A 452,645-nucleotide genomic window follows, 5' to 3' on the forward strand; every position below is an offset into this window, starting at 1 on the left:
GCGGCTGAACGCGGCGGGGTTCGCGGTCATGCGGCGCCCCCGGGACTGGCCGCTGCCAGGTCGGCAAGTGCGAAATCGGCATAGGCGTCGCGCGCCCTTTGCCAGTCCTCGCGCGAAAGGCCGTGCAGCGCGAACAGGCTGCGCTCGACTTCGGCGGCGATCACCGCGAAGGCAACGCGCGCGCGCGATGGAAGCTGTTCGATCCGCCCGATTTCGCGCGCGGTGCTGGACGGCGCCAGCCATTCGGGCCGCGTATCGGCAATGTGGCCGACGCTGCGCTGGAGCAGCAGGTGCGCGGCTTCGGCAAAGCGCCCCTCCGCCGCCAGCCGGTCCGCGTCTTCCAGCAGGGCGCGCGCGGCGCCGTGGCCGGGCGTCCATTCGCCCTCCGCCGCATCCGGCGCGGCCTTGCGACGGGCGAGCAGCCAGGGTTTTGCCAGCATCCACGCGATCCACACCGCGCCCGCGCAAGCCAGCAGCGCCAGCGCGATCTCGATTCCGTTCCAGTGCGCGCCGACCGCGCGCATCAGCGGGCCGAACAGCCATTCCAGAAACTGGCCCACCGGCTTCAGCAGGTCCGCCAGAAAGCGCCCGATCGCCTGCAGCCATTCCGGCCATTGCGGCGGCGTGTCGGCCTTGTCGGGCACCGGAGCGAACTGGATGTCGTTCATGTGACGCATCGCCCGCCAGGCGGCTTCGCTCCCGGCGGTGGATTTCGCATCAATGGCAGCGTCGATGGCGCTGGTCGTGGCGGTCACGAACGGTTGGTTGCATGGCAAGGGTTACGAAACAAGCACCGCCTCAACCCATTGCGGATATTTCCGCGCGCCTGTGCCTGCCGTGCCCGGTGACGCGGCTGGTGACGCGCGTCGTTCCGGCTCAGGGCCGGGCGCGTTCCTGCGGATAGGTGCCCAGTATCCGCAAGTCCTTGCAGTGGAACGCGAGTTCCTCCAGCGCGCGATCCACCGCCGGATCGCCCGGTGCGCCCACGATATCGGCGAAGAACGCCGTCGCGGCGAAACTTGCGCCCCGCTGGTAGCTTTCCAGCTTCGTCATGTTCACGCCGTTGGTCGCAAACCCGCCCAGCGCCTTGTAGAGCGCGGCGGGGATGTTCTTCACTTCGAACACGAACGTCGTCATCGCCGGGCCGGTGATCGTGGCGGGATCGCGCGGCTCCTTCGCCAGCACCACGAACCGCGTCATGTTGTCGGCCGCATCCTCCACGTGGTCGGCGATCACGTCCAGCCCGTAAAGCTCCGCCGCGATCTTCGGCGCGATGGCCGCAAGCGCCGGGTCGCCCAGTTCGGCCACATAGGCGGCCGCGCCGGCGGTATCTGCATAGCTCATCGGCACGATCCCGCGTTCGCGCAGGAAAAAGCGCGACTGGCCCAGCGCCTGCGGATGGCTGTAGGCGCCCTTGAACGGCCCCGGACCGCTGGCCATCAGCGCGTGGTGGATTTCCATGAAGTGCTCGCCCACGATCGAAAGACCGCTTTCGGGAAGCAGAAAATGGATATCGGCCACGCGGCCGTGCTGCGAATTTTCAATCGGGATGATCGCGCAGCCCGCTCGCCCGTCCTTCACCGCTTCCAGCGCATCCTCGAATGAAAAGCACGGCAGGGGCAGGGAATCGGGCAGCGCTTCCATCGCCGCGCGGTGCGAATTGGCGCCGGGCGCGCCCTGGAACGAAACCGTGCGTGAGGGATCGGCCGCTGCCGCGGCGGCCATTTGTTCGACAAGGCGCAGGGCCGGGGCCGGAAAACTGTGCATCGCGGGCCGCTTAAGGGCGCCTCTCGCAACCGGCAAGTCCCAAACGCCCTTGCGCGATAGCGGGGGTCTCATTAGAGCGTGCAAAAATTCGCGCGGGGCCGGCAAGGGGCCGGAGGGACGCAGAGGGGCTGTAGATGGACGACCGTTTCAACACCATCGCCGGGTGGACGCTGTTCGGCGGGATCGTGGCTTTGGGTCTTTCGACCCTTTCGAGCCATTATTTCGAGGCCGATAAGCATCACCGTCCGGAAACGATGGGATATGCGATTGCCGGGGTCGAGGCTGAAGGCGGCGGGGCCGCCAAGCCTCTGCCGCTTGCCAACCTCCTGGCGCAGGGCGACGTGGCCAAGGGCGAAAAGATTTTCGCCAAGTGCAAGGCCTGCCACACCATTGATCAGGGCGCGGCCAACGGCATCGGCCCGAATCTGTGGGGCATCGTGGGTGACAACAAGGCCGAAGGCCGCGGCGGCTATGCCTTTTCCGATGCGCTGAAGGCGGTCGGCGGCAAGTGGACGTTCGACGATCTCAACAAGTGGCTGACCAGCCCCAAGGCCTTTGCCGACGGGACGAAGATGACCTTCGCCGGCATCTCCGATCCGCAGGACCGCGCCGACGTGATCCTGTACCTCAATTCGATGGGATCGAACGAACCGCTTCCCGCGCCCGAAGCCATTCCGGCGGCTGGTGACGAATCGGGCGGCGAAAAGGCCGTGGCGGTGGTCGGCGATCCGGCGAAGGGCGAAAAGGTCTTCGCCAAGTGCCGTTCGTGCCACACGATCGACAAGGGCGGCGCCAACGGCATCGGCCCGAACCTCTATGGCGTTCCGGGTGAGCAGATCGCCAACTCGGCCGATCGTGGCGGTTTCGCCTTCTCCGACGCGTTGAAGGCGCACAGCGGCGACAAGTGGACCGAAGCGAACCTGGACAAGTGGCTGACCAGCCCGAAGTCTTTCGCGGACGGCACGAAGATGACGTTTGCCGGCCTGCCCAAGGAGCAGGACCGCGCCGATGTGATCGCCTACCTCAATTCGCAGGGCGGCAGCCTGACCCTGGGCGGCGGAGACGCGGCCCCGGCGGCGGACGCGGAGAAGAAGTAAACGCGCGCGCCGAAAGGCACGATTACGCAAAAAGGGCCGGGAAGCACTGCGCTTCCCGGCCCTTTTCTTTTGTGTGGGTAGTCTCGTTTGTGCAGGCAGGGCGGTGTCCGGCAATCGAAACGGGCAGAGGGTTGCCCCTTTCCGCCGTCGTTACCCCTTGCTGCGCGTCAGCACCCCTTGAAGCCCTGCGCGATCACGTACCATTCGGAACTGCCCTTGCGGCTGGCGGGGGGCTTCGCGTGCTTCACGCTGGTGAAGTTCTTTTTCAGGATATTGAGCAGCGCGGTGTCCGTCCCACCCGCGAAGACCTTGGCCACGAAAGCGCCGCCGGGCGCCAGCGTGGTGATGGCGAAGTCCACCGCCGTTTCCACAAGCCCCATCGTGCGCAGGTGATCGGTCTGCTTGTGACCCACGGTGTTCGCCGCCATGTCGGACAGGACAAGGTCGGGCGGCCCGTCCAGCGCGCCTTCCAGCGCGGCGGGGGCTTCATCGTCCATGAAGTCCATCTCGAAGATCGTCACGCCTTCGATCGGTTCGGTGGGCAGAAGGTCTATCCCCACGATCCTGGCCTGCGGCGCGCGCTGGCGCACGACCTGGCTCCATCCGCCGGGCGCGATGCCAAGGTCCACCACGCGCTTCGCACCTTTCAGCAGGCCGAAGCGTTCATCCAGTTCGGCCAGCTTGTAGGCGGCGCGGCTGCGATAGCCTTCGGCCTTCGCCTGCTTCACGTAAGGGTCTGCCAACTGGCGCGAAAGCCAGCGCGCGGAAGAGGCGGTGCGCTTCTTCGCGGTCTTCAGCCGCTCCCCCGGATTGCGTCCCGACCGGCTCATGCGCGTTCCTGTCCCTGTCTGGTTCTGGCCTGCCCCGTATCGGCCGGTTCGGGGGGCGGTTGTCTTGATTTGCGCAGGGCGGCCAGACTGCGTTCGGCATCCCCTTCTGCCGCCATCAGGCTGCGCAGGATGCCTTCGCGAATGCCCCGGTCGGCAATGCCCAGCCGCGCGGCGGGCCAGAGATCCAGTATCGTTTCAAGGATCGCGCAGCCCGCCACCACCAGGTCGGCACGCTCACGGCCGATGCAGGGCAGTCCGGTTCGCTCTGCCGGAGACAGTGTGGCAAGCCGCGCGCTGATTTCGCGCATTGATGCGGATGGCACGATCAGGCCGTCCACAGCGCGCCGGTCGTATTGCGGCAGGCCCAGGTGGACGCTTGCCAGCGTGGTTACCGTTCCGCTGGTTCCCAGCAGGCGGATGTTGTCCTGGTCCACGCCGCGTGCACGCAGGGGCGCGATCCTCCCTTCGAAAGCTTCGAAGCTATCGCGCACGCAGCGGCGCATCCGTTCGTATGCAGTGGCGCGCGCATCGGGCGAATCGGCAATCGGCCCGATGCTTTCGGTCAGCGAAACGACGCCCCAGGGCACGCTTTGCCAGTCAAGGATGCGGGGCACGGTTTCACTGCTGTCGACCAGAACCAGTTCGGTCGATCCGCCGCCTATGTCGAAGATCATCGCCGGGCCTTCGCCGGTTTCCAGCAGGATGTGGCAGCCCAGCACGGCCAGCCGGGCTTCTTCCTGTGCGGTGATGATGTCCAGCCGAATTCCCGTTTCGCGGTGAACCCGCTGGATGAAGGCATCGCCGTTGGCGGCCCGGCGGCAGGCTTCCGTCGCCACCGATCGGGCCAGGTGCACCCCGCGCTTGCGCAGCTTGTCGGCACAGACGCGCAGCGCACCCAGCGCGCGGTCCATTGCCGCGTCAGACAGGCGCCCGGTATGCGCCAGTCCTTCGCCCAGCCGGACCACGCGGCTGAATGCGTCGATCACCACGAAGTGTTCGCCCGATGGGCGCGCGATCAGCAGGCGGCAGTTGTTCGTGCCAAGGTCGATCGCGGCATAGGCCTGTCGGCCGCGATGCGCGGGTATGTGCCGCGGCTTCTGGCCCGAAGCGCCGGTTTTCGCCGGAATGTCGATCTTCGTGGGGCCGCCCCCTTTTGCGGGGATCGTATTTTCCGGCGCAGGGGCGCGGCCGGCCGGGGCCGTCCTGTTCCTGTTCTGTCCGGCGCCGGTTCCACGGGGTGCATCGCGCTTTCCGGAAGACTTTGCCTTGCGGGGCCGATCCTTGGTCCCTGCCATATCCGGATGCGCTTGCCCGCCCCTCGCCGGCGGTTCGTTGTCCGCCATGTCATGCAATCGCTTATCTTTTCCCGGCCGCGCCATCCGCGCCGGTGACTTGCCGACATGCTAGCGAGGCATTGCAGCGGCGGCAAGGCGCAGCCTGTTGCGTACAAGAGGTAGGCGGAGGAATCGATTGCGCGGGCTTGCTTGACTCGGACCGGCATGGGCCATAAAGGGCGCCCCTCGTTGCCCCGTCGTCTAATGGCAAGACTACGGACTCTGACTCCGTCAATCGAGGTTCGAATCCTCGCGGGGCATCCAGTTTCTCGCGCCTCACCATGATCCGGGAATCCACTCCCCAGCCAGGGCATAGCCGGTCAGCGAAGCGCTGTCTGCCATTGACCTTTGCGCATATTGCGTGGAAACCGCCGCGCTTCCTGCCGCGTTGATCGTATGACCGGAAGGTGTAACCGCCTTCCGGTATTCTGCGCCGAAATCAATGGACAATGGCGCATCCACGGGCAAAGACAGAACAACAGGCAACGAGAAAAGAATGACCGAAAAGGAACTCCTCAACCGCAAGTTCTACAAGGCCGAACAGGAAGCCGGCTTCGACGAATCCCACGCCAAGACGACGCCGCAGACACAAAGCGCGTCATACAAGCTGGCCTTCCGCGATACCGAGTTCCTGCTGCGCGAAGAACTGCGCCCCGTTCGCTTCCAGCTTGAACTGCTAAAGCCGGAAATGCTGCTGGACGAGGCGGGCATCGGCTCCACGCTCGTCGTTTATGGGTCCGCCCGCATCCCCGCGCCCGAAGACGTGGACGCCGCGCTGGCAAGCGCGACCACGCCCGAACGCAAGGCGCAGGTGGAACGCCTGGCCGCCAAGGCGAAATACTATGCCGAAGCGCGCAAGCTGGGGAAGATCGCCAGCGAATGCGCGGTGGTGGAAAAGGGCATGCGCCAGTTCGTGATCTGCTCGGGCGGGGGGCCTTCGATCATGGAGGCTGCGAACCGTGGCGCCGCTGACGCGGGGGCCGAATCGGTTGGCCTCAATATCGTTCTTCCGCACGAACAGGCGCCGAATACCTTCGTGACGCCGCGCCTTTCTTTCCAGTTCCACTATTTCGCGCTCAGGAAAATGCACTTCCTGCTGCGCGCCCGCGCGGTGGCTGTGTTCCCCGGCGGCTTTGGCACGCTCGACGAATTCCTTGAGCTGCTGACGCTGATCCAGACGGGCAAGATGCAGCCGATCCCGATTCTTCTGTTCGGCAAGGAATACTGGAGCCGCGTGATCGATTTCGGGTTCATGGCCGACGAAGGGGTTATCAACCACAAGGATCTAGAGCTGTTCCATTGGGTCGAGACGGCGGACGAGGCCTGGAAGATCGTCACCGATTTCTACGACGTGGATTGCGACTGACGCGACTGCGGAGCGCGAATCAGGCGCTCCACTTCGCGGCGAAGTCCGCCGCGCACCGGCCGTCCGCATCCAAGGCGGCAAGCGTATCGTAGAACGGCACGCGGCCCATCGCGTGCCCCAGCGGGCCGTTGCCCCGGCCAATCTTCGGCGCATGGGCAATTGCCTGCTGCACGAAGGCGATGCCCTGTTCAACCGCCAGGTCCACGGGCAGTCCTTCGCCCAGCCCGGTGGCAATCGCGCTTGCCAGCGTGCAGCCGGTGCCGTGGGTGTGGACGGTATCGATACGCGGAGAGCGGAAGGTCCGGTTGCCGCAGGGGGTGTGGAGCACGTCCGCAATCTCGTCCCCGTCGGCGTGGCCGCCTTTCACCAGCAGGTTCGCGCACTTCGGGCGCACCGCGTCCAGCCCGCCCAGCGCGGCGAGCTCCGGCAGGTTCGGCGTCGTTAGCGTGGCCAGCGCCATCAGCCGCTCGAAGGCGGCAACCGTCGCCCCGTCTGCCAGTGCGCTGCCGCTGGTGGAAACCATCACCGGGTCGAACACCACCGGCACGCCGATGTCCGTCAGCCGGTCGGCGACGGCTTCGGCAATCGCGGCCGAGCCGAGCATGCCGATCTTCACGGCGTCCACGCCGATGTCCGAAACGCAGGCATCGACTTGTGCGACAACCATTTCGGGTGACAGCGCTTCAACCGCGGTGACGCCCAGCGTGTTCTGAGCGGTGATCGCGGTAATGGCCGTCATAGCATGGCCGCCCAGCATGGTGACGGTCTTGATATCCGCCTGGATGCCCGCGCCGCCGCCCGAATCCGATCCGGCGATCACAAGGATGCGAGGTATGGCCATGTCAGCCCCCGTACTTGCGCGTGGTGGATGCCGGATGGCGTTCCAGCAGCGCCTTGCTGCGTGTGGGCCGGTCCATCAGCTCGCCGCCGCAGTTGGGGCAGCGGTCGTCCAGCGCCTCCGCGCATTCGGCGCAGAACGTGCATTCGAACGAACAGATAAACGCGCCTGGCGCCTGCGCGGGCAGGTCCGTTCCGCAGCGTTCGCAATCGGGCCGCATTTCAAGCATTTTTGTTTTCCGGCAGTCTGGAGAAGCGTCTCATGCGCTATAGCTTGGCCTGCCGGGGCGGCACCAGCCCGCCCTGCGGACGTGATGCCAAACCGGAAATGCCGGCGGAAATATCACGCCGCCTTGCGCACCGCTTCGCAGATCGATTCCACCACGCGGTGCACCTGCCCCTCGTCGTCGCCTTCGGCCATCACGCGGATCACCGGTTCGGTGCCGGAGGGGCGGATGACAAGGCGACCCTTGCCTGACAGGTCGGCTTCGGCATCGGCTATCGCCTGCTTCACCTTGGCATCGTCCAGCGGCTTTCCGCCCGAAAAGCGCACGTTCTTCAAAAGCTGGGGCACCGGGTCGAACTGGTGCAGCAATTCGCTGGCCGGCTTGCCCGAGGTGACAAGCGCGGCCAGCACCTGAAGTGCGGCGATCGTGCCGTCGCCCGTGGTCGCATGATCGGCCAGGATCATGTGGCCCGACTGCTCGCCCCCCACGTTGAAGCCGCCCGCGCGCATCTTTTCCAGAACGTAACGGTCGCCCACTGCCGTCCGGACAAGATCGAGGCCCTGGCCGCCCAGAAACCGTTCGAGCCCCAGGTTCGACATCACCGTTGCCACCACGCCGCCGCCGCGCAAGGTGCCGCGCGCGGCCAGCTGGCTGCCGATCAGCGCCATGATCTGGTCGCCATCGACCGTCTTGCCCTTTTCATCGACCACGATCAGCCGGTCGGCATCGCCATCCAGCGCGATGCCGATATCGGCGCGCACTTCGCTCACCTTGGCCTTGATCGCGTCAAGATGGGTGGAGCCGACGCCCGCGTTGATGTTCTTGCCGTCGGGCTCTACGCCGATTGCGATAACGTCCGCGCCCAGTTCCCAGAAGGCCGACGGCGTGACGTGATAGGCCGCGCCGTTCGCGCAATCGACCACGATGCGCAGCCCGTCCAGCCGCACCGCATCGGGCAGCGATGCCTTCACCGCGTGGATATAGCGTCCGCGCGCGTCCTCTATCCGGCGGGCGCGTCCCACTTCGCCCGCGTCGGCAAGCTCAAGCTCGCGGCCCAGCATCGCCTCGATCGCCAGCTCCGCCTCGTCCGAAAGCTTGAACCCGTCGGGGCCGAACAACTTGATGCCGTTGTCCTCGAACGGATTGTGGCTGGCAGAGATCATCACTCCAAGGTCCGCGCGCATGGACCGGGTCAGCATCGCCACGGCGGGCGTGGGCATCGGGCCAAGCAGCACAACGTCCATCCCCACGCTGGTGAAGCCCGCCGTCATGGCGTTTTCCATCATGTAACCGGAAAGGCGCGTGTCCTTGCCGATCACCACGCGGTGGCGGTGGTCTCCCCGCTGGAAATAGGCGCCGGCCGCCTGGCCTACCTTCATCGCCGTCGCCGCGGTAATCACGCCGGCATTGGTGCGCCCGCGGATTCCGTCCGTGCCGAAGAACTTACGCGTCATTGTGCTCCTTCAGGGCCGTTCCTGCGCGTGAAATACCGTTCCGCATCGCCCGCGCTCCGTTGCCCACTCGCCATTGCCCAGTCGCCATTGCTATGCCGACCTATACGACTAATGTCACCGGGACATGAACCGACCGGTTACAGATCCGCAACCCTCAGGCTTGCCGCAAATTGCCCATGTCCCGGCCGCGCTGACATTTGCCGCGCTGGCCGGCGGGCTGGCGACAGGCCTTGTTCTCACCTTCGCCGCGCCTTCCGCCTTGCCGCCGGTTCTGGCCGTTGCCGGGCCGGTGGGCTCGCTTTGGCTCAGGGCCTTGCAGGCGACCATCGTGCCGCTGGTGGCCGCGCTGCTTTTTACCGGTGTGGTGCAGACGGTCGCCCTTGCCAGTGCGGGGGCCATGGCGCGGCGCAGCCTTGGCCTGTTCCTTGCGGTGCTCGCCTTCAGCGCCACGGTGCCGATGTTCGTCACGCCCGCGCTGCTGGCCGCCTTGCCGATCCCCGGAAGCGCGGGCGCGGCGCTGGGAAATGCCGCCGCGGCGACGCCCGGAGCAACGCAAATGCCGGGCATGGCGCAGTACCTTGAATCGATCGTGCCGACGAACGTGATTAGCGCGGCGGCGAATGACCGGATGCTGCCGCTGATCCTGTTCGTATCGGTTTTCGCGCTGGCGACGACGCGGCTGGTGGGCCGCCAGCGCGAACATCTCGTCACGTTCTTCCATGCGGTCGCTTCGGCCATGCTGGTCATCATCGGCTGGGTGCTGGCAGCCGCGCCGGTCGGCGTTTTCGCGTTGAGCCTTACGGTTGCCGCGCACAGCGGCGCGGCGGCGATCGGGGCGCTCGCGCACTATGTGGGGATCGTGGTTCTGACGGGCAGCGTCGTGCTGATCGGGGGCTATATCCTCGCCGCAGCCGTGGCGCGTCGCGGCCCTGCCGTTTTCGCAAGGGCGATGGTTCCGGTCCAGGTCTTCGCGCTTTCCACGCAGTCCTCGCTCGCATCGCTGCCGGTGATGCTCGATGCCTGCCACGAGATGCGCGTGCGCGAAAGCACGGGCGAATTCGTCATGCCGCTGGCCGTCGCGCTGTTCCGCGCGACCAGTCCGGCGATGAACCTTGCGGTCGTGATCTATGTGGCGAACTGGTACAACGTGCCGCTTTCGCCCGCGTTGATGGCTTCGGGCTGGATCGTGGCGATCCTGGTGTCGCTGAGTTCGGTCAGCCTGCCCGGCGCGCTCAGCTATGTCGCGTCGGTCGGGCCTATCGCGATCGCGATGGGGGTGCCGGTGGCGCCGCTGGCTATCCTTGTCGCGGTGGAGATGCTGCCCGATCTGATGCGCACCGTCGGCAACGTGACGATGGACGTCGCGGTTACAGCCTCGGTCGATCGCCTGACGCACGGACCGACCGAGGGCGGGGCGGGCAAGATCGCGGGAAATGGAGGCGATTGAAACGCAATTGCAGGCACTTTGCCCTTGCCCTGACATGAACGGACCCTATTTCCGGAACGCGCCCGGCGCGCCATGCGTTCGGACGAAGGAACCCTCAACGCAAGATAAATTGGAAAGAGAGCCATGGCGATCACCCTGATGCCCCTCCCTTACGCAGAGGATGCCCTGTCCCCCGCGATTTCGGCGACCACGCTGCAGACGCACCACGGCAAGCACCACAAGGCCTATGTCGACAAGACCAACGCGGCCGTCGACGGCACCGACCTTGCCGGCAAGAGCCTGGAAGAGGTGATTGCCGCTGCCGAAGCCAAGGGTGACAAGGGCCTGTTCAACAATTCGGCCCAGACGTGGAACCACGGTTTCTACTGGAAGAGCCTTTCGCCGTCGGCGCAGGCACCGTCCAGTGACCTTGCCGCCGCGATCGACGCCTCGTTCGGCTCGCTGGACAAGCTCAAGGACGAGCTGAAGGCGCAGGGCGCCGGCCACTTCGCCTCGGGCTGGGTCTGGCTGACCGCGAAGGACGGCAAGCTGGCGGTCGAGCAGACGCACGACGCGGCAAGCTTCACCTCGCTTTCGGGCACGCCGCTGCTGGTCATCGACCTGTGGGAGCATGCCTATTACCTCGACCACAAGAATGTCCGTCCGGACTACCTTGCGGCCGTGGTGGACGGACACCTCGCCTGGGATTTCGCGGCCGAGAACCTGGCGCGCGGCAAGGCGTGGGCCTATCCGGCCTGATCGCGACCCGGCCTGACACCGGTCCGATACAATATCGGGCCGGATGCAGCCGGATCGGAAATTCAGATCATGAAGCGGCGGGGGCCTTCGCGGTCTCCGCCGTTTCGTTTGGTGCGCCCCGCCCGTCTTCGCGGGACGGGTCGCCGTGCGGCGGATCGAACAGAAGCGAATCCGTTCCCGGCTCGAACAGTGGCTCTCCGAACAGGAAGCCCACGATGTTGGGCCGCCCCAGGTGTTCGAACAGCGCGGCGATGACCAGCAGGATCGGCATCGAAAGCAGGGCGCCGACAACCCCCCATATCCATGAGAAATAGCTGATCCCGATCAAAATGATGACGGGGTTGATGGTGAACCGCGCGCCCAGGATCGAAGGCGTGACAAGGTTGGATTCGATCGCGTGCAGCCCCAGGAAGGCCAGCATGGGCAGAAGGCCCAGCAGCACCGAATCCGCCGTGCCCAGGCCAACCACGCCCAGCAGGCCCATCATCGTCAGCGGGCCGATATAGGGCAGGAAGTTCAGCACGAAGGCAAGGCCGCCCCACATGATCGGCGCGCGCATTCCGAAGGCCCATGCACCCGCCGCAACGATGATCCCGACGCCCAGGTTCACTTGCGCGACCGTCAGGATATAGGACGCCACGCGGTCCTGCACGTCGCGCATCACGCGCGCCATGCGCAGCGAAACGCCAAAGCTGTGCCGTTCCAGCAGCAGGCGCCGCTTCATCCTTATGCGCGCCTCTATCATGAAGAACGCCATCAGCAGCGTCAGCAGCACTTCCAGCACCACCGAAGGGGTGGCGAGCGCAAGCTGTTCGATGACCGATGGCGAGGCGAGAACGACCTCGCGGCTGGAATGGCCGGCAAGGCGCGAAATCTGGCGGTTGATTTCGGACAGCCAGTGGAAACTGCCCTGCAACTGTTCGAACCGCTCGCTGGTGGCGCGGACCATTGCCGGAACCTGGTCCACCATCACATAGGCGGGCTGCAGGATCAGCCCCAGCGCCATGATGACCAGCGCCAGCATCGTGATGATCGCCACGAACGACGCGACGAGGTTGGGCAGGCCGATCCGCACCAGCCGGTCCGCCAGCGGAGACAGCACGATGGTCAGGATCATGGCCGTCACCGGTGGCAGGAATACGACCGATCCGGTCGAAAGAACGAAGGGAAGGGCCAGGAAAAGCCCCAGGCCAAGCAGCAGCACCAGCGTGGAATTGAGGCGGGTGGCCGGATCCATCGCCACAACAGGTTCCGGCAAGCCGGAATCCGCGTCGGAAGTGGCGGGTCCGGTGGGCGACTGGTCGTTCATCTGCAGGTGCTCGAATGGCTGCGATCCGCACTGTGCGCATCACGGTTCGCCAAGGGCGACACAATACCTTGCGGTGCGCGGGTCTGGCAAGGCGCTGCGATCATTGCACCGTCAGCGGAACGTCAGTCACCCCTCGCCGGTGTCGGAATGGACCGCGCCGTCCAGCTCTTCCATGATCGCATCGTGGGCCACCGCGTCGCCGGTCGAGCGGCGGGGGATGGCGCCTTCGTCCAGCATGGACGACAGCGCGGCCCGCGCCCGGCCGACGCGGCTCTTGATCGTGCCCACCGCGCAATCGCAGATATTGGCCGCTTCCTCGTAACTGAAGCCGCCCGCGCCCACCAACAGCAACGCTTCGCGCCGTTCCGGCGGAAGGGTCAGCAACGCGCGATGCATGTCCGACAGGTGCAGCGGATCTTCCTGTCCCGGCGGCGCCGTCAGGATGCGTTCGGCCACCGTCTCGTCATAGTCGGCGCGGAAGCGGTTGCGCCGCATGTCGGTAAGATAGGCATTGCGCAGGATAACGAATGTCCACGCGCGCATGCTGGTGCCGGGTTCGAACCGCGCGCGCGCGGCCCAGGCCTTCATCAGCGTTTCCTGCACAAGGTCGTCCGCCATGTCGGGACGCCCGCAAAGGCCGCGCGCAAAGGCGCGCAGGTGCGGTATGACCCCGGTAAGTTCGCGCTTGAATTCCGCCGTCGCCGGCGGCGCGCCGCCGTCAGTCATGGGCGTCCTTGTCGAGCTGTTCGATAAGTTTGGCGAAGTTGTCGGGAAGCGGTTCCTCGACAACGGAATCGTAAAGCCGTCGCAAACCCTGCGCCCACTCCGGGGCTTTGGCCCGATCGGGCTTTTCGCATTGATCCATCTTGACCTTCCTGGACTTCTTTTCCGCCATCGCCTGTTTCTGGCCCCCCATCGAGACAGTCGTACTTCCGGACAGTCGAACCCTGGACACGTTGTACCACTCAGCCGACCGGGATAGCGGGGCTGGAGAAGCCGGACCGCCATCAATCCGGGCAAGTGCCCGAATTGTCTGCGCGGCCCGGTTTGCATAGTGGAACGAAACTGGCCAAGCGTTGTTCCCACAAGTGCACGCATAGGTGCTCTTGTGGTAAAATTGCAACTGCTGGTGCTGTTCGGGCCTGAAGCGGGGGATGATCGAACGTGAAAGGCGTCGATGTGGAAGGGGCATTCGCCCCGCGGTACCGCGCCCCCCGTTGGTATGAACGTTTTCCGCGCGGGCTGCCGGTCGGCATATTCCTCCTGACCATGGCCGTTACCGGTATCAGCGTTTCCGCGATCGAGCGCGCGGAATCGCAGCGCGAACGCGCCCAGCTTTCCCAAACCGCACAAACGATTGCGTCCGGGCTGGAGCGCCGCGCAAACGCCAGCGCCGCATACCTGCGGTCGGGCGCCGCGTTGTTCGCAACGCAGCAGGTGGTGCCGGCGCCACTGTTCCGCACGTTCATTTCCGAATTGCGGCTGGGCGGCAACTTCCTTGGCGCCGACGGCATAGGCTGGGCGATGAAGGTGGACCGCAAGGACATCGCAACGGTGGAACAGGCGATGCGGCGCCAGGGCGGCGGCGATTTCCACATCTCGCCGCTTCCCGCTGGGAACGACGATTATGCGGTCCCGGTGATGTATCTGCAGCCCGATACCGCCCGGAACCGCCGCGCGATCGGCTATAACATGTTTTCCGAGCCTGCCCGCCGCGCCGCGATGATCAAGGCGGCGAGTTCGGGCCGGCCCACGGCCAGCGGCAAGGTTGTTCTGTTGCAGGAAGGCCAGGGCAGGGCGCCCGGGTTCCTGATCTACATGCCGGTCTATTCAACAAGCGGAAGCGATCGGGCGCGTAAGCTGCGCGGTTACGTCTATAGTCCGTTCAACGCGCGGACATTCGTGGAATCGGCCATAGATACGACACGTCTGGGCGCTGTCGGCGTGCGCCTGTACGATGGCGATCCGTCGCCGGATAACCTGCTGGCCGAATTTCCGGTAAGCGACCCTTCCGATCGTATCGCCACCCGGCGCATCCGGCTTGCGAATGATGAATGGACGCTTGAGGTGCAGGCCCAGGGGTCGCCGGTGCTGGGCATGATGTCGGTCGTGACGCTGCTGTTCGGCCTGCTTGTGGCCACGTTGCTGATGGTGCTTTCGCGCCTTGCGACACGGCAGGCCGCCGAAGACCGGCTGGCGCTCGCCTGGTTCGAGCAGCAATCGTCGATCCGCAATTCGCTGACCCGCGAACTGAACCACCGGGTGAAGAACACGCTGGCCAACGTGCTTTCGATCATCACCCTTACCAAGCGCCGGGCCACCGACCTGGACAGCTTTGCGGACAGCCTTGAAGGCCGCATTCGCGCGCTGTCCGCCACGCATGACCTCCTCACCCAGTCGGGCTGGGGTTCCACCCCGGTCGAAGCCGTGATCCGGGCCGAGATGGCGCCCTATGCGCAGGATATAGACCGGCATCTTGTGCTGAACGGCCCTGAAGTGGAACTGGCCCCCAACGATGCCTTGTCGCTGGGCCTTGCGATCCACGAGCTGGCGACCAACGCCGCCAAGTATGGCGCGTTGAGCGTGGAAGGCGGCAGCGTTGCGGTAAACTGGGAACTGGTGACCGGAGACCTGGCGCGGATTGAATGGATAGAGCGCGGCGGGCCGCCGATCGATCCGGCCGTCCAGCGCAAGCGCGGCTTCGGAACCGACCTGATCGAAAAGATCGTCGCCCACGAACTGCGCAACCCGGTGGATCTGCGCTTCACGCCTGAAGGCGTGCGATGCAGCTTGTTCATCCCGGTGCGGGTGCGCCAGGCCGCCTTCGCGCTTCGCGAAAAGCGCGAAGAGGGCTGAAAGGACGAGGGTCTGGCCGGCGGCCTTGTTCGGGCGCGGCTGAGCCGGCCCGGTTCGCCCGTCAGTCCAGCGGCCGGCTCGAACCGAAGAACAGCGCCTGGCTGATCGCGGTGCGCACGGTCGCTTCCTGGAACGGCTTGGTTACCAGATAGGTCGGTTCCGGGCGGTCGCCGGTCAGCAGCCGTTCGGGATAGGCGGTGATGAAGATCACCGGCACGCTTTCGATCGCCAGGATATCGTCGACCGCGTCGACGCCAGAGCTGCCGTCGGCCAACTGGATGTCCGCCAGCACCAGTCCCGGCGTTTTCTCTGCCACGATATCGCGCGCCTGCGTTCGCGTGGCGGCCATTCCGCAAACGTCGTGCCCCAGTGTGCGCACAAGGTCTTCCAGTTGCATGGAGATCAGCGGTTCGTCCTCGATGATCAGTACCGACGTTGCCGATTCGCGATCGATTTCGGAAACCGCGTCGGAAACCAGGTGCTCAACCTCTTCCTGGCTGCAATCCATGATCCTGGCGGTATCCGCGATAGAGAAATCTTCCAGCGTGGTCAGCAAAAGAGCCTGCCGGTTGCGCGGCGTGATACGGCCGAGGCGTTCCTGCGCGGCGGCTTCCAGCGATCCTTCGCCTTCGCCAGTGGACAGCACGCTGTCGACATTGGCGCTGGACCACACGCGGTTGAACGCGCGGTAGAGTTCGGCCCGGCCTTCGCCGATGTCGGCGCGCAGCGCATCGTCGGCGAGCGCGGCCTCCAGCGTGGCACGGACATAGGCGTCACCCGCGGCCTGCGACCCCGTCAGGGCACGCGCATAGCGGCGGAGAAACGGAAGTTCATTTGCGATCTTTGTCCCAAGCGACATCGATACCCCTTCCCGGTCTGTCGATGGTTACGCGAACGCAGCCAGACCGGACTTGTTCCCGGACAACCGGATTTGTTCGGCAAGGCACATGATGTGGCAACCGCAGCGCGCGCGTTCAATCCGGATTGCAAATCTGGCCGGATCGGCAAATCGGACTGGCCCGCTCGAAAAAATTTTTTCTGTCACGGGAACGCAACTTCACATTGTTCATTATGGCCTTGTCACCGGCCGAGACCCCCCCTCCCGTCCAAGCGGCTGGTGATACGATCCCGAAAGGCCCCCGCCGGCGACAGGTGGGGGCCTTTTTTCTTTTCTTTTCCCATTTCGTGATCGGCCTGGCTTGAAATAAAAGCCTTGAATCAGCCGCTTGTGCGCTCACGCCTTTCGCAGCAGCGATCTCAGTCCGCTTCCGCGTCGCGCGTGCTTGCGCGCGATGGTGGCAAGATCCTCCATTGCGAACGGTTTTTCCAGAACGTGGCCAAGGTCGCGAATCTGCCGGGGGATTCGATCGGGCTGTGCGGTGGAAAAGATGATCAGCGGCGGATTGATGGCTGTTTCCACCGCAAGCACGGCAATCGCCCAGCCGTCTCCGCGGTCTGCCAGCGTCACGTCCAGAACAAGGATATCGGGCTGGTGCCGCTCTATCTCGCGCATCGCGCCGGCAACGTCGGGGCAGGTGGCCGCCGATTCGGCACCGGCATCCAGCAGGGCCTGTTCCATCTCCAGCGCGAGCAGGGCGTTGTCTTCGACGATGAGCGCGCGACCCAGCGGTACAGCGCGTGGCGGCCTTGCGTTCCCGTTCGGCCAACCCCTGTTCGGCATATTCGTGAAAACTCCCGCGCGGCGCAGCCGGCAGGCCGCCTTCATCATAACCAGAACGTGCGCGCAGCCGCCACGGTTCCCGCTGGCAAAGCCGTTCGGGCAGTTGTTCAGAGCGCCTTGTCGTAGATCCGGTATTCGCGGTTCACGTGGCTGTCGATCGCATCGGCGATGGCGACCATTCCCTGGTTGTCGTCAAGGATCCAGCCGATCTCGCCGCGCGTGGCGCCATATCCGGCGGCTGCGTTGCGGCGGATATATTCGATCATCATGAAGGCAAGCTGGCTGGCGAGGCGCGACGATTGCAGCTTCTTGCGCACGCCCATCAATGGCACGCGCATGGTGCGAACGCGCGGCTTGCGCAGCCACATCAGCAGCTTGGCCCAGTTGAACGGAAACAGGCTGCCGTTCATCGGCTTGATCGCTTCGTTAAGGTCGGGAAGCGTCATCATGAAGGCCACGGGTTCGCCATCGTATTCGGCGACCATGATCAGGTCTTCGTGGACGATCGGTTTGAACTTCTTGCCGGCATAGGCGATTTCCGTGTCCGTAAAGGGCACGAACCCCCAGTTGTCCGACCATGCATCGTTCAGGATATCGAGGATCAGCGCCGCTTCCTCGTCGAACCTGCTCTTGTCGACCTTGCGCACCTTGATGCGCTTGTTCTTTTCGCCCGAGGTGACGATGCGCTGGATCAGCGGGGGGAAACCCTGCGTGATGTCCAGTTCGTACGTCAGCAAGGACTTGGCGGGTTTGTAATCCAGTGCCTCTATATAGTCCTGGTAGCGTTTCGGCTGGTGGCCCATCATCACCGTCGGCGATTGGTCGTGACCGCGCACAAGCTGGCCCGGTTCTTCCCAGATCGACATGGAAAGCGGCGCCAGCACGCGCGTCATGCCCTTGGCGCGCAACCAGTCTTCCGCCCTTGCGATCAGTGCGTGGGCGATCTCTTCGTCCTCGGCTTCCAGCAGGCCCCAGTTGCCGGTGCCCGGCCCCATGCCCTGTTCGGCGGGCATGGTCAGCGCCATGCGATCGATATGCGCGGAGATGCGGCCGACCGGCCTTGCCCCGCGCCGGGCGATGAAAAGTTCGACGTCGGCATGTTCGAAAAACGGGTTTTTCCCCGGCGTTACAAGTTCCATCGCCTCCATGCGCAGCGGCGGCACCCAGTTGGGATCATCCGCATTGAGGCGATAGGCAAGGTCGACGAACTGCTTGCGCTCGGCCTTGTTCGAAACAGGAGTGATCACTACTTCGCTTGTGGCCACGATCTTGCCTTTGTTTGCTTCTAGGGGGCGTCTGCCGGTGCCCTGCGTATGGTTCCGGCACAATGTCAAGCCGGACGCGATATGCCGGCACGGGTCTTTCGGATACGAACCATGATTGCGAGCGACACTCTTGACCACACTTCGCCGGCCGCCGCCACACCGCGGCTGCCGCGCGGGCTTGCCGGCACGCCGGACGACAAGGAGATGCTGCGCGCCGCGGTAGAGCTGACGCGCGACATCGCCACCGCCCGGCCCGGAATATACTGGCCCGACATGCTCGTTTCGGTGACGGTGGGCTATGGCGCGCTGGCAGGTGCTATCCTGGCAAACAGCCCCGTCGTCGCGGTCCTGCTGGGGCTGCTTTCCGCGCTCGCGCTGTATCGCGCGTTGCTGTTCATCCATGAACTGACGCACATCCACAAGAACGCACTGCCCGGCTTCCGCTTCGCCTGGAACCTGTTGCTGGGCATTCCTATGCTGATCCCTTCGTTCATGTACGAAGGCGTGCACACGCTGCACCACACGCGCGTGCGTTATGGCACGGTGGAAGATCCCGAATACCTGCCGCTGGCGCTGATGAAGCCGTGGACCTTGCCGCTGTTCGTGCTTTCGGCGCTGCTTCTGCCGGTCGGGCTGCTGATCCGTTCGGCAATCCTCGTGCCGCTGGGCGCGGTGATCCCGCCGCTGCGCAAGCTGGTGTGGGAACGTGCCTCTTCACTGTCGATCAACCCCGATTTCCGCCGCCGCCCGCCCGAAGGCGATTTCGCGCGAATGGTGTTCTGGCAGGAACTGGGCGCATCGGCCTGGGCGATCTTCATTCTCGCTTGGTCCGCCACGCACACGTGGTATCCGCTGGCGGTGGGCATCGCCGTCGTCTCTCTGGTCGCGCTGCTCAACCAGGTGCGCACGCTTGTTGCCCACCTGTGGGAGAACGAAGGCGATGCGATGACGGTGACCGGCCAATATCTCGATACCGTCAACGTGCCGCCCACGCGCGCGATGGGCGGGCTGTGGGCGCCGGTCGGCCTGCGGTTCCACGCGCTGCATCACCTGCTGCCAAGCATGCCCTATCACTCGCTGGGCGAAGCGCACCGTCGCCTGGTCGCGCACCTTGGCGCCGATTCGACGTATGAAAAGTCGAACTATCCCAGCCTTCCGCCACTGGTCGTCCGGCTGGTGAGGAGCACGATGATCAGGCGTTGAGCGATTTCGCGCCCTCGCGAATCGCGCGCGTGCAGAATGTTCATGCGGCGCACAGCCTGATCGGCTAGGCAGGGTTCGGGAGTATCGGCGGGACGGTCGGCAATGGCGCCATGTGGCGCGTGTCGAGACGAGGCCGCATGAACGATACTGCCGCACCCCCCAGGAAGCTCGCCCCTGTATGGCTTATGGGGCTTGCCAACGCACCGCTGGGCCTTAACGGCGCGCTGTTGCTGGTCACCATTCCCCAACTTCTGGCGGCGCGCGGTGTGCCCGAAACGGACATCTCCACGGTAACGGCGATCGGCCTGATCCCGGCTTTCGCGGTTGTCCTGATCGCGCCGATCCTGGACGTCCGGTTCACCCGCCGCGCCTATGCATGGATGTTCGGGCCGCTCGCCGCCGTCCTCAGCACCGTGGCGATGTTCACGCTGGGCAACTTTTCTGTGCTGGTGCCGCTGGTCCTTGCCGCGCAGCTCTGCGTTGCGCTCTATGTGTCCGCGCTGGGTGGCTGGCTCGGCGCGAGCCTTCCCAAAGAGGCGGACGGCCAGCTTGCGGTGTGGTTCAACATCGGCAACGGCGCCGGCTTCGGCATAGGGGCGGCGGTGAACATGTGGTTCTATCAGAGCCTGCCGCATCCGCTGGCCTTCCTCGCATCGGGGCTGGTCCTGCTCGTTCCGCTGCCACTGTTGCTGTTACCGCCCGCCCCAAGGGAGGCGGCAAGCCAGCTGAACGAAAGTTTCGGCCGGCTGGCGCGCGATGTGGGCGCCTTGTTGCGCCAGGCGCCGATGCGCCGGCTGATGTTGCTGTTCGTGTTGCCGTGCGCGTCATTCGCGTTGACGAATATGTTCGGCGGGATCGGGCAGGACTTTGGCGCGTCGCCCGATACGGTCGCGTGGGTTTCGGGCTGGGGCGTGCTGGTCCCCTCGTTGCTGACCTCGCTCGTAGCCGGGGCGATCCTGCGCCATGTGCGTGCGCCGGTGTTCTATCTTTCGACCGGGGTGGTGGGGGCAAGCGTCACGCTGGCAACGCTGCTGCTGCCGCGCACGCCGGAAACGTTCGTGTTCGCGGTGGTGGCGCAAAACGTGTTCCAGACCGCCGCATTCACCATCCAGAACGCGATCATGTTCCGGTCCATCGCACCGGACAGCCCGGTTGCGTCCACGCAGTTCGCCGTGCTCGGTGCGGCGGTGGCCGTGCCGATCAGCTATATGCAGGCGATCGACGGGCGGGGGTACGGTCTTGGCGGGCTGAGCGGCGCGTTCCTGACCGATGCGCTGGTTTCGCTTACGGCCTGCGCCTTGCTGGCGGTGCCGGTCCTGCACTGGATGCGCGGCGGCGCGCTGGAGGCAGACGTTCCACCCGCCTCCGACCGCGTTCAGGAATAGGGCGCTATTCTTCGGTACGGATCAGCACCGTCTCGCCGATCAGCAGGAACAGGAAGAACGGCGCCCACGCCGCCAGGAACGGTGGATAGCCGCCGAAGTTGCCCATCGCGAGCGCCGCGTTGTCGACCACGAAATAGGCAAAGCCCAGCGCCATGCCGATTACCGCGCGAACGAACAGCGTGCCCGACCGCGCGAGGCCGAACCCGGCGACCGCGCCCAGCAGCGGCATCAGAAGCGCGGAAAGCGGGCCTGACAGCTTGTGCCACCACTTCGCGTCAAGTTCGCTGGTGCGGTATCCCGCTTCGCGAATGGCAGAGATCGATCGCGAAAGCCGGAACAGCGATTCGGCATCGGCATCGGTCTTGCTGATCAGCACCTGCACCGGCATCACGCCCTTGCCCAGGATAACCGGCGTTGCCAGCTTCTTCGATTGCGCGCTCTGCACGTCGAAACTTTCGGCGTCTTCCAGCTTCCAGCCGGGGTTGGCGAATGTCGCGGTCTTTGCAGAAACGATGCGCGTGACCATGCCCGAAGGATCGCGCTGGTACCAGTTCACGTCCTGCATGCGCATGGCCGTGCCTTCGCCGAACACGGCCTTGGCGAACATGATGTTGTCGCCGTCCTTCAGCCACACGTTGGGACGCACTTCGCTCTCGCCGGGGATCTTGCCGTAATCGACCGCTTGCCAGGCTTTCAGCGTCGCGGTCGCGCGGGTCACGACGCGTTCGTTGAAGCCGAACGTCACCAGCGATGTGACGGCGGCGACCATGAACAGCGGGGCCAGTACCTGGTGCGCGGACAGTCCCGAAGCCTTCATCGCGATAACTTCGCTGTTCTGATTCAGCGTCATCAGCGTGATGATCGTTGCCAGCAGGACGGAATAGGGCAGGAAGCGCGAAACCAGTTGCGGGAAGCGCAGCCCCGCATACGTCAGCAACTGGGCCTGACCATTGCCCGGGAATTCAAGGATCTTGCCGCTTTCGCCCAGAAGGTCGAGCATCATCAGCACGATCACCAGCATCAGCAGCACCGCCACGATGCGCAGCGCGAACATCTTCGCCATGTACAAGGTCATCGTGCGCGAAGGCATGAAATCAAGCTGCACCGGCATCTCCCTGTTGCTGTTGCGCCGGGCCGCGGGGGGCATGGTCTGCCGGCAGACGCCGGCGGGCGAAAAGCCGCTTCAGCGCATGGCTGGCCTTGGCGAATACGCGTTCCAGCCCGCCGATCGGCTGCCCGCCGGGGACATAGGCGATGCGCCAGTACATCCACACGATAAGCGCGGCAAAAAGCACGAACGGCACCCACAGCGCCAGCATCGGGTCGATCCGGCCCAGCGAGGCCACATCCTGCCCGTACTGGTTCACCTTGTGATAGGCGACGACCATCACGATCGACAGGAACACGCCAAGCGCCGAGCTCGATCGCTTGGGTGGCACCGCCAGCGCGACCGCCAGAAGCGGCAGCAAAAGCATCATCACCACTTCTACAAGGCGGTAGTTCAGGCTGGCGCGGCTTTCGGCCCGCACCAGCGGCGTCGAATTGTCGCTCCAGCCGATCCGCAGCAGTTCGGGCAGGAAATATTCGCGCTCTGCCCCGCCGCGCTTGCGGAACCGTTCCACCCTGGGCAGGTCGATCGGAAGATCCTGGCTGGTAAAGCTCAGCACGCGCGGCGTCGTGATGCCGGGGCCGCTTTGCACCATCTGCCCGTCCGACAGGCGCAGGATAACCGTGTCGGGCGCGTCGCGGTTGGCGAAGAAGCGCCCCTCTCGCGCGGTTACGACCATCGTGTCCCCGGTCGAGGTGGCGACGCGGGCGAAAATGCCGCGTAGGTCGCGTCCGCCGTCGCGGCTTTCGTCAATGCGCAGCGCCGTCTTGTCCTGCAGCGTATTGAATTCGCCGATCTTGATCGAAGCGCCCAGCGCGCCCGACTGAAGCTCGAAATTCAGCTGTTCATAGTAATAGCGCGCCAGCGGCTGGACATAGCTGACGATCGCGAGGTTGAGCAGCGCCAGCGCGATCGTGAACAGATAGGGCACGCGCAGCATGCGGGTGTAGGAAAGGCCTACCGCGCGCATCACGTCCAGTTCCGAACTCATCGCCAGCTTGCGAAAGGCAAACAGGATGCCCAGCATCAGGCCCAGCGGGATCGCCAGGCTGGCATATTCGGGCAAAAGGTTCGCCAGCATCTTGAACACGACCGTCACAGGCCCGCCCTGCGCCGCCACGAAATCGAACAGGCGCAGCATCTTGTCGAGCATCAGCAGCGAAGCGGCCAGCACGAACACGCCCAGCATCGGCACCAGCACGAGCCGGGCGATATAACGGTCTGTGGCGGTGAGGAACTTCAAGGGGCTGCCGTGCGGGAAATGGGGCTGGACGGCGGCCTATAGCGCGGCGAACCGATCAGGTCATGCCAGAAAGCGCACAAGGCGGACCGGATACCCGACCGGACCTGTGCCGGCGGCGTTCAGGCCTTTTCCAGCGTGCACTGCAGCGGGTGCTGGTTCTCGCGCGCGAAATCCATCACCTGGTTCACCTTGGTTTCCGCGATTTCATAGGGATAGACGCCGCAAACGCCCACGCCGCGCTGGTGGACATGAAGCATCACGCGCGTCGCCTGTTCAAGATCCATGTGGAAAAAGCGCTTCAGCACGATCACCACGAATTCCATCGGCGTGTAATCGTCGTTCAGCATCAGCACCTTGAACATGCTGGGCTTCTTCGGGCGGGTGCGGGTCTTGGTGGCGATGCCGACCTGGCCGTCGCCTCCCGCGTTCGAACCGCTATCGTCGTCGCCGTCGGCCGCACGGACAAGGCGCAGGGGCAGGCTGTCGCCCGGATATGGAACGGGGTTGAAAGTCATCACGCAGGAATATCGCATTGCCATGGCCGCCAAACAAGGGGGACATGGCCCATCCGGGCTTGCCGACAGGTAAACGGGCCGGGTGGCATATTGCCACCCGGCCCGCTCGATTGGTCCGGTTAACCGTCCGCCGGGTGTTCCGGCGGCGGCAGGGCGCCCTGGATCAGGCGGCCTTCTTCATCTTTTCGACAGCCAGGCTGACGCGGGTCGAAAGCGGCTGGAACGCTTCGTTGACCAGCTTGAGCATCGCTTCGCTGTTCTTCGAGGTCGCGGCGACCGCGGCATCGAAGTTCTTGCGGGCAAGCGCCGTCTGCTTTTCGAAGAACTCGTTGGGCGACTTCACCGCGGCGAGATCCTTGGCGTCAGCGGTCATGGTTTCGAAAGCCGACTTCGATTCCTCGACATAGCTCTTGCCCATGTCCTGCAGGCCGGCGGCGAGGATCTTGGTCGATTCGACCATCGCCTCGACATTGCCCTTGGCGAATTCGGGAACGTCGGAGAAAGCCGTCTGGCCCTTCTCGAACAGCGTCTTGGCGCGTTCCTGCATGTCCTTCATCGATTCTTCGAACTTGGCGGTGAATTCAGTGGTGGTGGTCATGATCGATGTTCCTTTGCTGGAAGCCGGCTTGGCGGGGGCTGCCGGCTTTGTCTTCTTCGGTACGACTTTGGGCTTGGCCGCGGCTTTCGCGGCAGCAGGCTTTGCGGGAGCGGGAGCCGCCTTCTTCGCCTTGCGCGGCGCGGGAGCGGCTTTTGCGGCAGGCTTTGCAGCCTTTGGCGCCGTTTTCGCCCGGACAGGCTTTACGGCTTTCGCGGTCTTCGCCTTGGCCGGCTTTGACGCCGGCGCTTCGGCCTTGGTTTTAACCGAAGGGGCTTCAACCGGGGCGGCTTCAACCGCCTTGGTCTCAACGGCCTCTAGTTCGACCGGCTTGGCCTCGGCAGATTTCACGTCCACCTTGGCGGATGCTTCGGCATAGGCCTTTTCGGCGGCTGCGTCGGCCTTGTCGGTTTCGGTGCTCATGCGAAATTCCATTCCAGCAACTCCGGCCGGGCGACCCAACTCGTCCGACCATTGCTGCAGTGCGAAATAGGCTATCGCAGGTGCGAAGTCAAGGAATTTTGTGCAGTGCACAATAAGCCGCCCGCCACCTTGCGGACGACGCCGTCAACTCGCTTTTTCCGAAGGCGAGACTACCTGGATTTCACATAGCGGCCCGGCGCGTCCTCGATCACCTTGTCGCCGCGCCCGCCGGGCTTGCGCTTGCCCTTGGCGGCAACCTTTTCCGGCGCCTGCCCGGCAAGCCACTCGATCCAGTCGGGCCACCAGCTGCCCTTCGTCTCCTTTGCGCCGGATACGAATTCTTCCAGCGAGTCGGGCGATTTGTCGTTCAGCCAGTACTGGTACTTGTGCGCGTCGGGCGGGTTGACCACGCCCGCGATGTGGCCCGATCCGGCCAGCACGAACCGGTAAGGGCCGGAAAGGTGCCGGGTCAGCTTCCACACGCTTTCCGCCGGGGCGATATGGTCCTCACGTCCCGCTTGTATATAGCAGGGCGTCTTGATCCGCCTGAGGTCCACCGGCGTTCCGTCGACCACGATCGAATCGGGCACGACCAGCCGGTTGTCGCGATAGAGATCCTTCAGATAGGCCTGGTGCCACTTGCAGGGCAGGTTGGTGGTATCCCCGTTCCAGTAGAGCAGGTCGAACGCCGGGTATTCCTCACCCATCAGGTAGTTGTTGACGACATAGTTCCAGATAAGGTCCGTGCCGCGCAGCGCGTTGAACGTGGCCGCCATCCAGCGTCCGTCCAGATACCCGTCCGTTTGCAGGCCCTCCAGCATCTTCAGCTGCTGGTCGTCTATGAAGTTCTTGAGGTCGCCCGCCTTCTCGAAATCGACTTGCGCCGTGAAGAACGTGGCGCTTTTCACCTTGCCTGCCTGTTTGCGCCGCGCCAGCACGGCCAGCGTCGCGGCAAGGGTGGTGCCGGCAACGCAATAGCCGATGGTGTGGACCGACGGCACTTTAAGCCTGTCGCGCACCACGTCGATCGCTTCGATCTGCGCGTGCACATAATCGTCCCAGGTCACGTCCGCCATGCTGGCATCGGCCGATTTCCAGGACACGATGAATACCGTCACGCCCTGTTCGACCGCCCAGCGGATGAAGCTTTTCTTCGGATTGAGATCGAGGATGTAGAACCGGTTGATCCACGGCGGGAAGATCACCAGCGGCGTTTCGAAAACCTCATCCGTGGTGGGGCTGTACTGGATCAGCTGGAACAGCGGCGTTTCATGCACCACCTTGCCCGGCGTTATCGCGATGTTGCGCCCCAGTTCGAAGGCGCCAAGATCGGTGTGGGTCAGCTGCCCGCGCGAAATGTCCGTCAGCAGGTGTTCGACGCCGGTAACAAGGTTTTCGCCCTTCGTTTCCAGCGTGCGTTCGATCACCAGCGGATTGGTGAAGGGAAAGTTCGCCGGGCTCAGCGCGTCGGTGATGACCTTTGTGATGAAGGCCAGCTGGGTCTTCTTGTCCTCCGGCAGCCCCTCCACGTCCTTGGCCATGGCCATCAGCCGCTCGGCCAGCAGGAGGTAGGTCTGGTGGATCAGCGCGAACAGCGGTTGCTTGCGCCAGCGCGGATCGGCAAATCGGCGGTCCTTGCGCGGAAGTTCCGGTTCATCCTCCTTGTCCTTCGCTTCGGGGCCGATGCCGTATTGCCCCAGGATCGACGTCCACAGCGCAAGGCTTTCTTCCCAAAGGATCTGCTGCACTTCCGCCTGGGCGACCGGCATCAGCTTCCACCATTCGGCGGCCATCGACGCCCAGGCCGATGGATCGGCGAATTTCGACAGCGCCGGTTCGGCCTTGCCGGCCTGGTCCGCTGCGAAATCCAGCCACATTTTCTGCAACTTGGCGGCTGACATGCCCCAGTGCTGGACGTCTCCCGGTTCGGGCAGGCGACTCATCTCGTCCCCGATGAACGGCGCGAAGAATGCGTGGAACGCTTCACCCTGCTGGCGGACGATATCTTCGAAAACCGCGTTTTCCCGCGCTGCGTCGTCAGGATGGGTGGTGTCCGCGGAACCGGTATTGTCGGCTGGCATGGTCGCTCCCTGGAAAGGCGTTGCCCCTGGCTTATACATTGCCGTCCCGCGATTGTGACCCCGTCCTTTTGCGCAACGGCATTTCCGAAAAGCGCAAGCCAAGGACGTTTTCTTGTGCGGCGACTTCGCGTAGACGGGCACAGTGCGCGGCAATTCCGCCGCCGCATAAGCATTTGGAAGACAACAGACCCGTGGAAGAAGAGTTCTACCGCATCAAGCGCCTGCCGCCCTATGTCATCGCCGAAGTCAATGCGATGCGGGCAGAAGCACGCGCAGCCGGCCGGGACATCATCGACCTGGGCATGGGCAACCCCGATCTTCCGCCGCCGCAGCACGTGATCGACAAGCTGTGCGAAGTGGCGATGAAGCCCAGCGCGCACGGTTATTCCGCGTCAAAGGGCATACCCGGCCTGCGCCGCGCCCAGGCGAACTATTACGGCACGCGATTCGGTGTGGACCTCGATCCGGACAGCGAAGTGGTGGTTACGCTGGGCTCGAAGGAGGGGCTGGCAAGCCTCGCCACCGCGATTACCGCGCCGGGCGACGTGATTCTGGCACCGAATCCCAGCTATCCGATCCATACATTCGGCTTCATCATCGCCGGGGCGACCATCCGCTCCGTCCCCACGACGCCGGACGAAACCTATTTTCGCAGCCTTGAACGGGCGATGGCATTCACCGTGCCGCGCCCCAGCGTGCTAATCGTCAACTATCCGTCGAACCCCACGGCGGAGACGGTGGACCTTGCCTTCTATGAAAGGCTGGTGGCCTGGGCGAAGGAGAACAAGGTCTGGCTTCTGTCCGATCTTGCCTATTCCGAACTCTATTACGACGGGAATCCGACGCCATCGATCCTCCAGGTGCCGGGCGCCAAGGACGTGGCGGTGGAGTTCACCTCTATGAGCAAGACCTATTCCATGGCCGGGTGGCGCGTTGGCTTCGCGGTGGGCAACAAGCGGCTGATCGCGGCGCTGACGCGGGTGAAAAGCTATCTGGACTATGGCGCCTTCACGCCGATCCAGGCGGCGGCCTGCGCCGCGCTCAACGGCCCGCAGGACATCGTCGAGAAGAATCGCCAGCTCTACCAGAAGCGTCGAGACGTTATGGTGGAGGCATTCGGCCGCGCCGGATGGGAAATTCCCAAGCCCAAAGCCTCTATGTTCGCGTGGGCGCCCCTGCCGCCCGCGCTGAAGGAAATGGGCAGCCTTGAGTTTTCCAAGCAGCTCCTCACCCATGCCGAAGTCGCGGTTGCGCCGGGCGTCGGTTATGGCGAGGACGGCGAAGGCTATGTGCGTATCGCGATGGTGGAAAACGAACAGCGCCTGCGCCAGGCCGCGCGCAACGTGAAGCGCTACCTCGCCAGCGTCGGCGTGAACGCATCGGCGGCCTGATTCCCTGCCGGGGCTTCCATCCCGGCATGGCCGGAAGGCGCCCTGAAACCTCCTGATCCGAAGCAGTTGCCCTTGGCTGCCTGCCGGCCCCGCGTCCACAATGCGGGGCCGCTGGTGGCACGGGGTCGGACGGGGGGCTGGACGGGCGATGCGCGCCTTCTGCTGGTATTCGGACCGGTCCTTGCCGGCCGCGCTCGACCTTGTGGAGCGCGGCTGGCTGCGGCTGGAACCGGACCGCGAAGGCGGGCTGCCGCCCGGAAACTGTGCGGTGATTGTGGATGGCCGGGGTTCCCTTCCGGCCAGCGGCGGCGCGCCCGCTGACCGAGGCCGCATGCTGGTGGCGGGGGTGCAGTGCAGCGCCGCGCGGGCAATGCTTCTTGCCCAGGGTTATGGCGACGCGATTTCGCTTCCCGCCGCGCAAGAGGAAGTGGAAGCGCGCGCGCTGCGCCTGCTGAACCCTGTAGCGCAATCGCTCGCGGTGCGCCGGGCAGGCCCGCTGCTGCTCGATCTTGCCGCGCGCGATGCCTGGCTGGCGGGGCGGCGAATCGCGCTTCATCCCCGCGAATTCGGCGTGGCCTGGATTCTGGCGGAGCGTCCCGGCGAACCTGTGGGCAAGGCGCGCCTGCTGCGCGACCTGTGCGGCCTATCCCACGATCCGGGCACCAACCGGATTGCCGTTCACGTCAGCCGGTTGCGGGCGAAGCTGGCGGCGGCCGGCGTTACCGGCCTGATCCGGACTTCGGCGGACGGCAGCTATCGCCTGGCGGCATCCTGTCGTGCCGACGCCCCGCGACGCGATGAAGGAGTTGGACGAAGCCGCGCCATCGGGCAGACTGGCACCAAACCGGAAACGGAGAGGATTCCATGACAGCCGAGACCATCAATATCAGGGACCGCGTTACGATCAGCGTAGAGGATCACGTCGCGCACGTCCTGCTTGACCGCGCGGACAAGCTGAATGCGCTGGACGACGATATGTTCGCCGCGATCGTGGAGGCCGGGCACAAGCTGCACGAATGGAACGGCGTGCGCTGCGTCGTGCTGTCGGGCGCGGGGCGGGCGTTCTGCGCCGGGATCGACCTTTCCAGCCTGGGTAAGTCTGACAGGTGGCGCGAAACCTCGCTCACCGATCGCACGCACGGCAACGCCAATCGCCCGCAACAGGCGGCGATGGCGTGGCGCAAGCTGCCGATGCCGGTGATCGGCGCGATCCACGGCGTCTGCTTCGGCGGCGGATTGCAGATTGCCAGCGGCCCCGACATCCGTTTTATCCATTCCGACACGCGGCTGGCGGTGATGGAATCGAAATGGGGGCTGGTGCCGGACATGGGCGGCTATGCGCTGTGGCGCGGGAACGTGCGCGACGATGTGCTGCGCGAACTGACCTATACCCACCGCGAATTCAGCGGCACCGAAGCGGTGCAACTGGGCTTTGCCACCCACGTGGACAGCGAACCGCTGCGCGCGGCGATGGAACTGGCGCACGAAATCGCGGGGAAAAGCCCACACGCGGTGCGCGGCGCCAAGTCGCTTAGCAACCGCATGGGTTACATGAGCGAAGACGAGATCCTGATGGCCGAATCCATCGCCCAGCACGAACTCATGTTCTCGAAGAACCAGATGGAGGCGGTTCGCGCCGGAATGGAAAAGCGCCGGCCCGAATTCATCGATCCCTGATCCGAAGCGCTACTGGCCCTGGTTCATCAGGGCGTCGACAAAGCGCTGGCGCCACCAGAACACGTCTTCATAGGCGACGATGTCCATCAGCGAGCGCCAGCGTTCTTTGCGCTCTTCCAGCGGCATTTCCAGCGCGGTTTCGATCGCGTCGGCAATCGAATCGGGGCTGTAGGGGTTAATCATCAGCGCTTCGGTCAATTGTTCGGCCGCGCCTGCGAACTGCGACAGGATCAGGACGCCGGGATTATCAGGGTCTTGCGCGGCGACATATTCCTTGGCGACAAGGTTCATGCCGTCGCGCAGCGGCGTGACCAGCCCGATCCGCGCGGCCCGGAAAATTCCGGCCAGAACATCGCGCGGGAAGCCGCGGTTGACATAGCGGATCGGCACCCAGTCGATATCCGCGAACTCGCCGTTGATGCGGCCGGTCAACCCTTCAAGGGTCTGGCGGATGTCGCGATAGGTCTGCACCGCGGTGCGCGAAGGCGGAGCGATCTGGAGCAGATAGACCTTGTTCTTCCGCTCCGGATGCTTGGCCAGATACCGCTCGTAACCGGCGAAACGTTCGGGAAGGCCCTTGGAATAATCCAGCCGGTCGACGCCCACGATCAGGTCGCGCCCGATGTTGCTTTCGGCCATGCGTTCATAGGCGTCGTGCGCCGTCTTTCCGTTCGCGGCCTCCACGAACTCGCCCGTGTCGATTCCGATCGGGCAGGCGATGGCGCGGATGGTGCGCGATCCGATCGTCACGCTGCCGTCGGGGCCCAGCACCGCGTCCATTTCGTGCGTCACATAGTGGCGAAAACTTTCGAGCCACTCGTTGGTCTGGAAGCCGATCACGTCATAGGCGAACAGCGATTCGACAAGCCTGCGGTGATCGGGCAGCGCAACCAGCAACCGCGTGGGCGGCCACGGTATGTGCAGGAAGAACCCCATCCGGTTCCGGCATCCCTGCTGGCGCAGCAGCCAGCCCAGCGGGATCATGTGGTAATCGTGCACCCAGATCAGGTCGTCTTCCTGGATTTCCGGCGCGATCTTCTCGGCGAAAACCGCGTTCACACGTTCATAGCCACCCTGGAACTCGCGCTCGAATTCGGTCAGGTCCAGCCGGTAGTGGAACAGCGGCCACAAGGTGCGGTTGGCATAGCCGTCGTAATATTCCTCTATGTCCTGTTCCGACAGGTCGAGCGTTGCCGATGTAACGCCGTCGTAGGTGGAAAAGGTCAGTTCGTGCCCAGGTCCGGCATCGCCCGACCAGCCGAACCAGATGCCGTCGTGCTCACGCAGCGCGGAGGTCAGCGCAACCGCCAGTCCGCCCTGCGCGCCCCCGCTTTGCGCCTTGGGGGCGGAAACACGGTTCGAGACGACGATCAGGCGGCTCATCTGATAGAGCTCCATGGCTTGCTGAGCAGGCCGGCGCAATTGATGATCCCGACAAGCGAATAGGTCTGCGGGTAATTGCCCCACAGTTCCCCGCTCGCGGGATCGATATCCTCACTGAGCAGGCCGGCGCCGGTGCGGCGCGATAGCATTTCCTCGAACAGTTCGCGCGCCTCGTCGCTGCGGCCGGTGAAATGCATCGCCTCGATCAGCCAGAACGTGCAGACGTTGAACGCGGTTTCGGGAAGGCCGAAATCGTCTTCCGTGTCATAGCGCAGCATGTGCGATCCGCGCCGCAACCCCTTTTCGACCGCCGCCAGCGTATCGCGGAAGCGCGGGTCGTCGGGCGCAAGGAATCGGATCTCCAGCAGTTGCAGCACGCTGGCATCCAGGTCGTCGCCCGAAAACGTGGCCGAAAGCCGCTTGCTGTCGGGCCGCCACGCGCGTTCCTCGATAACCGCGCGGATGTGGTCGGCGCGTTCCTGCCAGCAGGCCTGCCTGTCGCGCAGGCCAAGCGCCTTTGCGGCATTGGCCAGCCGGTCGCAGGCCGCCCAGCACATGGCGGACGAATAAGTGTGCACCGCCTTGCGTGTGCGCAATTCCCACAGGCCGGCGTCGGGCTGGTCGTAATGCTCCCACGCGCGTTCGCCCACGCGTTCGAGCGCATGGAAATCCTCCACGCCGGAAACGCGGAACAGCCGCTGGTCCAGCATCGCGTGGACCGATGGCATCACGATCTGGCCATAGGCATCGTACTGCAATTGCAGATAGGCCTCGTTGCCCACGCGCACCGGACCCATTCCGCGAAAGCCGGGCAGGCCCTCTTCCTCTCGCTCTTCCAGCTTCGCTTCGCCAAGAACGCCGTAAAGCGGCTGGATGTGCCCGCCGCGTGCGCTGTCCACGATGTTGCGCAAGTACGAAAGATAGCCTTCCAGAACGTCCAGCGCGCCAAGCCGGTTCAGCGCTTGGACCGTGTAATAGGCATCGCGGATCCAGCAATAGCGATAGTCCCAGTTGCGTTCCGAATTGGCGAATTCGGGAATGGACGTGGTCAGGGCGGCAACGATCGCGCCCGTTTCCTCGTGCTGGCAAAGTTTCAGCGTGATCGCCGCGCGGATCACCGCTTCCTGCCATTCAAGCGGGATCGCAAGCCCGCGCACCCAGCCCTGCCATTCGGCAATCGTGTCCGACAGCATTGAATCGAGTGTGGATGGCATACTGCCCGAAAAGCTCTCGTCCGGGCCGAGGAAGAAGTGCAGCGTCGATTCCAGCCTGAAGCAGCGCTGCTCGTCTATCATGCCGACGGGCGCCGTCGTGGTCAGGCGCAAGGTCATTCCGCTGGCCCTGAAGCGCAGGTGATTGGTGCCGCCTATCGTATGCGGGCAGGTCTGCCCCCAGTGGCGCGTGGGGTTCAGCCGCATCCTGATGCGCGGAGAGCCGGCCAGCGGGCGGACGATGCGCGCAAACGCAACCGGCCGGTAACTGCGGCCCAGCCGCCGGAAATAGGGGCAGAAATCGACCACTTCGATCGAATTGCCGGCGGAATCGGTGTGCCGGGTGATCAGCACGGGCGTGTTGCGGATATACTCCTGGCTGGTCTCCACGCAGTCTTCCAGGTCGATGGCCCAGAACCCGGTATCGGGATCGTCGCCGCCCAGAAGCGCGGAAAACAGCGGGTCGCCATCGACGCGCGGCACGCAGCCCCACACAAGGCGGCCCGCGCGGTCGATCAGCGCGCTGACCTGGCAATTGCCGATGGGAAAAAGGTCGAGGCTGCTCATCGGGCAAGCTCCGATTCCAGCCAGTCGCGCACCGCGTCGACCCCGGGCAGGCGGAAGCGCGCGGCAGACTGGCGTTCCGGGCCGACCAGTACGCCATGCCCGTCAAGCCGGCGTGCGGCAAGGAAACCCGGCTCGTCGGTATCGTCGTCACCGGCAAAGACCGGGATTGTTCCGACCATGCCCGGGTCCGCCATCAGGCGTTCGACCGCCATGCCCTTGTCGCCCGAGCCGAGCCGAAGCTCGACCATCTTCTTGCCGGTCTGCAGCGCAAGGCCCGTGTCGGCGGCCAGTTGCTGCGCCAGCCGGTTGCTTGCCGCTTCGTCCTGCGGGGCAAGGCGGTAATGGAGCGCGGCGCCAAGCGGCTTGTCTTCCACCAGTACGCCGGGGTGCGCATCGGCGAAGGCGCGCATGCGCTTCACTGCGGTGTCGAGCGACGCGGGGCGGACCGGCCGGTCAACCTTTCCGCTGGCATGGAGGATTTCCAGCCCGTGACTGCCGGCGATGGCGATGCCGTCCAGCCCCAGCAATGCCTTCAGCGTGGCCGCATCCCTGCCGCTGATGAACGCGATGCGCCGATCAAGCCGGTCGCCAAGCGCGGTGACCAGGCGGCGCAGCCGATCGTCGACCAGCACCGCATCGGGCCGCGGTGCAAGCTCTACCATCGTGCCGTCGAAATCGAGCAGGAGAGTCGCCCCCTCCAGCAGCCCGGCTGGCGGCGGGGCCTTTTGTCCGGTCATGTCGAGCTGCAACATTGCCCCCCTTTTAAGTGGAAATCCGCGCGTGGAAATCCTGCCCGAGAAATTGCCGTTTCCCCATGGGGGACGGGCGAGCCGTGCGAAGGTTCCCGCGGCGCGCACTGTGGGGATAGGTGCTGCAAGGCGCGTTGGAAAGGGGCGGGGAAAGGGGCGGAGCATTTCCACGTCAAAATGCCGATTGCAATGCAGCAGGCGGTCGGCTAGGGCCGCTCGACCCGCGAAAACCAGCGGTTTGGCCCGATGGCGGAGTGGTGACGCAGCGGACTGCAAATCCGTATACGCCGGTTCGATTCCGGCTCGGGCCTCCACCCTTTTTTCAAAGCTCCAAAGTGTTGCGCGATCTTGCGCGCGGCGGGCTTTCTTCGTGAACCGAACGACGCCGGGCCGGACGGCCGGGGTTCCGCCCCGACAACGCGCCAGCTTCCGCAAACCGTGCCGGCTTTCCGTTGTGCGCTGCGTCTGCCTTGCCGCCTTTGTCGTACCGGTTTTTCCCGCCCTAATCGCTTTCCGTCGGATCGGTGCGGGTCGATACGGTGTCGGCCCTTGTGCTGCCGACCGCCGGTTCCTGCACCAGCTTGAGCGCCTCGCTCGCCCGCCACACGGACCGCGCCCGCGCGAAGGCGACCGCATGCTCCGGCAACTGGTCAATCCAGTGGAAGATGCGTTTTCGTTCCTCGACATCGGCCCCGTTTTCGAGGCGCATCAGGAATTGCGCGGCGATTTCATCGATTGAACGCCGCTTTGCCGTTGTCCGGGCCTTGGGCGATTTGGGTTCCGTCACGCCTCATCTCCGCTTGGGACAGAAGGGTTACTGCCTTTGCCACATGTTTCTCTACTGTGGAAACGGACAACTTCATCTCTTCCGCTATCTCGGCAAAAGATTTTTCATGAACGCGGCGCAGAATAAACGCCCGGCGGCATTGCGGCGGGAATTGTGCGACGACTTGTTCCAGCCATCGCAACTCGTCGCGCGCGTCAAGTAACGCCTCGCCGCTTACGGAGCTTTGCATGGCATCGATATCGGCGGCGATCTCTATCGAGACGACCTTGCTGCGCCGCGCCATGTCTATCACCAGGTTGCGCGCGATCGTGAACAGATAGCTTCGCCCGCTGGTGATGCGGCGCCATTCCTCGTTGGCATAGGCGCGCGCCATCGCTTCGGAGACAATGTCGTCGATATCGGCCGGATTGTTGACCATGCGCCGCACGCGCGATCGCAGGGCGCGCTGGTGCGGCAGGATGACCGATTCAAACCAGTCCAGCTTTGCTTGTGTGACGCTCAAACCGTCCCCCCGGAACAGCCTTTGCGAGACACCTCTCCCTGGACCCGTGATTCTTATGGCCAAAAATTGAACATGGATGCGCTGCCCTGTCCAGCCCTTCGATTGCGATCGCGTAATTCTCCCCCGGAAACAGGGCTTTCGAAAAAATATTTTTAACAAATGGAGGTTTCCCGCGCGCCATTCGTTTCATCGGGCAACGGAGTTTCGGACAAGGTGTCCGGTCTTCCAAAAGGGGCGCAGATACATTTATGCAACTGCCATCGGCACTGCATGACCGGCATGACGGAGCGCGATGTCGCCGCGCATCGGCGTGCCTGACTGATCCCCTCGCATCGAAATTGGGCGCTTGTGCGCAGCCGTCCGGGCCGCAGCCCGGCCGCGCGTGTGCGAGATCCTGGAATCGAACCGGCAGAACATACCAAACGCCGGAAATACATGAGGAAACACCACGGGAGAGGTCTTCAACAAATACCTGACTCAAGGGGGGTAGAATGAAGATCACGCAGACGAGTTCGTTCCTTGCCATGGCCGTTGCGCTGTCAATGACCGCGCCGGTTGCGGCCCATGCCGCAGAAGCCGATGCCGGACCTGCAACCACTACCGCCGCCGATGCTGCCGCAGCCGCGAGCATTGCCGATCCCGGGGAAGCCATTGTCGTCACCGGCGTTCGCGGCGAACCGCGCAGCGCAATCGATTCGCCAGTCCCGGTCGACGTCTTTTCGGCCAAGGATCTGGAACAGGTTTCCTACACCGACACCAACGACGTGCTGGCGACGATCTCGCCATCCTACACCGTCTCGCGCCAGCCGATTTCCGACGGCGCCACCTTCATCCGCCCGGCATCGCTCCGCGGGCTTCCGACCGACAAGACGCTTGTGCTGGTGAACGGCAAGCGCCGCCACCGCGCCGCGCTGGTCCAGATCGGCGGTTCGGGCACGCAAGGTCCGGACATCGCCACGATCCCGTCGATCGCGCTGAAAAACGTGCAGGTGCTGCGCGACGGTGCGGCGGCGCAATACGGGTCGGACGCGATCGCGGGCGTCATCAACTTCATCCTGAAAGACGATACCCGCGGCCTGGAGATCAACGCCCAGACGGGCCAATATTACGCGGGCGACGGCTTCAACTACAATGTCTCGGCCAACTGGGGCATCGGCATTGGCGATCGCGGCTTCATCGACATTTCCGCCGAATACGAACACGCGGATCGCACGTCACGCGCCACGCAATACTGCGAATCCTATTTCTGCGTGGACACCTATGCCGCGACGCATCCCGATTATGCCGCGGGCGTGAAGGCGGAATACGGCGACGGCGTGGTGCAACGCTGGGGGCGCCCGAAAAGCGAGGCTGTGCGCGGCTTTGTGAACGCGGGATACGATTTTTCCGACCAGGCGCAGTTCTACGCTTTCGGAAACTATTCGCGCAGCAAGGCCGTCAGCGACTTTTTCTATCGCTATCCGCACAACGGTACGATCGAATACGTCCGCAAGCCGGACGGTTCGCTGTGGTGGCCGCTGGACATCTTCCCCGGCGGCTTCACGCCGCAGTTCCGCGGCAAGGTGATCGACTATTCGGGCGTCGCGGGCCTGAAGGGCGAACTGGGTGACGATTTCACCTATGACGTTTCGGCCCGCTATGGCCGCGACGAGATCGACTATACGATCGATCACACGATCAACCCGTCGATGGGGCCCGATACGCCCACCAGCTTTGCGCCGGGCAACCTGATCAATACCGAAAAGCAGTTCCAGATCGACCTGACCAAGGGCTTCGACCTTGGCCTGGAAAGCCCGCTGCTGTTCGCGTGGGGTGGAAGCTACCTTGAGGAATCCTACAATATCGAGCAGGGCGGCGCAGACTCCTATTTCGCCGGACCCTATTCGCAGCCCGATCCGTGGGGCTTCTGCGCAAGCGGAGCGCCTACGGCGGCAGGTGCGGCCGTGATCGCCAACGGATCGACGCTGAACTGCGCGGACTCGTCCGATCCGGTCTATCAGGTCATGGGTGTCGGCTCGAACGGCTTCCCGGGTTATTCGCCAACCTTCTCGGGCATCTACAAACGCCACAGCTATGCGGTTTACGGCGACCTCAGCACCGACATCACCGACCGGTTGTTTGTTGAAGGCGCGCTGCGCTGGGAAAGCTATTCCGACTTCCCCGAACAGGTCATCTACAAGGTGGCCGCACGCTACAAGCTGACCGACAGCCTTGCCTTCCGCGCGTCGATGGGCACCGGCTTCCGCGCACCGACACCGGGCCAGCAGGGGACGACCAACGTTTCCACCCGCATCAGCGAAACGGGTGAGCCGATTGCCAGCGGCCTGTTCCCGGCGAACAGCGCGGTGGCGGCGGCCATCGGCGCCAGCCCGCTGAAGCCCGAAAAGTCGGTCAACTACGCGGCGGGCCTTACCGCAAACTTCGGCCAGTTCACGCTGACGCTCGACGGGTACTGGATCAAGCTGAAGGATCGTCTGAACGCGGTTTCGCCCATCGCCATCGTTGACGACTGCGATACCTCGACACCGGGCATCCAGACCGATTGCGCAGGCTATCGCGGCAACCTGGTGGCGGCGGGCGTGGTCGGCGCCAACTCGATCGGGCAGGTGCAGTATTTCGCCAACGCCTTCAACACCGTGACCAAGGGCTTCGACCTCGTCGCCAGCTACAACAAGCCCTGGGGCGGGGGCATGACAACGAAGGCGACACTTGCCCTCAACTATAACGAGACCGATTTCGACGGTTCCGTCAGCTCGATCTTCAACGCCGAGGACCAGTTCGATTTCCTGAACGGCGTGCCGAAGTGGAAGGGTATCCTGACGCTCAACCACACGATGGGTGCGCTCGGCCTGATGGCGCGCGCGACCTACTACGGACCGTACAAGAACTCTGACGGCGGCGCGACGATCACCAAGACGCAGAACTTCGGCGGAAGTGTCTATGTCGATCTCGAGGCGAGCTACACCTTCATGCAGAACTACAAGCTGTCGGTCGGCGCGCGCAACGTGTTCGACCACTATCCCGACCCGGGCCTGTTCGAGGCGGGCCAGGGGCGGATCTACCGCTCCGATTCCGTCGTCGACTGGCAGGGCGGCTATTACTACGCGAGCGTCAGCCTGAAGTTCTGATCGCTCTTGGCATACCTCCCGGTGTGGCAAGCAGCGATGCGCGCCGCACCGGGATTACCGGGATGAGGCTCTTGGAAACCGGACCGACTGAAATCGTAACGGACGACGACCCGCCGAGGCGGGTGGCCAGGAGCCTTGCACAGTTGCGGAGCCCGGACCGGATGAGGGCGGTCCGGGCTCCGCTTCCTCGCCTTTGGCACGTCCCGCGACGCGGGATCTTACTTCGGGAAATCGCAATATGACGTCAATTTCGGTCGTACAGACCGGGCGCGAGCGCACGCCGCTTCCGCCCACAGCCGGACGGAGGGCATGATGCCGGCGAACGATCTCCTCCACTGGACATATACCATCGCCCTTATGCTCGTCGCGGGCGGGCTGGCGGGTTTCGCTGCCGGCCTGTTCGGGATCGGCGGCGGCTTTGTTGTCGTGCCCGCGCTGCTTGCCATGCTGCCGCTGCTGGGCGGATCGCCGAATGAAGTGGCGCACGTGGCGATCGGCACATCGCTGGCGACCATCGTCGTCACCTCGCTGCGTTCGGTCCAGGCCCATGCCCGGCGCGATTCGGTCGACTTCGCGATGCTCAAGACCTGGGCGCCGTGGATCGTGGCCGGGGTGGGTGCGGGCGTTCTGCTCGCCTCGCGCATCAGCAGCCAGGGTCTTGTCATCATATTCGGCGTGGGCGTTATCCTGATGGCGCTGCATTTCCTGTTCCCGGTGCTGAAGGGGAGGCATCTGTCGGACGACCTGCCCAGCGGCGTCGGCCGCGCGGCGATCGCCACGGGGCTCGGAACGTTTTCCTCGCTGCTGGGCATCGGCGGCGGCACGATAACCACCATCGTGATGACGCTTTGCGGCCGCACCATCCACCGCGCGATCGGCACGTCTTCGGGCGTGGGCTTCATCATCGCGGTTCCGGGCATGATCGGGTTCATGGCGATCGGTCTGGGATCGCACGACCTGCCGACCGGATCGATCGGATATGTCAACGTGCCAGCCGCGCTGGCCATCATCGCGACCTCTATCTTCACCGCGCCGGTCGGCGTGGCGGCTGCCCACAAGCTCAGCCCGCCGCTGCTCAAGCGCATCTTCGGCATCTACCTGCTCCTGATCGGATACCTGATGATCCGCAGGGGCCTTGGCTTTTGATCACCCGTCCGCTCACCGACGAAAGGAACAAATCATGACGGATACCCTTGTCGCACCGGAGCCGACCCTTGCTCCCGAACATGAGGAAGAACTGGTCAGCCGTGGCTATTCGCGGCGGCAGGCCGCCCGCATCGCGACGCTCTTTGCGGTGGGCGCGGCGATCCCGCGCATGGCCCAGCCCGCTTTCGCCCAGCAATCGGCCAAGGCGGTGATCGGCGCGGTTCGCATCGCTTCGAACGAATGCTGGACCGGCCCCTTCCCCGAAGGCGTTGCCGCGGCGACCAGGAACGCGATCCTTGGCAACCGCTATGAACCGGACAACGACCACCAGAAGCTGTTCGAGGCGGTGGCCAAGGTCGAGGGCATCCCGGTGGAAAGCATCCTCGCCTGGCCGGGGTCGAGCGATCCGCTCAGCCGGTCGGTCATCACCTTCTGTTCGCCAAAGCGCGCGCTCGTCACCGCCAATCCCAGCTATGAGCAGGGCTGGCGCACCGCGCAGTGGCTGGGCGCGAAGCTGACCCGCGTGCCGATGACGCCGGACCATCGCCACGACGTGAAGGCCATGCTGGCCGCAGAGCCGAACGCGGGCATGTTCTACATCTGCTCGCCCAACAACCCGACCGGCACGGTAACGCCGCTGGAAGACGTGAAGTGGCTGCTGGCGAACAAGAAGCCGGATTCGATCGTGGTGGTGGACGAAGCCTATATCCACTGGACCGACGTTCCGCGCGCCGCGAAACTTGCCGCCTCGCGAGACGACATGCTGGTTCTGCGCACGTTTTCGAAGCTGTTCGGCATGGCCGGGATGCGCCTGGGGCTGACCATCGGCAGCAAGAAGCTGTACGAAAAGATGATGCGTTACGACGGCGGGCAGGTGACGTTCATGCTGCCGACGACCGCCGTCGCCTGCGGCACCGCCTGCATCACCATGGATGACAAGATCGCCAGGCGTAAGGCGGAAATGATCGCTTCGCGCGACATGACGATGGCGCACCTGAAAAAGCGGGGCATCCCCTATATCCCGTCCGAAGCGAATATGTTCATGATGGACTGGGGCAAGGGCAAGGACCCCAAGGCGATGCAGGCCGCCATGCTTGAACAAGGCGTGCAGATCGGCCGTTCGTGGGACTTCTATCCGACGATGAGCCGCGTCACCGTCGGCTCGTACGAGGAGATGCAGAAGTTCTGTCTGGCCCTGGATAAAGTCCTGATGGCCTAGTTTCTCCAGCCCCGCGCCTTTGCTTCGGCCTCTGCCGAGGCGCTGAGCGCGGGGCCATCGGCCATGTCCTGCGCCGCGGCCATAAGCGCGGCATCGGCGCTTCCCGCCTGACGGTATTCGCCCGTTTCGGCCGAGCCTACGCCCATCACCCGGTCAAGCCGCCAGCCCTTGCCGTCGCGGCAGGCGATGCCTGACCGGGCCGCGCCGGAAAAGGTGCGGCACAATTCGCCGTGCTTGTCCTTGAAGCTGAGAAGGATGCGCGTTTCCGCGTCGGCGGGCTGCGTCGCGACAAGCTGGTTGTCGAGCGCGGAAGCAAGCTGCGTTCCCGCATAGCCTTCGCCCGGTCCGGTGCCCTGCCGTCCCAACACCACAGCAAGCACCAGCGACGCGGCCAGCGCGGGAGCGGCGGCCCAGGTCCAGCGGGGCAGGCGTTTCAGCCCGCGCGCCTGCCTGGCCGCCGCGAAATCGACGACTTCGGCCCCTGCGGTATCGCCGCCGCCGCGAACCGCTTCTACCAGCCGGTCGGGAACCGGGGCGTCCTTGACCGGCGCGAAGTGCGCGCCAAGCTGGGCGCGCAGCAGGCGGTGCGCTACAACCTCTTTCGCCAGCGCCGGATCGGCTTCGACGGCCGCTTCGACGGCGGCCAGTTCGGCCCCGGAAAGCTCGCCGTCGGCATAGGCGGCAATCTGTTCGCGCGTCACGGTCATGCCGTTTCTCCCAGCAGCGCGAGCAGCGCATCGCGCCCGCGCACCAGCCGCGAATTGAGCGTGCCCACCGGGCATCCCACGATTTCGGCGGCCTCTTTGTAGGAATGCCCTTCAACCATTACCAAAAGCACCGCCTCGCGCTGTTCGTCCGGCAGTTTCTGCAAGGCGCGGTCAACGTTCGACAGTTCCACCTGCGATTCCTGCGCGCCGTCGGCACCGACCGACAGGCCGGCCTCTTCATCCACGAACGACTGCCGCCGCCGCGCTGCCGCCCTTCCTTCGTCGATCCACAAATTGCGCATGATCCGGTACATCCAGCTGTCGAGCCGCGTGCCCTCCTGCCACTGGTTGCGGCTGCGGAGCGCGCGTTCGATGGTCATCTGGCAAAGATCGTCGGCCTGCGTCATGTCGCGCGAAAGACCGGCGGCGAAACGCCGCAGCCTCGGCAACAGTTCGAGCACTTCGTTTTCGAAACGATCCGACAGTTTCCTTGCCTTTCCATGGATAGAACGGGCGCGGCGGGACGTTTAATCCACGATACACGAAGAAAATGCGAAGGTGACATATGCGAAACCGCTTCATCAAGGCCGGACTGGCCGCGCTGGTGGCGTGCGGAGTGGCCGCGACGCCAGCATTCGCGCAGCTTGGCCTGCCGCAAGTGGGGCAGACGGTTGGCGATACCGTGGACCGCACGCTGGGAACGGTGGGCCAGGTGCTTGATCCGGTGGAACGGGATGTCGATGCAATCGGCCGGATTGTCCGTGCGCTGGCGCAGCGGCGCCTTGCCCGGCTTGACCGGCTGGTGCGCCGCAACCGCGACCGGATAGAGCGCGATGCCGCGGGCGATCCCGCGCGCAAGGGAGAGCTTTTGCTGGTCGATCCCTCTCCCGAGATGGTGGCACGCGCGCGTGCCGCCGGATTCGCGCCTGCGGGGGAAGACAGGCTGGACGAACTGGGGTTGGTCGTCACCCGGCTGGCGGTGCCGCGCGGGATGGACCTTGCGCAGGGCGAAAAGGCGCTGGCCCGGCTTTTGCCCGATGCCACGATTTCCGCCGATACGCTGAACTTCCAGTCGGGTGTACGGCCCGGCGCACGCGGCACGGCGCGCCTTTCCGCTTCCACAAGGACGATCAAAACGCCGGTCGGCATGATAGACGGAGCGCCCGGCGCCACGATCCGGGTCGCGGCGACCAGGGGATTTGCCAGGGGCGCGCCGGTGCCCAGCAACCATGGCAGCGCGGTCGCCTCGCTGCTCGCTTCCGCCGGGGTGCGCACGATCTATGCCGCCGATGTCTATGGAACCGATCCGGCGGGCGGCAATGCGCTGGCGATCGCGCGCGGGATTAACTGGTTGCTGGGCCGCGACGCGCGCGTGATCTCGATCAGCCTTGTCGGGCCGCGCAATGCCCTGCTCGCCCGCGCGGTGAAGGCGGCGCAGAGCAAGGGCGCGGTGATCGTTGCGGCGGTGGGCAACGACGGACCAGCCGCGCCGCCGTCCTATCCCGCGTCCTATCCCGGCGTTCTCGCCATAACGGCGGTCGACGGGCATGACCGCGCGCTGATCGAGGCGGGGCGCGCCCTGCACCTCGATTACGCGGCGCCCGGCGCGGACATGCTGGCCGCCGATGCGCGCGGGCGCTGGCGCGGCGTTCGCGGCACGTCCTATGCCACCCCGCTTGCCGCCGCCCGCGCGGCCGCCGCGCTGGACGGGCACGACGCCGCAAGGCCGGTGTTGGACCGCGAGGCGCGGCACCTGTCGCCGGCATCGGCCTATGGCCGGGGTCTGCTGTGCGGCACGTGCCGGCGTGCCCGCTGAATTTTTTTCGGATCGGGATGAATTAAACGGCGCGGGCGGTCCGTTGTCCTCTTGTCAGACGGCTGGATGCCGTTGTCGGAAAGACGAAAGGACATAATGTCATGCGTAAGATCATCACAGCATCCGCACCGCTCTTCGCCCTCGCGCTCGCCGCGTCACCGGCCCACGCCCAGCTGCTGGGCGGTGGCGGCCTTGGCGGTGCCATCGGTGGCACGATTGGCGGAACGCTGGGCGGCGCGATGGGCCCCATGGGCCCCGCCTCCAATCCGGTGGGCACGATCGGATCGGCTGCCAACGGCACGCTGCACGGGACGGTGAACGGATCGGCCTCGCGCAACGGAAGCACCACGGTTGATCGCCACAGCGGCCACGTGAGCACCAGCCAGAGCGCGGACGGCAACGGTTCGGCCAGCGTCGCGCCAAGCCTTGCGACCCCGGTCAGCAGCCTGACGGGCAGCGCATCGGGCAGCGGCAGCGCCAATGCCTCCGGCAGCGCCAGTGCCGATCTTGTCGGCACCGATCAGCTGCGCAGCACCGCCGGTCAGGCGCTTGGCACCACGGCGTCCGTTGCCGGGCGTGCGAAGGGCGCCGCCATGGCCGGGGCCGCCCGCGCCAAGGGAGTGGCTGCTTCGGCGGCTGGCCGCGCAAAGGGTGCCGCCGCCGCGACCGCGGGCCGTGCACAGGGCGCAGCGGGCAGCGCGGTCTCCACGGCGCAGGGCGCGACGCCCGACGTTTCGCTGAGCGGCAGCGCCTCGGGTTCGGCCAGTGGGTCCGGCCAGGTTGCCGGCGGCACCAACTGACCGTTGCGGGCCAAATAACGGTTGCGGGGATGAACGGACCGGCCCGCGAAGAGGCCGGCCGTACCCCGTTTGCGCGGAGCCGGTTCCTCCCGTCCCCCCTGTCAAACGGCTGACGCGCATAAAGCATCGGCCCCGTCCGGTTCTTCAACCGGGCGGGGCCGACTTACGTGCAACGCCTATGTCTCGTGAGGCTATTCGGCAGGGATCGCAGAATATTCCTCGTCCCATTCCGGCGTAGATCGGGGCGATGCCGAACGGGGCGACGGGGGGCTTGTCGCGTCGAGAAACGGACGCAGCACGCGAGCGGAAAACAGGATTCCGGCAACCATCGCGGCAACGAAGCCCGCGATGGCCAGCGGCGCCACGGCGAGGTCGACCAGCGCTGGACCCGGGCAGATCCCGGTAAGACCCCAGCCGATGCCGAACAGCGCCGCACCGCCCAGCAGGCGGCCGTCTATGCGGTTGGTGGCGGGCGTGTCGAATGCCTCGCCCAGCACCGGACGACGGCGCTGGCGCGCCATGAAGAAGATCGGCGTGGCGGTAAGCACCGCGCCGCCCATCACGAAGGCAAGGCTGGGGTCCCATGCGCCGGTAACGTCCAGAAAGCCCATAACGCGCGCGGGACTTGTCATGCCGGAAAGCACCAGCCCCAGGCCGAACACCAGACCGGCGGCGAAGATGGTGAGATTGCGCATCACAGGCCTCCGTGACGGGCAACGAGAACGGTAAGCGCGGCGGCGGCCATGAACGTGCCGACGGCGGCAAGGCTGCGCAGCGACAGGCGCGACAGGCCGCAAACGCCGTGGCCGCTGGTGCAGCCGTTGCCAAGGTCCGTGCCGATGCCCACAAGAAGCCCGCCGATCAGCAAGGCGCCCGGCGCAACGCTATCCAGCCCGGCAATCGCGGAAGGACCGGCGATGAGCGGCGCGGCAAGCCCGGCGCCCACCAGCCCGGCCAGGAACGCGAATGCCCATCCGCGCGCGGGCCGCGCGCCCGCGATCCGGCGCTTTGGCCCGATCATGGCGAATCGCGCGATCCCGGTGATGCCGGCGATCTCGCCAGCGAAATAATAAAGCCCGCCGGCGGCAAGCCCGATCAGGACGCCGCCCAGCAGGGGCAGGACAAAGGGTTCGAACATTGTGCAGCCTCATTGCGTCTGGTGCCGTGCGCGTGCGCGGGGCACGTTTTCACGGTCTTCCCTAACCGGCGCGGGCCAAAGCGAAAGGAAGCAATATTTGGGACTGCTAAAGTTCAGGTAGGGCCGGGCGATCCGGCCTTTCATTGCAGGCACTTGCAAGGTGGCGCGGCGCGTGCGGGATGATATGTTCGGCCTCATGTGGGGCAGGCGTTCGGTACTGGGCGGCATGATCGCGGCAACGGGCGCGCTGGCTGGCGGGCCGGCGCTTCCTGCGAAACCGGCATTGCGCAAGTCGCATCGATTGCCGCCGCGCCTGCGCAAGGGCGATGTGGTGGGGCTGGTCGAACCGGCGGGGTTCACCGAAGGGCCGCCGGTGCTCGACTATGTGAAACACACGATAGAAGGCATGGGCCTTGTGCCGCGTTTCGGCGCACACGTGGGGGAACGCTTCGGCTATCTTGCCGGAACCGATGCGGATCGCGCCGCCGATATCGACGCGATGTTTTCCGATCCCGATGTGCGCGCGATCATGGCGGTGCGCGGCGGCTGGGGCAGCGCGCGCATCCTGCCCTTGCTCGATTGGGATGCGATCCGCGCCAACCCCAAGCTGCTGATCGGTTTCAGCGACGTGACCGCGCTGCACCTTGCCATCGCCGCCCGCGCGCATTTCCCGACAATCCACGGCCCGGTGGGGTTGAGCAGCTGGCCGAAGGTGAGCTGGGAAAGCTTCTGGCGCATGGCGTTTTCCGGGGAAACGCCCACCCTGCCGCTGGCGCGCGAGGGAGAGCCCGTTACCACGCTGGGCCGCGGCAACGCGACTGGGCGGCTGCTGGGCGGCAATCTTTCTGTCCTCACGACAATGGGCGGTTCGCCGTGGCTGCCCGATTTCGAAGGGGCGATCCTGTTCCTCGAAGACGTGGGAGAGGCGCCCTACCGGATCGACCGGATGCTGAACCAGCTTTCGCTTGCCGGGGTGCTGGGCAAGGTTTCCGGCGTGATCTTCGGCGAATGCACGCGCTGCGTGGCGGACGAACCGGACTATGCCGGCTTTACCGTCGCGGACCTGATGGACCAGTATATCGTCCCGCTGGGCGTTCCCGCGCTTGCGGGGGCGAATATCGGCCACGTGCGCGGGCAGGTGTGCCTGCCCTCCGGCGGCATGGTGGAACTGGATGCCGACGCCGCGACGCTGCGCCTGATCGAACCCGTCGCAGGGGCGTGAGGCGGATACAAAAAATCCCGGCGCGCATTTCTGCACGCCGGGACAAGGTTGTACCGGTCGGGTCGCGTTAACCGGCGAAAACAGGGTTAACCCTGATCTGCCGGGCGCGCTGTGCGCGTGGTCACACGGTATCGACCATAACCACTTCGCTGTCCTCCAGCGCCGTTACGCGCAGGGCTTCGACATCCGAAATCGCCGCGCCGTCGCGTGCGTTCACGCGCGTTCCGTCGATCTCGACCGCCCCGGTCGCGGGGACCAGGTAAGCCTTGCGCCGTTCGCCGAGCGGATATTCGATCGTCTCGCCCTTGCGGATCGTCGCGCCAAGCACGCGCGCATCGGTGCGGATCGGCAGGGCATCGTCGCCTTCCTGCCCGCTGGCGAGAACCACGAACTTTCCGGCGCGGTCATCCCTGGGGAAGGGGCGGGCGCCCCAGCCCGGCGCTTCGCCGCTGCGCGTGGGGATGATCCAGATCTGGAACAGCGTTGTGGCCACGTCTTCCGCATTCCATTCGGAATGGCGGATGCCGGTGCCCGCGCTCATCACCTGCACGTCGCCCGCTTCGGTGCGGCCTTCGTTGCCCAGGCTGTCGCGATGGGTGATCGCGCCGGTGCGGACATAGGTGATGATCTCCATGTCGCGGTGCGGGTGCGTGGGAAAGCCGGTGCCGGGCTGGATCGTATCGTCGTTCCACACGCGCAGGTTGCCCCAGTGCATCCGGTCCGGATCATGATATCCGGCGAAGGAGAAGTGGTGCTTTGCATCAAGCCAGCCGTGGTTTTCGCCGCCAAGCTTCGAAAAGGGGCGCAGTTCGATCATGAGAGTGTCTCCCGTTGCGGTTGCCGCCAAACGCGGGCCGCCTTTCACGGGGACGATATAGGCGCGCTTGCCTTTCGTGATCAGCGGTATAATCTTGCGCCAATCTTTCGGAAAAGTTGAAATGCCGTCACCCGGGACGCCCACGCTCGACCAGATCGGGATCTTCCTTGCCGTTGTCGAAACGGGCAGCTTCGCGGCGGCCGGGCGCAAGCTGAACCGCGCGGTTTCGGTGATAAGCTATGGCATCGCCAACCTTGAAGCGCAGCTGGGCCTGACCCTGTTCGAACGCGAAGGAACCCGGCGCCCCAGGCTGACCGCCGAAGGCGAAGCGGTGCTGGCCGAGGCGCGCGGCGTCGCGCAAGGGGTGGATGCCTTGCGGGCGCGGGTAAAGGGCCTGCTCGAAGGGCTGGAGCCTGAAGTGGGGCTGGCGGTGGATGTCATGCTTCCCGCCGAGATTCTTGGCTGCATCCTGCGCGATTTCAGCACGGAATTTTCTACCGTGCCGCTGCGCCTGTGGGTCGAACCGCTGGGGGCCGTGGCGCAACTGGTGCTGGACGGGCGCGCGGGGCTGGGCATCGCGGGTCCGGCGGCGGCGGATATAGAAGGGCTGGAACGGCTTCCGGCAGGGTCGGTGCCGCTGGTGCCCGTCGCCGCGCCCGATCACCCGCTTGCGCGCAAGGCCCGGCTGGAACCCGGCGATGCGCGCGAACATATCCAGCTTGTGCTGACCGACCGCTCACCGCTGACCGAAGGCCGCGATTTCGCGGTGTCGAGCCCGCATACCTGGCGCCTTGCCGATCTTGGCGCGAAGCACGCCCTGCTGCGTGAGGGGATCGGCTGGGGCAACATGCCCTTGCCGATGATAGAGCCCGATCTGGAGGCGGGCGCGCTGGTGCGGCTGGCGCTGCCCGACGATACGGCTGGGCCGTATACCTTCACGGCGATCTACCGGCCCGATGCTCCGCCGGGGCCTGCCGCGCAATGGTTGATGGAACGATTCACCGCGCCCGCGGGTAAAGGCACCAAGGAGCACTGAGATGACCGATACCCGCACAGAGACCGATTCCATCGGGCCGATAGAGGTGCCTGCCGACGCCTATTGGGGCGCGCAGACCGAACGCAGCCTGGAAAACTTTCCCTTCGGCCCGACAGAGCGGATGCCCATCGGAATCGTCCACGCGCTCGCCATCGTGAAGCAGGCCGCCGCCAGAGTGAATCGCAAGCATGGTTTGCCAGGTGAAATCGCCGACGCGATCGAGGCGGCAGCGCAGGAAGTGATCGACGGCAAGCTGGACGATCAGTTCCCGCTGGTGATCTGGCAGACCGGCAGCGGCACGCAGTCCAACATGAACGTCAACGAAGTGATCGCGGGCCGGGCGAACGAAATGCTGACCGGCCAGCGCGGCGGCAAGTCGCCCGTTCATCCCAACGATCATGTGAACAAGGGCCAGTCCTCCAACGACAGCTTTCCCACCGCAATGCACATCGCGGCGGCGCTGGTGGCCACGCGCGATCTGGTGCCTGCGATGGAGCGGCTGGAGGCTTCGCTGCTGGCGAAAGTAAAGGCGTGGGGCGGGATCGTGAAGATCGGCCGCACCCATTTGCAGGATGCAACGCCGGTTACGCTGGGGCAGGAGTTTTCCGGCTATTACGCGCAAGTCCGCCTGTCGCGCACGCGCACCTTGCCGCTGATCGAACATGGGTTGATGAAGCTGGCGCAAGGCGGAACGGCGGTGGGCACCGGGCTGAACGCGCCCGAAGGGTTTGCCGATGATATCGCCGCCGAAATCGCAGCGATCACCGGGCTTCCCTTCGAAACCGCGCCCAACAAGTTCGAGGCGCTGGCCACGCACGATACGCTGGTGGAGTTTTCAGGCCGGCTCAACACGCTGGCGGTCAGCCTGACGAAGATCGCCAACGATATCCGCCTGCTGGGCAGCGGCCCGCGCTCCGGCCTTGGCGAGCTTGATCTTCCCGCGAACGAGCCGGGCAGTTCGATCATGCCGGGCAAGGTCAACCCCACCCAGTGCGAGATGCTGACGATGGTGGCCGCCCAGGTGATCGGCAACCATCAGGCGGTAACGGTGGGCGGGATGCAGGGGCAGTTTGAACTGAACGTGTTCAAACCGCTGATCGGCGCGGCGGTGCTGCGCTCTGTCCACCTGCTGTCGGTGGGGATGGAGAGCTTCGCCACGCGCTGCGTTGACGGGATCGAACCCAACCGCGCGCGCATTGCCGAAAACGTGGAGCGTTCGCTGATGCTCGTCACCGCGCTGGCGCCGGAAATCGGATACGACAACGCCGCGAAAATCGCCAAGCACGCGCACGAAATAGGCGGAACGCTGCGCGAAGCGGCGTTGGAACTGGGGCTGGTGGATGGTGCCACGTTCGACCGGATCGTGCGGCCTGAAGATATGGTCTAGCCCGCAGCCCGCCCTGCCCAGCCTTTCGCCGCATCGACCATCCGGGCAAAGCCTTCGCTGCGGTCCAGCCGCCCGTGTTCGCCCGGCTCCAGCGTAAAGCCCACGCGGCGCGTGTGATCGAACCCGGAGAGCGGTTTCAGCGCGATGCCTTCCCCGCCAAGGCTTTGCGGCATCACCGTCAGCCCCAGCCCGGCGCGCACCAGCGCGGCGATGCGTTCGTCAGACGGGCTGCGCGCGGCCATGAACGGGCGCACCCCGCGCGCGGTGAAGAACTGGCTGACCAGCGGCAGCGCTTCGCAATTGCGGCGGACCATCATCGTTTCGCCCTCGCAATCGTCCGGCTCGACAACCGCCAGCCCGGCAAGCCGGTGCGCGCCGGGCAGCGCGAGCAGGTAGGGTTCCTTGAAAAGCTCCACCGTGCGCGCCACGCCCGGCGCCAGTGGGCCCAGCACCACGTCCACCCGCCCGCGTTCCAGCAGGGCGGCCAGTTCGCCGGGCCTGCGCTCCACCACTTCCACGCTGTCGCTCTCATGCCCGGCAAGCGGAGCGATCACCGCTTCCAGCAGGCCCAGCGGCACGGTGGATGCCACGCCAAGTCGCAGCAGGCGGCGCGGGGCCACATCGGCGGCGGCGCGCTCTGCTTCGGCAAATTCCGCCTCAATCCGCCGCGCGGGAGCCACCAGTCGCGCGCCCGCGGGGGTGAGGGCGACGCGGCGGCTGGAACGGTCGAACAGCGGCGCGCCCAGCAGGCTTTCCAGCCGGGTGATCGCGGCCGATACGGTGGGCTGCGAAACCCGCACTTGCGCGGCGGCGCGAGAGAAGCTGCCGCTATCCACCACCGCCAGGAAGTATCGAAGAAGCCCGCGATCAATCATAGATGAAAACTATACTGAGTATCGCGCGCTGCCAAGTTCCCGTCCGGCAACGGCTCTGATACGTTCCGCGTCCGAGAGAGGAGACACCATGCGCGCCACCCCCGATTTCGATTTCGCGCTGCCCGAAAGCGCGCGGATGATCCGCGATGCCGCCGCCCGTTTCGCTGACGAGAAGATCGCGCCGCTCGCCGCGAAGATCGACGCGGAAGACTGGTTCCCGCGCGACCTGTGGCCCGCGATGGGCGAACTGGGCCTGCACGGCATCACCGTGGAGGAAGAATGGGGCGGGCTGGGGCTTGGCTATCTGGACCATGTGATCGCGGTGGAGGAAGTGTCCCGCGCATCGGCATCCATCGGGCTGTCCTATGGCGCGCATTCCAACCTCTGCGTCAACCAGATCCGCCGCTGGGGATCGGACGAGCAGAAGGCGAAATACCTGCCCGGGCTGATCAGCGGCGAACACGTCGGCTCTCTGGCGATGAGCGAGGCGGGCGCCGGGTCTGATGTGGTTTCGATGAAGCTGAAGGCCGAAGCGGTGCAGGGCGGCTGGGTGCTGAACGGCACGAAATTCTGGATCACCAACGGCACGTATGCCGATACGCTGGTGGTCTATGCCAAGACCGCGCCCGAAGCCGGATCGCGCGGGATCACCGCGTTCCTGATCGAAAAGGACATGGCGGGCTTTTCCATCGGCCAGAAGATCGACAAGATGGGGATGCGCGGCTCGCCCACTTGCGAGTTGGTGTTCGATGACTGCCACGTTCCCGAAGACAACGTGATGGGTCCGCTCCACGGCGGCGTGGGCGTGTTGATGAGCGGGCTGGATTACGAACGCGTGGTGCTGGCCGGGCTGCAACTGGGCGTGATGCAGGCGTGTCTCGATACGGTGATCCCCTATCTTCGGGAACGCAGGCAGTTCGGCAAGCCCATCGGCACCTTCCAGCTTATGCAGGCCAAGGTGGCGGATATGTATGTCGCGCTGCAATCGGCGCGCGCTTACACGTATGCCGTCGCGCGGGCTTGCGACGAAGGGCAGACCACGCGCTTTGACGCGGCGGGCGCGATCCTGCTGGCAAGCGAGAACGCCTTCCGCGTTGCGGCCGAAGCGGTGCAGGCGCTGGGCGGTGCGGGCTATACGAAAGACTGGCCGGTGGAACGCTATCTGCGCGATGCCAAGCTGCTGGATATCGGCGCGGGGACGAACGAGATCAGGCGGATGCTGATCGGGCGCGAACTGATCGGGGCGCGCGGGTGAGCGCCCCGGTCCTCTCGACCGCGCTCGACCGCGAAAGCCCCGAGGCGCAGGCGCGGTTCGCGCATAACCGGGCACTGGCCGATGACCTGCGCGCGCGGGTCGGCGAAGCGGCGCTGGGCGGAAGCGAGAAGAGCCGCGAACGCCACACCAGTCGCGGCAAGCTGCTGCCGAGGGAGCGGGTGGAGCGGCTGCTCGATCCCGGCTCGCCGCTGCTCGAACTGGGCCAGCTTGCGGCGCACGAGGTCTATGGAGAGGATATTCCCGGCGCTGGGCTTATCACGGCGATAGGCCGCGTTTCGGGACGCCAGTGCATGATCGTGGCGAACGATGCCACGGTGAAGGGCGGCACCTATTATCCGCTGACCGTGAAGAAGCACTTGCGCGCGCAGGAAATCGCGCAGGAAAACCGCCTGCCGTGCATCTATCTGGTGGACAGCGGCGGCGCGAACCTGCCGCACCAGAGCGAGGTTTTTCCTGACCGCGAACACTTTGGCCGCATCTTCTTCAACCAGGCGAACATGAGCGCGCTGGGCATTCCGCAGATCGCCTGCGTGATGGGAAGCTGCACCGCCGGCGGCGCCTATGTTCCCGCGATGAGCGACGAGACGGTGATCGTGAAGGAACAGGGCACGATCTTCCTTGCCGGTCCGCCGCTGGTGAAGGCCGCGACGGGCGAAGTTATCAGCGCGGAAGACCTGGGCGGCGGATACCTCCACAGCCACAAATCGGGCGTGACCGACCATCTGGCCGAGAACGACGAGCACGCGCTGACCATCGTGCGCGATATCGTCAGCCACCTTGGCGCGAACACCGGGGCGGCGCAGGACATGACGCTGCGCGAACCGCGCGAACCGAAATACCCGGCGGACGACCTTTACGCCATCGTGCCCGATGACGTGCGCGCGCCCTATGACGTGCACGAAGTTATCGCGCGGCTGGTGGACGGCAGCGAGTTCCACGAGTTCAAGGCGCTCTACGGCAACACGCTGGTCTGCGGTTTCGCGCATATCTGGGGGATGCCGGTGGCGATCCTTGCCAACAACGGCGTGCTGTTTTCCGAAAGCGCGCAAAAGGGCGCGCATTTCATCGAACTTGCCTGCCAGCGGCGCATTCCGCTGCTGTTCCTCCAGAACATCAGCGGCTTCATGGTCGGCGGCAAGTATGAAGCCGAAGGCATCGCCAAGCACGGCGCCAAGCTGGTGACGGCGGTGGCAACGGCCAGCGTTCCCAAGATCACCGTGCTGATCGGCGGCAGCTTTGGCGCGGGCAACTATGGCATGTGCGGCCGCGCCTATTCCCCGCGCTTTCTGTTCACCTGGCCCAACAGCCGCATTTCGGTGATGGGCGGCGAACAGGCGGCAAGCGTGCTGGCAACGGTCCACCGCGATGCCGACACGTGGACCCCGGAAGAGGCCGAAGCCTTCAAGGCGCCGATCCGCGCGAAGTACGAGGACGAGGGCAATCCCCTCCATGCGACGGCGCGCCTGTGGGACGATGGCGTGATCGACCCCGCACAGACGCGCGATGTGCTGGGCCTCGCGCTGGCCGCGACGCTCGAAGCCCCGATAGCGGAGGCGCCCCGCTTCGGGGTGTTCAGGATGTGACGCGCATGATCGAATCTTTGCTCATTGCCAATCGTGGCGAGATCGCCTGCCGGGTCATCCGCACCGCGCGCAAGCTCGGCATCCGCACCGTTGCGGTCTATTCGGATGCCGATGCCAGTGCGCTGCATGTGCGGCAGGCTGACGAAGCGGTGCACATCGGGCCTTCGCCCGCGCGCGAATCCTATCTGGTCGGTGAAAAGATCATCGCTGCAGCCAGGGCGAGCGGGGCAGAAGCGATCCATCCAGGCTATGGCTTCCTCTCGGAGAACGCCGATTTCGCGCAGGCGGTGCTGGACGCGGGGCTGGTCTGGGTCGGGCCGAAGCCTGGCAGCATCCGCGCGATGGGGCTGAAGGATGCGGCCAAGAAACTGATGCAGGACGCGGGCGTGCCCACCACGCCCGGCTATCTTGGCGATGACCAGAGCCCCCAGCGCCTGAAGGCCGAAGCCGACGCCATCGGCTATCCGGTGCTGATAAAGGCGGTGGCTGGCGGCGGCGGCAAGGGGATGCGCAAGGTCGACGCCGCCGAAGACTTTGCCGACGCGCTGGCCTCGTGCCAGCGAGAGGCCAGCGCCAGTTTTGGCAACGACGTGGTGCTGATCGAGAAGTACATCCTCTCACCCCGCCACATCGAAGTGCAGGTGTTCGGGGACTCTCACGGCAACGCGGTTCACCTGTTCGAGCGCGATTGCTCGCTCCAGCGCCGCCACCAGAAGGTGATCGAGGAAGCCCCCGCGCCGGGCATGGACGAAGCCACGCGCGAAGCGGTGTGTTCGGCCGCGGTGCGCGCGGCGCAAGCGGTCGATTACGAAGGCGCGGGCACGATCGAGTTCATCGCCGACGGCTCCGAAGGGCTGCGCGCCGATCGCGTGTGGTTCATGGAAATGAACACGCGGCTTCAGGTCGAACATCCCGTGACCGAAGAGATCACGGGCGTCGACCTGGTCGAATGGCAATTGCGCGTGGCCAGCGGCGAACCGCTGCCGAAAAGCCAGGAAGAACTGAGCATCGACGGCTGGGCAATGGAAGCGCGGCTCTATGCCGAAGACCCGGCGACCGGGTTCCTGCCGAGCACGGGGCGTCTGGACCTGCTTGAATTTCCGGACGATGCCCTGCGAATCGAAACCGGCGTGGAACAGGGCGATGCGGTTTCCCCGTTCTACGATCCGATGGTCGCCAAGCTGGTTTCGCGCGGCAAGGACCGTGACGATGCGATGTTGGCCCTGGCGGACGGGTTGGCCGGCCTGCGCATCTGGCCGGTGAAGACCAACGCCGCTTTCCTTCTTGCTTGCCTGGGCGATGCGGATTTCCGGTCCGGCGCGGTGCATACCGGGCTGATCGGCGATCGTGGCGACACGCTGACGCAGGCCCCGCCGGCGGGAGAGAACGAGTGGCAGCTTGCCGCCATGCGTCTGTTCAGCCCGACGTTCGACGCGGGCGAGGCGCCCCTCGCCGGTCCCTGGGCGAAGGACTTCGGCTTCCGCCTTAACGCACCGGCGGCAATCCGCATGACCATTCAGCAAGGGAGCGAACGGCGGGTGATGATGCTGGAGCAATGCGTCAACGCAACCGGCTTCGCCGCCCCGGCAGATGGCGGCGTGCTGGTATGGCGCGATGCGCAGCCCTTCCTGTTCACACCGCCGCGATTCGATGCGGGGGCCGCCGCGGCCGGTTCCGGCGCGATCCTCTCCCCCATGCCGGGCAAGATCATCGCGGTCGAAGTGACAGAGGGCGATACCGTCGCCAAGGGGCAGAAGCTGCTCACGCTGGAAGCGATGAAGATGGAGCACACGCTGACCGCCCCGTTCGACGGCACGGTGGCAGAGCTTTCCGCCACTCCCGGCGCGCAAGTGCAGGTAGAGGCGCTGCTCGCGCGGATCGAGCCTGCGGAATAGCGCCAGTCACTCCCCGTCCGTCCTGAGCCTGTCGAAGGATGGACGGTGCACGCTTCTGGTCCGCGTGGACAACCCGCTGGCGTTCGAATTGTCCGCTATCCGAGCTTTGCGCTCCGGAAGCGGCCGTTCCGGACAGGCCGACATCGCGGACTTCCACTTGTCCAAATCAGCTTCGTGCGTCACCCTATTGGGGTGAGATGGAAGCCACCCTCCCGAGCGACATTGTTCAGCCTAACGATAATGGGGATAGGGATCCTCATCGCACTAGTCGCCTCGGTGCTACCGCGCTTTGGCTTGGAAATGGCAGCTGGGACAGTGTTCATTGCCGGAGTGCTGCTGCTCTGGGTCAGCTCTCTCGGCAACCTTGTAGGTCGGGCCTGTCAGATATTGAGACGACGCCGGTAACGTCCGCTCCCCCCGACATTCCACCATTTAGCGCGTCGCCCGAGCGCCCGGAAAGCCGACATGGCAGCTAAGCGCAATTTCCCCCTGAAAGCTGCCCGTCAGAAACGCCCCCTTTGCGGACGTTTCTCCTCCCGCACCCGTCATCCCAGCGAAAGCTGGGATCGCTGTCGGCTCCGCGCCGCCTAGCCAGCTGCTGTGGGCGGCTGGCTCTATCATGGCAAACAAGCGCGATGGCGTTCTGAATATCGGGGTTACTTCCAATTTGTCCGCTCGTGTCATGCAACATCGCACGGGTAACGGCTCCGCGTTCTGCCGCCACTAAGGCCTTGACCGATTGGTCTATGCCGAACCGCATCCCGAAATTCAGGGTGTCATTGCCAGAGAGAAAGCAATGAAAGCGTGGAAGCGGGCATGGAAAATCGAATTGATCGAAAATGCCAATCCAGAGTGGAGCGACCTTTTCGAACATCTCGCCTTGCCGTGAGCGATCCCAGCTTCCGCTGGGATGACGGGCGAAGGGAGCGAAGCGGCTACCCCCCCCGACTTTGCCGCCATTCGGCGCACCCGCCACGCTTGCCGCTAGCGGTCAATCGTTCAGATTGGCATTTGACCACGCCGCCTGGTCCTCCGCGCCGGTGATCGCGCGCAGGGTATAGGCGGCGGTCAGCACCTGGCCCTGCGCTTCGATCCGCGCGGTGCGTGCGGCGATGGCTTCGCGTTCGGCGTCGAGCAGGGCCAGTTGCGGCTTTGCGCCGGTCTGCACTTCCAGCCGCGTTCCGCGCAGCGCCTCTTCGGTTGCGCGCACGCGGGCCTGTGCGGCTTTCAGCATCGCGCGCGCCGTCTCCAGCCCCGAAAAGCCCTGCACTGCCTGCTGTTCCACCGCATAGCGCGCGGCGTCGGCATTGGCCTGCGCTTCGTCCAGTTGCGCTTCGGCGGTCGTCACCCTGGCGGAGGTGCGCCCGCCGTCGAACAGCGTCCAGCGCGCACGCAGGCCCACGCTGGCTTCGTCTGCCTTGTAACCGGGGAAGAACTTGTCGCGCACCGTCGATGCCTCGGCATAGGCGCCGACGGTCGGGAAGCGTTCGGCCCGCGCGCCGGAAACCCCGGCCTTCGCGGCCTTCACCATCGCTTCGGCCTGCTGGAGCTGCGGGTTGGCGCGCAACGCCTGTTCGCTGGCCTGGTCCGCGCTGATCGGCACCACGGGGAGGCCGGGGAATTCGTCCACCGGCGTGATGTCCTTGCCGGTCAGCGCGCGCAGCCGCGTGACCGCGCCCGCCTTCGCGCCGCGCGCCATGGCAAGGCCCGCCTGCGCTTCGGCGGCGCGGGCTTCGGCCTGCGCCACTTCCACGCTGGTGCCGCCCCCTACCTTGAAGCGCAGTTTCGCATGGCGCACCTGCTCGTCCAGCGTCTGGGCCAGCTTGCCATAGCTGGCGAGCTGTTCGTCCGCCTTCAGCGCGTCCGAATAGGCGGAAACCACGTCTATCCGCAGCTTCAGAAGCGCCGCGCGCACGCCCAGCCTTGCCGCTTCGCGACCGGCCTTTGCCTGGTTCAGACCCGACCCGATCCGCCCGAAGGTAAGCAGCGGCAGTTCCACGGTGGCCGATGCCGCGCGCGGCGTAACGTCATCGGCGGTAAGGCCGAAGTATCCCTTGGGATCGAGCCGTCCGACGCCGACCTCGCCCTGCGCGGTCAGGCTGGGCATGTGTTCGGCGCGCGCACCGTTCACCCGGCCCTGCGCCGCGCGTTCGCGCGCGCGGGCGGCGGCAAGCTCTGGCGAATGGCCGATCGCCGCGGCCATCGTTTCGTCCAGAGACTGCGCGGCGGCGGGCGTTGCCAGCGTGGCGAGCGCGACCGTGGCCAACGTCGCGGCAGGAAACAGGCGCATCGGCTTGCCCTTCAGCGGAAGGCGCAGCCCGACCGCACGCCGAACGCGCGGAAGACCATCGCCGCCGGGCAGATGCCGGTGAAACTGGCCTGCAGCATGTTGAGCCCCGCGAAGATCGTCAACGCGATGAACCAGGGGCTTACGGTTACGGAAAGGATCGCGCTGGCGAGCACGACGATACCGGCAAAGGCCATCACGGCACGGTCGAGGTTCATCTTGCCTGTGTCCCCTTACTTGAAGTTGAGCTTCTTGATGCCGAGCACGTGCAGGCCCAGCTTTTCATAGAACGGTTCGCTTTCGCCCTTGCGCACCTTGCGCAGGAAATACTTTTCGAAACCGATCTTGGCCAGATGGACCCACTTGCCCTCGCTTGCCCAGTTGGTGTTGCGCGGCGGGATCTGCGGCTTGGCCACGAAGGCGACGCCGCCATCGCCGAAGTCGGCCAGGCAGATCGCGTTCCACGTCGCTTCGTGGGTCGGTTCCTGCCCGTTCACGATCTCTTTCAGGTTCTGCGCGATTGCCGTCACCATCGATTCGATCATGAATCCGGTCTTGGGCACGCCCACCGGCAGCGGCGTGGGGCCGACAGGCGGAATGGCGATGCACACGCCCAGGCCGAACACGTTCGGGTATTTCGGATTGCGCTGGTGCTTGTCGGTGATGACGAAGCCGCGCGGGTTCACCAGCCCTTCCACGCCCATCACCGCGTCCACGCCGCGGAAGGCGGGCAGCATCATCGCCCAGCCGAAGGGCAGGTCGTGCGTCTTTTTGGTGCTGCCGTCGTCGTTCACTTCCTCGACATGGCACATGCCTTCCTCGACGCTGGTCACCTTGGCGTTGGTGATCCACTTGATGTGGCGGTCGCGCATCTCGCTTTCGAGCAGGCCTTTGGTATCGCCCACGCCGTCCAGCCCCAGGTGCCCGATATAGGGTTCGGGGGTGATGAAGGTCATCGGCACCTTGTCGCGGATTTTCCGGCGCTTCAGCTCGGTGTCGAGGATCATCGCCATTTCATAGGCGGGGCCATAGCACGATGCGCCCTGAACCGCGCCGACCACGATGGGGCGCGGGTTCACGCACAGGTCCTCGAACACTTCGTGCGCCTTCTTGGCGTGATTCGTCTGGCAGACCGACTCGGTAAAGGCTTCGGGGCCGAAGCCCTCGATCTCGTCGAAGGCAAGGTCCGGCCCGGTCGCAATTACAAGATAATCGTAATTGAGAAGTTTACCGTCGTTCAGTTCCACCGCGTTCTTTTCAGGATGGACCTTTTTCGCACCTGCCGCGGTGAAATTGATCCCGTGCTTGCGCATAACCGGCGGCAAATGCACGCGAATCGCGTCCGGCTCGCGCCAGCCCACGGCGACCCACGGGTTCGACGGAACGAACCAGTAGTCCTCGGTGTTGTTCACCACGGTAACGCTGCCCTTTCCCTTCAGGGCCTCGTTGATTTCGTAAGCGGCGATGGTGCCTCCAAGGCCCGCCCCCAGAACGATGACATTTGCTTCGGCCATGACCGGATCTCCCATGCAACTTGCGGATTGACTAATATAAGGAACACACGATATACGCAAGCGAGATTTTGATGCGATTTCCATAGGGAGCACGCGATGTTCGGATTCGGCAGAAACAAGGCGATCAAGGAGCTTGGCCCGCAGGAACTGGCGGAAATGCTCAATCGTAACGAAGCGATGGTGATCGACGTGCGCGAACCGGGCGAGTTCGCGGCGGGCCGCATCAAGGGGGCCGTCAACATGCCGCTGTCCCGATTCGGCGCCGACGCGCTGCCCGATTCGAACGGCCGGACCATCGTGCTGACTTGCGCGGCGGGGCGCCGCTCGGCCATGGCTCTGGGGCAGTGCGCGAAGGCCGGTGTCGGCGTGGATACGCACCTTGCCGGCGGCATGGGCGCGTGGGCGCGCGCCGGATTGCCGGTCGAACGCTGAAGAAGGGGCCTGCAGATGAAGGGGGGCCGGAAGATGAAGGCGACACGTCTTGCCGCGCTGGCGCTGGGTATCGCGATGGTCCCGGCGCTGGCCGCGTGCGGAAGCGATAATGAAGCGGCCGCGCCCGCGAAGAAATCGTCCGCGCCGGGCTTTACCGTGAAAGAGGTGCAGGCGCCGCGCTGGCAGGCGGTGAGCGCAGAGGTTTCCACGGTGGACCAGGCGCAGGCGATGGCGCGCATCCCCGGCATCCTGACCAGCCTTTCGGTGCACGATGGCGACATGGTGAAGAAGGGGCAGGTGATCGGCCGCATCGTCGATTCGCAGCTCGGTTATCAGGCCGGCGCCTATGGCGCGCAGGCCGCCGCCGCGCAGGCGCAGGCCGCGCAGGCGCAGGCAGAGCTTGCCCGCACGAAATTCCTTACCGAAAACGGCGTCTATTCGAAGGCGCGGCTGGAACAGGCGCAGGCCGCCGCCTCGGCCGCGCAGGCGCAGGTTCGCGCCGCGCAGGCGCAGCGTTCCGCCGTCAACGCGGTGGCGGGGCAGGGCGCGGTTGTCGCGCCCGCATCGGGCCGCGTGCTCCACGCCGATGTCCCCGCCGGTTCGCCGGTGGCGCCGGGCATGGTGATCGCCACGGTCACGTCCGGCCCGGTCCTGTTGAAGCTGGACCTTCCCGAATCGCTGACCGACACGGTCCACGCCGGATCGCGCGTGCAGGTGACGATGCCCGACGGGCAGCAGAAGACCGGAACCGTGCGCAAGGTCTATCCCGCCGTCGCGGGCGGGCAGGTGCGCGCCGATGTGGACGTGCCCGGCCTTGACGGACGCTTTATCGGCCGCCGCGTGGAAGCGCGGGTGGAAGCCGGCACGCACAGCGCGGTGATCGTTCCGAAGACATACGTCACCACCCGCTATGGCATCGATTACGTGTCGCTGCGCGGCAAGGACGGCGCGCTGTCCACCGTGCCCGTGCAGACCGCCCCGGCGGGATCGGAAAACGCGGTCGAGATCCTGTCCGGCGTTGCCGCCGGAGACGTGCTGGTGGCGGAGGGCGCGCAGTGAGCGCGGATTCCCGCCTGGGCATTTCCGGGCGCCTGACGCGCGCCACGCTGCATTCGCCGCTTACGCCGCTGCTGCTTCTGGCGGCGATCATGGTGGGCATCATCGCCACGCTGACCATCGCGCGCGAGGAAGAACCGCAGATCAGCGTGCCGATGGTCGATATCCAGGTGGCGACGCCCGGCCTTACCGCGGGACAGGCGGTGGAACTGGTGGCCAAGCCGCTTGAGACGATCGTGAAATCGATCAACGGCGTGGAGCACGTCTATACCCAGGCGTCAGACGACGGCGTGATGGTGACCGCGCGGTTCCAGGTGGGATCGGACGCGGAAGATTCGATCACCCGCGTGAACGAGAAGCTGCAAGGCAACATCGACCGGATTCCCGTGGGCATCCCGCCGCCGATGGTGACGGTGCGCGGCATCAACGACGTGCCGATCGTGGTGCTGACGCTCAGCCCCAAGCCCGGCGCGGCGGGGCAGTGGAGCGACCAGCAGCTTTACGAGCTGGCAACGCGGCTTCGCACGGAAATCGCCAAGGTCGACAACGTCGGCCTTACCTTCATCACCGGCGGCCAGAAGGAAGCCGTGCGCATCTCGCCCGAGCCGGCGAAGCTGGCGCAATACCAGGTGCCGCTGTCCAGCCTGGTCGAGGCGGCGAGCCAGGCCAACCGCGCCTTCCCCGCCGGCCGCATCCGCGACAATGGCGAGGCGACGTCGGTCATCGTCGGCAAGACGCTGTCTTCCGCGGACGAAGTGGGATCGCTGGTCGTGCGGTCGATTACCGGCGCGCCGGTCTATATGCGCGATGTCGCCAAGGTCACGCAGGCGCCCACGCAGGACCAGAAGCGTTCGTGGCGCTGGTCGAAGCAGGACGGCAAGTGGGCGATGGCGCCCGCCGTCAGCGTCGCGGTGGCCAAGCGTACCGGATCGAACGCGGTTACGGTTTCGGAATCGATCGTCCACAAGGTCCACCAGCTCGAAGGGACGCTGATCCCCAACACCGTGGCGGTCAACGTCACGCGCAACTATGGCGAAACCGCGAACGAGAAGGCGAACGAGCTGCTGTTCCACCTTGCGCTGGCGACGGTTTCCATCGTTATCCTGATCGGCTTCGCGATCGGCTGGCGCGAGGCGGGCGTGACCGCCATCGTCATCCCCACCACGATCCTGCTGACGATGTTCGCCGCGCGGATCATGGGCTTTACCATCAACCGCGTCAGCCTGTTCGCGCTGATCTTTTCCATCGGCATCCTTGTCGACGATGCGATCGTGATGATCGAGAACATCGCCCGGCACTGGGCGATGAAGGACGGGCGAAGCCGCGCCGCCGCCACGGTCGATGCCGTGGCCGAAGTGGGCAACCCCACCATCATCGCCACGCTGACGGTGATCGCGGCGCTGCTGCCGATGCTGTTCGTGTCCGGCCTGATGGGGCCGTACATGGCGCCGATCCCGGTCAACGCCAGCGCGGCGATGCTGTTCAGCTTCTTCGTCGCGGTGATCATCGCGCCGTGGCTGATGATCCGCTTTGCCCGCAACGCGACGGTTTCCGGCCACGAGCACGAAGGCGCGCACGGCGGCAAGCTGGGCCTGCTCTATGCGAAAGTCGCCAGCCGCGTGATCGCCACGAAGCGCAGCGCGCGGATTTTCCTGATCGCGGTGGGCGTGGCCACGCTGGCCGCGTGTTCGATGTTCTACTTCAAGGCCGTGACCGTGAAGCTGCTGCCCTTCGACAACAAGAGCGAAGTGCAACTGGTGGTCGACATGCCCGAAGGCACCAGCCTGGAAGATACCTCGCGCGTGCTGGAACAGGCCGCCGCCGCCGCGCGGCAGGTGCCCGAAGTGACGTCGCTCGAAGCCTATGCGGGCACATCCGCGCCGTTCAACTTCAACGGGCTGGTGCGCCACTATTTCCTGCGCAGCGAGCCGTGGATGGGCGACCTGATGGTCAACCTTCTGCCCAAGGGCGACCGTTCGCGGTCGAGCCACGCCATCGCGGTGGACCTGCGCGACAGGCTGAAGGGCATAAAGCTGCCGCGCGACGGATCGATCAAGGTGGTCGAAACGCCCCCGGGGCCGCCGGTCCTCGCAACGCTGCTGGCCGAAGTTTATGGCCCCAACGAGACGACCCGCCGCGCGGTGGCGCAGGAAGTCGAAAAGATCTTCAAGTCGGTGCCCTATATCGTCGATGTAGACAACAGCTTCGGCGTGCCGCGTCCCGAACTGAAGCTGACCGCGGATCGCGACAAGCTTGACCATTACGGGCTGAGCGAACGCCAGGTCTATGACAGCATCGGCGCGCTGCTGGGCACGCAGACGGTCGGCTATGTCCAGCGCGACGACGAGCGTGACCCGCTGCCGATCACTATCGGGCTGGACCAGTCGCAGCGGTCATGGGCGCGCGAACTTTCCGCAACCCCGGTGGCCGTGGCCAAGGGTCCGTCCGGGCCTCAGCTGGTGCAGCTGGGCCAGGTGGTCGATGCGAAGCAGGGAACGGGCGAATACAACATCTTCCGCCGCGACGGGCGCGGCGTGGCGATGGTGACGGCGGAACTGGCCGGACGGTACGAGGCGCCGATCTACGGGCTGCTGGCTGTCGACAGGAAGATCGACCAGACCGACTGGGCGAAGCTGGGCCTGCCGAAGCCCGATATCAGCCTGCACGGCCAGCCGACCGACGAAGCGCGCCCGACCGTGCTGTGGGACGGCGAATGGGAAATCACCTGGGTCACCTTCCGCGACATGGGCGCGGCCTTCATGGTCGCCCTGCTGGGTATCTATGTGCTCGTCGTGGGCCAGTTCGGCGATTTCCGCCTGCCGCTGGTGATCCTGACTCCGATCCCGCTGACGCTGGTGGGCATCGTGCTGGGCCACATGCTGTTCGGCGCGCCGTTCACCGCCACATCGATGATCGGGTTCATCGCACTGGCGGGCATCATCGTGCGAAATTCGATCCTGCTGGTCGATTTCATCCGGCACGCGAAGAGCGAGGACAAGTCCCCGCGGGAAACGCTGCTGGAAGCGGGCATGATCCGCTTCAAGCCGATCGTGCTGACGGCGGCGGCGGCGATGATCGGCGCGGCGGTGATCCTGACCGATCCGATTTTCCAGGGGCTCGCCATCTCGCTGCTGTTCGGCCTGGCATCATCCACGCTGCTGACCGTGCTGGTGATACCGGCGATCTATGTCGTCCTGCGCGACGACGGCGTGCCGCTCGATGCGATCCCCGGTTCCAAGGAGGAGACGTCATGAACGACACGAGCGCGATAGAAGACATGCGCGCCAATGCGGACGACATGGCGGTCAAACTGAAGGCGATGGCGAACCGCGACCGTCTGTTGATGCTGTGCCGCCTTTCGGACGGCGAGGCATCGGTGGGCGAACTGGTCGACGTGACGGGCATAAGCCAGTCGCTCGTCTCGCAGCACCTGGCCACCCTGCGCGATTCGGGCGTGGTTACGGTGCGCGCGGACAAGCAGATGCGCATATATTCGATCACGGACGACCGGGTGCGCACCATTTTCGGGGCGCTGTGCGATGTCTGCCAGGTCAGCCAGACCGGGCAGGACGACCGGCCGGACCCCGATGGCGAAAAGGAGCAGGCGGCATGAGCGGTGAGATCGTTATCTGCCCGGCTTGCGGTGCGCCCAATCGCGTGCCGGCAGAGCGGCTGGGCGAGAACCCCAAGTGCGGCAAGTGCCATGCCGCGCTGTTTTCCGGTGCTCCGGTGGACGCAAATGCCGCACTGTTCGACAAGCTGGTGGGCCGGGGATCGCTGCCCGTCCTGGTCGATTTCTGGGCCAGTTGGTGCGGGCCGTGCAAGATGATGGCGCCCGCCTTCGCCGCCGCCGCGCGCGATCTTGAGCCGCAAGTGCGACTGGCCAAGGTCGATACCGAAGCGCAGACCGCGATTGCCGGGCGATACGGTATCCGGTCGATTCCCACCCTTATCCTGTTTCGCGGCGGGCGTGAGATCGCGCGGCAGCCGGGTGCGATGGGCCAGCAGCAGATTGTCGGCTGGGCGCGCGCGGCGCTGGGCCGGTGAATCATCTGCGGGCGCAGCCGAACCGGAAAGGTCCGGAACGGTAATCGCGCTGCCGAGTCATGGGAGCAAGGGCCATTTTCCCTTGACTTCACTTATATAGTGATTAGCTTATATAAGACTTTCCTTATGGAGCAGATCATGTCCGATACCGCCCTCGAAAATGCCGTCCGTCTGGTCGACCAGACCGTCGCGGGCGAGCGTCCCCGTCCGGTTGTGAAGGGATTTTTCGACGAAGCGACCTTCACCGCCAGCTATGTTGTCCACGATCCGGCGACGATGCGCGCCGCGGTGGTCGATTCGGTGCTCGATTACGATCCGGCCGCCGGCCGCACCGCGTTTGATTCGGCGCAGAAGATCGTCGACTATGTCGAGGACAACGGACTGACGGTCGACTGGCTGCTGGAAACGCACGCCCATGCCGATCACCTGTCCGCCGCGCCGTGGCTGCAGGGGCAGCTTGGCGGCAAGATCGCCATCGGCGCGGAAATCGTGCGCGTGCAGGACGTGTTCGGCAAGCTGTTCAACGAAGGCACCGCCTTCGAACGCGACGGATCGCAGTTCGATTGCCTGTTCAGGGATGGCGATACCTTCATGGTGGGCGGCATAGAGGCGCGTGTGCTGCACGTGCCCGGCCACACGCCGGCGGACCTTGCCTATGTGGTGGGGGACGCCGTTTTTGCCGGCGATACGATCTTCATGCCCGACTATGGCACCGCGCGGGCCGATTTTCCGGGCGGCGATGCGCGCCAGCTGTTCCGTTCGATCCGCCGGCTGCTTTCGCTTCCCGAAAAGGCGCGCCTGTTCCTGTGCCACGACTACAAGGCGCCCGGCCGCGACGAATTCGTCCATGAAACGACCGTCGGGGCGGAGCGCGCGCAGAACGTCCACGTCCACGAAGGTGTGGGCGAGGACGAGTTCGTGACCATGCGCACCGAACGCGACAAGACGCTGGGCATGCCGCGCCTGATCCTGCCTTCGATCCAGGTCAATATGCGCGCGGGCCACCTGCCCGATCCCGAAGCCAACGGCACCCGGTACCTGAAAATCCCCATCGACGCGGTCTGATCGCCGTCCGCAAACGGCCGCCGCGCCAACCGCAAACCTGAAGACGAAAAGGCCCGATCCCGATGCTCGACATGACGCACTATGTGCTGGGCGCGCTTTCGGGCGGGCTTGTGGGTTTCACGCTGGGGCTGGTGGGCGGTGGGGGGTCAATCCTTGCCGTACCGCTGCTGGTCTATCTCGTGGGCGTGAAAAGCCCGCACATCGCGATTGGCACCAGCGCGCTGGCGGTGGCGGCCAATGCCGCGGTCGGCCTCGTCAACCATTTCCGCGCGGGCAACGTGAAGTGGCGCTGCGGGCTGATGTATGCGGGCGCCGGGATAATCGGTGCCCTCGGCGGCTCTACGCTGGGCAAGCATTTCGACGGGCAGAAGCTGCTGTTCCTGTTCGCGCTGCTGATGATCGTGGTGGCCGTTCTGATGCTGCGCCGGCGCAAGGAAACGGGCGGCGATTTTGACGAGTGCAAGCGCGAATACGCGCCCAAGGTTGCCGGATATGGCTTCGGCACCGGCGTGTTTTCCGGCTTTTTCGGCATTGGCGGCGGCTTCCTGATCGTGCCGGGCCTGCTCGCCTCTACCGGGATGCCGATGATCAACGCGGTGGGCACCAGCCTTGTCGCGGTAACCGCCTTTGGCCTGACTACCGCGCTCAACTATGCCGCGTCGGGCTTGGTCGACTGGCTGCTGGCGGGTATCTTCATCCTTGGCGGCGTGGCCGGATCGTTCATCGGCACGCGCGCGGCCGGCCGGCTGGCGGGCAAGGGCCAGCTGACCCCGATCTTCGCCGGCCTGGTGCTGGTGGTCGCCTTCTACATGCTGTGGAAGAGCTTCGGCGCGATGGTGTGAGGGGGACGAGCCGCTATCTATTCACAGACAGCGCGGCTTCGCCGATCGCGGTCCACACCTTGTCCAGTTGCGCATCGGTGATGGAATAGGGCGGCATCACGTAAACCGTGTTGCCCAGCGGGCGCAGCAGCACGCCGCGTTCGCGAAAATATCCCATCAGGCGCGGGGAAAGGGTGGAAAGGTATCCGCCGTCCGCGTCCTCTATATCGATGGCGGTAATCGTTCCGCAGCGGCGCGTGTTGATCAGGTTGGGATGCGCCGCCGCCGCCGCATTAAGGTGCGCCTGCTGCTTTTCGCCCAGCGCGGCGATCCGTTCCAGCACCGGCTCCTCTCGCCAGATGGCAAGGTTCGCCGCCGCCGCCGCGCAGGCGAGCGGGTTCGCGGTATAGCTGGACGAATGGTAAAACATCGTCTCGCGCGATGTGGAATAATGCGCCTGGAAGATCGGCTCGCTCGCCAGCGTGACCGCCAGCGGCATCGATCCGCCGGTTATGCCCTTGGCGAGGCACAGGATGTCGGGCACCACGCCCGCCTGTTCGCAGGCCAGCAGCGTTCCGGTGCGGCCCCAACCGGTCATCACCTCGTCGGCGATGAACAGCACGTCGTGCCGCGCGCAAACCTCGCGCATCGCCTTCAACACGTGCGGCGGATAGGTCAGCATCCCTCCCGCGCCCAGCACCAGCGGCTCGACGATGAAGGCCGCCGCGCCGCCCGCGCACTCGCGCTCAAGCGCGTCTATGGTGTTCGCGCCGTCGCCTTGCGGGAAGGGGATCGTGCCCACGTCGAACAGCAGCGGGGCATAGGGCGCGTTGAACACGCCGCGCTCCCCCACCGACATCGCGCCGATGGTATCGCCGTGATAGCTGTGTTCCAGAACCAGCAGCCGGTGGCGCGGGCGGCCGGTATGCGCCCAGTGTCCCAGCGCCATCTTCAGCGCGACTTCCACCGCAGTGGAGCCGCTGTCCGAAAAGAATACGCGGGTAAGCGCGTCGGGCACCATCTCCACCAGTCCGCGCGCCACTTCTTCCGCCGGTTCGTGCGTCCAGCCCGCGAAGATCAGCTGGTCCAGCTTGCCCGCCTGTTCGCGCACCGCGTCCATGATGCGCGGATGGCAATGGCCGTGGGTCGTCACCCACCAGCTTGATACCGCATCGACGATCTCCTCACCCTCGGCGGTATAGAGCAGCGCGTCGCGCGCATGGGTGACCAGCGGTACAGGCGCCTTCAGCCCGTGCTGGGTGAACGGGTGCCAGACCGGCGATCCGCTCATGCGAAGTCGCCCGCGTCGAAGTTTTCGGCAAAGGCGGCGGCCAGCGTTGCGGCGTCGAGCGGGGCAAGCACCGGCAGGCGGCCCAGCCGCTGCACGCCCGCCATCTGGCAGATCGTGCTTTCGCTGTCTTCCGCTGCTTCGCCGACGAAGGCGATGCCCTTGATCGGCACGCCGCGCGAACGCAGCGCTTCCACCGTCAACAGCGAATGGTTGATCGTGCCCAGCTCTGTCCGCGCGACGATCACCGCCGGGACGCCCCAGCGCGCGAACACGTCGGCATAGGTGACCTGCCGCGTTACCGGCACCAGCGCGCCGCCCGCGCCTTCGATCACCAGCGGATCGGCGTCGGGAAGGGTGAGGGCGTCCACGTCGATCTCCACCCCGTCCAGCTCCGCCGCGCGGTGCGGCGAACAGGGCGTGTTGAGCCGCCACGCGTCGGGCAGGACGCGGTCATCGGGAAGGCCGGACAGGCGCAGCACATGGTCGCGGTCGGCGCCGCCATATGGATCATTGGCATCCAAACCCGCCTGCACCGGCTTCCAGTAATGCGCGCGCAGCGCACCCGCCAGTGCGGCGGCGAACACCGTCTTGCCGATGCCGGTATCGGTTCCGGTGACCACCAGCCGCGTCATCGCAGGGCTTCCGCCATCGCCGTGGCCAACCCGTCGATCTGCGCTTCGTCAACGTTCAGCGTAACGGGAATGCGCAGGCGGCTGGTGCCTTGCGGCACGGTGGGCGGGCGTATGCCGCGCACGTCGAAGCCCGCGCGTTGCAAGGCGCCCGCGACGCTCATCGTGCGCGCGTCCTCGCCCAGGATGAGGGGCAGGATCTGCGAGCCGGTGGGCGTGGCCCCGAACGGCGAGAGTGCACGTTCTGCCCTCGCCACCAGCGCGAACAGCGCATCGCGCCGCTCGGGCTCGTCCGCCAGCACGCGCAGCGCCTCGCGCACGGCGGCGGCGATCAGCGGGGAGGGAGCGGTGGAGAAGATGAACGCGCGGCCCCGGTTCACCAGGAAGTCGCGCATCGCGCGCGGACCCAGCAGCAGCGCGCCTTCACAGCCCAGCGCCTTGCCGCAGGTGCGCAGCGTTATCGTGTCCTCGCGCCCGTCAAGGTGCGCGGCAATCCCGCGCCCGTCGGGGCCGAACACGCCGGTCGCGTGCGCTTCGTCTATCAGCATCGTCGCATCGTGGCGTTCGGCCACCGATACGAGCGCGTCGACCGGCGCCGTGTCGCCATCCATCGAATAGAGGCTTTCGAAGGCGATCCACACCCGTCCCGTGCTGCCGCGCGCGCGCCATTCGCGCACCGCGTCGTCAAAGCCCTGCGCATCGTTGTGCGGCGCGGCGACCGATGTCGCGCGCGTCAGACGCAGCCCTTCGTGGACGCTGGCATGGACCAGCTCGTCATACACCACCAGGTCGCCGGTCTGCGGCAGCGTGGCAAGCAGCGCGGCGTTGGCGGCGTATCCGGTGGACAGGAACAGCGCCGATTCCGCGCCGAAGAACGCGGCGGCATCCGACTCGAGCGCTTCATGTTCGGGATCGTTGCCGCGCAGCAGCCGCGATCCGCCCGAACCCAGCGGCACCCCGCGCGCGATCGCCTCTTCCACCGCGCGGGCAAGGCGCGGGCTGCCCGCCAGCCCCAGATAGTCGTTGCTGGCGAAGTCCACGCCCTGCCGCGGCTTCAATGATCGCAGCCGCGCGCGATCTGCCAGCGCCGCCATGTCGGCAAGCTGCGCGCGCCAGCGGTGCTGCCCGGCGGTAGTGCGCGTGTCGTCCATCTTCAGGCGGCGCAGGCCCCGGCGCAGGCGGCCTTCTTCTCCGCGCGCAGCGGCTCTTCGCTCTCCATCGGCTTCAGGCCGAGACGCGCGAACATCGCCGCGTCCGCATCGTCGCCCGCGTTGGCGGCGGTGAGCAGCTTGTCGCCGGTGAAGATCGAGTTCGCGCCCGCCATGAAGCACAGCGCCTGCGTCGCCTCGCTCATGCTCTCGCGCCCGGCGGAGAGGCGCACCATCGAACGTGGCATGGTGATCCGCGCGACAGCGACGGTGCGCACGAACTCTATATCGTCGATCTTTGCCATCGGCGTATCGGCCAGCATGTCGCCCAGCACCGTGCCCTTCACCGGCACCAGCGCGTTGACCGGCACGCTTTCGGGGTGCTGGTCCAGCGTGGCGAGCGCGTGGACGAAGCCGACGCGATCCTCGCGCGTTTCGCCCATCCCCACGATCCCGCCCGAACACACGTTGATGCCCGCACGGCGCACGGTGTCGAGCGTTTCCAGCCGGTCGGCGAACGTGCGGGTCGTGATCACCTCTTCATAGCGTTCGGGCGATGTGTCGATATTGTGGTTGTAATAGTCGAGCCCCGCCTCGGCGAGCATGTCGGCCTGCTTCGGCGTCAACATGCCCAGCGTCATGCAGGTTTCCATGCCCATGCCGCGCACGCCCTTCACGATCTCCACGATCGCGGGCATGTCGCGGTCCTTGGGGTTGCGCCAGGCAGCCCCCATGCAGAACCGCTTGGACCCCGCGTCCTTCGCCTGCGCCGCTGATTGCAACACGCTGCGCACGTCCATCAGCTTGGTCGCTTCCACCCCGCTATCGGCATGGACCGACTGCGAGCAGTAGCCGCAATCTTCGGGGCAGCCGCCGGTCTTGATCGAAAGCAGCGTGCAAAGCTGCACTTCGCCCGCCGCGTGGTTGGCGCGGTGGACTTCGGCGGCGCGGAACACCAGCTCGGTAAAGGGCAGGTCGAACAGCGCCGCAATCTCGTCGCGCGTCCAGTCGGTCCGGACTTGCCGGAAGTCCGGATCCTGCATTGCGCTCCCTGCCAGGTTGGCCATTGAATGCTTCCTTCCATCTTACGTGGCGCGTCGTGCGCGACCGTGTTTGGCGCCCCTCATGACGATTGATACGGTTCATGGCAACGGCCCGCGTTGCACCGTGCTCCAACGGGCCGGGAAGCGTGCGCCGGAAGGAATGCACAGGCGCCTAAGCAATTTTTCACTATTCCGGATGCGTATGTATCCCGAATCTCGTCCGAATCCTGCGATTGGTTTTTTGTGCAGTGCGGTCTAGAGGGTTGACCTGAACGGTCGATTTGGACCAATCCCCGGTTTGACGGCTTCCTGGCTAGATGGATTTCAAGACATTGACCAAAGCAGTAATTCTCGCCGGCGGCCTTGGAACCCGGCTGGGTGAAGAGACCTCGACCCGTCCGAAACCCATGGTAGAAATCGGCGGGAAGCCGATAATCTGGCATATTATGAAGATATACTCCGCCCACGGAGTGACGGATTTCATCGTTTGCCTTGGTTATAAAGGTTATATGATAAAGGAGTACTTCGCTAACTACTTCCTTCATACGGCCGACGTGACGCTCGATCTGGCGCAGAACAGCATGGAAGTGCATCACGCCCGGACTGAGTCCTGGCGGATAACATTGGTGGAGACCGGCGCAAGCACGATGACCGGTGGCCGGCTCAAGGCGATCAGGCCCTATCTGGATGACGACGACCTGTTCTGCTTCACCTATGGAGACGGTGTGGCGGCTATCGACCTTTCCGCCGAAATCGCCTTTCACAAGGCGCATGGCAAGAAGGCCACGATTACCGCAGTCGCGCCTCCCGGCCGGTTTGGCGCGTTAGAATTCGAAGGTGATCTTGTCCGCAGTTTCCGCGAAAAACCGGCGGGCGATGGGGGCCTGATCAACGGCGGGTTCTTCGTGGCGCATCCCTCGGTCCTCGACCTCGTGGAAGGGCCGGACACGATCTGGGAGCGCGAACCAATGGAAGCGCTCGCGAAGAGCGGCGAACTGATGGCCTTCCGCCATGATGGTTTCTGGCAGCCGATGGACACCATGCGCGACAAGCAGCACCTCGAGAAGTTGTGGCAGGACGGAGCACCATGGAAGTGCTGGTAGACGGAGCGTTCTGGCGCGGCCGGCGCGTTTTCCTGACTGGCCACACCGGTTTCAAGGGAAGCTGGCTTTCGCTATGGCTGTCGCAAATGGGTGCCGAAGTGACAGGCTTCGCATTGCCTGCCGAACCAGTTAGCCTGTTCGGGCAGGCACGGGTCGGCGAACTGGTCAGGCATTTAGAAGGCGACATACGCGATCTTACCCAGGTCGAGGCGGCCATGCGCGAGGCAAGGCCCGAAGTCGTCTTCCACCTTGCGGCCCAGCCGCTGGTGCGCCTGTCCTATGAACAGCCGGTCGAAACGTATGCGACGAACGTCCAGGGTACGGTACATGTGCTGGATGCATGTCGTCGCGCCGACGACTTACAAGCGATCGTCTGCATCACCAGTGACAAGTGCTATGAAAATCGTGAATGGGTCTGGCCCTATAGGGAAAGTGACCCGATGGGTGGCTTTGATCCCTATTCCAGCAGCAAGGGTGCGGCCGAAATCGTGATTTCCGCCTACCGCCGGTCGTTCTTCGGTGAAGGGCCGGGGCTGGCATCGGTGCGGGCAGGCAATGTGATCGGCGGCGGCGACTGGGCAGCCGACCGGCTGATTCCGGATATCGTCCGCGCGCTCATCGAAGAGCGTCGCCCGCTTATACGCGCTCCGCGCGCGATCCGGCCCTGGCAGCACGTGCTCGAGGCGCTCGGTGGCTATATAGCTATCGCCGAGCGGCTGGCCCGGGGCGATGCCGGGTTTGCCGAAGCATGGAACTTCGGTCCGTCCGATGACGATACGCAACCGGTCGAATGGATCGTTGAGCGAATGCTGGACGCATGGGGTGGCGGCGCGTGGGATCGTGCATCCGGAACTCAGGTCCACGAAGCCAATTTGCTCAAGCTCGATTGCGCGAAAGCGCGCGCGGGCTTGGGCTGGCGGCCCGTGCTCGGCCTTGGACGTGCGCTTGAATGGATCGTCGAATGGCATCGCCACGTGGCGAATGGCGGTGACGCTAGGCAGGTTACTCGCGATCAACTGGCATTCTATCGCAGGCTTCTTGACGAACGATAGACGTTGAGGGTCATGGCATTTTAGGTTTTTGGGATAATTTCCGTTTCAAGCAGGGGTAGTTCATCCGTGACAGAAGGTTCCATCCAGTCCGATCTCGCATCGGCATCCCAGCAATTGGACGAGCCCGAACTCCGTTCGGTGATCCTCGATCTTGTGGGGGAATATGCGCGCCGCTTCCATGCTGAGAAGCCATTCGTTCCCGGGGAGAGCCCTGTGCCGGTTTCCGGCAAGGTCTACGGTGCGGCCGACATGCGGATGCTGGTGGATTCCTCGCTGGATTTCTGGCTGACAACCGGGCGCTTCAATGAAGAGTTCGAACAGCGGCTGGCTGCGCGTGTCGGAGTTGCCCATGCGCTGACCACCAATTCCGGCTCTTCGGCCAACCTGCTCGCCCTGTCGACGCTGACCTCGCACTATTTCCGTGGCGACGCCCTGAAGCCGGGGGACGAGGTAATCACGGTGGCAACCGGTTTCCCGACGACGGTAAACCCCTCACTGCAATATGGGCTTGTGCCGGTGTTCGTGGATGTCGATATCCCAACGTACAACATCAAGCCCGAGATGATCGAGGCCGCGGTTACCGACAGGACGCGCGCAATCATGATCGCGCATACTCTGGGCAATCCGTTCAATCTAGCCGAAGTCATGCGTGTTGCCGAAAAGTACAATCTCTGGGTGGTCGAGGACTGCTGCGACGCACTTGGCGCGACATACGATGGACGGGGTGTCGGCACGTTCGGCCATGTCGGAACGCTCAGCTTCTATCCCGCGCACCATATCACGATGGGTGAAGGCGGCGCGGTGTTCACCGACAAGCCAAGGCTCAAGCGCGTTATCGAATCGATGCGCGACTGGGGGCGCGACTGCTGGTGCGCGCCGGGCATGGACAACACTTGCGGCAAGCGTTTCTGCCGCCGCTTGGGTGATCTGCCCAAAGGGTACGATCACAAATATACCTACAGCCATGCCGGCTATAATCTGAAGATTACGGATATGCAGGCGGCTGTCGGGCTTGCGCAGCTTGACCGGCTCGATGGTTTTATCGCAGCCCGCCAGCGGAATTTCGATACCCTGACGCAGTTGTTGCGCCCGCTGGAAGATCTGATGATTCTTCCAGAAGCGACGCCCAACAGCCAGCCGTCGTGGTTCGGTTATCCGATCACTTTGCGCGAAGGTTGCGGCGTGGATCGCGACGAACTGGTGCAGTATCTGAACGAATACCGGATCGGCACCCGGCTGCTGTTCGGCGGCAATCTCTTGCGCCAGCCTTATATGAAGGGGCGCAATTACCGCGTTGTCGGAGAACTTTCGAGCGCCGATCTGGTTACCACGAATACATTTTGGATCGGCCTCTACCCCGGATTGACGGAAGATCACCTAGGCTACACGGTAGAGAAGATTGCTGCGTTCATCGCGGACAACAAGGGCTGAAGTGCGGCCAATGCAGGCTGCAAAACCTTCTTCCCGCTATGTTCTGACCGGACCTTCGGGCTGGATCGGACGAAGCATGCTGGACGTGCTTTCGCGGCGGCTGGGCGAGTCGCCCGGCGATCAGGTTGTGGCCTTCGGTTCGAGCGCGCGATCCGTTTCCCTGCGCGATGGCCGCACAATAAGGGTGCGTGCGCTGAACAGTATCGGCCCGGCGGATGTGGAAGGCGCACATCTTGTCCACCTTGCATACCTGACAAAGGAAAAGGCGGGGCAGCGCGGCGAGCGATATTTCACGGACACCAATCTCTCGATCGATGATGCCGTGCTGGGCGCCATGGAAAAGGCAAGGCCGGCCAGCGTGTTCGTGTCCTCTTCCGGCGGTGCAGCGATTGCGGCATCTGGAAAGGATCCGAACGCATACGGCATCGCCAAGCTGCGCCAGGAAGCCCGCTTTCTCGAAGCGGCGGAGCGGCTGCAAGTACCGACCATGGTGGGCCGGATCTACAACCTAGCCGGGCCCAACATCAACAAGATCGAAAGCTACGCGATCTCGAACTTCATCGACCAGGCGCTTCGCGGGCAGCGTATCCGGATCGAAGCGACAGTTCCCGTCTTCCGGTCATTCCTGCATGTGCTGGATTTGTGTGAACTGGTTCTGGCGGCTGCCGAAATGCGTCGTGGCTGCGCCAATACGATTGACTTTTGCGGGGCCCGCGTTGTGGAGATGGCGGATCTTGCCGAAAGCGTGGCGGACGCTGTCGGTGGGGATATCGCCATCGACCGTGATACAATCGATTTCACGCGTCCCAGCGTCTATCTTGGCAATTTCGTCCAAACCCGGCTTCTGGCCATGGAACTGGGGGTTGCGCTCGCGCCGCTGGAACGGCAGGTCCGGGATAGTATTGAATGGCTTGTGGATTCAAAGGCGACCGGTGTGGTCGGACGTTCGAAGTAGCTTAGGCAATTGAGAGTAATTTGCGATATAGGGAGTGCAGATTGTGGGCGACGCCAGACGCGAAATGCGTGAGAGCCGAGCCACTTAAAGGCCTGTTGCTCTATCGAATGAGCAAAGATAGATGATTTAGGGAAATGGAGATTTTTTGTGCCGAATGATATCTTTCAGGACTTGTTCGTCCTTGAACTGGCGAACAATCATTGGGGAAAACTCGATCGTGGATTGAAGATCATCGACGATTTTGCACGGGTCGTCGCGGCGGAAGGCGTGAAGGCTTCGATCAAGCTCCAATTTCGCGATGTCGATAACTTCATCCATGCCGATTATCGCGATGCGGAGGATATCCGATACATCAAGAAGACCCTGGCTACCCAGATGCCATGGGACAGCCTGCGTCAGCTGGTGCAGGCCGTGCGCAATCACGGGATGTTGACCATGGTCACGCCGTTCGACGAGGTTTCCGTCGATAAGTGCGTGGAATTCGGTGTCGATATCCTGAAGATCGCCAGCTCTGACATCCGCGACAAGACCCTGCTGCGCAAGATCGCCTCGGCAGGCAAGCCGGTCATTGCGTCTTCGGGCGGTGCAGACGAGCACCATATCGATGAACTGGTGGAATATTTTACGTCGCGCGACGTGCCGTTCGCGCTAAATCATTGTGTCTCGCTCTACCCGTCGAAAGACAGCGATCTGGAATTGAACCAGATAGATTACCTTCAGGCGCGCTATCCGGGCGTGGTTGTCGGGCTTTCGACCCACGAATGCCGCGACTGGCACGATTCAATCCTGATCGCCTATGCAAAGGGCGCGCGGACGTTCGAACGCCATATCGATATCGATCACGAAGGAGTGCCGGTTAGCGCCTATTGCACGAAGCCGGAGCAGGCTGAGGTTTGGTTCCGCGCTTTCAATAAGGCCAAGGAAATGTGCGGCGGCAGCGGCGCGCAACGGCGCGAGGTTCCGGCTGGCGAGCGCGAATATCTCGATGCTCTGGTTCGTGGCGTCTATGCTAAACGCGCCCTACCCGCCGGCCACAAGCTGACCGAAGAAGATGTCTACTTCACGGTGCCCCTGCTCAAGGGCCAGATATCGACCCGCGAATTCGAGGGTGGGGAAGTGCTGAAGGCGCCGGTACAAGCCGATGGCGCGGTGCAGCTTGGCGCGATTGATGCGCATTACGTCAACAATCCAGAACTGCTGCGCCTTGTGCCTGATCGCGGCATGGAAGGCCGCCAGGGCGTGCGCAAGGTGGCGGTAAACGAATAACGCCGGACAAGGTAGGCTGGAGGGGCAGGCGCACAGGCGCTGCTCCATCCATGATCTCTTTTCCCGTGATTTCACCTTCATTGCCGGAGCCCGATGATGGCGACAGTCCGCCTAGCCGATTTCCTTGCTCGCAAATTGCGCGACCACGGTGTGCGCCATGTCTTTATGCTGACCGGGGGGGGAGCGATGCATCTGAACGATGCGATGGGGCGAGTGGATGGCCTCAGCTATGTCTGCTGCCACCATGAGCAGGCACTTGCGATGGCGGCTGAGAGCTATACGCGACTTTCGGGCCGTCTGGCTGCGCTGAATGTCACGACCGGGCCGGGCGGGATCAATGCGCTGAACGGCGTACATGGCGCGTTTACCGATTCCATTGCGATGATCGTGGTGTCCGGCCAGGTGAAGCGCGAGACGCTGGCAAGCAATGCACCGGTGCGCCTTCGTCAATTGGGGGACCAGGAGGCGGATATTGTCTCCATGGTTGCGCCGATCACAAAATACGCGGTTACCGTTACCGATCCGCAAAGCATCCGATATCATCTTGAGAAGGCGCTTTGGCTGGCTGAAACCGGTCGGCCCGGCCCGGTCTGGATTGATGTGCCGATAGATGTGCAAGCGGCGCCGATCGATCCGGATACGCTTTCCGGCTTCGATCCCGTTCGCGAAGGATACGGCCGACCGTTCGCCTTGCCAGCCGAATACGGCTGGTTGCGCGGCGATGCCCTCGACGCCGCGGTGCGTGATGTCGTTCGGGCAGTCCGCGAAGCCGAACGACCGGTTCTCCTGCCGGGTACCGGCGTGCGCATCAGCGGCCAGCACAAAACTTTCCTGCGGATCGCGGATAAGCTGGGTATCGCGGTGGCGCCTGCTTGGAATGCGCAGGATGTGGTGGGTGACGAGCATCCGCTCTATGTTGGTAGGCCGGGAACCGTCGGTGATCGATCCGGCAATTTCGCAGTGCAAAATTCGGATTGCGTGCTGGTCCTAGGGTGCCGGCTTAACGTCCGCCAGATCAGTTACAACTTCGCCTCGTTCGCCCGCGCCGCGAAAAAGATCATGGTGGACGTCGACGCGGCGGAGCTGGCGAAGCCCACGCTTTCGATCGACATGCCCGTCCATGCCGATCTTAAGGAGTTCCTGCCGGCGCTGGAACGGGCGCTGGACGGTTACGACGCACCCGCGACGCATGGGCGCTATGTGGACTGGGCGATGGAGCGGCGCAAGAAGTACAACCCCGTGCTCCCCGAATACTGGGAAACGAAGGGCGTGGTTAATCCCTATTGCTTCACCGAGGCGCTATTCGAACAGCTCGAAGCGGACGATGTCGTCGTCATGGCCGACGCAACCGCGGCGGTGGTCACGGTTCAGGCTGCCAAGCTCAAGCAAGGGCAGCGCATCTATTCGAATTCCGGCGCAGCTTCGATGGGTTATGACTTGCCCGCCACGATCGGCGCCTGGCATGCGATGCCCGAAGGTGCGAACCGGATCATCTGCATGGCGGGCGACGGATCGATCATGCAGAATCTGCAGGAACTGCAGACGATTGCAGGGCAAGGTATTCCTGCTAAGATATTTCTTTACAACAATTCGGGTTATCATTCGATCCGGCAGTCGCAACAGGCGCATTTCAACGGCTTCTCGGTAGGTTGCGGACCGGATTCGGGCGTGACGTTCCCGGATTTCGGCAAGATCGCGCCAGCATTCGGCTTCGCATACCGGCTGACGAGCGAACACGACGATATTCGCGCTGCCATCGCAGAGACGCTGGCGACCGATGGCCCCGCCATTTGCGAGATCATGGTGGACAAGGAGCAGAATTTCGCGCCGAAGCTTTCGTCCAGGCGGCTGGACGACGGGACAATGGTGACGGCCCCGCTCGAGGATCTGGCGCCGTTCCTTCCACGCGACGAGTTTGAAGCGAACATGCTCATCCCGGTCATGGACTGACGGTGCACCGGCCCGCACTTCTGTTCGACCTCGACGGCACGCTTGTCGACAGCGCGCACGGCATCGCCGTCGCATTGACGCGCCAGTTGAGGGCGCGGGGCGGCGACGCAATCGAAATCGCGCGTGTCCGCAGCCTGGTCAGCCTCGGCGTGGACACTCTCGTGCGTGAGGCGCTCGGCAGCCACTTTCGCAATGCAGACGAGGACGTGTCCGAGTTTCGGGCTGCCCTAACCACGATCGCGGCGGATCCTGCTTCGATTTTCCCGGGCGTCATTGCAGCGCTTTCGGAACTGGCCAGGTACGGATATCCAATGGCGATCGTAACGAACAAGCCGGAGCGCCTTGCACGGCAACTGATCGCCCAACTTGATCTGGAGCGTTTCTTCCCGGCGGTCGTTGGCGGCGACACGCTGGCCGTGTGCAAACCCGATCCGGCCCCGCTGCTCCATGCGCGACAACTGCTGACGGAAGGCGACGGCGCGATCATGATCGGTGACAGCAAGGTCGATGCCCATGCTGCCGCCGCGGCTGCGTCTCCGTTCCTTCTTTACCAGGCAGGATACGGGAAAGACGAATGTGCGTTTGTCGCGAGCGAGCATCGTTTTACGGATTTCGGTGAGTTACCGGCACTGATCGCCCGACATGCCGGATAGAAACGCTTTGCGGTTTACGCGATCGCCCCGGCCAATGATTTAGGAACACTTTTGGCAGGGCGGCACAGCCTGCCAAATGCAACTTGCCTAGGGGGGGCTATCTGCTAGTGACCGAGCACAAAAGGACGGTTCAAAACCAAGGTCATATGCCAATCGCGATCAATCAATCCCCGAAGGCCGGATGGGCCACGCGTGCACGTCACGCATTAGCAATTTTGGCTGCAGCTTCAATGACCGTGGCGCCTGTCGCAGGCTATGCGCAGTCTACGGATACGCAGGATTACTCCAATCCATATGACATGACGCCGTCGACCACGGATACGACGACATCCTCGACCGACACAAGCCAGACTCAGACTGCTATGCCGTCGACAACGACCACCGATTCCAGCACGATCCAGCAAACGCAGGTCGGCGTGGTTCCCGGAATGCCGGTAGCAACGGGTTCCGTGCCCGTGCCTTCCAGCTCCACGGGCATAACGCCCAATATAAGACAACCGCCCGAACCGAACGAGTTTGAAACCTACGTCGAGGACCAGCTTGGCAAACCCCTGCCACGCTTCGGAGCAAGTCTCATCGTTCCGTCGACCCGCGACTTTACCGTGCCGGCCACGACAACTGTGCCGCCTGCCTACATCCTGCAACCCGGCGATACGGTTTTCATCGGGCTTTCGGGATCGCTGGACGGATCGGTTGAGCGCACCATCGACAATGACGGCAACATCTTCCTTGAAAAAGTCGGTTCGGTCCATTTGGCGGGCGTACGCTATTCCGATCTCAAGACTGCGATCAAGAAGGCTGTGGGAACGCAATACCGTGGCTTTTACGTAAGCGTTTCAGTTAAGCAATTGCACGGCATCCAGGTCTACGTAACCGGATTTGCCAACAATCCGGGAAGCTACACGGTCAATAGCCTGTCGACTCTGTTGAATGCCGTTCTGGCTGCCGGCGGGCCATCGTCTGGCGGCAGTTTCCGTTCGATCAAGCTCTATCGCAACGGCGAACTTGTCAGCGACTTCGACCTCTATGACCTCTTGTTGAAGGGCGACAAATCGAAGGACGTCCTGCTGCAGAACGAAGACGTTATCCGTATCGAACCGGTGGGCGAGCAAATGGCCGTAACCGGAAGCGTCAATCGCGAGGCGATTTACGAAGCTAGGCCGGGCGAAACGCTTGCGGACGTTATGCGCTATGCCGGCGGGTTCAACAATCTTGCCGATCGTAGCCGCATTATCCTCTATCGCCTTTCCGAAGCGAGCCGCGGCGGCATTGAAGTTGCGGCGTCCGACATGGCGGCCACGTCAGTCAACCCGGGTGATATCATCCAGGTGCTTTCTATGGGCTCGCTAGTCCATCCGCTGGACGCCAAGTCCGTGCTGGTGCGCATCGACGGTGAGGTAGAAAAGCCCGGCAACTATTACGTCCAGCCCGGCGCCACGATCGACGATATCGTAAAGCTGGCTGGCGGACTTACCTCGCAGGCCTATCTTTATGGCACCGTCTTTGAGCGAAAATCGGTAAAGCTGCAGCAACGCGCCAGTTATGATGAGGCGTTGAGCCAGCTTGAACTATCGCTCTCAGCCGCGCCGCTAACGTCGGAATCTGGCTTGGACCAGTTCGGTCCGCAGCAGTTGGCGGCGGCGCAGAACGTCATACAGAGGTTGCGCGCGGCGCAGCCCAACGGCCGCGTTGTCTTGCCGATCTCGTACCAGTCGCCGCAATTGCCTGGGAACCTGGCCCTTCAAGACAACGATTCGATCTATATCCCTCCTCGCCCGACGACGGTTGGCGTGTTCGGCGCGGTTTTCCGTCCCGCGTCCATCCTGATGCACGACCGGCCGATGAAGGTTCGTGATTACCTGAATGAAGCCGGCGGCCCGATCTCGGCAGCGGACAAGGGGCAGACCTTCCTTGTCCGGGCGAGCGGCGAAGTCGTTTCAAAGCATCGTGACGTGATGGGCGCCATCGTTCATCCGGGTGACGTGATATTCGTGCCGGTCAAGGCCCATGCAAACCGCTTCTGGATGCATTTCCGCTCTATTGCGCAATTTATTCTGGGCGCGGGCGTGTCCGCCGCCACCATCGTGAGGGTCACCAATTGAGTCCGCCCGCCTCGTTGCTCGATCTGATCACTCGGCGGCGCTGGTTCCAGCGCAACGGACTGCGGCGCACGATCTTCGGCGTGATAGCTGCCATACTGGCTGTCTTGAGTCTGTTTCCTCGGCAACAGGTCGCGACCGTCGTTCTTGCACCCCAGGAAACGAACACAGCGGGCCTCGCCGCGATTCTCGCCCAATTGGGGGGCGGAAGCTATGCCGCTTTTTTGGCAAATACTTTGCCAGTTGAGGTCGATCTCGCAATTGCCCGCAGTTATGATGTCCAAAAGGCCACGCTTAGGAAACTAGGCGTCAAGGATGACGAGACTACGGACGCATTTCAGGATGCATTGGATGATCTGACGGATCAGACGGAAATCGATGCTATTCGGGGCAATCTCGTCCAAATTTCGGTGAAATCCGACAGTGGCGTCGATGCGATGAAGACAGTTGAAGCTTACACGCAGGCAATGCGTGACCGTTTGGTAGAGCTCAGCCGTGCCTCAACCAACCTGAAGCAGAGTATCCTCGAACAAAGATATAGGTCGGCCAGTGATCGACTTAATCATGCGAAGGATGCCATTACCGTCTTTCGTGCGAAGAACAAACTTGTTGATCCTGACGCACAAGTAAATATAGCTATCAGCCAACTGGCTACTTTGCAAGGACAACTGCAGGCAAAGCAGGTGCAACTGGAAGCGGCGCTAAAGTTCAATACGCGTCAAAGCTTTGAAGTGCAGACATTGCAGGCACAGGTCGCCGTTCTGAAGAAGCAAATCGCGGCCGCAGAAGGGAAAGTGCGATCACGTGACGGAATGACGGCTGCAGGTATTGCCTCCAAATCGCTGGAGTACGAGCGGCTTGCTCGTGAGCTGGCTTTTTCTCAGGCGCTTCAGGATGCCTACGAGAGATATCTTGAGGGGACTGCGATCGAAAACATGACCGCAACATATAACTTGCGTGAAATTCAGACCCCCTATCTAGAGCCGGGTTTGCATTTCAGGATGTTGCCAGCCGCGTTGTTCACCCTGATAATTGCGTTTGCTCTTGCTTCTGAATTTATTATCATGCGACCTCCTCCAGGCATCTTTACTCGCAACGACGACGATTGATTTGGCACGGACAGGACGCCAGTGACCTTGCCGCCGCCTAGCCCAAACCCACGTAAGAGCGCGACGCCTTGGACAGAATGGGCGTTCGTGGCGATGATCTTCGCCTCAATCGGTTATACCTACTGGTTCCTGCGGATTAATGGCTATTTGCCGTTGCCGTTCTTTCCCGATCCGTCGAACGACCTCATGGACGGATACAACACAGCGTGGTGGACTTGGAACGGTCGAGCATACCCCGACTGGCGCACCGTCTATCCTCCGTTTTCATTTGCAATCTTGCGCGTTCTGTCAATTCCGGCTTGCTACCAAGGCAAGCCACCGGAGGCACGTTATTGTGATTGGTTACTTATAAGTAGCCTTTTTATAGGTTCACTTGTAAATGGTGTGATTGCGTACTTGGCGTTCCGTAAAATTGACCGAAGTACTGCGCTTCCACGGGCATTGGCTATTACATTTGGCCTTCCATCGCTCTTTTGCCTGCAACGAGGCAATCTCTTGATATTTGCGTGGACGGGGGTTTTCCTCGCATTTGCGCCAATAATTCGATCTACTCGTGCGAGATGGTTAGGGATAGCCGTAGCGATTAATCTAAAACCGTACTTTGTGGGTCTCGTCCTTGCGAAACTGCTTCGCCGGGAATGGCGGTGGGCAGAAGGTGCGTTAATTGTAACTGTGATCGTGTATGTCTTGAGTTTTGTAATAATAAAAGACGGAAGTCCATTGCAGGTATTTGATAATATCAAAAATTTTGCTGCTAACCGAGAGCATATATCAAATTTTAATACCGTAGTTTACTCATCTTCTTATTCGCGAATATCTAATTTCTTGGACGGATTCAATCTCCCTTTGATGTCGATGTTAGGGTCTTGGCCTGTTGAATTTTGGCCTAGAACATTCGATTGGTTGATAAGGTTGTTTCAAGTAATTTCTCTATTAGCGGTTTCGTTGATATGGATTTCACCCGAGGCATTTAATCGTTACAGAATTCTAAGCCTTTCATTTACGCTTCTTCTCATCACGTTTAATCCAGGCGGTTATGCGATGGTGGGAACTATTTTCTTTATTTTTTTGGAGTATAGGAAAGATTGGAGTATTTGGGTGGCGACTATTTGTTCCTATCTCCTGTCTTTGCCAATTGATATTCCATTTTCGCGTTTGGGTACGCGCCTTACGTATTCGGACCTAGCTGGATATACCGTATCCTATCACAATTGGCTTACCGTCGGCCCATTCTTGAGGCCTGGCCTAATTATGGTAATCCAGCTTATGCTCGTCATCGCAACTGTTTCGGATTTTTTGCGCTATCATCGCAAAAGTCGGGATATTCCCGCCTACCTCCCAACCAAACTGCCTGAGACTTCTCTGTGAATCCAGATACCTCCCAAGCCTGCCCGCCAGCGGATGCAGGACCTGCCGTAGCGGGACCTGACGTGTCGGTCGTCATTCCATGCTATAATGAAGAAGAGAACGCCGCGGCCATCTGCGCAGCGGCAATTGGCGTTCTCGAACCGCTGGACCTGAGTTTCGACATCATTTTCATCGACAATGATTCCACCGATCACACGGTCGAAATCGTGAAGGGGCTTTGCGCCGCCGATCCTAGGGTCCGGTTGATCGTAAACAGTCGCAACTTTGGGCAGATGCGTTCACCTACCCATGCGATTTACGAGGCGCGGGGGCGAGCTATCATCGGTCTTTGTGCCGACTTCCAGGACCCTCCGGAACTGATGCCGGCATTTATCGAACGCTGGCAGGACGGTGCTGATATCGTGCTCGGCGTTCGTGAGGTGGAGAAGGTTGGCTACATTCACGGCAAGTTGCGCCAGTTGTCCTATTGGTTGGCCCGCAACTTCAGCGATTACCCGATCGTGCCGCAGGCCACGGGGTTCGGCCTTTATGCTGCGCGAGTTGTCGACGCGACACGCCAGTTGTCCGAACCCGAACCGTTCTTTCGCGGAATGCTGGTGGAAACAGGCTTCAAGCTGGAAACAATCACATACCATCGCCCACCCCGTGCAGCAGGCGAGTCGAAGAACGATTTCTTCGCGCTGTTCGATTTCGCTATGTCCGCGCTGGCCGGATCGTCCAAGAAATTGCTGCGCGTTCCAATGTACATCGGAGCGTTCGGCCTGTTGATGAGCCTTTTGATGCTGGCAGGGGGCGTTGTGGCGTTCTTTTCCGGGCGCCCGATCGCTGGTTGGCTGATCGCGGCCATCACGCAATTCGAATTTGCCCTGATGTTCGGCTTTCTAGGCTTGCTGGGCGATAACCTGCGGATCGTGTCCGAACGGACCCGACGCACGCCGCTTGTGATAGAACGCGAGCGGGTCAATTTTCCGCCCGAACCGGAAAGCTGAGCCGAACCATCCATTACTAACCAGCTGTGGCCGGCTCGTGTTGCATGCGACTGGAGGTTTGCGCATCTCTGCGTGCGGCGGGCTTGCGATCGTTCAGCGCAAGGGTTCCGCCCGCCGCCAGAATCTGATCGTAAAGCACGAAGTCGTCAGCGTAGAGTGCACGAATCCTTGCTTCCAGTGCGCTGTCGATCGCATAGGCGGAAGAGTCGCTTTTGTTGAGATGGGGTAATTCAGCCAGCCTGAGCCATTGGGCAAGCTCGCCCGACATCGACGGATCCTGATCAATGACGACAAGCCGGTCGACAAGGAAATTCCCGTCCCTGTCCTTTACGCATTCGACTTGGGGCCGGAAGTGCGCAACCGGTTGCAGCCGCATCAGTTCGGGATGGGCCTCAAGCCGGGAAATAAAAGCTTCAAGCGGCTCCAGTGGTGCAAGGCGTGTCATTTCATAGCGGGAAACCAGCATGACGTCAGATCCACCGCGCAGCATGAACCGCCATGCGGACAGAAAGCGCCGCGTGGGATCGCGCATGACGGCGAAGCGCGTCCAGTCATCGAACCGGTCGCCGAAACGCCTGCGCCAGTTCCGCGCCGTATAGGTTTGTAGGTTTCTGCCGTATAACTCCTTGGAAATGGAAGTGCCGCCAGTCTTGGGGATGTGCACAAGCAGGCAACCGGCCTGCTCCACTTCCTGGGCTAGGCCATTGCCGACCGCCACCATCCAGATCGCCCGGAAAGGCGCAAATCCCACGGCGTAATTTATCGCCGTATGCGCATAATCGTGGATTGTGTCCTTGATGAGCAACGCCCATTCCGGCATCCAGCGCCAATCGCGCGGATGCGGCCTGTAAGGCTTGTCGGATTTGGCGTCATTGCTTCCGGACCGGACAACGAACAATCGCAGAACCACAAAATTGACCAGCGTTGCAATCGTCATGGTGCAAAGCCCGGCAATATAGGCGTTGGGTACGATCTGTAGCATCACCCACAGCAAGACGACTGCAAAAAGGTAATTTCCAAGATAGTTCAACAGAAAACGGCGCTTGTCCATCTTCTGCCCGGTGAATACCAGGCGGTTATAGGAAAAATAGTTGAACGTAACCCCGATGATGCGGCCCAGAAGCTGCGCGGCATGCGGTATTAGGCCAATCCAGATCAGAAGCGCGTAGACGCTGAAACCGAAAACGGTGTTCAGGCCGCCCGTTGCGCAAAATCGCACGAACTGGAACGTTGCCTGGACCTTTTCGGCGCTGAGCCGCCCGGAACCTGTCAATTTCATGGTCTCTCGATCAATCTGGGGTGGTTTCTGCAAAGGGCGCAACACGGTTCATTTGCAGAGTTCACCGCAATTCGCAAGCAAGCCCGCCCAATCGAAAGCATAGGTGTGGTTGCTGGAGCGAGGGCAGGCAATCGCATCCCATGCGCTACGGGAAATCGCCGGCGCGGGCGGGGCGCCGTTCGCGTCGACGTTGCGGAAGGGGCGATAATCGGCTTGAGGCCGGGAACCGGAAATAATATAATCACAACAAGGGGTTTTAGCAGCCTCATGCGACTCGCGACCAAAGCGTTTCTGTCAACGCTTCGCGAGCTTTTCACGGGAGACGCAAAAGTGATTGGACCTCTTACTCGGCGGGGTCTTGCGCCGCTTGCGCTGGCCGGAATCGGTGCTGCGGCGATGATGCGGGCGGAAGACACCGCAGCACAATCCCCGGCGGGAGACGCTCCAGGAACAGTGCTGGATGCCGGCGTCCACCGGGTCGATGCGAACACCACCATACGCGGCGACATGCAGCTTATGCCCGGCGCTCGGCTGGAGATTGCCGCAGGGCGCACGCTGACGGTACTGGGCAGTTTCGACGCGCCGATTTCCCACGTGTTCCAGGGTGACGGCACGGTAGACCTCAACCGCAGTACTACACGATGCGCCTACCCTGAATGGTGGGGGGCACAACCCGATCGGGAACAGATCGATTGCTTGCCCGCCCTCAATGCCTGTCTCGCCGCGCACCCCGTGATGTCGCTTGGATCCGGGAACTATTTTCTTTCCGATACCTGGGTGATTGAACGCGGTTTTTGCCGTATCTGGGGAAGTGGATTTCGCGGCAACGATTTTGCGCGTGGCACCCGCCTGATCGTCAAAAGTGGTACTGCCGACGTCGTGCAAGTTGGCAGTTCCTCGAAGCCGGAGAAGATCAACGATTTTTTGCAGGCCGTCGATTTGCGCTATCTGCATCTCGCGCGGTCCGTTCCAATGGACGGTAGTGCGGAAAATATGCCGGCGGGGCTCAGGGCGAAGTTCCTGTTGTGCTGCACATTCGATACGATCAGCGCATTCGAACACGCGATCGGGTTCTATGCGCAAGGCGTGGTTCGCGGACTTTTCACCAACTGCATGACCCGTCGGACAGCGGCTGCGCGATCGGGGGGTATATCCTGGCGCGGTTTCCTGCTCGATGGGAACACGAATATCGGATTGGCGGGGGGCAATGCCTCAATCTACCTTACCGATTGCAATGCTACCATTGGCGGGCATCCGAATATCAGCGATCCGGTTGGTATGTTGCTCGACGGCGCGTTTGCCGACACTTACATCGTGAACTTCGAAACAGCACATGTTGCCACGGGCATCCGGGCCAGCGGGCGGCTGGGCGAGCTTTCCGGGCTAAAGAAGGGCGCGCACAATGACGTGCATATCCGGATGCCGATCATCGATCAGTGCAACAGAACCGGAATAGAGATCTCCGATACCTCGCCAAATGGCCTCGTCGATATCAGCGAACCGTATATCGCGGTGGCGCCCGGCGCGCAGGCAGCGATCAGTTTTGATCGTTTCCGAGGCGCCGCGCATATCTCCGGCGGGCAGTTCTATGGGTTGGGCGATGCCCTGGGCGGCGGCTCTGCTGCGGGATTGGCCGTGAATGCCAGCAACGGGATTTCCGCTAGCGGGCTGAAGTTCGTGAATGTGATGCAACCGGTCGTCCTCGAAAACGCGACGGCCTTCTCTGTCGATGCCTGGGCCGGAAATACAATGATGAAGTCCGGCAACGCCGCGGCAAGGCTTTCCAATTGTAGAAACGGCAGCATTTCCTTCAGGTTATCGGGGCAACCGGGCAGCTTCGGTCGGGGGATAGAGGTGTCCGCGTCGCAGGCGGTTGCCGTAAATCCAAGCGGGCTCGATGCGCAGATACTCTCCAGCGGGCGGGGTGGCAAGGTCATGGTGGACGGCAGCCCACTGGATGCGGGCAAACGCGGCGGTGTTGCGCTATTGCCGGGGTAACGCCGTTGTTGTTGTTGTGTGGCCGGAGCCACGCGGCTAGTGCGGCATCATGACAAAAACAGGCCGCTCGGCGGCGCTCTTCGGTTTCGACGGCCGCACGCGCGGGATGTACTGATTTCCATATGAGCCGATTTTCCCAGAGCGCAGGGCGCTGGATTTTCCTTGCGATCATTGTGATCGCTGCACTGGTGCGACTGGCTACCGTGCGTTTCGGCCTTCCCGCGCTGAACGATCCCGACGAACTGATGTTCGAGATGGGGGCAGCGCATATGCTGCGCGACGCGACGCTGAACCCGGGATGGTTCGGCCATCCGGCGACGACCACCATGTATGTTCTCGCCCTTATCGACGTCGGCGTATTTGCCATCGGCTGGCTGCTTGGCTGGTTTGCCGGCCCGGCCGCGTTCGTCAAGGCGATTTGGTTCGATCCCGCGCTGGTTATCCTGCCCGGGCGCGTAATGATCGTGATTTGCGGCGTGCTTACCGTTGCCTTGACGGCCCGCCTGGGCGAACGCCTGTTCGATCGACACGTTGGGCTGGCCGCCGCGGCCCTGCTTGCACTCGATCCGGTGCACGTCTTCTGGTCGCAGGTCGTCCGGTCGGACGTTATGGCAAGCGTGTTCCTGCTCCTGTGCTTACTTTCGACGCTGACGGTTGCCAGAAGCGGACGTTGGCGCGATACCTTACTTGCCAGCATGTGGCTGGGGCTTGCCGTGGCCACGAAGTGGCCCTTCGCCGCAGCGGGAATGTCGATGGCTGGAGCCTGTCTGCAGCGCGTGTCGCAACGGTCGGGCTGCGGGGCAAGCGAGGCGTGGCGTTTTCTTGCGTTCGGCGTTGCCGGCGTGGCCGCGCTTGTAATTGCCTCGCCGTTTCTCGTGCTCGATTTCCAGACCGCGTTCGGCAATGTCAGGGGCGAAGTGAAGACCTATCACCTGGGAGCGACCGGGGGCTCTCCACTTTGGAATCTTGGCTGGTATGTTTCACACCCTCTGCTTTCGGCATTTGGTCTCGCGGGACTTATTTTGGTGTCGATTGGTATCGTCCGCGCCGCATGGAACCGGGAGATGCTCGCGATTCTGGGGCCGCCGGTTGTCGGCTTCATATTGTTGCTGGTTTCCCAGAAACTTGTCTGGGATCGCTGGGCATTGCCGCTCTTGCCGTTGCTCTCGATTGTCGCTGCTGCGGGGGCGGCGTGGATCGTGGATTACATTGGCGGGGGGCGCGGGGCGAGCGCAAAGCTCGCGACTGCAGCGGTAATTGCCATTGCCACGGGCGGCCCACTTCTTGCGGCGGATCTGGCGCAAGGGCGAGAGCGGCTCAACGACACGCGCCAGCAGGCATCACTGTGGATCGAGACTCATGTCCGGCCAGGCAAGACCGTGCTGGTAGAGCATTTTGCGTTCGATCTGGTGTCTCGGCCCTATCGCTTTCTGTTCCCTGCTGGAGACGCCGGCTGCCTTGATGTGGTTGCAACGCTCGAAGGCAAGATCCCGTATTCGACGATAACGAAGTTGCGGCACGGCCGATCCACTGTCGACATAGGCAATGTTGCGCCGACCGAGCTGGCTTCGTGCCGCGCAGACTATGTGGTGACCACGCAACTGGATCGATATTCTGCGGAAAAGGCCCGCTTTCCCGCAGAATACGGGCAATACCGCACGATGCTTGCGGGCGCGCAGCAGGTTTCGGTTTTCCGCCCCGAACCCGGCGTTTCGGGCGGCCCGATAACGCGTATCTTCAAGCTGACGCGCAACGGCGTCGGTGCCACTTCCGATTGAAGCCCGTCCCTACCGCGTCGGAACCGGCGTCTCTCCGGAATAATCGTAAAACCCGCGGCCGGTCTTGCGGCCCAGCCAGCCGGCTTCCACGTACTTCATCAGCAGCGGGGCGGGGCGGTATTTGCTGTCGCCGGTCGTGTTGTAAAGCACGCGCACGATGTCCAGGCAGGTGTCCAGCCCGACGAAATCGGCCAGTTCCAGCGGGCCCATCGGGTGGTTCAGGCCAAGTCGGCAACCCTTGTCGATATCCGCGATGCTGGCGGTGCCCTGGCCCAGGACGAAGACCGCTTCGTTTATCATCGGCAAAAGGATGCGGTTGACGACGAAGCCCGGCTCGTCCTCGCACTGCACCACCTGCTTGCCCAGGTGTTCGGCAAAGGCGCGCGTGCGCGAAACGGTTTCGCGGCTGGTGGCAAGGCCGGGGATCACTTCGATCAGACCCATGACGGGAACCGGATTGAAGAAGTGAAGGCCGATGAAGCGCGCCGGATCGGGGCTGCTGGTGGCCATGCGGGTAATGGGGATCGAACTGGTGTTCGACGCCATGATCGCGGTTTCGCCCAGGAAGGGGCCGACCGCCTCGAAGATCTTGCGCTTGATCTCTTCCTTTTCGGTCGCCGCCTCGATGATCAGTTGCGCTTCCTTCATCGGCGCATATTCGCCGACCGGCACGATGCGCGAGAGCGCGGGTTCGATCTCTTCGGGCGCCATCTTGCCGCGCGCGGCCTGCTTGTTCATCGCCTTTTCGATGCCGGACCTGGCCTTTTCCGCCAGCGCGATCTCTACATCCGACAGCAGCACCCGGATACCGGCCTGCGCCACCACCTGCGCAATGCCCGAGCCCATCTGGCCGGCGCCGATCACCGCGATTGTCTGCATCGAAAATTCCTTCACAAGTGCGGATGCACGCTTCCGCCAAAGGCGGCTGACTAGCGCAGGATGCCGTCCTTGGCCAGCCTTCGCACCTGCAATATCGGGTGTGCCGCTTGGTGATGAACCGCCCCGCGGCGGGCCGCGTCGCCCCGGTCAGCGGTTGGCGCCCGGAACCCACTGCGGATCGCCGCCGCTATCGGCGTTCAGCGCGCGGGCGAGCACGAAGAGATAGTCCGACAGGCGATTGAGATAGGACCGGGCCGCCGGGTTCACCGGCTCTTCGGCGGAAAGCGCGCTGGCGGCGCGTTCGGCGCGGCGGGTGATCGCGCGGGCAAGGTGGACGCGCGCCGCCGCTTCGCTGCCGCCCGGCAGGATGAAGCTGGACAGCGGTTCCAGCGCCTCGTTCATCCGGTCGATCGCGGCTTCCAGCCATTCGACTTGCGCGGGCGCGATGCGCAGCGCCATGTCCGACGGGCGAAAGTCTCCGCCGGGCGTGGCAAGGTCCGCGCCAAGGTCGAACAGGTCGTTCTGGATGCGCCGCAATTCGGCAGCGGCGCTTTCCGGCACGGCGATCACGGCAAGGCCGATGGCGCTGTTCGCTTCGTCCACCTCGCCGATCGCGGCCATTCGCACATCGTGCTTGGCCCGGCGTGATCCGTCGACGAGGCCGGTCGTCCCGTCATCGCCGGTCCGCGTGTAGATCTTGTTCAGCTTGACCATGGTCGAAATCCTGCCCGGCAATCGCCATTGGGCGATGCCGTCCTGCGCGATGTCGTCAGTGGTGGCCGCCGGCGACCGCCAGCAGCAGCGCGACGACGCCGATGGCCATCGCCTGGAACATGATGCGGTTCTTCATCATCTGCTGCTGCTTTAGCTGCGATGGCGTGGGGCCGGTGCCGCCGGGGTGGTCAAGGTCTTCCTTCGTGCTCTGCAGGAACGCGATGATTCCGCGAACGAGAGAAACCACGACCATCGCCATAAGGCCGACAAGGAGGAGGACCAGGACTACGTACATGGGCCTGAATGTAAGGATTGCGACAGCGAAATGCCAGCGGGAAAGTCATGCGCGCGCAGCGCGGCGGCCAGCGCCAGCCCGTTTTCGCCCCCGTCTTTGTCTGCGCGCCTGCGGTCCGCCAGCGAGGGCGAACCGCGCCGCTTGGCCAGCTTGCGCCCGTCCGCTTCCACCAGCAGACCGTGATGGTGCCACACCGGCACGGGCAGGCCGAGAAGCTCTTGCAGCAGGCGGTGGACATGCGTTGCCGGGAACAGGTCCATCCCGCGCGTAACGTGCGTGATCCCGTCCGCCGCGTCGTCCAGCGTGACGGCAAGGTGATAGCTGGCGGGCGCGTCCTTGCGCCACAGCACCACGTCTCCGAAGGATTCGGGCCGCGCTTGCTGTTCGCCGGCCAGTTCGTCCGTCCAGAAGAGCGGCCCGGTCAGCGCCAGCGCCTTTTCCACGTTCAGCCGCCACGCCGCGCCATCGCCCGGATCGACCGCCCTGCCACGGCAGGTGCCGGGATAGACCGGCCCGTCCCGCCCCAGTTCGCGCCAGGACCGCGCGATCTCTGCCCGCGTGCAGCGGCACGGATAGACGAGGCCGAGCGCCTTCAGCCGTTCGAAGCCAGCGCGATATGCGGCGATGCGCGCCGATTGCGGGGCGACCTCGCGATAGGCAAGGCCGAGCCATGGCATGTCGGCGCGGAAATCCTGCGCAAGGTCCGCGCGGCTGCGCGCGCCGTCTATATCCTCGATACGAAGCAGGAATTCGCCGCCGCTTTGCGCCGCGCGATCATGCGCGACGATGGCCGCGAAGGCGTGGCCAAGGTGCAGGCTGCCGTTGGGGCTTGGGGCGAAGCGGGTGCGGATCACGCCTGCGTGTCTAGCGTGCCCTTTGCCATATACAAACGGCCACAATCCAGTGGCCATAAAGGGCGAACGGCCGCCTCGCGGATGCGAAGCGGCCGTCCTGGCCAGAGGCTGCCCGCCGTGCTCAGATAAGCGTGGCGGTGAACATCAGGCCGCTGACACTGGCGGCGGCGATGATCGGCAGCAGGTGTATGGCGAACGTGCGCATGGATTGTCTCCCCATTTTGCGTTGAACGCCTTTGCGAAGGCAGGCCTCCCAAGACCCCGCCGCGCGGACGGGACTGGAAGTGCCCGCGCGGCCGGCGGCGCAAATGGTGGGTCGCGCAATATTCTGCAAGTGCGAAAGACAGATTATTGCTTGCATAATTTGCAATCATGCTTGCAAGTGAGGGCAGGCCGCTTGCCAGCCGCGCGCGCTGCACTTATCGGCGGGCCATGAGCGTCCAGCCTTCCGACTCCATCCTTATCGTCGATTTCGGCAGCCAGGTGACCCAGCTGATCGCGCGCCGTGTGCGCGAAGCGGGGGTCTATTCCGAAATCGCGCCATTCACCCAGGCCGAAGAGGCATTCGAAAGGATGAAGCCACGCGGCATCATCCTTTCCGGTTCGCCCGCCAGTGTGCCGGACGAAGGCAGCCCGCGCGCGCCGCAGGTGCTGTTCGAAAGCGGCTTGCCGATCCTGGGCATCTGTTACGGCCAGCAGGTGATGAGCCACCAGCTGGGCGGCGAAGTGCGGCCGGGCCATGAAACGGGCGAGGGCGGAGAGTTCGGCCGCGCCTATCTGACCGTGACGGAGGAATGCGCGCTTTTCGACGGGCTGTGGAAAGTGGGCGAGCGGCACCAGGTGTGGATGAGCCACGGCGACAAGGTAACGAAGTTCGCGCCGGGCTTCCGCATCGTCGCCACCAGCGACGGCGCGCCCTTCGCGGTGATCGCGAACGAGGAAAAGCGTTATTACGGCACGCAGTTCCATCCGGAGGTTGTCCACACCCCCGATGGCGCAAAGCTGATCGCCAACTTCGTGCGCCACGTCTGCGGGTGCCCGGGCGACTGGTCGATGGCCGAATTCCGCCGCACCAAGATAGAGGACATCCGCGCCCAGGTGGGGGATGGAAAAGTGATCTGCGGCCTTTCGGGCGGGGTCGATTCGGCGGTTGCGGCGGTGCTGATCCACGAAGCGATCGGCGACCAGCTGACCTGCGTTTTCGTTGACCACGGTCTTATGCGCATGGGCGAGGCAGAGCAGGTCGTCAGCCTGTTCCGCAATGCCTACAACATCCCGCTGGTCCACGTGGACGTGGAAGAGATGTTCCTGGGCGGGCTGGCGGGCGTTACCGACCCGGAAAAGAAACGCAAGTTCATCGGCAAGACCTTCATCGACGTGTTCGATGCCGAAGCACAGAAGATCGGCGGGGCCGATTTCCTTGCGCAGGGCACGCTCTATCCCGACGTGATCGAAAGCGTCAGCTTCACCGGCGGGCCGAGCGTGACGATCAAGAGCCACCACAACGTGGGCGGCCTGCCCGAACGCATGAACATGAAGCTGGTCGAACCGCTGCGCGAACTGTTCAAGGACGAAGTGCGCGAACTGGGGCGCGAACTGGGCCTGCCGGACGTTTTCGTGGGCCGCCACCCGTTCCCCGGTCCCGGCCTTGCCATCCGCATCCCCGGCGAAGTGACCAAGGAACGGTGCGATATCCTGCGCAAGGCGGATGCCATCTACCTGCAGGAAATCCGCGAAGCCGGGCTTTACGATGCGATCTGGCAGGCGTTCGCCGTGCTGCTGCCGGTCAAGACCGTGGGCGTGATGGGCGATTATCGCACGTATGACAGCGTGTGCGGCCTGCGCGCGGTAACCAGCACCGACGGGATGACCGCCGATGTCTATCCCTTCGATGGCGCTTTCCTGTCCCGCGTGGCCACCCGCATCGTCAACGAAGTGAAGGGCATCAACCGCGTGGTGTATGACTACACCAGTAAGCCGCCTGGCACGATCGAGTGGGAATAGCCGACCGGTACGGGCGCGTGGCGATCGGCCACATCGCATAAGCCCTGCATCAGCGGGAACAGGGAACTTTCCTGCGCGCGCCGGCGTAGGGGTGGCATGATACGCGCGCTTGTACAGGACTATGGCTGGATCCATCGCGGGCTCGGCCTGGTCGGCAATCTTACCTTCGTCATCGGCAGCGTGCTGTTCCTTCCATCCTATTCCGCGTGGCAGGTGGTGGCGGTGTGGTTGTTCATCACCGGCTCGGCGTTGATGTTCGTAGGCGCCGCGGGCGAATTCGCGGTCCGGCTTTACGAGAACGGGCGGCACACCGGTAAGGGGACGCGGGGGCGCAACGCGTCCGACGATTGAACGGCCGGAACGCGTGGAAACAGGTCCGTTTCGGGTCGACACACGAGCGCAAGACGCGTAGGCGCGATGCAGGGGGAACAAGGCAAGCAGGCAACACGGGAGGGCAGCAATGCTCGAATCCCTCGGGCCCGACATATGGATCGCCGATGGCCCGGTGGTCGATTTCTATTCCTTTCCCTATTCCACCCGCATGGTGCTGGTGCGACTGGCCGACGGCGCGCTGTGGGCGTGGTCGCCGATCGCGCTTACGCCCGAACTGGAAGCCGAAGTGCGCGCGCTTGGCGAAGTGCGCCACCTGATCGGGCCGAACAAGATCCACCACCTCTCGCTTGGCGCGTGGCAACAGGCATTCCCGCAGGCCAAGCTCTGGGGCACATGGGAACTGGTCAAGAAACGCCGCGACCTGGCCTTTGACGGCAAGCTGGGTGACATCGTCCCGCCCGAATGGCTGGGCGAGATCGACCATTACTGCTTCGACAATTCGGCGTTCATCGACGAAGTGGATTTCTTCCACCGCCCGTCGCGCACGGCGATCTTCGCGGACCTGACCGAAAACTTCAGCCGTGCTTTCATCGACGACAACTGGAAGTGGTGGCAGCGGCCCATCGCGCGCGCCTGGAAGATCGTCGAGCCGTTCGGCTACGCCCCGCTTGAAATGCGCGCCAGCTTCCGCAACCGGCGCGAAGCGCGCCGCAAGATGCTGCGCCTGATCGCCGAAAAGCCGGAACGCGTGGTGATGGCGCATGGTGAGATCGTGCGCGAAAACGGCGCGGAATACCTGAAACGCGCGTTCGCCTGGCTGCTCTAGCAGTCGGTTCTTCGCCTAGGCTGCTTCGGGCAGCGTTTCGCCGATCCGCTCTATCGCTGTGTGAAGGCGTTCGGCGGCTTCGGGAACCAGGCGATATTCGAACAGGGTCAGGTGACGCAGCAAGGTCCGCCGCACCGCGCCGGTGCCTTCGGCGGTCGGTTCGCCCATCTCGCGATAGTGTTCCAGGCCGTGGCGCAGGATGATGGTGGCGTTGATGGCAAGATCGCGCAAATGTTCGCGCGGCCAGTCGAGCAGCCCGGCGGCGACCATCGCCATGTAGTTCGCCTCAAGCTGGTCGTATGTGCTTTCCAGCCAGTCGCGCACCCGCCCGGCAATCGGCTTGACGTGTTCGCCATAGGCGGCCTGGTCGCGATAGAGAAAGCGATAGTCGCGCAGTTCCTGCATCAGGCGCGACAGCATGGCCGCGTATCCACCCACCGGATCGTCGTGTCGCGGCTTCATCGCCAGTCGCGAATCGACCTCGTTGGCGAATTGCCCGGCGATCGCTTCCAGCAGCTTGCGCTTGGTCTTGAAGTGATACCACAGGTTGCCCTCGGCGATCCCGCAATGCGCGGCCAGCGCCGCCGTCGTCACCTGCCCGAAGCCCTGTTCGTTGAACAGGGCGCGCGCGCCGGCAACGATCCGGTCCTTTGTGCGCATCGCGGGCGCTGTCTGGGTGTCGGGCTTGGTCATCAATAGCGTGTCAGTTTCACTTTCATGCCCTTGTAGCCGTGAACGAAGCAGGCGGGAACCCGCTCGGGCTCTTCCAGAACGTCCACCCGCAAGCGGCGCTTGGCCATTTCTTCCAGCAGCGTGACGAGTTGCAGCTCTGCCACGCGCGCGCCCACGCAGCGGTGGATGCCATAGCCGAAGGCCAGGTGGCGCCGGGCGTTCTCGCGGTCCACGCGCAGCACGTCGGCGTCCTCTCCGAACACGCTTTCGTCGCGGTTGGCCGAAACGTACCACAGGACGACCTTGTCGCCCTTTTTCATCTTCACGCCCTCGATCTCGGTGTCCTGCTCAACCGTGCGGCGCATGTGCGCAAGCGGCGTCTGCCAGCGGATGATCTCCTGCACGGCGTTGGGGATGAGCGCGGGATCGGCTTCCAGCTTCGCCCGCTCTTCGGGATACTTGTGCAGCCCATAGGCATAGGCCGACATCGAATTGCGCGTGGTATCGTTGCCGCCCACGATCAGCAGGATAAGGTTGCCAATAAATTCCTGCTCGCTCATGTGGTTCATCGCATCGGACCGCAGCATGACAGAGATCAGGTCCTTACCCGGATTGGCGATCTTCTGCTGCCAAAGCTGCGCGAAGGCCATGCCCATCTCGCCCATTTCCCGGTTGCGATAGGCCATGCCACCCGGCTGGCGGATCAGTTCCACGTCGCCGCCGATATCCGACCAGTGGGTCAGCTTGTGGCGTTCCTCCCAGGGGAAATCGAACAGCCGGGCCAGCATCCCGGTGGTCAGTTCGATGGATACGCGCTGGACCCAGTCGAACGGTTCATCGATGGGCAGCGAATCGAGCACTTCGGCGGTGCGGGCGCGCACTTCCGCCTTCATCTCCGCCACTTCCGACGGACCGAAAGACGGCGCCACGGTGCGGCGCTGCGCGGTGTGCTGCGGCGGGTCCATCGCGATGAACATCGGCAGGCGCTCTTCGTCTTCCAACAGCTTGTCGGAATCGAAGGCGATCGAAATTCCGCCATAGGTGTAACTGGACGAAAAGATCTTGGGCAGCGCCTCTATGTGCACGATCGGCTTGTAGGTCGAAACCGACCAATAGGGGCCGAACTTCGAATCGGGCACGAACTGGATCGGCGCTTCGCGGCGCAATTTCGCAAAGGGCTCCTGCCAGCGATCTTCGGTATAGAGTTCGGCGGCGGACACATCGATCGGGGCAAGCCGCGGATCGGCGGCAGGCGCAGTTGACATGTTTCTCTCTCTCCCACGGCCCCTTTTGGCGGAGCCTAGGGTGCGCACCCTAACACGGGGCGCACACGAGTCAATTCATCCCTGCCTGCAGGGACCGGCGGAAGCATCGAACGTCAGCGCGTTCAGGCTTCGTAGTCGGGAAAGAAGCGCCGGATCACGTCCCGCGCCAGGCGGGCCGGGCGCAGCGTGTCGGCATCGATGCAGCACCAGCTTGAACGGACTTCGGCCAGAACGTCTTCGCCGCGCTTGATCACCGTCTGGTAAAAGGCCCGCGCGCCCTGCACCTTTTCAAGCAAGACCGTGGCGAAAACCTCGTCTCCCAGGAAGGTCGGCTTGCGATAGGTGATCTCGTGCTTCAGCGCGACCCACAGGTGGCCGGCCACCGCATCGGCCGGCGCGATTGAACGCCAGTGATCGATCACCGCGTCCTGCACCCACTTCAGGTAGCTGGCGTTGTTGACGTGGCCCATGAAATCGATGTCGGATTCTTCGACGCCGATCGGCACGGTATGGGGAATCGCATTGCTCACACCAGTGTCAATAGCAGAAATGGTCCTGATTGGCCAATAACTTCCGGCCGATAAATTGGATGGTCGGGGCAAAAAATCAGGCGGCGCGAAGCCCCTTGATACCGCGTGCGCCACGATCCCGCGCGGACAGGCCATCGAACATCGCATCGACGATGCGCGCCAGCTTTTCTTCCGAAAGGCGCTCCATCACGGGCAGCATCGCGCCGATGTTGCAATAGACGCTGACCATCTGGTTCACGAGGCTGATCGCCTCGTCGATTTCCAGCCCTTCGAAATGTCCGTCGGCCATCGCTTCGGCGATGATCATGCCCAGGTAGTGGTCGCCAAGGTCCACATAGCTGCGCACCAGTTCGAAATGCGCTTCGCCCAGTTCCACCGACATCTTGAACGAGAGCGGGTCTTCCCGCCACGAATCGCGCATCATCACGAAACGGCGGGCATAGAACTCGTACATCTTGCGTCGCGGCGGCAGGTCGGAATTGATGACCTCTTCCATCACCGCGACCTTGGGCCGGAACCAGTGTTCGGCGATCGCTTCGATCAGGGCTTCCTTGTTTTCGAAATACCGGGCGAGCGTTACCGGGGAAACGCCGGCGCGGGCGGCCAGTTCGTTCATCGTCAGGCCCTGGTCGCCGCGCTCGTCGACGATGGCGTGCGCGATTTCGACCAGGCGTTCGCGTGCGGCGTCGTTGTCGGAAGTGGTCAGTGGCATCGGCGTGTTCGCTCTTCCTCTCCCGGGAATATGCAGAGTCTAGGAAGCGCGCGCGGCAATTTCAATTCGCCGCGCCGATTTCGCCCGATGCACCGCCTTCAACCCGTCGCACCCTTGGGCTAGGGACGTGGGAAAGCCAACCGAACCAAGAGTCTTCCATGCCATTCGCCGCCCCCCGCTTCGCCGCGCTTGCCGCGCCCGTTCTGCTGTTGTCCGCCTGCGCGGCGCCGATGGCCACCGCGCCCGGCGCGCAGACGGCGTCTGCCGAACGTCCCGTTGAAGTGGGGATCATCGCGATAAACGATTTCCACGGCGCGCTTGAACCGCCGCACGCATCGGTGGCCGCGCCGGACGGGCAGGGCGGCACGGTCCGGGTGCCCGCAGGCGGCGCCGCGTGGCTGGCCAGCGCAGTGCGGGCATTGCAGGCGAAATATCCGTATCACCTGACCGTTTCGGCGGGTGACCTGACCAGCGCATCGCAGTTCGCATCGTCGATCTATCTCGATGAACCGGCGGTGGGCGTGGCCAATCGCATCGGGCTCGATTTCAATGCGGTCGGCAATCACGAGTTCGATCGCGGGCTGAATGAGCTTGAGCGGCTCCAGCACGGCGGCTGCGCGCACTATACCGCGCGCCAGCCCTGCCAGGTGGAGCCGTTCAGGGGTGCCAGGTTCGAATACCTTGCCGCCAACGTAACAGAGGCGGACGGCAAGACGATCTTCCCCGCAACCGCGCTGCGCAGCTTCGGCAGCGGTGCGCGCAAGGTGAGTGTCGGCGTGATCGGGCTGACGCTGAAGGGAACGAAGGATCTTGTCGCGCCGGGCGGCATTCGCGGGCTGACCTTCGGCGACGAGGCGGATGCGATCAATCGCGGAGTCGCGAAGCTGAAGGGCGAAGGCGCGGATGCGGTTGTCGTGCTGATCCATCAGGGGCTGGCCCCCGTGCCCGGCAGCAAGCCCGATCCCAACGGGTGCGACGTTTCGGGCGCATTGGAGCCGATCCTCGACCGGCTCGACCCGCGCGTGGACGTGGTCGTTTCGGGCCATACCCACCAGACCTACAACTGCATGTGGCCCGGCAAGACCGGCGGAAAGCCGATGCTGCTGACCAGCGCGGGGTCTTACGGGCGGCTGGTGACGGACATCGTGCTGGACATCGATCCGGCGTCCGGCGCGGTGGTTTCGAAGTCGGCGAAGAACCTGATCGTCCAGTCGCCCGGCTATACCTCGTCACGCGGGCCGGTGGCGCAGAGCACCGCCTATCCCACGTACAAGCCAGCGCCCGACGTTGCCGCCTATGTCGGCAAATACGTGGATGCGGCCAAGGCGTTCTCGCAGCGGGTCAGCGGCCACATTTCCGGTCCCGCGGACAAGGCCGACAGGGGCGGGGCCACCGCGCCGACCGGCGGCGACCTGGGCAACCTGATCGCGGACGCGCAACTGGCCGCCACGCGCAAGGCCGGTGCGCAGATCGCCTTCATGAACCCCTTCGGCATTCGCGCCGCGCTGGTTCCCGGCAAGGACGGGGCGGTCACCTATGGCCAGATCTACCAGGTCCAGCCGTTCAACAACGTGCTGGTGACCGGCACGATGACGGGCGCACAGATCAAGGCGGTGCTGGAACAGGGGTTCGACGATGCCGGCGTTAAGCAGGCGCTCAGCCCCTCGGCGGGCTTTGCCTACACTGTCGATATGACCCGGCCCTCCGGCAATCGCGTAACCGGCATCACGCTGAACGGGAAGCCGCTTGGCATGGACACGACCTATCGCGTGACGGTGAGCAACTTCCTGTCGGGCGGCGGTGACGGATTCTCCGTCTTCGGGAAGGCGGGCGATACGGTGATCGGCGAAACCGACCTCGATGCGCTGGAACAGTGGCTTATGGCCGTGCCGGTGCGGCAGGTGCCGCACGAACCGCGCGCGACGATCACGGGTTAGGTCGGACGAACTGAAAGTCCGTATAATTTTCCCGTCGTCCCCGGCTTGACCCAAGGTCCAGCTTTCCTTTGCAATTCCGGTGAAGGCAGGCGGGGCGCGTGTCCTGCTCAGTGACCGGGGCCGCCGACAACCGCCATTGCCGGGCCGAACCCGGCGCGGGCCGTTGCAAGGTCGGCGGCGATGGTCTTTTCGGCCAGCCGGTAATGCAGCGCGGCCCACCAGTACAGCAACGAGGACGCCCCCATCGCGGCGGCAAGCGCGATGCCCGGCGCAAAGCCGTCGGCTGCCATCCAGTCGCTTCCCGCGCCGATCACCAGCGGCCCCAGACCGCCGCCGATCAGCGAAAAGATCATGTTGGTAATGGCCGAAGAGGTCACCCGCATGCGTGGGTGCATCAGGTTGTAGACCGTGCCGTAAGTCACGCCCAGATAGCTGAACTGGAACAGCGCCGTCACGGACAGCAGGGCCAGCGCGGCCCAGGCGTTCGATTGCAGCAGCGCGGCGATGAACAGCACCGGCGAAATTGCCAGCGCGATGGCGGGAACGCGCGCATGGGCATGGGGCATCCTGGGGGCGAGCCGGTCTGCGACGATCCCGCCCATCATCACGCTGATCGTCGCCGGAACCGCCGCGACGAAGCCGTTGGCAAGCCCCGCTTCCAGCAGCGAAAAGCCATAGCGGCGCATCAGCAGCGCAGCGAAGAACGTGTTCACGCCGAAGCCCACCAGCGAAGCGATGGTCGATCCCGCGACGACATGGGTGATCGTGCGCACTTTCACGAAGCGGGCCAGCACGTCGCGGATCGGCGGCACGGTTTCCACGTCGCCCGCGTCATACCGCCCGCGCGGCGGCTCAGACAGCAGCAGGTGGACCAGCACCGCCAGCACAAGCCCCGGCGCCGCCGCGAACAGGAAGGCATCGCGCCACCCGAAATGCGCGGCCACCAGCGACCCGCCCGCCGCGCCCACGAACGCGCCGATCGGCGGGGCGAGCATCAGCACGGACATCGCCGTGGCCCGCCGTGCGGGGCGGAAGAAATCGGCAATCGTCGAGTGGCTGGACGGCAGGCCGATCGCCTCGCCCACGCCCACCGCGATGCGTGCCGCGAACAGATGCGCAAAGCTGCCGGCCATGCCGGTCCACGCTGTCGCCAGCGACCACAGCAACGTGCCCAGCGCGATCAGCGAAAGGCGGCGCATCTTCTCCGCGAGCCGCGCGACGACCAGCCCCAGCACCACGTTCAGCAACGCGAACGCCAACCCCGAAAGCAGCGCGATCTGGGTGTCCGACAGGCCAAAGTCCTTGCGGATCGGCTCAACCAGGACATTCAGGACGATGCGGTCGACAAATCCGATGGTGCTGATGGAGGTCAGCAGGACCAGCGCGAGGCCGGCCGAATCACGGCGCAACAGCGCCTTGTCGGTACTTTCCTTCAAGGCGCGGCTTCTCCCTTCCGCAGGTCCGATCCGGACCTATAGACCGCATCCGCGGTGCCGGGCCAGCGCGAAAGGTCTGGCCCGGCAGCAATTTCGAATCCGGTCCCGGCGCGCGATACGGGGATCAATCCCCCAGCGTGGAGACGAGGTTGCCCACCGCTTCGGCAAATTCCTCGCGAAAGTCCTGCACAACCGCGCGGGAAGAGCGCACCTGGTCCACCAGCCCGACGCCTTGGCCCACGAAATAGCTGACCAGTTCGCGTGCATCCTCGTTGCCGTTCACCACCGCCTTTTCGATCCGGGCGAAGGCGGGTTCGGAAACCATGCCCATCAGCGGCATCGGCAGCGGTCCGGGGCTGTCCGCGCCGTCCCACGCCTCGTGCCACGCGGTTTTCAACTGGCGTGCGGGCTTGCCGGTGCGGCAGCGCGAACGCACGGTGTCGCGGCTGCGGGCGGCAACCATCTTTTCGCGGAAAGCCTCGCTGGTTTCGGCCTCCACCGTCGATAGCCAGATCGAACCGGTCCACGCGCCTTGCGCACCGGCGGCCATCATGCCCGCCATCTGTGCGCCCGTCATGATGCCGCCGGCAGCCAGCACCGGGATGTCGTGGCCCGCCTCCGCCAGCCCGCGCACCACTTCGGGAATCAGCACAAGCGTGGAAACCTCGCCGCAATGGCCGCCCGCCTCACCGCCCTGCGCAACGATGATGTCCACGCCCGCCTGCGCCTGCCGGATCGCGTGTTCCTTCGCGCCCACCAGCGCGGCCACCGGAACGCCGTGCTTGCGGCCCTCCTCGATCATGCGTGGCGGCGCGATGCCAAGCGCATTGGCGATCAGCTTTATCGGGTGACGGAAGGCGACTTCCATCTGGGCATAGCCGTTTTCGGGCGTGATCCCGGCGCGGCCCTCGTAACGGACCACTTCGCCGGGCGGCACCTCCAGCCCATAGCGACCGAGCAGGTCGGACGTGAAGGCGCGGTGCCGGTCCGAGATCGCGGCCGCGCGTTCCGCATTGTCATGGAAATCGGCAACGCGCGGATCGATGGTCTCGGGCACCAGCACATCAACGCCATAGGGCGCGCCGTCTATATGCGCGTCGATCCAGGCGAGTTCCTCTTCCAGCTGTTCCGGGGTGAAGCGGGTTGCGCCCAGAACGCCGAAGCCGCCCGCCTTGCTGACGGCGACGACGACATCGCGGCAATGGCTGAATGCGAAAAGCGGGAACTCGCAGCCGGTCAGCCGGCAAACCTTGTTATCCATGTCCTCTCCCTGCGCCGGTCCGTATCGGCGCTTATCGGCCGATAGCTTTGCGCGGGAAAGGCGGCGAGGGCAAGCCCCGCCGGGATCGGTTGGCCTGTCCGCTTGCGCGGGTCAGCTTTCATAGCGCGCCGTCGTCTTCGCGGCGATCTCGTCCGCCGTTACGCCGGGCGCCATCTCCACCAGCCTGAAGGGCGACGTGTGGTCTGCGCGCTGGAACACCGCCAGGTCGGTGATGATCATGTCCACCACGTTCCGGCCGGTCAGCGGCAGGGTGCATTCGGGGATGAACTTGGGATCGCCGTGCTTGCTGGTGTGCTCCATCACCACGATGATCTTTTTCACGCCCGCGACAAGGTCCATCGCGCCGCCCATGCCCTTGATCATCTTACCGGGGATCATCCAGTTGGCGATGTCGCCGTCCTGGCTGACTTCCATCGCGCCAAGCACGGTAAGGTCGATATGCCCGCCGCGGATCATGGCGAAGCTGGTGGCCGAATCGAAGAAGGCCGAATGCGGCAGCTGGCTGATCGTCTGCTTGCCCGCGTTGATCAGGTCGGGGTCGACCTCGTCGTCATAGGGAAAGGGGCCGATGCCCAGCATCCCGTTTTCCGACTGGAGCGTTACCATCATGCCTTCGGGGATGTGGTTCGCCACCAGCGTGGGAATGCCGATGCCAAGATTGACGTAAAAGCCGTCTTGCAGCTCGCGCGCGGCGCGCGCCGCCATCTCGTCGCGGGTCCAGGCCATCAGTTCTGCTCCTCGGATTTGGGTTTCCAGCGCTTGTCGGCCGGGAAAACGTCGTCGATGCCGCCTTTCACGCCCGATCCATAGACCGGGTTGGGCATGGCAAACCATGTGCGGCCCCACATCGCGGCGATCGCGGGGCCCATCGCGCCGGCGCGGCGCCGGGGCGGGGTGCCCGGCACGAACAGGTCGGAAAAGTCTATCAACTGGTCGCCCGCCATCGCGACCACGCAATAGGTCTTCGCGATTTCCAGGCGGCGGCCGTCCTTGCCGCGCTTCCCGTCGACATCGCCCTGGAGATAAAGCGTCTTCAGGTGTTCCGCCGGGCCAAGGCCCGCCGCGTCCAGCGCAGCTTCGGTTCCCCGGTAGTTGGCGGCCGAACGGTTGGTGTTGAAGATCACGGTCACGCCCATCGCGCGCAGGGCTTTCACGGCGGAAAGTGCGCCGGGCACGGGCGAGACGTAAGCCGCGCCGTGCTGTTCCCAGTCGCTCCACCGCGCGGGATCGAACGGGCGGCCGGGGTGCGTGGCCTCGTCGTATTCGAAGCCGTAGTTGAGCAGCATCGTCTCATCCGCATCGAACACCGCGGCCCAGGGTTTGTCACCGCAGGCCAGCGGTTCGGGATCGGCCAGCGTCGATCTCGGCGCCAGCACGGCGGACCACGCATCGGCAGGCGCGGGGGTGCCGGCATCCTTGCGGGCCTTGCGTGCGGCAACAGCGTCGACCAGCGCGTTATAGCCCGTCTGTTCGACTGCTGCCGCTTCGGCCGAGCCATACAGGAACTGCATCTGCGGCGGGACCGAGATCGGAGCGATCTGGCTGTTCGGCACGGGCACATCGATCGTCTGCGCGGTCGCGCAGGCGGACAGCGCCAGCGCGCAAAGCGCCGCAACGGGGGCGTGAATGCGCATCACGCCGCCTCGCGCTCACGCACGGTGCGGAACTCTATCTTCTTGTCGTATGGCGCGCCCACGATCATCCGGTTCACGAAGACGCCGGGCAGGTGGATGCAATCGGCGTCGAGCGTGCCCGCCGGTACGATCTCTTCCACTTCCACCACGCAGATGCGCCCGCAGGTGGCCGCCGGCACGTTGAAGTTGCGCGCGGTCTTGCGGAACATGACATTGCCGGTTTCATCGGCACGCCATGCCTTCACCAGGCTGAGGTCGGCAAAGATGCCGCGCTCCAGGATATAGTCCTGCATCGTGCCGTCGGGCGCGGGGAACTGCTTCACTTCCTTGCCTTCGGCAATCTGCGTGCCGACGCCGGTCTTGGTATAGAATCCGGGAATGCCCGCGCCGCCGGCGCGCATCCTTTCGGCCAGCGTGCCTTGCGGGCAGAATTCCACTTCCAGTTCGCCCGAAAGGTACTGGCGTTCGAACTCCTTGTTCTCACCGACGTAGGAGCTCATCATCTTCTTCACCTGCCGCGTGCGCAGCAGCTTGCCGATGCCTTCGTTGTCTATCCCTGCATTGTTGCTGGCGAAGGTCAGGCCCTTCACGCCCGAATCGCGCACCGCGTCGAGCAGCCGTTCCGGGATGCCGCACAGGCCGAAGCCCCCGCAGGCAATCAGCATGTCGTCGCGCAGCAAACCGTCAAGCGCGGCAGTGGCGTCGGAGTAGATCTTGCTGGACATCGGATGTCTCTCCCTTTCTCGCAGCGGCATTAGACGAAACCATCAATCGAAAATAGTGATTGTTGTTTATGCTTTTTGATAAGAGATGGGCATGAAACGGATTGCCATCTATCATCTGGAAACGCTGTTGTGGATCGCCCGGCTCGGCACGTTCCGTGCCGCGGCAGAGCGGCTCAACACGACCCAGCCGGCGATATCCGCACGCGTTCGCGAACTGGAAGACCGGCTTGGCATTGCCATTTTCCGCCGCGAAGGCAGGCGCATGGTGCTCACCACGCGCGGGCGTCGGCTGGTTCAGCAGTGTGAACCGATCTGGGCCGGCTTCGAAAAGGTGCTGCTCGAAGCGAGCGATTTTTCGGGGGCGAGCGGGGTGGTGCGCGTCGGCAGCGGCGAGATCGCGGCGGCGAGCTGCCTGCCCGGATTCGTCCAGGCGATAGAGCGCGATCTGCCGGGCGTAACGCTCGAGATCGAGCTCGACCTGACCACGCGCATGCTCCAGCAATTGCTTTCGGGCACCAGCGACGTCGTGTTCCTGGGCGGCCCGGTGGCCAGCCCCGGTGTGCGTACATTGCCGATCGGCTCGGTCGGGCTTGTCTGGCTGGCGAGCCGGGCCACGGTCGAAGCGGGCGGCTTCGCACAGGCGCTGCCCGTGTGGTCGCTGCCCGCAAATTCGCCGATACACGGGGCGATGCTCGAATCGATCGAGGCGAATGCCGCGCCGGTGCGCACGATCGGCACCTGCAACAACGTGCGCACACTGGTGGAGATCGTATCGGGCGGTGGCGGTGCGGCGGTGCTTCCCGAAACGATGGTGCGCGCGGAAATTGCCTCTGGCCTGCTGGTAGAGGTGCTGCCGCGCCCCCGCCGCAAGATACACTTCGAGGTGGCGATCCGCGCGCGTGAGCGTGATCCGCTGGTGCTCGAACTGTTCCGCCGCGCGGGAGAGCTGACTATCGAGCTTTGAGGGTGCCGGGAACGGCCTGATTGCGGCCGTTGCGCCGGCCGACCATCTCTCCCTCAGGCGAGCGGGATGTCCAGCACGGCCCCCAGGTCGGCCAGCGCCTGTTCGCCGCTTGTCACCTTGATCGCGTGCATCCCCAGCTGCGCCGCCGGCTTGCAGTTGATGCCCAGGTCATCGAGATAGACGCATTCGCCTGCCGCCGTGCCCAGCCTGTCCAGCATCATCTGGTAGATGCGCGGATCGGGCTTGCGCACGCCCGCCTTGCTGCTTTCGATCACTTCCTCGAATCGGGCGAATATCTGCTCCATCTCGTCGCGCGCATCGTCGCTGCGCGCCATGCCCGCGCCGTGCCCGGCGGGAACGTTGTTGGTGATGCAGCCAAGGCGGAAGCCGGCATCCTTCAACCGGTCGAGCGCGCGGACCATTGCCGGGCGGACCGCGCCAGCCAGCACCGCCAGCACCGCGCTGCCTTCAAGGTCGTGCCCCAGCGCGCGCGCCTCTTCGGCGAACAGGCTGTCGAAGGTGGCCGGATCGATTTCGGACCGTTCGAATTTTGCCCAGGCATTGGTGTCAGGATCGGTTGCGTTCACGCGGCGGATGAAATCGCGCGGCAGCCCGCGCTCATCCTCCAGCCGGTTGAACGCCTCGAACGGAGACGCGGTTATGACGCCGCCGAAGTCGAAAATTACCGCCGTGAAGCCCATGCACCGTTTCCCATCTGAATTGCGTTTTCGCCGTTCCCGCCCCGTCCTCTAGCGACTGCAAGCCACGCTGCAAGGTTCGCAAGGACGTCGCAAGGACGGGGGCGGGCTAGGCGCCGCGCGTCAAGCCGTCGTCGCGGATCGCCATCGCCCGTTCTGGCGGATTGTCGCCATTTGACCTGAATCATGGCAGGCTATGCGTGAGAGAGCCAAACCGGACCAATCCTTCCTCCGCCGACCAACCCTCAGCTGAAAGGTACCGTGCCATGCGTTCCATTCTCTGCCCCGCCGATTCGACCCCCGGTTTCGATCCGCGCCTTGAAACCGCGCTTGCCCTCGCCCGCGCGATGCGCGGCCATGTCACCTTGCAGGTTGCCACCCCGGTTGCCGAAATGGCGGTGTGGGAACCGTTCGGAGGCGCCGTGCTGTCCGCCAACGCGATCAACGCCGCGCGCGATGCGGACCGGCAACTGGCGAACGATCTTTCCGAAAAGATGAAGCGTGAAGATGTTCCTTTCGATGTGTCGACGGTCGACGTTTCGCGAATCGAAGGGCTGGCGGCCTCTGCCCGGTTTGCCGACGTTATCGTGACCGGGCTGGACGATCCGACGATAGAGGAAGTGTCGCTTGGCGTGCGCTGCCCCGTGCTGGCAACGCCTGAGAACGTGGCGATGACTGCGTTCGACGTGCCGGTGATGATCGCCTGGGATGGCGGCCACGAAGCCGCCAACGCAATGCGCGCCTCGCTGCCGCTGCTGCGTCTTGCCAGCCAGGTCCACGTGCTGACGGTAAAGGAAAAGACCGCCGGTTTCCCCGCCAGCGACGCGCTCTGCTATCTCTCGCGCCACGATATCCACGCCGAACTGCACGAAGTGGCGCCGGAAGGTTCGATCTCGTCGACCATAGAGGCCACGGCCAAGCGGCTTGGCGCGGGGCTGATCGTGATGGGCGTCTATGGCCACAGCCGCCTGCGGGAGTTGTTGCTGGGCGGCGTTTCGCGTGACCTGCTGGACAACGCGACCGTGCCGCTCCTGCTGGCGCACTGAGCGGAGCGGCGCTAGCCTCCCCTTCGCGATCAGTGAAGGGGAGTTCTAGCATGACCAAGCACATCACCGGCCGGGCCGCGATGAAACTGGCCGCGGCCGCGTTGCTGGCAGGGGCCGCCGTTTCGGGCGCCGCCGGCGCGAAGCCGGCCGGGCACGGCGCAATGAAACCGGCCGCGGCCATCGCCGATTCGCACCGGCCGGAAGCGAATCGCAAGATGGACGAAGGACGCAAGCCGCAGGCGATCCTGGCGTTTTCCGCGTTTCGTCCCGGCGATGTCGTGGCCGACTGGGGCGCGGGCGGCGGTTACTATTCCGAACTGATTGCGGATGTGGTCGGGCCGAAGGGCCTGGTCTATGCGATAAATTCGCCCGCGTTCTACAAGCCGGAGGTGTGGGAGCCGCTGCTGAAGGCGCATCCCAACGTAAAGCCGCTGCTTGCGCCGGCCGATGCGCAGCAGCTTGCGCCGAACAGCGTCGATGCGATTTTCGCGCACCTTGAATACCACGATCTCTATTTCATCTCGGAAAAGTTCAAGCACCCGAAGCTGAACGTGCCGGCGGTGATCGCCAACTGGTTCGCGGCGGTGAAGCCCGGCGGGCAGGTGATCGTGGTCGATCATGTCGCGCTGCCGGGCGACCCGCGTGAGAATACCAACAAGTATCACCGCATCGATCCCGACCAGGTCAGGCACGACATGACTGCCGCCGGGTTCGTCGAAGCTGGCGAATCGGACGTGTTGCGGCGCAGCGACGATCCGCACAACGTGATCGTATTCGATCCGTCGGTGCGCGGAAAAACCGATCGGTTTGCCCTGAAGTTCCGGAAACCGGGCTAATTTCCGCTAACGATTGTAAAAATTGCAACCAAAAATGCCCATTTCGCACTTGCGAGATAAGATTGTGCAGTGCATATAGAGACTGCCTTTCAGGCATCCTCTCCCAAAACTTCCAGGCCCGGCCGGCAACGGCCGGGCTTTTTTTCGTCCGAATCGGCGGCGGCCCCGCCTGGTCCGCCTGGTCCGCCTGTTTGGCTTCGGCTGCCGGCTCTGACGGGTTTGCAACCGATGCATCGCCCGCGCGTTTGAAATGCGGATGGGCAATCCCTAGCTTGTCCCTCTCGGTAACGGACCCGAAGCGGTCCCCAGCAAGGAACGGGCAGTCGCATGGCGGATGTCGATACGGCCGATCTGGCCACGGGAACGGTGCGGCTGCAGGTCGCTGGCGCGCGCGGCGAGGAAAGCGGGCAGGGTTTTGCCCGCATCAGCCGCGAGGTCATGGGCCAGCTGGGCGTGACCGAAGGCGACGCGATAGAAATAACCGGCAAGCGTTCCACTGTCGCGCGCGTCCTGCTGCCCTATCCCGAGGATGAAGGCTTGCAGGTGATCCGGCTTGACGGGTTGCAGCGCGCAAATGCCGAAACCGGATCGGGCGAACATGTAGAGGTGAAGAAGGCCGAAACGCGCACCGCGCAGCGTGTCGTCTTCGCGCCCGCGCAACGCGATTTGCGGCTTCACGGTCCGGCGCAGGCGTTGAAGCGCAACTTCCTCGGCCGCCCGGTGCTGACCGGCGACCTTGTGGCGACGACCGGGCAGCAGCCGGTGAACCGGGGCGAGATGCCGCCGCAGTTGCAACGCATGGTCAACGTCCCCGCCTTCGCGCTCACGCAGATCCGGCTCACCGTCGTTTCCACCGTGCCCAAGGGCGCGGTGGTGATCGACGAGGAAACCGAAGTCGAGCTGCGCGCCGAATACGAAGAACCGCGCGATGGCCGCGCCGACGTGAACTATGACGATGTCGGCGGCATGGACGACACGATCAAGCAGCTGCGCGAAATGGTGGAACTGCCGCTGCGCTATCCCGAATTGTTCCGCCGCCTCGGCGTCGATCCGCCCAAGGGCGTGCTGCTCCACGGCCCGCCGGGAACCGGCAAGACGCGGCTGGCCCAGGCGGTCGCCAATGAAAGCGACGCCACGTTCCTGACGGTAAACGGTCCGGAAATCATGGGTTCGGCCTATGGCGAGAGCGAAAAGCGCCTGCGCGAGGTGTTCGAGGAAGCGCAGCGCGATGCGCCCGCGATCATCTTCATCGACGAGATCGATTCGATCGCGCCCAAGCGCGACCAGGTGCATGGCGAGGCGGAAAAGCGCCTTGTCGCGCAGCTTCTCACGCTGATGGACGGGCTGCACGGCCGCTCCAACCTTGTCGTTATCGCCGCGACCAACCGGCCCGATGCGATCGACGCCGCGCTGCGCCGCCCCGGCCGTTTCGACCGCGAGATCGTGGTCGGCGTGCCCGACGAGAAAGGCCGGCGCGAGATCCTGGCCATCCACACTCGCGGCATGCCGCTGGGCGAAGGGGTGGACCTGAAGGAACTGGCGCGCACCACGCACGGCTTCGTGGGCGCGGATCTTGCCGCGCTGGCGCGCGAGGCCGCGATTGAGGCGGTGCGACGGATCATGCCGAAGCTCGATTTCGACCAGCAGACGATCCCCGCCGAAGTGCTGGATGCGCTGCGGGTAGAGCGCGCGGACTTTGTCGAGGCGCTGAAGCGCGTCCAGCCTTCGGCCATGCGCGAAGTGATGGTCCAGGCGCCGTCGGTCGGCTGGTCCGACATCGGCGGGCTGGGCGAAGCGCAGGACAAGCTGAAGGAAGGCGTGGAACTGCCGCTGAAGAACCCGGAGGCGTTCCACCGTCTGGGCATCCGCCCGGCCAAGGGCTTCCTGCTCTATGGCCCGCCCGGAACCGGCAAGACCTTGCTGGCGAAGGCCGTGGCGAAAGAGGCGGAGGCCAACTTCATCTCGATCAAGTCGTCAGACCTGCTCTCCAAGTGGTACGGCGAAAGCGAACAGCAGATCAGCCGCCTGTTCGCCCGCGCGCGTCAGGTGGCGCCCTGCGTGGTGTTCATCGATGAAATCGACAGCCTCGTGCCCGCGCGCGGCAGCGGTGCCGGCGGTGAGCCGCAAGTGACCGCGCGGGTGGTGAACACCATCCTTGCCGAGATGGACGGGCTTGAGGAACTGCAGTCGGTCGTCCTGATCGGCGCGACCAATCGGCCCAACCTGGTCGATCCCGCGCTGCTGCGGCCCGGCCGGTTCGATGAGCTGGTCTATGTCGGCACGCCCGACAAGGCCGGGCGCGAACATATCCTGAAGATCCACACCGCCGACATGCCGCTGGCAGGTGACGTGGACCTGGCGGAGGTGGCCGAAAAGACCGACCGCTTCACCGGCGCGGACCTGGAAGACGTGGTGCGCCGCGCGGGCCTTGGCGCGATCCGCCGGGCGGGCGGCGCCGTCGACAGCGTGACCGCGGAAGACTTCGCCGCCGCGCTGGACGATTCGCGCGCGACCGTGACGGCCGAGATGGAAGCCGAATACGCGAAGATGAAGGGCGAACTGAAAAAGCGCGCCGCCGAACCGACGCCCATCGGCTTCATTACGCCGGGCATGGTCGAATCGACGCGGGTCGAGAAGAAGAACGGCGATTAGGCCGCGTGGACACTGTCCAACCTGAACGACCGACGGCATTCAGGGAGGGCTGATCGCGCCGTTGAACGGCGGGAAATGTCGGGGGGAATCTGCCCTTGCGCATTTCCCGCCCCGCTGCGACTTGCACCGCCTGCGGCGGCGCAAGTCTCGCTCCCCTCCCGCTTGCGGGAGGGGTTGGGGGTGGGCTGGCGCAACTTCTGAATTGTCGTCGTATCCTGACAGACTGCGCTTGGCAGAATTTCGCGGATAGCGATCGTGTCGGGTTTCGGGAATGGCGACGAGGCTGCTGGACGACCGGGCAGTCGGGGGTAGCTGCCCTTTTTTGAATTTGGCTACATCGGCTGTAGTCTGCCGTAACCAAAATCGCCCCTTGACCGGTGATCCCCAAAGCTCATCCGAGGCAATTCTATGAGTTTGGCTACATCCCGTTTCCTCGCAATCGTCATTTGCCTGACTTCAACAGCGGCGCCTGCTCGGGCTGTAGCCTCGGATCAGGCATTTGCCAGCTCCACCGATGATGTCGTTACCATAAGGAGATGCCTGGACGGAAATGACGAGCGCGCAATGACTTGCATTGGTCAAATTGCTGACGGCTGTTTGGCGAAGGCTCGCCACGAACAACCTTGGATGGCGCGAATGAACTGCTGGTCCAGGGAAAACCATGCTTGGGAACAACTGCTCAACAATAAATACAAGGAACTAGCATCCAAAGCCAAGCTCCAGGATACCGCCACCGGACCTTACCTAGAGCGCAATTCGTATGAGATGCTTGAAGACTCACAACAGAAGTGGCTTGTATTCAGAGACGCTGAGTTGGGACGTTTTTGGGCAATGCGGGCTCCCGCTTCGGCGTCATGGCGGGCCGCCGATCTCGAACGAGTGCGCCTCAGGCTCACCGTCGACCGATTTGTCGAACTCTCAATGGAATGAGAGGGGCGCGTGGGAGCGTTGACGAGCGATTGAATGTGTTCGGGCGGGCTTGCATCGTCACCCCGCCTCGATCGTATCCGTCTTGCGCTCCATCTCCAGGCGTTTCCTGGCGATCGCTTGCGGCATTTCGCGGCGCAGCCAGTCGAGCATGGCTTCGCGCACCGCACAGCGCAGGTCGAACAGAAGTCCGGCATCGCGCGCGCTCATCAGCAGGCGCACTTCCATCGCCGACGCGGTGGTGTCCGTTACCTGCACACCCGCCACGCGGCCGTCCCAGTTGGTGTGCGCCCTGATCTGCCGCTCCGCCTCCTCGCGGACCGGGGCGATGTGCGTTGCAGGGTCCAGGTAGAGGAACACCGTGCCCAACAGTTCGGAGCTTTCGCGCGTCCAGTTCTGGAAGGTGTCCTCCATGAACTTGGATGTCGGCACGACCAGCCGCCTCTCGTCCCACACCTTCACCACGACATAGGTCGTGCGGATATCCTCGATCCGGCCCCATTCGCCATTGATGATCACGACGTCGTCTATCCGGATCGGTTCGGTCAGCGCCATCTGGATGCCCGCGATCAGCGATTTCAGCGCGGGTTGCGCCGCCGCGCCCACGGCAAGGCCCGCCAGCCCCGCCGAAGCGATCAGCGTCACGCCCACGTTGCGCACGCTGGGTATCGACAGCAGCATCAGCGCGATGGTGATGACGATCACCACGAAGGTGGCGATCCGCGAAAGGATCGTCAGCCGCGTCAGCCGTCGGCGCGCCTGCAGATTGTTTTCGGTGGTGATGTCGGCGCGCAGGGCCATCGCCCTGGTGGCGATCTGCACCAGTACCAGCGCCAGCCAGCCGATGATCGCGGGGATGGCAAGGCCCGAAACGTGCGCCCAGGCATCGGCGATCCAGGGCACCTGCCGCGCCGCGAAGGCCAGTGCCAGCGCGATCAGCGCCCAGCGCAGCGGGCGCGAAAGCTGGCGCGCGATGCCGATGTCGCGCACGCCGTCGAACTCGTCGAGCAGGCCCGAAAGCAGCCGCACGGCAATGGCGTGCACCACAAGCGCGATGGCGATGGCCACCGTCGCGGCAATCGCTGTGGTAATGGCGGAGTTGATCCAGGCCGGCGCACTGGCGATGAACGTCGTCGGAAGAGCCATGGCCGTATTATGGGCCTGTCATGCTGCCCTGTCATGCTGCAATGCAAACGCGGTGACTGTTTCATGACTGTTTCAATGGTCCCCGGCCGCGACAGCGCGCCACCGCTATCTGCACCTCAGGGATCAGCGCGTCAGGCCGAAGGGAAATCGATCCGCACCACCAGCCCGGCTGCGGTGAATTCGCGCTCTATCGCGCCGCCCAGTTGCCGGGCGGAACTTTGCATCAGCATCGATCCGAACCCGGTGCGCTCGGGCTCTGCGCCGGGCATCCGGCAGTGTTCTTCCCAGTCGATCACCACGTGCCCGTCTTCCCGCCGCCAGCGCACCGACAGCGTTCCTTCGGGCTGCGACCATGCGCCGTATTTCACCGCGTTCGTCACCAGTTCGTGCAGCACCAGCCCCAGCGGCATGGCCAGCTTCGCGGGGAGGATCACCGATTGCCCGTCAAGCGTGCAGTGCCCGTCGTCGCTGCGATAGGGGGCGATGGCCTTGTCGATCAGGTCTGCCAGGTCGACTTCGGGACGGTCGGCGGCGCCCTGCGTCACCTGGTGCGCGGTGACGAGCGCGTGGATGCGCTCGCTGATCCGGTCGACCGTGGCCTGCGCGGCGGGATCGCTTTTGCCCGTCATCTTCACGATGGCCAGCACGACCGCGAAAAGGTTTTTCACGCGGTGGTTCAACTCGCGCGCCAGAAGGTCCGCGCGGTCGCGCGCGGCGGCGATGGCGGCGGCGTTGGCGGCGGCGGCCTCTGCCTGCGCCACCCGGCTCACCTGCCACAGCCCCAGCCCCAGCGCGGCGACGATGGCGAGGAACAGCAGCAGCAGCAGCGGCAGCACGCGCTGTTCGGCCGCGTTGGCGTTGCCGCTGGCATCCTCCAGCCGCTTGCGTTCGATCGCTTCCAGCCGATACACCGCCTCGCGCAGCCCGCTCATCGCGGCCTGGCCTTCATCGCTGAGGATGCGGGTGCGCGCTTCTATGGGTTCGCCCTGGCGGATCAGCGCCACGGTATCGTCCAATTCCGCCCACTTCGCATCGCCCAGCCGCTCTATCCGGTCGACCAGATCGCGCTGTTGCGCCGCAAGCGACGGGCCAAGCTGTTTGTGGAGCCGCGAAACCGCTTCGCGATAGCGGGTGCGGCCTTCCTGGTATGGCTCAAGGTATCGGGTGTCGTACGTGATCAGGTATCCGCGCTGGCCCGTTTCGCCCAGCACGGTCGCCACCAGCATGTCGTTCAGCGAATCGATCACTTCCGCCGTCCGCGTGGCCTGGTTGCGTTGCTCGCGCTCTGTCTCCAGCGTGGTGAAGATCAGCGCCAGCGAGCCGAGCAGCCCCGCCGCGACGACGATGAACAGCGCAAGGCTTGGCGTGCGTGCGCCGCGCCGCCACCATCCGGCGCGCAGGACGCGAAACGCCCGCGGCCATTGCCTGGGAGAACCTTGCGGGGGCTGCGATGCCGGGGAAGCGTCCATCGCCGTCGCCCTAGACCAGCGGCGCGGCGCCAGCAATATTGCGCGATGCGCATATGGCGCGCGACTTGACGAATGGCGCTCTCTTGCGTATCGGCGCGCGTCTGATTTCGCGTCCGTCGCTTGCGGCGGCGTGTTGGTATTTTCGCTGCCGGCCGATTCGCTTGTCGATCGCTACGCAGCCAGTCGAGTCGAGAGAAGAACGATGAAGCGCACTTTCCAGCCCAGCCGTCTCGTGCGCAAGCGCCGCCACGGCTTCCGCGCCCGCAAGGCTACCCCGGGTGGCCGCAAGGTGCTTGCCGCCCGCCGTGCGCGCGGCCGCAAGAGCCTGTCGGCCTGAGCAAGCCGGAGGGCGAAGCGCCGGTGGCCGTGAACGGCGGCCCGACCGGCACATCGCTTCGCCCCGCGCCGCTTGCGACGATGCGCAAGCGGGCCGAATTCCTAGCCGCGAATCGTGGAACCCGGGTCTCGCGGCCCGGGTTTGTGCTGCTTGTGCGCAAGCGGACCGGTGATTCGGAGGAAAACGGCGAGGGCCAGATGCGATTCGGCGTGACCGTCACCAAGAAGATCGGCAACGCGGTTGTCCGCAACCGCATGAAGCGCCGCTTTCGAGCCCTGCTGCGCGAAGTCTTGCCGCAGGCCGGACTTGCCCATGCCGACCACGTGCTGATCGGGCGCGAGGGCGGGGTGGAACGCGATTTCCATGCGATGAAGGCCGAACTGTTCGAAGCGCTGGCCCGCGCTGCCGCCGGCAAGGGCGATCCGCCGCGCGGAAATCGGCGGGGACGCAGGCGGTGAAGTATGTTTTCATCCTTGTCGCGCGGTTCTGGCAGCTCGGCCCGTCGCGCGTTTTGCCGCCCACGTGCCGCTACACTCCCAGCTGTTCGCAGTACGCAATCGAGGCTTTGCAGAAACACGGGGCGATTAAGGGTGGCTGGCTTGCGGCGAAGCGGCTATTGCGCTGCCACCCATGGGGCGGCTGCGGCCATGACCCGGTGCCCTGAGCCATCGGCTGAGCGGGCATTTTCCTGACTATCCACGGGACGAGAGACGACAAGAAGTGGACAAGAATCGCAATCTCATCCTGGCTGTGATCCTGACCGGCCTGATCCTGCTCGGCTGGGACGCCGGGATGAAATACTTCTATCCGCAGCCCGCGAAGCCGGTGCCCGCGGCCAGCGTGGCGGCCGATGCCGGCCAGGACGCGACCGCCGCGCCCGCGCCCGCAAGCTCGTCCACGGCCAAGCCCACGCGTGAGGGCGGGCTGGTCGACGCGACGGCCATCGCCACCGAAAAGCGCGATCTTGCCACGGACCTTGCCTCGCCCGACCGGGTGGCGATCGAAACCCCGATGGTTCGCGGTTCGATCGACCTGAAAGGCGCGCTGCTCGACGACCTGACGCTGACCAGGTATCGCGAGACGGTGGCCAAGGACAGCCCGCCGGTGCGCCTGTTCTCTCCCCCCGGAACGCCCGCGCAATATTATGCGCAGTTCGGCTGGGCCGGAAACGGCGTGGCCACGCCCGATGCGAAGACGCTGTGGACCGCGGACGGCAGGAAGCTGACGTCCGAAACGCCGGTTACGCTGACGTGGAGCAACCAGACCGGGCAGACCTTTGCGATCCGTTTCGCGATCGACAAGGACTATATGATCACCACCACGCAGACCGTCACCAATGCGGGCGGCGCGCCGGTGGTCGTCACCCCGTTCACCCGCGTCAACCGCACCGACAAGACCGCCAGCCTGGACACATGGACCATCCATTCCGGCCCGATCGGCGCGTTTGACGGCACGGTGGATTTCGGCACCAATTACAAGGACGTGACCAAGGCCGACGGCGGCACCGTGACCCCGGCGGGCAAGGCCAACTGGATCGGCTTTACCGACATCTACTGGCTGTCCGCGCTGGTGCCCGATGGCAAGGCGAAGCCCGAAACCGATTTCCGCAGCCTTGGCAACGATATCTTCCAGGCCAACATGGTCTATGCGCCGGCCACGATCGCGCCGGGTTCAAGCGACACGATCGCCACCCGCCTGTTCGCCGGCGCGAAGGAAAACGCGATCCTCGAAAAGTACGAGGACCAGGGCATCGCGCACTTCTCGCTCGCGATCGACTGGGGCTGGTTCCGCTGGTTCGAAAAGCCGATCTTCTGGCTGCTCGACTGGCTGTTCAAGATGGTCGGCAACTTCGGCGTGGCGATCATCCTGCTGACCGTGGTGGTGCGCGGGCTGATGTTCCCGGTCGCGCAGCGGCAGTTCGCCTCGATGGCGCAGATGCGCGCGGTGCAGCCCAAGATGAAGGCGATCCAGGACCGCTTCAAGGACGACAAGCAGAAGCAGCAGGAAGAGATCATGAAGCTCTACCGCGAAGAGGGCGTGAACCCTCTTGGCGGCTGCCTGCCCATGTTCCTGCAGGTTCCGGTGTTCTTCGCGCTGTACAAGGTGCTGATGCTGACCATCGAGATGCGTCACCAGCCCTTCATCCTGTGGATTCACGACCTTTCCGCGCCCGATCCGCTGCATATCCTGAACCTGTTCGGCCTGCTGCCGTTCACGCCGCCCAGCTTCCTGGGCATCGGCATTCTGGCGCTGATGCTGGGCGTGACGATGTGGGCGCAGTTCAAGCTGCAGCCCACCGCGATGGACCCCACGCAGGCCCAGATGATGAGCCTGATGCCGTGGTTCATGATGTTCATCATGGCGCCCTTCGCCGCGGGCCTGCTGATCTACTGGATCACGTCGAACCTGTTGACCATCGGGCAGCAGAAGTACCTCTACAGCCGCCATCCGCAGTTGAAGGCGCAGGCGGCGAAGGACCAGCAGAACATCGACCGCAAGACCACCAAGAAGGATGCGGCCAAGGGCAAGCCCAAGGCGCGTTAGGGTGAACGAAAGCGACCAGACCGAAGAGGCCGCGCGCGCAGAGGCCGCGCGGCTGCTCTTTGCCGGGCGGATAGAGTTCCTGAAAAGCGCGCCCGCGCTCAAGTTCCTGCCCGATCCGGACCTGCCGGAGATCGCGTTCGCCGGACGTTCGAACGTGGGCAAGTCGTCGCTGCTCAACGCGTTGACCGGGCGGCGGGCGATCGCGCGCACATCCGTCACGCCGGGCCGCACGCAGGAGCTGAATTTCTTCGAGGTGGGTGAGCCGACCAGGCTGCGACTGGTCGATATGCCGGGATACGGCTTTGCCAAGGCACCGCCCAAAGTGGTGGAACAATGGCGCCGCCTGGTCCGCGATTACCTGCGCGGGCGCGTGGTGCTGAAGCGCACGCTGCTGCTGATAGACAGCCGCCACGGGGTGAAGCCCGTCGATGCCGAAATGATGCAGATGCTGGACGAGGCAGCGGTCGGCTATCGGCTGGTCCTTACCAAGGCGGACAAGATCAAGGCCAGCGAACTGGCGGACGTGACGGCGCGGACAGAGGCAGAGGCACGCAAGCGCACGGCCGCCTATCCCGGCGTGATCGTGACTTCCTCCGAAACGAAGCTGGGTATCGATACCTTGCGCGAGGCGGTGCTTGAGGATTCGGGGCTTTACGCCTGATCGGCCCGCACCGGGGGTTCTGTATCAGCAATTCGGGATGACACCGCGCGCCTGGCGGGCTAGGTGCCGCCGGGATGGAAGCCGTTCGCGCCTTTTTCATGCGACATCGCCGCATCGCCGCGCTGGTGCTTGCGCTGGCGCTGTGCATGAAGGCGCTGCTGCCTGTCGGCTATATGGTCGGCACCAGCGGCGATACGCTGTCCATCCAGATCTGCGGCGGCCAGCCTGACGGGCAGCAACTCATGCAGATCCTCGTTCCCCTGTCCGGCCCGGCGACGGGCAAGGCGGATATGCAGGACATGCAGCACAAGGGGGCGAGCGACTGCCCGTTTTCCGCGCTGTCGATGGGCACGATGGCGTCCGGCGACGCACCGTTCATCGTCGCGGCGATCCTGTTCGTCTTCGCGCTGGCCTTTGCGCCGATGGTGGCCGCGCCGCTGCCGCGCCTGCGCTTCCTCAGCCCGCCCTTGCGCGGGCCGCCCGCCCTTTCCTGAACGCCCGGCCGCGCTGGCGGCCGGACCGGACATGACGGCGACGCGCCGCTGACGGCCCCTTTCATGGCGGGCCGCATACCGTGCGCGCGCGATTTTCAGGAAAGACCTTTCGATGTCGAATACCCTTCGCGGCCTGCGCGCCGCCCTGCTTGCCACTGCCTGCCTGATCCCCGCGCCTGCCTTTGCGCAGGATGCGACGATGCTGCCGCCGGTCGATATAGAGATGGCATCCTCGCCCGATACGATCGCGACCGAGCCGCTGGGCGGTACCACGCTGGACAGCAAGGCGATCCGCAAGGATGCGGCCCGCACCAGCGACACCGGCGCGATGATCACCGCGATCCCCGGCGTTTCGGCCAATGGCGGCGGCGGCTTTTCCTCCATGCCCGCGGTGCGCGGGTTGTCCGAACAGCGGTTGCGCATCGTGGTGGACAACGTGCCGATCGATTCGGCCTGTCCGAACGACATGAATTCGCCCCTGTCCTATACCGATCCGCAAACGATCGGCTCGATCGCGGTGGTGCCCGGCGTGTCGCCGGTCAGCATGGGCGGCGACAACATTGCGGGGGTCATCAGCGTGGAAAGCGCGATGCCGCGTTTCGCGAGCGCGGGCGGAACGCTGCTGACGGGCGAAGCGTCGGCCTTCTACCGCTCCAACGGAAACGGCTTTGGCGGCGCGGTGTCGCTGACGGCAGCAAGCGCGCACCTGAGCGCGACTTATACAGGATCGTACACCCGCGCCGAAAATTACGACGGCGGCGGAAGCATGGGCATGGTGCGCTCAACCGAATATGCGAAGACGGACCACGCGCTTGCGCTTGCCGCGCAGACCGGGGCGGGTCTTTTCGAACTGAAGGGCGGCTATCACCATTCGCCCTACGAAGGCTTTCCCAATCAGTGGATGGACATGACCGACAACCGGTCATGGTTCGTGAACGGTCGCTATCGCGGGACGTTTACCTGGGGTGACGTCGATTTCACCGCGAGTTACCGCGATACCGATCACGCGATGAACTTCCTGGCGGACAAGCTGCCCGGGTCGATGCCGATGAACACGCAGGTCCACACCTTCGTGTCCGCGCTGAAACTGCGCCTGCCGTTGTCTGACGCATCGCTGCTGCGCGTGGGTGGGGACTATCATCACCAATGGCTGGACGATTACTGGCCGCCGGTGCCGGGCAGCATGATGATGGGGCCGGACAGCTTCGTAAACGTCAATGCCGCGCACCGGGATCGGCTCGGCCTGTTCGGCGAGTGGGAACGGCACTGGAGCGATGCCTTCTCCACGCTGGCGGGCCTGCGTTTCGACCGGGTGACGATGAACACCGGCGATGTGCGGCCTTATGGCACGGGCATGATGCAGATGGCCGACGTGGCCGCGGCGGCGGCCTTCAATGCGGCGGACCATCGCCGCGCGGACAATAACTGGAGCGCGACGGCGCTGGCGAGCTGGCAGCCATCGCAGGCGCTTTCGGTAGAGCTGGGATATGCGCACAAGGCCCGCTCCCCCAATATATACGAGCGCTATAGCTGGGGGCGCGGTTCGATGGCGAGCCGGATGATCGGCTGGTTCGGGGACGGCAACGGCTATGTCGGCAACCTGGATCTGAAGCCGGAGCGGGCCGACACAGTAAGCGCCACGCTGCGCCTGTCCGCACCGGGCGGGGCGACGCTGAAACTGTCACCCTATTACACCCATGTCGACGGCTATATAGACGCGGTTTTCCTGAAGGATCTGACCGATGCGGCGGGGGCGCCCACCGGCTTCGTGCAACTGCAATTCGCCAACCGACAGGCGGAGTTTCACGGGCTGGACGCCTCGGCCGTTGTTCCGCTGGCGAAGGGCGAGGGCCGCGCCACCAGCCTTGTCGCAAGCGCAAGCTGGTTGCGCGGGCAGAACCTGTCGGACCACCGGCCCGTCTATCACCAGATGCCGTTCAACGCGCGGATCGGCATAGATCATGTGGCCGGTCCGCTGGAGGCCGGGGCCGAGGTCGAGTTCGTCGCCCGCAAGGATCGCGTCGATCCCGTCCGTCGCGAACCGGTGACAAGCGGCTATACGCTGGTCAACGCGCGCGTCGCCTATACGATGGGCGGCGTGAAGCTGAGCGTTTCGGCGGATAACCTGCTGGACGAAGCCTATTACGAACCGCTTGGCGGGATGTCGCTGGGCGATTTCAAGGCAACGGGGGTGCTACGGCCGGTGCCGGGCAAGGGCCGTTCGGTAAACGTCGGCCTTTCCACGACGTTCTGACCGTGCGGGCACCAGTGCACCGCGCAGGCGACAGGGGGCGAGCCGCCGTGCGCGGCCCGTCTCCGTTCGCGCGTCTGGGCGCAGCGGGTGCGGCGTTGCTGATAAATGCTGGCGCACTGGCGGGCGTGATCGTTGCCACGCGCGCCAGTGCACCGCCGCCTGCCGCGCGCCCCGCCGCGCTTGTGGCGATCGCGATCCGTGAAGCGCATCGCGCAACGCCCCCGCCACGCGCGCCGGAACGCGCGCCCGCCCGGTCCGTTGCGCCGTCTCCGCCACCGCAGGCGGCAACGGCCGCGCCGGAGGTCGCCGCGTCCGGCCCGCCGGCCAGCGCCGTGTCCGCGATCCCGGTGCCGGTGGCGGCCGCACCAATATCCGTCCACCTTGCCGCTCCCCAGGCGCCCCCCGTCGCGCAGCCCGCACCCGATCCGAAGGCGCGCGCTGATGCGCTTGCCGCCTATCGCGATGCGCTGTGGCGCGCGATTGCCGCGCATCGCCCGCGCGGAACCGCGTTTTCAGGCACCGTCACTCTGCACTTTCGCGTGAATCGGGCGGGCGCGCTGCTGTCTGCCACGGTTTCGGGATCGAGCGGCAACGTCCTGCTCGACAGGCAGGCGCTTGTCGCCTTGCGCCGCGCCGCTCCATTTCCGGCGCCGCCGGAAACCGCGCGGGACGCAGACCTGTCCTTTGCAATCCCGCTGCGGTTTGGCGCCAGATGAAACGCACGGTATCTAACATTCGGTAGGGTTCTTGCATTGTCGGCCCGACCGCCTAAATCGCTGGCCGACCGCAAGTTCGATCCCCGAATCCGACCAAGGATGGAAAGCACATGACCAGCGCCCCGATCTCGCCCGCGATTCCCGCCGATATGGCGCGCATCTTCGAACTGCAGCAGCAGCACCAGTGGGACGCCAAGGCGTCGAGCGCGGAGCAGCGCAAGGCCAAGCTCGCCGCCCTTAAGGCGGCGGTAGAGGCGCGTGCGGACGAAATCGTGGCGGCGGTGCAGGAAGATACGCGCAAGCCAGAACAGGAAATCCGCGTTACCGAAGTGCTGAACATCGTCGGCAATATCCAGCGCAATATCGACAACCTCGAAAACTGGATGAAGCCGACCGACGTCACGCCGTCGAACAACCCCGACGATGCCGCGCAGATCGTTTACGAAGCGCGCGGCGTTTGCCTGATCCTCGGGCCGTGGAACTTCCCGCTGGGCCTCACCTTCGGGCCGCTCGCCGCCGCGATTGCCGCCGGCAACACCTGCATGGTGAAGCTGACCGACCTGTGCCCGGCGACCGCGCGCATCGCGGCCGAAATCTGCGGCGAAGTGTTCGACGAAAAGGACGTGGCCGTGTTCGAGGGCGACGTTTCCGTTGCGCAGGCGCTGCTTGAGCTGCCCTTCAGCCACATCTTCTTCACCGGCAGCACGCGGGTGGGCAAGATCGTGATGACGGCGGCGGCCAGGCACCTTGCCAGCGTGACGCTGGAACTGGGCGGCAAGTCGCCGGTGATCGTGGACGAAGGCGCCGACATCGGAAAGATCGCGGCCGATCTTGCCGCGGCCAAGCAGTTCAACGGCGGGCAGGCCTGCATCAGCCCCGACTATGTCTTCGTGCGCGAGGACCAGAAGGCAAAGCTGGTCGAAGGGTTCAGGGCCAACGTGCAGGCCAACCTTTACGATGCCGAAGGCCAGCTGAAGAAGGACAGCATCGCCCAGATCGTGAACGAGGCGAACTTCAACCGCGTGAAGGCCATGTTCGACGATGCGGTGGCGCAGGGCGCGACCGTTGCGGCGGGCGGCGTGCTGGAAGCCGAAGACCTGACCATCCACCCCACGATGCTGACCGACGTGACCCCGCAGATGAAGATCCTGCAGGAAGAAATCTTCGCGCCCGTCATCCCGGTGATGACTTATGAAAGCATCGACCAGGCGATCGGCTATATCGAGGCGCGCGACAAGCCGCTGGCGCTCTATGTCTATTCGGACAACGAAGAGACGGTGGACAAGGTGCTGGCGCGCACGTCGTCGGGCGGGGTCACGGTGAACGGCGTGTTCTCGCACTATCTGGAAAACAACCTGCCCTTCGGCGGCGTGAACCAGAGCGGCATGGGCAGCTATCACGGCTATTTCGGGTTCAAGGCGTTCAGCCACGAACGCGCGGTTTACCGTCACAAGGCAGCCGCCGCCGCGTAACACCCGGTGGCGTACCGGCACCGCCCACCCCGTCCTGCCTGTGCGGCGGGCCGGGGGCCGTGTGCGCGCGTGCGCATCCTTCGCGTTTGCCCGCCTGTTCAGCCTCGACAGGGTGTAGCTGAACCGATAGGGCGGCGGCGCAGTGCGAGGTAAGGAGCGCGCATGAAGCTCGTCATCGGCAACAAGAACTATTCCAGCTGGTCGCTGCGGGCCTGGCTTGCGGCGAAGCAATCGGGGCTTGCCTTCGAAGAGATCATGGTCCCGCTTTATGGCGAGGACTGGGACGAAGCGAAGAAGGACGGCGAACTGGCGCCGTCTTCCGGCAAGGTGCCGATCCTGTGGGATGGCGAGACCGTGGTGTGGGACAGCCTGGCGATCGTGGAATTCCTGGCGGATCGCGTCGGGCGCGACCGGTTCTGGCCGAAAGACGATGCGGCGCGCGGCATGGCCCGATCGATGGTTGCAGAAATGCACTCGTCCTATTTCGCGCTGCGCCGCCAGTTGCCGATGAACATCCGCAAGCGATTCGAAGGGTTCGAAGTGCCTGACGATGCGAAAGCGGACATCGTGCGCATCCTGACCCTTTGGGCAGAGGCGCGCGCGCGCTTCGGCAAGGGCGGGCCGTTCCTGTTCGGCACGTTCGGCGCGGCGGACGTGATCTATGCCCCGGTCGTGTCACGGTTCATCAGCTATGGCGTGCCGGTGCCGGGCTTCGCCGTCGCCTATATGCAGGCGGTGTGGGAACACGACTGGATGCAGGCCTGGGTCAAGGCCGCAGAGGACGAGGAATGGACCATCGCGCAGTTCGAAAAGCCGCAGGCCCAATGATGCGCGGATGGGCGGCGGCGGCGCTTGCGCTGGCCGCCATGCTGCTGCCGCAGCCGGTGCTGGCCTGGGGCGCCTACGGCCACCGCACGATTGCCGAAATCGCGCTGGACAACGTCACGCCGCAAACCCGCGCGCGGATCGCCGCGCTGATCGCGGACAACGCAGCGCTGGGCACGCCCGATTGCCCGGTCCATTCGCTGTCCGATGCCTCGGTGTGGCCCGATTGCATCCGCCACGACCGGACGCGCTGGGCCTATACCTTCCCGTGGCACTACCAGACCGAGCCGGTGTGCTCGCCCTATGACGTGAAGGCCCACTGCGCGAACGGCAACTGCGTGTCCGCGCAGATTGAGCGCGACATATACATCCTGAAAAACCGCAAACTGCCGCGCGCCCAGCGGCTGCGCGCACTGGTGTTCCTTACCCACTTCGTTGGCGATATTCACCAGCCGCTGCATTCGGGCGACGATAACGACGCGGGCGGGAACCGGGTGAAGGCGGACTATGGCATCGTGCCCGGCCTCAACCTGCACTGGGTGTGGGACGGGCCGCTGGCCGAACGCGCGATCTCGTCCGCCAGCCCCGCGCTGGTGCACCGCTTTTCACCGGCCGAAAGGGCGAAGCTCGATGGCGGCACCGTCGCCGACTGGGGCCGTGAAAGCTGGGAACTGGCCAAACGCTTCGTCTATCCCGAAGACACCGGAAAAGACCCGTGCACCGGCGGAAAGGCCACGCATGCGAAGCTGACGGACAAGCAGATCGAAGCGGCGCTTCCGGTGATCCGCAAGCGGATAGAGCAGGCCGGATTGCGCCTTGCCCGCGTGCTGGACGAATCGCTGGGCTGACCGGAGGCGGGGCAGCCCGCGCGCCCCTTATCTCGGTCGCCGGGCCGGATAGGGCGTGCCGTCGCGGTGGAAGTACCCTTCGCCGCTGAACGTCATGTCTATGTCCGTATAGCCGCCGCTTCCGTCCATGTTGCCCGCGCCGACAACCACGAACGTACAGTCCGTTTCGCTCCGGTTCTGCAGGTGGTGGCCGTTCTTCACACCGGCGGGGAACGCCGCGCAGTCTCCCGGTCGCAAAACGGTTTCGCCGTCGTCCTCCACCAGCACCGCCTCGCCCGAAAGCATGACGAGGAACTCGTCCTCGTCGTCGTGCCAGTGCCGCTGTGAAGACCATGCGCCGGGCTTGAGCACAACGTGGCTTGCGCCCATGTGCTTCAGCCCGCCGACCGGCGCAAGGCGACGATACCAGCGCCCGGAAACGGGTTGGTCGAACGGGTCGGGATATCCGGTGCGGTTGGTAAGCTCTATGGCCTCAAGGTCCAGTCTTGGCATGGGCGCGCTGCTCCTGCTTGTCTCGCCACGGCATAGCCCATATGCGGGGTGTCAGTCATGACCGCATCTTCCGTAGCCGCGCTGGCCGAAAGGCTGATCGAATGTCCGTCCGTTACCCCGGCGGCGGGGCTGGTGTTCGATTCGCTTGAAGCGATGCTGGTGCCGCTGGGCTTCGCGGTTACGCGCTTCCACGATGGCGAACCGCCCGACGGGCCGGTTGAAAACCTGTTCGCGATCCGGCGCGGGCCGCAAGGCAGCCGCCATTTCGCCTTTGCCGGCCACGTGGATGTCGTTCCACCGGGTGAGGGATGGGAAAGCGCGCCTTTCGCGCCCGAAGTGCGCGGAGACCTGCTTTACGGCCGCGGCGCGGTGGACATGAAGGGGTCCATCGCGGCGATGGTCGCGGCGGTAAGCGCCATCCCAGAAGACGCGGGGACGATCAGCTTCGTGATCACCGGGGACGAGGAAGGCCCGGCGCGTTTCGGCACCGTCTCGCTGATCGCGCATATGCGCGAACGCGGCGATATTCCGGACCTGTGCCTTGTGGGAGAGCCGACATCGGTGAACCGGCTGGGCGACATGGTGAAGATCGGGCGGCGCGGATCGGTCAACATGTGGCTTTCGGTAAAGGGCGTGCAGGGCCACGTCGCCTATCCGCACCTTGCCGATAATCCGATCACCAGGCTGGTCGCGCTGCTGGCCGAACTGGACGAAATCGTGCTCGACCAAGGCACCGACTGGTTCCAGGCCTCGAACCTGGAAGTCACCGACCTGGAAGTTGGCAACCCCGCGCACAACGTGATCCCCGCCGAAGCGAAGGCGCGCATCTCTGTGCGGTTCAATGACCTGCATACCGGTGCGGAACTGGTGGCGCGGGTAGAGGAAGTCGCCGCGCGGCACGGCGGCACGGTGAAGGGAATCGTTTCGGGCGAAGCCTTCCTGACCCCGCCGGGACACTTCTCGGACATAGTGGTGGCCGCGATCCGCGCCGAAACGGACATCGAGCCGGAACTGTCCACCAGCGGCGGAACGTCCGACGCGCGGTTCCTGAAAGACCTGTGCCCGGTGATCGAATTCGGCCTGTGCAACGCGACGATGCACAAGACCGACGAGGCCGTGGCGCTGGCCGACCTTGACGTGCTGGCGCGCATCTTCGCCCGCATCGCGCAGGCCGCGCTCAGGCGTTGAGTCAGCGCGCCTTGCGCAGCACGATATAGACCGCGCCCGCGCCGCCGTGGCGCGGCTGGGCCGGGCGCACGGCGGCGATCCGGTCCGCGTGCGGGCTTGCCGCCAGCCAGTCGAGCAGTTTTGCCCGGATCGCGCCGCGCCGTTCGCCGCGCTGGTCATGGTGCCCGTGCGGGCGATGCTTGCCTGCCACCAGCAGAACCACGCGCGCGCCCATCGCCATCGCCTGCGCCAGACCGTTGACCAGCCTTGCGTGCGCGGCATCCAGCCCGTGGCCGTGAAGGTCGATGGTCACATCCGGCTCGATACTGCCGCGTGACAGCTTGCGCTCCCACGACGTGTCGAGCCCGTGGCGCGTCAGTGGACGCGGCGCGGCGGAAGGGGTGGGGGCTGGCGCGGGGCGGGGCGCCGGGACGCGGCCTTTGGGTTTGGGCCCGGACAGCGGCGGCTGCGAGGCGGGCGGGGCGGAAACCGGATGATGTTCGCGCAACGCGGGGCGCGAATGGATCGGCGTGACCGTGTCTGTCACGCGCTTCCACAGTGCCGCCTCTTCGGGCGTCAGTCCGCGCGGGGGCCTCATCGCCCGGTCAGCCGCGCAACCGTTCCCCTTGGCAGCAGCAGCAGCGCCCGTCCGTGCGCGCTCATCCCGCCCGCGACGGTCTTTGCGCGTTCGCCCGCGCCCCAGAATGTATCGAAACGGTTGGCGCCCTTGATCGCGCCGCCGGTGTCCTGCGCCACCCAAAGCCCGTCCGCCTCCGGGTTGTCCATGCCTTCCAGCAGCACCGGCGCGCCCAGCGGGACGAAAGCCGGATCGGCGGCGACGCTTACCGAGCCGCGCACCGGAACGCCCAGCGCGCCCAGCGGCCCGTCACCGTCCAGTTCGCGGAAGAATACCCAGCTGGCGTTCTCGTCCATCAGGGCGCGGCCTTCCGCCGGGTGATCGCGCAGGTACTGGACGATTCCCTGCATCGATGCCGGATACTCTCCCGGCCCGTCGCCGAACAGGCCGCGCTGGCGCATCAGCGAACCGATGCCGGTATAGGGTTGCCCGTTCTGCCCCGCATAACCGATCCGCATCACCGTGCCGTCGGGCGCGCGCAAGCGGCCCGATCCCTGGATCTGCAGGAAGAAGAAGTCGATCGGGTCTTTCGCCCAGGCAATCTCCAGCCCCTTGCCGGCCAGCGCGCCCGCATCGATCTGCGCGCGCGTGTAATAGGGCACGAAATTGCCGTCGGCATCGTACCGGCCAAGCGGCTGGCGGCCAGAGGCTGTAGGCGGCGCATCGCCCGGCGCCGCGCGCACAAGGTCGGGTGGCAGGCCATAGACGGGAACGTCGTATCCCGGCAGGTGCTGGCGCGATCCGGCGATCTGCGGCTCGAAATAGCCGGTTGCGAAAGCCTTGCCGCTGCCGACCTCTGCGGTTTCGAACCATGTTTCGAAAAAGCGGCGCGCATCCGCCTTCGGCCAGGCGGCCGCGGCGTTGCAGGCGGGCACCCAGTCTGCCGGGCGGGTCAACCCGCTGGCATCGGCGCGGACCGTCAGGCGGGGGCAGCTTTCGATGAAAGAGGACAGCGCGCTGGCTGCCCGATCGCCCCCCGAAGCGCCATTCGCGGACAGGCGGCCTGCCGATGCGTCCGCGTTCGTCGGCGTCCCTATGCGCGCTACGCGCCCGAAGCTGAGGCCGGACAACAGCGGCCCGCGCGATACGCCGGCAAGCGCCGCCGTTGCGGGCGGGGCAGGCGGCGTAACCGGGGCGGGCGGCACGATCCTTGCGCAAGATGAAAGCGCGGCAAGCGCGATGGACGCCGTAAAACACCGCATCGCGCGCTGGCTTTGCACGACCCCACCCCCAACGGCCCGTTCCCTGACGGCCCGTTCCATCATCTAAGGATCAGCCCTCGTCGGTTTCGTCGAGCAGCCAGTCAGGATCTTGCGAGGTAAGATCGCGCGAGAAGGTCCACACGTCGTGCGTCTCGATCGCGTCGTCGAGCGATCCGGCAATGACGTTGCCGTCCTTGTCACGCGTGACAGCGGCGATATCGGCGCGGAACCGCACGGTTATGCGCGCGGTCGGCGCGTCGAAGTCGGCGCCGGTAATCGTCGCTTCCTCTATGCGGATCAGGCGGTTATCGACCGTCTCTCCCGCTTCCACGCGCGCATCGATGGCGGAGGCGAAGCTTTCATAGACGTCCGAATCGCAAAGCTGGGCCAGTTCTTCCTTGTCGCCGCGCCAGAACGCTTCCAGCACCATGCCGTATGCGCCGCGCGCACCCACCAGGAACAGGCCCACATCGAAGCGCCGGTCTGCCGCAACGATCGCGCGGATGCCGTTTTCGGCGCCGGGTATAAGGCCGGGCCGCTCCAACTCTCCCGCATCGCGCGGGCGGGCGGAAGTCTGTGATTTTTCATTGATCTTCGGCATGGCGGGGCGGGCCGCGCGCGACGGGTCGGTCTGTTCCACACGCCCGCGCAACGGATCCTCGTTCTGTTCGGGGCGCCGCCCGAGAACAGAGTACAGCCGCAGCCCCAGAAAGGCCGCGATCATCGCCAGGATCACAATCTCAACAATCACGTCTACTATCCCGTTTCGCGGCCCTCTCCGATAGGCGGAGCGCCGCACCAGTCCACCGTGCCTTAAATAGGTACGAAACTCAAATGAACAACGCGTGCACGGCGGCCGGGTGCCATCGCGGGACGAAAAAAGTTGCAGTTGCGTGTCGTGCGCGTCACGCTTCGGCCGCTTGCAGCCGCCGTTCGGCAAGGCACGCGGCGCATCGCGCGCCGCGGCGCGATTGCCGCGCCGTTTCCATGGTGCTAGGCGGCGCGCGAACCGTTCACTTCGCACGATACGAAAGCAGACAGACATCATGGCCGACGAAGGCAACATCATTTCCGACCTGAACATCGACGGCGCGCAGCCCAACGGCGAAGATACCGGCCCGGCGGTGGGCGTGATCGCGCAGTACGTGAAAGACCTTTCGGTCGAAAACCCGAATGCGCCCGCCAGCTACCAGTGGCAGAGCCAGCCGGAAATCGGCGTGGAATTCAACATCGCCGCCAATGCCGTGGGCGACGACGCGCACGAGATCGAACTGAAGGTGAAGATCAACGCGAAGGCGCCCGAAGGCACGCAGTTCATCGTCGAGCTGTCCTATTGCGGGTTGATCGGCATGCGCAACGTGCCGGAAGACCAGGCGCACGCGTTCCTTTATGCCGAAGGCCCGCGCATCCTGTTCCCCTTCGCCCGCCGGGTGATCGCCGATGCCGTGCGCGATGCCGGTTATCCGCCGCTGATGCTTGAGCCGATCGACTTCACCGGCCTTTACATGCAGCAGCTGGCCCAGCGCCAGGCTGAGGAAGGCGCTGCCGGCGAAACCCCGGCAGGCAACGCCTGACCGCAAGGTTGCAGGGCCGCCGCCGGCGCTGACGGGGGAGTGCGCGCATGAGTTCGCTCGTCCGCAACGTGGGCACCATCGGCGGCCTTACCGCGCTGAGCCGCGTGTTCGGCTTCGTGCGCGACATGCTGCTGGCGCGCGTGCTGGGCGCGGGGCTGGCGGCGGACGCGTTCCAGCTCGCCTTCATCCTGCCAAACACGTTCCGCCGCCTGTTCGCCGAAGGCGCGTTCAGCGTGGCCTTCGTGCCGATGTATTCGCGCGCGCTGCATGGCGAGGGTGGCGAGGAAGAGGCGGAACGCTTCGCGGACGATGTGCTTTCGGTCTTCGTCTGGGTGCTGCTGGCCTTCAGCGCGCTGGCGATGATCGCGATGCCGGGCATCGTCTGGCTGCTGGCGCACGAATACGCCAGCGTTCCGGGCAAGTTCGAACTGTCGGTCCTGCTCAGCCGGATCACGTTTCCCTATCTTGGCTTCATCAGCCTTGTCGCGATGCTGTCGGGCGTGCTCAACGCGCGTTCGCGCTTCGGACCGGGGGCGTTCGCGCCGGTGCTGCTCAACATCGTGCTGATCAGCGGGATCGTTGCCGGGTGGTGGCTGCGCGGGAAAAGCGGCGACGATCGCGTCGTCGCGCTGGCGCTGGCGGTCGCGGTCAGCATCGCGGGCCTTGCGCAGTTCCTCTACCTTTGGTGGGCGGCGCGAAAGGACGGCGTGAAGCTGAAAGTCACGCTGCCCCGGATGACGCCCGAAGTGCGCAAGCTGGGCATGCTGATCCTGCCCGCCACGTTCGGCGCGGGAATCTACCAGGTCAGCCAGTTCGTCGACACGTTCTTCGCCACCAGCCTGCCGCAGGGTTCGCTCACCCTGCTCAAACTGGCGGACCGGCTGAACCAGATGCCGCTGGGCATCGTTGGCATCGCGCTGGGCACCGCGATCCTGCCGATGCTTTCGCGCCATATTCAGCTTGACGACACGGCCGAAGCGCAGCGCCTGCAATCGAACGCGTTCGAAATGGCGACGCTGCTGACGCTGCCCGCCGCCGCCGCGCTGGCGGTCTGCGCGCCCGCTTTTACCGCGGCCTTCTTCGTGGGCGGCAAGTTCACCGCCAGCGACGGGGCGACGATGGCGAACATCGTGGTCGCGCTGGTCGCGGGGCTGCCCGCATACGTGATCGTCAAGATCCTGAACCCCGGCTTCTTCGCGCGTGAGGATACGCGCACGCCGGTATGGACCGCGCTGGCCGCGCTGATCTTCAATATCGCGGTGAACCTTGTGGTGGTGCGCCGCTTCGGCATCGTGGGACTAGCCGGCGCGACAGCGGCATCGGCCAGCCTCAACTGCGTGTTGCTCTACACCATCCTGCACAGGCGCGGCTGGTTCCACTTTACCGCGAAACTTGCGGGCCGGATCGCGCGCCAGCTTGTCGCGGTGGCGGCGATGACGGTGCTGCTGTGGTTCCTGATGCCGCTGATGGCCGGGCACTATCACGGCAACGCGCTGGAGCGCGTGTGGTCGCTGGCCGTGCTGGTTCTGGCGGGCGCGGGGGTGTTCTTCGCCGTTGCCTGGCTGGTCGGCGCGCTCGACAAGGATCTGATCGCGCAATTGCGCCGCCGCCGCCCGGCGAAAGCGCCTGCTTCTGCCGGGCCGGGCGATGAACCGGGCAGTTGAGGCTTTCCTTGCGCGTTTCATGTGGTATGCGCGCTTCGCTATGGAACAAGGCACTAACCGTCAGAGCCGGAAGGCGTGCGTGAAGCACGTTTTGCGCGGCCGGGCGGCCTGGCGATGGCACAGGCCCGCCATTTGACCTTGCGCGCCGCCTGCACGGGCCGGCGCGAACCTTTGCACGTTTCCATTCCAGATTAGATGAAGGACCACGCCATGCGCGTCGTTTCCGGTATCCAGCCCACGGGCAACCTCCACCTTGGCAACTATCTTGGCGCCATCCGCAACTGGGTGCGGATGCAGGACGAGATGGAGGAGGCCAATCGCGCTCAAGCAGCCGCAGGCGGTAGCGCGGAAAAGAACCAATGCCTGTTCTTCCTTGCCGATCTGCACGCCATCTCCATGCCGCACGTCCCGGCTGACCTTTCCGCCGGAACGCTTGAGATGACGGCGGCACTGGTCGCCTGCGGGATCGATCCCGCCCGGTCGATCCTGTTCAACCAGGCGCAGGTTCCCGCCCATGCCGAACTGCAATGGCTGCTGGGCGGCACCGCGCGGATGGGCTGGCTGAACCGCATGACGCAGTGGAAGGACAAGGCGGGCAAGAACCGAGAGGGCCAGTCTGTCGCGCTGTTCACCTATCCGGTGCTTCAGGCGGCGGACGTGCTGCTTTACCAGGCGACCCACGTGCCCGTGGGCGAGGACCAGAAGCAACACCTGGAACTGGCGCGCGACATCGCGCAGAAGTTCAACAACGATTTCTGCGCGGAAGATGCGCCGGTCTTCACCCTGCCCGACCCGATCATCCCGCCTGAAGCCGCCCGGATCATGAGCCTGCGCGACGGTTCGGCCAAGATGAGCAAGTCCGATCCTTCGGAAGCGAGCCGGATCAACCTTGCCGACGATGCCGATGCGATCATGCAGAAGATCCGCAAGGCCAGGACCGATCCCGAGCCGTTGCCGTCCGAGAAGGCGGGGCTGGAAGGCCGGGCCGAGGCGGCGAACCTTGTCGGCATCTATGCGGCGATGGCGGGCGTTACGGTGGAGGAAGTGCTGGGCCAGTTCGGCGGGCAGGGCTTTGGCGCGTTCAAGCCCGCGCTGGGCGAGCTGCTGGTCGAAACGCTGGACCCGATCGCCACGCGATTCCGCGAGTTGCGCGCCGATCGCGAGGCGCTGGACGCGATCCTGGCACGCGGCGCGGCAAGGGCGCGCGAAATGGCCGGGCCAACGCTGGATGCGACATATCGGGCATTGGGGCTGGTGCGCGGTTAGGCGCCGGGGGAATTCCATCCAGGCGGGCCTGCGAACGGCACTTTTGCGAGTTTCCGATGCTCACGTACTCGAAAGTATGCTGCGCTTCGGGTCTCGCAAGAGCACCATTCCCGGCTGCGCGTGAACTTGAATCGCCACAGGCCCTAACCCATTGAGGTTGCGACAATGTCGTAAAACCATTCAACGCGCATTCAGCACCTTCCGTCCAGACTGCGGGCAAGATAGAACAGATGTGTGCCCGGCCGCTCCGGTTGCCGGCACGCAGCTACGGAGTTGCCCTCGCATGACCAGTTTTCGTACCCGCCTGATCGGACTCGCCGCCGCACCGCTTCTGATTGCAGGGCTGGGCGGCTGCGCGCAGAACTTCAACGCGCAGGTGCAACGCTTCCAGCACGAACTGCCTGCCCCGGCGGGCCAGACATTCGCCGTTGTCCCGGAAGACCTGGCGAATCGCGGCGGGCTTGAGTTCGCGCAGTATGCGAACGACGTGTCGGAAGAGATGACCAAGCTCGGCTATGTCCAGGGTACGCCTGAAACCGCCGACCTTATCGTTCATTTCGGATATGGCGTGGACAACGGGCGCGACCGGGTCCGCACCACCGGGCCGGGATACGATCCGTTCTGGAGCCCGTGGTACCGTCCCTATGGCTATTGGGGCAGCCCCGGATTCTATCGCCACGGCGCGTGGGGATATGGCTGGTACGATCCCTGGTTCTGGGGTTCGGGTTTCAACGACGTTGACGTGATCACCGTCTATACCAGCAAGATCGATCTCAAGATCGACCGCCGCACCGATGGCAAGCGCGTGTTCGAAGGCAATGCCGAAGCGGCCTCGCGCTCGAACGACCTGACCTATCTGGTGCCCAACCTTGTCGATGCGATGTTCACCGGCTTCCCCGGCAATTCCGGCAAGACGGTGCGGATAACCGTCGCGCCTGAAAAGAAGGGCAACTAGTGGTCCGATTCTGACATTTGTATCCCTGCCGGCCGGGTGGCGACAAATGTCAGAATCTTTTCGGACCACTAGCAACATTATGATTCTAGTGGATTTTTCGATTTTGACATTTGCAACCTCGCTATCCGGCTGGGGGGAAGCAAATGTCAAAATCAATCCACTAGGCAGGGTTTCAGCCCATGCGGGGCTTGTTGAGTTGCTGTACGGGGCCGAGTCGCTGACCGGGGCTCAGTCGCTGAACGGGGCGACGAAGCCGCCGGTCGAACCGAAGCCGCCTTCGCCGCGCTCGGTTTCGTCCAGGTCGTCCACTTCCAGCCACGCCGCGCGCGTTACCGGCGCCAGCACGATCTGCGCGATGCGATCGCCGCGCCGGATATCGAACGCGTCGGCGCCGTGGTTGATAAGGATCACCTTCAACTCGCCGCGATAGTCCGAATCGATCGTCCCCGGCGTGTTCGGCACGGTGATCCCGTGCTTCAGCGCAAGGCCCGAACGGGGGCGCACCTGCACTTCGAAACCCGGCGGGATGGCAAGCGCAAGGCCGGTGGCTACCGGGTGGCGCGCGCCCGGCGCAAGCGTCACGTCTTCGGCGGAGACCACGTCCATCCCCGCCGCGCCATCGGTGGCATAGGCGGGCAACGGCAGGTCGTCATTGCCGGAAAGGCGCTTGACCGGGACGGGAACGGGCTGGGCATGGTGCATTGATCTGGCTTTCGGCAAGGGCTGCGGACCGGCCCATGCCTGTGCCCTTACTTCTTAGGCGTTTCAAGCGGCCCGATAGCTTTCGCGATACGTTCGACCAGAGCCATCGCCACTTCGTCCTTGGGCATTTCGGGCAGGTCTTCCACGCCTTCCTCGGTAACGATGTGAACGGCGTTCACGTCGCCGCCCATCACGCTCTTGTCCTTGCCGCCCGACACGTCGTTGGCAACGATCCAGTCGGCCCCCTTGCTGCGCAGCTTGGACTGTGCGTACTTGATGACGTTGTCGGTTTCGGCTGCGAAACCCACCAGCAGCCTGGGCCGCTGCCGCCCGGTGCCGACCGTGGCGAGAATGTCGGGATTCTCCTCCAGCATCAGCACCGGAGGGGCTGACCCACGCTTCTTGATCTTCTCTCCCGACATCTCCTTGCTGCGCCAGTCGGCCACGGCCGCCACGAAGATGCCGATGTCGGCGGGCAGGGCGGCCTTCACGGCCTCTGCCATTTCGCGCGCACTCTCTATGTCGATTCGGTCCACCCCCGGCGGCGTGCGCAGCGCGACGGGGCCGGAAACCAGCGTAACGCGCGCCCCAAGGCGCGCCGCGGCGGCAGCAATCGCATAGCCCTGCTTCCCGCTCGACCGGTTGGCGATATAGCGCACAGGGTCAATCGCTTCGAAGGTCGGTCCGGCGGTCACCAGCACATGCCGGCCCGTCAGCGGGCCTGGGCCTTTGGGCAGGGGCGCGTATTCCGGCGGCGCATCGTATCCCGCCGGTGCACCGGTGCCGTCCTCGCCCTCGAACGGCTGCGGCGCCGCGCCCTCGTCCCCGGAAACGAGGTGGTTGATCGCGTGGCGATCGGTCGGCGGGGCGGACTTGGCCTTGCCCTTCCTGGCAAGGATCGGCCCGCTGGCGTCGGCATCGGCGGCCGGTTGCGGATCGGTGGCCGGCACGGGCAGTTCCACCGGGTCTGCATCCACCTCTTCCCAGACAGCGCCGCCTTCCTCGTCCGCGCGCGGCGTGCGGCGCGGAATGATCATCGAAAGCAGGCCGCCAAAGCGCCCGCTGGCGCCGTCGCCGCCGTCCGGATCGCCCTCTCCGCCGAACGGCGTGAGCGGATCGACCACGTTGAGAGGCGGCGGCAGCGCGGCCAGCCCCTCTTCCACGAACTGGCTGATCGCCGCCAGGATCGCGGATGGTTCGGGCAGGCGGCCCGGCCCGTATTCGCCGCAGGCCATCGGCCCTTCGTCCGGGTCGAGCACGCCGATGCCGTCCGCGCGCAACTGTTCGACATTGCGCTGCGTTGCCGGGTGCAGCCACATCCGCACGTTCATGGCCGGAATGGCCAGCACCGGCTTGTCGGTGGCCAGCAGCAGGGTGGTGGCAAGATCGTCCGCTATCCCGCCCGCCATCTTGGCCATGAGATCGGCGGTCGCCGGGCAGACGACAACCATGTCGGCTTTGCGCGACAGCTCTATATGGCCCATCTCGACCTCGTCCTTGAGGTCCCACAGCGTGGTGTGGACGGGATTGCCGGAAAGCGCGGCCAGCGTCATCGGCGTTACGAAATGCTGGCCGCCCGCGGTCAGCACGCACGTCACATCGCCGCCTGCTTTCCGGATCAGGCGGATGAGCTCGCAGCTCTTGTAGGCGGCAATTCCGCCGCCCACGATCAACAGGATACGTTTGTCCCTCATCGTTTCGGCCTTGTGCATTGCCATGCTTTGGTTAGCAATCCTTTGCCGAAGCCGGGCCGAAACGGCCCCTGCAACCAAAACTCCGAGGGGGAGCAATACCTTATGCGCCTGATTCTTACCGCACTGGTCTTTCTGGCCGGGCTGTTCGACCTGATGATTGCGGCAACTTTCCTGTTCGATCCGCAATCGGGGGGCGCACAACTGGGCGTGGGGGCGCTCGGCGCGCTGGGCACGTCAACGATTCGGGCGGACTTCACATCGTTCTTCGCAATCGCCGCGTTCTGCATGATGTGGGGCGCATGGCGCCGCAATGCGGACCTGCTGCTGGTGCCCGCGCTGCTGTTCGGCGCGTCGTTCACGGGCCGCGTGATAGACCTTCTCATAAGCGGTCCCTATCCGGGCTTTTCCGCGCCGATGCTGATCGAGGCGGGGCACGTGGTGCTGATGCTGGCCGCATGGCGGATGCTGCCGCACCACACGGTCCACGAAGTGATAGACGAGATCAACAACGGCTGAATCGGGGGCGCCCGGCGCGCGGCCGCAGGTCAGGCCGCGGCGGCGCGCCTTTGGCGAAGGCGGTCGAACAGGCGCAGCACCGCGCGCTGCGCCGGCCGTTCGAACAGGGCGTGGCTGGCAAAGCCCGCCATGATGCTGCACGCGATGAAGAACACCAGGAAGCCGGTCCGCCCCGCCGCCGCCTGGACGCCGGGAATCGCCAGCACCAGCAGCAGTTGCAGCGGAAAGTGCCACAGGTAGATGCCATAGGACGCATCGCCCAGCCGCTTGCCAAAGCGCATCACGCGGCGCGTGTCGGCAAGGTCCACCGCCACGGCCAGCGCCAGAACCGCGAATGTCGCCGCGCCGGTCGCCAGTTCTTCCGATCGCCAGAAAGTCCATGCCGCCCACGCGGCCAGCGCCAGACCGGGGGCGGCCGCAACCAGCCGCGCCGGTGTGGCGATATCTTTCAGCGCAAGCGCATAAACCCCGGCGCCGCCAAAGAAATAGGCGATGCATGACAGCACCGTCTCGTTCGGGGCGCCGGCCAGCACCAGCGTCATCGTGGTCGCCGCCAGCAACCCTGCAACCGTGCCGGGCGCGCGCCGCAGCACCGGCAGCAACAGCCAGAACGCGGCATAGGCGACGATCTCGGTCGAAAGCGACCATGCCGGCCCGTTGAACGACTGGTTCTGCTGGAATCCCCAGTATTGCGCCAGGAACAGGTTCAGCACGAAGTGCCGCGCATCGTTCCACGCATAGATGAAATAATGGCCGTTGCGCACCAGATAGCCTGCCTGGAACAGCGCGACGATGCACAGCGTCAGCAGGTGCAGCGGCCAGAGCCGGGCGATGCGCGCGGGCCAGAACCGCGACCGGCTGTGCGGATCGGCAAGATAGACGTGCGCGAAGACGAATCCCGATACCGCCCAGAAATACTGCACGGCGACATGGCCGTGGTCGTAAAGCAGCGCGAAGGGGCGGTGCAGCGGCTCAACCCCGGCGCGGTTCACCTGGAAACCGTAGGGCACGATGTCGGGCACGAAGAAGTGCTGGTAATGCCAGAACAGCACCGCCACCGCCGCCAGCATGCGTGTAAGGTCAAGCGTGTCGAAATGCCGCTTTTCAAGCCGCAGGACGCGCGGCGGTGTCACCCGAAGAGGCCCGCCAGCACGCTGAAGACCACCACCGCGGCCCCGGCCAGCGCGGCGAAAACGTAGCCCATCGGCGCGCCGATGCCCTTGCCGCCTTCCCACATCAGCTCGATCTTCGGCAGCGGCGGCGGTTCGGGCGCGCCGCCCTTGGCCGGGAACATCTCTTCCACCCGGCGCACCAGCGCGGGCAGGCGCATCAGCGTTTCGGTATCGTCCTTGATCCGCTGCGCAATCGCCGCTTCGGGGCCAAGTTCGTCGCGAATCCAGTTCCGCACGAAGGGCGCGGCGGTATCCCACATGTTGATTTCGGGATCGAGCTGCGTGGCGATGCCTTCGACCATCACCATCGTCTTTTGCAGCAGCAGCAGGTGCGGCTGGGTCTGCATGTCGAAATCGCGGGTGATGGCGAACAGCCCGTCAAGCATCTGGCCGACCGACAGTTCGCTTACCGGCTTGCCGCGCATCGGCTCTCCCACCGCGCGCAGGGCGGTCGCGAATTCGTCGACCGAATGATAGCTGGGCACGTATTGCGCCTCGAAATGGATTTCCGCCACGCGGCGATAGTTGCCCGTGGTCAGCCCATAAAGGATTTCGGCGAGCCACTGGCGCGCGCGCCGGTCAATCCGCCCCATGATGCCAAAGTCGATCGCGGCAATCGTGCCGTCAGGTTCCACGAACAGGTTGCCCTGGTGCATGTCGGCATGGAAATAGCCGCCGCTGATCGCCTGCGTCAGGAAGGCGAGCACCAGCCGGCTGGCCAGTTCCTTGCGATCGTGCCCGGCGGCCACGATCTCGTCCGTCTTGCTGATCTTGATGCCGTCGATCCAGTCGAGCGTCATCACCTTGCCGTTGGTGCGGTCCCAGTCGATAGAGGGGATGCGATAGCCTTCGAAGGCGCTCATCCCTTCCGACAGTTCCGATGCCGAAGCGGCTTCGCGCCGCAGGTCCAGTTCGCGCAGGGTCCAGCGTTTGAAATTGGCGATGGTCAGGCGCGGGCGCAGCCGTGAGGCTTCCCCGCCGAAGGCCTCAAGGTGCGCGGCGGCCCATTCGTAGGTGTCGATATCGCGCGCGAATTTCTCGCGGATGCCGGGGCGCAGCACCTTTACCGCCACCTTGCGCCCGTCGGTCGTGACCGCGCGGTGGACCTGCGCGATGGACGCGGCGCCGACCGGTTCGGGATCGATTTCGGAAAACAGCGCATCGACCGGCTTGCCGAAGGTCGATTCGATTTCGTGCCGGATCGCGTCGAACGAAACGGGGGGCAACTGGTCCTGCAAGGTCAGCAGGTTGTGGACCGCGTCCTCTCCCACGATGTCGGGCCGGGTCGCCAGCGTCTGCCCCAGCTTGATCGCGGCGGGGCCGATTGCGCGGAAGGCGCCGGCATAGTCCGGGTCTTTCGGCTGGATCGTGCCGAACCGCGCGATCCGGCACAGGCGGCGAACCTGCGGCGGGGTATTCGGGCTCTGCTCAAGCGGGCGCAGCGCGCCGTGCCGCGCCAGAACGCGACCCCAGCCGAGAAGGCGGCGGATGTGGGTTGCGGGTCTAGCCAAGGCGCCAGGCTTCCTGTCAGACCTTCCAGCCGGAATGGATCGCGACCAGCCCGCCCATGATCGGCTCCACCCTGGTATGACGGAATCCCGCCGCGCGGATCATCGCTTCGAAGTCCTTCATCTTGGGGAAGCGGCGGATCGATTCGATCAGGTAGCGATAGGAATCCGCGTCCCCGGCGATGGCCTCTCCGATCTTGGGCACCAGTTTGTGCGAATAGGCATCATAGACTTCGGCGAAGCCCGGCCATTCTGTGGTGGAGAATTCCAGACAGAAGAACCGCCCGCCGCGCTTCAGCACGCGATGGGCTTCGGCCAGCGCACGGTCGATTCGCGTCACGTTGCGGATGCCGAAGGCGATGGTATAGGCATCGAAGGTCTTGTCGGGGAACGAAAGCTCTTCCGCGTTCTGGCATGACCATACCAGCCCGTCGATCCCGCGCTTGCCCGCGCGTTCAAGCCCCACGTCCAGCATGTCCTGGTTGATGTCCGACACGGTGATGCGCGCGCCGCGTTCGGCCATGCGGAAGGCGATGTCGCCGGTGCCGCCCGCCATGTCGAGGATATCTTCGCCCTCGCGCGGCTTCACGCGGCGCACGAAGCGGTCTTTCCATAAACGGTGCATACCGCCCGACATGGCATCGTTCATGATGTCGTATTTCTTCGCGACGCCCGAAAACACCGCGCCCACGCGCCTGGTCTTTTCGTCAGGCGAGACTTCCTCGTAGCCGAAGGAAACCGTGTCTGCGTCGTTCGTGCCGGGGCTGCTCATGGCCAAGCGCTTTAGTCAGGAATTGCCGATACGGCAAAGGGTGATAAGGCTTCGCCCGAAATGCCCGAACTTCCCGAAGTAGAAACCACCGTGCGCGGCCTTGCCGGCGTGCTTCAGGACGCGCGCATCACGCGCGTCGCGGTGAACCGGCCGGACTTGCGCCGCGCCTTCCCGCCCGATCTTGCCCAGGCGCTTACCGGCGCGCGCGTGACGGGGCTTGGCCGCCGCGCGAAATACGGGCTGGTCCACACCGATCGCGACCGGACGATGGTGTTCCATCTGGGGATGAGCGGGCGCTGGCGGATCGATCCGGGGGAAACCGGCAAGCACGACCACCTCGTGCTGGAAACCGATGCGGGGCACGTGCTGGCGTTGAACGACGCGCGGCGCTTCGGTTCGGTCGATCTGGTCGATACCGCCGAACTCGACACCTGGGGGCCGTTCGCCGCGCTGGGGCCGGAACCGCTGGGCGAGGCGTTCAACGCCGCCGCGCTGGCGCACGCTCTTTCCGGGCGCAGCGCGGCGATCAAGCTGATGCTGCTGGACCAGCGGATCGTTGCCGGGCTGGGCAACATCTATGTCTGCGAAGGGCTTAACCGCGCGCGCATCGCCCCCGCGAAGGCGGCAGGGCGCGTCTCTCGGCAGGCGCTGGCGCGATTGGTGCCCGCGATCAAGGACGTTCTGGCAGAAGCGATCGCGGCAGGCGGATCGACGCTGCGCGACTATGCCCGGCCCGATGGCGAGCTTGGCTATTTCGCGAAGGACTGGCGCGTCTATGGGCGCGAGGGTGAGCCATGCCCCTGCGGCGGCACCGTAGAGCGCGTGGTGCAGGGCGGCCGCTCCACCTTCTTCTGCCGCAAGTGCCAGAGGTGATCGGCAGCCGGCCGGACGTCTCGCGATGGCTCACCCCGCTGCGACTAACAAGGCCTGCGGCTTGGCAAGTTTCGCTCCACTCCCGCATGCGAGAGGGCGTGGGGGTGGGCATTTGACCGTGCGCAATGTTCCATCCGGCCCAAGGCGCAAGGGTATCCGCATGGCAGGATGGAGATGTGCGTCATGGGCAGCAAGCCAGCGCAAAGCGTGATCGTTATCGGCGCCGGTCCGGCGGGGCTGGCTTTCGCGCGGCGACTGGCGGGCAGCGGCATTCACGTGACGCTGATCGAGCGGCAGGGGTTGGGCGCCATTGCCGAACCTGCGGCAGACGGGCGGGAAATCGCGCTGACCGGCAAATCGGTGAACCTGCTGCGCGAAATGGGCGTGTGGCCCGCGATCGAGGCGGGCGAGGCATGGCCGCTTGCCGGAGCGCGCGTGCTCGACGGTGGATCGCCGTTCGCGCTGGCGATCGATCCGGCGGGCAAGGGCGATGCGCCGCTTGGCACGCTGGTGCCGAACCACGTGATCCGCCGCGCGCTCCATGCCTCCATTGCCGATGCACCCCATGTCGAACTGGTTGCCGGAGCCACGGTGGAACGTGTGGAGACCAGTCGCCATGAAGCGCGCGTGCGTTTGGCGGACGGGCGCGAATTTGCTGCCGATTGCCTTGTCGCGGCGGATTCGCGCTTTTCCGAAACGCGCAAGCGGCTGGGCATCGGCGCCGAAGTGATCCCGGTGGGGAAATCCATGCTGCTCGCACGCGTGCGGCATGAAAAACCGCACGATTCGCTCGCCACCGAATGGTTTGATCGCGGCCAGACGGTTGCCATGCTGCCGCTCGGCCCGAACGAATCGGGTGCGGTGCTGACGCTTCCGCCCGAACGCGCAAAGGCGATTGCGGCGCTTTCGCGCGCTGAACTGGGCGCCGAACTGACGCGCCGAACAAGGCAGCGCTGGGGCGCGATGGAGGCGCTGACGGACGCATACGTCTATCCTCTCGCCATCACGCTGGCGCATCGTTTCGCCGCCCGCCGCGCCGCGCTGATCGGCGATGCGGCGGTGGGGATGCACCCGGTTACCGCGCACGGCTTCAACTTCGGGCTGCTTGGCGCGGTGCGGCTGGCCGACGCGATGCGCGATGCGCGCGATATCGGCGATTCGCGCCTGCTGGTCCGCTGGGCGGTGCGCCACCGCGCGGCCGTGTTGCCGCTCTACCTCGCAACGCGCGCGCTGGTCGGCCTCTATACCGACGACCGCCTTCCCGCGCGCGTCGCGCGGCGCGCGGTTCTGCGGCTCGGCGCCCTGCCGCCGGTGCGAAAAGGCATGGCCGCACTGCTCGCGCAGGGGCGCTGAAGCCTGCGGCCTGCATGGCCGGGCAAGTTGCGGCGGAAGATCGGGAAGTTGGAGCGGGTAGCGGGAATCGAACCCGCCTAGCTAGCTTGGAAGGCTAGAGCATTACCACTATGCTATACCCGCCCGCTCGCGCCGCGCTTGCCACGGCAATCGCGCCTTCGTCAACGCGGATTTACGCGCTTTGCGACAATTCGATGATCCGCTGCCGGACGAGGGGGAGCTGGTCGTTGCCGAAATACATGTGCTCTGCGCCCACGAAGATGGTTGGCGAACCGAATGCGCCGCGCGCAATCGCTTCGTCGGTATTGGCGCGCAGACGGTCTTTGACCGGCTGGCTGCCCGCCGCTTCGGCCAGCGCCGCGCCGTCCAGCCCGGCTCCGTTGGCGACAGCCGCCAGCACGGCGGGATCGTCAATATCGCGCGCATCGGTGAAATAGGCGGCGAAAGCGGCGCTGGCGAACGCGAACAGCGCATCCTGCCGGTCTTCCAGCGCGCAGCAGAAGCGCATCGCCGCAACGGATTTTACCGGATGATGCGGTGAGGGGAAGTTCATCGGCACGCCCGCCAGCCGCGCCCATTCCTTCAGCCAGCCGAAACTGCGCTTCATCGCTTTCTGTTCGGGATCGGCGCGCATTTCGTAAACGCGCGGGTTCACCGCGTTGAACACGCCGCCGACCAGGAACGGGCGCCAGCGCACCGCCGCGCCGGTTTCGACAAGGATCGGCTGGATGTTGTTGAAGGCAAGGCACGTCCAGGGCGAGGAGAGGTCGAAGAAGAAGTCCACCGGAACGCTCATTTCGTGTCCTCCCTTATGCCGAACAGCGTGCGCCGCGCTTCGGCATCGTCCTGCGGGCGGCGGTTGATCCGGTCCGCGCCCACGTCCATCCCCCGCCGCAGGGCGGGGCGCTGCTTCAGCGTTTCGTACCATGCCTTGAGGTGCGGAAAGTCGGACAGCGGGATGCCTTGCGCGCGCCATGTGCGAATCCACGGAAAGCAGGCCATGTCGGCGATCGTGTATTCACCGGCAGCGATGAACGTGCGGCCCTCCAGCCGCTTGTCGAGCACGCCATAAAGCCGCAGTGTTTCCCGCCGGTAGCGGTCGGTGGGATAGGCCAGCCGATCCGGCGCATAGAGCGCGAAGTGGCCGTGCTGGCCCAGCATCGGACCAAGGTTGGCAACCTGCCACGTCAGCCATTCCAGCGTCTCGGTCCGGCCGCGCAGGTCGGCGGGCAGGAAGCGCCCGGTCTTTTCCGCAAGGTAGATAAGGATCGCGCCCGTTTCGAACACGGAGAGCGCCGTGCCACCGTCTGCCGGGGCGCCGTCCGCCGGATCGGTATCGACGATGGCAGGGATGCGGTTGTTCGGGCTGATCGCCAGAAATTCGGGGGCGAACTGTTCCCCCTTGCCGATATCCACCCAGTGCACCCGGTACGGCAGGCCGCACTCTTCCAGCATGATCGACACTTTCCAGCCGTTGGGCGTGGGTGCCGTGTAAAGCTCTATCATCGCGCGTCTTCTCCCGCGCCCAGTGGTGCATGGAACGCACGCGGCGGGCAAGCCCGGCGTTGGACCTGCCCCTTTACCGCGCGGCAATTTTTGTTATAGGGCATAGCGAAATTTCGGAGGATGCCATGACCGACAAGCCCATCGCGCGCGCGGCGCTCAACCGTTTCCTTTCGCCGCGCTCGGTCGCGGTCGTCGGCGCGTCGGACAAGCCCGGCGCGCTGGGTGCGACGCTGCTTTCCAACCTTGAGAAGAACGGCTTTTCGGGCGAGATCTATCCGATCAACCCGAAGCGGGACGAGATCGGCGGACGCAAGTGCCTGCCATCGGTCGATGCGCTGCCCGAAGGGGTGGACGTGGCCGTACTGGCGATCCCGCGCGCGGGCGTGCTGGATGCGGTGAAGGGGCTGGCCGCGCGCAAGGCGGGCGGGGTGGTGATCTTCTCCGCCGGATTTGCCGAAGGCGGCGATGAAGGTCTGGCCGAACAGCGCGAAATCGCGCGGATCGCGGCAGATGCGGGCATGGTGGTGGAAGGGCCGAACTGCCTGGGCATGGTCAACTATGTGGACCGTGTGCCGCTGACGTTCGTGGAAACGATGTGCACGCCGCCGGGCGAGCGGCGCGGCATCGGGGTTGTCTCGCAATCGGGCGCGATGGCCGCCGTTCTCGCGACGATGCTGCTCGCGCGCGATCTGGGCGTTTCCTACACCGTGTCCACCGGCAACGAAGCGGCGAGCGGGGTCGAGGATTACGTCGACTGGATGGTCGATGACCCCAATACCCACGTTATCGCCATGCTGGTCGAACAGTTTCGCAAGCCGCAGGCGTTTCTGGCCGCCGCGCGCCGCGCCGCAGCGGCGGGCAAGCCGGTTGTGCTGCTCCATCCCGGCAAGTCGAGCGCGGCGCGCGAATCGGCGGCGACGCATACCGGGGCGATGGCGGGCGATTACAAGCTGATGCGCGCGATGGTTTCCCGCGCGGGCGTGATCTTTGCAGAGACGCTGGAAGAACTGGGCGACATCGCGGAAATCGCCGCGCGCGTTCCCGCGCTGCCTTCGGGCAGCACCGCCGTTCTGGGCGAATCGGGCGCGTTCAAGGCGCTGACGCTGGACCTGGCGGAAGAGCTGGACCTGCCGCTGGCCGACCTGAACGACGATAATGCGCCAGACCTGCGCGCCGCGCTGCCGCCGTTCGTGCCGGTTTCCAACCCGCTCGACATCACGGCGCAGGGATTGTCGGAACCGGCGATCTACACCCGCACGCTGGACGCGCTGCTGGCGGACGACAGGGTGGGAACGGTGATTGCCGGGATCATCCAGGCCGAACCGATCACGTGCGCGATCAAGTTCCCGCCGATCCTCGCATCGGTGGAAGGCAAGAGCCTGTCCAAGCCGCTGGTTTTCGCGGGGCTGGACGAAGGCGCCGAAGTTCCAGCCGAACGCATCGCCGCGCTGCGCGGGGCGGGCATCCCGTGGTTCCCCACCACCGAACGCGCGCTGCACGCGGTGGCGCGGCTCAGCGCATGGTCTGCGCGCGACAGGGACGCCAACGGGCTCGAACCAACGAAGCTCACCGGTCTGGACGTGGTGAGCGGGGTGATCCCCGAATATCGCGCGAAGGAATTGCTCGCGCCCGCAGGGATCGCTTTCCCGAAGGGGCAGTTCGCGGCCAGCGCGGACGAAGCTGCCGCCGCAGCCGACGCGGTAGGATACCCGGTCGCGATGAAGGCGCAGGCCGCCGCGCTGGGCCACAAGAGCGACGCAGGCGGCGTGCTGCTGAACCTTGCCGATGCAGACGCGGTTCGCACGGCGTTCAGGCAAATCTTCGAAAATGTCGCGGCCTATTCGAAATCGATCCGGCTTGATGGCGTGCTGATCGAAGCGATGGGCAAGCGCGGCATGGAAATGATCGTCGGCGCGAAGAACGATCCTGAATGGGGTCCGGTTATCCTGGCCGGGTTTGGCGGCGTTACCGCTGAAATCCTGCAAGACGTGCGCCTGCTGCCCGCCGACATGACCGAAGCCGGTGTGGTGGCCGAACTGATGAAGCTGAAAAACGCGGCGCTGCTTTCCGGCTATCGCGGCTCCCCCGCGCTGGACGTCGCGGCGCTGGCGAAGCTGATCGTGCGGCTGGGGCAGGTGCTGCGCGCCGAACCCTCGATCCGCGAGATCGACCTCAACCCCGTGATCCTGCATGCCGAGGGTGAAGGCGTGGTCGCGCTCGATGCGCTGATGCTGGTGGATTGAGGCCCGCCTCCCGACGGGCACAGGCCCGCGCCATCGGAACGAAGTGCGGGTTTCGGCATTGGTCGGGTGAAGCCCAACGCGGTTGCGTGGGCTCCGGAAGTCGATCCGCCCAGGCCATGAGGGCCGGGCGCGGGCCGGCCAGTGTGGCTGGCCGCTACGGCTTTCCCTTCCCAATGCGCAGGCTCGCCATGCCAAGAAACCCGCACTTTCACCTCGATTCAGAGAAGGATTGCCTCCAGCATCCGGAAGAGGATCTGGCTACCGGCTCGATCGGCCAATACTACGTCTGCCGCCTGCCCAAGGGGCACGAGGGCGACCATGTCTTCGTTCCGGTGGAAATGGTGATCTACGACTGGGTTCCGGACCAGCCGGCCTATGCCCGCCGCACCGGCTAGGCATGCTGCCCTGGGGTCGTGTCCCCACCCGGCTCTAGTGGCCGGGGAAATCCATCAGCGCGTCCACGGTAACGCCCGCGCCGCGAAGGCGGTCGGCACCGTGGAGGTCCGGCAGGTCAATAACGAACAGCGCGTGATCCACGTTTGCGCCCGCCCGGCGTAACAGCTCGGTTGCGGCCAGCGCGGTGCCGCCGGTGGCGATCAGGTCGTCCACGATAACAACGCGGTGGCCCGGCGGGATCGCCTCGGGATCGACCTCAAGCCTGTCGCGCCCGTATTCGAGCGCATAGTCCACGCCAATGGTTGCGACCGGCAGTTTGCCGGGTTTGCGGACGGGCACGAATCCCACGCCCAGCTTCGCGGCGACGGCCGCACCGAAGATGAATCCGCGTGCTTCCATCCCCGCGACAAGCTGCGCGTTTGCCGCCCGGGCGCGATCGGCAAGGTGGGCGATGCAGGCGGCAAGCCCCTCGCCATGGCTGATCAGCGTGGTCACGTCGCGAAACAGGATGCCCGGCTCCGGAAAGTCCGGCACCGTGCGGACAAAGGCTTTCAGCTCGTCAGGCGTCATCGCGATAGCGTTCCTGTTTGCGGATACGAAAAAGGCCACCGTTTCCGGTGGCCTTGATCGTTTGTGCCCGTTCGGACCGGAGCGATCAATGCTCCTTTTCGGCCCAGATCTGGCGCTTGGCGAGATAGGCCAGGATGGTGGCGAAGAGCAGGAAGCCCAGCACCGTCCAGCCGACCTGGCGACGCTTCACCAGCTTGGGTTCCGCGGTCCACACCAGGAACGCGGCAACGTCCTGCGCTTCCTGGTCCAACGTCGCCTTGGTGCCGTCCGAATAGGTAACGGCATCGTCCACCAGCGGCGGGGGCATCGCGATGTTCAGGTTCGCGAAGTAGGGGTTGAAGTGCAGGCCGTCGGGCGTCTTGGAATCCGGGAACATCTTGAGAAGTTCCTGGCCCTTGTCGTTCTTGTACCCGACCTGATCGGCATAACCGGTCAGCAGCGCGTGCACATAGGATGCGCCGCCATGACGGGCCTTGGTGATCAGCGACAGGTCAGGCGGGCTGCCCTGTCCGCCATAGACGACCGGCGGGAAGTGATCGGTCGGCACACCGTCAACGGTGGTGACCTCGCCCGTCTTCGGATCGTAATGCGGGACCTGATAGGTCTTGGCGATCGCCTTCACCTCGGCTTCGTTATAGCCGATTTCCTCAAGGTCGCGGAATGCGACGTGGCTGAGCGAGTGGCACGTCTTGCACACGCCGTCATAGACGGCGAAACCGCGCTGCAACTGCTCCTTGTTGAACGTGCCGAACGGGCCGTCGCTCTGCAGGTGTAGCGGGTGCGGGTGCTTCACGAACAGCTTCTCGGCGCTGGGCTCGGTAAAGCTGCCGTACTTGCTCAGCACCGGTGCGTCGGCGATGGCGCCGTTGATAAACGCCCATAGCGCGGCGAGTGCGAAGAAGAGGCCGACAAGGGGGCCAAGGATGCGGACCATGGGTTCTCTCTTTCCCTCTTGTTAGACGCTCAGGCGTTGCCGCCGGAGAGCGCGGCGCTCTCGTCCTTGCCCAGCACCGATTCGGTGATGGAGAAGGGCAGCGGCTCGGGCCGTTCGATCGAGGAAACGACCGGCAGGATGACCAGGAAGTGCAGGAAGTAGTACACGGTCGCGATCTGCGCGATCATGACATAGGGCTCTTCCGCCGGTGAGCCGCCGCAATAGCCCAGGATCAGCACGCAGGGCAGCAGGCCGAACCAGATGAACTTGCGCAGCATCGGACGATACTTGGTCGAGCGGACCGGCGAGGTATCCAGCCAGGGCAGGAAGAACCACACCAGGATCGACGCGAACATCGCCAGCACGCCCATCAGCTTCGCCGGGATGAAGAAGAAGTCCGAAGTGAAGCTGCGCAGGATCGCGTAGAACGGCCAGAAATACCATTCGGGCACGATGTGCGCAGGGGTCTGCATCGGGTTGGCCGGGATATAGTTGTCCGGGTGGCCCAGCATGTTCGGCATGAAGAACACGACCGCGCAGTAGAAGAACAGGAACACGCCCAGGCCGAAACCGTCCTTCGCCGTATAATACGGGTGGAACGGCACTGTGTCGCTTTCGTTCTTCACTTCCACGCCGGTGGGGTTGGTCGACCCCGGAATGTGCAGCGCCCAGATGTGCAGGATCACGACACCCAGGATCACGAAGGGCAGCAGGAAGTGCAGCGAGAAGAAGCGGTTGAGCGCGGCCTGGCCCGGTGCGAAGCCGCCCAGCAGCCAGGTGTGCAGCGCATCGCCCACCAACGGGATGGCGCTGAACAGGCCGGTAATCACCTGCGCCCCCCAGAAGCTCATCTGGCCCCAGGGAAGCACATAGCCCATGAAGGCGGTGGCCATCATCAGCAGGAAGATCACCACGCCCAGCAGCCAGATCATCTCGCGCGGGGCCTTGTACGAACCGAACAGGAAGCCGCGGAAGATGTGGACATAGACCACCACGAAGAACGCCGAGGCGCCGTTCGCGTGCATATAGCGCAGCATCCAGCCCCAGTTGACGTCGCGCATGATGTGCTCGGTCGAGTTGAAGGCGACCGAGCTGTCGGCGGCATAGTGCATCGCCAGCACAACGCCGGTAACGATCTGGATTACCAGGCAGAACCCGGCAAGCACGCCGAAGTTGTACCAGTAGCTGAGATTGCGCGGCACGGGATAACCCGCGCCGATCGCGTTATAAACGAAGCGCGGCAGCGGCAGCTTCTCGTCAAGCCACCGCATCAGCGGATGGGCCGGCTTGTATTCGTTCGCCCAGGGAAAGCTCATGATTTCTGACCTCAGCCTACCTTAACGACGGTGTCGGACTTGAACGCGTATTCGGGCACGTCGAGGTTCCTCGGAGCCGGTCCCTTGCGGATGCGCGCGGCGGTATCGTATTGCGAACCGTGGCACGGGCAGAAATAGCCACCGTATTCGCCGCGGTTCTGTTCGGGCGTGATCCCCTGGGGAACGCAGCCCAGGTGGGTGCAGACGCCCATCGTGATCAGCCATTCGGTCTTGCCCGGCAGCGTGCGCTCTTCCAGCGTCTGCGGATCGCGCAGGGTGGAAATGTCCACCGCGTTCGCTTCGCTGATTTCCTTGGGCGTAAGCTTGCGCACGAACAGCGGCTGCGAACGGAACACCGCCACGATGCCCGATCCCGCCTGGATCGGAGAGATGTCGACCTCGGTCGTGCTCTGCGCCAGGACGTCCGCCGAAGGCGCCATCTGCGAAATGAGTGGGTAAAGGACGGCCAGCCCGCCCACGCCGGCGGCGCTTACCGCCGCAACATTGATGAAATCGCGGCGCCGCACGCCATCTCCGGTAACTGCATCCCCGGTAACTGCGCCCGGAGTCTCGATGGTTGCCTCGTCAGCCATTGGAGTTCCCTGCCTGCTGCTGCGCGCGGGCGGGAATCGCCCACGTACAGACTTGCCATTCTTGTCGGCGGGACTGCCCCTTCGAAGATTGCCCCGCCCTGCGGGGAGCTATGCACGCGCGATATCCCGATGCGTGCCGACCCCCACGTTGCGGGCCTGATAGACGTAAAAATGCAGGTTTGCCAACAGGCATTTTAGACTGGGTCGCAAGCACCGCGAATGGGGGAAACGCGCGGCTTCGCGAACGGCCAGCCGGAACGGCGCACGGCGGTGGGACCGATTCGGCCCTGTCGCGGGCGGCGCCACAGGTCCGCGATCAGAATCCCGCGCCGTCGGGCCATCCCGGCGCGGCAAGGCCCATCACCTTGAACAGCGTGCCCATCTGCGCCTCGTCCGTCAGCCGGTTTTTCGCCGCATGAATGGCTTGCGAGTGCTGCGGCGCGAACGATGCAAGCGCCTCTGCGCGCGCGTCGATGCCCAGCGCGCGTAGCCAGCGGCCCTGTTCCACCGTGCCCAGCCAGCGGGCGCCGCGCGCCTCGACGATTGGGGCAAGCGCGGAAAAGTCCACGTGCGCGGTGATGTCGGCCTCGCCCGGCGCATCGAACAGCCCGACCTTGCGATGCGCGCGCACCGCCTGCATCGTGCTGCCCAACCGGGGATCGGCATGGCCATAGTCAAAGAACAGGCCCGCGCCGCCCTGCTGGGCGATGCGCCCGGCGACCTCGAATATCGTCGCGGCGGCGGCCGGGCAGGTTTCGATCAGCGAACCCTCGGGCGCATCGCGGCGCGCTTCGGGAACCGCGGCATCCATCGGCCTGTCGCCCGCGACCGCGACGAGACTGTCGCCATCGAGGCCCACCATCCGCTCGCGCCAGCCCTGCGCGGTGCGCACCAGCTGGCGAACGGGCAAGGCGTCGAGGAATTCGTTGGCGACGACCAGCAGCACCCCGCGCGACGGCACGGTGGAGAAGTCGGCATGCCACACCGCATGTTCGTGCAGTTCAAGCTGGTGCGCCTTCAGCGCGGTGCTCGTCTCCACGAAATGGATTTCGGGCGTCAGGCCGTATCGCCTGGCGGCGGTCAGCGCGTCGCGCGCCAGCGTGCCGCGCCCCGGCCCGAACTCCACGTAATGGACCCGTTCATCGCGCCCGGCGCGGATCCACATGTCGGCCAGCCACAGCCCGATCAGTTCGCCGAACATCTGACTGATTTCGGGGGCGGTGATGAAGTCCCCGCCCGTGCCCAGCGGATCGCGCGAGTTGTAATAGCGCGCGTTCGATTCGGCCATGTAGTGCGCCAGGCTGATCGGGCCGGTGTTGCGGATCAGCCGTGTGAAGATGTCCGCCAGCGAATCGCCCGGTTCCTGCCGTCCGGTCACGTCCATGCCGCTATCAGCCATGCCGCTACCAGCCATGCCGCCATCACGTCGCCGCGGCGGCAGGCGTCGCCGAAGAGAGGCGCGGTTTCATGAAGGCGCGCACCACGAAGAACAGACCGACCGCGACCAGCGGCAGCGAAAGCCACTGGCCCATCGAAAGCCCGGTCTGGTGCGCGAAGGATTCAAGCTGGGCATCCGGTTCGCGGAAGAATTCTACCGTGAAGCGCGACAGGCCATAGCCGAGCGCGAAGGTGCCGACGAGCAGGCCCGGACGCCAGCGTGCGCGCGTTTTCCAGAACAGGACCAGCAGGATCGTGCCCAGGATAATGCCTTCAAGCCCGGCCTCGTAAAGCTGGCTGGGATGGCGCGGCAACGGCCCCGCGCCCGGAAATACCATAGCCCAGGGAACGTCCGGCCCGGCCACGCGGCCCCACAGCTCTCCGTTCACGAAATTGGCGAGGCGGCCGAAGAACAGGCCGAAGGGCACGCAGACCGAAAGGTAATCCGAAACGCGAAGGAAATTGAGGCCGCCGCGCCACGAGACATAGGCGATGGCCAGCAGAACGCCGATCAACCCGCCGTGGAAGCTCATCCCGCCGTCCCACAGGCGCAACAGGTCCCAGCTGACCGTCTCGCCGGGGGTGAAATGGGTGAACAGGCTGGGCTGCCCGGTGTTTCCGCCGGTGTAGAACAGCGCATAGCCAATCCGGCCACCAAGGATGATCCCCAGCGTTGCATAGAAGAACAGGTCGTCCGCGTGGCGCTGGGCCATCGGTGCGCCGGGCTGGCGGATCATGCGCGAAAGGTGCCAGTATCCCAGGATGATCCCGGCCAGGTAGGCCAGCGAATACCACTTGAGCTGGAAGAACCCCAGATCGAGCGCGATCGGGGATAGGTGCAGGTCGGACCAGCGCAGCGGAACGTGCGCGGTGGCTGCTGCAGCAGCGGCCAATAGTGACAGCAAGACCCGTACTCCTTAAATGAGCGCCGGCAGGTCCCCCGGCGACCCTCTGGCTTGCGGGCGCTTTAAGCATAGGCCACCATTGGCGCAAATGCCTATCGGGCGACCTGTTGAATTATCTGGGAGAGATACGAACCGTCATGCCAAGTCAGCTCGATACGGAAATCGCCAAGGTCCAGCAGGCGCTGTTCGCGCCGGGTGGAATGTTCCACACCACGCCGATCGAGCGCTTCGGCCGCGAACTGCCGATGATCGCCGCCGCGCCGCCTTCGCTGGCGCATTACTTCGAGCAGTTCACAGAATTGCAGGCGGACAAGGTCTTTATCGTCGATGGCGACCTGCGCCTGACCTTCCGCGACGTTTACGACGCGGCGCGGACCGCCGCGGGCGGGCTGGTTGAAGGGCACAAGCTGCAAAAGGGCGATCGCGTGGGCATCGCCGCGCGCAATTCGGCCAACTGGGTGGTCGCCTATATGGCCGTGCTGATGGCAGGCGGCTGTGCCACGCTGCTGAACGGCTGGTGGCAGGGTGAGGAACTCGTCCACGGGATCGACCTGGTCGGTTGCCGTTTCGTGATCGCCGACGATCAGCGCGCGAAGCGTCTGGAAGGCACCGCGCACAGTGCCGACATCATGCTGATGCAGCACGATTGCCCGCCTGCCGAAGGGTTGGCCACCTTTGTCGCCAAGGGCGGCGGGGCGGAAACGCCGCTGCCCGAACTGACCGGAGACGACCTGGCGACCGTGCTCTACACGTCCGGCTCCACCGGCCCGTCGAAGGGCGCCTATTCCGATCATCGCGGGGTGGTGCAGGGAACCTTCAACTACCTGGCGCAAAGCGTGCTGATGCTGGGCGTGCTGACCGGTCGCGGTGAAGCGCCAGCCGCGGACCAGCAGCCGGTTACGCTGGTCAACGTGCCGCTGTTCCACGTGACGGGCGAAGTGCCGATCCTGCTGCAAAGCTATGCCCTGGGGCGTCGGCTTGTGCTCATGCCCAAGTGGGACGCGGAAAAGGCGATGCAGCTGATAGAGCGCGAGAAGGCGACCTATTTCGTCGGCGTTCCGCTGATGAGCTATGAGATCGCCACCCATCCCAACCGCGGCAAATACGACCTTTCAAGCTGCGTGACCTTTGCCGCCGGCGGCGCGCCGCGACCGGTGGAGCACGTGGAGCAGATTCGCGATGCCCTGCCGCAGGGCTTCCCGATCATCGGCTATGGCCTGACCGAGACGAACGGCGTGGGCTGCGGCAACTTCAACGAAAACTACATGGCCAAGCCGAATTCGACCGGCCCCGCCTCGCTGCCGCTGGTGGACCTTGCGATCCTCGACGATGACGGAAACGCGCTTCCGCCAAAGGCGATGGGCGAAGTTTCCATCCGGTCGGTCTGCAATTTCCTGGGCTATTGGGACAACCCCGAGGCAACGAAGGCGGCAATCATGCCCGACGGGTATTTCCGCACGGGCGACCTGGGTTATCTGGACGAGGACGGCTATCTGTTCATCGTCGACCGCAAGAAGGACATCATCATTCGCGGCGGTGAAAACATCGCCACCGTGGAAGTGGAAAGCGCGATCTATGCGCATCCCGATATCGCCGAGGCGAGCGTGTTCGGCCTGCCCGACGACCGCTTTGGCGAAGTGCCGGCGGCGGTCTATCTCGCCAAGCCGGGCCACACGCTGACGCCCGAAGCGCTTGCCGAATTTCTGGGGCAGCACATCGCGCCGTTCAAGATTCCGGCAAAGTTCTGGCAAGTGACGGAACCCCTGCCGCGCCTCGGCACCGAAAAGGTGGACAAGCGGGCCTTGCGCCAGAAGTACACGCAGGAGTGGGAACAGAAGCGCGGCTAGGCGCAAGTCGTGGCCGGATTCGCGCGCGGGTGGACGCGGCGCGCGCGCGTCCCTAAATCTGGGGCATGACGCTTCCCCGCATCGCGAACCAGCGCAAGATCATTGAACGCCGCAAGCTGGCCGAAGCGGTGCGCAAGGCCGTGGCCGAACATGGCGACAAGGCGCGGCCCGCGGTGGTGGACCTGCTGCGCGACGCGCTCGATTCGGGGCGCGCGGAACTGTCCCGGCGGCTTGCGGCGAAGCCCACCGCCGGTCACGAATGCGCGCAGGGGCACGCCTTCCTGATCGACCAGGTGGTGCGCGTGATCCACGATCACGTGGTGGAGGACGTCTATCCCGCCGGCAACCGATCGACCGGAGAGCATCTTTCGATCCTTGCGGTCGGCGGTTACGGACGCGGCGAGATGGCGCCGCATTCGGACGTCGACATCGCCTTCCTGACGCCCGGCAAGCAGACCGCCTGGTGCGAACAGGTGATAGAGGCGATGCTCTATTTCCTGTGGGATCTTTCGCTGAAGGTCGGCCATTCAAGCCGTTCGCTGGACGATATGGTGCGCATGGCGAAAAGCGACCTGACGATCCGCACCGCGCTGCTGGAAGGCCGCTATGTCTGGGGCGACCGCGACCTGTACGAGGAAGCGTCGCGCCGGTTCTATGCCGAAGTCGTGACCGGGACCGAGCGCCAGTTCGTTACCGACAAGCTGGAAGAGCGCAACGAACGGCACAAGAAGCTGGGCGACAGCCGCTATGTGGTTGAGCCCAACGTGAAAGAGGGCAAGGGCGGGCTGCGCGACCTTCACACGCTCTACTGGATCGGCAAGTACATCCACAAGGTGAAGACGCCGTCGGAGCTGGTCGACGTGGGGCTGCTGACCGCGCAGGAATACCGTTCGTTCCGGCGGGCGGAGAATTTCTTCTGGGCGGTGCGCTGCCATCTGCACACTATCACCGGCCGCGCGGAGGACCGGCTGACCTTCGACATGCAGCCCGAAGTCGCGCGGCGCATGAACTTTGCCGAACGTCCGGGCAAGAGCGCGGTCGAACGGTTCATGCAGTTCTTCTTCCTCCAGGCGAAGCAGGTGGGATCGCTGACCGGCGTGTTCCTGGCCCAGCTTGACGAGCAGTTCGCGAAGAAGGCGAAGCCCGCCTTCCTTTCGCGGATGCGGCGCAAGCGCAAGATCGGGGAATACCTGGTGGATGGCGGCAAACTTGCCGCGCCGGACGACGAATTCTTCCAGCAGGATCCGGTGCGGCTGGTCGAACTGTTTACCGTGGCGGATCGCGAAGGGCTGGAAATCCATCCCGAAACGCTGCGCGTCGTGCGGCGCGATGCGGGGCTTATCAATGGCAAGGTGCGCAAGACCGCGCGCGCCAACGCGCTGTTCATCGAATTGCTGACCAGCCGGAACGATCCCGAAACGGTGCTGCGCTGGATGAACGAATCGGGCGTGTTCGGCCGCTTCATTCCCGACTTCGGCCGCGTGAACGCGCAGATGCAGTTCGATATGTACCACCACTACACGGTGGACGAACACACGATCCGCGCGATCGGCCTGCTGGCGCGGATCGAAAAGGGCGACCTGAACGACGACCATCCGCTTTCCAGCGAGGTGATCGGCAAGCTGGCGTCGCGCCGCGTGCTCTATGTCGCAACGCTGATGCACGATATCGCCAAGGGCCGGCGCGGCGACCATTCGGTGCTGGGGGCGGAACTGGCGCTGCGCGTCTGCCCGCGGCTGGGACTGGGCGCCCAGGAAACCGAAATGGTCAGCTGGCTGGTGCGCCATCACCTGCTGATGAGCGCGACCGCCTTCAAGCGCGACCTGGCCGATTACAAGACCATCGCAGATTTCGTTGCCGTCGTGCAGTCGGTGGAGCGGTTGCGCCTGCTGCTGATCCTGACCGTGGTCGATATCCGCGCGGTCGGCCCCGGCATCTGGAACAGCTGGAAGCGCCAGCTTCTGGGCGATCTGTTCGTGGCCGCCGAAGAGATGCTGCGCCTGGGGCACAAGCAATATGGCCGCGCCGAACGGATCGCCGCCAAGAAGAAGGCGGTGGGAGAGATCCTGCGCGAACGCGACAAGCTGATCGGAACGGTCGGGCGGCAGATGGCCGATTCCTACTGGATTGCGGAGCCGGAAGACATCATCGTGATGAACCTGCAGCAGATGGACCGGGGCCACGGCCAGCCGCTGCGGATCGAGGCACAGTATTACCCGGCGCGCGGCGCAACGCTGGTTACCGTGCTGGCGGCGGACCATCCGGGCCTGTTCTATCGCATCGCGGGCGGTATCCACCTGGCCGGCGGCAATATCATCGACGCGCGCATCCACACCGCGAAGAACGGCATGGCGGTCGACAATTTCCTGGTGCAGGACCCGCTGGGCCGCCCGTTCAACGAACCGGGCCAGATGGAACGGATCAGGACGGCGATAGAAGACGCGCTTGCCAACCGTGTGAAGCTGGCCCCGCAGCTTGACCGGCGCCCGCTCGCCCGGCCGCGCGCCGAAGCCTTCGACGTGCAGCCGATGGTCATTTTCGACAACAAGGCGTCGAACCGCTTCACGGTGATAGAGGTCGGCGCGCGCGACACGCCGGCGTTGCTGAACCGGTTGGCCCGCGCGCTGTTCGAAGCGCGGCTGATCGTCCACTCAGCGCATATCACCACTTATGGCGAGCGCGCGGCGGACACGTTCTATGTAACCGACCTGCTGGGCGAAAAGCTGGAAGAACAGCGTCAGCGGTCGATAGAGCGCCGCCTGCTGGAAGCCGCGGCAGACAACACGGCCAAGCCGGGCAAGTCGGGCAAAGCCGCGGAAAAGGCGAAAGAGCCGGTCTGAACCGGCGCTTCGGCACCTGTGCCGGGCGTTATGTCCCGGCCGCCTTCTCGGTGAACTGGTCGAAGGCTTCCACGGCCTGCGCTGCATACATCAGACTTGGCCCCGCGCCCATGTAAAGCGCCATGCCCATCGCTTCCATCACCTCTTCGCGCGTGGCCCCGCGCGCGACGGCGGCCTTGGAATGGAACGCGACGCAGCCATCGCAGCGGATCGCCACCGCGATGGCCAGCGCGATCAGTTCTTTCGTCTTCGCGTCGATATGCCCGCCTGCGGTCGCGGCCGAAGCGATGGCCGAAAAGGCCTTCATCACTTCGGGCGAGCCGAGCCGCACTTCCTTGATCGCGCCGGAGAGTTCGTCGGCCATTTCGGGCCAGTTCTTGTTCATGGGATCGTTCTCCTTGGATCTTCGGCCATCGCCAACTGTCGCTATCCGCATATGGCAGCCGTGCCTTGATCGCGGTCAAGCGTCCGATTGGCATTTGGTTCGCGGGGGCAGCGCGGCTATCGTGCCATCATGACCGACGCCCCTTACCTGACGGGCCGCCTTCTGCTGGCGATGCCCGGCATGGGAGATCCCCGCTTCGAACAGGCGGTTATCGCCCTGTGCGTGCATGATGAGAACGGCGCGCTGGGCATCGGCATCGGCCACATCCGCGACGGCACCGGCTTTCACGCCGTGCTCGACGAGCTGGGCATCGATCGCGGCGTCTCCCCCGATGCACCTGTCCACCACGGCGGCCCGGTGGAGCCGGGGCGCGGGTTCATCCTTCATACGGCGGACTGGATGGGCAAGGATTCGATAGAAGTCCCGCCGCTGGGCGCGCTTTCGGCCTCGCTGGAAATCCTTACCGCCATTGCCGAAGGGCGCGGGCCGGAAAAGTGGATCATGGCGCTTGGCTACGCGGGCTGGGGCGCGGGCCAGCTTGACGAGGAAATGCACCGCCACGGCTGGCACGCGGCCGAAGGACGGCCGGAAATCCTGTTCGATACCCCGCCCGAATCGCGCTGGGTTTCCACCTGGCGCGCCGAAGGGATCGACCCCGCGTTGCTTTCGAACGCGACGGGCCATGCATGAAACAGAGCCTCCCGGAGGCTTCGCCTGAACTGAAGCCCCACAACTTCTGAGGCCTGACCCTAAAGCAGGTGCCCGGTCCGGTCGCGCTTGGTATCCAGATAGCGCGCGTTGTGCGGGTTTGCGGGCAGCTTGTGCGGCACGCGCTCGGCAACGGTAACGCCCACGCCTTCCAGCGCGGAAACCTTGGCCGGGTTGTTGGTCATCAACCGGATCGCGCCCACGTTCAGCAGGGAAAGCATCCGCGCGGCGACGGGGAAATCGCGCGCTTCGCTGGGCAGGCCCAGCCGTTCGTTGGCTTCCACCGTGTCGAAGCCCTGGTCCTGCAGTTCATAGGCGCGCAGCTTGTTGATCAGGCCGATACCGCGTCCTTCCTGCCGCAGGTACAGCAGCACGCCCCAGCCGCCCGCCCGCGCCTCTTCGGCCATGGCGTGAAGCGCCGCGTCCAGTTGCGGCCCGCAGTCGCACTTCAGGCTGCCCAGCACGTCGCCCGTCAGGCATTCGGAGTGCAGGCGGACCAGCGGCACCCTGTCGCCGCTTTGCCGCCCGACCACCAGCGCAACGTGTTCGCGCAGATCGTCCCGCGCGCGGAAGGCCACGATCTCGCAATGGTCCAGCGCTTCTACGGGGAGCCGCGCGCGGGCCTGTATCGTCAGCCGCGCCGGATCGCGGAAGGCGGCAAGGTCCGCCGCGCTCGCCTCGGCGCCCGGCCCGATACCCGGCGCGATATCCGGCCCCGTGCCCGACATTGTGCCGGGCGACACCAGGAACGCGGGAAGGATGCCGGCCAGCCGCGCCAGTTCCATCGCCGTTTCCGCCGCCTCGCGCGGCTCCAGCGGTTCTGCGCGGAAGGGGCCGCGCATCGGGTAGGCAAGGTCGCGAGACGGATCGGCCAGCGTCCGCGCATCGTCCAGCGTGAACGGCTCACCGCCCCGGATCAGCACCGGCGCGTGCGGTTCGGCCGCCTCGCGCTGGTTGGCCAGCTTCAGCGTGGCCGCGCGCGCGGCGGAAATCAGCAGGTGGGGGGCAGACAGCCCCGGTTCGGAAAAGCCCGTTTCGGCGGGCAGCAGGTCAAGCGCGCCGTCCGTGCCGCTCACCCGCACCGGCCAGCCGTGGCGCAGCGCGTCGAGCGCTTTCGCGACGGCGCGCGGATCTGTCACAGGTCGAAGTCCGTGATCAGCGGCACGTGGTCCGAAGGCTGTTCCCATTTGCGGGTTTCTTCCACGAAACGGTGCGCGGTCGATTGACTGGCGACGTCCGGCGATGCCCACATGTGATCCAGCCTGCGCCCCTGGTCCTTGTTGCGCCAGTACGACCGGTACGACCACCAGGAATAATTGCGTTCGGGCGCGGGAATGTGCTTGCGCCCCAGGTCCACCCAGCCGTGCGCATCGGCCATGCGCTGCAAGGCTTCCACCTCGATCGGCGTATGGCTGACGACCTTCAGCAGCGCCTTGTGGTCATAGACGTCGCATTCCAGCGGGGCGATGTTGAAATCGCCCACAAGCAGCGTGGGCGCATCGATCCTGTCGGACCAGCGCGTCATGCGTTCAAGAAAGTCCAGCTTCTGGCCGAACTTCGCGTTCACCTCGCGGTCGGGCACGTCGCCGCCCGCGGGGATATAGACGTTGTCGATCAGCAGCCCCTTGCCGGGGCCGGTCAGCTCCACGCCCACGTGCCGCGCCTCTCCGTTGTCCTGCCAGTCATGCCGGCTGACCTCTCGAAACGGAATGCGGCTTACCGTGGCGACGCCGTGATAGCCCTTCTGCCCGTTCACCGCGCGGTGGGTGTATCCCAGTTGTTCGAACGCGTCGTGCGGGAACAGGTGCTCTGCCACCTTGATTTCCTGCAGGCACAGCACGTCTGGCGCCTGCTCGGTCAGGACACGGGCGACCTGTTCGGCGCGCAGGCGGACGGAATTGATATTCCAGGTAGCAACGGAAACCATGCCGGGGCTTTAGGTGCCTTGGTCCGCGTTTTCCAGAGCGCCGTGCGATCTGCCTGTCCGCAAGGTGATCGTATCGGCCCGCGGGACACAAAAAACCCTCGCCCCGGGGGCATTGGGGCGAGGGTTCCGTTCGCGTTCGTCACGCTTGACAGGCGGCTTCAACCGGAGGCTCGGGCAACAGGGGGGAAACCCGCCTCGACCGCTCTTGTCGAAAACCGTTTTAGGCCCGGCGCGCTTGCTGCCGGATGAACGGCAGCGCAAGGTTTGTCGCAGTTTGTCGCGGCTCTGCAACGTCCGGCAGCAAGACCGCGCCGAATCGGCCGCAGGAATCAATCAGCGGCCGGGGGCGGAGCGGCGCGGGTCTTTCCAGCGGAACATGTTGTTCGATACGGACATTCCATATTTCTGGTTCGAAAGCCGGATCGTGGTGCGCTTGTTCTGCGAATCCAGCGCGACCCAGCTATCCAGCTGCCAGCCGCCCGGCGCGCTTGCATCGCGCATGAAGATCATCGTGATCGTGCCGTATTCGGGATGCTTGGGGTCTTTGGCCTCAAGGCTCAGCACGTCGGGGTGGCCGGTCGGGATCAGCCTGGCATAGCGGGCGACATCGCGATTGGGATCGAGCAGCGCGCCAAGCGGGCTGTTCTTGATCGGCCAGCGCTGAACCTGCCGGACCTCGTAGTCGATCATGGTCAGCGCCTTGCCGTCCGATACGATCAGCAGCGGAACACCGTCCTGGTACTGGAAGCGGATGCGGCCGGGGCGCTTCATCGTCAGCACGCCCGAAACGCGCTGGCCGGTGCGGTCCGTCTGCACGAAATCGGCCTGCATGGTCGAAATGTCGCGCAGCGCGGTGACGGCTTCGTTCACCTGCGGCGGAACGGCCTCCGCGGCGGCGGTGGCGGATTGCGCCGGCACAAACGCGGCAACGCCCCCGGCGCCAAGCGCGAGGGCGGCAGCACCAAGGGTGCGGAGCGGTAGGCGGGAAAGCTTGTCGATCATGTCCATCGCCGCCTCATGCAATGCGGGCGTTGAACTCGCCGTGAACCCCTTGCAAAGACACGGGCAAGGTTCCGGCAGGCGGGAGCGCAAGGCACCCGCCATGGCGATTACTTGATCTTCGCTTCCTTGAACTCGACGTGCTTGCGCGCGACCGGATCGTACTTGCGGAAAGTCATCTTCTCGGTCGTGTTGCGCGGGTTCTTCTTGGTGACATAGAAGAAGCCGGTGTCCGCGGTCGAAACCAGGCGGATCTTGACGGTGGTGGGCTTGGCCATCTCAAATTCCCGAAACGCGTTGCGGCGCTAAATCCAAACAAGACAGGCGGCGCGTTCCCACGCCGCCATCGCAAGGCGCGGCCCTTGGGCGAGAATCCATGCAAAGTCAAGATGGCGAGGTGCCCCTGTGCGCCTCTCTGCCCCGCCTGTGAGCGTTTCAGTGCCGTCGTTGGTGCCTAGTCCATCGGAAAATCGGGCAGGGGTTTCAACAGGCTGCAGCTTTCCTTGATCGGATCGTGGCCCAGCGGGGGCAGGTCAATATCCTCAAGCGGGACGTGCGTATCGGGCAGGCGGTTCAGGAAATCGCGAATCAGCGTAAGCCGTCCGCGCTTCTGTTCGTTGAAGTTTACCAGCGTCCACGGTGCGTATTGCGTGTGCGTGGCCGCCAGCATCGCCTCGCGCGCCTTGGTGTAATCGGCGTATTTCTGCCGCGCCTCGATATCGATCGGTGAGAGTTTCCAGCGCTTCAGCGGATCGTCCAGCCGTTCCTTGAAGCGCTTTTCCTGTTCTTTCTGGTCCGCCGTCAGCCAGTATTTGAACAGCAGGATGCCATCGTCGACCAGCAGCTTTTCGAACACCGGCGCCTGGGCCAGAAAGTCGCGAACCTGCCGGTCGGTGGCGAAACCCATCACCTTTTCCACCCCGGCACGGTTGTACCAGCTGCGGTCGAACAGCACGATCTCCCCGGCGGACGGCAAGTGCTGGACATAGCGCTGGAAATACCATTCGCCGCGCTCCCGGTCGGACGGTTTGGGCAGGGCCACGCTGCGGCACTGGCGGGGATTGAGCTTTTCCAGGATGGCGTGGATCACGCCGCTTTTCCCGGCGGTATCGCGGCCTTCAAGGATGACGAGCACGCGCGCGCCCTTTTTCGCGGCCCAGCGCGCGGCGCCCACAAGTTCTTCCTGCATCGGCTCGATCGCGTCTTCGTATGCCTTGCGTTCGGCCTTGCCCATCGGATGTTCCTTGCTGCTTTCGCGCTGATTCGAAACGCGAACCTGCGGCACGCGGCGTCCCCTTGCAATGCCGTGCCGCGATTTGCCGCGCGGCCGCCGCCGTGCTACAAGTTGCAGTTGAAACCATGACCCTGATGCTCGACACCGAAACCGACTTCAGTCGCCTGCCGGACCTGCCGCCGGACGTGTTTACCGCGCCGCTGAAACGCCCCTCTCATGTGGGCGAGGACTGGCTGGAACCCGCCCAGCGGACCTATGGCGATGCCGAGCACGGGATATGGAAGGATCTCTATGCCCGGCAGATGGACATCCTGCCCGGCCGCGCGGCCAGTGCCTTCATGGCCGGGTTGCAAAAGCTCGGCCTGGGGCGCGGCGGTGTGCCCGACTTTCGCGAATTGTCCGAGGAACTGGGCGCGCTGACGGGGTGGAGCGTGGTGCCGGTGCCGATGCTGATCCCCGATCACGTGTTCTTCTGGCACCTGGCGAACCGGCGCTTTCCCGCGGGCAACTTCATCCGCACGCGCGAGACGTTCGACTATATCGAAGAACCGGACGTGTTCCACGACGTGTTCGGCCACGTGCCGATGCTCGCCGATCCGGTCTATGCCGATTACATGCAGGAATATGGTCGCGCCGGGTGGAAGGCGATGCGCTATAACCGGCTGAAGGCGCTGGGCGCGCTCTACTGGTACACCGTTGAGTTCGGGCTGATCCAGGAAGAGGCGGGGCTTCGCGCCTATGGCGCGGGCATCCTATCGGGCCCGCGCGAGGCGGTGTTTGCGATAGAGAGCAAGTCGCCCAACCGGATCATGCTGAATGTCGATCGCGTGATGCGCACCGACTATGTGATCAGCGACCTGCAGCCGACCTATTTCGTGATCGAAGGCTTCCAGAACCTCTATCACCAGACGGTTGATCGCGATTTCGACCGGCTTTACCGCTCGCTTGGCCCCGGTTTCACTTATGCCAACACCGCCGTGATCGATATCGACAACGTGGTGACGCGCGGAACGCTGGAATACCACTTGCGTGGCGGACGCGGATCGGGCGCCACTGCCGATTGATTCAGGCTGACTGTTTCAGGATGGGCGCGATGCCAAACGAAAGGCCGGCCCGGACGAACCGGACCGGCCTATTTCGATAAGCCGACAGAAATCCGCTCCGGTCAGCCCGGCGTCTTGTCCCCCGGCGTCTTGTCCGTCGTATCGGCCTTGTCTTCCATGGCATCGGCGGTCGCTTCGCCCGCATCGCGCACGGCATCCGCCTTGTCATGGGCCACGTCCTCTGCCGCGCCGCTCATCGTCGCGTCGGCGGCCTGGTCCATGGCGTCGGCGGTGGCATCGGCCGAATCGCGCACGGCGTCGGCCTGGTTTTCCATCGCGTTTTCCTTCTTGCTGTCGCACGCGGCAAGGCTGAGGCCCATTGCGGCGACCGAGGCGATCATCGCGCCTTTCACGATCATTTTCATCAGGTTCTCCCCTTCTAGCATGAACGGGGCGGCAAACCTGCGCCGCCCCGTTCCGGAATTGTTTTGAAAGTCAGGTGTTTAGCGGACCGATCCGCGGCGAACCAGGTTCACGATCGCCAGAAGGACGACCGCGCCCAGGAACGACACGATCAGGCTGGTGACAGAGATGCCCGACGTAATGCTTCCGCCGGCAACCACCAGTCCGCCGATCAGTGCGCCGATCACGCCGACCACGATGTTGAGGAATATGCCTTGCTGGGCGTCGGTGCGCATCACGATGCTGGCAAGCCAGCCGAGAATTCCACCGACGACGAGTAATACGATAAAGCCGATCATTTTTCCGTAACCCTTGCTCAATTGCCTGTCTGCCCAATCAATCCGGGGCTGCGGCAAATGGTTCCGGAAATTCGCGACGAACGGTTCGGTTCGGAGAAATCTGGCTGGGAATCAGCCGGAAATCAGTGGCTTGAAAGAACCCAAACGGCCAGCGCGCCAACCGCGATGCGATACCAGGCGAAGGGCGAAAAGCCCGATTTGCTGATATAGGCGACGAACATCTTGATGACCGCCATCGCGACAAGGAAGGCTACCACGAAGCCGATCGCGATCTCGCTCCAGCCCACGCCCGTCGCACCGGAGGCAAGCGCCTCACGCTTGTCGATCAGTTCCAGCGTGGTGGCGCCCAGCATCGTCGGGATTGCCAGGAAGAAGCTGAACTCGGCCGCGGTGCGCCGCTCTATCCCCATCGCCAGCGCGCCCATGATCGTGGCGCCCGACCGGCTGACGCCGGGGACCATGGCCAGGCACTGGACGAAGCCTACGCCCAGCGATGCCTTCAGGCTCAACTGGCCGATCCCCACATATTCGCCGGGTTTCGCCAGCTTTTCGACCACCAGGATGGCAATGCCGCCGACAATCAGCGCCCAGGCGACCACCATCGGGCTGCCCAACAGGATGTCGATATAGTCCTTCAGCGCCAGGCCGATGACGGCGGCGGGCATGAAGGCGACCAGCAGGTTGCGCACGAAGCGGATGGACAGCGTTTCCATCCGCACCAGTCCCATCGCCACGGCCCAGAAGGTGCGCCAGTAAAGCACCACGACCGCCAGGATCGCGCCCAGCTGGATCACGATGTTGAACACGGCCCACTGGTTGGCATCATACCCGAACAACTCGGTCGCCAGGATCAGGTGCCCGGTCGACGAGACGGGCAGGAATTCGGTAAGACCCTCGACGATACCGAGGAGGATGGCGGTGAGGGTCAGGCTGTCCATGCGATGGCGGAGGTCGCCAAACGCGGCGATCCTGTCAAGACCTGCCGGATCGCCTTACCGCGAATTCATCGCAGGTCGCGTGCCCGATGCGGCTTTCAGCTCTCCGCGTGATCGAACTGGAGCCGGGCCAGCCGCGCATAAAGCCCGCCCGATGCGGCAAGGTCCGCGTGCGTGCCGATCTCGACGATCCGGCCCGCTTCCATCACCACGATGCGGTCCGCCTGGCGCACGGTGGCAAGCCTGTGCGCGATGACCAGCGTGGTGCGATGTTCCATCAGCCGGTCGAGCGCCTGCTGCACCAGCCGCTCGCTTTCGGCGTCGAGCGCGCTGGTCGCTTCGTCCAGAAGCAGGATCGGCGCATCGCGCAGCAACGCGCGGGCAATCGCGATTCGCTGGCGCTGGCCGCCCGAAAGGCGCGTGCCATCCTCTCCCAGAAAGGTATCGAGCTGTTGCGGCATGTCGCGCAGGAACTGTTCCGCGTTGGCGGCGCGGGCGGCTTCCCAGATCTGATCGTCGCTTGCGCCCCAGTTGCCATAGCGCAGGTTGTCGCGTGCGGTGGCGGCGAACAGCGTGCCGTCCTGCGGGACGAGCGCCATGCGGGCGCGGATTTCCGCCGGATCGGCGCTGGGCAGGGCGACCCCGTCGATCCGGATCGTGCCTTCCTGCGGATCGTAGAACCGCTGCGCCAGCATGAAGAGGGTGGACTTGCCCGCACCCGAAGGCCCGACGATGGCCACCGTCTCGCCCGGCTCAACGATCAGCGAAAAATCACTGAGCGCGGCGACTTCGGGGCGGCTGGGATAGCGGAAGCCCACGTTCTGGAAGGCGATCTGCCCGCGCGGAGGTTCGGGCAGGCGGGTCGGGCGGGCCGGTGCGCGGATGTCCGGCTCTTCCAGAAGCAGTTCGTTGAGCCGGCTGGCCGCACCCGCGCCGCGCAGCAATTCGCCATAGACTTCGGTCAGCGCGCCGAACGCGCCCGCCACAAGGCCGCCGGTGATGACGAAGGCCGCAATCGTGCCGCCGCTGATCGTGCCGCGGGCCACGCCGATCGCGCCTTCCCACATCAGGCCGGTAATCCCGCCGAACACCAGCAGGATGATGATGGAGGTCATGATCGCGCGGATCGTGATGCGCCGCTTGGCGGTGGCGAACGTGCGCTCGACCGCTTCGGAAAAGCGCGTGTGTTCGCGCCGTTCCTGCCCGAAGGCCTGCACCACCTTCATCGCGCCCAGCACTTCGGAAACCATGGAGCCGACATCGGCCACCCGGTCCTGGCTGTGGCGCGAAACCTTGCGCAGCCGCCGGCCGAAATAGGCGATCGGGCCGATCACCAGCGGGATACCCAGCAGCAGCCCGCCGGTAAGCGCGGGCGCCAGCGTGAACAGGTAGGCGATCCCGCCGATGCCCATGATCGTGTTGCGCAGCGCCACCGAAACCGTGGTGCCCACCACCGTTTCGATGATCGCGGTATCGCTGGTCATGCGAGAGGATATCTCGCGCGGGCTGTTCGCCTCGAAAAAGCTGGGCGGCAGGCGCAACAGGTTGTCCTGCACTTTCAGCCGCAGGTCCGCCACGACGCGTTCGCCCAGCCAGGATACGAAATAGAACCGGCATGCGGTGCCGATCGCCAGCACCAGCACCACCACCAGCAGCATCTGGAACCAGTGCGCGATGTTGTGGACATCGGCCCCGGCGGCGAAACCCTTGTCGATCACCTGGCGGAATCCGGCGGGAATCGCCAGCATCGCCAGCGCGGTGACAAGCAGCGCCGCGCCCGCCGCGGCCACTTGCGCGGGATATTTCAGCGCTTCGCGAAGCACCATGCGCAGCGGCGCGATATTGCGGGCCGGCCTGGGGTCGGCCTGCTTGCCGGTCACGTCCGGGGCGGCCTCTTCCGGCGCGGAGGTTCGATCGTCCATCGCCATCGCCTAGCCGATGGTATCGGGCACCGGAAGGCCTTCCCGTGCGTTGTTGCATTGCAACAGAGGCAAAATAGGCGCAATCTGCGATTCAAACGCGTGATCTGCGCGCATGCAAAAAGGGTCCCACGTGCTTTACAAGGCTTATGAAATCCAGCGCTCCATGCTCACCATGTCGAGTGCGATGGCGTCGATGGGCGCCGAATTCCTGACCAGTGGCGAATATCCGTTCGCCATGATTCCGGGCACCGACATGATGGCCTCCGCGTTGGAAGTCTATGCCCACGCAGCCGCACCGCGCGGCAAGCCGGCCTTCGGCATCCGGTCGGTCCAGCTCGACGGCAATTCGCATACGGTGCACGAATCGACCGTGCTGCTGCGCCCGTTCGGCGACCTGAAGCGCTTCACGCACGACGGGTTGCCCAAGGACGCGCCGCGCCTGCTGATCGTCGCGCCGATGAGCGGGCACTATGCCACGCTGCTGCGCGGCACCGTCGAACGGATGCTGGAGCGGTGCGAGGTCTATATCACCGACTGGGCCGATGCGAAGTACGTGTCGATGGCCGACGGCGATTTCGACCTCGACGACTATATCGATTACCTGATCGAGTTCCTCGAATACATCGGGCCGGGCGCACACATGATGGCGGTGTGCCAGCCCTCGGTCCCCGCGCTGGCGGCAACGGCGGTGATGGACGCGGCGGAAAACCCGTGCCGCCCGGTAACGCTGACAATGATGGGCGGGCCGATCGATACCCGCGAAAGCCCCACTGCGGTGAACGATCATGCGATCACCAAGCCCTATGTCTGGTTCAAGCACAACGTGATTACCGAAGTGCCGATGAATTATCCGGGCGAGGGGCGCCGCGTCTATCCCGGCTTCGTCCAGCTTGCCAGCTTCATGAGCATGAACCTGGGCAGCCACATGATGAGCCATTACGGCCTGTTCAAGCACCTTGTTGTCGGTGACGGCGAAAGCGCCGAGGCGACCAAGGCGTTCTATGAGGAATATCGCGCGGTCTGCGACATGACCGCCGAATTCTATCTGCAGACGGTGGACGTGGTGTTCCAGACCCATGCGTTGCCCAAGGGCGAATTCGTGCATCGCGGCAACGTGGTGGATACCGGCGCGATCCGCGACACCGCGATCCTGTGCATCGAGGGCGAGCGCGACGATATCTCGGGCATCGGGCAGACCAAGGCGGCGATGAAGATCACGCCCAATCTTCCGGACGAGATGAAGAAATATTACCTTGCCCCCGAAGTGGGTCACTATGGCATCTTCAACGGCTCTCGCTGGCGCAATTCGATCGCGCCGGTGGTGGAAGCGTGGATCGCCCGGCACACGGCGAAGGGCAAGGGGCGCAAGCTTACCGCCGTCGCGTGACGCTGGCCGTATCCGCGCGGGTCGAACGCTTCGACGCCGCGGGAGCCTTCGTGATCAGTCGCGGCGCGAAGACGCACGTCGACGTGGTGACCTGCACCATTGTCGCGTCTGACGGGGCGCGGGGCGAAGGCGAGGGGACGCCGGTCTATTACCGGGGCGAAAGCGCCGCACAATGCGTTGCCGCGATAGAGCGCTGGGCCGCTGCGGGAGCGCACGAGGACCGCGCGCGATTGCAGCGCGAACTTCCGGCGGGCGCGGCGCGCAATGCAGTCGATTGCGCGCTGTGGAACCTGGCAGCCGCCCGCGCCGGAGTGACGTTGGCCGAACTGGCGGGCCAGCCCGCGCCCGCTCCGGTGCAGACCGCGATGACCGTTTCATTGGGTGCGCCCGCCGCGATGGCGCAAGCGGCCTCCGCGGCGGCGCGGGACGGATTTGTTCTGCTGAAAGCGAAGCTGGCGGGCGACGGGCAGGACGAAGCGCGCGTATCGGCGATCCGCGATGCGGCGCCGGGCGCACGCCTGATCGTGGATGCGAACGAGGCATTCGCCGCGCGCGACCTGGTCGCTGACTTGCGCGGCTTCGCGGCGGCAGGCGTGGAGATGGTCGAACAACCGCTTCCGGCAGGAGAGGACCGGGCGCTTGAGGGGATGGAGCCCGCCATCCCGCTTTGCGCGGACGAAAGCTGCCAGACCGCCGCCGACCTGCCGCGGCTGGCAACGCGCTATCAGGCGGTGAACATAAAGCTGGACAAGTGCGGCGGGCTTACCGCCGCGCTGGCGCTTGCAAGCGCGGCAAGGGCGCGCGGCATGGACCTGATGCTGGGCTGCATGCTTTCCACCAGCCTTGCAATCCGGCCCGCGCTCGTCCTTGCCGGGCAGGCGCGCTGGATCGATCTGGACGGTCCCCTGCTGATCGCGCGGGACCGGCCCGGCGGCCTTCGCTATGACGGCGGGACGATCTTTCCCGATTGAGGGTTCCGGCCGAAGAACAACCGCTTCAGCGCCGCGCGCGCCGCCAGCAGCAGCCATAGCGCGAGCGCCAGCAGCACCAGCGCGATCGCGCCCGCGATAACCGGGAACTGGAACGCGAGCACCAGCAACCCGCCCGTCGCCACGTCCTCTGCAGTGGAGGTGGCGATATTGCTGATCGGTTCGGGGCTGGTGTTGATAACCGCGCGCGCGCTGGCCTTTCCGCCATGCGCCAGAAGCGCCGCGCCGCCGCCCAGCAGGAACACCGCCACCTGCCACGCCGGATCGCTTGCATCCACCACCGCCAGCGCCAGCAGCGCGCCGCCAAGCGGCCGGATCACCGTGTGCACCGTGTCCCACAGGGTATCGACCCAGGGCACCTTGTCGGCCATGAATTCGGCCAGCGCGGCGGTGAAGGCCACGCCCATCACCCATGGGTCGCCCAGCACGCGCAGGGCTTCCATGTGTTCGGGCAGCGGAATCGCGCCCAGCCGCATGGCAAGCCCGGTCGCGAAAACGGTCAGATACAGACGCCAGCCCGACAGGAGGCTCACGCTGGCGGCGAGCCCCAGTATTTCCAAGATGCCGGGCTGGGTTGTCATGGCTGGATCATACGAAGAATTGCGTGATCCATTCGGCCATCAGCGCGGGCTTTTCCTCGCCTTCGATCTCTACCGTGATTTCCATCGTCTGCTGCCACTGGCCGGGGCGCTTTTCTTCAAGTTCGAGCAGTTTGAAGTGGCCGCGCACGCGCTTGCCCGCACGCACGGGGGCGATGAAGCGCGTCTTGTTGCCACCATAGTTTACGCCCATCTTCACATTTTCCGGGCGCGGGCAATCGCTCTCGGCGGTCAGCACCGGGATAAGCGACAGGGTAAGGAACCCGTGGGCGATCGTACCGCCGAACGGGGTCAGCTTCGCCTTTTCCTCGTCGATGTGGATGAACTGGAAATCGCCGGTCGCTTCGGCGAACTTGTTGATCCGCTCCTGGCTTACTTCGAACCAGTCCGAAGTGCCGACGGTCTGGCCGACCAGCGCGGTCATGTCCTGCGGCGACATTGTCTTGCTCATAAACGTCGAATCCTCTCGCTGCTTGCGTGTCCCCGGTTGCTCCATGGACGAGCGGGGCACGGCGCGCAACGGTGCTCGGGATCGGCGCGGTCTGGTGTCAGTTGGCGGGAAGTGGCCGGCGGTAGGCGGCCCAGCGCGGCGCACGGGCGTTCAGCCACCGCTGCGCGGGTCGTTCGACAAGGCGATAGAGCAGGGCGGAAGTGGCAAGCACGATCAGCAGGTAGGCGGCAAGGCCCGCCCAGCCGACCTGAAGCGTCTCGTCCACGAACAGCAGCTTGAAGATCAGGAACAGGAACGTGTGCGAAAGATAGGTCGAATAACTGACCTCGCCCAGCCAGACGACGGCGGGAACGCTCAATATCCGGGAAACAGGCCCGGTGTCGCTGGCAAGCGCAAGGATCGTTGCGGTGAAGAAAAGCGGGATCACCGCCGTTTGCGGCCAGCCCAGCACCAGCCCCAACGTGCCCCAGCCCGCCGCCGCCAGCACCCAGGGCCATGCTCTTGCGGTTCTTGCGCCACTGGCGCGCCAGATCATGCAGGCGATGGTGCCAAGCGAGAATTCGACAAGGCAGCGGACCAGCCCCAGGCCCGAAATGTCATCGCCCAGGCTGCGATATCCGTGGCTGGAAAATATCGCCTGGATCGCTGCGGCCAGCGCCGCGGCCAGCAACAGCCGCGTTGCCGGGCGGCGGACCTTCGATGCGATCAGGACGATGCCCGGAAAGGCAAGGTAGGCGGCAAATTCGGTACTGATCGACCAGGCGGGCACGTTCCAGCCCGTGTGCGCGGTGAACCCCCAGTTCTGGATCAGCAAAAGCTGCAACGGCAATTGCGCGAACGGCATGTCCGGGTTCGGCCTGCCGGAAAGCGCTGCCATTGCCGCGAACGTCGCAAAGGCGGCCAGCATGGTCGCGTGAAGCGGCCATATCCGCGCAAACCGGCGCCAGAGGAATTCCCCCGTGCGGCGCGCCCCGCCGGTCGCCAGCCTGTCCGCGTAATTGTACCAGATCACGAACCCGGACAGGATGAAGAACAGGTCGACCGCAAGGTAGCCCCGGCCCAGCACGGCGATCGCATCGGCGGGCAGTATCCCGGTCAGCGACAGGCGCACGTGATACAGCACGACGGCCCATGCGGCGATGCCGCGGATGCCGGTCAGCGCGTCGAGATGGCGGGGCTGCGCGTTCACGATTGCAGCGCCGGTGCGGATGTGGGCGGCCTGGCGCGGCGCGACCGGGCGACGATGCGCGGCGGGCGTGCAATCGCGATGCGCTTTGCATAGGCCCACAGGCTGATCTGCAACCCGATCAGCATATAGCAGAACGGCTGGAAGGCGATGCCGACGAACAGCGAGCCGAGAAGATAGACGAACTGCGCCTGCTGCAAGGCATTGGCGAGCGGGGCCAGCCACTCCATGCCCTGCGGCGGGTCCCTGCGGAAGCGTCGGCGCAGGACTTCCATCTGCGTTATGCCCAGCGCCTGCAACAGCAGCCACAGGGCAAGGCCGGGATAGCCCTGTTCGCCCAGCATCTCGAAATAGGCCGAGTGATAGGCGCGGCCCTTGTCGACGATCTTGTCCTTCTCGATCTCGACGTTGCTGCCGTCGCGGTCCTTCTCGACGGTGTCGAAGCTCAACCGGTTCTGGCGATAGGCTTCGAACCCGCCGCCGAAGGGATGCTGCTCGGCATATTTGATCGTCCACTTCCATACCGCGATGCGGGTGGAGGCGGACTGGTCCGCCTGGTGGTTCTCGATAGAACTCATCCGCTCCTTGTAGCTGGCCGGCAGCATCGGGATGGCGATCGCCCCAGCAGCAGCGATCAGCGCCACATAGGCGAACCTGTGGCGAACCGTGCGCAGCGAAAGAACCAGAAGCAGAATGATGCAGAGCAGGCCGGTGCGCGTTTGCGTGCCGACAGGGATCAGCAGGCAGGCAAAGCCCAGCGCCACGGCGAACAGTCGTACTTTCCAGTCTGCGGGGAACACCGTTCCGTGGCGGACCAGCCAGACGATCAGCGGCAGAATCGCGACCGCGACCATCGACAGCGTGCTGCCTTCGTAAAGGCCGGTGTTGTCGTTCACCAGCAGGCTCAACCCGCCATAACCTCCGCCGCCGGAGGCCAGCGTCTTTATCCCGCCGCCGATGATGATCACACCGGCGGAAAGGACCATGATCAGCGCCATCGCTTCGATCCGCAGCCGGGTGCGTAGAGTGAGTGGCAGGAAAATTGCGAAGACCAGCGCCTTCCAAACCCACGACCATTTTTCCTGCGCGGCAACGGGGAAATCGGCGGTCTGCGTGGTCACGAAGCAATAGGCCAGCAACGCAAGCAGGATCGCCTGCCGCATCGAGAAGCGCAGGTCGCGCTTGTCGTCCGCGACGAACCAGAGGCCGAATGCCCCGACAAAGGCAATCAGCGAAATCGGGATGTGCGAAATGAGTCCCCAGTCGACGATCCGCTGCGGCGCGACAATGTCGAGCCATGTATAGGCAAGCACGAACAGGAACGGCTTGCGCATGCCCGCGCCGAAAAACGCGAGCGCGAAGGCAAGGAAAAACAGGTCAAGCACCGGGTGTGCGCCTGCGCCTGGGTCTGGCAGGGCGGACCGGCGCCTGATCGGGGAAGTTCGGATCGTGGTCCAGGTCGTCGCGCTGCAACAGTCGCCAGATGGCAATCGCCATCAGCAAGTGCGGCACAAGGATCGTGAACTTGTCGATCATGTCCGCGCCCCCGGCGGTGTCCTTTCGCGTTGCCGCCGGTCCCGGATCGGGCCAGCCTTACCGCCTGCTATCCGAATCCGGTTGACGGCCCGTTAAGCACTCGCATGCAAGACAGCCGGGCATGACCCGCGTGTTGCACGTCCTCGATCACAGCCTGCCGCTCCACAGCGGTTACACCTTTCGCACCCGCGCGATCATGACCGCGCAGGCGGCCATGGGACTGGATGTGCGGGGGCTGACCGGCCGGCGCCACCTGCCGGGCGAGGCAGGCGAAGACCCGCAAGTGGCGGACGGGCTGACGTTCCATCGCACGCCGGGCGTGCCGCATGGTCCTGCGGGCTTGCGCGAATGGCGCGAGATTGCCGCGCTGACGCAACGCATCGAAAGTCTTGCCCGCGAATGGCGGCCACACGTGCTTCACGCCCACTCCCCCGCGCTTTGCGGGATGGCCGCCGCCAGGGCCGGTCGCGCGCTTGGCATTCCCGTGGTCTATGAGATCCGTGCCTTCTGGGAAGATGCCGCCGTCGGCAACAACACGGGCCGCGCGGGAAGCGCGAAATACTGGCTTACCCGCCAGCTTGAAAACCGTGCGGTCGCGAGCGCCGATGCGGTGGTCACGATCTGCGAGGGGCTGCGCGGCGATCTTGTCGCGCGCGGCGTCGATCCGGCGAAGATCTCCATCATGCCCAACGGCGTGGACATGGACCTGTTCGGTTCGCCCCTGCCGCGCGACCAAGCACTGGCGGCGGACCTTGGCATCGGCGAAGGGCCGGTGATTGGCTTCCTGGGTAGCTTCTATCCTTACGAGGGGCTGGACGACCTGATTGCCGCGATGCCGCAAATCGTGGCGGCGGTGCCGGGCGCGCGCCTGCTGCTGGTCGGCGGCGGACCGGCCGAAGCCGCGCTGAAGGCGCAGGCCGATGCCTCGCCCGCGCGCGATGCCATCGTGTTTACCGGGCGCGTGCCCCATGCCGTGGTGGACCGCTATTATTCGCTGGTCGATGTGGTGTGTTACCCGCGCAAGGCCATGCGGCTGACAGAACTGGTAACGCCACTGAAGCCGCTTGAGGCGATGGCGCAGGGCAAGCTGGTCGCCGCCTCGTCCGTGGGCGGGCACCGCGAACTGGTGACGGACGGCCTGACGGGCACGCTGTTCCCGCCCGACGACCCTGCCGGCCTGGCGCGCGCGCTCGGCGCCCTCCTTTCCAACCGGGACGAATGGCCAGCCCGCCGCGCCGTCGCGCGCGACTTCGTGCAACGCGATCACGACTGGTCGCGAAACGCAAAGCGTTATCGGGATGTTTACCAAGGCTTGATAGCGCCTGAGCATGCAGAATCCGGCATTGCCGCCTGAACGCGAAGGGCCGGGAGCAACAGGACGGATACCACAGACGTGAGCAGCAAGCAGCGCAAGTCCCAGCCGGTAACGGCGCATCGCCTTTTTCCCGCGATCGTGGCGCTGTGGTTCGCCGCGCTTTTCGGCATCGGCAGTTTCGTGGTTCCGCCAGCCCTGCTTTCGCGCGCGGTTTCGGCAACCGGCCTGCCCGCGCTCGTCCCCGCCGCCGCGCCGCCGCTTGGCTTTACCGCGCGCGCGCTGGTCGCCCTTGCGATGGCCGGGATCGGGGTTGCCGTCGGCCTTGTCGTTGCAATGCGGATCAAGCCGCGGGAGGATAACGATTCTCCCGCCCGCAGCCGGTTCGCGTTCGGCCGCAAGAGGGAAGAAGAGCCGGAAGCCCTTCCGCCGCGCCGCCGCGCCCGCGATGCCCATCCCGATGCGCCCGCACGCCGCCCGGTCGCCGCAAGCGAAGATCTTTCGGATGTTGAACCGTTCGACAAGGTCGACGCGGATGGGGCCGACGAAGTGCATGAGTTCGCGGCAGAGGATTTGCAAGTCCGCCGCATTTCGCCTGACATGGAATGCCATGCAGATGAAGCCGCAAGCGCGCGTGCTGCCGCAATCGTGCAGGAGCCGATCGAGATTGCCGCCGGGCAGGTGGGCGAGGATATTGGCGCGCCGTCCGTCGAACGACCTGCGGACGAAGTTGCCGCCGAATACGACGATGCCGAACTGGCGGACTTCGAGCCGGTCGAGCCGGAGATCGCACCGCGTATCGAGCGCCAGGCCGGCGACGCTCCCCCGGCAACGGTGAGCGAGGCACCACGGAAACCCGCTTCGCCCGCTCCTTCCGCATCGCCCGTCGCCACCCGGCCGGTAGAGGAACTGGGCACGGTGCAGCTTGTCGAACGGCTTGCCGTAGCAATGGCCGCACGGCGCAAGGCCATTACCCCCGCGCAGGAACCGCCGCAGGAACCGCCAATGTCCGATTTCGGCGCATCCGAACCTGCCGATGCGTCGCAAAACGGATATGCCGGGCGGGAATTTGCCGAAGCGGAAGCGCCGCACTTCGTGGCGAATGACGCGGCAGCCGATGTCCGGCCTGAACCGCCTGCCGCCGATGCTTCGGCCCCTGCGCAGGCTCCTGAAGGGCAATCGAACATCGCGTCTGATGATATCGCACCGGCCGCGCAAGGCGATGCCGTGGCGGAGGAGCGCGCCGCATCGCGCGTCGTGCCGTTCCGGACTCTTGCGTTCGATTCGGCAGCCGACGACGATTTCGACGATGACGAGGAGCAGCCCGCGCAGCTTCAGCGTTTCCTTGGCGCCGGTGCCGGTTCAAACGCGTCGGGCATCTCTTCCGCACCGGTGGGCGCCGAAAGCGGCGATGACGGTGAAAACACCACCGACGAACGGTATTCCTCGTTGCTGGAACTGCGCGAAAGCCTTCCCGCGAACGCATTCGTGAGGATAGATGTGCCGGAAAACGGCGATGGCGGGATTGAACCCGTTGTCGTTTTCCCGGGCGAGGGCGCGCGGCCGCGTGCGCCGTTCGGTGCATCGCAGGCGCATTCCGGCGATTCGGGCGTGACAGCCGCCTCGGCCGTATCGCAGCCCGACGCGGACCCTGCCGAGACCGACCGCGCGCTGCGCGCCGCGCTGGCAACGCTTCAGAGGATGACCGGCAACGGCTGATCGTGCTATGTGACGCCAAGGTCCGCTGAACCTGCTTGCGCTCCGCGCGCGATACATCGTTGGTATTGCTGGAATGCGGAGTGGACTGGCAGGCCGGGCAGGGCATGGGCCTGTGTGGCGGCCCCCGGTATAAATCGTCATCGACGCGGACGTATGCGCGGCGGCGGATGCCTGAAATTCGTAGTGCGCAGTTGCAAAAAAACTTTCCTGCAGTCATGGGGGAGCTTCGCGCAACTTTTGTCGCCTTTTGGGCGATGCGATTCGCGCGCCGTTTCCGTGAACACGAATGCAGGACAGAATTTCGATGGGATTTCCGCCGCTCCAAGGTCTGTATGATCCGCGTAATGAGCATGACGCCTGTGGCGTGGGCTTTGTCGCCCATATCAAAGGCACGAAAAGCCACGCGATCATCGGGCAGGCGCTGGAAATCCTGCGCAATCTCGATCACCGCGGCGCCGTTGGTGCCGATCCGCTGCTAGGCGACGGCGCGGGCATCCTGATCCAGATTCCCGACCGGCTGTTCCGCAAGTGGGCCGAAAGCGAAGGCAAGACGCTGCCGCAGCCGGGCGACTATGCGGTTGCGCAGTGCTTCCTGCCGCAGGACGAGGCGGCGCGCGATTTCGTGATCGCCAAGTTCGAAAAGTTCGTGGCCAAGGAAGGCCAGGAAGTGATCGGCTGGCGCGATGTGCCGACCACGCTCGACGGGCTGGGCAAGGCCGTGATCGCGTCGATGCCGGTCATGCGCCAGTGCCTGATCGCGCGCGGGCCGAACTGTCCCGACCAGGACGCGTTCGAGCGCAAGATCATGGCGATCCGCAAGCAGACCCAGAACCCGCTGGCGAAGCTTGAACAGAAGCACGGCCTGCCCGGACTGACCGAGCTGTACATGCCCAGCTTTTCCAGCCGCACCATCGTTTACAAGGGGCTGCTGCTGGCGAACCAGGTCGGCAGTTTCTATGACGACCTGCGCGATCCCGATTGCGTCTCGGCGCTGGGACTGGTCCACCAGCGGTTCTCCACCAACACGTTCCCCAGCTGGCGGCTGGCGCACCCCTATCGGTTCATCGCCCACAACGGCGAGATCAACACCGTGCGCGGCAACGTGAACTGGATGAACGCGCGCCGCCGCACGATGGAATCGGACCTGCTTGGCCCCGATCTCGACAAGATGTGGCCGATCATCCCGCACGGCCAGTCTGACACGGCGTGCCTCGACAACGCGCTGGAACTGCTGGTGAACGGCGGTTTCAGCCTTGTTCACGCGATGATGATGCTGATTCCGGAAGCCTGGGCGGGCAACCCGCAAATGGACCCGGATCGCCGCGCGTTCTATGAATACCATGCCGCGCTTATGGAACCTTGGGACGGGCCTGCCGCCGTGGCCTTTACCGACGGCCGCCAGATCGGCGCGACGCTGGACCGCAACGGCCTGCGCCCGGCGCGCTTCACCATCACGAAGGACGATATCGTCTGCATGGCTTCGGAAAGCGGCGTGCTGCCCTTTGCCGAGGAAGACATCGTGCGCAAGTGGCGCCTGCAGCCCGGCAAGATGTTGCTGATCGATTTCGATGAAGGCCGCATCATCGAGGACGAGGAAATCAAGGCCCAGCTTGCCGGTGACGAGCCCTATTCGCGCTGGCTTGAACAGGCGCAGTACAAGCTGAAGGATCTTGACCTGATAGAGCCGGAACTGGCGGCGCTTCCGGTCGAGACGACCAGCCTGCTCGATCGCCAGCAGGCGTTCGGTTTCACGCAGGAAGACGTCAGCAAGTTCCTTGAACCGATGGCCGTGCGCGGCGAAGACCCGATCGGGTCGATGGGCACCGACACGCCGATTGCCGTGCTGTCCGCCCGGTCGCGCCTGCTTTACGATTATTTCAAGCAGAACTTCGCGCAGGTCACCAACCCGCCGATCGACCCGATCCGCGAGGAACTGGTGATGAGCCTTGTCTCGATGATCGGCCCGCGCCCCAACCTGCTCGGCCACGATGCGGGCACGCACAAGCGGCTGGAAGTCGACCAGCCGATCCTGACGAACGAGGATGTCGCCAAGATCCGCTCGGTAGAAGCCGCGCTCGACGGCGCGTTCCGTACCGAGACGATCGACATGACCTGGGATGCCGCCTCCGGCGCGGACGGCCTGGAAATGGCGATCAAGGAAATGTGCTGGGCGGCAACCGAAGCGGTGCTGGCCGACAAGAACATCCTGATCCTTTCGGACCGCGAGCAGGGACCGGATCGCATTCCCATGCCCGCCCTGCTGGCGACGGCGGCGGTGCACCACCACCTCGTCCGCCAGGGCCTGCGCATGCAGACCGGGCTTGTCGTGGAAACCGGCGAGGCGCGCGAAGTGCACCACTTCTGCGTTCTGGCAGGCTATGGCGCAGAGGCGATCAACCCTTACGTCGCGTTCGAGACGCTGGAACAGATCCGCCAGCATTCGGGCCTTCCGCTTGAGCGCAAGGACGTTGAGAAGAACTATATCAAGGCGGTGGGCAAGGGCATCCTGAAGGTGATGTCAAAGATGGGCATTTCCACCTACCAGTCTTATTGCGGCGCGCAGATCTTCGATGCGGTCGGCCTTTCGTCGGCGTTCGTCGAGAAGTATTTCACCGGCACCGCGACGACGATCGAAGGCGTCGGCCTGAAGGAAATCGCCGAGGAAACCGTGCGCCGTCACGATGCGGCCTATGGTGAAAACCCGGTGCTTCGGAAGATGCTCGACGTGGGCGGGATGTACCAGCTGCGCCTGCGCGGCGAGGAGCACGCCTGGACCGCGGCGAACGTTGCCAACCTGCAGCACGCGGTGCGCGGCAACATGCCCGAAAAGTACCGCGAGTTCGCGCAGTCGATCAACGACCAGTCGGCCCGGATGCTGACCATTCGCGGTCTGATGGATCTGAAGAAGGCCGATACGCCGCTTGCCCTGGACGAAGTGGAGCCGGCCAGCGAGATCGTGAAGCGTTTCGCCACCGGCGCGATGAGCTATGGCTCGATCAGCTGGGAAGCGCACACCACGCTGGCGCTGGCGATGAACCGCATCGGCGGCAAGTCCAACACCGGCGAGGGCGGCGAAGACCCGAAGCGGTTCCTGCCGATGGACAACGGTGATTCGATGCGCTCGGCGATCAAGCAGGTGGCCAGCGGCCGCTTTGGCGTGACCACCGAATACCTTGTCAATGCCGACGATATCCAGATCAAGATGGCGCAGGGTGCCAAGCCCGGCGAGGGTGGTCAGTTGCCGGGCGACAAGGTCGACAAGACCATCGGCAAGACCCGTCATTCGACGCCCGGCGTGGGCCTTATCAGCCCGCCGCCGCACCACGACATCTATTCGATCGAGGATCTGGCCCAGCTGATCCACGACCTGAAGAACGTGAACCCGCAATCGCGCGTTTCCGTGAAGCTGGTCAGCGAAGTGGGCGTCGGCACGGTGGCGGCAGGCGTTTCGAAGGCGCGTGCGGACCACGTTACGATCTCGGGCTATGAAGGCGGCACCGGCGCGTCCCCGCTCACCAGCCTTACGCACGCGGGCAGCCCGTGGGAAATCGGCCTTGCCGAAACCCAGCAGACGCTGCTGCTGAACAACCTGCGCAGCCGCATCGCGGTGCAGGTGGACGGAGGCCTGCGCACGGGCCGCGACGTGGCGATCGGGGCGCTACTTGGCGCGGACGAGTTCGGCTTTGCCACCGCCCCGCTGATCGCGGCGGGGTGCATCATGATGCGCAAGTGCCACCTCAACACTTGCCCGGTGGGCGTCGCCACGCAAGACCCCGTTCTGCGCGCCCGCTTCACCGGCCAGCCCGAGCACGTGATCAACTATTTCTTCTACGTGGCCGAGGAACTGCGCCAGATCATGGCCGAGATGGGTTTCCGCACGGTCGATGAAATGGTCGGCCGGGTGGACCGGATCGACATGCGCAAGGCGATCCATCACTGGAAGGCGGAAGGCGTGGACCTTTCGCGTATCCTGCACCGTGTGGAACCGGTCGAAGGGACCGGCCTGGGGTGGAGCGAAACGCAGGATCACGGCCTTGATGCCGCGCTCGACAAGGAACTTATCGCAGCCTGCGCCCCGGCGCTGGAAAAGGGCGAGGCGGTGCGGCTGGAGCGCACGGTCAAGAACGTGAATCGCACCGTCGGCGCGATGCTTTCGGGCGAAGTGGCCAAGCGGCGCGGGCACAAGGGCCTGCCCGAAAACACGATCCAGATCCGCTTTACCGGGGTTGCCGGGCAAAGCTTCGGCGCGTTCCTTGCGCATGGCGTGACGATCGACCTGACGGGCGACGCGAACGACTATGTGGGCAAGGGCCTTTCGGGCGGCCGCGTGATCGTACGCCAGCCCGACAATGTGAAGCGCGAGCCGACCGAGAACATCATCGTCGGCAACACGGTGCTTTATGGCGCGATCGCGGGCGAAGCGTTCTTCAACGGCGTTGCGGGCGAGCGGTTCGCGGTGCGCAATTCGGGTGCAATCGCGGTTGTCGAAGGCACCGGCGATCACGGCTGCGAATACATGACCGGCGGCGTGGTGGTCGTGCTGGGCAAGACCGGGCGCAACTTCGCCGCGGGCATGTCTGGCGGTATCGCCTATGTCTATGACCCGGACGGCAATTTCGCATCGCTGTGCAACGCGGCGATGGTCGATGTCCTTCCGGTTTCGGCAGAGCGCGATGAAGACGACGGCGCCGGCCGTCCGACCCAGCGGCCGCATGACGTGAACGATTTCGGCATGGGCGACATGCTTCGCCACGATGCGGAACGCCTGCGTATCCTTGTCGAACGCCACAAACTTCACACCGGCAGCCGCCGCGCAAGCGCGATCCTTGACAACTGGGACGCGGAACTGCCGCGTTTCGTCAAGGTGATGCCGCGCGATTATGCACGCGCGCTGAAGCAGCTTGAGGCAGAGCGCCTCGAAGCCGCCAGCGTCGCCGCCGAATAACGACCAGATTCAGGAATACCTCAGATGGGCAAGCCGACCGGATTTCTCGAAATCGATCGCAAGGACCGCGAATACGCGGATCCGAAAGAGCGCCTCGCGCACTACAAGGAGTTCGCCATTCCGCACGACGAGGCAGCGCTTCAGGCGCAGGCCGCGCGGTGCATGAATTGCGGGATTCCCTATTGTCACAACGGGTGTCCGGTGAACAACCAGATCCCCGACTGGAACCACCTGGTCTATGAGGCCGACTGGCGCGAAGCGCTGGTGAACCTTCATTCGACCAACAACTTCCCCGAATTCACCGGCCGCATCTGCCCCGCCCCGTGCGAGGCGGCGTGCACGCTGAACATCATCGACCAGCCGGTAACGATCAAGTCGATCGAATGCGCGATTGTCGATCGCGGGTGGAAGGAAGGCTGGATCCAGCCGCAACCGCCCGAACATCGCACGGGCAAGTCCGTGGCCGTGGTCGGCGCGGGGCCGGCCGGCCTCGCCTGCGCGCAGCAACTGGCGCGCGCGGGGCATTCCGTGACGGTGTTCGAAAAGTCGGACCGCGTTGGCGGGCTGCTGCGTTACGGCATTCCCGACTTCAAGATGGAAAAGCACCTGATCAACCGCCGCGCCATGCAGATGGAAGCGGAAGGCGTGCAGTTCCGCACCGGCGTGGAAGTGGGCGTGGACACCTCGTTCTCCAAGCTGCGCGAGAATTACGACGCGGTGGTGCTGTCGGGCGGTGCGGAAAACCCCCGTCTGCTGGATATTCCCGGTGCGGAATTGCCCGGCGTGCGAATGGCGATGGAGTTCCTGACCCAGCAGAACAAGCGCAACGCGGGCGACGATGAAGTGCGCGCCGCGCCGCGCGGTTCGATCACCGCCACCGGCAAGAAGGTGATCGTAATTGGCGGCGGCGACACCGGGTCCGACTGCGTTGGCACGTCCAACCGCCAGGGCGCGACGCAGGTGGTTCAGATCGAGATCATGCCGAAGCCGCCGGTCATGGAAGACAAGGCGCTGACATGGCCCAACTGGCCGCTGAAGCTGCGCACGTCGACCAGCCATGAAGAAGGGTGCGAGCGCGACTGGGCGATTCTTGCCAAGCGCGTTGTCGGCGAAAACGACGTGAAGGGCCTCGAATGCGTGCGGCTCGACTGGTCGGACGGCAAGATGCAGGAAGTGCCCGGCAGCGAATTCGTGATCGAGGCCGACCTGATCCTGATCGCGATGGGCTTTCTGGGGCCGCGCAAGCAAGGCATGCTGGAACAGTCGGACGTGGAGCTGGACGCGCGCGGAAACGTGAAGGGCAACACAGAGGACTATCGCACCAGCATAGAGAACGTGTTCGCGTGCGGTGACATGCGGCGCGGGCAGAGCCTGGTTGTCTGGGCGATCCGCGAAGGCCGCCAGTGCGCGCGTTCCGTGGACGAAGCGCTGATGGGGGCGAGCGAACTGCCGCGCTGACGGCGCGCACGCCGGTTTGCGCCCGCTGCGTCATCGCGGGGGCGCGGCCGCGCGGCGATCCGGGGGCATGGGCATGGCAATCCTGCCTTGACCCGTTGCGCGCAGACTCTTGCGCGCAGAATCGCCGTACTGCCTTCGTCAGCGGTCGATTTGCGCGACCAGTTCCAGCACCGTGTCCGCCCATTCCTTCCGGCAGATCAGCAGGTCGGGCAGGTAGGTGTCTTCGCAGTTGTAGGCGAGCGGCGATCCGTCGATCCGCGACACGTGCAGCCCTGCCGCCTGCGCCACGGCCACCGGCGCGCAATTGTCCCATTCGAACTGTCCGCCCGAATGGAGATAGATTTCCGCTTCGCCGCGCACCACGGCCATCGCCTTTGCGCCCGCAGACCCCATCGGCACCAGGTCTGCGCCAATCGCCTTGGCCACCGCCACCGCTTCGGCTGCAGGCCGTGTGCGGCTGACCAGCATGCGCGGCGTATCGGCCGCCGCGGCAAGCGCGGGCGGCGCTCCGCTGTCCAGCGTTTCGCCCATTCCGGGCAGGGCGACCGCGCCAGAGGCGGCGCGGCCATCGATCGCGAGGCCGATATGCACGGCCCAGTCATCGCGCCCCTCGCTGTATTCGCGCGTGCCGTCCAGCGGGTCGATAATCCACACCCGCGACTTGCCAAGGCGTTCCGGCGTGTCCTTCGTCTCTTCGGACAACACGCCGTCATCCGGCCTTTCGCGCGCGACTTCGTTCATCAGCCACGCGTTGGCCTGACGGTCCCCTTCCTTGCCCAGTTCCTTGCCGGACAGGTCGCCGCGCGCGCGCAGGTCGAGAAGGATTTTCGCCGCGCCCGCCGCCAGGTGGCGCGCCAGTTCGATGTCGGTCATTCGGATTCCGTTTTGACGTGTTCGGTATTGGCGCGGTCCGTGGCGCCGGCGGCTTCGGCCTGACCCGCTTCCACGGGCAGGAAGCCCCAGTTGACGAAGCTCCAGCCGCGTTCGTGCAGGTAATAGAGGATCATCTTGGTTAGCACCTCGGTAGAGGCGATGGCGCCGGCGGCCTTGAAGCTGCCGGTGAACAGCCAGCCCAGCATGAACGTGTCCATGCTGCCCAGTGCGCGCCAGCTGATCGCCTTTACGATCGATCGCTTGCGCGTTTCGTGCCCCCGCAACGGAATCATCCGCCCCCCGTTACCACCCCAGCAGGCGCTCGACGATTTCGTCGGCCGCCTCTTCGGGTGTCATGCTGGTCGTGTCGATCCTGATCTCCGGGTTTACCGGAGCTTCATAGGGACTGTCGATCCCGGTGAAGTTTTTCAGCTTTCCTTCGCGGGCCTTCCTGTAAAGGCCCTTCACGTCGCGCTCTTCGGCCACGCTCAGCGGAGTGTCGATGAACACTTCGATGAACTCGCCCTCGGGCAGCATCGCCCGCACCATTTCGCGTTCGGCGCGAAACGGGCTGATGAACGCGGTGATGACGATCAGGCCCGCGTCAGTCATCAGCTTGGCCACTTCGCCCACGCGCCGGATGTTTTCGATGCGGTCCGCTTCGGTAAAGCCAAGATCCTTGTTCAGCCCGTGGCGCACGTTGTCGCCATCGAGCAGGAAGGTGTGGCGGTTCATCCGGTAGAGCTTCTTCTCCACCATGTTGGCGATTGTGCTCTTGCCCGAACCCGATAGCCCGGTGAACCAGAGCACCGCCGGCTTCTGGTTCTTGAGGCCGGCATGCGCGTCTCGGCCGATGTCGATCGCCTGCCAGTGCACGTTCTGCGCGCGACGCAGGCTGAAGTTCAGCATGCCCGCCGCGACCGTCGCGTTGGACAGCTTGTCTATCAGGATGAACCCGCCAAGCGTGCGGTTCTGGTCATAGGGTTCGAATACGATCGGCTTGTCGGTGGTAACCTCGGCCACGCCGATCGCATTCAGTTCCAGCGTCTTGGCGGCAAGGTGTTCCATCGTGTTGACGTTCACCTCGTACTTGGGTTCGTGGACGGTTGCGGAAACCGTCTGCGTGCCAAGCTTCAGCCAATAGGCGCGGCCGGGAATCAGCGCTTCGTCGTTCATCCACACCACGGTCGCCTCGAACTGGTCGGCGGCCTGCGGCGGGGCATCGGCGGCGGCGATCACGTTCCCGCGCGAACAGTCGATCTCGTCGGCAAGGCACAGCGTAACGGACTGCCCGGCCACGGCTTCTTCAAGATCGCCGTCCAGCGTCACGATACGGCTCACCGTGCTGGTCTTGCCCGATGGCAGCACGCGAACCGCATCGCCGGGCTTGACCGAGCCTGTCGCTACAAGACCCGAAAAGCCGCGGAAGTCCAGGTTCGGGCGGTTGACCCACTGCACCGGCATGCGCATCGGCCTGTCCGCATCGATCGCGGAGTCGACGTCCACGCTTTCAAGGTGCTGGACGAGCGCCGGGCCGTCATACCACGGCGTGTTGGCCGAAAGCGTGGTGATGTTGTCGCCCCTGAAGCCCGAAATCGGCATGGCGGTGAAGGTTTCGATGCCGATCGAGCGTGCGAAGTCGGCATAGTCCTCAACGATCCTGTCGAAGACTTCCTGGCTGTAATCCACCAGGTCCATCTTGTTCACCGCCAGCACGATGTTCCGGATGCCGATCAGGTGGGCAAGATAGCTGTGCCGCCTTGTCTGGGTCAGCACGCCCTTGCGCGCATCGACCAGGATCACGGCAAGGTCCGCCGTGCTCGCGCCGGTCACCATGTTGCGGGTGTACTGTTCGTGGCCCGGCGTATCGGCCACGATGAACTTGCGCTTTTCGGTAGAGAAGAAGCGATAGGCGACATCGATGGTGATGCCCTGTTCGCGTTCGGCGGCCAGCCCGTCGACCAGCAGCGCGAAATCGATGTCCTGCCCCTGCGTGCCGACCTTCCGGCTATCGCTTTCAAGGGCGGCAAGCTGGTCTTCGAAGATCATCTTCGAATCGTAAAGGAGCCGTCCGATCAGGGTGGACTTGCCGTCATCCACGCTGCCGCAGGTGATGAAGCGCAGCATCGTCTTGTGCTGGTGCTGCGCCAGATAGGCGTCAATGTCCTCGGCGATGAGCGCGTCGGTCCTGTAGACTGGATCGTTGCTGTCGGCTTCGGCCATCAGAAATAGCCCTCCTGCTTCTTCTTCTCCATGCCCGCGCCGCCGGCGTCCTTGTCTATCACCCGGCCCTGGCGTTCGCTGGTGGTGGTAAGCAGCGTTTCCTGGATGACTTCGGAAAGCGTGCTGGCCGTGCTTTCGACGGCGCCCGTCAGCGGGAAGCAGCCCAGCGTGCGGAAGCGGATCGACCGTTCGGTGATTTCCGGCCGGCGGCCCAGCACCTTTTCGATCCGGTCGATATCGTCGGCCATGAACAGCTGGCCATCCCATTCGAACGTCGGCCGTTTTTCCGCGAAATAGAGCGGCACGATCGGTACGTCGTTGAGCTGGATGTATTGCCACACGTCCAGCTCGGTCCAGTTGGAGATCGGGAAGACGCGGATCGATTCGCCCTTGTTCTTGCGGGCGTTGTAAAGGTTCCACAATTCGGGGCGCTGGTTCTTCGGGTTCCAGCCGTGGCTGGCGGTGCGGAACGAAAAGATGCGCTCTTTCGCGCGGCTTTTCTCCTCGTCGCGCCGCGCGCCGCCGAAGGCCGCGTCGAAACCCCACTTGTCGAGCGCCTGCTTCAGCCCTTCGGTCTTCCACATATCGGTGTGCAGTGGGCCGTGATCGAACGGGTTGATCCCGCGCTCTGCCGCTTCGGGGTTGTGATAGACGAGCAGGTCCATCCCCGATTCCCCGGCCATCCGGTCGCGCAGTTCGTACATCGCCTTGAACTTCCATGTCGTATCGACATGGAGCAGCGGGAACGGCGGCGGCGAGGGGTAGAACGCCTTGCGCGCCAGGTGCAGCATCACCGCGCTGTCCTTGCCCACGGAATAAAGCATCACCGGCCGTTCGGCCTCGGCAACGACTTCGCGCATGATGTGGATCGCCTCTGCCTCGAGGCGCTGGAGATGGGTCAGGGTGGCAGTCATGGACCTGGTCGAGATTTTCCCGCTTGAATTCGCGATTTACGGGGCATGGCGCGTCGGGCTTGACCGTGAACCTCCCATATGGGAGCAAGACGGACATGGCTTTGCTTTCAGGCGACGAACGCGAACTTCTTCTGCCTTTGGCCGAAGGGCTGCGCGACGATCCGCCGTGGGGCACGTTCCTGCGCAGGCTGGCCGCGCGCACGGGAGCGGATCACGTGTTCGCTTGCATCGAACGCGACGAACGCGGCCCGCGCCCGGTCATGGTCCTGCGGTCGGGCCGCGATCCGGCATTGCGTCCCGATCCGGCGGCGCTGGGCGAAGCCGGACTTCTGCCGCTTGCCGGGCTGCGTCCGGGGCGGGTTTATGCCTTGCAGGAGCATCTTGAAACGGCACCCGGCCCGCGACGCGACCACCAGCGCGCGGTGCTTAAGGCCAACGCGGTGCGTCACGCCCGCGCCGTGCGCACGCCGTGGCGCGACGGGCTTTCCGCCTGCATCGTGTTGTTTGCCCGGCAAGCCGATTTTCGCGCGTCGGACAGCGCGCTTCTGTCCGCGCTCATTCCCCATATCACGGCGGCAGTCGGCCTGCTTTCCCTTGTGCATGGGCTTGAGCAACGCGCGCGCGAGGCGGAGGCCGCGCTGGCCCGGCTGGGGATCGGCCAGGTCGGGCTTGACCGCGACGGCCGCGTAATCTGCGCCGATCGTGCCGCAAGGGACATGCTGGGCGATTCCGCCGCAACGGGGCGCAGGTTCGAAGGCATTGGTGATGTCGCGCTCCTGCCCGCTGAACACGGCGACGTGCCGGAAGGCATTGCGGCCCACACGGGCGAGACGACCGGTGGCGACAGTGCGGACCCGCGTCGCTTCCTGACGCGGCCCGCGACCGGGGCAGGCGCGCTGGCGTTGCCGATCGCGGCCATGGCGCAACTGCGCGGGGCCGCAAGGGACAACGGCAACGCCGCCGCGCGCGTGCTCCGCGCAGAATACGGTCTTTCCGAACGTGAGGCCGCGCTGGCTGTCGCCCTCAGCCGGGGCGAGGGGATCGTCGAGGCCGGAACGAGCCTTGGGCTTACCGCGGAAACGGCACGCAACTATTCGAAGCGGATCTATGCCAAGACCGGCACGCGCGGGCAGGCCGATCTTGTCCGCCTGATCCTGACCGGCCTTGCCGTGCTCGCCTGACCGGATCTTCCGCCGCCCGAATCAGGGAAGTGCGGGCAGGCTCCAGTCGATCTCTCCGCGTCCGTGCTCTTTCAGGAATGCGTTCGCCTTGCTGAACGGGCGGCTTCCGAAGAAACCGCCATGCGCGGACAGCGGGCTGGGGTGCGGGCTGCGCAGCACGAGGTGCCGCCCGTCGCCCAGCCCCGGAATGCGCGCGGCCTTTTTCTGGGCGTGGCTGCCCCAAAGGATGAAAACCGTGGGATCGTTGCGCGCTGCGACGGCGGCGACGGCCGCATCGGTGAAGTCTTCCCATCCCTTCATCTGGTGCGATCCGGCGCGTCCGGCTTCAACCGTCAGCGCATTGTTGAGCAGGAGCACGCCCTGCCTTGCCCAGTTTTCCAGATTGCCGTGGCCCGCGCGCGGGATGCCCAGGTCGCTCTCCAGCTCCTTGTAGATGTTCACCAGGCTGGGCGGGATGCGCACGCCCGGCAGGACCGAAAAGGCAAGGCCGTGGGCCTGGCCGGGGCCATGATAGGGGTCTTGCCCCAGGATCACGACGCGCACGTTGTCGAGCGGCGTCATCTCCAGCGCGGCTAGCCGCGATCCACGCGGCGGATAGACGACCTTTCCGGCCGCTTCTTCGGATTTGAGCCATCCGCCAAGCGCGCGCAGCGGGCGGGTTTCCAGGACGGGGGTCAGCGCGGAGGCCCAGCTTCGGGGAACGTTGGTGGACATGGTGGCGCCGCAATAGCAGCCGTTGCGGCATCGGCACAGGGGAACGCGCCGCGCCCGCAATTGGCGGGTGCCATCGCAAAAATGACCGCGCGACGATTGATCCTGTAACGGTCCCGTTGCTATGTGCGCCGCGCAAACGGTCGCCGCGGGCGGTCCGGACCAAGGCGCAGCAGGAAAGCAGACATGAAAATCGCAATGGTGGGTTCGGGCTATGTCGGCCTGGTCTCTGGAGCGTGCTTTGCCGACTTCGGCCACGACGTGGTCTGCGTGGACAAGGACGCGGGCAAGATCGAGCGGCTGCAGGCAGGCGTGATGCCGATTTACGAGCCGGGGCTGGCCGAACTGGTGGCGGGCAACGTCAAGGCCGGCCGCCTGTCATTCTCCACCGACCTTGCCAGCGCGATCGATGGCGCGCAGGCGGTCTTCATTGCGGTGGGGACCCCCTCGCGCCGGGGAGACGGGCACGCCGACCTTTCGTTCGTCTATGCCGTGGCCGAGGAAGTTGCCGCGAACCTTGAAGGGCCGGCGGTGATCGTCACCAAGTCGACCGTTCCGGTGGGAACCGGCGACGAGGTGGAACGGATCATTCGCGAAGCGGGGACCGGCACAAAATTCGCGGTGGTCTCGAATCCCGAATTCCTGCGCGAAGGCGCGGCGATAGAGGATTTCAAGCGCCCGGACCGCATCGTCGTTGGCGCGGAGGACGATTGGGCGCGCGACGTGATGCGCGAGGTCTATCGCCCGCTGTTCCTCAACCGCGCGCCTATCGTGTTCACCAGCCGCCGCAGTTCCGAACTGATCAAGTATGCGGCCAACGCATTTCTGGCGACGAAGATCACCTTCATCAACGAGATCGCCGATCTGTGCGAGAAGGTGGGCGGAGACGTGCAGGACGTGGCGCGCGGCATCGGGCTGGACAACCGGATCGGCCCCAAGTTCCTCCATGCCGGTCCCGGCTATGGCGGCAGCTGCTTCCCCAAGGACACGCTGGCGCTGCTCAAGACGGCGGAAGACTATGATTCGCCGCTTCGCCTTGTTGAGGCCGTGGTGAAAGTGAACGACAGCCGCAAGCGCGCGATGGGTCGCAAGGTGATCGAAGCGCTGGGCGGGCAGGACGAGGCGCGCGGCAGGAAGGTTGCCCTGCTGGGCCTTACCTTCAAGCCCAATACCGACGACATGCGCGACGCGCCCTCGATCGCCATTGCGCAGGCGCTGGCCGATGTCGGCGCGAAAGTGGTCGCCTACGATCCGGAAGGAATGGAACAGGCCGCGCCGCTTATGCCCGAGGTAGAGATGGTCACGGGCGCGTACAAGGCCATCGAAGGGGCCGATGCCGTGGTGCTTGTAACCGAATGGGATGCATTTCGTGCGCTCGACCTGTCGAAGGTGCGCGACCTTGCCAAGGCGCCCGTCCTTGTCGATCTGCGCAACGTCTATGAACCCGAAGACGCGCGCGCGGCAGGGCTTGTCTATACCAGCATCGGGCGCGGGTGACGTTCAGCAGCCTTTCCAACCGCGGGCGCAAGGTCTAAGGCCGGGCGAATGTCGGTATACCTACACGAAGAGGATCTTCCGGACGCCGGGCTGCTTGCCCCCGGCCCGGTTGCGGTGGACACCGAGACGATGGGCCTTATCACCCATCGCGACAGGCTGTGCGTCGTGCAGATATCGGACGGGAACGGAGACGAACACCTCGTCCGTTTCGCGCCGGGAAGCACGTATGACGCGCCCAACCTGAAATCGGTTCTGGCCGATCCGGCGCGGCTGAAGCTTTATCATTTCGCGCGCTTCGATCTTGCCGCCATCCAGTATTACCTGGGCGTGATGGCGGCGCCGGTGTTCTGCACCAAGATCGCTTCGAAGATGGTGCGCACCTATACCGACCGGCACGGCCTGAAGGATCTGGTTCGCGAGTTGCTGGGCAAGGAGATCTCCAAGCAGCAACAGTCGAGCGACTGGGGCGCGCCGGCTCTGACCGACGCCCAGCAGGAATATGCCGCATCCGACGTGCGCCACCTGCATGCGATGCACGAAATCCTGGTTGAGCGCCTCGCCCGCGAAAACCGGACCGCGATGGCGCAGGCCTGTTACGATTTCCTGCCGACGCGCGCGTTGCTGGATATCGCTGGCTGGTCCGACAAAGACATTTTCAGTCACGAATAAGGCTGCAGGGGCAGGCAATGACCGTCCAGGCCGACCAGATGCGTTCGCGCCGCCAGCATTTCGCTGCGCCCGGCGGTCAGCACGACCGCCTGGTGAAGGTGCTTGCCGTTGCCCTTCCCGCAGGGATCGGCGTGCTGGCCGCCGTCATGATACTGGCGCCGCTTTCGCCGCGCGGCGAGGTTTCGTTCCTTCTGGATCGCAACAAGGTGGCCGTGGTCAAGGATCGCTTCCGCACGATCAGCGCGATGTATCGCGGGCAGGACGACAAGGGGCGCAACTTTTCCGTCACGGCGGGAAATGCGGTTCAGGCATCCGCCGACGTTCCCGTTGTGGAGATGAAGGATCTGACCGCCCGCATCATGCTGAAGGACGGGCCGGCAATCCTGTCCGCCGGCGCGGGCGCGTACAATTTCGACAAGCAGCTGATCAACGTGAAGGGGCCGGTCAACCTGCAAACCGCCGACGGCTACAGGCTGGTGGCCCAGAACGTTCAGATAGACCTCAACAAGCGCCTTCTGGTCAGCGATGGCCGCGTGGACGGGCGCATTCCGGCTGGCACTTTCTCTGCCGACCGGATAATCGCGGACCTGGCAGCGCGGACCGTCACGCTTGACGGCAACGCGCGCCTCAAGATGGAGCCGGGCAAGCTGCAGATGCCATGACGACGATGATCGACCAGATACGTGCCGCCCGTCCGATGCGATCCTTCGCCATCGGATTCGCCCTTTCGGCCGCCTGCATCGCGGGTGCGCAGCACCTTGCCGCGCAGGCGATCGCCAGCCACGATACCAAGGGGCCGGTAAACTACGCCGCCGACCGGATCGAATTGCAGGACAAGCAAAAGCGCGTGGTGCTGTCGGGCGATGTCGATATCACGCAGGGCGATTTGCGGATGCAGGCGGCTCGCACCACCGTAGCCTACAGCGACCAGGGTTCGCTTCGCATCCAGCGGATCGATGCGACCGGCGGGGTGCGCGTCACGCGCGGGAGCGAAAGCGCGCGCGGCAATGCGGCGGTGTACGACTTCAACCGCAAGATCATAACGATGATCGGCAATGTCACCCTGAAGCGCGGAACCGATACGCTGACCGGGGGGCGTCTGGTGATCGACCTGAACTCCGGCGTGTCGAGCGTCGATGGCAGCGCATCGGGTGCGGCTCAGGCCAATGGTCGGGTGAGCGGGACGTTCCAGGTCGATACCGGCAACTGAAATCCGCGCGGGCCGGGTATTAGAGCGGCCAACCCTTCATGCAGATGCGCCGCGTCCCGCCGTTCGCGGGCGTGGAAATCTATCGCGGCCGCTCGCGGCGGATTTGCCGGACGTAGATTGCCGAACAAAGCCCGATTAAACCCGCTAGGCCCATGTCGATCAGATAATTCACGCGAAAGATGCCGCCACGATAGATCAGAGCGTCGATCGCGTGGAGCGAAACAAGGCGGATGGCGAAATAGGTCGCCATGGCAATGGCCGCGAAACGCGCAAGGACCAGCACGCGTTGCACCGGTTTTCTCCGCTGGCGGCTGATGGTCCGCACCGTCCAGTAGGCCAGCACGCCCAGAACCAGGACGAGCGCGGCCGAAACCGGCCGCTGCCATTCGCTGCGCGCGTTATATATGCGGTCGGAACGCGCCGCCGCGCGCACGATATCCTGCACGTCGTGATCGATGTTCAACACCCTTATCGCGGCGAATATCGCGAACATCGCGCAGATGGCGCGCCACTGGCGGATCTCGCCCGTGGTCCGGCCTTGGCGGTGCGCGACCGTGGCAGCGCGCGCGGCAAGCCCGGCGACGAGGACATAGACCACGGCGCCCGCAAGGCTTGGAATCGACGGCGCTTCAAACACGGCGGCGCGAAAATCCCGTTGCCCGATAGCGCCGGGCCATTGCCCTGAACCGGTTTTCATTTTGCATTTCCGCAATCTATAGGCGGATCAGGGGTTGTTACCTAACAGTCTTTCAATGAAGCGTGAGTTGAAACATCCGAAATGGTGGTAGCGGCAAAGAAAAAGCCCGTTCGCATTCTGGCAGTCGCATCCGCCGGAGGGCATTGGGAACAACTGATGCTGCTTCGTCCGGCGCTGGATAGTGGTGCGTGCATGTTCGTGACTACCATGGAGGGTCTTCCCGAACGCGCCGCTTTGCGGAATTTCGCCATCGTGTCCGATTGCAATGCCGACAAACCGCTCCGCGCATTGCTCTGTGCCGTGCAGCTTGCGGCGATAATCGTCCGCTTTCGCCCGCAACGGGTAGTGACGACCGGGGCCATGCCGGGCCTCATCGCGATTGTTCTGGCGCGCCTGGCGGGAGCGCGCACGATGTGGATCGACAGCGTGGCGAACGCCGAACGGCTTTCCGCCGCAGGATCGCACGCAAGGCGATTTGCCCATGTCCACCTCTCGCAATGGCCGGACGTCGCATCCGCCTCGGGTTCGCGATACGAAGGCCGGATACTGTGATCTTCGGTGTGGCCGGCACGCAACTCGGTTTCCCTCGCCTGATGCGCTATTTCGAAGCGCTTGCCGTGGAGCTGGACGAGCAGGTTGTCGTGCAGACCGCCCAGCCCGGCTATGCGCCCGCCATGTTCACGGCGCGGGCGTTCATGCCGCCGGGCGAGTTCGACGCGCATGTACGCGGCGCGTCGATCGTTGTCGGCCATGCCGGGATCGGCACGATCCTGGCGGCGCGCAGGTTCGCAAGGCCGTTGGTGATCGTCCCTCGGCGCTTCGCTTTGGGAGAACATCGCAACGACCATCAAGCGGCAATGGCCCGCCAGGTGGCTGGCACGCCGGGTATCGCCGTCGCGGAAGATCTGCCTGCGCTGCGCGCGGCACTGGCCGCACGCTCTTCTCCCACCGGAAGGCACGACTTCGCGCCAGAGCGCGAACGCTTAATTCGTGCGGTAGATATGTTTATTCGATCCTGAATGGATGTATTTAGTCCGAATATAATCGTCGATTCGGATGTAATTGCGGCGGTTGCGTTCAATAAGGGGCAAGTCTAAGCGAAACCCGCATCAAGAGTTCGGGGCGCAGGGGCATGGTCAGGATTTGCCGTCTATACAAGGTCGGCGTTATTTCGGGTTCCATTGCTGCCTTGATGCTTTCGGGATGCGTTCATGTTCCCGAAGCGACGGTGGGCGGCGTCGCGGCGCAACCCGTGGCCGCGCTGGGCCAGGGCGATTATTCGGCCAGCGTGCCCGCCGATTACCCGCTCAATGCCGGCGATGCGATTTCGGTACGGGTCTTCCGTGAACCCGACCTTTCGGCCGAACAGGTAAACATAGATGCCGGTGGAGATGTTTCGCTTCCTCTGATCGGCGCGGTGAAAGCTGCGGGACTGTCCACGGATGCGTTTGCCCGGGCGGTCACGCGGCGCCTTGCGGCCGGATACCTGCGGCATCCGCAGGTTTCGGTAAACGTGCTCGACTATGGCTCGCACGTCGTGACGGTGGAAGGCGGCGTCGAAAAACCGGGGGTCTATCAATTCCGGCCCGGCGCCCGCCTGTCGGGTGCGATTGCCCTGGCAAGCGGGCCAAGCAAGGTTTCCAGGATCAGCGAGGTGGCAGTCTTCCGCAAGTCCGCGGAAGGCATGAAAGTGGCGAAGTTCGATTACGGCGCGATTCTGCAAGGGGCCATGATGGACCCCGTGCTGATGCCGCACGACAGGGTGGTTGTGGGCGTATCCGGGCTTTCGCAGTTCTGGCAGGACCTGATCAAGGCGCTGCCCACGTTCGCATTGTTCACCCGGTTCTGATCGAAGGCTGCTGAACGATGCGCAATGAAGCGTCCGCGGCGGGGTTCGATGCCGATGGCAATGGCGGCTGGATCGACCGGTATTTGCCGGCCGCGCCGGTGGATAGTGCATCGCACCACAGCGTGATCGATGCAGAGGCAATTCGCGGCTTCCTGTATCGCCAGAGGATTTTCCTGGCGAGCGCCATCGGCCTTGCCCTGTTGCTGGGCATTGCGGCCACGGTGCTGATGAAGCCGGTCTATTCCGCGTCTTCGACGGTCATCGTCGATCCGTATGGCAGGAATATCGTCGAGGGGGGCGACGTCGATCACGCCATACCGGTGAACGAGATTTTCCGGTTTCTGAAGACCACGGGCGACGTGGTGGCAAGCCGAAAGCTGGCGCTTCACGTATTCGATTCGCTCGACCGGGCGCAGCAGGCCCAAATCGCGGACAGCAAGGCTGACGATGGCAAGCCGGCAGCGATGCCGCCGGCGCGCAGGCGCGCCGAACGGCGCGACAACGGGGCCGCCGCGTTGCAGGGCAACGTCAAGGTCGAAGTCCCGATAGACAGCCGTATGCTCACCATAACCTATCGGGCGGGCAGCGCGGAACTCGCGGCGGCGGTCGCCAACGCCTATGCCGATAACCTGGTGCTGGAAGACCTGCGCGACAGCACCGAATCCAATGCCTATGCGCAAAAGTACCTGAAGGAGCAGATTGCGAAGCTGCGCAGCCGGCTTGAACAGGCCGAAGTCGCCAGGAACAGCTATGCCCGGGCGAACGGCATCGTAATAGAAGCGCCAACGGCCGGAGACGGTGGCGTGTATGGCGCGCGTCCCGAAGAAGCCAACCCGTCGATTGCGGTATCGACGCTTTCGAACGTGAACGAGACGTATGCGGCGGCCCGCGCACGGCGGATAGAGGCCCAGGGCCGGTGGGAAGCGGTTGCGCATATCCCCGCCGCGCAATTGCCCCAGGTTCAGCAGAACGCCGCAATCCAGGCGCTGGTCTCCAGCCGGTCCTCGCTTGCGGGGCAGCTTGCGGACCTCGACCAGCGCTATGGGGAAAGCCATCCCAGGATCAAGGAGATCAAGGCGCAGATCGCGGCACTCGATCGCCAGATCGCCACCGCCAGCGCCGATGTCAAAAACGGCATCCGGCTGGATTACGAAGTCGCGCGCAAGCAGGAGACGGCTCTCTCTGCCGAACTTGGCCGGGTTTCGGACGCGACGATGAACGAGCAGGACCGCCGCGTGCGATATAACCTGATGACGCGCGATGCCGCGGCCTTGCGCACACAGCTTGCGGCCCTGCTTGACCGCTACAACCAGATTTCGTCCGCCGCGAAGCTGCAGAGCAATTCGGTCAGCGTGCTGGACCGGGCCGACGTGCCTTCCGCGCCGGTTTCCCCCAGGCTTTGGAAGAACCTGCTCATCGCGCTTGTTCTGGGTGCGGGGCTGGGCGGCGGACTGGCGCTGTTGCGCGACATTTTCGACGATCGCCTGCGGCCTGCCGAAGATGTGGAACGCAAGCTGGGCGTGCCGCTGGTCGGTGTTACGCCAGACGTGCCCGAACGCGATCTGGCCGATGAAACGTCAAAGCCATACGGCAACCTGATGGAAGCCTATGCGTCGATCCGCACGACGCTTGAATCGATCCTGCCGCAGGACCGCAACGTGGTGCAGATCACCAGCAGCCAGCCTTCGGAGGGCAAGACGGTTTCCGCTGTCGCGCTTGCCCGTAAGGCGGCAATGGCAGGGCGGCGAACCTTGCTGATCGATGCCGATTTGCGCAAGCCGGCGATAGCGCGGTCGCTTGGCAGGGAGCGGCCCGAAAACGGGCTAGTCGAGGTGCTGCTTGGCCGCGCCGACCTGGCAGCATCGCTTCTGCGCGAGGAAACGCCCAACCTTTCGGTCCTGCCGGTCGGATCGATACCGCCCGATCCGGTCACCCTGTTGTCATCCGATATGCTGCGCGATCTGATCGAACGGGTGCGCCACGAATACGATCTTGTCGTGCTGGATACCTCTCCGGTGATCGGCATTGCCGACGCCGCGATCGTATCGCGCATTGCCGACAGCACGATCTTCATCGTCGAGGCAAATCGCATCCACTTCGGCCAGGCAAAGGCTTCGCTTCGCCGCCTTCGCAGCGCCGGGGCCAATATCGCAGGCGTTGTGCTTACCAGGTTCCACGCGTTGGAGGCGGGGCAGAATTACGGGTATCACTACGCCTATTACAGTTATGGCGAGGATGGGCGGTCCTGAGCCGCGCGATGATCGGGCGCGTGCGGCGGGGCGCCCGCGTGTCGTGCACGTCAGCGCGGATTTTCCCGACCCGTTCGAACCGAACAAGACGCCGGTCATCCGGTCGCTGCTGGACATAACGGCTGACGGGTTCGATCACCGCGCCGTGTCGATAAACCGGCGCAATCCGGGTGGTCCGGCCTTTGCACGTGGCCTGCTGCCTCGCGGACAGGAGACGGGAATCGCGATTTGCGAACAGTCGTTCGACTATGGCACGACGCTGCAATATGCTGCGCCGCCGCGCGGGCTGTTCCACAAGACGATGCTGCACAGGCTTGGCGACTGGTTGGCGGCAAGGCTGGCTGGCGCGCCCGGCCCGGACCTGCTTGTCGCCCACAAGTTGACGATAGAGGGCATAGCGGTACGGCGCGCGGCCACGCGGCTGAACCTGCCTTTTGCGCTTGTCATCCAGGGCAACACCGATCTCAAGATCCTTGCCGCCCGGCCCGATCTGCGCGGGGAATTCCGCAGGATTTTCCATGATGCGGCCGCCGTGCTGCCCTTTGCGCCTTGGGCCTTGCGCGGTGTGGAGGCACGGCTTGGGTGTCGCGCCGGCCCCGTCCACATGATGCCATGCCCGACCGACCTGGACCGTCCGCTGACTCCGGTGGTGGGGGATGGCACGCTGGTTTCCGCCTTTCACCTGCGCAATCTTGCGGGAAAGAACCTGGCGGGGCTGTGTTCGGCTCTCCGCCTGACGGCGCGGCAGGGGCATCGACTTCATCTGTCCGTCATCGGCGGGGGGAGCGAAGCCGACCTTGCGCAGGGCCGCGCCCTTGCCGCCGGGCTGGACGCCGTAGCCTTCGAAGGGCCGCTTGGACGCGCGGCCTTGCGTGACAGAATGCACCGCGCGACCGGCTTCGCGATGCCTTCGCACCGCGAGAGTTTCGGTCTTGTCTTCGTGGAGGCGCTTATGGCCGGCCTGCCGATAATCTATCCGTCAGGTGCCGCGGTGGACGGGTGGTTTGACGGGCTTCCCTTTGCCCTGAGGGTGGACGCCCGCGATCACCGCGCCATCGCGCGGGCCATGCTCGCTCTGGTCCGCGATGAGGCGCGATTGAAGGCGGAACTGGCCAGATGGCAGCGCAGCGACGATGCGCGGCGCTTCATGCGCCCGGCAATTGCGGACGTGTTCGGGCGCGGCTTGCGCGAAGCGATAGGGAGAGGGCGATCAGCGCAGGCTTGAATAGCCTGCCAGCCAGTCGTCCCGCCGGCGCCAGACCGCGCGCCACACGATGCGTTCCGGCCGTTCCGGAGCGATCGATGCGGCTATCCGCCGATTGGCCGCCCACAGCCAGAGGAGCATCAGCCCCAGAGGCGCGGTTCGTCTGCTCCAGTGATCGCGGATCAGCGTGGACCGGGCTTTCATGACCTTTACCACCTTGTCCTCCCGCTTTGCGGTCGATGCGCCGACAAGGTGCATGATCTGCGCATCGGGGGTGATCATCGGGCGATAGCCAAGCCGCGCCGCGCGCAGGCACATGTCCGCTTCCTCACCATACATGAAATAGCCCGGGTTGAAGCCGCCCAGCGCGCGCCAGAGGTCGCTCTTCAGCAGGAAGAAGCACCCGACCACGATGTCGACGTGCCGCACCGAATCGCGCGGCCAACCGCCGATCCCCTCGGGGTTGAAAATCGCGCTGCGCGGCAAGAGCCGCGACAGCCCCATCGCAGAGCACAGCAGGCTCCACGGCGTCATCCGGTTCCAGCACGATGCGGCGTTCAGCGATCCGTCCGGAAACACCGTGCGCCCGCCCACGATGCCCGCTTCGGGATGCGTCCTGGCAAAGGTCAGCAGGTTTTTGACCGCGTCCGGATGGGTTTCGGTATCGGGATTGAGCAGCAGCAGCCATTCGGTTCCGGCGGAAGCGGCCACCGCGTTGTTCGCGCGCGCAAAGCCGATATTTTCCGGGCTGCGGATCAGTTCGATATCCGGAAAACGGCGGGCAATCGCATCGGCCGATCCGTCGTGTGATGCGTTGTCCCACACGACAAGCCGGAAGGCCACGTCGCCCGCATTGGCAAGCAGGGTTTCAATCGCGCGCAAGGTAAGATCGCGCGTGTTGTAGTTGACCATGATGACCGTCAGTTCGGGCCTGGCACCGGGTTCGGTCATGCTCTGTCCATATTGCGCGCCCGCTGTTTGCGGCCATCCGCCGTTACCGGAAATGGCCGCATCTTCCAGGCGACCTTCGACAGGCGCGGCACCGAAATCAAGCGCCACGCCGCCGCGCACAAACAACTTTCCTACACGCGGGACGGAATGATAACGAAGTTCTTGATTTGTTTTCAATCGTGGAGGCAATATGTTGGATTACAAGAACTTTGCGGACAGCCCGATCGCGCCCGCACGCCATTGCTTCGGCATCACGCCCGACGACGCGGCATCGCTGCCTTGGCCGACCAAGGGCATCTATGTGGGGCAGGCAGGTGACATTGCGCTGCGCAGCGTGAATGCCGATGCCGACGTGGTTTTTCGCAATGTTCCGGCGGGTGTCGTGCTGGACGTGTGCGCATCGGCGGTCCGCGCGGCGGGCACTACGGCCGGTGATCTTGTGGGCATGGCCTGATGGCAGGGTTCGGATTCGGCTTTCGCGGCATGAACCGCGTCGCCGCGCACCTGGTGACGGTTGCAAGCACGCAACCGCTCCCTTCCATCTCTCCGTCCGCCGGCTGGGACGGCACGGCCGCCAGCGGTTTCGCGTCCACGCCGGCCGATCCGGCGCGCAGCACGGCCAAACCCGCGATGCGCCTGATGGTGCCGCCCTACCAGTGGTTCACGGACGAGCTTCTGGTGGGTGTCTATGCCGGGGCGAGCAATGGCGGCTCGTTGCTCGACAACATGGGCCTGGAGAAAGTCATTGTTCATTACGAGGGCGAAAGCGTGGAGATCGCTTCGCCTTCCTTCCGCTCGTTCGACGATGCCAATGGCAATCCGGTGACCTATTTCGGGTGGTGGGCGGCCCTTAAGCACGACGGGCGCAACGGCCACGCGCAGGTCTATTTCGAAGCGGTGCCCAGGGATGCGACGATGCAGCATCGCGTGATCGGGCCGTACCAGTTCAGCCCCCAGGCCCAACTGCACGATTGTTCGGTCACCGTTGCCGCCAGTGCCACGCCGGTTGCCGGAAGCGTGTTCACCAACATGACGGACGCCTACAATTACCTGCGGTCCGTCAATGCCGTGAACGGACTTATCACCGTGACCGAGGCGGGCACCTATGACCTGGGGCAGGTAACGTCCAACTGGTCGAACGGATCGTGGGTCGATGGATGGGTGAATATCGAGGCGAGCGCCCCGGTCGTATTCACCAAGCCCGCGCCTGCCGCCGATGCCGCGATGCCGTATTTCCGGCCGAACTTCGCGATCCACCTGAGGGGCGGCAACATCACGCTCGATTTCGCCCATGCGACGGAACTCTACAGGGCGGACTTCGCGAACATCCGCAACAACTGGGTGGACTGCATAAACCTCACCAACAGCAACGGGCGTTACGACCTGTTCCACAAGGCGAACCGCAATGGCCTGTTCGCCCTGTTGCGGGCGGCCACCCACGACGAGGGTGCCTGGGCAACCGAATGCGCATTCAGCAACCTGTGGAATGCGGCGGCAGGCCTCTCGCTCTCGCGCGGGTGCAGCTACGATACGATGTGGGGAGACCTGTTCAACAGTGCCAAATGCGTCGTTGGCAACCGCGTAACCGATTTCGACAGCACGATGTACCAGGTCGGCCTCAACGCCCTGACGGTGCACTATACCGGGGCGGGATCGGCCGCCACGCTCGAACGCAATGGCGATATGCTGACGGCCAGCGTGGACGGCAGCACCGTCGGCACGTTCGGCATCGTGAAAGACCTGGCCGGTTACAACGCGAACACCAATTACACCGTGCAGAACGTGGTGGACTGGCTGAACGGCCTGACCGGCTTTGCAGCGACGCTTGGCGACGACAGCAGGGCCGCGTGGATGCTCGCCCCCGATGATGGCGTGATCCCCGGCACCTGGCCTGCCGTGGACGTGAAAACCGCCGCGAAGACATTCCGCACGCGGATGGATGTCCACGCCGACTGGTGGCAGCTGCAATACGGTGCGAATGGCGAGAACATCGTTATCGCGGACAACGTCTCGAACGATGTGATCTGCCAGCTCCTGTTCGTCCAGGAGCCGGTGACGGACTGGCTGGTCGTCAACAACATCTGGCGGACCAAGGCGGTGTGGAACTACGGCGTTCGGATGGATGCGCGCGCATCCATAACCAATGCGTGCAGCCATGTGTTCATGGCGCACAACACCGTTGTCGGGCAGGTGTTCCGGTTCACCGGGGGCGGCATCTACAACGGCGATTTCGATGCCTACTGCTATGTCGCCAACAACGCTTTCACGCGGTTCGAATGGCTTTCGGCCGCAGCCGAGGATGCGGACCTCAACATCGTCAACAACCATATCGACGGCGGGACGTCCGATATGAACGGTGCCACCGGGACAACCATCGGCGGGGACGAGACAACGCTTTATGCCGATGCGGCGGCGGGCGATTTCACGCCGGCCGGGGCGCTGCTGGCCGACAAAGTGGTGCCTGTGGTCCGGTTCGATCGTTCACGAACCGAACGGGCGTCTCTGGATTCCGTGGGGGCGCTGGCATAGGCGCGGCTTACGGGGATCGGGGCCGGGCCATGCCGCAGGCGGGCACCCGGTCCCCGCTTCGGCTGCATTAACCATTGGCGTGCAGGGGGACGCGGCGGGCGAAGACCGGGCCTAGCACGGGTATCGCCACCAGCGGTTCGATGAACTCTTCAGGGAAGTGCTTCAACGAAAGGAACATCAGCGCCGCCGCCGCCGAACACAGGGCGAATGCCCCGGCGATGGCCCGTTCCCAGCTTTCGAACATCGGGGCCGCTGCCGCAGTAAACAGGACCAGCGCCGAAACCGGCATCAGGTGTCCGGCCAAAGTGCCAAGGCCCTGCTTCGCACGCCATGACAACGCGACAAAATCGACCAGCGCACGAAGACTGAAAGCGGCAGCGAAACCGTAAAGGCCGAACCGTTGCCCCAGCGCGAACAGCAGGATGCCGTAAAACGGTAGCTCCGCGATTGTCAGCGCGGCGGTAAAGCGCGGGTCGCCGCGCGCCTGAATGAAGGCGAACGGAACAGAGCCAATTGCCAGCAGCCACACACCCGGCAGGATGATGCGCGCGATGCCCACGGAACGCGGATCGAGGTGCGAACCCAGCCACAGGTGCATGAGCGGGTCCGCCAGGCAGGACAGGCCGATCACGATTACCGCGAATAGCTGTGCGATGAAGATCGTGAATGCGCGGCACTTGGCCGCCGCAAGCTGGTCCGGCAGCGCCGCCAGTCGCGGAAAAACCACGCTGACGATTGCGCTTGGCACAAGAAGCGTCCGGTAGGCGACCTGATAGGGGATGGTATAGACCGCCACTGCGATCGCGCCTGCGACGGCTCCGATAACGAAACGGTCGGAATAGATCATCAACGGGACGGCCATCGCCGTAATCATGACCCAGATGCCGAAGCGGCTGAGACGCCGCATTTCAGCCCAGCCGGGCGCGAACCGCTGACCGGCAAGGAACGTTCGCCAAACGGCGGTGCCCACGATCGCCAACCCCAGCAAGCGACCGGCAAGCGACGCCGCGATCAGCCACTCCAGGTCGTGGCCGAACGCCTTGGCCGCGATAAGCGGCAGGATCTGCAGGCCAAGGTTTCCCGCAAGGTTGCCGATGGAGACGCGCCTGAACCGTTCCACGCCGATCAACGCGCCCGTGGCGGCGCCCGTTACCGTCATCACCGGATTGCAAAGCGCCAGTGCCCACAAGGAATCGAGCAGTTCGGACCTCAGCGCGGGCGCCACTTTCATCACATTGCCGAAGAAATATGCGGCGGCCAGATATGTGACGAGGCCCATCACCAGGCCCAGCGTGATCAGGATGGCCATGCCCGACGATACGATCCGCGCCATTTTGCGGGCGCTTGCCTTGCGGTTGGACGATATGCGCTGCGCCAGCGCGCGGCCGATCCCGAAATCGGCCTGGCCGAAATATCCCAGCATGGTCCACGCGATAACCAGCGCGCCATAGCGTTCCGCGCCAATTTCCCGGATATAGAGCGGCACCGTGACAAGAGCGCTGACCAGCGGCAATACCGACGCCGTAAGCGCATAAAGGCTGTTGCGGGTAAAGCTCATCGCGCCGGAGAATGCGCGCCCGGCCTGTTCGGGACGGCAGCGGCGCGGTCCGGCATGCGCACGAGCCGCAACTGCGCCATCGAAGCGCCGATCCCGATCATGGCCATGAACCAGATGCGCGCTTCGCCGAAATAGGTGACTGTCATGCTGGAGAGCGCCAGCACGAATAGCGCGCAGTTGAATGCGAACAGCGTATCGCGGTCGGTGCCCCGGCCTTGCCCGATCGCGATGCCAAGCCGGACCATGGTGATGACAATCGCGGCCATAAGGCTTGCAGGCACAATCACCCCGTGCCGTATGCCTTCGGCCAGGAAATGCGCGTCCACGCTTGCGCTGGGAACAAGGTAAAGCGGGCGGTCGTATTCCGCGTAGCCGATGCCGAAAACGGGGTGATTTGCGATCGACTGCAAGCCGTATTGCCAGATGAGCTTGCGATAATAGCCTGTCTGCGGATCGATCGTCATGCGGATCAGGATATTGATAAGGCCCCCCTTCGATCCGAACTCGACGGCAAAAGCCGCAAGAAGGACAAACAGGATCGCGATCCACCAGCCGATCCGCCTGAACCATGACAGCGCGAAATCCGCGACATAGATGCCCGCCGATGCCAGGATCGCGATCACGCTGGCTGAACTCAGCGCGAAAAATCCCATCGATGCGGCGGCCAGTCCGGCAAATCTGGGCCATCCGCGAATGCCGCCCTTGAGATAGACGAGCAGCGTGCTTGTCAGCACCACGCCGCCCAGGATGGGATGGGAAAACGGCCCGAACGCGCGCAACAGGCCGCCCAGGCGAAACTCTTTCCGGATATGCAGATCGCCCGCGACATCGCCATTGTCGTAGGCTGGCATATGACCGAAGATGCCGGTGAACGCCGGCCTGACGATGAACTGCCGCGCAAGGCTTTCAACCATCATTTCGATCCCGGCAAGCATCAGGCCGGGAACCAGCAGGAGGAAGAGCGTCCTGACATCGCCCGGCGTGCGCAAACCGGCGCGGGCGATGAAATAGGGGAAGGCGAAATCCACGATATTGCCCGAAGCGCGGACAAACCCCGTCCCGCTTCCATAAACGTGCATGAAAGAGACCGCCATCCACACGGAGGCGAGGAGGATCAGGCCATCGGCAATGTCGAAGCGCAACCGGCGGCTGGCAAAGCCCCAGGCCGGATACCACGAAAGCAGGATCGACAGCAGGCGATAGACGGGCAGGTTTATGCCGAACACATAGAAGTGCACTTCGGGCGGAAACAGCAGGAAGGAATAGATCAGGGCCAGCAAGGGCAGCAGGTGCAGAACCTCGCCCCGGCGGGAAATGCCGATGCGGACCGGGCCGGGCATCCGCCCCTCCGGCACGGGATCTGCAATGGGAATCGTCACCGGTGTCAGGGCCTGCAAATCATGCCAACTCGATGCCTGTATGGCGACCTGTGGAGCCGCGATCTGCGCCGGGAGACGGGGCATTCCAAGCGCATTTTGGTTCGATGTGGATGGCTTTCCCGCTCCGTCCGGTGGCCCGGACCGTCACGGCCACACGGCATGAAGCTTGATGCGCCGGCCGATTGACGCGCGCTGTTCGTGCTTATGCCTGTTCATAACCGGCCGTCCTGGCAACCTGAACCGCATCCGCGCCCAATGTGTCCGGACGCTCGCTTGTATGCCTGCGGCGCCACCTTGCGCGCCAAAGCGGCACGGGACTGCGCGAAAGCGCGCAGATCGTGGTCTGTATGGGCAACCGGTCCCGCCACTTGTGCCGGGCATAGCGATAGGCCTTCAGGTATCCGCCGCCCAGTGAGGCGATCGGGCGATTGTTATGAACGACAGGCAGTTCGATGGCCCAACTGCCGCCGCCCATGTCGCGCGCCGTCTGCACAAGGTCGGTGCCGTAAAGGTGAAAATGCGGCAGTGCCTCGTCGAACCGGAATCCCTCCCGTCGCCGCAGGATCAGCAGCAGTTCGTCAAACGAATCCACGGCGGCGGGCGCAAAGCCGGGGGTGCCCAGCTCCGTTCCCATCGTCACGTCCCACACGCGCCCCACGTGCACGCCATCGGGCCTGACGCCGTATGGACCGGCAACCATCCAGTCTGGATGAACATCGGTCAGACGATTGAGGCAATCGACTGCGCGGTCCAGCCAACCCCGTGGCAGGTACACGTCCTGGTGCACAAACAGGCAGATCCGCGCATCCGTGCGGTCGAGGCCGCAGTTGTACGCGGAGGACATGCTCACGGCGCCCTTGATCGTCACCAGCGGCAGCCGCCCGGATGCGATATCGGGCGAAAGGCAAAGGCAGGCTTCCAGAACGGATTCGTTGTCTATGGCGGCGATTGCCACGAAATCATCGGACGTAAACATTGCAACTTCCACGATGGGGACGGGCTTCGTGCGCGGGGGTTGCCGGTAATGGCCAGTCGGGCGGCAAGGCGGCCCGGCGCGATGGTTTGTCGGGCATGGTCACGTTGCCAGCAGCGGCCCCCACCAGGCTTCGTTATCCAGATACCAGCGCAGCGTGCCGGCAAGGCCGCGCGCGAAATCGCGCTGCGGGGCATAGCCGATTTCGGCGCGCGCCTTTCGCGCGTCGATCGCATATCGGCGATCGTGCCCCTTGCGGTCTTCCACGAAGGTCTTGAGGGCGTCGGTCTTGCCGCCATGCGCGGCGGGCGAGCGGGGAAAGCGGTCCGCCAGCCCGTCGATCTCTGCAAAGGCGCGGTCCACCGCGGCGCATATGCGGTCGATCACCGCAAGGTTGGGCAATTCCTCGCCCCCGCCGATGTTGTAGGTTTCGCCCGGCCTGCCGCGCTCCAGCGCCGCTTCGATCCCGCGGCAATGGTCTTCCACGTGCAGCCAGTCCCGCACGTTCAGGCCGTCGCCATAGATGGGCAATGGTTTGCCCGACAGCGCGTTCAACAGGAAAAGCGGGATCAGCTTTTCGGGATACTGATAAGGACCATAGTTGTTTGAACAGTTGGTGGTCGTCACTTCCAGCGCGAAGGTGCGGTGCCATGCGCGCACAAGGTGGTCCGACGATGCCTTTGCCGCCGCATAGGGGGAGTTGGGCGAATAGCGGCTCGTTTCGCTGAACGGCGCATCGCCGGGGCCAAGCGATCCGTAAACCTCGTCGGTCGAAATGTGGTGGAACCGGTGCGGTTTGCCGCTGCCTTCGTCCAGCCACACCGTGCGCGCGGCCTCCAGCAGGCTTTGCGTTCCGACGATGTTGGTGCCGATGAAGGCGTCCGGCGCGCCGATGGACCGGTCGACATGGCTCTCGGCCGCGAAATGGACGATGGTGGCGATGTGGCGTTCGCGCAGCAGGCGTTCCACCAGAGCGGTGTCGCGGATATCGCCGACGACCAGGTCCGCCTGTTCCACCCCCGCGATCGTGGCCGCATTTCCCGCATACGTGAGCGAATCGAGCACCACGATCGCATCGTCAGGGTGTTGCCGCGCCCAATAATGGACGAAGTTGCCGCCGATGAATCCCGCACCGCCGGTCACAAGCAGGTCAGCCAATCGCCTTTTCCTCTTCCAGCATCTTGCGCAGGTTCTCTTGCCAGTGAACGGCGCTTTCGCCCAGCAGGTCGCGTGTGCGGCTGCAATCGAGCACCGAGAAGGCGGGCCGCGCCGCGGGTGCGGGGTAATCGTTGCTCGCTATCGGAATAATCGGCACGCGCCGGTTGAGCATCCCCAGCGCCAGCGCCTGTTCCCGGATCGCAACGGCAAAGTCGTACCAGCTGGCAAGGCCCGCGTCGCAGTGGTGGAACACGCCGGTGGCGCCCTTGCCGCATAGCGCAAGGATAACGCGCGCAAGGCCAGGCGCCCAGGTCGGCGCGCCGGTCTGGTCCGCGACGACGCGAACCTCTTCGCGCGTGCGCATCAGGTGCAGCATCGTGCGCACGAAGTTCCGACCGCCCGCGCAATAGAGCCACGCCGTCCGCACGATCAGCGCATCGGAGCCGGCCGCGTCCTCTCCTGCCGCCTTGGTGCGGCCGTATGCGGAAATGGGCGCGCGTTCGTCGTCCGGACGATAGGCGCGCTGCGATGCGCCATCGAACACGAAATCGGTGGATACGTGGACCAGCCTGCCGCCGGTTTCGCGCAGCGTTTCGGCCATGATGCCGACAGCGGCGGCATTGACGGACAGCGCGGTTTCCTCGTCGCTTTCGGCCTTGTCGACCGCGGTATAGGCGGCGGCGTTCAGCAACAGGCCGGGCCGCGCGGCCAGCACCGCCGCGCGCACGGCATCGCCATCGGCAAGGTCCAGCCCGTCGCGGCCGGGGGCGACGATCTCCCATCCGGCGGGCGCCTGCGAGACGAGCGCCCTGCCAAGCTGGCCCGATGCACCGGTAATCAGCACTCTCACGCGAAAGTCTCTGCCTGCGCCAGCGTCACGCCTGCCGCGTCCTTCGCGGAGAGGCGCGGTTTGATACCGTGCAGCGGCCATTCGATGCCCACGTCGGGATCGTCCCACGCCAGGCTGTGTTCGTTCTGCGGCGCATAGGGGGCGGTGCATTTGTAGAGGACATCCGTATCGTCCTCCAGCGCAAGAAAACCGTGGGCGAAGCCTTCGGGCACCCAGAACATCCGCTTGTTCGCGGCGGTAAGGTCCACGCCCGTCCACTTGCCGAACGTGGGCGACGACCGCCGCAGGTCCACCGCAACGTCGAACACCGCGCCGTGCACCACGCGCACCAGCTTGCCCTGTGCCCCCGGCATCTGGAAATGCAGTCCGCGCAGCACGCCTTTTTGCGACCGGCTGTGGTTGTCCTGCACGAATTGCGCGTCCAGCCCCGCCTTGCGGAAGGCGGCGGCATTCCAGCTTTCCATGAAGAAGCCGCGTGCGTCGCCGAACACCTGCGGTTCAATCAGCAGCGGGCCGGGAATGCCGCATTCGGCAATGGTCGGGCCTAAGACAGTCAAACCGCGCGCTCCGTGCCGAGAAGCGAAAGCAGGTATTCGCCATAGCCCGACTTGCGCAGCGGACCGGCAATCCGTTCAAGGTCGGCATCGTCGATGAAGCCCTGCCGCCATGCGATCTCTTCTGGGCAGGCGATTTTCAGGCCCTGACGCTCCTCGGTAATCTTCACATAGGTTCCGGCATCGAGCAGCGAGGCATGCGTGCCGGTGTCCAGCCAGGCGAAACCGCGCCCCATGATTTCGACCGAGAGCAGCCCTTCATCCATGTAGAGCCGGTTGAGATCGGTAATCTCCAGCTCTCCGCGCGGCGATGGCGTCAGGCTGCGCGCGCGCTCCACCACGGTTTCATCGTAGAAATAAAGGCCGGTCACCGCATGGCTGGACCGTGGGCGGGCGGGCTTTTCCTCTATGGATATGGCCCGGCCGCGCGCGTCGAAATCGACCACGCCATAGGCTTCGGGATTGTTCACCCGGTAGGCGAAAACGCTGGCGCCGCGTTCGCGCGCGCTCGCGCTTTGCAGGACATCGGGAAGGCCGTGCCCGTAAAAGATGTTGTCGCCCAGCACCAGCGCGCTGGGTCTGCCGGAAACGAAATCCGCGCCAAGAAGGTAAGCCTGCGCCAATCCGTCCGGACGGGGCTGGACGGCATAGGAAAAGGCCATCCCCCATTGCGAACCGTCGCCCAGAACGCGGTGGAACTGTGCGGCATCGTCGGGCGTGGTGATGATCAGGACATCGCGGATGCCCGCGAGCATAAGGGTGCTGAGCGGGTAATAGATCATCGGTTTGTCGAACACCGGCACAAGCTGTTTCGACAGGCCGTGCGTTACCGGGTAAAGGCGCGTCCCCGATCCTCCGGCCAGCACGATCCCCTTCCGGGTACGGTCAATCACAGTCCCGGCCACTCCGCCTTTCATACCCGTTCGGCGATGGTCGATGGCACAGCGCGGCCACCGGGCAAACTTCAACAAAGCCCATAACGGTTGGCATGTCGTGCGGGTTTGCGGGCCGCGATCCGCGCCTTGCGGCAATCGAGTGCTTCGGGCATTCGGGAAACGATAACCGACGGGAAGCACACAATGAAAAGCCGGCTGCCGGCAAGGCATCGTGACCGCGACTGATGGCAGGTTTCGATGCGATGGACGATTTTCTTGGAGCGGCGCTGCGCGACGAAGGCGCGGCCTGGCCCGATGCATGGCGAGAGCCGCACATCCTGCCGGAAATCGCCGCGCGCATAAGGTTCCACGGCATCGCCCCCCTTCTTGCCGAACGGATTGCCGATGGGCGGGACTGGCCCCCGGCCATCGCGTCGGGCATCCGGGAGGAGGCGCGCCTTCAGGCCTTCTGGGAAGATTCGCACGCCGGCGCGGTCAGGGCGCTGCTGAAACGGCTTTCCGCATCGGGTGTCGAGGCACTCGCGATGAAGGGCACCGCGCTCGCCTATTCGGTTTACACCGAGCCGGGTGAGCGGCGCCGGGGCGATACCGACCTGCTGGTGCGAGAGCGCGATCTGGCCCTTGCGCGTTCGGCCTTGCGCGCGGCGGGGTTTGCCGCATCCGATCCGGTTATCGGCCTGTTGTTCCAGGAAAGCTGGCGGCTCGATACCGGGATGGGCTTCGTCCACACGATCGACCTGCACTGGCGCGTCGTCGATGCGCCTGCCTTGCACGCGGCGGTGGATACGGAGGAATGTTTTGCGCGGGCCGTGTCCCTGCCGCGCCTGTGCGCGGAAGCGCGGGCGGTGGACCCGGTGCTGACCTTCGTCCAGTGCTGCATAAACCAGTCGTTGCACACCGCGCAGGGTTTCGGCGTGGGAGAAGACAGGGTCTTCGGCGGAAACCGGCTCGGCTGGGCGCGCGACAACGATCTGCTGCTGCGCACCTTTTCGGACGGCGAATGGCGCGACCTGTTGCGGATATGCGGGGCGCGCGGGCTTGGCCCGGCCTGCCTTTCGGGCATCCGGCTGGCCCGTCGCCATTTCGCCACGCCACTGCCCGCAAGCCCGATCGAAACGCTGGCGGCAATGCCGGCGGATGGGGCCGCCGCGCGTTACCTGCGGCAGACCGGCAAGGCGGGGCGGTTCCTTTGCAATCTGGGCCAATGTGTGGGGCTTCGCCGCAAGGCGGGCTTCGCGGCCAGCTATCTTTTTCCCGATCGGCCGCGATTGCGCCCGCTGTTTCCGCAAAGCGAAAACGTGCCGCTTTTCGTCCTGCAGGCCCGCCGCCTCGCCAACATCGCGGCACGGCGTGCAAGGCGGCTTTTCGCATGAACCAGCTGCGCTTCCTGCTTGCCCGCGCCGCGCCTTATCGCACGGACCTGCTGCTTATCGGCATCGTGACCGTGCTGGGTTCGCTCTCCACGCTGGCGATACCGTGGCTTGCCGGGCACCTGCTTGGCGGCGTGGTGGCCGAAAGCGGCGGGGTTGGGGCCGTGGTCGCGCTGTTGCTGGCCGCGCTGGCGACTACCACCGCGCTGAACGTTGCGGCTGCCATCCTGTCGGCCGTGGCGTCCGCCCGGATTCTTGCCGACTTGCGCCGGGATGTCCATGCGCACGTCGTCGCGCTGCCGACGGGATTCCACGATCGCAGCCGCCAGGGCGACCTGCTGGCGCTTATGACCTATGAGGTCGCCAGCCTCAGCCAGTTCCTTGCCGCGACGCTCGCCACTGCGCCGTCGATGCTGCTTACCGCAGGCGGGGCGGTGGTGCTTCTGTTCGTGATCGATCCTGTGGCGGCGCTGGCGATTCCCGTCCTCGTCCCCGCCTTCTACGTGCTGCTCAAGCTGGTCGGGCGCCGCCTGCGGTGGCTTTCGCGCGCGACGCGAAAGGCAGAGGCGATGCTGTTCGCCGAAGCCGAAAGCCACCTTGAGATATTGCCTGCCATCAAGGCTTTCGCCGCCGAGGACCGGCAGCAGGCCGCATACGATGCGCGGGTTGAGCGCGCGCGCCGTGCAAGCGTGGCGCAATCGCGCATCGACGCGGTGATCGGGCCGTCGATCGGGCTGGTGGCGGCGATTGCGGCAATTGCGGTCCTGGTGCTGGCGGGGCGGCAACTCGGCTCTGGCCAGGGCAATCCGTCGCAGGTGTTTAGCTTCCTGCTCTACGCCGCGCTGCTGACCCGGCCGATCGGCGCGCTTGCAGATGTCTACGGCCGATACCAGATCGCGCGCGGATCGCTTTCGCGCCTGCAGGCGGTGCTGCGCGAAAGGGCGGAGCCGGGGTTGAGCGCCACGGGTGAGCCCGGCCCCGTCCGCGGAGAGATTGCTTTCGAAGACGTGCATTTTGCCTATCCGGGGCGACCGAAGACGCTTGCGGGGGCCAGCTTCCGCGTCGCCGCCGGTGAAACCGTTGCCCTGGTCGGCGAAAACGGGGCGGGAAAGTCCACGCTGATCAGCCTGTTGATGCGGTTCTATGAACCGGGGGCCGGGCGGATAATGCTGGACGGGATGGATATTGCGGCGATGCACGTGCAGTCCTTGCGCCGCCAACTGGGACTGGTTCCCCAGCGCGCGCTGCTGTTCAACGGATCGATCCGCGAAAACATCGCCTTCGGCCTGAAAGACGCAAGTGACGATCAGGTTGCGCAGGCCGCACGCATGGCGCAGGCGACAGATTTCATTTCCGCGCTGCCTAAAGGGTTGGCCACGCAGATCGGCGATCACGGCGTCAGGCTTTCGGGCGGGCAGCGCCAGCGGATCGCACTGGCGCGCGCGCTTGTCGCCGATCCGCCAGTGCTGATCCTGGACGAGGCGACCGCGATGTACGATCTGGATGGGGAGGCGGCCTTCGTCGAATCCTGCCGGAGCGCGCTGAAGGGCCGCACGGTGCTGATCATCACGCACAGGCCGGCCAGCCTGGCGCTTGCCGACCGCGTCCTGTCCGTCGAAAGCGGGCAGGTGCGTGACCTTGCGGATGCCCCGCGCGCCGCGCCGCGCGACGGCTGAATCCAGCCGCGCGCTACGCCGCGCGCACCAGCAGGCCGCGTTCAAGCATGGCGCTGGCAAGGTCGTGGATGTCGCGCTCCGCCTCCGCGCGCCCAACATCGAATTCCGCCATGATCGCATCGCGGATTTCGTCCAGCGAGCACGCGTCCTCGCGGACAAGGTGCCATATACGGGTGCCGACCGCGTTCAGGCCGAAATAGGTGCCGCTTGCCAGGTTGAGCAGGATGAACTCCCCGCCCACCTCGCGCGATACGATATCGCAGGAGACAGCGAACCTTTCGGACGGATCGATGGTCATGGTTTCTCCTCGCCAAGGCATTGTATAACCGTTGCGGTGATGGAAGGCAGTAAATCATACCGCCTTGGATAATCGAGCGTGTGGCATTGCACCGCTTCCGAAAGGCTTGCGATGCGATCGAAATGCCTGCGCAGCCGCTTGCGATCCTCCACGTCCAGTATGAAGGCGTGTTGCATCAACTGCACCATTGCCTCTGCCGGGGCGAGCTTGCGCAGCGTAACGCGGGTTGCCGTGCCGGGGCCGAGAAGGAAGATGCCCGCCAGCCGGGCGTCCCGATCGGAAAAGGGAAGGCACCCGCTGGCCGCCATTTCCTGTTTCCTCCTTTGGTTCCCCCTGTCGCTTGCCTCGTCGCGCAGAAAGGCCGCGCTGTCGCGAAACAGCCGCAGGACCGGCCGGCCGGGCCTTACATGATAGCCGTCTTCCCGCTGGTCCAGCGACAACACGTCTTCGGTCAGGAACGGAAAGCCTGCCTTGGCGAACCCGGCGGCCAGCGTCGTCTTGCCGCGCCGCGATACGCCCATGAAGGCAACCGCCCGGCCCCCGATCCTTACCGCGCTGCCGTGCAGGTTCAGCGCACCAAGGTGATTGCCCACCACGGGCACGACCGCGTTGTGGAATAACGTTTCGGTTTCGCCGCGCTTTGCCGGGCTTGCGGGAAATGCGCGAATTTCGCTGCCTGCGATATCGATCTCGAAATCGGCCTGTCCGGGAAAGCGCAGCAGGTATCCGTAATCGCGGCGATGGAACAGCGCAGCACAGTCGCCGCCAGGGGCGATCCATCTGTCGTAAGGGGCGTCTGCCAGCGGTTGCTGAACACGTGGCTGGTGCTGCACGAACCCGTTCAACATCGCGTGTCTTGCGCCGGTGCATCGACAAGGCTGCGCCGGAAATCGGGCCTGCGCGGAAACAGGCCCGGTGTTACGCGGGGAAGGGCGGCTTGCACCGTCCCGCGCCTTGATGCCGGCTTTCCCGGTCGATCACTTGGGGCCGCGTTTCGCGACGTTGCCATCGCCCAGATCGCCCGAACTGCCGCCGGTAAGGTTGCGCACCGATCCGAACACCGTCAGTTCGGGCCGGACATAGCGCGACCTGGTGTTTTGCCCGTCGTTCTGCTTGCGGGGAGTCATTATTCCTAATCCTTCACCGAAACGGATGTATTTGAATAGAAAGCGGAACTTGCGAATAGTCCCCATATCTCCCAGATCGAACTATCGTCAATCTCGGTGCTGCAATATTCGTCAAGAAGACGGTCTATTCCGGACTGGTTTACCAGTTGGCCGAAGCGTGCATCGTCCACCGTCCGGCATTGTAGCCGGATGGCATCGAAATGTCGGTGGAACGTCCCGTCGAAATAGGCCTTCGACGTGCGGTTGACGATTTCGGCGGGAAGGATGCCTCGCAGCGACTGCCTGTGCGTGAACTTGCGCAGACCGCCGCGCAACCGGGTGTGTTCGGGCGTCGTGGCGCTGAATTCCATGAACCTGCGCGAAAGCATCGGCTGCCTGCCTTCCGCGCCGCATCTGGCGAACTGGCGCGCCATGATTTCGTTGGCCAGCACGTTGAACGGCGATTTGACCGTGGCAAGCTTGTAGCGCAGGTGTTCAGGCGCGGCGGCCAGCTTGCGTTCATAGCGTTCGCGGCGGTGGGTCAGGTTTTCCCTGGCGGCCTTTGACAGCCAGAAGTGCGTTTGCAGCGGGCGAACCGGCCTTGCCCCGCCCAGCGGGCGCAGCGCCATGCGCACCCGCCGCGGAAGCAATTGCGCGATGCCGCGCCGCAGGAACAACTCCGCCGTGCGGCGCGCGCCAAGGTTCCGCGCATCGCAGCGCAGGCTTCTGGCAAGCCCGGCCCAGTCTCCCATGACAAGATGTTCGCGGTAATAGCGGGTATTGCCGTCAAGCCAGTTGTCGCCGCCGCTTCCCGAAACGATCACCCTGCTTCCGCCTTCCACGGCGGCCCTTGCAAGGCCGATGGCCATCGGGCCGTTGGGATAGACGGGAAAATCGCAGTCGATCCGGGCCTGGTCCAGGAACCATTGCAGCGGCGGCTGGAACAGCGATTGTCTGGCGACAGTGCGGCCCAGGTGCCGTTCGACGGCCTCGACAAATTCCAGTTCGTCCGCCCCGCTGCCCGTCGGGCCTGCCAGGGTAAGGCCGGCAATGCCCGGCGCGGGAAGCGCGCCCGCCTTCAAAAGCCTGTCCGCAACGCAGAACAGCGATGAGGAATCGAGCCCGCCGCTCACTTCGAAGGCTAGGGCGCCGTTGCTGCGCGCCGCGCGTCGCACGCAATCGAACAGCACCGCCCGGTAATGTTCGGCATAGTCCTCGTCGCGTTTGTAAGTCACGCGCAGGTCGAGCGGGATCGTCCAGTATTCCTCTGTCGTCAGTTTTCCGCCACCAGGCCGATCCCCCGAAAAGCGCAGGCTGTGGGCGGGTTCGAGCCGCATCAGGCCCGACCACACGGTTTCGTCGGACGTGTACCAGGCATCGGCCAGGATTTCGGTGATGAAACCGGGGTTCGGTTCCGGCTGGCGCGGCAGCGCGGCGATGATCGCGGCCATGTCGGACGCGACAAGCAGGCAACCGTCCGCATGATGGTAATAAAGCGGGCGCAACCCGTCGTGATCGCGCGCGCAAAATGCCTCCCGGCGCCGTGCATCCCAGATCACGAAAGCGAATTCGCCGTCGATGTGGCGCGGACAATCCGTCCCCCATCGCTCATAGGCGCGCAGCACCAGTTCAGCATCCGAAGGGGAGCGCAAGCGTGCGCCGCAATCGCGCAGTTCGCCGCGCAGTTCGTCACGGTTGGCAAGGTATCCGTCTATCGCAAGGACGACACTGGAATCCTCGTTACCCAGCGGTTGGTATTCGGTGAGCGATTCGGGCGTGGTCCGCATCATGCAATGGCCAATCGCGGCGCCGCCGGCGACATGATGCGCGATCCCGTCCGGCCCGCGATAGGCCATCGCGCCCGTCATCGCCCCGATCGTGGCACGTCCGGCGTCGCCGCCGTCCACCCGGATGACTGCCGCGATCCCGCTCAACGCGCGGTCCCCGGACCGGATGGCGCAACAGGCGTGGCACCGGCCGTGGGCGCGTGCGGCACCGGCGCGGGGCTTGCTCCGGACAGCGAAAGCGCGAATGAAGGCGGGCATGGGCATCCCCGCGACCTGGACCGATGCGGACGGAAACGCGCGCTGGCGGGCCGCCGCTTCGCCGCGCTTCTGGCTGGCGGCAGGACGTGCGCTGCTCGAACTTCTGCGCGCGCGGATCGCGCTATCGCGCCTTGACGTGGCCGATATCGAACGCCTGAACGATGCGTCCGCGCGCAAGGGGAGGCAGGCCGGGCAGGGCGGCCGGGCGGATGCGCAAGTCGCGAACCTTGTCGGCTTCGTCGTGCCGCGCATCGCGCGCCGCGTTCCGTGGCGGTCCGATTGCCTGGTGCAGGCGATGGCTGCACGGCGATGGATGCTGTCACGCGGAATCGCCACGCGGATAGCCATCGGGGTCGACAAGCCGGCGCCGGGCGATTTCGAATCGCATGCCTGGTTGCTGCATGGAGACGCGATCGTGACCGGCGGAGACATCCGCCGCTATCACCCGATGGTCGGGCATGCGCCTGCCGACGATCCCGGTGCCGGCGATCCCGGTGCCGCCGGGCAACGCGGGACGAGGTGCGATCCGGCGGACTGACGGACTTCACCGGCGTCTGGTGCCGCGTCGTCCGGGGGCTCCCCGCCTTGCCACGATCGGGGCAAACCGCCTGTGTCGGATCAATCATTTATTGCATTTTTCATGTAATGGCGGATATCAATATGCCGGTATTATATTGAAGCAGGATCGTCTTCGGCAGGAAATTAATGCCATTTCGGATGAAATTTGCGGGATCTGGAGATTTCTACATGAATTTTACGCACCTGATGGCAATTGCGGCGGCTGGCTGCCTCGCCATTGCCCCCGTCGCTGCCGAGGCCGGCACACGTGCGAGTGCGTTTTCAGGCCATGCTTCCTTTTCCGCGCAGCCCGCGCCTTCGGGTACGTCCGGCAACCAGTCTCCGGCCGTGCGCAGCAATTCCTCGCGCGACGATGGCGATGATGGCGCCGCTTATGATGACGACGATGGCCTGGGCTATGTCGTGAAGCATCATCGCCGCTTCCCCTACTGGGCGCTCGCCGCCATTGCGCTCGGCGCGCTGGGAATAGGTCTTACCGCGTCATCCCAGTCGAACGGCTGAGCCCAACGGTTGATCGCGCGGACCGGTCGATTGCGTTGATCCCCGGCGAGCGTCCGCGCGTGCAAGCGCCCGCCAGCGCGGCGCGAGATGTAACGGCGCTTGCGATTTTGGCCCTTCTGGCGGGCGGCGGCGGCGCTGCATACGGGCTGGTCAACCTTGCCATCCAGCTTGCGGCGCTGCTGGTGCTGGCGATGAACGGGCGGGCCGTCGCCGCTTTCTTTACGAGCGCCCCCAGGCCTCTGGTCGCGCTTTGCGCGGCGTCGCTGGCATTGCCGCTGGTGCAACTGGTTCCGCTTCCTCCCGCGGTGTGGAGCGCGCTACCGGGGCGCGACCTCGTCAGTGCATCGCTCCGGGCAGCGACACCCGGGGCTGCGGGCAGCGCGGGCTGGTTCCACTGGACGGTCGATTCCGCGCGCACGACGGTCGCTTTCGCGGGACTGCTGGCGCCTTTCACGGTGATCGCGGTGGGCTGGGGCCTGCACCGGCGCGATCTGGCGCGGCTCGCTTGGATGGTGGTCGCGCTGGGCATGGTCGATCTTGTGGTCGGGGCCGTGCAGGTCGTGTCGGACGCCGGCGTGCCCTATCCGGAAAACCCGATGCCGGGCGTTCTTTTCGGAACGTTCGCCAACCGCAATTCAACGGGGTTGCTGCTCGATTGCGCGATCGTGCTGCTTTCGGTTCTGCCCGCCGGGGCGCTTGCGAAGGGCGGCAGGCTGGCCATCGGCGCCATGCTCGCGCTCGGCGTGGTGCTGACCCAGTCACGTTCCGCCATGGCACTGCTGGTCGCGGTTGTGGTTTTCGCCGGGCTTTCGAACGTGGTCTTGGGCAACAATGGTAATGCGCCAACGCAGCTGCGCCCGAAACGGGTGGCGGCCATCGCGGCGGGCATCGTGGTGGCGGCCGCAGGTTTGGGCGCGATGAGCCAGGCCGCCGGGCTGTTCGAAGGCACGCGGATAGAGACCAGCCTTGCCCGCTTTCACGGCGCGGCATCCCATCCGCGCGCCGCGATCTGGGAAGACGGCGCGTTCGTGGCCCGTCGCTATTGGCCGGTTGGCGTGGGCATGGGCAACTTCGACGATGTTTTCCAGATCGACGAATCGCTGGAAACGCTCAAGCCGCGCGTCGCCGGACGCGCGCACAACGATTACCTTGAAATCGCGATCGAAGCAGGGGCTTTCGGGCTGGCGCTGGTGGCGTCGTGGATGGCCTTCCTGCTGCTCGCGGTATGGAAAGCGCGATTTTCGATAGAGCGCCGGATGGCCTGGACCGGGGCGGCGGTGCTGGGGGCGATCGCCGCGCAATCGCTGCTGGATTATCCCTTGCGCAACCAGACGATGCTTTGCGTGGCGGCAATTGCCGTGCTGCTGCTTTTGCGCATGGGAGCCACGCCCCGCAATAAAAGCGGTCCGACATGATCCGTGCGGCGTGGATCGCGATGCTCGCCGCAATCGCCGTTGTCGTTACCGGCTTTGAGCTGGACCGGCAGGCGCGGTTCGATGACGCCTTCGTGCGCTTCGTGCCCGCGCCGTTCCGCACTTTCGCGCTGCAGAGGAAAGTCCTCGCCGAAGTGCGGGAGGATGATGCCGATGCCGCGCTGGCCGATGCGATTTCGCTGGTCAGGCGCCGCCCCATGCCGGCGCAGGGGTTGACGCTGCTCGCCATGGCGCGCGCGCGGCAGGGGGAAGGGGCCGTCGCGCGCGATACCGTCCTTCTGGCCGGGACGCGCGGCTGGCGGTCGCTGGGCGCGCAAGTCGCCGTTTTCGGGATGGCGCTGGATGCGGGGGACCATGACGCGGCGGCCAGCCGGCTCGCGGCCCTGTGGGTGCTCGATCCCGACCGCGCCCGACCGGTTTCGCTGACCGCGCAACTGATCGCGTCACCAGAAGGCCGCATGGCCTTCGCGCAGGTGCTTGCGCGCGGCAAGCGTTGGCCGGACGGCGCGATCCGCGCCTTGCATGGCCACGTGCCGCCGGGCGAACTGGCGGATCTTGTGGGCCAGGCGATCGCGGCGGGCGCCCTGTTCGATTGCGGCGCGCTTGCCGCGTCGGGTTATGACGCAGCGGGACAGCGCCCGGTGAAATGCGCAAGCGATTGATGTCGCGAGACGGACGTGCGGTATCGATTGGAAAGTGCCGTTTGCAGGCCGGCATTGGGTGAATCCCCACGCCGCCTAGAACGCGCGATCGTGAACGATAACCTTCATCGTCGCGGCGACGATCCGCAGGTCGCGCCAGATGGTCCATCCGTCCAGGTATTCGAGATCGGCCTGAAGGCGGTCCGCAAGATCGGTTTCGCTCTCCGTCGCGCCGCGCAGCCCGCGGATCTGCGCCAGTCCGGTCAGTCCGGGTTTTAGCGAGTGGCGCAGCCAATACCGCTGGTCCACTTCCCAGAATTTCTTTTCGCCGGCCGTCGATCCGATGGCGTGCGGACGCGGGCCGACAATGCTCATCTCACCGCGCAGCACGTTGAACAGTTGCGGCAGTTCGTCGATGCTGGTGCGGCGGATGAACGCGCCGATCCGCGTGATCCTGTCATCGTCCCGGCTGGCCGACCGCGCGCCTTCGGTATCGAGCCGTTCGACCCGCATCGAGCGGAACTTGAAGATCGGGAAGAAGCAGTTGTTCCGCCCGGTGCGCAACTGGACGAAGAACGCCGGGCCGCCATCCTCGATCCGGATCAGCGCGGCCACGATCAGCAACAGCGGCGAAAGCGCCAGCAAGGCCGCGGCGGCAAGCACGATGTCGAATACGCGCTTGGTGGCGCGCGCCTGCATCCCAAGCGGCCCGCTGGAAACCACAAGCGTTCCGTAATCGGCGCCGCGCCGCGCGCCCAATGCGCCCAGCGCCAACACATCGGGCTCAACGATTTCGCCCTGCACGTTGGCGCACTTGAACACCAGCGCCCAGTCCCCGCGCCGATGCGCGGGGCAGGTTACCAGCACGCGGTCCATGTTGGCCATGAACAGGCCGATCCGGTTCAGCATGTGCGGATCGTGCAGGTTCGGCGCCAGCTTGTGCCGGCGGGCATCGACGTGGAAGGCATGGGGAACGCGAATGGCCTGCCCCCCGTCGTTCAGCACCAGCATGTTGGCCGCCGTGGCGCCCACGCGCGCCGTCACGATCCTGCGGAACCACACGCGCGACTGCGCCAGAAGCACGGCCGACGCGCCAAGGCCCAGCGCGAAAGTCGCGCGTGAGAACGCCACCGATGCCTTGGCGAAAAACAGCGTGACGAGAGCGAACATGGCCGCCGCCAACAGCGCAAGCAGCGCGCGCGACTGGCCGATGCGCAACCGGGTAAGCGCGGCCACCGAATAGGTACGCAGGCCGATTGCGGCGGTCCAGTACAGCGGCAAAAGCAGTTGGGCCTGCAACATTGCGGCATTCGCAAGGGGATCGCCGAAATAGAGCAGTCCCGTGACCGCGAAGGCGGCGGCGATCATCGCTCCATCGATCAGGATCTGGAGCAGGTAAAGCTGAAGCCGCCTGCGTTCCAGCGATGGGGCAAGCGGAAGCACAAGGCGTTCCCGCAATGCCGGACCGGATTCAACCTCAGACAGGGTATCAGGGGCGGGCAGGGCATCTTCGGCAGGTCCGGCACTGGCCGACGCGCAGTCCGCCCCTGCCGGTTCGCTGTCCGGAAACGGAAGTCTTGCGGGTTGCAGCCATTGCCCGGCCGCCTCTTCCATTCGCAACGCCTTCTCCGCGACCGTTATTCTTGCGTTGACTGCGTTTCTATAATGGTCGTGCGGCTAAGTAAAAGAACGTAACGCCAATTAATTGGCCTATAATGGACCTGTTTCGCGACTTTCTCTTGGACGCAGGGCTTTATCGTGCGGCGGCGCGCGCGATTTCAGCCAACCCCTGCGCCAGCAGAAGCTCCCCGTTCCTGTTGTCCGCCATCAGGCCGCGATGGAGCGTTACCAGCCGGTCCACCAGCCGTTCCAGCTTGCGCCCGCGCCAGCGCCGCAACTGGTTTTCAAGGTCGCGCTTGTCGCGGAAGAACACCCGTTCCTGCTCAAGAAAAGCGGCAATGTCCGTGCGTCGCCCCAGCTTTCCGGCAAGTTGCGAAAGCTGCGCGGCGCGGCGTTCGAACGCCAGCAAAAGGCCCACCGGGTTGATCGAAAGTTCGCGCATCCGGGCCAGTTCGCCCGATAGCCCGCCCAGCTCGCCGCCCAGCACGGTGTTGACCAGCGGCATGAAGCCGTCGTCCTCGCTCACCGCGCCGATAGCATCGAGCGCTTGCGCGTCGGCGGAGCGCGGCGCCTGGGGGCTGGCGTCGAGATAGAGCGCAAGTTTTTCGACCTCGCTTTTCGCCATGCGCGTGTCGAGCGCGGTTGAGCGGGCGATGCGTTCGGCCACGTCTTCGCCGATCCGCACGCCCGCCGCGTCGGCCATGCCGCGCACCGCCGATGCGACAGAGCGCAGGTCTGGTGGATGGAACATCGCGACAAGCGCATCGTCGCGCTTTTCCAGCAGCTTGGCGATGCGCGACTTGTCGGTTGCCGATGTCGCGACGATCAGCACGGGCCAGCCGTCCACCGCATCGTCGATCAGGTTGGCGACGGCATCGTGCGCCTCGTCACCGCTTGTGCGCACGTGGATCTGGCGCCGGTCCCCGAAAAGAGACACGCTGCGCGCCTCGTCCGCCAGCAGGGCCGGATCCCTGCGCAGGTCGCTTCCCGCGATTTCCACCTTTTCGGCATCGCCCAGCAGCGCCGAAATGCGCGCGGCGGCATCGCTCGCCCCGGCTTCGTCAGGTCCGCAGAAATAGAATACGCGCGCTTCCCTGGCCGCGCGCTGCGCCGTGGCGGCAAAGTTGCGCTGCGTCGCCTTCATCGGCGCGGTCAGCCGCTTTCGCGCAAGCGCAGCGCAACGCGGGTGACGATCTGGTCGGCAACGTCGCGCGTCAGGTTTTCAAGCGCGGTCTGTTCGGCGGCGATCACTGCATATTCGCTCGACACAACGTCGATGCCCGCGTCGGACCCGGCCGTGGCGTCGAGCACGATCTTGCCGCTTTCCAGGTCGACCAGCTGGTAACGTGCGCGCAGCGTGCGCCGTTCGCGCGTGACGGTATCGTCCGAAAGCAGGCCCATGCCTTCCAGCTTGTCGTCCAGCCGCACGTCGAGCCGGTAGCGCGGCGATGCCTGCCCGCCCGCGCCCAGCCGGTCCGACAGCGCATTGCGCATCAGCCAGCCGGACTGTCCCTCGATCGGGGAAACCTCCACCGCCGCAATGCCGCGCGCAACCTTGCCGCTGCCGCCACCGGCATACATCGGCTGAAGCCCGCAGGCCGCCAGCGGCAGCGCAAGCGAAGCCGCCGCAAGAAGGGCGCCGCGACGTATCACGCGACGAGGTTTACCAGCCGGTCGGGCACGACGATCACTTTCCTCACTTCCGCTCCGTCCAGCGCACGCTGCACCTTGTCGCTGGCAAGGGCAAGCGACTCCAGTTCCTCGCGCGGGGTGCCCTTGGCCACGGTCAGCGTGTCGCGCAGTTTGCCCTTTACCTGAACGGCCACGGTCACTTCGTCTTCCACCAGCAGCGCGGGATCGACCTGCGGCCACGCCGCATCGGCGATCAGTCCGCTTTCGCCGAAGGCGGCCCAGGCTTCTTCGGCAAGGTGCGGCATCATCGGCGATACCAGCAACAGCAGCGCGCGGATCGCCTCGTTGCGGCTGGCGGAAGGTTTTGCCTTTTCCACCGCGCTTGCCAGTTCGTAGATACGCGCGACGGCCTTGTTGAAGCCCAGCGCCTCTATTTCCTCGCCCACGGCGGCAACGGCCTGGTCGCGCTTGCGGTCAAGCGCCTTGTCCCGAATTGCATCAGGGCCGCTCGCATCGCCCTCGTATTGGCCGAACAGGCGCCACAGCCGCTGCACGAAGCGCGCGCAGCCCTCTATGCCGGATTCGGACCACGGCAGGTCACGCTCGGGCGGGCTGTCGGAAAGCATGAACCAGCGGATCGCGTCGGCGCCATAGGTTTCCACGATCTCGTCCGGGTCGACCACGTTCTTCTTCGACTTGGACATCTTGATGACCTTGCCGATGGTCACCGGCTTGCCATCCTCGATCAGTGTCGCGCCATCGGCGGTGCGCTCAACCTCACCGGGGCCATAGAAGGTTTCGCGGCTGCCCAGCTTGCGCGAATAGGTCTCGTGCGTGACCATCCCTTGCGTGAACAGGCTGGCAAACGGCTCCTTCACGTCGATCATCCCGATGTGGGCCAGCGCGCGCGTCCAGAAGCGGGCATAGAGCAAGTGCAGGATCGCGTGTTCGATCCCGCCGATATACTGTTCGACCGGCATCCACTGCCGGATGGCTTCCGGATCGAACGGCCGGTCCGCCGGCTGGCTGGCAAAGCGCAGGAAGTACCAGCTCGAATCGACGAAAGTGTCCAGCGTGTCTGTCTCGCGAACCGCCGCCTTGCCGCATTTCGGGCAATCGGTGTGCTTCCACGTCGCGTGGCGCACCAGCGGGTTGCCCGGCGTCTGGAAATCGACGTCTTCGGGCAGCACGACCGGCAACTGGTCCTTGGGCACCGGCACCACGCCGCAGGCCTCGCAATGGATGAAGGGGATCGGGGTGCCCCAGTAACGCTGGCGCGAAACGCCCCAGTCGCGCAGGCGCCACACGGTCTTGCCTTCGCCCCAGCCGCCCGCTTCGGCGCGGGAAATGACCTCGGCCTTGGCGTCGGCCACGCCCATGCCGGAAAGGAAGTCCGAATTCACCACCACGCCGTCGCCCGCTTCGGCCTCTCCGGCAAACGGCTTGTCGGCATCCGCCGGGTCGGCGGCGACAACGCGCAGGATCGGCAACTCGTATTTGGTGGCGAACTCGAAGTCGCGCTGGTCGTGTCCCGGCACCGCCATGATCGCGCCGGTGCCATAGTCCATCAACACGAAGTTCGCGATGTAAACGGGCAGGTCCGCCCCGGTGAACGGGTGCTTCGCGGTAAGCCCCGTGTCGAAGCCCAGCTTTTCCGCCGTCTCCACTTCGGCCGCGGTCGTGCCGCCCTGCTTGCACAGCTTTATGAAGTCGCGCGCCTTGGCGCTTGTCAGCGCGACGGTCTGCGCGACGGGGTGATCGGCGGCGACGGCCACGAAGCTGGCACCGAAAATGGTGTCCGGCCGGGTGGTATAGACATCCAGGCTTTCACCGTCGGACAGCGTGAAGGCGAATTGCAGGCCCTGCGACTTGCCGATCCAGTTTTCCTGCATCAGCCGCACCTTTTCGGGCCACTTGTCGAGCGAACCCAGCCCGGCAAGCAGGTCTTCCGCGAAATCGGTGATCTTCAGGAACCACTGGTTCAGCTTGCGCTTTTCCACCGGCGCGCCCGATCGCCAGCCCTTGCCGTCGATCACCTGTTCGTTGGCCAGCACGGTCTGGTCCACCGGATCCCAGTTGACCGCCGATTCCTTGCGATAGACCAGCCCGGCTTCGTACAGGTCGATGAACAGCGCCTGTTCGTGGCCGTAGTAATCCGGCTCGCACGTCGCCAGTTCGCGGCTCCAGTCAAGCGCGAAGCCCAGCCGCTTCAGTTGCGCCTTCATGTTGGCGATGTTGTCGCGCGTCCAGCCGCCGGGGTGCACGCCCTTTTCCATCGCGGCGTTTTCGGCGGGCATCCCGAAGGCGTCCCAGCCCATCGGGTGCAGAACCTCGAACCCCTTCATCCGCTTGTAGCGCGCCAGCACGTCGCCCATCGTGTAGTTGCGCACGTGGCCGATGTGGATGCGCCCCGATGGATAGGGAAACATCTCCAGCACATAGGAGCGCGGGCGGGCGGACGAATCGTCGGCGCGGAAGCTCTGCGCCTCGTCCCAGGCCTTCTGCCAGCGCGTATCGGCGCTGGCGGGATCGAAGCGGGCCGGTTCGGTGCGGATGGGTTCTGTGCTCATGCGCGTCCCTCTAGCCGCTCGGCGCGGCTTGTCGAGGGGGCGCGCGGCCAATCATGCGGCAGGACGCGCGGCGCGGGGGTGCGCCGCGCGGGCTGTCCGGGCCGCGCGGTCAGTTGGCGATCGTGCCGCGGCGCAGGTCGCGTGCCTTGGTCAGGATGATGTCTTCCAGCTTCTGCACCGTCGCGGCCTTCACAGGCGCATCCACCCAGGTGCCGTTCTGCTGCACCTGGCGGCTGGCCGCGACGCGCAGCGCGTCCGCCCGCAGGTCCTGGTCGAGGATCGATACCGTCACCTTGACCCGCTCGTTCGGGTCTTTGGGATTGGCATACCAGTCGGTCACGATCACGCCGCCGTTCGAATCGGTCTGCAGCAGCGGCATGAACGAAAGCGTTTCAAGGCTGGCGCGCCACAGGTAGGAATTGACGCCGATCGTGGTTACGCGCGCGGCGGCCAGATCGGCCTTCGGGCGGTCCTTGTGGCCGCAGCCCGCCACCAGAAGCAGCGCACTGCCAAGCATGATGCCGCGGGCGACGAGGTTCAGGGGCCGGCGGTCGGTGCTCGCGCTGGTTGTCACGGTGTCGTTCGTCCTTGCAATCTGGGCAGCTGGAACGCCGCCGGGCCAAATGTCCCGCGAAGCGACAGCCAAAGCGACAGCGGCCCGCCGGGATAGCGGGCCTCTATCACCGCCTTGCGCCACGCCGCAAGCGGGTTGAATTTGCCGCAGATGGGTGCCCCGGCGGTGAACGCGCCATGAACCACCCCGCCGATGTGTGGATATTGCGCCACACTTGTTTGACAAGATTCGAAAATTACGCGGCGGGGTGGCGCAAAGCGCGCGGGTGGCCTATGTGATTAACGGCAGGTTTTGCCGCTTTCCGAGTCTCTTGGACCTGTTCAGGTTTGGTTGATGGGGCTTGGCCAACAGGGTAACGGCATTCTGCATAGCCCGGATTCGGGCCGGAGGATTGGGATTGTGACAGTGGGCACGTTCGGAAAAGACGGGAAAGGGCGCGGTTTTGGCCGTCGTCTGCGTCTTGCCGCGCTTGCCGGTGGCACGCTCGCATTGGGTGCCGTGGTCCTGCCTGCGGTGGGCAATGCCTTTTCCAGCGGATTCGAATCGCAACCGGTAAGCCTTGCGGCGCGCGGCGGCATCGGTTCGTTCACGCCCGCGTCGGTCGATCCGCGTCTGGTAAGCCAGATCACCGTGCGCGCCTTCACGCATCCGGGCATGTTCAAGTTCACCCCCGCGGGCGACAATGCCCGCCCCGACCGGTCGGTAACGGTGGCCGTGCGCGTCGATCCGGAAGCGGCGCGCGCCATTTCGGTCCGCAATGCGCTGGCCGGTGTCCCGACGGAACCCGGCGCCGCACCGGTCCGCATAGCGCCCACCGCCTATAGCCTGGGTGTCGCGCGCGGTTATGCCAGCTTCGCGATTGACGAGGGCAAGGACACCAAGCCGCTCAAGAACGTCGCGATGCCGGATCTTTCGACCTACAAGCCGGGCAATGCCGTCGGCAGCGGCACGCCGTCGCGCTTTGCGCCCGCGATCGAGCTTGACGAGAAGAGCAACGCCGGTCGCGCGCCCCGCACGTTCGAGAACCAGGGCGATTACCAGGTTGATCTGGGCGGCAGCTATCGCCTGACGCGCAACCTGAAGGTTACGGCGGGCGTTCGCTACAGCTCCGATCGTGACCGGCTGGCCCCGCTGACAGACGGCACGCAGGACAGCCAGGCCGTTTACGTAGGAACCCAGTTCCGCTTCTGACCTGGCGTTTCGCATCCGGCCCGGGCGAACCGGCCGCTGCCTTTGCGCCATCTTCCGGTCCCTCCCTGTCATTTTCACCCGCTGATTCGTCTACGCGCGCGTGGACGGTCGACACGCGATCGCCCGTTACCTCCGTATGCGGCATGATCCATTCGGACCGGTTCCTTTTTGTGCACAAGGCGTATTGCACATTGGTGCAATTCGTATGCACGATGCTTGTCGCCTGACCGTCACATGCTTACCCTACGGAACGGCGGGCTGAGGGTCTGAACAGGAGACTGCAATGGGACGTGTCGCTATCGTAACCGGTGGAACCAGGGGCATCGGCGAGGCGATCTGTCTCGCGCTCAAGAACGACCTTGGATACACCGTTGTCGCCAACTATGCGGGGAACGAGGAAAAGGCGAAGGCCTTTGCCGATCGCACGGGCATCAAGACGGTGCGCTGGGACGTTGGCGATCATCAGGCCTGCCTGGACGGTTGCGCGAAAGTCGCCGAAGAGGTCGGCCCGGTGGATGTGGTGGTCAACAACGCGGGCATCACGCGTGACGGCACGCTCCACAAGATGAGCTTCGACGACTGGAACGAAGTGATGCGCATCAACCTTGGCGGCTGCTTCAACATGGCCAAGGCGTGCTTCCCCGGCATGCGGGCGCGCGGCTGGGGCCGCATCGTCAACATCGGATCGATCAACGGGCAGGCGGGCCAGTACGGCCAGGTGAACTATGCGGCGGCGAAAAGCGGCATCCACGGCTTCACCAAGGCGCTGGCGCAAGAAGGCGCCAAGTTCGGCGTAACCTGCAACGCCATCGCGCCCGGCTATATCGATACGGACATGGTCGCCGCCGTGCCCGACGCGGTGCTGGAAAAGATCGTCGCGAAGATCCCGGTCGGCCGCCTGGGCCACGCAGAGGAAATCGCGCGCGGCGTTGCCTTCCTCGTCTCGGAAGACGCGGGCTTCGTCACCGGCTCGACCATGAGCATCAACGGCGGCCAGCATATGTATTGATGGAGGTACGAGTTTGGCTCACCGTCGGCCAAGCCGTCAGTGAGCCAAGCGCCAGTGCCGCGCGAACAGCAAGTCCGTCGAACCTGCCTGATTGCATGGCAGCGGCATTGTCGCGGCTAGTCTCCGCAACTCCCAGTTAGTCAATCATGCAGCCGATTACTTTCCACGTCCCGTCCTCTTTTATGAGAGTGACGGTTTCGGCCACGTTCGCCTTGTTGGCGAAATCGGTCCGGAACTTGACGACCCAGTTACCCGAGGGCGGGGCGGGCGTGAAATCGACCGTCGCCAATTGGCGCGATTCCACCCCGCCTAATGGCTCGCGCGCGCTTTTTGAGGCGTCCGCCCAGCGTTCGACTGAGTTGGCCTTGCGAAACGAATGGCCGGTCGCTTCCCAACTCGCCTGCCAGTCGCCATTGTCGACGAGCGCCAACCAATTGCGCGCGGCACCGATGACGTTGGCCTCGACAGGGTTGGGTGCTGCCGAAGCGGATTGTGGAGATGGCGCCTGAGCAAGCCCTCCCAGCGACGATGCGGCGATCAAGGTTAGTCCAAGGGTAATTGACATGAGCAATCCTCCGATCACCCAGCCGGGGCGGCGAAACGCGCTGCCTTGACCGGCCGGGGGCCAATGCTGTTCCACGCCTCCTGTCTCTGTGGCATCCCCCAAAACCTTGTCCCCAAGCAATTCGGGGTGTTTCCGCTCCTCCTCCCGCAGCAAGCGCGCAGCGGCACGGCTGCTGGAAACTGCAAGCTTTCGCCGTGCTTCGCGCAATCGTTCGTTGATTGTATGGACCGACAAGTCGAAGTGCGCAGCGATGCTTTTTGCGTCATGGCCATCAAGGAGGAGGCGCAGAGTCTCCTTTTCCTTGTCGGTCAGCGCGCTGAAACCTTCGGTCATGTCGCTGGGTCTAGAAACTGGACCGACAAGCGGCCACCCCGAATTTCTTGTAGTCGGCGCCATTTTGCCGGCGCTATGCCGAGACAATGACCACTCCCTATCACCCGCCGGTCAAGCGTTCGGTAGAGATTGCCGGGCACAAGACCTCGATCAGTCTCGAACCGCTGTTCTGGGATATGCTGCGCGAGGCGGCGGTGGCCGAAGCGGTGCCGGTCAACGCGCTCGTCGCGCGGATCGATGCAGAGCGCATCGGCGCGGAAAACCCGCCGGGGCTGGCGAGCGCGGTGCGGTTGTGGCTGGTCGGCTGGCTGGCGGCGCGTGGTCGCGGTGCCCACCCCCAGCCGCTCCCGCAAGCGAGAGGGGAGCGAGACTTGCCGAACCGCAGGTGAGGTTAGTCGCAGCGGGGCGGGCAGGCGCGCCCTAGTCGTCCCCGACGCGTTCGATATCCGCGCCGACCAGTGCCAGCTTTTCTTCCAGCCGCTCGTATCCGCGGTCGAGGTGGTAGAGGCGATGGACCTGCGTTTCGCCCTTGGCTGCAAGGCCGGCGATAACAAGGCTCATCGAAGCGCGCAGGTCGGTCGCCATCACTTCGGCGCCGGTCAGTTCGTCCACCCCGTGGACCACGGCGGTGCGGCCCTTGGTTTCTATCTTCGCGCCCATGCGGTTGAGTTCGGGCACGTGCATATAGCGGTTCTCGAAGATCGTCTCGGTCAGCACGCTCGACCCCTTGGCAAGGCACAGCAGAGCCATCAGCTGGGCCTGCATATCGGTGGCGAAGCCGGGGTAGGGCGCGGTTGATAGCGTCACCGGCTTCAGCGGGCCGTCCGCCGTCACCTGTATGCCGTCGCGGCGCGGTTCTATGGCGACGCCGGCATCGCGCAGCGCCTGGATCGTCGCTTCCATTTCCTCGGCCACGGCATTCTTCAGGAACACCTCGCCACCGGTGATCGCCGCCGCGCAGGCATAGCTGCCGGCCTCGATCCGGTCGCTCATCACGCGATAGGTTGCGCCGTGCAGGCGCGAGACGCCGTGAACGGTAAGGTCGGACGTGCCGATGCCCTCGATCTCCGCCCCCATCGCGACCAGCAGCTTGCACAGATCAACGATTTCCGGTTCGCGCGCGGCGTTGTGGAAGGTGGATTTCCCGTTGGCCAGCACGGCGGCCATGATCGCGTTCTCCGTCGCGCCGACCGAGACGACCGGGAAGGAATAGCGTCCGCCGGGCAGGCCGCCGTCGGGCGCGATCGCGCGGACATAGCCCTGCGCCAGTTCGATCGTCGCGCCCAGCGCTTCCAGCGCCTTCAGGTGCAGGTCGATGGGCCGGTTGCCGATGGCGCAGCCGCCGGGCAGTGAAACGGTGGCCTCGCCCATGCGCGCCAGCATCGGGCCAAGCACCAGGATCGACGCGCGCATCTTTCGCACAAGGTCATACGGCGCGACCGAACTGGTGATGCGCGTTGCCTCAAGGCTCATCACCCGGCCGAAATCCTCTGGCCGCGATCCCTGGATCACCGTGGTCACGCCGAACTGGTTCATCAGGTGCTGGAAACCGTCGATATCGGCAAGTCGCGGCAGGTTGCGCAGCGTCAGCGGCTCGTCGGTCAGCAGGGCGCAGGGAAGCAGGGTGAGGGCGGCGTTCTTCGCGCCGGAAACGGGGATCGTGCCCGACAGGCGCTTCCCCCCGCGAATGATGATCTTGTCCATCGCGGCGGTTTAGCCGTTTCCGGGCGGCGTTCAAGGGGAGCGGCGCTTGCCTAGACCGTGGAAAACCCTTTAATTGCCGAGAAAGACGATCTGGCCAAAGGGATGCAGATGACTTCACAAAAGCACAAGCCGATCCGCAAGGCCGTTTTCCCCGTCGCGGGGCTTGGCACCCGCTTCCTCCCGGCCACCAAGGCCATCCCCAAAGAGCTTCTGCCCGTCGTCGACCGTCCGCTTATCCAGTACGCGGTGGACGAGGCGCGCGAGGCGGGTATCGAGCAGCTGATCTTCGTGACCGGGCGCGGGAAAACCGCGATCGTCGAACATTTCGACACCGCATACGAACTGGAGACGACGCTGCAAGAGCGCGGCAAGTCGCTCGACGTGCTAGAGCCCACGCGCGTCCTTCCCGGCAACCTTGTTACCGTGCGGCAGCAGGTGCCGATGGGGCTGGGCCACGCGATCTGGTGCGCGCGCGCAATCGTGGGGGAAGAACCTTTCGCCATCTTCCTGCCCGATGAACTGATGATCGGCACGCCGGGCTGCATGAAGCAGATGGTGGATGCCTATAACCAGGTGGGCGGCAACCTGATCAGCGTTCTGGAAGTCCCGCGAGAGGATGTGTCGAGCTATGGCGTGATCGCCCCCGGCGCGAAAGCCGGAGACGGGCTGACCGAAGTGACGGGGCTGGTCGAAAAGCCGCCGGTGGAACAGGCACCGTCGAACCTGATCCTTTCCGGGCGCTATATCCTTCAGCCTGAGGTGATGCGCGTTCTGGAAAACCAGGAAAAGGGTGCGGGCGGCGAAATCCAGCTGACCGACGCCATGGCGCAGATGATCGGCGAGCAAGCGTTCCACGCGGTTACGTTCGCCGGCAAACGCTATGACTGCGGCAGCAAGACCGGTTTCATCGAGGCGACGCTTGCCCTCGCGCTTGAGCGTGAGGACATGGGCGCGGAAGTGCGCGAGATCGCAAAGCGGCTGCTCGGCAGTTGACCGGACGCGGGGCGCCGCGCCGAGTCCCGCCCCGCCCCGCAACCGGTCAGGCGGGTCTGAAGCGCAGCGGCAAGGCCTTGAACCCGCCGACGAAGGTCGACTGGATGCGGCGCGGATCGCCGGCCAGTTCGATGCTTTCCACCCGGTCGAGCAGCGTTTCGAACAGGATGCGCATCTCCAGCCGCGCAAGGTGCAGCCCCAGGCACTGGTGCGCGCCCGCGCCGAACGCGATGTGGCGGTTGTTGGGGCGGCTCGCGTCGAACTTGCGCGGATCGTTAAAATGCGCCGGATCGTGATTGGCGGCGACATAGTTGATCATCAGCCAGTCGCCTTCCTTCATCGCCTGCCCGCCGATCTGCGTATCGTGCGCGGCGGTGCGCATGAAGTGCTGCACCGGCGTGGTCCAGCGGATCGCTTCTTCCACGATGCCTGACAGCAGCGACCGGTCTGCCCGCACCCGCGCATATTGTTCGGGATCGCGTGCAAGCGCCAGCATCGCGCCCGCGGTGGAAGCGGACGTGGTGTCGTGCCCGGCAGCGGCGACGATGATGTAATACCCGGCGGTGTCTCGTGGATCGAGCGGCTTGCCGTCTATCGTTGCGTTGGCGATCACGCTGGCAACGTCATCGGCCGGGTTCCGGCGGCGTTCCTGCGCCAGCCCTTCGAAATAGGCTTCGAAGTCCTTTACCGCCGCGGCGACCAGCGCAACGAGCTGTTCGGGCGGCAGGTCTTTCATACCAGACCGGTTCAGGTCTTCGTCCTGCCCGCCGAACATCTGCTGCGTCAGCATCAGCATGCGCGGCTCGTCCTCTTCGGGAACGCCCAGGATCTGCATTACGACGTGCAGCGGATAGGGGGCGGAAATCTCGCGCGCGAAATCGATCTCGCCGCCCGATGCCAGCATCTTGTCGATCGCGCCGCTGGCGATCTGCCGTATCCCGTCCTCGATCTTGCGCAGGTTCTTGGGCATGAACCATTCCTGCGTCAGGCGGCGCAGCTGCGGGTGCTTGGGTGCGTCGATCTGCACCAGCGATTCCACCAGGTTGTGGCTTCCGCCGGTGATCTGCCGCGCAAAGTCCTCGCCCATGCGGTTGGTGAAGACCGACGGACGCGGCGCGTTGAGCCAGGTCGCGTTGTCCTTGCTGACCGCCATCGCATCGTCGAAGCGGGTGAGCAGCCAGAACGGCGCGAACTCGCCGGTTTCCGATTCCACCCGGACCACCGGCGTTTCGCCGCGGATCGCGTCGAACAGGTCGAGCTGGCTGTCCCAATCGGCGTAAGCCTTGGGATCGACGATGCGCAGCCCCTTGTCGAAGGGCAGCACGGGATCGGCGGTTGTGGCCATTGGCGGGATTTCCCCTGGACAGGTTGGCTCAGGCGGCTTCGGCGGCTTTCTTGTATTCGTCGCGCAGCAGGCGCTTGAACAGCTTGCCGGTCGGTTCACGCGGAAGCTCTTCGCGGAAGTCGATCTGGCGCGGCAGCTTCACCCGGCTGAGCTGCGGGCCGAGCCATGCGGTCAGTTCCTCTGCCAGCGCCGGTCCGGCTTCGCTTATGTCGGCCGGCTGGATAACCGCGACAACGCGTTCGCCCATGTCCGGGTCGGGCGCGCCGATCACCGCGACGTCCGCTACCTTGGGATGCGTTACGAGCAGGTTTTCTATCTCTTGCGGATAGATGTTCACGCCGCCTGAAATGATCATGAAGCTCTTGCGGTCGGTCAGGTACAGGTAGCCGTCCTCGTCCTCCCAACCCACGTCGCCAAGGCTTGACCAGCCGTGCTTGTTGCGGCTGTCGGCGGTCTTGGCCGGATCGTTGTGATATTCGAACTGCTGCATGCCTTCGGTCGGTTCGAAGAATACCTGGCCTTCGGTGCCGCGCGGCACCTCGTCTCCGTTCTCGTCGCAGATGCGGATGATGCCGGTCAGCGCGCGGCCGACCGAACCGGGGCGTTCCAGCCATTCCTTGCTGGAAATGAAGGTAAACCCGTTGCCTTCGGTGCCGGCGTAATATTCCATCAGCACCGGCCCCCACCATTCGATCATCGCCTTTTTCACCGGCACAGGGCAGGGCGCGGCGGCGTGGATCGCGCACTTTAGCGACGACACGTTGTATTTCGCGCGCACGTCTTCGGGCAGCTTCAGCATCCGCACGAAATGGGTCGGCACCCACTGGCTGTCGGTAACCTTGTAGCGTTCGATCAGTTGCAGCGCGGTTTCGGGATCGAACTTCTCCATCACCACGACCGTTCCGCCCAGGCGGTGCACGGTCATCGACCAGCGCAGTGGCGCCGCGTGATAGAGCGGCGCGGGCGAGAGATAGACCGAATCGGCGGATATGCCGAAGACCTGCGCTGCCAGCATCTGCAGCACGTTGGCGGCGCCGATGTGTTCTTCTTCCGGCAGGGGCACACGCACGCCCTTGGGTTTGCCCGTGGTGCCCGAGGAATAGAGCATGTCGCAGCCCGCGCGCTCGTCCGCGATTGCGTGGCTGGGCATCTGCGCCAGCGCGGCATCGAGATCATGCTCGTCATGCCCGTCGAAGCGCAGTTGCGGCACATCGGGTGCCAGCTTCGCCACTTCGTCGAACACCTTTGCCATATAGGCCGACCCGACCAGCAGCTTCGATCCGCTGTCCTGCGCGATATAGGCGATTTCGGGCGGGGCGAGGCGGCAGGAAATCGCCACGTAGACAAGCCCCGCGCGCTGCGCGCCCCAGGCCAGCGCGAAGTATTGCGGGTGATTTTCCATCGAAAGCGCGATCGTGTCACCGATCTTCAAGCCGCGCGCGCGGAACAGCTGGGCGAAGCGGTTGCTGGCTTCGTCAAGCTGGCGATAGGTGATCGTTTCGCCGCTCCCTGCCATGATCACGGCGGGCTTGTCCGGATGGGTCAGGGCATGGGCGGACGGGTGGTGGTGCATCTAACGGGTCCTCTCTCGCGCGGGGGCGTTTGCCATCTGCTTTGGCGGCACCTTAATCGTTCGATTAAACTGTGCAACGCCCAAACCGCCCGTCAGATGGAGCGAAGCGCAAAAAAGAAACGGGGCGGCTTGTTCAGCCACCCCGTTTCCGCATCCTCTCCAAGATGCAAACCGGTTTGATAGACCTGCGTCAGTTGGCGCTGGCGAGCAATTGCGTGCTGTCATCCTGCATGTAGACCAGCGGATTGACGGGCACGCCGTTGACGCGGACTTCATAGTGCAGGTGCGGGCCGGTGGAGCGGCCGGTGCTGCCGACATAGCCGATCACGTCGCCCTTGTGAACGCGCTGGCCTTCGGCAACCGCGATCTTCGACATGTGGCCATAGCGGGTTTCCATGTTCGCGCCGTGTTCAAGTTCCACGAACAGGCCATAGCCGCCAAACCAGGAAGCTTTTTCCACTACGCCGTCCGCCGTCGCGTGGACCGGCGTGCCGACAGGGCTGGCAAGATCGACGCCGTCGTGCTTGCGGCGGCCGCCCAGGATCGGGTGGTGGCGCATGCCGAAGCCGCTGGTCATGCGGATCGCGTCGAGCGGCGCCATCGAGGGAATGGACACCTGCGTGGCGCTGTGCAGCGGAGTGACGGTCGATTGTTCGCCGTCAAGCTTCTGCCAGCTTGAGAACAGGCGCGAGAATTCGGCGTCGGGGGCGCCGGTGCCAGATGAACTGCGCGAAGCTTCTGCCGCGCGGATCGGGGTGGTGATGTCTGCCGACGAAGCGCTGTTGGCGAAAGCCGGAGCGGCGCCGAACGTCGATGCGATGGCGGCGACGGTGCCGAGTGCGGATTTGAGCGACAGAATGTTCGTCATTGCGACCCCGTATTCCTATTGCGACCCGGCCCGGCTTCATTGCCTGAACTACCCGGATTCAACACTGCCCCGTTGGCGCGAACGGCTTGAATCCGCGCCCGAAGGCTTTCCTTGAGATGGTCGGAACCCCCCGCCGTCTCGTGTGTTTTGCTGGGTAAGGTGGAAAAGGTTTACAAGGCAAGTACGGCAGTGAACTCACGCGACAAACCGGCTGCCTGACGCGCCGAGTCGTTGAACGGCGGCTTAACGGCGCCGCGAAAATGGCGCTCTACCAACTCCTTCCAGAGATTCGGCGGGGCCACCCCACGCTCTTCGCAGACCTTGGAGAAATGGGTTGTGCCGAAGCGCACATGCCGGATTTCGTCGTCAAGGATTCGTTGAAGGATTCTTGCGCTGGTCATGTCGCCCGCCGCGGTGAAGCGTTCGATCGTCAGTGGCGTTACGTCCAGCCCGCGTGCTTCCAGCACCATGGGCACGACGGCCAGCCGCGCGCCGACATCGTGCGCCGTTTCGCGCGCGGCATCCCACAATCCGTCATGCGCGGGCAGGGCGCCGTAATATGTGCCGAGCGTCACCAGCCTGCGGGCGAGGAGCGCATAGTGCATCGCTTCGTCCGCCGCGACCGAAAGGAAGTCGCTTGCGAAGGCGGGGCCGCGCTCTTCCCCGAAGCGGCCCACGATATCGAGCGCGAGGTCAATCGCCACGAACTCGATATGCGCAAGCGCATGGATCAGGGCGATGCGCCCGCGTTCGGACCCGCCCTTGCCGCGTTTGGGCATCCGGTTGGGCGCAAGCAGTTCGGGCCTGTCGGGCCTTGCGGGCACGTCCGGCATCGCAACGTCGAAGGCGAACGCCAGTCTTCCCGCCGCCCAGTCGCGGGCAACCGCGCGCGCGGCCATGGCCTTTTCGCGCGGGTCGGCGGTAAGCAGCGCGTCGCGGATCGCGCGCGCAAGCGTGGGGCGGGCGTCAGGCAACAGGTGCGCTCCGGTCAAAGCGCCTTCGCGGCGGCCAGCACCTCTTCGGCGTGGCCCTTTACCTTCACCTTGTTCCACACGCGCGCGATCTTCCCGTCCCTGTCCAGCAGATACGTGGTGCGCACCATGCCCATGTAGGTGCGGCCGTAGTTCTTCTTTTCGGTCCAGATGCCCAGCGCGTCGGACAGGCCGCCTTCTTCCGCATCGCTGGCGAGTGGTGCCGAAAGATCGTGCTTGGCGATGAATTTCTGGTGCTTTGCCGGCGGGTCCTTGCTGACGCCCAGAAGATGCACGCCGGCCTTGGCGAACTCCCCGGAAAGCGCGGAAAAGTCCTTGTTCTCGGTCGTGCAGCCGGGGGTATCGTCCTTCGGATAGAAGAAGATCACCGCCGGTTTTCCGGCAAGGTCCGACGGGCGGATGGTGCCGCCTTCGGGTGTGGTCATGGCGATATCGGGCATCGGATCGCCGATTCCGGCCTCAGTGCTCATGGCTGGTCCTCCAGTTGGGTTCCGAACGTGGCCGCCCAGGCGGCCGCAACCTCGCCGCGCGCGCCTTCTACGCTGGCGAGCAGCGAATTCCAGTCCTCGCAGCCGCAGACCTGCGCCACGATCTCGCGGCTCGCCTCGGGCGGATAGGCGCCATCGGGGGCGAACAGGCGCACGATTACCAGCAAGCGCGTAAGCAGGTCATGCGCGTCGCGCAGGGAGGCAGGCAGCAGGTCTGCCGCCACAAGCGCGGACACCGCCTCGCCCAGTTGCGGATGGAATGCGGTGCGTTCGCGCAGTTGCAGGAAGTGGACCAGGAATTCGAGGTCGACCAGCCCGCCGCGCGCCAGCTTCACGTCCAGCGGCCCCTTGGGCGGCTTGTGGCGCGCCATCTCGTCGCGCATGGCCAGAACGTCGGTGCGAAGCTTGTCCGCGTCGCGCGGGCTATCGAGGACGCGGGCGATGATCGCTTCCAGCTCCGCGCGGTCCCCGTCGGTGCCGAAAAGCACGCGCGCGCGGGTCAGCGCCATGTGCTCCCAGGTCCAGGCTTCTTCGCGCTGATAGCGTTCGAAGCTGTCGAGGCTGACCGCAATCGGCCCTTGCGCGCCCGACGGCCGCAGGCGTGCATCCACCTCGTAAAGCGCGCCCGCCGCGGTGGGCACGGAAAGCGCCGCGATCACCCGCTGCGACAACCGGTTGAAATAGAGCGTTGCGCCAAGCGGCCGCCGCCCGTCCGATTCGGCGGCAAACTCTCCGCTGAACAGGAAAATCAGGTCAAGGTCCGATGCGTGCGTCAGCGCCGCGCCGCCCAGCCGCCCCAGCCCCAGAATCATCAGCCGATTGCCCGGCACCGATCCGTGCGCCTGGGCGAATTCGCGGATCGCCGCTTCGCCCAGCACGCGGATCGCCGCTTCGGCAACGCGCGACAGGGCGGCGGCGATTTCCAGCGGATCGCGCCCTTCCACCAGTTGCACGCCCAGCGCGAAGCGCATTTCCCCCACCTGCTGGCGAACATTGTCGAGCGTGCGCTGGTAATCGTCATCCTTTTCCCCGCGCGCCAGTTCCGCCGCGATTTCGTTTACGCTGCCCGGCAGGTCGAAGGCGCTGCGGTCTATCAGGATGTCGATCAGGTCGGCGCGGCGCGCCAGTTCGTCCGCCAGCGTGGGCGCATGGGCGAGCACGCGCATGACGATCGCCAGCAGGCCCGGCCGCGCTTCCAGCAGGCGGAACACGTTGATCGCGCTGGGCAGGCCCGCCAGCAACTGTTCCCAGCGCAGCAGCGCGCGTTCGGGATCGGGCGCGTTGGCCAGCGCTTCCAGCAATTGCGGCCGCATCCGCCGGAACGCATCGCGCGCTTCGGACGAGCGCAACGCGCGATACTGCCCGCCGATCCAGCCGTCGATCCGCGCGGTCAGGGCCTCGGGATCGTCGAATCCCAGGTCGGCGAGTTCCTGTGTCAGCGGCTTGGCCGAAACCGGAACCGCGCCTTCGGGCGCATATGTCTCTATCAGCGCGTCGAAACGGCTGCCCACGGCTTCGGAAATGTCCGCCAGTTCCTCTACCAGCGCGGCGCCGTTCGCCAGCCCGTCAAGCTGCGCGACCGAATCGAGCGCTTCCGCGTCGGTCGGCAGGCTGTGGGTCTGCTGGTCGGATACCATCTGCAACCGGTGTTCGACCGTGCGCAGCCGGTCATAGCTTTCGCCCATCACGCGCGCGTCTTCCGCCCCGATCAACCCGGCGGCGGCCAGCGCATCCAGCGCCGCGCGCGTGCCGCGCTGGCGCAGCGAAGGGTCGCGTCCGCCGTGGATCAGCTGGTGCGTCTGCGCGAAGAATTCCACTTCGCGGATGCCGCCGCGCCCGCGCTTCAGGTCGTAACCGGGGCCAACCGCCTGCCCGCCCGAATAGTGGTCGCGGATGCGCGTGGTCAGCCGCCCGATTTCGGCGATCGCCCCGAAATCGAGGCTGCGCCGCCACACGAACGGGCGGATCGTGTCCAGAAAAGCCTGCCCCGCCTCTATATCCCCCGCCGCGGCGCGGGCGCGGATGAAGGCCGCGCGCTCCCACGCGAGGGCGGAGGATTCGTAATGCGTGATCGCCGCTTCGAACGGCAGCGCCAGCGGGCTGACTTCGCTGGCGGGTCGCAGGCGCAGGTCGACGCGGAAGACATAGCCTTCCGCCGTATGCGAAGAGAGCGTGCGGACCACGGCCCGCGCAACGCGCTGCGCGGCTTCGCCCGGTTCGTCACGGTCGCGCCGGGGCAGGCGTTCGGGATCGAACAGCAGGATCGGGTCGAGGTCGGACGAATAGTTCAGCTCGCCCGCGCCCTGCTTACCCAGCGCGATGGCGGAAAAGCCGGTCGGTTCGTCGTCGGGCGCGCGCTGGCGGATGCCGTCGTCTATCGCAAGGTCGAGCGCGCGATCGGCAAATGCGGTCAGCTCGCCCACCACGCGGGACAGCGGCAGCACGCCCGCCAGGTCACCGATGGCGACGGCAAGCGCCAGCGCCAGCCGCTCTCGCCGCAGGGCGATGCCCACGTCGTCTTCACCCTGTCCCGCCCGGTGCGCCGCGCCAAGTGCATCCTCGATCCGGCCGGCAGCCAGCAATTCCTCCAGTGCGGGAAGCCGGTCGAGCGCGCCGGACAGGAACGGGGAATGCGTTCTGGCGCGGGAAAGGGCATCGGGAAAGTCGGCTTTTGGCGCAGTGCTGGTCATCACGGAAAATGCGATGCCCGCTCCGCCCTGCGGGATCAACCCATCGCCTTGCGCGGAAAAGAAGGCTCTGCCACTGTCCGCGCATTGCCGCACCCCGTCCAGGGCGCGGGCGAACGATATCGACGGCCGGTACCGGCCGGAAAAGGGGACGCAGATCATGACTTTGAAGACAAGCGGCAGCGCGGTGCGTGCGCTGGTGCTGGCGATTGCCGGAACGGCGGCGCTGGGCGCCTGCGCAATGGTCCAGGCGCCGGAAATGGCCACCGCCGCCGCGCCGGCGACACCGGCAACGCAGGCCGCAACCGTTGCGGATGCCACGGCCTATCCGCAGGTTTCCGCGCCGCAGGTCGACGTGCCGCTGATGAAGGAGATGGTGAAGACGCTGGCCTCCGACGATTTCGAAGGCCGGGCGCCCAGCACCGATGCGGAACCGCGCGTGCTGAACTACATCATTTCGAAGTTTCAGCAGGCCGGGCTGAAGCCGGGCAACAACGGTAGCTGGCTGCAGGACGTGCCGACGGTGGAAATCACCGGCAGCGATTTCTCGCCGATGACCGTGACCGGCGGAACCTCGCCGATGACGTTCAGCTATGGCGACCAGTACGTGGCGGCCAGCTATCGCGTCACGCCGCATACGCAGGTGAAGGACAGCGACCTGGTCTTCGTGGGGTACGGCATCGTGGCGCCCGAGCTGGGCTGGAACGATTATGCCGGGATCGACATGAAGGGGAAAACCGCGGTTATCCTCGTCAACGATCCCGATTACCGGATGAAGGACGAGAACGGGCCGTTCAAGGGCCGCCGGATGACCTATTACGGCCGCTGGACCTATAAGTTCGAGGAAGCCGCGCGCCAGGGCGCGAGCGCGGCCATCATCGTGCACGACACCTTCCCGGCAGCCTATGGCTGGAACGTCGTCAACTCCAGCTGGAGCGGCGCGCAATACTATGTCCAGTCGGATAACGACGGCATGGACCAGACGGCCGCCAACGGCTGGGTCCAGCTTCCGGTCGCCAAACGGATTTTCGCGGCGGCCGGCAAGGATTTCGATGCCCTGTCCGAAGCGGCAAAGCACAAGGGTTTCCGCGCGGTGCCGCTGGGCGAGAAGGTGAGCTTCTCGTTCGATAACGCGATCCGCAAGTCGATGTCGCACAACGTCGTCGGTATCCTGCCGGGCGCGAAGCATCCCGGCCAGTACGTGCTCTATACCGCGCACTGGGACCACCTGGGCCATTGCACGCCCGACAAGACGGGTGACGGCATCTGCAACGGCGCGGTCGACAACGCGACCGGCGTCGCGGCGCTGGCCGCGCTTGCGGAAGCGAACAGGAAGGCCGGACCGGCCGATCGCAGCCAGGTCTTCATGGCGGTGACGCTTGAGGAATCGGGCCTGCTCGGCTCCGAATGGTATGCCACCCACCCGATCTACCCGCTGGCGAAGACCGTGGGCGGGGTGAACATGGATGCGCTGCTGCCCGCCGGCCGGGCGAAGGACTATTCCATGACCGGCGGCGACAAGTCGGACCTTACCGGATATTTCCGCCACGCCTTGCAGGCGATGGGCCTTTACGAGACGAAGGAAGACCATCCCGAGCGCGGCCATTATTACCGTTCGGACCATTTCAGCTTTGCCAAGCAGGGCGTGCCGATGTTCGACGTGGCGCGCGGAACGGACCTGTTCGATGGCGGAAACGCGGCAGGCGAAGCGGCGGCGGACGATTATGTGAACAACCGCTATCACCAGCCCAGCGACGAATATTCGCCCGACTGGAACTGGTCCGGCATTTCCGAGGATATCGAGATGTATTACCGCCTTGGCCGGATGCTGGCGATGACGGACGACTGGCCGAACTGGCACAAGGACGACGAATTCCGCAGCATCCGCGACAAGAGCCTGAAGAAGAACTGAGCGGATGAGCGACACCGTATGGCGGATGCCGCCCGAATGGCATCCGCAGGAATGGCTGTGGATCGGTTTTCCGCACGATGCGGACGAATGGCCCGATGTCATTGCGCGCGCGCAGGAACAGATCGCCGCCTTTGCGAACGCGGTTGCCGAAAGCGGGCAGGAGGTGCGGCTGATCGTGCGCGACGCGGCCAATCGCGCACGGGCGGAACGCCTCGTTTCGGGCGCGGTGCATCTGGAACAGCGCGTTTACGGGGACGTGTGGCTGCGCGATACCGGGCCGCTTGTCGTCCATGACGGCAAGGGCCAAACCGCCGCCCGCCTGTTCGGCTTCAACGGCTGGGGCGGCAAATACCTGATGGCAGGGGACGAGGCGATCGGCGCCGATCTGGCCGCCAGCGCCGGACTGGAGGCGGTTCGTTGCGACTGGGTTCTGGAAGGCGGGGCGCTGGATGGAGACGGGACGGGGCTGGTCGCCACGACGGAACAGTGCCTGCTGAATCCCAACCGCAATCCCCGGCTTTCGCGCGGCGATATAGAACGGCGGCTGGCGCGCGACCTTGGCTATGACCGGGTGCTGTGGCTGGGCGACGGGCTGATAAACGATCACACGGACGGCCACGTCGATAACCTGGCCCGGTTCGTCGCGCCGAACCGGCTGGCCTTGCCCGTAGCCACCGGGCCGGACGATCCCAATGCGGCGATCTATGCCGATGCCGCCGCACGCGCGCGCGATTTCGGCGTCGACGTGGTGCAGGTGCCGTCGCCCGGCCGGATCGAATGGGGCAATACGGTCCAGCCGGCCAGTTACATGAACTTCGTGGTGACGACGAATCTTGTGGTCGTGCCCACGTTCGGCACGCCGCACGACGATGAAGGCGTGGCCGCGATCGGCGCGCTCTTTCCCGGCCGGGCGTGCATCGGATTGCCGGGCGACGCGGTGCTGGCAGGCGGCGGCGGCTTCCATTGCGCCAGCCAGCAGATGCCGCGCGCGTGACCGTCGCGGATCGAACGGGATCATCGGGCGCTGCGCCATCCCGCGAACAGGGCCGGTTCGATGCAATCGTGCTGGGGGCCGGTGCCGCCGGATTGATGTGCGCGGCGCGCGCGGGCCAGCGCGGCCGCCGTGTGCTGCTGGTCGATCACGCGCCCGAAGCGGGCAGGAAGATACTGATATCGGGCGGCGGACGCTGCAATTTCACGAATATCCACACCGCGCCCGACCGCTATCTTTCGGCCAATCCGCATTTCTGCAAGTCGGCGCTCAGCCGCTATCGTCCGGACGACTTTGTTGCCCTGGTCGAACGATACGGCATCGCCTGGCATGAAAAGACGCTGGGCCAGCTGTTCTGCGATGGCTCCGCGCGGCAGGTCGTTGCCATGCTGCTCGAAGAATGCGCACGCGGCGGGGTGACGCTGCGGCTGGGCCAGCCGGCCGACACGATCGACCATGCGGACGGCCGGTTCCGGGTGTCGATCGGCGCGGACGTGGTGGAGGCGCCCCGGCTGGTGCTTGCCACCGGCGGGCCTTCGATCCCGAAGATGGGCGCAACCGGCTTCGCCTATGACGTGGCGCGACGCTTCGGTTTGAAGGTGGTGCAGCCGCGCCCGGCGCTGGTGCCCTTCACGTTGGGAGAGGAAGACGCGCTGTTCCGATCTCTTTCCGGGGTTTCCGCCGATGTCGAGGTGCGCTTCGGCAAAGTGCGCTTTCGGGAAGCGGCGCTGTTCACGCATCGCGGGCTGTCCGGGCCGGCGATGCTGCAGATATCGTCCTATTGGGATCACAAGGGCGCGATCCATGTCGATTTCCTGCCGGGGCGTGAGGGCGACTGGCTGGTGGCCGAAAAGGCCGCGCGTCCGCGTTCCTCGCTCCGCCGGACGCTGGCGGCGGCGCTTCCCGAGCGGCTGGCAGAGGCGCTGGCGGAGCGCATGGCGACGGACGGCGAGCTTGGCGGGATAACCGACAAGGCGCTGCGCCACGCGGCGGCAAGGCTGGCCGCATGGCCGTTCCGGCCCACCGGCACCGAAGGGTTCGCCAAGGCGGAAGTCACCGCCGGCGGCATCGCGACGGCGGGCCTGTCCTCTCGCACGATGGAAGCGAGGGGCGTGCCCGGCCTGTTTGCCATTGGAGAGGCGGTGGACGTTACCGGATGGCTGGGCGGCTACAATTTCCAGTGGGCCTGGGCGAGCGGCGTGGCGGCGGCGGAGGCGTTGTGATCGAAACGCCGCCCCAATCAGTGCACGCTGGCATTAGTCCTTCCGAAACCCGGCCCTGTTATTGCGGTTGCATGAAAGAACAAACGGATCGCGCCGGACGCAGGGTTGCCCTTGTCGCAGCCCGGATGACCGTGGACGGCAAGGCCATGCCGGTCACGATTGCCAATGCCTCATCCACCGGGCTGATGGTCCGTTGCGACAGCCCGCCAGATATCGGCGCCCGCGTCGATGTGGAACGCGGCGATGCGCGGGTGAGCGGCAAGGTGGTGTGGCGGCGCGGCCGCCGCTTCGGATTCCACAGCACCGGGCCGATGGACCCTGCCGTGCTGGTTGGCGCGCAACCGCGCGACGCGCTGGACCTGCTGCTGGACAAGCAGGATCGCGTGCCGTCCCGCATCGCCTGGCCGCCGCGCCGGAAATAGGCGGCGCAGGCGGTCCGTTCGGGGCCGTCAGGCGCCGTGGTATTCCTTGTACCAGCGGATGAAGTTCGGCACGCCCACGTCGATAGAGGTCGTGGGCTTGTATCCCAGATCGCTGCTGATCGCGTCGATATCGGCATAGGACTGGCGCACGTCGCCCGGCTGCATCGGCAGCATTTCCACCGTCGCCTTGCGGCCGATTTCCTCTTCGAGGATGCCCACCACCTTCATCAGGTGTTCCGACTTGTGGTTGCCGATGTTGTAAAGCCGGTGCGGTTTTGTGCTGCCGCCGGCCTTTACCGCGCCATCGTCGGGCGGCGGGTTGTCCAGACAGGCGATCACGCCGGCGATGATGTCGTCGATATAGGTGAAATCGCGGTACATATCGCCATGGTTGAACACCGGGATCGGTTCGCCGGCCATGATCTTCTTCGTGAAGATCCACATCATCATGTCGGGCCGGCCCCACGGCCCATAGACGGTGAAAAAGCGCAGCCCCGTCAGCGGCAGGCGATAGAGATGGGCATAGGTTTCGCTCATCAGCTCGTCCGCCTTCTTGGTCGCGGCATAAAGGCTGATCGGCTGGTCGACCCGGTCCTCGACCGAGAAGGGCATCCGGGTGTTGCCGCCATAGACTGAGCTGGAACTGGCATAGACCATGTGTTCCACCCCGCGATGCCGGCCCACTTCCAGCAGGTTCAGGTGCCCGGCAAGGTTGGAATGCAGATAGGCGTGCGGGTTCTCGATCGAATAGCGAACGCCCGCCTGCGCGCCGAGGTGGACGATGCGTTCGAACGTCTCGTCCGCCAGCGCGGCGGTCAGCGCCGGATAGTCCGCAAAATCGATGCGGTGAAAGCGGAACCGGTCCTTGCCCAGCTCGCGCAAGTGGGCCAGCCGCGCTTCCTTCAGCGACACGTCGTAATAGTCGTTGACCACGTCGACACCGATCACGGTATCGCCGCGTTCGAGCAGCTTCCTGGCAAGCGAATAGCCGATGAATCCGGCCGTGCCGGTAACAAGAACGTTCATGCCGCTTCCCCTCGGGCCGAGGCCCGCAATTGTCAAAGCTTCCAGTCTGCAGCGCCGTTCAGCACGCCCTTCAGGTCGGCCAGCGTGCCGCCCCGGGCAACAAGGCCCGTCATCGCGTCTTCACCTCCGGCAAGGTAAACGCGGTGCGGAACGGCAAGCAGCACCAGGTCGTACTGCCTTTCAAGCGCGTGGGGGTCCAGCGCAAGGCCGTATTCGCGCTGCGCCTCGCCGCTGTCGGCATGGGGATCGTGCACCGTCACTTCGTGGCCGCGCGCGGAAAGTCCGGCAATCACGTCAGCCACTTTCGAATTGCGCAGGTCGGGCACGTTTTCCTTGAAGGTAAGGCCAAGGACCAGCGTGCTGCCCGGCTTGCCCCCGCGCTGTTCGTGCAGCGATGCGGCAACCCATTCGGCCATGCCGTCGTTCACGCCGCGTCCGGCCAGGATAACCTGCGGATCATGGCCCAGCGTCTCTGCGCGATGCGAAAGGTAATAGGGGTCGACGCCGATACAGTGCCCGCCGACAAGGCCCGGGGTGAAAGGCAGAAAGTTCCACTTGGTATTGGCCGCCGCCAGCACGTCCCACACCGATATGTCCATCTTCGAAAAGATCTGCGCGATCTCGTTCATGAAGGCGATGTTGATATCGCGCTGGGCGTTCTCGATCACCTTTGCAGCCTCTGCCGCCCGGATAGACGCAGCGCGGAAGACCCCGCCGCTGGTGATCGCGCCATAAAGGTGCGACAAGCGGTCAAGCACTTCGGGAGTCTGGCCGGACACGACCTTGGTTATGCTCTCTATGGTATGTTCGCGGTCGCCCGGATTGATGCGTTCCGGGCTGTAGCCAAGGAAGAAATCGCGCCCGCAGACCAGCCCCGAAACCTTTTCCAGGATCGGCGCGCAGATTTCCTCGGTCACGCCCGGATAAACCGTGCTTTCATAGATCACCACCGGTTCGCGGCCTTCTTCCGCCGCTGCGGGCAACATCGCGCCAACGGTGCGACTGGCCGCTTCGACAAGGCGCAGGTCCGGCTTGTTGTCCGCATCGATCGGGGTGGGAACAGTGACGATATAGAAGTCGCTTGGCGGGCAGACGGCGGGATCGCTGGTCACGCCCAGGCTCGACATGGAAAGCGGCTGTGCCTCGATTTCTCCCGTTCGGTCATGCCCGTCGGCAAGTTCGCCGATGCGGCGCTGGTCGATATCGAAGCCGGTAACAAAGAATTTCTTCGCCAGTGCCACGGCCAGCGGCAGGCCAACATACCCAAGGCCCACAACGGTAACGCGCGTTGTTGCCGCAAGGGGTGTCCCGCCCTCGCTGTGGTTGGGCGAAGCGGCAATTTTCGGGAACATCGCGGTCACGGTTGGACGGGCCTTTTTTTACGCGGCAGTCGCCGCATTTGCCCCTGATTAGACGCAAGCCTCTTATTTCATGGTTAACATTCAGCGTTTAAGTCCTGCACTCCATGAGCAAGACCATCCTCATCGTCTTCGGCACCCGGCCGGAAGCGATCAAGCTGTTTCCGGTTGTCCACGCGCTGAAGGCTGAGGGCCGCTTTCGCGTCGTCACCTGCGTTTCTGCCCAGCATCGCGGAATGCTGGACCAGGTGCTGGAGATCGCCGAAATCGCGCCCGATCACGATCTTGACCTGATGAAGCCCGACCAGACGCTAGACGGCCTGACCGCCGCGTTGCTGACCGGGCTGGGCACGGTGATGGACGCGGAAAAGCCGGACTGGGTCATCGTGCAAGGGGATACCGCCACGGCGATGGCGGGCGCGCTTGCCGCCTATTACCGCAAGCTGCCGGTCGCGCATGTCGAGGCGGGATTGCGCAGCCACAACATCTATCACCCCTGGCCCGAAGAGGTGAACCGCAAGATCATCGGCACGATTGCCGCGCTGCACTTCGCGCCCACCGAAACGTCGGCCGCCGCGCTGAAGGCCGAAAACGTCGATCCCGACACCATCCACGTTACCGGCAATACCGTGATCGACGCGCTGCAATGGGTGACGAAGCGGATCGAGGGGGAGCCTGCGCTGGCATCGGGCCTTGCGGAGATAGAGGCGCGCTTTGCCGGAAAGCGGATCATCGGCGTTACCAGCCACCGGCGCGAAAACTTTGGCGGCGGGCTGGAAAGCATCGCGCGCGCGGTGCGCCGCATAGCGCAGCGCAGCGACGTGGCACTGGTTTTCCCGGTCCATCCCAACCCCAACGTGCGCAAGGTGATGGATGCCGAACTGTCCGGGCTTGGCAACGTCGCGATGATCGAGCCGCTCGATTATCCCAACTTCGCGCGGCTCATCGCCATCAGCGAGATCATGCTGACCGATTCGGGCGGCGTGCAGGAAGAAGCGCCCGCGCTGGGCAAGCCCGTGCTGGTGATGCGCGAGACGACCGAGCGGCCCGAAGGCGTCGCCGCCGGGACCGCCCGGCTGGTAGGCACCGAAGAGGATGTTATCGTTACCGAAATCTTCACTTTGCTTGACGATAAGGCCGCCTATTCGGCCATGGCGCGCGCCCACAACCCGTTCGGGGACGGGCAGGCAGCGCGCCGCATCGTGGAGCTGCTTGGAAATGTCCGCCAATCCCAAACCCGGTGATGTAAAGCCTGACGTCTGCGTTGTCGGGCTCGGCTATATCGGACTGCCCACCGCGGCGATCATCGCCCGCGCCGGCTGCAAGGTTCTGGGCCTCGACGTGTCGCAAAACGTGGTCGACACGATCAATCGCGGCGAGATCCACATCGAGGAAGCCGATCTGGACGGACTGGTTCATGCGGTCGTCCAGCGCGGGTTGCTGCGCGCCGCGACGCAGATCGCACCCGCCGACGTTTTCGTGATCGCCGTGCCCACCCCGTTCGAGAAGGACGATCACCACACGCCCGACGTTACCTATGTGATGGCCGCCGCAACCGAAGTCGCCGCCGTGCTGAAGGCCGGCGATACGGTGATCCTCGAATCGACATCGCCCGTGGGCACGACCGAGAGGATGCGCGACCTGATGGCCGGCTTGCGCCCAGACCTGAAGTTCCCCGGCAAATGCATCGGCACGCCCGACGTTTCGATTGCCTATTGTCCCGAGCGTGTGCTGCCCGGCCGCATCCTGGAAGAACTGGCCGGCAACGACCGGTCCATCGGCGGCATCACCCCGCGCTGCGCGCGCAAGGCGCTGGGGTTCTACAAGCGTTTCGTGCGCGGAACCTGCGTCACCACCGACGCGCGCTCCGCCGAAATGACCAAGCTGGTCGAAAACGCCTATCGCGACGTGAACATCGCCTTTGCCAACGAACTTTCAATGGTCGCGGACAAGATGGGGCTGGACGTGTGGGAGGTGATCCGGCTTGCCAATCGCCACCCGCGCGTGAACATCCTGACGCCCGGCCCAGGTGTGGGCGGCCACTGCATCGCGGTGGACCCGTGGTTCATCGTGCATGGCGCGCCCGACGATACGCCGCTGATTCGCACCGCGCGCGACGTGAACGATGGCAAGATGCACCACGTCATCGCCCGCGCGACCGAACTGGTCGAAGCCCACCCGCACGAAAAGGTCGCCTGCCTGGGCCTCGCCTTCAAGGCCAATATCGACGATTTCCGCGAAAGCCCCGCGCGCTTTGTCGCGGCGCGGCTGGCGCGCAGGTTCGGCGATCGCGTGCACATCGTTGAACCTTACGCGGCCGACCTGCCGATCGAGTTTACCGATACCGGTGCCAGCGCGATCGATCTGGATACCGCGCTGGAAGAATGCGGCGTGCTGATCGTGCTTGTCGATCACGACGTGTTCCGCTCCGTGCCGCTGGCCGAACGCGCGAACAAGGTTGTTTACGATACGCGCGGCATCTGGCCCGACCAGCCGGGCGGGCCGGTTGCCGCCGGACTTCGGCTCGCCAGCTGACCGTCCGCGCCGGCCGGATGCTCCGGCCAGGCGTGTGCTGCAATTCCAGACCGATCCGCCCGGAAAAGGCGGGGCGCTACCTTATTTTGTCGCGGCTTCTTTCACCGCCTTCGATTCCGAAATGACCGTTTCGGGCGTCTTGCCCTTCACGAAGCGGTCGATAAAGGCCTGCACATCCGCCGCCGTTACCGCGCCGAGGCCCGCCGCCTTGCCAAGCGTCGGCTGCTTCGCGCGCGGATCGCGCATGACAATCGGCAGCATTCTGGCCCAATAGCCGTTGTTCTCAAGATCCTTGCCCGCCGCTTCGACCAGCGGGGTCTTGGCGCGTTCAAGCTCGTCCGCGGTGACCGGCTTGGTTGCCATGTCGGCCAGTTCCTCGCCCACAATCTTGTGGAACGTGGCGAAGTTTTCGTGCGGCGTTTCGATGGCGGCACCGAAATAGCCGAGCCCCGCCACGGTGAGCGCGGATTCGGCGCGAACCATCGGCGAATAGGTAAGCCCCAGCTTTTCACGCACAGAATCGATCAGCCGCGCCTGCAACACCGCCGATGCGACATCGGCGACGTAGCTCGCCCTGGGATCGGCATAATAGTCCTCGGTCGGCCAGAACTCGCCATAGAACGCCTGATCGGCGCGGCCGCCGTGGGTGAACACCCATGGGTCCGACCGGCCGGACGACATGGTTACCTTCGCTTCGGCTGTCACCGGGCGCGGGCGGGCGGCACCGGCGGCAAAGGTCGCCTCGGTCGCCTTTATCGCTTCGTCCACGCTCACATCGCCGACCATCACCACGTCTGCCGCGCTGTTCAGCGCCTTGCCCAGCACGGTGTTGACGTCGCCCGGTCCGGTCGCGGCGATCTGCTTCGCGTCGGGAATGGTCACGAAGCGCGCGTCGTCGCCGGTGGTCACATCCTGCAAACCGCGGAAGAACACCGCACCGGCATTGGCGTCCACCTGCCCGGCGATCATCGGGCCAATCGCCTTGGTCTTTTCCGCCAGTTCGGGGCGGAAGCCGGGATCGCGGGCATAGGCGGCAAGCAGTTGCATCTGCGCCACAAGGTCCGTCTTGCGGGTGTTGCCCTCAAGCGCGAACGAATCGGTATTGGCGGACAGCTTTGCCGAAACGACCTTGCCGCCGGTCTGCGCCCATTGCGTGATCTGGCCGTTGGAAAGTTTGCCGGTGCCACCATAGGGGAACAGGTCTGTCGCCCAAAGCGCGTGCGCCTCATCCGCGGGCACCGCCGCGCGGCCCCCGCCCAGCAGCACGCTGACGCGGATCTTGTCCTTTTCGAACGCGGTCGGCTTTACCAGCAGGCGCGTTCCGTTGGCGAAAGTCACCAGCGTGGTGCCCAGCGCCTTGTCGCTTACCTGCGAGGAAACGGCTGCGGGCTTGCCGAAATCGGTATAGGGCCATGCGATCGCCGCCTGCGCCGCGCGCGCGGCCAGCGGGCGCTGGTATGCCTGGGTCAGCGCGGACGCGAGCTGCGTCTCTCCCGCCGGGCCTGACTGGGCCGAGCGGAACAGCACCGGCCCCTTGCCGGCAAACGCGGTGCGCAGCGCGGCGGTCGCTTCCGCTGGAGTCACGCTGTCGAGAATCGGCGTCGCGAAGGCAAGATCCTGCGCGGGGCTGGTGTAAAGGTCGTTATCGTTCGTCACGTCCACAAGGTCGTTCGCAATCGCTTCGTTCTTGCGCGTCGATGCGGTGTCGGCGGCGTTCTGCAACTGCGTGCGCAGGACCGTTACCGCGCGCTTCAGTTCGTCCTTGTCGATGCCTTCGGACAGCATGCGGCGCTGTTCCTCTGTCACGGCGTCGAGCGCGGGTTGCCACTTGTCGGGCGACGCGGTGATCTGGATCAGGCTGAGCGAGGCGCTGCCGAACAGGTCGGGAATGGCGCCTGCGCCCGCGTTGACGAAGGGCGCGCCGGGCTTTGAAGACTGATCGTCCAGCCTGTTGTTGAGCGCGGTGAACGCGATCATCCGCAGCAGCTTTTCGCGGTCCACCGCCGCGGTTTCGGCGCGGCTGTCTTCGGGGCGCACCCATGCCAGCGAAAGCTGGTCGCGCACGCCGTCCGCCACGTATTCGGCGGCCTTGTGTTCCGGATCGGGCGTGCCGAGCGGGAAGGTCACGGCCTTGGCCGCCGGTTTCCAGTCCGAAAAGCGCGCCCTGATTTCCTTTTCGACCGCCTTGGGGTCGATATTGCCGACAACGATGATTGTCGCGTTGTCGGGCCGGTAATTGGCTTCGTAGTAGGCGCGCAGCCGCTCCGGCGTGGCGGCCTTGATCGTCGCCACCGTGCCGATCGGCCAGCGTTCGACCGCGCGCGTGCCGTGCAGCGAATTGCCGAAGTTGGCCTTGACCGAACGATAGGGCGGAGTGTCGCGCAGCCGTTCTTCCGAAAGGATCACGCCGCGTTCGGCGCTCACCGCGGCGGGCGCGAGGTTCAGCCTTCCGCCGATTTCGCGGAACAGCATCAGCCCGGTGTCGAGCGCAGACTGGTCCGCCTTGGGGAAGTTGAACATATAGACGGTTTCGTCCTGCGCGGTGAAGGCGTTGGTGTCCGGCCCGAAGCGCAGCCCCTGCCGTTCCAGCATCTTCACCACTTCACCGTCGGGCACGTTGGTGCTGCCGCGAAAGGCCATGTGTTCAAGATAGTGGGCAAGGCCCTGCTGGTCGTCGCTTTCCTCTATCGATCCCGATCCGATGCGCATCCGCATGGCCACCCCGTCGCTGGGCGTGGTGTTGTGCATGATGGCATAGCGCACGCCGTTGGGCAGAGTGCCGAAGACGACATCCGGGTCCGCCTTGCGCCCGGTATAGTCCTGTGCCCAGACCCCGTCCCGCTTTTGCAGCGGCGGCGTGTCGGCAAGGCCGGGCTGCGCGATGGCGACAAGCGAAACAAGGCCGATGGCAAAGCGGATTTTCATGGATGTCCTCAGGGATTGTGCGGGGTGTGCTGCCCCGCCGGGATGGCGCGCAAAGTGGCCAGCGCCCGTGGCCAAGTCAAGCAGATGTGCCTCCGTATGGGAGCGTCCGCCGCCGTGCCCGTCAGCCCGCAACGGTCTTGCCGCGGCGGAACAGGAAATAGATCGCCAGCCCGGCGATGTTCCACACGAAGAAGCGTACCTGTGTGCCGGTGGGCAGCGTCACGAACAGGGCGATGCAGCCCAGGATGGCGACCGCGCCGACCAGCGGGGCCAGCGGCACGCGGAACGGCCGTTCGCGCGTCGGGTCCTTGCGCCGCAGGACCAGCATCGACGCGCCCACCGCCACGAAGGCGCAAAGCGTTCCGGCGTTGGCCAGCGCGGCGATTTCCGCCAGCGGAAGGAAGGCGGCAATCGCGGCCACGACAATCGCGGTCAGGATCGTCACCAGCACGGGCACGCCGCTTTTCGGGTTCACTTCGCCCAGCTTGCGCGGGAACATCCCGTCGCGTGCCATCACGAAGAAGATGCGCGTCTGGCCGAACAGGAACGCCAGGATCACCGTCGGCAACGCGATTACCGCGACCGCGCCGAACACCTTGGACGCGAAGATCTGCCCCATGGAGCGCAGAACCAGCGCCAGCGGTTCGGGCGAATTGGCGAAGTCCGCCACAGGCACCGCGCCGATCGCGCTGGCCGCCACGGCCATGTAGATCAGCACGCAGATGACCATCGAACCGACGATGCCGATAGTCATGTCGCGTTCGGGGTTGCGCGCTTCCTCTGCCGCGGTCGAAACCGCGTCGAAGCCGTAGAAGGCGAAGAAGATGATCGACGCGGCGGGCAGGACGCCCAGCTTTATCATCTTCGACGGATCGAACGGGTCCGCGCCTTCGGTCGGGAAAAAGCCGTGCGGGAAGAAGGGGTGGAAGTGCGCGCTGTCGAAAGCGGGCAGGGTGATCGCCACGAACATCGCCAGCGCCAGCAGCTTCAGCGCGACGAGGATCGTGTTGAGCGTGGCGGATTCGCGCGTGCCCACCATCAGCAGGCCCGCCACCACGGCGATGATCGCCACCGCCGGCACGTTCACCACGCCGCCGGCATAGGGTCCGGCGGTCAGGGCATGCGGCAGGCCCCAGCCGTTCGCTTCCATGAAACCCGCGAAATAGCCCGACCAGCCGACCGCCACGGTGGAGCAGACCACCGAGTATTCAAGGATAAGGCTCCACCCCACGATCCAGGCGATCGTCTCGCCCACCGCCGCATAGGAATAGGTATAGGCGCTGCCGGCTTGCGGGATCATCGTGGCCAGTTCCGCATAGGCCAGTGCCGCGGCCGCGCAGACCAGCCCCGCGATAAGGAACGAAAGGATCACGCCCGGCCCCGCCAGCGCCGCGCCCACGCCGGTCAGCGTAAGGATGCCGGTGCCCACGATCGCCCCCACGCCCAGCGCCACCAGGTGCGGCCAGCTTAGCGTGCGCTTCAGCGTATGGGCATGGTCGTGCTGCGGTTCGATGGCCTTTGTCGGCCCCCAGATGCTGGCCATTTGCTCCCCTTGTTCCCTGTCGGCCGCCTGCTGCCGGCCATTTTCCGGAGAAACCGCCCCGGCTAAGGTGGGGGCGGTTGCATTTGCAACGAGACATAACCCCGGCGCGTTCAAGCGCAACCCGTTGTGGCCGATTATGCCCAAGCGCCAGGATCATGGCCGGTGCCTGCCGCCCCGCAATATGAAGCGGGCCCCGGCCATAGTGCCGGAGCCCGCTCACGCCGCTGCCATGAGGGGCTGCCATGAGGGGCTGCCATGAGGGATGGCGCGGGGCCGGTGGTCCGATTCCGATATTCGCGTTGCTGCCGGTCGGGCGGCGGCGAATGCCGGAATCAATCCACCAGGCAAGGATCAGAAGTTGACGCTCAGCGTCACATAGACCTGGCGCGGGTTGCCGTAATAGGCGGTAAGGATGCCTTCCTTGCCCAGCGCCGGGACCAGCGTGCCGTCGGGGTTGGTATAGAGCGCGCCCGTCACCGGGTCCGCACCCATGAAGGTATAGCCGGAGGTCTTGTACCGCTTGTCGAGCAGGTTCTTGCCGAACACGCCAAGCGACCAGTGATCGCCCGGCGCGTGATAGACCACGCTTGCGTCGAACAGCTGGTAAGCCTTCTGGTCGAGATAGGGATTGGGAATCTCGAACTGGTAGGTCTTGCTCTTGAACGACATGCCGCCCGTCACCGCCACGCGCCCGTCGCCCACGAATGTGGCGTAGGTCAGCGATGCATTGCCGGTCCATGCGGGGGTGTTCTGGATCTTGCGGTACTTGGCGACGTCGGTCGGCACGCCGCCGATATCGGTGATGTATTTCTTGTACTTCGCGTCGATATAGCCGACCGATCCGTTCAGCGTCAGCGTGCCCGCCGCGCTGTCGATCAGCTTGGCCCTGCCTTCCAGTTCGAAGCCCTTCATCTCGGCCTTGCCGGCGTTGGAAACGACGCCGCAGAAGCTGGGTACGCCCGACACAACGCAGGCCACCGAGCCGGGAATCTGGACGTCGGTATAGTCCATGTAGAACACGTCGCCGGCCAGATAGAGCCGTCCGCCGAACATATCGGCCTTTGCGCCCACCTCGTAGCTGTTCACCTTTTCCGGACGGAAGCTGAGGAATTTCGCCACTTCCGCATCCGACGGAATGCCGCTGGGGTTCGTGGTCGGCGCGTTCACGCCCGCACCGCGCGGATCGAACCCGCCGCCCTTGAAGCCCTGCGAATAGCTTGCGTAGATCGTGCTGTCCGGCGTGGGCTTGTAGCTGAGCGAGGCGCGCGGCGTGAACTTGGTATAGGATGCGCCGCCGCGGAAATCCGTTGAAGGCCCGCCCAGCGCCACGCCTGTCGCGCCGAACACACCGGAACTGCCCAGGATGTAGTTCTGCCGCAGGATGCGCGCGGTCCGCTTGTCCCACGTGTACCGGCCGCCGACCGACAGGCTCAGCTGGTCGGTGAAGTCATAGGTGAAATCGGCGAAACCAGCCATCGTGTCCGTGCCGACATCGGCGTCGGTATAGGCGGTAAGCTGGGGCAGGATGGTTGGCGCGGTGGTATAGAGCCGCACGTCGAACTGGGTCAGAGCGCTGGCATTCAGGTAGTAGAAGCCGACAAGGCCGTTCAACTTGCCGAAATCGAACAGTGCCTGGAATTCCTGGCTGGTCTGGTGGTTGACGTATCGCGCGGGAACGTCGACGTCGACAGAAGGCAGTGCGTCGAAATCGATCGGCGAAGCCGACTTGTCCTGGCGGTAGGCGGTAATCGAACGCAGCGTCAGCCAGTCGGTCGGGTGGCCTTCCATGAACAGCGAACCGCCCCAGGCCTTTACGTCCTGCTTCGGATCGTTAAGCCCGCCTTCGGTGTTGTAGACGTCTGACAGCACGGGATTGCCGCTCAACTGCGCGGGAATCAGGCGGTGGCCGCCGCGCGCGTTCGACTTGTCGTGCGTGTAGTCGCCGGAAAGCCGCGCGAAGAAGTCCGTCGCGTGGATTTCGATGGTTCCGCGTGCGGCCCAGATGTCCTTGTTGTAGTTCTCCTGCCCGGTGGTCAGGTTCGTGCCGAACCCGCCGCGCGAAAGCCGGGCAAGCGATGCGCCGACGCGGACCACGCCATCGGGCGTGACCGGCGTGCTGACGGTCAGCACGCCATCGGCCTGGTCATAGGAACCGTATGTGGCATGGGCCGCCAGGTGCGGACGGTCGCCCAGCTTCTTCGTCACATACTTCACCGCGCCACCCACGGTGTTGCGGCCATAGAGCGTGCCCTGCGGCCCGCGCAGCACTTCCACGCGCGCAACGTCGTATATGTCCAGCACGGCGGCTTGCGGGCGGTTCAGGTAAACATCGTCGAGATAGATGCCCACGCCCTGCTCGAAACCCGAAACCGGGTCTTGCTGGCCGATGCCGCGAATGAAGGCGGTAAGCGTGGAATTGGTGCCGCGCGACGGCTCAAGCGTCACGTTCGGGCTCTGGTCGGCCAGCGCGGTGATGTCCATCGTGCCCTGGTCGGCCAGCTGCTGGCCGGAGAACGCGCTCATCGCGATCGGCACGTCGACCAGCGTTTCCTCGCGGCGGCGCGCGGTAACGACGATGGCGCCTTCGTTCGAACTGCTGGCGTCGGCTTCGGCGCTGTTCCTGTCTGAACTGGCCGTGCCCGAACCGGCTTGCGGCCGGTCCTGCGCGAAAGCGGGTGCGCAAAGCACGGGAAAGGCGAAAAGCGCGGTCGAAGCGGCCAGGGCGGCGCGCATGGCAAAGCGGCTCATGAATCAGGCTCCCTCTCTCGGTCCCCGCCGTTGCGAGGGCCGTCGAAAGCCTCGATATTGAAAGTTGAACCACCTTTCAACTTTTTTGATTGTCGCGGTGTGAACTAAGCGATAGGAACGTTGCGGATCGGCAACAGGGCCGGTCGGTGGAGGGGAAGGGCACGCGATGCCGCAAGGCGCTGCTGCAGGAGCAAGTCCCGGAAAAGCGCCGCGCACCGAACGCGGCCGCGCAACCTTGCGCCGCCTGCTGGATGCCGCTGCGTCCGAATTCGGAGAGCGCGGCTTTCACGAAGCCTCGATCAGCGGCATCACCCGCCGCGCCGGAACCGCGCTGGGCAGTTTCTATACCTATTTCGATTCGAAGGACGCGATCTTCACCGCGCTGGTGCGCGACATGTCGGCACGCGTCGCGCAGACCGCCGCCGCTGCGATCGAGCCTGGCGCGACCGGGCTTGAGCGCGAGCGGCAGGCCTTTGCCGGCTTCCTTGGCTTCGCGCGCGAACACAAGGAAATCTATCGCATTATCGACGAGGCGGAGTTCGCCGATCCGGAAAGCTATCGCCAGCACTATGAAGGCACCGCCACGCGCATCGCCGCGCGGCTGGGCGAAGCGGTGGCCGCGGGCGAATTGTCTGCGGGCGACAACGATGTGCGCGCCTGGGCGATCATGGGGATGAACGTGTTCCTGGGCCTGCGCTATGGCGTGCAGGATACGTCGCGCCCGGTAGAGGAAATCGCGGCAATAGCCGAAGGCCTGCTGCGCGACGGGCTTGCGCGGCGGTAACGCGGCAAACGCGATTGCCATGCCCAGACGGCTGGCATAGCCTCCCGGCCCATGTTCGTTCGTCATGCCGGGCGCCTTGCGCTTTTCGCCGCAGCTTCGCTGCTTCCGTTCACCGCCGCGCAGGCAGGGGTCGAGCATTTCTCCGTCATCACCGGCGGCAAGGTCGTCGGCCATGTCGATGCCGACACCAGCGATGGCGCGACCGTGATCGACTACGATGTGAAGGACAACGGTCGCGGACCGACGATGAAAGAGGCGCTTGTCGTCGATGCGCAGGGCCTGCCCACGGCCTGGAAGATCGACGGCGCCACCGCGTTCGGCAGCAAGGTGGCCGAACGTTTCGCGCTCGGCGGCGGGCAGGCGGTGTGGACCGACAGCGCCGGCGGCGGCAAGGCGACGGTGGCCGGGCCGAGCTTCTATATCCCCCAGAACGGCAGCCCGTGGACGCTGGGCGTGGAAGCGCGCGCGCTGCTGGCGGCGCCGGACAACACACTTCCCGCGCTGCCGGGCGGCAGGTTGAAGATCGCGAAAGGCAAGACATTCACCGTCGACGGCAAGGGCGGTCCGGTCGAAGCGACGCAATACACGCTTTCAGGCGTGGACCTCGATCCGTCCTATATCCTGCTGGCGCCGGACAAATCGCTGTTCGCGGTGATCGATGCGAATTCGGTCGTGGTGCGCAAGGGATACGAAGGTGAGGAAGTGCGCCTGCGCGGCATCGCCGCCGACCTTTCGGCTGCACGCTATACCGACCTGCAAAAGAAATACGCCCACCGCTATGACGGGCCGGTGCGGATCACCGACGTGCGGCTGTTCGATCCGGCGGCAAAGGCGCTGACCGGGCCGGTTTCGGTCGTCGTCATGGGCAAGCGCATCGCGGCGGTGGAGCCGGCGGACAGCCCGGTGACGCCGGGAGAGACGGTGATCGACGGCGCGGGCGGAACGCTGGTTCCGGGTCTGACCGACATGCACGCGCACCTGGGGCAGGACGATGCGATGCTCAACCTGCTGGCGGGCGTCACCACCGTGCGCGACATGGGCAACGACAACGCGGTGCTGACGAAACTGATCGCGCAGATGGACGATGGCGAAGTGGCCGGGCCGCGCGTGGTGCGCTCTGGCTTCATCGAAGGGAAAAGCCCGTTCAACTCGAACGCGGGCATCCTTGTCGATAGCCAGGCGGCGGCGGTGAACGCGGTCGACTGGTATGGCGCGCGCGATTTCTGGCAGATCAAGATCTACAACTCGATGCATCCGGACTGGGTGCCCGCGGTGATCGCCGAAGCGCACAAGCTGGGTATGCGCGTTGCCGGGCACGTGCCCGCCTTCACCAATGCCGATGCGATGATGGCGGCCGGTTATGATGAGATGACGCACATCAACCAGGTCGCGCTGGGCTGGGTTCTGAAACCGGGCGAAGACACGCGCACCCTGCTGCGCCTGACCGCGCTGAAGCGGCTCGGCCCGCTCGACCTGAACAGCGCACCGGTGCAGAACACGATCCGGACGATGGCGACGAAGAAGATCGCCATCGATCCCACGCTGGGCATTCACGAAAACCTGCTTCTGAACCGCGACGGAAAGGTGCCGCCCGGCGCGGTCGACTATTTCGATCATATGCCGCCCAGCGAACAGCGCGACCTGAAGCACCAGTGGATCGATACCAGCGCGCCGGGCGACGATGCGGCCTATCGCGCCGCCTATGCCAAGATCGTCGACGTGCTGAAGATCATGGAAAGGCGCGGTATCTTCATGGTGCCGGGTACCGATACCGGCGGCGCCTTCACGCTGCACCGCGAACTGGAGCTTTATACCGGGCTGGGCATGACCCCGGCGGACGTGCTGGCGCGCGATACGCTGGAAGTGCAGCGCTACATGGGGCGCGACCAGACGCTGGGGTCGATCGCCAAGGGCAAGCTGGCGGATTTCTTCTTGGTGCCGGGCGACCCGGTGAAGGACATCAGGGCAATCAAGACCATCGCCATGGTGGTGAAGGACGGCATGGTCTATTTCCCGAGCGAGGTTTACCCCGAATTCGGAATCACGCCGTTCACGGCGGCGCCCGCCGTCACGACGACACCGGCGACGGCCATGGCCGCGCCGTTGCAACAGCACGGGCACGATCACGGTTACGATTATTGACGCTTCCGCCCGCCCCTCGACGCAGGGGTCTGGAGCGCTCTAGGCGGCGTGGACAAATTCCGCGCGGTCACGGCCGGAGTCAAAAACCGCCAGTTCAAGGAGGCGAAGCGCAGGAATATGCCGATATTTCCAGCTAAGCCGACGCCGAAATGGTGGTTTTTGGCCCGGCCCCGCAGAGGTTGTCGCCAGATTGGCGCCGGCGTCGTTGCTCAGGCTTGAAAGAGACTCGCTCTTCCCGCGCCTTCGCGCCTATCCTGCGCCAATCTGGCGGCAACCGTGATCCACGCGGAATTTGTCCACGCCGCCTAGCCCTGCGATCCCTGGCGCGAGAGCAGGAACACCGCGTGTTCCGCGCGCAAGTTGGCGACGGTGGCGCTTGTTTCGGCGTCACCGTTCAGGAACCACGCCCGTTCCACGTGGATTCCGCGCTGACCGACCAGCGCGCGGAAATCGTCGATCGTCACGTGGTGGATATTGGGTGTTTCGTACCAGGCGACGGGCAATAGGCGCGTAACCGGCATCCGCCCGCCCAGCAGCAGCGAAAGACGCACCCGCCAGTGCGCGAAATTGGGAAAGCTGACGAAGGCGCGGCGCCCGATGCGCAGCAGCTCGTCAAGCACGACGCCGGGGCGCATCGTGGTTTGCAGCGTCTGGCTGAGGATCGCGTAATCGAACGCATCGTCGGGAAAGTCGGCCAGGTCGGTATCCGCATCGCCCTGGATCACCGACAGCCCGCGCGCCACGCAGGCCGCGACATTGCCCGCATCGATTTCCATTCCCCGCGCATCGCACCCGCGCGTATCGCGCAGCGCCGCCATCAGTTCGCCGTTGCCGCAGCCCACGTCCAGCACGCGGCTGCCTTCGGCCACGTTGCGCGCGATGATCGCCAGGTCCGGGCGAAGCGTATGGCCGGAAGCGGAAACCATCAGCCCAGGAACCCCGTCACCACCGCGTCCAGCGCGGGCACGTCCAGCAGGAAGGAATCGTGGCCGAACGGCGCGGACAGTTCCACGAAGCTGACCGGCGCCCCCGCGGCATTAAGCGCCTTGGCGATCTCTCGCGAATCGCTGGTGGGATAGAGCCAGTCGGTATCGAAGCTGATCAGGCAAAAGCGCGCTTTCGACTGCGCGAAAGCGTCGGCCAGCCGCCCGCCATGCTCCTCGGCAAGATCGAAGTAATCCATCGCGCGCGTGATATAGAGATACGAGTTCGCATCGAACCGGTCGGTGAAGGAAAGCCCCTGGTAACGCAGATAGCTTTCCACCTGAAAGTCCGCGTCGAAGCCGAACGTCTTGGCCGACCGGTCCTGCAACCGGCGGCCGAATTTCTCCGTCAGCCCCTCTTCGGACAGATAGGTGATGTGCGCGGCCATGCGTGCCACGGCGAGGCCTTTATCCGGGCTTTGCCCGGTGCCGTAGTAGTCGCCGCCCTGCCATGCCGGATCGGCCATGATCGCCTGCCGGCCGACTTCGTGGAACGCGATGTTCTGGGCCGAATGGCGCGCGGTGGAGGCGATCACCAGCGCGGCGCGCGCGCGGTCCGGCCAGTTGGCGGCAAGGCTCAAGGCCTGCATCCCGCCCATCGATCCGCCGACGACGGCATGAAGCTGGCCGATTTCCAGCACGTCGAGCAGGGCCACCAGCCCGCGCACCATGTCGCGGATGGTGATGACCGGAAAGCGCATGGCATGGGGCGCGCCGTCCGCGGCAAGGCTGGCCGGGCCGGACGATCCCATGCAACTGCCGATCACGTTGGCGCAGATCACGAAATAGCGATCCGTGTCGATCGGCTTGCCGGGGCCGACCATGCGCACCCACCAGCCGGGCTTGCCGGTAATCGGGTGCGGGCTGGCCACGAACTGGTCGCCGGTCAGCGCATGGCACAGCAGGATGGCGTTGGATTTATCGGCGTTGAGCGTGCCGTAAGTCTCGTAAGCGATCTCAACGCGGTCGAGCGTCTGCCCGCTGTCCAGCGGCAGCGGATCGGGCAGCGTGATGCGCTGCGAAGCGTCGAGGGCGGCGGTGTCGGCCATGGGAGGCGGGGATTGGGGGCAAAGCGTGCCCCGTGTCAATCGCCATGCGCGGCGCGCCTCCGCGCTTTCCCTTGGCGGTGCAAGCGGCTAAGGGCCGCGCACTATGCCCGAAAGCCTTGAACCGACCGCCCCGCAGCCAAAGGACTGGATCAGGGCCATCCACGCCTATGTTCCCGGCAAATCGTCCGGCGCCGACGGCAGGCCGCTGGTCAAGCTTTCCGCGAACGAGAACCCGCTGGGCACCAGCGCGGCGGCGCTGGCGGCAAGGGCGCAGGCGGGCGAACCGTCGCGTTATCCCGACCCGGACAGCACCGCCCTTCGCGATGCGCTGGGCCGGAAACACGGCATCGATCCGGCGCGCATCGTCATGGGAACGGGGTCCGACGAACTGCTGAACCTGGCCGCACAGGCCTATGCCGGTCCGGGCGACGAAGTGCTTTTCGCGCAATACAGCTTTTCGGTCTATGACATCGCGGCGCGGCGCTGCGGGGCGACTCCGGTCGTCGCGCCCGATGCCGATTTCGGCACCGATGTGGATGCGCTTCTGGCACTGGTGGGGGACCGGACGCGGGTGGTGTTCGTCGCCAATCCCAACAATCCGACCGGGAGCTTCCTTCCCGCAAGCGAAATCGCGCGGCTGCACGCCGGTCTGCCCTCGCACGTGCTGCTGGTGCTGGACCAGGCCTATGCCGAATACCTTGAGGCAGAGGACGACGACGGCGGGCTGGCGCTGGCCGCGCGGGCGAAAAACGTGCTGGTCACGCGCACCTTTTCCAAGATCTTCGGTCTTGCCGGGGAAAGGATCGGCTGGGCCACGGGCGATGCCGCGCTGGTCGGCATGCTGAACCGCATTCGCGGCCCGTTCAACGTTTCGGTCTGCGGGCAGGCGGCCGCGCTGGCAGCGCTTGGCGACGCGGACTTCGTGGACCGTTCGCGCGAAATGAACTTCGCGCTGCGCGAACGCTTTGCCGCGAAGATGGCGGCGCTGGGCAATCACGGCATTCGCCCGCTGCCCAGCAAGGCCAACTTCGTGCTGGTGCTGTTCGAAGGCGCGCTTTCGGCAGAGGCGGCCTATAACGGACTGATGGAGCGCGGCTATATCGTGCGCTGGCTGCCGGGGCAGGGCCTGCCGCACGGGCTGCGGGTGACGGTGGGCACGTCCGAACAGATGGACGAGATCGCCGCCGCGATCCGCGACATGGCGGAAGACCTGCGATGAGCGCGCCTTTCGCCCACGTCGCGGTGATCGGATTCGGCCTGCTCGGTTCGTCGATCGCGCGTTCGGTGCATGAAGCGATGCCCGGCGTCGCGCTGTCCGGCTGGGACGCCGACCCGGCGGTGCGCGACCGCGCGCGCGCAATCGGCCTTGCGCCATCGATTCCCGACGAAGCCGCCGATGCGGTGCGCGGCGCGGACCTTGTGATCCTCTGCGTGCCGGTGGGTGCGATGGGGGACGCGGCGCGGAGCATCGCGCCCGGCCTCGATCCCGATGCGCTGGTCAGCGATGTCGGTTCGTGCAAGGCCAGCGTGGCAAAGGCGCTGGCGGAGGCGTTGCCGGGCCAGCCGGTGATCCCCGCGCACCCGGTTGCGGGAACGGAGAATTCCGGCCCGGACGCGGGTTTTGCCAGCCTGTTCCGCAACCGCTGGTGCATCGTCACGCCGCCCGAAGAAGCCGATGTTGCTCTTGTCGAAAGGCTTGCCGCGTTCTGGGAAGCGCTGGGCGCGCGCGTCGAAACGATGAATGCAGAGCATCACGATCTGGTGCTCGCCGTGACCAGCCACCTGCCGCACCTGATCGCCTATACCATCGTCGGCACGGCATCGGACCTTGAGGACGTGACCGAGAGCGAGGTCATCAAGTATTCGGCCGGCGGTTTCCGCGATTTCACGCGCATCGCCGCTTCGGACCCGACGATGTGGCGGGATGTGTTCCTTTCCAACAAGGACGCGGTGCTGGAAATGCTCCAGCGGTTCAGTGAAGACCTGACCGCGCTGCAACGCGCGATCCGCTGGGGAGACGGGGATGCGCTGTTCGACCTGTTCACCAAGACCCGCGCGATCCGCCGTTCCATCATCGAGGAAGGCCAGGACGATGCGCGACCCGATTTCGGGCGCAGCGATCACAACGGGAAATCTGCCTAGGCCCTGACCCTAGACGACTTCCAGCGGGCGGTGCGGCCCGTCGGGCAGCTCTACCGTAATCGCGTCGCCGGGCCTTACCGCGCCGCCCGATAGCACGACGCTCATCACGCCGGTCTTGCGCAGCAGCGTGCCGTCGCTGCGCTTCTCGATCGTTTCGGCAAGCAGGCCCGCCTGAAATTCGTCGATCTGCCTGCACGGGTTCCTCAGCCCCGTTACTTCCACGATCGCTTCTTGCCCAAGCCGAAGGCGCGTGCCTTGCGGAAGCGAAAGGAGGTCGATCCCGCGCGTGGTCACGTTTTCTCCCAGCTGGCCGGGCTTCACGGCAAACCCGCGCCCGGCCAGTTCGTCGAAAAGTTCCGCATGGATCAGGTGGACCTGGCGCAGGTTCGGAAAATCGGGGTCTTTCGCCTTGCGCGAAAGGTGCTGCACCGTTTTGCCAAGGTGCGCATCGCCTTCCACGCCCAGCCCTTCAAGCAAGTGAATCTCGGCCGCGCCGGGCTTTGAAAAGCGGTGTCCGGCATCGCGGGAAACGGCTTCGACCCTGGGCATCACGCGTTCTCCTCAGGCATGTTCAGCGCGTTGATCGCGGTGCGCACACGCTCTTCTATCTCGGCGCGCGGCAGGCCGGGAGGAATCGGCTCGCCAAAGCGGTAGCGGATCGTGCCCGGCCGCTTCCACCGGCGATGGTAATACGGCCCGCTGTCCACCGCCACCGGCACCACCGGAAGGCCCAGCAGCTTGTATAGCCCGGCAAAGCCGGATTGCATCGCGCGCTGCGTGCCATGCGGCACGCGCGTGCCTTCGGGAAAGATGACCAGCGGCCGCCCCGCTTCGGTAAGGCGGCGCGCCTCTGCCAGCATCGTGCGCAACGCCCTGGCGCCGGCCTCGCGGTCCACCGCCACGATGCCATAGCGGCGCGCGGCGATGCCCCACAGCGGAATGTCCATCAGTTCCTTCTTGGCGAAGACCACGGGGTTGTCGAACAGCACCGAGGTATCGATCGCTTCGAAGAAGGATTCGTGCCGGATTGCATAGAGCACGCCGCCGGGGCGGCCGGTCGGCCCGGCATCGACATGGATGCCGACCGTGGCCGAAAGACAGGCGCGGTGGAACCGGCCCCACATCCTCACCGCGGCGCGGAACTGACGGTCCGACACGAACATCGCGGCGGCGGCATAGATTACAAGGCCCACGCTGCCGCCATAGAACGCGACATAGAAGGCAAGGCTGCGCAGGATGGCCATCACCACCCGAACCAGCGGCTGACCTGCCGCGCCAGCAGCTTGTTGTATTCAAGGAACAGCGTGCGCAGCGATGGCCTTGAAACCACGGCATCGGTAACGATGGTGGTCCCGTCGGGCACCCTGGCGGCAAGGTCGGCGCGGGCACGGCGCATATGCCAGTCGGTCGTCACCAGGCGGACCGACCGGAACTTGTTGGCTTCGATCCAGTGCGACGCCTCCATCGCGTTCGACCGCGTATCAACCGATTGATAGCCCAGCGTGATGCAGCAGGCCATCGTGCGGGCGCCCACGCCGTATTCCACCGCGAATTCGCGCGGGCGCACTTCCTTGTCCACGCCTGCGACAAGCATCTTCTTCGCCCAGCCCTTTTGCAGCACTTCCAGGCCGCGCTGGATGCGTCCGCCGCTGCCGGTGGGGACAACGATGCCGTCGGTGTGCTGGCTGCCCGCGGGCTTTGGCAGGGCGACGGCGAAATAGACGAAACCCAGCACCCAGAAGAGCACCATCGACGCCGCGATGCGCCGGAATATGCCGCGCCCGCCGCTCACAGGATCTTGCGCAATGCGCCCATCACGGTGAACCGCGCGGTAAGCACGGCCAGAACGATCCCGGCCACCGGGACAAGCGCGATCAGCCCCCAGTCGAGCCAGCCCAGCGCGCCGGACATGACCATACCCGATCCCAGCGCGGCGAACTGGCGACCCAGGAAAAGGATCGCGGCAAGGCCCAGCATCAGCCCTGCGATCCCGCCGGCCGCCGCGTCGATCGCCATGCTGCGCTGGACCACGCGCGCGATCTGCGCATCGGTTCCGCCCAGCATATGCACGATCTCTATCGTCCCGCGGTTGGTGCCCAGCGCGTTTCGAGATGCCAGCAGAACCGCCGCGCCGGTGGCAATGGCCAGCAGGGCGATCAGCCCGCCGGCCAGCCATTGCAGCGCATGGACCGCGTTGAACACGGGGACGAGCCAGCTCGACTGCGCATCGACGCGGGCCGATGGCGCCGCGGCGGCCAGCTTGCCCTTCAGGTCGGCCACCCGCCCGCGGCTCGCTTCGCCCGAAAGGCGCACGTCGATCAGCGAGGGGATGGGCAGGGCTTCCACGTCGTCTCCCACGCGGGCGCCCAGCCATGGCTCCACCAGTTTGTCCAGCTCTTCCTGCGGGACGACCCGGACGGACGCCACGCCGCTGTCCGCGCGCAACACGCCCAGCGCGGCGCGCGTCTGCCGGTCGCGTTCCGCCGGCGCGGCGTTGACGATCTGCACCGTCACGCCGCCTTCCAGGTCCGCCCTTGCCGCCGCCGCCGCGTTGCGCAGCGACAGGCTGCTGGCCGCGGCAACCACCGTCAGCGCAACCATGATCGCCATGACCCAGGGCATCGGTCCGGAAAGGCGTGCCTGGGGAAGCAGGCGCCTGTCGCTCTTGCCGCCGCGTTCGCGCCAGCGTGCGCCAAGGTTGGAAAGCGCGTTCATTGCCCGATGATTCCGGGGACGGGACCGGGAACGGGCCGCGCCCTTTGCCGCTTGGGCGGATAGCGCAGCGCGCCGGTGGGATCGGACAGACGCCCCTTGTCGAGCCGCATGATCAGCGATTCGGGCATCTGGCGGATCAGGTGGACGTCGTGCGTGGCAACCACGACCGTCGTGCCCAGCCGGTTCAGTGCTTCGAACAGCCGCATCAGCTTTATCGCCATGTCGGGATCGACGTTGCCGGTCGGCTCGTCCGCCACCAGCATGTCTGGCCGGCCGATCACCGCGCGGGCAATGGCCACGCGCTGCTGCTCTCCGCCCGAAAGCGTCGCCGGGCGCGCGTGCTGGCGGTCGGCCAGGCCCACCCAGTCGAGCATATCGGTCACCGGTCCGGTAATCTCGCGCTCGGGCACACCGGCCACGCGCAGCGGCAGCGCCACGTTATCGTAGGCGGAAAGGTGCTGGACCAGCCGGAAGTCCTGGAACACGACGCCAAGACGGCGGCGAAAGCCGGGCAGGCGTTCACGCGGAAGGGTGATCGCATCGGTGCCGAACATCCGGATCAACCCGCGCGACGGGCGCTGCGCCAGGTAGAGCAGCTTCAGCAGGCTGGTCTTTCCCGCGCCGCTGGCGCCGGTCAGGAAATAGAAGCTGCCGGGGAACAGCGTAAACGAAATGTCGGTCAGCACTTCCTTTCCCGTGCCGTAACGCAGCCCGACATTGTCGAACTGGACGATCTCTGCATCGGCGGCTTGGTTCATGGCAGGCGTTGACGATCCACAGGTTCGCGGCACGGTGCGCGGGCTTCTTTGTAAGGCAACGGGCCTATACGCGGCAATCGATGTGGAAAAAAGGGCGTGGGAACGCGCAAGAGTGCGTTACGCTATTGTTTCGTGCGTAAACTGCGTGCTTTACCGTAAACCATGATCATCGCGTGCCCTGCCTGTTCAACGCGCTATGTCGTGCCCGACACCGCGATTGGCGTGGAAGGGCGCACCGTGCGTTGCGCCAAGTGCCGGCATAGCTGGTTCCAGGCCGGCGCCGCGGCCGATGCCGTTCACGCGGCGTCAGAGGCGGAACCTGTGCCGCCGCCTGCGCCTCCTCCTCCGCCACCACCTCCCCCCCCTGTGCAGGAAGCACCCGAGACGCCCGCACCATCGGTTGCCGAACCACCGCCGCCGCCCGCGCCGTCGGTTGCGGTGGGGCAGGCTGCACCGCCAATCCGCACGACGGTCCGCTATGTCGACGATTCGATCGACGAAAGCGAAGAGGCCCAGCTGTCTTCGTCTCCGCTACCTTCATCCGCGCTTCCGGCGGACCGTTCCGCTCCGGAAGCGGCGGCGGCCACGGTCAGCCGCCCAAGGGAAGAGGCATCGCAAGCGGAAGGGGACGAGCTTCCTTCGCGCTTCGATCACCAGCCGCCGTTCAAGCCGCGCCGCAACAAGGCGAAACTGTGGACCATCGGCGGTATCGTTTTCGCGGTCCTGGTGATCGTGCCCGTGGGCGCGGCCGCCTATTTCGGCCTTCCCGACTGGGCGCCGGTTACCCGCCCCGTGTTCGCGCCGGCCCAGCCCGACCTTTCGCTGTCGTTCCCGCGCAACAAGCAGGACAGGCGCACATTGCCCAACGGAACCGAATATTTTGGCGCCAGCGGCACGGTGACGAACGTGGGCAAGGCCGTGGCGCGCGTTCCCGCCCTGCTGATCGTGATGCGCGACGGTTCGGGCAAGATCGTCTATCGCTGCGACGTGGCGGCGCCTGACAAGGCGCTTTCACCGGGCGAAAGCGTGAATATCAACCAGGCCTGTCTCGACGTGCCGAAAGCCGCGAAGAAGGTGGAGATCGGCTGGAAGCCCAGTTAGGGCAGCGGGAACTCAGCCCATGCGGGCCGGACTTCGCTTGATGGCGGGCAATCGCGCAACTGCCGCTTCGCGCGCTGGCGATTGGTTGTTGCGCACCCCGAACCCCTTTGCTAAGGGCGCGCTCCTACCCAGCCCGGGGGCCGTTCGGCCCCCGTCGATTTTGCGGTCGTGGCGGAACTGGTAGACGCGCAACGTTGAGGTCGTTGTGGGCGAAAGCCCGTGGAAGTTCGAGTCTTCTCGACCGCACCAATCAGTCCATAAATGAACCTGATTTTCGCCTTCGGGCACCGGCTTCGTGCGAAGTCGCGCAGTTCTGCGGGCTTTGGGCTGCCGATTGTTGAACGGTGCAGACAGAGACTGACCCCAGAGCCGGCGAACCGGCAAGAAATTGGCCGGATTCTCTGTTTCAAAGAACCCGGCTTCACCTCTAGAAAATGTAATTTGAGAGCCTGCTGAGAAGCCGCTCAGTTTACGTAACCAAGCATTCGTTCCTGGTCGGCCCATTCGACCGGAATGTCAGAACGCAGGAGCGCCTTGCGCGTAAGGGATGCTGGCTGGGTGCCTGTGACAATGGACTCGACGATCCTGGGGCAAAGCCAGCTGATGCGCAGCAGCTTCGCCATCTGCGTTCGGCAGCGGCCTTTCTGCTTTGCGAGCTGGTTGATCGACTGTCCCGGTGAAGCCAGAACCAACTTCTGAACCTCGAACGCATCGGCGAGCAGGCGGATCAGTTTCGGGTCGGGTCGCGTCCCGTCGGGCGATGCATCGATCCTGAGCTTTGCCTCGCGGAACGGCTTGCGGGCGGGGAGCGGAATACGCCAGCGCAAGGTGTCAGTTGCGTCGAGGCCAAGTACATCGGGTTGCAGCTGGACATCGATTCGGTCGTTGCCGATGCGCATCGAGGCGATCAGTGATCGCACCGTATCGTCGCGAGAGGATTTTGTGCCGAGCTGGACCGCCAGCAGGTGCGCTTTGGCGAACAGGGTGCGAAGGCCACTCGCCTCATCGATTGTAGTAATCCTGCGCAGCGCATGCTCGTCATCCAGCAGGGCCGTAAGGTGATCAACCACGTGCATCTCGAGTGCACTGCGCCGGAAGCGGGTCGATGGCGGATCTGCAGGGCGAGCAAGATCCTTTCGGGTCTCATAGTAGCTGTAGCGTCGGGTGCCCTTCGATCCATACGTCGGAACCATTGGCCTGCTCTCGGGGTCAGTCAGAAATCCCCGCAGCATGGCATGCTGCGGATTATTGGTTGGCCGCCTGCGCGGCGGAGCCTTCTCGGCAAGGCGCATTTGCACGCGTTCCCACAGGTCTTCGTCGACGATCGCCTCGTGCTCGCCGGGATACACCTTGCCCTTGTGCACAATCATGCCGCGGTAGACGGGGTTCTTGAGGAGGTATAACAAACTCCCGCGGCGGAACGGAATGCCGCCGCGATGCGGCCCGCTGACACGGTGCTGGATCTTGGTGACGATGCCTTCGTCCTCCAGCTGGGCGAACAGCTGGTTGGCTGATGTGGAGTCGACGTAGCGCCGCATGATAATGCGGACCCGTTCTGCCTCTTCGGCCACCGGCACCAGCTTGCGATCGATGACCTGGTAGCCCAGCGGCACGGGCCCGCCCATCCACAGTCCCTTCTTCTTCGAGGCGGCGATCTTGTCGCGAATGCGCTCGCCGGTGACCTCGCGCTCGAACTGGGCGAAGGACAGGAGGACGTTGAGTGTGAGGCGTCCCATGCTGGTCGTGGTGTTGAACGCCTGCGTCACCGAGACGAAGCTGGCTTCCTGTGCATCGAGCCGCTCGACGATCTTGGCAAAATCGGAAAGTGCACGGGTCAGCCGATCGACCTTGTAGACGACGATGACATCGACGAGGCCCGCATCGACATCGGCGAGCAGCGTCTTCAATCCCGGTCGTTCCATGTTGCCGCCCGAGAAGCCGCCGTCGTCGTAGCGATCGGGAACCAGTGTCCAGCCTTCGTGGCGCTGGCTCAGTATGTAGGCTTCGCACGCCTCGCGCTGGGCATCGAGGCTGTTGAACTCCTGCTCGAGCCCGTCCTCGGTCGACTTGCGGGTATAGACCGCGCAGCGCAGCGTCTTCATCCCGACAGACCGAAGAAGCGTGGACCGTTCCAGTGGCCGCCGGTGATGGCCCGTGCAACAGCGGTCAGCGACTTCCAGTGCTTCCCGTTGTACTCGAACCCGTCATCCAGCACGACCACGGTGTGACCGACCCCATGCCAGTCGCGCACGAGCCGTGTCCCTGGAGTGAGCTTGCGGGGAAGGGGAGCCTTGTTCGCCGCGTCATCATCTGATGACGCGACGCGTCGCAGAAGTGAACGTGTCGAGCGGTTCAGCCCGCCGAGGCGCTGCTCCTGCAGCTTGTAGCCGAGACCAAGCCGCAGCAGGTCGGGTGACACGGCCGGAGCAGGCGCGCCATAGCGGCGCACCCACTCCGCCCTCAGCGCATCAGGCGACAGGTCTGCCAGTCGGGCGAGCGTGAGATAGGCTCTTCTTGCCATCAGGCTGCACTGCCTTCTGTTGGCGTGCTCTGCTTGTCCTGCACCATCCTGTAGATGGACGTGCCGTCCTCGTGCTTCTCGCGCTTGATGGTCTTTCCCTTCTTGCGCAGGCCGGTGAGGAAGGCACGGCAGGTGTGGGGCAGCCAGCCGGTTGCCTCGCACATGGCGTCGAGTGTCGTGCCGCCCGTATGTGCGAGCAGGGCCTCGACCGATGCAGCCTTGGTCTGCGGCCTGGCTGACGGCTCAGAGGTGGCTGTAGAGGACTGCGGCGCGCTTGCCTGGTTGGTCGCTGCTCCTTCGGGTTCACGGGCCATGCGGCGCGGGCGGCGGCTTACGGGCTTGGTCTTCGTGGTATCGGACATAGGGTGGTTCTCCGTTCCGGGAGCAGCACCATGCTGCTCCCACCACCCGAAGCCCCGCCGGTTGCGCCGGTCAGGGCGGCGGCCCGTCATCCGGACCGCGATTCATGTCCATGACCAATGCTCAGGTCCGCGACGAAGTCCAATGGAATGTCCGCTTGGTCGGACACTCCGGAACGGCAGGTTAGGAGCCTTGGTGGCGGAAAGCTGTCACTAGATCCCGCGTTCGCGCTAATCAGCCGCGCCGGAAGAACCTGGCTACTCGTTCAATCCAGTCACCGATCCTTTGTGCCCAAGATGTCTGTTGATAGGGTTTGAGATCATTGCGGCGAACTGCCTCGATCTCGGATTGCGAAAAGCTTCGGGCCCAGTGAACCCTGCCTTCAGTCAGAACGTAGTGGGATCTGCAGTCTAGATTCCAGTTCCCCACTGAGGGGTGCAGGGATGGTCGATCGTCGGTGCCAGTTAGGTCCCATTCGATGTCGTTCAGGGGGGTCATGACACGTTGGCCACATCCGCACGCGCAGAGGTGATGGGCTCGTGTTCCCTTCTGGTTGACGTAAAGCGTGCCGACTTCGAGGCGCTCGGGAATCGGACCGCGCGACACCACGAAGGTTTCGATACGACGAGAGGGTTCATTCACGGTCGAGCTGCATGGTGGAGATGGTGAGCGTGGCCTGGGAGGTGGAATGCCCACCAGCGTAATAGCCCCGATACTTCTTGTACATGAGTACGGCCATAGCCGCGTTTAGGGCGTTTAGCTCTACCGTCTGGATGTTCTTCTGGTACTCGTCGGGAATGTCGATCAGATTGTCGCCGATCACCTCGGCAATCACGTCGGCAGAACTAGCCGTGTCGAGAAGAGTCGTATCCACCATGCCTGTGAGGCCCGGATTGCCGTGGTGCAGTCCCATACCGACAATCACAACTGGGATTTCGTGCGCGAGGAGTAGTTTGGCGATCTCTCGGCGGGCGGCGATCTTGTCGACGGCGAGGAATGCGAAGGTCACGCCATCAAGAAGATCCCACGACCTGCCATCAAGCTTTTCCTCGATCGCCTTCGTACCCTTATGCCAGTTGGCATAGCGCTGCTCGATCACTCGAACTTTCGGCTGCCCGAGTTCTTCGCGATGGGTCGCACCAGGGATGCGGAACGCATTGTGGATATCGAACGCGTCGAAATCGTAAAGGCGGATCGCTTTGACCCGCGTCTTTGAAATCAGATCAAAGATGTACGATCCAGTTCCACCAGCGCCAATGATCGCGACTGTGTCTTCGGCAAGGAGCCTGTCTAGCTCACTGAGGTTCGCGCGAGCCGAGTTCATATCATCAAACGGGAACGGGCAATCCTCGTCAACCTGTCCGATGTCAGCGAAGGGTGCCACCTTGAACCGGGGATGCTTCGCCTCGGCAGGTCCGGAGACATAGAAAGCATACTCCGTGAACTTCTCTTCGAGGCTAACATATTCGCGCTTGGCCCCGTCATCGCCTAGCGGCTTCCACGACCAGTAGAACGACGAGGACTTGCCATCAAAAAGCGGAACCACGCTCGCCCCATTTCCGCTGAACAGGATACGCCCCTCATGATCGTAGGGTTGGTCGCCGATGAAATACATTTGGTGGTTCATCGGCTGGGTACGCGCTTGACCATCTGCGTCCTGGTTAATGGTATCGACCATCAGCCCGGTACGCGGTTCGCCAGAAGCGTCGAGATATGGAACTGGCATGACCAGGTAAGGACCGCGTCGGTAGAGCGCGAACCCCGCATCAAGCAGCCGTTGGATGCTGCCATCCTCTGACGAAGGTAACTTCTGCATCATCCCGTACCTTCTTGATGTCAGGACTGGCCAGTGCCGGTCACGGTGAAATCCATGCCTTCGACAACCTCGATCGAACCGCCCGGCTTGAGCTTGGCTGACGCGTTGCCGTGGCCGCGGTCGTATGAGATGCGGTACCCGTCTGCCGGGTTGGCGCCGACACCGAAAGCCAGCTTCACCAGTTCGTCGAACGAGATTTTGCCCTTGGGAACGGTATGGGTCGTGTCATTGACTTCGATGTCGACAGTCTTTGCCGCCTTGCCGTCCGCTCCAGAGTTGTGATCGTTCATTTCCTTTTTCCTTTTCTAATCGGTGTGGTGTGGAATAGGTCACCCCTTCGGAGGAAAGGGATCGTTGCCGTAGGAATTCGAGTCGCGGATCCGACCATCGGGCCGATGGATCACGACTTCACCAGCGCCGCGAATCGCACGACCGCGAGCGGCATCGATCGCGCCTGATTGGGTCGTATGGGTGCTGGCCACCCGGCTGGCACCTTCGCGACGGGTCGCCCACGCACCGTTGTGGGGCACGACATGGATGCGCTTGCCATTGCTCATTGCTTCAACCTCTTTAAGGCGGGCTTGACCCGCTACAGTTCGTATGTCTATGTTGACGAACACGTCATTTTCTGTCACGGCGATCAACGATGACGCCTCAGCAGGCATTTGACGAAATCGTCATTAACTATATACGGAATCGTCATGAACGAGTCAAGCTCGGAAACCGTGTTTGGCACGCGGCTCAAGGAAGCGCGCGAAAGGCAGGGGCTTAGCCAAGCCCAATTAGCGGATCGCGCCGAGATGCAGCCATCCGCGATCGCTCACTTCGAGGCGAATCGTCGTAAACCCTCATTCGAAAATGTGCGCCGCCTGGCGACAGCACTCGGCGTATCGTCTGATTACCTATTGGGTGTGCAAGCGACGGTCGCCTTCCGGAACGAGGACAAGCTCACCGCAGGCGACAGGGACTATATCCAAGGTCTGATCGACCGGTTAGCAGGAGCAGGTAAGCCCTGAGATGCCGGGACAGTTCCGACTTCTGATGGCGACCCAAACCGGCCAGAAGCGGGCGCGGGATGATGGCTACAATGCCTTTCCCGTCGACCCCTTCGCGATCGCAGCGAAGCATGACCTACATGTCGAGCAGAAACCGGCCGGGATGCCGGGCGTGTCCGGCGCCCTCATCTTTGCAGATCCTAAGCCGATCATTATTTATTCCGCCGAACTTGAGAATGAGGGGTTCGAGCGATTCAGCGTGGCCCATGAATTGGGTCATTATTTCCTGCCCGACCATCCTGACGAGATACTGAAGGCTGGGGGGCAGCATTTTTCGCGGGCCGGATTTTCGGAAGGGTCCAGCTCGATCGAACTCGAAGCGGACCATTTCGCTGCCGGGCTGCTGATGCCAGGCGATCTGGTGCGCAGAAATCTCGACCAGCATCAGGTAGGTCTCGAAGGCATCTGCCGACTGGCCGAGGACGCCCGCGTCTCCCTCACCGCCGCCGCGATCCGGGCGGCTGAATGCGCCTCCTTTCCCCTCTGTATTATCGTCAGCAGCGGCGCGGAGGTTCGTTACGCCTTTCCCTCTCGCGCCTTCAAAGCACTCGGCAAACGCATCTTTCTCAGGAAGGGTGAGCCTCTGCCCTCCGGCGTGACGGCGTCCTTCAACTCGCGCCCCGAGAATGTGATGGCTGCCCGTCGTGTGACGGGCGAATCTGACCTCATGGATTGGTTCGATACCGACCGCCGCGTGCACCTCGACGAAGATGTGATAGGGCTTGGTCGATACGGATTCACTCTCACCGTTCTGTCGTCGGAGGCCCTCCTCGAACCCGATGATGAAGATGAAGATGACGAGGAAGCGATGAATGATAGCTGGACGCCACGTTTCGCTTATGGACGCTGATTCAGTAGTCGCTGCGGCGGACGCTGTTGACAAAACGCACAACAGTATCATGTTGTTTGCGCGACCGGCAGCGCAGCGGCGTAGCCGTGCCAGATCCCTAGGGCGCCGGTCGCGTCATCTATACCATCGCGCCTCCTGCGGCCAATCTTTGTACTTCGTGGGACCTAGTGATCCGCTCGCACTAATCACCTCGGCAACTGCCTTTCGCCATCCGGAACTGTTGTCCCCCCACATGAATTGGCTTGCGTAGAGATGCACATCGGCAAGCTGGATCATCCTGCTATGATGTGACTTCGCGAAGTGGACGGTGTCTATGAGATTGGCGATGCCTTTGCCTCTAGCCCAACGCGTACTGCCTCGTCGGAACTCCGATAGGTTAGCCACGGAGGTGCCGATTGCGGGTTCGTCGTAGTCTCCGAACAACATACCGAGCGAGGATTTCGCGCGAAGCAACTCGTCCGACTTTTCAACGAAAAACATGAACGCGATATCTGCAGGTGAGTCGCTCGAATGGGTAATGTTCGCGGGGTTTACCTTCACGCGGATAAGCATAACTTCCTCTCGCGCGATAATCGTGAGAAGCTCCTTGAGCAGCTCAAGCCGTTCGCCAAAATCCCGCCCCTTGAAATTGCCCTTCCCTCGGCAAAGCTCGATCCCGTGGATCTCCGTCTCTTTACTCAACACCGCCGAGCCGAATGCACGTTCCGCGATCGCGCTGATCTGAGCTTCGATCTCAGGCACCAGCTCATGCGAGACGCACACGCCTCCTAGCCAGTAGGAAGGCTGCTCGGGTGGAGAGTGCTTCACTTCGTCGTAGTAGATTAGGTGCACATTTCAGCTCCCGATTATAAAGCTCCTTACCTCCAAAGCCTTGTGGGGTAGCGGAATTATCGCACCTGGTAGTCATCTGACCGTCTGGATATTCGGCGTTTGTGAAACTATCACTGGAGAGGTCAGGCTTGCCCGACAATACAAATCCGCGTTTTGGGCCGATAATCCAAAGCCTTGAGCGAGATGAACGGACGGCCGCTACCAGGAAGCCGATTTGGTCGACCGAACGGCGGGTTTTCAGGCGTGAGCAGCCTTTGGCCTCCCAAAATTACAAATAACATTCCATGTCCGCGGTGTACCGTGCCACCCGCAAACCCAGGGCAAGATCGAACGCTGGCACCAGACCCTGAAGAACCGCATCCTGCTGACAAACTACTTCCTGCCCGGAGACCTGGAGGCCCAGATCGAGGCGTTAGTCGAGCACTACAACCACCTGCGGTGCCACGAGAGCCTCGATAACGTGACACCCGCCGACGCCTACTTCGGCAGAGCGCCAGCCATCATCAAACAGCGTGAAAGGATCAAAGGACAGACCATCGAGCATCGGCGCTTGCTTCACCGCAAGCTCGCCGCTTAACATCAACCCCAAGACGAGGCCCGCAATTCGCTAATCTACACCGCGAGTTGTGCCGAATGTTCTGACGACGGACAAAGTGGCCAAGCCGATTTATCAGGCTGCTGTGTTCGCTCGACGAATGGCTATTGGCTGGGTGCCGACCTTTGTTCCCCAGTGTGGTCACCTTCCTCTTCGATCTTGCGGACAGGGGGATCAAAGCACAAATCGTCGCGCACCTGATCAATGATGGACCGTGCGACGTCGTCGGGAATGCCAAGGCCAAACAAGAGGGACTCCGAAAGCTGAAGGCTGGCCTCGGTCGTTTCAGGTATGGCGTCATATGCTCCGAATTGCTTCATTTTTCGGGCGTGGGCGGGGTCACGCGCGCGCGCGTAAATCGGGATGTGTGGCCATGATCGGTGAACGGCGGAAACGATATGTTCTGCGGCGTTCCGCTGGTCCATGGTCGTAATAAATGCCGCAGCCTTGCTGATCCCGATGTGCCGCAACAATTCCGGATTGCTTGCATCACCATAATAGATTGGCAGTCCTCGGCCCTTTTCGGACGCGACAAGAATGGGGTCGGAGTCAATCGCGACATAGCGGATGCGCTGGCCTTCAAGGATCTTGCCGATTATTCGTCCAACGCGGCCAAAGCCGCCAATCACGATTGTGTCCGATGCAACGTCCTCGGGCGCGGCATTCTGGGTTTCGTTCTCCGTTACCGCGATGGCATTGCCCGTTATCCGGCCAAGCCACGCGAGCCCCGGTGTGACCAGCATTGTCAGGACGACAACGGAAATCAGGAATTGCGACATATCGATTGCGATTGCGCCCACGCTTGATGCAGCGCTCACTGCAACCAATGCGAATTCTCCGCCTTCACCCAGCAGGATCCCGACTTCAGTGGCTACACTCCAGGGGTGACCGAAAGCTCGTGCAAGGATTACAAGGATGACGGCCTTGCCGACGATCAGGGCAATCGCCGCGAGCGCAATCGCGCCTAGATCGTTCCATATCTCCATCAAATCGATCCTCATGCCGACCGATATGAAGAACAGCGCCAGCAAGAGCCCCTTGAACGGTTCGATGTCGCTGTTCACTTGGTGGCGATATTCTGTTCCGGAGAACAGCAGTCCTGCCAGAAATGCTCCAAGTGCCATGGACAGACCCGCTTCGGCTGTCAGTGCAGACGTTCCGAGAATGAACAGCAGCACCGCAGCCATGAACATTTCCCGGCTGCCGCTGCTTCCAGCGAACCTGAGTACGGGACGAACAACTAAACGGCCGATCAGGAATATCGCTGCGACGGTGAGCAATGCCTCACCGATGGATAGTACGATCGCAGACCAAAATGATCCTTCGATCCTGGATCCAAGGACGCCAACATAGAGAAGGATCGGCACAACTGCGAGATCCTGCATCAGCAAAATGCCGAACGCTGTCCTGCCTGCGTTTGACGCGAGGCGCAGTTGTTCCGACAATAGTTGCACCACGATAGCCGTCGAAGACAGGGCAAGGCACAATCCGAAGAGAATGGCGGTCTTTGTGTCTGTGCCAAGGACGCTTGCGGCAAGCCCGATCGCAAGTGCGCCAAAAAGAATTTGGGCCGAGCCAAGACCGAACACCGTTCGTCTCATACCCCAGAGCTGGGCAACAGACATTTCAAGCCCGATGCTGAACAGGAGAAAAGTGACGCCTAGTTCTCCAATGGTCTGAATGCCTTGGAGATCTGAAACCACGAAATGGCCGATCGCCGGAACCTGCTCCTCAAGCTGCCCGAGGCCGTACGGGCCGATCAACAAACCAATGCACAGGAATCCCAGCACAGGACTGATTTTCAGTCGTCGCACAATCGGCATGACCAGGCCGGCTGCAGCCAGGAACAGAATGATTTCCCGCAGGAATGGCAATTGGGTGTGCATGCATGGCCCCGCGCTAGTCTTTCCGAAACCCACTGTTCGGTTGAAATGCTAAGCCGGCAGTCTATTTTCTGTCTGCATCAAATGCCTTGGAAGGCACTAGCGTTTGCGTACCATTAGCGTATCCATTGGCAGCGACGCGAGTAGGTCAGAAGCCATACTTCCTATTGTGGCATGGGCGACCCAGCCACGGCCATGAGTTCCGAGAACAACAAGATCAGGTTCAATTTCGTTGGTTGCCTTGCCGATTTCTGTGCGCGTGTCGCCATACACAAGCATCGGTTGAATTCGCGCTCGCAGGCTGCGGTCGATGTCAGGATGCGCGAGGAATGTATCCAATTCACCCTGGGCCTTCCTTTGCCAGCTATCATGTTCCTCCGGTGCCACGTTCCAGCCCTCGTAGGACACATGGAATGCGTGAACCACATGGATTTCGGTTTGCGGGAAGATTTGTGCTGCCGTTATCAGGGCGGCGCGCGAACAGTCGGAAAAGTCCGTTGCCAGCAGAATGCGGCGATAAGGAGCGTGCGGCCTTCGTTTCACGACGAGAACCGGCACAGACGCATAGCGGACAATGTGATCAACGGCTGTGCCCAGAATGAAATCGTTGATCCCATTCCATCGGCTTACGCCGCAGATCAGGAGGTCGCTGCCAATTGCGTCTGTCGTCCTCGCTATCGCCTTGGGCGCCGATCCGTATGCGATAGTGATTTCTGCAGGATCGCCTCCGAGGTCTTCAACAATCAACTTGCGTGCAGTAGCCTCTCTGGCTTCATGACCAACGGATTGAACGGCTTCGGCAACATGCAGAATATTTAGTTTCGCGCCGCATTCACGCGCTAGCGCCTTTGCTCGGTCGAACGCCCGGTCGCAACGTGCACTCAAGTCCGTAGCCATGACGATAGAACGCAATATTGATCCCATTTCCAAGCCCTTGGTTAGTAGCGTGATCGGAGTGAACTTAGTTGATTATGAAGTTTTGCCTCTTATCAAGGCAAGTAACATATTGTTGTTCTCTATCGGACCAAACGCACCTGATTGACGAGTGAGGCGGTGAGGGTAGGGCGGTTCAGCCTTCAAGGGATCACGAACAACCACTTTGTTGACGGGAAAACCTCTGGGCTTCCCAAAATTACACATAACATCCCATGTTGATCTTGAAGAGCGCCTCGATGAATGGGAGCAATTCTATAACTTACATCGACCGCACGGCGCATTCAAAAGCAAAAAGCCTCAAGAGGCACTGCGAGAACGGCTATAAAATTGTCCACAGTGTCGCGCCGGTCAGCCGATGCTAAAGCCGCTCTCGCATTTGCCTGAAACAAAGACCACTCTCGGCGAGCCGATCTGAGCTCTTGAACATCGGCTCTGCAGGCGTGTCCGGAATGGCTGGTTTTGGATTAAGAAGGTGCGATAGCAGACGTTGAGCCTCGCTAGCGAATTTGTCCACGCGGCCTAGCGCATTCATTTGTACGAATGGGCAATCGGGCGCCCATTGTTCAACAATTAAACGGCCCTGCTCAGTCCCTCGCCGGGCCTGCCCATTCAATTGGATATCGAACAGCCTGGACGCGCAGATAACGCTCCGGACATTTGGACGACAGCGTAACTGGGCCGCGCATCTTGAAGAACGCTGCGAGGAACTGGGGGTGCCGTTCATTGCATATATGAAACCCTGGCCTGCCTTGCCGCTGGAAGATTTGGGCATCGAATTGACCAACTGCCAGCTGCAGCCGATTGGGAAGTCACGCAGGCGCGCCGGGCGCTGATTTGCCTCAAGTTCACCGATGCGCTGATCTTCCTCCGTCATTCGAAACACCTCCCGCCCAAACCGGGCCATCATAAAGGTGCCTTGCTAGTCACGGCATGGCTACAATCGGCAGCTTGCCTTTTGAGCGTCCGGTGCATGCTCACTCCGTCTGTCGCTGCCTCGGCTTTGAGACTTTGCAACAAGTCATTCGGAACGCGCTATTCTGCCGCAGTTAGATCACCCCTATTCGAGCCCTTCGCCATTGCGGCCATTGAGATTTGGCTGCACAAAAAGGGAATGGCAAAGCCAATACCGACGCAATCTGGCCTCCATCCTAGACCCAAGGGCGCCACCAACGATCATCTCCAAACGCGGGACTATTCACCTCTCGCCATTGAAAAATCCGCGCTATGCTGTGTCGTAAGCGCATGCCGCCAAGTGGGCCGTCACCATGCATTTTGACATACAGCTTCGCTTCCAGCCCTCGCCCGCATTCATTGGCATTCTCGCCGAAATGAACGAGCAGTTCGCGGACTGGACCGATGGTTCATACGATTGGGCCAACCAGACCGAGGATTTTCTCTCGCCGCCTACGCCACTGCCGAAGTTCGACGAGGCCATTCTACAGACACCGCTAAGCAAGCGCGCAGTGAATGATACCTTGCAGATCGCGATCGCCCTTCTTTCGGGCAACTACCCAGTGGTTCGCGATTACCTGAAGGAGACGCGCTTCGCGTTCGTCATAGGATATCCGCGAAGCGGAGGCAGCTACCTGACGAAGGAATTGCTGCGCACGGTAGGTTTGGATCACACGCGGGTTTCCGAGGCGCTGGCACACGACGGTTTCCCCGATCTGCGCGAGACGTGGTATGATTGGAATGGCGATCGCCCATATTACCACCTGCAGGAGGCGATATTCCAAGTCGCCGAATTTCTCGTACTCGCCAACCTGTATTATCAGCGCAACACAGACCGCCGAAGCGACGGATTCTGGCTGGCACCGAAGAAGATGCACAAGATCGTATTCTGGGCCAGCAGCTTCAAGATGTTGTTGGGCCAAGGTCGTGCCGATTACCTAGTCACCTTGCGACACCCGGTACCGGCGTGCATCTCCATTTACGAGAAATGTGGGGGTCTTCCAGCCGATGGCCGCTTTCCTGTCAGTGCGCCACGCAGCGCCATAGAGCGATGGATTATCAACGACCTGATGCACCTAGGCTATACCGCGCAGCAGCTGTCGGTCATGAGCTATTTCGAGGTGGTCCTGGTAGGCTGGGCCCAGTTTCACCTTCGCATGGCGACATCGGGCTTGTTTCTCGGCGATCGCAAGGAGATCAGGTTGGTACCCTATGGAAAGGACTGCTTGGAACAGGTGGTGACCGACTACCGCGGTCGGTTCGCCAATGCCAATTTTGCGCCAGAACCTGTGCTGATCCACACCAAGTCAATCGAACACCCCGATTGGCGGGCGCGGGGCGATGAAGCCGTAGAGACGGTTCGGCACGCATGGTCCATGCTTGGATTGCCATTCCCTGAACTGACCGGAGATTGATCCGGAATTCGCCTGTCCAATGTGGCGGGGCATTCAACTGAATGTGTAAGTGAGGCACGCAAGTCACGAAAAATAGACGTTCCTTTGCAAGGCGATTTCTGCGTGCCTATAGGCTTGCATATCGCAACAGAAACAGATGGCGAGGGCTATGCCAACGATAAGGGTAATGGGGCGAGCGCTCGTGGTTGGGGGAATTTTGCTAGGGGCCAGCACTGGCCTGCGTGCTCAGACTGCGCCGAGCCCGGGGACGATCCTGAAGCAAAGCACTCCGCCGCCGCCTTTGCCGACGGCGCCAGACAGCGTCCTCAAACTGCCCGGGCCTTCGCAGCAGTCGGCAGATGATTCCACACCTATTCCGGTTACGCACATCGAATTAACCGGCAATAGCCTTATCTCCAGCAACCAACTGAAGCCGCTGGTCCAGGGCCTGGAAGGGCGCACCGTCACCCTTGGTGCGCTTCAGCTGGCCGCTCAACGCATCACGGCACTGTATCAGGAGCGAGGTTATCCGCTGGCGCATGCCTTTGTTCCAGCGCAGACCATAACCAAGGGGGTGGTCCGTATCGAGGTGGTGGAGCCACACTATGATCGCATCGACATAGACGACCATAGCCGGCTCAGAATGAGCCAGGCCAAGAGCACATTGGGATTGAGTGCGGGTTCGGCCATTGCGCAAGGCGGGCTGGAACGCGGTCTGCTACTGCTCAATAGAACGCCCGGTATTCGTGTGGCCGGCACCTTGGTGCCAGGTGCGCAACCTGCGACCAGTACCTTGCAAGTCAGGATCGACAATACGCCACTGCTGCACGCGGCTTTTTACTCGGACAATTATGGCAACGATTCGACCGGACGCGCGCGTATTGGCGGCAGCCTCAGCCTGGACAACCCCTTAGGCCATGGCGCCCAGCTGACGCTTAATGCGCTGACCAGCACAAACGGGTTGCTGCATTCGTATGGATTCAGCGTCACCTCGCCAGACCTGTCGAACGGTCTGCGTGCAGGCGCTTACGGTTCGCACACCGATTATCGTCTCGGTGGTGACTTCGCCGCGCTGGAAATGAGCGGTCGTGTCAGGCAGGTCGGTGCCGATCTCGACTATCCATTGCTGATGGCACCCGGGCGGTTGATTGGGCTACGCTTGGACGCACTGCATAATGACTTCGCGCAGCGCAGCGGTGTGCTGGCAACTGACAGCCGCTGGCATATCAATCTGCTGAGGTTGAGTCTTAATGGTGCCTTCGCCGATTCCGGCGGCGGTCTGACTTCGGGCGGACTTAGCATCAGCCGCGGCGTACTGGGTCTGGACAGTGCCGATGCACGCAACGCCAACAACACCGGGATAGGTGCGCCGGGCGAATTTTGGGTCGGACAGCTGTTGCTGCAACGCGATCAGACACTGCCGCTGGGCTGGAACCTTACAGTACGCTTCAGCGGGCAACTGGCCTCGCGCTCACTGGACGGTAGCGAGCAATTCTATCTCGGCGGCCCCTATGCAGTGATGAGTGCGCCGGCCAACAATGGAGGTGGCGACGACGGTGTTCTGCTGGACGCGCGCATTATGCACCCGATCCCCGGAATCCACACCGGAAGGCTGCAAGGGGGGGGGATGATCCAGTCGGGCAAGGTCTGGCGGCGCTCCAATGCCGGCACGGCTGGCGACGATCAGCACCTGACCGGTGCCGGTCTGATTGTGGACTATCAATGGCAGCGCACGGTCAACGCTAGCCTGGCCTGGTCACATCCGATTTGGGAATCCCGCTCTGGAAACGGCGGCAATCCGCGCAATGAACTGTGGGCCCGGCTCACGGTCAACTTCTGAACGCCACGGGGGAGTTCACATGAACCATAGGCACCAACCGACCCGCAATCGATTCAGTGACGCTGTGATCCGGGCAACCGAGGTCAGCCGCAACAGGGGCTACATCAACGCGCGTCGCTTCAGATTGAACCGGATTCGGCTGGCGCCGCTCGGCGCATTGGTACTGGGGGTCATTCCTAGCGTTGCACATGCGGCCCCCGCAACTGGCACGATTCAGTCAGTCGCGGTGTCCCCTAACTCCACGTCAGTCGGCATCCAGGGTGCTGTTTCCCCGCCAGTGATGCCGCTGCCAACCGGTGCGAACGTGGTCAGCGGCCAGGCCACTGTAAATCAAACCGGCGGCACTCTGACGGTCGACCAAGCCAGCCAGAACGCGATTATCAACTGGCAATCCTTCAACATAGGAAGCGACAACACCGTCATATTCAATCAGCCGAACATCACTTCGGTCGCATTGAACAGAGTGCTGGGAAGCGATCCGAGCGCGATCTTTGGCCACCTGAATGCCAATGGACAGGTGTTTCTGGTCAACCCGAACGGCGTCTATTTCGCTCCGGGCGCCCAGATTGACGTTGGCGGCATTGTCGCTTCGACATTGGACATAACCGACCAGGATTTCCTGTCTGGCAAATACCATTTCGCCGGTCACAGCACGGCAGGCGTGCGAAACGATGGCAGTATCCGTGCCGCCAATGGCGGCTATGTTGCCTTCATCGGCAAGAGTGTCAGCAACAATGGTTCGATTGCCACGCCCGAAGGCACAACTGCGCTGGGCGCAGGCGGCAGCGTCGACCTGACGCTGGCGAACAACTCGCTGCTCACCTTCAAGGTCAGCAGCAGCGCGCTGAATACACTGGCGCAGAACGGCGGCGTGATCGCAGCCAATGGCGGCACGGTAATCCTCAGTGCCCAGGCCAAGGATGCATTGCTGCAGACGGTGGTGAACAACACCGGGCAGATCCAAGCGCAGACGGTGGCCAGCCACAATGGCACCATCGAGCTGCTGGGTGGCGACAGCGGCACGGTGCAGGTGGCCGGCACCTTGGATGCCACCGCGCCCAATGGGGGCAATGGCGGCTTCATCGAGACCTCAGGCGCGCACCTCAAGGTCGCAGATGGTACCACGATCACCACTAAGGCTGTCAGAGGCGACAATGGCCGATGGCTGATCGATCCCGCCGACTTCACCATCGCCCCTACGGGCGGCGACATCACCGGCGCGGCGCTCTCTGCGGCGCTGGCCAGTACCAGCGTCACCATCCAGACCAGCATCACCACGACCACCGGCAGCTTCGTCAACTGCACCGGCATCAACTGCGGCACCGGAAACAATGCCGGCTACAACGATATCATCGTCAACGATACGGTGAGTTGGAGCGCCAACACGCTCACGCTGAACGCCTACCGCAACATCGTCATCAACACGGCAATGAACGCCTCCGGCACGGCCAAGCTGGCGCTGCTGTATGGCCAAGGCTCAATCAACGGCGTGATCGGCGGCGTTACCTCTGACTACATCGTCAACGCGCCGATTAATCTGGAAGCCGGACCGAACTTGTCAACCAGGCTCGGCACCGGCGGCAGCGCGGTCACCTGGACCGTCATTACCAGCCTGGGCTTGGCTGGCGATGCCAGCACCACGCCGGGCACGATGACACTGCAAGGTGTGACGGCCAGCAGCCTGACCGGAAACTACGCGCTGGGCGCCAATATCGACGCCTCGCCCACGGCCAATTGGAACCCCGACGGATTTGGCGGTTATTACGGTTTCGACCCCATTGGAGACGGCAATGGCGGTGCCACCTTTACCGGCCGGTTCGATGGGCTGGGCCACACCGTCAGCAACCTGACTACGGTCGCCCGCTACGCATTCGCGGCAAGCCTATTCGGCTATACGAGCAACAGCGCGATCCGCAACATCGGCATGTTGAACGCCAACGTCACCGGCATCCGCTATGCCGGCGGATTGGTCGGCTACGCCATCGGCGGCAGCATCGATAACGTGTATGCCTCCGGCACGGTCAAAACGACATCGACCAATGACACTGTCGGCGGACTGGTTGGCGTCAACAGTGGCACCATCAGCAACGCCTACGCCACCGGCAGCGTCAGCGGCAGTACCAATGTCGGCGGGCTGGCCGGTCGGAACAGCGGCACCATCAACAACGCCTATGCTACCGGCAACGTCAGTGGCGTCTCCGAGGTCGGCGGTCTGGTCGGATTCAATCTGGGTTCTGGCAGTAAGATCACCAACGCCTACGCTATCGGCGACGTGACCGGCACCGGCATCCGTATCGGCGGACTGGTGGGATTCAGCACCAACGGTGCGATCAGCAACGCCTATGCCACCGGCAATGTCAGCGGCGGGTCCACGGTCGGTGGGTTGCTCGGGCTTGCCTACAACGGCACGGTGAACAACGTCTACGCCACTGGAGCTGTCAGCGGCAGCAGCACGGTCGGCGGTCTGGCTGGAAGCAACAGCGGCAGCACGATCACCAACGGCTACTGGGACATCACGACCACCGGCAAGGGCACAAACGCTGGCTACGGCGCTCTTTCCGGTACGGTGACGGGCGGCGGCGGGCTGACCACAGCGCAGTTGACCGCGGCCCTGCCCTCGGGCTTCACCTCCAGCAACTGGGCCAACGCCGGCAACCAGACCACGCCGTACCTGCTGACCAATACCAGCTTCCAGACCGTCAGCGGCGCAGTTCTGCTGGGCACTGACACCAGTGCCTCACCGACGCAATACCGGGTGATCACCAACGTCACCCAGTTGCAGAACATCAACAGCACCGGGGTGAACCTCGACTACGTGCTGGGCAACAGCATCGGCGCCTCGGCCACCGCCGGCTGGAACGGCGGCGCGGGCTTCACGCCGATTGGCACGGCCTCCACCTCCTTTACCGGCAGCCTGGAAGGTCTGGGCTACACCATCAGAAGTCTGTACATTCACCAATCCGGCTCCGGCAATGACGGCTTCGGCCTGTTTGGAACTATCGGCAGCGCTGGCGCGGTGAGCAACCTGGGTCTGGTCGGCGGCAGCATCACCGGCAAGTCCTATACCGGGGCACTGGTCGGCAACAACGCCGGCACCATCAGCAATGTTTACTCCACGGCCAGCATCAACGGCCAGGTCGGCACGAATGTCGGCGGACTCGCCGGCTATAACGCCGGCACCATCAGCAACGCCTACACCTCCAGCATCATCAGCAACGGCGGCACCAACACCGGCGGACTGGTCGGCTATAACGCCGGCACCATCAGCAACGCCTATACGACCGGCAACGTCACCGGCCTGAGTTCCAGGACCGGCGGACTGGTCGGATTAAACACCGGCACCATCGGCAACGCTTACGCCACCGGCAATGTCCAGGGCGACACCAATGCCGGCGGACTGGTCGGCGGTAACATCGGCACCATCAGCAACGCCTACGCCACCGGCGACGTCACCGCCAACTACGACGCGGCGGGCGGACTGATCGGGATCAATAGCTCGGGCTCGGTCATTAACGTCTATGCCACCGGCAAGGTCAGCCTAAACTCGAGTTACTCCGGTACAAAGCTCGGCGGGGTGCTCGGCGTCAGCTATGGCGGTAGCTACTCGAGCGTCTACTGGGACACCACCACCAGTGGCACCACCAACAGTGGTGGTGCCGGCAACGGCCTGACCACCGCGCAGCTGGCCTCTGCCCTGCCCTCGGGCTTCAGCAGCAGCTTGTGGGCCAACGCCGGCGGCCAGACCACGCCGTACCTGCTGGGCAACACCGACTTCGAAAGTTACAGCGGCTCGGTGATCTTGGGTACAGATACCAGCGCTACGCCAACGCTGTACAAAGTGATCACCCGCCTCACCCAGCTTCAAAACATCAACAGCACCGGGGTGAACCTCGACTACGTGCTGGGCAATAACATCGACGCCTCGCCCACCGGCAGCTGGAACGGTGGCGCAGGCTTCGAGCCCATTGGCAGCAATGGCAACGCTTTCAGCGGCGTATTCGATGGCCTGAGCTTCGCCGTCAGCGACCTTACCATCAACCGGCCGTCCACCAATTTTGTGGGGCTGTTCGGTAGGGTGGGAAGCGGTGGCGTGGTGCGCAATATCGGTATCATCGGAGGCAGCATCACCGGCAAGGGTTACGTGGGCGGTCTGGTGGGCAGTAACATTGGTGGTTCAGTCAGCAATGCCTATGCGACTGGCCCGGTCAGCGGTACCTCACCCGTGGGTGGGCTGGTCGGATATTCCAGCGGATCGATCAGCAACGCCTATGCCAGCGGTAGCGTCAGCGGCACCGATGGTCTCGGTGGACTGGTCGGCGTGAACGTTGGAGTCATCACCGACACCTACGCCACCGGAAGCGTCCGCGTCAGCGGCAGCGCCCTCGCATATGGCATCGGTGGCCTGGTTGGAGCGAACAGCACCAACGGTCAGATTATCAATGCCTATGCCAGTGGCAGCGTCACCGGCAACGGCAGCCTCGGCGGGTTGGTTGGAGCCAACTTCAATGGCAGCGTCACTAATGGGTATTGGGACACCACCACCGGTCTCACCTCTGGTTTTGGCAACAGCAACGGAACCGTCACTGGCGGCGGCGGCCTGACCACGGCACAGCTGGCCGCAACTTTGCCCACTGGCTTCGCCTCAAGCGACTGGGCCAACGCCGACAACCAGACCACACCATACCTGCTTGCCAACACCAGTTTCAATACGATCAGCGGATCGGTATTCTTGGGTACTGACACCAGCGCGACACCGACTCAGTACAAGGTGATCACGAGCGTCACCCAGCTTCAGAACATCAACAGCACGGGCCTTGGCCTCGACTACGTATTGGGCAACAGCATCGACGCCTCGGCCACCGCCGGCTGGAACAACGGCGCGGGCTTTGTGCCGTTCGGCAACAACTACTTCACCAACGCGTTTACCGGCGTCTTCGACGGCTTGGGTTTCACCGTCAGCAACCTTACCGTCAATCGGCCGTCCGCCAGCTATGTGGGTTTGTTCGGCGTGGTCGGCAGCGGCGGCGTAGTACGCAACATCGGCGTCATCGGCGGAAGTTTTACCGGCTCCTACTCTGTAGGCGCTCTAGTCGGCGCCAACCTAGGCACTATCTCTGACGCATACGCGACCAGCGGCGTCACCGGCAATGCCCTCGTCGGCGGCTTGGTCGGCCTGAACACCAATGGGGCGATCATCAACGCCTATGCCACCGGCAATGTCACCGGCTCCGGCGCCAACCAAGAAGACCTCGGCGGTCTGGTCGGCTACAACTCGAATGGCTCGATCAGTAACGCCTACGCCACCGGCAACGTCACCGGCAAGTGGCAGATCGGCGGCTTGGTCGGGCTGAGCTCCAATAGCTCCACGATCAGCGATGTCTATGCTCTCGGCAATGTCAGCGGCACCAATGAGGTCGGTGGATTGGTCGGCTCCAATACAGCGGACTCCACCATCACCAACGCCTATGCCACCGGCAGCGTCAGCGGCACCAATAAGGTCGGCGCGCTGGTCGGGATGAACTCGAACGGAGCGGTCATCACCAACGGTTACTGGGATACCAGTACGGGGCTCGGCACTGGGATTGGTAGCAGCAACGGCGGCGCCGTAACCGGGGGCGGCGGCTTGACCAGCACGCAAATGATGCAGCAGGCAAGCTTCACCGGATTCGACTTCAGCTCTCCGGTGTGGGTGAACTACAGTGGCCACACCGCACCACTGCTCAACGTGTTCCTCATCCCGCTCACGATCACTGCCGACAACCAGGGCCAGACATACAACGGCGGCACTTTCGGGCTGCTCAACCCGAGCTATTCGGTGGCAGGCGCGGATACGTCAGGACACCTGTTCGGTCTAGGTGACGCGTACAATGGCGCAGTCAATGTCGGCAGCTATAGCCCGGATCTGTGGTCGGATCAGCAAGGCTATCGTATTGCTTACGTGGGCGGCGCCCTCTCCATCACCGCCAAGACCCTCAGCCTCACCGGCCTCGCCGCCAACAACAAGGTCTACGACGGCACGACCGATGCCACCGTCAGTGGCTTCGGCAGCCTTGCAGGCATCGTCGGCAGCGACAACGTCGGCCTCGATACCACAGCAACCAGCGCCAGCTTCGCCGACGCCAACGCCGGCACCGGCAAGACCGTCACCGTCACCGGCCTCGCTCTCACGGGCACTGCCGCCGGAAACTATACTCTGTCCTCGGCCGGCACGACGACAGCCGACATCACCGCCAAGACCCTCAGCCTCACCGGCCTCACCGCCAACAACAAGGTCTACGACGGCACGACCGATGCCACCGTCAGTGGCTTCGGCAGCCTTGCAGGCATCGTCGGCAGTGACAACGTCGGCCTCGATACCACAGCAACCAGCGCCAGCTTCGCCGACGCCAATGCCGGCACCGGCAAGACCGTCACCGTCACCGGCCTCGCTCTCACGGGCACTGCCGCCGGAAACTATACTCTGTCCTCGGCCGGCACGACGACAGCCGACATCACCGCCAAGACCCTCAGCCTCACCGGCCTCACCGCCAACAACAAGGTCTACGACGGCACGACCGATGCCACCGTCAGTGGCTTCGGCAGCCTTGCAGGCATCGTCGGCAGTGACAACGTCGGCCTCGATACCACAGCAACCAGCGCCAGCTTCGCCGACGCCAATGCCGGCACCGGCAAGACCGTCACCGTCACCGGCCTCGCTCTCACGGGCACTGCCGCCGGAAACTATACTCTGTCCTCGGCCGGCGCGACGACAGCCGACATCACCGCCAAAACCCTCAGCCTCACCGGCCTCACCGCCAACAACAAGGTCTACGACGGCACGACCGATGCCACCGTCAGTGGCTTCGGCAGCCTTGCAGGCATCGTCGGCAGTGACAACGTCGGCCTCGATACCACAGCAACCAGCGCCAGCTTCGCCGACGCCAATGCCGGCACCGGCAAGACCGTCACCGTCACCGGCCTCGCTCTCACGGGCACTGCCGCCGGAAACTATACTCTGTCCTCGGCCGGCACGACGACAGCCGACATCACCGCCAAGACCCTGAGCGTCAGTCTGCTCGGCAATCCCACGAAGACGTATGATGGCACTACAGATGCGACGCTGAGCACTTCCAACTTCCTGCTCACAGGTTTCGTCGATGGACAGGGCGCAAGCGTCACCCAGACGGATGGAAGTTATGCCAGTTCCCAGATTGGCGTCGGCCTCGCCGTCACCGCCAACCTCACGATCGGCGACTACAGTGCCGACGCTGGCACACTACTAAGCAACTATGTGCTGCCCGTCACAGCCAGCGGAACGGGCAGCATCTTACCGTCGCCAAATGGAACTGCGGGCAACGCGAGCGCGAATGCCGGGCAAAATGCCACCTGGGGGTACATTGGACAGGACGGATGGCGATTGAAACTGGACCCGCGCCTGCAATGGCTACTGGCATCGTCATTGAAGTCGAGCGCGGTACAACTGTCCATCAACGCTGGCACAATGGACACGCCGCCATGCTCCATAGATGCTTTCACGGCCCTCTCCAGTGCATGTCGCAAATATTGAGAGCAGGAATCGCCGACAAAGCGGACGTCAGGGTGCCCTTAGCGACTTGCGATAGAGTGGAATTTGAATGTTGCTCGCTTTCGGATGAGGCTATCTGGTCACAATGGACAAAAGATACTCCGAAAGCTTCAATCAAGCATTGGCGAACGAGCCAGATGTAGAAGCGCTCTGGAAAGCCGTCGGCATCCTTCAGACCCACCCCGCCTTGGTGATCTGCCCCCAAGATTAGGGCTAAGCGCTACTCAAATCGGAAATTGCGACCCGAAGGAGAATTCACACTTGCTAATACTCCGATCTCCCTTGCAAAACGTCACGTGAATATTTGTTAATGTTCGCTGGGCACCGCGATTCAAAGGTGATCCGATTGGCTGCGATGCGTCAACTGTCATGTCCGCTTTCGGGGCTGAGCTACCAAGCAGGAAGCGACCCGATTGCGAGCGTTTGCGCGGCTCACGCATCTTGCACGGACGGAAGATTCTTCACCCTTATCGCGACGAAGTAGCCGATCGAGTTCAAGATCATGTGCGCCACAATCAGCCACCACAGGCTATGCGTCAGCGCAAATCCGATCGCGAAGGCCAGCCCGATCACTCCCGTACGCAAGATACCTGATGGTCCTTGATAAGCGTGAGCCAAGCCGAAGGCGACTGACGCGATTGTGGCAGCACCCCACACTCCGAGGAGGGGCGCAAGCGCCCAGAACAGATAGCCCCGGAACAGCAACTCTTCGGTGAAACTTCCGATGATGATGACGAGAGGAAAGAGCACGAACTGCGCATTGGTTCGAGGAGCGATACGCATCCTCTCCAGCTTTTCTCGCTGTCAAGCGAACCGAGGATTTGACCCCTTGGGCGAACTGAAGAACTGACCCCCTGTCATTGCGGTGCGGTTGCGGTGTTGTCGAGCGCAGATCCGGCCTTCTGCAGAAGGCCGGATCTGCGCTTTTCGCGAAGTCGGTAGCTGTCCCCGCGGATGGTGATCACGGTGGAGTGGTGGAGCAGGCGATCCAGGATCGCGGTTGCGACGACCGGATCGCCGAACACGCTGCCCCATTCGCCGACCGAACGGTTTGAGGTGATCAGGATCGATCCCTTCTCGTAACGGCGCGATACCAGCTGGAAGAACAGGTGAGCCGCGTCGGCTTCGAACGGCAAGTAGCCGAGTTCATCAATGATCAGCAGTTTCGGCCGGCTCAGCAACGTGAGTTGCTTATCGAGATTCCCGTCCATGTGGGCTTTGGCCAGAAGGGCCACGAGCGTTGCTGCCGTGACGAACTGGACCGAGTAGTTCTGCCGGATCGCCTCACGTCCCAGCGCCACCGCCAAGTGCGTTTTCCCCGTCCCGGGCGGCCCCAGGAACAGCGTCGTGTCACCGTGTGCGATCCAGCGGCACGTCGCCAGTTCCCGGATTTGCCCTGGATCCAGCGAAGGCTGCGCATCGAACTCGAAGCCGTCGAGTTCGCGCACGAAGGGGAACTGGGCGATCTTGCTCGCCATGGAGATCCGCCGTTCATCGCGCCGAGCGATTTCGCGTCCGACCAGGAACGCGAGCGCTTCGCGCAAGGTCATGTCCGAGCGTGCGGCTTCGTCGAGCAGCGTATCCAGCTGATCGCGGATTGCGGTCAGCTTCAGCCGGTCCAGCATGGCGATGAGGGTCTCGTGATCGACTGCCATCACCATGCCCCTCCCGCAACCGCTTCGTATTCGGCGAGCGGCCGCAACAGCGCGGGCGGCGCAGCCGGCGGCATTGTCGCGCGCCCGGGCGCGGCACCGACGAGCCCAGCCAGATGCGCCCGTTCGATAACCCGCTGCCGGCGACCCTCGCATTGGGCATGATCGGCCACGACCTCGCCGGCATGACGGACGATGACGCGACCGCCCAGAACCACGACCTGAACCGTCTCGCCGACGAGACGCCACGGGACCGAGTAGCTGTTGGTGTCGAGGTCGATCGCGCAGTCGGAGCGCACCTTGCGGGCCAGGTCGCGCAGCTGGCCGAACGGTGCGCGTCCGCTGAGCGGACGCAGGGCATTCGCCTCATCGGCAAAGCGCACGATTGGCAGTTCGCCAGTGGTGCCGTGAACGCGCATGTCGGCAACCTCCCGGTTCCATTGATCCAGGTGGGCAACGAACGCGCCCCAGCTCGCGAAGCGGCGGCCTGCGATGGCATTGCGCTTCACATAGCCGACGCCGCGTTCATCCTTGCCCTTCGTTCGGGCTCGATACGGAGCGCACGCCCTTGGACTGAAGCCCCAGTAGCGCGCGAAGGCATGGAGCCGGGTATTGAACCGAACCTCGCGGGTCGCTGCATCATGATGGTCGACCAGGGCTCGCGCATTGTCGAACAAGACCTCGGTCGGCACGCCGCCGAACCGCAGGAACGTGCCCTCCATCCCTTCGAACCAGTCCGCCTGCCGCTCCCGGAGCGAAGGCCGGATATGCATCCGCCGCGAGTAACCCAGCGTCGCCACGAACAGGTGGATCTTGACCCGCTCATCGCCGATCCAGACCCTGGTGTCGCCGAAGTCGATCTGCAGCTGATGCCCAGGGCGAGTCTCGAAGCGCACCGTCGCCTTCTTGTGCGCCCTCAATTCGCGCCGCCAGGGCTGGACCCGCAGCTCGACAGAACGCAGCCCGATCACGATCCCGTGCTCGCTCGCCAACTCCTGGCGGATAACATCGGCATTCCCGTTGTGCCGGAAGAACCGTTCGCGAAGCCAGTCATCCAAGCCGTCAAAGGCCGACTTGCGCGGTGCCTTGGCAAACGGCACGACGCCCCCGGCGCGAAGGTAGCGGCGCACCGTGTTGCGCGCGCAGCCAAATTCCTTCGACAGCCGCTTGGCTCCCCAGCCAAGTTCATGCAACCGCACCATCGCGGCCACCTCGTCCGGTTGAAGCATCTCTTCTCCCTGCACAGCAATCGCCTGTGCCGGGATTTCTGATGTCCCTATCGTCATCTGTCCCTCCTCTTGTCGAACCCAGAGGGGGTCAGTTCTCAGATTCGGAAGGGGGGCAGTTTCTCACTTCGCCTGACACTCGCAGGAGCCGAAGCTTGTCAGGTGACATCTCCTGAAACAGGAGGATGTAGGCGCAGAGGGCTACCAGGAGCACATCCAGCACGAGACCCAACTGCCCGAGAACACCGATCTGGAGGCCCAGTGCAAGGTACGATCGACTGAACCAATACCATGACACAAGTATGAGCGATGAGATCAAGATGCCCTTTACGATGATCTTCCAGTACCGGCGCAGCAATCCGGCCTCGTCCAAGGGCGCCCGATCAAACTGGCGGCCAACGAAGAAGGAAGAAACCGGCCATACAACGAACACCATCATGGTGAGCAACAGGTCGATCAGGTTGTAGTGCGGCATGGGTGACCCTTGTGGGCAGCGACATAATGTAACTGCATATTTACATTAATCCCCAGTCAAGTCTACAAGCACGGCATGTCGCACGGACCCAACCAGCCCATTGCACGCCAGCACCGCAGCAAGGTCACGCATGATCTTTTGTGCGACGCGGCCGAGGAAGCCCTGCGCGAGGGCGGGCTTGCGCTGTGCACCATTCAAGAGGTCGCCAGGAGGGCTGGCCGGTCGGGGGCGAGTGTCTACCGCCGGTTCGGCGACAAGGACCGGATGATCATTGCCGTGATCGAGCGCTATCTCGAACGCATGCTCTCCGCCAACGAGGTTGGCTTCAAGGCTCTGGCTGAACAATACCCCCGCCTCGAAGAGAGGCTGAAGGTTCTGGTCGAGGGCGCGGTCGCGAGCCAGCGCCGCGATGCACGGCTGGTGCGCGCCTTCAGGGACGCGGCAGCCCGCTCCTCCAACGACGCGCTGACCGCTGCGATGGTCTGGATGCGCGACGCGGTGCTCGACCTGGCAAGGCGGGCGCTGCGCGACTGCTCGTCTGAAATCGCGCGCCAGGACAAGGAGCAGGCCATCACGTTCGCAGTAGACATGCTCATGGGCGCTTTGGAGGTCCTGACCAACAACGACGCCCCTTCATTGAGTGACGGGGCGTATCAATCCGAGCTCTACGACATGCTGTATGGCTACCTCTCCTCGCCCGCGATCGACGCACGGTCCTGACGCCACGTGTCGCGCTAACCGCATGGCCGAAAACATGTTGCCTTGCGGGTGTCCTCTTGCCCGACTTTCCTGCCGTTCGGCGGCCAGAGTGACCCCGCCGAAAGTGGTCGGCCGTTCAAGTTGAAATTTGTCCACGCCGCCTAGAACCTATTCCAGATACGCGTCCTTCAGCTTCCGGTTTCGGTGCAAATCCCCGAGTGCCGTCCCGGGGCGCGATGCACCTTCCCTGTACGACCTGTTCTCGAGCTTCACCTTGTAGCGCTCGGAGACGACATCGTTGATGATGTCGAACATACGCTGCTCCCAGTGCCAGTCGTCGAGATAGCGCGCCTTCATTTGCGCACTGCGCGATCGCCGGTACTTCTCGGCGAAGTAGTTTACCTCCTCCTGCGCCTCGGCGCGCCGCTCGAGCGCTTCATCGAGGCGCTGCTTCTGCTCTTTGGTCTGCGGCCCCGTGATCTTCACCTCCCCGCTATCCGGGTCGAGGATGATGTCATCCGGGTGAGGTACGGGAGACGGTTCAGGTGAACCACGCTCCCGGGCGCGCTTGATGACCTCGTCCCATCCGATCTTGTAGTCGAGCGCCTTGCCGAACAGTTCCATGCGTGAGTGATAGTGCTGCTCCTCCATATCGGCGACCATCCGGGTCAGCTGTTTCTGGGCGAGGCGATTGCCCTTCAGCGCCGCGATGCCCATCGCCCGGAACACCGCCTGGATCGTTGGAAGTTCGATCGCGGTATCGCCTTCGCGGATGGCTACAGGGCGATAGGCTTCCATCCGGAGGAACTCCTCGGCAGCCTTCTTGCCGTAACCGGTATCGACCGCCTTGCCCTTCGCGCCTTTTGGCCGTCCCGCGGGATTGCCGGACTGCCCCTTCCGGAACCTGTGCTGGACCGGTGGCTTGCCATAACCGACGATGTACTTGCCGGGTTCGCCTCCCATCACGCAGCCTCCTCGGAGATGTCACTCTCGGCAGGATCGATACCCGGCCGCGCCTCACTGACCTCCTCGAACGTCCGGTTGTTTCCGACGAGCGCTGCCTGTTTGCCGGTGCGGGCCTCCCAGCGCCGGATGATCGTGTCGCAGTAGAGCGGGTCGTATTCGACAAGCCGTGCAAGGCGCCCGGTCTTCTCGGCCGCGATCAGCGTCGAGCCCGATCCCCCGAACCCGTCGAGGACGATTTCGCCGCGGCGTGAGCAGTCGCGGATCGCATCGGCGATAAGTGCGACCGGCTTGACCGTCGGGTGCATGGCGAGCTCATCCGAGCGGGTGGCGCCGATCGAGCTGATCCCGGCATAGTCCCAGACGTTGGTACGATAGCGTCCGGTCTCGCCCAGGCCGAAGCTGTTGGTATGCTCAGCGGTCCCCTGCTTGAATACGAAGATCAGCTCGTGCTTGGAGCGATAGAACGCACCCATGCCGCCATTGGTCTTGTTCCACACGACGAGGTTCTTGAACTCCGTGAATGCTGCCTCGCCAGCAGCAAGCAGCTCTCCCATGTGCCGCCAGTCCATGCACACGAAGGCGATCGCCCCGTCGCGCATGACCCGGCTCATGTTGGTGAGCGTCTGCTCGAGAAAGCCGGTGAACTCGTTCCGGCTCATCTCCCCCGAGGCAAAGGCGAACTCGCGATGCTTCACAGAACCGAGCCCGCAGACGTTGCCGTCGATCGCAACGTTATAGGGCGGATCGGTGAACACGAGGTCGGCTTTATCGCCATCCATCAACCGGTCGAGATCCACCGCACTGCGCGTGTCGCCGCACAGGAGGCGATGACGACCCAACTGCCAGATGTCGCCGGGCCTGGAGACCGGCGTGCCCGAAATAACCGGAACGGCGTCCTCGGGGCCCGCAGGTCCATCGGGACTGGCTTCACTCGCCTCGTCGAGCACCAGGTCGATCTCGGCAAGGCTGAACCCGGTCACTTCGACATCGAACTCGAGGTCGACCAGCGCCTGCAGTTCGATCGCCAGGATCTCGCGGTCCCACCCTGCATTGAGCGCGAGCTTGTTGTCGGCAAGCACGTAGGCGCGGCGTTCGGCCTCGCCGAGGTGAGACAGGGCCAGCGTCGGCACTGTCTTCATCCCCAGCAGCCTGGCCGCTTCGACCCGGCCGTGGCCGGCGACGATCTCACCTTCATCGGAGACCAGCACCGGGTTGGTGAAGCCGAAGCGCTCGATCGACGCCGCGATCTGCTTTACCTGTTTTCTGGAATGGGTCCGCGCGTTGCGCGCGTAAGGCCGAAGTGACGCGATGTCGCGTTCGACCAGTTGGGTCGTTGTACTCATGTTCGTCTCCCGTCTGCCCCAAGGCGATGGTCACGCAATTGTAGCGGATGGCGCGAGTGAATGAAAGATCAAAACAGGAACAAATGTCGCTCGACAGGCACGCTTTGCCGCAAATCTGGCCTTGCTACGGGTGTTTACGGGCGGAGAGGCTTCTGAATGAGCGTGCAGGCCGGCCAGGTCATTTCCTGCATCCTATTCCCTATCGCGAAACCCTGTTCCCGGTGCCGGGCTTCCCTGTTCGGCGCTCGGCAATTCCCTGATACGGTTCGGCGATTTCCCTGTTATGCCCGTAGGGAATTTTGCTCGGCGAGCCGCGGTTTCCTGCGGGTTCTGAGGTCAATCCGAGCAGCCTGAACCCCTGAAAACCAGCGATTTCCCTGTAAATTCCCTGTTATGCAGGGAAATCGGACAAGAGCCTGCCTCGCTTCGCACTGCGTCGCGCACCAATCATCTTCAGAATGAACCTGATTTTCGCCTTCGGGCGCTGCCCTGTGACTGGCGCGGGGCGGTTGTGGCGGTATATCGGGAAGGGTGCTTCGGGCGGGTTCTCGCCTTGCCCTGCTGGCCCTGACTGCATGACGGACAGAATACCGCGCCTGTGCAAACCGCATTGTTCATCGTTGCCGCATTCCTGACGCTCGCCGCGGCGGCGGGCTGGCTGAACCAGAGGTTCTTCCGGATGCCGGCAAGCCTGGCCATGCTGATGGCGGGGCTGGTCTGTGCGCTGCTTCTGGGGCTGGCCGATCGCTTCTGGCCCGAAAATGCCGCTTTCAACTGGATCGGATCGGCCGTGACCGAAGTCGATTTCAGCGGCGCGCTGCTCGATTTCCTTCTGGCGTTCGTGCTGTTTTCCGGTGGGCTCGGCATCGACAGCGGTCTGTTCCGCAGCAAGTGGCGCAGCGCCGCGGCGCTGGCCGGGCTGGGCACGGTGCTGTCGGTCGTTGCGATCTATGCGGGCATCGTGCTGCTGGCGGCGGCAACGGGCATGGATGTGCCGCCCGCCTGGGCGCTGGTATTCGCCGCACTGGTGGCGCCGACCGACGCGGTGGCGGTCCAGTCGGTGGACGCGAACGCGATTTCCAAGGAAGCGCGCGTGGTTCTCCAGGGCGAAGCCTTGTTCAACGATGGCGTCGGGATCGTGCTTTATGGCAGCGCGCTGGCGGCGGCGATGTCGAACGCGCCGATTCATCCCGGTGAAGCAGGGCTGGATATGCTGCGCGAAAGCGTCCTGGGTCTTCTGGTCGGCTATATGGGCGGCTGGCTGGCGGTGCGGATATTGCGCAATGTCGACGATCTTTTCACCGACGTCCTCATCACCATGGCGACAGCCGCCGCGGTATTCGCCATCAGCCTTGCGATCGGTGCCAGCGGGCCGATCGCGGCGGCGCTCGCCGGGGTGATGGTCGGCGGTATCAGCACCCGCCACGCGCTGACGAAGGACGACAAGCGCTATATGCGCGGCTTCTGGCGCGTGATCGACGGGCTGCTCAATGCGTTCATCTTCCTGCTGCTAGGCCTGGAGGCGATTTCGATCGATGCCTGGGGCAAGGTCTGGTTCATCGCCCTCGCGGCCGCGTTCATCGCCCTGTTCGCGCGCGGGCTGGCGGTGTCGCTGACCGGGCTGGTGCTGCGCGGGACGCCGATCGGATCGAATTTTCGCAGCCTTCCGGTGCTCGTCTGGGGCGGTGCACGGGGGGCGGTGTCGGTCGCGCTTGCGCTGGCGATTCCCGAATCCCCCTATCGCCAGACCATCCTTGCCTGCGCGTTCGCCGCCGTGCTGGTTTCGATGTTCATCCAGTTGCCCACGCTATCGCGCGTGGCGGACTGGGCGCGCAGATAGGCGGAAAACGACCGGCGGCGGCTTTGCAAGCCGCGTCACGGCCGGAACGGGAGCGTGCGCCTATTTGCCGTGGGTGATGTCCTCCACCACATAGGCCGACACATCGGCGATGCCCTGGTCGGAGATCACACCCTTGAATCCCGGCATCGACTGGCCGCCGTTGGTCACTTGCCGCAGCACGGTTGCCCGATCCTTCGCCGAAGCGATCGAGGCAAGGTTGGGGCCGCCGTTGCCGCCAAGGCCGGTCATGCCGTGACAGGCGGAGCAGTCGTCCGCGAACACCTGCTTGCCCGCCGCGGCGTTGCCTTGCATCGTGGGAACGGGAGCCGCCGTCTTTTCCCCGGCGTGCGCGATGGCGTGCCCGCCATTGCCCGGCGCCACTTCGTCCAGCTTTCCGTCCAGCGAGAAGAGCCAGAGGTTGTCGCCGTGCGCCGTTCCGGCGAGCGCATTTCCGCCCGCATAGAAGGCAACGTATTCCTTGCCCTTGTGCCTGAAGATCGTGGGGACGTTATTGGCGCCCGCACCGGTCTGGAACTTCCACAGCAGCTTGCCGGTGGTCGTTTCATAGGCCTGCAATTCGCCGGTATTGCGGCCGACGAACACCACGTTGCCCGCCGTAACGGCCGATCCCGAATAGCATGAGCTGGGGAAGTCCTTTTTCCAGGCCACCTTCCCGGTGCCGATATCGAAGGCCGCGAACCAGCCGGCGCTGTGGAAGCCGTTGCCCGTCGCCCCGGTGGAGCCCGTGGCCAGTCCGTTGGCGCCATCCGGCCCCTTTTTCGGCTGGTCTTCGGTTTCGGAGGTCAGACCCGCGACACTGTTCTGCCCGCATACGAACAGCAGGTTGCTTGCCGGGTCATAGCTTGACGGCGGCCAGTTGATGCCGCCGGCGGCCCCCGGCGCCACGACCACCATGTCTTTCCAGAACGGCGTGAAGATATCCTTGGCGACGGCGGCGCTCTTCACCTTTGCCACCTTCTCCACCCTGGCGACCTGTTCGGGCGTGGGCACGTGGCTGGCAAGCGAAGGCCACGAAGGGATCGGTTGCGTTGGCGCGGTTTTCTGCCTTGCGTCCTGCGGCACGGCGGTTTCGGTGATCGGGCGGATCGGCTTGCCGTTGGTGCGATCGAGCAGATAGACCCATCCGGTCTTCGCCGCTTCGGCGATGCCCTTCACCGGCTTGCCGTCGATCGTGGTATCGAACAGCACCGTCGGGCTGGGCGCGTCATAGTCCCAGATATCGTGGTGCACCAACTGGTAGTGCCAGCGCAGCTTCCCCGTCTTCAGGTCAAGCGCGACGATGGAAGATGTATAGAGGTTGTCGCCCGCGCGCGTCGAACCGTCATAGTCCGGTCCTGCGTTGCCGGTGGAGAAATAGAGCAGGCCGAGGTCGGTATCCACTGACGGCGTCTGCCAGACAGATCCGCCCCCGCGTTTCCACGCATCGCTGTCCTGCGGCCAGGTTTCATAGCCGGCCTCTCCGGGGCCGGGAACCGTATAGAATCGCCAGACCTCTTTCCCGGTCTTCGCATCGAAGGCCATCACGCGGCCGCGAATGCCGTATTCGCCGCCCGCGGTTCCGATAATGACCTTGCCGTCAACGTAAAGCGGCGCGGCGGTGAGTGAATAGCCGTCTTGCCATTTGACCGGCTGGACCGACCATACGACCTTGCCCGTCTTCTGGTCTAGCGCGACGAGCTTTCCGTCAAGCTGGCCGATAAAGACCTTGCCCGGACCCAGCGCCACGCCACGGCTGAGCCAGCCGCAACAGATCGTCGAAATCTGCTGGTCGATGCCGGAATCGTACTTCCACAGTATTTTCCCGGTTTCCACGCTTACAGCGAAAACATCGTCTTCGCCGGTGGGGACGTAAAGGACGCCGTCGTATTCAAGCGGCTGCCCTTCTGCCGAATACTTGGAGGAAACGCCGGACCCGCCCAGATGCGTCAGCCATACGCCCTTGAGCTTGCCGACGTTTGCCGAATTGATTTCATCGAGCGGCGAATAGCGCTGGTTGTTCAACGATCCGCCGTTGGTGATCCAGTTGTCGCCGGGGGGCTGGCTGAGGGTCCGGTCGGAAAATGATGGCGAACAGGCGGTGGCCAACAGGGCGCTACCGACGACAGTAGCGGTCAGGTAAAACCTCCGATATGGATGCATTAATTGTGTCCCCTGTTCGAACGAAGTACGAAGTTTTTCGCCTTTTAACTTGTTCGTAAAGTCGCCGTTCCCGATTTTTTTGCATCCGGATTGCCGGAAGTTCTGCCCGTGACACGCGCGGTGATGCGGATTGCGAACGGGCGGAGGTTGCGCGATATCCCGCCCGGCGCGCGGAATCCTGCGATGCCGATGCCACCAGCGCCCGCTCGGCGCGCATTGCCTGACTTTCCCAGGTGCGATAGTCATTTGCCCGATCAAGGACGTGACGATCGCGGCAGCCGGGGCGGCGGATGGACAATCGCAGTATATTTTCCTTTCTCGACCGCGCGCTTGGCGATGGTCGCCGCGTCGCGCTTGTCACGCTTGTTTCCGCAACGGGTTCCTCCACCCGCGCGCCCGGCGCGCACATGGCGGTGTGCGAGGACGGCAGCTTTGCAGGTTCGCTTTCGGGCGGTTGCATAGAACGCGCGGTGGTGGGCGAGGCGCTGTCCGCGATCCGCGAGGGCGCGCCGCGCATCACGCGCTTCGGGCAGGGATCGAGGTATATCGATATCCGCTTGCCCTGCGGGGGCGGGGTGGACCTTCATTTCCAGCCGCTGGCGGCCGGGCAGGCACCGGGCAGCGCGCTGGTGCACAATGCGATCTCCGCACTGGATGGCAGGCACCCTTTCGCGCTGGAGTTCGGCCCGGAAGCGGATGCGCCACGCTTTGTGAATCGCTGGTGCGAGACGCGCTTCGATCCGGCGACGGGTATCGCGGCGGTCGGGCACTGGCCGCAGGTTCGCCTGATGATCGCTGGCCACGGCGCGGGGGTGGACCGGCTGGCCCGTCAGGGACGGACCTGGGGCGCGGAAATCGCCGTCGCCACGCCGGACCGCGAACTGGCCGCGCAGCTCGATGCCGACGGGTTCGATACGCGCGTGTTGCGCGGGCCGCGCGATACTGGCGCCATTGAAAGCGATCCGTGGACCGCGCAGGTCTTCCTGTTCCACGACCATGACTGGGAACCGGCGCTGATAGCGCACGCCTTGCGCCAACCGCATTTCTTCATCGGCGCGATGGGCAGCAGGGCGGCCCACGTTACGCGGTGCCGGGCGCTGCGCGCGCTGGGCGCAAGCGAAGCGGCGCTGGCCGGGATTTCCGCGCCGGTCGGCCTGTTCCATTCGGTGCGCGATCCCGAAACGCTGGCGCTTTCGATCCTTGCCGAAGTGGCAGAGCGCCACCGTTCCACCGATTTCGCCACCATGCCCGGCACCGGTCAGGCGGCACCAACGTTCCAGAAAGCAGGACAGGACAATGATCCAGACCACGATCAACGGCCAGCCAAGGCAAATTGACGTCGATCCGGCGACGCCGATCCTGTGGGTCGTGCGCGAACAGCTTGGGCTGACGGGCACGAAGTTCGGGTGCGGCATCGCCCAGTGCGGCGCCTGCACCGTGCACCTTGACGGGCAGCCGGTCCGTTCGTGCTCCACGCCGGTTTCCGAAGCGGACGGCAAGGCGATCACCACGATAGAAGGGCTGGCCGGGCCGGATGGCGCGCCGCACCCGCTGCAACAGGCATGGATCGAAGCGCAGGTGCCGCAGTGCGGCTATTGCCAGTCGGGCCAGTTGATGAGCGCGGCCGCGCTGCTGCGCGATACGCCGCGGCCCAGCGACGACCAGATCGTTTCGGCGATGAAGGGCAATATCTGCCGGTGCGGCACGTATGGCCGCATCCGCAAGGCGATAAGGCTGGCGGCGGGGATCGAGGCGGCACCGTCCGCAAGGCCCGCTGCCGAAACCGCCGGCGCGGAGGGCTGAGCCATGAACAAGTGGACAAGGCGCGGCTTTATCGGCGCGGGCGTGGTCGCGGGCGGGGCGTTGGTGGTCGGCGTTGCGGTGCGGCCGGGCAATCCGGTGGGCAAGCTGCGCGGCGACGTGGCGAACGGGCCGGGCGAACAGTTGATCAACGCCTGGGTAAAGGTCAACGCGGACAACACGGTTACCGCGATCGTCCCCCATTGCGAGATGGGGCAGGGCGCGCACACCACGCTGGCGCAGATGCTGGCGGACGAAATGGATGCCGACTGGGCGAAAGTGGGCGTGATGCAGGCGCCGGCGGACGGGTTCTATGTCGCGCCGGACATGGTGCGCGCATTCATGTTTCCCGGCACGATCGACGCGCCGGACTGGCTTGAGCCGACATACAACGGCGCGTTCACGCAAATTTCGCGGCTGGCCGATGCGCTGATCACCGGCGGCAGTTCGTCTGTTCGCGCGACGGGTCAGCACACCATGCGCATTGCCGGTGCGGCGGCGCGGCACATGCTGATCGGCGCGGCGGCGGACGAATGGGGCGTGCCGGCAGGCGAGATCGTGGCCGAAAACGCGATGCTGACTCACAAGGCTTCGGGCAAGTCCGCCACTTATGGCGAATTCGCCGAAGCGGCATCGCGCCAGCACATGCCGCAAACGCCGAAATTGAAGGACGTATCGCAATACAAGCTGATGGGTCGCGGGCTGAAACGGCTGGATATTCCCGCCAAGGTCAACGGCAGCGCGGTATTCGGCATCGACGCGGCGATTGACGGGCAGCCGCTGAAATACGCGGCGGTAAGGGCGGCGCCGGTTCCGGGCGCCAAGGTAGAGGCGATCAATGCAGAAACCGCCAGGACGATGCCCGGCGTGCTGCAGATCCTGAACATGGGCGATTTCGTGGCTGTCGTAGCCGACGGTTACTGGCAGGCGCAGCAGGCGCTGAACACGATAGACGCCAGCTATTCGAAGACCGATGGCGACGTGCTCGACAGCGCGCTGCTCTATGCCCGCTATGGCAAGGCGCTGGACGAGGCGGGCGACAGCGGCGGAAAGTCGCTTGCCAGCACCGGCGATGCCCCGCGCGCCTTCGCGTCCGCGCCGAAAAAGGTGCAGGCCGAATACCAGGTGCCCTTCGTCGCCCACGCCGCGATGGAGCCGATGAACTGCACGGCATGGGTGCACGGCGGCAAGTGCGAGGTGTGGACGAGCACGCAGGTTCCGCTGATGGCGCGCAGCGCGATTGCAAAGGCGCTGGGCATTCCGGATGACGACGTGACGGTGAACCAGCTCTATCTGGGCGGGGCGTTCGGGCGGAGGCTGGAAAGCGACTATCCGGTGCAGGCCGCGCGAATCGCCAAGGCCACCGGCTATCCGGTGAAGATGATCTGGTCGCGCGAGGAAGATACCCGGCAGGACTTTTACCGTCCGGCCGATACCAGCCGTTTTTCGGCCGGGCTCGACGCGTCTGGCAAGGCGCTCAGCTGGAACAACGTATTCACGCAAAAGCACGATCCGGCGGGCGCGTGGGACATCCCGCATTACGATATCGCCAACAAGTCCATCCGCCATGCCGAGGCCGATGCGCACTTGCGCTTCGGCAGCCTGCGTTCGGTCGATCACAGCCAGCAGGGCTTCTTCATCGAAAGTTTCGTTGACGAAATGGCCCATGCGGCCGGGCAGGACCCGTTCGAATATCGCCGCGCCATGCTGGGCAAGTCTCCGCGCCACAAGGCGGTGCTGGAAAAGGTGGCGCGGATGGCGGGCTGGGGATCGAAGCTTCCCGACGGGACCGCGCGCGGCATTGCGCTGGTCAAGTCGTTCGGCACGATCGTGGCCGAAGTCGCCGAAGTGCAGATGAAGGACGGGCGCCCGCGCGTGACGAAAGTGTGGTGCTGCGCCGATCCCGGCTATGCGATGAACCCCGACGGTTTCGTTGCGCAGATGGAAGGCGGCATCGTCTTCGGCCTGACCACGGCGCTCTACAGCGGCATCACGCTGAAACACGGCGCGGTGGAGCAGGGCAATTTCAACGATTACCTGATGGTGCGCATGGACGAAGCACCGGATATCGCGGTTGAGATCATCAACGGCGATACCAAGACTTTGGGCGGTGCGGGCGAACCGGGCCTGCCGCCGCTGGCGCCCGCCGTTACCAACGCGATCTTCGCCGCGACCGGGCAACGCATCCGCAAGCTGCCGGTCATGGATCACTTCGCGTGAAGGAGGGGACGATGCGCAAGACCGTGGCCGTGGTTCTGATCGCCCTGTCGCTGGCGGCCTGTTCGAAGAAGGCGCCCGATCCGGTGGAACAGATCATCGTGCGCAAGCCCGGCGATCCGCCCGTGGCCGCGCCATCGCAAGCGGCGGCGGGCGATCCCGTTTCGGCGGGCAAGCAGGCTTTCGCGGCGTCCTGCGCGGCGTGCCATGCGGCCGGCGCGGACGCGCCCAAAGGTGTGGGGCCAACGCTTTACGGCGTGATCGGGCGCAAGGCCGGATCGGTGCCGGGATTCGCCTATTCCGATGCAATGAAGGCCAGCGGCATCACGTGGAGCGAAGCGAGTGTCGAACGCTTCCTGGCCGATCCGCAAGGCATGGTGAAGGGCACGACGATGGGCGCGGGCGCGGTCGGTTCGCCCGACACGCGCAAGGCGATCGCGGCCTGGCTGGCAACGCTCGGCCAGCAGGATTGACGGAAGGGGGCGGCGTGAACGGGCCGGCGCTCGCGCTGCTGGCGGCGGGCCAGTCAGCCCGTTTCGGCGCGGATGACAAGCTGGCCGCGCCCTTTCGCGGTGCGATGCTGGGGCTTCATGCCGCCAATGCCCTGTCCGGACTTGCCGCCGCGCCGCGCTGGGCGATCGTGCGCGGCCTTGGCCATCCCTGCATTCCCGGCTGGCGGGATGCCGGTTTCGATCCGGTGGTGAACGCGCAGGCGGACGAGGGCATGGCCGCATCGTTGCGGCTGGCCGCGCGCCTTGCCGCAGCGGCGCGCGCACCGGCGCTGATGATCTGCCTTGCCGATATGCCGCTTGTCCCGGCGGCGCATTACGCGGCGCTGGTGGACAGGTGGCGCGCGCAGGGCGGAACCGTCGGCTCTTGCGCGGGCGCGCTGGTTTCCCCGCCCGCGATCTTCCCCACGGACCGGTTTGCGGCACTTGGCGCGCTTTCGGGAGACAGGGGGGCAAAGGCGTTGCTGGCGGGGGCGGCGCTGGTCGAATCGCCGCCCGGCACGCTCGCCGATATCGACAATCCCGAAACGCTTGCCCGTCTCGCCACCTGATTGCCGTTACGGAATCCGGACAGTCGGCGGTTTGCTTTGACATCGCGGCCATATCGGTGCTGTTTTGCAACCCAACGAGACAAGCCGATATGCCATTCGGGAGACGATCATGGACATCGAATTCAGCGCGGAGGATCTTGCCTTCCAGCAGGAAGTGCGGACCTTCATCGAGGAAAACTATCCTGAGCAACTGCGCGGCAAGCAGGACGAGGGTGACGAACTGGGCAAGGACGATTTCCTCGCCTGGCACAAGGTTCTCTACAAGAAGGGCTGGGTCGCCCCGGCGTGGCCGGTGGAATACGGCGGCACCGGCTGGACCGCCACGCAGCGTTTCATCTGGTCGGAAGAAACCGCGCGGGCCGATTGCGTCCGCCTGATGCCGTTCGGCCTGTCGATGGTCGGCCCGGTGATCTACACCTTCGGCACACCCGAACAGAAAGCGAAATACCTGCCGCGCATCCTTTCGGGCGAAGACTGGTGGTGCCAGGGCTATTCCGAACCCGGCTCCGGCTCTGACCTTGCATCGCTGCGCACCCGCGCGGTGCGCGATGGCGATCACTATGTGGTCAACGGGCAGAAAACCTGGACGACGATGGCCCAGCACGCCGACTGGGGCTTTTTCCTTGTCCGCACCGATCCCGACGCGAAGATGCAGGAAGGCATCAGCTTCCTGCTGATCGACATGAAGACGCCGGGCATCACCGTGCGCCCGATCATCACGCTGGGCGGCGAGCACGAAGTGAACGAGGTGTGGCTGGAAGACGTGCGCGTGCCGGTCGAAAACCGCGTCTATGAAGAAAACAAGGGCTGGACCTGCGCCAAGTTCCTTCTCGCGCACGAACGCACCGGCATTGCCGGGGTCGCCTCGTCCAAGCGCGGCGTGGAAAAGATCAAGGAAATCGCGATGGGCGAGATGGACGGCGACAAGCCGCTGCTTGCCAATCCGTTCTTCCGCCGCAAGGTGGCAGAGCTTGAGATGGACCTGACCGCGCTGGAATATACAGAGCTGCGCACGCTGGCCGGCGCCGCCGCGGGCAAGCCGCCGGGACCGGAATCGAGCCTGCTCAAGATCAAGGGATCGGAAATCCAGCAGCGGCTGACCGAACTCGCGCTCGAAGCGGCGGGCCACTATGGTGCGCCCTATTTCCGCAGCTTCGGGGAAGGGGACAACGAACATCCCATCGGCCCCGACTGGGCACACCGCACCGCGCCGACCTATTTCAACACGCGCAAGACCACGATCTATGGCGGGTCGAACGAGATCCAGCGCAACATCATCGCCAAGATGGTGCTGGGTCTTTGAACTGACGCGACCGGAGAGAACCTGAAATGGACCTGAGCTATACAGAAACGCAGGAAATGCTGCGCGATACCCTCGCGCGCTTCCTGGCCGACACATACGACTTCGAAACGCGCCGCAAGATGATCGCCAGTCCCGAAGGGCGCGATCCGGGCGTCTGGCGCGCGCTGGCGACCGAGCTGGGAATGCTTTCCGCGCCGTTTTCGGAAGAGCACGGCGGCCTTGGTGGCGGCGCGGTGGAAAATGCGATCGTCATGGAGGAAATGGGCAAGGTCATCGCGATCGAACCCTACCTGCAAACCGCGGTGATCGGCGGCGGCGCGCTGAAGGCGGCGGGCGGCCCGCTGGCAGAGGCGGTGATCCCGCAGATCATCGGCGGCGATGCGATTATCGCCTTCGCCTATGCCGAGCCGAAGGGCCGGTATGACCTTGCCGCGATCGCGACCACCGCGAAAAAGGACGGCGCGGGCTATGTGCTGAGCGGACACAAGGCGGTCGTCTATGCAGCGCCGTGGGCGTCGCACCTGCTCGTCACCGCGCGCACCGGCGGTTCGGGCCGCGAACGTGCGGGTGTGGACCTGTTCCTGATCGATGCGAACCTGCCGGGCATCACCCGCCGCGATTACCGGACGGTGGACGGCTTCAGCGCGTCCGAAGTCTATTTCGAAAACGTGTCCATCCCCGGCGAGGCGCTGCTTTCGGGCGGGATCGACCTGATCGAACGGATCGTTGACGAAGCCACCGTGGGCGTCTGCGCCGAGGCGACCGGCGTTACGCGCAAGTTGCACGAAGGCACGCTGGAATATTCGAAGCAGCGCAAACAGTTCGGCCAGCCGATCGGCAAGTTCCAGGTGCTGCAGCACCGCATGGCGGACATGATGATCGAGGTGGAACAGATCGCTTCGATGACGCTGATGGCGACGCTGAAGCTGGATGAACCGGCAGCGGCACGAAAGGCGGCGGTTTCCATGGCCAAGGCCAAGGTTGCGCGCAGCGCCCGTTTCGTGGGCCAGAACGCGATCCAGACGCACGGCGGCATCGGCATTACCGACGAGCTTGCCATCGGCCATTACTTCAAGCGCGCGACGATGATCGAAAGCCAGTTCGGCAATGCCGACTGGCACATGGCCCGCTTCGAGGAATTGACGCTGCCGGCCTGAACAGGGCGGTGACCGGCCCGGTCAGGCGACCGGGTCGGCATCTGGCTGGCGGGCGGGATGCGCGTCGGCAAAGGCCGGAAGATCGCGGCACCGCGCGGTGATCTCGCGCAGGCGCGGGTAGGGCGCCATGTTCACGTCGAACCGTTCGGCGCCGAATACCTGCGGCACAAGGCAGCAATCCGCCAGCGTCGGTGCATCGCCGAAGCAGAAACCGTCGCCACGGCGCGCAACCTGTTGTTCCAGCGCGGCAAAGCCTTCGCCGATCCAGCGTGCGATCCATTCGTTCACCGCGCGGTCGCCCGCGTGAAGGTCACGCCGCAGCGATTGCAGCACGCGCAAGTTGTTGAGCGGATGGATATCGCAGGCCACCAGCGCCACCATCGCGCGCACTTGCGCCCGGCCCGGCGGATCGGCGGGAAGCAGCGGCGGATCGGGGAACACCTCGTCCAGCCATTCCATGATCGCTGTCGATTGCGTGAAGATGCCGCCGTCCGTCTCCAGCGCGGGGACAAGCCCTTGCGGGGCGATCTCGCGATAGTCGTCCGCTGCCTGCTCGCCCGTTCGCAGGTCATGCGTGACCTGATCGTAATCCACGCCTTTCAGGTTCAGCGCGATGCGCACCCGGTACGATGCGGTGGAACGCCAGTATCCGTGCAGCCGTATCACCGTTCCTCCACGGGTTCCTGGTGCAGCCAGTCGGCATGGCGCGGTGCCTTCTTGGTGCGGCTCCATTCGTCGAGCATCAGCGGCGCGACGCGGGCCAGTTCCCGGTATTGCTCGTCGGTGCCGATGTCGCAGGCCAGTTCCAGCCGGTGGCCGTTGGGATCGAAGAAATAGATAGAGCGGAACACGCCGTGGAAGGTTGGTCCCAGCACGTCGATGCCTTGCGCCTCAATATGCGCCTTCGCGGCCTTCAGCGCCTCGAAATCGGCCACCTTGAACGCGATGTGCTGCACCCATGCGGGCGTGTTCTCGTCCCGCCCCATGTCCTTCTGGCCGGGCAGTTCGAAGAAGGCGAGCACGTTGCCGCCCCCGGCATCGAGGAAAATGTGCATATATGGATCGTATGCGCCGGTCGACGGCACATAGTCCTCCGCGAAAGCGGTCGTGTATTTCATGCCGAGCACGCGCTCGTAGAACTCGACCGTCTCTTTCGCGTCCTTGCAGCGATAGGCCACGTGGTGGACGCCGCCGAGCGTGGGGGCCGTGGTGGTCATGCTCCCGTCTCCTCTGCCTCCTTCGCGCCTAATGCGCCGCGGCGCATCTGGTCACGTTCCATGGACTCGAACAGCGCGGTGAAGTTCCCTTCGCCGAAGCCCTCATCCTTCTTGCGCTGGATGAATTCGAAGAAAACCGGGCCGATCATCGTTTCGGAAAAGATCTGGAGCAAAAGGCGCGGATCGCCCTTTTCGGTCGACCCGTCGAGCAGGATGCCGCGCGTCTGCAATTCCTCCACCGGCTCGCCGTGGCCGGGCAGACGCTCCTCCAGCATCTCGTAATAGGTCGCGGGCGGCGGCGTCATGAACGGGGTGCCGCAGGCTTTCAGCTTGTCCCACGTGGCAATCAGATCGTCACAGCAGAACGCGATGTGCTGGATACCCTCGCCGTTGTAGGCGCGCAGGAACTCTTCGATCTGGCCGCCGCCGGCCTTGCCTTCCTCGTTCAGCGGAATGCGGATCTTGCCGTCGGGCGCGGTCATCGCCTTGCTGGTGAGGCCGGTATATTCGCCCTTGATGTCGAAATAGCGGATTTCGCGGAAGCCTGCGATCCGCTCATAAAAGCTGGCCCAGTGGGCCATGCGCCCGCCATAGACATTGTGGGTAAGGTGGTCGATCAGCTTCAGTCCCGCGCCTTCGGGGTGGCGGTCCGCGCCGGGCTCGTAAACGAAATCGATGTCGTAGATGGAAAGGTCATCGCCGCGCGCCGCGCCTTCGTAGCGGTCGATCAGATAGACGATGGACCCACCGATGCCGCGAAAGGCGGGCAGGTGCAGTTCCATCGGGCCGGTCTTCACCTCGACCGGTTCGGCCCCGCGCTCTATCGCCTGGTCATAGGCCTTTGCCGCATCGCGCACGCGCCAGCCCATGCCGCACGCCGAAGGGCCGTGTTCGGCCGCGAAATAGGCGGCGGGGCTGCGCGGTTCGTAATTGGCGATCAGGTTGATCTCGCCCTGTCGCCACAGATCCACGTCCTTTGACCGGTGGCGCGCGACGCGGGTGAAGCCCATCGCCTCGAACACGGGTTCCAGAACGCCCTTTTCCGGGGCGGAGAACTCTATGAATTCGAAACCGTCCAGGCCCAGCGGGTTTTCGAACAGATCGGCCATGGGTGCATCCTTCTCGGGCAGGTGGTGTTTGTGCAAACGGGCGCGCGGAATCGCCGCAGGCGTCGCGCTGTCACCGGGAGTATCGCAGGTTGTGAAAATGGTGTCAAATGAAACTAGTTTGCCGCCAGCGGTCAGGCGCGTGCCATGCACGACCCAAAGCAAAAGCGCGGCGGCGACGGGGCGATCCGGCGCAAATGCGAAAAGCGATTGCGCTTGTCCGCCCGCGCCTGTAAACGCCCCCCCTGCCCACGGGGGAACCCGATAAAGCGCGCCGCTTTAGCTCAGTTGGTAGAGCATCGCATTCGTAATGCGAGGGTCACTGGTTCGAGTCCAGTAAGCGGCACCACCTTCATTTGCGCACTTTGCCTCGGCTCCAATCGAGCCGGCGCCCATTGAGCCGCCTCTGGCCGGTTCGCACGCGCTGTGCCGGCGGGGCGCGACGTACCCATACATGGTGACGCTGTATCCCGGTGCCTGCCCGAAAGGGGTATCGCCTTCTTATCGCTTGCCCCGCTTTGACAAGACGCAACAATGTAACCGTCCCATTCTTCGACGGAAATAAGCAAAAAGCGATATATGGAATCGCGACCGAGACTTGATTGATGTTATTTTTCGACAAGGCCAGCCAATTGGCGGACAGGGCTCCGCCGATCCCGGCAGGAGATGAGCCGGGGGCAAGCGGCGGCCAGCATCGGTTCTGGCACGATCTGGAACGGTTCGGAGACAACGTTGCGCTCAAGGGCGAAGCGGGGGAGAGCGTCAGCTATGTCGATCTTGCCCGGATGGCCGACAACGCGGGCTTCGCTTGCGGTGCGCGCCGGCTTGTCGTCATGGAAATCGACAACAGCATACCGGCCGTCGCAGCCTACCTGGGGGCGTTGAGGGCCGGGCACGCGATCATTCTGACCGCGCCGGGCAATATCCGCGACCTGGACCTGCTCGTCGAAACGTATCGGCCCGACCTGATGGTGTCGCACAGCGATGGGCTGATAGAGGCGGATGCCGGTCCGAATACCGGGCTTCATCCCGATCTTGCCGTGATGCTGTCAACCTCGGGGTCGACCGGCAGCCCCAAGCTGGTCCGGCTTTCAGATGCCAATCTTGACGCCAACGCCCGCTCGATTGCCGCGTATCTGGGGATTTGCCCGCGGGACTGCGCTATTACCACGCTGCCGCCCTATTACTCCTACGGCTTGTCGGTGCTGCATTCCCGCCTTGCGTCGGGCGCCAGCATAGCGCTCACCAACCGTTCGGTCACCGATCCGGAATTCCTCCGCATCGCCGGCCGGTGCGAAGCGACCACGCTGGCAGGCGTGCCCTATACCTATGAACTGCTTCTTGCGTCGGGTCTTCTGGACGATCTGCCGCCGTCGATGCGCCTGTTGACGCAAGCCGGCGGACGGCTTGCCCCGGAACTGGTCGAACGGGTCCGCGTTGCCGCCGAAGCGCGGAACCTGCGGTTTTTCGTCATGTACGGACAGACCGAGGCGACCGCGCGCATGGCCTACGTCCCGCCGGAGCAGCTCGCCCGGTATCCCGATTGCATAGGCCAGCCGATCCCGGGCGGCTCTTTCGAACTGGTCGATCCGCAAACCGGGGCGCCCGCGGACAAGGCGGGCGAACTGGTTTATCGCGGGCCGAATGTGATGATGGGCTATGCCTCGGACCGGGGCGATCTGGCCCGGGGCAGGGACATCGACCGGCTCGTGACCGGCGACCTTGCCGAGATGGTCCGACCGGGAATGTTCCGCATCACCGGGCGCAAAAGGCGGTTCATCAAGCTCTTCGGAAGGCGCATCGCGCTCGACCAGGCGGAAGCGGAGGCCGCCCGGATCGGCTGGAGCACGGTTGCCACAGGCGATGACGAAAGGCTGGTCCTTGCCGTGGAAGGCGACCGCGATCCCGCGCCGCTCGCCGCCTATTTCGCGGACCATTACAAGCTCCCGCCAAAGTGTGTCGTCGCGCTTCGCCTGCCGGTCATTCCCCGCCTCGCGAGCGGGAAGCCGGACTATCGGTCCATCCTGGCCGGCGTATCCGGCGATGGCCCGGCTTCGCCTGACGGCGATCCGATGGCGACCTATGCCGCCGTCCTGGCACAAGCGGCCCGGACCGACGCGGTTGGCGACGATGCGACGTTCCGCGAGTTTGGCGGGGACTCGCTGATGTATGTCGAGGCGATCATGGCGCTCGACGAGGCGTTCGGAACCGCGCCGGTGGGCTGGGAATCCATGCCGCTGGGCACGTTACGGAAAATGTCCGCGGCCACCGTGCCCGATCCTGCCGCAGCCCAGCCGCGTATCCAGGACTTCGGCTTCATCCCCGCGATGCGGACAGTGGCCATTCTGCTTGTTCTTGCACCCCATGCAAAGTCTGCATTGACGAGCGACGACGGAATATTGAATTACCTGCATTTCCGTCACGTAAATGCGATTTTCGTATTTATCGCCGGGTTCTTGTTCCAGAAATTGATATCGAGTTTTTCATATAAGAATTACATAAATAACAAGATAAAATATATCGCGCTGCCTTATGTATTGATATCGATTCCGGCGATCCTTGTTTATCTTTTCGAACTAAAGGATCGCGCCAAGCTGGATGCGCCTGGTTTCATACACGGCGATTTCATGCTGACCGTTTACATGATCCTTACAGGAACCCATCTTGGGCCGCTTTGGTTCATGCCCATGATATTCCTGATTTATTTGTCGTCTCCGATACTCAAGGCGATCGACGACAGGCCGCAGGCATATTGGGCTGTTTTCCTGTTGTTCCTGCTGGCCATGTACGTCGGGCGTCCGCCATTGGACAACAACCCGTTCCAGGCATTCGTCTTTTACCTGCCCGCCTATGTACTCGGGATGGCGGTGTCGCATTATCATCGACGCTGGCTGCCCGTACTGGCAGGCAGTTGGCCCCTGTTTCTGGTACCGGCCGTCGTCCTGTCTGTCCTGCCGCCCGATCTGCAGCCGGTCGATCCGCTGATGATGGTGGCAAAGGTCTGCCTTGGCCTGGGTATTCTTGGCCTTCTGGCGCGCTATTCGGCCAGGATACCCGGAAATTTCCGGTTTATCGGCGACCTGAGCTTCGGCATTTATCTCGTCCACGGATATTTCGCGTCCGCGATTTCGTTAACGGCGGCCCGGTTCGGCTGGGATCTGGAAGGCTTGCCGGCGTTCCTTTTCGTCTATGCCATCATCCTGTCGCTTTCGGTCGCGACGGTCCTGCTGGTCAAGCGCATCTTCGCAACGCAAAGCCGGCTGATCATCGGGGCATAGCGGAGCCGTCCACGCCGCCTTGCGGGCTGACACCGCAGCCGCCCAGCGCGCTCGCAGGCATTCACGGTGCGAGCGTTACCGGTTCGCGCCCGCCGTGCGGGTTGGTATTACTCTGCGGCCAACAGTCCGTCGGTCTGCTGCAGCACGGCCTGCTGGCGCGCCGGGGGCAGCCATGCGAATTCTCCGGGCAGGCCAAGGCGCTCTGCCGCCTGCCACGCGGGAGAGGCGCGGTCCTTGTGCCGGTCCGCCGCCTTGCCCGCCGCCTTCAGCGCCATGCGGTCGAGCAACGTCAGGTTCCATTCCGGCCCCAGTTCCAGACGTTCGCGCACCACGGGAGGCAGGATGGAGACCGCGCCGCGTGCAAGCGCGCGATGCAGGAAGCGCGGCACGCTGGGCGCTGCCTTGCCCGATGCGATGATGTTCAGGAATTCCAGGTTGATGGGGTGCGGTTCGAACCGGGGAAGAAGGTCTTCCATCATCTCCATGAATTCGGCCTCCGAAGAGGCGGAGCGCGTAACCCCGTAAAGCTCGCCCACCACGCGGCCTTCGGCGAAGAACCGGCTCTGGTCAGCGGACGAAAGCGGGCGCACGAAAGTGTGATAGGCCTTTACGAAGCCATACCCGGCCGTCGCATGGACCCAGTCGAGCAGTTCGGGTTCAAGCGCGCGGTAGGGTGTGCCGTCGGGCGTTTCACCCGATACTTTCGCGTGCATGCGTGTGACGCCCGCGATCACCTTGCGCGCCATCGATGCCGGGCCATAGACGCCGACCATCGCCGCGATGCCGGTGCGGCGCGATCGACCGATCGGATCGACCGGATAGACCGAATGATCCCACACCCCGCTGCGGATGCGGGCATCGGCGAATTCCAGCAGGACCGCCGCCACACCGCCCACGCCCATCGCGATCTGGTTGCGGAACACGCGCCATTGCACCGAATCGGGTGCAAGCAGCGCCGGTTCGCCGGGCGGGTTGCGATAATCGACGGTCCATTCGCGCGCGGCCGCCTTCTTCGCGGCGGCGGCCAGGGTTGCATTCTCGTCCTGTGCCTGTCCGGCGGTGCGGGGTTCGGGATCGTGCAGGGCCATTACACCTTCCTATCGCTTGATAGGCTATGCTTATCATGGCTGATAGCCAGCGGCAAGAAGGGGTTGTCAACACACTTGCCGCTGCGCGACGAGCTTGTTATCAGAAATGATAATAATTGGCCGGGAGCATGGAATGGATCTGAACTGGAGCGCCGAAGACCTCGCCTTCGCGGAAGAGGCGCGCACCTTCTTCGAGGCCGAACTTACGCCGGAACTGCGCGCGGCGGGCGCGCTGATGACCAGCGTCTATGCCGATCACGATCTGGGCATGGAATGGCAGGCAAAGCTCCACGCAAGGGGATGGGCCGCGCCCGGCTGGCGCAAGGAGCACGGCGGCACCGACTGGACGCCCGCGCAGCACTACCTGTTCGAGCGCGAGCGTATTCGCGCGGGCGCGCCGCCGGTTTCGCCGATGGGCATCCACATGGTCGCCCACGTGCTTCAGGCTTTCGGCACCGACGAACAGAAGGATTTCTTCCTGCCGCGCATCCTGACCGGCGAAGTGTTCTTCTGCCAGGGCTATTCCGAGCCGCAGGCAGGTTCGGACCTTGCCAGCCTGCAGATGGGCGCGGTGGCCGACGGAGACGACTTCGTGCTCAACGGGTCGAAGATCTGGACCACGCACGCGCAGGAAGCCAACTGGATGTTCAGCCTTGTCCGCACCAGCAAGGGCGGGCGTCCGCAGCAGGGCATCACGTTCCTGCTTGTCGACATGACGACGCCGGGCGTGCTGGTTCGTCCGCTGGTCATGACATCGGGCGAAACGGTGCAGAACCAGGTGTTCTTCACCGATGTGCGCGTGCCGAAGACGAACGTGATCGGCGCGGTCGACGATGGCTGGACCGTGGCCAAGTACCTTCTCGAGTTCGAGCGCGGGCACAGTTATGCCCCCGGCCTTAAGGTGCGCGCGGAAACGCTGCGCGAAGAGGCGGCGAAGGCGCAGACGCCCGAGGGGGCCTTGCTGGACGATCCCTTGTTCGCCAGCCGGCTGGCCCGCGCGATGATCCGTATAGACGTGCTGGAAGTGCTTGAATTCAAGCTGGTGTCGGGCGCGCGCGACGATGGCTCTGTCGGCGCGCTTTCGTCGATGATGAAGATCATGGGCACCGAACTGGCGCAGGAATTGACCGAGCTTGCCTTTCGCGCGGCGGGCACGACCGGCACCGTTTACCAGCCGCACGCCACGCGGCCCGGCGCCGAAGTGCAGAACTATACGCCGCCGACCGACGGCGGCCAGATCGGAGAGGCGTGGGAAGCCGTCGCTCCGCTGCGCTATTTCAACGAGCGGGCCGGATCGATCTATGCCGGATCGAACGAAATCCAGCGCAACATCCTGGCCAAGCGCGTTCTGGGGCTTTGACCGGGTAATGCCGGACGCCCCTGGAAACGGGCAACTGCGCTAGCCAACGTCCGCGTCGCGGCGTATCGCGATGCCATGATGACCGGCACACTGATTGTCGAGCGGCCATGCGGGGCAGGCTGAAATCGGGCCTGTCATGGCCCGGTGCACCGATGGCGCTCGTCTCGGCGGCGCTGTTCGGGGCCAGCACGCCGCTTGCCAAGCTGCTGCTTGGCCAAGGCGTCGATGCATGGCTGCTTGCCGGGCTGCTCTATCTCGGGTCCGGCGTTGGACTGGGCGCGGCGTTGCTGTTCCGAAGCGCCCTGGGCGTTCCCGCCAGCGAGGCGCCCTTGCGCCGTTCGGACCTGCCGTGGCTTGCGCTTGTGGTGTTGAGCGGCGGCGTTGTCGGGCCGCTTCTGCTGATGGTCGGCCTGCTCACCACGCCAGCCTCGTCCGCGGCCCTGCTGCTCAATGTCGAGGGGCTGGCGACGATGGGCATCGCGTGGATCGTGTTCCATGAGAACGTGGACCGGCGCTTGCTGGCCGGCGCTGCCGCGATCCTTGCCGGGGCGATGCTGCTTTCATGGCGCGGCGGCGGAGCGGGGGTGGGACCGGGCGCACTGGCCATCGTCGGCGCGTGTATCGCATGGGGCATAGACAACAACCTGACCCGCAAGCTTTCGTCCGCGGACCCCACCCAGATCGCGGCGATCAAGGGACTGGTCGCGGGCGCGGTCAACCTCGCCCTGGCGCTCGCCAACGGAGCGTCCTTGCCCGCTGCCGGGGCATTGGGCGGAGCGGGACTTGTGGGCTTCATGGGCTATGGGGTCAGCCTTGTGCTGTTCGTCCTCGCGCTGCGCCATCTGGGAACGGCGCGGACGGGCGCCTATTTCTCGACCGCGCCGTTCATCGGCACCGCGCTTGCGTTGCTGCTGTTCCATGAGCCGGTGACAGCGCGGCTGGCGATCGCCGCGATCCTGATGGGTGTGGGCCTCTACCTGCATCTGGCCGAAAGCCATGACCACGAACACGCCCACGATGCGCTGGAACACGAACACCGCCACGTCCACGACAGCCACCACCAGCACGATCACGGGCCGGACGATCCCGCGGGTGAGCCGCACACGCACTGGCACCGCCACGCCCCGATGGTGCATCGCCATCCGCACTATCCCGACCTGCATCATCGGCACGGTCACGCAGCGGAGCGATGATCTTCGGCATCGCCGCGAAGGGTCGCCAGCGGCGCCTAGTCCAGCAGCGTGATCGAAATCCGGCGGTTGCGCGGGTCTGCGGGGTTGTCCTTTACCAGCAATTCGCGATCGGCCACGCCTTCTATGCGGCGGAAGCGGGCAGCGGGAATGCCGTCGCGCATCAGCGCCTGCCGGGTCGCTTCGGCGCGGCCCGCGGAAAGCGACCAGTTGTTTGCCCCCGCGCCCTGCTTCCACGGCACGGAATCGGTGTGGCCGCGGATCGTCAGCCCGGCGCTGTCGTCCGAAACGGACTGGGCAATCGCCATCAGCAGTTCGGTCGCGTCCGGGGTCAGCAGCGTGGTGCCAAGGCGGAACATGGAAAAATCGGCGTTATCGACAAGGTCGATCCGCAAGCCCTGGGTGGTATCGACCAGGCGGACCTGGCGCGTAAGCCGCCGCAGCGTGGCACTGGCCTTCAGCTTTTCGCTCAGCTTCGCCTCAAGGCTTTGCCGCCGCTTCATCGCCGATCCGCCTTCTTTCGGCCCGCCGGTCGCGTCGCGCGGGAAGGTGAGCGATTTTGTGCCGGTCTGGCCCGCTCGATTAGGATAATTATCCACATCGGTGATGGATGATCCGCCCAGCAGCCCGTTCGATCCCGCGCTTTCCTGTTTCAGCTTCACCAGCGTGGGCGTGAAGTAATCGGCCAGCCCCTTGCGCTGTTTCTCGTTTGTCGCGCCCAGCAGCCACAGCAGCAGGAAGAACGCCATCATCGCGGTCACGAAGTCGGCATAGGCAACCTTCCACGCGCCGCCGTGATGCCCGCCTTCCACCACCGTCACTTTCCTGACGATGATCGGTGCGGGCGGTTCCGTGCGGTCCTGCTCTTTCTTCCTCGCGGCCATTGCATCGCGCTCCCGTTACTTGCCGCGAAGCGCGTCGAGCAGTTCGTTGAGGCCGGGGCGGAACGCATGACCAAGCCCGGACCGCGCGCTTTCCACCACCAGCGGTTGCGGCCAGCCGTGCAGGCTGGCGATCACCACCTGCTTGACTGCATGAAAGATCATCTCGTCCTGTTCCACCACCTGCTTCAGCCGCCCGGCCATCGGGGCGACGATGCCATAGGCCAGCAGCACGCCCATGAAGGTGCCGACCAGCGCCGAACCGATCATGCCGCCCAGGATGCTGGGCGGCTTGTCGATCGATCCCATCGTCTTCACCACGCCCAGCACGGCGGCGACGATGCCCAGCGCGGGCAGCGCGTCGGCCAGGTTCTGCAGCGCGTGCTGGGGTTCGTGCATTTCGTGGAAGGTGGTTTTCATCGCGTTGTCCATCACCTCTTCCACCGCGTGAACCTCAAGCGTGCCCGATGAAACCACGATCAGCGTCAGCGTGTCGCAGACCAGCGCGGTCAGCGGCTTGTTGGCCAGAAGGCGGGGATATTCGGCGAAGACGGGGGAACCGGCAGGATCGGTGACATGGCTTTCCAGCGCCACCGGCCCGTCCGCCTTCAGGATCTTCATCAGCTTCGTGGTCAGCGCGATCGCGTCGACATGGTCCTGCTTCGAATGCTTCGGCCCCTTGAACACCTTGCCGAAGCCGCCGCCGATGGCCTTCAGTTCGTGCAGCGAATTGCCGGTGACAAGCGCCCCCACCGCCGCGCCGCCGATGATCAGCATCTCGTGCGGAATGGCCTCCATCACCGGGCCGAGCGCGCCGCCGGTAAAGGCGAAGCCGCCGAACACCATGACGATAAGGATGACGATGCCGATCGCGGCGTACATTATTCTGGTCCCCCGGTTGGTGTGCGCGCTTTGGCGCGCGCGGTCAGCCGATCGCGTTGAACAGCGAAAGGCCGGAAAGCCTCGTGAAGCTGGCCTGGCTGGCTTCGAGCACCAGCATCGTCTGCTGCAACCGCGCCACGGTGCCGGTGATGTCCGTATCGCCGATTTCGCTGCGTTCGCCGGCGCGCAGGTCGTCCACGGCGGCGCGGTGCTGGTTCGCCATGTCGATGAAGTTCAGGCGCGCGCCCACCACGGTCTGCGCGGTGGCCACGCTGTCCAGTGCGCGGCCCAGCGGGGAAAGCACTGCCCTGGCCGCCGCCTGCGGATCGGCCGCGCCGCCCTGCAAGGCATCGGCCAGCCCCTTTACCGTCGCCAGAAGGCCCGTCGCATCCGGGCCGAGCGCTTCCGGCCCGGTCAATCCGCGCGTCACCGCCTGCCCGCCGCCCAGCGTCAGTTCGCCACTGGTCGCGGTGCCGGCGTAAGCGGCGTTGCCATTGCCGTCGATCGTATAGGCATCGCCCGCCGCCTGTCCGCCGAACAGCGCGTTGCCCGTGCTGTCGCGGCTGTTGGCAAGCTGGACAAGCTGGTCGTGAAGCTGGTCTATCTGCGTTCCGATCGCGGCGCGCTGCGCATCGCCAAGCGTATCGTTGGCGGCCTGCGTCGCCAGTTCCTGCACGCGCGTGATCGTGTCGGCGAAGCCTTGCAGCGCGTCATCGGTCAGCGACAGGTCGGTTTGCGCCCTGTCGGCGGCGGCGCTGTCTATCGTGCCCAGCTTTTCCGCCCGCGAAAGCGCGCGCAGGCGCGATGCGGCTACCGGATCGTCTGACGAGCGGGCCAGCCTTTGCCCGCTTGAAAGCTGGCGCTGCATGTCATCCGCGTTTTTGCGCAGCGCGGCCATGTCTGTCACCGACCGGTCGTAAAACGCCCCGGTCGCGGTGTTGAAGCCGATCATGCCGGAAATCCTGTCATGGGGTGCCTCACTTGATGGACAGCATCGTGTCGAACAGCGTGGATGCCACCTGCATCACGCGGCCGTTGGCCTGGAAAGCCTGCTGGAAACGCACCAGGTTCGCCGCCTCGGCATCGAGATCGACGCCCGCCTGCGCGGAGAGCGCGGCCGTGGCGGTGCCCGCTATGGCCGAAAGCGCATCGCGCGTGGTGGTGCGCGCCGCGACGGTGGAGGATACGCCGAACAGGATCGCATCCATCCCGCCCGCCGGATCGGCGGCGGAAAGCGCGCTGCGCATCGCGGCAAGGTTGCCTGTGTCACGGCTTCCGGCGGGCGATCCCGCGGGCGCGGTGGCAATCGCGCCGCCATCGCCGGTGGCAAGCGCGATTGTTGCGGCGGTGGTGCCGGAAAGAAGCGGCTGCCCGGCGCTGCCGTCAAGCGCCGCGCCGTTCGCCTGAGCGGCGTTGACCGTGGTCGTGACCGATGCGGCCAGCCCGTCGAGATCGGTGCGAACCTGCGCGATCCTTGCCAGCGCCAGCCCTTGCCCGGCCAGCGACCCCGAAGACAGCGCGACCGCCGATCCACCCACGTCGAACGAAAGCGTGCCGTCCGCCGCCGTGGTGGAGGACAGCGTGGCCGCGTTGCCGCCGTTCACCAGAACCGGCCCGCCGGCATCGCCCAGCTGGACCTGCACCGTGCCGTCGGTGGGGGAAAAGGTGGTGGCGATCCCGGCAATGTCGCTCATCTGCTTGAGCAGCTGGTCCCGCTGGTCGAGCAGCGTGGCCCGGTCGCTGCCGGCATCGGCCGCGCGCGAAAGGCGCAGGTTCGTGCGCGCCAGTTCGGCGGCCAGCGTGTTGACGTTGGCCACCCCGTCCGCCGCTTCGAACTGCAAGCCGCTGCCCGCCGCGTCCAGTCCCTGCGAGGCGAGGTTGAAGGTGTCGGCCATGCTGCGCGTCGCCTCGATGGCGGCGGCGCGCAGCGACCCGTCCGTCGGGTCTTGCGCCAGCTGCGAAAGCGAGGCTTCGAATCCGGTGATGCTGTCGTAAAGGTTCGATTGCTCCAGCGCGGACTGCACGTCTTCAAGGCCGGAAAGCTCTGCATCGGCGCGCGAAAGGTCGCTGCCGGTGCGGCGCACTTCGGCCTGGCGGAAGGCATCGGCATTGCGGGTGATGCCCGCCACGCGCACGCCCGAAAGCGAGATGTCGCCGATTCGCCCGATGCTGCCCGAACCGGCCACTTCCTCAAGGCTGGCGGACCGCCGGACATAGCCTTCGGTCGATGCGTTGGCGATGTTCTGCGAAGTAACGTCAAGCGCGGCGCGTGCCGCCTTCGCGCCCGACGCGGCGATGGAAAGAAGGTCCGATGCCACGGGTCAGGCTCCCTTGTCCGGCGGCGCGCCGATATGTGCGCCAAGCTGGGCCTCTATCTGCGCGGCAAGGCCCAGCGCGCCGCGCTGCGCGGCGATGTCTGCAAAGCGTTCGTCCTGCATCTGGCGAAAGGTGTCCTGCGCCTGGCTGCCGAACAGGTCGTCTCCGAAACCGGCCTTGTTCGCGGCGGCCAGCATCTGGCGCACGAAGATCGCTTCGAAGGCGGTTGCCGCCTGCTTCAGCTTCGCGCGGTCGCCCAGCGCCGGATCGATGGCCGGGCCGCTGGCGGAAAGCGGTGCGAAGCCGGTCATATCACCACCATCTCGGCGCGCAGCGCGCCCGCCTCTTTCAGCGCTTCCAGTATCGCCACGAGGTCCGAGGGGGACACGCCCAGCTTGTTCAGCGCGTCGACCAGCGAGGCAAGGCTTGCGCCGGGCCTGAACAGCGCGACGTGATCGCCCCGTTCCTCTACCGAAAGCTGGCTGTCGGGCACCACAGTGGTCTGGCCCCGGCTGAACGGCGCGGGCTGCGAGACTTGCGGATTCTCGTCAATTTTCACCACCAGCTTGCCGTGGCTGATCGCGGCGGGCGAAAGCCGCACAGCGCTGTTGATGACAACGGTGCCGGTGCGGCTGTTGACGATGACTTTCGCGGCACTTTCGGCCGGAGAGACGTCGATCATCTCGATCGCGGCCATGCGCGTCGCGCGGGCATCGGCGGCGGGCGGCAGCACCAGCGAAAGAGTAACGCCGTCCACCACCGTCGCGGTGCCGGGAAAGGCGCGGTTGATCGCGTCGCGCACCCGCGCGGCGGTAAGGAAATCGGCGGTATAGAGGTTCCATTTGAGCGACGGCGCGGTGTCGAACCCGGTGGCGACCGCGCGTTCCACGCTGGCGCCGCCGTCGATCCGGCCCACGGTGGGGACGTTGACCGTCATCTGTGATCCGTCCTTGGCCGAAACGCCCAGCCCGCCGACCGCAAGATTGCCCTGCGCCATCGCATAGATCCGGCCGTCCGCGCCATAAAGCGGCGCCAGCACCAGCGCCCCGCCGCGCAGCGACTTGGCCTTGCCGATGGCGGAAACGGTCACGTCTATATGCTGGCCGGGCTTGGCGAAGGCGGGCAGGTCCGCGGTAATCATCACCGCCGCCGCGTTCTTCAGCCCCGGCGACACGCCCGGCGGCAATTGCACACCCAGCCGCCCGGAAACCCCGCGCATGGCCTGCGTCAGGTATTCCAGGTTGTCGTCGCCCGTGCCCGAAAGACCCACGACGATGCCGTATCCGGTCAACTGGTTGGTGCGCACGCCCTGATAGGTGCCAAGGTCGCGCACGCGTTCGGCACGGGCGGCGGGCGCGCAGACCAGCGCGGCAATCGCGAACAGGACAAGGCCCATCGCGATTTCCCGCCATGCATTGCGGCGGCGCTGGCGGATGCGGGGGAAGGTGCTATGCATCGCGCGGCTCCCTCAGAACGGGTTGATTATGGAAAAGAAGCGCGAAAGCCATCCGCGCCGGCTGGCGCGCTGGATCGATCCGTTGCCCGAATATTCGATGTGCGCGTCCGCCACCTGGGTGGAACGCATGCGGTTATCGGCATCGATATCGGCAAGCCGCACGATCCCCGAAAACTGCACCCATTCCTGGCCCTGGCTGAGCAACAAGCGTTTTTCCCCTTTGACGAGCGCGGTTCCGTTCGCGCGGACTGCGGCAATCGTCACCGCCAGCGCGCCGGCAAGCGTGCTGGTCTGCGTGGCGTTGCCCGATCCGTTGAACGACGATGTGCCCGAAGCTTTAAGGGCGTCGGGGTTCAGGAACGAAAGCAGCCCGGCGGTTGGCGGGGCGATCGAAAAGCCGCCGCTCTTGCCGGTCTTGCTGCCCGCGGACTTGCTGGTGGTGGTCTGTTCGACCAGCACGATGGTCAGCGGATCGCCCACGCGGCGCGCGCGGGTGCCTTCCACCAGCGCGGCATAGCCTGCGTCCGCGCGGAAGATCGATCCGTTGGCGGCGGGCGGCGGCGCGGGCGCGGGCAGGGTGGGGGCAAAGCCTTCGGGCGGATGCTTTTTCGCCAGCGCGGGCACGGCGCTGGCCAGCGCGCAAACCGCGCCGATCCACAAGCAGCCCTTCTGCATTGCGCGCGCCGCAGGTCGGATATCCATCGTCTCTCTCACAGCGTCTGGTTGGCGTTGCGCAGCATCTCGTCGACAGAGCTGATCATCTTGGAATTGATCTCGTAGGCGCGCTGGCATTCGATCATGTCGACCAGTTCCTCGACCACGTTGACGTTCGATCCTTCAAGGAAGCCCTGCTTGATCGATCCGCGCCCGTCCTGCCCGGCGATGCCGACTTGCGCGGCGCCGCTGGCCGCGGTTTCCTTCAGGAAGTTGTCGCCCGCCGCCTGCAATCCGCCGGGGTTGGCAAAGCGCGCCACGGTGATCTGCCCCAGCTGCGCCGGTTCCGACTGGCCGGGCACCGTGGCCGAAACCGTGCCGTCGGGCGCGATGGCGATCGCGCTGGCGTTTTCCGGGATGGTGATCGCGGGTTCCACGGGATAGCCCTGCGCGGTGACGAGCCGGCCTTCCGCAGAGCGCGTGAAATTGCCCGCGCGGGTATAGGCCAGTTCTCCGCCGGGCAGCGTGACCTGGAAATAGCCGTCTCCGTCCAGCGCAAGGTCAAGCGAATTGCCCGTGGTCTGCAACGATCCCTGCGTATCGATGCGCTGGGTGCCTTGCACCGCCACGCCCGTGCCCAGGTTCAGGCCGATGGCATAGGCGGTTTCGCCGCTCGATTGCTGGCCCGCCACGCGCGCGTCCTGATAGGCCAGCGTCTGGAACGATGCGCGGTCTTTCTTGAAACCGGTCGTCCCCACGTTGGCAAGGTTGTTGGCGATAACGCGCATCCGCGTGTCCTGGGCTTCAAGCCCGGTGCGGGCGACGTGAAGGGCGGAAGTGGGCATTTTCGGTTGCTCCCTCAGGCAAGTTTCATCAGGTCGGTGCCCGCCTCGTCCACGTCGCGGGCGGTGGCGATGCACTTGGTTCGCATTTCGAAAAGCCGCTGCGCCGCGATCATCCGGACAAGCACGTCGGTAGGCTTGACGTTCGATTGCTCAAGCGTGCCGGTCTCGATCCGCGCGGTCGGGTCGGCGGGAAGGACGCCGCCGCCCCGGACGCGGAACAGGCCGTCCAGCCCCTTGGCGATGCGACTGCCGGTGGTGCTGGCCAGCCTTATGCGCGCGACCGGCCGGGGTTGCGCGCCGGGTGTGTCCGGATCGGCGGCCAGCACCTGCCCGTCCGGTCCGATGCTTGTCGTCGATCCCACCGGCACGGTGATCGGCCCGGCGTCGCCGATGACCGGCAGCCCTTCGCCGTTGACCAGCAGCCCCGATGCGGTGACCGAAAGATCGCCGCGCCGGGTATAGGCTTCCGATCCGTCGGCGGCCTGGACCGCCATCATCGTGTCGCCTGTCATCGCGATGTCCAGCGGGTTGCCGGTCTGCACCAGCGAGCCTTGCGCCAGCGAAGCGCCATGCACGTCGCTTTCGGTCATCGCGCGGCTTTCCAGGCCGGGGCCTTTCAGCGTCATCGGCGTGGTCGCCAGCGTCTCCGCGCGGAAGCCGGTGGTCCGCGCGTTCGCCATGTTGCTGGCGATCACCCGCTGCTGCGTCATCGAACTGCGCATTCCCGACCAGGCGGTGTAGATCAGGCGATCCATCGTTCAGCCTCCGCGTCAGGTGCGCAGGTTGATGATCGTCTGGCCGATCTGCGTGGCGGTATCGATCGCCTTCGCGTTGGCCTGGAAATTGCGCTGCGCGGTGATCAGCCCCACCAGTTCCTCGGTGGTGTCGACGTTCGACCGCTCAAGCGCGCCCGACAGAAGCCCGCCGTACTGGTCGGCACCGGGCTGGCCATAGCTCGCCGTGCCCGAAAGGCCGGTCGCCTCCCAGTTGGAAGAGCCGACCTGCTTCAGGCCCGTGGGCGAAACGAAGTCCGCCAGCGAGACGACGCCGATCACGGTGTTGGTGCCATCGGCATATGTCGCGGTGACTTCGCCCTGCGTATCCACCGTCGCGCCCGCGAAGGCGGCACCGGCCGCGTTGGTCGCGGGAATGTGCGCGTCGGCCAGCGTGGCGGTGGACGTGACGGCGCCCGTCGCATCGACCGGAAAGACCTGCAGGCGGTTGCCCGACCCGTCGCTGATGAATCCGCCGCCATCGACGTTGAAAGATCCGTTCCGGGTGTAAAGCGTGTTGCCGGTCTGCTCAGACCGGGTGGTGAAGAACCCGTTGCCGGTAATCGCCATGTCCAGCGCGGAGCCGGTCTGCTCGATCGGGCCGAGCGTAAAGTTCTGCCGGATCGCTTCCACGGTCACGCCGATGCCCGTCGTCATCCTGGGATTGTCATACGAACTGCCGGTGATGACATCGGCGAACTGGGTGCCGCTTTTCTTGAAGCCGGTGGTCTCCGCATTCGCCAGGTTGTGCGATATGACGTCGAGCGAGGTCTGCGATGCCTTGAGGCCGGTGATCGAGGTGTAGAAGGACATCTGTGTCTCCTTGTGTGCGGTTCAGGCCGCGCTCTGTGCCGTTTGGCCGGTGGATTGATCGGGGGTCTGGTTCTGCGCGATCAGCACGTCGAGCTTGGCCGCGATCCGGTCCAGCGTGGCGCCGTTGTCTGTGGTGGCCGAAAGTGAGGAAAACTGCGCCATCTGGGCCAGCATCTCCTTGTTGTCGACGGGGTTGAACGGGTCCTGCATCTTCATCTGGGCGGTCATCAGCTTCAGGAAATCCGCGCTGCCCAGCGTGGAAAATCCGCTGGTCTGCTGGCTGGCGGAAGGCGCAGTCGCGGCGGTTTGCGCCGCGCTGCCGGTGGGGCTTACGGTCATCACTTCATCCTCATCGTTTCGAGCATCAGTTGCTTGGCGGTGGACAGCGCCTCGACCATGTTGCGGTACTGGCGGCTGGCATCCATCATCTCGATCATCTCGGCGTTTTCATCGACCGGGGCGGCCCACACGTCGCCGTTCGCATCGGCGACCGGATTGGCGGGATCGTGCTGGCGAACTGGCGCGTTATCGGTGCGGTAAACGCCCGTCACCCTGACCGAGGCGAGCCCGCTGGCGGTGTCCAGGTCTTCGGCGAAAACCGGGCGGATCGGGCGGTATGCCTGTGCCTCGCTGCCCGAAACCGTGCCGGCGTTGGCAAGGTTGGAAGACGCCGCATTCATGCGCACCAGCTGGGCCGACATGGCGCGTCCCGCGAGGCCGAAAAGGTCCATCCCCGCCATCGTCATTCGCCCTTCAGCGCGCGGGTGATCGTATCCACGCGCCCACGGATGAACGAAAGCGTGGCGGAATAGCCGACGGCGTTTTCGGCGAAGGCGGTCTGCTCGGTCGCCATTTCCACGGTGTTGCCGTCAAGGCCGGGCATCACCGGCACGCGATAGAGCGTGGCCGCCTGCGCCGCCCGGTCCACGTCCGCGCCGCCGGAGGCGGATTTCAGCGCGGCGGCAAAGTCCATGTCGCGCGCCTTGTATCCGGGTGTCGCGGCATTGGCGATGTTCGATGCCAGCAGTCCCATGCGCTGCGAGCGCAGTTCGAGCGCGGCGCCGTGAATGCCGAAAAGGCTGTCGCTCATCGTCTGGCTCCCTTCCCGTCCAGAGTGTCCGCTCCACGTCTTGCGAGCGTTCGTCCCGGTTTCAGCAAGCGCCGTGCCAGATCGCGGATTCGGGCGCTTCCGGCAGCATTGCGCCCCTGCTTCCGGCAAGCGCCTGCCGGATTGCGGCAAATGTCCGCCGCCCGCTGAAAAGGTCCGCGCGCCGCCGTTCTTCCCGATTGAAGGAGAAGAGGATTCCCCCATGACCGACGCGCTATTGTTCGATCCCGCGTCCGCCGCGATCGTCGTCGGCGGATCGGCGTTGGCCACGGTCCTGCGCGCGGGTTTCACCGATCTGGCGGCTACGGGACGAGCGCTCGCCTGCCTGCGGCACCGCCGGTTCAGCGCCACGCGCGCAAGGGCGGACCTTGCCGCGCAAGTGCGGGAAATCCGGCAGGACGGATTGCTGCGCGCGGACCCCGCGCATTCGGGGGACAGCGAACTGGACGAAGCGACCGATGCGCTGCTTGAACGCCGCTCCATCGCGGCGCTGCTGGACCGGCACGAAGCGCACAAGGCGCGCCGCCAGGCCTGCGCGCGCGCTGCCGTGGCGACCCTTGCGCAATCGGCGGAACTGGCGCCGGTGTTCGGCCTTGCCGGGACGCTGGTTTCGCTCAGCCGCTTGCCCGCCGGAGGGCTGGAACAGGGGGCATTCGCGGGCGCGATCTCCATGGCGGTGCTGACGACGCTTTATGGCCTGCTGCTTGCCAACCTGGTGCTTGCGCCGCTTGCGCGGATCGTGGACCGGCATGCCCAGGCCGAAGAAGCCGAACGCCAGACGGTGATAGACTGGCTGGCCTACCAGGTCGGCCCGATGTGCCGCGAAGGCGGCAAGGGCGATCCGCAGCGGCGGGACGACAGCCGGGACATTGCGGCATGATCGCCCGCGCCGGAAGCGGGTGGCAGACGGTGCTGGCCGATCTGGCGCTGATCCTGTTCATGGTCACGGGGTCTGCACTGGCGCGGGCACGACCCGGAGGGGACGGCGCCACCCTGCGCGGCGAGGCCGTTGCCGTGTGGCGCGAAGGGAAAGGCAGCCCGCCGTTCGGCCGATGGCTGGCGGACGCCGATCCGCGCACGCGGGCGACGCTGACGGTCCGCTATGGCGCGGACGGGCCGCGCGCCGCGCTGGAACGCGCCCGCGCGCTTGCGCAGGCAGCCGGTTCGCGCGCTTCGACCATGCGGATACTGGTGGAACCGGGCGACGGGCCGGGTGCGGAAGCGGTGCTGGCTTACGATGCGCAGCCGCTGGCACGCGGCTTGCAGCGCAGCGGCCAGATCCAATCCAACCGGGAGCAGAAACGATGAACCCGCATGTCCTGCCGCTTGCCGCGGCCGCGCTGCTGGCCGCCGGTCCGGCGCACGCCGCACCGGGCGGTTATGCCGATCTTTCCGCCATAGACGCGCAGGTCGCCACGTTTGCCGGTGGCGGGACGGTGCCGGTGGATCGCCGTTTGCGGCTGATGCCGTGCAAACGTCCGCTGGCGCTTTCGTGGCGGGGAACCCGGCGCGAAACGGTGGTTGTCCAATGCCCCGATCCCGGCGGCTGGCGTCTTTTCGTGCCCGTTGCGGAAGGAAATGCCGCCGGACGCAGGACACCGGCCGCCCCGGCGATACAACGCGGCGATGCGGTTACGGTGCGCGTCAGCGGCGCGGGTTTCACCGTCTCGCAGCCGGGCGAAGCGCTGGAATCGGGGGCGGTCGGCGCGTGGATTCGCGTGCGACCCGGCGTCCGCAAGCAACCGGTCCGCGCCCGCGTCGCGCGTCCGGGGCTGGTGGAGATCCCCGCGGACTGATCCGGCAATCCTTCGCCGCGCTGCCCTTAAATCCGGCAAGGGTCCGCCGTCCTTTGGCCTGTAACAGCTCAAGGAGCGGACCAATGCCTCCAATCGAAATCGGCCCCTTGCGCCCGGTCGGCGCGGTCCCGTCGCGCAACGGCCAGGAAGCCGCGCCCTTGCGCGCATCGGCCGCCAAGGCCGCGCCCGGATCGCCCGCGCGCGCACCGTCCACCGCGATGGAGGCGGGCGACGCGCTCGACCCCGGCCGCGCCCCGGTCGACAGCGACCGCGTGGCCGAAATCCGCAACGCGGTAGAGCAGGGCCGCTATCCCGTTATTCCCGCCCGCATCGCCGATGCGATGATCGCCGCGGGCATACTGTTGAGGACCAGATGATGAACCGTGCCGATACCCCGCAGGAGTCCGCTCCCCTGACCGATATGCTGCGGCAGATGCTTGCCGTCTTGCAGGCGGAACGGCAGGCGCTTGCCGGCCTGGACCTTGAAGCGATCGCCTGCGCGACGAATCAAAAACGCGCGCTTTGCACTTCGCTGGAAGGCGCTGCGCTGGTAGCGGTCGACGAGGAATGCCGCGGCATGGTCGACGCCGCGCGCCGCCTGAACGAGGCCAACCGCCAGGTGCGCAACCTGATTGCCGCGAATGTCGCCGCGCGGCTGGACGCGCTGACCGGCAATGCGCCGCTTTATCGCGCGCACCGCGCGCCGGGCGTGGCGCAATTGCGCTGACGCCGTCGTCGGTGACGCACGCCGGTTGACGCGCCGGACGAAAAGCCCCGCGTCTGTTCCAGCATCCGGCAAGAAGACCGAACTGGCACGCCCCTTGCTGAACTTCCCTGTGCGGCCATCCGGCCGTGGACCGATCCGGTTCCGAACAAGGGGAGTTCGCTTTGCCTACCGTTCCGCCAGGACAGATCGCCAGCCCGCCGGTCGCTGCCGGTTCGCCGCAGGTCCGCGCCTCTATCGCGCGGGCTTCGGCACGGACCGGCAACGATTTCGATTACATGCTGGCGCAGGCGCGCCTTGAATCGCACCTCGATCCATCGGCGCGCGCGCGCACTTCCAGCGCGACGGGCCTTTACCAGTTCACATCCGCCACATGGCTGAAAATGATAGACGCGCACGGCGCCCAGCACGGGCTGGGCTGGGCCGACGCGGCGATAGAAAACGGCGCGATCCGCGATCCGGCAACGCGCGCGCAGGTGATGGCGCTGCGGCTCGATCCCGATGCATCGGCGATGATGGCGGGCGAATTCGCCAACGACAACCGGGCCGGGCTGACCGCTGCGCTGGGCCGCGCACCCGATCATGCAGAGCTTTATCTGGCGCATTTCCTGGGGCTGGACGGCGCGAAGTCGTTCCTTTCCGCGATGGACGCCGATCCCGCGCAAAGTGCGGCGGCGCTGTTGCCCAGGGCCGCCGCAGCCAATCGCGCTGTGTTCTACGATCGCGCCGGTGCGCCGCGCTCGCTGGCCGGGGTGATGGATCTGTTGCGCGGCAAGCTGGCGGCGGCGGGCGGGGTTGCGGATGCTGCCCCGCCGGGCCGGGTCGCGGCTGACACTGCGCCGCCGGTCGCGGATGGCGGCCCGGTTTCGCGTGAATTCGATGCGCTGGCCGCCCGGATGCCGGAAGCACCGGCGCGACCGTCGATGGCCGAAACGGTGCGATCCGCGTTCGGCGGCGATGGCGGTGGCGCGCTGCCGGCCCACGTTTCCGCAGCCTATGCGCGGCTTGCGGCGCTGGGGCTCTGACGCGCGATGCTGGCTCGTTTCCCGGGTGCGGGCGCGATGGCGCTGCCCGCCGGCATCCTCACGCTGATCCTGCTGATGGTGGTGCCGCTGCCCGCTGTGATGCTGGACGTGTTCTTCGTGCTCAACATTGCGCTTTCGGTCGCGATCCTGATGGCGGCGATGAATGCGGAAAAGCCGCATGATTTCTCGTCCTTCCCCAGCGTGCTGCTGTTCGCGACCCTGCTGCGGCTTGCGCTCAACGTCGCCTCGACGCGCGTGGTGCTGGTCAACGGCCACAAAGGCGGCGCGGCCGCCGGGCACGTGATCGAAAGCTTCGGCGAATTCCTGATCGGCGGCAACTTCGCGGTCGGGCTGTTCGTCTTCGCGATCCTGATGATCATCAACCTTGTCGTGGTGACCAAGGGCGCGGGCCGCGTGTCCGAAGTTTCGGCACGCTTCACGCTCGATGCCCTTCCCGGCAAGCAGATGGCGATAGATGCCGATCTTGCCGCCGGACTGCTGAGCGCGGACGAAGCGAAGGCCCGCCGCCGCGAAGTGGCGACAGAGGCGGATTTCTATGGCTCAATGGATGGTGCCAGCAAGTTCGTGAAGGGCGATGCGGTTGCGGCGCTGCTGATCCTGGGCGTGAACATCGTTGCCGGGTTCGTACTGGGCATGGTCAGCCACGGCCTTTCCGCCGGGGACGCCGCGCAGAAATACATAACGCTTGCCGTGGGCGATGCACTGGTTGCGCAAGTGCCCTCGCTGCTGCTGTCCATCGCGGCGGCGGTGATCGTCACGCGCGTTGCCGACAGCCGCGACCTGGCCGGACAGATCGGCGGCCAGTTCGCCAATCCGGCCACGTGGCTGCCGGTGGCGGTGATCCTGGCCGCGATCGGAGTGATTCCCGCGATGCCGCAAACCGTGTTCCTGCCCGCCGCGGCAATGGCCGGAACGCTGTGGTGGCAACTGCGCAAGCGCGCGCGCCGGCCCGCGCCGGTGGAGCAGGCGGAACCGCCCGCCGATCCGGCAGCGATCCATCTTGAAGACGTTTCGGATCGCACGCTCGTGACTGTCGAGCTGGGCTATGGCCTTGTCCACCTTGTGGACGAAAAGCGCGGTTCGCCGCTGGTTGCGCGGATCACGGGCGTGCGCAAGCAGTTGAGCCAGGCCTTTGGCTTCGTGGTGCCGCAGTTCCGTGTGCGCGATGCGCTGGAACTGCCGCCCAACGACTATCGCATCGTCGTGGGCGGCGTTCCGGTGGGCGGGGCATCGGTGCGCGCGGACAAGATGCTGGCGATCGACGCCGGAGAGGCGCGAGAGAACCACGGCCTTCAGGGCGAAGAGACGGTCGATCCCAGCTTCGGCTGCCCCGCGCTGTGGATCGAACCGGCGGAGCGCGACCGCGCCATCGCCGAAGGGTTCCTGACCGTCGATGCCGGAACCGTCATCGCCACGCACCTGAACCACCTGCTGTCCGAACGTCCGCAAGACCTGATCGGGCCGGACGAAGTGCGCGCGATCCTGGATACCGTGAAAGAGCGCGCGCCCGGACTGGTCGAAACAATCCACCCGCAGCCGCTTTCGCTGGGCGCGCTGACCCGCTTGCTGCGCGCCTTGCTGGAAGACGCGATCCCGCTTTCGCATCCGATCCCGATCCTGTCCGCGCTGGCCGATGCGGTGCAGGTCACCACCGAGCACGACCGGCTGATCGACCTGGTTCGTGCAGACCTTGGCGGGCTGATCGTCGGGCGCATCTGCGGGCCGGACGATCGCTTGCCGGTGCTGACGCTGGATGCCGCGCTGGAAGGCGCGATCGTGCAGGGATTGCAGGATCCCACCAGCGGCGATCCGGTGATCGAACCCGGCCTTGCCCGCTCCATCGGCGAACGGGTGACGGCGATCGTTGCGGAGCGCGGTGCGGCCGCGCCGCCGGTTGCCCTGATCGTCCAGCCGCGCGCGCGACGGCCGCTGACTTCGCTTCTCCGCCTGCGCGCGCCGCAGTGCCTTGTCCTTTCCATTGCCGAACTGCCCGCCGCGCAGCCGGTGGAAGTGATCGAGGTCATCGGCGCGCAGCAGGCGGAACCCACCACCCAGGCTCAGGAGAGCATTGCCGCATGAAACACGATCATCGCAGCTTCACCCGTCCCGCTTCCCCGCTTGGCCCGCGCGGCATCGCGGGTGCCTATCGCGGCGATGTGGCAGACCGGGTCCGGCGCTTCCTGCCGATGGTCCGCCGCCTTGCCTGGCACGTCCACGGCTCGGGCCGCGCGGGCATCGAGCTTGAGGATCTGGTGCAGGCGGGGCTTGTGGCGCTTACCGAGGCCGCGCAGAAGCACGACGCGCCGACGGAAGACGGTTTTGCCGCCTATGCCAAGTTGCGCGTTCGCGGCGCGATGGTCGATATGTTGCGCCGCGCCAGCCCGCTTTCGCGCCCCGCTGCCGAACGCCGCCGGACGCTGCGCGAGGCGGAAAGCGCGCTGTCGGCAAAACTCGGCCGCGCGCCCGAGCCGCACGAACTGGCCGCCGCGATGGGGCTTTCCGAAGCGGACCTTGCGGCGATGCGCGCGGCGAGCGAGCCGGTGCGCCTCGAAACGATGGACCAGGCCTATACCGATCACGACATGGCCTATGCCGATGACCGGCCGGACAGCTTTGCCCTGCTTTCGGACAGCGAGACGCGCGGCGCGGTGGCGGGCGCCGTCGCCGGGCTTCCGGAACGGCTGCGACTGGTGATCTCGCTCTATTTCGTGGAGGAACTGAACCTTGCGGAAATCGCGCAGGTGCTGGACGTGTCGGTGCCGCGCGTCCACCAGTTGAAGGCGCAGGCGCTGGACAGGCTGCGTGCCGCGCTGGGCGACGGATACGATATCCTGTGAAGCGGCTTGCCTCTCTGGTTCGCGCGGTTTAATCGTTCGGTTAAATCAAGGGAGAGAGCAATGACCCAGTCCCCGTTCCGCGACGATCTTTTCGAAGGCAAGACCGCTTTCATCGCCGGCGGCACCAGCGGCATCAACCTTGGCATCGCCAGACGCTATGCCGAACTGGGCGCGAAAGTCGCGGTGCTGGGGCGCAATCCGGAAAAGGCGCAGGCCGCGGCGGAATCGATCGGCGATGCGGCCATCGCGCTGACCGCCGATGTGCGCGACTATGCGGCGATCCGTGCGGCAATGGAAGAAGCGCGCGACCGGCTGGGCGGGTTCGACATCGTGGTTTCTGGCGCGGCCGGCAATTTCCTTGCGCCCGTCCTGGGAATGAGCGCCAATGCCTTCAAGGCAGTGGTGGACATCGATCTGCTGGGCACGTTCAACGTGTTCCGTGGCTGCCATGATCTGCTGAACCTTCCCGGCGCATCGCTGATCGCGATTACCGCGGGGCAGGCGGAACAGGCGATGGCGATGCAGGCCCATGCCTGCGCGGCCAAGGCAGGGATCAACCAGCTGGTGCGCACGCTGGCGCTGGAATGGGGGCCGGACGTGCGGGTGAACGGCATTTCGCCCGGCCCCATCGGCGATACCGAAGGCATGGCCCGGCTGGCACCCGATCCAAAGACGCGCGACGCGCACTATGCCCGCATCGCGATGAAGCGCTGGGGCACGGTGTTCGAGATCGCGGAAGCGGCGGTCTATCTGTCCAGCGCAGCGGGCAACTATGTCACCGGCGCGATCCTGGACGTGGACGGCGGCAGTTCGATAGGCGACGCGTCGCGTCTGGATACGGGCAAGGGACTGGCGTAATTTTCCGCCGGCTGGGCAGGCCTGACGGCGCAATTTTGCCGCCAGTCATGCAGGCCTGATACCCGGACCAACCGCCGGTCTGGCGGAACCGCACCGGCCCACTCCCCCACCCGGCCACCCGATCAGGATAATGCCGTGGGTGGCCGGGTGGGGGAGTGGGCCGGTGCCGCAAGGCTTGGCCGGACGGCCATGCCGCCCGCCGGTCAAACGGCCCGAATCGGGCGTCAGGCCTGCCCAGCCGGCGGAAAACTACGCCCCTGTTTCGTCCTGCTGGACCAGGATCGGGTCGCCCACGCCGATGCGCTTGCCGTCGGTTACGATCACCTTGGTGCCGATCTTCGCTTCCTTGAACAGCCGTTTTGCAAAGGGGTTGGGCACGCCGATGCAGCCGTTGGTGGCATAGCCGGCTTCCACCTTGCTGCCGTGGATCGTGATGCCATCGTTGGTAAGGCGCAGCATCCACGGCATCGGCACGTCATAGATGTTCGATATGTGATCGGCGTCCTTCTGGGTGATCGGGAACACGCCGGTGGGGGTCGGCTTGTCGCCATAGCCTTTCAGGATCGCGGTCGCGCCGATCTCGTGCCCGTCGCGGAATACGGACATGGTGCGCGCCTGCAGGTCCACGGTGACGACCAGCGGGCCGGGCGTCGCGTCGCTTTCGTTCCAGTACCATTCGCCGAACTTGATCGGCCCCTTGATGTCCAGGATCGACTTTACGACGAAGGGATCGTCCTGTTTAGACGCGGGCTGCGTCTGTGGTGCGGTCGCCGCGGCGGCCAGCTTCGCGGGCGCACTGCCCGGTTTGGCGGGCGCCTTTACACCCGTCGCTGCTTCGGCCTTGCTGCCGAACAGGCCCTGCGCCGCGTCATGGCCGACATGGAATGCCAGCAGCGAGGCCGCGCTCATCGCCACGAAGCCCAGCGGCACGCGAACGAAGCGTTTGTTGAGGATTCCAAACGGGTTTCCGGCGGCCATGCGACTAACTCCTTCGCCGCCCAGAATAACGCATAAATCAGGGAAATCGAGGGGTTGGCCGCCTGCGTCCCGCGCCGGGACGGCGCTGTTAGCAAAAGTTAACGCATCGGTTAGCCGCGGCGCACCGTAATGTCCTTTCCGGTCATCGCCGCATAGCCATAGCTTGTCATGAACCCGGCATCGGCCGCGTCGCGCCCGACCGCGATCTTGGCGAATTCATGCGGATCGACCATGCCGGTGGGGTCCACGATCTGCCACGTGCCCCCGATACCCGAAGGATCGGCCAGGAATACTTCCGCCACCGCGTGGAAATCCTGCGGCGAAACGTCGGGGCCGTATCCGCTGACATAGCGGGCCGGAATGGCGGATGCGCGGGCGAATGCCACCAGCACGTGCGCATAGTCGCGGCACACCCCGCGCCGCGCCATGAAGCTGTCCGTGGCGGTGGTGTGCATGTCGCTGCTGCCCGGCACATAGTGGAAATGCTCCACGATCCAGTCGCGCATCGCCGCGATCCGCCCGCCACCGGAAAGATGCCCGAACTGCTCCTCCACGAAGGGCTGGAAGCCGGTGCCGTCGCAATAGCGCGAATCGAGCATGAAATCGACCGCTTCGCCCGGCAGCTTGTGCGGCTCCACCGCGCCGAGCGAGGCGATATCCTCAACCTTGCGGCCGATCGTCAGCTTCGCGGCATAATCGACGCGGAACTCTCCATCGTGGCGCAGCCAGATGCGGTCGCCGATATGTTCCTGCGCGGGCACGCGCGCGAAATGTTCGCCCGGCGTGCACTCGATCCGGGCGGAGATCAGCCGCTGTTCGGGAAGGATCGCGGCTTCGATCTGCAGCATGAAATCGGTCGGCTGGTCGAAATGATAGACAAGGCTTGTCTCGATCGAGAGCGTCATGACGGTCGACGTGTCCTGCGGTTTTGCGTGTGAAGGGATAGGGCGCGGCCCTTTCCGCCCCAACCGGTGAACGCATGGCGCGTTCCCGCTCAGCGAGGCGAAAGATTCGCGCTGTTACATCGTCTCTTCGATGGATCGAGTCCACGCCATTCTTGCCGGGGCCGCGCGGCTTGCCGCACAGGTGCCACCGCTGTTCCTGGTGGCTGTCGCGGCCGTGCTGGTTGCTCTGCTGGGCTCGGCCCTGTCGCGCCGCCTGCCGTGGTCCGGCGGGTTCCTGCGGCTTGTCGGCAACCTTGCGCTCGTGGCCGTGCTGGCGGTGACCGCGCTGCGTTTCATCCACCTCGACCCCGCATTCGACGGGGTGCTGCCCTCGCTCGGCTTCAAGTCGCAAGAGGTGGTGGGAGACGAAACGCGCGTGCCGCTGTCGCCGGACGGGCATTACTGGCTGGAAGGATCGGTAAACGGCACCGCGCAGCGTTTCATGGTCGATACCGGTGCAACCTTGACGGTGCTTTCCGAACAGGCGGCGGCGGACGCCGGGGTGGGGCCGGACCCGTTGCGTCTGCCGGTGACGGTGCGCACCGCCGGCGGATCGGTAAGGGCGCGGCTGGCGCGGATAGAGGAACTGCATGCCGGATCGGTAGAGGCGCACGGGCTGGATGCGATCGTCACCGGCGGAACGGGCGGGCTGAACGTGCTGGGAATGAACTTCCTGGGCCGGCTGAAATCGTGGCGGGTGGAAGACGGGGTGCTGGTGCTGACGCCCATCCCCGTTGCCGCGGCCAGCGGAACGCCCTGAGCGATCGTGTCTCGACGCGCGCGCGCCCGAAATGCGCTCTAGTCGCGAACGAGCGGGCTTTCGCCCATCGCATAGAACAGGGCGCCGTCGAAATGGACCAGAAGGACCGCGTCGCCTTCCTCCAGGTTTTCTTCGTCGACGTGCGGTTCCACCATTACGTCGTGCATGTGGCCGAACCGGTCCGTCACCGCCGCGCCGGCGGGGGCGCCGCGCCGCGCGGTGCCGGATGTTATCGCGGCGCGCCTGCCCACCAGCGCTTCTGCCGGCTCCGGCCCGTGCCGCCCGCGCGACCGGACCCTGCGCGCGATAAATGCAACCGCGAGCGCGGCGATCACCGCCAGTGCGATTGCAAGAGGCGCCCGGTAGTGGATGATAACGTCATTCATGGCTTGCGATCGCAGTTTTGCCGGTCCGGCCGGGACGTGTCGAGCAAAACCGCCGTTCGGTGCGCGGCGATTGCTGCCGGTATCCCCGTCATCGCGCGGCGCCCCACCATGTCAGTCGCCGCCACAGGCCTTCCAGCGGCCCCTGGCCGAAGCGGGCGAGCCACCATTGCGGCCAGGCGAGCATCGCCGCCCAGCCCAGCAGGACGAAAGCGGGAAGCCACACGCGCGGCAGGCTTTCGCCAAGGCCCAGCCCCCAGCCGGAAAATATCGCGCCCATCAGTGCGCTTGTGCCGATGTAATTGCTGAAGGCGCACCGCCCCGCCGCACCGAGTGCCCTCCCGGCCGCGCGCGCCGCCAGCCAGGGCCACGAAAGCAGGAACGCGCTGGCATAACCCAGCGCCATCGCCAGGTGCGGAAGGGTCAGCCAGTCGTCTATTGCCGCGAACATGCCGCGCGGCGGGAATCCGTTGGCGGAAAGCCACCACCAGCATAGCAGCGTGGCCCCGCCGCCCGCGCCGATCCCGGTTGCCGCCGCCATCCGCAGCGCGCGCGCGCTCCACCCACCGGTGAAAAAGCCCGAGCGGTAAAGCGCCATGCCCAGCAGCATCAGCGGCAGCGTTTCGGTAAGCGTGAACAGCGCGGTGCGCACCGGCAGCCAGGGATCGGTTTCGATCCGCAGCGTCACCGCCTGCGCGAAGCCGGCCTTCAGTATCCGCCGGTCGGACGCGGCGCTTTCATCGAAGCGGGCCTGCATCTCTGCCTCGGCCTTCAGCGCCTCGCCGGTGCCGTGGCCGTGCATGACCGCGATCTCGTCCGCAAGGCCGGGCGCCTGCATCGCGCTGTCCAGCGCGGACGATCCGGCCATGATCAGCAGCGCCGCCGCCACAAGGCCGCTGACCGGCAGGCGCCGCGCCAGAAGTGCCAGCGCGCCGCACACCGCATAGGGGAACAGGATGTCTCCCCACCACAGCAACAGAAAGTGCAGGTATCCGAAGACGGCCAGCCACAGCAGGCGGCGCGCCTGCATGATATCGCCGTCCGCGCCGCGCCGTTCGGCCGCTTGCATGAACAGCACCATGCTGGCCCCGAACAACAGCGAAAACAGCGCGCGCATTTTCCCTTCGAACACCACGAAGGCGATGGCGAACCACGGCAGCGCCTGCGGATCGGGTGCGGGAAGGTGCGGCGAATAGGCGGCGATGGCCGGTCCCCAGAACCCGGTGACGTTGATCGCAAGGATGCCGAGGACGGCCAGCCCCCTGAGGCCGTCTATCGCGGCAATGCGCCCGGAACGGCCTTCGGGCGCGGACACGCGCTGGCCCGGATCAGCGCTTGATCGCAAGGCAGGCGAGACCCGCCGCCTTCAACCTGCCGCAGGCGCGCGCCGCTTCCGCCTCGCTGGCGAAGCCGCCCGCCTGAAGGCGCGTGATCCTGCCTGCCGGAACGTCGAACCGTGAAAGGCCCGCCATTTCCGCACGGCCGCTTACCTCGCGCCAAAGCGCGTCGGCATTGCCCGCGTTGCCGAATGCGCCAAGCTGGATGCGCCACGGACCGTCCCTGTCGGGGCGGCTCGCGGGTCGGGCTGGCTGGGCCGACTGGGCCGGCTGGGCCTTCGGCTCTGTCATGTGCGCGGGTGCCGCGTGCGGCGGGGCGGCGCCCTTGTGCACGCGAATCGCGTCCGCGGTGCGAAATTCGCGCGAAGGCAGTGTAACCGGATCGGCATAGTCGGCACCCGCCGTCAGCGCGGTGCGAGCCGTTTCGCCGTTCGCCGTTCCGGCAGCCGACGGCGGAACCGCGACTTTCGCGATGCGGCTTGGCGGCGGCGTGGCGCGAAGGGGCGCGGCATCGGAAGCGGATGCGTCCTCCACCGGCGCGGGGCGCGCGGTGCCCAGGTCGGCGGCGGCGAGCTGCGTCTCGCGCGCTTCGCGGGCCTGCTGGTCAAGCCTGGCCGCCAGCGCGATGCCCTGCTGGCGCTGTTCGATTGGGATGATCGTGTCCATCCGGTGCAGGCTGTTCACTGCTTGCGGCAGGCCGGACCCGGCCGCGCGCGTCATCAGCGCATAGGCGCGCACCCAGTCCTTGCTTGCAAGGTCGCCGTTGAAGTGCGCGATGCCCATCACGTATTGCGCGCGCGGTTCGCCCCGGCTGGCGGCGGCCTTTATCCAGGGCATCGCCTGTTCGCGCCGACCCCGTTCGAACAGCAGCAGGCCATAGGAATCGGCCGCGCGCATATGCCCCTGCTGCGCGGCCTTGCGATAAAGCGCTTCGGCCCGGTCCATGTCCTGCGGAACGCCGCGCCCCAGTTTATAAGCCTGGGCAAGGTTGAACTGGGCATCGGCATCGCCCGTGGCCGCCGGGCCTTGCCATTGCGCGACGGCACCCTTGTAGTCGCCGCGCGTCCAGTCATCGACTCCGTCCTTGATCGAAGCGGAAGCCGGCACCGCGACGGCGGCCGCAAGCGCAAGCGCCGTCAATCGCAAGCCGATGGATCGCGCGGTTGCCGTCATTGTGTCTGTCCCTTCGCTTCGCAAGCGGTTCTTGCCGGTCCTGGTTAACCTGCCGCCGCGACGATCCCGTCTCCGCGTGCGGGAAACCGGAAGCTGCCATAGTCAACATGGCGTTAGCAAAGGCTTTATGGGCGCGCGAATAGTCACGCGAAACCATCCGGAACGGCCGCGAATGTCCGGAAGCCGTCACGCGCGTTAACCGAAAATTTAGTCTGTTCTGCGATCCCCGCTTCGAATGGCACAGCCACAAGGGGGAATACTTTGCGCGTTCTGGCATTGGCATCGCAGAAAGGCGGATCCGGCAAGACGACCTTGTCCGGACACCTCGCCGTCCAGGCGCAGCGCGCCGGGGCGGGGCCGGTCGTTCTGATCGACATCGACCCGCAGGGCTCGCTCGCCGACTGGTGGAACGAGCGCGAGGCGGAATATCCCGCGTTTGCGCAGACCACGGTCGCGCGGCTTGCGTCGGACCTGCAGGTTCTGCGCCAGCAAGGCTTCAAGCTGGCGGTCATCGATACGCCGCCGGCGATCACGATGGCGATCCAGTCGGTCGTCGCCGTGGCGGAACTGATCGTGGTTCCCACGCGGCCCAGCCCGCACGACCTGCGCGCCGTCGGCGCGACGGTCGACTTGTGCGAGCGCGCGGGCAAGCCGCTTATCTTCGTGGTCAACGCCGCCACCCCCAAGGCGCGGATCACGTCGGAAGCGGCTGTGGCCCTGTCGCAGCACGGCACCGTGGCGCCGATCACGCTTCACCACCGCACCGATTTCGCCGCGTCGATGATCGACGGCCGCACGGTGATGGAAATCGATCCGGAAGGCCGGTCTTCGCAGGAAGTGACCGCGCTTTGGAACTATATTTCCGAACGGCTTGAAAAGAACTTCCGCCGCACGGTGTTCTCCGCGCCCAACGCCATGGTCGCGAACCAGGGCGCTGCCCGCCAGGCAAGCGGCTTCGGCCGCCGGGTTGCGGGGTCCTGATCCATGCCCATCGTGGAAGAAATCAAGTCTGTCGCTTCGCTGTCCTCCGGGCTTCTGGCCCGCAAGGGCACGGCACGGCCGGCCATGCGCCGGCAGGTGACCGGCGCGCAGGGCGAAGGCCCGGTATTCGTCGCCGTCGATTCGTCGGCTGAAGGCGCGGCGAACGCCAACCAGCACGACGATACCGACGATCTTGCCGCCGCGCAGTCCGAACTGGGCTGGGACGATCACGGCTTCGACGAAGACGAGGATCTGGCGGTCGACGGTTCGGCCGGGGTTCCCGAAGTGCTGCGCCAGCGAGACGATCTTGCCGAAAGCCTGGGGGCGGAAGGTTTCGATCCCACCAGCGGCGGCGATCCGGACCACGAACAGTCTTCATGCATCGCGCTGACGCCGATGGAAGCGCCGGTCAAGCGCCGGCCCAACGCCGATTTTTCGGGTGGCCGCCGCGCCGCCTTCACCTTGCGGGTCGATCATGAGCGCCACTTGCGCCTTCGGCTTGCCTGCGCGCTCCAGAACCGCAGCGCGCAACAGGTCGTCACCGAAGCGCTCGACCGGCTTCTGGACGAGATGCCCGAGCTTGACGAGCTTGCCCGCCGCGCGCGGCGGCACTGAACGGATTACTGGAGGGACACGGGATCATGGCTAGCACCGCGAAGCACAGCATGGAGGCAAGGCTGGTAAGGGCGGGCGTCACCACCGCGCTGGCCGCCGGCCTCCTGACCGGTTGCACCGTCGCCAATGGCGGGCATCCTTCGAAATATGCCGATCGCGCGCAGTCCGCGCTGCAAAAGGGCGACGCCGACAAGGCGGTGAACCTTGCAGAGCAGGCGGTGCAGGCCGATCCGCGCAATGCCGCCTATCGCACCACGCTGGGCGACGCCTATCTGCGCGCCGGCCGCTTCGCGTCGGCACGCCAGGCCTATGACGAGGCGATGCAGCTGGGCGACGACAAGGGCCGCACCGCGCTCAGCCTTGCGCTGGCCGACATCGCGCAGGGCAATGGCCGCCATGCGATGGACACGCTTGCCGCCTATCGCGATTCGATTCCCGCCAGCGACTATGGACTGGCCGTGGCGCTTGCCGGCCAGCCGAAGCAGGGCGTGGCGGTTCTGGCCAACCTGCTGCGCAGCGGTGAGAACACCACCAAGGTGCGCCAGAACCTTGCCTATGCCTATGCGCTGGACGGCCAGTGGGCGCAGGCCCGCATCATGGCCGCGCAAGACGTGCCCGCGAACGAGATCGACGGACGCATCACCGAATGGGCGCTGAACGGCAAGCCGGAAGACGTGAACAAGCGCGTCGCCATGCTGCTGAAAGTGCCCGTGGTGGCAGACAGCGGCGAACCGCAGGCGCTTGCGCTCGCCAATTTCCCGTCGACCCAGCAACTGGCCGACGAGGCCGCAGGCCGACAGGCCGCGCCCGCGCTTGCCGCGGCGGCGAAGAAGGAACTGCCGGCCGTCGCATTCGGCCAGAATACTGCGCCGCAGCCGGCCGTTGCCGTTGCGGATTCGTCGACACCGGATGCCGGTGCCGGCGCGGAGCCGACCGCTCCCGCCGCGCTGGCGCAGATCGACATGCCGCAGTCCGAAACCGCGAGCGCCGGCGAATCGGCGCCCGAACGGTTCGTTTCAAGGCCGGTCGTGCAGCACGTTTCCGCGCATCGCGCCGCCGCTTCGGCCACCCCGGCCACGCATCTGGCGATGGCCGACGGCACGCACCTGGTGCAGCTTGGCGCGTTTTCCTCTGCCGAAGGCGCGGACCGCGCGTGGACGCACTTCACCCGCCGCAATCCGGCGCTGAAGCGTTATCAGCGCGTGACGACGCACGTCGTCGTCAACGGTCACGATTTCTGGCGCGTGATGGTGGCCGGGCTGAATGGTTATGGTTCGGCCAGCTCGCTGTGCAGCACCGTCAAGTCGCACGGCGGCGCCTGTTTCGTGCGGCTCGATACCGACAAGGTGAACCCGGGCCGCGCCCACGCCGAAACGCGGATGGCGCGCAACTGAAGGTTGCCGGTGGTCCGCGTCTCGCGAATCAGTTGACGATTGCTTCCAGCCGATAGACGGCGCGGTCTTCGCGCTGCGCCGCGTCGTGCATCAGGTAAACGCGGATGCGATAGTCGCCGCTCTGCCCGGCTACGCCTTCGAACTGGTTGCCGTCATCGGCGCCGTCGAATGTCGCCGTTTGCGATTCGCCGGGTTCCATCAGCCTGAAGCGGACACCCGGATTTCCCGACGCGATGGAGACGTTCATCGCCTGTCCGGCCTTTACGGCAAGCAGGTAGTCCACGGATTCGCGGCCCTTTATCGACCCCTCGATTGTCGCGCTCTGCTTGCCCGTCGCGAATGCCAGGCGTTTTTCCGGGATTTTGGCGGGCGTTTCCGCCCCGTCCGTATCGCCCGCCGTGCCGCTTGCCTTCGGGGCCGCGATTGCCGGGATCAGCGCCCTTGTCGGGGCTGCCGCAGGGGTGCCGCTGGCAGGGGTGTCCCCGTCGGTATCGGCCGATTGCCGTGGCCCGCAGGCCGCCAGCGCCGCTGCCAGCGCAAGGCTTGCGGCGATTGGATAGATGCGCATGGCGTGTGTCACTCCCTCGATTGCTCCATCCCGCCTAGCACAAAGCCGAGCAGCGGCGGGCGCGAATCAGGCGATCTGCTTGCCGCCCTTGAACAGCGCGGCGATGTGCCCCTGCACCGGGCGCCGGTCGAACGGGGTGTTGCCCGCGCTGGCTTCCATCTTGCGCGAATCGACCACCCATGGCCGGTCGGGTTCGACGATGGCGATATCCGCTTCGGCACCGGTGGCCAGCCGCCCCGCGTTCACGCCCAGCAACCGTGCGGGATTGGCCGCCAGCAGGCGGAAGGCGTGATCCATGCCGATCACCCCGTCGCGCACAAGGTTCATCGTCAGCGGCAGCAGCGTTTCCGCGCCCGCCATTCCCGCTTCGGCATCCGCAAAGGGCAGGCGCTTGTCTTCCGGCCCGCGCGGATCGTGCCCGCTGGCGATCACGTCAATCGTGCCGTCCGCGATGGCGGCGATCACCGCCTTGCGATCCGCATCGCAGCGCAGCGGCGGCGAAAGTCGGGCGAAGGTGCGGAAATCGGCCAGCTCGAGGTCCGAAAGCATGAAGTGTGCGGGCGTGACCCCGGCGGTGACGGGCAGCCCCTTGTCCTTCGCCGCGCGCACAAGGTCGAGCGCGCGCGCCGTCGTCACTTGCCGGATATGGAGCCGCGCGCCCGACAGTTCGGCCAGCGCGATGTCGCGCGCGACGGCCAGCGCCTCGGCCTCGGCAGGCGCGCTGGGCAGGCCCAGCCGCGTTGCCATGTCCCCCGCGGTGGCGACCGCGCTGCCGGTTATTCCCGCGTCTTCCGCGTGGCTGACCACGACGAGGCCCAGCATCGCGCAATAGCTCATCAGCCGCAGCATCACGCCCGAATCGCCGATCCAGTGCCGCCCGGTGGCGACGGCGCGCGCGCCCGCTTCGCGCATCAGCGCGATTTCCGCCAGTTCCGCGCCTTCCAGCCCGCGCGTGGCGGCGGCAAGCGGGTGAACCCACATGTCCGGCTTGCCCCACTGCGTGGCAAAGCGAACGCGCGCCGGATGGTCCAGCGGGGGTGACTGGTCGGGCATCAGCGCGGCGCGCGTGATGCCGCCGAAATGGAACGCGGGCCTGTCCACTTCGAAAACGCCCAGGTCGACAAGACCCGGCGCCACCAGCGCGCCTTTCGCGTCGATCACGGTATCGCCGGCCTGCGGCGCAATGTCGCGGCCCAGCGCGACGATGACGCCGCCTTCGCAGCGCAGCGCGCCCGCCTGCGGCTCTCCGCTTTCCAGCACCAGCTTGCCGCCGGTCACGCACAGGGGGGCGGCGATGCTCATGCCCAGTGTCCTTCCGGCTCCGCCCATCCCGGCACCTGGCGCGATCGGCGGGTCAACACGTCGAGGCAGGCCATGCGGATCGCCACGCCGCGCTCCACCTGCTGCGTGATCAGGCTGCGTTCGGGCAGGTCGGCCACCTGGCTGTCAATCTCCACGCCGCGGTTCATCGGCCCGGGATGCATTATCAGCGCATCGCCTTCGGCCTTCGCCAGCCGGTCCAGCGTCAGTCCGTAGAGATAGCGGTATTCGCGCGGGGAGGGGATGAACTGCCCGCTCATCCGTTCCATCTGGAGGCGCAGCATCATCACCACGTTCGCGCCATCCAGCGCGGCGTCGAAATCGTGGAACACCTCTACGCCCATCGCTTCCACTTCGGCGGGCATCAGCGCGGGCGGCGCGCACAGGCGCACCTCTGCGCCCAGCGCGGTAAGGCACAGGATGTTCGACCGGGCGACGCGGCTGTGCAGGATATCGCCGCAGATGGTGACTTTCAGCCCGTTGAGGTCGCTGCCCGGTTCCAGCCCCAGCGCGTGGCGGATGGTCAGCGAATCGAGCAGCGCCTGCGTCGGGTGCTCGTGGCTTCCGTCGCCCGCGTTGAGCACGGGGCAATCGACCTTGTCGGCAATCAGCCGCACAGCGCCCGAACTGGCATGGCGGATCACGATCCCGTCCGCGCGCATGGCGTTCAGCGTCATCGCCGTGTCGATCAGCGTTTCGCCCTTCTTCACGCTCGATTGCGCGGCGTGCATGTTGACGACATCGGCGCCCAGCCGCTTGCCCGCGATCTCGAACGAAAGCAGCGTGCGGGTGGAGTTTTCGAAGAACGCGTTGATGATCGTCATCCCCGAAAGGATATCGACGCGCTTCTGCGAATGGCGGTTCAGTTCCACCCACTGTTCCGCTTCGTCCAGCAGGAACAGGATCTCGTGCCGGGCAAGCTGGGCAATGCCCGTCAGGTCGCGGTGCGGGAACGCAAGGCCGCCTTTGGGATAGCGGTCGGCGGCGGGGGTGGTCGATGGCGGCATCGAAGAAAAGTCCCTAGTCCGCGCTTGCACCGTTCTCAAGCCGTTTCGGCTGGAACTTGTGGACATGCGCCACTAAGTCTGGCGCCATGAAATTCGCCCGCTTCGTCTGGAAGACGCTCGTCGCCATAAAGGACGGGCTCGTCCTTCTGTTCATGTTGCTGTTCTTCTGGGGGCTTTACGCGGTCCTCACCATGCGGCCCAGCGCCGGGACGGTGCGCGACGGCGCGCTTTACCTGCCGATCGACGGGCCGGTGGTGGAAGAAAAGGCGGAAATCGATCCGCTCTCGCTGATTACCAGCCGGGGACAGGTGCCGCACGAATTCGCGACGCGCGACCTTGTGCGTGCGATTTCCGATGCCGCCACCGACAGCCGGATCAAGGCGGTGGTGATCGATCTCGACAAGTTCGGCGGCGCGCGGCAGGTGGCGATAGAGGATATCGGCGCCGCGCTGGACAAGGTTCGTGCCGCGAAAAAGCCGGTGCTGGTCTATGCCACGCTCTATGGCGACGGTTCGGCCCTGCTGGCCGCCCACGCCAGCGAAGCCTGGGTCGATCCCATGGGCGGGGTTTCGCTGTCCGGGCCGGGCGGCACTCAGCTTTATTACAAGGGGCTGATCGACAAGCTGAAGGTCAACGCGCACGTGTTTCGCGTGGGCACGTACAAGAGCGCGGTCGAACCCTATATGCGCAACGATGCCTCGCCCGCCGCGAAGGAAGAGCTGAACGCGGTCTATGGCGCGCTGTGGCAGAACTGGCAGGACGATTATCGCAAGGCGCGGCCCAAGGCGGATCTCGAAACGCCGGTGAAGCAGCCGGTGCAGTGGGTGGAAGCCTCTGGCGGCAACGCGGCGCAGGCGGCGCTCAAATCCGGCCTTGTCGACCGCATCGGCGACCGCGTGGCCTTTGGCGAGCGCGTGGCGAAAATCGCCGGGCATGAGCCGGGAAGCGGCCTTGGCGAATTCCGCTCGACCTCGCTCGATACCTATCTCGCCAACAACCCGCCGTCCAGGGCGGGCAAGGCCATCGCGGTTGTCACCGTGGCGGGCGAGATCGTGGATGGCGATGCCGGGCCGGGAACCGCCGGAGGGGACCGCATCGCGCAACTGATCGACGATGCGAACGCCAGCGGCGATTATTCCGCGCTGGTGGTGCGGGTCGATTCGCCGGGCGGATCGGTGATGGCGTCCGAAAAGATTCGCGCGGCCATCGCGCGGATGCGCAACAAGGGCGTGCCGGTGGTCGTTTCGATGGGCAGCCTTGCGGCCAGCGGCGGATATTGGGTGACGACGGCGGCGAAGACGGTGTTTGCCGAACCTTCCACGATCACCGGGTCGATCGGCGTGTTCGGGGTTGTCCCCACGTTCGAGAACGCCTTGCCGCAGATCGGCGTCCATGCCGACGGCGTTCGCACGACACCGCTTTCGGGCCAGCCCGATATCTTCGGCGGACTGAACCCGCAGACCGAAGCGATCATCCAGGGCCAGATAGACGAGATCTATTCCCGCTTCATCGGCCTTGTGGCCAAGGCGCGGCACAAGACGGCCGGCGAGGTCGACAAGATCGGCCAGGGGCGCGTGTGGGACGGCGGAACCGCGCGCCAGATCGGCCTGGTGGATCGCTTCGGCAACATGCACGACGCGCTGGCCTTCGCGGCGCAGGCAGCCGGGGTTCGCGACGGGAAGTGGCACGCGGTCTATCTCGGCAGCGGCGAAAATACCGTGCAGTCGCTGCTCGAACAGATGATGGGCAGCACCGGAAGCGACGAGACCGCGGCAAGCGATCTCGTCTCGCTATCGGCAAGGCGGCAGGTCCAGCTGGGCGCGCGCTTGCGCCATGACCTGGGCTTCCTGATGTCGGGCGCGGGGGCGCAGGCCTATTGCCTGGAATGCGCGGCGATCGGCCCGGCACCCCGCGGCGGGGGTGACGATGCCGGCGATCGCGGCTGGCTGGCAATGCTGCTGGCGAAGCTGGCGAGTTAGAGAATCGGTCTCGCCAGGGCCGCCGCGCGTTATTCGCCGGGGATTTCCGCAGGCCCGGTATCCGGCTCGTCGATATCGGGCGAGGGCGGGGTGATCTCGTCGGGTAGGCCGCCAGGGGTTTCGGCGGGCGTCGGGCTGGGCGGCGCTTCGGGCGGTGACTGCGGGTTTATGCGGTCGGGCCGCGGTGCGCCGGGTGTGGTGGCCATTGTTGGCAACTCCGTGAAAAGGTCGCAATTGAATGTCCCGGCGCGGGACCGGGTCCGGCACGGTAAAGGTATCATAGCCAAGTTGCTTGCCCTTTTCGAGGCGCTGCGATAGGGGCACCGCCTGCTTTTCGCCGGATCGCGGGCGTGGCGGAACTGGTAGACGCGCTGGATTTAGGTTCCAGTATCGCAAGATGTGGGGGTTCGAGTCCCTTCGCCCGCACCAGCCGCCGCCTCGGCCCAGCCCCCAGGATGTAAAGAATCGTACGAGAAAGTTGATACCAGATGCAGATCGTCGAGACCACCAACGAGGGCCTGAAGCGCGCCTATACCGTCACCATTCCCGCCAAGGAGATTGCGGGCCGCATCGAAAGCGAGGTGAAGAAGATCGCCCCGCAGGTGCGCATGCCCGGTTTCCGTCCCGGCAAGGTGCCCGCCAACCTCGTGAAGAAGATGCACGGCGCGGCGCTCCACCAGGACGCGCTGAACGCCACGATCCGTGAAGCGATGGACAAGCTCGTCGCCGATAACCAGCTGCGCCCGGCCACCCAGCCGGACATCTCGCTGGGCGAAGGCTATGAGGAAGGCAAGGACGCCGAACTCGCCGTGGCGCTTGAAGTGCTGCCCGAAGTCGAGGCGCCCACGCTTGACGGCCTGAAGCTCGAAAAGCTGACCGTGCCCGTCAGCGACGACGAGGTGATGGAAGCCGTGGGGCGCATCGCCGAAGGCCAGAAGAAGTTCACCGACGCCAAGAAAGGCGCCAAGGCGAAGGACGGCGATCAGCTGATCATCGATTTCGTCGGCAAGCTTGGCGACGAGACGTTCGAAGGCGGCTCTGCGGAAGACCAGCCGCTGGAGATCGGATCGGGCCGCTTCATCCCCGGCTTCGAGGAACAGCTTGTCGGCGCCAAGGAAGGCGACGAGAAGACCATTACCGTGACCTTCCCCGAAGATTACCCGGCGCCCAACCTTGCCGGCAAGGAAGCCACCTTCGACGTTACCGTGAAGGCGGTGAAGAACCCCGGCGAAATGGTCATCGACGATGATTTCGCGAAGGGGCTGGGCCTGGAAGGGCTCGACCAGCTGAAAGACCTGATGCGCGGCCAGCTTGAACAGGAGACGGCCGGGCTCACCCGCACGCAGATGAAGCGCGCGCTGCTCGACCAGCTTGCCGCCGGCCACGATTTCGCGGTTCCGCCGTCGATGGTGGAAGCCGAATTCCAGCAGATCTGGCAGCAGCTGGAACAGGAAGCGCAGCAGGAGGAAGATACCGAGGCCGCGCTGAAGGAAATGGAAGGCGACAAGGAAGAGTATCGCCAGATTGCCGAGCGCCGCGTGCGCCTGGGCCTGCTGCTCTCCGAAATCGGCCAGGCCAACGGTGTCGAGGTTTCCGCGCAGGAAATGGAAATGCTGATCCGCCAGGCGGCGCAGCAATACCGCGAGGAAGATCGCCAGCGCTTTGTCGAATACGTCCAGTCCGAGCCGCTTGCCGCTGCCCAGCTGCGCGCGCCACTTTACGAGGACAAGGTTGTCGACTTCCTGTTCGACAAGGCCGAAGTGACCGAGCGCGAAGTGACGCGCGAAGAGCTTCAGGCCGCGATCGAGGCCGAAGAGACCGAGGAAAAGCCTGCCGAGAAGAAGCCGGCCGCCAAGAAGACCCCGGCCAAGAAGGCGGCCGACAAGACCGAAGACGCGCCGGCGGAAGAGGCCAAGCCCGCCGCCAAGAAGGCGCCCGCGAAGAAGGCTCCCGCCAAGACGGCGGCTGCGGCTTCCAAGCCGGCTGCGGCGAAGGCGCCCGCCAGGAAGGCTGCCGCGACCAAGGCCGCCGCCGCCAAGGACGGCGATGCGGAAGCCAAGCCCGCCGCGAAAAAGGCACCTGCCCGCAAGCCAGCCGCCAAGAAGGCGCCGGCGAAGAAGGCTGCCGAGTAAGCGGGGCTTCAGGCCTGCGTGCCCCTGAAAGGGGGCATGGCCGCGAATCGATGTGGGGCGCGCACCGCAGGCCGGGCGCGCCCCAATTCGTTTCACCGTAAATGGTTCCCGCCTTGTCCGCCGCCGTCGACGAAGCGTGTGCGGGGCGGGACGGGGTACTGCCGCTTGCTGTTTTGTCCTTCGGGGAGTCCGGCTAGGAGACCTGCCATCGGGTCAACCTTCTTCGGACGAGAGGGACGAATTCAATGGGGTCGCATACGCGCAGCGGCATAAGCCGCACGCTTTCCTGCAAACTGCGTTCCGTCATCGCGCTGCTTTCGCTTTTCACCATTGTCGGGTTCCCGGCCGCCGCGGAAGCGGGCGTGCTGCAATGCGTGCCCTATGCCCGCCGCGTTTCGGGTATCGAAATTCATGGCAACGCGCGCACGTGGTGGGGCCAGGCCGCCGGAACCTATGCGCGCGGCAACGAACCGGAAGTGGGCGCGGTGCTGGCGTTCAAGGGCACCCGCGCGATGCCTTACGGCCACGTGGCGACCGTCGCCCGCGTGATCGACGAACGGCACATCCTGCTCAACCACGCCAACTGGTCGCGCCCCGGCATGATCGAGCACGATGCGCTTGCGGTCGACGTTTCGGACGCGGGCGACTGGAGCCGGGTGCGCGTGTGGTTCGCGCCGATCGGCGATCTCGGCAGCCGTGAGAACCCGACCTTCGGCTTCATTTACGATGCCGCGCCGGGCGAAGGCCCGAAGCCGCTTGACGACGATATCCAGCTTGCCGCCGCCGAAGAAAGCGTTCCCGCGCCGGTGCTGCCGCAAACGGCCGCGATTGCCGCGGCGCCCCGCATGGTCCTTGCCTCGTCGGGCAGCTGACGTCCGGTGTTCCGCGCGCAATCGGGTCATTCGTTCCGCGCCCATTCAGGTTCGCTGTGCATTATCTGAACGTAATGCGATGCAGCGGAGACAGACGATGAAACGAGCCATCACCCTTGTTGCGCTTGCGGGCGCAAGTCTGGCCCTGTCCGGGTGCATGGGCACCGGGTATGGCGTGGGGCTTGGCTACAGCAGCGGCTACGGCGGCGGGTACTACCCGTCGGGCTATGGCTATGGCGCCTATCCCTACGACGGCTGGTATGACGGGTATTACGGTCCGATCTATGACGGCTACTGGGGCAACGACGGTTATTTCTACTACCGCTCCAGCCGCGACCAGCGCGATTACCGGCGCGGAGACAACCACCACTTCCGCCGCCAGCACGAAGGGCGGGAGCGCGGATACCACGAGATGCGCGGCACCCTGCGCTATGACAGGGACGCGCGGATGCCCAGCTTCCCCGACCGCACCCGAAGCCGCGACGACCGGACCCAATACCGGCAGGATCTTGGGGACCGGAACCAGTATCGGCAGGACCGGTCAAACCGCGAGCACTACAGGAACGACCGGTCCACGCGCGAGCAATACCGGCGCGATTCCAACGGCCGGGCGCGTGACGGGGATCGCCATGACAACCGCCGCGATCCCGACCGGAACAACCGCCGACACCGCGATCGCGACTGATCCTTCCTGACGCGGGATCGCTCGCCGGAAAGTGCTTTCGCTTCGGGTCAGGGTTCCCAGCGGCGGAACGTGGGCGCGGCGATCGTTGCAGAACGCACGCGTTCGTAAACCGCGCCCGCCTGCAGGATGTGCGCGTCGTCCCACTTCGCGCCGATGAAGCTCAACCCGATGGGCAGGCCGTGCACGTCGCCCATCGGCACGGTCAGGTGCGGATAGCCCGCCACCGCGGCCAACGTGCCAGCGCCGACGCTGGTGTAGTGTCCGCCGTTGACGAAATCGATCGGCCATGCCGGTGCCGTTGTCGGCGCGACGAGGAATGCCACCCTGTTTTCGGCCAGCAGCCGGTCGATCCCTTCCGGCCCCGCAAGCCTTTGCGCGTTTTCGCGCGCCTTTTCATAGGCGGCCTTGTCGGTCGCCTTTTCCGCCATTTCGAACAGTTCCTGCCCGAACCACGGCATTTCGGCGGCGGCGTTGGCCTTGTCGAACGCGATCAGGTCCGCAAGGCTGCGGACGGGCGGATGGCCCGGAAGGCCCGCCAGGTAGGCGTTCAGATCCTCGCGAAGTTCATAAAGCAGCACGGTGAACTCGTCGCGGTCGATCGCGTCGTTGTTCGTGTAGTCGATGTCCACCAGCACCGCGCCCGCGCGCGTCAGGTCTGCCAGCGCCTTGTCATAGACATCGTAGAGCAGCGGGTTGGCGCGGCTCTTGCGCCGGATCACGCCGATTCGCACGCCTTTCAGCGATGCGCCGTCCAGCCCGGCGGCAAAATCGGCCTTGTGCGCATCCGCGTCTTTCGTGGCCGCGTCCGCCGGATCGCTTCCGGCCATCGCGGTCAGCATCAGGGCGGCATCGCGCACGGTCGCCGCCATCGGCCCGGCGGTGTCCTGGCTGTGGCTTATCGGCACGATGTGCGTGCGGCTGACAAGGCCGACCGTGGGCTTGAACCCCACCACGCCGTTCAGCGAAGCCGGGCAGGTGATGGACCCGTCGGTTTCCGTGCCGATCGCCGCCCACGCAAAGCCCGCGGCCACCGCCGCGCCGCTTCCGGCCGACGATCCGCAGGCGGACCTGTCCGTGGCGTGCGGGTTGCGTGTCAGCCCGCCCACGCCGCTCCACCCGCTGATCGAATGGGTGGAGCGGAAGTTGGCCCATTCGGAAAGGTTGGTCTTGCCCAGGATTACCACGCCCGCCTTGCGCAGCCGCGCGATCATTGGCGCGTCGCGGCCGGTCACGTTGTTGGCCAGCGCCAGGCTGCCGGCGGTCGTCGGCATGGGATCGGCGGTTTCGATGTTGTCCTTCACCAGGATCGCCTTGCCGGCCAGCGGCCCCGCCTTTCCTTCGGCCGCCTTCGCCTGGCGCATCGCATCGGGATTGAGCGCGATGACCGCGTTGATGCGCGGCCCGTTCGCGTCCAGCGCCTCTATCCGCTTCAGATAGGCGGCTGTATCGTCGGCGGGCGTGGCGTGAGCCGCCGGCGCAACGGTGGCGGCAAGCAGCGCGGCAATGGCGCCGATTCGCGTAAATCGCATGGATGCTCCCCTGTTCTTGCCGGCAATGCTGCGTCGAAACGGGGCAGGCTGGCAAGCATTGCGTTGCACAATGCGCCGGAAGTGGCCGGGATAGTGCAGATTCCGGGTTAACGCCCTTGAACATCGCGAATGCAGGCGCGACATAGGCTGGCCAAGTTAGATGAGGAACTCCATGCTCGACCTGTTCGGCGCCAGTTCGGCCCAAGGCAAATTCACCACCGACCCAGAAACCGGCGCGCTGATTCCGGTCGTGGTCGAACAGTCGAGCCGCGGCGAGCGCAGCTTCGACATTTATTCGCGCCTGCTGCGCGAACGCATCATCTTCGTGACGGGCGAGGTGGAGGACCACATGGCTTCCGTCATCGTCGCGCAGTTGCTGTTTCTGGAAAGCGAGAATCCGTCGAAGGATATCTCGATGTACATCAACTCGCCCGGCGGCGTGGTGACGGCGGGCATGGCGATCCACGATACCATGCAATACATCCGCCCGCGCGTTTCCACCGTGTGCATCGGGCAGGCCGCTTCGATGGGCAGCTTCCTTCTCGCCGCGGGCGAGCCGGGAATGCGCATCGCGCTGCCCAACGCGCGGATCATGGTCCACCAGCCTTCGGGCGGCGCGCGCGGCATGGCATCCGATATCGAGATCCAGGCGCGCGAGATCCTGCGCATCCGCAAGCGGATGAACGACCTTTACGTGAAATACACGGGCCGCAGCCTTGACGAGATCGAAAAGGCGATGGACCGCGATACCTTCCTCGAAGCGGAGGAAGCGATGAAGTTCGGCCTTGTCGACAAGGTGTTCGAATCGCGCCCGTCCGGTGAAACCACCGGCGGGGAGGAAGGATCGGGCGGCGCGCCCGACGCGTGATAATTCAATGCGCGCGGGCGCTTAAGCCCTGCGACAGCATCCGCGCGCTAAGTGTTTTTTTGCTTTCATCGTGTCCGGTTGATTAATGCACTTGCAGTATTAGGATGATCGGGCCGGCCTTCGGACGAAAGGCGCCTGGGATACAAGAATGACCAAACTGACCGGTTCGGATACTAAGAGCACACTCTACTGCAGCTTCTGCGGGAAGTCGCAGCACGAGGTGCGCAAGCTGATCGCCGGGCCGACGGTTTTCATCTGCGACGAATGTGTCGAGCTGTGCAACGACATCATCCGCGAGGAAACCAAGGCCGGCATAGCGGGCAAGAAGGACGGCGGGGTGCCGACCCCGCTCGACATCTTCGAGACGCTGAACGATTACGTCATCGGGCAGGATCGCGCCAAGCGCGTGCTCTCGGTCGCGGTGCACAACCACTACAAGCGCCTGAAGCATTCCAGCAAGGGCGGCGATGTGGAACTGTCGAAGTCGAACATCCTGCTCGTCGGGCCGACGGGTTCGGGCAAGACGCTGCTGGCCCAGACGCTGGCCAAGACGTTCGACGTGCCCTTCACCATGGCCGACGCCACGACGCTTACCGAAGCGGGCTATGTGGGCGAGGACGTGGAGAACATCATCCTCAAGCTGCTGCAGGCGAGCGACTACAACGTCGACAAGGCGCAGCACGGCATCGTCTATATCGACGAGATCGACAAGATCAGCCGCAAGGCGGAAAACCCCTCCATCACGCGCGACGTTTCGGGCGAAGGCGTGCAGCAGGCTCTGCTCAAGCTGATGGAAGGCACCACCGCCAGCGTTCCGCCGCAGGGCGGGCGCAAGCATCCGCAGCAGGAATTCCTGCAGGTGGACACGACCAACATCCTGTTCATCTGCGGCGGCGCCTTCGCGGGGCTGGAAAAGATCATTGCCGACCGCCTGCAAAAGCGGTCCATCGGCTTCGGCGCGCACGTTGCCGACCCGGACAAGCGCAAGGTTGGCGAATTGCTTGAGAAGAGCGAGCCGGAAGACCTGCTGAAGTTCGGCCTGATCCCCGAATTCGTCGGCCGCCTGCCGGTGATCGCCACGCTGCGCGACCTTGATGTCGATGCGCTGGTCAAGATCCTGAAGGAGCCGAAGAACGCGCTGGTCAAGCAGTATGCCAAGCTGTTCGAGCTGGAAGACGTGACGCTGACCTTTACCGACGACGCGCTGGAAGCGATCGCCAACAAGGCCATCGAACGCAAGACCGGCGCGCGCGGTCTGCGCTCCATCGTCGAAGGGCTGCTGCTCGATACGATGTTCGACCTTCCGACGATGGAAGGCGTGACCGAAATCGTGGTCGATGCCGAAGTGGTGGATGGCCGCAAGGAACCCGTCCGCGTCCACAAGGGCAAGGAAGAGGCGGCCTGACCGGCGCCTTTCCCGCCGGACGATTCCGGCCGTGACCGAACAATGAAGCGCTGGCCCGTCTCCATCGGGCTGGCGCTTTTTTGTAACGGCGCTGTCGGCGCGGCCCGATAATCGCGCGGGAACCTGCCCGCCGCTGGCCGTGCCGCTTGTCCCGATCCCGGCGGTGCGGCTACTCTTGCCTGCCATGATGGCGCTGGCGCACGGAGGGTGAAGCCGCGATGCTGACGATCGGACTGCTTGGCGGGATGAGCTGGGAAAGCTCCGCGCACTATTATCGCATCGTCAACCAGGCCGTGCGGGCCGCGCTGGGCGGCACGCATTCGGCGCGCAGCCTGATGCTCTCGGTCGATTTCGCCGACGTGGAGGCGTTGCAGCACGCGGGAGAGTGGCAGGCGCTGGGAGACATGATGCTGCGTGAAACCGCGCGACTTGCGGCGGGTGGCGCCGATTTCCTGGTGCTGTGCACCAACACCATGCACCTGTTCGCGCCGCAGATAGAAGAGCACGGCGCCCTGCCGCTGCTCCACATCGCCGATGCGGCGGGGCAAGCGATTCGGTCGCGCGGCCTGCAACGTGTCGGCCTGATCGGCACGCGTTTCACGATGGAAGAGCCGTTCTATCGCGAGCGGCTGGCCGAACGCTTCGGGATAGAGACGCTGGTGCCCGGACCCGAAGCGCGCGAGGCGATCCATCGCGTGATCTATGACGAACTGGTGCAAGGCGTGATTCGCGACGAATCGCGCGCGATCTATCGCGACGTCATCGCCGCCCTGGCCGATGCGGGCGCGCAGGGAATCGTGCTGGGCTGCACCGAAATCCCGCTTCTGGTGGGCGAAGCGGACAGCCCGGTTCCCCTGTTCGACACCACGGACCTGCACGCCCGCGCTGCCGCCGACCGGGCGCTGGCGGGGTAGATCCACGCCACCTAGACCACGCTTTCGTCCATCAGCACGCACCCCGTATCCAGCGCTTCCACCTGCACGGTAACGTGCCCGATGCCGTGCTTTTCCAGCAGCAGTTCAGCCATGTCGTGCAGGAAGGCGTCGCCCGGATGCCCGCCGGGCATCAGCAGGTGCGCGGTCAGCGCGGTTTCGGTGGTGCTCATCGGCCAGATGTGCAGGTCGTGCACGGCTTCCACGCCGGTCTGCGAAAGCAGCAGGGCGCGCACGTCGCCCTCGTCTATCCCTTCGGGCACGCCGGCCAGACCAAGCTTCAGCGAATCCTTCAGCAGCCCCCATGTGCCCCAGGCGATGACGGCGGAAATGGCAAGGCTGGCCACCGGATCGATCCATTCCTGGCCGGTCATCATGATGGCAAGGCCAGCCAGCACCACGCCCGCCGAAACCGCCGCATCGGCCACCATGTGCAGGAAGGCGCCGCGAATGTTCAGGTCGTCCTTGCTGCCGCGCATGAACAGCAGCGCGGTTGCCACGTTCACGACGATGCCGATGGCGGCCACCACCATCATCGTGCCGCCCGCCACGGGTTCCGGCATGAACAGGCGGCGCACCGATTCGGCGGAGATCGCCCCCACCGCCAGCATCAGCAGCGATGCGTTGGCCAGCGCCGCCAGGATGGAACTGGACTTGAAACCATAGGTGAATCGCGCGGTGGGCGGGCGGCGGCTGAGCGTGTCCGCGAACCAGGCGATGCCCAGGCCCAGCACGTCCGACAGGTTGTGACCCGCGTCGGCAACCAGCGCCATCGACCCGGACAGCAGGCCGAAACCCGCTTCCACGAACACGAACAGCAGGTTCAGCGCGATGGCGACGGCAAAGGCCCGTCCGTGGCCCGGCCCGTGCGCGTGCGAATGCAGCCCGTGATGGTCATGGTGGCTATGGCCGTGATGATGATGTCCTGCGCCCATGCGCGCAGGCTAACGCGGCTTGGTGTTCGATGCCAGTCCGCCATGTCTGCTGCACCGCGGCAAAAAAACCGATGCCGTTGCATGCGCGCAACAGATGGCGGGAATTGGCGGTAAACAGACCCAATAAAGACATTTAATTGCCCGACGCGGCGCCAATACCCGCAAAGTATTGCGCGGGCGGATAAAGTGCAGCCTCGCGCGGGTAACAACGTCACGCTGCCGTCACATTTCATCGGCTTTGGAGCTTCGCGAGTGCGGGGTAAAAGCCGCGCTGCCCGTTGCCCAAGGCATCCTCTCCGGGCCGGAAACCAGGTTCCGGCGTTCATGGAGCAGCGGAGAAAAATGCACCTGTTTGGCAGATTGCCGTCCGTCACGCCGGGGTCTCCGGCATCAAATTGGGGTCTTAAGATGAACCGCAACCTTCGAATCGCCTCGAGCACGATTGCTCTGGCGACGGTCGCCGTATCGGCGCCCGCTTTTGCCCAGTCGGCGGGTACCACCGACTTTGAAAACCAGGCCATCATCGTCACGGGCGTCCGCGACACGGCGATTGCCGGCGTCCAGGTTCCCGATACGCCCAAGGCGAAGGTCTCGATCGAGCAGGACCTGATCGCGCACCAGACGCCGGGCCAGACGATCAACGACACGCTGAACCTTGTTCCGGGCGTTAGCTTCACCAACAACGACCCGTTCGGTTCGCTGGGTGGCAGCTTCACGATCCGCGGCTTCTCGTCCGACCGTATCTCGCAGACGGTTGACGGTATTCCGCTGAACGATTCGGGCAACTACGCGCTCTACACCAACCAGATGCTCGATCCCGAGATCATCGATGCGGCGACCGTCAGTCTGGGTTCGACCGACGTCGACAGCCCGACCGCTTCTGCTGCGGGCGGCACGATCAACATCCGTTCGATCACGCCTTCCGATGATATGGGTGCGCTGCTCAGCGCCAGCTATGGCAACATCATCGCGCGCGGCAACGACGTGAGCCGTCCGTACTATCGCGTGTTCGGCATGATCCAGACCGGCGTGTTCACCCCGTGGGGCACCAAGGCGTGGTTTTCGGCTTCGAAGGCGACCAACGATTCGACGTTCTCGAACTACGGCGGCGTGGACAAGCAGCAGTACAACGGCAAGATCTATCAGCCGATTGGCGACAACGGCGACTTCATCTCTGTCGGCTTCCACTACAACCAGAACCGCAACAACTTCAACGGCTCGCCGTCGCGGTATTCGGCTTCCGGCGGATGGGGCATCAACAAGCCCAGCGACCGTTTCTACAACCTCTACGACGGCACTCCGTGCACCACCGCTCCGGCAATCACCGGCAACGTTGACACGCCCAACAGCTGCGGATCGCCGTTCGAGCGTCGTTACAACCCGTCGAACACCGGCAACGTGCGCATCGAATCGCGCTTCACGCTGACCGACAAGCTGGTCCTGACCGTGGAGCCGAGCTTCCAGTACGTGAAGGCCAATGGCGGCGGCACCAGCTCTGCCTATGAATATGCCGATCCGACAAGCGGCCTGCTCGGCCAGATCGACGGTGGATATTACGTTGGTATCGACCTGAACGGCGACGGCGACCTGCTCGACACCGTTCGCGTGCTCAGCCCGAGTCAGACGCAGACGCGCCGCTATGGCGTGATTGCCAACCTGATCTACGAGCTGAACGAACAGAACCGTGTCCGCCTGTCGTACACGTTCGACCGTGCCAAGCACCGCCAGACCGGCCAGATCGGGTATCTCTACGCGAACGGCGAGCCGTATGACGTGTTCCCGGTGAACGACCCGATCACGACGGCTGACGGCTTTGTGCTCAACAAGCGCGATCGCAAGTCGTTCGCCACGCTGAACCAGGTCGCGGCCGAATACCGCGGCTCGTTCATGGACGATTCGCTGATCGTGAACCTGGGTGGCCGCCTGCCGTTCTTCACCCGCGACCTCGACCAGCACTGCTACTCGGCCTATGCTGGCGACGGTTACGGCTATTGCGTCGATCCGGCGAACCAGGCGACCCTGCTGGCTGCCTATCCGCAGCTGGTCACGCCGACCACGCGCAACATCAACTACAACAAGTTCCTGCCGAGCGTTGGCTTCACCTACAAGTTCACCCCGAACGTGAGCATGTTCGCCAGCTATGCCAAGAACCTGTCGGTTCCGGGCACCGACGATCTTTATGGCGCGATGTATTTCCCGCTGTCGAACCCGGCGTCCAAGCCGAAGCCGGAAACATCGGATTCGTTCGACCTCGGCCTGCGCTACCAGAGCAGCAAGGTCTCGGCGCAGCTTTCCGGCTGGTACAACAAGTACGACAACCGCCTGAAGTCGGCCTATGACCTCAACTGCGATTGCTCGATCACGCGCAACCTCGGCAGCGTCGAAAAGTACGGTATCGACGGCAGCATCGCGTGGACGCCGATCAAGCAGGTGTCGTTCTATGTCTTCGGTTCCTGGCTCCATTCGGAGATCAAGCAGGACACCCTTACCGGCGTGGACTCGACGACTGGCGCGAACATCTATGCCGCGACCGGGGGCAAGGCGGAATCGGGTGCGCCCGATTACACCATCGGTGGTCGTGTGCAGGGCACGCTGGGTGCATTCCAGCTTGGTGCGCAGGTCAAGCGGACCGGCAAGCGCTGGATGAACGACATCAACACCATCGCGCTTCCTGCCTACACCGTGGCGGACATCGATGTGCGTTACAGCCTCGCGCCCTATGGCCTCAAGAAGTCGTACTTCCAGGTCAACATCACCAACCTGTTCGACGAGGTCTATATCGGTTCGGCTCCGACCAGCCTGACCGGCACCTCGCAGTACGTGAACATCGGCCCGCCGCGCGCGATCGTGGCGTCGATGGTGATCGGCTTCTAAGCCTTACCGCACAACGCGAACGAAAAGGGGCGGGGGAAGCGCGATGCTTCCTCCGCCTTCTTTTTTGCCCCTATGATGCGGGGCGGGTGGAGAGATTGCTCTCCCCGTCTATCGGTAGATGCAGGCGTCCAGTCCGTCGCGGCGGACGACGCCGATGCGCGCGGCGATGGTGTTTCCGTGACGGCGGGTGAAGCCGGTTGCGCCGTTCACCGCGCGCTCGTCCGGCAGGGGCAGGACGGCGGCGATCCGCGCGGCCTCAATCGACGAAAGTTTTGCCGCGCCTTTCCTGTAATACCGCTGCGCGCCCGCCTCTGCGCCATAAGTGCCGATGCCCGTCTGCGCGATGTTGAGGTAAACCTCCATGATCCGCCGCTTGCCCCAGATGTTCTCTATCAGCACGGTGAACCACGCCTCGAACGCCTTGCGCACATAGCCGCCGCCCTGCCACAGGAACACGTTCTTCGCGGTCTGCTGGCTGATGGTGGAGCCGCCCCGGATATGCCCGCGCCCGCGCCTGTCGACCCGCTGGTTGTGCGCGATGGCCTTTTCGATCGCCCCGGTGTCGAAGCCGTGGTGGCTGCAGAACTTGCCGTCCTCGCCCGCGATCGCCGCGTCCACCATGTTGCGGTCGATACGCGAAAGCGGCGTCCAGTCCTTCGTGTGCCCGTTGGGGTCCATCAGCATCGTTGCCGTAATCGGCACGGGCACCACCTTGTAAAGCAGCACCCAACCCACGCTCAGCACCACGAACCACACGCCCGCCTTGACCAGGAAGAAAAACGCGCGCGCGACGGGGCCACGCTGGCGGGAGGAACGGCGGCGGCGGGTCTTGTTGCGCTTGAACATCGCCAGGGGAATTAGCGTAACGAAAAACCCGCGCCAATCGGGATTGGCGCGGGCTCTTGCGTGTTCGTGCGTTGCACCGGTGTCAGGTCGCGGGAATCAGCCGCTTTTCGCCGGCGATGCGCTGCATCGCCTTCTGCAGCTTCTCGAACGCGCGCACCTCGATCTGGCGCACACGTTCACGGCTGACGTGATAGACCTGGCTCAGTTCTTCCAGCGTCTTGGGATCGTCCACCAGGCGGCGGTCGGTCAGGATATGCTTTTCGCGGTCGTTCAGGCTGTCCATCGCCTCAACCAGCATATCGTGCCGCCACTGCGCCTCTTCGGCGTCGGCCACGGTTTCGTCCTGCAGGGGGCGGTCGTCGGTCAGCCAGTCCTGCCACTGGGCAGAGCCTTCCTCGTCACCGCGCAGCGAGACGTTGAGCGATGCGTCGCCGCCCATCATCATGCGCCGGTTCATGTTGACCACTTCCTGCTCGGGCACGCCAAGCTCGGTCGCGATCTTGGCGACATCGTCGGGGTGAAGGTCGGTATCCTCGTAGGCGTCGAGGTTCTTCTTCATCCGGCGCAGGTTGAAGAACAGCTTCTTCTGCGCGGCGGTGGTGCCCATCTTCACAAGGCTCCAGCTGCGCAGGATGAATTCCTGCATCGAAGCCTTGATCCACCACATGGCATAAGTCGCCAGGCGGAAGCCGCGATCGGGATCGAACTTCTTCACGCCCTGCATCAGGCCGATATTGCCTTCGCTGATCAGCTCGCTCACCGGCAGGCCATAGCCGCGATAGCCCATCGCGATCTTCGCGACGAGCCGCAGGTGGCTGGTGACGAGCTGGGCCGCGGCCTCGGGGTCTTCGTGCTCCTGGTATCGCTTGGCGAGCATGTATTCCTGCTCTGCCGTCAGCACCGGGAACTTGCGAATCTCCGCAAGGTAGCGGTTGAGGCTCTGTTCCCCGTTAAGCGCGGGGACGCTGATCTTTGTCCGTTGCTCACTCACGTGGACATTTCCTTCCTGTAAGTCGGCCCCTTCTATGCACAACCTCTAATGAGCATTGCGCGGGTGGGCCACCATTGAATCGTTTTAACACGCCAAGTAACGCTTCACCCCCCGCTTGAACCCCCCAGTTCGACGATAAGTTCCCTCATATCGACGGGCGTCGGGCTGGTGAACTGCATCGGTTCTCCGCGCGTGGGGTGAATGAAGCCCAGTTCCGCCGCGTGCAAGGCCTGGCGGCGAAAATCCATCGCTGCGAGAATCGGCCGAAGGCGGGCTGGCGTGCGTCCATAGACAGGATCTCCCAATAGCGCATGACCGATTGATGCAAGGTGAACGCGCACCTGGTGGGTTCTGCCTGTTTCCAGCCGACATTCCAGCAACGCGGCCGAATCGAGCCGTTCCAGCGTGCGGTAATGGGTGACGGCGTGCTTGCCCCGCCCATCCTGCACCAGCGCCATCTTCTTGCGGTTGGTGGCGGAGCGCGCGATCGCGCCGCGCACCGTGCCGGCGGGCGGCACCGGGTGCCCGGCGCAGACCGCGCGATAGGCGCGCGCGATGGAATGATCGGCAAACTGCGCGGCAAGCCCTTCGTGCGCGGCGTCGGTCTTGGCGACGACAAGCAGGCCCGATGTGTCCTTGTCTATGCGGTGGACGATTCCGGGACGTGCGACTCCGCCAATGCCCGAAAGCTGCCCCTTGCAGTGGTGGAGCAGCGCGTTGACCAGCGTGCCGTCCGGATTGCCCGCCGCCGGGTGGACGACCATCCCGGCAGGTTTGTCGATCACGATAAGGTCCGCGTCCTCATAGACCACGGACAGGGGGATATCCTGCGCCACCGCCTCTGCCGGCGCGGCTTCGGGAACGTCGATCCGCCAAGCAGTGCCCGCATCGGGCTTCGCGGAGGCCTGGGCGGCTGCCTTGCCGTCAACCAGCACACGGCCTTCGCCCATCAGCGCCTTCACCCGTTCACGCGACAATCCGCTCGCTTCGGCCAGTGCCTTGTCGAGCCGTTGTCCGCCGGATTCGAAGACGCCTTGCAGAATGGCGCTGTTTCCCCCCATGCTTCACAATATGGGGACGCGGATCACCGTATCAAGATCGGCGCTTGAGGCGCTTCTGGCCGAAGCGGCGGGCGCGCACCCGCTGGAATGCTGCGGATTGTTGTGGGCGGGCGCGGGGCTGGATGTCGCGCGGATAGAGCCTTGCGCCAACGTGGCGGAAAATCCGGCGGACAGTTTCGAGATAGACCCCGCCGCGCTGATCGCCGCGCACAAGGCGGAACGGGCCGGGGAAGGGCGGCTGGCGGGATATTATCACTCGCATCCGAACGGGCGTTCCGGGCCTTCGGGACGGGATCGCGTGCAGGCGACCGGGGATGGGCGCCAATGGGCGATTGTCGCGGGCGGCGCGGTTACGTGGTGGAGCGACGATCCATCGGGTTTTACGCCACTTTCCTACCAGACCCCATCCAGCTAAGGCTGTCGGGCAATGGGCACGACCGACCTCAAACGCGTTTCCCTGGCGCGCGGATATGCCGCAGGGGGTGAAGCGGGGCATGACAGTCCTCGCGTCAATCGCGGAACGTATTCGTCAACACCGTCAACTTCATCAGAAAATCCGGCCGAAAGCTTAACGATGACCACTTCCTCGCTCGATCTTGCCAGCCTGCTCTGCTCGCGCCTGTGCCACGATATGCTCAGCCCGGTCGGCGCGCTGTCCAACGGGCTCGAACTGCTGGCGGACGAAAAAGACCCCGAAATGCGCAAGCGGTGCTTCGAACTGCTTGAACAGAGCGCGAAGACAAGCGCGGACAAGCTGCGCTTCTTCCGGCTGGCGTTCGGCGCGGCGGGCGGCTTCGGCGATCTTGTGCCGGTGGCCGAAGCGCGCACGCTGGTCGATGCGTTGATCGGCAACAATGGCCGGATCGAAGCGAAATGGGCGCTGGGCAGCGATGCGTTGCCCAAGCCCGCGATCAAGACGCTGCTCAACCTTGCGCTGATCGGGATAGAAGCGCTGGTGCGCGGCGGTGTGCTGGAACTGGCGGCCGAAAACAAGGACGGGGCAAGCGAGATCGTGGTGCGCGCGGCAGGCGCGAAGATCGCGTTCGACCCGGCAGTGGGCGAGGCGCTGGAAGGCAAGGTCACCGGCGCGGATCTGTCCAGCCGCACGGCCCCCGCCGCGATGCTGTACGAACTGGCCGAAAGCCTGGGCGGCGGCCTGCAATTCGCCCTGACGGCAGACGCGCTGGTCATGGGCGCGGTCCTTCCGCAGGGGTAAGCGCGATGCCGATGCGCAAGTGGCTGGTTCACCGCGAGGTTCCCTCGCCGAACTGGAACGAGCGTAAGCAGCCCGTGTCGATGGCGGTGATCCATTACACCGGGATGCGCACCGCGGAAGAGGCGCTGGAACGGATGTGCGATCCGGCGGCGGAAGTGTCCGCGCACTACATGATTACGGAAGACGGGCAGGTAACCCAGCTCGTCGACGAGGAAAAGCGCGCCTGGCACGCTGGCCGGTCCTACTGGCGCGGAGAAACCGACGTGAACTCCGCCAGCGTGGGAATCGAACTGGTCAATCCCGGCCACGAATGGGGATACCGCGACTTCCCCGATGCGCAGATGGAGGCGCTGGTCCCGCTGCTGGCCGATATCGTGAAGCGCCACGATATCCCGCGCGCCAACGTGGTAGGGCATTCGGACATAGCGCCCGCGCGCAAGGAAGATCCGGGCGAGCTGTTCGACTGGGACTTGCTGGCCCGCTATCGCCTTGCCCTGGACAAGCCGAAGCCCACGATGCGGCTGGTGTTCGATAACGACGGCGCGTTCTACCTCGCGCTGGAACGCTTCGGATATGACATCACCGATGGCCCCGCCGCTGTGCGCGCCTTCCAGCGGCGGTGGCGGCCGCACCGGATCGACGGAGAGATCGACGGCCAGATCGGCGCGCTACTGTTCGAACTTTTGCTGGAACGCGACATGGGACGTGCTAGATAGCCGCTCGCGCCAGGAGGCCGGGCAGCCGCGCCCATGGGCCGCTCTTCACGGGCGGATCGATGGTCGAGGAAAGTCCGGGCTCCACGAAACAAGGGTGGCGGGTAACGCCCGCCGGCCCCGGATTCCGGTCCGGGGTCAGGGACAGTGCCACAGAGAGCAGACCGCTAACCGGAGCGATCCGGCAGCAAGGGTGAAAGGGTGCGGCAAGAGCGCACCGCGCGACCGGCAACGGAAGCGGCACGGCAAACCCCACCCGGAGCAAGACCGAATAGGGGCGGCGCGTCCCGGGAAACCGGGGCAGGCGTGTTTCGCGCCGGACCGCCCGGGTTGGTTGCTAGAGCGCCGCGGCAACGCGGGGCCGAGAGGAATGGCTGCCCTTGGGGATACGGTCTCTTTTCAGGGATACCGTCCGCAAGACAGAACCCGGCTTACAGGCCTCCTGGTGTATTTTTGCTGCCGGTCGTCCGGGTGCCCCGCTGCCGCACCGCCGGACCGGCGGCGATCAAACCGTATCCAGAAACCACCGGTCGGTCCCTTCCAGGCCGATCGCGGTCAGGCGGTCCGAAGCGAAAGCGCCGGTGTCTATCCCGATCCGGTTGGGCTGTTCGTCCACCGTGTCGGTAATGGTGTGGCCGTGCACCACGATGAAGCCGCGATCGCTCTTGTCGTCCAGGAACTCCCCCCGGATCCAGCGCAAGTCCGCTGTCACCTGTTCATCGACCGGAACGCCCGGACGGATGCCTGCATGGACGAACAGGTAATCCCCGATGCGAATCGATTCTTCCATGCCGTTCATGAAGGCGACGTGGTCCTCCGGCACGACCAGCGGCAGAAATTCGCGGAGTTCCGGCACGGTCTTGCGGTCATAGGTCGGCCGGTCGATGTCATAGCTGAGCAGCGTTTCCCTGCCGCCGAAGCGCAGGAAATGGCGCAGCGCCTCGTCGCGTTCGAAGGCGGCAAGGAACATCTCTTCGTGGTTGCCGCCGATAAAGCGAACCGCGCGCTGGCGCGCCCAGCGGCGCGCCCGGTCAATCACGCCGCGGCTGTCCGGTCCGCGATCGACAAGGTCGCCCAGCAGGATCACGGTGGTTTCGGCCGGGCCGCGCGCGATATCGTCCGCCTCGATTGCAGCGATCAAACGTTCGAACAGGTCAAGCCGTCCGTGGATGTCGCCGATGGCATAAACGCGCTGTCCGTCGGGCACTGCCGCGTGCTCCGCGGACCGCGGAGAGGCTGAAAACAGCGATCGCAAACGTTGAATCATCGGCTGGTGCGCGCATTTGCCATTGGTGCGGATATGGGCGGCGGTGCCTGCCGGGGCAAGGCGTGCCATGTCCCCTGGTGCTTAAAAGACACAAGGTTTCACAAACCTGCCACACTCGGTAACTTTTCTCTTGTGCAGTGCAGCAGGATTAGGCAACTTCTCCGTGTCGCTCCAAGGAAGGCCCATCTGAACGAGGCAATCCGGGAGCAACGCAGGTGGGACGAACGCGTCAACTATGTAAAAGGATTCGACATGCGTACGTCCATCAAGGCCCTTCTGGCCTCCTCCGTCCTCGCCGTTGCCACGCTCGCGTCTTCGCCGGCATTTGCCGACGATACCGCGCCGCCTTCGGACTTCACCGTTTCGGGCAACGTTGCGCTGGTAACCGATTACCGCTTCCGCGGCGTTTCGCTTTCGGGCGGCGATCCGGCAATCCAGGGCGGCATCACCGTTTCGCACTCGAGCGGTTTCTATGTCGGCACGTGGTCGTCCTCGATCCGTGGCGGCGACGTTTATGGCGAGCAGGAGCTTGACCTGTTCGGCGGCTGGACCGGCCAGGTAACGTCGGGCCTGTCGCTCGATGCCGGCCTTCTCGTCTACGTCTATCCGGGCAGCCAGACCGGCAATGCCGACTACTGGGAACCCTATGCCTCGATCTCGGGCACCGTTGGCCCCGCCACCGCCAAGGTCGGCGTCGCCTATGCCTGGTCGCAGAGCTCGCTGGGCGATCAGGACAACACCTATGTCTATGGCAACCTTGACGTGGGTGTGCCCAACACGCCGATCACGGTGTCCGGCCACGTCGGCTATACCGATGGCGTGCTGTCGCCCTATATCCTTGCCGGCGGCACCAAGCGTAACGGTTGGGATTATTCGATCGGCGCTTCGGCGGCGGTCTGGGGCCCGCTCTCGCTGGGCGTCTCGTACATCGGCGTCGACGGGCCGAGCGTGAACGGCCTTACCGACGATGCGGTTGTCGGCACGCTGACGGCCAGCTTCTGATTATCGGAAATACAGATCTTTCGGCCGGGTTTCCCCTCCAGCGGGGTATCCCGGCCGATTGACGCGGGGGCCCGCACGGCGAAAGTCTGTGCGGGCCTTTGCGCATCCGCGCCGGGGCGCGATTCCGGCCGCCTTCACCTTTTGCTCACCCTTCCCGTTTAGCACCTTGCGGCATGAGCGCGCAGGAACCCGCCGCCGACCGGCGGCCAGAAAGCGACGTGTCCGCAGGCGTTGGCCTTGCCGGGCTGGCGGGGCTGTTCGCGTGGTTGCTGGTCTGCCGCAAGTGGGGCGCGATCTCGCTTGCGCTGGGGCTGCCCGGCCCGCACCGGGCGATGGACGGCCCTTACGCCGCGCTTGCCGCTGTGCTGTTTTCCGGCGTGCCGATGGTGCTCTATTCGGTGCTGGTCGAAAAGGTCCACCGCCGCGCTTCGACCGGGATCGACTGGGACAGCCCGCGCCCGCTGTCGCAGGTCATCGACATTTCGATTACCAAGCTGGCCGGGTTGTGGGCCACCTGGGCGCTGATCGCGCTCTTCTATTTCCTTTCGCGCTGGTACTGGGACGGCACATACCTTTTCGCGATGAAGGTGCTGGGCGTGGCCGCGCCGCTGCTGTTCCTGGCCTCTATCCCCTATGTCCTGTGGCTTGACCGCGTGCTGGTGAACCCGCGTGACGGGGCGTGGCACATGGGGGCGCTGCTGATCGGGCGCGAAGCGTGGGATGCGTCCGAAGTGAAGCGTCACTTGCGCCTGTGGGCGGTGAAGGGTTTCTGGATCGCCTTCATGGTTTCGATCCTGCCCTTCGGGTTCGAGGCCGTGGTGCGCCGCGACTGGAGCGGCATCGCGGGCAACCCGGTTGTGCTTTCCGCTGCGCTGATCGACGTGATGTTCATGGTCGACGTGCAGATCGCGATGGTCGGCTACCTGCTGACGATGAAGCCGCTCGATTCGCAAATCCGCAGCGCCAATCCGTTCCTTGCCGGCTGGGTCGCCGCGCTGATCTGCTATCCCCCGTTCCAGTTGATGATGCCGGGCCGCCCGCTGTTCTACCAGCAGGCGACGCAGCAGTGGTTCGTCTGGCTTGACGGGCACACCGCGCTGCTATGGGTGTGGGCCATCGCGATGACGGTGCTGACCGCGATCTATGCCTGGGCGACGGTGGCCTTCGGCCTGCGCTTTTCGAACCTCACCTATCGCGGCGTGCTGACGAACGGGCCTTATGCGTTAACGCGCCACCCGGCCTATCTCGCCAAGAACCTGTTCTGGTGGATGGAGACGCTGCCGTTCCTCGTCACCAGCCATTCGATGGGTGACGCAGTGCGCAACACGGTGGCGCTGGCAGGGGTCAGCGCGATCTATTTCTGGCGTGCTAAGACAGAAGAAGCGCACCTGCTGGCCGAAGACGCCAAATATCGCGAATACCACGCTTGGATGACGCACAACGCCCCGCTGACGCGCTGGATGCACAAGGCGGGAAGGCTGCTGCGCCCGCGCGGAATGCAGGTGCAGCCGGCGGAATAGGCGGCGGCGCTTCAGCTTCGTTAAGTAGCGCCCTTGGGCAGTCTCAGAACGGGGGATATGGGGATTCGACTTACGCCCCGGCCAGCTTCGCGAACTCCCACGCCTTGTCGGCCAGCGGCGTCACGCGTTCGGACATCGCCCTGGCATGCGCGGAACTGGCGGTGCCGTCTATCACGCGCTTCTTGATGCCCTGCATGATCCCGGCAAGGCGGAAGAAGTTGTAGGCGAAATACCAGTTCATGTCGGGCACCCCGTCGCGCCCGGTGGCCGCACAATAGCGTTCGACCACGTCTTCCAGTTCGGGGATGCCCAGCGCCTTGCGATCAAGGTCCATCACGCCTGAACGTCCGCCGTTTTCCGTCACCCACGCCATGCAGACATAGGTGAAATCGGCCAGCGGGTCGCCCAGCGTCGAAAGCTCCCAGTCAAGCACGGCCAGCACTTCGGCGCGGTCCTTCGCGAAGATCATGTTGTCTATGCGATAGTCGCCGTGGACCACGCTGGTGCGCGTCTGTTCGGGAAGCGTCGCGGACAGCCATTCGATCAGCCGCTCCATCGGCTCCATATGTTCGGTTTCGGACAGCTTGTATTGCTTGGTCCAGCGCTGGACCTGGCGGCCGAAATAGTTGCCCGGCTTGCCGAAGTCCGACAGGCCCACCGCATCGACATCCACCGCGTGAAGTTTCGCCAACGTGTCGATCATCGTGTTATAGACCGCGCGGCGTTCCTCCGGGTTCGATCCGGGCATGGCCCCGTCCCAGATCGACCGGCCATCGACCATGCCCATCACATAGAACCACGATCCGACCACGTCCTCGTCGGTGCACAGCCCGTATTGCCTGGCCACCGGAAAGCCGGTTCCGTTGAGCGCCTTCTGCACCTTGTATTCGCGGTCGACCGCGTGGGCGGAGGGCAGCAGCGGGCCGAACGGCTTGCGGCGCAGCACATAGGGACCGCTGGGCGCTTCGATCTTGTAGGTCGGGTTCGATTGCCCGCCCTTGAACTTGCGCACGGCAAGCGGCCCTTCGAAGCCTTCGACGTTCGCTTCGAACCATTGGGTCAGCTTCGCTTCGTCCAGCTGGTCCGCGCCTTCGGGCACAACGGTGCCGACAAAGGCTTCCTGGGCGTTGAGGGCCGGTCCTGTACTCATGTCAAATTCCCCGTTCACCCTGCGCTTGCGGCAGAGCCATCTATCTATTCCCGCTCTTGCCGGTGTCCGCCCGAAGCCAGGGGACGAACCGGCCGGGGTTCATGCCTTACTGGTCGAAAACGATAACCGAACGCGCGGTGTGGCCTGCGCGCATCTTGTCGAAACCGTCGTTGATCTGCTCGATCGGGATGCGTTCGGCGATCATCGTGTCGAGATCGAGCAGGCCGCGCATATAGAAATCGACCAGGCGCGGCATATCGACCGGGAAGTGGTTCATGCCCATGATCGCGCCTTGCAGCTTCTTTCCCGAAAGCAGGTCCATCGCCGACAGGCCCACCTTTTCGGTCAGCGGCATCATGCCCAGCACGGTGGCCGTACCGCCGCGACGCAGCGAATCGACCGCAAGCTGCGCCGAAGCGGGGCGGCCGACCGCTTCGATGGCAAAGTCCACGCCGCCCTTCGTCATTTCCACGATCTGCGCGGCCGCATCGTTGGCCAGCGCATCGACGGTGTCGGTCGCGCCCATCTTCATCGCCAGTTCGCGCTTTTCGGGCAGGGGATCGGCGGCGATGATCCGGCCCGCGCCGGCGATCTTCGCCGCGTTGATGGTTGCAAGCCCCACGCCGCCGCAGCCGACCACGGCCACCGTTTCGCCCGGCGTAACCTTGCAGGCGTTGAACACGGTGCCCGCGCCGGTCGTCACCGCGCAGCCGATAACCGCCGCGCGGTCGAGCGGCATTTCCGGATCGATCGCGGTGCAGGCGTGTTCATGGATCAGCATCATTTCGGCAAAGGCCGAAAGGTTGAGCATCTGGTTGACGGGCGTTCCGTCCTCACGCGTCAGGCGCGGGTCTTCGCCCTTGCCGCGCCGCGTTTCGCCGCCCAGGCACAATGCCATGCGGCCGGTCACGCAGAATTCGCAGTGGCCGCAGAACGCGGAAAGGCAGGTTACCACCGCGTCGCCGGGCTTCACCGTGCGCACTTCGCTGCCCACCGCCTCGACGATGCCCGCCGCTTCGTGACCGGGAACGGCGGGAAGAGGGTGCGGATAGGCGCCGTCAATGAAGTGCAGGTCCGAATGGCACAGCCCGCAGGCTACCGTGCGAATCAGCACTTCGTGCGGGCCGGGCTTCGAAATGTTGAGATTTTCTATTTCGAGCGGCTTGCCCGGCTCTACGAGGACGGCGGCTTTCATGGCTTTCTCCGATTCCCCTCCCGCTTGCGGCGGAAGTCGGGGGTGGGCATTTCCGGGGCGGGCACAGCGGCCCGCCGCCGGTCCCTCCCGCAAGCGGGAGGGAAGGTTTCGTCAGCGCGTGACGCCGATATCGCCAGAGCTGAACGCCGCATCGCCGTCATCGGGCTTTGGCGCGTGTCGGGCGAACTCGATGCGGGCGATGGCGCGGTTGTGCACTTCGTCCGGACCGTCCGCCAGGCGCAGCGTGCGCATGCCGGCATAGGCCTTGGCGAGGCCGAAGTCTTCGGACACGCCGCCGCCGCCATGGGCCTGGATCGCATCGTCGATGATGCGCAGCGCCATGTTGGGCGCCTGCACCTTGATCATCGCGATTTCCAGCGCGGCGGCCTTGTTGCCCACCTTGTCCATCATGTCTGCCGCCTTCAGGCACAGCAGGCGCGTCATTTCGATATCGGTGCGGGCCTGCGCGATGCGCTGTTCCCAGATCGAGTGTTCCGAAAGGGTCTTGCGAAAGGCGACGCGCGACTGCAGGCGGCGGGCCATCTTGGCGATGGCTTCTTCCGCCACGCCGATGGTGCGCATGCAGTGGTGGATGCGGCCCGGCCCGAGGCGGCCCTGCGCGATCTCGAACCCGCGGCCTTCGCCCAGCAGCATGTTGGATGCCGGAACGCGCACGTTATCCAGCTTGATCTCCATGTGGCCGTGCGGCGCGTCGTCATAGCCGAACACCGGCAGGTGACGCTCGATGATCACGCCCTTGGCGTCGAGCGGCATCAGCACCATCGACTGCTGCTGGTGGCGCTTGGCCTCGAAGTCGGTCTTGCCCATGACGATCGCGATCTCGCAGCGCGGATCGCCCGCGCCCGAAGACCACCACTTGCGGCCGTTGATCACGTATTCGTCGCCGTCACGCGTGATCGAGCATTCGATGTTGGTCGCATCGGAAGAAGCGACCGCGGGCTCCGTCATCAGGAAGGCGGACCGGATATCGCCGTTCATCAGCGGCCTGAGCCAGCGTTCCTTCTGTTCCAGCGTGCCGTAGCGGTGCAGCACTTCCATGTTGCCGGTATCGGGAGCGGAGCAGTTGAACACTTCGCTGGCCCAGCCCGAGCGGCCCATCTCTTCGGCGCAGAGCGCGTATTCGAGGTTGGTCAGCCCCGGACCTTCGAATTCGAAGCTGTCGTCCACGTGCGGACGTCCAGACTGGGGCGGCATGAACAGGTTCCAGATGCCCTGCGCCTTGGCGCGCGCCTTTTCTTCCTCGATCACCGGAATGATCTTCCAGCGTTCGCCTTCGGCCATCTGCTGCTTGTATTCGTGATCGCGCGGGCGAATGTGGTTCTCGATGAACTGGCGCACGCGATCGCGCCAGTAGGTCTGCCTTTCGGTCGGATCGAAATCCATGGCGCGGTGTCCTTTCCTTATACTGTCCTGTCCCGGTGCGGGTGTTTGGCAGACCGTGGCGCGTGCGCCAAGGCCTAATTTAACCGGTCAATTAAGAAGGCGTCGATGTCTCCGCCGCCATCGCTTCCAGCGAATCGAACAGGCCGGGAGCCTCTGGATCCCAGGAATGGCGCGGACCAACGGTTATCCCGCCGTCGACGATCATGGAAGCGCCGGTCATGAAGCCCGCCTTCTCGCTCGCGAGAAATGCCACCGCTTCGGCGATATCGATCGGCTGGCCGCCACGCGCCACCGGTTGCGCCTGCGAAGACATCTGCGCGATGATTGCATTGGCGGTGGTGCGCGCTTCGCCCGTCAGTTCAAGCGTGCTGGAAAAGATGTTGGTGTTGATGAAGCCCGGCTGCACGGCATTCACGCGGATGCCGTATTGCGCAAGGTCGGTCGCCGCGCACTTGGTCAGGTGCAGCACGCCCGCCTTGGCCACGGCATAGGCGGTGGGCGAATAGCCCGGCCCGACCGCCGCGACGGAAGAGGTGTTGACGATCGCCGCGCCGCCGGTCCGCGTTGAGGCGCGGCCCTTCATGTGCGGGGCGGCATAGCGGATGCCCATCGCGACGGAGCGCAGCAGCAGGTCCATCGTCCGGTCCCAGCCATCGGCTTCGATCTCGTCGATCGACGCGCGGTCGCCTCCCGCGCCGGCATTGTTGAACACGATATCGATCCCGCCTTCGGCCGCCGCGGCGCCGTCCATCAGCGCCTTGATCTCGCCGGGCTGGCAAACGTCGCAACGGACCGGGGTTATGCCCGATGCTTCGGATGCGAGCTTGTCCAGCCCGTCCATGTCGATGTCGGACGCGAAGACGTGCGCGCCTTCACGCGCGAAGAGCAGGGCGGTTTCCCGCCCGATGCCCGATGCCGCACCCGTAACCACCGCGCACTTTCCAGAGAATCGCATGACTGGCCTCTCCTGCCATTGTTTGTTCGTGCCGCAGGATAGGTTGGCGGCTGTCCGCGTCAACGCCCGAAGGCTTGACGCTACGGCATACTGCGTTTCCGAAATGGCGGAAAATCGACGCTTGCGCGCGCGCCGCGCTTCGACCTAATCTTCGAGTCGGAAGAGGAGATTACGATGTCGGACCTTGATGTCTTCCGCCGGGAAGTCCGTGCCTGGCTTGAGGAGAACTGCCCGCCGGAAATGCGCGAACCCGTCCGCGATGAAGACGATGTTTGCTGGGGCGGCCGCCATTTCACGTTCAAGAACCAGGCCCAGAAGGACTGGCTCGATCGCTGCATCGCCAAGGGCTACACCGTGCCCGCGTGGCCGAAGCAATACGGCGGCGCCGGCCTCTCCGCGGCCGAAGCGAAAGTGCTGCGTGACGAGATGGCGCGCATCGGTGCGCGCCCGCCGCTTTCCAGCTTCGGGATATGGATGCTTGGCCCGGCGCTGCTGAAGTTCGGCACCGAAGAGCAGAAGGTCCATTATCTCAACCAGATCGCGCGCGGCGAAATCCGCTGGTGCCAGGGTTATTCCGAACCGGGCAGCGGGTCCGACCTCGTCAGCTTGCAGACCTTCGGAGAGGAAGTTCACGATCCGGTGGGGGGCGATCACTGGGTGGTCAACGGCCAGAAGATCTGGACCAGCTATGCCGACAAGGCGGACTGGATCTTCTGCCTTGTCCGCACCGACAAGACGAACAAGTACCAGGGCATTTCCTTCCTGCTGTTCGACATGGAAAGCGAAGGCGTTTCGACCAAGCCGATCCTGCTGATCAGCGGCTCTTCCCCGTTCTGCGAAACCTTTTTCGACAACGTGAAGGTGCCCAGGGACCAGATCGTGGGTGAGTTGAACCGCGGCTGGGACGTGGCGAAATACCTTCTGGGGCACGAGCGCGAGATGATTTCGGCCACCGGCGGCGGCGACAGGGCCGGTGCGCTGGGCGCGATGCTGGCCCGCCACGGTCTGGAAGACCCGGTGCTGCGCGCCGAAATCGCGCAATTCGATGTCGATTCGCTCGCCTTCACGGCGATGAGCGAGAAGTTCATGGACGAGGTAAAGGTCGGCAAGGGTCATCCCGCGCAGCCCAACATGATGAAATACGCCGGAACGGAACTGAACAAGCGTCGTCACGAACTGGTCATGGGGGCAGGCGGCAGCGCCGCGCTGGAATGGGAAAGCCAGGCATCGAACGATGGCGCCAAGGCCCGTTCATGGCTGCGCACGAAGGCCAATTCGATCGAGGGCGGCACCAGCGAGGTGATGCTCAACGTGATCTCGAAGCGCATCCTGGACCTTCCGGGCGCGTGATCCCATTCTCCCTTCCCGTTTGCGGGAAGGGCCGGGGGTGGGCGCAGAATGCGACGCCATCCCATGAACAGACCCACCCCTAACCCCTCTCGCAAGCGGGAGGCGGACTGGAGAGAGAAATGCCGCTCTACCACAACGAAGACCAGGCGATGCTGGCCGAGACCGTTTCGGGCTTCATGGCCGAGGAAGGGTCGATCAAGAACCAGCTGCGCCGCTGGCGTGACGAGAACTGCAAGGACGGCTTCGGCCACGCGCTTTGGAAGCAGTTTTCCGAACTGGGGCTGACGGGCATACTGGCCGGCGAAGCCGACGGCGGGCTTGGCATGGGCCATGTCGAAGCGGGCATCGTGCTGTCCGAAATCGGCCGCAACCTTACCCCGTCGCCTTTCCTGACCACCGCGGTCATGGGCGTGACCGCGCTGAACGGTGCGTCGGATGAGCTGCGCGGGCGCTATGTCCCCGGTATCGTCGCGGGCGAAACGGTGCTGGCGATCGCGATCGACGAAGGCGCAAAGCACCGGCCCGAACGCATTGTCTGCAAGGCGGAAAAATCGGGCAACGGTTTCCGTTTGTCGGGCCGCAAGGACTTTGTGATCCACGGCGCATCGGCCGACGCGCTGATCGTCGCCGCGCGCACCTCGGGCAGCGAATCGGACGCAGACGGCATCACCCTTTTCGCCGTGCCGAAGGACGCAAGCGGCATGAGCCAGGACAGCGTGCGCCTGGTCGACAGCGCGATGGCCAGCCACGTGACGTTCGATAACGTGGAACTGGCCGGCGATGCGGTGATCGGCGAAGTCGACGGCGGCCGCGAACTGCTCGGCAGGGTGCTCAACGCGGGCCGCGTGGGCGCCGCCGCCGAACAGGTGGGCGTGGCATCGGGCGCGTTCGGCATCACCACCGAATACCTGCGCACGCGCAAGCAGTTCGGCAAGCTGATCGGTGAGTTCCAGGCGCTCCAGCACCGCGCCGCGCACCTTTATTCCGAGCTTCAGATTGCAGAGGCAGCGGCGATCAAGGCGCAGCAACTGCTGGACGAAGGATCGGAAAAGGCGGACCTTATGGTCTCGGTCGCCAAGGCCAAGGCGGGCAAGGTCGCCGGGCTGGCCGTGCGCGAAGGCGTGCAGATGCACGGCGGCGTGGGCATGACCGACGAGTTCGACATCGGGCTTTACATGAAGCGCGACCGCGCGCTGAGCGAGTTCATGGGCGATCACTATTACCACGCCGAACGCGTCGCTAAGTTGAGCGGGTATTGATAACCGGTCCCCCTTCCGCTTGCGGGAGGGGTGGAGCTGAGGCAAGTGACTCCGCGAACGGGTGGGCCTGTCCACCCGAACACATCTCGGGATGCGGCCAACCCCCGGCCCCTCCCGCAAGCGGGAGGGGAGACAAGATGGATTTCGGCAAGCTGTTCAGCCTCGAAGGCCGGGTTGCGGTTGTTACCGGCGGATCGCGCGGCATCGGCAGGATGATCGCGGAAGGCTATATCGCCGCCGGTTGCGCGCGGGTCTATATCACCGCGCGCAAGGCGCAGGCGGTTGAGGAAACCGCGAACGAACTGGGCGACAAGTGCATTCCGCTGCCCGGCGACATTTCGTCGATGCAGGGCATGGACGATCTTGTTGCCGAAGTGGCGGGGCGCGAAGGCCGGCTCGACATCCTCGTGAACAACGCGGGCGCGGCATGGGGCGCGCCGTTCGAGGAATTTCCCGAGATGGGCTGGGACAAGGTGATGAACCTCAACGTCAAGACGCCCTTCTTCCTTACCCAGAAGTTCCTGCCGCTGCTGAAATCCGCGGCAAGTTTCGAGCGTCCGGCCAAGGTGATCAACATCGGGTCGATCGACGGGATGAAGCTGAACCCGTGGGACACCTACAGCTATCACGCATCGAAAGCGGCGATCCTGCACCTGACCAAGCGCATGGCGGCGCGGCTGATTAGCGACAACATCGTGGTCAGCGCGATTGCGCCGGGCGCGTTCCCGTCGGAAATGAACAAGGCCGCCGCGCATAACACCGAAACGGTGGCGCGGGGTATTCCGGCGCGGCGCGTGGGCGATGTGGAGGACATGGCCGGCGGCGCGATCTATCTTGCCAGCCGCGCGGGCGATTATGTGGTGGGCACCGCGCTGCCGATAGACGGCGGCGTGGTCAACGCTTCCGTCCCGCGTGATTTCGTCGATCCGTCCGGGCATTGATCCGATGGCGGGGCCGGGGAACAGGACCGTCGTAACCCTGCGCGAAGGGATTTATTTCGGCGAAGGTCCGCGCTGGCATGACGGGCGCCTGTGGCTGAGCGACTTCTACCAGCACAAGGTGCTGTCGCTCGGCCTCGATGGCGAACTTGAGACCGAACTGGAATTCGACGACCAGCCATCGGGGCTTGGCTGGATGCCCGACGGGTCGCTGCTCGTCGTGTCGATGAAGCGGCGGCAGGTCTGGCGCAAGTGGCCCGACGGTCGGCTTGCGATGCACGCCGACCTTTCGGACGTTTCGAAGCATCTGTGCAACGACATGGTCGTGGATGGTGAGGGCCGGGCCTATGTCGGCAACTTCGGCTTCGACCTCGATGCGGAAATCGCCGCGCGCGGGGCGGAAAGCGTGATTGCCGACCACCCGACCGCCACGCTGGTGCGCGTCGACCCGGATGGCAGCGTATCGGTCGCGGCCGACGGACTGGGCTTTCCCAACGGCACCGTCATCACGCCCGACGGCAAGACGCTGATCGTCGGCGAATCGCTGGGTGGCCGTCTGACCGCCTTCGACATCGGGGCAGGCGGCGCGCTTTCCAACCGCCGCGTCTGGGCCGAGACCTGGCCGCGCATGCCCGACGGCATTTGCCTGGATGAAGGCGGCGCGGTGTGGATCGCCAACCCGATTGCCCCCGAATGCGCGCTGATCGCGCAAGGCGGTGAAGTGCTGGAGGTTGTCGAAACGGGCGACCTTCCATGCTTCGCCTGCATGCTGGGCGGGCCGGAAGGAAAGCACCTGTTCATGCTTGTCGCGCCCAGTTCGGACCACGCCAAGGCGGCAGAGGCCCCGCTTGGCAAGGTGCTGGTCTGCGAAGTGGACGATGCGCGGGCCGGCTGGCCCTGACGATTATGCGCCCATCAATCCGCGGACAAAGCCGATAAGGCCCGTCTGGCGTGCGCGCTTCATGCGTTCGGCGTGGAGGATTTCGCGCACCTTGGCATAGCAGGTTTCCACGTCGTCGTTGATAACGACGTAATCGTAACCGTCCCAGTGGCTGATTTCGGCCTGCGCGCGAGCCATGCGGCTGTCGATCACGTCCGCACTGTCGGTTCCGCGACCTTTCAGGCGGCGGTGCAGTTCGGCAAGGCTGGGCGGCAGGATGAACACGCGCACCACGTCCTGCTGGTCCTTCTGGTAAAGCTGCTGCGTGCCCTGCCAGTCGATATCGAACAGGAAATCCTGCCCGTCCTTCAGCCCGGCGCGGATCTGCGCCTTGGGCGTACCATAGGAATGGCCGAACACGGTTGCCCATTCATAGAACTCGTCCGCTTCCACCATACGGTCGAATTCGGGCTGGCTCACGAAGTGATAATGCGTGCCGTCCACTTCGCCGGGCCGCATCGGCCGGGTGGTGGCTGAAACCGACATCCGGATCTCGTCGTCGCGGTCCAGCAGCATCCGCGCGATGGTGGTCTTGCCCGCGCCCGATGGCGAGGAAAGGATCAGCATCAACCCGCGCCGGTGCAGCGCGTCTGACGTGGCGGAGGATGTTTGCGGGGTGGTGTCGGCCATGCGCGCTAGTGGCGCATCGCGGGGGGCGCGGTCAAGCGGCCGGATCGGGCCGGGGTTTCAGGCGAATCGGCGCGCTGCGGCGTCAGTCGTCGCCCTCGGCCGGCTTCTTCAACAGCTTCTGTCCGGTCGCGCCGGGTTTCTCCGCACCTTTCGCCCGGTCGTAAAGCGTCTTGGCAAGCAGGCCGCCGCCCACCACGATCGCGCCGGGAACCGACCGCGTCGCCAGTTTGGCCACCGTGCCCGACACGATGTTCTGCGTGAACGAACGGTTGTTCGCGATCTTTTTCGCGCGCGCGCGCCTGGCGCTTTTTGCAGGCGCCTTCGGATCGGCCGGCTTTTCGGCTCGCGGGGTCAGCAGGCTTTTTTCCACCGCCTTGCGCAGCAGCATCGATCCGCCGCGCAGCGCGATGTCGGCAATGATGATGTTGGTGATCGGGTTGGTGCTGGGGCCGGGGACTGTTTTCGCCCGCTCATGCAGCCGCTGGCGCACCGCGCCGATGCGATCCTGGGTGGAACGAAGCGCCTTGCCTGCCTTCTTGCCGCTTCTGGCCATTGTCCAAAGCCCCCTTCCGGCCGGAACCGGCCCGGATTCGCGCGCCCGGCGTTACTTCTTGCGGCCGAAATCGACCGTGACGACGTTCGACCCGTCCTCGCTTTCAACGTTCGGGCGTTCGCGCTGTTCCGGGGAATCGTTTTCCGCATCGTCGTGTGGTTCGGGCTCACCCTCTGCGGAAACGGCCTGGAATTGCAGCCCGAAGTCCACCGCCGGATCGACGAAGGCGGTGATCGCGGAGAAGGGAATCACCAGCGTTTCGGCCTTCTGGTTGAAGCTCAGCCCCACCGAAAAGCCTTCTTCGTCCACCTTCAGATCCCAGAACTTGTTCTGCAGGACGATGGTCATCTCGTCCGGGAACCTTTCGCGCAGCGATGCGGGAATGTCCACGCCGGGCGCGCCCGTCTTGAAGGTTATGTAGAAATGGTGGTTGCCGGGAAGCGTGCCGCCCGAGGTTTGAACCTCTCCCAGCACGCGGCCGACCACCGCGCGCAGGGCTTCCTGCACGATCTCGTCATAAGGGATCAGGCTGTCGGGCGTTGTATCATCCATCGGTTGAACGATTGGCCGAGCCGCGCGGAACGGTCAAGGGGGAAGCGGCGTTCCCGGTGCCACGGCCAGCGCACCGCCGCTTGCACGCACGCGGCTTGAGCGTATAGGCGCATTCCATGCGCACCGGCACGATCACTCGCAAGACCGCCGAAACCGACATCGCGGTGTCGGTCAACCTGGATGGAACCGGAACCTATTCGGTCTCTACCGGGATCGGGTTCCTCGATCACATGATCGAACAGTTCAGCCGCCATTCGCTGATCGATATCGAATGCCGGGTGAACGGCGACCTCCACGTGGACCAGCATCACACCACCGAAGACAGCGCCATCGCCATCGGCCAGGCGATTGCGCAGGCGTTGGGCGACAAGCGCGGCATCGTGCGGTACGGCAGCGCCTATTCGCCGATGGACGAGGCGCTGGCGCGCGTCGCGCTCGACATATCGGGCCGTCCGATCCTGGTGTGGAAGATGGAATTCACCCAGCCGCGCCTTGGCGAGATGGATACGGAGCTGTTCGAACACTGGTTCCAGTCGGTCGCCCAGGCCGCCGGCATCACGCTGCACATCGAAACGCTCTATGGCCAGAACAACCACCACATGATTGAGGGCATCTACAAGGGCTTCGCCCGCGCGATGCGCCAGGCGGTGGAGATCGATCCGCGCAAGGCGGATGCGGTGCCATCCACCAAGGGGCAGCTTGGCGGCTGACATGACCGAAACGGTTGCCCTGATAGACTATGGCGCGGGCAACTTGCGCTCTGTCGCCAATGCGCTGCGCGTGGCGGGTGCGCGCAGCGTGGCGGTCACAAGCGACCCGGGTGTGGTGCGCGCGGCGGACCGCGTCGTGTTGCCCGGCGTCGGCGCGTTCAAGGCGTGCATCGATGCGCTGCGCGCGATCCCGCACATGGTCGATGCGATGGAAGAGCGGGTGTTCGTGGGCGGCGCGCCGTTCCTTGGCGTCTGCGTGGGGATGCAGCTTCTGGCGGATCGCGGGCTGGAACATGGCGTGACCGAAGGGCTCGGCTGGATCGGCGGCGAGGTGCAGGCGATCGAGCGCACCGACCCGGCGATCAAGATTCCGCACATGGGCTGGAACGACGTGGCGCCGATGCACCATTCGGACGGCGCGCGGCTGATTGAACCGGGCGAGGCCTATTTCCTCCATTCCTATCACTTCGTCGCCGAAGACGGGCACCATGTCGCCGCGATGACCGACCACGGCGGCGGGCTTGTCGCGGCGGTGGCGCGCGACAACGTGCTGGGCGTTCAGTTCCATCCGGAGAAGAGCCAGGAATACGGCCTGTCGCTGCTCTCCCGCTTCCTTGAATGGAAACCCTAGATGATCGTTTTCCCGGCCATTGACCTTAAGGGCGGCCAGGTCGTGCGCCTTGCCGAAGGCGATATGGCGCGGGCCACCGTCTATGGCGATAACCCCGCTGAACAGGCCATGCTGTTCTCGCAGGCCGGATCGCAGTTCCTCCACGTGGTCGATCTGGACGGTTCGTTCGCCGGCAAGGCCGAAAACCGCGAGGCGGTGGAAGCGATCCTGCAGGCATTCCCCGGCCACGTGCAGCTTGGCGGCGGCATCCGCACCCCGGAAGCGGTGGAAGGCTGGTTCGACCTTGGCGTTTCGCGCGTCGTGATGGGCACCGCCGCGCTGAAAGACCCGCAGTTCGTGAAAGACATGGCTGCGGCTTTTCCCGGCGGGATCGTGGTGGCGGTCGACGCGAAAGACGGCATGGTGGCGACCGAAGGCTGGGCCGACGTATCGGACGTTTCGGTGGTCGACCTTGCCCGCCGGTTCGAGGATGCGGGCGTCGCCAGCCTGCTGTTCACCGACATCGGGCGCGACGGGTTGCTGAAAGGCGTGAACATCGATGCGACGGTGGACCTCGCCCGGCAGACCGACCTGCCGGTGATCGCCAGCGGCGGGGTAAAGGGCCTGTCCGACATCCGTATGCTGGCGCTCCACGCGGAAGAGGGGATCGAAGGCGTGATAACGGGCCGCGCGCTCTATGACGGGCGGCTGGACCTTGCGGCGGCGATTGCGATGGCGGAGGGATCATGACCGTCCGCGTCCGCGTCATCCCCTGTCTCGACGTCGCCAATGGCCGCGTGGTGAAGGGCGTGAACTTCGTCGACCTGAAGGACGCGGGCGATCCTGTGGAGCAGGCGCGCGCCTATGACGCGGCGGGCGCGGACGAGTTGTGTTTCCTTGACATTACCGCCAGCCACGAAGCGCGCGGCACGCTGCTGGATGTGGTCGCGCGCACGGCAGAGGTGTGCTTCATGCCGCTTACCGTCGGCGGCGGTGTGCGCAGCGCGGAAGATGCGCGTACGTTGCTGCTGGCAGGTGCGGACAAGGTGGCGGTGAACAGCGCCGCGGTCGCCCGGCCCGAACTGGTGGGCGATATCGCCGCGCGCTTCGGCAGCCAGTGCGTGGTCGGTTCGGTCGACGCGCGGCGCACCGGCGAGGGGAAGTGGGAAATCTTCACCCACGGCGGGCGCAAGCCCACGGGCGTCGATGCGCTGGAACACGCGAGGAAGCTGGCCGAGCTTGGCGCGGGCGAACTGCTCGTCACCTCGATGGACGGCGACGGAACGCAGGGCGGATACGATCTGGACCTTACCCGCACCATTGCCGACGCGGTTTCCGTGCCGGTGATCGCCAGCGGCGGGGTCGGCAACCTGCAGCACCTTGTCGAAGGGGTGAGCAAGGGGCACGCCAGCGCGGTTCTGGCCGCATCGATCTTCCATTTCGGCACGCATTCGATTGCCGATGCGCACGCGGCCCTGCGCGCGGCGGGAATATCCGCGCGCGGCTGACGCGATGACCGGCTGTTGGGGCGACGAGTCCGGGGTCGGGAGTCGGAAAACCTTACAAAGTCAGTGATTTCACGCCTTGCGTTAACCATGCTGTCGCGTCTGTGCGGCCCGTCACAGCGCGTTGGCACCGCGTTTGCTTAACCCTTTGCATAACCTGCAATAAGCCGGATGCACATCATGGTCGCGCGCACAATTGCTGCTTTCTTCGCTATGGCTCTTGCGCTTCTTGCCGTGCCGGCTCTGGCGGGGACGGGCGGCAGCATTGCGGTGCCCGAACCCACCGACCTTGCGCTGTTCGCCCTTGGCGTGATCGGGCTGATCGTGGGGCGGCGCTTCGCAACCAGGCGCGATTGACTTGACCGCGCCAGCGCTGCGGGCCATGCCGCGCCGCATGGATCACGCGGCCACCCTTTCCCGTCTGGAAGCCACGATAGCAGAGCGGCTGAAGGCGGACCCTTCCACCAGTTATGTCGCGAAGCTCCACGCGAAGGGCGTGGGCAAGATCGCGCAGAAGGTGGGTGAGGAAGCGGTGGAAACGGTGATCGCCGCGCTTTCCGGCACAGAGGCGGACCTGGCGTGCGAAGCGGCGGACCTTGTGTTCCACCTGATGGTGCTGCTTGGCGAAAAGGGCGTGCCCTTCGATGCCGTGCTGGCCGAACTCGAACGCCGCGAAGGGACCAGCGGGATTGCCGAAAAGGCGGCCCGTCCCAAGGACTGAACTGCAAAGGAAAGGCGCAAGGACCATGCCCGTCGACGCGACGCTGCCCTATGACGACCAGAACATTTTCGCGAAAATCCTGCGCGGCGAGATTCCCAACAAGACCGTTTACGAAGACGAATGGGCGCTCGCCTTCCATGACATCAACCCCCAGGCGCCCACGCATATCCTGGTGATCCCCAAGGGCGCCTATGTCAGCTGGGACGATTTTTCGGCCAGGGCCGGCGATGCGGAAATCGCCGGGTTCGTGCGCGCGGTGGGCAAGGTCGCGCGCGACGCCGGACACGTGAACCCCGGCTATCGCCTGCTTGCCAACACCGGGCCGGACAGCCACCAGGAAGTGCCGCACCTGCACGTCCATATCTTTGCCGGAAGGCCGCTCGGCCCGATGCTCGCGCGCTGAACCGGACGGCCCGCGCGGGCTCACGCGGGCCATCCATGGGATGAAACGCTTCGCACGTGGGGGAAAGCGTGATCGCGCGCTTGCCCGGTGAGTCCCCGCGCGGCTAGAAGTCGCCGCCGATGCAGTTTCCCGATCCTCCCAGCGGCCGGTTCGACGGCGCCCGCCACCTGTTCCCGGTGCGCGCCTATTTCGAGGATACCGACCTGTCCGGCGTCGTCTATCACGCCAACTACCTTCGCTGGTTCGAACGCGCGCGGTCCGACATGCTGCGCCTGCTGGGCATTGACCAGCGCGCCGCGCAGGAAGCGGGCGAGGGCGCCTATGCGGTTACCGAACTTGCGATCCGCTATCTGCGCCCGGCCAGGCTGGATGACGCGGTGGGCATCGAAAGCGTAACCACCGAAATCGCCGCCGCTTCGTGCCGCATCCGCCAGCGTGCGTTCAGGGACGGCGTGCTTCTTGCCGAAGCGAACGTGCGCGCCGCGTTCGTTGCCCCTTCGGGCCGACCCCGCCGCCAGCCCGGCGCGTGGGTGGAGGCCTTCCGCTCCGTCCTTGCCGATCCTGCCGACCTGGCCAACCCCGCCGAAACAGCCAACCCCGCCGAAACAGCCAACCCCGCCGAAACAGAAAGCCCGCCCCCCGCATGACCATCCTTGCCATGCTTGCCGAAGGCGCAAGCTCTGCGCCAACCCGCCTCAACCCCGTCCAGCTGTTCCTCGATGCCGATATCGTGGTGCAGGTGGTCATGGCCGGCCTGGTGCTTGCCAGTGTCTGGGTATGGACGATCATCGTCAGCTTCTGGCTTAAGATGGGCAGCGTCCAGCGCCGCTGCGCGAAATACGAAAGCGCGTTCTGGCAGGCGAAGGATATCGACGCCTTCCAGAACGACAACGGCGGGAAAGACGTGCCATCGGCCCGCGTGGTCGGCGCCGCGCTTGCAGAGTGGCGCCGTTCGACCTCTGGCCAGACGATCGACCGCGAAGGCACGCGCGCGCGGCTGAACACCGCGCTGGAAGGCGCGGTGGTGGAAGAGGGCGACCGACTGGGAAGCCGGCTGAACTTTCTTGCCACGGTCGGTTCCGTCGCGCCGTTCGTCGGCCTGTTCGGCACGGTCTGGGGCATCATGGAAGCGTTCTTCAATATCGGGGCGCAGCAGAATTCTTCGCTGGCGATCGTGGCGCCGGGCATTTCGGAGGCGCTGTTTGCAACGGCCATCGGCCTGTTCGCGGCGATCCCCTCTGTCATAGCCTACAACCGCTATTCGCACCGCGTGACGCGCTTTGAAACGCGGCTGTTCCGTTTTGCGGACCGCGTCCAGTCGATGCTGAGCCGCGAGCTGGAGGCCTGATCGCGTGGCGATGAACCTGGCAGGAAGCGGTGGCGGCCGGCGCGGGCGGCGCGGACGCGGCGCGGGCGGGCCGATGTCCGAAATCAACGTGACGCCGCTGGTCGACGTGATGCTGGTGCTGCTGATCATCTTCATGGTCACCGCCCCGTTGCTGACCGCGGCGGTGCCGATCGACCTGCCCGACAGCAAGGCGAAGCCGCTGGAACAGCAGCAGGACCAGGTGACGATCAGCCTCGATGCTTCGGGCAAGGTCTATCTCGACGACGAGGAACTGGCGCCCGGCGTGCTGGGCGATCGCATCGCCGCGCTGGCCACCGGGGGCAAGCCGCCGCTTGTCACGCTGCGCGCGGACCGCGCGCTCGACTATGGCCGCGTCATGGCGGTGATGGGAGAGCTGAACGCGGCGGGCATCACCTCCATCTCGCTGGTCACCAGCGGTTCATCCCCGGCCCAATAGCGTTCACTGAATGCGCGACCGGGCGGCCCCGACCTTTTCCCGAGAAGAGCGTATCGCGCTGGCGATCGCCATCGCAGCGCACGTTGCGCTGGTGGTGGCGCTTGCGCTGGGCGCGCGGGCCAGCGGGCCGATCAAGCCGCCACAGCGCATGACGGTGACGTTTTCGGATAACGTGCAGCTGAAATCGACCAGCCCCGAACCCGATGCGCAATCGATGCCCGATGTCGCGCCCCAGCGCGGCGAGGTTCCGCCCGAACCCGAACCGCCGCTGCCCATGACCCGGCCGCAACCCGATGCGAAGCCGCAGCCGGTCCCGCCGCTCCCCCGGCCCGCGCCGACCCATGCGGCCGCGCCGAAGCCGAGGCCGCAAAGCAAGCCCGCGCCGCCGAAGAAGAAGGACGAGCGCCCGCGCCGCCGCCCCGATGCGCCAGAGGGCGGCAGCCTGATCGGCAACGATTTCCTTCAGGGCGTGCCCGGCACGAACGCGCCCGGCACTTCGAAGAACCCGCCGGCCGACGCGATCGGTCCCGCCGTTGCGGCTTCGTTGTCCAGCGCCATCGCACGCCAGTTGAAACCGCACTGGAACGCGCCGCAGGGCGTGGATGCGGACAAGCTGGTTACCGTGCTGGCCTGGAGCATGAACAGCGACGGCTCGCTTGCCGGAAGGCCGCGCGTGGTGCGCCAGTTCGGCATCACGCCGTCCAACCGCGCACAGGCCGCGCGCCACGCCGAACTGGCGATCCGCGCGGTCGAACTGGCGGCCCCGTTCAATCTGCCGCCAAAGTACTATGATGCGTGGAAGCGCGTCGCCGAATTCCGATTCGACAGGAAGTTGTCCCAATGATGGCCCGAACCGCTCTATCCGCCGCAGCCGCGATTTTTGCGCTGCTTCCCGCCGCCGCGATGGCGCAATCGACAACGGTGCCCGCATCGCAGGCGCCCGCCGCGCAGCAACCGGCCGAAACGGCGGGCGGGCTTACCGGGTCCGTCTCTGACGAGAACGCGTGGGACGATATCGGCATCGCCATTCCCGCGTTCCCTACCAACCAGTCCGTGCCCACCGCCGCGGCGGGCGGCAACACGCAGGTGCTGGGCCGCAATCTTGCGAACGTGGTTTACGACGATCTGAAGAACAACGGCCTGTTCAAGCCCGTCGGACCGGATCGTTTGCCTGCGATCGGCTTTGCTACGGTCACTTTCCCGCAGTTCGACGGGTGGCGCGCGCGCGGGGCAGACATGCTGGTGCAGGGCTTCGTGAAGGGCGGGGCCGACGGCAACCTGACCGTGGGCTGCTATCTCTACGATGTGCAACTGGGACAGGAACTGGCGCGCGAAGGCTATGTGGTAAAGCCGGCGGACTGGCGCCGCGCCGCGCACAAGTGCGCCGACATGGTCTATTCGCGGCTGACCGGCGAAAGCCCGTTTTTCGATAGCCGCATCGCCTATATCGCGGAAACCGGGCCGAAGGGGCACCGGCGCAAGCAGCTGGCGGTGATGGATTCGGACGGCGCCAACCACCGCTTCATCACCAACGGCCAGGCCATCGCGCTTACCCCGCGCTATTCGCCCGACTACAAGTCTATCATGTATCTCAGCTATCTGGCCGGATCGCCCAGCATCTATGTCTATGACATCGGCACCGGCCACCAGCGCCTGCTCTATCGCACGCACAACGAAACCATCGCGCCGCGCTGGTCGCCCGATGGCAAGACGGTGCTGTTCTCCATGTCGAGCAACGGCAACACCAACATCTACAAGATGCCGTCGTCGGGCGCGGGACAGCCGGTGCAACTGACCAACACGCCGGGCATCAACGTGGGCGGCAGCTTCTCGCCCGATGGCAGCAAGATCGTGTTCGAAAGCGACCGGTCGGGCAGCCAGCAGTGCTATGTGATGAACGCGGACGGATCGAACCAGCACCGCATCAGCTTTTTCGGCGGCCGCTGCGCGACGCCCGAATGGAGCCCGCGCGGAGACCTGATCGCGTTCACCAACACCGCCAGCTTCCGCATCGGCGTGATGACGCCCACCGGCGGGGATGTGCGGATGCTGACCAATTCCTGGCAGGACGAAGCGCCCACCTGGTCCCCCAACGGCCGGATCATCCAGTTCTTCCGCACCCAGAAGAACACGGGCGACACGTCCATCTGGCAGGTGGACCTGACCGGGCGCAACCTGCGCCGCCTGCCCACACCCGTAGACGCTTCCGACCCTGCCTGGGGACCCGTTCTACCCTGAAGGCGTTGCCTGATGGTGCCCCCCGGCCATAGACTTTGACGCGCGAAAGGAGATCACCATGCCTAACCTGCCCAATCGCCGCCTGATCCTGCTCGCATCGGCAGCCGCCGCCAGCATGGGGCTGGCCGCCTGTTCGCCCAAGCCGCCCAAGGCGCTGCCGCCCGAGCCCGGCGCAACGACGACCACGACCACGCCCGATACCACGCCTTCCGGCCCGACACCGGGCAGCCAGGCCGATTTCGTCGCCTCGGTGATGTCGGATACGATCCACTTCGATACCGACATGTACAACATCGATCCGGCCAGCCAGCAGATCCTGTCCAGCCAGGCGCAATGGCTGGCGCGCTATCCCGGCAAGAGGATCACCGTCGAAGGGCATTGCGACGAGCGCGGCACGCGCGAATACAACCTTGCCCTGGGTGAACGCCGCGCCAATGCGGCGAAGAACTATCTTGTCAGCCTGGGTATCGCCGCCTCGCGGATCAACACCGTCAGCTACGGGAAGGAGCGGCCGATCGCGCTCGGTTCCAATCCGGCGGCATGGGCGCAGAACCGCCGTGCGGTGACCGTCACGATCCAGTAGGCGGTTTCACGCCCTGACGCGGCGCGGGGGACGCGGTTCGGGCTTTCGTGCCTGTCCCGCTTCCCCCGCGCGCCTGTTTGGGCCACAATAGGGCCGTGTGCCCCGGCACCCGAAAATGCCCGTTCCATTTCGACAAGCGGTGATCCCTTGGCCTGCCCGATGCCTTTCCCTGTCAACTTCGCGCCATGCGCGGTCCATGCGCGCGCGCCGGCCAGATGCATTGCAGGGGCGATGTAATGGCGCGTCAGGGACGGTCGATGGACTGGGGTTTCCCCCGCTGGCGCGGCTATGGCGCGGGGCGCGAAGCCACGCAGGTGCGCCTGTGCGACAAGGTGGGGTGTGACGAGCCGGGCGATTGCCCCGCGCCGAAGTCTCCCAACAGCCGCGAACGCTGGTATTTCTGCGAAAAGCACGCGGCGGAATACAACCGCGGCTGGAACTATTTCGAAGGGCTCGACAAGGAAGAGGCCGCCGCGCGCGAACAGAGCGAGCGGGCCGAAAGCGCGGGCTATAGCGAGGCTTCGCACTACGGCTGGGCCGGATCGGGCGACGGCACGCGCAGCCGTGACGAGATGCGCGCGCTGGACGTGCTCGGCCTGGAAGCGGACGCGACGTTCGACGACGTGCGCAAGGCGTGGCGCACGAAGGCCAAGGAAGTCCACCCCGACGTGCGACCGGGAGACGCGGAAGCCGCCAAGGCCTTCCAGACGCTGCAACTGGCCTACGAAGTGCTGCGCGCCGCCGAGGAACGGCGCGAGTGGAAGGGGTAGGGGCTCTCCCGGCCCGGCCCCGGCCTGCGTTCTTGCGCATATTCGCATAAAATGGTCCAATCCGGTGCGGGCCGGCACAGGCTGGCCGCACCCGTGGAACACCGCATGGCCGAGTCGCGGCACGCGCGGACCATGAAGGGGAGAGGGCAGATGACGGAAACGAGAACGGACCGGCGCGGCGTGATCGGCGCGGGCGCGCTTGTGGCTGGCGTGGCCGGGGCAGGAGTGCTGGCATCGGCTCCGGCGCGGGCGGAAGACGCGGGTGGCTGGAAGGCGGCGCAAGAGCCGCAGGACGCGTGGATGGACATTCCCGGCACGCGCCACCGGATGGTTTACGATTCGAACAGTCCGCAGGGTTTTGCCGAGGCGTTGTTCTATGCCTCCAACTATTATTTCGCGAACAAGGCGGGATACGGCCTTTCGCCGGACACGCTGGGCGTGATCCTGATCGCGCGGCACATGGGCACGCCGTTCGCCTATACCGATGCGATCTGGGCGAAGTACGGTGCGGCCTTCGCCAAGGTCGCGGGGCTGGAAGGCAAGGAGGCGGAACTTGCCAAAACGGTGAACCCCCTGCTGGTTCCGGGGCGCGTGGCGATGTCCGGACCGGCGGGCGACGCTTCGGTTGCAACGCTGGCAAAGACAGGCGCGCGCTTCGCGGTCTGCGGCCTGGCGACCACCTTCATCGCCGGGATGCTGGCCAAGGAAACGGGCGGTTCGGCCAAGGACATCGACGCGGAATTGAGCGCCGGGCTGGTGCCGGGCGCGACGATGGTCGCGGCGGGCATCCTGGCGGTAGAGCGCGCGCAATCGCACGGATATGCATTCGCCTACGTAGGCTGATCTGGCCGATCCGCCGGGGCGGAGGCGATGCCCGTCAACGCGTCCCGCAGTTCGGCGGGAGAAACCGCATAGGGCGGCTGGAACGGATTTCCGTGCACCAGCACGATGGCGGCGGTGGGCGCGGCAGCCAGCCCGAACAGACCCATGCCGATCAGCGCGGCCATCGGCGCGCCCGCATGGATCACCGCGATGGACAGCAGGGTAAGGAAGCCGAGGAACGCCATGCTCAGCCATTTGAGCGGGTTGATGTGCGCGCGGCTGAGGCCGACGCGCAGCCAACGGTTGCTGCGAATTTCGCCGATGAGATCGAGAATCGCCTTGTGCACTACCGGTCCCGCCGTGTCGGCAAGATCCGGATCGGCGGACCTGTCCAGCATCAGGTCCGCCGCGTTCGCCGCTTCCCCCGATGTTTCGCAGCGCGCCAGCGCACGCCACTCGCCGGCCGCCGCTGCCGCATAGAGATGGACGGCGGCGCGCAATCCCCGGCCGCTTTCGCCCGCCTTGCGCAGCAGGATTTCCAGCCCCCGGATTGCATCGGCTTCGCGCAGCACGGCGTTGCGCGCCTGTGTATGGGCGCTCCACGTGTCGTTCGCCAGGAAGGCCAGCGTCAGGCCGAACAGAACGCCCAGTATGTTGAGGAACGGGGACGCGATCTGCTGCATGGCAGGGACGAGGCCGGTCCATGCAGGCAGGGTCATCGCCCACGCCAGCACCACGATGGCCCCGGCCGTTCCCGCAACGGCGATGGCGCCATAGGCATAGTGATCGAATCGGTTCCAGGTGCTGCGCACGCTCATCGGTATCCCCCAATTGCCCGGCCCGGTTACCGGCAGGCCGGGCTTCGCGCTCCCGCATCGGCCATGCCAGCAAGCGCCGCGCGGTTCAATTTCGCAGCGTCCAAAGCGCCACGGGAATATACCCGGATCGGTTTGTATTTGCGCGGCCGGTCGTTTTAACCGGCGCGATCCAGTTCCGCGTCCAGCAGTTCATGCACGCGCGCCTCTCCGGGGAAGCCTTCGGCCACCCAGCGGTCTTCCACCGCGCGCAGGATGCGGGCGACTTCGGGGCCTTTGCCCACGCCGCGCGCGACGATCTCTCCGCCCTTCAGCGGCAGGCGGGGGATTTCCCAGCCGTCCAGCGGCGTTATCGGCGCGCCGGCCAGCAGCAGCCGGTCGATCGCCTGTTCGCGCCCCAGCCGGTAGGCGAGAGCGCGGGCATCCTCCGGCCCGTCCACCCGCGCGGCGGCGGATGCCAGGCGCTTTCTCTGCGCGGTCGAAAGACGAAGCCGCGATGCGACGTCGCTTGCCACTTGCGGCTGCGGGGGCAGTAGCGCGGCAAAGCGGCGGATCGGATCGGGCGCAACCTGCTGGCGGCCTTCGCGGGCAACCAGTTCGGAAAGCGCGGCAATGCCCTTTGCATCGACTTCGGGCAGAACTTCGCGCAGCACGCCAAGGTCGGCCATGCGCGCCACGGTGGGCGCGGGATCGGGCAGCGAGAGCAGGTTGACCAGTTCCCACGCCACGCGTTCGCGCGATAAGCCCTTCATGCCGGGGGCCAGTTCGGCCACCGCCTGTTCCGCCCCGGTATCCGCCGGCAAGGAACCGAAGCGCGCCTGAAAGCGGAAATAGCGCAGGATGCGCAGGTAATCCTCGCGGATGCGCTGGCGCGCATCGCCGATGAAGCGAACGTGGTGCGCCTCCAGGTCGGCCAGCCCGCCGAACCAGTCGAAAACCTCAAGCGTGCGCGGATCGGCATAGAGCGCGTTGATCGTGAAATCGCGCCGCGCGGCGTCTTCTTCCCACGCGGTCGAAAACGCGATTGTCGCGTGCCGCCCGTCGGTGGAGACATCGCGCCGCAGCGTGGTGATCTCAACGTTTCCGCTGTCCAGCAGGGCGGTAACCGTGCCGTGCGCCAGCCCGGTCGGCACAGTGCGGATGCCTGCCCCCTTCAGCCGCGCGATCACCTCTTGCGGTTCGTGCTTCGTCGCAATGTCTATGTCCGCAACCGCGATGCCCAGCAGCGTGTCGCGCACCGCGCCACCCACGTGGCGCGCGCTGTCGCCTTCGGGATCGAGCGCGTCGACCAGCGCGAGCAGGTCCGCCCGCCGGGTCCAGTCCGCCTCAGGCAGCAGGGCCATGCCAGTCGATCCTTTTGGCAAGGTTGGCGATGATCGCCGCGGTCACGCCCCAGATGCGATGCCCGTTCCACATGATTTCGATGTAGGACCGTTCCGCCCCCCGGAAAACCGCACTTTTGCGTTCGTGGTTCGCGGTGTCGAGCACGAAGCCGAACGGCGGTTCGAACCAGTCGGCCACTTCGGCGGGATTTGGCTCCAGCGGCAGGTCGGGCGGAACGCGGGCGAGCACCGGCGTCACGTCATACCCGGTGCCGGTGCGGAACCTGTCCGTCTCGCCGATCACCTGCACGTCGGCCGCGCGGATGCCCAGTTCCTCTTCCGCTTCGCGCAGCGCGGCCTCCGTCGGCGTTTCGCCGGGTTCCAGCTTGCCGCCGGGAAAGGCCGCCTGTCCCGGATGCGCGCGCATATGGGAAGGGCGGTGGATCAACAGCACGCCCGGCCCTTCGGGATGGTCGCCGCGATCGGTAACCGCCATCAGCACGGCCGCCGGCCGCAGGCGTTCGTCGGGCAGGTCGCGCCAGTCGTCCAGCAAGCGGCCCACCGGCCGCGCGTGGCCTTCGGCATAGAGCGCGCCGAGCCTGTCGAGCAGTGGGGACGTCATGCGCCGGGCACCAGCGCAAATCGCATGCCGCCGCTTTCCACCGCCAGCGCGCCGGGCGGCGAAACGGCAAGCGCATGGTCGACCAGCTGGGCATAGGTGCTGCGGTTCAGCTTCGCTTCCACGCCGTTTTGCGCGGTTACATAGATCCCCGGCACGTCGGCATCGCCGCGCGCGGCGATCGGGTGATCCGGCCCCGCGATCACCAGGTCATCCGTATTGAGCCGAAAGGCGAGCGCGGGACGGCCCGCGCCATCCGTGCGCTCCTGCATGTCGATGGCGACCAGCGCCGCGTCCTCTACCTCTATCGACTGCTTCTCATGAGGAAGGACCAGCCAGTGCGAACCGTCCGCATCGCGCCGCAGCAGGCTGGCGAAGGCGCGGACCATCGCCGGACGCCGGATCTCTCCGCCGTCGTGGAACCAGCGCCCGCCGGCATCGATGCGCATCAGGCTGTCGGCCGCCGCATCGGGTTGCCACGTTTCCACCGGTGGCAGCTTGCGCGCGGCAACCGCCTCGGCAATCTGCTCAAGCGATAGTCCGGCAAGGTCTGGGGGCGGTTCATAAGGCATCGTCCGGAAAGCCGATGCCAGATGCGATCACCCGCGCCAAGGGCCGAGCGTGCCTTCGGCGGGCAGGACGGCGGGATTGTCGCACCGGCAGAGCAGGCGATGCTGCTCATAGGGGCCGGGCAACGTCCACCCGCCGGTGTGCGCGGCGCTGAAGCCGAAGAAGCGTTCGTAATATTCCGGGTCACCGATCAGCACCAGCGGCAGCGGCGCCATCGGGTTCAGCGCGCCGATCATCGCGTGCATCAGCGCCTGCCCATACCCCACCTTCTGAAGGTGCGGCAGCACGGCGACCGGACCGACCATGATCATCGGGTGGGCGCGGCCATCGGGATCGGTCAGCGCGACCGGCCAGCACTGGATCGTACCCGCCAGCATTTCGTTATCGTCAAGCGCCGCGAAGCTGAGCGTTTCCAGCCAGTGCGCGCCTTCGCGCACCTTGTAGGCCGTGCGCTGTTTGCGCTCGGGCTCGAACGCCCGGTCAAGCAGGTCTTCGACCAGTTGCGGGTCGACGTCGCCAAGGGGAATGATCGTGGACAAGGAAAAGTGCCCCGCCGGTAACCGAGTCGTGAGGGCGGGCGCATATAGGGGGCTGGCGCGAACCGCAAGCTTGGAACGCCGCGCCGTTTCGCGCATTCTGGCGCAAAGACGCGCAAACGGGGGGAAGGACAATCGCCACCGCAAGCCGTATCATGTCCGGGGAAAAGCAAGCCGGCCTGGCCGGTCGCTATCGTGCGGTGCGCGCGCTGACCGAAGCGCTTGCCGCGCCGCTTTCCGATGCCGACGCGACGATCCAGTCGATGGAGGATGCCAGCCCCGCCAAGTGGCACCTGGCGCATACGACATGGTTTTTCGAAACCTTTCTGCTGCGTGACAGGATGCCGGGATACCGGCTGTTCGACGATGACTGGCCGTTCCTGTTCAATTCCTATTACGAGGCCGAAGGCGCCCGCATCGCGCGCTTTTCACGCGGGATGCTGTCGCGTCCGCCGCTGGATCGGGTGCTCGCCTATCGCGCGCACGTGGACGAAGCGATGGAGCGTTTGCTGGCACGCGACGAGGGCGCCGCCCCGCTGGTGGGCCTGGGCCTTTCACACGAACAGCAGCACCAGGAGCTGTTGCAGACCGATATCAAGCACGCATTGTTCCAGAACCCGCTTGGCCCGGCGATGTGGCCGGCGATGCGCGATGCGTCCGCCGCGTCCTCTTCCGCGCCGGCTACAACGGGCGAATGGCTGGCGCACCCCGGCGGCCGGGTGGCCATCGGCCATGCGGGAGACGGTTTCGCGTTCGATTGCGAAGGCCCGCGCCATGACGTGCTGTTGCAGCCCTTCGCGCTGTCGCGAGCGCTTGTCACCAACGGCGAATGGCTGGAATTCATGGCAAGCGGCGGATACGCGACACCCGCGCTGTGGCTGTCCGACGGATGGGCCTGGGTGAACCGGGACGGCATCCGTGCCCCGCTGTACTGGCACGAAGGCGCGAACGGGTGGGAGCGTTTCACGTTTTCGGGCTGGCGGCCCGTCGATCCGCAGGCGCCGGTAACGCATATCTCCCAATACGAGGCGGACGCTTTTGCCGCGTGGGCCGGTGCGCGCCTGCCCGAAGAGGCGGAATGGGAAGGGCTTGCGCAAGGCGGCGATGCGAGCAGCGGCGTGCTGCTCGATACCGCCGGACCCGCCGATCCGGTGGCCGAAGCCGCGCCGCACCTGTTCGGCAACGTGTGGCAATGGACCCGTTCCGCCTATCTTCCCTATCCCCGCTTCACGGCGGCGCAGGGCGCGGTGGGCGAATACAACGGCAAGTTCATGAGCGGACAGGCCGTGCTGCGCGGCGGAAGCTGCGCCACGCCGCGCGGGCACGTGCGCGCCAGCTATCGCAACTTTTTCTACCCTCACCAGCGCTGGCAATTCACCGGCCTGCGGCTCGCGAAGGATATGTAATGGCGGTCGAGACCGGGATCAGGATTGTCGAAGAGGACGACAGCGGCATAGACAAGGCCTTCCGCGCCGACGTGCTGGCAGGGCTCTCGCAGCGCCAGAAGGCAATTCCCGCGCGCTGGTTCTATGACGAACGCGGATCGCAGCTGTTCGAGGATATTACGCAGCAGCCCGAATATTATCCCACCCGCGCCGAGACGGAGATCCTCTCCACGCGCGGGGCGGAGTTCGCGGCGCTGACCGGCGCGGGCCGCGCGGTTGTCGAGTTCGGATCGGGCAGCAGCGTCAAGACGCCGCACCTGCTGCGCGCGATTTCGCCCGGCGCCTATGTGCCGATCGACATTTCGGGCGAGTTCCTGCGCGAATCCGCCGCCGCGCTTTCGGTCCGGTTTCCCGGCCTGCCGGTGTTCCCGGTAGAGGCCGATTTCACCAAGCCGGTTGCGCTGCCCGACGAAGTGCAGGGCATGGCGATGCTGGGGTTCTTCCCCGGTTCGACCATCGGCAACCTCGTACCGCGCACCGCGGTCGACCTGCTGCGTTCCATGCGTGAGACGCTGGGGCCGGATTCGCAGCTTCTGATCGGCATGGACAGGATCAAGGACGAAAGCGTGCTGGAAGCGGCCTATGACGATGCCGCAGGGGTGACCGCGCAGTTCAATCGAAACCTGCTGACGCGCATAAATCGTGAGCTTGGGGGCGATATCCCGGTCGACGCCTTCGAACACCTCGCCCGCTGGAACGACCTGATCGCGCGGATCGAAATGCACCTTCGCGCGACCCGCGACGTGGCGTTCACCGTTGCGGGCCGTCGCTTCACGATGAAGGCCGGCGAGACGATCCATACCGAAAACAGCCACAAGTACGATCCGCGCAGCTCCGCCGCGTTGCTGCTGGCCGGGGGGTGGACCCCGCTGGCCGACTGGACCGACGCGGATGGCCGCTTTTCTCTAATCCTGGCCGAGGCGAGCGAATACCGGATGGCGCCTTAAGGTAGCGCCGACGGATGCGGGGGCCGCTCCGGCGGCTTTTGTCCGGATTTCAGACATACCGGGAACGACTGCATTGCATCCACAAATCCACGTCACCCCGGGCTTGACCCGGGGGCCCGCTCCACTTCTCACGCAACTTCGGCTCAAACAAGCGAGTCATAGAGGTCATCCCAGTCCGGATTGACACCTTCGATCAGGTCGAATTTCCATTCGCGCCGCCAGCGCTTCAATCGCTTTTCATGCGCGATGCATTCCTCGATTGACTCTCCGCGCTCAGCCCAGACAAGCCGATTCAATTTGTAGCGCGCGCAGAATTCCGATCCGGTTCCCTGTTTGTGTTGGAAGATACGGGCGGCCAGATCGGCTGTCACGCCAACATACATGGTCCCGCGATAGCGGTTGGCCATGACATAGACCCAGCAGTCATTTCGTCCCCGAACCATCGCGCGATGTCAAAGTAAGTGGGGCCCCGGGTCAAGCCCGGGGTGACGATGGACTGGATAAAGCTACAACGGCAACTATCCCCGCAATGGCGGTCATTCACCGCACGTCGCCAGTCTCCCCAAGAGCCGCCGGTCATGCTCGTCCGGAAAACGCTTTAGCTCTCCGTAAACGCAAACGGCTCCGCCGCGCGGCGATAGTCGTCGGGCAGGATTTCGCGGCCGATCGGCGGGGCGGAGCGGGCGGTGCACTGGCTGCGGTGGCATAACCGGCAGGTCACACCGATCGGGGTGGCCTGGGCCTCCTTCGGGTCCATACCCGCCGCATAGATCAGCCTGGGCGCGTGTTCCGCCGCGCAGGTGAGCGCCACCGCGCGGTAGTGGCGCGGACGGTCCCAGCTTCCCCCGCCCGCCGCCACGGTGCGCGCGATGGAGAAGAATCGCTGCCCGTCGGGCAGTTCGAGCCATTGCGTGACGATCTCGTTCGGGCGCCGGAACACCGAATGCACGCTCCACAGCGGGCATCCGCCGCCATGCGCGGCGAAGGGGAAGCCCGCACCGTCCAGCCGTTTCGAGACATTGCCCGCCTGGTCCACGCGGATGAAGAAGAACGGCACCCGTTCATGCCCCGGCTTGCCCAGCGTGGTAAGCCGGTGGGCGACCTGTTCGAAGCTCGCCCCGAAGGCGCGCGACAGGGCTTCTATGTCGTAATGCCGCTGGTCCACCGCGCGGGCGAACCGGTCATAGGGCATCATCATCGCCGCCGCGCCATATCCGGCCAGCGCGCGGCGCACCAGGTTTGCGGCGGTGGGCGTGGCGAAGCGTTCGGACCGCACGATCTCGGCGATTTCGGCGCGCAATTCGGAGTATGCGGCGTGGAGCGCGACCTGGTAATTGCGGCTGGGCGCGTCCAGCGTATCGTCGATCAGCAACTGGTCGCCATGCCGGTCGAACCGGCGGATCGATCCCATCATCACGTCGGGCGGCAGGAAGCGCACGCGCACCCCGCGCGATTTCAGCCACGCGGCGATCGATCCGGCCTTGGCCACTTCCGCCGAAAATTCCTCCGCGCGCGCGTCGAGAGCGGGGAACCAGTTGCGCCGCGCCGCGAAGAAGCGCCGCGCCTCGCCCACCGGATCGGTGATCGCCGCCGCTTCGCCCGCCACGCGCTGTTCGGCCAGCGCGTTCTGCTCTCGCGAATAGGCACCGTGAAGGCGCAGCAGCGCTTCGGAAACGCCGGGGAAGTTGGTGGCAAGGTCCGCCACTTCCAGCGCGGGCAGGTCTATGTCCGAAAAGATCGGGTCGCGCAGCACATCGGTCAGCCGCCGCGCATAATCGTCAGCATCCTCGCTCGCGAGGTCGGAGATTTCCAGCTTGTAGCTTTTGGCAAGGCGCAGCAGCAGCTCGGCGGTCAGCGGGCGCTGGTTGCGTTCCAGCAGCGCGATATAGCTGGGCGAAACTTCCAGGTCGGATGCCATCGCCTGCTGGGTAAGGCCAAGTTCGCGGCGCAGGCGCTTGAGGCGCGGGCCGAGGTAGAGGGGGCGCGACGTGCTCATGACGGGCACCTTGTCACAATCGCACAACTTTACAAGGAAAAGCTGTAAAGTTTGACAGCGTGACCCTGCCAGCGGTTCCGCAAGTGCGAAATGACCCGTAGTCCGGCCCCACGCAATAACCAACCCGTGAGAGTGCCATGACCTATCAGCAGACCATCACCGAGGCCGACGGCGAGATCGGCCAGTTCCGCCAGACCTGGGACGGGATCGACGCCGAGTCGGTTGCCCGGATGCGTCTGCAGAACCGCTTCCGCACCGGGCTGGATATCGCGCGTTACACCGCGAAGATCATGCGCGAGGACATGGCCGCCTATGACGCCGATCCCGCGAACTACACCCAGTCGCTGGGTTGCTGGCACGGTTTCATCGGCCAGCAGAAGATGATTTCCATCAAGAAGCACTTCGGCAACACCAAGCGCCGCTACCTCTACCTTTCGGGCTGGATGGTTGCCGCGCTGCGCAGCGAGTTTGGTCCGCTGCCCGACCAGTCGATGCATGAGAAGACCAGCGTTCCCGCGCTGATCGAGGAGCTCTACACCTTCCTGCGCCAGGCCGACGCGCGTGAGCTGGGCGGCATGTTCCGCGATCTGGATGCCGCGCGCGCTGCCGGCAACGACGTGGAAGCCCAGCGCATCAGCCAGGCGATCGACAACCATGAAACGCACGTCGTGCCGATCATTGCGGATATCGACGCGGGCTTCGGCAATGCCGAGGCGACCTACCTGCTTGCCAAGAAGATGATCGAGGCGGGCGCCTGCGCGCTCCAGATCGAAAACCAGGTGTCGGACGAAAAGCAGTGCGGCCACCAGGACGGCAAGGTGACGGTGCCGCATGAAGACTTCCTCGCGAAGATCCGCGCGCTGCGTTACGCTTTCCTTGAACTGGGCGTGCCCGACGGGATCATCGTTGCGCGCACCGATTCGCTGGGCGCGGGGCTGACCAAGCAGATCGCCTTCACCGCCGAAAAGGGCGATCTTGGCGACCAGTACAACAGCTTCCTCGACTGCGACGATGTCGATCCGGCCACGCTGGGCCACGGCGACGTGCTGATCAGCCGCGACGGCAAGCTGGTGAAGCCCAAGCGCCTGCGCTCCAACCTGTTCCAGTTCCGCAAGGGAACCGGAGAAGACCGCTGCGTGCTGGATTGCATCACCGCGCTGCAAAACGGCGCGGACCTGCTGTGGATCGAGACGGAAAAGCCCCACGTCGGCCAGATCGGCGGCATGGTGAACCGCATCCGCGAGGTCGTGCCGGGCGCCAAGCTGGTCTATAACAACTCGCCCAGCTTCAACTGGACGCTCAACTTCCGCCAGCAGGTCTATGATGCCTGGGCCGAGGCCGGGAAGGACGTGTCCGCCTATGACCGGGCGAAGCTGATGAGCGTGGACTACGACGGTAGCGAACTGGCCGCCGAAGCCGACGAACGCATCCGCACCTTCCAGAAGGACGCGGCGCGCGAAGCGGGCATCTTCCACCACCTGATCACGCTGCCGACCTATCACACCGCGGCGCTCAGCACCGATAACCTGGCGAAGGAATACTTCGGCGACGCGGGCATGCTGGGTTACGTGAAGAACGTGCAGCGTCAGGAAATCCGCCAGGGCATCGCCTGCGTGAAGCACCAGAACATGGCCGGTTCCGACATCGGGGACGACCACAAGGAATACTTCGCCGGCGAAGCGGCCCTGAAGGCCGGCGGCGAGCACAACACGATGAACCAGTTCGCCGCATAGGCGGCTGGGGGAACCAGTTCGCCGCATAACGCGGCGCACGGCGGGAACCGGGCGACCACACCCCGGACCGGTTCCCGCCCTTACCGACCGTCAACAGGGCGGCGGAACCCAACCATACACGCGGCAGGCAAGCCGCGGAGGGAGAGGATTGCCATATCCTTTTTGCGAACTTTCCTGGGGAGGAAAGCGCGGCCCGTCGCACCCTGGTGCGGCGGGCCGATTTTCGTGACCGCGCGTCCCGATAGTTACGATTGCACCCTTTCCCTGCACGAACGCCCGCCCTAACGTGCCGCACCACCGGAACAACAGGGGCCGCACCTTTCGATGAATCACCGCCACTTTGCCGCGCCGCTTGCCGCGCTTGCCATGTTGCTGACCGCCGCCGCACCCGCGCAACCTTTTCCCGATACGGTCCAGACCGGAAGCGACATCCCCCGGCATTTCGTCCAGCCCACGGCGGATTACGATTACGTCCGGAAAGAGGTGATGATCCCCATGCGCGACGGGGTGAAGCTGCACACCGTCATCATGATCCCCAAGGGCGCGAAGAACCTGCCCATGGTGCTGGAGCGCACGCCGTATGAGGCGGACGGGTTCATGCCCAACAACAGCCCGAAGATGCGCGACGCGGTCTGGTCGGGTGACCGCGACTGGGCCGATGGCGCGCACATCCTTGTCTGGCAGGACATTCGCGGCAAGTACAAGTCGCAGGGCGATTACGTGATGACCCGCCCGCCGCGCGGGCCGCTCAACCCCACGAAAACCGACGACACCACCGATGCCTGGGACACGATCGACTGGCTGGTGAAGCACGTGCCCGAATCGAACGGCAAGGTGGGCATGATCGGATCGTCGTATGACGGGTGGACCGTGGTCATGGCGTTGCTCGATCCGCATCCGGCGCTGGTGGTGGCCTCTCCCGAAAGCCCGATGATCGACGGCTGGATGGGGGACGACTGGTTCCACCTTGGCGCGTTCCGCCAGTTCGGGCTGGACTATTTCCCCGAACAGATGACCAGGGCCGGCTCGGGCGAAGGCATCGCGCGGACAGAGCGCGACGATTACACCGGCTTCCTGAACGCGGGATCGGCGGGCGATTACGCGAAGGCCGCCGGGCTGGACCAGTTGCCTTGGTGGCACCGGCTTACCACGCATCCCGCCTATGACGCGTTCTGGCAGGGCCAGGCGCTCGACAAGCTGGTGGCGAAACATCCATCCGACGTGCCGACGATCTGGCTGCAGGGGCTGTGGGACCAGGAAGACATCTATGGCGCGGTGCACAGCTATGACGCGCTGAAGGATGCGGGCCATGGCGCGAACAACTATCTGGCCATCGGGCCTTGGTTCCACAGCCAGGTAAACCGCTGGGGCCGGGGCCTGGGACCGTTCAAGTGGGCGGGGGATACCGCCGCGCAGTTCCGCCAGAAATGGCAGATCCCCTTTTTCGATCATTACCTGACCGGGAAGCCCATGCCGCAGCCGATGCCGCGCGCGGTGATCTATGACGCGGTGGCCAACAAGTGGGACAGCTTTGCGGACTGGCCTTCCGCCAAGGAGCAGAAGCGCGTGCCGCTTTATACCTCGGCAGGCGGCGGCCTTACCTTCGGCGCACCCGATGCGGGAGAGGACAGCTATGTTTCCGATCCGGCGCATCCGGTGCCGTTCACCCCGCGTCCGGTGGTGAACGGCGATCAGGGCCAGTGGCGCGGCTGGCTGACGCACGACCAGCGCTTTGCCGCCAGCCGCCCTGACGTGCTGACCTTCCAGACACCGGTGCTGACCAAGGCGGTGCGGATCGAAGGCGCGCCGTTCGCGGATATCTTCGCGAAGACGACCGGCACCGACGGGGACTTCGTGGTCAAGCTGATAGACGTCTATCCCGGCATGACGCCGCACGATCCGAAGATGGGCGGTTACCAGTTGCCGGTAAGCATGGACATCCTGCGCGGCCGGTATCGCAAGAGCTTTTCCGACCCGTCGCCGATCCCGGCGGGCGAGGTGCAGGAATACAGGTTCCGCCTGCCCACCGCCAACTGGACCTTCCTGCCCGGCCACCGGATCATGGTGCAGGTCCAGTCCACGCTGTTCCCGCTTTATGACCGCAATCCGCAGACTTACGTGCCCAACGTGTTCTTCGCGAAGAAGGGCGATTACGCGAAGGCGACGATCAGCGTGGAAAGCGGCGCGGGCAAAAGTTCGGTCCTGCTGCCGGTGGTGGAATCCTCGGGCGCGCAGCCATAAGGGGCGAGGGTGCGATCGATAGGACTTCACCCTATCTGGCAACAGGGTTGATGCGCCGTTATCCGTTTGTCTTCAGGCTGGCTTATGGCCATGAACGGCAAAACCTGTCCGAAGCGGACAGGAATGGAGACAGGCAATGCGTTTCGACGGAGCGGATGCGGGCAAGGGTGGCCGTCCGCCGCTTCTGATAAAGGTCCGCAAAGGCCCGCTCGAGACGCCCGACGTCGTGGTTCTGGAACTGACGCTGGCGGGCTGCATGGTGGAATGGGAAGGCTGGGCGCTAAAGGAAGGCCAGCGCGTGCTGGTCAGCTTCCCCACGCTGTCCAACGTGGCCGCCAAGGTGCTGTGGATAGAGGACGGCCGCATGGGCGTGCTGTTCGACGATCTTCTGCACCAGGCGGTGTTCGACCACCTGACCACGGGGTGATCCCCGTGCCGCGCCCCGTCGGCACATCGACCGGCGGGGCTATGGCGTGTCCTCTGCGCGTAATCGCAAGGGCATCGCGGGTTGGGCCGGTGGCGGTTCGTTTTCGGCTCCGGGCTTCTTTTCAGCGGAGATGCGGCCCGTCGCCAGCAGGCCCATGTTGACCAGCGGCCGCAGGAACACGCCGTAAAAGGTAAGGTAGCGCGCATCCTCAACCGGTCCACGGCCGATGCCATAGACCACGGGTATCGCCGTGTCTTCGCGCACGGCGGTGCCGAAGGCCCAATCCCAAAGCGAAAAGATCACGCCCAGGTTCTTGTCCCAGTGTTCCAGCCGAACGCTGTGATGCAACTGGTGCATGTGCGGGCTGATAATCACATAATCCAGATAGCCCAGGCTGATCTGGAAATGGCTGTGCTTCAGGTGATTCAGCGTGAGCACTATGACGATGATGTTCGTCGTGAACATCAGGTCGATCAGGGTGACAGGGCCGATCCTGTAGAAGAACGAAAGCACACCCACCGCGGGCGCCAGGACCACGCTGTGACAGACCGTGTAGACAAGCGATTCCAGGGGATGGACGCGGAACGACGTGACCGGCGAGAGGAACGTGGCGGAATGGTGAACCTTGTGCAGTTCCCACAGTACCGGAATCCGGTGGAGCGCGCGATGCGCAAGGTAATCGCCGAAATCCAGCAGGACGACCAGAAGCACCGCCATCGTCACGATGGCGCCGGGGCCGGGATTCGCCGCGTCCGCATTCCAGCCGGTGCCCGACAGGCCCCAAAGCAGGATTCCCGCAATGAAGAACACGATTACACTGGTCGAGAACGCCGGAATCAGGCGATTGGCCAGATAGAGGAATACGTCGACTATCGCGGATCTGCAGCGCCACCTTTCCACGGCGAAGGTGTGATTGAACAGCGCCCAGATCGTGAAGTCCTGCTTTTCGCCCCTGATCGCCTTTAAGGACAGGACGATGAACGATGCGGCGATCAGCATGACAGGGGCGAAGACATACCCCGGATATTGTGCGAATATGCTGCCCTTCATGCTGTCGATTACTTGGTCTGCCGTCATCGTCATGCAGTCTCTGCGCAGAATTTTCGAGAAATCGCGGTAGGGTAAATCGATGGATCAGACCCGGTCCGAACTCAACGGTGCATTCGCCGTATAGTAACCCGTAGGACTAGGTTCGCATCTGGCCCGGGCGGCCATGCGGATTAGTCCGGAATTGGCCCTGAAATGGCAGTTTCGCGAGGCTGCGGCAAAATCCGTCGCCATATCCGCATCTTGCCGTCAGGGCAGTCTGACCGGCGAAAGGGCTGCTGCCTGCCCGCATTACCCTTCCGGGGGGCAGGCCTTTCGATCCGCGGGTGCTGCGGTGTTCAAGCCACTTTTCGACGTTCGTCATTCTTGGGCCATAGAAAGCGCGACGCGCGGAAATCACGGCGCAAGGCCGCGCCGCTGGTCCGCGTGCATTCGCCGTTCGTCGAACCGCCTCTGGCGTGGTGCGGCCGTCTCGCGCATGATTGCGACGGAAACCAACCGGGGGAATCGAAATTATGCGTCCTGTGATCCTTGCCGCGCTGCTTGCCGCGGCCGCGCTTCCCGTGGCCGCCGCGCCTGCCCTTGCCGCCCAGCCCGCCGCCGTCCCCCACCCCGCCGCTGCGGCAGCATCCGGGCCGGAGCGATCCTTTACCGGAGAAGACCTGTTCAAGGTGCAGGGCGCGGCCGATCCGCAGATCAGTCCGGATGGCCGCCAGATCGCCTATGTGCGCATGGCGGCGGACGTGATGACCGATCGAAACGTGCCATCAATCTGGCTGGTCGATGTGGCGAGCGGGCGCGAACGGCCTTTCGCCACGGGCAAGGGCGCGCACTATTCGCCGCGCTGGTCGCCCGACGGAAAGCGCATCGCCTATGTCTCCGGCGACGGCGCGGGCAGCCCGGAAATCCATGTGCGCTGGGTGGATAGCGGGGCCGATGCGAAAATCACCAACCTGCCCACCGGGCCGCGTTCGCTGGCCTGGTCGCCCGATGGAACGCAGATCGCCTATGTGATGAACGTGCCCGGCCAGGGGATGACGCTGGGCAAGCCGCCGGCCAGGCCCGAAGGCGCGAAATGGGCCGATCCGCTGCAGGTGATAGACCGCGTAACCTATCGCTTCGACGATGCGGGATATGCCAAGCCGGGCTTCGATCACCTGTTCCTCGTTTCCGCCGATGGCGGGGCGCCGCGCCAGTTGACCTTCGGCAACTTCGATGACGGCGGACCGCTCAGCTGGACGGCCGACGGGCGCAAGATACTGTTCAGCGCCAACCGGTCCAAAGACTGGGAGCGAGAGATCATGAACAGCGAGGTCTATGCCCTCGATGTCGCATCGGGTGCGCTCACCGCGCTCACCAGCCGCTATGGCCCCGATGCCGGGCCCGCCGTATCGCCCGACGGGCGCCGCGTCGCCTATGTCGGCTTCGACGATCATCACCGCAGCTATGAAAATGCAGAGCTTTACGTGATGAACATCGACGGCAGCGGATCGCGCGCGCTGACCGCAAAGCTCGACCGCAGCATCGACGGGCTGGACTGGCAGGGCAACAACGCGATTGTCGTCTCCTATGACGATCACGGCCGGAAAAAGGTTGCCCGCGTGGGGCTGGACGGGTCGATGCGCACGCTGGTCGACAATGTCGAGCCGGGGAGCGACCTCGACCGCCCCTATACCGGCGGCAGCTATTCGGTCAGCGCCAACGGCGTGATCGCCTATACCTCGAACCCGCCCACCGCGCCGGCGGACCTTTGGGTCGCGGGCAAGGGCAGCCCCAGGAAGCTGACGGACCTCAACGGAACGTGGCTGGCGGGCAAGGCGATGGCGCCGGTGCGCAAGATTCCCGTGACCGCGCCCGACGGGCGGCAGATCGATGCGTGGCTGGCAACGCCGCCGGGGGCGCAGCCGGGCAAGCGCCTGCCGCTGATCCTTGAAATCCACGGCGGACCCAATGCCGCCTATGGCCCGGCCTTCGCCACCGACGTGCAGCTTTATGCGGCGCACGGCTATGCGGTGCTCTATACCAATCCGCGCGGATCGACCTCTTACGGGGAAGAGTTCGCGAACCTGATCGACCGGGCCTATCCGGGCAAGGACTATGACGACCTGATGGCCGCGGTTGACGCCGCGATCGCGGATGGCGTGGCGGACCCAGACAACCTGTTCGTCACCGGCGGTTCCGGCGGCGGCGTGCTGACCGCGTGGATCGTGGGCAAGACCGATCGGTTCAAGGCGGCGGCCACGCAAAAGCCGGTGATCAACTGGATATCCGAATCGCTGACGATGGACGCAACGCCCTTCACCTCGCGCTATTGGTTCGACAAGCGGCCCTGGGAAGATCCGATGGCCTACTGGAAGCGGTCGCCGCTTTCGCTGGTCGGCAACGTCAAGACGCCGACGATGGTGGTTGTCGGCAGCGAGGATTATCGCACGCCGGACAGCGAAGCCGAACAGTACTATGCCGCGCTGCAGATTCGCGGCGTTCCCACGGTGTTCGTGAAAGTGCCGGGCGCCAGCCACCACGGGCTGGCGGGCCGGCCATCGCAAGCCGCGGCGAAGGCTTCGGCAATCCTCGCGTGGTTCGACAAGTACAGGACGGACGGGAAGGCCGCCGGTGAGTGAATCGGATTTCGATCTGAAGCTGCGTTGCAATCACGTCCTGTCGGGCCACCCCCCGGCGGCCACGGCGGACGTGCTGCGCGCGATGGCGCAATCGCCCCATGCGCTGGCGGAACCCGATATGTACGGCGCGGGCGGCGCGGTCGCCGCGCTCGAAGCCCGCGTGGCCGCGCTGCTCGGCAAACCGGCGGCGGCGTTTTTCGTGAAAGGCATGACCGCGCAGCTCGCCAGCTTGCGCACCCATGCCGAAGTGGCGGGCGTCTCCAACATCGCGATCCATCCGCAAGGACACATGGACGTGGACGAGGCCGGATCGATCGAGCGGGTGGGGGGAATCGCGCCCGTCCGGCTTGGCCGGTATCGCCCGTTCACGGTTGACGATCTGGTGGCCTGCCGGGACCGGCTCGCCGCCGTGGTCGTAGAGCTGCCCCTGCGCCGTTCAGGGTATCTTCTGCCCCCTCTTGGTGCCCTTAGGGACATTTCAGGATGGTGCCGCGAAAACGGCGTTCCGCTGCATTTCGACGGTGCGCGCTTGTGGGAAGCGGCGGCCGGTTACGGCGTGGACCTGGCAGAGCTCGCCGCGCTGGCGGATACGGTTTATGTGTCTTTTTACAAGGGGTTGGGCGGGATCGGCGGTGCCGTCCTTGCCGGCGGCGAAGAACACGTTGCCGCGCTCGCTCCGTGGAAAACGCGCTTTGCCGGCAATGTGTTCACCAGCTTTCCGCAAGCGATCACCGCGCTTGACGGGATGGACCGTCACTTGCCCAAGATGCCCGCCTATGTCGCCCGCGCCCGCTCTCTCGCATCGGCGCTGAACGGGCGGATTCAGGCCGTGGTCCATCCCTCTGCGCCGATGACCAACGCGTTCCAGATTCACATGGCGGGTACGCCGGCGGACCTAAAGGCGCGCAATCGCGCATTCGCCGAACAGCACGGCGTCTGGCTGTTCAACGTCTTCACGCAAAGCCCGTTCGATGGGCAGAGCATCGGTGAAGTTGTGATCGGCGAAGCGGCGGAATCGTTCAACGACGAGACCGCCACAGGCTGGCTTGCCGCGTTCTGCCGGTGTGGTCGAAAAGCGCTCTAGGTCAGGCGTCCGCCTTGCGCGCGCATTCTATGCAAAGCGTCGCGGTGGGCAGCACTTCCAGCCGCTTCTCGCCAATCTCCGCCCCGCAGGATGCACAGGTGCCATAAGTGCCGCGTTCGATGCGGAGCAGCGCCTGGCGAACGTCTGCGATTTCGTGGCGCAGCACGTCGTCGATCCCGGTCAGCGCCTCGTCGTCGGCAAGGTCTATCGCCTGTTCGGGAAGATCGTCGTCCAGGGGATGACGCAAGTCGTCCTCAACCACTTCGGCGCGGGCCAGCAGGTCTTTCAACATCGCGCGCAGGCGCGCTTCGGTGGCGGTGTTATCGGTCATCGCATATCCCTTCGCCCGATAGATGGACTCCGGTTGTCGCGATGGCAAGATGCCCGAAGAAATCGCCGATGCCGGTCTTGCCGATTGTTCCGGAATGGCCGTTTTGGCGGCTGGCTGGGGCGGCAGGATTCGAACCTGCGAATGCCGGTACCAAAAACCGGTGCCTTACCACTTGGCGACGCCCCAGCAGGAAGGCGCGCTTATAGCGTTCGAACGCGTAATGGGAAGGGGGCGTTTGCCCCCGGTCCCCAACAGGCTGCGGCCCTGGTCAGAAGCCGCGCGTCACGCCTTCGAGCACGTCGCTGGGCAGCGTATCGAAGTCGCTCGCGTCATGACGTTCGAGCAGGCCCTTGCGGTTGTTTACCAGCCGCCCGCGGCGCACGCCGGGCCGCGCGTCGATCTCTGCCACCCAGCGGCCCACGTTTTCATATTCGTGCATCGAAAGGAACTGGGCCGCCTCGCCATAGGCTTCGCCGCGATAGATATTGCCCAGCCAGGCATAGGCGGCGATGTCGGCGATGGTGAAATCGTCTCCGGCCAGAAAGCGCGTTTCGGCAAGGCGGCGGTTGGCAACGTCGTAAAGCCGCTTGGTTTCCATCGAATAGCGGTTGATCGCATATTCGATCTTCACCGGGGCATAGTTATAGAAATGCCCGAAACCGCCGCCGATGAACGGAGCGGAGCCCATCTGCCACATCAGCCACGAAAGGCACTCTGCCCGGCCCTTCACGTCCGTTGGGATGAAGGCGCCGAACTTTTCGGCAAGGTGCAGCATGATCGCGCCGCTTTCGAACACGCGGAACGGTTCGGGGCCGCTGCGGTCCTGCATCGTGGGAATCTTCGAATTGGGATTGAGCGAGACGAACCCCGATCCGAACTGGTCGCCTTCGCCGATGTTGATCAGCCAGGCATCGTATTCGGCATCGCCGAAGCCTGCTTCAAGCAGTTCCTCGAACAGCATCGTCACCTTCTGGCCGTTCGGCGTGGCGAGCGAATAGAGCTGGAACGGGTGCTTGCCGACCGGCAGCTCCTTTTCATGCGTGGGGCCGGCGATCGGCCGGTTGATGTTGGCGAAGGCGCCGCCGGACGGCTGGTCCCAGGTCCACACCTTGGGCGGGACGTAATTCTCCTCCGACATCGACATCTCCTGAAGTTTGTATGTGTTACTTACCAATAGCGTGTGAGGCCCGCGGCTTGCAACCACCTACTTGCAGCCGCCGGTTCGTCCACTTCGCAATGCGCGTCAGGGCTTTCCTCCGTGGAGAGCCTCGCCGCTGCGTTCGGGGCCGAACATCACCCATATCGCCAGAATCACCGCGGTAACCCCACCGAACAGCGCGAGTGCCAGCGCATAATCGTTGCCGTGCGCTTCTGCAAAGCCGGCCTGCCACACGTCGTTGCCAGACGCGGCAAGGTTGCCCAACTGGTAAACGAAGCCGGGGAACATCGCGCGGATCGCGGGCGGAGAAAGCTCGTTCAGGTGCGCGGGCACGATGGCCCAGGCACCCTGGACCGACACCTGCATCAGGAACCCGCCGATGGCGAGGACGATTGCGCCCGTGGTGAACACCCAAAGCGGAATCAGCGGCAGTGCAAGCAGGCTGGCGAAAACGATCGCGCGCCGCCGCCCGATCCGGTCCGAAAGCGGGCCGAACAGCATCGCGCCTGTAATCGCGCCGATATTCATCACGATGGCGATCGTGCCGGTGGTCTGCGTATCGAACCCGCGCTGGACTTTCAGGAACGTGGGATAAAGATCCTGCGTGCCGTGACTGAACGCATTGAACGCCGCCATCAGCACCACGAGGTAGAGCGCCAGCTTCCAGTATCGGCCAAGGTCGGCCAGCGGGGCGAAAGGTGAGCTGCCGGGCGCATGCTCGCGCTCTGCGAAGACGGGGCTTTCCTCTACGTGGAGCCGCACGAACAGCACGAACATGGCCGGTGCAAGGCCCAGCACGAACATCCAGCGCCAACCGATCGAATCGAAGAACAGGTAATAGACCGCGCTCGCCAGCAGATAGCCCGAAGGATAGCCGGACTGGATCAGCCCCGAAACGATCCCGCGCACCTTCGGCGGAATGGTTTCCATCGCCAGGCTTGCGCCCACGCCCCATTCGCCGCCCATCGCAAAGCCGAACACCGTGCGGACGACCAGCAGCTGCGTCAGCGTTTGCGCCGCGCCCGAAAGGGCGGAAAGGACGGAGAAGCCCAGAACCACCATCACCAGCACCGGACGGCGACCGATCCGTTCGGCCAGCAGGCCGAACACCAGTGCGCCCACCGGCCGCGCGGCCAGCGTAAGCATGATCGCAACCGCCACCGATTTCACATTGGTGCCGAAGGTCGTGGCGATTTCCGGCAGAAGGAAGACCATCAGGAAGAAATCGAAGGCATCCAGCGTCCAGCCCAGGTAACCGGCCCATACGGCCGTGCGCTGCGGGCGCGATAAGGCCCTGAAATCATCAATGAAACGCATGCGCCCCGTCTCCCCCGTTTGTCCGGCTGGTTTTGCCGCATGTGTAATGGGCTTCTTGCTGGTCGCAACCATGTTACGAGCGGGCGATGCGAAACCCGCCACTCTGCACCGCGCTTTGCGCGCTTCTGATGGCTTGCAGCGCCTGCTCGAAACGTCATGAGCCTGACCGGTCCGGCTTGCAGCCGCTTACCGATCCGGCGGCCCTGACCTTGCATGACGTGGCGATGCTGGCCGATCCGCCGGCCGGGGCACCGCGCGTCGACTGTTCGGGCAAGGCGCGCGATGTCGCTGCGCGGCTGGCGCGGGCAGAGGCAGGCAGCTTCGGCGCCCAGCGCGCGAAATTGTTGCTGTGGGGTGTGCAGGCAGTGGGTCATCGGGACGCGGGCGGAAGGCTCTGGACGCTTGAAAGCGAAGTAACCGATCCGGCCAGCGGCGCGGTGCAGATCGTCCAGCGCGACTATCTTATGGCAACTGGGTCGGACGGCGGTTGCGCCTATTGGCCGCTGACCCAGAAAGTGCTCGAATGGCGGCGCAATGGCAGCGTCCGGCGGGCGGGCGAGGGCAAGGTGCTGGTCAACTGACCGGCCGGGCCGCGATTTCGGGAAGCGGGGTTGCCGCGCGGGCGTCGAGGATTAAGGTGCCGCGCCATGAAAAACATCCATATGGGTCTTACCGCCGCCGCCATACTGCTGGCCGGCACATGCCAACCCGCCATTGCCAAGGTATCCGTCGATCCCGGCAGGATCACGCAGACGGTGAAGACGATGGCGTCCGACACATTCGAAGGCCGCGCGCCCGGCACTGCGGGCGAAGACCGCACGATCGGCTATCTCATCGCCAGGTTCCAGGACCTGGGGCTTGAACCGGCAGGGCCGGACGGAAGCTGGGTGCAGAAAGTGCCCTTGCTCCATACCACACTCGGCCCGGCGAAAATGGTGTTCGACGGCCCGAAGGGCGCCATGCCGGTCGAACAGTCGAAGCAGGTCTATGTCTCGACCGTCCGCCCCGACGACGAAGCGAAAATCGCGGACGCGCCCGTGGTCTTCGTCGGCTATGGCGTGGACGCGCCCGAGCGCGGCTGGGACGATTTCAAGGGAGTGGACCTCAAGGGCAAGGTTGTGGTCTTCCTTGTCAACGATCCCGATTACTACGCGAAGCCCGGAGAGCCCGCCTATGGCAAGTTCGGCCGCCGGACGATGACCTACTACGGCCGCTGGACCTACAAGTTCGAGGAAGCGGCAAGGCAGGGCGCGGTCGGCGCGCTGGTGATCCACGATACGCCCGCGGCGGGATATGGCTGGAACGTGGTGATCAGCCCCGGCGGCGAAAACTACGACATCGTGCGCAAGCCAGCCGATCTGACGACGCTTGCCTTGCAGGGCTGGATCGCGGGCGATGCGGCAAAGAAGCTGTTCGCGTCTGCCGGACTCGACCTTGCGAAGCTGCAGGTCGCGGCGCGTTCGCCGAAGTTCCGCCCGGTCACGCTCAAGGGCGTGACCTTTTCAGCCGACGCCCCCGTCACGCACGAAACGGTGGAGAGCCATAACGTACTCGCCAAGATACCCGGCAAGACGCGGCCCGACGAGGTGGTGATGTACGGCGCGCACTGGGATGCCTATGGCAAGGGGCCGCCGGATGAGAACGGCAAGATCTATCGCGCCGGCGCCAACGACGATGCTCTGGGCATCGCGGGGATCATGGAAATCGCGCGGGCGATGAAGGCCGCGCCGCCGCCGCAGCGCACCGTGCTGTTCGCCGCGTGGACGGCGGAAGAGCGGGGGCTGCTGGGTTCGGAATACTATGCGTCGAACCCCGTATTCCCGATGGCGAAGACCGTGGCCAATCTCGATATCGATATCTTGCAGACCGCAGGGGCGGCGAAGGATGTGATCCTTGTCGGCAAGGGGCAGGACACGCTGGAGGACGACATGGCGCGCGTCGCGGCAACGCAGGGCCGCACCGTCACCCCCGAAGGCTTGCCGGAACGCGGGCTGTTCTATCGCGCCGATCATTTCAGCTTCGCCAAGCGCGGCGTGCCGGTGCTGCTGCTGATGGGCATCGCCGGGGCATCGGACCTGAAGCAGGGCGGCGTGAAGGCCGGGCAGGCGTGGATCGACCAGTATACCGGTCATTGCTACCATCAGGCGTGCGACCAGTGGAGCGCGGACTGGAACCTCGACGGTGCGGTGCAGGACATCGACCTGATCGGCACGATCGGCGAGGAACTGGCCAATTCGGACACGTGGCCGCAGTGGAAGCCGGGCAGCGAATTCAAGGCGATCCGCGACAAGACGGCGGCAGAACGGGAGTAGGGCTTCATTTCGTCATCCCTGCTTTCACGGGGATGACGATTTCGGGTTATCCCAGCCGCTTGACCCAGCCGTCCGGGTCGGCGGCTTCGCCGCGCTGGATCGCGACCAGCCGGTTGCGCATCTTCTGGGTCAGCTGGCCCGGTCCGCCCGAACCGATCGTGAACTCGCCGAAGTGGCCCGCCACGCGGCCCACCGCGGTCACAACGGCGGCGGTGCCGCAGGCGAAGGTTTCGACCAGCCTGCCCGATTGCGCATCCGCCTTCCAGTCTTCGAAGGCATAGCGTTCCTCGCGCACCGTCAACCCTTCTTCGCGGGCAAGCCGGATCAGGCTGTCGCGCGTGATGCCGGGAAGGATCGTGCCGCCCAGCGGCGGGGTGACCATGGAGCCGTCGTCGAACACGAAGAACAGGTTCATGCCGCCCAGTTCCTCGATCCACTTGCGCTCCGCCGCGTCGAGGAACACGACCTGGTCGTGCCCCTTGGCGATTGCTTCGGCCTGCGGGACAAGGCTTGCCGCATAGTTGCCGCCGCACTTCGCCGCGCCGGTACCGCCGGGCGCGGCGCGGGTATAATCCTCGGCCAGCCAGATTGACACGGCAGGCGCGCCGGACTTGAAATAGTTGCCCGCGGGGCTGGCGATTACCATGAACTTGTAGCTCTTGGCCGGGCGCACGCCCAGGAACGCTTCGGTCGCGAACATGAAGGGGCGCAAGTAGAGCGAGCCGCCTTCGACGCTGGGGAACCATTCGCGGTCGGTCAGCACCAGCTGGCGACAGGCTTCGACGAATGTCTCTTCGGGCAGCGCCGGCATGGCAAGCCGCGCGGCCGAAGCGTTGAAACGCGCGGCGTTGGCCTCGGGCCGGAACAGCGCCATCGCACCGTCCGCCAGGCGATAGGCCTTCAGACCTTCGAAAATTTCCTGCGCATAGTGCAGCACCGCGGTCGCCGGGTCGAGCGTAAGCGGGCCGCGCGGGCCGACCGTTGCATCGTGCCAGCCCCGGCCATCGTCCCAGTCGATAGAGACCATGTGATCCGAAAACAGCGTGCCGAAACCGGGATTGGCCAACGCCTCTATTCGCCGCGCGTCCGGTACCGGCGCCGGGTGGGGCATCCGGGTGAACGATAGGGCGGTATCGGCGGTCGTCGCCATGGCGTTGGGTTCCTCAAGAATCGTGAAGCGCGCGCCTTGAACGATTATTGCGCACAAGGCAAGCGCCATGAAATTTATGGGAAGGCGCGGCGCGGCTTCGCCAAGGCGCTGCCTAGGCAGATTTTCGCGCTGATGCAAAGGGCAGGACGCCGAAACGGCAAGAATGGGTGCAAATGTGAAGGGCCGCCCCGGCAAACCGGAGGCGGCCCTTCGCATGGTCAGCGGCCGGAAGCGCCGCTCACGAAGCCTTTATCGCTTACTTGCCCGAAATTTCAGCGATAATGCTCCGCGCTGCGGGTTGCCGACCTCTCTGCTGAACCATGAGACATCGGATCACCTCCTTTCGCGCTGTTAGAGCCAAAAGCACCGCTTTTTCAGGCGGCTGAGCCGAAAGGACCGCAGGTCCGTTCCGACCTTGTCCCAAGTTGTGAATCATCGGAGTCGCAAGGACAAGACTTGCAATCAATTTTTTTCACGTCAGAATCAGTGCTTCGCGCCGGTTATCCACGGGCGCGTTTTTCATGGCATCGCTGAAAGCCGGGTCAAACGGTTTCCGGGCCACGGCCCTAGCGGCAGTCCTCTATCACGCGGTCGATCTCTTCCCACGCGGGGACGATCAGCGTGTGAAGCCCGTTCACCTCTACGGCGATGCGTCCGCGGCTGAACGCCATTGCGTCGAGAGCGGGATCGCTGGCCGCGAACGTCGCGCGAAGCATGGGCAAGGCACCGGGCAACGGCACGGCATCCAGCGGGCGCACCATGCTGGTGGTGAGCAAGGTCATCGGCAGCGCGGCGGGCGCCGATCCCGCGCGATCCAGCATCACCTGGCGGCGCGCCCGGTCGCAACGCAGCAGCAACAGCGGGTTCGATCCCGGTTCGCCATATGCGGCGACAGAGCCGGTGCCGTCCGGGCGATAGGACCAGTCCCCCGCGGTCAGCGGCGCATCGCGCCAGTCGACTTGCGGCGCGGGCGGCGGCGGAGGAGGCGCAGCGGTGCGGACAGGTTTGGGCGTGGGCGGCGGTGGAGGCGGCGGCGCGGGGCTTGAAACGCACCCCGCCACGAAAATGACCAGTCCCAGTGGCAAAAGCGCCCGAAACGTCAGCTTGCGGTTGATCTCCATGGCGCGGGTATGGAAGGAAGCCGGCGTGACCTCAAGCCCGCCCCGCAAATCGAAATCCCGCGTCGATCAGATGCTTGCAGAGCGCGGGCTTGCCGAAAGCCGCGCCCGCGCGCAGGCGCTGATCCTTGCGGGACTGGTGTTTTCGGGCGAAACGAAGATCGCCAAGGCGGGCCAACAGCTGGCGTCGGACGCGCCACTGGAGGTGCGCGGGCGCGATCACCCGTGGGTTTCGCGCGGCGGGATAAAGCTGGCGCACGCCATCGAACATTTCGGACTGGACCCGGCGGGCGTTACCGCGATGGACATCGGTTCATCCACCGGGGGATTTACCGACGTTTTGCTCCAGAACGGGGCCGATCATGTCTTCGCGGTCGATTCGGGCACCAACCAGCTTGCGTGGAAGCTGCGGCAGGACCCGCGCGTGACGGTGCTGGAAAAGACCAGCGCCCGCATCCTGACGTCCGCGTTGATTGACCGGCCAGCCACGTGGGTGGTTTGCGATGCCAGCTTCATCGGGCTGGCAAAGGTTCTGGAAGTGCCGCTGGCGCTTGCCGCGCGGCCAACGCGGCTGGTTGCCCTGATCAAGCCGCAGTTCGAGGTGGGGAAACAGGAAGTCGGCAAGGGCGGCGTGGTGCGCGATCCGGCGCTTCACGAACGCGTTTGCGGTGAAGTGCGCCACTGGCTGGAAGGCGAAGGGTGGACGGTGCAGGGTATCGAGAAAAGCCCGATAACCGGGCCGGAAGGCAATGTGGAATTCCTGATATCGGCCATGCGCGAATGACCCTTGGCGGGGTCTGCCAAGGCCATATCGCCCGTTTGCAACGAAGCCGGTCCTGATTTGGCACGCTGAAGTGCTGTCCACACGTTGCCAGCACGCCCAAGCCTCGCCAATATTCGTGGCGAATCGGCCCGGAACGGGCGCAAGCATCGGAACCCATGCAGCTTCTTGCCTCGCCCGCCCAGCTTCGAGCCAGCCTGCTGCGCTGGTCGCTGTTTATCGTTCCCGTCGTTCTGGGACTGGGTTTCCTTTCCGGAATGCTTTCCGGCAGCGGTCCGCGCAATCCCTGGTTCGCGGGGCTGGCCATGCCGTCTATCTATCCGCCGCCGATTGCGTTCCCCGTGGTCTGGACGCTGCTTTACCTGCTGATGGGCATCGCGCTTGCCATGGTGTTGAGCGCGCGCGGGGCAAGCGGGCGCGAGGCCGCATTTGCCGTATTCGCCGCGCAGTTCATCCTCAACCTTGCTTGGTCGCCCGTGTTCTTCGCGTTGCACAAGGTCACGCTGGCCTTCGGCATCATCGTGGCGCTGGCCGTTCTGGTCGCGGCGACGATGGCCGTGTTCGCGCGGATCCGTCCGCTGGCGGCCTGGCTTTTGGCGCCCTATCTGGCATGGGTCTGTTTCGCGGCGGTGCTGAACTGGCAGATCCACCAGTTGAATCCGGGTGCGGATGTGCAACAGGAATCGGGCGCCGCTGTGCGCATGGACCTGTGATCCCCTTGCAGGCAAACGCCGCAGGGGCCATCTAGCGCCTGACCGTTCCAGACTTCACGTTCCATTCAAGGCCAGAATTGCGATGCAAAGCGAAAACCCCGTGATCTCCGACTTCGTGAAGCTGCTTAACAGCGCGGCTGGCACCATTGCCGGCATGGGCCGCGAAGCGGGCGAAAGCGCGCGTGAGCGCATGCGCGAGGCGCTGGGCGGCGTGGACTTCGTGAGCCGCGAGGAATTCGAGGCGGTCAAGGACATGGCCGTGGCCGCGCGCGAAGAAGCCGATGCCCTGAAGGAACGCATTGCCGCGCTCGAATCCGCGCTCCAGGCGAAGGGCGGCAAGGCCGCCGGCACCACGCGCAAGTCTGGAAGCTGAGCTTCAGCCTAGTGGATTGATTTTGACATTTGCTTCCCCCCAGCCGGATAGTGAGGTTGCAAATGTCAGAATCGGACCATTAGTTTTCGTCGCTGGCGATTGCCGCGGTATCGCATTCCAGTTTCCAGGCGAAGCCGCCCGGACTGAAATCGAGCGTCACGTCCGCACGAAGCGATCTGGCCGGCACGTCGCGGATCAGCGTCGTGCCGAAACCCGCGCGCTCAGGCTCCCGCGCCGCCGGACCGCCGCTTTCACGCCAGCCTATCGTGAATCGCCCGTCCGCCACGGACCACCGGATGGCGATGTGTCCGCCGGCTTCGGCCAGCGCGCCGTATTTCAGCGCGTTGGTCGCCATTTCGTGTAGCGCCATGCCCAGCGTTTCGGCTGCGCGCGGCGACAGCTTGAACACCGGCCCGTCGATCTCGACCTGCCTCAGCGCCGACTGGCCCAGGAACGCGAGTTGCGCCTCTACCAGTTCCCCGACCGGGATCGCCTTCCATCCGCGCCGCGTCAGTAGGTCCTGGTTCGCGGCAAGGCTGGTCAGTCTCTGTTCGAACCGGCCCACGAAATCGCCATCGCCGGTTGCGGACCTGCGCAGAAGCGACTGGACGACGGCCAGCATGTTCTTCGACCTGTGGTTGACCTCCATCAGCAGGAGACGGATCTGTTCTTCCTTGTCGCGCAGGTCGGTGATGTCGGTGTTGGTGCCGAACCAGCTGCAGATATTCCCCGATTCGTCGCGGATCGGCATCGCGCGCGAGAGGAACCAGCGATATTCGCCATCGGCGCCGCGTAACGGAAAGGTGTCTTCCCACGGCTCGCCGGTGTCCCACGAATGCTGGATGCGGGTGACCACGCGATCGACGTGATCGGGATGGTGGACCGTTTTCCAGCCCCATCCTTCCATGTCTTCCAGCGTCGTGCCGGTAAAATCGTGCCAGCGCTTGTTGTACCAGAAGATCCAGCCCTTGCTGTCTGCGATCCATGCCAGCTGGCTCATGTTGTCTGCCAGCACGCGAAAGCGGTGCTCTGCTTCCATGGCGGCTTCCTGCTGGTCCAGGATCGGCCCGGCATCGCGCAGGATCGTGCTCGCCGCGACGATGCGGCCCTCATCGTCGAGGATCGGCGAAACGGTGATCGATACGCGCACGATCGAACCGTCCTTGTGCAACCGTTCCGTCAGGAAGGCGTCCACGCGCTGTCCGGACAGCACCTTGGCGATTACTTCGTCTTCCTCGCCCTGCCGGTCGGACGGGATCAGCCTGCGGATAGACTGGCCAACCATCTCGCCGGGCTCGTATCCGAAGATTTTCCGCGCGCCGCTGTTCCAGGTGATGATCGTTCCGTCGAGCCGCTTGGAAATGATGGCGTCGTCACTGCTCTCCACCAGAGCGGCAAGGTGTGCCGCTGCGTCCGGCGGCGTCAAGGTCGATGTCATTCATCCACTATGGGCAGGACCGGCGGGGAAAAGCAAAGGTTCGTTTGCGCCCGCCGGGTCAGTTTGGTCCGGGCCAATCAGGGCGCGGCCTTCACCGGCACCTGTCCGTTCCACGCCCAGCCGTTGATCAGCCACGTGCCTGACGCTTTCGACAGCGTGCAGGTCATCGTCGCATCTTCGTGCATGGCCACGCCCTTTTCCACGTAGTCATAGGTGACCGGGAGGACGACATAGGCGGTCTTGCCGTCGGACTGCACGCGCAGCGGATCGCCCAGTGTCACTTTCGCGCCGGTGATGCCCCTATCCTGAGCATCCATGTCCCATTCGTTCATCCAGTCGGCGATCGCGGTCTTCCCCTGCCACACGTGCGGCGCGAATTCGTCGATGACCACCGAACCGTCGGGACTGACCGCCTGTAAGGCGGTGTTGGCACTCCCGGCGTTGAAGCCGTCGGTAAACTGGTGGATCGGTTTCAGGATCGCCGCGTCGCTCGATCCGGCCAGTGCCGGCCCCGGAATGGCGAACGCCGGAATGCAGCATACGAACGCGGCTGCCGCCGCCCGTGCAAAGGCCTTCATCGCAAGACTCCCCCAACTCGTGAAATCACGATGCGACCTGGACGGGAGATTGCGCCTGAAGTGCGCACCTGTCACGCGCGATCATGCCTTGCGAATCAATCGCTTGCCACAAGCGAACCAGCGACTCGGCAGGTGCTTTCGCGTCAGAGCCCGGCGGCGGTGAGCGCCCGGTCGAGGTCCTCGATCAGATCGTCTGGATCTTCCAGCCCCACGTTCAGGCGAAGCATTCCTTCCGGAACGCCCATGTCCTCGCGCGCTTCCGCGCCGACCGAATGGTGCGTGGTAGAGGCCGGGTGGCACATCAGCGACCGCGAATCGCCGATGTTGTTCGAAATGTCGATCAGTTCCAGCCCGTCGAGCAGGGCATGCGCCTGTTCGCGTCCGCCATCCAGCACGATGGAGAAGATCGGGCCGCAATCCTTCATCTGCTTCATCGCCAGCGCGTGCTGCGGGTGGCTTTCAAGGCCGGGGTGCAGCATCTTCGGTACGCGGCCTTCAAGGAAACGGCCGACCGTCATCGCGTTTTCGCTCTGGCGCCGGATGCGAAGGTCCAGTGTTTCCATGCCTTTCAGCACCACCCATGCGTTGAAGGGCGAAAGGTTCGGGCCGGTATTGCGCTGGAATGGCAGCAGCTTGTTGTTGATGAAATCTTCCGATCCGCAGACGGCGCCCGCCAGCACGCGGCCCTGGCCGTCCATCATCTTGGTGGCCGAATAGGCGACAACGTCGGCGCCGAAGTCCATCGGGCGTTGCAGCGCGCTGGTGGCGAAGGCGTTGTCCACCACCGTGGTGATCGCTTCCTGCTTGGCGATTGCGCAAACGCGCTCAAGGTCCACGATGTCGAGTGTGGGATTGGCCGGCGTTTCGAAGAAGAACACCTTGGTGTTCGGCTTGATCGCGCGGTCCCACGCGTCAACGTCGCGCGAATCGACAACGGTGCCTTCGATTCCGAAACGCGGCAGCAGGTTGTCGACCAGCCAGCGGCACGAACCGAACGCGGCCTTTGCCGCGACAACGTGATCGCCCGCCGAAAGCTGGCAGAGCAGGGCCGCCGTCATCGCCGCCATGCCCGATGCCTGCACGCGGCAGGCCGGCGCGCCTTCCAGCAAGGCGATGCGTTCTTCCAGCATCTGCACGGTCGGGTTTTGCAGGCGCGAATAGGTCATGCCCTGTTCTTCGCCCGCGAAGCGCGCGGCCACCGATGCCGCATCGTCATAGGAATAGCCGGAGGTCATGAAGATGGCCTCGCTGGTCTCTCCCATGTCGGACCGCCATGTGCCGCCGCGGATCGCGCGGGTTGCGGGGCGCCACTTGGCGGTGATCGAACGGTCCTGGCCGGCAGTCTTCTTCATGGGCTGCGCTCTATGCGCGCCGGCGGGCAGGCGCAAGCGAGATGGGGCGTTGCGCGGTTTGGGACGAGGTCCTAAAGGACGGCGCGTTGATGATCGAGCGCCCCGCCTTTGCACACCGGCCCGTTCCGCTCGAACGCGACCCGCTCGGCTGGGTTCTGCTGATTGTCGCGGTTTTCTTCCTCGTCACGCTGAACCGGCTCGGCACCCCGTCGATGCCGATGTTCGACGAAATCCACTACCTTCCCGCGGCGCGGCGGCTGATCGACCTGACCAGCCGGCTCAATCCCGAACATCCGCTGGTAGGCAAGGAATTCATGGCGCTGGGCATGGTGCTGGCGGGTGACAATTCGTGGGGCTGGCGCCTGCCCAGCGCGATCCTTGGCGCGATCGGCCTGTTCGGGGCGACGCGCGCGGTGTGGTGGGCCAGCCGGTCGCGCATGGCGACGATCCTGTTCGGCATCCTGTTCGCCACCAACTTCGTCTGGTTCATGATCGCGCGCATCGCGATGCTGGACATGGCGATGGGGGCCTTTTTTGCGCTGGCGGTATGGCAATGGGTGCTCGCGTGGCAGGATTCCGCGAAAGGGCGCAGGCACCTGGTGCTGACCGGCCTTTTCATGGGGCTTTCGCTGGGTGCAAAGTGGAATGCGGCGCCGCTGATGATTATTCCCGGCCTGCTGTTCGCGTGGGACCGTCTGATGGCGCTGAAAGGGCGGCGCGTCCATGTCCTGTGGGCGCGCAATGCGGGGCCAGTGCCCGGCGTTTCGCTGATGGAGGCATTCGTCTGGCTCGGCCTGTTCCCGGTGCTGGTCTATTTCGCGACCTTCGCGCCCGCCTTTTTCTATGCGCAGGACCCGCTGACGCTGCGAAAGCTGGTGCCGTTCCAGCAATACATGCTGCAATTGCAGGACAGCGTGGTGAAGCCGCACACCTATATGAGCCGGTGGTGGCAATGGATGTTCAACATCCGCCCGATCTGGTTCCTCTATGAAAACGTGGACGGCGCGCAGCGTGGCGTTCTTATGGTGGGCAATCCCTTCACGATGCTGGCCGTGCTGCCCGCGCTGGTGCTGTGCCTGTGGGGCGGGCTGCGCGGCAATCGCCTGAAGCTGGGGCTGGTGCTGCTCTATGCGTTCGCGGTGGGTTTCTGGGCGCTCAACGGCAAGCCGGTGCAATTCTATTACCACTACATGCTCGCCGCCGGTTTCGCGATCGCCGCGCTGGCCGTGGTGCTGGGCGAATGGTGGGAAAAGGGTGTCCGCTGGCCGGGCTGGGCTTCGCTTGCGCTGGCGATCGGCATGTTTGCATGGTTCTATCCGATCCTTTCGGCTGGCGCGCTGCCTGCCAAGGACAGTTTCGCGACCTATACCTGGCTCCATTCGTGGCGCTGACGCGACCGGATTGGATGCGATTGCGTTGAAAACAGGCGGTTAAGCGGTTAGTCGAACCGGCATGCGCGACGCCTGGATCGCTTTCGCCATTGGCGCGGTCTTCTTCCTGTTCGAATTCGTCACGCGGATCGAACCGAGCCTCGACGCGCAGGCCATCGCCGCGTTCTATCACATTTCGGATTCGGGCTTCGGCACGCTTTCAAGCCTGTTCTTCTGGATTTATGCGCCGATGCAGATCGTGGTCGGGCTGGCGCTCGACCGATATGGTGCGCGGCGCTTCATCCTGCTCGGCAGCCTGGCCTGTGCCAGCGGCGTGCTGGTTTTTACCGCAACGGACAACGTGGCGATCGGCGGTTTCGGGCGGTTGTTGACGGGGTTCGGCGCCTCATTCGCGTTCGTTTCGGGAATGTGGCTGGCAAATCACTGGTTCGCGCCGGAACGCTTTGCGGTCTTGTCCGGAACGGTGAACGCGGTCGGCATGCTGGGGTCGGCCATCGGCGCGGTAGCCTTGTCGGACCTGATCGATACGGTCGGCTGGCGACCGGTCTTCACCGGCACGGGCCTTGCCGGACTGGGCATTTTCGCGATTGCCTGGCTGTGGCTGAGGGAACCCGCGTCTCCTGCCGCAACCGCCGACAGCGGAGCGGTCGAACATGTGCGCGACAGCCTGGCCGCCGTGCTGGGAGACAGGCGGATCTGGGCCTTGGCCGTGGTCGGGCTGCTCTATTACATGCCCGTCAACGTATATGGCGGGCTGTGGGGTCCGACCGAGCTGGTCCACGATCACCACCGCAGCCGCGTTGCCGCCGAAGCGGCCATTTCGATGATCTTCTGGGGCATGGCCGCCGGCAGCATAGCGGGCGGCTGGATTTCGGACCTGCTTGGCCACCGGAAATACCTGGTCTTCGGCGGCGCGATCCTGACCGCGCTGGCCTATGCCGTTGTGCTCTACCTGCCGATGTCCGCCTATGCCGAAGGCGCATTGCTGTTTGCGGCGGGCTTCTTCGGCGGCGGCCAGATGCTGACCTTCACGATGGCCAAGGAAGGCCAGCCCGGAGAGGTGACCGGCACGGTGGTCGCCTTCGTCAACATGATCGGCATCGCCGGCGCGCTGGTGTTCCAGCCGCTGGTCGGCTGGCTGGCAGACCGCGCAGGCGGCAACTTCGCACTGGCGCTGGCAACCGTTCCGGCCTGCGTGATGCTGGCGGCGATCATTGTCCTGGCGATCCCTGAATACCGCCACCCCGACCACGCGCCGGGCGCTCGGCCGGGAGGAGAGGCCGCCTGAGCGGCGGCCCTGCCTGCCCGGCCTCTACCAGTAGATCAGGCGGCTTCGGCCTTGTCGCCCGCGCGCTCAAGGTTGAGCCGCTCGGCCAGCAGGAACGCCAGTTCCAGCGATTGCGCGGCGTTGAGGCGCGGATCGCAATGGGTGTGATAGCGGTCCGCCAGGCGCTCGTCCGTGATCGCCACCGCGCCGCCGGTGCATTCGGTCACGTCCTGTCCGGTCATCTCTATATGGATGCCCCCCGCGTGCGTCCCTTCGGCGCGGTGGACCGCGAAAAAGCCCTTCACTTCGGAAAGGATTCGGTCGAACGGGCGCGTCTTGAAGCCGCTGTCCGATTTCACGACGTTGCCGTGCATCGGATCGCAGCTCCACACCACCGGATGGCCTTCGCGTTCCACCGCGCGGACCAGCGGCGGCAGGCCGGCTTCCACCTTTTCGTGGCCAAAGCGGCTGATCAGCGTGATCCGCCCCGCCTCGCGCGAGGGGTTCAGCGTATCGAGCAGCTTAAGCAGCAGGTCCGGCTCAAGCGAGGGGCCGCACTTCACGCCGATCGGGTTGCCCACGCCGCGCAGGAATTCGACATGCGCCGAACCGTCAAAGCGCGTGCGGTCACCGATCCACAGCATGTGCGCGCTGGTGTCATACCAGTCGCCGGTCAGCGAATCCTGCCGCGTCAGCGCCTGTTCGTAAGGCAGCAGCAAGGCTTCGTGGCTGGTGAAGAAGCTGGTGCCCTGCAGTTGCGGGACGGTCGACGGATCGACGCCGCATGCTTCCATGAAATCCAGCGATTCGCCGATGCGATCCGCCAGGTCGGTGAACTTGTCGGCCCAAGGGCTGCGGCCCATGAAGTCCAGTGTCCACTGGTGCACCTGGCGCAAGTTGGCATAGCCGCCGCCCGCGAAGGCGCGCAGCAGGTTCAGCGTGGCTGCCGCCTGGCTATAGGCGCGCAGCATCCGGTCGGGATCGGGAATGCGCGATTCGGGGCTGAAATCGATTCCGTTGATGTTGTCGCCCAGATAGCTGGGCAGTTCCACGTCGCCCTGCTTCTCGACCGGCGAGGAGCGCGGCTTGGCGAACTGGCCGGCCATGCGGCCCACCTTCACCACCGGCTGCTTGGTCGCGAATGTCAGCACGACCGCCATCTGCAGCAGCACGCGGAACGTGTCGCGGATGTTGTTGGGGTGGAATTCCGCAAAGGATTCAGCGCAGTCCCCACCCTGAAGCAGGAAACCCTTGCCCGCCGCCACTTCGGCCAATTCTGCCTTTAGTGCGCGTGCTTCGCCCGCAAAGACGAGCGGCGGATAGCTTGCGAGGGTCTTTTCGACCGCGTCCAGCTTGTCCGCGTCGGGATAGGCCGGCAGATGCCGCGCCTCGAACCCGCGCCACGTCGATGCATTCCAGTTGCTTGCCACTTGTCCTTCCTTTCAAGAAGGCGCGCCCATACGCGCCCGCGCGCGCAATTGCAAAGCAGGGATTGCGCCCAGAGTAATCGATATAGCAATTTTATGGCGTGCGGGCCGCCGCCGGGATCATTTTTTTGCGGGCATCACTTCCAGCCGCCAGCTGCGGTCCTTCACCAGGAACGTTTCCGCAAGGACCTGCACCTGCTCGGGCGTGATCCTGGTGAAATCGCTGAGGATGGAGCGGATATCCGTCAACTTGCGCGGGTCGAGCGCGCCGCCCGTCAGCTGGTACATGTAAAAGCCGTTGCCGGTGCTGGCGCGTGTGATCAACTGCTTCAGCGGCTCCGTCACGCGTTCCAGCTCGTCCTTCGACGGCGGCGTGGCGGCCAGGTCTGCCGCGATCTTGTCCGCGGCGTTGAAGAACGTGTCCATGTCCTGCGGGCGCAATTGCACCGTCGCGGCGACGAACCCGCCCGAAGGCAGGTCCAGCGGCCAGGTGCTGGCAACCTGCGGGGCATAGCTTGCGCCGACCTTTTCACGCATCGCGTCGAACAGGCGGTTGTTCATGATCTGGGCCAGAACCTGCAATTGACGCGAGATGTGGACGCCCTTTTCCCCGCCGCCGGTGGGCCAGGCGATCACCGCCGCGGCCTGGTTCGCGTCGCCGCGATGGGTCAACAGAACGGGTTGCTCGTTATGGGCCGGGATGTTGGGGGAAAGCGTGGCCGTGGGCAGCGGATCGCGCGGCGCAAGCGCGCCGAACGTCTTTTCCAGCGCGGCGATTGTCTTGTCGCGATCGAAATCGCCGAAGATGTCGACCTCGACCGGCCCCTGCTTCAGAAGCGGCGCCCACGCGTCCTTGAAGCCTTCGGGCGTCGCCTTGTCCAGCTCTGTCGGCGTCGGCGTCTGCCAGCGCGGATCGCGGTCATGCAAAAGCCACTGCAGGTCGCGGTTGAGCATGCCCTGCGCCGAACCGTTATAGGTATCGTACTGGATCTTCGCAGCGGCGATTGCCCGCTTGACGGGATTGGGGTCCCAGTCGGGCAGGGCGATCTTGGCGGCCATCAGATAAAGTTCGTCGGCCAGGTCGGCTTCGCGCGTATCGCCCGACAGCACGAAGGCGGTATCGTCGATAGAGAAATCCAGTCCCAGCTTGCGGCCGGTTGAAAGCTGGTCGAGGTCTTCGCGGTTCAGCGATGCCAGCCCGGCATCGATCAGCGCCGCGTCGCCAAGCTGGGCGTAGACAGCATCCTTCACCGGGATCGCCGCGTATCCTCCGCCAAAGCGGACGCGCACGATGACGCGGCCGGGTTCGGCATCGTTGGGCCACAACAGCGCCTTCACGCCGTTCGAAAGATCGACCGTCTCGATACCGAGCAGCCCGGCGGGCTTTGCGGAGGCCAGTTTGCCCGGTGTGCCGATGGCGGGAAGTTCGGAAAACGTGATGTTGCGCGCCGTGATACGGCTGCCGCCATCCGCGCGGACGGGCGCGACAAGCGCCGCCTTGATCGCGGCGGACGTCGCTTCGCCGTCCTTGGGCGTTACGTACATCGCGCGTTCGACCGTGCCCTTGAACAGGTCGCGCGTATGGTCGAGCACGGCCTGCGGAGTGAACAGCGGAATCGACTTGCGGAAGATGCTGTAAACGGCGTCGGGCGCGGCAACCGTTTCGCGGATGTCCACGGCCTGCACCAGATTGTCCGCCACGGTCGATGCCGCCAGCGTTTCCTGCGTTTCCACCGGAACCTTGAAGGCCACGTCGAACTCGGCCAACTCACGCTTGATCTCCGCCTCGCTGGGCGGCGTGTCCACCGCATCGGCGATCACTTCGCGCACATCGCGCAAGGCCGCCTTCCAGTCGTCGCCCAGCGGGGTGACGCTGATGGTGGTGATATTGGCCGATCGGCTGGCGTCGCTGCTGTCGACCGAGGCGAACAGGAAGCTGCCGCCCGCGCGCGCCTTGGCTTCCAGCCGGCGGTTGATCAGCGTCATCGCCAGCCGGTCTATCATCAGTCCCTGGTTATAGACGATGGTATCGTTCTTCTTGCGCCAGGGCCGTTCGATCGCGACGGTCAGGATGCGCGGCATTTCCGGTTCCACCATCACCTTGACGGTGCCGATGGGATGGCCCGCGTCGTCGTTCGCGGGCGCCTGCGGTTTACCGAAATCGGGCGCGGCGGGCTTTGGCCCCTTTGCCTTCCAGCCGCCGAACCACTGCTTGATCTCCGCGATCATGGCGTTGGGATCCTGATCCCCCGCGACGATGACGATGGTATTGTCGGGCCTGTACCACTTGTCGTGGAAGGTCTTGATCGACTTTGCGCTCGCCGCCTCCAGCGTCGCGTCCGTGCCGATCGGTGCGCGATCGGCAAGCGGCTGGCCCTCGAACAGAAGCTCACGCTGCGCATCGGCGACGCGCGCCTGCGCGCCTGCGCGTTCGCGCTTTTCGGCCAGCACGATGGGCACTTCGGTCTTCACGCCGTGATTGGTGAAGATCGGAGAGATGATCATGCCGGACAGCAGCTTGAACGTCTCGTCCAGCTTGGCCGGCGTCATGTCCGGAACGTCCAGCTTGTAAACGGTCTGCGTCGGGCTGGTTTCGGCGTTGGTGTCGCTGCCGAAGGTGGCGCCCAGGCGCTGCCACGTGGGAATCGTCTCGCCTTCCTTGAGGTATTTCGATTCGCGGAAGGTCAGGTGCTCGAGAAGGTGTGCATAACCGCGCTGCGCTTCGGTTTCGTACATCGATCCGGCGTCGACAAGGACGCGGACCGACATCTGGTCGGGCGGGACGCCGTTGTGCCGCACCGCATAGCGCAGCCCGTTGGGCAGGGTGCCGAAGATCCATGCCTTGTCCTGCGGGACGTCGCTGCCCTTGTAGAGCCAGTCCGAGCCGGGTTGCGGCGGAACCGTACTGGCGGCGGGGCTGCTATCCGACGCTTGCTGCTGCGCATCCGCCGGGGCGGCGAACGCGATCAGGGGAAGAAGGAAAAAGCCGAAACGCCGGGCGGCGCGCTGAAACAGGGACATGGGCGCGAATATAGGGGCGCAAGCGATGAAGGACCAGTGAATAGGCGGGCCGATTTCCGGCCCGCGCATCGAATCCCGCCGGGACCGCTATTTCTGTTGCGGTTCGTTCGCGCCCGACTTCGCTTCTTCCGCCGCCTGCTGCTTGCGCATTTTCTCGACTTCGGCTGCCGTCTTGAAATCGAGCAGCTCAACCTGGAACACAAGATTTGCATTCGCCGGGATCGGCCCCGCGGCCTTTTCGCCGTAACCAAGCGCGGCGGGGACGCAGAAGCGGTAGATCGAACCGGTGTTCATCAACTGCACGCCTTCGCCGAACCCTTTGACCACGCCGGCAACCGGGAAGGCGGAGCGCTGGTCCTGGTCGAACGCCTTACCGTCCGCCGCGAGATAGCCGATATAGTTGACGAGCACGTAATCCTGCGCGCCCGGCTTCGCGCCTTCGCCGGCTTTCAGTTCGGTATAACCCAGGCCCGACGCGGTCTTTTGCGTGCAGGCGCGCTGGGCGGCGGGCACCACCGGTTCCAGCGGAAGCGGGATGATCCCGCCGTTGCCCGCCGGAGCGGCGGCGATCGCGGGAGCGGCAAGAAGGACCGGGGCAAGGCCGGCGGCGAGGCGCAGGGGCGCGCGGAAGATTGTTTTCATCGCATGCGCTGATAGCGGCCGCGCGGGGCCGCGAAAAGGGAAATGCGGACAATCTCCGAAATGTCGAAAGCGAAACGCGACCCTGCCTGACCCTTGACCGTGTGCGCTGCCCGCCTACATGACGAAGACCATGTTCATAGAAACCGAAACCACGCCCAATCCGGCCACGCTCAAATTCCTGCCGGGCGAGCAGGTGATGACCGCCGGAACCCGCGAATTCACGACGCCGGAGGAAGCGGAAGCCAGTCCGCTGGCCGATGCCCTGTTCGCACTGGGTGATGTGACGGGCGTGTTCTTCGGGCGTGATTTCGTTTCGGTCACGGCCGGTCCGGGCACGCAATGGAGCACGTTGAAGCCGCAAGTCGCTTCGGTCCTGCTCGACCATTTCGTTTCGGGTGCGCCGTTGTTCAGCGGCGGAAGCGCCGAAGGGATCGCCGTTCCGGGCGAGGACGACATGATGGAAGACGATCCCAATGACGCGGATGTCGTCGCCCAGATCCGCGAACTGATCGATACGCGCGTGCGCCCGGCGGTTGCCAACGATGGCGGCGATATCGTCTATCGCGGTTTCCGCGAAGGTGTGGTGTTCCTGAAAATGCAGGGCGCCTGTTCGGGCTGTCCTTCGTCGACCGCGACGCTGAAGCACGGCATCGAGACGCTGCTGAAGCACTACGTTCCCGAAGTCACGGAAGTCCGCGCCGCCTGACCGGCGTGGCGCGCAACAACAGGCGAGAATCGATACATGGCCGAACCGCTCGACGCCCACGCGCTCGATCAGCTTTTCCGCACCGCGCGGACTTATAACGGATACCTCGACAAGCCGGTCAGCGAAGACCAGTTGCGCGCGATCTGGGATCTGATGAAGATGGGCCCCACGTCCGCCAACCAGCAGCCGGTGCGCATGGTGTGGTGCGTAAGCCAGGAAGCGAAGGAAAAGCTTGCCGCGCTTGCGGGCGGGACCAATCCCGACAAGATCCGCAAGGCGCCGGTAACGGCGATCATCGGCATGGACCTCGATTTTCACGAGCAACTGCCGTGGCTGTTCCCGCACACCGATGCGAAATCGTGGTTCGAAGGCAACGAGGCGCTGCGCGAATCGCATGCGTTCCGCAATTCCTCGCTGCAAGGCGCCTATTTCATCATGGCCGCGCGCGCCTTGGGGCTTGATACCGGGCCGATGTCCGGCTTTTCGAACGAGGCGGTGGACAAGGCGTTTTTCGCCGACCAGCCGCGCGTCCGGTCCAACTTCATCTCGACGCTGGGCTATGGCGATCCCGCGACCATCTTCGAGCGCAGTCCGCGCCCCGAATTCGAGAAATTCAACCGCATAGACTGAAGGAAGGGCGGGGGTGCGCAAGCTCGTCATCGATTGCGCGACCGAAGGCTGTTCGGCCGCACTGTTCGACGAGACGGGCGCGCTCGTTGCCGGAACGTTCGAAATGCTTGGCCGCGGCCATGCCGAACGGCTCGTCCCGATGATCGCCGAACTGCTGGATAAAGGCAGGACCGGTACGATCGCGGTCGATACCGGCCCCGGCAGCTTTACAGGCATACGCGTGGGGCTTGCCGCCGCGCGGGCGCTGTCGCTGGCCTGGAACGCGCCGCTTGCGGGATATGAAAGCCTGGCACTGGTCGCCGCCATGGCCGCGGCGGAATATCCCGGCATGGACATCGACGTGGCGATGACGGGCGGGCACGGCGAATGGTTCGTGCAGTCGTTCGATGCCGGCGCCGCGCCGCTTGGCGCACTCGTCTCGCTCAAGCCGGAAGAAGCCGCCCGGCGTTCGGGGGCGCCGCTCGTCGTGGGCAGCCAGGCAGAGGCGCTCGCCGCGCTTCGTGGCGGCGGCGTGGTCGCCCGGCAGATGTTGCCGGATGCGCGCAAGTTCGCGTTGCTTCCGGCCGATGCCCTGTCTGCACGGGTTTCCCCCAGCTATGGACGCGCGCCCGATGCGCGTCTGCCTGCGCGGGGATGATCGCGCCGGAAGACGATATCGACCGCATCATGGCGGTCATGGAGGCGGCCTTTCCCCCGGAGTTCGGGGAGGCGTGGAACCGCCGGCAATTGATAGACGCCATGATCGTCGGCAATTGCCGCTATGGCCTGATCGGGCCGGAAGGCGATGAACCGGTTCGCGAAGGTGACGAAGTCGCGGGCTTTTTCCTGGCGCGCTCGGTGCTCGACGAAGAAGAACTGCTTCTCTTCGCAATTCATCCCTCGTTCCGGCGCAGGGGGTTAGGCGGAATACTGTTGCGGCGCTTCATCGAAACAGCGCGAAACCGCGGCATGCACAGGCTTTTCCTTGAAATGCGCCGCGGAAACCCCGCTGCCGGGCTTTATGCCGCGCACGGTTTCCGCCCTGTGGGAATAAGGCCCGGATATTATCGCACCACCGACGGTGTGCGGCTTGACGCGATCAGTCAGGAGCTTGTTCTGGTATAATTTACCATGAATTTACAGCCCGTTGGGAATTTTCGGTAAAAAATCAGAACAGTTCCTGCCATAATGGTTGTTTCCTTGGAAATCGCCCTTATAGACATTAATGACAGCTCGTCGGATTGTTTTCCATTAAATCGGCCGATGTAATGGCCATCAAGCAAGATAGGGTCACGAAAATGAGCGAAGCTGAAAACGACATGCGTGAGACGTTGATCACGCTTACATCCGATATCGTTGCTGCCCACGTGAGCAACAACAGTGTCGCGGTTGGCGATCTTCCCACGTTGATTTCGAACGTCTATACTTCCCTTGCCGGCCTTTCGGCGGATGAGCCGGCCGAAGAACCCGCGCCTGAGCCTGCGGTTTCGATCCGTTCTTCGGTAAAGAACGATCACATCGTCTGCCTGGAAGACGGGAAGAAGCTGAAGATGCTCAAACGGCATCTTGCCACGCGTTACAACATGACTCCGGAACAGTACCGCGCCCGCTGGAACCTTCCGGCCGATTATCCGATGGTCGCGCCGGCCTATGCCGAAAAGCGCCGCGAACTGGCGAAGAAGATCGGTCTTGGCCGCAAGCCTTCGGCAAAGCGTGGCCGGGGCAAGGCTTCTTCCTGAAGCGCAACGGTCAATTGACATGTTGAGGAAATGGCCCGCCGGTCTATGATTGGCGGGCCATTCAACTTGCGGGACCGACATTGCACCAGGCGATCGACATCGAAGCACTTTGCGCGGAACGGGGACTGCGCATTACCGAACAGCGGCGCGTGATCGCGCGTGTCCTGTCGGAAAGCGACGATCATCCCGATGTGGAAAAGCTGCACGAGCGTGCGGCCGCCATCGACCCCAGGATATCGATAGCGACCGTTTACCGCACCGTTCGCCTTTTCGAGGAAGCGGGTATCCTCGATCGCCACGATTTCGGCGACGGGCGCGCCCGCTATGAAGCGACGCCCGAGGCGCATCACGACCACCTGATCGACGTGGAAAGCGGCAAGGTGATAGAGTTCGTCGATCCCGAGCTTGAGGCGCTCCAGCGGCAGATCGCGGAAAAGCTGGGTTACCGGCTGGTCGATCACCGCATGGAACTTTACGGCGTCCGGCTTGACCGCGAGGGCTGATCCCGCCTTCCTTCGCGCAGAGGCCGCCGCCGGGCGACCGGCCCCGATTTCCGTTGCAGGCTGGGTCCGCATCGTGTTGCGCGTGTTGGGGCTTGTGCTTGCGCTTCTGGTCTGCGTGCCGCTGCATTACCTTTATCGCACGGTGCATTACGGCTCGCCTTTCCCCAAATGGTTCCTGTGGACCGCGACAAGGTTGGCCGGTGCGCGCGTCACGCGGCACGGGGTGCCCCTGCGGCGCGACGTTTTCTTTATTTCGAACCACGTTTCGTGGGTGGATATCCTGGCCATCGCCGGGGAAAGCGGCACGGCCTTTGTCGCCAAGGCGGAGCTGGAGCGCGCGCCGATTGTCGGCTGGCTGTCAAAGCTCAACCGCACGGTTTTTGTTTCCCGCGAGAACCGGATGGCCGTGGCCGCGCAGATCAACGCGCTGAAAGAGGCGCTGGCGGACAACTGGTCCGTCACCGTGTTTCCCGAAGGCACGACGACCGACGGACAATCGCTGCTGCCGTTCAAGACCGCGATGCTGCGCGTGCTCGAACCGCCGCCGCCCGGCGTGCTCGTCCAGCCGGTGATGCTCGATTACGGAGAGATCGCGGAATGGATCGGCTGGACCGGCGTGGAAAGCGGACTGGACAACGCAAAGCGCGTGCTGGCCCGGCGCGGATCGTTTCGCCTTCATATCCACTTCCTCGATCCGTTCGATCCCGAGCCGCATGGCGGGCGCAAGGGCATCGCGACCGAGAGCCGCCGTCGGATCGAACAGGCGCTGGTCGGCGCGCTGGGCAAGCCGTTGCGCCCTTTTGCGCATGACGTGGCGCCCGTGCGCTATGTTCCGCCGCGCCCCGAACCGCCGATGGGGTAAGGACGCGCAACGGCTTTGAACTGTGCCCGGTTTTGGCGTAGGGGCGCGGGCCATGCGTTCCACCGATCAACCCAAGACCTATCGCGTAAAGAGCTTCGGCTGCCAGATGAACGTCTATGATGGCGAACGGATGGCCGAACTGCTGGGCGCGCAAGGCATGACCGCCACGTCCGAAGGCGACGAGGCGGACCTTGTCGTTCTCAACACCTGCCATATCCGCGAAAAGGCGACCGAAAAGGTCTATTCCGATATCGGCCGCCTGCGCCGGGAAGACGGTTCCAGCCCGCTGATCGCGGTGGCCGGATGCGTTGCCCAGGCCGAGGGTGAAGAGATCATGGCGCGCGCACCCAGCGTAAAGGTCGTGGTCGGCCCGCAGGCCTATCACCGCCTGCCCGACATGGTGGCCGAAGCCGCCGCCGGCCGCCGCGCGACCGAAACCGATATGCCGGCGGAGGCCAAGTTCGCCGCGCTTCCGCGCCGCCGCAAGTCGGGGCCGAGCGCGTTCCTGACGATCCAGGAAGGGTGTGACAAGTTCTGCACCTATTGCGTGGTGCCCTATACCCGCGGGGCAGAGCTTTCGCGCCCCTTCGCCGACCTTGTGGACGAGGCGAAGATGCTGGTGGAAGGCGGCGCGCGTGAAATCACGCTGCTGGGCCAGAACGTCAACGCGTGGCGCGGCGAAGACGCGAGAGGGCGTTCCGCAGGACTTGCTGGGCTGGCCGAAGCGCTGGCGGAAATCCCCGAGCTCAGGCGCATCCGCTATACGACCAGCCACCCCGCGGACATGGATGATGCGCTGATCGAGGCGCATGGCACGAACGCCAAGCTGATGCCGTTCCTGCACCTGCCGGTCCAGGCTGGCAGCGACCGCGTGCTGAAGGCGATGAACCGCAGCCATACGGCCGAAAGCTACCTGAAATTGCTCGACCGCATTCGCGCGGCGCGGCCCGACATCGCGCTTTCGGGCGATTTCATCGTCGGTTTCCCCGGTGAGACGGACGCGGAATTCGAAGACACGCTGCGCCTGATCGATGCAGTCGGCTATGCGCAGGCTTTCAGCTTCAAGTATTCGGCCCGCCCCGGCACCCCCGCCGCGACGATGGATGGCCAGGTGGCACCGCAAGTGATGGACGAACGGCTCCAGCGCCTTCAGGCCGCGCTCAATCGCGATCAATTGGCGTTCAACCGCGCTTCTGTTGGCAAGACCTGCGACGTTCTGGTTGAGCGCAAGGGCCGCCATCCCGGCCAGTGGCTCGGCAAGTCCCCCTGGCTGCAATCGGTGCATTTCACCGGAGAGGTTGCAATCGGCGACCTGGTACGTGTGGAACTGGTGGAGGCGGGGCCGAATTCGCTGTCCGGTGTCATGGTTAGAGCCTTGGCCGGCGCCTAGTGGATTGATTTTGACATTTGTCGCTACCCGGCCGGCAGGAATGCAAATGTCAGAATCTCACCACTAGGCTGTGGATTGAGACATTTATGACGCCGAATCGCGTCATCGCGCGCTTGCGCCCGGGGGTATGCGGCCTATCTTGATCGGTGACGGCCACGCACGTGGCGCGGCCGAACGAAAGGAGCAAGTCACCCGCTCTCATGGCCCGCAAGCAAGCTCGCGCCCACGAAGAAGAGGCGCAGATCCTTCGTCCCGAAGCCCCCCGCAGGGCCAGGGTTGAGGTCATTTTTGACGAGCCCGCCGTTCTTGGCGCGCTGTTCGGCCAGTTCGACACGAACCTTGTTCAGATCGAGAACCGGCTGGGCGTATTCATCTCGGCGCGCGGCAACCGCGTCCAGATCGAAGGCCCGGACGATGCCGTCGCCCGCGCGCGCGATGTGCTTCGCGGGCTGCACCAGCGGTTGCAACAAGGACACGAGGCGGATGCCGGAGCGGTGGAATCGCTGATCGCCATGTCGAACGAACCCACGCTGGACGGGATCATCACCGGGGACCAGCACGGCACCCCGCCGATCATGATCCGTACTCGCAAGAAAACGATCGTGCCGCGTTCGGCGATGCAGATCGACTATATGAAGGCGCTGGCGCGGGACGACATCATCTTCGCGCTCGGCCCGGCGGGCACGGGCAAGACCTATCTTGCCGTCGCGCAGGCGGTCAGCCAGTTGATAACCGGCAGCGTCCAGCGCCTGATCCTGTCACGCCCGGCGGTTGAGGCGGGCGAGCGGCTGGGCTTCCTGCCCGGCGACATGAAGGACAAGGTCGATCCCTACCTGCGCCCGCTTTACGATGCGCTTTATGATTGCATGCCGCCCGAACAGGTGGAGCGGCGCATCGCCAGCGGCGAGATAGAGATCGCGCCAATCGCCTTCATGCGCGGGCGCACGCTGGCCGACGCCTTCGTTATCCTTGACGAGGCGCAGAACACCACGCGCGAACAGATGAAGATGTTCCTCACCCGCTTCGGCCAGAACAGCCGCATGGTGATCTGCGGCGACCCCCGGCAGGTCGACATCCCCGGCGGCGATTCGCATTCGGGCCTGATCGACGCGGTGAACCGGCTGGAAGGGGTGGAGGACATCAACGTGACGCGCTTTTCCAGTGCGGACGTGGTGCGCCACCCGATCGTCGGCCGCATCGTCGAGGCTTACGAAGGGAAGCGCGAGGGCCACGGGCATTGACCGCACCCACGCTCGAACTCGATGTCGATCCGGTCTGGGGGCAGGAAAGCGACTGGGAAGCGCTTGCCAACAGGGCCGCTGCCGCCGCTGCGCGAGTGGCTCCCGAACTGGCGCATCCCAGCCTGCTGGTCAGCGTGGTTTTCGCCGACGACGACGAGGTGCACGGCCTCAATCGCCAGTGGCGGGCGAAGGACAAACCCACCAACGTGTTGTCCTTTCCGATGCTCAGCCGCGACGAAGTGCTCCATGCCGCGGGTGACGAGGGCGCGCCGGGGATGCTGGGCGACCTGATCCTGGCCCACGGCGTCTGCGCGCGCGAAGCGACGGAAAAGGGCATCGCGGTGGAAGATCACGCCGTGCACCTTGTGGTCCACGGATTGCTCCACCTGGCCGGTTACGACCACGAAACCGGAGATGCCGAAGCCGAAGCGATGGAGGCGCTGGAAACGAAGGCGCTTGCGCTTCTGGGCCTGCCGGACCCATATGGCGGTTCGGTGGACAAGCAGGGATAAAGAAAGCCATGGCCTCGAACGGCCACATTCCAGATTCGAACGCCGGAGAACCGGACAGTAGCAGCCCTCTGTGGCGCGCGATTCGCGCGTGGTTCGGCCGCGACGACGGCGACCAGTCGCTGCGCGCGCAGATCGAGGAGGCGATCGACGAGCACGAGGGCGAACCCGGCCTTGCCGGAAGCCTGGCCGGCGATCTTTCGCCGACCGAGCGGCAGATGCTGCGCAACCTGCTGCATTTCAGCGAACACGATGCAGACGACGTGGCCATCCCGCGCGGGGAAATCGTGGCGATCCGCGCATCCGCCCCGTTCGAGGATCTTGTCGCCGCCTTTGCCGAGCACGGCCACAGCCGCCTGCCGGTCTATGGCGAATCGCTGGACGAAGTTGTGGGCATGATCCACATCAAGGACGTGTTCCCGATCATCGCCGGCATGGCCATCGGCAACAAGACGCCGCCGAAGGAATGGAACGGCCTTATGCGCCAGCCGCTGTTCGTGCCGCAGGCGCGCGGCGCGTTGGACGTGCTGGCCGACATGCGGGCGAAGCGCACGCACCTTGCGGTGGTGATCGACGAGTATTCGGGCACTGACGGCATCATCACCATCGAGGATCTGGTCGAGGAGATCGTCGGTGAGATCGAGGACGAGCATGACGATGCACCGCAGGTCATGCTGACCCCGATCGACGAGCGCACTTGGGACGCCGATGCTCGGGCCGAGCTTGACGACGTGGCCGAAACGATCGACCGGCGCCTGGCCGAAGTGGAGGAAGACGTGGATACCGTGGGCGGCCTTGCGGTGGTTCTGGCGGGCGAAGTGCCCGAGGTGGGCCGCGTGGTCGAACATCCCAGCGGCTGGAAAATCGAAGTGACCGGCGGCGATGACCGGCGGCTCACCCGCCTGCGCCTCCACGCGCCCGAGCCCGCGATAGAGGACCACGCCGAGTGATCCGCCGCCTGCCGCCCCTGCGTTCGCTTGAGGCGTTCATCCGCGTTGTCCGCTCAGGCTCCGCCAAGACGGCGGCGGCCGAACTGGCGCTCAGCCCCTCGGCGTTGTCGCGCCGGCTGGGCGCGCTGGAAGAATTCGTGGGCAAGCCGGTGTTCGAACGGCGCCACCAGTCGCTGAAGCTGACCGATGACGGGCAGGCGCTTTACGATGCGGTCGCGCCGCTGATGGACGAGATGACAGAGCGGATCGACCGGCTGGTCGATACCGGCAAGGTCATGCGCCTGCGTCTGGGCGTATTGCCGCTGTTTGGCAGCCAGCGCCTATTCCCGCGGCTGGGCGAACTGCGCAAGCTGCACCCGCAGCTGCACATCGATATCGATTCCTCGCACCAGGGCGCGGCCAAGCTGGGCGATACGATCGACGCCGCCATCGTGTTGAGCGAGGGGCCGGACCCGGCACTTCACGCGGTGCAGCTGGACCACAATCGCGTCTATGCGATCACGTCGAAGGAACTGGCGGCCGAACTGGGGCCGGTGCCCGACAAGGAGAAGCTGGCGAAGCAGACGTTCCTTGTGCACAGCGACCTTCCGGCCAGTTTCGAGGCGTGGAAACGGGCGCTGGGGCTAGAGGGGCTTGAGCCTGCCGCAATCGACCATTTCGATGCGGGGCAGCTTATCCTGGAAGCAGCGGCGCAAGGGCTGGGCATCGCGATCATGCATGACGACCATTACGTGCGCGCGCACGATTCGCGGCTGTCCAAGCTCTATGACACAGAGATTGCCAGCCCTTACAGCTATTGGTTCGTCTGCCGCCCCCGCGCCCTGCAGTCACGGCCGGTGCGATTGTTCCACGACTGGCTGATGAAGGCGGGGCTTTAGAGCGTTTTCCGATCAATCTGGGTCACCGTGACGGAGCCGATTTTGGCCGGTCGCGAGGAGCGAGAAGCAGCGCGATGCGGGCCATCGTGCGCGACGAGCGACGCTGCGATCGGCCAAAAGGGGCCCGCCGCGAAGCGGTTGCGTGAGGGAGCCCGCTGGACAGCGTTGCGCCGCTTGCAGGGGCGGGACAGCCCCTGCTGCACGCCGCGCCTTGCCAGCGGGCTCCCTCACGCAATCACGGCGATCCGGATTGGTCGGAAAACGCTCTAGTACCGCCCCCACACGAAGCGCGAGGACAGCGCGTAGTTCCAGACCGATCCGATCACGATGCCGGCAATCGCGGCGGGATAGTCGTGCATCCCCATGCGCACCAGCGCGGCGGCGACGCCGACGTTGGCCAGCAGGCCCACCGAACAGGTCAGCGCGAAACGTGCCCATCCGCGCAGCACCGGGAAAAATCCGCGCAGGCGCTTGTCCGAATAGGTCAGTTCGTTGTTGAGCAGGAAGTTGAAGGTCATCGCCACGACCGCGGCGCTTGTCTGGCCGACGACGAAGGCGGCTTCCTTCGAATAGCGGTTGAACACGAAGTCCGCGCCCAGGATATGCAGCACGGCGGCCAGCACGGCCATGTGCACCACCACGCCCATCGCGCCGATCGTGCCGAACAGCGCAAAGCGGGTGGGGATGATGCGGCCCAGCCACTTGTCGTAAAGCCCGACGAGGAATTCGAAGGCGACCGTGCGGTCCAGCTTGCTTTCCCCGTGCGTGCGGGCGGAAAAGTTCATCGGGAATTCCTTGACGCGCAGCGGTTCGTCCACCGTTGCCATGATGTCGAGCAGGATCTTGAAGCCGACGCCGGACAGTCGGTGTGCATCGGCGCGCAGCGTTTCGGTGCGCAGCAGGAACATCCCGCTCATCGGGTCTGAAAGTTCGACGCCGGTCACCTTGCGTGCGATGCGGTTGGCGATGCCGCTGGCCTTTTCGCGCTTCGGCGCATTCCATTCGGCGGTGCTTGCCCCTTCCGCGAAGCGTGAGGCAACCGCGATGTCGTAATCGCCGCTTTCCACCGCGGCCAGCATTTGCGGCAGCAGCTTCGGATCGTGCTGAAGGTCCGCATCCATCACCGCCACGCATGGTGCAGCGGTGGCCATCATTCCTTCGATCGCGGCAGAGGCAAGCCCGCGCCGGCCGATCCGCTGGATCACGCGGATGCGCGGATCGGTTTGCGAAATCCGGCGCGCCTCGTCGGCGGTGCCGTCTTTCGAATCGTCGTCAACGAAAATGGCCTCCCACGCCACGCCCTGCAGCGCGGCATCGAGCCTGTCGATAACCGGCGCGATATTCGCGCGTTCGTTCAGCGTGGGGAGGATTACGGCAAGCTGGATCATTGGACGGTTTCGTTTGTGACCGTTTTTCCGGGGGGCGACAAGCGCGCGCCCTTACAACCTTGAAAGCACCGCGTCACCGATTTCCTTTGTCCCGGCCTTTCCGCCCAGGTCTCCGCCCCGCACGCCGGCAGCCAGTGCCCCGGCCACGGCCGCCTCTATGCGGTCGGCATGGCTGTCCAGCCCCAGCGAATGGCGCAGCAGCATCGCGGCGGAAAGAATCGTTGCCATCGGGTTGGCCAGGCCCTGTCCGGCGATGTCCGGTGCGGAGCCGTGGATCGGCTCGTACAGGCCGAACGTGCCGTATTCGGTCTGGCGCTCGCCCAGCGAGGCCGAGGCGAGAAGGCCGATCGATCCGACGCACATGCTCGCCTGGTCAGACAGGATATCGCCGAACAGGTTGCCGGTAACGACAACGTCGAACTGTCCGGGGCGGCGCACCAGCTGCATCGCCGCGTTATCGACATACATGTGTTCCAGCGCGACTTCGGGGTATTCCTTCGCTACTTCGATCACCACGTCGCGCCACAGTTGCGAGGTTTCCAGCACATTGGCCTTGTCGACGGAGCACAGGCGCTTGCCCCGGCCCATCGCCGCGCGGAACGCGACGTGGGCGATACGGCGCACTTCGCTTTCCGAATAGGACATGATGTCATATCCCTCGCGCTCTCCGCTTTCCGTTTCGCGGAAGCCCTTTTCGCCGAAATAGACGTCGCCGTTCAGCTCGCGCACGATCAGCAGGTCGATCGCGCCGGCGATCTCGGGCTTGAGCGCGGAAAAATCCTCAAGCCCGGCAAATACGCGCGCGGGGCGCAAGTTGGCGAACAGCGTCAGTTCCTTGCGCAGGCCCAGGATCGCCTGTTCCGGGCGCAGGTTGCGCTCCAGCGAATCGCAATCGGGGTCGCCCACCGCGCCGAACAGGATGCCGTCCGCCGCGCGGGCGACGTCCAGCGTGTCGGGCGGAAGGGGGTGGCCATAGGCCTTGTATGCCGCGCCGCCGACCGGGGCTTCCTTCAACTCGATTCCGGGAAGGTCCAGCGCTTCGATCACGCGCACTGCCTCATGCGTCACTTCGGGGCCGATCCCGTCACCGGGCAGGACTGCGATCTTCATTGGTTTCATTTCCCTTCGGGGTCGGTCGGGTTCAGTCGGCGGATATCCGCTTGAGCCGATCAAGCAGAATCGCGCGCGCCGCCATAACATCGCCGCGCCTGTCGGCAAGCAGGTGCGATTCGATTGCGCGGCCCTGCCGGTCCAGGCGGGCAATCAGGCTGGTCCAGTCCTCATCGGCCGCCGCGCGCGCGGCAAGGCCGTATCCCACCTCGCGCAGCAACAGCGCCTCATAGGCGGCAAGCGCCACTGCCCAGCCGCGCGCGGACGGGGCGTGGCAGATCGCATCGAGCAATGCCGACAGCGCTTCGTGGAGCGCGGGATAGGGGTGGCCTTCGGGCAAGGCGGACGCGGCCAGAGCGGTAGCCCATCCGATGGCCGCGCTGGGCAGCGGTTCGCCCAGCCACGGCCCGCGGCTTTCCACCAGCTCCAGGCGCGCCGAAGGCAGGCGGTTGTCGCCGCGCTCGTTGATTTCGGCGTCCAGCACGTTTCCGGGAATCAGCAGGGGGCGAAGCTGTCGCCCGCGCGCCCCGGCGACATAGGCGGCCAGCAGGCCGTGTCCGGCAGTCAGCAACCGCACGACAGCGCCGTGTTCGCCGTGCGGACGGCTTGCGCACAGGATGGCGGACGCGCGGATGAGCATTGCCGTGGGCTTTGGACCTGCGGCGGCACATCGGCAAGCCCGGCAATTCATAGCCCAAAATCGAATCCGCCATGCAAAACAATCCATCGTGGAAAACAGGGCCGATCTGGGATACCCTTGCCATATGAAGGAGCTCTTCCAGCACGTTGCCATGACGCACGGTGTCACCGTGCGCGTTGCCGTGAACTTCCTGCCCGAACAATCGCGGGTCGAAGCCGGCAAGTGGTTCTGGGTCTATCATATCCGTATCGAGAACGCCTCTGACGAAGCCTTTACGCTTGTCACACGTCACTGGCGGATCACCGACGGGCGCGGCGTGGTGAACTTCGTGGACGGCGAAGGCGTGGTGGGCGACCAGCCCCGGCTTGAGCCGGGCGAATCGCACGATTACGTCTCCGGCTGCCCGCTCGGCACATCGCACGGCAGCATGGAAGGCCACTACACCATGCGCCGCGACGACGGTTCGCTGTTCGAAGTGGCGATTCCCTTCTTTCCGCTGGCGGCTCCGGCCACGGCGGACTGAACCAAAGACCGGAACCATGAAGCGGACGCACCTCCCGCTGAACGGGCTGCGCGTGCTCGATGCCGCGGCCCGGCATCTGTCCTTCACCCGCGCGGCAGACGAGCTTGCGGTTACCCCCGCCGCCGTGGGGCAGCAGATCCGCGCGCTGGAAGACCTGCTGGGCGTCGTGCTGTTCCGCCGAACGCCCAAGGGGCTGGAACTGACGGACGAAGCCGCTGCCGGGCTCGACGCTGTGCGCGAAGGCTTCCTGCGGTTCGAGGAAGGCGTGCAGGCGATACAGGCCGGCCAGTCGAGCCATGTCTATACCATCGCCTGCCCGCGCGACTTTTTCGCCGCATGGCTGGGGCCGCGGCTGGCGGCGTTTCGCGGCGAAAATCCGCAGATGCGCTTCGTGCTTGTCGCCGGCGAGAGCGAGGTGGACTTCACCGAAGCCAACCTGGACCTGGCGGTTCGCTGGTCCGAAGGGCCGGGCGACCTGGAAGGCATCGCGCTGGGTGGGCCGGACATGGTCGTCGTCTCGCCGCCGGGGTCATCGGGCGACGTGCCGTGGATAGGCTGGCCGGGCGATCCCTTTCCGGCGGGCGAGGGGCAGGACCCGGCGATGAGCGTGGCCGATGCCGGAACGGCGATCAGCGCCGCCGGTTCGGGGCTGGGCCGCGCGCGCGTTCCCGCCCTGCTTGCCGAAGCCGCGACCGCGACGGGCGCTGTTTCCGCGTCTCCGGCAGAGCGGGCTTGTCGCAAGGGATACTGGCTGGTCGCCCCGCTTCCGCAATGGCGCCAGAAGAAGGTCCGCGCGCTGGTCGCCGCGTTATCCTAGTGGTCCGATTCTGACATTTGCATCCCTGCCGGCTGGGTAGCGACAAATGTCAGAATCAATCCACCGGGCGCGGTGCGTGATGTGTCCGGCAATTGGGCCGAAATTCCGTTGCCTCGAAGACGGCGCCGTTTCGGAATTTCGCGTTCCCACCCCAGATCCGGTCATCCGCCGTTCGACAATGCGTAACCTTCGGGGTAAGGGCGCGCCGTGATGATGGACGATGCCGCACCCGACCTGTTGCCCGAAGGGCTGGAAGACCGCCTCCCGCCAGAGGCCGCCGCAGCTACGCGCGTGATGCGCGCGATCCAGGACGTGATGCACTCGCACGGATACGACCGCGTGCTGCCGCCGATGATCGAATACGAACGGTCGCTGGCCGGGCGCATGGCGGGCATCAACGCGCGGCGCATGTTCCGCTTCGTCGATCCGTCCAGCCTCAGGATGATGGCGCTGCGCGCGGACTATACCCCGCAGATCGGGCGCATCGCACAGACCCGGCTGGCCGATGCGCCGCGTCCGCTGCGCCTGTGGTATGCAGGCCAGGTGCTGACCATCAAGCCGGAAGGGCTCGATCCGGCGCGCGAATGGCTCCAGTGCGGGGGTGAGCTTGTCGGCGCGGACAATGTCGCCGCCGCGAGCGAGATCGTGACGATGGCGATCGAGGCGCTCGAAACCGCGGGTGCGACGGGCATCAGCGTGGATTTCACCCTGCCCGACCTTGTCGATACGCTGGCGGCAGACGCCATGCCGCTGCCCGCCGAACGGATTGAGGCCGTCCGGCGCGAGCTTGACGCGAAGGACGCGGGCGGTCTGGTGGAGGCCGGCGGCGAGGGTTACCTGCCGCTGCTCTATGCAACCGGCGAATTCGATACCGCGATAGAGCGGCTCGCGGCCTTTGACGCGGCAACCGGATCGGGCGGCGGCGCGCTTGCCAGCCGGATCGCGGGGCTGAAGGAGATTGCTGCATCGCTGGGCGGGCGTGTGCGGCTGACACTCGACCCGTCGGAGCGCCACGGCTTCGAATATCAGAGCTGGTTCGGTTTCACGCTCTATGCCGATGGCGTGCGCGGTGCGCTGGGTCGCGGCGGGACGTACAGGATCGCCGGTGAGGGCAAGGGGGAGCCGGCAACCGGCTTTTCGCTCTATCCCGATGCGCTGGTCGATATCGTCGCACTGGCGGATGCGCGCGAAGACCTGCTGTTCCTGCCGCTGGGGCACAACCGGGAAGAGGCCGCGCGACTGCGCAGCATCGGCTGGCGCACGGTGGCCGCGCTGTCGGAAGGCGATGCGCCGGGCGTTCTGGGCTGTACGCACATGCTGACAAGCGAAGGGCCACAACCGGTCTGACGGCTGCGGCCCCGCTGTTAGTCCATCCGTTCGGGCGGGGTTCGATCAGAGTCCGGAGAACGTCGCCGGGTCCGGCCCGATGCGGCCATTGGCATCGTCGAGCATTTCGATCCGGCCCATCTGGTCACGCTTGAGGTGCGTGGAAAGCGCCGCGAAGTTGTCAGCCGCGTGGGCGTGGCTGCTCGCCTTGGGGATCGGCGCGAGGCCGTTCTGCAGGTGCCAGCGCAGCACCACGGCGGCAGGCGTCGCGCCCGTTTCCTCGGCGATCTCGCGGATCACGGGGTTGTTCATGGCCTTGCCCTGGCCCAGCGGCGACCAGCTTTGCGTCGCGATGCCCATGTCCGCGTGGACTTTGCGCAGTTCGCGTTGCTGGAACGTGGGATGGAGTTCGACCTGGTTGACCGCCGGGACCACGCCGGTTTCCTTGTCCAGCCGTTCCAGGTGTTCGGGCAGGAAGTTCGAAACGCCGATCGACAGCGCCTTGCCTTCGTCGCGAAGCTCGATCATCGCCTTCCAGCTCTCGACGTAGAGGTCCTGTTCGGGGCAGGGCCAGTGGAGCAGCAAAAGGTCCACGTTGTCGCGACCCAGCCTTTCGAGCGAGCGGTCGAGCGCGGCGCGCGTGCCTTCGTGGCCCTGGTCGCGATTCCACACCTTGGTCGTCAGCCAGACCTGGTTGCGGCCGCGCAGGCCTTCGCCGACGCCGTCCTCGTTCTCGTAGATGGCGGCGGTGTCGACCAGTTTGTAGCCGATGTCCACGGCATCGCGGACACACTCCGCCGCGTCACTGTCGGGCACCTGCCAGGTGCCGAAACCGAACTGGGGCATCTCGCGGCCGTCGTTGAGTATGATGACGGGTTGGGGGACGAGAACTCCTGCGCGCATGTTATCTCCTTGTTGCCAAACGCAATCGCTGTGCCGGTGCAAGTCCTGCGATCCGAAGGCCAGGGGGCCGGGACCGGAGCTGCCGTGAAGACAGGCTGGCACGCTGCAAACGGCAGGCGGACCAGGGAGATGCACACCCGGATACGAAACGACAACGACCGGAAGGCCGGATCGATCCGAAAATGCCCCGCTCAATCGCCGAACAGTTCGGCGAGCCTGCGACCGGAATGGGCGATCGCTGCATGGCCATAGGGCACCGGGACGCCGATTGATTTCGGCGTGGCCGCGCAGCCCTTCGCGCGAATAGCAGCCGAGGTCAACCTTGCCGCCCGTCGCGCACGGGTCCAGTTCCGGCCTGATTCTGGCCGGAATCTGGGCATTGTTCCCCTGTGCGCTGTGAACCGGAATTTTCGGGTCGCATTCCAACCGTGGCTTGACTCGCCCTTCCCCCTCCCATTAGGGCGCGCTCCGCAAATCCGCGCGTCGGCACATCGCCACGCGTACCGGACATCCGCATCGCCGAGTCCTGTCGAAGGGCGATTGACGGATCCACCCTGGCAGGTGGAGAACCTGTATCCATGGCCAACGTAACCGTAATCGGCGCCCAGTGGGGCGATGAAGGCAAGGGCAAGATCGTCGACTGGCTGGCGAGCCGCGCCGATGCCGTCGTGCGCTTCCAGGGCGGACACAATGCCGGCCATACGCTGGTGGTCGGCGACCAGACCTACAAGCTCAGCCTGTTGCCCTCGGGCATCGTCACCGGCACACTTTCGATCATCGGCAACGGCGTGGTGCTGGACCCCTGGCACCTGAAGGCGGAGATCGGGAAGCTGGAAGGGCAGGGCGTCAAGATCAATGCGGACAACTTCGCCATCGCCGATAACTGCCCGTTGATCCTTCCGCTGCACCGCGACCTTGACGGATTGCGTGAAACCGCGGCGGGGGCGGGCAAGATCGGCACGACGGGTCGCGGCATCGGCCCAGCCTATGAAGACAAGGTGGGACGCCGCGCGATCCGGGTGTGCGATCTGGCGCATCTCGACGCGCTCGATGCGCAGCTTGATCGCCTTTGCGCGCATCACGATGCGTTGCGCGCCGGGTTCGGGGAACCGCCGGTAGATCGCCAGGCGCTGATCGCGGAACTGAAGGAAATAGCGCCCTTCGTGCTGCAATTCGCCCAGCCGGTGTGGAAGCGGTTGAAGAAAGTGCGCAAGGCGGGCGCGCGCATCCTGTTCGAAGGCGCGCAGGGCGTGCTGCTGGATGTCGATCACGGTACCTATCCCTTCGTCACCAGCTCGAACACGGTCAGCGGCACGGCGGCAAGCGGGTCTGGCCTTGGCCCCTCGTCCACCGGGTTCGTGCTGGGGATCGTCAAGGCTTACACCACGCGCGTTGGATCGGGTCCGTTCCCGACCGAGCTTGACGACGATACCGGCCAGCGCCTTGGCGAACGCGGGCATGAATTCGGCACCGTCACCGGCCGCAAGCGCCGCTGCGGATGGTTCGACGCGGTGCTGGTGCGCCAGTCCTGCGCGATTTCGGGCGTGACCGGGATCGCGCTTACCAAGCTCGACGTGCTCGACGGGTTCGATACGGTGAAGATCTGCACCGGCTATCGGCTGCGCGGGCAGGACGGCAAGAGCCGCATCTTGGACTATTTCCCCAGCCACGCGGCAGACCAGGCCGCGGTCGAGCCGATCTACGAGGAAATGGAAGGCTGGAGCGGGACAACGGCGGGCGCGCGGTCGTGGGCGGACCTGCCGGCACAGGCGATCAAGTATATCCAGCGCGTGCAGGAACTGATCGAAACGCCCGTCGCGCTCGTTTCCACCAGCCCCGAGCGCGAGGATACCATCCTTGTGCGCGATCCCTTTATCGACTGACGCCATGCGCGCCCGCCTCTTCCTTCCCCTGACGTTGCTTCTTGCGGTGGGAGAGGCGGGCAGCGTCGCCGCGCAGGCAGGCGACCCCGGCGATGTCGATTTCGTGCTGGTCGAAAAGGCGGCGCGTCGGCTGACGCTCTATTCGCAGGGCCGCGCCGTGCGCGTTTACAACGCGATCCAGCTGGGCGGGGCGCCCGTTGGCGCCAAGCATTTCGAAGGGGACGAACGCACGCCCGAGGGGCGCTATACGATCGATTATGGCAATCCCGACAGCGCCTATCACCTTTCGCTGCACATCTCTTATCCCTCGCCGCGCGATACCGCCTATGCGCGGGCGCATGGGCGCTCGCCCGGCGGAATGATCATGATCCACGGGCAGCCGAACGGCTGGGCTGCCGGGCGTGCGCCGGGCGACTGGACCGATGGCTGCATTGCGCTGAGCAACGCGCAGATAGAGCAGCTTTGGGAAACGGTGGGCGACGGTACGCCGATTGAGATCAGGCCCTGAACCGCCCGCCTGGGCTGCTCTGTCAGGGGCGGCAAACGCCGCACATCTCCCGTATTCACGATCAAATCGGATTAATCGTGTCCGCAAAAATGGCTGCGCGCGCGCTATGATGGCGTGGTCACGCAAAATTCGGGAGATGGGCAATGGTCGGCCCCGGCACGTCGTTTCAGCACTGGGATGGCCAACAATTCGGCCGGCAACGGGCCGTGGGCCTGTTCGCGTCCGACGAATTCTCTCTTCAATTGCTCACGCGGATATCGTCCGACGTGGGGGTGGACCTGAAAATGTCCTGTTCCATTGAAGACTTGGCCGCAGCGCCCGGCCTGCTGGACGAACTGGATCATATCACGATTGCGTTCGATCGTGTCGATACCGTGGCAGAGGCCGCGGCCGAGGTGATGAAGCAGGCGATGGCCGTGCGCCCGGCATTGCGGGCGCTGGTGCTCGTCCCGATGGAGTTGCTCGAACTCGCATGGCGTGCATTCGATCCCTCGCAGGCGAACGTGCTGGTGAACCCGTTCGGATCGGAAATCGCCCAGGCGCTGATCCGATGCGCCGGCCCGCAGCCAAGCGACCAAGTCCGCGACGATAGCGAGACGTCGGACGATCTTGTCAGGTCGCTGATGAAGGAAGTTACCCGCCTGTCGCACAGGCTGGATCGGCTGATGCAGGGCGGCCAGCAATCGGGTGGCTTGCTGTTCGCGCAACCTGATGACGATGCAACGCAGGGCGGCGTCAGCGACAGGAAGCAGGGCTATAAGGCCGAAAGCGAGAGGGAAGGCGGCACGATAAGGCGATTGCGCCCGGCGTTACCCGATCCGCGACTGGTGCGCCGCGTAATCCGCCAGCGCCAGCTGCGCGCGCGTTTTCTCGATGCGGACCTGTTTGCCGATCCCGCGTGGGACATCCTGCTGGATCTGACGGCGGCGAGGGGGGAGCATACGCGGGTTTCGGTTACGTCGCTCTGCATCGCCTCGGGCGTTCCGCCCACCACCGCGCTGCGCTGGATCGGGCAGATGACCGAAGGGGGCCTGTTGCAGCGGGTTGACGACGAAGCGGACCGTCGCCGCGCCTTCATAGACCTTACGGACAAGGCGGCGGATGCGATGGCCCGCTATTTCGCCGAAGTGGGCACGGGCGTCCAGGGCGGGGTCTGAAAGACGCCGGTGCTGCGCCAGCCCGGCTGTGTATTCGCCCACCGCCGCGCCCGCCGGAGGCGTGGGGTGGCCACGCCCGCCGGTGCCGTCAAAGCTCCGCCCGGCGCAGCCGCAGGGCGTTGCCGATGACTGAAACCGACGACATGCTCATCGCGGCGGCGGCGATCATCGGGCTCAGCAATATTCCGAAGAACGGGTAGAGCACGCCCGCCGCCACCGGCACGCCGATGGTGTTGTAACCGAACGCGAACAACAGGTTCTGTCGGATATTGCGCATCGTCAGGCGCGACAGGCGACGCGCCTTGGCGATTCCCAGCAAATCCCCGCTGACCAGCGTTACGCCCGCGCTTTCCATCGCCACGTCTGTGCCCGTGCCCATCGCGATCCCCACGTCCGCCGCGGCGAGGGCGGGGGCATCGTTGATCCCGTCGCCCGCCATGGCCACCTTGCGACCCGCGGATTTCAACTCGCCGACGATGCGGTGCTTGTCTTCGGGCGATACGTCCGCATGGACTTCGTCGATGCCCAGTTCGCCGGCCACGGCATGGGCCGTGGCGGCGGCATCGCCTGTCAGCATCACCACGCGCACGTTCTGGTGGTGCAGGCGCTTCACCGCCTCGGCACTGCTCTGCTTGATCGGGTCTGCAACCGATAGCAGGCCGGCCAGTGCGCCATCGACCGCGACATACATCACCGTTCGGCCCTTCGCGCGACCGGCCTCTGCCTGCTTGTCCGCATTTGCGTCAGCGATTCCCAGGCTCTCCATCAGGCGCGCATTGCCTATGGCAACCGTGCGTCCGCCCACCTCGGCCCGCGCGCCTTGCCCGGTGATCGATTCGAAGTTTTCGGCCTCCTGCAAGGCAGCGCCGCGTTCGGTCGCACCCGCGACGATGGCGGCGCCGAGAGGATGTTCGCTGCCGCGCTCTACGCTTGCGGCAAGGGCCAGCAGGTCGCCTTCGGGGAAGTCGCCGATCGGTTCCACGGCGACGAGCCGGGGCTTGCCTTCGGTCAGCGTGCCCGTCTTGTCCACCACCACGGTATCGATCGTCTCCAGCGCCTGAAGCGCTTCGGCGTCGCGGATCAGGATGCCGTTCTGCGCGCCCTTGCCGGTGCCGACCATGATCGACATCGGCGTGGCAAGGCCCAGCGCGCAGGGGCAGGCAATGATCAGCACGGCGATGGCGTTGACCAGCGCATAGGCGAGCGCGGGCGGCGGCCCCCAGATTGCCCATGCGATGAAAGCGACGATGGCGCTGGCCACGACGGACGGCACGAACCACGCCGCCACGCGGTCTGCCAGGTTCTGGATCGGGGCGCGGCTGCGCTGCGCGGCGGCGACCATCTGCACGATGCGCGACAGCAGCGTGTCGCGCCCGACATGTTCGGCCACCATCACAAGGCTGCCGTTTCCGTTGACGGTGCCGCCGGTCAGCCGGTCGCCCGCGGTCTTTGCCACGGGCATCGGTTCGCCGGTTACCATCGATTCGTCGACGTGGCTCGATCCGCTTTCGACCGTGCCGTCCACCGGGATCTTCGCGCCGGGGCGCACGCGCAGCCGGTCGCCCGGATGAACGTCCGCCAGCGGCACTTCACTGTCACCATCCTCGCCGATCCGGACAGCGACCGGCGGCGCAAGTTCCAGCAGCGCGCGCAGGGCGCCGGACGTTTGCCCGCGCGCCTTCAGTTCCAGCACTTGCCCCAGCAGGACGAGCGTCGTGATGACAGCCGCCGCTTCGAAATAGACGCCCACCCGCCCGGCATGGTCGCGAAATGCAGAGGGGAACAGGTCCGGCGCGACGGTGGCGACAAGGCTGAAGCCATAGGCGATGGCGACGCCCAGCCCGATCAGTGTGAACATGTTGGGATTGCGCGTGCGTACCGACGCGACAGCGCGCGCGAAGAAAGGCGCCGCGCCCCAGAACACCACCGGCGTCGCCAGCGCCAGCTGCACCCATTGCGCCCAGCCCGGCGAGATCAGTGCACCAAGCGGGTTGCCGGGCAGCATTTCGGCCATCGCATAGAGGAACAGCGGCACGGTGAAGATCGCGCTGATCCAGAAGCGTCGGCGCATATCGATCAGTTCGGGGTCCGGCCCGTCATCAAGACTCACTTCCTCGGGCTCTAGTGCCATGCCGCAGATCGGGCAGGTTCCGGGGCCTTCCTGCCGCACCTCGGGGTGCATCGGGCAGGTGTAGATCGCGCCGGGCACGACCGGTTCCGGCTCGCGCGGGGAGAGGTATTTCGCGGGATCGGCAACGAATTTCGTGCGGCATCCCGCCGAACAGAAGTGATAGTCCGTGCCGTCATGTTCGGCGTGATGCGGAGACTTTTCGGGGTCGACCGTCATCCCGCAAACGGGGTCGATAACCGTGCCCTGTGCCGAATCGTCGTGCGCCCCCGCGCAGCAATGAGCGTGCTGTTCCATAAAGTGGCAATCCTTGGGCCGAAGCGGCCGTTCCCGGTGTCAGTCGGGCTTGTTCGAAGCGCGTCGTTCGAAAAAGCGGTAGAGCGAGATGAAGACGGCGGCGACATACCAGCCAAGCGCATAGGCAACGGCGACACCGAAGACGACGTGCCACACCCCGTAAGCGCCATAGCCGTAGCCGGCCATTTGCCAGCCGCCCGCGTGCCAGCCTCCCGGCCCGGCGCCGTTCATCATCCAGCCCCGGCCGCCTGCCTGCGTCATCGCGCCGGTCATCGGACCGTGCCAGCCGCCAGGGCCGGCCATGTGCGTCAGGCGCAGCAGCGCAAGCGGCAGGTAGGCAAGGACGAAGGTGAGCGAAAGTGCGTTTCCGGTCGTAGAGATGCGCATCGGATATCTCCTCGTCAGCGAAAGGGGGATGGCGGGATTGCGACTCGGCCGCATCCCTGTTCCCCCGATTGCCTATACCCCTACCCTGTATTTTCCGATTGCGCAATATACCCCATGAGGGTATAGGTCAGTGCGTCATCGCAAGGCTGAAACGGCTATCGGAAAATGCACGCGAAGTTCTCCAGGGAAATCACCCGCATGAAGCGGATCGAGGGTCAGGCCCGCGGCGTGGTGCGGATGATGGAGGACGAACGGTATTGCATCGACATCCTCCAGCAGCTTTCCGCGATCGAATCCGCCGTGCGCGCGACCAAGTCCAAGGTGCTGGAGATCCACGCCGCGCATTGTATCGAGGATGCGATCAAGACGGGCGACACTGAAGACCAGCGCCAGAAGTTCCGCGAACTGGTTGACCTGTTCGAAAAGGTCGGGCGGTGATCCGGCTCCGATTCCTTCAACGCGCGGTGCGCCGGGCCTGTTCCGCGCTTGCGATGTTGGTGGCGGCCCTGATGCTGGCCGCCGCCCCCGCGTTGGCGGCGATGCCCGCTGCGGGTGTTCCGGCCCCCGTTCATCCGTTTCATGCCGGGCACGCGGACGGCGATGCCTGCGCCGAAGCCGGGCAGCACCACGCCCCATCGCATGACGGGGCGATGCCTGCGCACTGCCTTGCCAGTTGTCTTGCGGCAATGGCCGTAACCAGCCCGGTCGTTCCATTCGCCAATTTGCCGCGCCCCGTATTGCAGGGGTTACCCGAAGCGCGCGGCATCGATGCGCTCGTACCCCACTCCCTGCCGGTCGATCCGCCCCCGCCGCGCCTTTCCTGAGTTGCCGACGTTTACCCCGTCAACAACCCGATTCAGGAGTAAGACCATGAAGACCATTGCAATGTTTGCCGCGCTGACACTCGCAGCCGCCCCCGTTTCGCTTTTTGCCGCAGAGGCGGCGCCTCCCCAGCCCGACGCGACCGCCATGCCGTGTCCGGCAATGCCCCACAACCCGATGGGCCAGCACCAGATGGGTGCGATGCAGGGTCGCGTGAAAGGCGGAGGCGCGATGCAGGGGCAGATGCCCATGCAGGGCCAGATGCAAGGGCAAATGCACGGCCAGATGAATGGTCAGCAGATGCAGGGCCATCAGATGCAGGGCCAGAAGATGCAGGGCCAGAAGATGCAGGGCCAGAAGATGCAGGGAATGCCGATGCAGGGTGGCATGTCCGGTAACGGCCATGGCGCCATGATGGGACAGGGTCAGGCCGCGATGGCGGGCCACATGGGCATGTCCGGCGGTATGATGCCGTGCCAGGCGAGCCCCACGCCCCAGCCCGAGGCAAAGCCAAAGGGCAACTGACACCCGCACCCGCATCGGTCGACGGCAGGACGCGCGGACTCTTTGTCCGCGTGCCCCGCCGCCTTACCTGAAATGCTCCTGCGACCGGCGGATGCCGGAAGGACAATCATGCTCAATCCAACGCTACACCGGCGCGCCCTGCTGGGCGGCGCCCTTGCCGCTGGCGGCGGCGCGGCCATCTCGGCCCTGTTTCCCCAATGGGCGCGTGCCCAGACCGCGCATCTCCCGGCCGGCGGCGCGGACGCGCTTACGGGCGAGGAGATCGCACTGTCGATCGCCCGCACACCCTTTACGCTGGGTGGACGCACCGGCAGCGCCACCACCGTCAACGGCACGCTTCCCGGCCCTCTGATTCGCCTGCGCGAAGGGCAGGACGTGCGGCTTTCGGTAACCAACCACCTCGATGTCGACAGTTCGATCCACTGGCACGGGCTGCTCGTTCCGTTCCAGATGGACGGCGTGCCGGGCGTGACCTTCCCCGGCATTCGCCCGAACGAAACCTTCCGGTACGGCTTCCCGATCCGGCAATCGGGCACCTACTGGTATCACAGCCATTCGGGCGGGCAGGAAGGCACCGGGCTGATCGGCCCTATCGTGATCGATCCGGCCGCTGGCGAGCGCGTGCACGCCGACCGCGAGATGATCGTGATGCTCTCCGACTGGAGCTTCATGACGCCGATGGAAATTCTGCGGAAGCTGAAGGCGCAGCCCGACTATTTCAACTATCAGCAGCAGGCCTGGTTCGAAGCGCCATCGGGCAAGCCGATGAGCGTGGCCGACAAGCTGAAGTGGGGCCGCATGCGGATGTCTCCGTCGGACATCGCGGACGTGACCGGCGCGACCTATACCTACCTCGTCAACGGACAAGGGCCGGACGCGAACTGGACCGGGCTGTTCCGTCCCGGTGAGCGGGTGCGCCTGCGCGTTATCAATTCCTCGGCCATGACGATCTTCAACCTGCGTATCCCCGGCCTGCCGCTCACCGTGGTGGCAGCGGACGGCAGCGATGTGAAGCCGGTGGAGACGGACGAGATCCAGATCGGGGTTGCCGAAACCTATGACCTGATCGTGACGCCTGACGATCGCGCCTACACGCTGTTCGCCGAATCGGTCGACCGGTCGGGCTATGCCCGTGGCACGCTGGCGCCGCGCGCGGGAATGACCGCCCCGATCCCCCCGCTGCGCAAGCCGCCGCTGCTGACCATGAAGGATATGGGCATGGGCGGAATGGCCGGTATGGCGGGAATGTCCGGCATGGATCATGCCATGAATCACGGTGCTGACGGCGGCATGAAGATGCACGGTTCGATGTCGATGCGCGATCCGGCCAATGCCCCCGGTGTCGCGCTTACGCCCGGCGTCGACATGATCGCGCCAATGCCGGTGGACCGTACCGGTGACCGCGGCCTGGGGCTCGACGGCGTGAAGCACCGCGTGCTGGTTTATACCGATCTGGAAGCGCCCGAACCGCGCCATGACATATCCCCGCCTACGCGTGAGATCGTTGTCCACCTGACCGGCAACATGGAGCGATACATGTGGTCGTTCGACGGCAGGCGCTTTTCCGAAATCGTCGAGCCGATCCGCCTCGCGCGCGATGAACGGGTGCGCTTCAAACTGGTCAACGAGACGATGATGACC

The 452,645-nt window shown here is 64.8% G+C and carries 423 protein-coding genes, 7 tRNA genes, 1 other RNA gene and 4 pseudogenes (2 of these 435 only partly in view); 222 read left to right on the forward strand and 213 right to left on the reverse strand.

Going from position 1 to position 452,645, the window contains the following annotated elements; genetic code table 11:
* The 3 genes from RXV95_RS02225 to RXV95_RS02235 form a co-directional block, all read right to left on the reverse strand.
* On the reverse strand, window positions 1-30 hold the 5' end (the start) of the coding sequence (locus RXV95_RS02225; RefSeq protein ID WP_338467400.1) for a DUF4350 domain-containing protein. It extends 1,248 nt beyond the left edge of the window; only the first 30 of its 1,278 coding nucleotides appear in the window; it begins with the start codon at window positions 28-30; the stop codon falls past the left edge of the window.
* Complete coding sequence (locus RXV95_RS02230) at window positions 27-755, reverse strand: hypothetical protein (protein WP_338467401.1); 729 nt, start codon at window positions 753-755, stop codon at window positions 27-29. The genes RXV95_RS02225 and RXV95_RS02230 overlap by 4 nt, the downstream gene beginning before the upstream one ends.
* A gap of 121 nt (window positions 756-876) precedes the next feature.
* Window positions 877-1,767 (reverse strand): prephenate dehydratase, encoded by an 891-nt coding sequence (locus RXV95_RS02235; RefSeq protein WP_338467402.1) that lies wholly within the window; start codon window positions 1,765-1,767, stop codon window positions 877-879.
* Between the two features lie 134 nt (window positions 1,768-1,901).
* Between RXV95_RS02235 and RXV95_RS02240 the strand changes: the two are divergent.
* Both RXV95_RS02240 and RXV95_RS02245 read left to right on the forward strand, forming a co-directional pair.
* Window positions 1,902-2,450 (forward strand): annotated as a pseudogene (locus tag RXV95_RS02240) (cytochrome c family protein); the annotation flags it as partial.
* Window positions 2,451-2,558: 108 nt separating this feature from the next.
* Window positions 2,559-2,864, forward strand: a pseudogene (locus RXV95_RS02245) (cytochrome c family protein); the annotation flags it as partial.
* 167 nt (window positions 2,865-3,031) lie between these two features.
* Here the strand turns inward: RXV95_RS02245 and RXV95_RS02250 are convergent.
* Together RXV95_RS02250 and RXV95_RS02255 are read right to left on the reverse strand one after the other, a co-directional pair.
* Window positions 3,032-3,694, reverse strand: a complete 663-nt coding sequence (locus RXV95_RS02250; protein WP_338467403.1) for an RlmE family RNA methyltransferase — start codon at window positions 3,692-3,694, stop codon at window positions 3,032-3,034.
* Entirely contained in the window at window positions 3,691-4,989 is a 1,299-nt protein-coding gene (locus tag RXV95_RS02255) for a Ppx/GppA phosphatase family protein (protein ID WP_338467404.1), read from the reverse strand. Before RXV95_RS02255 ends, RXV95_RS02250 begins: the two co-directional genes overlap by 4 nt.
* A 229-nt stretch (window positions 4,990-5,218) precedes the next feature.
* Between RXV95_RS02255 and RXV95_RS02260 the strand changes: the two genes are divergently transcribed.
* Both RXV95_RS02260 and RXV95_RS02265 read left to right on the forward strand, forming a co-directional pair.
* Window positions 5,219-5,292, forward strand: a tRNA-Gln gene (locus RXV95_RS02260).
* Window positions 5,293-5,524: 232 nt separating this feature from the next.
* Window positions 5,525-6,394 (forward strand): LOG family protein, encoded by an 870-nt coding sequence (locus RXV95_RS02265; protein WP_338467405.1) that lies wholly within the window; start codon window positions 5,525-5,527, stop codon window positions 6,392-6,394.
* Between the two features lie 19 nt (window positions 6,395-6,413).
* On the opposite strand, the gene thiD is transcribed toward RXV95_RS02265, so the two are convergent.
* From thiD to glmM, 3 genes are all read right to left on the reverse strand, one after another.
* On the reverse strand, window positions 6,414-7,235 hold the full coding sequence (gene thiD, locus RXV95_RS02270; protein ID WP_338467406.1) for a bifunctional hydroxymethylpyrimidine kinase/phosphomethylpyrimidine kinase: 822 nt from the start codon (window positions 7,233-7,235) through the stop codon (window positions 6,414-6,416).
* 1 nt (window position 7,236) lies between these two features.
* Window positions 7,237-7,461: a DUF1272 domain-containing protein gene (locus RXV95_RS02275; protein ID WP_338467407.1), complete on the reverse strand. Its 225-nt coding sequence runs from the start codon at window positions 7,459-7,461 to the stop codon at window positions 7,237-7,239.
* 113 nt (window positions 7,462-7,574) lie between these two features.
* Entirely contained in the window at window positions 7,575-8,912 is a 1,338-nt protein-coding gene (gene glmM, locus RXV95_RS02280) for a phosphoglucosamine mutase (RefSeq protein WP_338467408.1), read from the reverse strand.
* A gap of 124 nt (window positions 8,913-9,036) precedes the next feature.
* Here glmM and RXV95_RS02285 point away from each other — a divergent pair, with 124 nt between their 5' ends.
* Window positions 9,037-10,359 carry a dicarboxylate/amino acid:cation symporter gene (locus RXV95_RS02285; protein ID WP_338467409.1) on the forward strand — a complete coding sequence of 441 codons (1,323 nt, stop codon included), beginning with the start codon at window positions 9,037-9,039 and terminating at the stop codon, window positions 10,357-10,359.
* Window positions 10,360-10,482: 123 nt separating this feature from the next.
* The gene (locus RXV95_RS02290) at window positions 10,483-11,097 is read left to right on the forward strand and encodes a superoxide dismutase (RefSeq protein WP_338467410.1); all 615 of its coding nucleotides are present in this window, start codon (window positions 10,483-10,485) and stop codon (window positions 11,095-11,097) included.
* Window positions 11,098-11,164: 67 nt separating this feature from the next.
* On the opposite strand, the gene RXV95_RS02295 is transcribed toward RXV95_RS02290, so the two are convergent.
* The 3 genes from RXV95_RS02295 to RXV95_RS02305 all read right to left on the reverse strand — a co-directional run bounded on the left by RXV95_RS02295 (window position 11,165) and on the right by RXV95_RS02305 (window position 13,322).
* Window positions 11,165-12,406, reverse strand: a complete 1,242-nt coding sequence (locus RXV95_RS02295) for an AI-2E family transporter (protein ID WP_338467411.1) — start codon at window positions 12,404-12,406, stop codon at window positions 11,165-11,167.
* Window positions 12,407-12,532: 126 nt separating this feature from the next.
* Window positions 12,533-13,132, reverse strand: a complete 600-nt coding sequence (locus RXV95_RS02300) for a sigma-70 family RNA polymerase sigma factor (RefSeq protein ID WP_338467412.1) — start codon at window positions 13,130-13,132, stop codon at window positions 12,533-12,535.
* Window positions 13,125-13,322 carry a NepR family anti-sigma factor gene (locus RXV95_RS02305; RefSeq protein ID WP_338467413.1) on the reverse strand — a complete coding sequence of 66 codons (198 nt, stop codon included), beginning with the start codon at window positions 13,320-13,322 and terminating at the stop codon, window positions 13,125-13,127. The genes RXV95_RS02300 and RXV95_RS02305 overlap by 8 nt, the downstream gene beginning before the upstream one ends.
* Window positions 13,323-13,570: 248 nt before the next feature.
* Here RXV95_RS02305 and RXV95_RS02310 point away from each other — a divergent pair, with 248 nt between their 5' ends.
* A complete protein-coding gene (locus RXV95_RS02310) occupies window positions 13,571-15,262 on the forward strand; it encodes a CHASE domain-containing protein (RefSeq protein WP_338467414.1) in 1,692 nt (563 codons plus the stop codon).
* A gap of 61 nt (window positions 15,263-15,323) precedes the next feature.
* Here RXV95_RS02310 and RXV95_RS02315 read toward each other — a convergent pair whose 3' ends face one another.
* The 3 genes from RXV95_RS02315 to RXV95_RS02325 form a co-directional block, all read right to left on the reverse strand.
* Complete coding sequence (locus RXV95_RS02315) at window positions 15,324-16,121, reverse strand: response regulator (RefSeq protein WP_338467415.1); 798 nt, start codon at window positions 16,119-16,121, stop codon at window positions 15,324-15,326.
* Window positions 16,122-16,496: 375 nt separating this feature from the next.
* A complete protein-coding gene (locus tag RXV95_RS02320; protein WP_338467416.1) occupies window positions 16,497-16,943 on the reverse strand; it encodes a response regulator in 447 nt (148 codons plus the stop codon).
* A gap of 107 nt (window positions 16,944-17,050) precedes the next feature.
* The gene (locus RXV95_RS02325) at window positions 17,051-18,208 is read right to left on the reverse strand and encodes an N-acetyltransferase (protein WP_338467417.1); all 1,158 of its coding nucleotides are present in this window, start codon (window positions 18,206-18,208) and stop codon (window positions 17,051-17,053) included.
* Between the two features lie 111 nt (window positions 18,209-18,319).
* Between RXV95_RS02325 and RXV95_RS02330 the strand changes: the two genes are divergently transcribed.
* Window positions 18,320-19,411: a fatty acid desaturase gene (locus RXV95_RS02330; protein WP_338467418.1), complete on the forward strand. Its 1,092-nt coding sequence runs from the start codon at window positions 18,320-18,322 to the stop codon at window positions 19,409-19,411.
* Between the two features lie 137 nt (window positions 19,412-19,548).
* Window positions 19,549-20,796: an MFS transporter gene (locus RXV95_RS02335; protein ID WP_338467419.1), complete on the forward strand. Its 1,248-nt coding sequence runs from the start codon at window positions 19,549-19,551 to the stop codon at window positions 20,794-20,796.
* Between the two features lie 4 nt (window positions 20,797-20,800).
* Here the strand turns inward: RXV95_RS02335 and lptG are convergent, their stop codons facing one another.
* From lptG to phaC, 5 genes are all read right to left on the reverse strand, one after another.
* A complete protein-coding gene (gene lptG / locus RXV95_RS02340) occupies window positions 20,801-21,901 on the reverse strand; it encodes an LPS export ABC transporter permease LptG (protein WP_338467420.1) in 1,101 nt (366 codons plus the stop codon).
* Entirely contained in the window at window positions 21,891-23,147 is a 1,257-nt protein-coding gene (gene lptF / locus RXV95_RS02345; RefSeq protein WP_338467421.1) for an LPS export ABC transporter permease LptF, read from the reverse strand. Before lptF ends, lptG begins: the two co-directional genes overlap by 11 nt.
* A 119-nt stretch (window positions 23,148-23,266) precedes the next feature.
* Window positions 23,267-23,662 (reverse strand): ATP-dependent Clp protease adapter ClpS, encoded by a 396-nt coding sequence (gene clpS, locus RXV95_RS02350; protein ID WP_338467422.1) that lies wholly within the window; start codon window positions 23,660-23,662, stop codon window positions 23,267-23,269.
* Between the two features lie 163 nt (window positions 23,663-23,825).
* Window positions 23,826-24,680 (reverse strand): phasin family protein, encoded by an 855-nt coding sequence (locus RXV95_RS02355; RefSeq protein ID WP_338467423.1) that lies wholly within the window; start codon window positions 24,678-24,680, stop codon window positions 23,826-23,828.
* A 170-nt stretch (window positions 24,681-24,850) separates the two neighbouring features.
* Window positions 24,851-26,623: a class I poly(R)-hydroxyalkanoic acid synthase gene (gene phaC / locus RXV95_RS02360; RefSeq protein WP_338468614.1), complete on the reverse strand. Its 1,773-nt coding sequence runs from the start codon at window positions 26,621-26,623 to the stop codon at window positions 24,851-24,853.
* A gap of 329 nt (window positions 26,624-26,952) precedes the next feature.
* Between phaC and RXV95_RS02365 the strand changes: the two genes are divergently transcribed.
* From RXV95_RS02365 to RXV95_RS02375, 3 genes are all read left to right on the forward strand, one after another.
* On the forward strand, window positions 26,953-28,152 hold the full coding sequence (locus RXV95_RS02365) for an LL-diaminopimelate aminotransferase (protein WP_338467424.1): 1,200 nt from the start codon (window positions 26,953-26,955) through the stop codon (window positions 28,150-28,152).
* A 148-nt stretch (window positions 28,153-28,300) separates the two neighbouring features.
* Window positions 28,301-29,020, forward strand: a complete 720-nt coding sequence (locus tag RXV95_RS02370; RefSeq protein WP_338467425.1) for a winged helix-turn-helix domain-containing protein — start codon at window positions 28,301-28,303, stop codon at window positions 29,018-29,020.
* Window positions 29,017-29,829: a crotonase/enoyl-CoA hydratase family protein gene (locus RXV95_RS02375; protein ID WP_338467426.1), complete on the forward strand. Its 813-nt coding sequence runs from the start codon at window positions 29,017-29,019 to the stop codon at window positions 29,827-29,829. The genes RXV95_RS02370 and RXV95_RS02375 overlap by 4 nt, the downstream gene beginning before the upstream one ends.
* Before the next feature lie 9 nt (window positions 29,830-29,838).
* On the opposite strand, the gene RXV95_RS02380 is transcribed toward RXV95_RS02375, so the two are convergent.
* The 3 genes from RXV95_RS02380 to otsB are packed head-to-tail and all read right to left on the reverse strand — an operon-like array spanning window position 29,839 to window position 33,742.
* Window positions 29,839-31,212 (reverse strand): trehalose-6-phosphate synthase, encoded by a 1,374-nt coding sequence (locus tag RXV95_RS02380; protein WP_338467427.1) that lies wholly within the window; start codon window positions 31,210-31,212, stop codon window positions 29,839-29,841.
* Entirely contained in the window at window positions 31,209-32,990 is a 1,782-nt protein-coding gene (locus tag RXV95_RS02385) for a glycoside hydrolase family 15 protein (RefSeq protein ID WP_338467428.1), read from the reverse strand. Before RXV95_RS02385 ends, RXV95_RS02380 begins: the two co-directional genes overlap by 4 nt.
* The gene (gene otsB, locus RXV95_RS02390) at window positions 32,987-33,742 is read right to left on the reverse strand and encodes a trehalose-phosphatase (RefSeq protein WP_338467429.1); all 756 of its coding nucleotides are present in this window, start codon (window positions 33,740-33,742) and stop codon (window positions 32,987-32,989) included. Before otsB ends, RXV95_RS02385 begins: the two co-directional genes overlap by 4 nt.
* A 237-nt stretch (window positions 33,743-33,979) precedes the next feature.
* Between otsB and RXV95_RS02395 the strand changes: the two genes are divergently transcribed.
* Window positions 33,980-34,053: transfer RNA gene (locus tag RXV95_RS02395), tRNA-Cys, on the forward strand.
* 188 nt (window positions 34,054-34,241) lie between these two features.
* On the opposite strand, the gene RXV95_RS02400 is transcribed toward RXV95_RS02395, so the two are convergent.
* Both RXV95_RS02400 and RXV95_RS02405 read right to left on the reverse strand, forming a co-directional pair.
* The gene (locus RXV95_RS02400; protein ID WP_338467430.1) at window positions 34,242-34,526 is read right to left on the reverse strand and encodes a DUF4880 domain-containing protein; all 285 of its coding nucleotides are present in this window, start codon (window positions 34,524-34,526) and stop codon (window positions 34,242-34,244) included.
* Window positions 34,468-35,091, reverse strand: coding sequence for a sigma-70 family RNA polymerase sigma factor (locus RXV95_RS02405; protein ID WP_338467431.1), 624 nt, complete (start codon window positions 35,089-35,091; stop codon window positions 34,468-34,470). The genes RXV95_RS02400 and RXV95_RS02405 overlap by 59 nt, the downstream gene beginning before the upstream one ends.
* A gap of 428 nt (window positions 35,092-35,519) precedes the next feature.
* Here RXV95_RS02405 and RXV95_RS02410 point away from each other — a divergent pair, with 428 nt between their 5' ends.
* From RXV95_RS02410 to RXV95_RS02420, 3 genes are all read left to right on the forward strand, one after another.
* The gene (locus RXV95_RS02410) at window positions 35,520-38,156 is read left to right on the forward strand and encodes a TonB-dependent receptor (RefSeq protein ID WP_338467432.1); all 2,637 of its coding nucleotides are present in this window, start codon (window positions 35,520-35,522) and stop codon (window positions 38,154-38,156) included.
* A gap of 309 nt (window positions 38,157-38,465) precedes the next feature.
* Window positions 38,466-39,302: a sulfite exporter TauE/SafE family protein gene (locus RXV95_RS02415; protein ID WP_338467433.1), complete on the forward strand. Its 837-nt coding sequence runs from the start codon at window positions 38,466-38,468 to the stop codon at window positions 39,300-39,302.
* 34 nt (window positions 39,303-39,336) lie between these two features.
* Window positions 39,337-40,521, forward strand: coding sequence for a pyridoxal phosphate-dependent aminotransferase (locus RXV95_RS02420; RefSeq protein ID WP_338467434.1), 1,185 nt, complete (start codon window positions 39,337-39,339; stop codon window positions 40,519-40,521).
* Here RXV95_RS02420 and RXV95_RS02425 read toward each other — a convergent pair.
* The gene (locus RXV95_RS02425) at window positions 40,518-41,228 is read right to left on the reverse strand and encodes a zf-HC2 domain-containing protein (RefSeq protein ID WP_338467435.1); all 711 of its coding nucleotides are present in this window, start codon (window positions 41,226-41,228) and stop codon (window positions 40,518-40,520) included. The two genes, RXV95_RS02420 and RXV95_RS02425, sit on opposite strands and share 4 nt — an antisense overlap.
* Complete coding sequence (locus RXV95_RS02430) at window positions 41,225-41,689, reverse strand: RNA polymerase sigma factor (protein ID WP_338467436.1); 465 nt, start codon at window positions 41,687-41,689, stop codon at window positions 41,225-41,227. Before RXV95_RS02430 ends, RXV95_RS02425 begins: the two co-directional genes overlap by 4 nt.
* A 104-nt stretch (window positions 41,690-41,793) precedes the next feature.
* Here RXV95_RS02430 and RXV95_RS02435 point away from each other — a divergent pair, with 104 nt between their 5' ends.
* On the forward strand, window positions 41,794-43,044 hold the full coding sequence (locus RXV95_RS02435; protein WP_338467437.1) for a S8 family serine peptidase: 1,251 nt from the start codon (window positions 41,794-41,796) through the stop codon (window positions 43,042-43,044).
* Between the two features lie 101 nt (window positions 43,045-43,145).
* A complete protein-coding gene (locus RXV95_RS02440; RefSeq protein ID WP_338467438.1) occupies window positions 43,146-43,844 on the forward strand; it encodes a hypothetical protein in 699 nt (232 codons plus the stop codon).
* 191 nt (window positions 43,845-44,035) lie between these two features.
* Here the strand turns inward: RXV95_RS02440 and RXV95_RS02445 are convergent, their stop codons facing one another.
* Both RXV95_RS02445 and RXV95_RS02450 read right to left on the reverse strand, forming a co-directional pair.
* Window positions 44,036-44,539: a YeeE/YedE family protein gene (locus tag RXV95_RS02445; RefSeq protein WP_338467439.1), complete on the reverse strand. Its 504-nt coding sequence runs from the start codon at window positions 44,537-44,539 to the stop codon at window positions 44,036-44,038.
* Window positions 44,539-44,982: a YeeE/YedE thiosulfate transporter family protein gene (locus RXV95_RS02450; protein WP_338467440.1), complete on the reverse strand. Its 444-nt coding sequence runs from the start codon at window positions 44,980-44,982 to the stop codon at window positions 44,539-44,541. Before RXV95_RS02450 ends, RXV95_RS02445 begins: the two co-directional genes overlap by 1 nt.
* A gap of 184 nt (window positions 44,983-45,166) precedes the next feature.
* Here RXV95_RS02450 and RXV95_RS02455 point away from each other — a divergent pair, with 184 nt between their 5' ends.
* Window positions 45,167-46,204, forward strand: coding sequence for an LD-carboxypeptidase (locus tag RXV95_RS02455; RefSeq protein WP_338467441.1), 1,038 nt, complete (start codon window positions 45,167-45,169; stop codon window positions 46,202-46,204).
* Between the two features lie 121 nt (window positions 46,205-46,325).
* On the opposite strand, the gene RXV95_RS02460 is transcribed toward RXV95_RS02455, so the two are convergent.
* Window positions 46,326-47,021, reverse strand: coding sequence for a pirin family protein (locus tag RXV95_RS02460; protein ID WP_338467442.1), 696 nt, complete (start codon window positions 47,019-47,021; stop codon window positions 46,326-46,328).
* A 121-nt stretch (window positions 47,022-47,142) separates the two neighbouring features.
* On the opposite strand from RXV95_RS02460, the gene RXV95_RS02465 reads away from it, so the two are divergent.
* Complete coding sequence (locus tag RXV95_RS02465) at window positions 47,143-48,057, forward strand: LysR family transcriptional regulator (RefSeq protein ID WP_338467443.1); 915 nt, start codon at window positions 47,143-47,145, stop codon at window positions 48,055-48,057.
* A 1-nt stretch (window position 48,058) separates the two neighbouring features.
* Entirely contained in the window at window positions 48,059-49,444 is a 1,386-nt protein-coding gene (gene fumC / locus RXV95_RS02470) for a class II fumarate hydratase (protein ID WP_338467444.1), read from the forward strand.
* Here fumC and RXV95_RS02475 read toward each other — a convergent pair.
* Window positions 49,441-50,319 carry a LysR family transcriptional regulator gene (locus RXV95_RS02475; RefSeq protein WP_338467445.1) on the reverse strand — a complete coding sequence of 293 codons (879 nt, stop codon included), beginning with the start codon at window positions 50,317-50,319 and terminating at the stop codon, window positions 49,441-49,443. The genes fumC and RXV95_RS02475 overlap by 4 nt on opposite strands.
* 88 nt (window positions 50,320-50,407) lie before the next feature.
* Between RXV95_RS02475 and RXV95_RS02480 the strand changes: the two genes are divergently transcribed.
* The 4 genes from RXV95_RS02480 to RXV95_RS02495 all read left to right on the forward strand — a co-directional run bounded on the left by RXV95_RS02480 (window position 50,408) and on the right by RXV95_RS02495 (window position 55,962).
* Complete coding sequence (locus tag RXV95_RS02480; protein WP_338467446.1) at window positions 50,408-51,574, forward strand: isovaleryl-CoA dehydrogenase; 1,167 nt, start codon at window positions 50,408-50,410, stop codon at window positions 51,572-51,574.
* A complete protein-coding gene (locus RXV95_RS02485) occupies window positions 51,571-53,178 on the forward strand; it encodes a carboxyl transferase domain-containing protein (RefSeq protein ID WP_338467447.1) in 1,608 nt (535 codons plus the stop codon). The genes RXV95_RS02480 and RXV95_RS02485 overlap by 4 nt, the downstream gene beginning before the upstream one ends.
* A 5-nt stretch (window positions 53,179-53,183) precedes the next feature.
* Window positions 53,184-55,073, forward strand: coding sequence for an acetyl/propionyl/methylcrotonyl-CoA carboxylase subunit alpha (locus RXV95_RS02490; RefSeq protein WP_338467448.1), 1,890 nt, complete (start codon window positions 53,184-53,186; stop codon window positions 55,071-55,073).
* Window positions 55,074-55,812: 739 nt separating this feature from the next.
* Window positions 55,813-55,962, forward strand: a complete 150-nt coding sequence (locus tag RXV95_RS02495) for a hypothetical protein (protein WP_338467449.1) — start codon at window positions 55,813-55,815, stop codon at window positions 55,960-55,962.
* 102 nt (window positions 55,963-56,064) lie between these two features.
* Here RXV95_RS02495 and RXV95_RS02500 read toward each other — a convergent pair whose 3' ends face one another.
* From RXV95_RS02500 to RXV95_RS02510, 3 genes are read right to left on the reverse strand one after another with little or no spacing between them, the layout of a single operon-like run.
* A complete protein-coding gene (locus RXV95_RS02500) occupies window positions 56,065-57,363 on the reverse strand; it encodes a TolC family protein (RefSeq protein ID WP_338467450.1) in 1,299 nt (432 codons plus the stop codon).
* Window positions 57,364-57,374: 11 nt separating this feature from the next.
* Window positions 57,375-57,578 carry a DUF2892 domain-containing protein gene (locus RXV95_RS02505; RefSeq protein ID WP_338467451.1) on the reverse strand — a complete coding sequence of 68 codons (204 nt, stop codon included), beginning with the start codon at window positions 57,576-57,578 and terminating at the stop codon, window positions 57,375-57,377.
* Window positions 57,579-57,593: 15 nt separating this feature from the next.
* Window positions 57,594-58,874 (reverse strand): FAD/NAD(P)-binding oxidoreductase, encoded by a 1,281-nt coding sequence (locus RXV95_RS02510; protein ID WP_338467452.1) that lies wholly within the window; start codon window positions 58,872-58,874, stop codon window positions 57,594-57,596.
* 96 nt (window positions 58,875-58,970) lie between these two features.
* Between RXV95_RS02510 and RXV95_RS02515 the strand changes: the two genes are divergently transcribed.
* The 7 genes from RXV95_RS02515 (at window position 58,971) to RXV95_RS02545 (ending at window position 66,316) form a co-directional block, all read left to right on the forward strand.
* The gene (locus RXV95_RS02515) at window positions 58,971-59,306 is read left to right on the forward strand and encodes a rhodanese-like domain-containing protein (protein WP_338467453.1); all 336 of its coding nucleotides are present in this window, start codon (window positions 58,971-58,973) and stop codon (window positions 59,304-59,306) included.
* Between the two features lie 33 nt (window positions 59,307-59,339).
* Window positions 59,340-60,365: an efflux RND transporter periplasmic adaptor subunit gene (locus RXV95_RS02520; protein ID WP_338467454.1), complete on the forward strand. Its 1,026-nt coding sequence runs from the start codon at window positions 59,340-59,342 to the stop codon at window positions 60,363-60,365.
* Entirely contained in the window at window positions 60,362-63,616 is a 3,255-nt protein-coding gene (locus tag RXV95_RS02525; RefSeq protein ID WP_338467455.1) for an efflux RND transporter permease subunit, read from the forward strand. Before RXV95_RS02520 ends, RXV95_RS02525 begins: the two co-directional genes overlap by 4 nt.
* Window positions 63,613-63,975, forward strand: coding sequence for a metalloregulator ArsR/SmtB family transcription factor (locus RXV95_RS02530; protein ID WP_338467456.1), 363 nt, complete (start codon window positions 63,613-63,615; stop codon window positions 63,973-63,975). Before RXV95_RS02525 ends, RXV95_RS02530 begins: the two co-directional genes overlap by 4 nt.
* Window positions 63,972-64,409, forward strand: coding sequence for a thioredoxin TrxC (trxC, locus tag RXV95_RS02535; protein WP_338467457.1), 438 nt, complete (start codon window positions 63,972-63,974; stop codon window positions 64,407-64,409). The genes RXV95_RS02530 and trxC overlap by 4 nt, the downstream gene beginning before the upstream one ends.
* A 138-nt stretch (window positions 64,410-64,547) precedes the next feature.
* Window positions 64,548-65,474, forward strand: a complete 927-nt coding sequence (locus tag RXV95_RS02540) for an MBL fold metallo-hydrolase (protein ID WP_338467458.1) — start codon at window positions 64,548-64,550, stop codon at window positions 65,472-65,474.
* A gap of 62 nt (window positions 65,475-65,536) precedes the next feature.
* Window positions 65,537-66,316, forward strand: a complete 780-nt coding sequence (locus tag RXV95_RS02545) for a sulfite exporter TauE/SafE family protein (RefSeq protein WP_338467459.1) — start codon at window positions 65,537-65,539, stop codon at window positions 66,314-66,316.
* A gap of 13 nt (window positions 66,317-66,329) precedes the next feature.
* Here RXV95_RS02545 and RXV95_RS02550 read toward each other — a convergent pair whose 3' ends face one another.
* The 4 genes from RXV95_RS02550 to bioB are packed head-to-tail and all read right to left on the reverse strand — an operon-like array spanning window position 66,330 to window position 70,430.
* Window positions 66,330-67,586, reverse strand: a complete 1,257-nt coding sequence (locus RXV95_RS02550; protein WP_338467460.1) for an adenosylmethionine--8-amino-7-oxononanoate transaminase — start codon at window positions 67,584-67,586, stop codon at window positions 66,330-66,332.
* Window positions 67,583-68,218, reverse strand: a complete 636-nt coding sequence (gene bioD, locus RXV95_RS02555) for a dethiobiotin synthase (RefSeq protein WP_338467461.1) — start codon at window positions 68,216-68,218, stop codon at window positions 67,583-67,585. Before bioD ends, RXV95_RS02550 begins: the two co-directional genes overlap by 4 nt.
* Window positions 68,215-69,366 (reverse strand): 8-amino-7-oxononanoate synthase, encoded by a 1,152-nt coding sequence (locus RXV95_RS02560; RefSeq protein WP_338467462.1) that lies wholly within the window; start codon window positions 69,364-69,366, stop codon window positions 68,215-68,217. Before RXV95_RS02560 ends, bioD begins: the two co-directional genes overlap by 4 nt.
* Window positions 69,367-69,368: 2 nt before the next feature.
* The gene (bioB, locus tag RXV95_RS02565; RefSeq protein WP_338467463.1) at window positions 69,369-70,430 is read right to left on the reverse strand and encodes a biotin synthase BioB; all 1,062 of its coding nucleotides are present in this window, start codon (window positions 70,428-70,430) and stop codon (window positions 69,369-69,371) included.
* A gap of 293 nt (window positions 70,431-70,723) precedes the next feature.
* On the opposite strand from bioB, the gene rfbF reads away from it, so the two are divergent.
* The 11 genes from rfbF to RXV95_RS02620 all read left to right on the forward strand — a co-directional run bounded on the left by rfbF (window position 70,724) and on the right by RXV95_RS02620 (window position 84,381).
* A complete protein-coding gene (gene rfbF, locus RXV95_RS02570; protein WP_338467464.1) occupies window positions 70,724-71,509 on the forward strand; it encodes a glucose-1-phosphate cytidylyltransferase in 786 nt (261 codons plus the stop codon).
* On the forward strand, window positions 71,494-72,561 hold the full coding sequence (gene rfbG / locus RXV95_RS02575) for a CDP-glucose 4,6-dehydratase (protein WP_338467465.1): 1,068 nt from the start codon (window positions 71,494-71,496) through the stop codon (window positions 72,559-72,561). Before rfbF ends, rfbG begins: the two co-directional genes overlap by 16 nt.
* A 66-nt stretch (window positions 72,562-72,627) precedes the next feature.
* Complete coding sequence (rfbH, locus tag RXV95_RS02580; protein ID WP_338467466.1) at window positions 72,628-73,992, forward strand: lipopolysaccharide biosynthesis protein RfbH; 1,365 nt, start codon at window positions 72,628-72,630, stop codon at window positions 73,990-73,992.
* 10 nt (window positions 73,993-74,002) lie between these two features.
* Window positions 74,003-74,947: an NAD(P)-dependent oxidoreductase gene (locus RXV95_RS02585; protein WP_338467467.1), complete on the forward strand. Its 945-nt coding sequence runs from the start codon at window positions 74,003-74,005 to the stop codon at window positions 74,945-74,947.
* Window positions 74,948-75,094: 147 nt separating this feature from the next.
* Window positions 75,095-76,213: an N-acetylneuraminate synthase family protein gene (locus RXV95_RS02590; protein ID WP_338467468.1), complete on the forward strand. Its 1,119-nt coding sequence runs from the start codon at window positions 75,095-75,097 to the stop codon at window positions 76,211-76,213.
* 96 nt (window positions 76,214-76,309) lie between these two features.
* Window positions 76,310-78,163: a thiamine pyrophosphate-binding protein gene (locus RXV95_RS02595; RefSeq protein ID WP_338468615.1), complete on the forward strand. Its 1,854-nt coding sequence runs from the start codon at window positions 76,310-76,312 to the stop codon at window positions 78,161-78,163.
* Window positions 78,164-78,165: 2 nt separating this feature from the next.
* The gene (locus RXV95_RS02600; protein WP_338467469.1) at window positions 78,166-78,816 is read left to right on the forward strand and encodes an HAD-IA family hydrolase; all 651 of its coding nucleotides are present in this window, start codon (window positions 78,166-78,168) and stop codon (window positions 78,814-78,816) included.
* A 146-nt stretch (window positions 78,817-78,962) separates the two neighbouring features.
* Entirely contained in the window at window positions 78,963-80,918 is a 1,956-nt protein-coding gene (locus RXV95_RS02605; RefSeq protein ID WP_338467470.1) for an SLBB domain-containing protein, read from the forward strand.
* A complete protein-coding gene (locus RXV95_RS02610; RefSeq protein ID WP_338467471.1) occupies window positions 80,915-82,024 on the forward strand; it encodes a hypothetical protein in 1,110 nt (369 codons plus the stop codon). Before RXV95_RS02605 ends, RXV95_RS02610 begins: the two co-directional genes overlap by 4 nt.
* A gap of 87 nt (window positions 82,025-82,111) precedes the next feature.
* Window positions 82,112-83,392 (forward strand): hypothetical protein, encoded by a 1,281-nt coding sequence (locus RXV95_RS02615; RefSeq protein ID WP_338467472.1) that lies wholly within the window; start codon window positions 82,112-82,114, stop codon window positions 83,390-83,392.
* Complete coding sequence (locus RXV95_RS02620; protein WP_338467473.1) at window positions 83,389-84,381, forward strand: glycosyltransferase family 2 protein; 993 nt, start codon at window positions 83,389-83,391, stop codon at window positions 84,379-84,381. The genes RXV95_RS02615 and RXV95_RS02620 overlap by 4 nt, the downstream gene beginning before the upstream one ends.
* A gap of 16 nt (window positions 84,382-84,397) precedes the next feature.
* On the opposite strand, the gene RXV95_RS02625 is transcribed toward RXV95_RS02620, so the two are convergent.
* Entirely contained in the window at window positions 84,398-85,660 is a 1,263-nt protein-coding gene (locus tag RXV95_RS02625) for a GtrA family protein (RefSeq protein WP_338467474.1), read from the reverse strand.
* 267 nt (window positions 85,661-85,927) lie between these two features.
* Here RXV95_RS02625 and RXV95_RS02630 point away from each other — a divergent pair, with 267 nt between their 5' ends.
* Together RXV95_RS02630 and RXV95_RS02635 are read left to right on the forward strand one after the other, a co-directional pair.
* Window positions 85,928-87,658, forward strand: coding sequence for a hypothetical protein (locus RXV95_RS02630; RefSeq protein ID WP_338467475.1), 1,731 nt, complete (start codon window positions 85,928-85,930; stop codon window positions 87,656-87,658).
* 122 nt (window positions 87,659-87,780) lie between these two features.
* Window positions 87,781-89,436, forward strand: a complete 1,656-nt coding sequence (locus RXV95_RS02635) for a glycosyltransferase family 39 protein (RefSeq protein WP_338467476.1) — start codon at window positions 87,781-87,783, stop codon at window positions 89,434-89,436.
* A gap of 9 nt (window positions 89,437-89,445) precedes the next feature.
* Here RXV95_RS02635 and RXV95_RS02640 read toward each other — a convergent pair whose 3' ends face one another.
* The 4 genes from RXV95_RS02640 to gluQRS form a co-directional block, all read right to left on the reverse strand.
* Window positions 89,446-90,315 carry a 3-hydroxyacyl-CoA dehydrogenase NAD-binding domain-containing protein gene (locus RXV95_RS02640; RefSeq protein WP_338467477.1) on the reverse strand — a complete coding sequence of 290 codons (870 nt, stop codon included), beginning with the start codon at window positions 90,313-90,315 and terminating at the stop codon, window positions 89,446-89,448.
* Between the two features lie 147 nt (window positions 90,316-90,462).
* Window positions 90,463-91,029: a cob(I)yrinic acid a,c-diamide adenosyltransferase gene (locus RXV95_RS02645; RefSeq protein ID WP_338467478.1), complete on the reverse strand. Its 567-nt coding sequence runs from the start codon at window positions 91,027-91,029 to the stop codon at window positions 90,463-90,465.
* 55 nt (window positions 91,030-91,084) lie between these two features.
* Window positions 91,085-91,324, reverse strand: a complete 240-nt coding sequence (locus RXV95_RS02650; RefSeq protein WP_338467479.1) for a hypothetical protein — start codon at window positions 91,322-91,324, stop codon at window positions 91,085-91,087.
* A complete protein-coding gene (gluQRS, locus tag RXV95_RS02655; RefSeq protein WP_338467480.1) occupies window positions 91,315-92,178 on the reverse strand; it encodes a tRNA glutamyl-Q(34) synthetase GluQRS in 864 nt (287 codons plus the stop codon). The genes RXV95_RS02650 and gluQRS overlap by 10 nt, the downstream gene beginning before the upstream one ends.
* A gap of 432 nt (window positions 92,179-92,610) precedes the next feature.
* On the opposite strand from gluQRS, the gene guaA reads away from it, so the two are divergent.
* From guaA to RXV95_RS02670, 3 genes are all read left to right on the forward strand, one after another.
* Window positions 92,611-94,182 carry a glutamine-hydrolyzing GMP synthase gene (gene guaA, locus RXV95_RS02660; RefSeq protein ID WP_338467481.1) on the forward strand — a complete coding sequence of 524 codons (1,572 nt, stop codon included), beginning with the start codon at window positions 92,611-92,613 and terminating at the stop codon, window positions 94,180-94,182.
* A gap of 96 nt (window positions 94,183-94,278) precedes the next feature.
* Window positions 94,279-94,533 (forward strand): YrhK family protein, encoded by a 255-nt coding sequence (locus RXV95_RS02665; RefSeq protein ID WP_338467482.1) that lies wholly within the window; start codon window positions 94,279-94,281, stop codon window positions 94,531-94,533.
* A gap of 109 nt (window positions 94,534-94,642) precedes the next feature.
* Window positions 94,643-95,341 (forward strand): DUF4336 domain-containing protein, encoded by a 699-nt coding sequence (locus RXV95_RS02670; protein WP_338467483.1) that lies wholly within the window; start codon window positions 94,643-94,645, stop codon window positions 95,339-95,341.
* A 15-nt stretch (window positions 95,342-95,356) separates the two neighbouring features.
* Here the strand turns inward: RXV95_RS02670 and RXV95_RS02675 are convergent, their stop codons facing one another.
* The 4 genes from RXV95_RS02675 to RXV95_RS02690 all read right to left on the reverse strand — a co-directional run bounded on the left by RXV95_RS02675 (window position 95,357) and on the right by RXV95_RS02690 (window position 98,520).
* Window positions 95,357-96,034 (reverse strand): TetR/AcrR family transcriptional regulator, encoded by a 678-nt coding sequence (locus RXV95_RS02675; protein ID WP_338467484.1) that lies wholly within the window; start codon window positions 96,032-96,034, stop codon window positions 95,357-95,359.
* A complete protein-coding gene (locus RXV95_RS02680) occupies window positions 96,034-97,278 on the reverse strand; it encodes a cytochrome P450 (protein WP_338467485.1) in 1,245 nt (414 codons plus the stop codon). The genes RXV95_RS02675 and RXV95_RS02680 overlap by 1 nt, the downstream gene beginning before the upstream one ends.
* A gap of 122 nt (window positions 97,279-97,400) precedes the next feature.
* Window positions 97,401-97,808: a thioesterase family protein gene (locus RXV95_RS02685; RefSeq protein ID WP_338467486.1), complete on the reverse strand. Its 408-nt coding sequence runs from the start codon at window positions 97,806-97,808 to the stop codon at window positions 97,401-97,403.
* A 76-nt stretch (window positions 97,809-97,884) separates the two neighbouring features.
* The gene (locus tag RXV95_RS02690) at window positions 97,885-98,520 is read right to left on the reverse strand and encodes a TetR/AcrR family transcriptional regulator (protein WP_338467487.1); all 636 of its coding nucleotides are present in this window, start codon (window positions 98,518-98,520) and stop codon (window positions 97,885-97,887) included.
* Window positions 98,521-98,678: 158 nt separating this feature from the next.
* On the opposite strand from RXV95_RS02690, the gene RXV95_RS02695 reads away from it, so the two are divergent.
* On the forward strand, window positions 98,679-100,457 hold the full coding sequence (locus RXV95_RS02695) for a bifunctional metallophosphatase/5'-nucleotidase (protein ID WP_338467488.1): 1,779 nt from the start codon (window positions 98,679-98,681) through the stop codon (window positions 100,455-100,457).
* A gap of 107 nt (window positions 100,458-100,564) precedes the next feature.
* Here RXV95_RS02695 and RXV95_RS02700 read toward each other — a convergent pair whose 3' ends face one another.
* From RXV95_RS02700 to RXV95_RS02720, 5 genes are all read right to left on the reverse strand, one after another.
* Window positions 100,565-101,893: an MFS transporter gene (locus RXV95_RS02700; RefSeq protein ID WP_338467489.1), complete on the reverse strand. Its 1,329-nt coding sequence runs from the start codon at window positions 101,891-101,893 to the stop codon at window positions 100,565-100,567.
* Window positions 101,894-102,017: 124 nt separating this feature from the next.
* Entirely contained in the window at window positions 102,018-103,154 is a 1,137-nt protein-coding gene (locus RXV95_RS02705; protein WP_338467490.1) for a nitronate monooxygenase, read from the reverse strand.
* A 111-nt stretch (window positions 103,155-103,265) separates the two neighbouring features.
* Window positions 103,266-103,901, reverse strand: a complete 636-nt coding sequence (locus RXV95_RS02710; protein ID WP_338467491.1) for a CoA transferase subunit B — start codon at window positions 103,899-103,901, stop codon at window positions 103,266-103,268.
* Window positions 103,901-104,809 carry an HAD family acid phosphatase gene (locus RXV95_RS02715; RefSeq protein ID WP_338467492.1) on the reverse strand — a complete coding sequence of 303 codons (909 nt, stop codon included), beginning with the start codon at window positions 104,807-104,809 and terminating at the stop codon, window positions 103,901-103,903. Before RXV95_RS02715 ends, RXV95_RS02710 begins: the two co-directional genes overlap by 1 nt.
* On the reverse strand, window positions 104,809-105,534 hold the full coding sequence (locus RXV95_RS02720; protein WP_338467493.1) for a CoA transferase subunit A: 726 nt from the start codon (window positions 105,532-105,534) through the stop codon (window positions 104,809-104,811). Before RXV95_RS02720 ends, RXV95_RS02715 begins: the two co-directional genes overlap by 1 nt.
* Before the next feature lie 91 nt (window positions 105,535-105,625).
* On the opposite strand from RXV95_RS02720, the gene RXV95_RS02725 reads away from it, so the two are divergent.
* Complete coding sequence (locus RXV95_RS02725; protein WP_338467494.1) at window positions 105,626-106,498, forward strand: LysR family transcriptional regulator; 873 nt, start codon at window positions 105,626-105,628, stop codon at window positions 106,496-106,498.
* A gap of 53 nt (window positions 106,499-106,551) precedes the next feature.
* Here RXV95_RS02725 and RXV95_RS02730 read toward each other — a convergent pair whose 3' ends face one another.
* Entirely contained in the window at window positions 106,552-107,199 is a 648-nt protein-coding gene (locus RXV95_RS02730) for an HAD-IA family hydrolase (protein WP_338467495.1), read from the reverse strand.
* 263 nt (window positions 107,200-107,462) lie between these two features.
* On the opposite strand from RXV95_RS02730, the gene RXV95_RS02735 reads away from it, so the two are divergent.
* The 4 genes from RXV95_RS02735 (at window position 107,463) to RXV95_RS02750 (ending at window position 112,660) form a co-directional block, all read left to right on the forward strand.
* Complete coding sequence (locus tag RXV95_RS02735) at window positions 107,463-108,242, forward strand: universal stress protein (protein WP_338467496.1); 780 nt, start codon at window positions 107,463-107,465, stop codon at window positions 108,240-108,242.
* Between the two features lie 50 nt (window positions 108,243-108,292).
* Window positions 108,293-109,078 (forward strand): methyltransferase, encoded by a 786-nt coding sequence (locus tag RXV95_RS02740; protein WP_338467497.1) that lies wholly within the window; start codon window positions 108,293-108,295, stop codon window positions 109,076-109,078.
* Window positions 109,079-109,405: 327 nt separating this feature from the next.
* Entirely contained in the window at window positions 109,406-111,730 is a 2,325-nt protein-coding gene (locus RXV95_RS02745) for a CDC48 family AAA ATPase (RefSeq protein WP_338467498.1), read from the forward strand.
* A 408-nt stretch (window positions 111,731-112,138) separates the two neighbouring features.
* Window positions 112,139-112,660: a lysozyme inhibitor LprI family protein gene (locus tag RXV95_RS02750; RefSeq protein WP_338467499.1), complete on the forward strand. Its 522-nt coding sequence runs from the start codon at window positions 112,139-112,141 to the stop codon at window positions 112,658-112,660.
* Window positions 112,661-112,717: 57 nt separating this feature from the next.
* Here the strand turns inward: RXV95_RS02750 and RXV95_RS02755 are convergent, their stop codons facing one another.
* Complete coding sequence (locus tag RXV95_RS02755) at window positions 112,718-113,803, reverse strand: mechanosensitive ion channel family protein (protein ID WP_338467500.1); 1,086 nt, start codon at window positions 113,801-113,803, stop codon at window positions 112,718-112,720.
* Window positions 113,804-113,934: 131 nt separating this feature from the next.
* Window positions 113,935-115,272, reverse strand: a complete 1,338-nt coding sequence (locus tag RXV95_RS02760) for a CHASE3 domain-containing protein (protein WP_338467501.1) — start codon at window positions 115,270-115,272, stop codon at window positions 113,935-113,937.
* Window positions 115,273-115,474: 202 nt separating this feature from the next.
* Between RXV95_RS02760 and rpmH the strand changes: the two genes are divergently transcribed.
* The 11 genes from rpmH (at window position 115,475) to RXV95_RS02815 (ending at window position 125,423) form a co-directional block, all read left to right on the forward strand.
* Window positions 115,475-115,609: a 50S ribosomal protein L34 gene (gene rpmH, locus RXV95_RS02765; RefSeq protein WP_338467502.1), complete on the forward strand. Its 135-nt coding sequence runs from the start codon at window positions 115,475-115,477 to the stop codon at window positions 115,607-115,609.
* 80 nt (window positions 115,610-115,689) lie between these two features.
* On the forward strand, window positions 115,690-116,067 hold the full coding sequence (gene rnpA / locus RXV95_RS02770) for a ribonuclease P protein component (RefSeq protein ID WP_338468616.1): 378 nt from the start codon (window positions 115,690-115,692) through the stop codon (window positions 116,065-116,067).
* Complete coding sequence (gene yidD / locus RXV95_RS02775) at window positions 116,064-116,273, forward strand: membrane protein insertion efficiency factor YidD (RefSeq protein ID WP_338467503.1); 210 nt, start codon at window positions 116,064-116,066, stop codon at window positions 116,271-116,273. Before rnpA ends, yidD begins: the two co-directional genes overlap by 4 nt.
* 56 nt (window positions 116,274-116,329) lie before the next feature.
* Complete coding sequence (gene yidC / locus RXV95_RS02780; RefSeq protein WP_338467504.1) at window positions 116,330-118,153, forward strand: membrane protein insertase YidC; 1,824 nt, start codon at window positions 116,330-116,332, stop codon at window positions 118,151-118,153.
* A 1-nt stretch (window position 118,154) separates the two neighbouring features.
* Complete coding sequence (gene yihA, locus RXV95_RS02785) at window positions 118,155-118,814, forward strand: ribosome biogenesis GTP-binding protein YihA/YsxC (protein WP_338467505.1); 660 nt, start codon at window positions 118,155-118,157, stop codon at window positions 118,812-118,814.
* 98 nt (window positions 118,815-118,912) lie between these two features.
* Window positions 118,913-119,308, forward strand: a complete 396-nt coding sequence (locus RXV95_RS02790) for a DUF2946 family protein (protein ID WP_338467506.1) — start codon at window positions 118,913-118,915, stop codon at window positions 119,306-119,308.
* A 112-nt stretch (window positions 119,309-119,420) separates the two neighbouring features.
* Window positions 119,421-121,562: a TonB-dependent receptor gene (locus tag RXV95_RS02795; protein WP_338467507.1), complete on the forward strand. Its 2,142-nt coding sequence runs from the start codon at window positions 119,421-119,423 to the stop codon at window positions 121,560-121,562.
* 47 nt (window positions 121,563-121,609) lie between these two features.
* Window positions 121,610-122,278 carry a TonB family protein gene (locus RXV95_RS02800; protein ID WP_338467508.1) on the forward strand — a complete coding sequence of 223 codons (669 nt, stop codon included), beginning with the start codon at window positions 121,610-121,612 and terminating at the stop codon, window positions 122,276-122,278.
* 110 nt (window positions 122,279-122,388) lie between these two features.
* Window positions 122,389-123,750, forward strand: a complete 1,362-nt coding sequence (locus tag RXV95_RS02805; protein WP_338467509.1) for an aldehyde dehydrogenase family protein — start codon at window positions 122,389-122,391, stop codon at window positions 123,748-123,750.
* A gap of 162 nt (window positions 123,751-123,912) precedes the next feature.
* Window positions 123,913-124,578, forward strand: a complete 666-nt coding sequence (locus RXV95_RS02810) for a glutathione S-transferase family protein (protein WP_338467510.1) — start codon at window positions 123,913-123,915, stop codon at window positions 124,576-124,578.
* Window positions 124,575-125,423: a S1/P1 nuclease gene (locus RXV95_RS02815; protein WP_338467511.1), complete on the forward strand. Its 849-nt coding sequence runs from the start codon at window positions 124,575-124,577 to the stop codon at window positions 125,421-125,423. Before RXV95_RS02810 ends, RXV95_RS02815 begins: the two co-directional genes overlap by 4 nt.
* Window positions 125,424-125,450: 27 nt before the next feature.
* Here the strand turns inward: RXV95_RS02815 and RXV95_RS02820 are convergent, their stop codons facing one another.
* The gene (locus tag RXV95_RS02820; protein ID WP_338467512.1) at window positions 125,451-125,915 is read right to left on the reverse strand and encodes a cupin domain-containing protein; all 465 of its coding nucleotides are present in this window, start codon (window positions 125,913-125,915) and stop codon (window positions 125,451-125,453) included.
* A 57-nt stretch (window positions 125,916-125,972) separates the two neighbouring features.
* On the opposite strand from RXV95_RS02820, the gene dapE reads away from it, so the two are divergent.
* Window positions 125,973-127,103, forward strand: a complete 1,131-nt coding sequence (gene dapE, locus RXV95_RS02825; RefSeq protein WP_338467513.1) for a succinyl-diaminopimelate desuccinylase — start codon at window positions 125,973-125,975, stop codon at window positions 127,101-127,103.
* A 1-nt stretch (window position 127,104) separates the two neighbouring features.
* On the opposite strand, the gene RXV95_RS02830 is transcribed toward dapE, so the two are convergent.
* The 3 genes from RXV95_RS02830 to RXV95_RS02840 all read right to left on the reverse strand — a co-directional run bounded on the left by RXV95_RS02830 (window position 127,105) and on the right by RXV95_RS02840 (window position 129,672).
* Entirely contained in the window at window positions 127,105-127,680 is a 576-nt protein-coding gene (locus RXV95_RS02830; protein WP_338467514.1) for a Smr/MutS family protein, read from the reverse strand.
* Complete coding sequence (locus tag RXV95_RS02835; protein WP_338467515.1) at window positions 127,677-128,921, reverse strand: murein transglycosylase A; 1,245 nt, start codon at window positions 128,919-128,921, stop codon at window positions 127,677-127,679. Before RXV95_RS02835 ends, RXV95_RS02830 begins: the two co-directional genes overlap by 4 nt.
* Before the next feature lie 70 nt (window positions 128,922-128,991).
* Window positions 128,992-129,672, reverse strand: coding sequence for a Tim44/TimA family putative adaptor protein (locus RXV95_RS02840; RefSeq protein ID WP_338467516.1), 681 nt, complete (start codon window positions 129,670-129,672; stop codon window positions 128,992-128,994).
* A gap of 295 nt (window positions 129,673-129,967) precedes the next feature.
* Between RXV95_RS02840 and secB the strand changes: the two genes are divergently transcribed.
* The 4 genes from secB to RXV95_RS02860 all read left to right on the forward strand — a co-directional run bounded on the left by secB (window position 129,968) and on the right by RXV95_RS02860 (window position 134,380).
* Window positions 129,968-130,495, forward strand: a complete 528-nt coding sequence (secB, locus tag RXV95_RS02845) for a protein-export chaperone SecB (protein WP_338467517.1) — start codon at window positions 129,968-129,970, stop codon at window positions 130,493-130,495.
* Window positions 130,496-130,542: 47 nt separating this feature from the next.
* Complete coding sequence (murJ, locus tag RXV95_RS02850) at window positions 130,543-132,159, forward strand: murein biosynthesis integral membrane protein MurJ (protein ID WP_338467518.1); 1,617 nt, start codon at window positions 130,543-130,545, stop codon at window positions 132,157-132,159.
* A 210-nt stretch (window positions 132,160-132,369) separates the two neighbouring features.
* Window positions 132,370-133,425 (forward strand): tryptophan--tRNA ligase, encoded by a 1,056-nt coding sequence (gene trpS, locus RXV95_RS02855; RefSeq protein ID WP_338467519.1) that lies wholly within the window; start codon window positions 132,370-132,372, stop codon window positions 133,423-133,425.
* Window positions 133,426-133,708: 283 nt separating this feature from the next.
* Window positions 133,709-134,380 carry a DUF4136 domain-containing protein gene (locus tag RXV95_RS02860; protein ID WP_338467520.1) on the forward strand — a complete coding sequence of 224 codons (672 nt, stop codon included), beginning with the start codon at window positions 133,709-133,711 and terminating at the stop codon, window positions 134,378-134,380.
* Window positions 134,381-134,608: 228 nt separating this feature from the next.
* On the opposite strand, the gene dut is transcribed toward RXV95_RS02860, so the two are convergent.
* Together dut and RXV95_RS02870 are read right to left on the reverse strand one after the other, a co-directional pair.
* The gene (dut, locus tag RXV95_RS02865; RefSeq protein ID WP_338467521.1) at window positions 134,609-135,082 is read right to left on the reverse strand and encodes a dUTP diphosphatase; all 474 of its coding nucleotides are present in this window, start codon (window positions 135,080-135,082) and stop codon (window positions 134,609-134,611) included.
* A 47-nt stretch (window positions 135,083-135,129) separates the two neighbouring features.
* Window positions 135,130-136,800: a bifunctional phosphopantothenoylcysteine decarboxylase/phosphopantothenate synthase gene (locus RXV95_RS02870; RefSeq protein WP_338467522.1), complete on the reverse strand. Its 1,671-nt coding sequence runs from the start codon at window positions 136,798-136,800 to the stop codon at window positions 135,130-135,132.
* A 78-nt stretch (window positions 136,801-136,878) separates the two neighbouring features.
* On the opposite strand from RXV95_RS02870, the gene RXV95_RS02875 reads away from it, so the two are divergent.
* Complete coding sequence (locus RXV95_RS02875; protein WP_338467523.1) at window positions 136,879-137,292, forward strand: hypothetical protein; 414 nt, start codon at window positions 136,879-136,881, stop codon at window positions 137,290-137,292.
* A gap of 29 nt (window positions 137,293-137,321) precedes the next feature.
* Here the strand turns inward: RXV95_RS02875 and RXV95_RS02880 are convergent, their stop codons facing one another.
* Genes RXV95_RS02880 through RXV95_RS02890 form a run of 3 tightly spaced genes read right to left on the reverse strand, consistent with a single transcriptional unit; the run spans window position 137,322 to window position 140,744 of the window.
* The gene (locus RXV95_RS02880; protein ID WP_338467524.1) at window positions 137,322-138,425 is read right to left on the reverse strand and encodes an acyltransferase; all 1,104 of its coding nucleotides are present in this window, start codon (window positions 138,423-138,425) and stop codon (window positions 137,322-137,324) included.
* Window positions 138,422-139,975, reverse strand: a complete 1,554-nt coding sequence (gene ubiB, locus RXV95_RS02885; RefSeq protein WP_338467525.1) for a 2-polyprenylphenol 6-hydroxylase — start codon at window positions 139,973-139,975, stop codon at window positions 138,422-138,424. Before ubiB ends, RXV95_RS02880 begins: the two co-directional genes overlap by 4 nt.
* A gap of 16 nt (window positions 139,976-139,991) precedes the next feature.
* Window positions 139,992-140,744, reverse strand: coding sequence for a class I SAM-dependent methyltransferase (locus RXV95_RS02890; protein ID WP_338467526.1), 753 nt, complete (start codon window positions 140,742-140,744; stop codon window positions 139,992-139,994).
* A gap of 60 nt (window positions 140,745-140,804) precedes the next feature.
* Between RXV95_RS02890 and mutM the strand changes: the two genes are divergently transcribed.
* Window positions 140,805-141,617, forward strand: coding sequence for a bifunctional DNA-formamidopyrimidine glycosylase/DNA-(apurinic or apyrimidinic site) lyase (gene mutM / locus RXV95_RS02895; protein ID WP_338467527.1), 813 nt, complete (start codon window positions 140,805-140,807; stop codon window positions 141,615-141,617).
* 183 nt (window positions 141,618-141,800) lie between these two features.
* Window positions 141,801-142,970: a 5-demethoxyubiquinol-8 5-hydroxylase UbiM gene (gene ubiM, locus RXV95_RS02900; RefSeq protein ID WP_338467528.1), complete on the forward strand. Its 1,170-nt coding sequence runs from the start codon at window positions 141,801-141,803 to the stop codon at window positions 142,968-142,970.
* Window positions 142,971-143,019: 49 nt separating this feature from the next.
* On the opposite strand, the gene RXV95_RS02905 is transcribed toward ubiM, so the two are convergent.
* From RXV95_RS02905 to RXV95_RS02915, 3 genes are all read right to left on the reverse strand, one after another.
* Window positions 143,020-143,093, reverse strand: a tRNA-Gly gene (locus tag RXV95_RS02905).
* 49 nt (window positions 143,094-143,142) lie between these two features.
* Complete coding sequence (locus tag RXV95_RS02910; protein WP_338467529.1) at window positions 143,143-143,766, reverse strand: 2-hydroxychromene-2-carboxylate isomerase; 624 nt, start codon at window positions 143,764-143,766, stop codon at window positions 143,143-143,145.
* Window positions 143,763-144,476, reverse strand: a complete 714-nt coding sequence (locus RXV95_RS02915; protein ID WP_338467530.1) for a glutathione binding-like protein — start codon at window positions 144,474-144,476, stop codon at window positions 143,763-143,765. The genes RXV95_RS02910 and RXV95_RS02915 overlap by 4 nt, the downstream gene beginning before the upstream one ends.
* A 125-nt stretch (window positions 144,477-144,601) precedes the next feature.
* Here RXV95_RS02915 and RXV95_RS02920 point away from each other — a divergent pair, with 125 nt between their 5' ends.
* Window positions 144,602-146,719, forward strand: a complete 2,118-nt coding sequence (locus RXV95_RS02920; RefSeq protein ID WP_338467531.1) for an acetate--CoA ligase family protein — start codon at window positions 144,602-144,604, stop codon at window positions 146,717-146,719.
* A gap of 188 nt (window positions 146,720-146,907) precedes the next feature.
* Window positions 146,908-147,114, forward strand: a complete 207-nt coding sequence (locus RXV95_RS02925; RefSeq protein WP_338467532.1) for a hypothetical protein — start codon at window positions 146,908-146,910, stop codon at window positions 147,112-147,114.
* Window positions 147,115-147,148: 34 nt separating this feature from the next.
* Here the strand turns inward: RXV95_RS02925 and RXV95_RS02930 are convergent, their stop codons facing one another.
* The 6 genes from RXV95_RS02930 to lgt all read right to left on the reverse strand — a co-directional run bounded on the left by RXV95_RS02930 (window position 147,149) and on the right by lgt (window position 152,867).
* Window positions 147,149-147,685 (reverse strand): adenine phosphoribosyltransferase, encoded by a 537-nt coding sequence (locus tag RXV95_RS02930; RefSeq protein ID WP_338467533.1) that lies wholly within the window; start codon window positions 147,683-147,685, stop codon window positions 147,149-147,151.
* A gap of 85 nt (window positions 147,686-147,770) precedes the next feature.
* Window positions 147,771-148,619 carry a cytochrome c1 gene (locus RXV95_RS02935; protein WP_338467534.1) on the reverse strand — a complete coding sequence of 283 codons (849 nt, stop codon included), beginning with the start codon at window positions 148,617-148,619 and terminating at the stop codon, window positions 147,771-147,773.
* Between the two features lie 29 nt (window positions 148,620-148,648).
* The gene (locus RXV95_RS02940) at window positions 148,649-149,935 is read right to left on the reverse strand and encodes a cytochrome b/b6 (protein ID WP_338467535.1); all 1,287 of its coding nucleotides are present in this window, start codon (window positions 149,933-149,935) and stop codon (window positions 148,649-148,651) included.
* Window positions 149,936-149,946: 11 nt separating this feature from the next.
* Entirely contained in the window at window positions 149,947-150,528 is a 582-nt protein-coding gene (gene petA / locus RXV95_RS02945; protein ID WP_338467536.1) for a ubiquinol-cytochrome c reductase iron-sulfur subunit, read from the reverse strand.
* Window positions 150,529-150,844: 316 nt separating this feature from the next.
* Window positions 150,845-151,927: an SAM-dependent methyltransferase gene (locus RXV95_RS02950; RefSeq protein WP_338467537.1), complete on the reverse strand. Its 1,083-nt coding sequence runs from the start codon at window positions 151,925-151,927 to the stop codon at window positions 150,845-150,847.
* A gap of 22 nt (window positions 151,928-151,949) precedes the next feature.
* Window positions 151,950-152,867 (reverse strand): prolipoprotein diacylglyceryl transferase, encoded by a 918-nt coding sequence (lgt, locus tag RXV95_RS02955; protein ID WP_338468617.1) that lies wholly within the window; start codon window positions 152,865-152,867, stop codon window positions 151,950-151,952.
* A gap of 140 nt (window positions 152,868-153,007) precedes the next feature.
* Here lgt and RXV95_RS02960 point away from each other — a divergent pair, with 140 nt between their 5' ends.
* Window positions 153,008-154,717: a class I adenylate-forming enzyme family protein gene (locus RXV95_RS02960; protein WP_338467538.1), complete on the forward strand. Its 1,710-nt coding sequence runs from the start codon at window positions 153,008-153,010 to the stop codon at window positions 154,715-154,717.
* 65 nt (window positions 154,718-154,782) lie between these two features.
* The gene (locus RXV95_RS02965) at window positions 154,783-157,557 is read left to right on the forward strand and encodes a [protein-PII] uridylyltransferase (RefSeq protein WP_338467539.1); all 2,775 of its coding nucleotides are present in this window, start codon (window positions 154,783-154,785) and stop codon (window positions 157,555-157,557) included.
* A 28-nt stretch (window positions 157,558-157,585) separates the two neighbouring features.
* On the opposite strand, the gene RXV95_RS02970 is transcribed toward RXV95_RS02965, so the two are convergent.
* Window positions 157,586-157,942 carry a carboxymuconolactone decarboxylase family protein gene (locus RXV95_RS02970; RefSeq protein WP_338467540.1) on the reverse strand — a complete coding sequence of 119 codons (357 nt, stop codon included), beginning with the start codon at window positions 157,940-157,942 and terminating at the stop codon, window positions 157,586-157,588.
* 129 nt (window positions 157,943-158,071) lie between these two features.
* On the opposite strand from RXV95_RS02970, the gene RXV95_RS02975 reads away from it, so the two are divergent.
* On the forward strand, window positions 158,072-158,632 hold the full coding sequence (locus RXV95_RS02975; protein WP_338467541.1) for a YqgE/AlgH family protein: 561 nt from the start codon (window positions 158,072-158,074) through the stop codon (window positions 158,630-158,632).
* Between the two features lie 59 nt (window positions 158,633-158,691).
* On the opposite strand, the gene ribA is transcribed toward RXV95_RS02975, so the two are convergent.
* The 5 genes from ribA to ppk2 form a co-directional block, all read right to left on the reverse strand.
* Window positions 158,692-159,837 carry a GTP cyclohydrolase II gene (gene ribA / locus RXV95_RS02980; RefSeq protein WP_338467542.1) on the reverse strand — a complete coding sequence of 382 codons (1,146 nt, stop codon included), beginning with the start codon at window positions 159,835-159,837 and terminating at the stop codon, window positions 158,692-158,694.
* Complete coding sequence (locus tag RXV95_RS02985) at window positions 159,786-160,577, reverse strand: exodeoxyribonuclease III (protein WP_338467543.1); 792 nt, start codon at window positions 160,575-160,577, stop codon at window positions 159,786-159,788. Before RXV95_RS02985 ends, ribA begins: the two co-directional genes overlap by 52 nt.
* Before the next feature lie 333 nt (window positions 160,578-160,910).
* A complete protein-coding gene (locus tag RXV95_RS02990) occupies window positions 160,911-161,585 on the reverse strand; it encodes an outer membrane lipoprotein carrier protein LolA (RefSeq protein WP_338467544.1) in 675 nt (224 codons plus the stop codon).
* Window positions 161,586-161,686: 101 nt separating this feature from the next.
* On the reverse strand, window positions 161,687-161,854 hold the full coding sequence (rpmG, locus tag RXV95_RS02995) for a 50S ribosomal protein L33 (RefSeq protein WP_338467545.1): 168 nt from the start codon (window positions 161,852-161,854) through the stop codon (window positions 161,687-161,689).
* Window positions 161,855-162,030: 176 nt separating this feature from the next.
* The gene (gene ppk2 / locus RXV95_RS03000; RefSeq protein WP_338468618.1) at window positions 162,031-162,810 is read right to left on the reverse strand and encodes a polyphosphate kinase 2; all 780 of its coding nucleotides are present in this window, start codon (window positions 162,808-162,810) and stop codon (window positions 162,031-162,033) included.
* A 125-nt stretch (window positions 162,811-162,935) separates the two neighbouring features.
* On the opposite strand from ppk2, the gene phhA reads away from it, so the two are divergent.
* Complete coding sequence (phhA, locus tag RXV95_RS03005) at window positions 162,936-163,874, forward strand: phenylalanine 4-monooxygenase (protein ID WP_338467546.1); 939 nt, start codon at window positions 162,936-162,938, stop codon at window positions 163,872-163,874.
* 101 nt (window positions 163,875-163,975) lie between these two features.
* Here the strand turns inward: phhA and RXV95_RS03010 are convergent, their stop codons facing one another.
* The 4 genes from RXV95_RS03010 to RXV95_RS03025 all read right to left on the reverse strand — a co-directional run bounded on the left by RXV95_RS03010 (window position 163,976) and on the right by RXV95_RS03025 (window position 167,471).
* Window positions 163,976-164,278 (reverse strand): hypothetical protein, encoded by a 303-nt coding sequence (locus RXV95_RS03010; RefSeq protein WP_338467547.1) that lies wholly within the window; start codon window positions 164,276-164,278, stop codon window positions 163,976-163,978.
* Between the two features lie 78 nt (window positions 164,279-164,356).
* The gene (locus RXV95_RS03015) at window positions 164,357-164,611 is read right to left on the reverse strand and encodes a GlsB/YeaQ/YmgE family stress response membrane protein (RefSeq protein WP_338468619.1); all 255 of its coding nucleotides are present in this window, start codon (window positions 164,609-164,611) and stop codon (window positions 164,357-164,359) included.
* A gap of 125 nt (window positions 164,612-164,736) precedes the next feature.
* Complete coding sequence (locus RXV95_RS03020; RefSeq protein WP_338467548.1) at window positions 164,737-165,552, reverse strand: undecaprenyl-diphosphate phosphatase; 816 nt, start codon at window positions 165,550-165,552, stop codon at window positions 164,737-164,739.
* 95 nt (window positions 165,553-165,647) lie between these two features.
* Window positions 165,648-167,471, reverse strand: a complete 1,824-nt coding sequence (locus RXV95_RS03025; RefSeq protein ID WP_338467549.1) for an ABC transporter transmembrane domain-containing protein — start codon at window positions 167,469-167,471, stop codon at window positions 165,648-165,650.
* Window positions 167,472-167,601: 130 nt separating this feature from the next.
* Here RXV95_RS03025 and phaZ point away from each other — a divergent pair, with 130 nt between their 5' ends.
* Window positions 167,602-168,858 carry a polyhydroxyalkanoate depolymerase gene (gene phaZ / locus RXV95_RS03030; protein ID WP_338467550.1) on the forward strand — a complete coding sequence of 419 codons (1,257 nt, stop codon included), beginning with the start codon at window positions 167,602-167,604 and terminating at the stop codon, window positions 168,856-168,858.
* A complete protein-coding gene (locus RXV95_RS03035; RefSeq protein WP_338467551.1) occupies window positions 168,855-169,829 on the forward strand; it encodes a dipeptide epimerase in 975 nt (324 codons plus the stop codon). The genes phaZ and RXV95_RS03035 overlap by 4 nt, the downstream gene beginning before the upstream one ends.
* Here the strand turns inward: RXV95_RS03035 and RXV95_RS03040 are convergent.
* From RXV95_RS03040 to RXV95_RS03060, 5 genes are all read right to left on the reverse strand, one after another.
* A complete protein-coding gene (locus tag RXV95_RS03040; protein WP_338467552.1) occupies window positions 169,799-170,428 on the reverse strand; it encodes a DUF4126 domain-containing protein in 630 nt (209 codons plus the stop codon). The two genes, RXV95_RS03035 and RXV95_RS03040, sit on opposite strands and share 31 nt — an antisense overlap.
* 7 nt (window positions 170,429-170,435) lie before the next feature.
* On the reverse strand, window positions 170,436-170,885 hold the full coding sequence (locus tag RXV95_RS03045) for a MaoC family dehydratase (protein WP_338468620.1): 450 nt from the start codon (window positions 170,883-170,885) through the stop codon (window positions 170,436-170,438).
* A gap of 109 nt (window positions 170,886-170,994) precedes the next feature.
* Window positions 170,995-172,086: an acyltransferase gene (locus tag RXV95_RS03050; protein ID WP_338467553.1), complete on the reverse strand. Its 1,092-nt coding sequence runs from the start codon at window positions 172,084-172,086 to the stop codon at window positions 170,995-170,997.
* A complete protein-coding gene (locus tag RXV95_RS03055) occupies window positions 172,083-173,468 on the reverse strand; it encodes a DUF5935 domain-containing protein (protein ID WP_338467554.1) in 1,386 nt (461 codons plus the stop codon). Before RXV95_RS03055 ends, RXV95_RS03050 begins: the two co-directional genes overlap by 4 nt.
* Window positions 173,461-173,619, reverse strand: coding sequence for a hypothetical protein (locus RXV95_RS03060; RefSeq protein ID WP_338467555.1), 159 nt, complete (start codon window positions 173,617-173,619; stop codon window positions 173,461-173,463). Before RXV95_RS03060 ends, RXV95_RS03055 begins: the two co-directional genes overlap by 8 nt.
* 121 nt (window positions 173,620-173,740) lie before the next feature.
* On the opposite strand from RXV95_RS03060, the gene RXV95_RS03065 reads away from it, so the two are divergent.
* The 4 genes from RXV95_RS03065 to RXV95_RS03080 all read left to right on the forward strand — a co-directional run bounded on the left by RXV95_RS03065 (window position 173,741) and on the right by RXV95_RS03080 (window position 183,053).
* Window positions 173,741-174,973: a TIGR04063 family PEP-CTERM/XrtA system glycosyltransferase gene (locus tag RXV95_RS03065; RefSeq protein ID WP_338467556.1), complete on the forward strand. Its 1,233-nt coding sequence runs from the start codon at window positions 173,741-173,743 to the stop codon at window positions 174,971-174,973.
* Window positions 174,974-175,012: 39 nt separating this feature from the next.
* The gene (locus RXV95_RS03070; RefSeq protein WP_338467557.1) at window positions 175,013-176,650 is read left to right on the forward strand and encodes a hypothetical protein; all 1,638 of its coding nucleotides are present in this window, start codon (window positions 175,013-175,015) and stop codon (window positions 176,648-176,650) included.
* 304 nt (window positions 176,651-176,954) lie between these two features.
* Window positions 176,955-181,595, forward strand: coding sequence for a glutamate synthase large subunit (gltB, locus tag RXV95_RS03075; protein ID WP_338467558.1), 4,641 nt, complete (start codon window positions 176,955-176,957; stop codon window positions 181,593-181,595).
* Between the two features lie 24 nt (window positions 181,596-181,619).
* Entirely contained in the window at window positions 181,620-183,053 is a 1,434-nt protein-coding gene (locus RXV95_RS03080; protein ID WP_338467559.1) for a glutamate synthase subunit beta, read from the forward strand.
* 138 nt (window positions 183,054-183,191) lie between these two features.
* Here the strand turns inward: RXV95_RS03080 and RXV95_RS03085 are convergent, their stop codons facing one another.
* Genes RXV95_RS03085 through cysD form a run of 4 tightly spaced genes read right to left on the reverse strand, consistent with a single transcriptional unit; the run spans window position 183,192 to window position 187,078 of the window.
* The gene (locus tag RXV95_RS03085; RefSeq protein WP_338467560.1) at window positions 183,192-183,926 is read right to left on the reverse strand and encodes a 3'(2'),5'-bisphosphate nucleotidase CysQ; all 735 of its coding nucleotides are present in this window, start codon (window positions 183,924-183,926) and stop codon (window positions 183,192-183,194) included.
* A complete protein-coding gene (locus tag RXV95_RS03090; protein WP_338467561.1) occupies window positions 183,923-184,219 on the reverse strand; it encodes a DUF2061 domain-containing protein in 297 nt (98 codons plus the stop codon). Before RXV95_RS03090 ends, RXV95_RS03085 begins: the two co-directional genes overlap by 4 nt.
* 10 nt (window positions 184,220-184,229) lie before the next feature.
* Window positions 184,230-186,149: a sulfate adenylyltransferase subunit CysN gene (gene cysN, locus RXV95_RS03095; RefSeq protein WP_338467562.1), complete on the reverse strand. Its 1,920-nt coding sequence runs from the start codon at window positions 186,147-186,149 to the stop codon at window positions 184,230-184,232.
* Entirely contained in the window at window positions 186,149-187,078 is a 930-nt protein-coding gene (gene cysD / locus RXV95_RS03100; RefSeq protein ID WP_338468621.1) for a sulfate adenylyltransferase subunit CysD, read from the reverse strand. The genes cysN and cysD overlap by 1 nt, the downstream gene beginning before the upstream one ends.
* 80 nt (window positions 187,079-187,158) lie before the next feature.
* Here cysD and RXV95_RS03105 point away from each other — a divergent pair, with 80 nt between their 5' ends.
* Complete coding sequence (locus tag RXV95_RS03105; protein ID WP_338467563.1) at window positions 187,159-188,244, forward strand: LuxR family transcriptional regulator; 1,086 nt, start codon at window positions 187,159-187,161, stop codon at window positions 188,242-188,244.
* Between the two features lie 21 nt (window positions 188,245-188,265).
* Here the strand turns inward: RXV95_RS03105 and ung are convergent, their stop codons facing one another.
* The gene (ung, locus tag RXV95_RS03110; protein ID WP_338467564.1) at window positions 188,266-188,958 is read right to left on the reverse strand and encodes a uracil-DNA glycosylase; all 693 of its coding nucleotides are present in this window, start codon (window positions 188,956-188,958) and stop codon (window positions 188,266-188,268) included.
* A gap of 183 nt (window positions 188,959-189,141) precedes the next feature.
* Between ung and RXV95_RS03115 the strand changes: the two genes are divergently transcribed.
* The 4 genes from RXV95_RS03115 to RXV95_RS03130 are packed head-to-tail and all read left to right on the forward strand — an operon-like array spanning window position 189,142 to window position 192,331.
* Window positions 189,142-190,452, forward strand: coding sequence for a UDP-glucose/GDP-mannose dehydrogenase family protein (locus RXV95_RS03115; RefSeq protein ID WP_338467565.1), 1,311 nt, complete (start codon window positions 189,142-189,144; stop codon window positions 190,450-190,452).
* 48 nt (window positions 190,453-190,500) lie between these two features.
* Window positions 190,501-191,121 (forward strand): ribonuclease D, encoded by a 621-nt coding sequence (locus RXV95_RS03120; protein WP_338467566.1) that lies wholly within the window; start codon window positions 190,501-190,503, stop codon window positions 191,119-191,121.
* A gap of 17 nt (window positions 191,122-191,138) precedes the next feature.
* Window positions 191,139-191,783 carry an LPS export ABC transporter periplasmic protein LptC gene (lptC, locus tag RXV95_RS03125; RefSeq protein ID WP_338467567.1) on the forward strand — a complete coding sequence of 215 codons (645 nt, stop codon included), beginning with the start codon at window positions 191,139-191,141 and terminating at the stop codon, window positions 191,781-191,783.
* Complete coding sequence (locus RXV95_RS03130; protein ID WP_338467568.1) at window positions 191,780-192,331, forward strand: LptA/OstA family protein; 552 nt, start codon at window positions 191,780-191,782, stop codon at window positions 192,329-192,331. The genes lptC and RXV95_RS03130 overlap by 4 nt, the downstream gene beginning before the upstream one ends.
* Before the next feature lie 79 nt (window positions 192,332-192,410).
* Here the strand turns inward: RXV95_RS03130 and RXV95_RS03135 are convergent, their stop codons facing one another.
* Window positions 192,411-193,028: a hypothetical protein gene (locus RXV95_RS03135; RefSeq protein WP_338467569.1), complete on the reverse strand. Its 618-nt coding sequence runs from the start codon at window positions 193,026-193,028 to the stop codon at window positions 192,411-192,413.
* A gap of 156 nt (window positions 193,029-193,184) precedes the next feature.
* Between RXV95_RS03135 and RXV95_RS03140 the strand changes: the two genes are divergently transcribed.
* From RXV95_RS03140 to RXV95_RS03160, 5 genes are all read left to right on the forward strand, one after another.
* Entirely contained in the window at window positions 193,185-193,580 is a 396-nt protein-coding gene (locus RXV95_RS03140) for a hypothetical protein (protein WP_338467570.1), read from the forward strand.
* Window positions 193,577-194,047, forward strand: coding sequence for a glycosyltransferase (locus RXV95_RS03145; RefSeq protein WP_338467571.1), 471 nt, complete (start codon window positions 193,577-193,579; stop codon window positions 194,045-194,047). Before RXV95_RS03140 ends, RXV95_RS03145 begins: the two co-directional genes overlap by 4 nt.
* 173 nt (window positions 194,048-194,220) lie before the next feature.
* Entirely contained in the window at window positions 194,221-194,877 is a 657-nt protein-coding gene (locus RXV95_RS03150; RefSeq protein WP_338467572.1) for a polysaccharide biosynthesis/export family protein, read from the forward strand.
* A gap of 17 nt (window positions 194,878-194,894) precedes the next feature.
* Window positions 194,895-197,126, forward strand: a complete 2,232-nt coding sequence (locus RXV95_RS03155; RefSeq protein WP_338467573.1) for a polysaccharide biosynthesis tyrosine autokinase — start codon at window positions 194,895-194,897, stop codon at window positions 197,124-197,126.
* A gap of 43 nt (window positions 197,127-197,169) precedes the next feature.
* Window positions 197,170-198,351, forward strand: coding sequence for a glycosyltransferase family 4 protein (locus RXV95_RS03160; RefSeq protein ID WP_338467574.1), 1,182 nt, complete (start codon window positions 197,170-197,172; stop codon window positions 198,349-198,351).
* On the opposite strand, the gene RXV95_RS03165 is transcribed toward RXV95_RS03160, so the two are convergent.
* Window positions 198,337-199,281: a glycosyltransferase family 2 protein gene (locus tag RXV95_RS03165; RefSeq protein WP_338467575.1), complete on the reverse strand. Its 945-nt coding sequence runs from the start codon at window positions 199,279-199,281 to the stop codon at window positions 198,337-198,339. The two genes, RXV95_RS03160 and RXV95_RS03165, sit on opposite strands and share 15 nt — an antisense overlap.
* A 190-nt stretch (window positions 199,282-199,471) precedes the next feature.
* Between RXV95_RS03165 and RXV95_RS03170 the strand changes: the two genes are divergently transcribed.
* Complete coding sequence (locus tag RXV95_RS03170; RefSeq protein ID WP_338467576.1) at window positions 199,472-199,735, forward strand: hypothetical protein; 264 nt, start codon at window positions 199,472-199,474, stop codon at window positions 199,733-199,735.
* Window positions 199,735-201,810: a hypothetical protein gene (locus RXV95_RS03175; protein ID WP_338467577.1), complete on the forward strand. Its 2,076-nt coding sequence runs from the start codon at window positions 199,735-199,737 to the stop codon at window positions 201,808-201,810. The genes RXV95_RS03170 and RXV95_RS03175 overlap by 1 nt, the downstream gene beginning before the upstream one ends.
* A gap of 67 nt (window positions 201,811-201,877) precedes the next feature.
* On the opposite strand, the gene RXV95_RS03180 is transcribed toward RXV95_RS03175, so the two are convergent.
* From RXV95_RS03180 to rfbA, 7 genes are all read right to left on the reverse strand, one after another.
* Entirely contained in the window at window positions 201,878-203,368 is a 1,491-nt protein-coding gene (locus RXV95_RS03180; protein WP_338467578.1) for a flippase, read from the reverse strand.
* The gene (locus RXV95_RS03185) at window positions 203,365-204,831 is read right to left on the reverse strand and encodes an O-antigen ligase family protein (RefSeq protein ID WP_338467579.1); all 1,467 of its coding nucleotides are present in this window, start codon (window positions 204,829-204,831) and stop codon (window positions 203,365-203,367) included. The genes RXV95_RS03180 and RXV95_RS03185 overlap by 4 nt, the downstream gene beginning before the upstream one ends.
* Before the next feature lie 118 nt (window positions 204,832-204,949).
* A complete protein-coding gene (locus RXV95_RS03190; RefSeq protein ID WP_338467580.1) occupies window positions 204,950-205,723 on the reverse strand; it encodes a glycosyltransferase in 774 nt (257 codons plus the stop codon).
* A gap of 99 nt (window positions 205,724-205,822) precedes the next feature.
* Window positions 205,823-206,878 (reverse strand): dTDP-glucose 4,6-dehydratase, encoded by a 1,056-nt coding sequence (gene rfbB / locus RXV95_RS03195; protein WP_338467581.1) that lies wholly within the window; start codon window positions 206,876-206,878, stop codon window positions 205,823-205,825.
* Window positions 206,871-207,728 (reverse strand): dTDP-4-dehydrorhamnose reductase, encoded by an 858-nt coding sequence (rfbD, locus tag RXV95_RS03200; RefSeq protein WP_338467582.1) that lies wholly within the window; start codon window positions 207,726-207,728, stop codon window positions 206,871-206,873. The genes rfbB and rfbD overlap by 8 nt, the downstream gene beginning before the upstream one ends.
* Window positions 207,725-208,285, reverse strand: coding sequence for a dTDP-4-dehydrorhamnose 3,5-epimerase (gene rfbC / locus RXV95_RS03205; protein WP_338467583.1), 561 nt, complete (start codon window positions 208,283-208,285; stop codon window positions 207,725-207,727). The genes rfbD and rfbC overlap by 4 nt, the downstream gene beginning before the upstream one ends.
* The gene (gene rfbA / locus RXV95_RS03210) at window positions 208,282-209,187 is read right to left on the reverse strand and encodes a glucose-1-phosphate thymidylyltransferase RfbA (RefSeq protein WP_338467584.1); all 906 of its coding nucleotides are present in this window, start codon (window positions 209,185-209,187) and stop codon (window positions 208,282-208,284) included. The genes rfbC and rfbA overlap by 4 nt, the downstream gene beginning before the upstream one ends.
* Window positions 209,188-209,402: 215 nt before the next feature.
* Between rfbA and RXV95_RS03215 the strand changes: the two genes are divergently transcribed.
* Together RXV95_RS03215 and RXV95_RS03220 are read left to right on the forward strand one after the other, a co-directional pair.
* A complete protein-coding gene (locus tag RXV95_RS03215) occupies window positions 209,403-210,551 on the forward strand; it encodes a nucleotidyltransferase family protein (RefSeq protein WP_338467585.1) in 1,149 nt (382 codons plus the stop codon).
* Window positions 210,548-212,224: an ABC transporter ATP-binding protein gene (locus RXV95_RS03220; protein WP_338467586.1), complete on the forward strand. Its 1,677-nt coding sequence runs from the start codon at window positions 210,548-210,550 to the stop codon at window positions 212,222-212,224. The genes RXV95_RS03215 and RXV95_RS03220 overlap by 4 nt, the downstream gene beginning before the upstream one ends.
* A gap of 13 nt (window positions 212,225-212,237) precedes the next feature.
* Here the strand turns inward: RXV95_RS03220 and RXV95_RS03225 are convergent, their stop codons facing one another.
* The 4 genes from RXV95_RS03225 to RXV95_RS03240 form a co-directional block, all read right to left on the reverse strand.
* Window positions 212,238-212,522: a PqqD family protein gene (locus tag RXV95_RS03225; protein WP_338467587.1), complete on the reverse strand. Its 285-nt coding sequence runs from the start codon at window positions 212,520-212,522 to the stop codon at window positions 212,238-212,240.
* Window positions 212,519-213,370 carry a hypothetical protein gene (locus RXV95_RS03230; RefSeq protein WP_338467588.1) on the reverse strand — a complete coding sequence of 284 codons (852 nt, stop codon included), beginning with the start codon at window positions 213,368-213,370 and terminating at the stop codon, window positions 212,519-212,521. Before RXV95_RS03230 ends, RXV95_RS03225 begins: the two co-directional genes overlap by 4 nt.
* A gap of 129 nt (window positions 213,371-213,499) precedes the next feature.
* Window positions 213,500-213,649 (reverse strand): hypothetical protein, encoded by a 150-nt coding sequence (locus RXV95_RS03235; RefSeq protein ID WP_338467589.1) that lies wholly within the window; start codon window positions 213,647-213,649, stop codon window positions 213,500-213,502.
* 5 nt (window positions 213,650-213,654) lie between these two features.
* On the reverse strand, window positions 213,655-215,562 hold the full coding sequence (locus RXV95_RS03240; protein WP_338467590.1) for an asparagine synthase-related protein: 1,908 nt from the start codon (window positions 215,560-215,562) through the stop codon (window positions 213,655-213,657).
* Window positions 215,563-215,659: 97 nt separating this feature from the next.
* On the opposite strand from RXV95_RS03240, the gene RXV95_RS03245 reads away from it, so the two are divergent.
* The 4 genes from RXV95_RS03245 (at window position 215,660) to RXV95_RS03260 (ending at window position 218,848) form a co-directional block, all read left to right on the forward strand.
* Window positions 215,660-216,211: a lasso peptide biosynthesis B2 protein gene (locus RXV95_RS03245; protein WP_338467591.1), complete on the forward strand. Its 552-nt coding sequence runs from the start codon at window positions 215,660-215,662 to the stop codon at window positions 216,209-216,211.
* A gap of 209 nt (window positions 216,212-216,420) precedes the next feature.
* On the forward strand, window positions 216,421-216,753 hold the full coding sequence (locus tag RXV95_RS03250) for a hypothetical protein (RefSeq protein WP_338467592.1): 333 nt from the start codon (window positions 216,421-216,423) through the stop codon (window positions 216,751-216,753).
* Window positions 216,754-216,812: 59 nt separating this feature from the next.
* Entirely contained in the window at window positions 216,813-218,168 is a 1,356-nt protein-coding gene (locus RXV95_RS03255) for an O-antigen ligase family protein (RefSeq protein WP_338467593.1), read from the forward strand.
* On the forward strand, window positions 218,165-218,848 hold the full coding sequence (locus RXV95_RS03260) for a hypothetical protein (protein ID WP_338467594.1): 684 nt from the start codon (window positions 218,165-218,167) through the stop codon (window positions 218,846-218,848). The genes RXV95_RS03255 and RXV95_RS03260 overlap by 4 nt, the downstream gene beginning before the upstream one ends.
* Window positions 218,849-218,923: 75 nt before the next feature.
* On the opposite strand, the gene RXV95_RS03265 is transcribed toward RXV95_RS03260, so the two are convergent.
* The 6 genes from RXV95_RS03265 to RXV95_RS03290 form a co-directional block, all read right to left on the reverse strand.
* On the reverse strand, window positions 218,924-220,441 hold the full coding sequence (locus tag RXV95_RS03265) for a sugar transferase (RefSeq protein WP_338467595.1): 1,518 nt from the start codon (window positions 220,439-220,441) through the stop codon (window positions 218,924-218,926).
* Window positions 220,442-220,580: 139 nt separating this feature from the next.
* Window positions 220,581-221,591 carry a DNA polymerase III subunit delta gene (locus RXV95_RS03270; protein ID WP_338467596.1) on the reverse strand — a complete coding sequence of 337 codons (1,011 nt, stop codon included), beginning with the start codon at window positions 221,589-221,591 and terminating at the stop codon, window positions 220,581-220,583.
* Between the two features lie 8 nt (window positions 221,592-221,599).
* Window positions 221,600-222,028: an LPS assembly lipoprotein LptE gene (lptE, locus tag RXV95_RS03275; protein WP_338468622.1), complete on the reverse strand. Its 429-nt coding sequence runs from the start codon at window positions 222,026-222,028 to the stop codon at window positions 221,600-221,602.
* A gap of 68 nt (window positions 222,029-222,096) precedes the next feature.
* Window positions 222,097-224,649, reverse strand: a complete 2,553-nt coding sequence (gene leuS, locus RXV95_RS03280; protein ID WP_338467597.1) for a leucine--tRNA ligase — start codon at window positions 224,647-224,649, stop codon at window positions 222,097-222,099.
* A 109-nt stretch (window positions 224,650-224,758) separates the two neighbouring features.
* Window positions 224,759-225,166 carry a DUF3576 domain-containing protein gene (locus RXV95_RS03285; protein ID WP_338468623.1) on the reverse strand — a complete coding sequence of 136 codons (408 nt, stop codon included), beginning with the start codon at window positions 225,164-225,166 and terminating at the stop codon, window positions 224,759-224,761.
* Window positions 225,167-225,219: 53 nt separating this feature from the next.
* Window positions 225,220-225,435, reverse strand: a complete 216-nt coding sequence (locus RXV95_RS03290; protein ID WP_338467598.1) for a hypothetical protein — start codon at window positions 225,433-225,435, stop codon at window positions 225,220-225,222.
* A gap of 193 nt (window positions 225,436-225,628) precedes the next feature.
* On the opposite strand from RXV95_RS03290, the gene RXV95_RS03295 reads away from it, so the two are divergent.
* Window positions 225,629-226,414 carry a hypothetical protein gene (locus RXV95_RS03295; RefSeq protein WP_338467599.1) on the forward strand — a complete coding sequence of 262 codons (786 nt, stop codon included), beginning with the start codon at window positions 225,629-225,631 and terminating at the stop codon, window positions 226,412-226,414.
* A gap of 283 nt (window positions 226,415-226,697) precedes the next feature.
* Window positions 226,698-227,423: an acetoacetyl-CoA reductase gene (gene phbB / locus RXV95_RS03300; protein WP_338467600.1), complete on the forward strand. Its 726-nt coding sequence runs from the start codon at window positions 226,698-226,700 to the stop codon at window positions 227,421-227,423.
* Window positions 227,424-227,559: 136 nt separating this feature from the next.
* Here phbB and RXV95_RS03305 read toward each other — a convergent pair whose 3' ends face one another.
* Window positions 227,560-228,321, reverse strand: a complete 762-nt coding sequence (locus RXV95_RS03305; protein WP_338467601.1) for a DUF4019 domain-containing protein — start codon at window positions 228,319-228,321, stop codon at window positions 227,560-227,562.
* Between the two features lie 86 nt (window positions 228,322-228,407).
* On the opposite strand from RXV95_RS03305, the gene RXV95_RS03310 reads away from it, so the two are divergent.
* On the forward strand, window positions 228,408-228,710 hold the full coding sequence (locus RXV95_RS03310) for a ribbon-helix-helix domain-containing protein (protein ID WP_338467602.1): 303 nt from the start codon (window positions 228,408-228,410) through the stop codon (window positions 228,708-228,710).
* 31 nt (window positions 228,711-228,741) lie between these two features.
* Here RXV95_RS03310 and murA read toward each other — a convergent pair whose 3' ends face one another.
* The gene (gene murA, locus RXV95_RS03315; RefSeq protein ID WP_338467603.1) at window positions 228,742-230,025 is read right to left on the reverse strand and encodes a UDP-N-acetylglucosamine 1-carboxyvinyltransferase; all 1,284 of its coding nucleotides are present in this window, start codon (window positions 230,023-230,025) and stop codon (window positions 228,742-228,744) included.
* Between the two features lie 108 nt (window positions 230,026-230,133).
* Between murA and galU the strand changes: the two genes are divergently transcribed.
* Window positions 230,134-231,018 (forward strand): UTP--glucose-1-phosphate uridylyltransferase GalU, encoded by an 885-nt coding sequence (gene galU, locus RXV95_RS03320; RefSeq protein WP_338467604.1) that lies wholly within the window; start codon window positions 230,134-230,136, stop codon window positions 231,016-231,018.
* Between the two features lie 46 nt (window positions 231,019-231,064).
* Here galU and RXV95_RS03325 read toward each other — a convergent pair whose 3' ends face one another.
* From RXV95_RS03325 to RXV95_RS03350, 6 genes are all read right to left on the reverse strand, one after another.
* Complete coding sequence (locus RXV95_RS03325) at window positions 231,065-232,363, reverse strand: cytochrome P450 (protein ID WP_338467605.1); 1,299 nt, start codon at window positions 232,361-232,363, stop codon at window positions 231,065-231,067.
* 28 nt (window positions 232,364-232,391) lie between these two features.
* Complete coding sequence (locus RXV95_RS03330; protein WP_338467606.1) at window positions 232,392-233,936, reverse strand: acyl-CoA synthetase; 1,545 nt, start codon at window positions 233,934-233,936, stop codon at window positions 232,392-232,394.
* Between the two features lie 190 nt (window positions 233,937-234,126).
* The gene (locus RXV95_RS03335) at window positions 234,127-234,804 is read right to left on the reverse strand and encodes a M23 family metallopeptidase (protein ID WP_338467607.1); all 678 of its coding nucleotides are present in this window, start codon (window positions 234,802-234,804) and stop codon (window positions 234,127-234,129) included.
* A gap of 170 nt (window positions 234,805-234,974) precedes the next feature.
* Entirely contained in the window at window positions 234,975-235,778 is an 804-nt protein-coding gene (locus tag RXV95_RS03340; protein ID WP_338467608.1) for a ferritin-like domain-containing protein, read from the reverse strand.
* A 14-nt stretch (window positions 235,779-235,792) separates the two neighbouring features.
* Window positions 235,793-236,266, reverse strand: coding sequence for a peroxiredoxin (locus tag RXV95_RS03345; RefSeq protein WP_338467609.1), 474 nt, complete (start codon window positions 236,264-236,266; stop codon window positions 235,793-235,795).
* Window positions 236,263-238,974: a bifunctional [glutamine synthetase] adenylyltransferase/[glutamine synthetase]-adenylyl-L-tyrosine phosphorylase gene (locus RXV95_RS03350; protein WP_338467610.1), complete on the reverse strand. Its 2,712-nt coding sequence runs from the start codon at window positions 238,972-238,974 to the stop codon at window positions 236,263-236,265. Before RXV95_RS03350 ends, RXV95_RS03345 begins: the two co-directional genes overlap by 4 nt.
* A 157-nt stretch (window positions 238,975-239,131) precedes the next feature.
* On the opposite strand from RXV95_RS03350, the gene RXV95_RS03355 reads away from it, so the two are divergent.
* The 4 genes from RXV95_RS03355 to RXV95_RS03370 all read left to right on the forward strand — a co-directional run bounded on the left by RXV95_RS03355 (window position 239,132) and on the right by RXV95_RS03370 (window position 243,519).
* Complete coding sequence (locus RXV95_RS03355) at window positions 239,132-240,883, forward strand: M28 family metallopeptidase (RefSeq protein ID WP_338467611.1); 1,752 nt, start codon at window positions 239,132-239,134, stop codon at window positions 240,881-240,883.
* A gap of 4 nt (window positions 240,884-240,887) precedes the next feature.
* Window positions 240,888-241,877, forward strand: a complete 990-nt coding sequence (locus RXV95_RS03360) for an agmatine deiminase family protein (protein ID WP_338467612.1) — start codon at window positions 240,888-240,890, stop codon at window positions 241,875-241,877.
* On the forward strand, window positions 241,874-243,097 hold the full coding sequence (locus RXV95_RS03365) for an NAD(P)/FAD-dependent oxidoreductase (RefSeq protein ID WP_338467613.1): 1,224 nt from the start codon (window positions 241,874-241,876) through the stop codon (window positions 243,095-243,097). The genes RXV95_RS03360 and RXV95_RS03365 overlap by 4 nt, the downstream gene beginning before the upstream one ends.
* A gap of 71 nt (window positions 243,098-243,168) precedes the next feature.
* Entirely contained in the window at window positions 243,169-243,519 is a 351-nt protein-coding gene (locus RXV95_RS03370; protein ID WP_338467614.1) for a PilZ domain-containing protein, read from the forward strand.
* Between the two features lie 27 nt (window positions 243,520-243,546).
* Here RXV95_RS03370 and RXV95_RS03375 read toward each other — a convergent pair whose 3' ends face one another.
* Both RXV95_RS03375 and RXV95_RS03380 read right to left on the reverse strand, forming a co-directional pair.
* The gene (locus RXV95_RS03375) at window positions 243,547-244,545 is read right to left on the reverse strand and encodes a GDP-mannose 4,6-dehydratase (protein ID WP_338467615.1); all 999 of its coding nucleotides are present in this window, start codon (window positions 244,543-244,545) and stop codon (window positions 243,547-243,549) included.
* 32 nt (window positions 244,546-244,577) lie between these two features.
* Window positions 244,578-245,897 carry a nucleotide sugar dehydrogenase gene (locus RXV95_RS03380; protein ID WP_338468624.1) on the reverse strand — a complete coding sequence of 440 codons (1,320 nt, stop codon included), beginning with the start codon at window positions 245,895-245,897 and terminating at the stop codon, window positions 244,578-244,580.
* Between the two features lie 113 nt (window positions 245,898-246,010).
* On the opposite strand from RXV95_RS03380, the gene wecB reads away from it, so the two are divergent.
* Entirely contained in the window at window positions 246,011-247,147 is a 1,137-nt protein-coding gene (gene wecB / locus RXV95_RS03385; RefSeq protein WP_338467616.1) for a UDP-N-acetylglucosamine 2-epimerase (non-hydrolyzing), read from the forward strand.
* Window positions 247,122-248,438 carry a UDP-N-acetyl-D-mannosamine dehydrogenase gene (gene wecC / locus RXV95_RS03390; protein ID WP_338467617.1) on the forward strand — a complete coding sequence of 439 codons (1,317 nt, stop codon included), beginning with the start codon at window positions 247,122-247,124 and terminating at the stop codon, window positions 248,436-248,438. The genes wecB and wecC overlap by 26 nt, the downstream gene beginning before the upstream one ends.
* A gap of 81 nt (window positions 248,439-248,519) precedes the next feature.
* On the opposite strand, the gene RXV95_RS03395 is transcribed toward wecC, so the two are convergent.
* From RXV95_RS03395 to RXV95_RS03405, 3 genes are all read right to left on the reverse strand, one after another.
* Window positions 248,520-251,363, reverse strand: a complete 2,844-nt coding sequence (locus RXV95_RS03395; protein WP_338467618.1) for an insulinase family protein — start codon at window positions 251,361-251,363, stop codon at window positions 248,520-248,522.
* A 121-nt stretch (window positions 251,364-251,484) separates the two neighbouring features.
* On the reverse strand, window positions 251,485-252,906 hold the full coding sequence (locus RXV95_RS03400; RefSeq protein ID WP_338467619.1) for an amino acid permease: 1,422 nt from the start codon (window positions 252,904-252,906) through the stop codon (window positions 251,485-251,487).
* Between the two features lie 351 nt (window positions 252,907-253,257).
* Entirely contained in the window at window positions 253,258-255,654 is a 2,397-nt protein-coding gene (locus tag RXV95_RS03405) for a TonB-dependent receptor (protein ID WP_338467620.1), read from the reverse strand.
* A 166-nt stretch (window positions 255,655-255,820) separates the two neighbouring features.
* Between RXV95_RS03405 and RXV95_RS03410 the strand changes: the two genes are divergently transcribed.
* Both RXV95_RS03410 and RXV95_RS03415 read left to right on the forward strand, forming a co-directional pair.
* Window positions 255,821-256,438, forward strand: coding sequence for a TetR/AcrR family transcriptional regulator (locus RXV95_RS03410; RefSeq protein WP_338467621.1), 618 nt, complete (start codon window positions 255,821-255,823; stop codon window positions 256,436-256,438).
* Window positions 256,439-256,489: 51 nt separating this feature from the next.
* Window positions 256,490-258,580 (forward strand): amidohydrolase family protein, encoded by a 2,091-nt coding sequence (locus RXV95_RS03415; RefSeq protein WP_338467622.1) that lies wholly within the window; start codon window positions 256,490-256,492, stop codon window positions 258,578-258,580.
* A 305-nt stretch (window positions 258,581-258,885) separates the two neighbouring features.
* On the opposite strand, the gene metW is transcribed toward RXV95_RS03415, so the two are convergent.
* Both metW and RXV95_RS03425 read right to left on the reverse strand, forming a co-directional pair.
* Window positions 258,886-259,506 carry a methionine biosynthesis protein MetW gene (gene metW, locus RXV95_RS03420; RefSeq protein ID WP_338467623.1) on the reverse strand — a complete coding sequence of 207 codons (621 nt, stop codon included), beginning with the start codon at window positions 259,504-259,506 and terminating at the stop codon, window positions 258,886-258,888.
* Window positions 259,506-260,612: a homoserine O-acetyltransferase gene (locus tag RXV95_RS03425; protein WP_338467624.1), complete on the reverse strand. Its 1,107-nt coding sequence runs from the start codon at window positions 260,610-260,612 to the stop codon at window positions 259,506-259,508. The genes metW and RXV95_RS03425 overlap by 1 nt, the downstream gene beginning before the upstream one ends.
* Before the next feature lie 103 nt (window positions 260,613-260,715).
* Here RXV95_RS03425 and hisC point away from each other — a divergent pair, with 103 nt between their 5' ends.
* The gene (gene hisC, locus RXV95_RS03430; RefSeq protein WP_338467625.1) at window positions 260,716-261,831 is read left to right on the forward strand and encodes a histidinol-phosphate transaminase; all 1,116 of its coding nucleotides are present in this window, start codon (window positions 260,716-260,718) and stop codon (window positions 261,829-261,831) included.
* Window positions 261,828-262,754 carry a prephenate/arogenate dehydrogenase family protein gene (locus RXV95_RS03435; protein WP_338467626.1) on the forward strand — a complete coding sequence of 309 codons (927 nt, stop codon included), beginning with the start codon at window positions 261,828-261,830 and terminating at the stop codon, window positions 262,752-262,754. The genes hisC and RXV95_RS03435 overlap by 4 nt, the downstream gene beginning before the upstream one ends.
* 9 nt (window positions 262,755-262,763) lie before the next feature.
* Here RXV95_RS03435 and RXV95_RS03440 read toward each other — a convergent pair whose 3' ends face one another.
* From RXV95_RS03440 to ftsE, 5 genes are read right to left on the reverse strand one after another with little or no spacing between them, the layout of a single operon-like run.
* On the reverse strand, window positions 262,764-263,303 hold the full coding sequence (locus RXV95_RS03440; RefSeq protein WP_338467627.1) for an MOSC domain-containing protein: 540 nt from the start codon (window positions 263,301-263,303) through the stop codon (window positions 262,764-262,766).
* Entirely contained in the window at window positions 263,303-263,998 is a 696-nt protein-coding gene (locus RXV95_RS03445) for a lysophospholipid acyltransferase family protein (RefSeq protein ID WP_338467628.1), read from the reverse strand. The genes RXV95_RS03440 and RXV95_RS03445 overlap by 1 nt, the downstream gene beginning before the upstream one ends.
* Window positions 263,998-264,504, reverse strand: a complete 507-nt coding sequence (locus RXV95_RS03450) for a YdcF family protein (RefSeq protein WP_338468625.1) — start codon at window positions 264,502-264,504, stop codon at window positions 263,998-264,000. The genes RXV95_RS03445 and RXV95_RS03450 overlap by 1 nt, the downstream gene beginning before the upstream one ends.
* A 38-nt stretch (window positions 264,505-264,542) precedes the next feature.
* On the reverse strand, window positions 264,543-265,469 hold the full coding sequence (locus RXV95_RS03455) for a cell division protein (RefSeq protein WP_338467629.1): 927 nt from the start codon (window positions 265,467-265,469) through the stop codon (window positions 264,543-264,545).
* Window positions 265,466-266,227 carry a cell division ATP-binding protein FtsE gene (ftsE, locus tag RXV95_RS03460; RefSeq protein ID WP_338467630.1) on the reverse strand — a complete coding sequence of 254 codons (762 nt, stop codon included), beginning with the start codon at window positions 266,225-266,227 and terminating at the stop codon, window positions 265,466-265,468. The genes RXV95_RS03455 and ftsE overlap by 4 nt, the downstream gene beginning before the upstream one ends.
* Window positions 266,228-266,389: 162 nt before the next feature.
* On the opposite strand from ftsE, the gene RXV95_RS03465 reads away from it, so the two are divergent.
* On the forward strand, window positions 266,390-267,328 hold the full coding sequence (locus tag RXV95_RS03465) for a zinc-ribbon domain-containing protein (RefSeq protein ID WP_338467631.1): 939 nt from the start codon (window positions 266,390-266,392) through the stop codon (window positions 267,326-267,328).
* Between the two features lie 162 nt (window positions 267,329-267,490).
* Window positions 267,491-267,577 (forward strand) — tRNA-Leu (locus RXV95_RS03470).
* Between the two features lie 215 nt (window positions 267,578-267,792).
* On the opposite strand, the gene RXV95_RS03475 is transcribed toward RXV95_RS03470, so the two are convergent.
* From RXV95_RS03475 to RXV95_RS03500, 6 genes are all read right to left on the reverse strand, one after another.
* Window positions 267,793-269,430: a recombinase family protein gene (locus RXV95_RS03475; RefSeq protein WP_338467632.1), complete on the reverse strand. Its 1,638-nt coding sequence runs from the start codon at window positions 269,428-269,430 to the stop codon at window positions 267,793-267,795.
* Window positions 269,427-269,849, reverse strand: a complete 423-nt coding sequence (locus RXV95_RS03480; RefSeq protein WP_338467633.1) for a DUF2924 domain-containing protein — start codon at window positions 269,847-269,849, stop codon at window positions 269,427-269,429. Before RXV95_RS03480 ends, RXV95_RS03475 begins: the two co-directional genes overlap by 4 nt.
* The gene (locus tag RXV95_RS03485; protein WP_338467634.1) at window positions 269,849-270,211 is read right to left on the reverse strand and encodes a DUF3489 domain-containing protein; all 363 of its coding nucleotides are present in this window, start codon (window positions 270,209-270,211) and stop codon (window positions 269,849-269,851) included. Before RXV95_RS03485 ends, RXV95_RS03480 begins: the two co-directional genes overlap by 1 nt.
* A 632-nt stretch (window positions 270,212-270,843) precedes the next feature.
* Window positions 270,844-272,028, reverse strand: coding sequence for a DUF6791 domain-containing protein (locus RXV95_RS03490; RefSeq protein WP_338467635.1), 1,185 nt, complete (start codon window positions 272,026-272,028; stop codon window positions 270,844-270,846).
* Window positions 272,029-272,045: 17 nt separating this feature from the next.
* Window positions 272,046-272,315 (reverse strand): multiubiquitin domain-containing protein, encoded by a 270-nt coding sequence (locus tag RXV95_RS03495; protein ID WP_338467636.1) that lies wholly within the window; start codon window positions 272,313-272,315, stop codon window positions 272,046-272,048.
* A gap of 39 nt (window positions 272,316-272,354) precedes the next feature.
* A complete protein-coding gene (locus tag RXV95_RS03500) occupies window positions 272,355-272,660 on the reverse strand; it encodes a DUF2188 domain-containing protein (protein ID WP_338468626.1) in 306 nt (101 codons plus the stop codon).
* 66 nt (window positions 272,661-272,726) lie between these two features.
* Between RXV95_RS03500 and RXV95_RS03505 the strand changes: the two genes are divergently transcribed.
* Together RXV95_RS03505 and RXV95_RS03510 are read left to right on the forward strand one after the other, a co-directional pair.
* Window positions 272,727-273,041: a helix-turn-helix transcriptional regulator gene (locus tag RXV95_RS03505; protein WP_338467637.1), complete on the forward strand. Its 315-nt coding sequence runs from the start codon at window positions 272,727-272,729 to the stop codon at window positions 273,039-273,041.
* Window positions 273,042-273,066: 25 nt separating this feature from the next.
* Window positions 273,067-273,930: an ImmA/IrrE family metallo-endopeptidase gene (locus RXV95_RS03510; RefSeq protein ID WP_338467638.1), complete on the forward strand. Its 864-nt coding sequence runs from the start codon at window positions 273,067-273,069 to the stop codon at window positions 273,928-273,930.
* 114 nt (window positions 273,931-274,044) lie between these two features.
* Here the strand turns inward: RXV95_RS03510 and RXV95_RS03515 are convergent, their stop codons facing one another.
* Window positions 274,045-274,761 carry a DUF3800 domain-containing protein gene (locus tag RXV95_RS03515; protein ID WP_338467639.1) on the reverse strand — a complete coding sequence of 239 codons (717 nt, stop codon included), beginning with the start codon at window positions 274,759-274,761 and terminating at the stop codon, window positions 274,045-274,047.
* A 283-nt stretch (window positions 274,762-275,044) separates the two neighbouring features.
* Here RXV95_RS03515 and RXV95_RS03520 point away from each other — a divergent pair.
* Window positions 275,045-275,338 (forward strand): annotated as a pseudogene (locus RXV95_RS03520) (integrase core domain-containing protein); the annotation flags it as partial.
* A 122-nt stretch (window positions 275,339-275,460) separates the two neighbouring features.
* On the opposite strand, the gene RXV95_RS03525 reads toward RXV95_RS03520, so the two are convergent.
* Together RXV95_RS03525 and RXV95_RS03530 are read right to left on the reverse strand one after the other, a co-directional pair.
* On the reverse strand, window positions 275,461-277,242 hold the full coding sequence (locus RXV95_RS03525; RefSeq protein WP_338467640.1) for a cation:proton antiporter: 1,782 nt from the start codon (window positions 277,240-277,242) through the stop codon (window positions 275,461-275,463).
* Between the two features lie 96 nt (window positions 277,243-277,338).
* Entirely contained in the window at window positions 277,339-278,163 is an 825-nt protein-coding gene (locus tag RXV95_RS03530) for a universal stress protein (protein WP_338467641.1), read from the reverse strand.
* A 226-nt stretch (window positions 278,164-278,389) separates the two neighbouring features.
* Here RXV95_RS03530 and RXV95_RS03535 point away from each other — a divergent pair.
* The 4 genes and pseudogenes from RXV95_RS03535 to RXV95_RS03550 form a co-directional block, all read left to right on the forward strand.
* Window positions 278,390-278,500: pseudogene (locus RXV95_RS03535) on the forward strand (IS481 family transposase); the annotation flags it as partial.
* Between the two features lie 940 nt (window positions 278,501-279,440).
* Window positions 279,441-280,541: a hypothetical protein gene (locus RXV95_RS03540; protein ID WP_338467642.1), complete on the forward strand. Its 1,101-nt coding sequence runs from the start codon at window positions 279,441-279,443 to the stop codon at window positions 280,539-280,541.
* Between the two features lie 166 nt (window positions 280,542-280,707).
* Window positions 280,708-282,360: a POTRA domain-containing protein gene (locus tag RXV95_RS03545; protein ID WP_338467643.1), complete on the forward strand. Its 1,653-nt coding sequence runs from the start codon at window positions 280,708-280,710 to the stop codon at window positions 282,358-282,360.
* Window positions 282,361-282,379: 19 nt separating this feature from the next.
* A complete protein-coding gene (locus RXV95_RS03550; protein WP_338467644.1) occupies window positions 282,380-289,906 on the forward strand; it encodes a YDG domain-containing protein in 7,527 nt (2,508 codons plus the stop codon).
* A 450-nt stretch (window positions 289,907-290,356) separates the two neighbouring features.
* Here the strand turns inward: RXV95_RS03550 and RXV95_RS03555 are convergent, their stop codons facing one another.
* The 4 genes from RXV95_RS03555 to RXV95_RS03570 form a co-directional block, all read right to left on the reverse strand.
* Window positions 290,357-290,707 (reverse strand): CPBP family intramembrane glutamic endopeptidase, encoded by a 351-nt coding sequence (locus tag RXV95_RS03555; protein ID WP_338467645.1) that lies wholly within the window; start codon window positions 290,705-290,707, stop codon window positions 290,357-290,359.
* Window positions 290,708-290,781: 74 nt separating this feature from the next.
* The gene (istB, locus tag RXV95_RS03560) at window positions 290,782-291,582 is read right to left on the reverse strand and encodes an IS21-like element helper ATPase IstB (RefSeq protein WP_216313962.1); all 801 of its coding nucleotides are present in this window, start codon (window positions 291,580-291,582) and stop codon (window positions 290,782-290,784) included.
* Window positions 291,579-292,862: an IS21 family transposase gene (gene istA, locus RXV95_RS03565; protein WP_338466234.1), complete on the reverse strand. Its 1,284-nt coding sequence runs from the start codon at window positions 292,860-292,862 to the stop codon at window positions 291,579-291,581. Before istA ends, istB begins: the two co-directional genes overlap by 4 nt.
* 31 nt (window positions 292,863-292,893) lie before the next feature.
* Entirely contained in the window at window positions 292,894-293,277 is a 384-nt protein-coding gene (locus tag RXV95_RS03570) for a hypothetical protein (RefSeq protein ID WP_338467646.1), read from the reverse strand.
* Window positions 293,278-293,352: 75 nt separating this feature from the next.
* Between RXV95_RS03570 and RXV95_RS03575 the strand changes: the two genes are divergently transcribed.
* Window positions 293,353-293,997, forward strand: coding sequence for a TetR/AcrR family transcriptional regulator (locus RXV95_RS03575; protein ID WP_338467647.1), 645 nt, complete (start codon window positions 293,353-293,355; stop codon window positions 293,995-293,997).
* A gap of 147 nt (window positions 293,998-294,144) precedes the next feature.
* Here RXV95_RS03575 and RXV95_RS03580 read toward each other — a convergent pair whose 3' ends face one another.
* Both RXV95_RS03580 and RXV95_RS03585 read right to left on the reverse strand, forming a co-directional pair.
* The gene (locus RXV95_RS03580; protein WP_338467648.1) at window positions 294,145-294,939 is read right to left on the reverse strand and encodes a DUF5681 domain-containing protein; all 795 of its coding nucleotides are present in this window, start codon (window positions 294,937-294,939) and stop codon (window positions 294,145-294,147) included.
* A complete protein-coding gene (locus RXV95_RS03585) occupies window positions 294,939-296,285 on the reverse strand; it encodes a DNA methyltransferase (protein WP_338467649.1) in 1,347 nt (448 codons plus the stop codon). Before RXV95_RS03585 ends, RXV95_RS03580 begins: the two co-directional genes overlap by 1 nt.
* 598 nt (window positions 296,286-296,883) lie before the next feature.
* Between RXV95_RS03585 and RXV95_RS03590 the strand changes: the two genes are divergently transcribed.
* A complete protein-coding gene (locus RXV95_RS03590) occupies window positions 296,884-298,125 on the forward strand; it encodes a sodium:proton antiporter (protein WP_338467650.1) in 1,242 nt (413 codons plus the stop codon).
* 60 nt (window positions 298,126-298,185) lie between these two features.
* On the opposite strand, the gene RXV95_RS03595 is transcribed toward RXV95_RS03590, so the two are convergent.
* Window positions 298,186-300,231 carry a PQQ-binding-like beta-propeller repeat protein gene (locus RXV95_RS03595; protein WP_338467651.1) on the reverse strand — a complete coding sequence of 682 codons (2,046 nt, stop codon included), beginning with the start codon at window positions 300,229-300,231 and terminating at the stop codon, window positions 298,186-298,188.
* Window positions 300,232-300,575: 344 nt separating this feature from the next.
* Here RXV95_RS03595 and RXV95_RS03600 point away from each other — a divergent pair, with 344 nt between their 5' ends.
* The 7 genes from RXV95_RS03600 to RXV95_RS03630 all read left to right on the forward strand — a co-directional run bounded on the left by RXV95_RS03600 (window position 300,576) and on the right by RXV95_RS03630 (window position 307,822).
* A complete protein-coding gene (locus RXV95_RS03600; RefSeq protein WP_338467652.1) occupies window positions 300,576-301,622 on the forward strand; it encodes an XdhC family protein in 1,047 nt (348 codons plus the stop codon).
* Window positions 301,582-302,088 (forward strand): (2Fe-2S)-binding protein, encoded by a 507-nt coding sequence (locus RXV95_RS03605; protein WP_338467653.1) that lies wholly within the window; start codon window positions 301,582-301,584, stop codon window positions 302,086-302,088. Before RXV95_RS03600 ends, RXV95_RS03605 begins: the two co-directional genes overlap by 41 nt.
* A 3-nt stretch (window positions 302,089-302,091) precedes the next feature.
* Window positions 302,092-304,305, forward strand: coding sequence for a molybdopterin cofactor-binding domain-containing protein (locus RXV95_RS03610; protein WP_338467654.1), 2,214 nt, complete (start codon window positions 302,092-302,094; stop codon window positions 304,303-304,305).
* Between the two features lie 11 nt (window positions 304,306-304,316).
* The gene (locus tag RXV95_RS03615) at window positions 304,317-304,775 is read left to right on the forward strand and encodes a c-type cytochrome (RefSeq protein ID WP_338467655.1); all 459 of its coding nucleotides are present in this window, start codon (window positions 304,317-304,319) and stop codon (window positions 304,773-304,775) included.
* A gap of 14 nt (window positions 304,776-304,789) precedes the next feature.
* Window positions 304,790-305,362, forward strand: coding sequence for an NTP transferase domain-containing protein (locus tag RXV95_RS03620; protein ID WP_338467656.1), 573 nt, complete (start codon window positions 304,790-304,792; stop codon window positions 305,360-305,362).
* Between the two features lie 109 nt (window positions 305,363-305,471).
* Window positions 305,472-306,665, forward strand: coding sequence for an acyl-CoA dehydrogenase family protein (locus RXV95_RS03625; protein ID WP_338467657.1), 1,194 nt, complete (start codon window positions 305,472-305,474; stop codon window positions 306,663-306,665).
* Between the two features lie 26 nt (window positions 306,666-306,691).
* Window positions 306,692-307,822: an acyl-CoA dehydrogenase family protein gene (locus tag RXV95_RS03630; protein ID WP_338467658.1), complete on the forward strand. Its 1,131-nt coding sequence runs from the start codon at window positions 306,692-306,694 to the stop codon at window positions 307,820-307,822.
* 21 nt (window positions 307,823-307,843) lie between these two features.
* Here RXV95_RS03630 and maiA read toward each other — a convergent pair whose 3' ends face one another.
* The 3 genes from maiA to hppD are packed head-to-tail and all read right to left on the reverse strand — an operon-like array spanning window position 307,844 to window position 310,148.
* A complete protein-coding gene (maiA, locus tag RXV95_RS03635; protein WP_338467659.1) occupies window positions 307,844-308,488 on the reverse strand; it encodes a maleylacetoacetate isomerase in 645 nt (214 codons plus the stop codon).
* Entirely contained in the window at window positions 308,485-309,039 is a 555-nt protein-coding gene (locus tag RXV95_RS03640; RefSeq protein ID WP_338467660.1) for a VOC family protein, read from the reverse strand. The genes maiA and RXV95_RS03640 overlap by 4 nt, the downstream gene beginning before the upstream one ends.
* Window positions 309,036-310,148 carry a 4-hydroxyphenylpyruvate dioxygenase gene (gene hppD, locus RXV95_RS03645; RefSeq protein WP_338467661.1) on the reverse strand — a complete coding sequence of 371 codons (1,113 nt, stop codon included), beginning with the start codon at window positions 310,146-310,148 and terminating at the stop codon, window positions 309,036-309,038. The genes RXV95_RS03640 and hppD overlap by 4 nt, the downstream gene beginning before the upstream one ends.
* A 270-nt stretch (window positions 310,149-310,418) precedes the next feature.
* Here hppD and RXV95_RS03650 point away from each other — a divergent pair.
* Window positions 310,419-310,494 (forward strand) — tRNA-Thr (locus tag RXV95_RS03650).
* 256 nt (window positions 310,495-310,750) lie between these two features.
* Window positions 310,751-313,423, forward strand: a complete 2,673-nt coding sequence (locus tag RXV95_RS03655) for an AMP-binding protein (RefSeq protein WP_338467662.1) — start codon at window positions 310,751-310,753, stop codon at window positions 313,421-313,423.
* Between the two features lie 107 nt (window positions 313,424-313,530).
* Here the strand turns inward: RXV95_RS03655 and RXV95_RS03660 are convergent, their stop codons facing one another.
* Complete coding sequence (locus tag RXV95_RS03660) at window positions 313,531-314,511, reverse strand: oxygenase MpaB family protein (RefSeq protein ID WP_338467663.1); 981 nt, start codon at window positions 314,509-314,511, stop codon at window positions 313,531-313,533.
* Between the two features lie 133 nt (window positions 314,512-314,644).
* On the opposite strand from RXV95_RS03660, the gene RXV95_RS03665 reads away from it, so the two are divergent.
* Together RXV95_RS03665 and RXV95_RS03670 are read left to right on the forward strand one after the other, a co-directional pair.
* Window positions 314,645-315,871, forward strand: a complete 1,227-nt coding sequence (locus RXV95_RS03665) for an acyl-CoA dehydrogenase family protein (RefSeq protein WP_338467664.1) — start codon at window positions 314,645-314,647, stop codon at window positions 315,869-315,871.
* A 107-nt stretch (window positions 315,872-315,978) separates the two neighbouring features.
* The gene (locus RXV95_RS03670; RefSeq protein WP_338467665.1) at window positions 315,979-317,064 is read left to right on the forward strand and encodes an EamA family transporter; all 1,086 of its coding nucleotides are present in this window, start codon (window positions 315,979-315,981) and stop codon (window positions 317,062-317,064) included.
* A 35-nt stretch (window positions 317,065-317,099) separates the two neighbouring features.
* On the opposite strand, the gene RXV95_RS03675 is transcribed toward RXV95_RS03670, so the two are convergent.
* The 13 genes from RXV95_RS03675 to flgB all read right to left on the reverse strand — a co-directional run bounded on the left by RXV95_RS03675 (window position 317,100) and on the right by flgB (window position 326,771).
* A complete protein-coding gene (locus tag RXV95_RS03675) occupies window positions 317,100-317,945 on the reverse strand; it encodes a flagellar motor protein MotB (RefSeq protein WP_338467666.1) in 846 nt (281 codons plus the stop codon).
* A 15-nt stretch (window positions 317,946-317,960) separates the two neighbouring features.
* Window positions 317,961-318,824 carry a flagellar motor stator protein MotA gene (motA, locus tag RXV95_RS03680; protein WP_338467667.1) on the reverse strand — a complete coding sequence of 288 codons (864 nt, stop codon included), beginning with the start codon at window positions 318,822-318,824 and terminating at the stop codon, window positions 317,961-317,963.
* A 43-nt stretch (window positions 318,825-318,867) separates the two neighbouring features.
* Entirely contained in the window at window positions 318,868-319,776 is a 909-nt protein-coding gene (gene flgL, locus RXV95_RS03685) for a flagellar hook-associated protein FlgL (RefSeq protein WP_338467668.1), read from the reverse strand.
* Between the two features lie 25 nt (window positions 319,777-319,801).
* The gene (flgK, locus tag RXV95_RS03690) at window positions 319,802-321,142 is read right to left on the reverse strand and encodes a flagellar hook-associated protein FlgK (protein WP_338467669.1); all 1,341 of its coding nucleotides are present in this window, start codon (window positions 321,140-321,142) and stop codon (window positions 319,802-319,804) included.
* Window positions 321,143-321,145: 3 nt separating this feature from the next.
* Window positions 321,146-321,451 carry a rod-binding protein gene (locus RXV95_RS03695; protein ID WP_338467670.1) on the reverse strand — a complete coding sequence of 102 codons (306 nt, stop codon included), beginning with the start codon at window positions 321,449-321,451 and terminating at the stop codon, window positions 321,146-321,148.
* Entirely contained in the window at window positions 321,448-322,536 is a 1,089-nt protein-coding gene (locus RXV95_RS03700) for a flagellar basal body P-ring protein FlgI (protein ID WP_338468627.1), read from the reverse strand. Before RXV95_RS03700 ends, RXV95_RS03695 begins: the two co-directional genes overlap by 4 nt.
* 72 nt (window positions 322,537-322,608) lie before the next feature.
* On the reverse strand, window positions 322,609-323,298 hold the full coding sequence (locus tag RXV95_RS03705; protein ID WP_338467671.1) for a flagellar basal body L-ring protein FlgH: 690 nt from the start codon (window positions 323,296-323,298) through the stop codon (window positions 322,609-322,611).
* Window positions 323,299-323,306: 8 nt separating this feature from the next.
* On the reverse strand, window positions 323,307-324,095 hold the full coding sequence (gene flgG / locus RXV95_RS03710; RefSeq protein WP_338467672.1) for a flagellar basal-body rod protein FlgG: 789 nt from the start codon (window positions 324,093-324,095) through the stop codon (window positions 323,307-323,309).
* Between the two features lie 14 nt (window positions 324,096-324,109).
* The gene (gene flgF, locus RXV95_RS03715) at window positions 324,110-324,850 is read right to left on the reverse strand and encodes a flagellar basal body rod protein FlgF (protein WP_338467673.1); all 741 of its coding nucleotides are present in this window, start codon (window positions 324,848-324,850) and stop codon (window positions 324,110-324,112) included.
* Window positions 324,851-324,865: 15 nt separating this feature from the next.
* The gene (locus RXV95_RS03720) at window positions 324,866-325,681 is read right to left on the reverse strand and encodes a flagellar hook basal-body protein (RefSeq protein WP_338467674.1); all 816 of its coding nucleotides are present in this window, start codon (window positions 325,679-325,681) and stop codon (window positions 324,866-324,868) included.
* Window positions 325,682-325,702: 21 nt separating this feature from the next.
* Window positions 325,703-326,020 carry a flagellar hook capping FlgD N-terminal domain-containing protein gene (locus RXV95_RS03725; protein WP_338467675.1) on the reverse strand — a complete coding sequence of 106 codons (318 nt, stop codon included), beginning with the start codon at window positions 326,018-326,020 and terminating at the stop codon, window positions 325,703-325,705.
* Window positions 326,020-326,427 (reverse strand): flagellar basal body rod protein FlgC, encoded by a 408-nt coding sequence (gene flgC, locus RXV95_RS03730; protein ID WP_338467676.1) that lies wholly within the window; start codon window positions 326,425-326,427, stop codon window positions 326,020-326,022. The genes RXV95_RS03725 and flgC overlap by 1 nt, the downstream gene beginning before the upstream one ends.
* On the reverse strand, window positions 326,424-326,771 hold the full coding sequence (gene flgB / locus RXV95_RS03735; protein ID WP_338467677.1) for a flagellar basal body rod protein FlgB: 348 nt from the start codon (window positions 326,769-326,771) through the stop codon (window positions 326,424-326,426). Before flgB ends, flgC begins: the two co-directional genes overlap by 4 nt.
* Before the next feature lie 220 nt (window positions 326,772-326,991).
* Between flgB and RXV95_RS03740 the strand changes: the two genes are divergently transcribed.
* The 9 genes from RXV95_RS03740 (at window position 326,992) to RXV95_RS03780 (ending at window position 334,050) form a co-directional block, all read left to right on the forward strand.
* Window positions 326,992-327,669 carry a MotA/TolQ/ExbB proton channel family protein gene (locus RXV95_RS03740; protein ID WP_338467678.1) on the forward strand — a complete coding sequence of 226 codons (678 nt, stop codon included), beginning with the start codon at window positions 326,992-326,994 and terminating at the stop codon, window positions 327,667-327,669.
* Window positions 327,666-328,097 carry a hypothetical protein gene (locus RXV95_RS03745; RefSeq protein WP_338467679.1) on the forward strand — a complete coding sequence of 144 codons (432 nt, stop codon included), beginning with the start codon at window positions 327,666-327,668 and terminating at the stop codon, window positions 328,095-328,097. Before RXV95_RS03740 ends, RXV95_RS03745 begins: the two co-directional genes overlap by 4 nt.
* The gene (locus RXV95_RS03750; protein WP_338467680.1) at window positions 328,094-328,585 is read left to right on the forward strand and encodes a flagella basal body P-ring formation protein FlgA; all 492 of its coding nucleotides are present in this window, start codon (window positions 328,094-328,096) and stop codon (window positions 328,583-328,585) included. The genes RXV95_RS03745 and RXV95_RS03750 overlap by 4 nt, the downstream gene beginning before the upstream one ends.
* Window positions 328,586-328,668: 83 nt before the next feature.
* A complete protein-coding gene (flgM, locus tag RXV95_RS03755; RefSeq protein ID WP_338467681.1) occupies window positions 328,669-328,962 on the forward strand; it encodes a flagellar biosynthesis anti-sigma factor FlgM in 294 nt (97 codons plus the stop codon).
* A complete protein-coding gene (locus tag RXV95_RS03760; RefSeq protein ID WP_338467682.1) occupies window positions 328,962-329,312 on the forward strand; it encodes a flagellar protein FlgN in 351 nt (116 codons plus the stop codon). The genes flgM and RXV95_RS03760 overlap by 1 nt, the downstream gene beginning before the upstream one ends.
* 161 nt (window positions 329,313-329,473) lie before the next feature.
* Window positions 329,474-330,334 (forward strand): lytic transglycosylase domain-containing protein, encoded by an 861-nt coding sequence (locus RXV95_RS03765; RefSeq protein ID WP_338467683.1) that lies wholly within the window; start codon window positions 329,474-329,476, stop codon window positions 330,332-330,334.
* Between the two features lie 6 nt (window positions 330,335-330,340).
* Complete coding sequence (locus RXV95_RS03770; RefSeq protein ID WP_338467684.1) at window positions 330,341-332,434, forward strand: flagellar biosynthesis protein FlhA; 2,094 nt, start codon at window positions 330,341-330,343, stop codon at window positions 332,432-332,434.
* The gene (locus RXV95_RS03775; RefSeq protein WP_338467685.1) at window positions 332,431-333,192 is read left to right on the forward strand and encodes a sigma-70 family RNA polymerase sigma factor; all 762 of its coding nucleotides are present in this window, start codon (window positions 332,431-332,433) and stop codon (window positions 333,190-333,192) included. The genes RXV95_RS03770 and RXV95_RS03775 overlap by 4 nt, the downstream gene beginning before the upstream one ends.
* Before the next feature lie 60 nt (window positions 333,193-333,252).
* Window positions 333,253-334,050, forward strand: a complete 798-nt coding sequence (locus RXV95_RS03780; RefSeq protein WP_338467686.1) for an SDR family oxidoreductase — start codon at window positions 333,253-333,255, stop codon at window positions 334,048-334,050.
* A gap of 249 nt (window positions 334,051-334,299) precedes the next feature.
* Here RXV95_RS03780 and RXV95_RS03785 read toward each other — a convergent pair whose 3' ends face one another.
* Both RXV95_RS03785 and RXV95_RS03790 read right to left on the reverse strand, forming a co-directional pair.
* Window positions 334,300-335,028: a L,D-transpeptidase family protein gene (locus RXV95_RS03785; RefSeq protein WP_338467687.1), complete on the reverse strand. Its 729-nt coding sequence runs from the start codon at window positions 335,026-335,028 to the stop codon at window positions 334,300-334,302.
* Between the two features lie 110 nt (window positions 335,029-335,138).
* The gene (locus RXV95_RS03790) at window positions 335,139-335,933 is read right to left on the reverse strand and encodes a transglutaminase family protein (protein WP_338467688.1); all 795 of its coding nucleotides are present in this window, start codon (window positions 335,931-335,933) and stop codon (window positions 335,139-335,141) included.
* Between the two features lie 130 nt (window positions 335,934-336,063).
* Here RXV95_RS03790 and RXV95_RS03795 point away from each other — a divergent pair, with 130 nt between their 5' ends.
* Entirely contained in the window at window positions 336,064-336,732 is a 669-nt protein-coding gene (locus tag RXV95_RS03795; RefSeq protein WP_338467689.1) for a TIGR02281 family clan AA aspartic protease, read from the forward strand.
* Between the two features lie 38 nt (window positions 336,733-336,770).
* On the opposite strand, the gene RXV95_RS03800 is transcribed toward RXV95_RS03795, so the two are convergent.
* From RXV95_RS03800 to RXV95_RS03810, 3 genes are all read right to left on the reverse strand, one after another.
* Window positions 336,771-337,118 carry an OB-fold-containig protein gene (locus RXV95_RS03800; RefSeq protein ID WP_338467690.1) on the reverse strand — a complete coding sequence of 116 codons (348 nt, stop codon included), beginning with the start codon at window positions 337,116-337,118 and terminating at the stop codon, window positions 336,771-336,773.
* Window positions 337,119-337,206: 88 nt separating this feature from the next.
* Complete coding sequence (locus RXV95_RS03805) at window positions 337,207-338,460, reverse strand: DUF418 domain-containing protein (RefSeq protein ID WP_338467691.1); 1,254 nt, start codon at window positions 338,458-338,460, stop codon at window positions 337,207-337,209.
* Complete coding sequence (locus tag RXV95_RS03810; RefSeq protein WP_338467692.1) at window positions 338,444-339,625, reverse strand: SPOR domain-containing protein; 1,182 nt, start codon at window positions 339,623-339,625, stop codon at window positions 338,444-338,446. Before RXV95_RS03810 ends, RXV95_RS03805 begins: the two co-directional genes overlap by 17 nt.
* A gap of 261 nt (window positions 339,626-339,886) precedes the next feature.
* Here RXV95_RS03810 and RXV95_RS03815 point away from each other — a divergent pair, with 261 nt between their 5' ends.
* The 3 genes from RXV95_RS03815 to RXV95_RS03825 are packed head-to-tail and all read left to right on the forward strand — an operon-like array spanning window position 339,887 to window position 342,615.
* Window positions 339,887-340,606, forward strand: a complete 720-nt coding sequence (locus RXV95_RS03815) for a ParA family protein (RefSeq protein WP_338467693.1) — start codon at window positions 339,887-339,889, stop codon at window positions 340,604-340,606.
* A gap of 3 nt (window positions 340,607-340,609) precedes the next feature.
* On the forward strand, window positions 340,610-341,221 hold the full coding sequence (locus RXV95_RS03820; RefSeq protein ID WP_338467694.1) for a hypothetical protein: 612 nt from the start codon (window positions 340,610-340,612) through the stop codon (window positions 341,219-341,221).
* 26 nt (window positions 341,222-341,247) lie between these two features.
* Window positions 341,248-342,615, forward strand: a complete 1,368-nt coding sequence (locus tag RXV95_RS03825; protein ID WP_338467695.1) for a tetratricopeptide repeat protein — start codon at window positions 341,248-341,250, stop codon at window positions 342,613-342,615.
* 28 nt (window positions 342,616-342,643) lie between these two features.
* Here RXV95_RS03825 and RXV95_RS03830 read toward each other — a convergent pair whose 3' ends face one another.
* From RXV95_RS03830 to RXV95_RS03840, 3 genes are all read right to left on the reverse strand, one after another.
* A complete protein-coding gene (locus RXV95_RS03830; RefSeq protein WP_338467696.1) occupies window positions 342,644-343,183 on the reverse strand; it encodes a hypothetical protein in 540 nt (179 codons plus the stop codon).
* Window positions 343,184-343,249: 66 nt separating this feature from the next.
* On the reverse strand, window positions 343,250-344,485 hold the full coding sequence (locus RXV95_RS03835) for a dihydroorotase (protein ID WP_338467697.1): 1,236 nt from the start codon (window positions 344,483-344,485) through the stop codon (window positions 343,250-343,252).
* On the reverse strand, window positions 344,482-345,510 hold the full coding sequence (locus RXV95_RS03840; protein WP_338467698.1) for an aspartate carbamoyltransferase catalytic subunit: 1,029 nt from the start codon (window positions 345,508-345,510) through the stop codon (window positions 344,482-344,484). The genes RXV95_RS03835 and RXV95_RS03840 overlap by 4 nt, the downstream gene beginning before the upstream one ends.
* Before the next feature lie 86 nt (window positions 345,511-345,596).
* Between RXV95_RS03840 and sppA the strand changes: the two genes are divergently transcribed.
* Entirely contained in the window at window positions 345,597-347,489 is a 1,893-nt protein-coding gene (gene sppA / locus RXV95_RS03845; RefSeq protein ID WP_338467699.1) for a signal peptide peptidase SppA, read from the forward strand.
* Window positions 347,490-347,518: 29 nt separating this feature from the next.
* On the opposite strand, the gene RXV95_RS03850 is transcribed toward sppA, so the two are convergent.
* The gene (locus RXV95_RS03850; protein ID WP_338467700.1) at window positions 347,519-347,695 is read right to left on the reverse strand and encodes a hypothetical protein; all 177 of its coding nucleotides are present in this window, start codon (window positions 347,693-347,695) and stop codon (window positions 347,519-347,521) included.
* Window positions 347,696-347,833: 138 nt separating this feature from the next.
* On the opposite strand from RXV95_RS03850, the gene RXV95_RS03855 reads away from it, so the two are divergent.
* The 4 genes from RXV95_RS03855 (at window position 347,834) to RXV95_RS03870 (ending at window position 351,178) form a co-directional block, all read left to right on the forward strand.
* Window positions 347,834-347,918 (forward strand) — tRNA-Leu (locus RXV95_RS03855).
* Window positions 347,919-347,977: 59 nt separating this feature from the next.
* A complete protein-coding gene (gene tig, locus RXV95_RS03860) occupies window positions 347,978-349,621 on the forward strand; it encodes a trigger factor (protein ID WP_338467701.1) in 1,644 nt (547 codons plus the stop codon).
* 245 nt (window positions 349,622-349,866) lie between these two features.
* Window positions 349,867-350,493, forward strand: a complete 627-nt coding sequence (locus RXV95_RS03865; protein WP_338467702.1) for a CHAP domain-containing protein — start codon at window positions 349,867-349,869, stop codon at window positions 350,491-350,493.
* 97 nt (window positions 350,494-350,590) lie between these two features.
* Entirely contained in the window at window positions 350,591-351,178 is a 588-nt protein-coding gene (locus tag RXV95_RS03870) for a hypothetical protein (RefSeq protein WP_338467703.1), read from the forward strand.
* Window positions 351,179-351,225: 47 nt separating this feature from the next.
* On the opposite strand, the gene RXV95_RS03875 is transcribed toward RXV95_RS03870, so the two are convergent.
* A complete protein-coding gene (locus RXV95_RS03875) occupies window positions 351,226-352,707 on the reverse strand; it encodes an amidase (protein ID WP_338467704.1) in 1,482 nt (493 codons plus the stop codon).
* Between the two features lie 172 nt (window positions 352,708-352,879).
* Between RXV95_RS03875 and clpP the strand changes: the two genes are divergently transcribed.
* From clpP to RXV95_RS03890, 3 genes are all read left to right on the forward strand, one after another.
* A complete protein-coding gene (gene clpP, locus RXV95_RS03880; protein WP_338467705.1) occupies window positions 352,880-353,575 on the forward strand; it encodes an ATP-dependent Clp endopeptidase proteolytic subunit ClpP in 696 nt (231 codons plus the stop codon).
* 148 nt (window positions 353,576-353,723) lie between these two features.
* A complete protein-coding gene (gene clpX / locus RXV95_RS03885; protein WP_338467706.1) occupies window positions 353,724-354,980 on the forward strand; it encodes an ATP-dependent Clp protease ATP-binding subunit ClpX in 1,257 nt (418 codons plus the stop codon).
* A 218-nt stretch (window positions 354,981-355,198) separates the two neighbouring features.
* Window positions 355,199-355,894, forward strand: a complete 696-nt coding sequence (locus RXV95_RS03890) for an aspartate/glutamate racemase family protein (RefSeq protein ID WP_338467707.1) — start codon at window positions 355,199-355,201, stop codon at window positions 355,892-355,894.
* 11 nt (window positions 355,895-355,905) lie between these two features.
* Here the strand turns inward: RXV95_RS03890 and RXV95_RS03895 are convergent, their stop codons facing one another.
* Complete coding sequence (locus tag RXV95_RS03895; RefSeq protein WP_338467708.1) at window positions 355,906-356,847, reverse strand: cation diffusion facilitator family transporter; 942 nt, start codon at window positions 356,845-356,847, stop codon at window positions 355,906-355,908.
* A 408-nt stretch (window positions 356,848-357,255) separates the two neighbouring features.
* On the opposite strand from RXV95_RS03895, the gene RXV95_RS03900 reads away from it, so the two are divergent.
* Complete coding sequence (locus RXV95_RS03900) at window positions 357,256-359,721, forward strand: TonB-dependent receptor (RefSeq protein WP_338467709.1); 2,466 nt, start codon at window positions 357,256-357,258, stop codon at window positions 359,719-359,721.
* A 108-nt stretch (window positions 359,722-359,829) separates the two neighbouring features.
* Here the strand turns inward: RXV95_RS03900 and mtgA are convergent, their stop codons facing one another.
* The 3 genes from mtgA to RXV95_RS03915 all read right to left on the reverse strand — a co-directional run bounded on the left by mtgA (window position 359,830) and on the right by RXV95_RS03915 (window position 362,619).
* Window positions 359,830-360,567, reverse strand: coding sequence for a monofunctional biosynthetic peptidoglycan transglycosylase (mtgA, locus tag RXV95_RS03905; protein ID WP_338467710.1), 738 nt, complete (start codon window positions 360,565-360,567; stop codon window positions 359,830-359,832).
* 82 nt (window positions 360,568-360,649) lie between these two features.
* Window positions 360,650-361,558, reverse strand: a complete 909-nt coding sequence (gene rpoH, locus RXV95_RS03910) for an RNA polymerase sigma factor RpoH (protein ID WP_338467711.1) — start codon at window positions 361,556-361,558, stop codon at window positions 360,650-360,652.
* A 104-nt stretch (window positions 361,559-361,662) separates the two neighbouring features.
* The gene (locus RXV95_RS03915) at window positions 361,663-362,619 is read right to left on the reverse strand and encodes an RluA family pseudouridine synthase (RefSeq protein WP_338467712.1); all 957 of its coding nucleotides are present in this window, start codon (window positions 362,617-362,619) and stop codon (window positions 361,663-361,665) included.
* Between RXV95_RS03915 and RXV95_RS03920 the strand changes: the two genes are divergently transcribed.
* From RXV95_RS03920 to rnpB, 4 genes are all read left to right on the forward strand, one after another.
* On the forward strand, window positions 362,600-363,034 hold the full coding sequence (locus RXV95_RS03920; protein ID WP_338467713.1) for a M67 family metallopeptidase: 435 nt from the start codon (window positions 362,600-362,602) through the stop codon (window positions 363,032-363,034). The two genes, RXV95_RS03915 and RXV95_RS03920, sit on opposite strands and share 20 nt — an antisense overlap.
* A 159-nt stretch (window positions 363,035-363,193) precedes the next feature.
* Window positions 363,194-363,835, forward strand: coding sequence for a histidine phosphotransferase family protein (locus RXV95_RS03925; protein WP_338467714.1), 642 nt, complete (start codon window positions 363,194-363,196; stop codon window positions 363,833-363,835).
* Window positions 363,836-363,846: 11 nt separating this feature from the next.
* Complete coding sequence (locus RXV95_RS03930; protein WP_338468628.1) at window positions 363,847-364,551, forward strand: N-acetylmuramoyl-L-alanine amidase; 705 nt, start codon at window positions 363,847-363,849, stop codon at window positions 364,549-364,551.
* Window positions 364,552-364,560: 9 nt separating this feature from the next.
* Window positions 364,561-364,998, forward strand: an RNA gene (gene rnpB, locus RXV95_RS03935) — RNase P RNA component class A.
* Between the two features lie 55 nt (window positions 364,999-365,053).
* On the opposite strand, the gene RXV95_RS03940 is transcribed toward rnpB, so the two are convergent.
* Window positions 365,054-365,755, reverse strand: coding sequence for a metallophosphoesterase (locus RXV95_RS03940; RefSeq protein WP_338467715.1), 702 nt, complete (start codon window positions 365,753-365,755; stop codon window positions 365,054-365,056).
* Between the two features lie 312 nt (window positions 365,756-366,067).
* Here RXV95_RS03940 and RXV95_RS03945 point away from each other — a divergent pair, with 312 nt between their 5' ends.
* Together RXV95_RS03945 and RXV95_RS03950 are read left to right on the forward strand one after the other, a co-directional pair.
* Window positions 366,068-366,817 carry a TorF family putative porin gene (locus RXV95_RS03945; RefSeq protein WP_338467716.1) on the forward strand — a complete coding sequence of 250 codons (750 nt, stop codon included), beginning with the start codon at window positions 366,068-366,070 and terminating at the stop codon, window positions 366,815-366,817.
* 173 nt (window positions 366,818-366,990) lie between these two features.
* Window positions 366,991-368,337: a DUF1295 domain-containing protein gene (locus RXV95_RS03950; RefSeq protein ID WP_338467717.1), complete on the forward strand. Its 1,347-nt coding sequence runs from the start codon at window positions 366,991-366,993 to the stop codon at window positions 368,335-368,337.
* Between the two features lie 70 nt (window positions 368,338-368,407).
* Here the strand turns inward: RXV95_RS03950 and RXV95_RS03955 are convergent, their stop codons facing one another.
* The 4 genes from RXV95_RS03955 to RXV95_RS03970 all read right to left on the reverse strand — a co-directional run bounded on the left by RXV95_RS03955 (window position 368,408) and on the right by RXV95_RS03970 (window position 373,041).
* The gene (locus RXV95_RS03955) at window positions 368,408-369,487 is read right to left on the reverse strand and encodes a phosphotransferase family protein (protein ID WP_338467718.1); all 1,080 of its coding nucleotides are present in this window, start codon (window positions 369,485-369,487) and stop codon (window positions 368,408-368,410) included.
* A 106-nt stretch (window positions 369,488-369,593) separates the two neighbouring features.
* The gene (locus tag RXV95_RS03960) at window positions 369,594-370,682 is read right to left on the reverse strand and encodes a Zn-dependent alcohol dehydrogenase (RefSeq protein ID WP_338467719.1); all 1,089 of its coding nucleotides are present in this window, start codon (window positions 370,680-370,682) and stop codon (window positions 369,594-369,596) included.
* 111 nt (window positions 370,683-370,793) lie between these two features.
* A complete protein-coding gene (locus RXV95_RS03965; RefSeq protein WP_338467720.1) occupies window positions 370,794-372,086 on the reverse strand; it encodes an acyl-CoA dehydrogenase family protein in 1,293 nt (430 codons plus the stop codon).
* Window positions 372,087-372,177: 91 nt separating this feature from the next.
* A complete protein-coding gene (locus RXV95_RS03970; protein ID WP_338467721.1) occupies window positions 372,178-373,041 on the reverse strand; it encodes an SDR family oxidoreductase in 864 nt (287 codons plus the stop codon).
* 174 nt (window positions 373,042-373,215) lie between these two features.
* On the opposite strand from RXV95_RS03970, the gene RXV95_RS03975 reads away from it, so the two are divergent.
* The 4 genes from RXV95_RS03975 (at window position 373,216) to RXV95_RS03990 (ending at window position 377,489) form a co-directional block, all read left to right on the forward strand.
* Window positions 373,216-374,391 carry an acyl-CoA dehydrogenase family protein gene (locus RXV95_RS03975; protein WP_338467722.1) on the forward strand — a complete coding sequence of 392 codons (1,176 nt, stop codon included), beginning with the start codon at window positions 373,216-373,218 and terminating at the stop codon, window positions 374,389-374,391.
* A gap of 119 nt (window positions 374,392-374,510) precedes the next feature.
* Window positions 374,511-375,650, forward strand: coding sequence for an acyl-CoA dehydrogenase family protein (locus tag RXV95_RS03980; protein WP_338467723.1), 1,140 nt, complete (start codon window positions 374,511-374,513; stop codon window positions 375,648-375,650).
* Between the two features lie 137 nt (window positions 375,651-375,787).
* Window positions 375,788-376,591, forward strand: coding sequence for an SDR family NAD(P)-dependent oxidoreductase (locus RXV95_RS03985; RefSeq protein WP_338467724.1), 804 nt, complete (start codon window positions 375,788-375,790; stop codon window positions 376,589-376,591).
* The gene (locus RXV95_RS03990; RefSeq protein ID WP_338467725.1) at window positions 376,563-377,489 is read left to right on the forward strand and encodes an SMP-30/gluconolactonase/LRE family protein; all 927 of its coding nucleotides are present in this window, start codon (window positions 376,563-376,565) and stop codon (window positions 377,487-377,489) included. The genes RXV95_RS03985 and RXV95_RS03990 overlap by 29 nt, the downstream gene beginning before the upstream one ends.
* A 3-nt stretch (window positions 377,490-377,492) precedes the next feature.
* Here RXV95_RS03990 and gmk read toward each other — a convergent pair whose 3' ends face one another.
* The 3 genes from gmk to RXV95_RS04005 form a co-directional block, all read right to left on the reverse strand.
* Complete coding sequence (gmk, locus tag RXV95_RS03995) at window positions 377,493-378,158, reverse strand: guanylate kinase (protein ID WP_338467726.1); 666 nt, start codon at window positions 378,156-378,158, stop codon at window positions 377,493-377,495.
* Between the two features lie 82 nt (window positions 378,159-378,240).
* Window positions 378,241-378,711 carry a hypothetical protein gene (locus tag RXV95_RS04000; RefSeq protein WP_338467727.1) on the reverse strand — a complete coding sequence of 157 codons (471 nt, stop codon included), beginning with the start codon at window positions 378,709-378,711 and terminating at the stop codon, window positions 378,241-378,243.
* A gap of 51 nt (window positions 378,712-378,762) precedes the next feature.
* On the reverse strand, window positions 378,763-379,263 hold the full coding sequence (locus tag RXV95_RS04005) for a ClpXP protease specificity-enhancing factor SspB (protein ID WP_338467728.1): 501 nt from the start codon (window positions 379,261-379,263) through the stop codon (window positions 378,763-378,765).
* Window positions 379,264-379,379: 116 nt separating this feature from the next.
* On the opposite strand from RXV95_RS04005, the gene hisB reads away from it, so the two are divergent.
* The 15 genes from hisB to RXV95_RS04080 all read left to right on the forward strand — a co-directional run bounded on the left by hisB (window position 379,380) and on the right by RXV95_RS04080 (window position 389,451).
* Window positions 379,380-379,973: an imidazoleglycerol-phosphate dehydratase HisB gene (gene hisB / locus RXV95_RS04010; protein WP_338467729.1), complete on the forward strand. Its 594-nt coding sequence runs from the start codon at window positions 379,380-379,382 to the stop codon at window positions 379,971-379,973.
* A 1-nt stretch (window position 379,974) separates the two neighbouring features.
* Window positions 379,975-380,604, forward strand: coding sequence for an imidazole glycerol phosphate synthase subunit HisH (gene hisH / locus RXV95_RS04015; protein WP_338467730.1), 630 nt, complete (start codon window positions 379,975-379,977; stop codon window positions 380,602-380,604).
* The gene (gene hisA, locus RXV95_RS04020; RefSeq protein ID WP_338467731.1) at window positions 380,605-381,333 is read left to right on the forward strand and encodes a 1-(5-phosphoribosyl)-5-[(5-phosphoribosylamino)methylideneamino]imidazole-4-carboxamide isomerase; all 729 of its coding nucleotides are present in this window, start codon (window positions 380,605-380,607) and stop codon (window positions 381,331-381,333) included.
* Window positions 381,330-382,091, forward strand: a complete 762-nt coding sequence (gene hisF / locus RXV95_RS04025; RefSeq protein WP_338467732.1) for an imidazole glycerol phosphate synthase subunit HisF — start codon at window positions 381,330-381,332, stop codon at window positions 382,089-382,091. The genes hisA and hisF overlap by 4 nt, the downstream gene beginning before the upstream one ends.
* Window positions 382,092-382,301: 210 nt before the next feature.
* Complete coding sequence (locus tag RXV95_RS04030) at window positions 382,302-382,445, forward strand: PEP-CTERM sorting domain-containing protein (protein ID WP_338467733.1); 144 nt, start codon at window positions 382,302-382,304, stop codon at window positions 382,443-382,445.
* A gap of 37 nt (window positions 382,446-382,482) precedes the next feature.
* Window positions 382,483-382,809, forward strand: coding sequence for a phosphoribosyl-ATP diphosphatase (locus RXV95_RS04035; protein WP_338468489.1), 327 nt, complete (start codon window positions 382,483-382,485; stop codon window positions 382,807-382,809).
* A gap of 25 nt (window positions 382,810-382,834) precedes the next feature.
* Complete coding sequence (locus RXV95_RS04040; protein WP_338467734.1) at window positions 382,835-383,212, forward strand: histidine triad nucleotide-binding protein; 378 nt, start codon at window positions 382,835-382,837, stop codon at window positions 383,210-383,212.
* Window positions 383,213-383,331: 119 nt separating this feature from the next.
* The gene (locus RXV95_RS04045) at window positions 383,332-383,859 is read left to right on the forward strand and encodes a YbgC/FadM family acyl-CoA thioesterase (protein ID WP_338467735.1); all 528 of its coding nucleotides are present in this window, start codon (window positions 383,332-383,334) and stop codon (window positions 383,857-383,859) included.
* On the forward strand, window positions 383,856-384,560 hold the full coding sequence (gene tolQ, locus RXV95_RS04050; RefSeq protein WP_338467736.1) for a protein TolQ: 705 nt from the start codon (window positions 383,856-383,858) through the stop codon (window positions 384,558-384,560). Before RXV95_RS04045 ends, tolQ begins: the two co-directional genes overlap by 4 nt.
* 10 nt (window positions 384,561-384,570) lie before the next feature.
* Window positions 384,571-385,017: a biopolymer transporter ExbD gene (locus RXV95_RS04055; RefSeq protein ID WP_338468490.1), complete on the forward strand. Its 447-nt coding sequence runs from the start codon at window positions 384,571-384,573 to the stop codon at window positions 385,015-385,017.
* Between the two features lie 10 nt (window positions 385,018-385,027).
* Window positions 385,028-385,861, forward strand: coding sequence for a hypothetical protein (locus RXV95_RS04060; RefSeq protein WP_338467737.1), 834 nt, complete (start codon window positions 385,028-385,030; stop codon window positions 385,859-385,861).
* A gap of 59 nt (window positions 385,862-385,920) precedes the next feature.
* The gene (gene tolB / locus RXV95_RS04065) at window positions 385,921-387,255 is read left to right on the forward strand and encodes a Tol-Pal system beta propeller repeat protein TolB (RefSeq protein WP_338468491.1); all 1,335 of its coding nucleotides are present in this window, start codon (window positions 385,921-385,923) and stop codon (window positions 387,253-387,255) included.
* A 58-nt stretch (window positions 387,256-387,313) separates the two neighbouring features.
* On the forward strand, window positions 387,314-387,838 hold the full coding sequence (gene pal / locus RXV95_RS04070; RefSeq protein ID WP_338467738.1) for a peptidoglycan-associated lipoprotein Pal: 525 nt from the start codon (window positions 387,314-387,316) through the stop codon (window positions 387,836-387,838).
* Window positions 387,839-388,074: 236 nt separating this feature from the next.
* A complete protein-coding gene (locus RXV95_RS04075; protein ID WP_338467739.1) occupies window positions 388,075-388,608 on the forward strand; it encodes a J domain-containing protein in 534 nt (177 codons plus the stop codon).
* 150 nt (window positions 388,609-388,758) lie between these two features.
* Window positions 388,759-389,451 (forward strand): hypothetical protein, encoded by a 693-nt coding sequence (locus RXV95_RS04080; protein ID WP_338467740.1) that lies wholly within the window; start codon window positions 388,759-388,761, stop codon window positions 389,449-389,451.
* Here the strand turns inward: RXV95_RS04080 and RXV95_RS04085 are convergent.
* From RXV95_RS04085 to RXV95_RS04105, 5 genes are all read right to left on the reverse strand, one after another.
* Window positions 389,439-390,248, reverse strand: coding sequence for a hypothetical protein (locus RXV95_RS04085; RefSeq protein WP_338467741.1), 810 nt, complete (start codon window positions 390,246-390,248; stop codon window positions 389,439-389,441). The two genes, RXV95_RS04080 and RXV95_RS04085, sit on opposite strands and share 13 nt — an antisense overlap.
* A gap of 155 nt (window positions 390,249-390,403) precedes the next feature.
* The gene (locus RXV95_RS04090; RefSeq protein WP_338467742.1) at window positions 390,404-391,588 is read right to left on the reverse strand and encodes a CCA tRNA nucleotidyltransferase; all 1,185 of its coding nucleotides are present in this window, start codon (window positions 391,586-391,588) and stop codon (window positions 390,404-390,406) included.
* Window positions 391,572-392,189 (reverse strand): CoA pyrophosphatase, encoded by a 618-nt coding sequence (locus RXV95_RS04095; protein ID WP_338467743.1) that lies wholly within the window; start codon window positions 392,187-392,189, stop codon window positions 391,572-391,574. The genes RXV95_RS04090 and RXV95_RS04095 overlap by 17 nt, the downstream gene beginning before the upstream one ends.
* On the reverse strand, window positions 392,186-392,758 hold the full coding sequence (locus tag RXV95_RS04100) for a DUF1285 domain-containing protein (RefSeq protein ID WP_338467744.1): 573 nt from the start codon (window positions 392,756-392,758) through the stop codon (window positions 392,186-392,188). The genes RXV95_RS04095 and RXV95_RS04100 overlap by 4 nt, the downstream gene beginning before the upstream one ends.
* Before the next feature lie 27 nt (window positions 392,759-392,785).
* Window positions 392,786-393,295 (reverse strand): N-acetyltransferase, encoded by a 510-nt coding sequence (locus RXV95_RS04105; RefSeq protein ID WP_338467745.1) that lies wholly within the window; start codon window positions 393,293-393,295, stop codon window positions 392,786-392,788.
* A 152-nt stretch (window positions 393,296-393,447) separates the two neighbouring features.
* Here RXV95_RS04105 and egtB point away from each other — a divergent pair, with 152 nt between their 5' ends.
* Both egtB and egtD read left to right on the forward strand, forming a co-directional pair.
* Entirely contained in the window at window positions 393,448-394,698 is a 1,251-nt protein-coding gene (gene egtB / locus RXV95_RS04110) for an ergothioneine biosynthesis protein EgtB (protein WP_338467746.1), read from the forward strand.
* Window positions 394,698-395,684 (forward strand): L-histidine N(alpha)-methyltransferase, encoded by a 987-nt coding sequence (gene egtD / locus RXV95_RS04115; protein ID WP_338467747.1) that lies wholly within the window; start codon window positions 394,698-394,700, stop codon window positions 395,682-395,684. The genes egtB and egtD overlap by 1 nt, the downstream gene beginning before the upstream one ends.
* Before the next feature lie 143 nt (window positions 395,685-395,827).
* On the opposite strand, the gene RXV95_RS04120 is transcribed toward egtD, so the two are convergent.
* Both RXV95_RS04120 and RXV95_RS04125 read right to left on the reverse strand, forming a co-directional pair.
* Complete coding sequence (locus RXV95_RS04120) at window positions 395,828-396,127, reverse strand: GIY-YIG nuclease family protein (RefSeq protein WP_338467748.1); 300 nt, start codon at window positions 396,125-396,127, stop codon at window positions 395,828-395,830.
* A 155-nt stretch (window positions 396,128-396,282) separates the two neighbouring features.
* Window positions 396,283-397,680, reverse strand: a complete 1,398-nt coding sequence (locus tag RXV95_RS04125; RefSeq protein ID WP_338467749.1) for a short-chain fatty acyl-CoA regulator family protein — start codon at window positions 397,678-397,680, stop codon at window positions 396,283-396,285.
* Between the two features lie 137 nt (window positions 397,681-397,817).
* On the opposite strand from RXV95_RS04125, the gene RXV95_RS04130 reads away from it, so the two are divergent.
* From RXV95_RS04130 to RXV95_RS04140, 3 genes are all read left to right on the forward strand, one after another.
* On the forward strand, window positions 397,818-399,413 hold the full coding sequence (locus RXV95_RS04130) for an isocitrate lyase (RefSeq protein WP_338467750.1): 1,596 nt from the start codon (window positions 397,818-397,820) through the stop codon (window positions 399,411-399,413).
* A 324-nt stretch (window positions 399,414-399,737) separates the two neighbouring features.
* Window positions 399,738-401,654, forward strand: a complete 1,917-nt coding sequence (locus RXV95_RS04135; protein ID WP_338467751.1) for a CocE/NonD family hydrolase — start codon at window positions 399,738-399,740, stop codon at window positions 401,652-401,654.
* A 136-nt stretch (window positions 401,655-401,790) separates the two neighbouring features.
* Entirely contained in the window at window positions 401,791-402,081 is a 291-nt protein-coding gene (locus RXV95_RS04140) for a PilZ domain-containing protein (RefSeq protein WP_338467752.1), read from the forward strand.
* Between the two features lie 39 nt (window positions 402,082-402,120).
* On the opposite strand, the gene RXV95_RS04145 is transcribed toward RXV95_RS04140, so the two are convergent.
* Window positions 402,121-403,158, reverse strand: coding sequence for a sterol desaturase family protein (locus RXV95_RS04145; RefSeq protein ID WP_338467753.1), 1,038 nt, complete (start codon window positions 403,156-403,158; stop codon window positions 402,121-402,123).
* A gap of 485 nt (window positions 403,159-403,643) precedes the next feature.
* On the opposite strand from RXV95_RS04145, the gene RXV95_RS04150 reads away from it, so the two are divergent.
* Window positions 403,644-405,749 carry a S9 family peptidase gene (locus tag RXV95_RS04150; RefSeq protein WP_338467754.1) on the forward strand — a complete coding sequence of 702 codons (2,106 nt, stop codon included), beginning with the start codon at window positions 403,644-403,646 and terminating at the stop codon, window positions 405,747-405,749.
* A complete protein-coding gene (locus RXV95_RS04155) occupies window positions 405,742-406,833 on the forward strand; it encodes a beta-eliminating lyase-related protein (RefSeq protein ID WP_338467755.1) in 1,092 nt (363 codons plus the stop codon). Before RXV95_RS04150 ends, RXV95_RS04155 begins: the two co-directional genes overlap by 8 nt.
* 1 nt (window position 406,834) lies before the next feature.
* Here the strand turns inward: RXV95_RS04155 and RXV95_RS04160 are convergent, their stop codons facing one another.
* The 4 genes from RXV95_RS04160 to RXV95_RS04175 all read right to left on the reverse strand — a co-directional run bounded on the left by RXV95_RS04160 (window position 406,835) and on the right by RXV95_RS04175 (window position 409,640).
* Window positions 406,835-407,164 (reverse strand): TraR/DksA family transcriptional regulator, encoded by a 330-nt coding sequence (locus RXV95_RS04160; RefSeq protein ID WP_338467756.1) that lies wholly within the window; start codon window positions 407,162-407,164, stop codon window positions 406,835-406,837.
* A 111-nt stretch (window positions 407,165-407,275) separates the two neighbouring features.
* Window positions 407,276-407,350: transfer RNA gene (locus tag RXV95_RS04165), tRNA-Gln, on the reverse strand.
* Window positions 407,351-407,432: 82 nt separating this feature from the next.
* Complete coding sequence (gene yghU, locus RXV95_RS04170) at window positions 407,433-408,302, reverse strand: glutathione-dependent disulfide-bond oxidoreductase (RefSeq protein ID WP_338467757.1); 870 nt, start codon at window positions 408,300-408,302, stop codon at window positions 407,433-407,435.
* A 105-nt stretch (window positions 408,303-408,407) separates the two neighbouring features.
* Window positions 408,408-409,640: an MFS transporter gene (locus RXV95_RS04175; protein WP_338467758.1), complete on the reverse strand. Its 1,233-nt coding sequence runs from the start codon at window positions 409,638-409,640 to the stop codon at window positions 408,408-408,410.
* A 176-nt stretch (window positions 409,641-409,816) separates the two neighbouring features.
* On the opposite strand from RXV95_RS04175, the gene RXV95_RS04180 reads away from it, so the two are divergent.
* Window positions 409,817-410,221, forward strand: coding sequence for a hypothetical protein (locus RXV95_RS04180; protein ID WP_338467759.1), 405 nt, complete (start codon window positions 409,817-409,819; stop codon window positions 410,219-410,221).
* 66 nt (window positions 410,222-410,287) lie between these two features.
* Window positions 410,288-411,952 carry a M28 family metallopeptidase gene (locus tag RXV95_RS04185; protein WP_338467760.1) on the forward strand — a complete coding sequence of 555 codons (1,665 nt, stop codon included), beginning with the start codon at window positions 410,288-410,290 and terminating at the stop codon, window positions 411,950-411,952.
* A 46-nt stretch (window positions 411,953-411,998) separates the two neighbouring features.
* On the opposite strand, the gene RXV95_RS04190 is transcribed toward RXV95_RS04185, so the two are convergent.
* Together RXV95_RS04190 and RXV95_RS04195 are read right to left on the reverse strand one after the other, a co-directional pair.
* Complete coding sequence (locus RXV95_RS04190) at window positions 411,999-413,102, reverse strand: branched-chain amino acid aminotransferase (RefSeq protein ID WP_338467761.1); 1,104 nt, start codon at window positions 413,100-413,102, stop codon at window positions 411,999-412,001.
* A 566-nt stretch (window positions 413,103-413,668) separates the two neighbouring features.
* Window positions 413,669-414,223: a hypothetical protein gene (locus tag RXV95_RS04195; RefSeq protein WP_338467762.1), complete on the reverse strand. Its 555-nt coding sequence runs from the start codon at window positions 414,221-414,223 to the stop codon at window positions 413,669-413,671.
* A 70-nt stretch (window positions 414,224-414,293) separates the two neighbouring features.
* Between RXV95_RS04195 and RXV95_RS04200 the strand changes: the two genes are divergently transcribed.
* The 3 genes from RXV95_RS04200 (at window position 414,294) to RXV95_RS04210 (ending at window position 416,087) form a co-directional block, all read left to right on the forward strand.
* Complete coding sequence (locus RXV95_RS04200) at window positions 414,294-415,004, forward strand: TlyA family RNA methyltransferase (RefSeq protein ID WP_338468492.1); 711 nt, start codon at window positions 414,294-414,296, stop codon at window positions 415,002-415,004.
* 155 nt (window positions 415,005-415,159) lie between these two features.
* A complete protein-coding gene (locus RXV95_RS04205) occupies window positions 415,160-415,714 on the forward strand; it encodes a TspO/MBR family protein (protein ID WP_338467763.1) in 555 nt (184 codons plus the stop codon).
* 82 nt (window positions 415,715-415,796) lie between these two features.
* Window positions 415,797-416,087 carry an accessory factor UbiK family protein gene (locus RXV95_RS04210; protein WP_338467764.1) on the forward strand — a complete coding sequence of 97 codons (291 nt, stop codon included), beginning with the start codon at window positions 415,797-415,799 and terminating at the stop codon, window positions 416,085-416,087.
* 79 nt (window positions 416,088-416,166) lie between these two features.
* On the opposite strand, the gene RXV95_RS04215 is transcribed toward RXV95_RS04210, so the two are convergent.
* The 3 genes from RXV95_RS04215 to RXV95_RS04225 form a co-directional block, all read right to left on the reverse strand.
* Window positions 416,167-417,525, reverse strand: a complete 1,359-nt coding sequence (locus tag RXV95_RS04215; protein ID WP_338467765.1) for a PAS domain S-box protein — start codon at window positions 417,523-417,525, stop codon at window positions 416,167-416,169.
* 77 nt (window positions 417,526-417,602) lie between these two features.
* Window positions 417,603-418,103, reverse strand: coding sequence for a hypothetical protein (locus tag RXV95_RS04220; protein ID WP_338467766.1), 501 nt, complete (start codon window positions 418,101-418,103; stop codon window positions 417,603-417,605).
* Between the two features lie 143 nt (window positions 418,104-418,246).
* Window positions 418,247-419,455, reverse strand: a complete 1,209-nt coding sequence (locus RXV95_RS04225; protein ID WP_338467767.1) for an aminotransferase class I/II-fold pyridoxal phosphate-dependent enzyme — start codon at window positions 419,453-419,455, stop codon at window positions 418,247-418,249.
* An 89-nt stretch (window positions 419,456-419,544) separates the two neighbouring features.
* Here RXV95_RS04225 and RXV95_RS04230 point away from each other — a divergent pair, with 89 nt between their 5' ends.
* Together RXV95_RS04230 and RXV95_RS04235 are read left to right on the forward strand one after the other, a co-directional pair.
* Window positions 419,545-420,846, forward strand: a complete 1,302-nt coding sequence (locus RXV95_RS04230; protein WP_338467768.1) for a glycosyltransferase family 39 protein — start codon at window positions 419,545-419,547, stop codon at window positions 420,844-420,846.
* Between the two features lie 61 nt (window positions 420,847-420,907).
* Window positions 420,908-422,134, forward strand: a complete 1,227-nt coding sequence (locus tag RXV95_RS04235; RefSeq protein ID WP_338467769.1) for an MFS transporter — start codon at window positions 420,908-420,910, stop codon at window positions 422,132-422,134.
* 35 nt (window positions 422,135-422,169) lie between these two features.
* Here RXV95_RS04235 and RXV95_RS04240 read toward each other — a convergent pair whose 3' ends face one another.
* From RXV95_RS04240 to RXV95_RS04250, 3 genes are all read right to left on the reverse strand, one after another.
* Window positions 422,170-423,543: a 3-deoxy-7-phosphoheptulonate synthase class II gene (locus RXV95_RS04240; protein ID WP_338467770.1), complete on the reverse strand. Its 1,374-nt coding sequence runs from the start codon at window positions 423,541-423,543 to the stop codon at window positions 422,170-422,172.
* 117 nt (window positions 423,544-423,660) lie between these two features.
* Window positions 423,661-426,561 carry an insulinase family protein gene (locus RXV95_RS04245; RefSeq protein WP_338467771.1) on the reverse strand — a complete coding sequence of 967 codons (2,901 nt, stop codon included), beginning with the start codon at window positions 426,559-426,561 and terminating at the stop codon, window positions 423,661-423,663.
* Between the two features lie 87 nt (window positions 426,562-426,648).
* Window positions 426,649-427,203: an FKBP-type peptidyl-prolyl cis-trans isomerase gene (locus RXV95_RS04250; protein ID WP_338467772.1), complete on the reverse strand. Its 555-nt coding sequence runs from the start codon at window positions 427,201-427,203 to the stop codon at window positions 426,649-426,651.
* Window positions 427,204-427,333: 130 nt separating this feature from the next.
* Between RXV95_RS04250 and RXV95_RS04255 the strand changes: the two genes are divergently transcribed.
* The 12 genes from RXV95_RS04255 to RXV95_RS04310 all read left to right on the forward strand — a co-directional run bounded on the left by RXV95_RS04255 (window position 427,334) and on the right by RXV95_RS04310 (window position 436,590).
* Window positions 427,334-427,909, forward strand: a complete 576-nt coding sequence (locus tag RXV95_RS04255) for a NifU family protein (protein ID WP_338467773.1) — start codon at window positions 427,334-427,336, stop codon at window positions 427,907-427,909.
* Between the two features lie 36 nt (window positions 427,910-427,945).
* Window positions 427,946-428,539 (forward strand): malonic semialdehyde reductase, encoded by a 594-nt coding sequence (locus tag RXV95_RS04260; protein ID WP_338467774.1) that lies wholly within the window; start codon window positions 427,946-427,948, stop codon window positions 428,537-428,539.
* A 13-nt stretch (window positions 428,540-428,552) separates the two neighbouring features.
* Window positions 428,553-429,176, forward strand: coding sequence for a tRNA (adenosine(37)-N6)-threonylcarbamoyltransferase complex dimerization subunit type 1 TsaB (tsaB, locus tag RXV95_RS04265; protein ID WP_338467775.1), 624 nt, complete (start codon window positions 428,553-428,555; stop codon window positions 429,174-429,176).
* Complete coding sequence (locus RXV95_RS04270; protein ID WP_338467776.1) at window positions 429,173-429,643, forward strand: GNAT family N-acetyltransferase; 471 nt, start codon at window positions 429,173-429,175, stop codon at window positions 429,641-429,643. Before tsaB ends, RXV95_RS04270 begins: the two co-directional genes overlap by 4 nt.
* Before the next feature lie 173 nt (window positions 429,644-429,816).
* A complete protein-coding gene (locus RXV95_RS04275; RefSeq protein WP_338467777.1) occupies window positions 429,817-430,257 on the forward strand; it encodes a MucR family transcriptional regulator in 441 nt (146 codons plus the stop codon).
* Window positions 430,258-430,337: 80 nt separating this feature from the next.
* Window positions 430,338-430,760: a Fur family transcriptional regulator gene (locus tag RXV95_RS04280; protein ID WP_338467778.1), complete on the forward strand. Its 423-nt coding sequence runs from the start codon at window positions 430,338-430,340 to the stop codon at window positions 430,758-430,760.
* The gene (locus RXV95_RS04285; protein ID WP_338467779.1) at window positions 430,744-431,622 is read left to right on the forward strand and encodes a lysophospholipid acyltransferase family protein; all 879 of its coding nucleotides are present in this window, start codon (window positions 430,744-430,746) and stop codon (window positions 431,620-431,622) included. The genes RXV95_RS04280 and RXV95_RS04285 overlap by 17 nt, the downstream gene beginning before the upstream one ends.
* Window positions 431,623-431,674: 52 nt before the next feature.
* A complete protein-coding gene (gene miaB / locus RXV95_RS04290) occupies window positions 431,675-433,012 on the forward strand; it encodes a tRNA (N6-isopentenyl adenosine(37)-C2)-methylthiotransferase MiaB (RefSeq protein ID WP_338467780.1) in 1,338 nt (445 codons plus the stop codon).
* Between the two features lie 200 nt (window positions 433,013-433,212).
* Window positions 433,213-434,253, forward strand: a complete 1,041-nt coding sequence (locus RXV95_RS04295) for a PhoH family protein (RefSeq protein ID WP_338467781.1) — start codon at window positions 433,213-433,215, stop codon at window positions 434,251-434,253.
* Entirely contained in the window at window positions 434,250-434,765 is a 516-nt protein-coding gene (gene ybeY / locus RXV95_RS04300; RefSeq protein WP_338467782.1) for an rRNA maturation RNase YbeY, read from the forward strand. Before RXV95_RS04295 ends, ybeY begins: the two co-directional genes overlap by 4 nt.
* A gap of 8 nt (window positions 434,766-434,773) precedes the next feature.
* Window positions 434,774-435,712 carry a hemolysin family protein gene (locus RXV95_RS04305; RefSeq protein WP_338467783.1) on the forward strand — a complete coding sequence of 313 codons (939 nt, stop codon included), beginning with the start codon at window positions 434,774-434,776 and terminating at the stop codon, window positions 435,710-435,712.
* Window positions 435,709-436,590, forward strand: a complete 882-nt coding sequence (locus RXV95_RS04310; protein WP_338467784.1) for a LysR substrate-binding domain-containing protein — start codon at window positions 435,709-435,711, stop codon at window positions 436,588-436,590. The genes RXV95_RS04305 and RXV95_RS04310 overlap by 4 nt, the downstream gene beginning before the upstream one ends.
* Window positions 436,591-436,856: 266 nt before the next feature.
* Here the strand turns inward: RXV95_RS04310 and RXV95_RS04315 are convergent, their stop codons facing one another.
* Genes RXV95_RS04315 through RXV95_RS04325 form a run of 3 tightly spaced genes read right to left on the reverse strand, consistent with a single transcriptional unit; the run spans window position 436,857 to window position 439,728 of the window.
* Window positions 436,857-437,978, reverse strand: a complete 1,122-nt coding sequence (locus RXV95_RS04315) for a glycosyltransferase family 2 protein (protein ID WP_338467785.1) — start codon at window positions 437,976-437,978, stop codon at window positions 436,857-436,859.
* A 51-nt stretch (window positions 437,979-438,029) separates the two neighbouring features.
* Window positions 438,030-439,088, reverse strand: a complete 1,059-nt coding sequence (gene leuB / locus RXV95_RS04320; RefSeq protein WP_338467786.1) for a 3-isopropylmalate dehydrogenase — start codon at window positions 439,086-439,088, stop codon at window positions 438,030-438,032.
* A gap of 31 nt (window positions 439,089-439,119) precedes the next feature.
* Window positions 439,120-439,728, reverse strand: a complete 609-nt coding sequence (locus tag RXV95_RS04325) for a recombination protein O N-terminal domain-containing protein (RefSeq protein ID WP_338467787.1) — start codon at window positions 439,726-439,728, stop codon at window positions 439,120-439,122.
* 124 nt (window positions 439,729-439,852) lie between these two features.
* On the opposite strand from RXV95_RS04325, the gene apaG reads away from it, so the two are divergent.
* The 3 genes from apaG to RXV95_RS04340 all read left to right on the forward strand — a co-directional run bounded on the left by apaG (window position 439,853) and on the right by RXV95_RS04340 (window position 442,415).
* A complete protein-coding gene (gene apaG, locus RXV95_RS04330) occupies window positions 439,853-440,251 on the forward strand; it encodes a Co2+/Mg2+ efflux protein ApaG (RefSeq protein WP_338467788.1) in 399 nt (132 codons plus the stop codon).
* Between the two features lie 16 nt (window positions 440,252-440,267).
* Entirely contained in the window at window positions 440,268-441,068 is an 801-nt protein-coding gene (locus RXV95_RS04335) for a LysR family transcriptional regulator (protein ID WP_338467789.1), read from the forward strand.
* A 213-nt stretch (window positions 441,069-441,281) separates the two neighbouring features.
* Window positions 441,282-442,415, forward strand: coding sequence for an ATP phosphoribosyltransferase regulatory subunit (locus RXV95_RS04340; protein ID WP_338468493.1), 1,134 nt, complete (start codon window positions 441,282-441,284; stop codon window positions 442,413-442,415).
* 45 nt (window positions 442,416-442,460) lie between these two features.
* On the opposite strand, the gene RXV95_RS04345 is transcribed toward RXV95_RS04340, so the two are convergent.
* Both RXV95_RS04345 and RXV95_RS04350 read right to left on the reverse strand, forming a co-directional pair.
* Complete coding sequence (locus RXV95_RS04345; RefSeq protein ID WP_338467790.1) at window positions 442,461-443,297, reverse strand: aldo/keto reductase; 837 nt, start codon at window positions 443,295-443,297, stop codon at window positions 442,461-442,463.
* A 191-nt stretch (window positions 443,298-443,488) separates the two neighbouring features.
* Complete coding sequence (locus tag RXV95_RS04350) at window positions 443,489-443,617, reverse strand: hypothetical protein (RefSeq protein WP_338467791.1); 129 nt, start codon at window positions 443,615-443,617, stop codon at window positions 443,489-443,491.
* 258 nt (window positions 443,618-443,875) lie between these two features.
* On the opposite strand from RXV95_RS04350, the gene RXV95_RS04355 reads away from it, so the two are divergent.
* The 3 genes from RXV95_RS04355 to RXV95_RS04365 all read left to right on the forward strand — a co-directional run bounded on the left by RXV95_RS04355 (window position 443,876) and on the right by RXV95_RS04365 (window position 446,845).
* Window positions 443,876-445,180, forward strand: coding sequence for an adenylosuccinate synthase (locus RXV95_RS04355; protein WP_338467792.1), 1,305 nt, complete (start codon window positions 443,876-443,878; stop codon window positions 445,178-445,180).
* A gap of 4 nt (window positions 445,181-445,184) precedes the next feature.
* The gene (locus RXV95_RS04360) at window positions 445,185-445,688 is read left to right on the forward strand and encodes a L,D-transpeptidase family protein (RefSeq protein ID WP_338467793.1); all 504 of its coding nucleotides are present in this window, start codon (window positions 445,185-445,187) and stop codon (window positions 445,686-445,688) included.
* 143 nt (window positions 445,689-445,831) lie between these two features.
* On the forward strand, window positions 445,832-446,845 hold the full coding sequence (locus RXV95_RS04365) for a winged helix DNA-binding protein (protein WP_338467794.1): 1,014 nt from the start codon (window positions 445,832-445,834) through the stop codon (window positions 446,843-446,845).
* Window positions 446,846-446,933: 88 nt separating this feature from the next.
* Here RXV95_RS04365 and RXV95_RS04370 read toward each other — a convergent pair whose 3' ends face one another.
* Together RXV95_RS04370 and RXV95_RS04375 are read right to left on the reverse strand one after the other, a co-directional pair.
* A complete protein-coding gene (locus RXV95_RS04370; RefSeq protein ID WP_338467795.1) occupies window positions 446,934-449,270 on the reverse strand; it encodes a heavy metal translocating P-type ATPase in 2,337 nt (778 codons plus the stop codon).
* Window positions 449,271-449,309: 39 nt separating this feature from the next.
* Entirely contained in the window at window positions 449,310-449,657 is a 348-nt protein-coding gene (locus RXV95_RS04375; RefSeq protein ID WP_338467796.1) for a hypothetical protein, read from the reverse strand.
* A gap of 198 nt (window positions 449,658-449,855) precedes the next feature.
* On the opposite strand from RXV95_RS04375, the gene RXV95_RS04380 reads away from it, so the two are divergent.
* From RXV95_RS04380 to RXV95_RS04395, 4 genes are all read left to right on the forward strand, one after another.
* Window positions 449,856-450,095, forward strand: coding sequence for a metal-sensitive transcriptional regulator (locus RXV95_RS04380; RefSeq protein WP_338467797.1), 240 nt, complete (start codon window positions 449,856-449,858; stop codon window positions 450,093-450,095).
* Window positions 450,092-450,481, forward strand: a complete 390-nt coding sequence (locus tag RXV95_RS04385; protein WP_338467798.1) for a hypothetical protein — start codon at window positions 450,092-450,094, stop codon at window positions 450,479-450,481. Before RXV95_RS04380 ends, RXV95_RS04385 begins: the two co-directional genes overlap by 4 nt.
* Window positions 450,482-450,527: 46 nt before the next feature.
* On the forward strand, window positions 450,528-451,004 hold the full coding sequence (locus tag RXV95_RS04390; protein WP_338467799.1) for a hypothetical protein: 477 nt from the start codon (window positions 450,528-450,530) through the stop codon (window positions 451,002-451,004).
* A 108-nt stretch (window positions 451,005-451,112) separates the two neighbouring features.
* A protein-coding gene (locus tag RXV95_RS04395) for a copper resistance system multicopper oxidase (RefSeq protein WP_338467800.1) crosses the window boundary here: on the forward strand, window positions 451,113-452,645 show its 5' portion. It continues 225 nt past the right edge of the window; 1,533 of the gene's 1,758 nt are visible here — the first part of the coding sequence; the start codon lies at window positions 451,113-451,115; its stop codon lies beyond the right edge, outside the window.

Source organism: Novosphingobium sp. ZN18A2 (assembly GCF_036784765.1).
GTDB lineage: Bacteria > Pseudomonadota > Alphaproteobacteria > Sphingomonadales > Sphingomonadaceae > Novosphingobium.

Bases quoted from the DNA above. Each gene is read 5' to 3' on its own strand.
- RXV95_RS02440 (WP_338467438.1), top strand. From the start codon at position 43,146: ATGCGTAAGATCATCACAGCATCCGCACCGCTCTTCGCCCTCGCGCTC.
- RXV95_RS04080 (WP_338467740.1), top strand. From the start codon at position 388,759: ATGACGGAAACGAGAACGGACCGGCGCGGCGTGATCGGCGCGGGCGCG.
- RXV95_RS03165 (WP_338467575.1), bottom strand. From the start codon at position 199,281: ATGACCGAACCCGGTGCCAGGCCCGAACTGACGGTCATCATGGTCAAC.
- RXV95_RS03435 (WP_338467626.1), top strand. From the start codon at position 261,828: ATGAGCGCGCCTTTCGCCCACGTCGCGGTGATCGGATTCGGCCTGCTC.
- RXV95_RS02460 (WP_338467442.1), bottom strand. From the start codon at position 47,021: ATGATCGAACTGCGCCCCTTTTCGAAGCTTGGCGGCGAAAACCACGGC.
- RXV95_RS04130 (WP_338467750.1), top strand. From the start codon at position 397,818: ATGACCTATCAGCAGACCATCACCGAGGCCGACGGCGAGATCGGCCAG.
- RXV95_RS03725 (WP_338467675.1), bottom strand. From the start codon at position 326,020: ATGACCGTAAGCCCCACCGGCAGCGCGGCGCAAACCGCCGCGACTGCG.
- RXV95_RS03020 (WP_338467548.1), bottom strand. From the start codon at position 165,552: ATGGACAGCCTGACCCTCACCGCCATCCTCCTCGGTATCGTCGAGGGT.
- RXV95_RS04315 (WP_338467785.1), bottom strand. From the start codon at position 437,978: ATGATCCAGCTTGCCGTAATCCTCCCCACGCTGAACGAACGCGCGAAT.
- RXV95_RS04335 (WP_338467789.1), top strand. From the start codon at position 440,268: ATGAAGCGGACGCACCTCCCGCTGAACGGGCTGCGCGTGCTCGATGCC.
- RXV95_RS02925 (WP_338467532.1), top strand. From the start codon at position 146,908: ATGCCAAGAAACCCGCACTTTCACCTCGATTCAGAGAAGGATTGCCTC.
- RXV95_RS03025 (WP_338467549.1), bottom strand. From the start codon at position 167,471: ATGGACGATCGAACCTCCGCGCCGGAAGAGGCCGCCCCGGACGTGACC.
- RXV95_RS02715 (WP_338467492.1), bottom strand. From the start codon at position 104,809: ATGCGCATTCACGCCCCCGTTGCGGCGCTTTGCGCGCTGGCGCTGTCC.
- RXV95_RS03335 (WP_338467607.1), bottom strand. From the start codon at position 234,804: ATGACGAACATTCTGTCGCTCAAATCCGCACTCGGCACCGTCGCCGCC.
- RXV95_RS03640 (WP_338467660.1), bottom strand. From the start codon at position 309,039: ATGACCACCACGGCCCCCACGCTCGGCGGCGTCCACCACGTGGCCTAT.
- RXV95_RS03060 (WP_338467555.1), bottom strand. From the start codon at position 173,619: ATGATCGACAAGTTCACGATCCTTGTGCCGCACTTGCTGATGGCGATT.
- RXV95_RS04390 (WP_338467799.1), top strand. From the start codon at position 450,528: ATGAAGACCATTGCAATGTTTGCCGCGCTGACACTCGCAGCCGCCCCC.
- RXV95_RS02985 (WP_338467543.1), bottom strand. From the start codon at position 160,577: ATGGTTTCCGTTGCTACCTGGAATATCAATTCCGTCCGCCTGCGCGCC.
- RXV95_RS02625 (WP_338467474.1), bottom strand. From the start codon at position 85,660: ATGAAATTGACAGGTTCCGGGCGGCTCAGCGCCGAAAAGGTCCAGGCA.
- RXV95_RS03080 (WP_338467559.1), top strand. From the start codon at position 181,620: ATGGGCAAGCCGACCGGATTTCTCGAAATCGATCGCAAGGACCGCGAA.
- RXV95_RS02665 (WP_338467482.1), top strand. From the start codon at position 94,279: ATGATACGCGCGCTTGTACAGGACTATGGCTGGATCCATCGCGGGCTC.
- RXV95_RS04295 (WP_338467781.1), top strand. From the start codon at position 433,213: ATGGCCCGCAAGCAAGCTCGCGCCCACGAAGAAGAGGCGCAGATCCTT.
- RXV95_RS03900 (WP_338467709.1), top strand. From the start codon at position 357,256: ATGAACCGCAACCTTCGAATCGCCTCGAGCACGATTGCTCTGGCGACG.
- hisF (WP_338467732.1), top strand. From the start codon at position 381,330: ATGACCGTCCGCGTCCGCGTCATCCCCTGTCTCGACGTCGCCAATGGC.
- RXV95_RS04210 (WP_338467764.1), top strand. From the start codon at position 415,797: ATGCAAAGCGAAAACCCCGTGATCTCCGACTTCGTGAAGCTGCTTAAC.
- RXV95_RS02735 (WP_338467496.1), top strand. From the start codon at position 107,463: ATGCGTTCCATTCTCTGCCCCGCCGATTCGACCCCCGGTTTCGATCCG.
- RXV95_RS04140 (WP_338467752.1), top strand. From the start codon at position 401,791: ATGCGTTTCGACGGAGCGGATGCGGGCAAGGGTGGCCGTCCGCCGCTT.
- RXV95_RS03770 (WP_338467684.1), top strand. From the start codon at position 330,341: ATGCTGGCTCGTTTCCCGGGTGCGGGCGCGATGGCGCTGCCCGCCGGC.
- RXV95_RS02480 (WP_338467446.1), top strand. From the start codon at position 50,408: ATGCGCGCCACCCCCGATTTCGATTTCGCGCTGCCCGAAAGCGCGCGG.
- RXV95_RS02510 (WP_338467452.1), bottom strand. From the start codon at position 58,874: ATGGCCGAAGCAAATGTCATCGTTCTGGGGGCGGGCCTTGGAGGCACC.
- petA (WP_338467536.1), bottom strand. From the start codon at position 150,528: ATGGCTGACGAGGCAACCATCGAGACTCCGGGCGCAGTTACCGGGGAT.
- RXV95_RS03045 (WP_338468620.1), bottom strand. From the start codon at position 170,885: ATGTCGCCGCAGGACATGACCGCGCTGGTCGGCCAGACCGTCGGCACT.
- RXV95_RS04175 (WP_338467758.1), bottom strand. From the start codon at position 409,640: ATGCGTTTCATTGATGATTTCAGGGCCTTATCGCGCCCGCAGCGCACG.
- RXV95_RS03010 (WP_338467547.1), bottom strand. From the start codon at position 164,278: ATGAAAATGATCGTGAAAGGCGCGATGATCGCCTCGGTCGCCGCAATG.
- secB (WP_338467517.1), top strand. From the start codon at position 129,968: ATGGCCGACGAAGGCAACATCATTTCCGACCTGAACATCGACGGCGCG.
- RXV95_RS02285 (WP_338467409.1), top strand. From the start codon at position 9,037: ATGAACCGACCGGTTACAGATCCGCAACCCTCAGGCTTGCCGCAAATT.
- RXV95_RS03550 (WP_338467644.1), top strand. From the start codon at position 282,380: ATGAACCATAGGCACCAACCGACCCGCAATCGATTCAGTGACGCTGTG.
- ftsE (WP_338467630.1), bottom strand. From the start codon at position 266,227: ATGAACCAAGCCGCCGATGCAGAGATCGTCCAGTTCGACAATGTCGGG.
- phbB (WP_338467600.1), top strand. From the start codon at position 226,698: ATGGGACGTGTCGCTATCGTAACCGGTGGAACCAGGGGCATCGGCGAG.
- RXV95_RS02595 (WP_338468615.1), top strand. From the start codon at position 76,310: ATGGCGACAGTCCGCCTAGCCGATTTCCTTGCTCGCAAATTGCGCGAC.
- RXV95_RS03950 (WP_338467717.1), top strand. From the start codon at position 366,991: ATGAGCGCGCAGGAACCCGCCGCCGACCGGCGGCCAGAAAGCGACGTG.
- RXV95_RS02975 (WP_338467541.1), top strand. From the start codon at position 158,072: ATGACCGACGCCCCTTACCTGACGGGCCGCCTTCTGCTGGCGATGCCC.
- RXV95_RS04100 (WP_338467744.1), bottom strand. From the start codon at position 392,758: ATGCCTTATGAACCGCCCCCAGACCTTGCCGGACTATCGCTTGAGCAG.
- RXV95_RS02650 (WP_338467479.1), bottom strand. From the start codon at position 91,324: ATGTACGTAGTCCTGGTCCTCCTCCTTGTCGGCCTTATGGCGATGGTC.
- RXV95_RS03740 (WP_338467678.1), top strand. From the start codon at position 326,992: ATGACCGACGCGCTATTGTTCGATCCCGCGTCCGCCGCGATCGTCGTC.
- RXV95_RS02910 (WP_338467529.1), bottom strand. From the start codon at position 143,766: ATGAGCGTTCCGGTGGACTTCTTCTTCGACCTCTCCTCGCCCTGGACG.
- RXV95_RS02930 (WP_338467533.1), bottom strand. From the start codon at position 147,685: ATGACGCCTGACGAGCTGAAAGCCTTTGTCCGCACGGTGCCGGACTTT.
- RXV95_RS03415 (WP_338467622.1), top strand. From the start codon at position 256,490: ATGTTCGTTCGTCATGCCGGGCGCCTTGCGCTTTTCGCCGCAGCTTCG.
- RXV95_RS02710 (WP_338467491.1), bottom strand. From the start codon at position 103,901: ATGGCCTGGACCCGCGACGAGATGGCGGCGCGCGCCGCGCGCGAGCTG.
- RXV95_RS04185 (WP_338467760.1), top strand. From the start codon at position 410,288: ATGAAAAACATCCATATGGGTCTTACCGCCGCCGCCATACTGCTGGCC.
- RXV95_RS02445 (WP_338467439.1), bottom strand. From the start codon at position 44,539: ATGCGCAATCTCACCATCTTCGCCGCCGGTCTGGTGTTCGGCCTGGGG.
- RXV95_RS02450 (WP_338467440.1), bottom strand. From the start codon at position 44,982: ATGTTCGAACCCTTTGTCCTGCCCCTGCTGGGCGGCGTCCTGATCGGG.
- RXV95_RS02500 (WP_338467450.1), bottom strand. From the start codon at position 57,363: ATGCGCCTGTTTCCTGCCGCGACGTTGGCCACGGTCGCGCTCGCCACG.
- RXV95_RS03120 (WP_338467566.1), top strand. From the start codon at position 190,501: ATGTCGGTATACCTACACGAAGAGGATCTTCCGGACGCCGGGCTGCTT.
- RXV95_RS02380 (WP_338467427.1), bottom strand. From the start codon at position 31,212: ATGAGCCGCCTGATCGTCGTCTCGAACCGTGTTTCCGCCCCCAAGGCG.
- RXV95_RS03840 (WP_338467698.1), bottom strand. From the start codon at position 345,510: ATGCCGCCATCGACCACCCCCGCCGCCGACCGCTATCCCAAAGGCGGC.
- murA (WP_338467603.1), bottom strand. From the start codon at position 230,025: ATGGACAAGATCATCATTCGCGGGGGGAAGCGCCTGTCGGGCACGATC.
- RXV95_RS02820 (WP_338467512.1), bottom strand. From the start codon at position 125,915: ATGCCAAGACTGGACCTTGAGGCCATAGAGCTTACCAACCGCACCGGA.
- RXV95_RS04345 (WP_338467790.1), bottom strand. From the start codon at position 443,297: ATGCGCGCAGGAGTTCTCGTCCCCCAACCCGTCATCATACTCAACGAC.
- RXV95_RS03705 (WP_338467671.1), bottom strand. From the start codon at position 323,298: ATGGATATCCGACCTGCGGCGCGCGCAATGCAGAAGGGCTGCTTGTGG.
- RXV95_RS02425 (WP_338467435.1), bottom strand. From the start codon at position 41,228: ATGACCGTGACGCGCGAACAGATTGCCGCCTATGCCGACGGCGAGCTT.
- RXV95_RS02970 (WP_338467540.1), bottom strand. From the start codon at position 157,942: ATGAACAAGAACTGGCCCGAAATGGCCGACGAACTCTCCGGCGCGATC.
- thiD (WP_338467406.1), bottom strand. From the start codon at position 7,235: ATGGCCATACCTCGCATCCTTGTGATCGCCGGATCGGATTCGGGCGGC.
- RXV95_RS03360 (WP_338467612.1), top strand. From the start codon at position 240,888: ATGAGCGACACCGTATGGCGGATGCCGCCCGAATGGCATCCGCAGGAA.
- RXV95_RS04340 (WP_338468493.1), top strand. From the start codon at position 441,282: ATGGACGATGCCGCACCCGACCTGTTGCCCGAAGGGCTGGAAGACCGC.
- RXV95_RS03825 (WP_338467695.1), top strand. From the start codon at position 341,248: ATGGCTAGCACCGCGAAGCACAGCATGGAGGCAAGGCTGGTAAGGGCG.
- RXV95_RS03875 (WP_338467704.1), bottom strand. From the start codon at position 352,707: ATGCGATTTACGCGAATCGGCGCCATTGCCGCGCTGCTTGCCGCCACC.
- RXV95_RS03140 (WP_338467570.1), top strand. From the start codon at position 193,185: ATGCTGCTTCGTCCGGCGCTGGATAGTGGTGCGTGCATGTTCGTGACT.
- RXV95_RS02370 (WP_338467425.1), top strand. From the start codon at position 28,301: ATGCGCGCCTTCTGCTGGTATTCGGACCGGTCCTTGCCGGCCGCGCTC.
- RXV95_RS03750 (WP_338467680.1), top strand. From the start codon at position 328,094: ATGAACCCGCATGTCCTGCCGCTTGCCGCGGCCGCGCTGCTGGCCGCC.
- RXV95_RS02545 (WP_338467459.1), top strand. From the start codon at position 65,537: ATGCTCGACATGACGCACTATGTGCTGGGCGCGCTTTCGGGCGGGCTT.
- egtD (WP_338467747.1), top strand. From the start codon at position 394,698: ATGGCGGTCGAGACCGGGATCAGGATTGTCGAAGAGGACGACAGCGGC.
- RXV95_RS03970 (WP_338467721.1), bottom strand. From the start codon at position 373,041: ATGCGATTCTCTGGAAAGTGCGCGGTGGTTACGGGTGCGGCATCGGGC.
- RXV95_RS02465 (WP_338467443.1), top strand. From the start codon at position 47,143: ATGCCGTCACCCGGGACGCCCACGCTCGACCAGATCGGGATCTTCCTT.
- rpmG (WP_338467545.1), bottom strand. From the start codon at position 161,854: ATGGCCAAGCCCACCACCGTCAAGATCCGCCTGGTTTCGACCGCGGAC.
- RXV95_RS03235 (WP_338467589.1), bottom strand. From the start codon at position 213,649: ATGACTCCCCGCAAGCAGAACGACGGGCAAAACACCAGGTCGCGCTAT.
- RXV95_RS03585 (WP_338467649.1), bottom strand. From the start codon at position 296,285: ATGAGTACAACGACCCAACTGGTCGAACGCGACATCGCGTCACTTCGG.
- RXV95_RS03610 (WP_338467654.1), top strand. From the start codon at position 302,092: ATGAACAAGTGGACAAGGCGCGGCTTTATCGGCGCGGGCGTGGTCGCG.
- RXV95_RS03155 (WP_338467573.1), top strand. From the start codon at position 194,895: ATGCGCAATGAAGCGTCCGCGGCGGGGTTCGATGCCGATGGCAATGGC.
- RXV95_RS04205 (WP_338467763.1), top strand. From the start codon at position 415,160: ATGCAGCTTCTTGCCTCGCCCGCCCAGCTTCGAGCCAGCCTGCTGCGC.
- RXV95_RS03265 (WP_338467595.1), bottom strand. From the start codon at position 220,441: ATGGAAGAGGCGGCCGGGCAATGGCTGCAACCCGCAAGACTTCCGTTT.
- RXV95_RS03480 (WP_338467633.1), bottom strand. From the start codon at position 269,849: ATGGCAAGAAGAGCCTATCTCACGCTCGCCCGACTGGCAGACCTGTCG.
- RXV95_RS03495 (WP_338467636.1), bottom strand. From the start codon at position 272,315: ATGAACGATCACAACTCTGGAGCGGACGGCAAGGCGGCAAAGACTGTC.
- RXV95_RS03605 (WP_338467653.1), top strand. From the start codon at position 301,582: ATGATCCAGACCACGATCAACGGCCAGCCAAGGCAAATTGACGTCGAT.
- RXV95_RS02760 (WP_338467501.1), bottom strand. From the start codon at position 115,272: ATGGACGCTTCCCCGGCATCGCAGCCCCCGCAAGGTTCTCCCAGGCAA.
- egtB (WP_338467746.1), top strand. From the start codon at position 393,448: ATGTCCGGGGAAAAGCAAGCCGGCCTGGCCGGTCGCTATCGTGCGGTG.
- RXV95_RS03445 (WP_338467628.1), bottom strand. From the start codon at position 263,998: ATGGCCATCCTGCGCAGCCTTGCCTTCTATGTCGCGTTCTATGGCGGC.
- RXV95_RS03380 (WP_338468624.1), bottom strand. From the start codon at position 245,897: ATGTTCCCGAAAATTGCCGCTTCGCCCAACCACAGCGAGGGCGGGACA.
- RXV95_RS02645 (WP_338467478.1), bottom strand. From the start codon at position 91,029: ATGGTCAAGCTGAACAAGATCTACACGCGGACCGGCGATGACGGGACG.
- RXV95_RS03800 (WP_338467690.1), bottom strand. From the start codon at position 337,118: ATGAATGACGTTATCATCCACTACCGGGCGCCTCTTGCAATCGCACTG.
- RXV95_RS03455 (WP_338467629.1), bottom strand. From the start codon at position 265,469: ATGAACGCGCTTTCCAACCTTGGCGCACGCTGGCGCGAACGCGGCGGC.
- RXV95_RS04270 (WP_338467776.1), top strand. From the start codon at position 429,173: ATGATCGCGCCGGAAGACGATATCGACCGCATCATGGCGGTCATGGAG.
- flgF (WP_338467673.1), bottom strand. From the start codon at position 324,850: ATGGATCGCCTGATCTACACCGCCTGGTCGGGAATGCGCAGTTCGATG.
- hppD (WP_338467661.1), bottom strand. From the start codon at position 310,148: ATGGCCGATCTGTTCGAAAACCCGCTGGGCCTGGACGGTTTCGAATTC.
- RXV95_RS02330 (WP_338467418.1), top strand. From the start codon at position 18,320: ATGATTGCGAGCGACACTCTTGACCACACTTCGCCGGCCGCCGCCACA.
- RXV95_RS04095 (WP_338467743.1), bottom strand. From the start codon at position 392,189: ATGACGTCCCCACTGCTCGACAGGCTCGGCGCGCTCTATGCCGAAGGC.
- metW (WP_338467623.1), bottom strand. From the start codon at position 259,506: ATGGTTTCCGCTTCCGGCCATACGCTTCGCCCGGACCTGGCGATCATC.
- RXV95_RS02560 (WP_338467462.1), bottom strand. From the start codon at position 69,366: ATGGACGACACGCGCACTACCGCCGGGCAGCACCGCTGGCGCGCGCAG.
- RXV95_RS02640 (WP_338467477.1), bottom strand. From the start codon at position 90,315: ATGCAGACAATCGCGGTGATCGGCGCCGGCCAGATGGGCTCGGGCATT.
- RXV95_RS04370 (WP_338467795.1), bottom strand. From the start codon at position 449,270: ATGGAACAGCACGCTCATTGCTGCGCGGGGGCGCACGACGATTCGGCA.
- RXV95_RS03230 (WP_338467588.1), bottom strand. From the start codon at position 213,370: ATGTTGAACGGGTTCGTGCAGCACCAGCCACGTGTTCAGCAACCGCTG.
- RXV95_RS03370 (WP_338467614.1), top strand. From the start codon at position 243,169: ATGAAAGAACAAACGGATCGCGCCGGACGCAGGGTTGCCCTTGTCGCA.
- RXV95_RS03150 (WP_338467572.1), top strand. From the start codon at position 194,221: ATGCTTTCGGGATGCGTTCATGTTCCCGAAGCGACGGTGGGCGGCGTC.
- wecB (WP_338467616.1), top strand. From the start codon at position 246,011: ATGAGCAAGACCATCCTCATCGTCTTCGGCACCCGGCCGGAAGCGATC.
- RXV95_RS04055 (WP_338468490.1), top strand. From the start codon at position 384,571: ATGAACCTGGCAGGAAGCGGTGGCGGCCGGCGCGGGCGGCGCGGACGC.
- RXV95_RS02725 (WP_338467494.1), top strand. From the start codon at position 105,626: ATGAAACGGATTGCCATCTATCATCTGGAAACGCTGTTGTGGATCGCC.
- RXV95_RS03375 (WP_338467615.1), bottom strand. From the start codon at position 244,545: ATGAACGTTCTTGTTACCGGCACGGCCGGATTCATCGGCTATTCGCTT.
- RXV95_RS03745 (WP_338467679.1), top strand. From the start codon at position 327,666: ATGATCGCCCGCGCCGGAAGCGGGTGGCAGACGGTGCTGGCCGATCTG.
- bioD (WP_338467461.1), bottom strand. From the start codon at position 68,218: ATGACGCGGCTGGTGGTCACCGGAACCGATACCGGCATCGGCAAGACG.
- RXV95_RS02675 (WP_338467484.1), bottom strand. From the start codon at position 96,034: ATGACCAAGCCCGACACCCAGACAGCGCCCGCGATGCGCACAAAGGAC.
- RXV95_RS03945 (WP_338467716.1), top strand. From the start codon at position 366,068: ATGCGTACGTCCATCAAGGCCCTTCTGGCCTCCTCCGTCCTCGCCGTT.
- RXV95_RS04085 (WP_338467741.1), bottom strand. From the start codon at position 390,248: ATGAGCGTGCGCAGCACCTGGAACCGATTCGATCACTATGCCTATGGC.
- RXV95_RS03975 (WP_338467722.1), top strand. From the start codon at position 373,216: ATGTCGGACCTTGATGTCTTCCGCCGGGAAGTCCGTGCCTGGCTTGAG.
- RXV95_RS02355 (WP_338467423.1), bottom strand. From the start codon at position 24,680: ATGAGCACCGAAACCGACAAGGCCGACGCAGCCGCCGAAAAGGCCTAT.
- otsB (WP_338467429.1), bottom strand. From the start codon at position 33,742: ATGTTGCAGCTCGACATGACCGGACAAAAGGCCCCGCCGCCAGCCGGG.
- RXV95_RS03930 (WP_338468628.1), top strand. From the start codon at position 363,847: ATGCGCAAGTGGCTGGTTCACCGCGAGGTTCCCTCGCCGAACTGGAAC.
- RXV95_RS03245 (WP_338467591.1), top strand. From the start codon at position 215,660: ATGAAGGCGGGCATGGGCATCCCCGCGACCTGGACCGATGCGGACGGA.
- RXV95_RS02870 (WP_338467522.1), bottom strand. From the start codon at position 136,800: ATGGCAATGCACAAGGCCGAAACGATGAGGGACAAACGTATCCTGTTG.
- glmM (WP_338467408.1), bottom strand. From the start codon at position 8,912: ATGACGCGTAAGTTCTTCGGCACGGACGGAATCCGCGGGCGCACCAAT.
- RXV95_RS04035 (WP_338468489.1), top strand. From the start codon at position 382,483: ATGGATCACGCGGCCACCCTTTCCCGTCTGGAAGCCACGATAGCAGAG.
- RXV95_RS04190 (WP_338467761.1), bottom strand. From the start codon at position 413,102: ATGGCGACGACCGCCGATACCGCCCTATCGTTCACCCGGATGCCCCAC.
- RXV95_RS02540 (WP_338467458.1), top strand. From the start codon at position 64,548: ATGTCCGATACCGCCCTCGAAAATGCCGTCCGTCTGGTCGACCAGACC.
- flgB (WP_338467677.1), bottom strand. From the start codon at position 326,771: ATGAGCGACAGCCTTTTCGGCATTCACGGCGCCGCGCTCGAACTGCGC.
- miaB (WP_338467780.1), top strand. From the start codon at position 431,675: ATGCGTTCCACCGATCAACCCAAGACCTATCGCGTAAAGAGCTTCGGC.
- tig (WP_338467701.1), top strand. From the start codon at position 347,978: ATGCAGATCGTCGAGACCACCAACGAGGGCCTGAAGCGCGCCTATACC.
- lptE (WP_338468622.1), bottom strand. From the start codon at position 222,028: ATGTATGCCGGTGGCGGCAGCGGCAAGGTTGCGCGCGGCATTGCGGCG.
- RXV95_RS04250 (WP_338467772.1), bottom strand. From the start codon at position 427,203: ATGAAAACAATCTTCCGCGCGCCCCTGCGCCTCGCCGCCGGCCTTGCC.
- RXV95_RS02550 (WP_338467460.1), bottom strand. From the start codon at position 67,586: ATGAGCGGATCGCCGGTCTGGCACCCGTTCACCCAGCACGGGCTGAAG.
- RXV95_RS04005 (WP_338467728.1), bottom strand. From the start codon at position 379,263: ATGGATGATACAACGCCCGACAGCCTGATCCCTTATGACGAGATCGTG.
- RXV95_RS04045 (WP_338467735.1), top strand. From the start codon at position 383,332: ATGCAGTTTCCCGATCCTCCCAGCGGCCGGTTCGACGGCGCCCGCCAC.
- RXV95_RS02235 (WP_338467402.1), bottom strand. From the start codon at position 1,767: ATGCACAGTTTTCCGGCCCCGGCCCTGCGCCTTGTCGAACAAATGGCC.
- RXV95_RS03250 (WP_338467592.1), top strand. From the start codon at position 216,421: ATGAATTTTACGCACCTGATGGCAATTGCGGCGGCTGGCTGCCTCGCC.
- RXV95_RS02630 (WP_338467475.1), top strand. From the start codon at position 85,928: ATGCGACTCGCGACCAAAGCGTTTCTGTCAACGCTTCGCGAGCTTTTC.
- RXV95_RS02680 (WP_338467485.1), bottom strand. From the start codon at position 97,278: ATGTCAACTGCGCCTGCCGCCGATCCGCGGCTTGCCCCGATCGATGTG.
- RXV95_RS02950 (WP_338467537.1), bottom strand. From the start codon at position 151,927: ATGGCTGATAGCGGCATGGACGTGACCGGACGGCAGGAACCGGGCGAT.
- RXV95_RS02965 (WP_338467539.1), top strand. From the start codon at position 154,783: ATGACGCTTCCCCGCATCGCGAACCAGCGCAAGATCATTGAACGCCGC.
- RXV95_RS02585 (WP_338467467.1), top strand. From the start codon at position 74,003: ATGCAGGCTGCAAAACCTTCTTCCCGCTATGTTCTGACCGGACCTTCG.
- RXV95_RS04365 (WP_338467794.1), top strand. From the start codon at position 445,832: ATGGTCGGCCCCGGCACGTCGTTTCAGCACTGGGATGGCCAACAATTC.
- RXV95_RS02335 (WP_338467419.1), top strand. From the start codon at position 19,549: ATGAACGATACTGCCGCACCCCCCAGGAAGCTCGCCCCTGTATGGCTT.
- RXV95_RS02795 (WP_338467507.1), top strand. From the start codon at position 119,421: ATGTCGAATACCCTTCGCGGCCTGCGCGCCGCCCTGCTTGCCACTGCC.
- RXV95_RS02860 (WP_338467520.1), top strand. From the start codon at position 133,709: ATGACCAGTTTTCGTACCCGCCTGATCGGACTCGCCGCCGCACCGCTT.
- mtgA (WP_338467710.1), bottom strand. From the start codon at position 360,567: ATGTTCAAGCGCAACAAGACCCGCCGCCGCCGTTCCTCCCGCCAGCGT.
- RXV95_RS03410 (WP_338467621.1), top strand. From the start codon at position 255,821: ATGCCGCAAGGCGCTGCTGCAGGAGCAAGTCCCGGAAAAGCGCCGCGC.
- apaG (WP_338467788.1), top strand. From the start codon at position 439,853: ATGAAGGAGCTCTTCCAGCACGTTGCCATGACGCACGGTGTCACCGTG.
- RXV95_RS03395 (WP_338467618.1), bottom strand. From the start codon at position 251,363: ATGAAAATCCGCTTTGCCATCGGCCTTGTTTCGCTTGTCGCCATCGCG.
- RXV95_RS03260 (WP_338467594.1), top strand. From the start codon at position 218,165: ATGATCCGTGCGGCGTGGATCGCGATGCTCGCCGCAATCGCCGTTGTC.
- RXV95_RS03170 (WP_338467576.1), top strand. From the start codon at position 199,472: ATGTTGGATTACAAGAACTTTGCGGACAGCCCGATCGCGCCCGCACGC.
- RXV95_RS03225 (WP_338467587.1), bottom strand. From the start codon at position 212,522: ATGACCATCGATCCGTCCGAAAGGTTCGCTGTCTCCTGCGATATCGTA.
- tolQ (WP_338467736.1), top strand. From the start codon at position 383,856: ATGACCATCCTTGCCATGCTTGCCGAAGGCGCAAGCTCTGCGCCAACC.
- galU (WP_338467604.1), top strand. From the start codon at position 230,134: ATGACTTCACAAAAGCACAAGCCGATCCGCAAGGCCGTTTTCCCCGTC.
- guaA (WP_338467481.1), top strand. From the start codon at position 92,611: ATGAGCGTCCAGCCTTCCGACTCCATCCTTATCGTCGATTTCGGCAGC.
- RXV95_RS02720 (WP_338467493.1), bottom strand. From the start codon at position 105,534: ATGTCCAGCAAGATCTACTCCGACGCCACTGCCGCGCTTGACGGTTTG.
- RXV95_RS02960 (WP_338467538.1), top strand. From the start codon at position 153,008: ATGCCAAGTCAGCTCGATACGGAAATCGCCAAGGTCCAGCAGGCGCTG.
- flgG (WP_338467672.1), bottom strand. From the start codon at position 324,095: ATGCCCACTTCCGCCCTTCACGTCGCCCGCACCGGGCTTGAAGCCCAG.
- RXV95_RS02410 (WP_338467432.1), top strand. From the start codon at position 35,520: ATGAAGATCACGCAGACGAGTTCGTTCCTTGCCATGGCCGTTGCGCTG.
- RXV95_RS02745 (WP_338467498.1), top strand. From the start codon at position 109,406: ATGGCGGATGTCGATACGGCCGATCTGGCCACGGGAACGGTGCGGCTG.
- RXV95_RS03925 (WP_338467714.1), top strand. From the start codon at position 363,194: ATGACCACTTCCTCGCTCGATCTTGCCAGCCTGCTCTGCTCGCGCCTG.
- RXV95_RS03510 (WP_338467638.1), top strand. From the start codon at position 273,067: ATGGCGACCCAAACCGGCCAGAAGCGGGCGCGGGATGATGGCTACAAT.
- RXV95_RS02875 (WP_338467523.1), top strand. From the start codon at position 136,879: ATGCGCCTGATTCTTACCGCACTGGTCTTTCTGGCCGGGCTGTTCGAC.
- RXV95_RS02515 (WP_338467453.1), top strand. From the start codon at position 58,971: ATGTTCGGATTCGGCAGAAACAAGGCGATCAAGGAGCTTGGCCCGCAG.
- RXV95_RS03695 (WP_338467670.1), bottom strand. From the start codon at position 321,451: ATGACCGGCTTCGCACCGCTTTCCGCCAGCGGCCCGGCCATCGATCCG.
- rpmH (WP_338467502.1), top strand. From the start codon at position 115,475: ATGAAGCGCACTTTCCAGCCCAGCCGTCTCGTGCGCAAGCGCCGCCAC.
- RXV95_RS02315 (WP_338467415.1), bottom strand. From the start codon at position 16,121: ATGTCGCTTGGGACAAAGATCGCAAATGAACTTCCGTTTCTCCGCCGC.
- trpS (WP_338467519.1), top strand. From the start codon at position 132,370: ATGCGCGTCGTTTCCGGTATCCAGCCCACGGGCAACCTCCACCTTGGC.
- RXV95_RS03850 (WP_338467700.1), bottom strand. From the start codon at position 347,695: ATGGCCACCACACCCGGCGCACCGCGGCCCGACCGCATAAACCCGCAG.
- RXV95_RS02940 (WP_338467535.1), bottom strand. From the start codon at position 149,935: ATGAGCTTTCCCTGGGCGAACGAATACAAGCCGGCCCATCCGCTGATG.
- rfbG (WP_338467465.1), top strand. From the start codon at position 71,494: ATGGAAGTGCTGGTAGACGGAGCGTTCTGGCGCGGCCGGCGCGTTTTC.
- RXV95_RS04030 (WP_338467733.1), top strand. From the start codon at position 382,302: ATGGCTCTTGCGCTTCTTGCCGTGCCGGCTCTGGCGGGGACGGGCGGC.
- RXV95_RS03325 (WP_338467605.1), bottom strand. From the start codon at position 232,363: ATGGCCACAACCGCCGATCCCGTGCTGCCCTTCGACAAGGGGCTGCGC.
- phhA (WP_338467546.1), top strand. From the start codon at position 162,936: ATGACCCTGATGCTCGACACCGAAACCGACTTCAGTCGCCTGCCGGAC.
- RXV95_RS03890 (WP_338467707.1), top strand. From the start codon at position 355,199: ATGCTGACGATCGGACTGCTTGGCGGGATGAGCTGGGAAAGCTCCGCG.
- RXV95_RS03115 (WP_338467565.1), top strand. From the start codon at position 189,142: ATGAAAATCGCAATGGTGGGTTCGGGCTATGTCGGCCTGGTCTCTGGA.
- RXV95_RS04235 (WP_338467769.1), top strand. From the start codon at position 420,908: ATGCGCGACGCCTGGATCGCTTTCGCCATTGGCGCGGTCTTCTTCCTG.
- RXV95_RS02750 (WP_338467499.1), top strand. From the start codon at position 112,139: ATGAGTTTGGCTACATCCCGTTTCCTCGCAATCGTCATTTGCCTGACT.
- RXV95_RS03175 (WP_338467577.1), top strand. From the start codon at position 199,735: ATGGCAGGGTTCGGATTCGGCTTTCGCGGCATGAACCGCGTCGCCGCG.
- RXV95_RS03575 (WP_338467647.1), top strand. From the start codon at position 293,353: ATGTCGCACGGACCCAACCAGCCCATTGCACGCCAGCACCGCAGCAAG.
- RXV95_RS02790 (WP_338467506.1), top strand. From the start codon at position 118,913: ATGCGACATCGCCGCATCGCCGCGCTGGTGCTTGCGCTGGCGCTGTGC.
- RXV95_RS03540 (WP_338467642.1), top strand. From the start codon at position 279,441: ATGCATTTTGACATACAGCTTCGCTTCCAGCCCTCGCCCGCATTCATT.
- RXV95_RS04220 (WP_338467766.1), bottom strand. From the start codon at position 418,103: ATGAAGGCCTTTGCACGGGCGGCGGCAGCCGCGTTCGTATGCTGCATT.
- clpP (WP_338467705.1), top strand. From the start codon at position 352,880: ATGCTCGACCTGTTCGGCGCCAGTTCGGCCCAAGGCAAATTCACCACC.
- gmk (WP_338467726.1), bottom strand. From the start codon at position 378,158: ATGGCCGACACCACCCCGCAAACATCCTCCGCCACGTCAGACGCGCTG.
- RXV95_RS02385 (WP_338467428.1), bottom strand. From the start codon at position 32,990: ATGAGCAGCCTCGACCTTTTTCCCATCGGCAATTGCCAGGTCAGCGCG.
- RXV95_RS03355 (WP_338467611.1), top strand. From the start codon at position 239,132: ATGACTTTGAAGACAAGCGGCAGCGCGGTGCGTGCGCTGGTGCTGGCG.
- RXV95_RS03525 (WP_338467640.1), bottom strand. From the start codon at position 277,242: ATGCACACCCAATTGCCATTCCTGCGGGAAATCATTCTGTTCCTGGCT.
- RXV95_RS03985 (WP_338467724.1), top strand. From the start codon at position 375,788: ATGGATTTCGGCAAGCTGTTCAGCCTCGAAGGCCGGGTTGCGGTTGTT.
- RXV95_RS03570 (WP_338467646.1), bottom strand. From the start codon at position 293,277: ATGCCGCACTACAACCTGATCGACCTGTTGCTCACCATGATGGTGTTC.
- RXV95_RS03130 (WP_338467568.1), top strand. From the start codon at position 191,780: ATGACGACGATGATCGACCAGATACGTGCCGCCCGTCCGATGCGATCC.
- RXV95_RS03700 (WP_338468627.1), bottom strand. From the start codon at position 322,536: ATGGGCCTTGTCCTGTTCGCGATTGCCGCGCTGGTCTGCGCGCCCGCC.
- RXV95_RS04255 (WP_338467773.1), top strand. From the start codon at position 427,334: ATGTTCATAGAAACCGAAACCACGCCCAATCCGGCCACGCTCAAATTC.
- RXV95_RS02915 (WP_338467530.1), bottom strand. From the start codon at position 144,476: ATGATAGAGCTTTACACGGCACCCACGCCCAACGGCTGGAAAGTGTCG.
- RXV95_RS02755 (WP_338467500.1), bottom strand. From the start codon at position 113,803: ATGGCTCTTCCGACGACGTTCATCGCCAGTGCGCCGGCCTGGATCAAC.
- motA (WP_338467667.1), bottom strand. From the start codon at position 318,824: ATGTACGCCGCGATCGGCATCGTCATCCTTATCGTCATGGTGTTCGGC.
- murJ (WP_338467518.1), top strand. From the start codon at position 130,543: ATGAGTTCGCTCGTCCGCAACGTGGGCACCATCGGCGGCCTTACCGCG.
- RXV95_RS03190 (WP_338467580.1), bottom strand. From the start codon at position 205,723: ATGTTTACGTCCGATGATTTCGTGGCAATCGCCGCCATAGACAACGAA.
- hisH (WP_338467730.1), top strand. From the start codon at position 379,975: ATGACCGAAACGGTTGCCCTGATAGACTATGGCGCGGGCAACTTGCGC.
- RXV95_RS03135 (WP_338467569.1), bottom strand. From the start codon at position 193,028: ATGAAAACCGGTTCAGGGCAATGGCCCGGCGCTATCGGGCAACGGGAT.
- RXV95_RS02730 (WP_338467495.1), bottom strand. From the start codon at position 107,199: ATGGGCTTCACGGCGGTAATTTTCGACTTCGGCGGCGTCATAACCGCG.
- RXV95_RS03665 (WP_338467664.1), top strand. From the start codon at position 314,645: ATGGATCTGAACTGGAGCGCCGAAGACCTCGCCTTCGCGGAAGAGGCG.
- RXV95_RS02475 (WP_338467445.1), bottom strand. From the start codon at position 50,319: ATGATTGATCGCGGGCTTCTTCGATACTTCCTGGCGGTGGTGGATAGC.
- RXV95_RS03960 (WP_338467719.1), bottom strand. From the start codon at position 370,682: ATGAAAGCCGCCGTCCTCGTAGAGCCGGGCAAGCCGCTCGAAATAGAA.
- RXV95_RS04355 (WP_338467792.1), top strand. From the start codon at position 443,876: ATGGCCAACGTAACCGTAATCGGCGCCCAGTGGGGCGATGAAGGCAAG.
- cysN (WP_338467562.1), bottom strand. From the start codon at position 186,149: ATGGCCGAAGCCGACAGCAACGATCCAGTCTACAGGACCGACGCGCTC.
- RXV95_RS04360 (WP_338467793.1), top strand. From the start codon at position 445,185: ATGCGCGCCCGCCTCTTCCTTCCCCTGACGTTGCTTCTTGCGGTGGGA.
- RXV95_RS03105 (WP_338467563.1), top strand. From the start codon at position 187,159: ATGGCTTTGCTTTCAGGCGACGAACGCGAACTTCTTCTGCCTTTGGCC.
- RXV95_RS04225 (WP_338467767.1), bottom strand. From the start codon at position 419,455: ATGAAGAAGACTGCCGGCCAGGACCGTTCGATCACCGCCAAGTGGCGC.
- RXV95_RS03180 (WP_338467578.1), bottom strand. From the start codon at position 203,368: ATGAGCTTTACCCGCAACAGCCTTTATGCGCTTACGGCGTCGGTATTG.
- RXV95_RS02890 (WP_338467526.1), bottom strand. From the start codon at position 140,744: ATGAGCAGCCCCGGCACGAACGACGCAGACACGGTTTCCTTCGGCTAC.
- RXV95_RS02830 (WP_338467514.1), bottom strand. From the start codon at position 127,680: ATGAGGCCCCCGCGCGGACTGACGCCCGAAGAGGCGGCACTGTGGAAG.
- RXV95_RS04325 (WP_338467787.1), bottom strand. From the start codon at position 439,728: ATGCTCATCCGCGCGTCCGCCATCCTGTGCGCAAGCCGTCCGCACGGC.
- RXV95_RS03090 (WP_338467561.1), bottom strand. From the start codon at position 184,219: ATGATTCCGTTGCGGGGGCACGAAACGCGCAAGCGATCGATCGTAAAG.
- RXV95_RS04125 (WP_338467749.1), bottom strand. From the start codon at position 397,680: ATGAGCACGTCGCGCCCCCTCTACCTCGGCCCGCGCCTCAAGCGCCTG.
- RXV95_RS04375 (WP_338467796.1), bottom strand. From the start codon at position 449,657: ATGCGCATCTCTACGACCGGAAACGCACTTTCGCTCACCTTCGTCCTT.
- trxC (WP_338467457.1), top strand. From the start codon at position 63,972: ATGAGCGGTGAGATCGTTATCTGCCCGGCTTGCGGTGCGCCCAATCGC.
- bioB (WP_338467463.1), bottom strand. From the start codon at position 70,430: ATGGCCAACCTGGCAGGGAGCGCAATGCAGGATCCGGACTTCCGGCAA.
- mutM (WP_338467527.1), top strand. From the start codon at position 140,805: ATGCCCGAACTTCCCGAAGTAGAAACCACCGTGCGCGGCCTTGCCGGC.
- ppk2 (WP_338468618.1), bottom strand. From the start codon at position 162,810: ATGGGCAAGGCCGAACGCAAGGCATACGAAGACGCGATCGAGCCGATG.
- RXV95_RS03895 (WP_338467708.1), bottom strand. From the start codon at position 356,847: ATGGGCGCAGGACATCATCATCACGGCCATAGCCACCATGACCATCAC.
- flgM (WP_338467681.1), top strand. From the start codon at position 328,669: ATGCCTCCAATCGAAATCGGCCCCTTGCGCCCGGTCGGCGCGGTCCCG.
- RXV95_RS02810 (WP_338467510.1), top strand. From the start codon at position 123,913: ATGAAGCTCGTCATCGGCAACAAGAACTATTCCAGCTGGTCGCTGCGG.
- RXV95_RS02520 (WP_338467454.1), top strand. From the start codon at position 59,340: ATGAAGGCGACACGTCTTGCCGCGCTGGCGCTGGGTATCGCGATGGTC.
- RXV95_RS03820 (WP_338467694.1), top strand. From the start codon at position 340,610: ATGCCCATCGTGGAAGAAATCAAGTCTGTCGCTTCGCTGTCCTCCGGG.
- RXV95_RS04160 (WP_338467756.1), bottom strand. From the start codon at position 407,164: ATGACCGATAACACCGCCACCGAAGCGCGCCTGCGCGCGATGTTGAAA.
- RXV95_RS03580 (WP_338467648.1), bottom strand. From the start codon at position 294,939: ATGGGAGGCGAACCCGGCAAGTACATCGTCGGTTATGGCAAGCCACCG.
- RXV95_RS03350 (WP_338467610.1), bottom strand. From the start codon at position 238,974: ATGACCAGCACTGCGCCAAAAGCCGACTTTCCCGATGCCCTTTCCCGC.
- RXV95_RS04060 (WP_338467737.1), top strand. From the start codon at position 385,028: ATGCGCGACCGGGCGGCCCCGACCTTTTCCCGAGAAGAGCGTATCGCG.
- dapE (WP_338467513.1), top strand. From the start codon at position 125,973: ATGACCGCATCTTCCGTAGCCGCGCTGGCCGAAAGGCTGATCGAATGT.
- RXV95_RS03400 (WP_338467619.1), bottom strand. From the start codon at position 252,906: ATGGCCAGCATCTGGGGGCCGACAAAGGCCATCGAACCGCAGCACGAC.
- RXV95_RS03330 (WP_338467606.1), bottom strand. From the start codon at position 233,936: ATGCACCACCACCCGTCCGCCCATGCCCTGACCCATCCGGACAAGCCC.
- dut (WP_338467521.1), bottom strand. From the start codon at position 135,082: ATGCACCATGCCCAGCCCGTTCCCGTCCCGGTCAAGCGCCTTTCCGGC.
- RXV95_RS03465 (WP_338467631.1), top strand. From the start codon at position 266,390: ATGATCATCGCGTGCCCTGCCTGTTCAACGCGCTATGTCGTGCCCGAC.
- RXV95_RS02530 (WP_338467456.1), top strand. From the start codon at position 63,613: ATGAACGACACGAGCGCGATAGAAGACATGCGCGCCAATGCGGACGAC.
- RXV95_RS03830 (WP_338467696.1), bottom strand. From the start codon at position 343,183: ATGCGCATCTATCCAATCGCCGCAAGCCTTGCGCTGGCAGCGGCGCTG.
- RXV95_RS03625 (WP_338467657.1), top strand. From the start codon at position 305,472: ATGGACATCGAATTCAGCGCGGAGGATCTTGCCTTCCAGCAGGAAGTG.
- RXV95_RS02295 (WP_338467411.1), bottom strand. From the start codon at position 12,406: ATGAACGACCAGTCGCCCACCGGACCCGCCACTTCCGACGCGGATTCC.
- RXV95_RS03790 (WP_338467688.1), bottom strand. From the start codon at position 335,933: ATGACGCTCTCGATCGAGACAAGCCTTGTCTATCATTTCGACCAGCCG.
- RXV95_RS02690 (WP_338467487.1), bottom strand. From the start codon at position 98,520: ATGCCACTGACCACTTCCGACAACGACGCCGCACGCGAACGCCTGGTC.
- RXV95_RS03040 (WP_338467552.1), bottom strand. From the start codon at position 170,428: ATGACAACCCAGCCCGGCATCTTGGAAATACTGGGGCTCGCCGCCAGC.
- RXV95_RS03545 (WP_338467643.1), top strand. From the start codon at position 280,708: ATGGGGCGAGCGCTCGTGGTTGGGGGAATTTTGCTAGGGGCCAGCACT.
- flgC (WP_338467676.1), bottom strand. From the start codon at position 326,427: ATGACGATGGCGGGGATGGACCTTTTCGGCCTCGCGGGACGCGCCATG.
- RXV95_RS04120 (WP_338467748.1), bottom strand. From the start codon at position 396,127: ATGGTTCGGGGACGAAATGACTGCTGGGTCTATGTCATGGCCAACCGC.
- RXV95_RS03600 (WP_338467652.1), top strand. From the start codon at position 300,576: ATGGACAATCGCAGTATATTTTCCTTTCTCGACCGCGCGCTTGGCGAT.
- RXV95_RS04380 (WP_338467797.1), top strand. From the start codon at position 449,856: ATGAAGCGGATCGAGGGTCAGGCCCGCGGCGTGGTGCGGATGATGGAG.
- ribA (WP_338467542.1), bottom strand. From the start codon at position 159,837: ATGGGAACAGCCTTCGGACCACGTGCCGCTGATCACGGACTTCGACCT.
- clpS (WP_338467422.1), bottom strand. From the start codon at position 23,662: ATGACTTTCAACCCCGTTCCATATCCGGGCGACAGCCTGCCCCTGCGC.
- RXV95_RS03555 (WP_338467645.1), bottom strand. From the start codon at position 290,707: ATGCGTATCGCTCCTCGAACCAATGCGCAGTTCGTGCTCTTTCCTCTC.
- RXV95_RS03835 (WP_338467697.1), bottom strand. From the start codon at position 344,485: ATGAGCATCGCCGCCCCCCTGTGCGTGACCGGCGGCAAGCTGGTGCTG.
- clpX (WP_338467706.1), top strand. From the start codon at position 353,724: ATGACCAAACTGACCGGTTCGGATACTAAGAGCACACTCTACTGCAGC.
- RXV95_RS02375 (WP_338467426.1), top strand. From the start codon at position 29,017: ATGACAGCCGAGACCATCAATATCAGGGACCGCGTTACGATCAGCGTA.
- RXV95_RS03310 (WP_338467602.1), top strand. From the start codon at position 228,408: ATGACCACTCCCTATCACCCGCCGGTCAAGCGTTCGGTAGAGATTGCC.
- RXV95_RS03530 (WP_338467641.1), bottom strand. From the start codon at position 278,163: ATGGGATCAATATTGCGTTCTATCGTCATGGCTACGGACTTGAGTGCA.
- RXV95_RS03450 (WP_338468625.1), bottom strand. From the start codon at position 264,504: ATGGTGCTCTTCTGGGTGCTGGGTTTCGTCTATTTCGCCGTCGCCCTG.
- RXV95_RS04215 (WP_338467765.1), bottom strand. From the start codon at position 417,525: ATGACATCGACCTTGACGCCGCCGGACGCAGCGGCACACCTTGCCGCT.
- gltB (WP_338467558.1), top strand. From the start codon at position 176,955: ATGGGATTTCCGCCGCTCCAAGGTCTGTATGATCCGCGTAATGAGCAT.
- RXV95_RS02420 (WP_338467434.1), top strand. From the start codon at position 39,337: ATGACGGATACCCTTGTCGCACCGGAGCCGACCCTTGCTCCCGAACAT.
- RXV95_RS04305 (WP_338467783.1), top strand. From the start codon at position 434,774: ATGGCCTCGAACGGCCACATTCCAGATTCGAACGCCGGAGAACCGGAC.
- RXV95_RS03185 (WP_338467579.1), bottom strand. From the start codon at position 204,831: ATGCCCCGTCTCCCGGCGCAGATCGCGGCTCCACAGGTCGCCATACAG.
- RXV95_RS04245 (WP_338467771.1), bottom strand. From the start codon at position 426,561: ATGTCCCTGTTTCAGCGCGCCGCCCGGCGTTTCGGCTTTTTCCTTCTT.
- lptC (WP_338467567.1), top strand. From the start codon at position 191,139: ATGACCGTCCAGGCCGACCAGATGCGTTCGCGCCGCCAGCATTTCGCT.
- RXV95_RS03965 (WP_338467720.1), bottom strand. From the start codon at position 372,086: ATGGATTTCGATCCGACCGAAAGGCAGACCTACTGGCGCGATCGCGTG.
- RXV95_RS02740 (WP_338467497.1), top strand. From the start codon at position 108,293: ATGACCAAGCACATCACCGGCCGGGCCGCGATGAAACTGGCCGCGGCC.
- RXV95_RS02505 (WP_338467451.1), bottom strand. From the start codon at position 57,578: ATGAACCTCGACCGTGCCGTGATGGCCTTTGCCGGTATCGTCGTGCTC.
- RXV95_RS03655 (WP_338467662.1), top strand. From the start codon at position 310,751: ATGTTATTTTTCGACAAGGCCAGCCAATTGGCGGACAGGGCTCCGCCG.
- RXV95_RS04230 (WP_338467768.1), top strand. From the start codon at position 419,545: ATGATCGAGCGCCCCGCCTTTGCACACCGGCCCGTTCCGCTCGAACGC.
- ubiM (WP_338467528.1), top strand. From the start codon at position 141,801: ATGGGCAGCAAGCCAGCGCAAAGCGTGATCGTTATCGGCGCCGGTCCG.
- RXV95_RS03425 (WP_338467624.1), bottom strand. From the start codon at position 260,612: ATGGCCGACACCGCCGCCCTCGACGCTTCGCAGCGCATCACGCTGCCC.
- RXV95_RS03920 (WP_338467713.1), top strand. From the start codon at position 362,600: ATGGCGCTGTTTCCCCCCATGCTTCACAATATGGGGACGCGGATCACC.
- RXV95_RS02815 (WP_338467511.1), top strand. From the start codon at position 124,575: ATGATGCGCGGATGGGCGGCGGCGGCGCTTGCGCTGGCCGCCATGCTG.
- RXV95_RS03955 (WP_338467718.1), bottom strand. From the start codon at position 369,487: ATGAGTACAGGACCGGCCCTCAACGCCCAGGAAGCCTTTGTCGGCACC.
- RXV95_RS02275 (WP_338467407.1), bottom strand. From the start codon at position 7,461: ATGCTTGAAATGCGGCCCGATTGCGAACGCTGCGGAACGGACCTGCCC.
- RXV95_RS04260 (WP_338467774.1), top strand. From the start codon at position 427,946: ATGGCCGAACCGCTCGACGCCCACGCGCTCGATCAGCTTTTCCGCACC.
- RXV95_RS03795 (WP_338467689.1), top strand. From the start codon at position 336,064: ATGGATCGAGTCCACGCCATTCTTGCCGGGGCCGCGCGGCTTGCCGCA.
- RXV95_RS03485 (WP_338467634.1), bottom strand. From the start codon at position 270,211: ATGTCCGATACCACGAAGACCAAGCCCGTAAGCCGCCGCCCGCGCCGC.
- phaC (WP_338468614.1), bottom strand. From the start codon at position 26,623: ATGAGTCGCCTGCCCGAACCGGGAGACGTCCAGCACTGGGGCATGTCA.
- hisB (WP_338467729.1), top strand. From the start codon at position 379,380: ATGCGCACCGGCACGATCACTCGCAAGACCGCCGAAACCGACATCGCG.
- RXV95_RS04000 (WP_338467727.1), bottom strand. From the start codon at position 378,711: ATGGCCAGAAGCGGCAAGAAGGCAGGCAAGGCGCTTCGTTCCACCCAG.
- yghU (WP_338467757.1), bottom strand. From the start codon at position 408,302: ATGTCGGAGGAGAATTACGTCCCGCCCAAGGTGTGGACCTGGGACCAG.
- ung (WP_338467564.1), bottom strand. From the start codon at position 188,958: ATGTCCACCAACGTTCCCCGAAGCTGGGCCTCCGCGCTGACCCCCGTC.
- RXV95_RS02290 (WP_338467410.1), top strand. From the start codon at position 10,483: ATGGCGATCACCCTGATGCCCCTCCCTTACGCAGAGGATGCCCTGTCC.
- RXV95_RS02305 (WP_338467413.1), bottom strand. From the start codon at position 13,322: ATGGGGGGCCAGAAACAGGCGATGGCGGAAAAGAAGTCCAGGAAGGTC.
- fumC (WP_338467444.1), top strand. From the start codon at position 48,059: ATGACCGATACCCGCACAGAGACCGATTCCATCGGGCCGATAGAGGTG.
- pal (WP_338467738.1), top strand. From the start codon at position 387,314: ATGCCTAACCTGCCCAATCGCCGCCTGATCCTGCTCGCATCGGCAGCC.
- RXV95_RS03810 (WP_338467692.1), bottom strand. From the start codon at position 339,625: ATGACGGCAACCGCGCGATCCATCGGCTTGCGATTGACGGCGCTTGCG.
- RXV95_RS04275 (WP_338467777.1), top strand. From the start codon at position 429,817: ATGAGCGAAGCTGAAAACGACATGCGTGAGACGTTGATCACGCTTACA.
- RXV95_RS02935 (WP_338467534.1), bottom strand. From the start codon at position 148,619: ATGGTCCGCATCCTTGGCCCCCTTGTCGGCCTCTTCTTCGCACTCGCC.
- hisA (WP_338467731.1), top strand. From the start codon at position 380,605: ATGATCGTTTTCCCGGCCATTGACCTTAAGGGCGGCCAGGTCGTGCGC.
- RXV95_RS02695 (WP_338467488.1), top strand. From the start codon at position 98,679: ATGCCATTCGCCGCCCCCCGCTTCGCCGCGCTTGCCGCGCCCGTTCTG.
- RXV95_RS03490 (WP_338467635.1), bottom strand. From the start codon at position 272,028: ATGATGCAGAAGTTACCTTCGTCAGAGGATGGCAGCATCCAACGGCTG.
- RXV95_RS03440 (WP_338467627.1), bottom strand. From the start codon at position 263,303: ATGCCCAGGGTCGAAGCCGTTTCCCGCGATGCCGGACACCGCTTTTCA.
- RXV95_RS03760 (WP_338467682.1), top strand. From the start codon at position 328,962: ATGAACCGTGCCGATACCCCGCAGGAGTCCGCTCCCCTGACCGATATG.
- flgL (WP_338467668.1), bottom strand. From the start codon at position 319,776: ATGATCGGCTTCAACACCGCGACCGGGGCGTTTTACGACCGGTCGGTG.
- RXV95_RS02265 (WP_338467405.1), top strand. From the start codon at position 5,525: ATGACCGAAAAGGAACTCCTCAACCGCAAGTTCTACAAGGCCGAACAG.
- tolB (WP_338468491.1), top strand. From the start codon at position 385,921: ATGGCGCAATCGACAACGGTGCCCGCATCGCAGGCGCCCGCCGCGCAG.
- RXV95_RS03345 (WP_338467609.1), bottom strand. From the start codon at position 236,266: ATGAGCACTGAGGCCGGAATCGGCGATCCGATGCCCGATATCGCCATG.
- RXV95_RS03305 (WP_338467601.1), bottom strand. From the start codon at position 228,321: ATGACCGAAGGTTTCAGCGCGCTGACCGACAAGGAAAAGGAGACTCTG.
- RXV95_RS04145 (WP_338467753.1), bottom strand. From the start codon at position 403,158: ATGACGGCAGACCAAGTAATCGACAGCATGAAGGGCAGCATATTCGCA.
- rnpA (WP_338468616.1), top strand. From the start codon at position 115,690: ATGCGCAAGCGGGCCGAATTCCTAGCCGCGAATCGTGGAACCCGGGTC.
- RXV95_RS02490 (WP_338467448.1), top strand. From the start codon at position 53,184: ATGATCGAATCTTTGCTCATTGCCAATCGTGGCGAGATCGCCTGCCGG.
- rfbF (WP_338467464.1), top strand. From the start codon at position 70,724: ATGGATTTCAAGACATTGACCAAAGCAGTAATTCTCGCCGGCGGCCTT.
- RXV95_RS02415 (WP_338467433.1), top strand. From the start codon at position 38,466: ATGATGCCGGCGAACGATCTCCTCCACTGGACATATACCATCGCCCTT.
- RXV95_RS03775 (WP_338467685.1), top strand. From the start codon at position 332,431: ATGAAACACGATCATCGCAGCTTCACCCGTCCCGCTTCCCCGCTTGGC.
- RXV95_RS04090 (WP_338467742.1), bottom strand. From the start codon at position 391,588: ATGGCCCTGCTGCCTGAGGCGGACTGGACCCGGCGGGCGGACCTGCTC.
- RXV95_RS02255 (WP_338467404.1), bottom strand. From the start codon at position 4,989: ATGGCAGGGACCAAGGATCGGCCCCGCAAGGCAAAGTCTTCCGGAAAG.
- RXV95_RS02300 (WP_338467412.1), bottom strand. From the start codon at position 13,132: ATGACTGACGGCGGCGCGCCGCCGGCGACGGCGGAATTCAAGCGCGAA.
- RXV95_RS03865 (WP_338467702.1), top strand. From the start codon at position 349,867: ATGGGGTCGCATACGCGCAGCGGCATAAGCCGCACGCTTTCCTGCAAA.
- RXV95_RS03785 (WP_338467687.1), bottom strand. From the start codon at position 335,028: ATGGCCGCCGGAAACCCGTTTGGAATCCTCAACAAACGCTTCGTTCGC.
- RXV95_RS03675 (WP_338467666.1), bottom strand. From the start codon at position 317,945: ATGGCCGCGAGGAAGAAAGAGCAGGACCGCACGGAACCGCCCGCACCG.
- RXV95_RS03915 (WP_338467712.1), bottom strand. From the start codon at position 362,619: ATGGGGGGAAACAGCGCCATTCTGCAAGGCGTCTTCGAATCCGGCGGA.
- RXV95_RS03065 (WP_338467556.1), top strand. From the start codon at position 173,741: ATGACCCGCGTGTTGCACGTCCTCGATCACAGCCTGCCGCTCCACAGC.
- RXV95_RS03980 (WP_338467723.1), top strand. From the start codon at position 374,511: ATGCCGCTCTACCACAACGAAGACCAGGCGATGCTGGCCGAGACCGTT.
- RXV95_RS03505 (WP_338467637.1), top strand. From the start codon at position 272,727: ATGAACGAGTCAAGCTCGGAAACCGTGTTTGGCACGCGGCTCAAGGAA.
- RXV95_RS03220 (WP_338467586.1), top strand. From the start codon at position 210,548: ATGAACCAGCTGCGCTTCCTGCTTGCCCGCGCCGCGCCTTATCGCACG.
- RXV95_RS03660 (WP_338467663.1), bottom strand. From the start codon at position 314,511: ATGGCCCTGCACGATCCCGAACCCCGCACCGCCGGACAGGCACAGGAC.
- RXV95_RS03475 (WP_338467632.1), bottom strand. From the start codon at position 269,430: ATGAAGACGCTGCGCTGCGCGGTCTATACCCGCAAGTCGACCGAGGAC.
- sppA (WP_338467699.1), top strand. From the start codon at position 345,597: ATGAAATTCGCCCGCTTCGTCTGGAAGACGCTCGTCGCCATAAAGGAC.
- RXV95_RS03630 (WP_338467658.1), top strand. From the start codon at position 306,692: ATGGACCTGAGCTATACAGAAACGCAGGAAATGCTGCGCGATACCCTC.
- RXV95_RS02320 (WP_338467416.1), bottom strand. From the start codon at position 16,943: ATGCCGAACAGGGGTTGGCCGAACGGGAACGCAAGGCCGCCACGCGCT.
- RXV95_RS03285 (WP_338468623.1), bottom strand. From the start codon at position 225,166: ATGCTTGGCAGTGCGCTGCTTCTGGTGGCGGGCTGCGGCCACAAGGAC.
- RXV95_RS02670 (WP_338467483.1), top strand. From the start codon at position 94,643: ATGCTCGAATCCCTCGGGCCCGACATATGGATCGCCGATGGCCCGGTG.
- wecC (WP_338467617.1), top strand. From the start codon at position 247,122: ATGTCCGCCAATCCCAAACCCGGTGATGTAAAGCCTGACGTCTGCGTT.
- RXV95_RS02455 (WP_338467441.1), top strand. From the start codon at position 45,167: ATGTTCGGCCTCATGTGGGGCAGGCGTTCGGTACTGGGCGGCATGATC.
- RXV95_RS04195 (WP_338467762.1), bottom strand. From the start codon at position 414,223: ATGGAGATCAACCGCAAGCTGACGTTTCGGGCGCTTTTGCCACTGGGA.
- RXV95_RS04135 (WP_338467751.1), top strand. From the start codon at position 399,738: ATGAATCACCGCCACTTTGCCGCGCCGCTTGCCGCGCTTGCCATGTTG.
- RXV95_RS03270 (WP_338467596.1), bottom strand. From the start codon at position 221,591: ATGAAGGCGACGCAGCGCAACTTTGCCGCCACGGCGCAGCGCGCGGCC.
- RXV95_RS03405 (WP_338467620.1), bottom strand. From the start codon at position 255,654: ATGAGCCGCTTTGCCATGCGCGCCGCCCTGGCCGCTTCGACCGCGCTT.
- RXV95_RS04150 (WP_338467754.1), top strand. From the start codon at position 403,644: ATGCGTCCTGTGATCCTTGCCGCGCTGCTTGCCGCGGCCGCGCTTCCC.
- hisC (WP_338467625.1), top strand. From the start codon at position 260,716: ATGCCCGAAAGCCTTGAACCGACCGCCCCGCAGCCAAAGGACTGGATC.
- RXV95_RS03720 (WP_338467674.1), bottom strand. From the start codon at position 325,681: ATGTCCTTCTACACCTCGATCACCGGCCTCAAGGCATCGCAGACCTCG.
- istA (WP_338466234.1), bottom strand. From the start codon at position 292,862: ATGACGATAGGGACATCAGAAATCCCGGCACAGGCGATTGCTGTGCAG.
- RXV95_RS03085 (WP_338467560.1), bottom strand. From the start codon at position 183,926: ATGACCGACATCGAACTGGCGCGCCACCTGGCGGCGGGCGCGGCGAAA.
- RXV95_RS03780 (WP_338467686.1), top strand. From the start codon at position 333,253: ATGACCCAGTCCCCGTTCCGCGACGATCTTTTCGAAGGCAAGACCGCT.
- RXV95_RS02990 (WP_338467544.1), bottom strand. From the start codon at position 161,585: ATGGACATGATCGACAAGCTTTCCCGCCTACCGCTCCGCACCCTTGGT.
- RXV95_RS04040 (WP_338467734.1), top strand. From the start codon at position 382,835: ATGCCCGTCGACGCGACGCTGCCCTATGACGACCAGAACATTTTCGCG.
- RXV95_RS02635 (WP_338467476.1), top strand. From the start codon at position 87,781: ATGAGCCGATTTTCCCAGAGCGCAGGGCGCTGGATTTTCCTTGCGATC.
- RXV95_RS04075 (WP_338467739.1), top strand. From the start codon at position 388,075: ATGGCGCGTCAGGGACGGTCGATGGACTGGGGTTTCCCCCGCTGGCGC.
- RXV95_RS02920 (WP_338467531.1), top strand. From the start codon at position 144,602: ATGACCGACAAGCCCATCGCGCGCGCGGCGCTCAACCGTTTCCTTTCG.
- RXV95_RS02835 (WP_338467515.1), bottom strand. From the start codon at position 128,921: ATGCGGTGTTTTACGGCGTCCATCGCGCTTGCCGCGCTTTCATCTTGC.
- RXV95_RS02605 (WP_338467470.1), top strand. From the start codon at position 78,963: ATGCCAATCGCGATCAATCAATCCCCGAAGGCCGGATGGGCCACGCGT.
- RXV95_RS03870 (WP_338467703.1), top strand. From the start codon at position 350,591: ATGAAACGAGCCATCACCCTTGTTGCGCTTGCGGGCGCAAGTCTGGCC.
- leuS (WP_338467597.1), bottom strand. From the start codon at position 224,649: ATGAGCACAGAACCCATCCGCACCGAACCGGCCCGCTTCGATCCCGCC.
- RXV95_RS02435 (WP_338467437.1), top strand. From the start codon at position 41,794: ATGCGAAACCGCTTCATCAAGGCCGGACTGGCCGCGCTGGTGGCGTGC.
- RXV95_RS02250 (WP_338467403.1), bottom strand. From the start codon at position 3,694: ATGAGCCGGTCGGGACGCAATCCGGGGGAGCGGCTGAAGACCGCGAAG.
- RXV95_RS03670 (WP_338467665.1), top strand. From the start codon at position 315,979: ATGCGGGGCAGGCTGAAATCGGGCCTGTCATGGCCCGGTGCACCGATG.
- RXV95_RS03215 (WP_338467585.1), top strand. From the start codon at position 209,403: ATGGCAGGTTTCGATGCGATGGACGATTTTCTTGGAGCGGCGCTGCGC.
- RXV95_RS04200 (WP_338468492.1), top strand. From the start codon at position 414,294: ATGCTTGCAGAGCGCGGGCTTGCCGAAAGCCGCGCCCGCGCGCAGGCG.
- RXV95_RS02705 (WP_338467490.1), bottom strand. From the start codon at position 103,154: ATGGATAACAAGGTTTGCCGGCTGACCGGCTGCGAGTTCCCGCTTTTC.
- RXV95_RS03615 (WP_338467655.1), top strand. From the start codon at position 304,317: ATGCGCAAGACCGTGGCCGTGGTTCTGATCGCCCTGTCGCTGGCGGCC.
- leuB (WP_338467786.1), bottom strand. From the start codon at position 439,088: ATGAAGATCGCAGTCCTGCCCGGTGACGGGATCGGCCCCGAAGTGACG.
- RXV95_RS02805 (WP_338467509.1), top strand. From the start codon at position 122,389: ATGACCAGCGCCCCGATCTCGCCCGCGATTCCCGCCGATATGGCGCGC.